The sequence below is a fragment of the Paenibacillus sp. FSL R10-2736 genome (genome assembly GCF_038000245.1).
Lineage (GTDB): Bacteria > Bacillota > Bacilli > Paenibacillales > Paenibacillaceae > Paenibacillus_AQ > Paenibacillus_AQ phytohabitans.
The window spans coordinates 980,414-1,441,786 of the sequence record NZ_JBBOBN010000001.1 but is presented as its reverse complement, the minus strand read 5'-3'; the positions used below and the strand labels follow the sequence as shown (position 1 = coordinate 1,441,786).

Annotated in this window: 351 protein-coding genes, 11 tRNA genes, 4 rRNA genes, 2 pseudogenes, 1 riboswitch and 3 other annotated features; of the genes and pseudogenes, 64 read left to right on the top strand and 304 right to left on the bottom strand. The window is 51.8% G+C overall.

Annotation, left to right across the window (positions count from 1 at the left end; all coding sequences use genetic code 11):
* Window positions 1-30 precede the first annotated feature (30 nt).
* The 11 genes from NSQ73_RS06165 to NSQ73_RS06115 all read right to left on the bottom strand — a co-directional run bounded on the left by NSQ73_RS06165 (window position 31) and on the right by NSQ73_RS06115 (window position 20,521).
* A complete protein-coding gene (locus tag NSQ73_RS06165; RefSeq protein ID WP_340985740.1) occupies window positions 31-645 on the bottom strand; it encodes a hypothetical protein in 615 nt (204 codons plus the stop codon).
* A gap of 15 nt (window positions 646-660) precedes the next feature.
* Window positions 661-1,662 carry a flotillin-like protein FloA gene (floA, locus tag NSQ73_RS06160; RefSeq protein ID WP_039310446.1) on the bottom strand — a complete coding sequence of 334 codons (1,002 nt, stop codon included), beginning with the start codon at window positions 1,660-1,662 and terminating at the stop codon, window positions 661-663.
* A gap of 86 nt (window positions 1,663-1,748) precedes the next feature.
* Window positions 1,749-3,089 carry an NfeD family protein gene (locus NSQ73_RS06155; RefSeq protein ID WP_340989204.1) on the bottom strand — a complete coding sequence of 447 codons (1,341 nt, stop codon included), beginning with the start codon at window positions 3,087-3,089 and terminating at the stop codon, window positions 1,749-1,751.
* A gap of 389 nt (window positions 3,090-3,478) precedes the next feature.
* Entirely contained in the window at window positions 3,479-3,922 is a 444-nt protein-coding gene (locus tag NSQ73_RS06150) for a GatB/YqeY domain-containing protein (protein WP_039310385.1), read from the bottom strand.
* A 15-nt stretch (window positions 3,923-3,937) separates the two neighbouring features.
* Entirely contained in the window at window positions 3,938-4,111 is a 174-nt protein-coding gene (gene rpsU, locus NSQ73_RS06145; RefSeq protein ID WP_005547957.1) for a 30S ribosomal protein S21, read from the bottom strand.
* A gap of 138 nt (window positions 4,112-4,249) precedes the next feature.
* The gene (locus tag NSQ73_RS06140) at window positions 4,250-4,609 is read right to left on the bottom strand and encodes a histidine triad nucleotide-binding protein (protein ID WP_042139435.1); all 360 of its coding nucleotides are present in this window, start codon (window positions 4,607-4,609) and stop codon (window positions 4,250-4,252) included.
* A gap of 606 nt (window positions 4,610-5,215) precedes the next feature.
* On the bottom strand, window positions 5,216-8,653 hold the full coding sequence (locus NSQ73_RS06135; RefSeq protein WP_340985739.1) for an SMC family ATPase: 3,438 nt from the start codon (window positions 8,651-8,653) through the stop codon (window positions 5,216-5,218).
* The gene (locus NSQ73_RS06130; RefSeq protein ID WP_340985738.1) at window positions 8,650-9,840 is read right to left on the bottom strand and encodes an exonuclease SbcCD subunit D; all 1,191 of its coding nucleotides are present in this window, start codon (window positions 9,838-9,840) and stop codon (window positions 8,650-8,652) included. The genes NSQ73_RS06135 and NSQ73_RS06130 overlap by 4 nt, the downstream gene beginning before the upstream one ends.
* A gap of 738 nt (window positions 9,841-10,578) precedes the next feature.
* Window positions 10,579-14,769 (bottom strand): UvrD-helicase domain-containing protein, encoded by a 4,191-nt coding sequence (locus NSQ73_RS06125; protein ID WP_340985737.1) that lies wholly within the window; start codon window positions 14,767-14,769, stop codon window positions 10,579-10,581.
* Window positions 14,766-18,350 (bottom strand): helicase-exonuclease AddAB subunit AddB, encoded by a 3,585-nt coding sequence (gene addB / locus NSQ73_RS06120; RefSeq protein WP_340985736.1) that lies wholly within the window; start codon window positions 18,348-18,350, stop codon window positions 14,766-14,768. Before addB ends, NSQ73_RS06125 begins: the two co-directional genes overlap by 4 nt.
* Before the next feature lie 770 nt (window positions 18,351-19,120).
* On the bottom strand, window positions 19,121-20,521 hold the full coding sequence (locus NSQ73_RS06115) for a class I SAM-dependent rRNA methyltransferase (protein ID WP_340985735.1): 1,401 nt from the start codon (window positions 20,519-20,521) through the stop codon (window positions 19,121-19,123).
* A gap of 102 nt (window positions 20,522-20,623) precedes the next feature.
* On the opposite strand from NSQ73_RS06115, the gene NSQ73_RS06110 reads away from it, so the two are divergent.
* Window positions 20,624-21,613, top strand: coding sequence for a Na/Pi cotransporter family protein (locus NSQ73_RS06110; RefSeq protein WP_340989203.1), 990 nt, complete (start codon window positions 20,624-20,626; stop codon window positions 21,611-21,613).
* Between the two features lie 88 nt (window positions 21,614-21,701).
* On the opposite strand, the gene NSQ73_RS06105 is transcribed toward NSQ73_RS06110, so the two are convergent.
* The 4 genes from NSQ73_RS06105 to NSQ73_RS06090 form a co-directional block, all read right to left on the bottom strand.
* The gene (locus tag NSQ73_RS06105) at window positions 21,702-22,529 is read right to left on the bottom strand and encodes an energy-coupling factor transporter transmembrane component T family protein (protein WP_039300828.1); all 828 of its coding nucleotides are present in this window, start codon (window positions 22,527-22,529) and stop codon (window positions 21,702-21,704) included.
* On the bottom strand, window positions 22,526-24,232 hold the full coding sequence (locus NSQ73_RS06100; protein WP_340985734.1) for an ABC transporter ATP-binding protein: 1,707 nt from the start codon (window positions 24,230-24,232) through the stop codon (window positions 22,526-22,528). The genes NSQ73_RS06105 and NSQ73_RS06100 overlap by 4 nt, the downstream gene beginning before the upstream one ends.
* Window positions 24,233-24,329: 97 nt before the next feature.
* Window positions 24,330-24,899: an ECF-type riboflavin transporter substrate-binding protein gene (locus tag NSQ73_RS06095; protein WP_340985733.1), complete on the bottom strand. Its 570-nt coding sequence runs from the start codon at window positions 24,897-24,899 to the stop codon at window positions 24,330-24,332.
* Window positions 24,900-25,075: 176 nt separating this feature from the next.
* Window positions 25,076-27,328 carry an Ig-like domain-containing protein gene (locus NSQ73_RS06090; RefSeq protein WP_340985732.1) on the bottom strand — a complete coding sequence of 751 codons (2,253 nt, stop codon included), beginning with the start codon at window positions 27,326-27,328 and terminating at the stop codon, window positions 25,076-25,078.
* 383 nt (window positions 27,329-27,711) lie between these two features.
* Here NSQ73_RS06090 and NSQ73_RS06085 point away from each other — a divergent pair, with 383 nt between their 5' ends.
* Complete coding sequence (locus NSQ73_RS06085) at window positions 27,712-28,878, top strand: acyltransferase family protein (protein WP_340985731.1); 1,167 nt, start codon at window positions 27,712-27,714, stop codon at window positions 28,876-28,878.
* 133 nt (window positions 28,879-29,011) lie between these two features.
* Here the strand turns inward: NSQ73_RS06085 and mtaB are convergent, their stop codons facing one another.
* The 12 genes from mtaB to NSQ73_RS06025 all read right to left on the bottom strand — a co-directional run bounded on the left by mtaB (window position 29,012) and on the right by NSQ73_RS06025 (window position 43,569).
* Window positions 29,012-30,355: a tRNA (N(6)-L-threonylcarbamoyladenosine(37)-C(2))-methylthiotransferase MtaB gene (gene mtaB / locus NSQ73_RS06080; RefSeq protein WP_340985730.1), complete on the bottom strand. Its 1,344-nt coding sequence runs from the start codon at window positions 30,353-30,355 to the stop codon at window positions 29,012-29,014.
* 3 nt (window positions 30,356-30,358) lie between these two features.
* A complete protein-coding gene (locus NSQ73_RS06075) occupies window positions 30,359-31,123 on the bottom strand; it encodes an RsmE family RNA methyltransferase (protein ID WP_171720976.1) in 765 nt (254 codons plus the stop codon).
* 157 nt (window positions 31,124-31,280) lie between these two features.
* On the bottom strand, window positions 31,281-31,964 hold the full coding sequence (locus NSQ73_RS06070) for a site-2 protease family protein (protein ID WP_340985729.1): 684 nt from the start codon (window positions 31,962-31,964) through the stop codon (window positions 31,281-31,283).
* 2 nt (window positions 31,965-31,966) lie between these two features.
* Window positions 31,967-33,037: a 50S ribosomal protein L11 methyltransferase gene (gene prmA / locus NSQ73_RS06065; protein ID WP_340985728.1), complete on the bottom strand. Its 1,071-nt coding sequence runs from the start codon at window positions 33,035-33,037 to the stop codon at window positions 31,967-31,969.
* A 215-nt stretch (window positions 33,038-33,252) separates the two neighbouring features.
* The gene (locus NSQ73_RS06060) at window positions 33,253-33,816 is read right to left on the bottom strand and encodes a DNA-3-methyladenine glycosylase I (protein WP_445669656.1); all 564 of its coding nucleotides are present in this window, start codon (window positions 33,814-33,816) and stop codon (window positions 33,253-33,255) included.
* A gap of 407 nt (window positions 33,817-34,223) precedes the next feature.
* Window positions 34,224-38,762 carry an S-layer homology domain-containing protein gene (locus NSQ73_RS06055; protein WP_340985726.1) on the bottom strand — a complete coding sequence of 1,513 codons (4,539 nt, stop codon included), beginning with the start codon at window positions 38,760-38,762 and terminating at the stop codon, window positions 34,224-34,226.
* A gap of 178 nt (window positions 38,763-38,940) precedes the next feature.
* On the bottom strand, window positions 38,941-40,599 hold the full coding sequence (locus tag NSQ73_RS06050; protein ID WP_340985725.1) for a DUF4179 domain-containing protein: 1,659 nt from the start codon (window positions 40,597-40,599) through the stop codon (window positions 38,941-38,943).
* A complete protein-coding gene (locus NSQ73_RS06045; protein WP_445669655.1) occupies window positions 40,559-41,056 on the bottom strand; it encodes an RNA polymerase sigma factor in 498 nt (165 codons plus the stop codon). The genes NSQ73_RS06050 and NSQ73_RS06045 overlap by 41 nt, the downstream gene beginning before the upstream one ends.
* Before the next feature lie 235 nt (window positions 41,057-41,291).
* Window positions 41,292-42,203 carry a methyl-accepting chemotaxis protein gene (locus NSQ73_RS06040; RefSeq protein WP_340985723.1) on the bottom strand — a complete coding sequence of 304 codons (912 nt, stop codon included), beginning with the start codon at window positions 42,201-42,203 and terminating at the stop codon, window positions 41,292-41,294.
* 299 nt (window positions 42,204-42,502) lie between these two features.
* The gene (locus NSQ73_RS06035; protein WP_052422052.1) at window positions 42,503-42,877 is read right to left on the bottom strand and encodes a hypothetical protein; all 375 of its coding nucleotides are present in this window, start codon (window positions 42,875-42,877) and stop codon (window positions 42,503-42,505) included.
* A gap of 120 nt (window positions 42,878-42,997) precedes the next feature.
* On the bottom strand, window positions 42,998-43,177 hold the full coding sequence (locus tag NSQ73_RS06030) for a YfhD family protein (RefSeq protein ID WP_039300782.1): 180 nt from the start codon (window positions 43,175-43,177) through the stop codon (window positions 42,998-43,000).
* A gap of 35 nt (window positions 43,178-43,212) precedes the next feature.
* On the bottom strand, window positions 43,213-43,569 hold the full coding sequence (locus tag NSQ73_RS06025; RefSeq protein WP_171720967.1) for a hypothetical protein: 357 nt from the start codon (window positions 43,567-43,569) through the stop codon (window positions 43,213-43,215).
* Between the two features lie 303 nt (window positions 43,570-43,872).
* Here NSQ73_RS06025 and NSQ73_RS06020 point away from each other — a divergent pair, with 303 nt between their 5' ends.
* Entirely contained in the window at window positions 43,873-48,411 is a 4,539-nt protein-coding gene (locus NSQ73_RS06020; protein WP_340985722.1) for a S8 family serine peptidase, read from the top strand.
* A 538-nt stretch (window positions 48,412-48,949) separates the two neighbouring features.
* Window positions 48,950-49,429, top strand: a complete 480-nt coding sequence (locus NSQ73_RS06015) for a GNAT family N-acetyltransferase (RefSeq protein ID WP_340989202.1) — start codon at window positions 48,950-48,952, stop codon at window positions 49,427-49,429.
* Between the two features lie 95 nt (window positions 49,430-49,524).
* On the opposite strand, the gene dnaJ is transcribed toward NSQ73_RS06015, so the two are convergent.
* The 4 genes from dnaJ to hrcA all read right to left on the bottom strand — a co-directional run bounded on the left by dnaJ (window position 49,525) and on the right by hrcA (window position 54,497).
* Window positions 49,525-50,649, bottom strand: coding sequence for a molecular chaperone DnaJ (dnaJ, locus tag NSQ73_RS06010; RefSeq protein ID WP_042139464.1), 1,125 nt, complete (start codon window positions 50,647-50,649; stop codon window positions 49,525-49,527).
* Window positions 50,650-50,867: 218 nt separating this feature from the next.
* Window positions 50,868-52,715 carry a molecular chaperone DnaK gene (dnaK, locus tag NSQ73_RS06005; protein ID WP_042139465.1) on the bottom strand — a complete coding sequence of 616 codons (1,848 nt, stop codon included), beginning with the start codon at window positions 52,713-52,715 and terminating at the stop codon, window positions 50,868-50,870.
* Window positions 52,716-52,825: 110 nt separating this feature from the next.
* Window positions 52,826-53,392 carry a nucleotide exchange factor GrpE gene (grpE, locus tag NSQ73_RS06000; protein WP_445669654.1) on the bottom strand — a complete coding sequence of 189 codons (567 nt, stop codon included), beginning with the start codon at window positions 53,390-53,392 and terminating at the stop codon, window positions 52,826-52,828.
* A gap of 73 nt (window positions 53,393-53,465) precedes the next feature.
* Complete coding sequence (hrcA, locus tag NSQ73_RS05995) at window positions 53,466-54,497, bottom strand: heat-inducible transcriptional repressor HrcA (protein ID WP_039309603.1); 1,032 nt, start codon at window positions 54,495-54,497, stop codon at window positions 53,466-53,468.
* A gap of 233 nt (window positions 54,498-54,730) precedes the next feature.
* Between hrcA and NSQ73_RS05990 the strand changes: the two genes are divergently transcribed.
* The gene (locus NSQ73_RS05990) at window positions 54,731-55,435 is read left to right on the top strand and encodes a hypothetical protein (RefSeq protein ID WP_340985719.1); all 705 of its coding nucleotides are present in this window, start codon (window positions 54,731-54,733) and stop codon (window positions 55,433-55,435) included.
* A gap of 218 nt (window positions 55,436-55,653) precedes the next feature.
* Here the strand turns inward: NSQ73_RS05990 and NSQ73_RS05985 are convergent, their stop codons facing one another.
* The 6 genes from NSQ73_RS05985 to gpr all read right to left on the bottom strand — a co-directional run bounded on the left by NSQ73_RS05985 (window position 55,654) and on the right by gpr (window position 62,819).
* Complete coding sequence (locus tag NSQ73_RS05985; protein ID WP_171721047.1) at window positions 55,654-56,145, bottom strand: N-acetyltransferase; 492 nt, start codon at window positions 56,143-56,145, stop codon at window positions 55,654-55,656.
* Between the two features lie 92 nt (window positions 56,146-56,237).
* The gene (gene hemW / locus NSQ73_RS05980) at window positions 56,238-57,410 is read right to left on the bottom strand and encodes a radical SAM family heme chaperone HemW (protein ID WP_171720963.1); all 1,173 of its coding nucleotides are present in this window, start codon (window positions 57,408-57,410) and stop codon (window positions 56,238-56,240) included.
* Between the two features lie 239 nt (window positions 57,411-57,649).
* On the bottom strand, window positions 57,650-59,461 hold the full coding sequence (gene lepA / locus NSQ73_RS05975; protein WP_340985717.1) for a translation elongation factor 4: 1,812 nt from the start codon (window positions 59,459-59,461) through the stop codon (window positions 57,650-57,652).
* A gap of 225 nt (window positions 59,462-59,686) precedes the next feature.
* Entirely contained in the window at window positions 59,687-60,205 is a 519-nt protein-coding gene (locus tag NSQ73_RS05970) for a hypothetical protein (protein WP_340985716.1), read from the bottom strand.
* A gap of 30 nt (window positions 60,206-60,235) precedes the next feature.
* The gene (locus NSQ73_RS05965) at window positions 60,236-61,648 is read right to left on the bottom strand and encodes a stage II sporulation protein P (RefSeq protein WP_340985715.1); all 1,413 of its coding nucleotides are present in this window, start codon (window positions 61,646-61,648) and stop codon (window positions 60,236-60,238) included.
* A 160-nt stretch (window positions 61,649-61,808) separates the two neighbouring features.
* The gene (gene gpr / locus NSQ73_RS05960; RefSeq protein WP_340985714.1) at window positions 61,809-62,819 is read right to left on the bottom strand and encodes a GPR endopeptidase; all 1,011 of its coding nucleotides are present in this window, start codon (window positions 62,817-62,819) and stop codon (window positions 61,809-61,811) included.
* Between the two features lie 180 nt (window positions 62,820-62,999).
* Between gpr and rpsT the strand changes: the two genes are divergently transcribed.
* Complete coding sequence (gene rpsT / locus NSQ73_RS05955) at window positions 63,000-63,272, top strand: 30S ribosomal protein S20 (RefSeq protein ID WP_039309591.1); 273 nt, start codon at window positions 63,000-63,002, stop codon at window positions 63,270-63,272.
* Between the two features lie 166 nt (window positions 63,273-63,438).
* Here rpsT and holA read toward each other — a convergent pair whose 3' ends face one another.
* The 6 genes from holA to NSQ73_RS05925 form a co-directional block, all read right to left on the bottom strand.
* Window positions 63,439-64,458, bottom strand: a complete 1,020-nt coding sequence (holA, locus tag NSQ73_RS05950; protein ID WP_042139472.1) for a DNA polymerase III subunit delta — start codon at window positions 64,456-64,458, stop codon at window positions 63,439-63,441.
* Window positions 64,459-64,745: 287 nt separating this feature from the next.
* Window positions 64,746-66,005, bottom strand: a complete 1,260-nt coding sequence (locus NSQ73_RS05945) for an anti-sigma factor family protein (RefSeq protein WP_340985713.1) — start codon at window positions 66,003-66,005, stop codon at window positions 64,746-64,748.
* Window positions 66,002-66,553, bottom strand: coding sequence for an RNA polymerase sigma factor (locus NSQ73_RS05940; RefSeq protein WP_039309588.1), 552 nt, complete (start codon window positions 66,551-66,553; stop codon window positions 66,002-66,004). The genes NSQ73_RS05945 and NSQ73_RS05940 overlap by 4 nt, the downstream gene beginning before the upstream one ends.
* Before the next feature lie 25 nt (window positions 66,554-66,578).
* A complete protein-coding gene (locus tag NSQ73_RS05935; protein WP_179093540.1) occupies window positions 66,579-66,743 on the bottom strand; it encodes a hypothetical protein in 165 nt (54 codons plus the stop codon).
* A gap of 88 nt (window positions 66,744-66,831) precedes the next feature.
* A complete protein-coding gene (locus NSQ73_RS05930; RefSeq protein ID WP_340985712.1) occupies window positions 66,832-67,074 on the bottom strand; it encodes a hypothetical protein in 243 nt (80 codons plus the stop codon).
* 199 nt (window positions 67,075-67,273) lie between these two features.
* Complete coding sequence (locus tag NSQ73_RS05925) at window positions 67,274-67,915, bottom strand: bifunctional 2-keto-4-hydroxyglutarate aldolase/2-keto-3-deoxy-6-phosphogluconate aldolase (protein WP_042238620.1); 642 nt, start codon at window positions 67,913-67,915, stop codon at window positions 67,274-67,276.
* Window positions 67,916-68,410: 495 nt separating this feature from the next.
* Here NSQ73_RS05925 and NSQ73_RS05920 point away from each other — a divergent pair, with 495 nt between their 5' ends.
* Window positions 68,411-69,364 carry a sugar kinase gene (locus NSQ73_RS05920; RefSeq protein WP_340985711.1) on the top strand — a complete coding sequence of 318 codons (954 nt, stop codon included), beginning with the start codon at window positions 68,411-68,413 and terminating at the stop codon, window positions 69,362-69,364.
* Window positions 69,365-69,518: 154 nt separating this feature from the next.
* On the opposite strand, the gene NSQ73_RS05915 is transcribed toward NSQ73_RS05920, so the two are convergent.
* The 3 genes from NSQ73_RS05915 to NSQ73_RS05905 form a co-directional block, all read right to left on the bottom strand.
* Window positions 69,519-70,544, bottom strand: coding sequence for a LacI family DNA-binding transcriptional regulator (locus tag NSQ73_RS05915; RefSeq protein ID WP_171720958.1), 1,026 nt, complete (start codon window positions 70,542-70,544; stop codon window positions 69,519-69,521).
* A gap of 1,083 nt (window positions 70,545-71,627) precedes the next feature.
* Window positions 71,628-72,758, bottom strand: coding sequence for a hypothetical protein (locus NSQ73_RS05910; protein ID WP_340985710.1), 1,131 nt, complete (start codon window positions 72,756-72,758; stop codon window positions 71,628-71,630).
* Window positions 72,755-73,294 (bottom strand): RNA polymerase sigma factor, encoded by a 540-nt coding sequence (locus NSQ73_RS05905; protein WP_042139479.1) that lies wholly within the window; start codon window positions 73,292-73,294, stop codon window positions 72,755-72,757. The genes NSQ73_RS05910 and NSQ73_RS05905 overlap by 4 nt, the downstream gene beginning before the upstream one ends.
* 247 nt (window positions 73,295-73,541) lie before the next feature.
* On the opposite strand from NSQ73_RS05905, the gene NSQ73_RS05900 reads away from it, so the two are divergent.
* From NSQ73_RS05900 to NSQ73_RS05890, 3 genes are all read left to right on the top strand, one after another.
* Window positions 73,542-74,531 carry a LacI family DNA-binding transcriptional regulator gene (locus tag NSQ73_RS05900; RefSeq protein ID WP_340985709.1) on the top strand — a complete coding sequence of 330 codons (990 nt, stop codon included), beginning with the start codon at window positions 73,542-73,544 and terminating at the stop codon, window positions 74,529-74,531.
* A 72-nt stretch (window positions 74,532-74,603) separates the two neighbouring features.
* Window positions 74,604-76,340, top strand: a complete 1,737-nt coding sequence (locus NSQ73_RS05895; protein ID WP_340985708.1) for an ABC transporter ATP-binding protein — start codon at window positions 74,604-74,606, stop codon at window positions 76,338-76,340.
* Window positions 76,297-78,099 (top strand): ABC transporter ATP-binding protein, encoded by a 1,803-nt coding sequence (locus NSQ73_RS05890; RefSeq protein WP_340985707.1) that lies wholly within the window; start codon window positions 76,297-76,299, stop codon window positions 78,097-78,099. The genes NSQ73_RS05895 and NSQ73_RS05890 overlap by 44 nt, the downstream gene beginning before the upstream one ends.
* Window positions 78,100-78,510: 411 nt before the next feature.
* Here NSQ73_RS05890 and NSQ73_RS05885 read toward each other — a convergent pair whose 3' ends face one another.
* The 6 genes from NSQ73_RS05885 to NSQ73_RS05860 all read right to left on the bottom strand — a co-directional run bounded on the left by NSQ73_RS05885 (window position 78,511) and on the right by NSQ73_RS05860 (window position 90,541).
* Window positions 78,511-83,610 carry an S-layer homology domain-containing protein gene (locus tag NSQ73_RS05885; RefSeq protein ID WP_340985706.1) on the bottom strand — a complete coding sequence of 1,700 codons (5,100 nt, stop codon included), beginning with the start codon at window positions 83,608-83,610 and terminating at the stop codon, window positions 78,511-78,513.
* 227 nt (window positions 83,611-83,837) lie between these two features.
* The gene (locus tag NSQ73_RS05880) at window positions 83,838-85,184 is read right to left on the bottom strand and encodes an ABC transporter substrate-binding protein (RefSeq protein ID WP_340985705.1); all 1,347 of its coding nucleotides are present in this window, start codon (window positions 85,182-85,184) and stop codon (window positions 83,838-83,840) included.
* A 113-nt stretch (window positions 85,185-85,297) separates the two neighbouring features.
* Window positions 85,298-86,890: a response regulator transcription factor gene (locus NSQ73_RS05875; protein ID WP_340985704.1), complete on the bottom strand. Its 1,593-nt coding sequence runs from the start codon at window positions 86,888-86,890 to the stop codon at window positions 85,298-85,300.
* Complete coding sequence (locus tag NSQ73_RS05870; RefSeq protein ID WP_340985702.1) at window positions 86,868-88,622, bottom strand: sensor histidine kinase; 1,755 nt, start codon at window positions 88,620-88,622, stop codon at window positions 86,868-86,870. Before NSQ73_RS05870 ends, NSQ73_RS05875 begins: the two co-directional genes overlap by 23 nt.
* A 111-nt stretch (window positions 88,623-88,733) precedes the next feature.
* Window positions 88,734-89,582: a carbohydrate ABC transporter permease gene (locus NSQ73_RS05865; protein ID WP_076245089.1), complete on the bottom strand. Its 849-nt coding sequence runs from the start codon at window positions 89,580-89,582 to the stop codon at window positions 88,734-88,736.
* Complete coding sequence (locus NSQ73_RS05860) at window positions 89,582-90,541, bottom strand: carbohydrate ABC transporter permease (RefSeq protein ID WP_076245091.1); 960 nt, start codon at window positions 90,539-90,541, stop codon at window positions 89,582-89,584. The genes NSQ73_RS05865 and NSQ73_RS05860 overlap by 1 nt, the downstream gene beginning before the upstream one ends.
* A gap of 385 nt (window positions 90,542-90,926) precedes the next feature.
* Here NSQ73_RS05860 and nrdI point away from each other — a divergent pair, with 385 nt between their 5' ends.
* From nrdI to nrdF, 3 genes are read left to right on the top strand one after another with little or no spacing between them, the layout of a single operon-like run.
* A complete protein-coding gene (gene nrdI, locus NSQ73_RS05855; protein ID WP_042139483.1) occupies window positions 90,927-91,286 on the top strand; it encodes a class Ib ribonucleoside-diphosphate reductase assembly flavoprotein NrdI in 360 nt (119 codons plus the stop codon).
* Window positions 91,273-93,357, top strand: coding sequence for a class 1b ribonucleoside-diphosphate reductase subunit alpha (gene nrdE, locus NSQ73_RS05850; RefSeq protein WP_340985701.1), 2,085 nt, complete (start codon window positions 91,273-91,275; stop codon window positions 93,355-93,357). Before nrdI ends, nrdE begins: the two co-directional genes overlap by 14 nt.
* 37 nt (window positions 93,358-93,394) lie before the next feature.
* A complete protein-coding gene (gene nrdF, locus NSQ73_RS05845) occupies window positions 93,395-94,354 on the top strand; it encodes a class 1b ribonucleoside-diphosphate reductase subunit beta (protein ID WP_042139485.1) in 960 nt (319 codons plus the stop codon).
* 328 nt (window positions 94,355-94,682) lie between these two features.
* Here nrdF and NSQ73_RS05840 read toward each other — a convergent pair whose 3' ends face one another.
* From NSQ73_RS05840 to NSQ73_RS05810, 7 genes are all read right to left on the bottom strand, one after another.
* Window positions 94,683-95,444 carry an ABC transporter permease gene (locus tag NSQ73_RS05840; RefSeq protein WP_340985700.1) on the bottom strand — a complete coding sequence of 254 codons (762 nt, stop codon included), beginning with the start codon at window positions 95,442-95,444 and terminating at the stop codon, window positions 94,683-94,685.
* The gene (locus NSQ73_RS05835; RefSeq protein WP_340985699.1) at window positions 95,437-96,363 is read right to left on the bottom strand and encodes an ABC transporter ATP-binding protein; all 927 of its coding nucleotides are present in this window, start codon (window positions 96,361-96,363) and stop codon (window positions 95,437-95,439) included. Before NSQ73_RS05835 ends, NSQ73_RS05840 begins: the two co-directional genes overlap by 8 nt.
* Window positions 96,364-96,444: 81 nt before the next feature.
* The gene (locus NSQ73_RS05830) at window positions 96,445-97,146 is read right to left on the bottom strand and encodes a response regulator transcription factor (RefSeq protein ID WP_340985698.1); all 702 of its coding nucleotides are present in this window, start codon (window positions 97,144-97,146) and stop codon (window positions 96,445-96,447) included.
* Window positions 97,136-98,002 carry a sensor histidine kinase gene (locus NSQ73_RS05825; protein ID WP_340985697.1) on the bottom strand — a complete coding sequence of 289 codons (867 nt, stop codon included), beginning with the start codon at window positions 98,000-98,002 and terminating at the stop codon, window positions 97,136-97,138. The genes NSQ73_RS05830 and NSQ73_RS05825 overlap by 11 nt, the downstream gene beginning before the upstream one ends.
* A gap of 101 nt (window positions 98,003-98,103) precedes the next feature.
* The gene (locus NSQ73_RS05820; protein ID WP_340985696.1) at window positions 98,104-100,977 is read right to left on the bottom strand and encodes a ComEC/Rec2 family competence protein; all 2,874 of its coding nucleotides are present in this window, start codon (window positions 100,975-100,977) and stop codon (window positions 98,104-98,106) included.
* Window positions 100,978-101,170: 193 nt separating this feature from the next.
* A complete protein-coding gene (locus NSQ73_RS05815; RefSeq protein ID WP_039300969.1) occupies window positions 101,171-101,689 on the bottom strand; it encodes a deoxycytidylate deaminase in 519 nt (172 codons plus the stop codon).
* Between the two features lie 573 nt (window positions 101,690-102,262).
* Window positions 102,263-103,258: a ComEA family DNA-binding protein gene (locus NSQ73_RS05810; protein WP_340985695.1), complete on the bottom strand. Its 996-nt coding sequence runs from the start codon at window positions 103,256-103,258 to the stop codon at window positions 102,263-102,265.
* A 147-nt stretch (window positions 103,259-103,405) separates the two neighbouring features.
* Between NSQ73_RS05810 and comER the strand changes: the two genes are divergently transcribed.
* Window positions 103,406-104,257, top strand: coding sequence for a late competence protein ComER (comER, locus tag NSQ73_RS05805; RefSeq protein WP_042139487.1), 852 nt, complete (start codon window positions 103,406-103,408; stop codon window positions 104,255-104,257).
* Window positions 104,258-104,464: 207 nt separating this feature from the next.
* Here comER and leuS read toward each other — a convergent pair whose 3' ends face one another.
* Together leuS and NSQ73_RS05795 are read right to left on the bottom strand one after the other, a co-directional pair.
* The gene (gene leuS / locus NSQ73_RS05800; RefSeq protein WP_076245101.1) at window positions 104,465-106,912 is read right to left on the bottom strand and encodes a leucine--tRNA ligase; all 2,448 of its coding nucleotides are present in this window, start codon (window positions 106,910-106,912) and stop codon (window positions 104,465-104,467) included.
* A gap of 866 nt (window positions 106,913-107,778) precedes the next feature.
* Window positions 107,779-108,846 (bottom strand): AI-2E family transporter, encoded by a 1,068-nt coding sequence (locus NSQ73_RS05795; protein WP_042139491.1) that lies wholly within the window; start codon window positions 108,844-108,846, stop codon window positions 107,779-107,781.
* A 195-nt stretch (window positions 108,847-109,041) separates the two neighbouring features.
* Here NSQ73_RS05795 and NSQ73_RS34920 point away from each other — a divergent pair, with 195 nt between their 5' ends.
* Window positions 109,042-109,560 carry a hypothetical protein gene (locus NSQ73_RS34920; protein ID WP_445669482.1) on the top strand — a complete coding sequence of 173 codons (519 nt, stop codon included), beginning with the start codon at window positions 109,042-109,044 and terminating at the stop codon, window positions 109,558-109,560.
* Between the two features lie 249 nt (window positions 109,561-109,809).
* Here NSQ73_RS34920 and NSQ73_RS05785 read toward each other — a convergent pair whose 3' ends face one another.
* The 4 genes from NSQ73_RS05785 to NSQ73_RS05770 form a co-directional block, all read right to left on the bottom strand.
* On the bottom strand, window positions 109,810-110,019 hold the full coding sequence (locus NSQ73_RS05785) for a hypothetical protein (protein WP_039300906.1): 210 nt from the start codon (window positions 110,017-110,019) through the stop codon (window positions 109,810-109,812).
* Between the two features lie 14 nt (window positions 110,020-110,033).
* Window positions 110,034-110,555, bottom strand: coding sequence for a PRC-barrel domain-containing protein (locus NSQ73_RS05780; RefSeq protein ID WP_039300903.1), 522 nt, complete (start codon window positions 110,553-110,555; stop codon window positions 110,034-110,036).
* A gap of 88 nt (window positions 110,556-110,643) precedes the next feature.
* Window positions 110,644-111,795 (bottom strand): cysteine desulfurase family protein, encoded by a 1,152-nt coding sequence (locus tag NSQ73_RS05775; protein WP_340985694.1) that lies wholly within the window; start codon window positions 111,793-111,795, stop codon window positions 110,644-110,646.
* A 272-nt stretch (window positions 111,796-112,067) separates the two neighbouring features.
* Window positions 112,068-112,562 carry a DUF523 domain-containing protein gene (locus NSQ73_RS05770; RefSeq protein ID WP_340985692.1) on the bottom strand — a complete coding sequence of 165 codons (495 nt, stop codon included), beginning with the start codon at window positions 112,560-112,562 and terminating at the stop codon, window positions 112,068-112,070.
* Between the two features lie 132 nt (window positions 112,563-112,694).
* Between NSQ73_RS05770 and NSQ73_RS05765 the strand changes: the two genes are divergently transcribed.
* The 3 genes from NSQ73_RS05765 (at window position 112,695) to NSQ73_RS05755 (ending at window position 116,423) form a co-directional block, all read left to right on the top strand.
* Complete coding sequence (locus NSQ73_RS05765) at window positions 112,695-113,378, top strand: SOS response-associated peptidase (RefSeq protein WP_340985691.1); 684 nt, start codon at window positions 112,695-112,697, stop codon at window positions 113,376-113,378.
* A 255-nt stretch (window positions 113,379-113,633) separates the two neighbouring features.
* Window positions 113,634-115,466, top strand: coding sequence for an alpha-glycosidase (locus NSQ73_RS05760; protein ID WP_340985690.1), 1,833 nt, complete (start codon window positions 113,634-113,636; stop codon window positions 115,464-115,466).
* A gap of 648 nt (window positions 115,467-116,114) precedes the next feature.
* The gene (locus NSQ73_RS05755) at window positions 116,115-116,423 is read left to right on the top strand and encodes a hypothetical protein (RefSeq protein WP_340985689.1); all 309 of its coding nucleotides are present in this window, start codon (window positions 116,115-116,117) and stop codon (window positions 116,421-116,423) included.
* Window positions 116,424-116,535: 112 nt separating this feature from the next.
* Here the strand turns inward: NSQ73_RS05755 and NSQ73_RS05750 are convergent, their stop codons facing one another.
* From NSQ73_RS05750 to cymR, 13 genes are all read right to left on the bottom strand, one after another.
* Window positions 116,536-116,715 (bottom strand): hypothetical protein, encoded by a 180-nt coding sequence (locus NSQ73_RS05750; RefSeq protein ID WP_039300892.1) that lies wholly within the window; start codon window positions 116,713-116,715, stop codon window positions 116,536-116,538.
* 387 nt (window positions 116,716-117,102) lie between these two features.
* Window positions 117,103-117,942, bottom strand: a complete 840-nt coding sequence (locus NSQ73_RS05745; RefSeq protein WP_042238663.1) for a carbohydrate ABC transporter permease — start codon at window positions 117,940-117,942, stop codon at window positions 117,103-117,105.
* 23 nt (window positions 117,943-117,965) lie between these two features.
* Window positions 117,966-118,901, bottom strand: a complete 936-nt coding sequence (locus NSQ73_RS05740) for a carbohydrate ABC transporter permease (RefSeq protein WP_081970191.1) — start codon at window positions 118,899-118,901, stop codon at window positions 117,966-117,968.
* Window positions 118,902-118,918: 17 nt separating this feature from the next.
* Window positions 118,919-120,832: a GH32 C-terminal domain-containing protein gene (locus tag NSQ73_RS05735; protein WP_340985688.1), complete on the bottom strand. Its 1,914-nt coding sequence runs from the start codon at window positions 120,830-120,832 to the stop codon at window positions 118,919-118,921.
* Between the two features lie 95 nt (window positions 120,833-120,927).
* Window positions 120,928-122,547, bottom strand: a complete 1,620-nt coding sequence (locus tag NSQ73_RS05730) for a response regulator transcription factor (protein WP_340985687.1) — start codon at window positions 122,545-122,547, stop codon at window positions 120,928-120,930.
* Between the two features lie 5 nt (window positions 122,548-122,552).
* Window positions 122,553-124,334, bottom strand: coding sequence for a sensor histidine kinase (locus NSQ73_RS05725; protein WP_340985686.1), 1,782 nt, complete (start codon window positions 124,332-124,334; stop codon window positions 122,553-122,555).
* Window positions 124,335-124,492: 158 nt separating this feature from the next.
* Window positions 124,493-125,821 (bottom strand): ABC transporter substrate-binding protein, encoded by a 1,329-nt coding sequence (locus NSQ73_RS05720; RefSeq protein WP_340985685.1) that lies wholly within the window; start codon window positions 125,819-125,821, stop codon window positions 124,493-124,495.
* Window positions 125,822-126,342: 521 nt separating this feature from the next.
* Window positions 126,343-126,819 (bottom strand): hypothetical protein, encoded by a 477-nt coding sequence (locus NSQ73_RS05715; RefSeq protein ID WP_042139525.1) that lies wholly within the window; start codon window positions 126,817-126,819, stop codon window positions 126,343-126,345.
* Complete coding sequence (locus tag NSQ73_RS05710) at window positions 126,816-128,075, bottom strand: DNA polymerase IV (RefSeq protein WP_340985684.1); 1,260 nt, start codon at window positions 128,073-128,075, stop codon at window positions 126,816-126,818. The genes NSQ73_RS05715 and NSQ73_RS05710 overlap by 4 nt, the downstream gene beginning before the upstream one ends.
* Window positions 128,068-128,265 (bottom strand): hypothetical protein, encoded by a 198-nt coding sequence (locus NSQ73_RS05705; RefSeq protein WP_081970197.1) that lies wholly within the window; start codon window positions 128,263-128,265, stop codon window positions 128,068-128,070. The genes NSQ73_RS05710 and NSQ73_RS05705 overlap by 8 nt, the downstream gene beginning before the upstream one ends.
* Window positions 128,266-128,708: 443 nt before the next feature.
* Window positions 128,709-129,647 (bottom strand): hypothetical protein, encoded by a 939-nt coding sequence (locus tag NSQ73_RS05700; RefSeq protein ID WP_340985683.1) that lies wholly within the window; start codon window positions 129,645-129,647, stop codon window positions 128,709-128,711.
* Between the two features lie 175 nt (window positions 129,648-129,822).
* Window positions 129,823-130,737: a hypothetical protein gene (locus tag NSQ73_RS05695; RefSeq protein WP_340985682.1), complete on the bottom strand. Its 915-nt coding sequence runs from the start codon at window positions 130,735-130,737 to the stop codon at window positions 129,823-129,825.
* A 458-nt stretch (window positions 130,738-131,195) separates the two neighbouring features.
* A complete protein-coding gene (gene cymR, locus NSQ73_RS05690) occupies window positions 131,196-131,615 on the bottom strand; it encodes a cysteine metabolism transcriptional regulator CymR (RefSeq protein ID WP_039294546.1) in 420 nt (139 codons plus the stop codon).
* 319 nt (window positions 131,616-131,934) lie between these two features.
* Between cymR and mnmA the strand changes: the two genes are divergently transcribed.
* Window positions 131,935-133,056 (top strand): tRNA 2-thiouridine(34) synthase MnmA, encoded by a 1,122-nt coding sequence (gene mnmA, locus NSQ73_RS05685; RefSeq protein WP_340985681.1) that lies wholly within the window; start codon window positions 131,935-131,937, stop codon window positions 133,054-133,056.
* A gap of 154 nt (window positions 133,057-133,210) precedes the next feature.
* Here mnmA and NSQ73_RS05680 read toward each other — a convergent pair whose 3' ends face one another.
* The 4 genes from NSQ73_RS05680 to NSQ73_RS05665 all read right to left on the bottom strand — a co-directional run bounded on the left by NSQ73_RS05680 (window position 133,211) and on the right by NSQ73_RS05665 (window position 141,082).
* Entirely contained in the window at window positions 133,211-136,129 is a 2,919-nt protein-coding gene (locus tag NSQ73_RS05680) for a glycoside hydrolase family 48 protein (RefSeq protein WP_340989199.1), read from the bottom strand.
* Between the two features lie 30 nt (window positions 136,130-136,159).
* Window positions 136,160-138,850, bottom strand: coding sequence for a glycoside hydrolase family 9 protein (locus NSQ73_RS05675; RefSeq protein WP_340989197.1), 2,691 nt, complete (start codon window positions 138,848-138,850; stop codon window positions 136,160-136,162).
* A 453-nt stretch (window positions 138,851-139,303) separates the two neighbouring features.
* On the bottom strand, window positions 139,304-140,614 hold the full coding sequence (locus NSQ73_RS05670; protein ID WP_171720885.1) for a replication-associated recombination protein A: 1,311 nt from the start codon (window positions 140,612-140,614) through the stop codon (window positions 139,304-139,306).
* A gap of 186 nt (window positions 140,615-140,800) precedes the next feature.
* Window positions 140,801-141,082 (bottom strand): CD3324 family protein, encoded by a 282-nt coding sequence (locus tag NSQ73_RS05665; protein WP_039294537.1) that lies wholly within the window; start codon window positions 141,080-141,082, stop codon window positions 140,801-140,803.
* A gap of 602 nt (window positions 141,083-141,684) precedes the next feature.
* Between NSQ73_RS05665 and NSQ73_RS05660 the strand changes: the two genes are divergently transcribed.
* On the top strand, window positions 141,685-143,700 hold the full coding sequence (locus NSQ73_RS05660; RefSeq protein WP_340985680.1) for a methyl-accepting chemotaxis protein: 2,016 nt from the start codon (window positions 141,685-141,687) through the stop codon (window positions 143,698-143,700).
* Window positions 143,701-144,099: 399 nt separating this feature from the next.
* Here NSQ73_RS05660 and NSQ73_RS05655 read toward each other — a convergent pair whose 3' ends face one another.
* The 10 genes from NSQ73_RS05655 to NSQ73_RS05610 all read right to left on the bottom strand — a co-directional run bounded on the left by NSQ73_RS05655 (window position 144,100) and on the right by NSQ73_RS05610 (window position 157,421).
* Complete coding sequence (locus NSQ73_RS05655) at window positions 144,100-146,301, bottom strand: HelD family protein (protein ID WP_340985679.1); 2,202 nt, start codon at window positions 146,299-146,301, stop codon at window positions 144,100-144,102.
* A 116-nt stretch (window positions 146,302-146,417) separates the two neighbouring features.
* Window positions 146,418-147,719, bottom strand: coding sequence for an NCS2 family permease (locus NSQ73_RS05650; protein WP_042139533.1), 1,302 nt, complete (start codon window positions 147,717-147,719; stop codon window positions 146,418-146,420).
* A gap of 234 nt (window positions 147,720-147,953) precedes the next feature.
* Entirely contained in the window at window positions 147,954-148,712 is a 759-nt protein-coding gene (locus NSQ73_RS05645; RefSeq protein WP_340985678.1) for a tRNA threonylcarbamoyladenosine dehydratase, read from the bottom strand.
* 76 nt (window positions 148,713-148,788) lie between these two features.
* Window positions 148,789-150,567, bottom strand: a complete 1,779-nt coding sequence (gene aspS, locus NSQ73_RS05640) for an aspartate--tRNA ligase (RefSeq protein WP_042139534.1) — start codon at window positions 150,565-150,567, stop codon at window positions 148,789-148,791.
* A 77-nt stretch (window positions 150,568-150,644) separates the two neighbouring features.
* The gene (gene hisS / locus NSQ73_RS05635) at window positions 150,645-151,898 is read right to left on the bottom strand and encodes a histidine--tRNA ligase (RefSeq protein ID WP_340985677.1); all 1,254 of its coding nucleotides are present in this window, start codon (window positions 151,896-151,898) and stop codon (window positions 150,645-150,647) included.
* A gap of 1,388 nt (window positions 151,899-153,286) precedes the next feature.
* Complete coding sequence (locus NSQ73_RS05630) at window positions 153,287-153,733, bottom strand: hypothetical protein (RefSeq protein WP_039294513.1); 447 nt, start codon at window positions 153,731-153,733, stop codon at window positions 153,287-153,289.
* 33 nt (window positions 153,734-153,766) lie between these two features.
* Entirely contained in the window at window positions 153,767-154,273 is a 507-nt protein-coding gene (locus NSQ73_RS05625) for a type 1 glutamine amidotransferase domain-containing protein (protein WP_340985676.1), read from the bottom strand.
* 162 nt (window positions 154,274-154,435) lie between these two features.
* Complete coding sequence (locus tag NSQ73_RS05620; RefSeq protein ID WP_156118723.1) at window positions 154,436-154,591, bottom strand: hypothetical protein; 156 nt, start codon at window positions 154,589-154,591, stop codon at window positions 154,436-154,438.
* Window positions 154,592-154,759: 168 nt separating this feature from the next.
* Window positions 154,760-155,203, bottom strand: coding sequence for a D-aminoacyl-tRNA deacylase (dtd, locus tag NSQ73_RS05615; RefSeq protein ID WP_340985675.1), 444 nt, complete (start codon window positions 155,201-155,203; stop codon window positions 154,760-154,762).
* A gap of 37 nt (window positions 155,204-155,240) precedes the next feature.
* Complete coding sequence (locus tag NSQ73_RS05610) at window positions 155,241-157,421, bottom strand: RelA/SpoT family protein (protein WP_171720877.1); 2,181 nt, start codon at window positions 157,419-157,421, stop codon at window positions 155,241-155,243.
* 308 nt (window positions 157,422-157,729) lie between these two features.
* Between NSQ73_RS05610 and uraA the strand changes: the two genes are divergently transcribed.
* Complete coding sequence (gene uraA / locus NSQ73_RS05605; RefSeq protein ID WP_171720876.1) at window positions 157,730-159,040, top strand: uracil permease; 1,311 nt, start codon at window positions 157,730-157,732, stop codon at window positions 159,038-159,040.
* Between the two features lie 106 nt (window positions 159,041-159,146).
* On the opposite strand, the gene NSQ73_RS05600 is transcribed toward uraA, so the two are convergent.
* The 6 genes from NSQ73_RS05600 to NSQ73_RS05575 all read right to left on the bottom strand — a co-directional run bounded on the left by NSQ73_RS05600 (window position 159,147) and on the right by NSQ73_RS05575 (window position 165,897).
* Window positions 159,147-159,665 (bottom strand): adenine phosphoribosyltransferase, encoded by a 519-nt coding sequence (locus NSQ73_RS05600; protein ID WP_039294499.1) that lies wholly within the window; start codon window positions 159,663-159,665, stop codon window positions 159,147-159,149.
* Window positions 159,666-159,753: 88 nt separating this feature from the next.
* Window positions 159,754-162,156 (bottom strand): single-stranded-DNA-specific exonuclease RecJ, encoded by a 2,403-nt coding sequence (gene recJ / locus NSQ73_RS05595; RefSeq protein ID WP_340985673.1) that lies wholly within the window; start codon window positions 162,154-162,156, stop codon window positions 159,754-159,756.
* A 29-nt stretch (window positions 162,157-162,185) separates the two neighbouring features.
* Window positions 162,186-163,148: a cation diffusion facilitator family transporter gene (locus tag NSQ73_RS05590; protein WP_340985672.1), complete on the bottom strand. Its 963-nt coding sequence runs from the start codon at window positions 163,146-163,148 to the stop codon at window positions 162,186-162,188.
* A 120-nt stretch (window positions 163,149-163,268) separates the two neighbouring features.
* Complete coding sequence (secF, locus tag NSQ73_RS05585) at window positions 163,269-164,171, bottom strand: protein translocase subunit SecF (RefSeq protein ID WP_340985671.1); 903 nt, start codon at window positions 164,169-164,171, stop codon at window positions 163,269-163,271.
* Window positions 164,161-165,414 carry a protein translocase subunit SecD gene (gene secD, locus NSQ73_RS05580; RefSeq protein ID WP_039294486.1) on the bottom strand — a complete coding sequence of 418 codons (1,254 nt, stop codon included), beginning with the start codon at window positions 165,412-165,414 and terminating at the stop codon, window positions 164,161-164,163. Before secD ends, secF begins: the two co-directional genes overlap by 11 nt.
* Window positions 165,415-165,645: 231 nt before the next feature.
* Window positions 165,646-165,897: a post-transcriptional regulator gene (locus tag NSQ73_RS05575; RefSeq protein WP_340985670.1), complete on the bottom strand. Its 252-nt coding sequence runs from the start codon at window positions 165,895-165,897 to the stop codon at window positions 165,646-165,648.
* Between the two features lie 211 nt (window positions 165,898-166,108).
* Here NSQ73_RS05575 and spoVB point away from each other — a divergent pair, with 211 nt between their 5' ends.
* Window positions 166,109-167,710, top strand: coding sequence for a stage V sporulation protein B (gene spoVB, locus NSQ73_RS05570; protein ID WP_340985669.1), 1,602 nt, complete (start codon window positions 166,109-166,111; stop codon window positions 167,708-167,710).
* A 10-nt stretch (window positions 167,711-167,720) separates the two neighbouring features.
* Here the strand turns inward: spoVB and NSQ73_RS05565 are convergent, their stop codons facing one another.
* On the bottom strand, window positions 167,721-168,521 hold the full coding sequence (locus NSQ73_RS05565) for a YetF domain-containing protein (RefSeq protein ID WP_445669653.1): 801 nt from the start codon (window positions 168,519-168,521) through the stop codon (window positions 167,721-167,723).
* Between the two features lie 322 nt (window positions 168,522-168,843).
* On the opposite strand from NSQ73_RS05565, the gene NSQ73_RS05560 reads away from it, so the two are divergent.
* Together NSQ73_RS05560 and NSQ73_RS05555 are read left to right on the top strand one after the other, a co-directional pair.
* Window positions 168,844-169,236 (top strand): TIGR04086 family membrane protein, encoded by a 393-nt coding sequence (locus tag NSQ73_RS05560; RefSeq protein WP_039294476.1) that lies wholly within the window; start codon window positions 168,844-168,846, stop codon window positions 169,234-169,236.
* Window positions 169,237-169,328: 92 nt separating this feature from the next.
* Window positions 169,329-170,177, top strand: coding sequence for a phosphatase PAP2 family protein (locus tag NSQ73_RS05555; RefSeq protein WP_340985667.1), 849 nt, complete (start codon window positions 169,329-169,331; stop codon window positions 170,175-170,177).
* Between the two features lie 86 nt (window positions 170,178-170,263).
* Here the strand turns inward: NSQ73_RS05555 and yajC are convergent, their stop codons facing one another.
* From yajC to NSQ73_RS05495, 12 genes are all read right to left on the bottom strand, one after another.
* Complete coding sequence (yajC, locus tag NSQ73_RS05550) at window positions 170,264-170,578, bottom strand: preprotein translocase subunit YajC (protein ID WP_340985666.1); 315 nt, start codon at window positions 170,576-170,578, stop codon at window positions 170,264-170,266.
* A 46-nt stretch (window positions 170,579-170,624) separates the two neighbouring features.
* A complete protein-coding gene (gene tgt, locus NSQ73_RS05545) occupies window positions 170,625-171,761 on the bottom strand; it encodes a tRNA guanosine(34) transglycosylase Tgt (protein WP_042139546.1) in 1,137 nt (378 codons plus the stop codon).
* 21 nt (window positions 171,762-171,782) lie between these two features.
* On the bottom strand, window positions 171,783-172,811 hold the full coding sequence (gene queA, locus NSQ73_RS05540) for a tRNA preQ1(34) S-adenosylmethionine ribosyltransferase-isomerase QueA (protein ID WP_340985665.1): 1,029 nt from the start codon (window positions 172,809-172,811) through the stop codon (window positions 171,783-171,785).
* 10 nt (window positions 172,812-172,821) lie between these two features.
* Window positions 172,822-174,924: a SpoIID/LytB domain-containing protein gene (locus tag NSQ73_RS05535; RefSeq protein WP_340985664.1), complete on the bottom strand. Its 2,103-nt coding sequence runs from the start codon at window positions 174,922-174,924 to the stop codon at window positions 172,822-172,824.
* Window positions 174,925-175,326: 402 nt separating this feature from the next.
* The gene (ruvB, locus tag NSQ73_RS05530) at window positions 175,327-176,334 is read right to left on the bottom strand and encodes a Holliday junction branch migration DNA helicase RuvB (protein WP_340985663.1); all 1,008 of its coding nucleotides are present in this window, start codon (window positions 176,332-176,334) and stop codon (window positions 175,327-175,329) included.
* A gap of 26 nt (window positions 176,335-176,360) precedes the next feature.
* Window positions 176,361-176,984: a Holliday junction branch migration protein RuvA gene (gene ruvA / locus NSQ73_RS05525; RefSeq protein ID WP_039294459.1), complete on the bottom strand. Its 624-nt coding sequence runs from the start codon at window positions 176,982-176,984 to the stop codon at window positions 176,361-176,363.
* Entirely contained in the window at window positions 176,981-177,484 is a 504-nt protein-coding gene (gene ruvC / locus NSQ73_RS05520) for a crossover junction endodeoxyribonuclease RuvC (protein ID WP_076245182.1), read from the bottom strand. The genes ruvA and ruvC overlap by 4 nt, the downstream gene beginning before the upstream one ends.
* 224 nt (window positions 177,485-177,708) lie before the next feature.
* The gene (locus NSQ73_RS05515; protein ID WP_340985662.1) at window positions 177,709-178,455 is read right to left on the bottom strand and encodes a BofC C-terminal domain-containing protein; all 747 of its coding nucleotides are present in this window, start codon (window positions 178,453-178,455) and stop codon (window positions 177,709-177,711) included.
* A 102-nt stretch (window positions 178,456-178,557) separates the two neighbouring features.
* On the bottom strand, window positions 178,558-179,727 hold the full coding sequence (locus tag NSQ73_RS05510) for a serpin family protein (RefSeq protein WP_340985661.1): 1,170 nt from the start codon (window positions 179,725-179,727) through the stop codon (window positions 178,558-178,560).
* 193 nt (window positions 179,728-179,920) lie between these two features.
* A complete protein-coding gene (locus NSQ73_RS05505; protein ID WP_340985660.1) occupies window positions 179,921-182,047 on the bottom strand; it encodes a CocE/NonD family hydrolase in 2,127 nt (708 codons plus the stop codon).
* Between the two features lie 13 nt (window positions 182,048-182,060).
* On the bottom strand, window positions 182,061-183,227 hold the full coding sequence (locus NSQ73_RS05500) for a dipeptidase (protein ID WP_340985659.1): 1,167 nt from the start codon (window positions 183,225-183,227) through the stop codon (window positions 182,061-182,063).
* A 453-nt stretch (window positions 183,228-183,680) separates the two neighbouring features.
* Window positions 183,681-184,649: an ornithine cyclodeaminase family protein gene (locus NSQ73_RS05495; protein ID WP_340989196.1), complete on the bottom strand. Its 969-nt coding sequence runs from the start codon at window positions 184,647-184,649 to the stop codon at window positions 183,681-183,683.
* Between the two features lie 149 nt (window positions 184,650-184,798).
* Between NSQ73_RS05495 and fabV the strand changes: the two genes are divergently transcribed.
* From fabV to NSQ73_RS05475, 4 genes are all read left to right on the top strand, one after another.
* Window positions 184,799-185,989, top strand: coding sequence for an enoyl-ACP reductase FabV (gene fabV, locus NSQ73_RS05490; RefSeq protein WP_340985658.1), 1,191 nt, complete (start codon window positions 184,799-184,801; stop codon window positions 185,987-185,989).
* Window positions 185,990-186,155: 166 nt separating this feature from the next.
* Window positions 186,156-186,746: a PadR family transcriptional regulator gene (locus tag NSQ73_RS05485; protein ID WP_340985657.1), complete on the top strand. Its 591-nt coding sequence runs from the start codon at window positions 186,156-186,158 to the stop codon at window positions 186,744-186,746.
* Window positions 186,739-187,515, top strand: coding sequence for an EFR1 family ferrodoxin (locus NSQ73_RS05480; RefSeq protein WP_340985656.1), 777 nt, complete (start codon window positions 186,739-186,741; stop codon window positions 187,513-187,515). The genes NSQ73_RS05485 and NSQ73_RS05480 overlap by 8 nt, the downstream gene beginning before the upstream one ends.
* Window positions 187,516-187,529: 14 nt before the next feature.
* Window positions 187,530-187,988: a hypothetical protein gene (locus NSQ73_RS05475; RefSeq protein WP_340985655.1), complete on the top strand. Its 459-nt coding sequence runs from the start codon at window positions 187,530-187,532 to the stop codon at window positions 187,986-187,988.
* Window positions 187,989-188,166: 178 nt separating this feature from the next.
* On the opposite strand, the gene tnpB is transcribed toward NSQ73_RS05475, so the two are convergent.
* Together tnpB and NSQ73_RS05465 are read right to left on the bottom strand one after the other, a co-directional pair.
* Complete coding sequence (gene tnpB / locus NSQ73_RS05470; RefSeq protein ID WP_340985654.1) at window positions 188,167-189,309, bottom strand: IS200/IS605 family element RNA-guided endonuclease TnpB; 1,143 nt, start codon at window positions 189,307-189,309, stop codon at window positions 188,167-188,169.
* Between the two features lie 193 nt (window positions 189,310-189,502).
* A complete protein-coding gene (locus NSQ73_RS05465; RefSeq protein WP_340985652.1) occupies window positions 189,503-190,261 on the bottom strand; it encodes an SDR family oxidoreductase in 759 nt (252 codons plus the stop codon).
* Between the two features lie 296 nt (window positions 190,262-190,557).
* Here NSQ73_RS05465 and NSQ73_RS05460 point away from each other — a divergent pair, with 296 nt between their 5' ends.
* The 3 genes from NSQ73_RS05460 (at window position 190,558) to yidC (ending at window position 194,400) form a co-directional block, all read left to right on the top strand.
* Window positions 190,558-191,691, top strand: coding sequence for a glycoside hydrolase family 88 protein (locus tag NSQ73_RS05460; protein ID WP_340985651.1), 1,134 nt, complete (start codon window positions 190,558-190,560; stop codon window positions 191,689-191,691).
* Between the two features lie 588 nt (window positions 191,692-192,279).
* Window positions 192,280-193,146, top strand: a complete 867-nt coding sequence (locus NSQ73_RS05455; protein WP_340985650.1) for a helix-turn-helix transcriptional regulator — start codon at window positions 192,280-192,282, stop codon at window positions 193,144-193,146.
* A 411-nt stretch (window positions 193,147-193,557) separates the two neighbouring features.
* Window positions 193,558-194,400: a membrane protein insertase YidC gene (gene yidC, locus NSQ73_RS05450; RefSeq protein WP_340985649.1), complete on the top strand. Its 843-nt coding sequence runs from the start codon at window positions 193,558-193,560 to the stop codon at window positions 194,398-194,400.
* A gap of 175 nt (window positions 194,401-194,575) precedes the next feature.
* Here the strand turns inward: yidC and NSQ73_RS05445 are convergent, their stop codons facing one another.
* The 7 genes from NSQ73_RS05445 to NSQ73_RS05415 form a co-directional block, all read right to left on the bottom strand.
* Window positions 194,576-198,352 carry an Ig-like domain-containing protein gene (locus NSQ73_RS05445; RefSeq protein ID WP_340985648.1) on the bottom strand — a complete coding sequence of 1,259 codons (3,777 nt, stop codon included), beginning with the start codon at window positions 198,350-198,352 and terminating at the stop codon, window positions 194,576-194,578.
* Between the two features lie 127 nt (window positions 198,353-198,479).
* Window positions 198,480-200,033: an ABC transporter substrate-binding protein gene (locus NSQ73_RS05440; protein WP_340985647.1), complete on the bottom strand. Its 1,554-nt coding sequence runs from the start codon at window positions 200,031-200,033 to the stop codon at window positions 198,480-198,482.
* 38 nt (window positions 200,034-200,071) lie between these two features.
* Window positions 200,072-200,956 carry a carbohydrate ABC transporter permease gene (locus NSQ73_RS05435; protein ID WP_340985646.1) on the bottom strand — a complete coding sequence of 295 codons (885 nt, stop codon included), beginning with the start codon at window positions 200,954-200,956 and terminating at the stop codon, window positions 200,072-200,074.
* A gap of 15 nt (window positions 200,957-200,971) precedes the next feature.
* Window positions 200,972-201,958 carry an ABC transporter permease gene (locus NSQ73_RS05430; protein WP_340985644.1) on the bottom strand — a complete coding sequence of 329 codons (987 nt, stop codon included), beginning with the start codon at window positions 201,956-201,958 and terminating at the stop codon, window positions 200,972-200,974.
* Window positions 201,959-202,205: 247 nt separating this feature from the next.
* Entirely contained in the window at window positions 202,206-204,515 is a 2,310-nt protein-coding gene (locus NSQ73_RS05425) for a helix-turn-helix domain-containing protein (RefSeq protein ID WP_340985643.1), read from the bottom strand.
* Window positions 204,516-204,573: 58 nt separating this feature from the next.
* On the bottom strand, window positions 204,574-205,347 hold the full coding sequence (locus tag NSQ73_RS05420) for a DUF459 domain-containing protein (protein ID WP_340985642.1): 774 nt from the start codon (window positions 205,345-205,347) through the stop codon (window positions 204,574-204,576).
* A gap of 165 nt (window positions 205,348-205,512) precedes the next feature.
* Window positions 205,513-206,421: an AraC family transcriptional regulator gene (locus NSQ73_RS05415; protein WP_340985641.1), complete on the bottom strand. Its 909-nt coding sequence runs from the start codon at window positions 206,419-206,421 to the stop codon at window positions 205,513-205,515.
* Window positions 206,422-206,555: 134 nt separating this feature from the next.
* Between NSQ73_RS05415 and NSQ73_RS05410 the strand changes: the two genes are divergently transcribed.
* A complete protein-coding gene (locus NSQ73_RS05410) occupies window positions 206,556-208,544 on the top strand; it encodes an alpha-amylase family protein (protein ID WP_340985640.1) in 1,989 nt (662 codons plus the stop codon).
* A gap of 542 nt (window positions 208,545-209,086) precedes the next feature.
* On the opposite strand, the gene NSQ73_RS05405 is transcribed toward NSQ73_RS05410, so the two are convergent.
* From NSQ73_RS05405 to NSQ73_RS05155, 51 genes are all read right to left on the bottom strand, one after another.
* Window positions 209,087-209,165, bottom strand: a tRNA-Leu gene (locus NSQ73_RS05405).
* A 55-nt stretch (window positions 209,166-209,220) separates the two neighbouring features.
* A tRNA-Arg gene (locus NSQ73_RS05400) sits at window positions 209,221-209,297 on the bottom strand.
* A gap of 6 nt (window positions 209,298-209,303) precedes the next feature.
* A tRNA-Gly gene (locus NSQ73_RS05395) sits at window positions 209,304-209,378 on the bottom strand.
* A gap of 36 nt (window positions 209,379-209,414) precedes the next feature.
* Window positions 209,415-209,492 (bottom strand) — tRNA-Asp (locus NSQ73_RS05390).
* Window positions 209,493-209,499: 7 nt separating this feature from the next.
* A tRNA-Met gene (locus tag NSQ73_RS05385) sits at window positions 209,500-209,573 on the bottom strand.
* 40 nt (window positions 209,574-209,613) lie between these two features.
* A tRNA-Val gene (locus tag NSQ73_RS05380) sits at window positions 209,614-209,689 on the bottom strand.
* A gap of 87 nt (window positions 209,690-209,776) precedes the next feature.
* Window positions 209,777-209,851, bottom strand: a tRNA-Glu gene (locus NSQ73_RS05375).
* A gap of 142 nt (window positions 209,852-209,993) precedes the next feature.
* Window positions 209,994-210,512 carry an AAA family ATPase gene (locus NSQ73_RS05370; RefSeq protein ID WP_340985639.1) on the bottom strand — a complete coding sequence of 173 codons (519 nt, stop codon included), beginning with the start codon at window positions 210,510-210,512 and terminating at the stop codon, window positions 209,994-209,996.
* Between the two features lie 433 nt (window positions 210,513-210,945).
* Window positions 210,946-211,062, bottom strand: a 5S ribosomal RNA gene (gene rrf / locus NSQ73_RS05365).
* A gap of 147 nt (window positions 211,063-211,209) precedes the next feature.
* Window positions 211,210-214,138: ribosomal RNA gene (locus NSQ73_RS05360) — 23S ribosomal RNA — on the bottom strand.
* A gap of 200 nt (window positions 214,139-214,338) precedes the next feature.
* Window positions 214,339-214,414, bottom strand: a tRNA-Ala gene (locus NSQ73_RS05355).
* A 29-nt stretch (window positions 214,415-214,443) separates the two neighbouring features.
* Window positions 214,444-214,520, bottom strand: a tRNA-Ile gene (locus tag NSQ73_RS05350).
* 44 nt (window positions 214,521-214,564) lie between these two features.
* A 5S ribosomal RNA gene (rrf, locus tag NSQ73_RS05345) occupies window positions 214,565-214,681 on the bottom strand.
* A gap of 125 nt (window positions 214,682-214,806) precedes the next feature.
* Window positions 214,807-216,362 (bottom strand): 16S ribosomal RNA (locus NSQ73_RS05340).
* The 16S, 23S and 5S rRNA genes sit together here with 2 tRNA genes alongside, the layout of an rRNA operon.
* Window positions 216,363-216,819: 457 nt before the next feature.
* A complete protein-coding gene (locus NSQ73_RS05335) occupies window positions 216,820-218,337 on the bottom strand; it encodes a LysM peptidoglycan-binding domain-containing protein (RefSeq protein WP_340985638.1) in 1,518 nt (505 codons plus the stop codon).
* Window positions 218,338-218,562: 225 nt separating this feature from the next.
* A complete protein-coding gene (gene ilvE, locus NSQ73_RS05330) occupies window positions 218,563-219,444 on the bottom strand; it encodes a branched-chain-amino-acid transaminase (RefSeq protein ID WP_039300474.1) in 882 nt (293 codons plus the stop codon).
* Window positions 219,445-219,448: 4 nt separating this feature from the next.
* Window positions 219,449-220,336, bottom strand: a complete 888-nt coding sequence (pheA, locus tag NSQ73_RS05325) for a prephenate dehydratase (RefSeq protein ID WP_042217035.1) — start codon at window positions 220,334-220,336, stop codon at window positions 219,449-219,451.
* A complete protein-coding gene (gene thrB, locus NSQ73_RS05320) occupies window positions 220,333-221,313 on the bottom strand; it encodes a homoserine kinase (RefSeq protein ID WP_076247793.1) in 981 nt (326 codons plus the stop codon). The genes pheA and thrB overlap by 4 nt, the downstream gene beginning before the upstream one ends.
* A 60-nt stretch (window positions 221,314-221,373) precedes the next feature.
* Window positions 221,374-222,660, bottom strand: coding sequence for a homoserine dehydrogenase (locus NSQ73_RS05315; RefSeq protein ID WP_171718256.1), 1,287 nt, complete (start codon window positions 222,658-222,660; stop codon window positions 221,374-221,376).
* A gap of 97 nt (window positions 222,661-222,757) precedes the next feature.
* Window positions 222,758-223,195 (bottom strand): ACT domain-containing protein, encoded by a 438-nt coding sequence (locus NSQ73_RS05310; protein ID WP_039300484.1) that lies wholly within the window; start codon window positions 223,193-223,195, stop codon window positions 222,758-222,760.
* A 153-nt stretch (window positions 223,196-223,348) separates the two neighbouring features.
* Entirely contained in the window at window positions 223,349-224,104 is a 756-nt protein-coding gene (locus tag NSQ73_RS05305) for a hypothetical protein (RefSeq protein ID WP_340985637.1), read from the bottom strand.
* Window positions 224,105-224,119: 15 nt separating this feature from the next.
* Window positions 224,120-224,866, bottom strand: a complete 747-nt coding sequence (locus NSQ73_RS05300) for a hypothetical protein (protein ID WP_340985636.1) — start codon at window positions 224,864-224,866, stop codon at window positions 224,120-224,122.
* A gap of 5 nt (window positions 224,867-224,871) precedes the next feature.
* On the bottom strand, window positions 224,872-226,044 hold the full coding sequence (locus tag NSQ73_RS05295) for an SPFH domain-containing protein (protein WP_340985635.1): 1,173 nt from the start codon (window positions 226,042-226,044) through the stop codon (window positions 224,872-224,874).
* A gap of 322 nt (window positions 226,045-226,366) precedes the next feature.
* Window positions 226,367-227,677, bottom strand: coding sequence for a GTPase ObgE (gene obgE / locus NSQ73_RS05290; RefSeq protein ID WP_042139579.1), 1,311 nt, complete (start codon window positions 227,675-227,677; stop codon window positions 226,367-226,369).
* A 15-nt stretch (window positions 227,678-227,692) separates the two neighbouring features.
* Window positions 227,693-228,433 (bottom strand): Spo0B domain-containing protein, encoded by a 741-nt coding sequence (locus tag NSQ73_RS05285; RefSeq protein WP_042139580.1) that lies wholly within the window; start codon window positions 228,431-228,433, stop codon window positions 227,693-227,695.
* A 216-nt stretch (window positions 228,434-228,649) separates the two neighbouring features.
* On the bottom strand, window positions 228,650-228,961 hold the full coding sequence (gene rpmA / locus NSQ73_RS05280) for a 50S ribosomal protein L27 (RefSeq protein ID WP_020429282.1): 312 nt from the start codon (window positions 228,959-228,961) through the stop codon (window positions 228,650-228,652).
* 17 nt (window positions 228,962-228,978) lie between these two features.
* Window positions 228,979-229,314 (bottom strand): ribosomal-processing cysteine protease Prp, encoded by a 336-nt coding sequence (locus NSQ73_RS05275; RefSeq protein WP_042139581.1) that lies wholly within the window; start codon window positions 229,312-229,314, stop codon window positions 228,979-228,981.
* A 12-nt stretch (window positions 229,315-229,326) separates the two neighbouring features.
* The gene (rplU, locus tag NSQ73_RS05270; protein WP_036698983.1) at window positions 229,327-229,638 is read right to left on the bottom strand and encodes a 50S ribosomal protein L21; all 312 of its coding nucleotides are present in this window, start codon (window positions 229,636-229,638) and stop codon (window positions 229,327-229,329) included.
* Between the two features lie 14 nt (window positions 229,639-229,652).
* Window positions 229,653-229,738: a sequence feature (ribosomal protein L21 leader region), on the bottom strand.
* Between the two features lie 122 nt (window positions 229,739-229,860).
* The gene (locus NSQ73_RS05265) at window positions 229,861-231,102 is read right to left on the bottom strand and encodes an Rne/Rng family ribonuclease (protein ID WP_340985634.1); all 1,242 of its coding nucleotides are present in this window, start codon (window positions 231,100-231,102) and stop codon (window positions 229,861-229,863) included.
* A 31-nt stretch (window positions 231,103-231,133) separates the two neighbouring features.
* Window positions 231,134-231,976, bottom strand: a complete 843-nt coding sequence (locus NSQ73_RS05260) for a M50 family metallopeptidase (RefSeq protein ID WP_340985633.1) — start codon at window positions 231,974-231,976, stop codon at window positions 231,134-231,136.
* Window positions 231,969-232,823 carry a M23 family metallopeptidase gene (locus NSQ73_RS05255; protein WP_340985632.1) on the bottom strand — a complete coding sequence of 285 codons (855 nt, stop codon included), beginning with the start codon at window positions 232,821-232,823 and terminating at the stop codon, window positions 231,969-231,971. Before NSQ73_RS05255 ends, NSQ73_RS05260 begins: the two co-directional genes overlap by 8 nt.
* 955 nt (window positions 232,824-233,778) lie before the next feature.
* Window positions 233,779-234,264 carry a hypothetical protein gene (locus NSQ73_RS05250; protein WP_340985630.1) on the bottom strand — a complete coding sequence of 162 codons (486 nt, stop codon included), beginning with the start codon at window positions 234,262-234,264 and terminating at the stop codon, window positions 233,779-233,781.
* 528 nt (window positions 234,265-234,792) lie between these two features.
* A complete protein-coding gene (gene minD, locus NSQ73_RS05245) occupies window positions 234,793-235,587 on the bottom strand; it encodes a septum site-determining protein MinD (protein ID WP_042139584.1) in 795 nt (264 codons plus the stop codon).
* A gap of 5 nt (window positions 235,588-235,592) precedes the next feature.
* A complete protein-coding gene (gene minC, locus NSQ73_RS05240) occupies window positions 235,593-236,252 on the bottom strand; it encodes a septum site-determining protein MinC (RefSeq protein WP_039300519.1) in 660 nt (219 codons plus the stop codon).
* Between the two features lie 81 nt (window positions 236,253-236,333).
* Complete coding sequence (gene mreD / locus NSQ73_RS05235) at window positions 236,334-236,864, bottom strand: rod shape-determining protein MreD (RefSeq protein ID WP_340985629.1); 531 nt, start codon at window positions 236,862-236,864, stop codon at window positions 236,334-236,336.
* Window positions 236,864-237,742 carry a rod shape-determining protein MreC gene (gene mreC, locus NSQ73_RS05230; RefSeq protein WP_340985628.1) on the bottom strand — a complete coding sequence of 293 codons (879 nt, stop codon included), beginning with the start codon at window positions 237,740-237,742 and terminating at the stop codon, window positions 236,864-236,866. The genes mreD and mreC overlap by 1 nt, the downstream gene beginning before the upstream one ends.
* 58 nt (window positions 237,743-237,800) lie before the next feature.
* Complete coding sequence (locus tag NSQ73_RS05225; RefSeq protein ID WP_039300524.1) at window positions 237,801-238,835, bottom strand: rod shape-determining protein; 1,035 nt, start codon at window positions 238,833-238,835, stop codon at window positions 237,801-237,803.
* A gap of 39 nt (window positions 238,836-238,874) precedes the next feature.
* Window positions 238,875-239,564: a RadC family protein gene (gene radC, locus NSQ73_RS05220; protein ID WP_042139588.1), complete on the bottom strand. Its 690-nt coding sequence runs from the start codon at window positions 239,562-239,564 to the stop codon at window positions 238,875-238,877.
* Window positions 239,565-239,585: 21 nt separating this feature from the next.
* Window positions 239,586-240,194 carry a Maf family protein gene (locus NSQ73_RS05215; RefSeq protein WP_171718268.1) on the bottom strand — a complete coding sequence of 203 codons (609 nt, stop codon included), beginning with the start codon at window positions 240,192-240,194 and terminating at the stop codon, window positions 239,586-239,588.
* Window positions 240,195-240,231: 37 nt separating this feature from the next.
* A complete protein-coding gene (locus NSQ73_RS05210; RefSeq protein WP_039300531.1) occupies window positions 240,232-240,477 on the bottom strand; it encodes a DUF4321 domain-containing protein in 246 nt (81 codons plus the stop codon).
* Window positions 240,478-240,762: 285 nt separating this feature from the next.
* Complete coding sequence (locus tag NSQ73_RS05205; protein ID WP_340985627.1) at window positions 240,763-242,085, bottom strand: hypothetical protein; 1,323 nt, start codon at window positions 242,083-242,085, stop codon at window positions 240,763-240,765.
* Between the two features lie 76 nt (window positions 242,086-242,161).
* Complete coding sequence (locus tag NSQ73_RS05200; RefSeq protein WP_340985626.1) at window positions 242,162-243,349, bottom strand: glycosyltransferase; 1,188 nt, start codon at window positions 243,347-243,349, stop codon at window positions 242,162-242,164.
* Between the two features lie 177 nt (window positions 243,350-243,526).
* Entirely contained in the window at window positions 243,527-244,699 is a 1,173-nt protein-coding gene (locus NSQ73_RS05195; RefSeq protein WP_340985625.1) for a glycosyltransferase family 4 protein, read from the bottom strand.
* 243 nt (window positions 244,700-244,942) lie between these two features.
* On the bottom strand, window positions 244,943-246,130 hold the full coding sequence (locus NSQ73_RS05190) for a GGDEF domain-containing protein (protein ID WP_340985624.1): 1,188 nt from the start codon (window positions 246,128-246,130) through the stop codon (window positions 244,943-244,945).
* A gap of 57 nt (window positions 246,131-246,187) precedes the next feature.
* Window positions 246,188-247,345, bottom strand: coding sequence for a GGDEF domain-containing protein (locus NSQ73_RS05185; RefSeq protein WP_340985623.1), 1,158 nt, complete (start codon window positions 247,343-247,345; stop codon window positions 246,188-246,190).
* Between the two features lie 246 nt (window positions 247,346-247,591).
* Window positions 247,592-248,971 carry a UDP-N-acetylmuramate--L-alanine ligase gene (murC, locus tag NSQ73_RS05180; protein WP_042139593.1) on the bottom strand — a complete coding sequence of 460 codons (1,380 nt, stop codon included), beginning with the start codon at window positions 248,969-248,971 and terminating at the stop codon, window positions 247,592-247,594.
* 7 nt (window positions 248,972-248,978) lie between these two features.
* Window positions 248,979-250,355, bottom strand: a complete 1,377-nt coding sequence (locus NSQ73_RS05175; protein WP_340985622.1) for a bifunctional folylpolyglutamate synthase/dihydrofolate synthase — start codon at window positions 250,353-250,355, stop codon at window positions 248,979-248,981.
* Window positions 250,356-250,360: 5 nt separating this feature from the next.
* Window positions 250,361-252,997: a valine--tRNA ligase gene (locus NSQ73_RS05170; RefSeq protein ID WP_340989195.1), complete on the bottom strand. Its 2,637-nt coding sequence runs from the start codon at window positions 252,995-252,997 to the stop codon at window positions 250,361-250,363.
* A 272-nt stretch (window positions 252,998-253,269) separates the two neighbouring features.
* Window positions 253,270-253,555 (bottom strand) — a binding site (T-box leader).
* Window positions 253,556-253,718: 163 nt separating this feature from the next.
* A complete protein-coding gene (locus NSQ73_RS05165; protein WP_340985621.1) occupies window positions 253,719-254,429 on the bottom strand; it encodes a stalk domain-containing protein in 711 nt (236 codons plus the stop codon).
* A gap of 164 nt (window positions 254,430-254,593) precedes the next feature.
* A complete protein-coding gene (locus tag NSQ73_RS05160; protein ID WP_340985620.1) occupies window positions 254,594-255,979 on the bottom strand; it encodes a LysM peptidoglycan-binding domain-containing protein in 1,386 nt (461 codons plus the stop codon).
* 137 nt (window positions 255,980-256,116) lie between these two features.
* Window positions 256,117-257,538, bottom strand: coding sequence for a glycosyltransferase family 4 protein (locus NSQ73_RS05155; protein WP_340985619.1), 1,422 nt, complete (start codon window positions 257,536-257,538; stop codon window positions 256,117-256,119).
* A 198-nt stretch (window positions 257,539-257,736) separates the two neighbouring features.
* Here NSQ73_RS05155 and NSQ73_RS05150 point away from each other — a divergent pair, with 198 nt between their 5' ends.
* Entirely contained in the window at window positions 257,737-258,978 is a 1,242-nt protein-coding gene (locus tag NSQ73_RS05150) for a GGDEF domain-containing protein (protein WP_340985618.1), read from the top strand.
* A 214-nt stretch (window positions 258,979-259,192) separates the two neighbouring features.
* On the opposite strand, the gene ypfJ is transcribed toward NSQ73_RS05150, so the two are convergent.
* The 12 genes and pseudogenes from ypfJ to hemA form a co-directional block, all read right to left on the bottom strand.
* On the bottom strand, window positions 259,193-260,050 hold the full coding sequence (gene ypfJ / locus NSQ73_RS05145) for a KPN_02809 family neutral zinc metallopeptidase (protein ID WP_340985616.1): 858 nt from the start codon (window positions 260,048-260,050) through the stop codon (window positions 259,193-259,195).
* A 171-nt stretch (window positions 260,051-260,221) separates the two neighbouring features.
* Complete coding sequence (locus NSQ73_RS05140) at window positions 260,222-260,776, bottom strand: hypothetical protein (protein ID WP_042139599.1); 555 nt, start codon at window positions 260,774-260,776, stop codon at window positions 260,222-260,224.
* A gap of 194 nt (window positions 260,777-260,970) precedes the next feature.
* Complete coding sequence (locus tag NSQ73_RS05135) at window positions 260,971-261,408, bottom strand: hypothetical protein (RefSeq protein ID WP_340985614.1); 438 nt, start codon at window positions 261,406-261,408, stop codon at window positions 260,971-260,973.
* A gap of 864 nt (window positions 261,409-262,272) precedes the next feature.
* Window positions 262,273-262,986: pseudogene (locus NSQ73_RS34915) on the bottom strand (RluA family pseudouridine synthase); the annotation flags it as partial.
* A gap of 134 nt (window positions 262,987-263,120) precedes the next feature.
* Entirely contained in the window at window positions 263,121-264,422 is a 1,302-nt protein-coding gene (hemL, locus tag NSQ73_RS05125) for a glutamate-1-semialdehyde 2,1-aminomutase (RefSeq protein WP_039300562.1), read from the bottom strand.
* Between the two features lie 44 nt (window positions 264,423-264,466).
* Window positions 264,467-265,465: a porphobilinogen synthase gene (hemB, locus tag NSQ73_RS05120; protein ID WP_340942935.1), complete on the bottom strand. Its 999-nt coding sequence runs from the start codon at window positions 265,463-265,465 to the stop codon at window positions 264,467-264,469.
* A gap of 153 nt (window positions 265,466-265,618) precedes the next feature.
* Complete coding sequence (gene cobA / locus NSQ73_RS05115; RefSeq protein ID WP_340985612.1) at window positions 265,619-267,166, bottom strand: uroporphyrinogen-III C-methyltransferase; 1,548 nt, start codon at window positions 267,164-267,166, stop codon at window positions 265,619-265,621.
* 21 nt (window positions 267,167-267,187) lie between these two features.
* A complete protein-coding gene (gene hemC / locus NSQ73_RS05110) occupies window positions 267,188-268,195 on the bottom strand; it encodes a hydroxymethylbilane synthase (RefSeq protein WP_340985611.1) in 1,008 nt (335 codons plus the stop codon).
* Between the two features lie 810 nt (window positions 268,196-269,005).
* Entirely contained in the window at window positions 269,006-269,653 is a 648-nt protein-coding gene (locus NSQ73_RS05105) for a precorrin-2 dehydrogenase/sirohydrochlorin ferrochelatase family protein (RefSeq protein WP_340985610.1), read from the bottom strand.
* 628 nt (window positions 269,654-270,281) lie between these two features.
* Window positions 270,282-270,461 (bottom strand): hypothetical protein, encoded by a 180-nt coding sequence (locus NSQ73_RS05100; RefSeq protein WP_340985609.1) that lies wholly within the window; start codon window positions 270,459-270,461, stop codon window positions 270,282-270,284.
* A gap of 42 nt (window positions 270,462-270,503) precedes the next feature.
* Entirely contained in the window at window positions 270,504-271,328 is an 825-nt protein-coding gene (ccsA, locus tag NSQ73_RS05095; RefSeq protein ID WP_340985608.1) for a cytochrome c biogenesis protein CcsA, read from the bottom strand.
* A gap of 5 nt (window positions 271,329-271,333) precedes the next feature.
* Complete coding sequence (gene hemA / locus NSQ73_RS05090; RefSeq protein WP_076247829.1) at window positions 271,334-272,725, bottom strand: glutamyl-tRNA reductase; 1,392 nt, start codon at window positions 272,723-272,725, stop codon at window positions 271,334-271,336.
* A 459-nt stretch (window positions 272,726-273,184) separates the two neighbouring features.
* A riboswitch (purine riboswitch) is annotated at window positions 273,185-273,287 on the top strand.
* Window positions 273,288-273,405: 118 nt separating this feature from the next.
* Here hemA and NSQ73_RS05085 point away from each other — a divergent pair.
* From NSQ73_RS05085 to hpt, 3 genes are read left to right on the top strand one after another with little or no spacing between them, the layout of a single operon-like run.
* A complete protein-coding gene (locus tag NSQ73_RS05085; protein WP_039308084.1) occupies window positions 273,406-273,966 on the top strand; it encodes a phosphoribosyltransferase in 561 nt (186 codons plus the stop codon).
* A gap of 57 nt (window positions 273,967-274,023) precedes the next feature.
* Entirely contained in the window at window positions 274,024-275,538 is a 1,515-nt protein-coding gene (locus tag NSQ73_RS05080; protein WP_039308082.1) for an IMP dehydrogenase, read from the top strand.
* A 30-nt stretch (window positions 275,539-275,568) separates the two neighbouring features.
* Window positions 275,569-276,096 (top strand): hypoxanthine phosphoribosyltransferase, encoded by a 528-nt coding sequence (gene hpt, locus NSQ73_RS05075; protein WP_340985607.1) that lies wholly within the window; start codon window positions 275,569-275,571, stop codon window positions 276,094-276,096.
* 57 nt (window positions 276,097-276,153) lie between these two features.
* On the opposite strand, the gene NSQ73_RS05070 is transcribed toward hpt, so the two are convergent.
* Window positions 276,154-277,188 carry a LacI family DNA-binding transcriptional regulator gene (locus tag NSQ73_RS05070; protein WP_340985606.1) on the bottom strand — a complete coding sequence of 345 codons (1,035 nt, stop codon included), beginning with the start codon at window positions 277,186-277,188 and terminating at the stop codon, window positions 276,154-276,156.
* 150 nt (window positions 277,189-277,338) lie between these two features.
* Between NSQ73_RS05070 and NSQ73_RS05065 the strand changes: the two genes are divergently transcribed.
* The gene (locus NSQ73_RS05065) at window positions 277,339-278,646 is read left to right on the top strand and encodes an FAD-dependent oxidoreductase (protein ID WP_340985604.1); all 1,308 of its coding nucleotides are present in this window, start codon (window positions 277,339-277,341) and stop codon (window positions 278,644-278,646) included.
* Window positions 278,647-278,688: 42 nt separating this feature from the next.
* Here NSQ73_RS05065 and NSQ73_RS05060 read toward each other — a convergent pair whose 3' ends face one another.
* Window positions 278,689-279,627: an AraC family transcriptional regulator gene (locus NSQ73_RS05060; protein ID WP_340985602.1), complete on the bottom strand. Its 939-nt coding sequence runs from the start codon at window positions 279,625-279,627 to the stop codon at window positions 278,689-278,691.
* Between the two features lie 139 nt (window positions 279,628-279,766).
* Here NSQ73_RS05060 and NSQ73_RS05055 point away from each other — a divergent pair, with 139 nt between their 5' ends.
* Entirely contained in the window at window positions 279,767-280,813 is a 1,047-nt protein-coding gene (locus tag NSQ73_RS05055) for a glycoside hydrolase family 88/105 protein (RefSeq protein ID WP_340985601.1), read from the top strand.
* Window positions 280,814-280,966: 153 nt separating this feature from the next.
* On the opposite strand, the gene NSQ73_RS05050 is transcribed toward NSQ73_RS05055, so the two are convergent.
* The 18 genes from NSQ73_RS05050 to NSQ73_RS04965 form a co-directional block, all read right to left on the bottom strand.
* A complete protein-coding gene (locus tag NSQ73_RS05050; RefSeq protein WP_340985600.1) occupies window positions 280,967-282,703 on the bottom strand; it encodes a hypothetical protein in 1,737 nt (578 codons plus the stop codon).
* Between the two features lie 63 nt (window positions 282,704-282,766).
* Window positions 282,767-285,073, bottom strand: a complete 2,307-nt coding sequence (locus NSQ73_RS05045) for a helix-turn-helix domain-containing protein (RefSeq protein ID WP_340985599.1) — start codon at window positions 285,071-285,073, stop codon at window positions 282,767-282,769.
* A gap of 37 nt (window positions 285,074-285,110) precedes the next feature.
* Complete coding sequence (locus tag NSQ73_RS05040; RefSeq protein ID WP_340985598.1) at window positions 285,111-286,712, bottom strand: extracellular solute-binding protein; 1,602 nt, start codon at window positions 286,710-286,712, stop codon at window positions 285,111-285,113.
* A gap of 60 nt (window positions 286,713-286,772) precedes the next feature.
* The gene (locus NSQ73_RS05035) at window positions 286,773-287,651 is read right to left on the bottom strand and encodes a carbohydrate ABC transporter permease (protein ID WP_340985597.1); all 879 of its coding nucleotides are present in this window, start codon (window positions 287,649-287,651) and stop codon (window positions 286,773-286,775) included.
* 37 nt (window positions 287,652-287,688) lie between these two features.
* A complete protein-coding gene (locus NSQ73_RS05030) occupies window positions 287,689-288,660 on the bottom strand; it encodes an ABC transporter permease (RefSeq protein WP_340985596.1) in 972 nt (323 codons plus the stop codon).
* Between the two features lie 287 nt (window positions 288,661-288,947).
* Window positions 288,948-289,451, bottom strand: a complete 504-nt coding sequence (locus NSQ73_RS05025) for an S-layer homology domain-containing protein (RefSeq protein ID WP_445669652.1) — start codon at window positions 289,449-289,451, stop codon at window positions 288,948-288,950.
* A complete protein-coding gene (locus NSQ73_RS05020; protein ID WP_340985595.1) occupies window positions 289,373-294,403 on the bottom strand; it encodes a beta-galactosidase in 5,031 nt (1,676 codons plus the stop codon). Before NSQ73_RS05020 ends, NSQ73_RS05025 begins: the two co-directional genes overlap by 79 nt.
* A 322-nt stretch (window positions 294,404-294,725) precedes the next feature.
* Window positions 294,726-294,992, bottom strand: coding sequence for a hypothetical protein (locus NSQ73_RS05015; protein WP_042139617.1), 267 nt, complete (start codon window positions 294,990-294,992; stop codon window positions 294,726-294,728).
* Window positions 294,993-295,131: 139 nt separating this feature from the next.
* Window positions 295,132-295,464, bottom strand: coding sequence for a DUF3139 domain-containing protein (locus tag NSQ73_RS05010; protein WP_340985594.1), 333 nt, complete (start codon window positions 295,462-295,464; stop codon window positions 295,132-295,134).
* A 129-nt stretch (window positions 295,465-295,593) separates the two neighbouring features.
* Window positions 295,594-296,373, bottom strand: coding sequence for an SDR family NAD(P)-dependent oxidoreductase (locus NSQ73_RS05005; protein WP_340985593.1), 780 nt, complete (start codon window positions 296,371-296,373; stop codon window positions 295,594-295,596).
* A gap of 187 nt (window positions 296,374-296,560) precedes the next feature.
* Entirely contained in the window at window positions 296,561-297,223 is a 663-nt protein-coding gene (locus NSQ73_RS05000; RefSeq protein ID WP_340985592.1) for a tetratricopeptide repeat protein, read from the bottom strand.
* Between the two features lie 29 nt (window positions 297,224-297,252).
* Entirely contained in the window at window positions 297,253-297,555 is a 303-nt protein-coding gene (locus tag NSQ73_RS04995; protein WP_042139621.1) for a hypothetical protein, read from the bottom strand.
* Between the two features lie 485 nt (window positions 297,556-298,040).
* Complete coding sequence (locus NSQ73_RS04990; protein WP_340985591.1) at window positions 298,041-299,228, bottom strand: hypothetical protein; 1,188 nt, start codon at window positions 299,226-299,228, stop codon at window positions 298,041-298,043.
* Between the two features lie 1,054 nt (window positions 299,229-300,282).
* On the bottom strand, window positions 300,283-301,161 hold the full coding sequence (locus NSQ73_RS04985; RefSeq protein ID WP_305954229.1) for a sugar phosphate isomerase/epimerase family protein: 879 nt from the start codon (window positions 301,159-301,161) through the stop codon (window positions 300,283-300,285).
* A gap of 55 nt (window positions 301,162-301,216) precedes the next feature.
* Window positions 301,217-302,239 (bottom strand): LacI family DNA-binding transcriptional regulator, encoded by a 1,023-nt coding sequence (locus NSQ73_RS04980; protein WP_042139624.1) that lies wholly within the window; start codon window positions 302,237-302,239, stop codon window positions 301,217-301,219.
* A 65-nt stretch (window positions 302,240-302,304) separates the two neighbouring features.
* Window positions 302,305-303,879 carry a DUF3502 domain-containing protein gene (locus tag NSQ73_RS04975; RefSeq protein WP_340985590.1) on the bottom strand — a complete coding sequence of 525 codons (1,575 nt, stop codon included), beginning with the start codon at window positions 303,877-303,879 and terminating at the stop codon, window positions 302,305-302,307.
* Between the two features lie 79 nt (window positions 303,880-303,958).
* Complete coding sequence (locus NSQ73_RS04970) at window positions 303,959-304,846, bottom strand: carbohydrate ABC transporter permease (RefSeq protein WP_042141583.1); 888 nt, start codon at window positions 304,844-304,846, stop codon at window positions 303,959-303,961.
* 43 nt (window positions 304,847-304,889) lie between these two features.
* Window positions 304,890-305,825: an ABC transporter permease gene (locus NSQ73_RS04965; protein WP_231637716.1), complete on the bottom strand. Its 936-nt coding sequence runs from the start codon at window positions 305,823-305,825 to the stop codon at window positions 304,890-304,892.
* A 442-nt stretch (window positions 305,826-306,267) separates the two neighbouring features.
* Here NSQ73_RS04965 and NSQ73_RS04960 point away from each other — a divergent pair, with 442 nt between their 5' ends.
* Together NSQ73_RS04960 and bglX are read left to right on the top strand one after the other, a co-directional pair.
* Window positions 306,268-309,618, top strand: a complete 3,351-nt coding sequence (locus NSQ73_RS04960) for a GH36-type glycosyl hydrolase domain-containing protein (RefSeq protein ID WP_340985589.1) — start codon at window positions 306,268-306,270, stop codon at window positions 309,616-309,618.
* Between the two features lie 46 nt (window positions 309,619-309,664).
* Complete coding sequence (gene bglX / locus NSQ73_RS04955; protein ID WP_340985587.1) at window positions 309,665-311,830, top strand: beta-glucosidase BglX; 2,166 nt, start codon at window positions 309,665-309,667, stop codon at window positions 311,828-311,830.
* A 257-nt stretch (window positions 311,831-312,087) separates the two neighbouring features.
* Here the strand turns inward: bglX and NSQ73_RS04950 are convergent, their stop codons facing one another.
* Window positions 312,088-312,858, bottom strand: a complete 771-nt coding sequence (locus tag NSQ73_RS04950; protein WP_340985586.1) for a DeoR/GlpR family DNA-binding transcription regulator — start codon at window positions 312,856-312,858, stop codon at window positions 312,088-312,090.
* A gap of 919 nt (window positions 312,859-313,777) precedes the next feature.
* Here NSQ73_RS04950 and NSQ73_RS04945 point away from each other — a divergent pair.
* Genes NSQ73_RS04945 through NSQ73_RS04935 form a run of 3 tightly spaced genes read left to right on the top strand, consistent with a single transcriptional unit; the run spans window position 313,778 to window position 318,921 of the window.
* A complete protein-coding gene (locus NSQ73_RS04945) occupies window positions 313,778-314,746 on the top strand; it encodes a metallophosphoesterase family protein (protein WP_340985585.1) in 969 nt (322 codons plus the stop codon).
* A 25-nt stretch (window positions 314,747-314,771) separates the two neighbouring features.
* Complete coding sequence (locus NSQ73_RS04940) at window positions 314,772-315,653, top strand: DMT family transporter (RefSeq protein WP_340985584.1); 882 nt, start codon at window positions 314,772-314,774, stop codon at window positions 315,651-315,653.
* Window positions 315,654-315,693: 40 nt separating this feature from the next.
* Window positions 315,694-318,921 (top strand): hybrid sensor histidine kinase/response regulator, encoded by a 3,228-nt coding sequence (locus NSQ73_RS04935; protein WP_340985583.1) that lies wholly within the window; start codon window positions 315,694-315,696, stop codon window positions 318,919-318,921.
* A 64-nt stretch (window positions 318,922-318,985) separates the two neighbouring features.
* Here NSQ73_RS04935 and NSQ73_RS04930 read toward each other — a convergent pair whose 3' ends face one another.
* Entirely contained in the window at window positions 318,986-320,266 is a 1,281-nt protein-coding gene (locus tag NSQ73_RS04930; protein WP_340985582.1) for a J domain-containing protein, read from the bottom strand.
* 301 nt (window positions 320,267-320,567) lie between these two features.
* Between NSQ73_RS04930 and NSQ73_RS04925 the strand changes: the two genes are divergently transcribed.
* The gene (locus NSQ73_RS04925) at window positions 320,568-321,686 is read left to right on the top strand and encodes an acyltransferase family protein (RefSeq protein ID WP_340985581.1); all 1,119 of its coding nucleotides are present in this window, start codon (window positions 320,568-320,570) and stop codon (window positions 321,684-321,686) included.
* Window positions 321,687-321,790: 104 nt separating this feature from the next.
* Here NSQ73_RS04925 and NSQ73_RS04920 read toward each other — a convergent pair whose 3' ends face one another.
* The 29 genes from NSQ73_RS04920 to lonB form a co-directional block, all read right to left on the bottom strand.
* Window positions 321,791-321,994, bottom strand: coding sequence for a hypothetical protein (locus tag NSQ73_RS04920; protein ID WP_340985580.1), 204 nt, complete (start codon window positions 321,992-321,994; stop codon window positions 321,791-321,793).
* Window positions 321,995-322,207: 213 nt separating this feature from the next.
* Window positions 322,208-323,308, bottom strand: a complete 1,101-nt coding sequence (locus tag NSQ73_RS04915) for a hypothetical protein (protein ID WP_340985579.1) — start codon at window positions 323,306-323,308, stop codon at window positions 322,208-322,210.
* A gap of 611 nt (window positions 323,309-323,919) precedes the next feature.
* The gene (locus NSQ73_RS04910) at window positions 323,920-325,317 is read right to left on the bottom strand and encodes a helix-turn-helix domain-containing protein (RefSeq protein ID WP_339302362.1); all 1,398 of its coding nucleotides are present in this window, start codon (window positions 325,315-325,317) and stop codon (window positions 323,920-323,922) included.
* A 487-nt stretch (window positions 325,318-325,804) separates the two neighbouring features.
* Window positions 325,805-326,452, bottom strand: a complete 648-nt coding sequence (locus NSQ73_RS04905; protein WP_340985578.1) for a YdcF family protein — start codon at window positions 326,450-326,452, stop codon at window positions 325,805-325,807.
* Window positions 326,453-326,465: 13 nt separating this feature from the next.
* Window positions 326,466-327,491: a GDP-mannose 4,6-dehydratase gene (locus NSQ73_RS04900; RefSeq protein WP_340985577.1), complete on the bottom strand. Its 1,026-nt coding sequence runs from the start codon at window positions 327,489-327,491 to the stop codon at window positions 326,466-326,468.
* Window positions 327,492-327,525: 34 nt separating this feature from the next.
* Complete coding sequence (locus tag NSQ73_RS04895) at window positions 327,526-328,881, bottom strand: UDP-glucose dehydrogenase family protein (protein WP_340989189.1); 1,356 nt, start codon at window positions 328,879-328,881, stop codon at window positions 327,526-327,528.
* Window positions 328,882-328,907: 26 nt separating this feature from the next.
* Window positions 328,908-329,516 (bottom strand): hypothetical protein, encoded by a 609-nt coding sequence (locus tag NSQ73_RS04890; RefSeq protein ID WP_340985576.1) that lies wholly within the window; start codon window positions 329,514-329,516, stop codon window positions 328,908-328,910.
* Between the two features lie 13 nt (window positions 329,517-329,529).
* The gene (locus NSQ73_RS04885) at window positions 329,530-330,990 is read right to left on the bottom strand and encodes a lipopolysaccharide biosynthesis protein (protein ID WP_340985574.1); all 1,461 of its coding nucleotides are present in this window, start codon (window positions 330,988-330,990) and stop codon (window positions 329,530-329,532) included.
* A gap of 19 nt (window positions 330,991-331,009) precedes the next feature.
* Window positions 331,010-331,960 (bottom strand): ATP-grasp fold amidoligase family protein, encoded by a 951-nt coding sequence (locus tag NSQ73_RS04880; RefSeq protein WP_340985573.1) that lies wholly within the window; start codon window positions 331,958-331,960, stop codon window positions 331,010-331,012.
* Window positions 331,961-331,994: 34 nt separating this feature from the next.
* Window positions 331,995-333,140 (bottom strand): EpsG family protein, encoded by a 1,146-nt coding sequence (locus NSQ73_RS04875; RefSeq protein ID WP_340985571.1) that lies wholly within the window; start codon window positions 333,138-333,140, stop codon window positions 331,995-331,997.
* A 44-nt stretch (window positions 333,141-333,184) separates the two neighbouring features.
* Entirely contained in the window at window positions 333,185-334,264 is a 1,080-nt protein-coding gene (locus NSQ73_RS04870) for a glycosyltransferase (RefSeq protein WP_340985570.1), read from the bottom strand.
* Window positions 334,265-334,294: 30 nt separating this feature from the next.
* Window positions 334,295-335,467 (bottom strand): glycosyltransferase, encoded by a 1,173-nt coding sequence (locus NSQ73_RS04865; protein ID WP_340985568.1) that lies wholly within the window; start codon window positions 335,465-335,467, stop codon window positions 334,295-334,297.
* Window positions 335,468-335,488: 21 nt separating this feature from the next.
* The gene (locus NSQ73_RS04860; RefSeq protein ID WP_340985566.1) at window positions 335,489-336,379 is read right to left on the bottom strand and encodes an ATP-grasp fold amidoligase family protein; all 891 of its coding nucleotides are present in this window, start codon (window positions 336,377-336,379) and stop codon (window positions 335,489-335,491) included.
* 7 nt (window positions 336,380-336,386) lie between these two features.
* Window positions 336,387-337,481, bottom strand: a complete 1,095-nt coding sequence (locus tag NSQ73_RS04855) for a glycosyltransferase family 4 protein (protein WP_340985565.1) — start codon at window positions 337,479-337,481, stop codon at window positions 336,387-336,389.
* The gene (locus NSQ73_RS04850) at window positions 337,456-338,100 is read right to left on the bottom strand and encodes an acetyltransferase (RefSeq protein ID WP_340985564.1); all 645 of its coding nucleotides are present in this window, start codon (window positions 338,098-338,100) and stop codon (window positions 337,456-337,458) included. The genes NSQ73_RS04855 and NSQ73_RS04850 overlap by 26 nt, the downstream gene beginning before the upstream one ends.
* On the bottom strand, window positions 338,097-338,741 hold the full coding sequence (locus NSQ73_RS04845; RefSeq protein ID WP_340985562.1) for a sugar transferase: 645 nt from the start codon (window positions 338,739-338,741) through the stop codon (window positions 338,097-338,099). The genes NSQ73_RS04850 and NSQ73_RS04845 overlap by 4 nt, the downstream gene beginning before the upstream one ends.
* Before the next feature lies 1 nt (window position 338,742).
* Window positions 338,743-339,855 (bottom strand): DegT/DnrJ/EryC1/StrS family aminotransferase, encoded by a 1,113-nt coding sequence (locus NSQ73_RS04840; protein WP_340985561.1) that lies wholly within the window; start codon window positions 339,853-339,855, stop codon window positions 338,743-338,745.
* Window positions 339,856-340,077: 222 nt separating this feature from the next.
* Window positions 340,078-341,109, bottom strand: coding sequence for a copper amine oxidase N-terminal domain-containing protein (locus NSQ73_RS04835; protein WP_340985560.1), 1,032 nt, complete (start codon window positions 341,107-341,109; stop codon window positions 340,078-340,080).
* The gene (locus tag NSQ73_RS04830; RefSeq protein ID WP_340985559.1) at window positions 341,106-341,771 is read right to left on the bottom strand and encodes a hypothetical protein; all 666 of its coding nucleotides are present in this window, start codon (window positions 341,769-341,771) and stop codon (window positions 341,106-341,108) included. The genes NSQ73_RS04835 and NSQ73_RS04830 overlap by 4 nt, the downstream gene beginning before the upstream one ends.
* Before the next feature lie 22 nt (window positions 341,772-341,793).
* Window positions 341,794-343,626, bottom strand: a complete 1,833-nt coding sequence (locus NSQ73_RS04825; RefSeq protein ID WP_340985558.1) for a polysaccharide biosynthesis protein — start codon at window positions 343,624-343,626, stop codon at window positions 341,794-341,796.
* Window positions 343,627-343,668: 42 nt separating this feature from the next.
* Window positions 343,669-344,355: a CpsD/CapB family tyrosine-protein kinase gene (locus NSQ73_RS04820; RefSeq protein ID WP_340942814.1), complete on the bottom strand. Its 687-nt coding sequence runs from the start codon at window positions 344,353-344,355 to the stop codon at window positions 343,669-343,671.
* On the bottom strand, window positions 344,336-345,112 hold the full coding sequence (locus NSQ73_RS04815; RefSeq protein WP_039296677.1) for a YveK family protein: 777 nt from the start codon (window positions 345,110-345,112) through the stop codon (window positions 344,336-344,338). The genes NSQ73_RS04820 and NSQ73_RS04815 overlap by 20 nt, the downstream gene beginning before the upstream one ends.
* Before the next feature lie 199 nt (window positions 345,113-345,311).
* Window positions 345,312-347,294, bottom strand: a complete 1,983-nt coding sequence (locus NSQ73_RS04810) for an S-layer homology domain-containing protein (RefSeq protein WP_340985556.1) — start codon at window positions 347,292-347,294, stop codon at window positions 345,312-345,314.
* An 86-nt stretch (window positions 347,295-347,380) separates the two neighbouring features.
* Window positions 347,381-348,163 carry a tyrosine-protein phosphatase gene (locus tag NSQ73_RS04805; RefSeq protein ID WP_340985554.1) on the bottom strand — a complete coding sequence of 261 codons (783 nt, stop codon included), beginning with the start codon at window positions 348,161-348,163 and terminating at the stop codon, window positions 347,381-347,383.
* Window positions 348,164-348,263: 100 nt separating this feature from the next.
* On the bottom strand, window positions 348,264-348,851 hold the full coding sequence (locus tag NSQ73_RS04800) for a non-ribosomal peptide synthetase module (protein WP_340985552.1): 588 nt from the start codon (window positions 348,849-348,851) through the stop codon (window positions 348,264-348,266).
* A gap of 28 nt (window positions 348,852-348,879) precedes the next feature.
* A complete protein-coding gene (gene yihA / locus NSQ73_RS04795) occupies window positions 348,880-349,545 on the bottom strand; it encodes a ribosome biogenesis GTP-binding protein YihA/YsxC (RefSeq protein ID WP_039296666.1) in 666 nt (221 codons plus the stop codon).
* A 12-nt stretch (window positions 349,546-349,557) separates the two neighbouring features.
* Window positions 349,558-351,951: an endopeptidase La gene (gene lon, locus NSQ73_RS04790; protein WP_076248593.1), complete on the bottom strand. Its 2,394-nt coding sequence runs from the start codon at window positions 351,949-351,951 to the stop codon at window positions 349,558-349,560.
* Between the two features lie 246 nt (window positions 351,952-352,197).
* Window positions 352,198-352,701, bottom strand: a complete 504-nt coding sequence (locus NSQ73_RS04785) for a hypothetical protein (protein ID WP_340985550.1) — start codon at window positions 352,699-352,701, stop codon at window positions 352,198-352,200.
* Window positions 352,702-353,396: 695 nt separating this feature from the next.
* Entirely contained in the window at window positions 353,397-355,106 is a 1,710-nt protein-coding gene (gene lonB, locus NSQ73_RS04780) for an ATP-dependent protease LonB (RefSeq protein WP_042139662.1), read from the bottom strand.
* 190 nt (window positions 355,107-355,296) lie between these two features.
* Between lonB and NSQ73_RS04775 the strand changes: the two genes are divergently transcribed.
* The 4 genes from NSQ73_RS04775 to NSQ73_RS04760 are packed head-to-tail and all read left to right on the top strand — an operon-like array spanning window position 355,297 to window position 359,344.
* Window positions 355,297-356,760: a spore germination protein gene (locus tag NSQ73_RS04775; RefSeq protein WP_340985549.1), complete on the top strand. Its 1,464-nt coding sequence runs from the start codon at window positions 355,297-355,299 to the stop codon at window positions 356,758-356,760.
* Between the two features lie 39 nt (window positions 356,761-356,799).
* The gene (locus tag NSQ73_RS04770) at window positions 356,800-358,008 is read left to right on the top strand and encodes a Ger(x)C family spore germination protein (protein ID WP_340985548.1); all 1,209 of its coding nucleotides are present in this window, start codon (window positions 356,800-356,802) and stop codon (window positions 358,006-358,008) included.
* Window positions 358,005-358,214, top strand: a complete 210-nt coding sequence (locus NSQ73_RS04765; protein WP_042139665.1) for a hypothetical protein — start codon at window positions 358,005-358,007, stop codon at window positions 358,212-358,214. The genes NSQ73_RS04770 and NSQ73_RS04765 overlap by 4 nt, the downstream gene beginning before the upstream one ends.
* Before the next feature lie 32 nt (window positions 358,215-358,246).
* Window positions 358,247-359,344, top strand: coding sequence for a GerAB/ArcD/ProY family transporter (locus tag NSQ73_RS04760; RefSeq protein WP_340985547.1), 1,098 nt, complete (start codon window positions 358,247-358,249; stop codon window positions 359,342-359,344).
* A 142-nt stretch (window positions 359,345-359,486) separates the two neighbouring features.
* Here NSQ73_RS04760 and ispG read toward each other — a convergent pair whose 3' ends face one another.
* From ispG to NSQ73_RS04735, 5 genes are all read right to left on the bottom strand, one after another.
* The gene (gene ispG / locus NSQ73_RS04755) at window positions 359,487-360,632 is read right to left on the bottom strand and encodes a flavodoxin-dependent (E)-4-hydroxy-3-methylbut-2-enyl-diphosphate synthase (protein ID WP_039296744.1); all 1,146 of its coding nucleotides are present in this window, start codon (window positions 360,630-360,632) and stop codon (window positions 359,487-359,489) included.
* 128 nt (window positions 360,633-360,760) lie between these two features.
* Window positions 360,761-362,017: an ATP-dependent protease ATP-binding subunit ClpX gene (gene clpX / locus NSQ73_RS04750; RefSeq protein ID WP_340985546.1), complete on the bottom strand. Its 1,257-nt coding sequence runs from the start codon at window positions 362,015-362,017 to the stop codon at window positions 360,761-360,763.
* A gap of 12 nt (window positions 362,018-362,029) precedes the next feature.
* A complete protein-coding gene (gene clpP, locus NSQ73_RS04745) occupies window positions 362,030-362,620 on the bottom strand; it encodes an ATP-dependent Clp endopeptidase proteolytic subunit ClpP (RefSeq protein ID WP_042139667.1) in 591 nt (196 codons plus the stop codon).
* A gap of 302 nt (window positions 362,621-362,922) precedes the next feature.
* On the bottom strand, window positions 362,923-364,278 hold the full coding sequence (tig, locus tag NSQ73_RS04740; protein ID WP_039296639.1) for a trigger factor: 1,356 nt from the start codon (window positions 364,276-364,278) through the stop codon (window positions 362,923-362,925).
* Between the two features lie 96 nt (window positions 364,279-364,374).
* A complete protein-coding gene (locus tag NSQ73_RS04735; RefSeq protein WP_042139669.1) occupies window positions 364,375-365,304 on the bottom strand; it encodes a hypothetical protein in 930 nt (309 codons plus the stop codon).
* Between the two features lie 150 nt (window positions 365,305-365,454).
* On the opposite strand from NSQ73_RS04735, the gene NSQ73_RS04730 reads away from it, so the two are divergent.
* Window positions 365,455-365,528: transfer RNA gene (locus NSQ73_RS04730), tRNA-Arg, on the top strand.
* Window positions 365,529-366,459: 931 nt separating this feature from the next.
* Here NSQ73_RS04730 and NSQ73_RS04725 read toward each other — a convergent pair.
* From NSQ73_RS04725 to NSQ73_RS04690, 8 genes are all read right to left on the bottom strand, one after another.
* Window positions 366,460-366,831 carry a hypothetical protein gene (locus NSQ73_RS04725; RefSeq protein ID WP_340985545.1) on the bottom strand — a complete coding sequence of 124 codons (372 nt, stop codon included), beginning with the start codon at window positions 366,829-366,831 and terminating at the stop codon, window positions 366,460-366,462.
* Entirely contained in the window at window positions 366,828-367,631 is an 804-nt protein-coding gene (locus tag NSQ73_RS04720; RefSeq protein ID WP_340985544.1) for an RQC-minor-1 family DNA-binding protein, read from the bottom strand. The genes NSQ73_RS04725 and NSQ73_RS04720 overlap by 4 nt, the downstream gene beginning before the upstream one ends.
* 370 nt (window positions 367,632-368,001) lie before the next feature.
* Window positions 368,002-369,879, bottom strand: coding sequence for a FapA family protein (locus tag NSQ73_RS04715; RefSeq protein ID WP_340985543.1), 1,878 nt, complete (start codon window positions 369,877-369,879; stop codon window positions 368,002-368,004).
* Between the two features lie 209 nt (window positions 369,880-370,088).
* Window positions 370,089-370,970 carry a phosphate ABC transporter permease PstA gene (gene pstA / locus NSQ73_RS04710; RefSeq protein WP_042139673.1) on the bottom strand — a complete coding sequence of 294 codons (882 nt, stop codon included), beginning with the start codon at window positions 370,968-370,970 and terminating at the stop codon, window positions 370,089-370,091.
* Window positions 370,970-371,914 (bottom strand): phosphate ABC transporter permease subunit PstC, encoded by a 945-nt coding sequence (gene pstC, locus NSQ73_RS04705; RefSeq protein WP_042139674.1) that lies wholly within the window; start codon window positions 371,912-371,914, stop codon window positions 370,970-370,972. The genes pstA and pstC overlap by 1 nt, the downstream gene beginning before the upstream one ends.
* A gap of 91 nt (window positions 371,915-372,005) precedes the next feature.
* A complete protein-coding gene (locus tag NSQ73_RS04700; RefSeq protein ID WP_340985542.1) occupies window positions 372,006-372,869 on the bottom strand; it encodes a phosphate ABC transporter substrate-binding protein in 864 nt (287 codons plus the stop codon).
* A 64-nt stretch (window positions 372,870-372,933) separates the two neighbouring features.
* Window positions 372,934-374,352, bottom strand: coding sequence for a TolB family protein (locus NSQ73_RS04695; protein WP_340985541.1), 1,419 nt, complete (start codon window positions 374,350-374,352; stop codon window positions 372,934-372,936).
* A 162-nt stretch (window positions 374,353-374,514) separates the two neighbouring features.
* Entirely contained in the window at window positions 374,515-374,961 is a 447-nt protein-coding gene (locus NSQ73_RS04690; RefSeq protein WP_042139677.1) for a hypothetical protein, read from the bottom strand.
* Between the two features lie 425 nt (window positions 374,962-375,386).
* Between NSQ73_RS04690 and NSQ73_RS04685 the strand changes: the two genes are divergently transcribed.
* The 5 genes from NSQ73_RS04685 to NSQ73_RS04665 all read left to right on the top strand — a co-directional run bounded on the left by NSQ73_RS04685 (window position 375,387) and on the right by NSQ73_RS04665 (window position 382,853).
* On the top strand, window positions 375,387-376,118 hold the full coding sequence (locus tag NSQ73_RS04685; RefSeq protein ID WP_340985540.1) for an ABC transporter ATP-binding protein: 732 nt from the start codon (window positions 375,387-375,389) through the stop codon (window positions 376,116-376,118).
* Window positions 376,115-377,152: an ABC transporter permease gene (locus NSQ73_RS04680; RefSeq protein WP_076248574.1), complete on the top strand. Its 1,038-nt coding sequence runs from the start codon at window positions 376,115-376,117 to the stop codon at window positions 377,150-377,152. The genes NSQ73_RS04685 and NSQ73_RS04680 overlap by 4 nt, the downstream gene beginning before the upstream one ends.
* A gap of 66 nt (window positions 377,153-377,218) precedes the next feature.
* A complete protein-coding gene (locus NSQ73_RS04675; protein WP_340985536.1) occupies window positions 377,219-377,905 on the top strand; it encodes a TetR/AcrR family transcriptional regulator in 687 nt (228 codons plus the stop codon).
* Between the two features lie 828 nt (window positions 377,906-378,733).
* Window positions 378,734-382,081 (top strand): DEAD/DEAH box helicase, encoded by a 3,348-nt coding sequence (locus NSQ73_RS04670; protein WP_340985535.1) that lies wholly within the window; start codon window positions 378,734-378,736, stop codon window positions 382,079-382,081.
* Window positions 382,082-382,271: 190 nt separating this feature from the next.
* Entirely contained in the window at window positions 382,272-382,853 is a 582-nt protein-coding gene (locus NSQ73_RS04665; RefSeq protein ID WP_042139683.1) for a thioredoxin family protein, read from the top strand.
* A 518-nt stretch (window positions 382,854-383,371) separates the two neighbouring features.
* Here the strand turns inward: NSQ73_RS04665 and NSQ73_RS04660 are convergent.
* Both NSQ73_RS04660 and NSQ73_RS04655 read right to left on the bottom strand, forming a co-directional pair.
* Complete coding sequence (locus tag NSQ73_RS04660) at window positions 383,372-384,802, bottom strand: exosporium glycoprotein BclB-related protein (protein ID WP_340985534.1); 1,431 nt, start codon at window positions 384,800-384,802, stop codon at window positions 383,372-383,374.
* Between the two features lie 40 nt (window positions 384,803-384,842).
* A complete protein-coding gene (locus tag NSQ73_RS04655) occupies window positions 384,843-385,202 on the bottom strand; it encodes a hypothetical protein (protein WP_042139685.1) in 360 nt (119 codons plus the stop codon).
* A 230-nt stretch (window positions 385,203-385,432) separates the two neighbouring features.
* Here NSQ73_RS04655 and NSQ73_RS04650 point away from each other — a divergent pair, with 230 nt between their 5' ends.
* Entirely contained in the window at window positions 385,433-385,738 is a 306-nt protein-coding gene (locus tag NSQ73_RS04650) for a hypothetical protein (RefSeq protein ID WP_039310734.1), read from the top strand.
* A gap of 408 nt (window positions 385,739-386,146) precedes the next feature.
* On the opposite strand, the gene NSQ73_RS04645 is transcribed toward NSQ73_RS04650, so the two are convergent.
* Window positions 386,147-388,882, bottom strand: a complete 2,736-nt coding sequence (locus tag NSQ73_RS04645; protein ID WP_340985532.1) for a beta strand repeat-containing protein — start codon at window positions 388,880-388,882, stop codon at window positions 386,147-386,149.
* A 194-nt stretch (window positions 388,883-389,076) separates the two neighbouring features.
* Window positions 389,077-389,299, top strand: a binding site (T-box leader).
* Between the two features lie 105 nt (window positions 389,300-389,404).
* Here NSQ73_RS04645 and NSQ73_RS04640 point away from each other — a divergent pair.
* On the top strand, window positions 389,405-391,393 hold the full coding sequence (locus tag NSQ73_RS04640) for an arginine--tRNA ligase (RefSeq protein WP_340985531.1): 1,989 nt from the start codon (window positions 389,405-389,407) through the stop codon (window positions 391,391-391,393).
* Window positions 391,394-392,331: 938 nt separating this feature from the next.
* On the opposite strand, the gene NSQ73_RS04635 is transcribed toward NSQ73_RS04640, so the two are convergent.
* Together NSQ73_RS04635 and NSQ73_RS04630 are read right to left on the bottom strand one after the other, a co-directional pair.
* Window positions 392,332-392,405, bottom strand: a tRNA-Arg gene (locus tag NSQ73_RS04635).
* A 302-nt stretch (window positions 392,406-392,707) separates the two neighbouring features.
* Window positions 392,708-393,064 (bottom strand): hypothetical protein, encoded by a 357-nt coding sequence (locus NSQ73_RS04630; protein ID WP_039297666.1) that lies wholly within the window; start codon window positions 393,062-393,064, stop codon window positions 392,708-392,710.
* A gap of 148 nt (window positions 393,065-393,212) precedes the next feature.
* Here NSQ73_RS04630 and asnB point away from each other — a divergent pair, with 148 nt between their 5' ends.
* Window positions 393,213-395,057 (top strand): asparagine synthase (glutamine-hydrolyzing), encoded by a 1,845-nt coding sequence (asnB, locus tag NSQ73_RS04625; protein WP_340985530.1) that lies wholly within the window; start codon window positions 393,213-393,215, stop codon window positions 395,055-395,057.
* Between the two features lie 78 nt (window positions 395,058-395,135).
* Here the strand turns inward: asnB and NSQ73_RS04620 are convergent, their stop codons facing one another.
* The 9 genes from NSQ73_RS04620 to NSQ73_RS04580 all read right to left on the bottom strand — a co-directional run bounded on the left by NSQ73_RS04620 (window position 395,136) and on the right by NSQ73_RS04580 (window position 405,600).
* Complete coding sequence (locus NSQ73_RS04620) at window positions 395,136-396,587, bottom strand: serine hydrolase domain-containing protein (protein WP_340985529.1); 1,452 nt, start codon at window positions 396,585-396,587, stop codon at window positions 395,136-395,138.
* A gap of 415 nt (window positions 396,588-397,002) precedes the next feature.
* Entirely contained in the window at window positions 397,003-397,839 is an 837-nt protein-coding gene (locus tag NSQ73_RS04615) for an aldo/keto reductase (RefSeq protein ID WP_340985528.1), read from the bottom strand.
* Between the two features lie 206 nt (window positions 397,840-398,045).
* Window positions 398,046-398,504, bottom strand: coding sequence for a cupin domain-containing protein (locus tag NSQ73_RS04610; RefSeq protein WP_039297676.1), 459 nt, complete (start codon window positions 398,502-398,504; stop codon window positions 398,046-398,048).
* Between the two features lie 143 nt (window positions 398,505-398,647).
* On the bottom strand, window positions 398,648-399,583 hold the full coding sequence (locus NSQ73_RS04605; protein ID WP_152679743.1) for an SPFH domain-containing protein: 936 nt from the start codon (window positions 399,581-399,583) through the stop codon (window positions 398,648-398,650).
* The gene (locus NSQ73_RS04600; RefSeq protein WP_039297677.1) at window positions 399,583-400,017 is read right to left on the bottom strand and encodes an NfeD family protein; all 435 of its coding nucleotides are present in this window, start codon (window positions 400,015-400,017) and stop codon (window positions 399,583-399,585) included. The genes NSQ73_RS04605 and NSQ73_RS04600 overlap by 1 nt, the downstream gene beginning before the upstream one ends.
* A gap of 330 nt (window positions 400,018-400,347) precedes the next feature.
* Window positions 400,348-402,285: a glycosyl hydrolase family 18 protein gene (locus tag NSQ73_RS04595; protein WP_340985527.1), complete on the bottom strand. Its 1,938-nt coding sequence runs from the start codon at window positions 402,283-402,285 to the stop codon at window positions 400,348-400,350.
* Between the two features lie 470 nt (window positions 402,286-402,755).
* Window positions 402,756-403,397, bottom strand: coding sequence for an XTP/dITP diphosphatase (locus NSQ73_RS04590; RefSeq protein WP_039297683.1), 642 nt, complete (start codon window positions 403,395-403,397; stop codon window positions 402,756-402,758).
* Window position 403,398: 1 nt separating this feature from the next.
* Window positions 403,399-404,157, bottom strand: a complete 759-nt coding sequence (gene rph / locus NSQ73_RS04585; RefSeq protein WP_340985526.1) for a ribonuclease PH — start codon at window positions 404,155-404,157, stop codon at window positions 403,399-403,401.
* A gap of 330 nt (window positions 404,158-404,487) precedes the next feature.
* Complete coding sequence (locus tag NSQ73_RS04580) at window positions 404,488-405,600, bottom strand: GerMN domain-containing protein (RefSeq protein ID WP_340989187.1); 1,113 nt, start codon at window positions 405,598-405,600, stop codon at window positions 404,488-404,490.
* A 271-nt stretch (window positions 405,601-405,871) separates the two neighbouring features.
* On the opposite strand from NSQ73_RS04580, the gene NSQ73_RS04575 reads away from it, so the two are divergent.
* Window positions 405,872-406,471 (top strand): phosphatidylglycerophosphatase A family protein, encoded by a 600-nt coding sequence (locus NSQ73_RS04575; protein WP_340985525.1) that lies wholly within the window; start codon window positions 405,872-405,874, stop codon window positions 406,469-406,471.
* 43 nt (window positions 406,472-406,514) lie between these two features.
* Window positions 406,515-407,354, top strand: coding sequence for a hypothetical protein (locus NSQ73_RS04570; protein ID WP_340985524.1), 840 nt, complete (start codon window positions 406,515-406,517; stop codon window positions 407,352-407,354).
* Window positions 407,355-407,649: 295 nt separating this feature from the next.
* Here the strand turns inward: NSQ73_RS04570 and NSQ73_RS04565 are convergent, their stop codons facing one another.
* From NSQ73_RS04565 to nifB, 17 genes are all read right to left on the bottom strand, one after another.
* Window positions 407,650-408,222 carry a TetR/AcrR family transcriptional regulator gene (locus NSQ73_RS04565; protein WP_042239072.1) on the bottom strand — a complete coding sequence of 191 codons (573 nt, stop codon included), beginning with the start codon at window positions 408,220-408,222 and terminating at the stop codon, window positions 407,650-407,652.
* 1,017 nt (window positions 408,223-409,239) lie between these two features.
* On the bottom strand, window positions 409,240-410,241 hold the full coding sequence (locus NSQ73_RS04560; RefSeq protein WP_039297806.1) for an MBL fold metallo-hydrolase: 1,002 nt from the start codon (window positions 410,239-410,241) through the stop codon (window positions 409,240-409,242).
* 39 nt (window positions 410,242-410,280) lie between these two features.
* Window positions 410,281-411,015 (bottom strand): class I SAM-dependent methyltransferase, encoded by a 735-nt coding sequence (locus NSQ73_RS04555; RefSeq protein WP_340985523.1) that lies wholly within the window; start codon window positions 411,013-411,015, stop codon window positions 410,281-410,283.
* 234 nt (window positions 411,016-411,249) lie between these two features.
* On the bottom strand, window positions 411,250-412,953 hold the full coding sequence (locus tag NSQ73_RS04550) for a glycoside hydrolase family 13 protein (RefSeq protein WP_340985522.1): 1,704 nt from the start codon (window positions 412,951-412,953) through the stop codon (window positions 411,250-411,252).
* Window positions 412,954-413,058: 105 nt separating this feature from the next.
* Entirely contained in the window at window positions 413,059-413,553 is a 495-nt protein-coding gene (locus tag NSQ73_RS04545; RefSeq protein WP_340985521.1) for a hypothetical protein, read from the bottom strand.
* Between the two features lie 180 nt (window positions 413,554-413,733).
* Window positions 413,734-414,987 (bottom strand): BclA C-terminal domain-containing protein, encoded by a 1,254-nt coding sequence (locus NSQ73_RS04540; protein ID WP_340985520.1) that lies wholly within the window; start codon window positions 414,985-414,987, stop codon window positions 413,734-413,736.
* A 334-nt stretch (window positions 414,988-415,321) separates the two neighbouring features.
* The gene (locus NSQ73_RS04535; RefSeq protein ID WP_340985519.1) at window positions 415,322-416,098 is read right to left on the bottom strand and encodes a Cof-type HAD-IIB family hydrolase; all 777 of its coding nucleotides are present in this window, start codon (window positions 416,096-416,098) and stop codon (window positions 415,322-415,324) included.
* A gap of 176 nt (window positions 416,099-416,274) precedes the next feature.
* Window positions 416,275-417,417, bottom strand: coding sequence for a homocitrate synthase/isopropylmalate synthase family protein (locus NSQ73_RS04530; RefSeq protein WP_340985518.1), 1,143 nt, complete (start codon window positions 417,415-417,417; stop codon window positions 416,275-416,277).
* Window positions 417,414-418,166: a HesA/MoeB/ThiF family protein gene (locus NSQ73_RS04525; RefSeq protein WP_340985517.1), complete on the bottom strand. Its 753-nt coding sequence runs from the start codon at window positions 418,164-418,166 to the stop codon at window positions 417,414-417,416. Before NSQ73_RS04525 ends, NSQ73_RS04530 begins: the two co-directional genes overlap by 4 nt.
* 37 nt (window positions 418,167-418,203) lie before the next feature.
* Window positions 418,204-418,770 (bottom strand): DUF269 domain-containing protein, encoded by a 567-nt coding sequence (locus NSQ73_RS04520; RefSeq protein ID WP_340985516.1) that lies wholly within the window; start codon window positions 418,768-418,770, stop codon window positions 418,204-418,206.
* Window positions 418,754-419,164: a nitrogen fixation protein NifX gene (gene nifX / locus NSQ73_RS04515; RefSeq protein ID WP_039297710.1), complete on the bottom strand. Its 411-nt coding sequence runs from the start codon at window positions 419,162-419,164 to the stop codon at window positions 418,754-418,756. The genes NSQ73_RS04520 and nifX overlap by 17 nt, the downstream gene beginning before the upstream one ends.
* Window positions 419,139-420,467: a nitrogenase iron-molybdenum cofactor biosynthesis protein NifN gene (gene nifN, locus NSQ73_RS04510; protein ID WP_171718716.1), complete on the bottom strand. Its 1,329-nt coding sequence runs from the start codon at window positions 420,465-420,467 to the stop codon at window positions 419,139-419,141. The genes nifX and nifN overlap by 26 nt, the downstream gene beginning before the upstream one ends.
* Window positions 420,457-421,821, bottom strand: a complete 1,365-nt coding sequence (gene nifE / locus NSQ73_RS04505; protein ID WP_340985515.1) for a nitrogenase iron-molybdenum cofactor biosynthesis protein NifE — start codon at window positions 421,819-421,821, stop codon at window positions 420,457-420,459. The genes nifN and nifE overlap by 11 nt, the downstream gene beginning before the upstream one ends.
* Window positions 421,822-422,109: 288 nt before the next feature.
* The gene (nifK, locus tag NSQ73_RS04500; protein WP_340985514.1) at window positions 422,110-423,669 is read right to left on the bottom strand and encodes a nitrogenase molybdenum-iron protein subunit beta; all 1,560 of its coding nucleotides are present in this window, start codon (window positions 423,667-423,669) and stop codon (window positions 422,110-422,112) included.
* The gene (gene nifD, locus NSQ73_RS04495) at window positions 423,666-425,123 is read right to left on the bottom strand and encodes a nitrogenase molybdenum-iron protein alpha chain (RefSeq protein WP_340985512.1); all 1,458 of its coding nucleotides are present in this window, start codon (window positions 425,121-425,123) and stop codon (window positions 423,666-423,668) included. The genes nifK and nifD overlap by 4 nt, the downstream gene beginning before the upstream one ends.
* Window positions 425,124-425,255: 132 nt before the next feature.
* The gene (gene nifH / locus NSQ73_RS04490; RefSeq protein ID WP_039297719.1) at window positions 425,256-426,122 is read right to left on the bottom strand and encodes a nitrogenase iron protein; all 867 of its coding nucleotides are present in this window, start codon (window positions 426,120-426,122) and stop codon (window positions 425,256-425,258) included.
* A 6-nt stretch (window positions 426,123-426,128) separates the two neighbouring features.
* Window positions 426,129-427,496 (bottom strand): nitrogenase cofactor biosynthesis protein NifB, encoded by a 1,368-nt coding sequence (nifB, locus tag NSQ73_RS04485; RefSeq protein ID WP_042139712.1) that lies wholly within the window; start codon window positions 427,494-427,496, stop codon window positions 426,129-426,131.
* 729 nt (window positions 427,497-428,225) lie between these two features.
* Here nifB and NSQ73_RS04480 point away from each other — a divergent pair.
* A complete protein-coding gene (locus NSQ73_RS04480; protein ID WP_042139713.1) occupies window positions 428,226-429,053 on the top strand; it encodes a TerC family protein in 828 nt (275 codons plus the stop codon).
* Window positions 429,054-429,133: 80 nt separating this feature from the next.
* Here NSQ73_RS04480 and NSQ73_RS04475 read toward each other — a convergent pair whose 3' ends face one another.
* The 8 genes from NSQ73_RS04475 to NSQ73_RS04440 all read right to left on the bottom strand — a co-directional run bounded on the left by NSQ73_RS04475 (window position 429,134) and on the right by NSQ73_RS04440 (window position 440,040).
* The gene (locus tag NSQ73_RS04475) at window positions 429,134-431,473 is read right to left on the bottom strand and encodes an S-layer homology domain-containing protein (RefSeq protein WP_340985511.1); all 2,340 of its coding nucleotides are present in this window, start codon (window positions 431,471-431,473) and stop codon (window positions 429,134-429,136) included.
* 252 nt (window positions 431,474-431,725) lie between these two features.
* Complete coding sequence (locus NSQ73_RS04470; protein ID WP_042139715.1) at window positions 431,726-432,478, bottom strand: ABC transporter permease; 753 nt, start codon at window positions 432,476-432,478, stop codon at window positions 431,726-431,728.
* Window positions 432,472-433,254, bottom strand: a complete 783-nt coding sequence (locus NSQ73_RS04465; protein ID WP_076248413.1) for an ABC transporter ATP-binding protein — start codon at window positions 433,252-433,254, stop codon at window positions 432,472-432,474. Before NSQ73_RS04465 ends, NSQ73_RS04470 begins: the two co-directional genes overlap by 7 nt.
* On the bottom strand, window positions 433,235-434,212 hold the full coding sequence (locus tag NSQ73_RS04460; protein WP_340985510.1) for an ABC transporter substrate-binding protein: 978 nt from the start codon (window positions 434,210-434,212) through the stop codon (window positions 433,235-433,237). Before NSQ73_RS04460 ends, NSQ73_RS04465 begins: the two co-directional genes overlap by 20 nt.
* A 325-nt stretch (window positions 434,213-434,537) precedes the next feature.
* Window positions 434,538-435,662 carry a Ger(x)C family spore germination protein gene (locus NSQ73_RS04455; RefSeq protein ID WP_340985509.1) on the bottom strand — a complete coding sequence of 375 codons (1,125 nt, stop codon included), beginning with the start codon at window positions 435,660-435,662 and terminating at the stop codon, window positions 434,538-434,540.
* Complete coding sequence (locus tag NSQ73_RS04450; RefSeq protein ID WP_340985508.1) at window positions 435,655-436,737, bottom strand: GerAB/ArcD/ProY family transporter; 1,083 nt, start codon at window positions 436,735-436,737, stop codon at window positions 435,655-435,657. The genes NSQ73_RS04455 and NSQ73_RS04450 overlap by 8 nt, the downstream gene beginning before the upstream one ends.
* 11 nt (window positions 436,738-436,748) lie before the next feature.
* Complete coding sequence (locus NSQ73_RS04445; protein WP_340985507.1) at window positions 436,749-438,170, bottom strand: spore germination protein; 1,422 nt, start codon at window positions 438,168-438,170, stop codon at window positions 436,749-436,751.
* A 139-nt stretch (window positions 438,171-438,309) separates the two neighbouring features.
* Window positions 438,310-440,040 carry a cellulase family glycosylhydrolase gene (locus NSQ73_RS04440; RefSeq protein ID WP_340985506.1) on the bottom strand — a complete coding sequence of 577 codons (1,731 nt, stop codon included), beginning with the start codon at window positions 440,038-440,040 and terminating at the stop codon, window positions 438,310-438,312.
* 295 nt (window positions 440,041-440,335) lie between these two features.
* Here NSQ73_RS04440 and NSQ73_RS04435 point away from each other — a divergent pair, with 295 nt between their 5' ends.
* The gene (locus NSQ73_RS04435) at window positions 440,336-440,671 is read left to right on the top strand and encodes a histidine kinase (RefSeq protein WP_340942659.1); all 336 of its coding nucleotides are present in this window, start codon (window positions 440,336-440,338) and stop codon (window positions 440,669-440,671) included.
* A gap of 274 nt (window positions 440,672-440,945) precedes the next feature.
* Entirely contained in the window at window positions 440,946-441,131 is a 186-nt protein-coding gene (locus NSQ73_RS04430; protein ID WP_039297739.1) for a hypothetical protein, read from the top strand.
* Window positions 441,132-441,428: 297 nt separating this feature from the next.
* Here NSQ73_RS04430 and NSQ73_RS04425 read toward each other — a convergent pair whose 3' ends face one another.
* Window positions 441,429-443,378, bottom strand: coding sequence for an NAD(P)/FAD-dependent oxidoreductase (locus NSQ73_RS04425; protein WP_340985505.1), 1,950 nt, complete (start codon window positions 443,376-443,378; stop codon window positions 441,429-441,431).
* Between the two features lie 39 nt (window positions 443,379-443,417).
* Window positions 443,418-444,686 carry an L-lactate MFS transporter gene (locus NSQ73_RS04420; RefSeq protein WP_039297745.1) on the bottom strand — a complete coding sequence of 423 codons (1,269 nt, stop codon included), beginning with the start codon at window positions 444,684-444,686 and terminating at the stop codon, window positions 443,418-443,420.
* A gap of 222 nt (window positions 444,687-444,908) precedes the next feature.
* Here NSQ73_RS04420 and NSQ73_RS04415 point away from each other — a divergent pair, with 222 nt between their 5' ends.
* Window positions 444,909-445,445, top strand: a complete 537-nt coding sequence (locus NSQ73_RS04415; RefSeq protein WP_340985504.1) for a PadR family transcriptional regulator — start codon at window positions 444,909-444,911, stop codon at window positions 445,443-445,445.
* A gap of 64 nt (window positions 445,446-445,509) precedes the next feature.
* Here NSQ73_RS04415 and NSQ73_RS04410 read toward each other — a convergent pair whose 3' ends face one another.
* The 3 genes from NSQ73_RS04410 to NSQ73_RS04400 all read right to left on the bottom strand — a co-directional run bounded on the left by NSQ73_RS04410 (window position 445,510) and on the right by NSQ73_RS04400 (window position 447,243).
* The gene (locus tag NSQ73_RS04410) at window positions 445,510-446,334 is read right to left on the bottom strand and encodes an alpha/beta fold hydrolase (RefSeq protein WP_340985503.1); all 825 of its coding nucleotides are present in this window, start codon (window positions 446,332-446,334) and stop codon (window positions 445,510-445,512) included.
* A gap of 54 nt (window positions 446,335-446,388) precedes the next feature.
* Window positions 446,389-446,796: a MarR family winged helix-turn-helix transcriptional regulator gene (locus tag NSQ73_RS04405; RefSeq protein ID WP_340985502.1), complete on the bottom strand. Its 408-nt coding sequence runs from the start codon at window positions 446,794-446,796 to the stop codon at window positions 446,389-446,391.
* Window positions 446,797-446,880: 84 nt separating this feature from the next.
* Window positions 446,881-447,243, bottom strand: coding sequence for a winged helix-turn-helix transcriptional regulator (locus NSQ73_RS04400; protein ID WP_042139724.1), 363 nt, complete (start codon window positions 447,241-447,243; stop codon window positions 446,881-446,883).
* Between the two features lie 198 nt (window positions 447,244-447,441).
* On the opposite strand from NSQ73_RS04400, the gene NSQ73_RS04395 reads away from it, so the two are divergent.
* Complete coding sequence (locus NSQ73_RS04395; RefSeq protein WP_340985501.1) at window positions 447,442-447,972, top strand: NAD(P)H-dependent oxidoreductase; 531 nt, start codon at window positions 447,442-447,444, stop codon at window positions 447,970-447,972.
* 271 nt (window positions 447,973-448,243) lie between these two features.
* Here NSQ73_RS04395 and NSQ73_RS04390 read toward each other — a convergent pair whose 3' ends face one another.
* The 13 genes and pseudogenes from NSQ73_RS04390 to NSQ73_RS04330 all read right to left on the bottom strand — a co-directional run.
* Complete coding sequence (locus tag NSQ73_RS04390) at window positions 448,244-448,651, bottom strand: hypothetical protein (RefSeq protein WP_340985500.1); 408 nt, start codon at window positions 448,649-448,651, stop codon at window positions 448,244-448,246.
* The gene (locus tag NSQ73_RS04385) at window positions 448,609-449,013 is read right to left on the bottom strand and encodes a hypothetical protein (RefSeq protein WP_340985499.1); all 405 of its coding nucleotides are present in this window, start codon (window positions 449,011-449,013) and stop codon (window positions 448,609-448,611) included. The genes NSQ73_RS04390 and NSQ73_RS04385 overlap by 43 nt, the downstream gene beginning before the upstream one ends.
* Window positions 449,014-449,107: 94 nt before the next feature.
* The gene (locus tag NSQ73_RS04380; protein ID WP_340985498.1) at window positions 449,108-449,869 is read right to left on the bottom strand and encodes a SagB/ThcOx family dehydrogenase; all 762 of its coding nucleotides are present in this window, start codon (window positions 449,867-449,869) and stop codon (window positions 449,108-449,110) included.
* A gap of 270 nt (window positions 449,870-450,139) precedes the next feature.
* Window positions 450,140-451,858, bottom strand: a complete 1,719-nt coding sequence (locus NSQ73_RS04375; RefSeq protein WP_340985496.1) for a beta-N-acetylhexosaminidase family protein — start codon at window positions 451,856-451,858, stop codon at window positions 450,140-450,142.
* 64 nt (window positions 451,859-451,922) lie between these two features.
* Window positions 451,923-453,662, bottom strand: coding sequence for a family 10 glycosylhydrolase (locus NSQ73_RS04370; RefSeq protein ID WP_340985495.1), 1,740 nt, complete (start codon window positions 453,660-453,662; stop codon window positions 451,923-451,925).
* Window positions 453,663-453,706: 44 nt separating this feature from the next.
* Window positions 453,707-455,341, bottom strand: coding sequence for an extracellular solute-binding protein (locus tag NSQ73_RS04365; RefSeq protein WP_340985494.1), 1,635 nt, complete (start codon window positions 455,339-455,341; stop codon window positions 453,707-453,709).
* Between the two features lie 34 nt (window positions 455,342-455,375).
* The gene (locus NSQ73_RS04360) at window positions 455,376-456,266 is read right to left on the bottom strand and encodes a carbohydrate ABC transporter permease (protein WP_340985493.1); all 891 of its coding nucleotides are present in this window, start codon (window positions 456,264-456,266) and stop codon (window positions 455,376-455,378) included.
* A gap of 91 nt (window positions 456,267-456,357) precedes the next feature.
* Window positions 456,358-457,284, bottom strand: coding sequence for an ABC transporter permease (locus NSQ73_RS04355; protein WP_042139731.1), 927 nt, complete (start codon window positions 457,282-457,284; stop codon window positions 456,358-456,360).
* Window positions 457,285-457,308: 24 nt separating this feature from the next.
* Entirely contained in the window at window positions 457,309-458,607 is a 1,299-nt protein-coding gene (locus NSQ73_RS04350) for a 6-phospho-beta-glucosidase (protein WP_340985492.1), read from the bottom strand.
* A complete protein-coding gene (locus tag NSQ73_RS04345) occupies window positions 458,592-459,581 on the bottom strand; it encodes an N-acetylglucosamine kinase (protein WP_340985491.1) in 990 nt (329 codons plus the stop codon). The genes NSQ73_RS04350 and NSQ73_RS04345 overlap by 16 nt, the downstream gene beginning before the upstream one ends.
* Window positions 459,582-459,601: 20 nt before the next feature.
* Window positions 459,602-460,591: a LacI family DNA-binding transcriptional regulator gene (locus NSQ73_RS04340; protein ID WP_340985490.1), complete on the bottom strand. Its 990-nt coding sequence runs from the start codon at window positions 460,589-460,591 to the stop codon at window positions 459,602-459,604.
* 230 nt (window positions 460,592-460,821) lie between these two features.
* Complete coding sequence (locus NSQ73_RS04335; protein WP_340985489.1) at window positions 460,822-461,085, bottom strand: hypothetical protein; 264 nt, start codon at window positions 461,083-461,085, stop codon at window positions 460,822-460,824.
* A gap of 165 nt (window positions 461,086-461,250) precedes the next feature.
* Window positions 461,251-461,350 (bottom strand): annotated as a pseudogene (locus NSQ73_RS04330) (LuxR C-terminal-related transcriptional regulator); the annotation flags it as partial.
* Window positions 461,351-461,373: the final 23 nt, after the last annotated feature.

Below are 461,373 nucleotides of genomic sequence, written 5' to 3'. Positions count from 1 at the left end.
GTGCAGAGTAGCCGCTCTTCTGCCGGGGGTTCAGCCTTCCTTGCGGACAGAGGCATGCGGCTGCCGGGAACGGGGCGGTCCCAGAATCTCCGCCCACATCAGGCCGCTGCGCAGCGCCTCACGGTCCTGCGCCAGCGGATGCTGTCCTATACCCGCCTGAGACGGACTGGCGCCCTCTCCGGCAGTCATTGCGCCTGTGGACGGCACTGCAGCCGCCACGCCGTCAAAAGCCGCCTGCAGCCGCTCCAGCTCCCGCTGCATGCGTTCTGTCCGCGCCTGCACACCGTCCATATCGCCGGTCTGCTCCATGGACATCCCTTCGCCTGTCTCATAGTCAGGCGAAGGCAGCTCTGGCCGCTCCGGCCACGCCGGCGAAGCATCGTACTCCCTCTCTTGCGGCGCAGGATCAGGCCGGCCCGAATCCCCCCGGCGCCCGCCGGGCTCCGGAAATCCGCTGCCCGGCCGTTCAGGGCGTCCGCTATCCGCTGTCCGGGCGGGAGCACGGGGGCGGCGCAGCGGATTGCCTTCGCCCCCGCCGCCAAAGGTAGGCATGCCGCCGCGCGGGGCGGACTTGCCTTTATTTTTGTTCCAGTTGCTGATGACCGCGATCACCGCAATGACCACAATGTAGATTATGCTGCTCATGGGAATCACATCCCTTTATTTGTGGGGCGGACGGCTGCTGTCGTCCCCGTCGTTTAATTTACCGAGGGAGCCGCGCATCTGCGTGTCGGCCTCAATATTTTTGAGGTTCATGTAGTCCATTACACCAAGCTTGCCGGAGCGCAGCGCTTCGGCCATCGCCAGCGGAACCTGGGATTCGGCTTCAACCACCAGCGCCTTCATCTCAACTACCCTGGCCTTCATTTCCTGCTCGTGGGCGACAGCCATGGCTCTGCGTTCCTCGGCTTTGGCCTGGGCGATGCGTTTATCCGCCTCTGCCTGCTCGGTCTGGAGGTACGCGCCAATATTCTTCCCAACATCAATATCCGCAATATCTATAGACAGGATCTCAAAAGCCGTACCAGAGTCCAGACCCTTGGACAATACCGTCCGCGAGATAGAGTCGGGATTCTCCAGCACATCCTTATGCGAATCACTCGAACCTACTGTAGTTACGATCCCCTCGCCGACACGGGCAATAATCGTTTCTTCACCGGCACCGCCGACGAGACGGTCGATATTGGCCCGGACGGTTACCCGCGCTTTGACCTTGACCTCAATCCCGTTCTTGGCCACAGCCGCAACAATCGGAGTTTCAATAACCCGCGGATTAACGCTCATCTGAACCGCCAGCAGCACATCGCGTCCGGCCAGATCGATGGCCGCAGCACGGGTGAATTCCAGCGGGATATCCGCTCTCTGTGCCGCAATCAGCGCATTAACTACCCGGTCTACATTCCCTCCGGCCAGGTAGTGGCTCTCCAGCTGGTTGATATTCAGACCCAGCCCGGCCTTGGTAGCCTTAATCAGCGGATTAACAATCCGGCTTGGCGTTACCCGGCGCAGCCGCATCGCTACCAGTGTAATAATGCTGATTCTAACGCCCGATGCCCAGGCCGACACCCACAGCATGACCGGGAAGAAGCTGAAGAAGACGCTTAGTACAATGATCACGACAACCGCGATCAGCAAAAAAGTAATCATAGATGCTTCCATCATACGCTTTATAACCTCCGTTATTTTTGGGATTAACCTTATTTCCATACAGTATTACATGTTGCTGCCAGCTCATAACAGAGGTACAGCTATTTCACGGCTTCCTTCACGACCACCCGGCCGCCTTCGACCTTTACCACCGAAATGGCGGTCTGTGCGTCGATGAATCCGCCCTCTGTCACCACATCAATCCGCTCGCCGTCAATGGCGGCAGTTCCTGCTGGTCGCAGCGGAGTTACGCTGATCCCGGAAGCTCCGATCAAACGCAGCTTCTCCGTCACAGGCACAAACCCCTGCTCTTTGGTGAGGCTATCCTGGAGAATGAACCGGTTCCAGATTCCCCGCTCCTTGAAGACCACAGCCACTATCACAATCACCACTGCCGCTGCCGAAAAAGCAATGCCCAGACTGAACATCGCATGCGTCAAGCTGTAAGCAGCTCTTACAACACCCGCCACAAGGCTGACGGAGCCCAGCAGTCCCAGAATACCAAAGCTAGGCACAAACAGCTCGAGCACCAGCATTACGAGTCCCAGAATGAACAGCAGCAAGGTCTCCGCCCCGGCGAAGCCAGCCACATAGTTGCCGAAGAAATAGAGAGCGAACGCCAGCGTCCCGATAATTCCGGGCACCCCAAAGCCGGGTACCAGCAGCTCAATGAATACCCCGGCGATGCCAACGAAGAGCAGAATCGTCATAATAACCGGATTCGTCAGAAAATGCGACATTTTCTCCGCACCGGTATGCTCTACGCGAAAAATGTCATCTGTGGAATAACCCAGCCAAGTAATGGCCTCATTGGCTGTACCCGCAATACGGTCGGCATAACCTGCCTGGAGCGCTTCCTCACTGCTCAGAGCGATGATCTCCCCCTGCCCCTTGGACACGCCAAGTCCGGGCTTGTTCACCACCAGGTTGATATCCATCATCCCTGCAGCCACTTCCGGATCACGCCCGTTCAGCGATGCGGCGCCTACCATCTTGGATTTCCAGTAGGATACCATTTTTGCGTCATCCACGCTATTGCCATTACTGTCTACCAATGAAGCGGCACCGATCATACTGCCCGGCTTCATGATAATGGCGCCAGCATTAAGCGCTATGTAACTGCCGGCGGAAGCGGCGTCGCCTTTGATGTAGGCTGCGGTAGGGATTTTGCTGTCCCTGACCATATTGCCGATTTGTTCAGCTGAATCCACCCGGCCGCCCGGTGTGTCAATCTCCAGCACAATCAGAACCGCGCCGTAATTGGCAGCCTCCTGAAATCCGCGTTCCAGAAAGCTCTGCAATCCGCGCTCAATCTCCTGATCCACCGGAATGATAAACACAGGACCACCTACAACTGTACCCGCAGCCGCAGCCGGTGCGCGAACCGCTTCATTATCTGCATGGACCCTGTCCGCTAACGGCAGAACCAGCAGAATCATCATCGCGGCAATGCAGGACAAGACCCCTATGCGTAACTTTTTCAAGCTTGCTGCCTCCCTTCTGCACGAATTAAAACCACTGCATCCTTATCATATAATAAAACGCAGCATATAATCCTTAGTACGGCTGTTTCTGCATAGGCGTTTCAACAGTGGATCAAGTGTATGTATTAAGATCATCTTCACTGATGGAATGCAAAACTGTTTTGAAGAGGGAATGCGGGAAACTAGAGGTTAATAGAAAGGTTTAGAGAGGTTTATGTTAATAGAGGTAATAAAGAAGCTGATATTTTTATTATGTAAGCTGCTGCATCCGAAGCTATTACTACTTGGAGTCCGCAACACTCCACATAACGAAAAACACCCCTAATTAAAGGGGTGCTAGCGTTATATTATTGCAGAAATTGCTGAACCGCCTGGTTCACGAGTTTACCATCGGCGCGACCTTTGACCTTAGGCATCAGTGCGCTCATCACCTTACCCATTTCACTTTTCGAAGAAGCACCGGTTTCCTGGATGGTCTGCTGTACAATTACTTTAATTTCTTCTTCGGAAAGCTGTTCAGGAAGATATTGAATGATAATCTCGATTTCTGCCTTAGTACTCGCGGCAAGCTCTTCGCGACCCGCTGCTTCAAATTCTTGGAGGGCATCTTTGCGCTGTTTGATTTCACGACTAAGGATATCAAGCACTTCGTTGTCGTCTAATGTTCTCTTCAAATCTATTTCAAGATACTTTATTGTAGAACGAACCATTCGAATGGTGGAGAGTCTGAACTTGTCCTTACTCTTCATCGCTTGCTTCATATCTTCGTTTAATCGTTCGCTAAGATTCATGCGTGGGTAATCCTCCTAAAACTTTCTCTTACGAGCAGCCTCAGACTTCTTCTTGCGCTTTACGCTTGGCTTCTCATAATGCTTGCGTTTCTTCACCTCAGCCAAGACACCATCTTTAGCAATGGAACGTTTAAAGCGACGAAGTGCAGCATCAATTGTCTCGTTTTTGCGAACTTTCGTTTCAGACACCAGTTTTCCCTCCCTCCGACCAGACCGTCCAAGAGCATAACAACACGGTTCATCAAATTTCATTATAGGTCAAACCTAAATAAGGTGTCAACCTTCGTGTTATTATTTTTTAGCCGGTCTGTTTTATTGAATTCATGATTATGCGTGGGAAGCAGAATTCCCGACGAGGGCACCGAGTTTGGCTCCGCCCAGCAGATGATAATGCAGATGTGGCACCGCTTGTCCGCTGTCCGGTCCGCAGTTGTTAATCAGCCGGTATCCGGAATCAGCGATTCCCAGTTCTACCGCAATTTGCTGCGCTACAGCATGGATCTCGCCGATCAGCGGCAGGTCTTCAGGCGTGACATCATTCATCGAAGCGATAAACTTCTTCGGGATGATCAGCACATGCACAGGGGCTGCAGGCTCAATATCGTAGAACGCCAGAATCCGCTCATTTTCGAATACTTTGCTCGCCGGGATCGAACCTTCGATAATTTTGCTGAACACAGTTTCCATACAACGCTTCCTCCCCAAAATTTGTGATGCAGAAGCTTGCATCCGGCACTTTCCGCGGTAAAATCTGTAGCACCGGCAATCCTTATATTGTAAAAACAGGCGTATTCACGGCCATTTCCACTTCATAAAAATCCACCGCTCACAGGGGCTTGCCCTGTAATCATTAGCTCAGCTTTTGGCCGGCGGGGCGCATTAGCCTGAATCTGTTGGTTATTCCGGCCTGATCCGCTTCGCGACAAATATAGTTTATGGCTCTAATCATACAGGAAATTGAACGATAACGAAAGGTGGAGTCCAAGCATAAAGGTGCCCCAGGGAGAAGAAAATGAAATAAGAAAAGGAGGACAAGGCTGTATTATAACAGGCAGCATAATTCTGGTGCGGTGGAGCGAGGGTGTAAAGCTTAGAAATTCTTATTCAAAAAAAGACAAAAAAAAAGAAACACCCTTCACAGCTCATAGGAGCTGCTTCGGCGGCGGACGTATGAGAAGGAACAAATTCCCTGTCATACGTCCGCCGAGGTGTTTCAAATGATGTCGGCTTAGCTGTATTATAACAGGGGGTTGAAGGTGTATCTGTGATCGTTGTCACATTCAACCCCGCCTTTCACATTTTTTCCAAAAGAATGGTTGAACCTCCGCCGCCCTGCTCTGCAGGAACTACAATCAGCTTGCGCGGCAGACGGGCACGAAGCTCGGGAACATGGCTGATGATGCCTACGGACAGCTGGTCATTGTGCAATCTTTCCAGTGAGGTTATCACGGTATCGAGCAGATCCGGGTCCAATGTACCGAAACCCTCATCCAGGAAAAAGAATTGCAGCGGGTATTGTCCGCGCAGCTGAATCTGGGCTGACAGGGCTAATGCCAGCGCAAGGGAGGTCAGGAAAGTCTCTCCGCCGGAAAGCGTGGAGACCGGCCGTTTCATACCGCCGTTCCCGTCATCACGGATGACAAAACCTCCGCCGGAGTCCACTTCCAGCGCATAACGCTGCTTGCTCAGGAAACGCAGGCGCTGTGAGGCAGCCTGACATACCTGCATCAGCTGTTCTTCTGCTATATATTCCACAAAGGCGTTGCCGCGCAGCACCGTCTGCAGCTTGGACAAGCGTTCCTGCATAGCAGCATGTCCTGCCCGCTGGCCTTCAAGCTCCATCCAGCGGATGTGCCGCTGCTGCAGATCCTCCAGATCACGCTCCGCACGTGCGCGGGCCTGAAGTGAACTCTCATCCTCTTCCCTGCACTTCTGCAGTGACTCCTGGCTCTCCTGCCACTCCTCACCGCTAAGCATAGCACCATCCAGCTTCTCCTCTATGCTCCGCAGCTGCAATGCACACTCCGCTTCCTCCTCGCGGTGAGCCCGCACCCGTTCTGCCGCCTGTGCCCGCTCAGAGGTCTCCAGCGACGCGGCTTCAACCTCAGCGGCTGAAGTAAACGCCGAAGTCTGCAGCGCCTCCTTCCACTGGGAGTCGGCTGCCGTATAATGCTCATGGGCAGACTCTGCCGCCTGACGGGCAACCGCTGCTTCCCGGGTCTGCTGCTGGGCGTTATCCGCCGCCTGGCGGTGCTCCTGCCGGCTGCGTTCAAGCGCAGTCTGAAGCTCCAGCAGCCTGCGCTCGCATTCCGCCAGCAGTGCCGCCGGCGGACGTCCGCCGGTCCATTCCCGGAGCAGCTGCTCTTTGTCACGCGCAAGCGCTTCTTTGCCTTCTAGCTGAGCGTCCCACTGTGCGAGTTCCTTGTCGAGCCCGGCCAGCTGCTCCTGCAGCGTCTGTACAGCTAGACTCTTCTCGTCCAGGAACTTGACGCTGATCTCCAGCCTGCTGCGGATTTCCTCGGCCCGCTCATCCTTGGCGAGCAGCTCCTGATAAGCTTTCTCCGCCTCCTCAGGCGCAAGCTCCGGAAAGAGCCCGTTCCATTCTTCCCTAAGCTTATTCGCCGAGGCAGCAAGTTCCTCCGCCTTGGCAGCCAGTCCCTGCACCCAGGCCTGCTCGGCTTCGGCACCGGCCGCTTCCTTGTGATACAGCTGCTCCAGCTCCTGCATGGAGCGCTGCCAGTCTGCAGCCGCACGCCGCAATTCTCCGGAGCGTGCCTTCAGCGAGGACAGCCGGGCATTCAGACCGGATAATGCTGCCTCATCCGGAATGTCTGCGGCTGCAAGTGAGTCGCGGGCGGTTGAGTTAACAGCAGTCTGCTGCTCCATACCGGCAGCAGTGGCAGCAGACTGCTCCATCGCCTCTTCGGACGCTGCTCCGCCCAGCTGGACAAGCCATGATCCGTCCTGCTCCAGCAGGCTGCGGAACAAATGGCGCGTCTCCAGCGCCTGCCGGGCCAGAACGCGGACATGGCGGAGCCGTTGGTCCAGCTCTTCATGTTCCCCCTGCTCCTGATTAAGCGCAGGGGAGGGATGGTGCTGGCTGCCGCACACCGGGCAGGGCACACCCTCCTGGAGTTCACGGGCGAGCGCCAGCGAGAGCCTGTGAACCTCCTGCTCCTTCAGCGCAGCTTCAAGCGCGCTGGTGTGCTGCTCCAGGCGGCCGGCAGCGGCTCCCGCTGCACCTTCGGCCGCAAGCAGCTCTTCCTGGTGCAGGGCAGCTGCGGCAAGCAGCTCCCCGCGCCCGGCACCAAGCGTCTGCCGCCGCGAAGAAGCAGCGGCCAGCCGCGCCTGCGCCGCAGCGAGCACCGCTGCGCGCTCGCGGTGCTCGCGGGCTGCCGACTCCCGCTGGAGCTCGGCAGCCCGCAGCCCTTGCAGTCTCTGCATGGCTTCCTGCAGAGACTGCCGCTCCTGGGAGCGGACCGCGAGCGGCTGCAGGCTCTGCTGCAGCTCGTGCTGTTTCTTTTGGCCACGGGCCAAAAGCTCACGCTCCCGGGCCAGGCTCTCCCGCCCGGCGGCAAGGCCCCGGGCGGCTTCGTCCTGGCGCGCCAGCAGCGCCGCGCGCTCCCGGCGCAGCCCGCCGAGCTCGGCTTCCAGCTCGAGCGCGCGGCGGAACAGGCCCTCCTCCTGCCGGAGGGCCGGCTCCCCGGCGGTAAGCGCGGCCTGTGCCGCTGCTTCCGCCTCCGCCTTTACCGCCGCCTCCTGACCGGCGGCGGAGGCCAGAGCCTCCAGGCCCTCCGCGCGGGCATGGCGGCTCTTCCAGGCCTCTTCCGCGCTGCGCCAGGCCTTCAGCGCGGGCAGTCTTTTCTCGGCATCGTCAGCCTTGCCGAGCTTCTGCTCCAGGAGGAGAATCTGCTCCTCCTGGGCTTGTAGAGCCTGCCGCTGCTGCCCCCGGCGGGCCTGCTCCTCCTGCAGCTCGCGGATGCGGGCGAAGCGCTCTGCGCGCGCCGCCGCTTCCGTGAGCCGCTTGCGGCATTCTTCCGCATGCCGGACTGCCTCCTGCACCCGGACAGCTGCCGCTTCCACGTCTGCCTTGCCCGCGCTGCCCAGTCCCTGCTGCTCGGCCTCCAGCGCGCGCAGTGCCGCCTCGTTCTCTTTGACGCGGCGGCTAAGCTTAAGGGCCAGCCCATCCCCGTATTGCTCCAGATGAAACAGCCGCTGAAGCATCTGCCTGCGGTCTACACCGCGCAGGGACAGGAACTCGGCGAATTTGCCCTGCGGCAGCACTACCGCCCGGGTGAAGTCATCCATCTTCAGCCCGATATGCTCTTCCACACAGCGGGTAACATCCGCGAGCTTATCGGCCATCACAACATCGCCGTCATCCTTGACCTCGATGAACCGGCTGATCGTATTGCTGACCGTTTGCTCTCCGGTCCGCTTAAATTTGCGTTCCACCCGGTAACGCCGCGCTCCGGAAGAAGAGGTCAGCTCGAAGGTGAAGGCTACACTGAGCTGGTCCTCAGAATGGTTCATAATCCCTTGAGTCCCGTTCACTGCGCGCTCCACTTTCCCGTACATTGCCAGCGTGATCGCATCCAGCAGACTGGATTTGCCGCTGCCGGTCGGACCAAAGATCCCGAACAGCCCGGTCTCGGTAAGACTGGTAAAATCTATTTCCTGCTGCTCTCTATAGCTTTGCAGTCCGGATAGTTTCAGTAGTATCGGCTTCATTTAAGCATCTCCTCCTCTTCCGCAGATTCCTGCCGTTCTTCTTCAGCCAGCTCCAGGAACAGCTCAATCAGGCTGTCATCCGGTTCCGCGCCGCCCGTCTGGCGCTGGTAGAACTTGCGGAACAATTCCTGCACAGGCATGCGTGAACGTGCCATCTCTTCCAGCTCCTGCTCCATCTGCGGATAAACCGGACGGATATGTACAATGCCTTCCCGAGACTTGCGCAGCCGCTGGATATCGTTCATCGACATCGCTTCCGTCAGACGTAGCTCCAGATCGATGAACGCCCCCGCATCCTTGCCTTCATCCAGCCAGCGGTAGACCTCCTCCAATCCGCCCGCAGACCTCCAGTTCACCAGCGGACGCCCGCAGCGCAGATAGATCTCCTCGAACACCGGCTCCCCGCCGGGAGCAACGTCAATCATCGCCAGCGACTTGGCCTGCCCTGCCTCAGAAAAGCTGTACGCCAGCGGCGAGCCGCTGTAGCGGATCATCCCCTCGCCCTTGACCCGCTGGGCGCGGTGAAGATGGCCAAGCGCCGTATATTGCGCCCCGCAACAAAGGTCCGAAGGATCAACCGTATAGGCGCCGCCGACCTGAATCGGCCGTTCAGAATCCCGACTCTCCACACCCCCCAGCACATAAATATGGCTCATCGCCAGATTGACGGTCTGCGGCGAGAACTCCCGGCCGAGCAGATTCATCAGCCTGCCGACACGTGCGCTATAAGCCAGCCGCAGCTCAGCCTCTCCGCCGTCACCGGCGAGCAGCTCGCCAAGCCGGGCTTCAGAGGGGTAAGGGAGCGCAGCGATTTTGGCAATCTCACCGGTTCTTGCAGCATGCACCGTCACCGGCTCTGAGGTCGGCATCCCTACCAGCGTAATCCCCTGTCTGCGGACAAGCGGAGACACGGAAGCTACGCGCTCCGGCTGATCATGATTGCCCGAAATGACAACCAGCGGCCTGCCGCCTGCTGTCAGTCTGGCCGCAGCCTCGTAGAACAGCTGCTCCGCCGCAGCCGGAGGATTGACCGAATCGTAGACATCTCCCGCCATCAGAATCAGATCCGCTCCGGAGGAATCTGCAATCCCCACCAGCTCATCCACGAACTGCTCCTGCTCCTTCTGCCGGCTTCTGCCCTCCAGCGTCCGCCCCAGATGCCAGTCTCCCGTGTGCAATATGCGCATTTCCGCCCTCTTTTCCCCGCCTGTCTGCGGCAATCATAGATTTATATATAGATGTTTGGATTTCTTGCTGCTGTAGCCAGAGCAAAAGTTAGTAATCTTCCATATGTGTTGACCATCCGCGTATTTTGTTGAAATCCTGCACGAAATACAACATTTTCCTCATAATATCGATCCTAAACCAGAATTGTTGTATAAAAGGCAGCATTTCTGCTTCTCCAAGCGGATTAGAAGGAGAATTATTGTATTTCGTACAACAATCTTTCGAATAGCTATGAATATAAGAATTCAAGTTGTATAACGTACAACATTTGCTCCTGTGCAGCGTAAACGTAAGGCTTTTATTTCTTTTCTGCCACTAACAAATCAGGTATAAAAATCAAAAGATTCCGAGTAGAGTGACAGAATAGCGGTGGCCGGTTACTTGTTTGTTTACAGTCTAAGCGCTGTCTATATAGCAACTCTTCGTCAGTCTATCCGCTCTAACTATATCGTGACTCCAGAGAACACTTCGCCCTCCGGCCGTTGCCCGTCTGCAGATTTCTTGAAATATTCCGCTGTTCACGGTGGAAATCCGCAGACAACGGCAGACGCTGGCGCTCCTATATTCCAAAATGGTTCCCCGCCACGTTCCCCTGTCTATATACTTTCATGTTCAACCTATATATGTTACATCTCTCATTCTCTTAATCTCTAAGTCTATGAGAATCCTTAGCCTCTTAGCCTCTTAATCCCCTATTCTCACAGCCTCACAGCATGTCCGCCATCGAAAAAGTACAACCAGACCTCGCTGACCGGCTCGCCCAGAATATCAAGCAGCGCCTTGCTGTACAGCTCCAGCTGGAAGCGGTATTTCTCAGTCAGCGATTCGAGCCCGCCCTCTTGCACCGGGACGAAATCTGTTTTGTAATCGAGCAGAATCAGGCGCCCATCCTCCCGGAACAGACAATCGATTACCCCTTGAATCAGAACGGTCTCATTAAAAGCTCCGCTGGCGCCGTCAGCCGGAAGTCCCGCTGCCGCTTCGTCCAGGTATGCCAGCCCCTGGTAAGCCTCGTTTGCAGGAACGCTATAGCTGAAAGGCTGCTCTCTGGTCTTCCAGGAAGACTTAAAGAGTCTGCGGCCCAGTTCACTAGTACAGAAATCCTCTACTTCGCCCAGTTCAACCGCGTCTGCCTGCTCCTTGCTGAGTATGGCTAGCCGTTCAAGTCGTGCAAGTGTAGCCTCGAGAACAGACCGGTCCACCGGCTCATCCAGCGGAATATGCTGCATAACTGTATGATACGCGGTTCCGCGCTCAGCAGGGGTAAGTCCCCGCTTTTCCATAAATTTCGGGCGCTGCAGATGCAGGCTGTCCCCATATCCGGTACCGCCGCTTCTTGTGTTCTGCTCCCCGGGAATATAGGTTTCCTCCAGCAAATCAAGGGAGGGCTGGTCCTGCATGGACAGCAGTGCCTTCAGCTCGGTCACCGATGTTTTGGCGGGAATGCCGGAAGCAGCCGCATACGGATAGGTCCACTGCAGCCTGTCAGCAATCTGCCCTGCTGAGGCAGTTCCCAGCGAAGGCACAGTCCTGCCCTGGCGGAGCGCCTCAAGCGCTATACGGCGTTCTTCATTCTTGTCACTGTCACCGTCTGCTGCCAGAAAAGATCCGGAGCCAAGCTCCGCAGCGCCGAGCACCGATATGCTCCAGTTGGACTCATCGCCGTGAAGCACTGTGGATACCGTGCCTTCACTACCCGCAAGCTTGCGGAGAATAGCGGCTGCGGGATGGCGGATCAGCGCCGGTCCCACCCAATCCAGATAGCTGCGGCCCCGGGCCAGCAGATGGTCTGCCAGGAGCAGCTCTTCCCGGCCCTGCATAGCAGTCCAGCCGGATACTGTGCGCGGCAAATCGCGGACCGTGCCTACCAGGATCATTTTGTCGCGCGGGCGGGTCAGTCCGACATAGAGCACGCGCATCTCCTCAGCCAGCAGCTCCAGCCGTGAACGGCGGTTGATGGCCAGGTAAGGCAGCGTCGGGTAACTGACCCGTGTCTCCCTCTCCACGAAGCGGGGGCCGAAGCCGAGTTCCTTATGCATCAGGAACGGGGAATGCAGATCCTGGCGGTTGAACATTTTGGCCATGCCGGCCAGGAATACAACCGGGAACTCCAGACCCTTGGACTTGTGGATCGTCATAATCCGGACGCCGCCAGCCTCCTCGCTGCTGCCTCCGGCCACCCCCAGATCCCCGCCGTTCTCTCTCAGCCGTGAGATAAACACGAGGAAGCGGAACAAGCCTCTGGCCGAGGTCTCATTCTCGAACTGAACAGCCCGGTCATACAATGCCTTCAAATTGTTCTGGCGCTGAAATCCGCCGGGAAGTCCGCCAACCCATTCCAGATATCCGCTTTCCCGGTAAATACGCCAGATTAGTTCGCTTAAGCTTCCCTGCCGGGCGGCGTTTCTCCAGTCCTCCAGCATATCCCGGAACGTCTTCAGCTTCATCCGCAGCTGCGGATAAATAGCCGTCAGCGCCGCAGAGGCTTCTGTCTCGGCAGCCCTGTCTTCAAGCAGAGTCTCTTGCTCTGATGTTGTAAAAAGATCATACGCGGCAGCAGTCTCTGCCGTTAAATCACCGCCTGCATCGCCGGCTTGCTCCACCCGCAGGGCAGCTCCCGCTGAATCCATCTCCGGAGGATTGTCCCCCGGTATATTCCCAGCTTCGGATGCCGCAACCAGCGCGTCATAGAACGTTCCGGTGCTGCATAGGCGCACCTTGGCCAGTTCCTCCTCGCGCAGATTCACCACCGGCGAGCGCAGTACACCGGCCAGCGGAATATCCTGGCGGGGATTATCGACAATCTGCAGCAGCGAGAGGGCGATCTCCACCTCGGTAGCCTGGAAGTACCCCTTGTTCTGGTCGCCGTATGCCGGAATGCCTTCATTCCGCAGCTCTTCAATCATCAGCGGCGTCCACACACGGGCGGAACGCAGCAGGATGACGATATCACCGTATACTACCGGACGCATGATCCGCAGTGCCTTATCATAGATCAGCAGCGGTTCCCCGCCGGTCATTCCTGTCATCTGCGAGATGCGCCGGGCAATGGCCCGTGCTTCCAGCTGTGCAGTCTCACTCTCTACTGCCTCATTCTCCTGCTGGGGCAGCTCATCGTCCTCCCCGGTTTCCTCCGGCTGACCGGATGCAGAGGTCCCCTTATCAATCAGCAGCAGCTCCGGCGCAAAATAAGTATCCGGCCCTTTCTCCGCCGCTCCCGGGAAGTTGGCTCCATAGACCAGCTCTGCGCGCTCGTCATAGCTTATCTCCGCGACATTGCTGTCCATGATCTGCCGGAAAACCATATTTACGGCATTCACAACCTCCAGCCGGCTGCGGAAATTGCGGGCCAGATCGATGACCGAACCGCCGCCATTATCGTTCTGCCCGGGACTGGCTTCAGTCCGGGGATCCGTTTCACCGGCAAGCAGGCCGCTGCCGTTACCGCCAGCAGACGGCCCAGCGCTGAACCTGCGGTATTTGTCCAGGAACAACCCCGGCTCAGCCAGGCGGAAGCGGTAGATACTCTGCTTCATATCCCCGACCATAAAGCGGTTGCCGGGGAACTCACGGGAGATCAGCCGGACGATCTCCTCCTGTACGCTGTTGGTATCCTGATATTCATCCAGCAGCACCTCATCGAACTGGCTGCGGTATTCCATCGCCGCATCCGAAGGCAGGGAATGCCCCGGAAGCGAGTCCGGATGCCTCAGGATCTGCAGGCAGTAATGCTCCAGATCACTGAAATCCACCAGCCCCCGGCCCGCCTTCTCCAGCCGGTAACGTTCACCGAATCCGATCACCGTCTCCGCCAGCTCGCGCATCAGCGGTGCCGCTTCATGAAGTTCACCCAGGAAAGACTCCGCCGGACGCCCGAACAAGGATTTCTGCAGCTCCAGCAAGCTCTTCTTCACTTGATCCCGGATTGCCTTAACACTCTCCTGCAGGCCGGGATCGGTTGCATCCTTCTTGCAGGGCTTCAGCTTGCCGAAAGAGATTTCCATGAAAATATCATAGAGTTCAGCCCATGGCTGCGATTCTACCGCATCCCGTAATCCCTGCGCCATATCCAGATCGGCCGTCAGGTTATCCGCATAGGGAGCCGGTCCGCCGGGTTGAAGCGCGATCTCGCGGGCCTGCAGCAGCTGGCTGATGGCACCATCCAGCGTCAGCCTGGCCTCGGCGAGAATGCTCTGTACCCAAGGGGTATGGCTCAAGGACTCCGTATCCGGCAGTGAGAAATCAGCAGCCGTATCCCGTAGCCACTGTGCCGGCCAGGGATGACTGCGCGCGAAATCATGCAGCCGCTGAATCAGCGAATGCACGGCGTCATCACTGCGCTCCCCACTGAACCAGTCCACAAGCCGGACAAATACGCTATCTTCCCCGTCTTCAGTGACCTCACCGTATTTCTCCTCCATCAGCTCTTCCAGCAGCTCCTGGCGCATCATTTCCGCTTCATGCTCATTGAGTATACGGAAGCCCGGATCAATCGGAATCAGCTGATAATACCGGCGGATCACTTCAAGACAGAAGGAATGCAGCGTAGTAATAGAGGCTCTGCCCAGCAGAGCAAGCTGGCGGCGCAGATATTCGTTCTCACCGCTTGTGTCCTCTTCCAGCTTGCGCTCCAGCGCCTCCCGGATCCGCTGCCGCATCTCGGAGGCTGCAGCCTTGGTGAATGTCGCTACCAGCAGCCGGTCCACGCTGAAGCCTGCTTCCTCATTGCTGATTTTGCGGATAATGCGCTCCACGAGTACAGCAGTTTTACCGGAACCCGCTGCTGCCGCGACGAGAATATCGCTGCCGCTCTCGGCAATGGCGCGCCACTGGTCGTCACTCCACAGACTCCCTTCCGGCTTCGCTTCCGTTACAGGATGTATGCTCACAATTTTTCTCCTCCTTTGCGGGACAGCAGATCCCAGATTACGTCTTTGCCAGGCTTACTCAGATTATTGTAGCCATTGCCCTCCACAGCCTCGTCGAACTGGCAGACCGGGCGGAAGGAGCAGAAGGTACAGGCAGTCTCCTGCTGGATGCGGTAAGGCTGAATAGCCACATCGCCTTCCGTAATACGCGTACCGATATCCGAAATCGTGCTCCGCACTGAAGACAGCAGCTGACCCCATTGCTCCGGGGTGGCTACAGACGCGCTGCTGTAGAAGCTGCCGTCGCTCTTCAGCGCTACCGGAACAATAGAGGAATAGCCTTTGTCGAGTGTGGTATCCATCAGTGAGACCACTTCACGGTCAGCCGTCAGCAGACCCTTCATTTTGAAGCGCTTCATCAGCTCCTGCTCCGCCTGCTCCCGGTTCATTCCGTTGGCTGAGGTCAGCAGCGGATCATGAACATGGAAATAGAGCGCGCCTGCCGGGAGTGCAGCCTGGCCAAGCCATTGCTCGGAATAGGTGAGCAGCACATCAAGATAGGTCAGCATTTGCAGCGACAATCCATAGTAGACCTCGTGCAGCTTGAGATCCTTCTGGCTTGATTTGTAGTCAATGACCCGCAGCAGAATACCCTGCTCGCCTTCAGCCATATCCACACGGTCAATCCGGCCGACCACCTCCATTACGCAGCCGTTCGGCAGTGTAATTCTCAGCGGAGGCAGATCCTTCCCGGGACCGAAATCCAGCTCCAGCCCGACCGGCTCGAAGCTCCCCCTGCGCGAATGCTCGCCGAGGATCACTGAAGCGCGGCCGACAATATTCTTCAGCTTGCGTGAGATATAGCTGTAACGTTTGCTGCTCATCAGAATTTCGCCCTGCAGCAGCGGGGACAGACGGTCTACCGTCTCACCCGCCTCACGGCGGCATTCCTCGGCCGTCATACTGCCCCAGCTGCGGCCCTCCTTCTGCAGCCGCTGCGCCATTTGGCTTAGAGCCGCATGGAACAGCTGCCCGATATCCGGGGCCTGGAGCTTATAGAGCTGGCGTTCCTTCAGCCTTAGCCCGTAAGAAGCGAAATGAGAGAAGGAGCAGGCGACAAATTTCTCCATGCGCGACACGCTGCCGCGCAGTGTGGAGCCGCCGTACAGCCGCAGGCTGGTCTCCCGCTTCAGCCTGATCCCTTCGTTGCGGTAGAACAGCGAGCCCAGCAGCCGTTCAAGCTGCAGCTTCATTGAGACTTCCGCCTGCCCATCTGCCGCTGCCTGTGTGTTCACCGGTTTGTCCGCATGTCCATCGGCCGCAAACCAGTTATAGACATCCCACCACAAGCGGGGAATCTCTACCCCCTGGCGCCACTGCCGGAGCTGAAGCATCAGCATGCGGAGGGTTTGCTCAGGATGGCCGATAAAATTCATGTGGACCGCTTCCGTTTGTGCAGACATGCTGTCTTCAGCTGCTTCCCCTCCCTGGGGGAATCCTGACAGATGCTTCTCATCCAGCCCTTCAGGGAACATGCCCTGCAGCTGGCGGATAATCTCCGAGGGCAGCAGCGCTTTGCCTTCATCATCAGCCGTTGCGTAACTAATCCACAGCTTCCTGCTGGCAGTTGTAAGCGCATTGTAGATCAGGAAGCGCTCATCCAGCAGCTTGCGGGATGAACCGGGGGCGAGCTCCATACCGGCATTCTCCAGCAGCAGACGCTCTCCCTCGGACAAGATCCCGTCTTCCTTGAACTGCGCCGGAACCACACCTTCATTGAAGCCCAGCAGGAAGGCATACTTCACGCCCGACACCCGCGTACGGTCCATCGTTCCGACCAGCACCTGATCAAGGGCAGGCGGGACAAGCCCCATCTTGAGCTCAGCCAGCCCTGTTTCCAGTACGCCGGCGAACAGCTCAAATTCCATTCTTTCCTTGCCCATCATCTCGGCAATCTGATCGAGCAGATCCAGCACAGCCCCCCACAGCTGGTTATGCTCACGGGCAGCTTCCGGGCGTCCCTGCTCCAGAGACTCCGCCCCCATCCGTTCCAGCTTGCGCGCCGCCTCTGTGTCCTCAAGCAGCAGATATACGGCTCTGCACAGCTCCAGGCCACTGCGGCTGGCTTTGACCCTCTGCTCAAAAGCCTGCAGCGGTCCTGTGATCGCGCTCCGGCAGGCTTCCATTCTGGCCAGCATGGCTTCATCTACGGCCTCACTCCCCTCCAGCGAGAGGCGGGGAATACCTTTCCAGGAACGGCCGTCAGTCCACCGGTACCCGTGAATACCGCAGGCCAGCACGTAATTCTCCAGTTCATCCATATTGGCGCGCGTAATGCTTCCGTCCAGCGGAAGCAGCAGCTCGGTCTTCACGCAGCGGAACACATCCTCATAGCGCCAGCGGCGGCGGACTACATCCAGAGCGGAACGGATGAATTCCACCAGCGGATGATGCAGCTCATTCAGCTTCTGGTCCAGGAAGAACGGAACGCCGAAGTCCTGGAACAGCGGAGCAATCAGCGGCTCATAATCACTCATATTCCGCATGAATACAGCCATCTCACCAAACTTGGCCCCTGAATCTCTGGCCAGGCTAAGCATCTCGCGCAGCACGCCTTCAACCTCGGTCCGGCGGGAGGCCGCAGCCCGGATACTGACTGCCTCCTCCACTTGCCCGGCCGCCCCGTTCCAGCGCAGCCGTCGCTGGAATCCGCGCTCCAGATGGGCTAGAGCCGGACTCTCCTTGAACCTTGGAAGTACAGGCGGGGCCAGAAGCTGGTCCCAGACTGTAAGGCCCATCTCCTCGGCCATACCCCGCAGCTTGATATATGTAACCGCAGCCGGGTGAAACAGCTCCAGCTCATGCGGCACCTGGCCTGCGGGATAGATCCGGTCCAGCGTCAGGGCAATGGTCACCCCCGAAGCATATTGCATAAGCTCACGCAGTACGATGAATTCCTGATTGGTAAACCCATGGAACCCGTCTACCCAAATCTCGGCTCCCCGGATATAGCCGGAATCCTGAATATGCTCAGCCAGCTCAGCCAGCCTGTCCTCCTGATCCATGTAGAGCTGTGACATTTCCTGCTCCAGCTCACTGAAGACCAGGTGCAGATCTTCCAGCTTGCCGGCCAGAATCGGTCTTCCTCCCAGGGCATCCCGCATTCTGCCGAGCTGTTCTTCGAGGTCACCTGCTCCAAGGCAGCAGCGCTTGAGCTCCGTGTGCAGGTCGCTGAGCCGTTCCACGAATCCTGGCCGGTCCGAGGAGGCGCCGAACAGCTTCAGTTCCTCCTTGCGCCGGTTGACGATCTTATAGATCAGCATCTTCTTGCCTTCCTCGCTGATTGGCAGACTCGCGCTGCCGCCGGTCTCCTGCTTCACCCGGTAGGCCAGCCGCGAGAAGCTGAGTGTCTGGGCGCGGATGCTGCCCTTCACGTTGCCCGCAGCCAACAGACCGCGCTCCGCACCGAATGATCCCTGTTCAGGGACAAGTATAATTATCGGCGCTCCAAGCGGCTCTGTCTTCAGCCGTGAGGATACCGTCTCCCATATTGTAGTTGTCTTGCCGCTGCCCGAGCGTCCGATCAAAAAGTTAACCGTCATATCAGCAGACTCCTTCCGTGGCGGAGAATTAGAATGCAGGCCGCCCTGCTGCTGCACACACAGAAGCGGATTGCCTGATGAATATCAGAATCTATGAATAATCTCGTCCCAATAGTATAGCATACCTCCACCGCGCGCTCCAGAACGTACGTTTGCCATTGTTTGCAAATACCTGCCGCTTTTTTAAAGGCCACAGCAACCAAGGTCAACAACAAAGAAGACTCTCCCGGAGCCATGGATCAGCTGGTCGGGAGAGCCTGAATGGAGTGTATTATTTAGCCGGATCGGATATATAACCGGGATAGCCGCAGAATTAAGTGTCATAAATCCATCTAGCATCAATCCGGAAGGATAAACCGGATTATTAAATGGAGAAAATCCAATTAAATCAGCAGAGTCACTCCTCTGCTAATTCCGGCTCAAGTGCAGGCAGCACCCAGCGCGATTCCTCTGCGTAGTTCATGATCCCCAGCCGGGAAGCGGACTGAAATTCCGTTATATGAGCAGATCAGGCGGATTCGCCGGGCAAACGGACTCAGATTCCGCTAAGGGACCAGTCAGAGCTCCTAATGGAATCCAGCCGGCAACATAACGGACTCAGTCCGCTTAAGCCCCATTCTGAGGTTTTTTGGAGAAATAGGAGCTTCTCAGTCCGCTTCGCTCTGCTGACGGTTCCCTGTTACAGTGCACAGCAACCTCCCAGTAAGAAAAAAGAGAGCCTCAGTAGCTGAGACTCTCCCGAACAAGCCTTCCGGCTTGAACTAACATCATTATTTGCTGCGCACTTCAAAGATGGCAAACTTCAGATAATGCCCTTCGTCCACGCCGAGGATCTGCGGGTGATCCTTGCCTGCGGCCCGCCACTCGATCAGCCGGAGCACTTTGCCGGCATCCTTGGCCGCTTCCTGAATGGTCTCCAGGAACAGCTGCGGCTGCATATGGTACGAGCAGCTGGCCGTAACCAGATATCCGCCTTCATTGACCAGCTTCATGCCATGCAGATTGATATCCTTGTAGCCGCGGACAGCGCCTGCTACAGCACTTTTGGTCTTGGCAAAAGCGGGGGGATCAAGAATAACGACATCCCAGGTACGTCCGCCGCCTGCCGTCATCGGCTTCGCGGTATCCGCCTTGGCAGCCGGCTTAGCGCCGGGTTTGCTCTCTGCCGCCGGACCTGTCGCCCGCTCAGAGCGTTCTTCCAGCCCCTTAACCTGATTGCGCAGGAAGGCAAACGCATCATCCACTACAAATTCCACCCGGTCGGTGAATCCGTTGATCTCCACATTGGCTTTTGCACTCTCAATTGCATGCGCGGACACATCAAGGCAGGTTACCTTCTTGGCGCCGTATTTGCAGGCATGCAGGGTGAAGCTGCCGGTGTGCGCGAAGCATTCCAGCACGGTTGCGCCGTCCCAGAACGGGAAGGTGACCGGCTTGCCGCTTTTGTTGACCGGCAGCATCTGGAGCGATCCGTCCTCTGCCGCTACCTCCTGCAGCGTAATTCCGCTGCGCCCGCCCCAGCCCTTCATGAGCGGAGCGATGGAGGCTCTGTTCTCGCGCTGATCGAAGAAGTAGCCTGTCTTTTGGCCTTCTTCAATATCGACAATGACCTTCAGTCCATTCTCGCTTACCGTGATGTGGCGCGGGCATTCCCCGTAGAGTACGCCTGTAGTCTGCTCAAGGCCTTCCAGCTCGCGGACGCTGACATCACTGCGCTCATAAATACCGCGCGGCGCCATGACCTGCACCAGCGCTTCTACAATCTCGGAGCGGTGCTGATCCATCGCCAGTGTCAGCAGCTGTACGACGAGAACCTCCCCGAAGCGGTCGATGATCAGCCCCGGCAGGAAATCCGCTTCCCCGTACACCAGGCGGTAAGCATCCGCACCCGGCAGGAAACGCTCCCTGTGCTGCAAAGCGTTTGCGAACCGGCCGGCAAAAAATGCCGTATCCATCGCCGCAAGCTTACTCTGCGACAGAATTCTTACCCGGATCTGCGAGGCCGGATTGTAATAACCCGTGGCCAGATAACGTCCCTGGTGATTCAGCACATCCACTAGTCCCCCTGCCTGCGGCTCTCCGTCTACCGAGGCCACTTCGCTGGCGTAGACCCACGGATGTCCCTGCTCCAGTCTTTTCTTACGGTTTCGTTCCAGAATTACCGATGCCAATGACTTCAACTCCCTGTTCTTGTTGTTCGATTTGTATACATGTCCCATGCAATGCCTTCATATATTGGTGTACAACCCCCGTCCAAAAAGGAGCCTGTCCTTATGATCCGTGACCTGCTGTTCCCTGTCATTTATGGCCTTGTCATATTTCTCGCCGGCATGAAGGTGATGGAAGCCTCATTGTCGAGGCTCGCCGGCCCGCTGCTAATCCGGAGTCTGCATAAGGCAACCTCTACACCGGCAAAAGGCCTGATTGCCAGCAGCCTGCTGTCCGCACTGCTGCAGAGCAGCACGGCCGTAACCGTGCTGACCATCGGCATGGTCAATGCCGGGCTGCTGACGTATGCCCGAACGCTGGGCATTATCCTCGGCAGCAACATCGGCACCTGCCTGACTACAGAGCTGATCAGCCTGCAGATCAGCACAATGGCGGCACCGCTGCTGGCTGCCGCGCTATGCCTCTGGGCGGCCGCAGTGATGGCCGGCGAGCTATCCCCGCAGGCATGGCGGCTGGTTGAAGCCTGCCGCCGGATCTCCGGGCCGCTGCAATTCATCTGCCTCGCGGTGGCCGGCTTCGCCCTGGTCCTGTGGGGCATCGCGGTCATGCAGTCGGTCGGCCCCGCCCTTGAAGGCAGCGAATTGTTCCGCTGGTTCCTCGGGCATGCCGCCACAAGCGCACTGTGGGGACTGGCAGCAGGTGCCGTGCTGACCGCGATGGTGCACAGCAGCGCCGCGGTGATCGGCATGGCGATGGGCCTCGCGACCAGCGGCGTCATGCCACCGGAGCTGGGAATCGCCATCGTGCTGGGCGCGAATATCGGCACCTGTGTCACGGCCGTAATCGCCGCCATCGGCAGCACGCCGTCCGGCGTATTCGTTGCCTGGTCGCATGTGGCGCTCAATGTCGGCGGCGCCCTGCTCTTCCTGCCCTTCATCGGACCGCTCCAGTCACTCTCTGCCTGGATCGGCGGCGGACCTGCCGCACAGCTCGCCCATGCCCAGACCATCTTCAATGTTGTGTGCTCGCTAGGGGTACTGCCGCTGTGCTACCTGCCCGTATGGACCAGGCTGGAGCAGCGGCTTCAGCTCTAATCCATACCGTCCGGCCAGGATTACAACTGTCTTATTATACTTCAATCCGCCCCGCAGTTCTACGGAAGCTCCACTTCCAGCATCCCCCTCAGAAAATACTATAAAACCGCGAGCCGTCATAAAAAGTAATAATCGTCGCGGCTGCGGCTATCCCCACCATCAGACACAGCGCAGCATAGTCGCTGCGGGTAAACGGCCGGGCCCGGTACCAGGTCCGGCTACGGCCTGTTCCGAAGCCGCGCAGCTCCATTGCGGTGCTGATCTTCTCGATCCGCTCGATACTGGTCAGAATCAGCGGCAGCAGAATGGATACAATGTTCTTCAGCCGCTTAGGCAGCTTCTCCTTGCGGGAAATATCAATGCCCCGCGCCTGTGCCGAGAATGAGATGTTCTCATAATCCTGCTGGATGTCGGGGATATAGCGCAAGGCCAGCGAAACAGAATAAGCGATCTTGTAATTGACCCCGACCCGGTTAAGCGAGGCGGCGAATTCACTCGGATCTGTCGTCAGCAGGAACAGCAGCGCCATCGGAATGACCACGGCATACTTCAGAGCGATATTGAATTGATAGAAAAGCTGCTCCGCCGTCAGCGTATAACGTCCGGCGAGATGCAGCAGATCATGCCGGGTGCCGTAGATGCGTGTACCTTCCAGCGGTGAGAAGGCAAAGATCGCGATGTGATTCAGCAGGAAGAAGAGCAGAATGAAGTAGAGCACAAAGGCATAGTCCTGAAACCGGACCCGTGAAATGCGGAAGACGGCCAGGCTGAAGAGCAGCATCAGCAGCAGGCAGCGGGTATCGTAGGTAATCATGGCAGAGACCGACCACACGGCAAAAATAATCAGCTTCGTTGCCCCCGTCAGCCGGTGCACCGGAGAATCCTGCCTGGTATAGGTTAGCATCTTAGCTTTCATCCGCGCCGGTTCCCCCTGTCATATTCGATAAACCGCCGGACAAATTCCACCGGCTGGTTAAGTCCCGCCTTCACTGCCAGAGCAAACAGTGATGTCTCCTTCAGGTTGGCGCTGCCCACAATATCCCGATCCGTCAGAATCACCTCCGGCCGGGCATCCGCCAGCTTCCTGCCCTCCGCCAGCACAATTGTCCGCTCTGCATACTCCAGCATCAGGTGCATGTCATGCGTAATCATGATCACCGTAATCCCGGTGCTGCCGAGTCCGCGCAGAAACTCCATAATCTCGTTATAGTGCCGGTAATCCTGTCCGGCGGTGGGTTCATCCAGAAGGAGCACCTCCGGCTCCAGCACCAGGATGGAGGCAATGGTCACCCGTTTCTTCTGCCCGTAGCTGAGCGCTGAAACCGGCCATTCGCGGAACTCATACAGTCCGCAAATCCGGAGCACCTTACGTACCCGGCCGCGTATCTCTTCTTCCGCGAAGCCCCGCAGCTTAAGTCCGAGGGCAACCTCGTCATAGATCAGCGTCATGGAGATCATATGATTCGGATTCTGCATCACGAAGCCGATATGCTCTGCCCGCTCCTTGATCGTATCCGCTGCCAGATCCCGCCCGTTCAGAAGAATACTTCCCGCTGACGGCTTGTAGAACCCGCAAATCAGCTTCGACACCGTTGATTTGCCCGCACCGTTCCTCCCGGCAATACAGAGCATCTCGCCGCGGCGGACGCTGAAAGACAGTCCCTGCAGCACCGGAGCCTGCTTGTCATACCCAAAAGAAAGATCCCTCAGCTCGAGCAGCACAGGTGCCGCTTCCTCCTTCTGCGGTACTTCGCTTGCCTCATACCAGGCGCGGAGCCTGGCAGCTCCGGTCTCCAGCCTGATTTCGTCCAGATGCTGCGGGTTCATCTCCGGCGTAATTTCACAGCCGGCATATTTGAGCGCGGTAAGATAGAGCGGCTCCCGGAGGCCTGACTCTGCAAGCAGCGGTGAACTCAGCAGCTGCGCAGCCGGCAGGTCCGCCGCAATCACTCCTTCATTCATGACAATGATCCGGTCCACCGGCCGGTGCAGCACTTCCTCCAGCCGGTGCTCGATAATAATGACCGTATTGCCGGTCTCACGCTGCACCCGGTCGATCAGCTCAATCGCCCCGGTTCCCGTATAGGGGTCCAGGCTGGCCAGCGGCTCATCGAACAGCAGGACATCCACATTGCTGACCAGCACGCCGGCCAGCATGGTCTTCTGCTTCTGTCCGCCGGACAGCTCCTGCGGAGAGGCTGACAGCAGCTCCTGAATATCGACCGCTCTTGCCGCAGCTTCTACCCGCTCATGCATCTCCTGCACCGGAACCGCTGCATTCTCCAGACTGAAGGCAATATCCTCGCCTACGGTCAGGCCGACAAACTGCCCGTCCGGGTCCTGCAGCACAGTCCCCACCACCTCCGACAGGCCGGCAATCCCCAGCTCCTTCGTGTCTGTTCCTTTAACGGTAAGAGTACCGCTTATTTCGCCCGGATACGCAAAAGGAATCAGGCCATTGATGCAATGGGCCAAGGTGCTTTTGCCTGACCCGGAGGGCCCGACAATCAGAATCTTCTCGCCTTCATGAATTTTCAGGTTAATCTTATGCAGTGTAGGTTCCTGCTGGGCCCGGTATTTAAAGGTGAAATCGGTGAATTCTATAACCGTTTTGCTCATGGGTACCCTTCCTCATATGCTGATTTACGTATCCTAACTGACCCGCTCAAACAGAAAGGCCGGTGACGGGCACCGGCCTTTCTGTTTGAATTATATATTATTGCAGTCTTTTCAGGCTACCCTGTTTCGTTCTCGTCTTGGAGTAGGCTATAGCGAGCAGTGTTCCGATGACCGCCACCGTTACGATGTTGGACGCCCCGGCGATCAGCCCCTGGGTGAAGACCTTGTTAGCCGGTTCCGCGTAGATGAGAATGTCCAGCACCGGCGCTACCAGGAACCAGGCAATGGCGTTGGCAATAATCTGCGCGAGATTGAAGGCAAGGATCTCCTTCCGGCCGAACTCCCCATCCCTGATCGCTATTCTGGCTGCCAGCAGCCCGATAATCAGTCCGACCAGTCCCGAGGAGATGACCCAGCTGAACCAAGGGGAGCCATAGAATATCGCATCCTTCAGTATGTGCCCGATCAGTCCGATGAAGAGCCCCGCAACCGGTCCGTATAGAAGCGCAAACAGTGCCAGAAGTGCATATGTAGTCTCAATGTTGGTATTCGGAATACCCGAAGGAATGGAGCCGAACCTCCCCAGTATTACGAACAACGGCGAACCGATGCCGATTGCCACAATCGTTTGAATGGATAATGCCTTGTGCTTAGCCACCTGCTTCATCTCCCTTAATGGACTTTATAGTACGCTTTTTCCGAATTATACATCGGTTTACTCGGGATTACTATAGGGGAGAGCAAATTTATATCCGTACCGTTTATACATAAAAAACCTGAACACCGCCGCAGAGGCAATGTCCAGGTCTAATGATCTTACTAATAGCAGCATCCAGTACAGTACTATTTCACTGAAACAGATACCGTCACTGTCTTGGTACCCAGCTTGCCTTTAACCGAAGTGGTTCCTTTGCTTACCGCTGTAATCTGCCCGGAGGAATTCACTTTAGCCACAGAAGGCTTGGAACTGGTCCAGACTACGCTTCCTGTGACAATAGCACTCTTCCCTGTATCATACAATGCGGTTACAACTACGCTTTTGCCTGCACCCGGTGCAAGGCTCAGCTTATTCTCACTGACCGTAATCTTCATTAGCTTCGGCACCACTGAGATTTTGACAGTAGCCGGAATTCCCTGGTAAGAGCCATTCAAGGTTGCTGTACCTTCAGCGATTGCTTTAACCGACGTTCCCTTCACAGAAGCCACATCCGGATTTGACGAAACCCAGTTCATTCCGCCCGAGAAGTTCGCAGTTTTGCCGTTTGAGAAGTATCCGGTGACCTTAATCGTCTTGGAGCCTTTGATATTCATCTCAAGCACAGCCGGTTCTACGACGAGCTTCACAACCTTCTGCTCAATCGTTACCGGAACACTGATCGTCTTATTGGAATACGTACCTTTGAGTGTTGCCGAGCCTTTGACCAGACCTTTAATGGTCTTGGCAGCTGCCGATTGCTTGAGAACCGCGTTGCTTCCGCCCAGTTCCCAGACAATAGTGTCTGTCACATCGAGCTCATCACCGTTCTCCAGTACGGCCTGAACCGCCGGGAGCGGCGTTTCTTCACCGATGACCAGACCCAGTGCATCTTCCGGTCCAATCAGGACAAGCACTTTATTCTTAACTGTAACTTTGAGCTCAACGGTCTTGGAGCGGATCGCAGTAGCAGAACCTGCAGTTACTGCACCTGCTTTGATCTTGCCCGTCAGGGTAGCCGTACCTGCCTTACCGCCGGTAAGCTTCCCGTCCTTAATCGAGACAATCTCTTCATTGGCGGAGGTCCACTCGATTTCATCGCTGATATCCAGCTTGGTTCCGTCATACTTCGTTCCGCTTACCTTCGGCAAGCCGGCGGAGTCTGCTGTGTATATTTCCTGTTCTGTCTTCTCGAGGGTCAGCTCCGTCAGGGTTGGATAGACCGTTACCTTGAAGGTTTTGCTGATTCCGAGGTGATCTGCTTTGATGACAGAAGTTCCTACCGCTTTGCCTGTCACTGTAGCAAAAGCATTGCTGGCATCGGTAACATTGGCAACTACCGTAGCTGCCATCAGGTTGTCCGAGGTCCAGGTAGCTGACGCCGTTTCGTTCGTGGTCGAATTGACCGCATTACGCATCTTTGCCGTTACATTTAGACTTTCTCCCAGGAAAATGGACTGGTCGCCGGATGGTGTCAGCAGGAGCGCTTCATAAGGCGCCCGCACATAGACGTCAACGGACTGTTCCACACCCAGGTAGCTTGCTGTAATGACAGCCTTACCCACGCCATGAATAGTAATCATGCCGTCTTTTACTGTAGCTACGCTCTCGCTTGAGCTGCTCCAATCTGCCTCTTTCTCGATAGGGAGCTCATCACTCACCGCTGTAGCTTTGGTTACTGCTTTCAGCTGCACCGGGTTGTCTCCAACCAGCATTTCAAGCTCTTTGACTTCCGCACCGCTCACTTTGTCTTTAAGCATGATTGCCGAATAAGGAAGCTCCACAACCGCCTTGAAAGTCTCGGTTAATCCCTTGTACTTGGCAGTAACTGTCGCCGTTCCTTCGCCAACCAGCGTAATCTTACCCTCTGTAATTGTCAGTACGCCTGAATTCGAGCTGCTCCAGTCGGCGTCCTTCGTCACATTTTTCTCTTCAGTGGCTGATTCGCCGCCCTTGGCCGTTGCGGTAACCAGGAGTGAGGCTTCTTTGTCTCCTAGTTTATAGCTGCCCTCCGTGCTGCGTTTCAGTGTCAGATCTTTATACGGATACGTAACAGATACCTCAACAGTATCTACCGCATTATTACTATAAGTAGCTGTAATCATTGCCGTCCCGTAAGTAAGCGGCTTGATCTGACCGTTAATTACGCTGACAACTTCATTCTTGGAGGAGGTCCATGTGGCGGATGCCGTCACATCCCTCTTGGAGGAAGAGCCTTCTACATTGGCGTATACCTTAAGCTGCTTCGGTGTCTGGCCAACGGTTAGCTCTATTTTGTCAGAGCTGTCGATTTCAATAGAGTTGATGTCTCCAGCAGCGGCAAAGACGTTTACCGGAAAAGCTGCAGCAACGAGCAATATCATAATGAGGAGCGTTTTTGTCATTTTCCTGTACACGGTCATCTGTTCTCTCCTTAGACGGTCTTATTATCGGTGGTCTTTTACCACACTCTTCCACTATATCGACAAATGGAGCCCAAGTCTTTACCCCATTTTCAGTTAATTTTCAGTTTCTGCTGAATTCAGGTCTTTATAACTATAAAAATTGTGCTCTATATCTATACATTTAGTCCGGCAGGCAACCGCCAAAGGTAGTAGATAAAATACCTAATTTGCACCATTGTCTGAAATTTACATTTTCGATATGGTATTTTATAACATCCTCACTCTATGTATCTCCCCATCCGCATTTACTTCAATGAGAGTCTCTGCCAACTTCCTATAACAGTGTATTGCGTATGATCATTCATTAGGGTTCGCGGATAAAAATGCAGAGGAGGATTATCATGAAGCGGCTTGCTCAACTGGATTCCATACGCGGACTGGCTTCACTGTCTGTTGTGCTTCATCATCTGTGGCAGTCTGCTCCGGTATTGCCGGCTGTATTCTATTATTCCCCGGCCCGGATCTTCATCGGCGGACATCAGGCCGTCATCCTCTTTTTCATCCTTAGCGGTTTCGTACTCGCCCTACCGTTCCTGAGTGGCAAAACTGCCCCATATTCCGCCTACATCATCAAACGGATCTGCCGGATCTATCTTCCCTATCTTGCGGCTCTGATTCTTGCTATCCTCGCCGCCAGCCTGCTGCATAACAAGTCAGAGAGTCAGGTAGGCTCATTCTTCTACTTTTTCTGGCAGAACGGGTTCAGCCTCCGGCTGATTGCCGAGCATCTGACGCTGCTCACTAACTTCAATACCAACGCCTACAATACCGTCATCTGGTCTCTGCTCCATGAGATGCGGATCTCCCTGATTTTCCCGCTGTTAATGCTCCTAGTGCTCAGGCGCGGCCTGGTGTTCAATCTGCTCATTTGCCTCCTGCTGAACATGGCCAGCGCAGCCAATGATATCTTCGGCCTGGAGTCCAGCAGAGGATTCCACACTTCATATCTGGACACCGTCTATTACACCTCGTTCTTCATCATCGGCGCCTTGCTGGCCAAGCACAGAACTGAACTGATGAGCCTCTGCCGGCGTGCCGGACAGCTGTACAAGGCGGCCGGCCTGGCCGCAGCCATCCTGCTCTATGCCTACTCCCGTCTCCTCTCCGACAAAATTCATCTGCCGTTCAACCGCGTTATCGACGACTATGGGATCACTCTGGCTGTGGCATTCTTCATCATCCTGGCACTTACTTCAGCGCAGCTGATCAAGCTGCTCTCGCTGAACTTCATCAGCTTCCTTGGTAAAATCTCATACAGTCTCTATCTCTACCATTTCATCGTATTCCTCACTCTGGCCTACACCATCCAGCCTTATATCCCCTACTGGCTGTTCGGCCTGCTTACACTGGCTCTTAGCATTCTGGCGGCTACAGCAAGCTATTATGGGGTGGAGAAGCCGGCTATGGCTCTCGGACGGCATCTCAGCAGCTATGTCACCAGACCCCGGGCGGGACGTTCCGCGCTGCACAAGGCACCTGAAGCTGAGGCTGTGACGCAGCAGATCTGATTTCTTGATACCGGCAGGCGGTTTGGGTCAGTAGACTAGTCAGCTATCGATCAGGAAGCAAAAAGGGGGAGCCCTTAGAGCCGTTACCGGCTCTTGGAGGCATCCCCTGAGTGTTGTTCATACTTGCGTACGCTTACGCGCGGCGCGGTTCTGCTGTGGCTCTGCTCACACTGACAAGCTCACCGCGGCATTCATTTACACCAGCTTCTGTCACCTTCACCTCGCAGAGCTCGCCCTGCAGCGAATCATCGCCGCTGAAGAGAATCTGCAGATAGTTGTCGCTGAAGCCGTGCTGAATGCTGCGTCCCGGTGATCCCTTGGCTGCACGCTCAGGAATGACGGACAGTGTTCTGCCGACGAATTTCCGGGCATAAGCCAGCTGCATCTCCTCAGAGAGGTCAATCAGCTGCTGGACACGCTCATTCTTGATCTCTTCATCCACTTGGTTCAGCATCCGTGCTGCAGGCGTACCGGTCCGCTTGGAATACGGGAACACATGCATCTCGGAATAGTTGACCGCCTTCATGAAGTCATAACCGGCGCGGAACATCTCCTCGGTCTCGCCCGGGAAGCCGACAATAACGTCGGTTGTAATGCCTACATCCGGCATCGCCTGGCGGATCAGCTGCATTTTGGCATAATACTCTTCGGTCGTATATTTACGGCGCATGGCCTTCAGCACGTCGTTATGTCCGGCCTGCAGCGGAATATGCAGATGGCGGCACATCTTGGAGCTGCGGTTCAGCACCTCAAGCAGCTTCTCATCAATCTGGCTGGCTTCAATCGAACTGATGCGGACCCGCTCCAGGCCATCCACCTGATCCAGCTCCCACAAGAGATCGGCCAGACGGTAATTCTCCAGATCATCGCCGTAGCCTCCGGTATGAATCCCGGTCAGGACAAACTCCTTATATCCCGCCTCCACAAGCTGATGTGCCTGGGCGACAATCGATTTCGGATCACGGCTGCGCGACAGCCCGCGCGACCAGGGAATGATGCAGAAGGTGCAGAAGTTATTGCAGCCGTCCTGAATCTTCATGAATGCACGCGTCCGGTCAGCGAATCCGGGAACATCCAGCTCCTCGAACTCCCGGGTCTTCATAATGTTGCGGACCGCATTCACGGGCTGGCGCGATTCCTGGATATTCTTCACATGGGTCATGATCTGCTCGCGGTCCTGGTTGCCGATGACCAGATCGACGCCGGGGATGTCGAGAATCTCTCCGGGCGAGGTCTGCGCATAGCAGCCGGTTACAGCGACGATCGCTTCAGGATTGCGGCGCACCGCGCGGCGGATCATCTGCCGGCTTTTTTTGTCGCCCGTATTGGTCACCGTACAGGTGTTGATGAGGTAGACATCGGCGGAGCCTTCGAAATCCACCTGTTCGTACCCTTCATTTTTGAACAGCTGCCAGATGGCTTCTGTGTCGTAGAAATTAACTTTACAGCCTAATGTATAAAATGCTACGGATGGCATTGTTTAAGCTCCTCCCATTTCTCCGGATTCATATAGAATGCAGGCGGCGGCGACCATACCTGCGGTTTCACAGCGCAAAATGCGCGCTCCCAGCCCTACGGAGACCGCACCGGCCTCTTCGGCCGCGCGGCATTCCTCCGGACTGAAGCCGCCTTCCGGTCCGACAACAATCATTACCTTCGCAGTAGAATCCTGCGGCAGTGAGGACAGCCAAGGCGCGGCTGCGCTGCGGAGCTGCAGCCCTTCTTCTTTTTCATAACAGAAATAGACCGCGTCATACTCACTGAAGCTCTTCAGCAGCAGCTTCCAGCTAAGCGGCGAATGCACTTCCGGAACGATATTCCGGTGAGCTTGTTCAGCGGCCTCCTTGCAGATTTTGCGCCAGCGCTCTACCCGCTTGCTCTCCTTGCGTTCATCATACTGCACAATCGTCCGCTCGGAGAGGAACGGGGTGAAGGCAACCGCACCGATCTCGGTACATTTCTGGATCACCGTCTCCAGCTTGTCCCCCTTCGGAAGGCTCTGGGCTACAGTAATCTTAATCCGCGGCTCGTGGGTCATGGCCAGGTTCTCCAGTATGCTCACGGTTACGAGGCCAATCTCTATTTCAGCGATCTCAGCCAATGCCTCGCGGGAAACGCCGTCGCTGACGATCAGCTTATCCCCTGCCTTGCCGCGCATCACCTTGGCAATATGCCGGGCATCTTCGCCGTCAATGCTTACCTTATCTTGGCCGAACTGCGCCGGTGTTACGAAATAACGCTGCATCTTTTATCATCATCCTGTCTCTTATTCAGCGTAAAAGCGGCGGCGTTCCCGTCAAATCAGGTCCCGGCCGCCGCTTCACTCACATGATTAAACCTCGAAAATACCACGTTATATTGTACAACGTTTAGAGCTGCATGAACATCCCTCAATCTGGATTCTAGCCGCCGAATAATCCGAAAAAGAATTGCACGGCTCCGGCGCTCATTTGATTGGCCCAGTTATCCAGCGGTGTAATCGTGTAGGCACGCAGACCCGGGATAAACAGAATCAGCAAAAAGATGAAGACCGCCCACTGCTCATACTGCTGCAGTCTCCCGCGGATCGGACGAGGAGCCAGATCCTCCACGATCCGGTAACCATCCAGCGGCGGCAGGGGAATCAGGTTGAACAGGAACAGGAAGAAGTTAAGTTGAATGAAAATGCCGAAGAACCAGTAAATAGCCTGAAGCACGCGGTCATTGCTGATAGACTCCAGCACTCCGGTCGCCGCCAGAGCCGAATAAATCATTGCTCCGAGGAACCCCAGCAGCAGATTGCTGATCGGACCGACCGCAGATACGATAACGCCCATCAGACGGGGGCGGCTGAAATTGTCACGGTTGACCGGAACCGGCCGCGCCCAGCCGAATCCGGCGACCACAAGCAGAATAATTCCGAAGAAATCGAAATGCACCGCCGGGTTCAGGGTCATACGGCCGAGCAGGCGTGCTGTCGGGTCCCCGAACTTATTCGCAAAGTAAGCATGGCTAAACTCATGTACTGTAAAGGCGATCAGCAGGGTAATGAGCAGGAACGGAAGCTGTTCCAGCGGCATTCGTATAAAGCTTTGCAGAAATTCCATCTCTACCTCTTTCCGGCTGTGAACGCCACCCAATCTTCTTCACGGGTTACTTCTATAATCTCGAAACCGGAAGACTTCAGCGCTTCCGCTACAAGTCCTTCCTTATCCTTGTAAATACCGGAGGTGATGTAGATTCCTTCCGGCTGGAGTGCACGGTACACATCATCTGTGAACAGCACAATAATCTCGGCGAGAATATTCGCTACAACAACCCGCACCGGCAGGGTAACTCCCAGTCCCTCAGCAGCCGGAGCAGCGGCAGGAATAGCTGCTTCCTGTCCAGCCTGTTCAGCAGTATAGCCCGGTCTGGCCGAAGGCCACATATCTCCGGCTGTAGTATCTGCCGCCCGTTCTCCGCCGAGCAGGGAGAGCAGATCGCTCTCCTTAACCGTGATGGCAGCCTCAAGCCGGTTCAGCGCCACATTCTCACGGGCACTCTCCACCGCCACCGGGTCGAGATCCAGGGCGAGAACGGATTTCGCGCCCAGCAGCACAGCGCCTACGGCAAGGATGCCGGAGCCTGTGCCGACATCAATTACTTCATCGCCGCTGGCGATATGCTTCTCAAGCGCGCGCAGGCACAGCGCCGTCGTCGGGTGCGTCCCCGTTCCGAAGGCCATGCCGGGGTCGAGCTCGATAATCTTTTCGTCCGGGGAGGCCGGGGTATATTCTTCCCATGTAGGCTTAATGGTCAGCCGTTCCGATACGCGCAGCGGCTTGAAGTACTGCTTCCAGGCATGGGCCCACTCATCCTCATCCACCGTCTTCCAGGAGATCAGTGCTTTGCCGGGATTGATTCCGAACCCTCGCAGCTCTTCCACCCTTGGCGTTACCTCCGCCACAATCTCGTCCATTGCCGCCGTTTCGGCATAATAGCCCTTAATTACCGCTTCCCCCTCGGGGATGTCATTCAGCGGCTCATCGTATAATTCACCATAACGGGTATCCCGTACTTTATTCAGCGTTCCGGATTCCTCAATGGAAACTCCGCCCGCACCGGCCTCATACAGCAGATTGGATATCATCTCCTGTGCTTCCTCCGTTGTATGTACCGTCAGTTCGTGCCATAGCATGTTAGTAAATCCTCCTGAAAGTTTGGTAGCATATGCTCCGTTGGTTCTGCTTCGCAAAACTTGCTTCGAAAGCATAAGCTTAGTTATGAGAGCCCAGTCTCCCTGAAATCACTCCGCGTAACTGGATTCGAAAGCGCGGGCTTAGTTGTGTGAAGCATATCTAGGATAGTATAGCATTTCTTACCCGTGCAGCGCCAAACTGCGGGTCAGATCCCTTAATCCGTCACACGGGTGCGGCAAAAGCAATCCAGTACATGATCGTCCACCATCCCCGAGGACTGCATGAATGCATAACAAATGGTTGAACCGACAAACTTCATTCCCTTGCGCTTCAACGCCTTGCTCATGCTGTCAGACTGCGGAGTGGTAGCGGGAACCTCCGCTCTGCTCTTCCATTGATTCACCACCGGCGTTCCGCCGATGAAGCTCCAGAGATATTCTCCGAAGCTGCCTTCCTCCCGGACAATCTGCAGATAGGCCTCCGCATTGCGGATGACCGCATTAATCTTCAGCCGGTTGCGGATAATCCCCTCATTCTGCATCAGCTCGGCTATCTTGTCCTCCCCGTACAGCACAATCTTCTGCGGATCGAAGCCATCGAAGGCTTCGCGGAAATTCTCCCGCTTCTTCAGTACCGTATACCAGCTCAGTCCGGCCTGCATGCCCTCCAGCATCAGCAGCTCGAACAGCTTCAGATCATCATATAGCGGCTTGCCCCATTCCTCATCATGATAAGCAATATAAACAGGGTCCTCATTCACCCAGGCGCAGCGTGTTATCGTCAAGTCTTGTTCTCTCCTTATTCACTGAAATGGAAATTCAGGATAGTTGTATTATGTACAATTAAAAACAGCGAAAAGGGATGCTTGGCACTTATAAGTGTAGTCTGTACAACTAAATCTGCCCAATGGGCGATAATCCGTCTACATAGAGCTGTTTAATTGTATGAAATACAACTAAACGGATAATCGGTGGAAAATCAGACGTTTTAGTTGTACAAAGTGCACTTAAGTATACCGCATATCCCGTAATGGGGTCACGGCTAACCCTTTATATTTATCTACTGCGAGATCCGTCCGCCAAATGACGCGCCCGCTAGCTTACGGCATAAAAAGAGCAGCCCCGGCCGGGCTGCTCTTCCTAATTGGACTCGTATATTCCTATACTCGCTACAAAATGCTGCCTATTATTCCATGAGCTTATCCATAAGGCGGAGGGTCATCACTACCGATTCGGCGCGGGAAGCCGGTTCCTCCGGCTTGAACTGTCCATTGCCTTTTCCCGTTACGATACCTGCTCCCGCAAAGGCATTGATAGGCCCTGCTGCCCAGCCCGCAGTGACGTCAGAGAATGGAACACTATCGCTGCTCACATAATTCGTCAGACGGGACAGCATCGTCACCATCTCCGCCCGGGTGATCTCCTTCTTGGGATGGAAGGAGCCATCGGCGTACCCGGTGATCACTCCGTTGTCTTGAAGTGCACTAATGGCTTCCGCGGCCCAATGCCCCCGCGTATCCGAGAAGCCGGTGCCGCCTGAAGGGCTCAGGCCAAAGGCCTTGAACAGCATCGCTGCAAACTCAGCGCGGCTTACTTTGGCGTCAGGGCGGAAGGAACCATCCGCGTAGCCGGTTATAATCCCCATCCGGGCCGCACGTTCAATGAATGCGGCACTCCACAGAGCTGCAGGAGTATCCGGGAATGTAACTGCAGGAGCGAATTGCCCTTTTGCCATGATCGCTTTTACCTTATCAAGATCTACTCTGTCGTTGAACACAGGCTTCGTCACGGTTGGCAGCGTCGGCTCCATAGTTACAGCCGGTGTCGGTGTTATAGCTGGAGTGGAGGTTGCCGTTGCTGCCGGAGTCGGAGTTGGCGTTGACGCTGGCTTTGGAGTTGCTGCAGGTACCGCGCCTCCGTCATTGTTGCCTGTAGCCGCCGTTACGGAGACCTGAATTTCCTTCTTCACTCCTCCGTATGAAACTGTGATCATCGCCGTTCCTGTACCCCCTGCTGTGACTACACCCGCTTCGCTCACAGCTGCAACCGAAGGATTGCCGGAGGCATATTTCGCTTCCAGGGTCTTAAGGGCTGTAGAAAGGTCGGAATATTTCGCCGTTACCGCTATGCTCTGCGTTTGACCTGCCGTCAGGAAGATGGATGCAGGAGTCACCTCCAAGTCTACCACTGCCGGTGCGGAAACCTCCGTAATCACAACCGGAACCGCAACGGACTTGCCTCCGAATGAAGCCGTTACCGTTGCTTCGCCTGCCGCAACGCCCGTGATAACCCCTTTGTCCGAGACGGAAGCAATAGCAGGGTCCGAAGATAGCCAAATGACTTGATCCGTGACCACCAGCTTCTCTGCATGATCATATACTGCCGTTATTACAGAAGCTGCGGTCTGGCCAACTTGGAGCCTATGAGTGCCTGGATCAGCTGTCAGTTTCAGCAGAACAGGAGCCGTGCTTTCCGCCTGAACCTTTACAGCAATGCTGACTGCCGGCAAGTTTCCGTATTGTGCTTCGATTGTAGCACCGCCTGCTGCTACCGCGTGAATCACGCCTGCGGCATCTACCGTAGCCACATTGTCATTGGAGGAAGTCCACATCGCTTCACTAGTGACATCTGCTGTGGACTTATCGCTATACGTAGCGGTGAGAACTGTCGCGCGTTCCTCCCCGGCCTGCAATGTCAGCTCCGTAGGCGATACCGCCACGGAAGTCACCGTAAGCTCATCCTTCTTTTCAATAATATAATTGTCTATTAATGCATCGCTTTCTGTAGTACGGGCCTGGATGGAGATTTTGTCATGGCTGACTTGAATGGCAGAATACACCGGAACGTCCTCGTCAAACATGAAGTTGAGATACTCATACTGCTTACCATCATAGAATTTCCAGCCGGAGGCGCCCCCGTCCAGATAGACCGTTCCGCGCTCGCCGTTTAGCAGCGGCTTTCCTCCATTCATCGGATAGGTGCGCGCATACACATGGTCATGGCCTTCCAGCACCAGATCTACTTTCAGTTCCTCCAGAACTGGTGCAAAATACGTTTGCGTGTATTCAATTACATTCCCGCGCCCATCTTCGGTATGATAAGCAGGCTTATGGAACATTACAATTTTCCATTTTTTATCACTGGCCTGAACATCCCCGCGCAGCCATTCGGCTTGCTTAGCCATGGTCACTTCGTCTGCCTCGGAGTTCAGCACAATGAAATGCACCTCGCCTGAATCGAAGGAATAAGCGTAATCCTTCTGAATGTCCGGGCCATTCTCCGGCAGATCCAGCCCCTTGGCAAAAATTTCCTTGCCTTCACCCTTCACATCATGATTCCCCATCGTGTAGCCTGAAGGAAGGGAGGCGGCATAGACCGAAGAAGCTTCCCAGAACTGGTTCCACTCATTCAGGATTCCTCCGTCGTCAACCATATCGCCGCCGTGCATCACAAATTGGGTATCCGGATAACGGGTTAGAGCATCACTAATCAGCTGCTGATAGATTTCAAGCCCATTATCTCCTTTGGTATGTGAATCAGTTACGAATACGAAAGAAACGGGAGTTTCCGGTGCTGCATCCAGCGTCTTGTATTCGTACCAGGCACTCCAATGGCCTTCATAGCCCACCCGGTAATGATAAGCCGTACCCGGCTCCAGGCCGGTAACCAATGATTTGTGGAACTTTATTTCGCCCAGCGGCCCGCCCTCCACTTCATGGATGACCTCCACTTCGGTAAGTGCAGTCTGCTCTACCGCCTTTGGCTGAGCACTGTCCGGCCCATTGTCCACCCAATCGCTGTTCTTCACATATTGAATCGAAGTTGCTTGAACTCTGGGGGCCGTCTGCCAGCCCACGCTCAGCATCGTACCCATATCTTCGGTAACAAAGGTCTGGACATATTTCGGATCGTCTCCGCCGAACTGGGTCACAACGTTCATGCTGAAGCTCTCACTGGTGCCGCCATCCTTGACCGCCTGCACTTTCCAGGTGCCGACTGCAAGATTGGCCAGCGAAGTATGAATTTCACCCTTGGCATCCGTCAGTCCCAATCCTTCGGTAAGGCTCTTCTGCTGTACATCGGCAGAGGCAATATAGCCTGTCCCTGTTCCATCCGGAAGATATACCTTGACGAATCCGGAGGTGCTTCCTGCTGTAGCGAAGAATTGCCCGTTGTTCTCTGCTGTAAGCAGCACGGCGGACGAATGATCAGCGCTTGTATATATACTCGAATTGGCGGCTGTTACCGTCACATAGGTCTGAGGGCCGCTTACATCGGTAAAATCAATCTCCGCCCCTTCAACCGGAGCTCCCGCATGGGTAGTAACGGTGATGATATTCTTCGTTTGCAGGCCCGATCCCTTGACGGTTAAGGCATACGGGAAACCAATCTTATAATTAACGGGAGAAGCAAACGAGCTTACAGCGGTCCCGCTGCCATAACCAAAACTGCCTTCCGCCATGGTGAACTGCTTGTAGGTCTCGCCACGTTCCATTTTTGCGGACCGGCTCACAGCGAAATCGATGCTGGCCAAGGCATCCGCAGAATCTCCCTGCAGTCCTTCTGCGCTAAATTCAACATAACCGCCTGTATTGTCGATGGTGCTCTGGATGTTGCTTAGTCCGTCACGAGCGTGCACAGCCTCCGCCTGCAGCGTCTGCGGGTCGAACTTAATCTTGGTCAACACGCTGGTTGCTCCGCCGGTATTCTTCGCCGCCAGCTTCAACCGGTAAGTCTCGTTGCTGACCGCTTCCTCCGGCGCTTCCAAGGTGAGCATCGCCCCATGCTCAATTGTAAAAGCATACTCTGCTGAAGCCGGATTACCCGCCAGATCCTTCACTTCAGCAACCACTTGATGATAACCGCCATCCAGCGGCACCTCCGGGTGATATGTGATTGCCTTAGTATCCAGATCGTAAGCGTAAGCGGCCGGTGCAACGGACTGGCCATCCACAGTTAATTGGATCGAGTCTGGGTCAATGCCCGACTCCGCATCATCCGCCGACAGGATGATGTCGGATACGGGAGCAGTCAAGATTTGATCCGGTGCAGGTGAAACCGGAGCCAGCACGGGAACATCCATATCCTCATCCGCCGGCTCATCATAAATAAGTCTGACGTCATCGATCCAAATGGAGCCTTTGTTCTTTTTGCTCATTTGCCGTTCTTTCATCTGGAAGTAGAACGCCACGGTACCGGGCAGCGTCAGATCACTCCCTATCTCGGCCTCGACATATTTCCAGCCGCTCCAGTCTATCCCTGTCTCTTCGCTCCTCATCTCATACGTTTTGGACTTTCCGGTGGCTGAAACATAGAACTTGGAGGTTAGGCCATGCCCTTCGTTATTGGCATAAATCCACATGCCGATTTTGTGGGGCGTTCTGCCTGTCAAGGCTAACTGGGTTGCAGGCCCGACTGCAACCTGGGAGGGATTATCGGTTATGCCGATAAAATCATAATCAATCCGCAAGGATTTTGCCCCGTCACGGACGTATTTCGGATCACTTTCAAGCGCCATATTGCCGCTGTAGATGCGCGCACTGTCAAACGTCAAGTCTGCCAGGCTCACCTGTTCAAAATCCTCCAGCATAACGACACCGTTAGGCTCAGCCGGATCCCCATACACGGTCGATGATGAGAAGGAGGGTGGAATGAACGGGATCAACACCGACATTGCCAATATCCCGGTTAATACTCTCTTTACAAGCGGATGCTGCTTACTCACTGCCTGCCACGCTCCTCGTTGTCTGTTCTTGTTCACCTGGGACAAGTTATTCCAGCATAACGCGGCAACGTATTCGTGAGATCATCGCAATGTAAGCACAATAAATACTTCAGCCCAATTTTCCCGGTGTCTCCTAAGAAAAAAAGGCGTCCGCCCCTTTTCAGGTTTGGACTGCCTTTTAAGGCTGCAATTGCACCCGCGTCTCTTTGTCCGGCTCGTTGGTGGAGTAGAAGAACATGTATATAGAAGCTTCTGTTCCTTTGAAGTCCTTATACACATCAATGCTGTGGTTTTTTCCTTCTCCCCGGAAGTTCACTGTCACTATTTTACCTAAGATCCGGTCTTTACCTATTCCGATATGTGTCTGATTCACGCCGCCAAAATGGGGATCATCGCTCTTCATCTCCACATAGAGATCTGCGCCCTGCATATAGTAGGTCCACTGTACCGGATAACCACCGGTTTCCCGGATCAGCGTCTGCTTCTCGCTGGAGATATTGGTCAATTGGAGTGGCACCTTATCGTCCCCATGCCGGGTAACTTTATATTTCCCTACAAGTGTCATTGGCGTCGTCTTTATAATCTCAAGATCTGCCGGCCGTTCGAAACGCAGGGTTGTCAGCTCCCTGTCCCCGGTTGTCGAATACCATGCTCCGCCCTCCAGCTTCCGGCCGTCCACCTCAAGTGCATATTTAACATACGGCAATTCAGCGAATTTAGCTTTGCTCCGGACGGACACACGAATTTGCGTAGGCGTTACTACCATTTGCTCAATCGTGTTATCTGTGTCTCCCGCTTCCAGCGGCAGATCCAGCGCTGTTTTGATTGTGGCGTCTGCCATCTTCTTCTTGCTCAGTTCCAGATCAAACGTCCAAGGACCGTCTATATTGCGTTCCAGCTTGGTATAGCTGAGCTTATACACTGTATCAGCCTTGGGGACGTCATCCGGCTTGTAATACTGAAGCGAGGTGTATTCCCCGTTGTCTCCCGGCTTGCCAAAAGCACCTGATTGAGAATTCCTGACAAGCTCTCCGTCTCTATAGGCTATGATTTGCGGGAAAGCTAAGTCCTTCGCTTCCGAATTATTAAAGACTGCAGCCGTGGACAGCATCAGACGTTCATTCCCCTCCTTAAAGGGTTGAACACTGAAGGATTCCAGTCCATCCCGGTTCACAGGGAAGCTCTGCTGCTGCGGTGAATCGGTATCCAGGTTCAGATCGACCTCCTGCTGTGAATACGACTCGATTCTCTCTGCCGTCAGGCTCACCTTGACCGTCTCCTGATCCGGCGTCCAATTCGACTCGAAATACCCGTTATACCGTTGATTCTTCTCGTCCCATTGCTGATAATTGTATTCCATTTCATCGCCGTTCCCCTTTGCATCCTTAAGGGACATGCCTTGGATATTCCATATTCCGCTTTCCCTGTCTGCACCGACATCCAGACTGTACAGAATCACCGTCCGGTTCTCATCGGTGAGCGCCGTATGCAGCGTCAGGGTTACTCCATCCTTAGTGATCGTCTGTCCAAGCGGCTGACCCAGATTCTGCGCCAGCGCGGCCTGTACACCGCCTCTATCTCTGAGCAGGATGCCCCAGTCATATTGCACAGCAGCATATACCGGTACAGCCACCAGCAGGGCGCTGAGCGAAGCAGCGATGGTGAACTTGCGCCAGCTGCGGTGGCGGTGCGGAGCTTGCGCCTCTGCATCGGTTCTGCTTACTGTACCAGCATGTCCGGCCTGCTCCATCCGTCCCCACATTTCCTCAAAATCAGGATACAGAATTTCGTTATCGTCATTTAAGCGACGCTTTAGCAGTGCTTCGGTTCTGTCCATACTGCTCTTCCTCCTTAGCTATAATCTGAACTCCCTTATCCTCCAGAATTTTCTTCATCAGGCGCAGCCCCTTGTGCTGCCTGGATTTGACCGTTCCCAGCGGAATAGCCAGCATACCGGAAATTTCATCCATACTGAAATCATGCATATACCGCAGTGTCAGTACAGCCCTGATCTTTACCGGAAGACGGGACATATATCCGGCCCATTCCAGCTTCGTTTCCTTTTGCTCCGCCAGCTTCTCTACCGGGGGCTCCGGACTCTCCTTGAACAAATGCAGATTAGCCATCAGCTTCTGCTGCAGGCTATTCCTGCGTTTCAAGTGATTCAGGCAGGTATTAACCGTGACCTTCATAATCCAGGCCTTCAAATGATCTATGTTCTGCCACTGGCTGCGGAAGAGGGTAATGAACACCTCCTGACACAGATCCTCAGCATCGGCAGCATCGTGCACCATGTAATAGCAGGTCCTGTATACTTCCTTGCTGTAGGTTTGGAACAATTCCCTGTTGCCCACCTGAGCATGCCTCCTTTCTTGTTTGGACTACCCTATATAACAACCGGGGGCTTCAAAAGGTTCATTTTCTACTCACAATAAGCAAAAAAAGCATGTCTCCACGTAAATGCCCGGGATACATGCTGTAAAAGCAAATTCTATGCGGAACTGGAACAGTATTCGGAGGAAGCAACCGTCAGACGATGTTCATTACTTCACGCGCCTGATTGTCCAGTTCCTGTGCGGAAGATGCAATCAAAGTGAATTCATTCAGGGCTACCTGAATCTGCTGCTGGCTCACACCCACATTCTCCTGAACCAGGTTAAGTCCGTTAGTTATTCTTCCCACTTCCTCTGTGATGGCCTGGACACTGTCTCGAACCTCCGTGATCTGGTCCTGAACCATTGCGGACAGCTTTCTTACTTCCTTGGCCACTACGTCGAATCCCCGGCCGAACTCACCGGCATGAGCAGCCTCAATAGCCGCATTAAGCGCAAGCAGGTGGGTCTGTGACGCAATATTACGGATTGTCTGCACAACGCCGTGAATGGCCGCTGCCTGCGTCTGCAAATTCAGCAGCGTATCGGTATTTTCGCTCGACACTTCGGCAATTTTATCAATACTCACCAACAGATCCTGACTGCGCTCAATTCCTTTTTCCGCACGCTGATTCAGGCTGTCAGCCATTTCCTGCATCTGTTCCACTACACGGTTCATATTATTCTGTCTGCCCGTGATATTGGTCGCCACCTTCGACACGCCAATGACATGCGTATCCGTCTCATCAAACACCGGCATATACGTGGCTTCAAGCCAGACTGATTCCCCGTCCGCGTCCATCCGTTCGATTTTATCCTGAAAGCTCCGGCCCGCAAACAGGTTCTCCCAGAATAGCTCATAGCCGGGACTGTTCACGAAAGATGGGAAACACAGCTCCTTGTGCTGCATTCCATACATGTCCTCAACCCTGTATTTCATCGAACCGGCAAACACCTCATTTACATACGCTACCCGGCGGTCCAGATCAAATCGGATCAATGCGAGATTTTTTTCCAAAGCTTTGACAACCAGTTCGTCTGTAACTACTTGGGCTGATAGATTCTCCATTATGACTACTCCCTATAAATCTCAATTTTTATCCGGCTTTTTTGTTTGTTTTGGTATTCATCACTTTACTCATATTAACGGATGTCCGGGCAGTTTGGATTATATTAATGAATTAAAAAAATCAGCGTAAATGAAGCATCTGCATAAGTAAGCCTGTCCGGATGCCAGTCACGGTCCAGCTATACAGACAGCCCCACCCCCGGCTGGCGGAGAATGGGACTATCTTTCTTGGAATGGGGTTATGCGTCTGGTGAGAAATCAACCGATGTGGCCTTCTTCATATATGTACAGATTCCGCACTATTTTCTGGGTCCGTAATCCCCGATCTTAATTCCCCATACACTATCCTTCTGGTACGCAGCCGCTTCCTGCAGATCCGGGAGCCTGGCATCCTGGGGATAATGGCGCTCCAGATACTGGACGAAAGCCCGGCGCAGACCAATCTCATTCTCCAGCTTATTGAACTCATTAGGGTGCTTCTCCATTTCGGCAAGTGAAGTCTCCCAGCCTTCCAGATCAGCAGCCTCCGATTGTCCGGTGCGGACCTTCGCGGTAAGCTCCCGAAGCTCCCGGTAAGCCTTTTTTACTTTGGAAGAATAGACTTGCTTCTGGTTCAGGAAGGTTAGCAGCGCAACCAGCAACGCCAGTCCAATCCATAAAATAACAGTATCCACTTCAGTACCCTCCCGGTTTGGCATGTCTCTTCATTATACACGGCTGCGCACAAAAACACCCCACTTCTGTGGGGCATCTTTGGCAACAGTATCAAGTTCACATTATAAGGAAGGTTTCCGCTATTCCTTCTTCAGAATCTCCTCCAGCTGTCTTTTATCAGCCTCCCGGGAGCGATCCATTGCCTCTATATCATCGTGATCCGCTTCAGCCGCTGAGAATTCAACATCCTCTGCCTTTGCCTCATAGAGCATCTTCAACTTTTCCGTCTTGGAGAAAATTTTCGAGTTTTCTCTGTCCACCTTTAATCAGCCTCCCAAGTAGTGTTATCTGACAATCAAATCATCCCGCCGGCTTCCTCAATGAGTGACAGCGCCTGATCGTAAATAGCCGAATCTACAATTACAGTCAGCAGAATATTTCTGCCTGTCGGTCCGCCATCCCCGCCGTGACTCATCCCGCTGCCGCTCGTATGCGATGCAGAGAGGATGCCCGTATGCTCGCTGACTGCGGTCATGGAATCCATACTTGCCAAATTGCCGGTGACCGGATTCACTCCGGACTGCAGCCCGCTTCCGCCAAATCTGCTGAATCTGTCAATGGAGACCTCTTCTACCCGCAGCGCCTGAAGCTTGCGTGAGACCCCTTCCGCTTCCTCCGGAGCCCTAAAGTACGCCAGTATATATCTTTCCAAGACCGTATCCCCGCTCTCTTGAAATTCAAGCTCTTAGTTGTACATGTATATGTTGTCTTGGCAACGCCATTTTTATGCTTTTTTTTCAATAGCCCAGTATATTAATCGGATTTCGACAATTTATTCAGTACTTTACCGTAATATGGTACTAAAGTAGTATATTCCAATCTGTAAATTGACTGTAAAATAAATGTAATTTTCACAATTTATTTTTCTTCGAAGCAGTTAAGCCACTCGGAAGGGAGAGAACCGGTTTATAAGGTTGCTGTAATGAAAATCAAATACTACTGGGGAGGATATTAAATGTTCAAACGCTCCATTCGCAAATTTGGCATAGCCACTGCAAGTTTTAGTCTAGCGGTTTCCATTCTGCTTCCTTCCGCATCTTTCGCAAGCAGCACTTCGTTTTTACCGGCAGCACCGGATCTCAAGAATCATGTCTCTCTGCTTAACTCCAGGTTAGGCAACACCCCGGACTCCTTAAAATCATCCATCCAGAACTACACTTCAGCATTAAACTCCAAACCGCAGAATTATGCGGGCAACATCACCACTTCAGCGCCTGTAACTTTCATTGTCCAATTGCAGAACGACCCGGTCAAAGTAGCTGAGAACCAGGGCGCCAAGAGTAAAGCACCTGCTTTACAGCGCAATATTCTCCGCACGGAGCATAACAGCTTCGCTGCCGCTGCCGCTGCGATCGGTGCCACCACCGGCCATGAATACACGGAAGTGTTTAACGGCTACTCCGTAACTCTGCCGGGTAATCAATTGGACAAGCTGCTCACCTTGCCGGGCGTGAAGGCGGTCTTCCCGAACCAGAAGGTTCATGCGCTGGAGACTGCAACAGATACCTCCACTCTTACCGAGACTCTCAAGGATACCGTGGATGCCACTAAGGTCGGAAACGGAAATATCTTCGGTTCTGATGAACTGAATGAGGATGGCATCACTGGTGTAGGAATTCAGGTTGCCGTAATCGATACCGGTATCGATCCTACTCATCCTTACCTTGAGGATTTTTATGAGGATGGTCACGGTTATGATGTCGTCGATGGTGATCCAAAGCCATACGAAACAGCGCCTGATCCAGATTTCGAGCCAATCAACGGCAATCCTTATGAGACGGCTCACGGCTCACACGTATCCGGTATTATCAAGAGCGTAGCTCCGGGTGTTGAGCTTTATGTGTACCGCGTGCTCGGCCCATATGGAAGCGGCACAACGGACGACGTTATTGACGGCATTGAAAGAGCCGTTGCTGACGGCGCTGACGTTATCAACCTCTCGCTCGGTTCAGATGTGAACCAGCAGTATTCGCCTGATGCCATCGCAGTAGATAACGCTGCTGATGCCGGTGTCACCGTTGTACTGGCCGCAGGCAACGCCGGTCCCGAGGCGGAAACCGTCGGAACACCGGGCGGTGCACACCGCACCATATCCGTCGCCGCTTCTACGACACCTGCTGATGTTACTTTTATTAAGGTGGGTGTTACCGACATTGTCTATGGTATCCAGGCGTCTGAAGCTGGATTTCCCGAAGAATTCAACGGCTTGGAAGTTGTCTATGCAGGACTTGGACTTACCGTTGATGATTATAAGAATGCAGATGTTGAAGGTAAGATTGCTATCGTTGACCGCGGAACCAACACCTTCGTGAACAAATCAGCAAATGCCCGCTCAGCAGGGGCTGTCGGCTTGCTGATCGCTAACAACAGAGCAGGTGAGCTCAATGCCGCTACTGATGCTACCGGAGTCCCTACTTACGGCATTACCCAGGACGAAGGCAAGGCGATCAAGGCTGAACTGGCTGAAGGCCGTAATACGCTGTCATTCGAAGTTGGTCCAGATAAGGACAACCTTATTGCCGGTTTCAGTTCGCGCGGACCTGCACTTCCGGACTTCACCATCAAGCCGGATGTATCGGCTCCGGGTGTAGCCGTGAATTCATCAGTACCGGTATGGGAAAGCGAAACCGGCTACGCCAAGTTCAACGGAACCAGTATGGCCAGCCCTCATGTGGCCGGGGCAGCTGCGCTGCTGCTGAGCTCAGGTAAAAAGGCTAATGGACAGGCGTTAACCCCGGATCAAGTTAAAATCCTGTTAGCCAATAATGCCACTTCGCTTACAGACCGTAATAATAAATATTACAGTGTATACGAGCAGGGTGCAGGGCTGATTAACCTGCCTAAGGTGCTGAAAGCTTCCGCCATCGCACGTGTCCCTGAGGTGCTTGACACTAAACGTCCGGAAACTGAGATACCTAAGGTTAAATACGACACAGGTTCCTTGTCCTTTGGACTGGTTACTGCGGCGTCCACTGTGACTAAGACCGTGTATGTGGATTCCCTGAATGGAGAACTCAACACTTTCAATATTGATGTGGAATGGCGTACTTCATCACATGAAGGTATTGAGTTCGCAAATCTTGAAACCTCTATCAAAGCAGGTAAATACTTCCAGGTACCTCTGACTGTAGCTACGAAAGCTGTAAGCGGAAAGTACGAAGGTGTACTGACGCTAACTTCAGGCACAGAGACTCTGACTCTGCCATTCAGCGTGGTAGTAGGGGAGCAGTACAAACCAGACACAATCACGAATTTCGAAGTCGGTGCAGAGAATTTCGAGTTCATTTCACCTAACGGTGACGGGCTTCTGGAGAGCACCTACCTGACCTTCTCTGTAAATGAAACGGTAGAAAACCTTGCGCTGGAAGTTGTCTCACTGGATGGTTCTACAACCGTTGTCGGAGATGTGTATGCCACAGGGCAGAAATTCTACCCGGGCCTCTATGAAGAACCGGAATGGACTGGCATCGTTGATGTTCAGGGTGAGTCTTATGTATTGCCTGACGGCATATATTCCATAACCCCTGTACTGGACGGCGGAACGACCCGGTTCGATGACCTGTCTGCTATTGTTATTATTGACCGGGAAGCACCGGAAGTCAGCGGTGCAACAATAACGGAGCACGCCCGGACGAACGAGCAGGGACCGCGAAGTGCAACCATTAGCGGTGTCATTGCTTACGATCTGATGTTCGAGCTTATCGATGAACAGACGGATCCGAATGAACTGCTTGCAGTATCTGCAGCCTATGAAGAACCCGATGGTACTGTAAAAGAAGCGGATGGCTATATTGATTCCAACGGTTACTTTGAAATTGAGGTTCCTTTGACCGAGGGCTTGAATCAGTTCTATCTGTACGCTTACGATTACGCATCAAACGGTTGGCTCGATTATGCTCAGCTTCTGCGCTACAACACAGATCAGACAGTTGCAACGGTCTCACCTACAACTTCCAGTGCGACTGTTGAACTGGGCACTTCAATCACCATTGATGCCGGCTTCTCCGTAACTGAGAATGTGTACGGTATCTACGGAGCCACTTTCAATTTGCTCTACAGCAATAGCCTGTCTCAGCCAAATATCAAGTCAAGCGTACAACTGGCAACCTATCAGGAAACTCATTTCCCTGGTGTACCGTTGCCTGAGTATACGAACCTGATTCATTTGGAGGACGGACGCGATGTCCAGCAGTATGGCGTGCATGTAACAGACGGAGCTTACGATGGAATTGGTACCGGATCCTTAGGACAGTTCACATTTACTCCGACTAAAGCCGGAACTTATACCTTTGAATTATCGGATATCAAGCTTTGGAGCGACAATTACTCGGCGACAATTCCGGCAGGTTCATCGACTGTGAGTGTTGTCGTGAAAGAACCATCATCAAGTTCAAGTAATCCATCACCATCTCCAACTACACCAACAGCAGCTTCAGGCACTACTGCGGCCTCCGGACAGCTTACTGTAACAGCTGATCCTGCAGGTGGTAAGCCTACAGCGAGCCTGGCTGTTTCCGACTCCATTCTGGATGCGGCATTGAAGAGTGCCGTGAATAACAATGTCGTACTGAGCATCACTGATGTAGACTTCTCCAAATACGGACAAGTAAGCATTGTGCTCACATCTGCCCAGGCGGACAAGCTGAAGAGTTCCGCAAGTGCACTCAGTCTGAACGGCAAGGGATTCTCCCTAACCATTCCGGCTGGCACACTTCCGGACTTCATTACCGCCAGCGGCCTAACCGTCACACTCGGTTTGCATGAGGAAGCGGATACCGCTCCGTTAAGCGGCAGTACCGGAAGTATTGATATCGGCTCCTCCTCACTGACCCTCAAGAACGGCTGGACCACAAGCAAGCCTGTATTTGTACAGCTTGCCCTGAACCCTGACGGCTTGAAGGATGTCCGCAAGACAGGGGCTTATAAAGAGTCTGCTGAAAACTCTTGGAGTTATCTGCAGTCCGGAACTATTCCGGCAGACGGCCTGCTGCAGTTCAGCATTACCGGTGACGGCACCTACACTGCTGCCGCCCGTAATACCAGCTTCTCCGATATCGGCACACACTGGGCCAAGGATGCCGTCGAAGTTCTTGCCGCTCACGGTATCGTAGCCGGTAAAGGAACTACCGCCAGCTTCAAGCCTGCTGACAGCCTAAATCAGGCTGAGCTGTTGACTCTGTTCGACCGTTTGCTCGGCAAAGGTGACACCTGGACAACACACATCAAGGAAAGCGGCTCCCGCGATGTCCTGACCCGCGAAGAAGCAGCGGTAATTCTGGCTGAGGCACTCGGTGCCGATGTCACTTCCTCTGCGCTGACCTTTAAGGATGCAGGTTCTATCTCGGCTAACGCTAAGAACGCAATCGCTTATGCAGTAAGCAAAGGTTACCTCCAAGGTGTAGGCAACAACACCTTTAACCCGAAGGGTACCCTGACCCGTGCCCAGGCTGCTGTCATCCTGGAGCGTGTGCTCGAGGATCTGCGTAAACAGTAAAGACAAGTAATCTGTGTAGTAACTAATATGCCCTACTAAAGCGGCGGCAGCATCCTGATTTGTGGATGCTGCCGCCGTCTTTGTGCTGATTTCAAATCGTTAAGGAAAACAAACCCGAGCTTGCCTGCCTCTTTGCCAGGTGACTTAGACAATAAATTCAGCCAACAGGCAGTAATTTTTAATTATAGACATATTATATCGACCCTATAGGATAGGATCCAATTAGAATAATATCAGATATGAATTGGCAAAAAGGGGAATCAAAAGGGCCTCATACAGCCCATCTGGACCCTCAGCTAATCAGACGGACTGAAAATCCGCTATTTTCCCTAATCTGGAAGATTATCTGGTTAAGCGGACTCAGATTCCGTTAATGGGCCTGTCGCAGCCCTTTTCATGCCCAAATGAACAAGATAGCTGATTTTCAGTCCGCTTTAGCCTCAGAAAAGGGGGGTTCCGGGAAATAAGGTCCTTTGATTCCGCTTGGCTCTGTTGAAACACTGCTTACCAGAAAGCTAAGCTAACGGAACAATAGTTAATTCATGAGGAGGAAATAACTCTGCAAATCATAACTGAACGGCTAATCATTACTGCATTTGACCAACAAAATTACAAGAAGGTATCTGAAACATACCCTATCGGGAAGCATACCGCCGGATATTTAGCTCATCTTGAGGAAGACTCTGAACTGCTGGGCTGGGGAGTGTGGTTTGTAACATTAGCTGATAACAACCAAATTATCGGAGACATTGGATATAAAGGGAGACCGGATATACAAGGAATTGTAGAAATCGGATATGGAATAATTCCGGACATGCATAATAAGGGGATAGCTACAGAGTCGGTGAAAGCAATTATGGAATGGGCATTCTCTTCAGGACAAGTGAAGAAAATTGTGGCAGAATGCCTTATAGATAACCTTCCTTCCATTAAAGTTCTGGAGAAATTGGAAATGACTAGAGTTAGAATAAAGGATGGAATGATTCATTGGGAAATAACAAATAACCGGCATCGTTGAATTAAAGGACAAAAAAATGCCCGCCTCCAATTTCCATGGAGGCGGGCGCTTCTATGCGGCTCCGTAGGGCCGCAGGAATAATACACTTATGAAGATCAGTCCCCGCGGAACGCACGCTTCACGCGGTCAAAGAAAGATTGCTCCTGCTCATGAGTGTTCTCTCCATTGTGGGAGGCGAACTGGCGGAGCAGGTCCTTCTGCTCATCACTAAGCTTGCTAGGCGTGACCACAATGACGCGGACATGCTGATCGCCGACTCCGCTGCCGCGCAGATGCGGAACACCTTTGCCTTTGAGGCGGAAGAAGGTTCCGGTCTGTGTGCCTGCAGGAATCTTGAGCTTCACTTTTTCGGTAAGGGTAGGGATTTCGATCTCGTCACCAAGCGCCGCCTGAGCGAACGTCAATGGAACCTCGCACATAATATCATCGTTCTCGCGCTCGAAGAAATCGTGATTCTTGACGCGGAACACAATGTACAGATCTCCGGCAGGGCCGCCGCGTGTGCCGCCTTCGCCTTCACCGGTCATGCGCAGCTGAGCGCCGTCATCGACACCGGCAGGAATGCGCACATGAATCTTGCGCTGTTTCTTAACCTTGCCCTGGCCTGCACATGTTGTACATTTTTCTTTGATGATCTTGCCGGTGCCGCTGCAATGGGAGCAGGGACGGCGGTTACGCATCTGTCCAAGCGGTGTATTCTGCACGAATTCCTGCTGGCCGCTGCCGTGACATACGGAACAGGTCTCCGGCTTCGTTCCAGGTTTGGCACCGGAGCCAAAGCAGGTATCACAGGTCTCCGTGCGCGGAATGGTAATATCGGTTTCTTTACCGAATACCGCTTCCTTGAATTCAATGGTCATCGTATACTGCAAATCGCCGCCGCGCTGCGGTGCATTCGGATCACGCCGTCCGCCGCCGCCGAAGAACATGTCGAAGATATCGCCAAGACCGCCGAAATCTCCGCCGCCGCCGCCAAAGCCGCCGCCCATGCCCTGGTTAGGATCAATATGTCCATATTGGTCATAACGAGCCCGCTGCTGCCCGTCACTGAGGACATCGTAAGCTTCCTTAACCTCTTTGAACTTGGCTTCTGCATCGCCCGCTTTATTCACATCCGGATGATACTGGCGCGCCAGCTTACGGTACGCTTTCTTCACATCTTCGTCTGAAGCATCTCTTCCGAGGCCCAGAACCTCATAATAATCGCGTTTATCTGCCACTGCTTTCACCTCCGTACATCGTTATTCTTCTGCCCTTAACATGGCAAGTAGAAACGGCTACGCCGTCCCGCGGGGACGGCACCGTTTCTTCGAGAAATGTAAGAAGAAATTTATGACGGGAAACCCATAAACCCTTACATTTTAAAGGGAAAGCCAAAACACGGGATGCCCCGGTTTTGACCTTCCCCTCTCACCAAATAGAAACTTATCGTTTAAGGTTACCCTTGATTCTTCTCATCGTCAACCACTTCGTAATCGGCATCTACCACGTTGTCTTTCTTGGCATTACCTTCAGAAGCTCCCTGGCCGCCTTCAGCGCCTTGCTCAGCTTGTGCAGCCTGTTCATACAGCTTCACGGACAACTGCTGTACGATCTCATTCAGCGCCTCTGTAGCGGCAGTGATTTCTTCCAGGTTGTCGGTTTCCAGTGCAGCCTTCACTTTGTCTTTGGCTTCATTGGCTTTCTCGATTTCGGAAGCGTCGACTTTGTCAGCAAGGTCCTTGATGACTTTGTCCGTGGAGTATACGAGCTGGTCAGCGTTGTTCTTCGCTTCTACCAGTTCTTTACGCTTACGGTCTTCCTCAGCATGCAGCTCGGCATCCTTCATCATCTGTTCTACTTCAGCATCGCTCAAGCCGCTGGAAGAAGTGATAGTGATCTTCTGGCTCTTGTTGGTGCCTTTATCCGTAGCAGATACGTTAACGATACCGTTGGCATCGATGTCGAAGGTTACTTCGATCTGCGGTACGCCGCGCGGTGCCGGTGGAATCTCGTTCAGCATGAAGCGTCCCAGTGTTTTGTTGCCGTTCGCCATCTGGCGCTCACCCTGCAGTACGTGGATTTCCACGCTCGGCTGGCTGTCAGCGAAGGTCGAGAACACCTGCGATTTGCTTGTAGGGATCGTAGTGTTGCGCTCGATCATCTTCGTGAATACGCCGCCTGCAGTTTCAATACCCAGGGACAGCGGAGTTACGTCAAGCAAGACCACGTCTTTAACATCACCAGTCAGCACGCCCGCTTGAACAGCAGCACCAAGGGCTACTACTTCATCCGGGTTAACGCCTTTGTGAGGCTCTTTGCCTGTAAGCTTCTTGATCGCATCCTGTACGGCAGGAATACGTGTGGAACCGCCGACCAGCACGATTCTGTTCAGATCTGCAGGCGTCATGCCGGCATCGCTCAGCGCCTGACGGGTTGGTCCAAGCGTACGCTCTACCAGGCTTGCAGTCAGTTCGTCGAACTTGGCACGGGTCAGGTTGACCTCCAAGTGCTGTGGCACTCCGTCAACAACCGTGATGAACGGCAGCGATACAGTAGTTGTCAGTACGCCGGACAGCTCTTTTTTCGCTTTTTCCGCAGCGTCTTTCAGACGTTGTACAGCCGCTTTGTCTTTGCTCAGGTCAATGCCTTGCTCTTTCTTGAATTCAGCCACGAGATAATCCATAACCAGCTGGTCAAAATCATCCCCGCCCAGACGGTTGTCACCGCTGGTAGCTTTTACTTCGAAGAAGCCGTCGCCCAGTTCAAGGATCGATACGTCGAATGTACCGCCGCCAAGGTCATAGACAAGGATCGTCTGGTCTTCGGATTTCTCCAGACCGTAAGCAAGTGCTGCTGCCGTTGGCTCGTTGACAATACGCAGAACTTCAAGACCGGCAATTTTGCCCGCATCCTTCGTAGCCTGACGCTGGCTGTCATTAAAATATGCAGGAACCGTAATAACGGCCTGGGTTACTGTCTGGCCCAGATAGGCTTCAGCATCGGATTTCAGCTTCTGGAGAATCATCGCCGAAATTTCCTGTGCGGAGTAGTCTTTGCCGTCAATGCTTTCTTTGTGGTTCGTACCCATGTGGCGCTTAATGGAAGCGATGGTACGGTCCGGGTTCGTAATTGCCTGGCGTTTAGCTGTCTCGCCGACGATACGCTCGCCGTCTTTCTTGAAGCCTACCACCGATGGGGTTGTACGCGCGCCTTCCGGATTCGGGATAACGACGGCTTCGCCGCCTTCCATAACGGCAACGCAAGAGTTGGTGGTTCCAAGGTCAATACCGATAACTTTACTCACTGTAATTTGCCTCCTCAGACATAAGGTGAAGCCCGGGGCTTCAACCATTCATATTGTTATTGTGGTGTAACATTGTCTTCATAGAATAATGCTCACTTATATAGACAGAACTACATGCTGACTTTGACCATGGCCGGACGAAGAACTTTATCTTTCAGGAGATAGCCCTTCTGGACTTCTTCTGTCACGATGCCTTCCTCGTGCTCCTCGCTCTCCACCTGCATGATCGCCTGATGATATTCAGGGTTAAAAGGCTGTCCTACCGTTTCCATAGCTGTAAGTCCTTCAGATCTCAGCACTCCATCCAGCTGCCGGAAAATCATATTGATGCCTTTGGTGAACGCTTCGGAATCCGCGCCTGCCGGAGATGTAGCCAATGCACGCTCGAAATTGTCGAGTACCGGAAGCAATTCAGTTACGAGCTTGGAAGTCGCATATTGCGCCAGCTCTTCCTTTTCCTTCTGTGTGCGGCGGCGGAAGTTATCGAAATCAGCCTGTACACGCAGTGCGCGCGCCTGATGTTCATTCGCAAGCTCCTTCAGCCGTCCGAAATCCTCTCCACTGCCTGAAGCCGCCTCGCCGGCCTCTTCAGCCGTAAATGTGCCAGTGCCTTCTGCAGCTTCCGCCTCATCAGCAGCCTGGTTTTCATTTATGGAGGGATCATTCTGTTCATTCATTTCCTGAACCTCTTCCTCTTTCAAGTTGTCTTCACCTCCTTATCATCATTCACCGTAATCAATTACGCTCTGTTCACTTATACCAGTGTGCCAGCATCGCTGTCAAATCCCGGGACAGAATCCCCAGAATGCCCATTACGCGCGCATACTCCATCCGGGTCGGACCCAGGATGCCGATGCTCCCCAGCGCCTTGCCATCCAGCGAATAGGTAGCGGTAATCAGACTGCAGTTCGCAAAAGCATCATGCTTATTCTCTGTACCAATGCGCACTTGCATCCCTGTTCCTCCGCTTGCCGGGGTCAGCATTTTGAGCAGGGTTGGCGTCTCTTCCAGCAGGTCCAGAATATTCTTCACCTTGTCGACGTCCTTGAACTCCGGCTGGGTCAGCATATTCGTTGCGCCGCTGAGATAGATGCGCTGTTCATGGTCGCTTTCGAGCGCCGTGTCCAGCACCTGCATTAATTCTTCATAGTGGGAGATGTGACGCTGCATTTCCTCACCCAGCTCGGAATAGAGCTGGCTCTTCAGCTTATAGAGCGGTACATTCACCAGCTTGCTGTTCAGCAGATTGACGACCTTCTCCATCTCGGATACAGAAATATCCGGAGGAAGGTTGACGATCTTGTTCTCCACCTGTCCCGTGCTGGTAACGATAATCGCCACCGCAGTGTTGTCATCGAGCGGAAGCAGCTGAAAGTGGCGCAATGAAGTATGAAAAACCTCCGGTCCCAGCAGGATGGAAGTATAATTCGTCATATTGGAAAGAATCATTGCCGCATGTTGGATAACCTGCTCTGTCGCATTCAGCTTCTCGGCGAAAAAAGCGCGGATCGTGCCCAGTTCGGCCGTTTCGGCGGAATTCCACGGTACCAGATGGTCCACATAATAGCGGTAGCCCTTATGAGAAGGGATTCTCCCTGCCGAAGTATGAGGTTGCTCCAGGTATCCCAGGTCCTCAAGATCAGCCATTTCGTTGCGGATCGTTGCAGGACTGTAGCCTACATCGCCGCGTTTCGAGATACTGCGCGAGCCTACCGGCTCAGCGGAAAGAATATAATCATCTACGATTGCATTCAGTATCATTCTCTGGCGTTCAGTTAACATGTTATTCCCTCCTATCGGCTGTGGCTCCGATTCGTTAGCACTCTAGTCAGATGAGTGCTAACCACTAATACAAAAATACCAAACTGACCTTGGCATTGTCAAGTCAGTTTCACAAATCACAAAGCACTGCCGGATGCATTTTTTTCAAGATAAAACCATTATTTCGGATATGACCCCGCAACCATTCATCCGCTTCATCGTCAGATAGAACAAGGGGTGATGAAGTGCGCTTGATGAAATCATGGTTATTTGCCATATCCGCAGTGATCCTATGTGTGCTGTTGCTTACGGCCTATACAGTGAAAACAACTCAGAACAAGTGTTACTTTGGTGAAGTGGATTATGCATCAGTCCTGCAATGGAATGGTGTCCTGTATGGCGGTGATACGGATAGTGATCTCAGCGGACTGAGCAAAGGGAAGGCTATCGGCAAGGTTACCTACAGCAAATCCGAGCATAGGTGTCCCCGTAAGAAGATGCAGGATGGAGATGCCACGAATCTGAAGACAGGTACACAGCTCTATGAAGTGAATGGATATGAACCTTCGGCGAGAATCTGGGCGGGTGACCAGCTCTATGAGGCGTACAGCAACCCTGCAGCCAGAACCCTTAACGATCTGCTGGATGCCGAGGGCAAAATACAAACCGTCCGTTTCATCAGCGGCAATGACGGTTCAGACCTGATGGACTTTACTCCGGAGGCCAACGCCATATTCATCCGTGAATTCCCCAAGCTGGAGTACATCCCGCAAGAGGAGCTGTCCAAACAGACCAAGAGCTGGGTGGGCAATCTGTACTGGATGGAAATCGAAATGAAAGACGGGTCCACCAGAAGGATTGCCTATAATACATTGTTCCCTTCATTTCACTCTGCATATGCCACTCCGGAGCTGGCCGAGCTGATAGAGCAGCAGCGCAAGCTTATTTATGCCAGGTAACCGGTCAACCGCATCTGTGTGCGAAGCGGAATTGTTGTACGTTATACAACTTGAATGCTTAGAAGCGACAACAGCAGCACAGATCCAAATATTCACTATATAGAGTGAAGTGTAACATTCTCTTATCCGCGCAAAAAAACCACTCCCCCGGAGCTTCCGATCCGTAGGGCAGTGGTTTCTTATTATATAGGTTGCCGCAGAACCTGTCGCCCCCCGGTTTAATCCAATCTCTTCAGCACAGCGATTTCATCGCAGGCATGCTGCTTCTTGCAGTGCACACAATCAGTCCAGACCTTCTCCGGGAAAATCTCCTTCTCCACCACATCGAATCCGTTTCTGAGGAAGAAATCCACAGCATAGGTCAAAGCCATAATCTTCGGGATTTTCTGGCGTCTGGCTTCTTCCGTCAGCTTCTCCAGAATCATCGAGCCTACGCCTTTGCCCTTGCCTTCATCGCGCAGACCGATCGAACGTACCTCTACGAGGTCGCTTCCGAGTCTGAACAAGGATCCGCAGCCGACAAATCTGCCGCCGATTTCGGCAATCACGAACTGATCGATCTGGCGGGTCAGTGCTTGCCTGGAACGGGGCAGCATAATTCCGCGCTGAGCGTATTCCTCTATCATCAGATACAGCGGCTCTACATCCTCCACTGTAGCATTTCTGCATATCACTTGTTGATCTCCCGCAGGAGAAGACTGGCGGAACATATCCGTTTTGACAAGCACTTTGACTCACCCCTCGTTGTTAATATGAATAAATATACAACAGAGTGAATTACAATTCAAGGGGTATTTTAAAATTAAACTTCTGTCAAAGCACCGACAAATTCTCCAAATACATCGTTGCCGAACAGGATTCCCTGCTTGCTCAGACGATAGGTGTCCCCCGTCTGCTCCAGCAGCCCTGCCTTAAGCATTTTATGCAGCGATCCAGCAAAAATATCCTCCAGCGACTTCCCGAATTGTGAACGGAATGCCGTATCCGACACCCCTTCGCGCATCCGCAGGCCGACCATCATGAAATCCTCCATCGCCTCCTGCTCGGAGATAGGGAAGCTGTCCAGACGGGGCAGCCCGCTGCGCGTAGCCTCATTATACGGATTGACGCCCTTGATATTCATATGCCGCTGGCGGCCCACATATCCGTGCGCCCCGGCACCGAGGCCATAATAATCCTCGTTGCGCCAGTAGGTAATATTGTGGCGGCTCTCCATCCCCGGCTTGGCAAAATTGCTGATCTCATATTGCGTATAACCCGCAGCTTCCATGGTGGACATAAGCAGCAGATACATCGCCAGCTCATCCTCTTCATTCGGCAGGGGAAGTTTGTTCTTATTAAATAGGGTGTGGAACAGCGTGTTCTCCTCAACCTTAAGACTATAGATAGAATAGTGGGGAAGATCCAGCGCCAGCGCCTTGTCGATGCTCTCTCTCAACATATCCACCGTCTGGTTTGGCAGGCCGAACATCAGATCCAGCGAAAGATTATCCAGCCCGGCCGCGCGGGCATTCTCCAGACTGCGGTAGACATCATCCACATCATGAATACGGCCGATTCCGCTCAGCAGCTCGTTCTGAAACGCCTGAACGCCGAAGCTGACACGGTTGACGCCGCCTTCCTTCATTACTCTGAGCTTATCTATATCGGTAGTGCCGGGATTAGCTTCCATAGAGAACTCGATATTCTCATCCCACTGCGGGAAGTGTCTGCGGACCGATTGCAGGAAATATGCCATCTCATCCGGTTTAAGCACTGTAGGCGTACCGCCGCCGACAAAAATGGTCTTGATTACACCGGGAGGCGTGTTCTTCACGGTCAACTCCATCTCACGGTCAAGGGCATACAGATACTCCATGACCGGCTGATCCTTCAGGACATAGGAATTGAAATCACAGTAGAAGCACTTATTGGTGCAAAACGGGATATGAATATATACGGCCTCAGGGGGACGGCCATTGCGTGCTGTGTTCATAGCTGTCTCCTTTGTTCTATTTAATGTAAAAACTGTTTGCAGCCTCTGCTGCTGAAAAGTAAGAAGAAACGGCTGCGCCGCCCTGCTTAGGACGGCACCCGTTTCTGCGAGAAATAAGCGATGATTATTATCTTAATCCTGTTTCTCCGGGAAAAATAATATTTCCAGAAAAGGGAAGCCCTACGGCTTCCCTTGCAGGTCTATAATCCAGCTGTCAGCTCCAGGGAGCCTGCACGCTGCTACTCAATCTGAAGCACAGCCATGAACGCTTCCTGCGGCACCTCTACGCTGCCGACTTGCTTCATGCGCTTCTTACCTTCCTTCTGCTTCTCCAGCAGCTTCCGCTTACGCGAAATATCACCGCCGTAGCATTTGGCCAGTACGTTCTTGCGCATCGCCTTAACGGTCTCGCGCGCAACCACCTTCGTGCCGACGGATGCCTGGATCGGCACCTCGAACATCTGCCGCGGGATAATGCCGCGCAGCTTCTCACAGATGACCCGGCCGCGGTTATACGCGCGGTCGCGGTGAACGATGAAGGACAACGCATCGACCTGCTCATTGTTGAGCAGGATATCCATCTTCACCAGATTCGACTGGCGGTATCCGGAGATCTCATAATCGTAGGAAGCATAACCCTTTGTTCCCGATTTCAGCTGATCGAAGAAGTCATAGACAATCTCGGACAGCGGAATCTCATACGTTATGGTTACACGGTTCGTATCCAGATACTCCATGTTAACGAATTCGCCGCGTTTGTTCTGGCAAAGCTCCATAACTGTACCTACGAAGTCATTCGGTACAATAATTCCTGCCTTCACATATGGCTCTTCAATGAAGTCAATCGTCCCGATCTCCGGATAATGCGACGGATTGTCGATCTGAATGGTCTCACCGTTAGTCAGCTTGATGCGGTAAATAACGCTTGGTGCTGTAGTAATCAGCGGCAGATTGAACTCGCGCTCAATCCGCTCCTGAATAATCTCCATGTGCAGCAGTCCAAGGAAGCCGCAACGGAAGCCGAAGCCCAGTGCACTTGAGCTTTCCGGCTCGAAGCTAAGTGAAGCATCGTTCAGCTGCAGCTTCTCCAGCGCTTCACGCAGATCATTATAATCAGAGGTCTCAATCGGATACAGACCACAGTAGACCATCGGATTAATCTTGCGGTAGCCCGGCAGCGGTTCAAGCGTCGGATTCTTGGCATCCGTCACCGTGTCACCGACACGCGTGTCGCCAACATGCTTAATTCCGGCCACAATGAACCCGACATCGCCGATGTTCAGCTCAGGCACAATGGTCATACGCGGCATGAATGCTCCGACTTCGATAACTTCAAAGGTTTTGTCGGTTGCCATCATCTTAATCTTGGAACCTGCACGGATACTTCCGTCCATAACACGGACATAGACAATAACGCCTTTGTACGGGTCATAGTGGGAATCGAAGATCAGGGCCTTGAGCGGTTCTTCGGAGTTGCCTGTCGGCGCCGGAACCTGCTTAACGACCTGCTCCAGAATCTCCTTAATACCGATGCCGGCTTTGGCGGAAGCCAGAACCGCTTCGCTCGTATCCAGCCCGATTACATCCTCAACCTCCTGCTTCACCCGGTCAGGATCTGCATTCGGAAGGTCAATCTTGTTGAGCACCGGAAGAATCTCCAGATTGTTATCGAGTGCCAGATACACGTTAGCCAGAGTCTGGGCTTCAATCCCCTGTGCTGCATCCACTACCAGCAGTGCGCCTTCGCAGGCGGCAAGACTTCGGGATACCTCATAGGTGAAATCGACATGCCCCGGTGTATCAATCAGATTCAGATAATAATCCTGTCCGTCGTCGGCACGATAGGTCAGGCGTACAGCCTGCAGCTTAATGGTGATACCGCGTTCGCGCTCCAGGTCCATTTGATCGAGTACCTGCTCCTGCATTTCACGCGAAGTGAGCGCACCTGTATACTCCAGAATACGGTCAGCCAGTGTCGATTTGCCATGGTCTATATGTGCAATAATCGAGAAATTGCGGATTTGTTGTTGTCGTTTCTGAACGTCAGTCATTCCTTACCCCCACAGACAGCCTAATGTTAATCCTCTTATTATAACAGTACGGGCTTCACCCATCAATCCCGCCAGCTGCGGGAAAATAAAGAAACACCCGGGGCAGCCAAAAAATCACAGGAGAATCCGTAAAAAAGAACGGCTGCGCGCTCCAATTTAAGCGGCAACCGTTGCATTATGGCATATTAACCTTCGAAGTCTGTCCGGCTGCACACGGACACTCCTTCACTCCTCCGATGAATCGAAGAGGGAGACTACCCAGCGGATGCTTTTCTGCGAAGCCTGCTGCAGCAGGCCGGCCGTCTTGTCCGCGAGCACATCTACGGTCGGCTTCTGTTCCCCGGGAATCAGAATCTGTTCAGGACTGAGGGTAGTGTAGTCCTTCACTTCCTGCTGCGGAAGATTGCCCGTCCCGGCTGCTGTATCCGTACCAGCTGCAGCCGGCTGCTGCACAGGCAGCACCTTATAGGCCCCGGTAGCCGGATCAATGACAACCGGCACATATACATAGGCTTGCCCGCCCTGAGCCCTACCCGCGGCCGGAAGAGACGCAGCTCCCGCTGTGCCGCTCTGCCCAGCCTGGAGCTGTCCACCGGCCGAAGAAGTATTCCCGGCCATAGTGTTCCAGCCCGGCAGCACGCCGGAGACTCCTGAACCGCTGCCGCCGCCGAATTGCAGACCCACCAGAAGCCCGACTCCCGCCCATATCCCGACCATGACCAGCTTTTTACCGAACCGCGTCATATTCCCCGCTCCTTTTTCAAGTGAATTAGCTTAGGAAGCACCGCCTGCGGATGTCTTCGCGCTCGTGCCCTCCAGTTTGACATCGCCCTCTTCAGGCGCCGCCGCTTTCTCTGCATCCCGGCTGGCCCAGTACACATCCGCGATGGCATCTGCCAGAATATCTGCTGTCCGCTTCAGCTCTTCGGCAGAATTATCGATTCCGCCTACCTCAATCAGCACGCTGTTCGGGGATAGTGTCTGGTTATACTCCCCATTATTCCCGTTTCCCGAGGATTTCCCCCATATACCGCGGGATACTCCCGGATAATTTTTCTCCAGCAGCTGGTGAATCTGATTGGCGAAGGCTTCATTTTGCTTCCAATTCTTATTCGCATGCCCGAGGATGAAGTACACCTGCGCATAATTTTTACCGTTGATTTCTGCTGTAGTTTTGCCATGCCGCTGCGAGTCGCGGTGGATATCGATCAGCTCACTCATTTCCTGATTGGCGGCCATCGCCGATTTCACAGTCATGCGTGAATATTTATAGGAGAAGTTCCAGTTATAATCCGGCACCTCCGTGGCGTAATCCTCCTGGGCATGGACAGTTCCTATCCCGCGGGCTTCCAGCCGCTTGGCAATATATGATCCTACCAGCATTACATTCTTGGAAGGAACCGCAGAGCTTGGATTATCGCTCGCTGCGCCAAGCAGAGGATTATAGGCCTCGCGGGGATGGGAATGATAGATTAGGATACGTTTGATCGAGGTATCCCCGGTACCGTTCTCCGCATCTCCGCTCCCGGAATAACCTTCGCTCTCACCAGGGTCTGTAGCCGTACCGCTTGAATCCGGTGCAGGCGTAGCCTCCGGCTGCACAACTTCTCCGCCCGGGTTGTCCGTTTCGCCGCCGGCAGGCGGATCATTGGTCCCCGCCTCTGTGCCCGTGCCCAGATCCGTTCCCGGATCAGCACCGGTTCCCGATTCTCCACCCGCCGCTAACTCATCGACACCGGGATGATAATCCGCAGGCGCCCCTGCCGTACCTGTCCCCCCGGAGCCTTCCCGCAGCAGGAAGGGATCATCTGCCGCAAGGCCGGGCATCTCACGCGATACCAGACTTTTGGGATCGCCCGGGTCGACGCTGGTGAGCAGCCGGAATACGAAGGAGGTAACCTTGTCGCCCGAGAATGCTGAAGGCTCCTCACCCTGCGGCAAATGCGGAACCTCCATGCCCAGCAGCTCCATGAAGAATCCGCTGGAGAGTGAAGCAGCCAAGCCCTTCATAGAGGGAATGGGTGAAGAGTTCAGCTTCTGTCCGGCCAATCCGCCGGCTCCAAGCAGCATGAAAAATACAAGTGAACCTCCGGCCAGCAGCAGCATCGTTCTCCCCAGCGACAGAACATCCAGCAGCCTTCCCCGCAGCCGGCCAATATTCCATAGCTGAAACCATTTTCTGTTCATGATTGTTATGTCCTCCTCTAAGCCCTCTGTAATCTCTCATACTCCAAATCTATGAGCGGAAGAGTAATGCTAGAACCTTAGAATGAGAGGACATAGAGAAGACCCGCAGGGCAGTGCTGCCTTACGGCAGACTGTGCGGGCCTGTGAAGAATGGTGCAGATTAGTGAGTATAGGCTCCAACATTGCCCGGATCTACCGCTTCATGCAGTGCAGCGTTGAGTCCGCTGGCGACAATATTGGCGATCTCTTCAATAAACTCGTCAATTTCCTTGGGGGTGACGATCAGGTCATGCCCAAGCGGTTCAAGCACTTCCTTAACCAGCGCCAGCCGCTCCTGCCCGGAGATATCATCCAGCAAGCCCATAATCTCTTTGGTATGGGCACCGCCGCCTTCCATCTTCCCGAAATGATTGCTCATCATCTCCAGCACGTTGTTGACGATCGTTGAAGCGTAGCAGACAGTAGGAACGCCGATGGCGATGCAGGGAACACCCAGCACCTCTTTGGTCAGACCCCGCCGTTTGTTGCCGATGCCTGAACCCGGATGGATGCCGATATCGGCAATCTGGATCGTTGTATTGATTCTTTCCAGCGAACGGGAGGCCAGGGCATCAATGGCTATTATCACATCCGGCTTCGTACGGTCTACAATCCCCTGCACAACCTCACTGGACTCAATGCCGGTCAGGCCGAGCACACCAGGGGCAATTGCACTCACATTCCGGTAGCCGGGCGAGACCTGATCAGGAACCAGCTCATAGAACTGCCGGGTAATCAGCGAATTCTCCACGACCAGCGGCCCAAGAGAGTCCGGAGTTACATTCCAGTTGCCGAGCCCTACAATAAGTACGGAGGAGTTACGGTTAATGCCGATCCTGTCCAGAAAATGCTCAAATTCACGGGCAAACACAGTGGAAACCTTCTGCTGCAGGCCGGTATCCCCTCCGCGCAGTGCCGGAACCTCCAGCGTCACGTAGTTGCCGATGGCCCGTCCGATCGCCTGGGAACCGGCATTGTCTGCTACAGCAAGCCGGGTAACCTTGATGCCATCTGCTTCCTGCACCTCTTCATTGACGCCGGGAATGGGCGCATTGGACCGCGCCTGAGCCATTTCCTTTGCTTCCACTGCCAAATCCGTACGTACCGAATACAGCTGAAGATCCAGTTCCATTATTAGTTCAGCCTCCTTAAGCATATTGCCGATAGTGTGCGAGAGAAAGCCGCTGTTTATACAATCCCCGGTGCTATAATTCAAAAGCTTTTAGTGTTGCTTTTTGCTACCCTTCATGCTAAACTATTTTAAGTTGTGAATCATATGATGATTTCGAATGTCTTCCAGGAGGTGAATGCAATGCCAAATATCAAATCCGCGGTTAAACGCGTCAAGACGATCGAGAAACGCCGTGCACTGAACGCTTCCCAGAAGTCCGCGCTTCGTACAGCTGTGAAAACTGCTGATGTAGCACTGACAGGTACGGAAGTGGAAACTGCTCACGCTGCTTTCCAAGCTGCTTCCAAAAAGCTGGACAAGGCTGTAACTAAAGGCCTGGTTCATAAAAATGCGGCTGCCCGCAAAAAATCCCGCTTGGCTAAGAAATTGAACGCTCTGAAGGCTCAAGCTTAAGCCACGGGCGACAATCATAACGAGCACTTGAAGAACCTGACCGCTATGCTGCATACGGTTAGGTTTTTTTGTGCTCTTTTTTCTTATACCGGAATAGTCCAAGAGCCTGCCCACCCGCATAGATGCGGAGCGGACAGGCTCTTAGGCTACCCTAACCTGTACCTGATTACACGCCAAGGCGAAGCATAAACATCTCCAGCCCCAGCACTTTATCAATTGCACCTGTCTTCATCTGATAGTCAAGATCGGCCAGTATGCTGAGAATCTGCCGCAGACGCTGGCTGCCGAACTTATGGGCCTGCTCTCCCGCAAGCTTGACCGCATACGGATGCAGCCCGAGCTGGGAGGCAATCTGCCCTTGCGAATAGCTCAGACCGGACAGATCCTTGACCTGCAGGATGATCCTGAACTGCCGCGCAATCAGTGCAGCGATCTTGATCGGCTCCTCCCGCTGCTTCAGCAGCTCATAGAGCGTATTCAGTGCCTTATCGAGGCGCAGATTCGCGATATCCTCCACCAGCGTAAATATGTTCTGCTCCGTGCCGCGGTGGACCAGACTCTCTACTGCCGCAGCATCCACCTTACCGCCAGTACCGGCGAACAGGCACAGCTTGTCCATCTCTGCCGACAGGCCCTGCAGCCCGGTTCCGGCACTTGCAATGAGCACCTCAGCTGTGCCCGGAGCAGCCGTACAGCCGCGGTCGCGGAAGCCCTTTTCCACCCAGCGCAGCAGCTCCTCCGCACCCAGCGGATTGAAGGCTAAGACGGTGCCGGAGGCCTTGGCTGTTTTGACGATTTTTTTGCGTTCATCCAGCTTATCGTTGTTCACCATAAATACAATCACGCTGAATTCAGCAGGATGCTGCATATAATCGCTTAGCAGCTCTACACGGTGTTCAATCTTGGCGTTCTCCTTGCCTGCCGTGAACAGGGCGGCATCCCGCACCAGCAGCAGCTTGCGCTCTACCATAAACGGAACCGTCTCTGCTTCTTCTATGACGGCCTGCACCGGCGTTTCGGAGAGATCGAAGGGAATCACCGCGAAGTCACGGTCCTCTTTGGCTATCAGGTGTTCCTCCAGCATGGCCGTGAATTCATTCATCCGGAATTTCTCGCTGCCATACAGCACATACAGCGGTGAAATTTTCCCCTGTTTGATGTCTTTGGCCGCCGTTTTGGCATCCATCCCGCCACTTCCTTTTCCATTTCATTGCCTGGTTGCGTACAACGTACAACACATACATTCATACATTTTAACAAAAAAACGCCTGCAAACATAGGCAAAAACGGAGCAACCTCGGCAGCCAGGGCCAAAGTTGCTCCGTTTCAGCGGCGCATCTATATAAACGACGGAGAGGGAAGCTCTAGAAACTTACCATCCGGCGGTCATACCGATGATACTCGCAAATCCTGTAATTCCTGTCCTCATACCCTAGCATATTCCGCAGGTGCTTAAAAAGTTCCAGTTCACGATTATTTATTGGACGTTGCCGCGTCCGGAGTAATCACCGGGCTGGACTGCGGGGAAGCGGAAGCTGATGGAGCAACGGAAGGAACCGGTGCTGATGTCTCTCCCGGAACCGTGTATGTCTTCGTTGCCTGCGTACCATCCTGCAGCTGTGTTACATAGGTGAACTGGCTGCTATCCTCCGACCACACGCCGGAGACCCAGGTCCCTTCCATGGGCAGAGAATTCAGTGCAACCCGTTCTCCCTCTGCACTGCCTGCAGGAGCGCTGTAGATTACAACCTGCTGTCCGGCCAGCTCAGCCGTATAACGGCCGTCCGGGGATGGCCATGAAGGCTGGGAAGCTACCAGAGCAGGCAACAGACCCATTGCTCCAGGCTCCGGTGCTGCGGAAGGCTGCAATGCACCCTCCTCGGGAGCTGCCATATCAGCCGTTGCATCCTCCTGGGCCGTGCCCATGAATATCTGGCTCTGGGCAGCCGGATCAGCGGCACGGTCATCATTCCCGCTGCTGCCCTTCCGGGAATTCTCTGCCGGCGGTGCTGTGGCATTGCGTTTGGCGGAAGGGGCTTGCGTTGCCGGAGGCTCCTTGGCCGGAGCCGGACCTGCGTCCGCTCCGTCAGCATTGTCTGCAACATCCGCACTATCCCCGGCAGCAGGCCCTGTACTGTTCAGAGGAGCACCTTCTTCAGCATTCGGCTCCGCCGTGGCTTGCTCTGAGAAGAAGATCTCAGCGCCGCCGTCAGTGCTGTTGTTCTGTCCTGCATCCGCCGTAGCTGCATTGTCTGCGGATTCTGTCATCATCTTAGAGGAAGCTTCACTTCCTGCTGCATTATACGCCTGATCCATATCCGCACCCGGCATACTCTCCGGCATGTTGAAGACGGCGAATAACAGAATTACCGCTGCCGCAGCAGCACCGATGCCTGTCCGTGTTGCTATTGAAGCGCCCTTGGGCTTCTTGCCGCGGGTGCTTTGGCGTGTAAAGGGAACAATCTTGGGATCTTCAGATCCCACCATAACAGGCTCCTCCCGGACACCGCGGTCCAGCTGTTCAAGCTGCGGCAGGATAGAGTCGACCAGACTGAAGGGCGGCTTCACATCCGGCAGCTCCTCCAGTTGCCGGGAGAGCATCGTCAGCCGGTCAAAGACTTCCGCGCAGGAAGGACAATCATCGATATGACGGAACATTTCAAGCATTTCTTCCTGACTGAGATCATGATCTAAATAGCGGTGCATCCATTCTATCACCTCCGCGCACTTCATCCTGACACACCACCTTTCTGATACTCCTGAAGTCTATTCTGCAGCTGTGCCCGGGCCCTGAACAGGTAGGATTTCACCGTGTTCAAAGGCAGATCCAGACAGTCTGCAATCTCGTTGTAAGAAAAATCCTGTAAATACCGGAGTACAATCACCGTCCGGTGATGCTCAGGAAGCTGATCGATCGCCTCGCGGATATCCTCCGCCAGGTAACCCGACATCACTTCGCGCTCTACGTTATGCTTATTATCCTGGAACACCATTTCGTGCTCATCGATAGAAACAGTAGGCTTCGTTCTCCGGAACTTGTCAATACAGATGTTCGTCACGATCCGCTGAACCCATGTTTTGAACTGGGCCTTCTCCTCATAGGAGCCGATCTTGGTATACACCCGGATTAATGCCTCCTGGGATGCATCCAGAGCATCCTGTTCATTATGCAGAATGTAGAAGGCCGTCTTATACACATGTCCTTCAATTTCTCGCAATAGGGTGATTAGAGCGTCGCGATCGCCCGCTTGAGCGGCTCTGATGAGTCCCTGCTCCACCACGAAGGTTCCCCCTCTCTATGCAATCTTACTGACGCGCAAGACTGCGAATTTGTTGCAAGCCTGTAATCAATATTTTTGGAATACCAAACTTGGATAATAACGCCATAAGGAAGACCAGGTTTCCGTTTTCTGCGGCTGCCGCAGACCGGTCCATAATCCTTACTAAGCATACAGGGGATGCTTCAATCATTCAAATACTCTTTTATAGAAGTTTGTTACAAAAATGACATGAAAAGCAGGCAGCCCCGCACGATAACCTCCTGCGAATGAAGACTGCCCTATAATTTATAAAGTGTAGTTGCGCACAGCAGGAGGACGGCATAATTCTCTCTGGAATCATCATCAAGCACATATACTTCCCCCTGCGTAAAAAGTTGCGGGTGATTATAGTTCCGGTGCAGCTTATAAAAAGCCCCTATAGTCACCCTGCAGCCGTGTACAGCGGAGCGGATTTCTATATACTCCGCCTCTTCCATATTCAAAGTGGGATACAGCTTGCTGCGAATCTCATCGTCCGGCATAGCATCACCTTTCAGGAAAGCTCATCAATTTCGGCAGGCGCTCCAGCACCCCAGTCCTAGTTGTAAGTATTGCCCTGATCGGCCCTTTTCCATCATTTACACATCCGGGAAATCAGGCAGACAAAAAAATGCCCTGCCCAATAGAGGCAAGACATTTCACATGGTATTAAGCTTCAGATCCGCGAACGGCTCTGCCAGCTTACAGACCTTGGATCTCTTTGAATTTCGCCACATACTGTGCAGCCAGTTCTGTGATCTGGTCATAACGGCCTTCTTTGGCCGGTGCAGTCAGGTTGCCCCCGATGCCGACAGCGATACAGCCGTTCTTGATCCACTTCTCCATATTGTTCAGATCCACGCCGCCGGTAGGCATAATGTTCACATGCGGCATCGGGCCCTTAACAGCCTTGACATAATCAGGTCCGAACGCACTGCCAGGGAACAGCTTCAGCACATCCACGCCCAGCTTCAGGGCTTCCTTCATTTCATTCAGCGTCATGCAGCCAGGCATATAAGGAATGCCGTAAAGATTACACATCTTGGCGGTATCTTCTTCAAAAGAAGGGCTGACCACAAATTCCGAACCGGCCAGAATAGCGATTCTTGCGGTAAGCGGGTCGAGCACTGTACCTGCACCGATCACAGCGCGGCTTCCATATTCGGCAACGAGGCGCTTGATCGCCACATCCGCATCCGGAGTCGTGAAGGTGACTTCAATGTTGTTCAGTCCGCCTTCAATACAGGCTGCCGACATTTTATAAGCATCATCGGCATTATCCGCGCGGATAACGGCTACAACGCCAACAGACGTGATGTTCTGCAATACTTTGATTTTCTTCATTTAGAAACTTCCTCTCTGGGTACATTCTGATAAGAATATTTATTTAGATAAACTAATTTATCTAATTTACTAACACCAGGCTTTATCCTTCTAAGAAAATAGTAATAATATTGTTGCCATCAGTCAATATATATTTATGTGAACAACGGAAATACACTTAAAGGAAACGTATAAAAAGCTTATATATCAAGGATTTATGGCTTGAGTTACGCAACTTCCTAATAAAATAAGACCGTTGAATGAGCAATGCCATATTGTACAAAACCGTTTTATGTGATAATTTCAATTTATATTCTATCCCACAGCTTTATACGGGGTTCATGCTGAACCTTAGCTTATGCTTACCAAACCTTTCGAGTACGCTTCCGTAGCGAGTTTTGCGAAGTGAATTCAGGAAGCCGATGCTATCAAAACTTAAGCGTATGCTTCCGTAGCGAGTTTTGCGAAGTAAATTCAGGAAGCCGATGCTATCAAAACTTTTAGGAGGAACTATTAATGAGTAAACAGCTGGATGCAGTCACATTCGGGGAGCCTATGGCCATGTTCTACGCCAATGAAGCCGGCCCCTTGCATGAGGTTACTTCTTTCTCGAAAGCGCTGGCAGGTGCGGAGAGCAATGTGGCCACCGGATTGTCACGCCTGGAGCACCTGACCGGTTATGTGACCAAGCTTGGAGAAGACAACTTCGGCCAATTCATCGTCGGTGCGCTGAATAAAGAGAAGATTGATACGGACAGCATTACAACAACCAAGGAGTTCTCCACCGGCATGCTGATCAAATCCAAAGTGCTGACCGGAGATCCTAAGGTTGAATATTTCCGCAAAAATTCCGCCGCCTCCAAGCTGAGCCTGGCTGACTTCAATGAGGATTATTTCGCTTCTGCAGGCCATCTGCATGTGACCAGTATCTCTTCCGCCCTCTCGGCTTCCTGCCATGAGTTCTCGCTGCATGCCATGGAATTCATGAAGCAGCGCGGCAAAACCATCTCGCTCGACCCGAATCTGCGCCCGACCCTCTGGCCGGACACAGAAACCATGGTCAATACAATCAATGACCTGGCGACCCGCTGCGACTGGTTCCTGCCGGGACACGGTGAAGGCAAAATCCTGACCGGCCTTGATACTCCGGAAGAGATTGCCGGTTTCTATCTGGAACGCGGCGTATCCCTTGTTGTCATCAAGCTCGGTCCTGAAGGTGCTTATTACAAAACGTCCGCCGGTGAAGAAGCTTATGTGGACGGCTTCAAGGTGGAGCAGGTTGTGGATACAGTCGGCGCCGGAGACGGCTTCGCCGTTGGCGTAATCAGCGCCATGCTGGAGAAGCTGAGCGTAGCCGAAGCTGTGAAGCGCGGCAATGCAATCGGCGCGCTCGCCGTGATGTCCCCTGGCGATATGGACGGACTTCCAACCCGTGACGGGCTGGAGAAATTCATGAACGCTAGCGTGTAAACAGCTTTCCGCAGCTGCCGGGAGCGTCTGAGCCAAAGAAGTGCGATTCAGCAAACAGCATATGAAATCTTATATTTTGAAATAAAGAGCGTCAAAATAAGCCACCCGGCTTAATATGACGCTCCTTTTCGTGCAGAATTTTATATAAACCGTTTTATTTCTTCAGCACCGGCGGCCGGACCGACTGTCCCTGCTGCAGCGAAGGCGGAAAACGGTAGGTAATCGGCACGGAGCCGTCCGCATCGTTGATCAGGGAGAGCATAATCTTCGCAGCCTGCATGCCCATCTCATAAGCCGGCTGGCGGATCGTAGTGATATCCGGATTATAGATCCGGGCGAATTCGGCATCGTCAATGCCGATGACGGACAGCTGGCCGGGAATGGCAATGGCATTACGGTTCGCGTACTTAAGGATCTCCCCTAGTACAAGATCATTGGCGGCAATCAGCGCCGTCGGCGGCTGGGGAAGCCGTAGCAGCTCATCCAGCGCAATGGCGATTTCTTCCCGCGGCACACTGCGCATATAGGCATCCTGCAGCGGCAGGCCAGCTTCCTCCATCGCTTTTTTGTAACCGCTCATCCGCTCTTTGCGCGGGGTAATAGCATTCAGGCCAAGCGGCAGTGACAATATGGCGATCGCCTCATGCCCGTGTTTGGTCAGTTCCTTGACCGCAGTCTTCACCGCCATCTCGTTATCGAGCAGCAGGCTCTGGGTCGAGATCCCGTCTACCAGCCGGTCCATGAAGACCAGCGGGTATTCCGCTTCAATCAGCCTGATGTATGGCGCGGCCTGATCGCCGGTCGGGAAAATAATCAGACCGTCCACCTGGCGGGCGACCAGAGTCTCCACATAAGTATTCTCCTTGTCCGCATTCTCGTCAGCGTTGCAGATAATGACCTGAATTCCGTGGCGCTGCAGCTCATTCTCAATCGCCCGGATACACTGGATGGACAACGAATAATCAATATTGGCCACAATAATACCCACCATATGCGTACGGTTCTGCTTCAGGCTGCGGGCCAGTCCATTCGGCTGGTAGTTCAGCTCATCGATAACCTCAGCGATACGCTGTCTGGTCGCCTCACTCATATATTTGAACCGTTTATTCAAAAATTGCGAAACTGTGCTTTTCGATACGCCCGCTTTCTGGGCCACATCTTCTATGGTCAGCTTTTTCATTTACCCCGCCCCACTCTTCTATATAGAACCAAACCCGGTTGTTACGTTACCGCTAAGATTACTAGTGATAAACGGAGAAAAACTTTACTTTCTGATATTACCAAAAAGTATAGCTTTTTTTTAGTAAATTATCTAGAGGGATGGAGCTAAGGGCGCGGAATTTGGAAATATGAGGTGTCGAAGGTTAGGGAAAGTGATTCCGAATTGGGCGGATAGTGCCGGGGCATTAGCGGTGGGCAGGCGATAGTAGAGGGTACGTGGCGGAGATAGTAGGGCTGGGATCGAGACTTTTGTGATTGGCGGTGGTGATGGACAAGCGATAGTAGAGCGTACGTGGCGGGGATAGTAGGGCTGGGGTCGAGACTTTTGTGATTGACGGGTGATAGTTGCTGATTGGTGATTGGCGGTGGTGGGTGGGATAGCGGGCGAGAGGTTGGTGATTGACGACTGTCGGTGGGCTGGCGGCGTGTTATCGGGGGATTGACGGGCTATAGCGGGCTGGCGGTGAAATATTGGTGATTGTGGTTGGCGGGTGGCATGATATTAGGGGTTGGCGGCCGGTGTGGGCCAGTGGCCCGATATCGATGATTGGCTGGGAAGTAGAAGACAATGAGCAAATATACTAAAAAGCGCAGCCAGCACGATAGTAACGGACTGAGATGCGCTTATTTTCACAAAAAGCATCATTTCGCCGGGCTTGCGGACTCCAGTGCTCTTATTCACTGTAACTCACCCGAAAACTGCGCGATTGGGAGACAATAAGCGCGCTCCAGTCCGCAAGAGTGTCCAGATGTGCCAAATAGAGAAAATAAGAGCTGTACAGTCCGTTAGGGTCAGGAGTTGGGGGCTTGGGGAGTTGGGAATTCGGGGAGTTGGGAGCAAAGCAAAGAGGAACCCCCTAATCTCACCGGGATTCCTCTTCCACCACCCCGCACACGTCAGCTCCGGCGCCAACGGCAGCACCAGCGCCCGCAGCTTGGTAGCACCTGCTACGGTATCGCAACAATGTAACGTGATTCTATTCATCATTGAGCATCATTGAGGCATCATTGAGCTTTATCAAACTTCATTAATCCCAGACGCTTATTTTCCTGTATCGACCGGCTCAATCCGCTCTCCGTGTTCCTCATACCACCAATCGTAATACCACTGCTGGCCGAGCAGCATGGAGATATCCGTAGCCCGCTTCTTGCCGTTCACTTCATACGTAGCTATCTGCCGCTGCCCTTGAACGTCAATACCGATCTTACTGTCTACATTCTGTACAGCTCCAGTCGCTAAATCATATAGGCTACTATGGACATTATAGCCTTTATTATCATTGTTACTATAATAGACAAGCAGCATATCTTCATTCACAGCATCGAATGCAATAAAGGATCTGTATAAACCATATTCATTGCTTAAGGTTAGCAGATCACGCGGAGTTACGGTAGCTCCGGCAGCCGCAGCCGTCACATCTATGACGGAAAACTTATCCGGAGTCCCGGTTCCATTTCTACCTAAGGTATAAGTGACACTACGCATAATCACATAATCGCCGCCGGCAAAGATTCCGGTTAGTCCATAATAAGACTGCGAGCCGCCCGCATACAGCGGAAAGCTATATATCCGCTTAGCTGAGGCTTCCGATAACTCAGGCTGGCCCTTTGGAGACAGGTACAGTGCATAAGGCTCTGTAGGGTGCGTATATCCTGGTTTACTGTAATTCACCATCGGAGGAGGCGGGGACCAGACAATACCAGCATTCGTTTCAACGGCGCGCGCAGCTTCTTTGTTCCTGTTTAACGGAAGCGGCATGTAGTACTTCATCCCGCCTATCTCAAATTCAGCAGAGCCAATCGGCGGATTGTAAGATTGCGGCGATGAGGAAGAAGTAGCTGCAGGTGATGCCGAAGGCTGAATTGCCGCTGCACCAGAACTTTGGTTGAAGATCGCCGCCAGCTGCCCCATCGGATTGCTGTTCCCCCATTGTCCGAACGGCCAGAGCAGCACTCCGAACAGCAAGACCGCTGCCAGTCCGCCAAGGCCTGCTATACGCCCGAACCGCAGACTGCGTTTTCCCGCAGAACGCTCCTCGGCAGCCTGTTCAATCTTGGCCATCAGCTGCGGTGTAAAGCCCGGCTCGGCCAGCGGGTTGCGTCCTGCTTTGTCATACCAATCCTGCGTTCCGCTCATTACTTGTACTTGTTCGTCCCCGTTCTCTCTCTTCACAGGTCTTCCTCCTTTATCGCCGTTCTCACTTTATTTCGGGCCCGGCCGAGCCGGGATTTGACGGTCCCCTGCGCGATGCCGAGCAGAGCGGACATCTCGGCCACCGATAAGTCCTGCTGAATATCCAGCACCAGCACCTCTCTGTACTTATCCGGCAGCTCCATAATGATCTCCCAGATGCGGTTCGCATATTGATTGCCGATGGCTTCCTTCTCTGCGGACAAGGCTGCTTCTCCGGTATCCTCCCGGTCGCCAAGCGGAGCGAATCTGCGCCAGAAGCTGTTCCGCCTCCAGCTGAACGCGGTGTTGCGCGTGATGGTCAGCAGCCAGGTTTTCAAGGTGGCCTGGCCCCGGTACTTGCCGACACTCTTATATGCCTTAAGGAATACCTCCTGGCTGATATCACTTGCCTGCTCCCGGCTGCGGGTTAAGAAAAAAGCATAGTTCCACACATCCGAACCGTAAGTCTCCATCATTTCCCGCAGGGTTATGGACGGAGCGATGGTCACGCTATAAGGCATCTCTCTACTTTGCATGCTTCACTCTCCCCTCTCGCCCAATAAGACTCCGCAGATCCGAAACGGTTCCCAGTAAACCCCATATTGATGTCAAAAATATTTACGAATAAGAGATGCACACGATTGTCCTTAAATTTACGTTAAAAAAATTTATTTTTTACGTTGTTTTTTACGTTTTTTATCGTAGATTCCTATGGAATGGATGATTATAATAACAGTGCCGGAAGCGATATACTGCGGCAGCACGATAAAGCGGGGGATTCTTTTGAAGACTAAAAAAGTAACGATCACACATATCGCCCAGGCCATGGGCCTCTCACCTGTATCAATCAGCCGGGCACTCAGCAATCAACCCGGAATCAGCGACGAGCTGAAGGCGGCCATTGTGCGGAAAGCAGCGGAAATGGGCTATATTAAGCCCAAAAAGCATACGCCTGCCCGAATTCTGGTGCTGCACCAGAAGCCCTATTCGCATGATAACAGCAATTTCAGCTACATGGTACAAGGGATTGAGCTCGCTTTGCAGAAGGCGGAGACCGATTACAGCATCGAGTTTCTGGATAAGGAGAATCAGAATAAGCTGATCCTGCCTTACCGCCTGAGCCGGGGGTTCAAGTTCGACGGGGTTATTCTGATCGGCCGGTTTAATCTGGAATACGCCTCGTTTATCCATGAGCAGATTCCGAATCTGATTTTCTATACCGGTTATTCACCGGCCTATGATTACGACAGTGTATGGTTCAGTTTCCTGGGCGCCGGCTATAAGCAGTGCAAATATCTGCTGGACCGGGGGCACCGCCGGATTGGTTTCATTGGAGATCCCAGTGCTTACCGCAACAAGGAAAAGAAAACCGGCATCACCTCTGCATTGGAAGAGCACGGGGTGCCTGTGGATGAGAAGCTTTTTCTGGGGCGGGATGAGACTCTTCATCAGAGACTGTCCGGCCTTATTGCGGACGGCCTGCTGCCCAGCGCATTCATCTGCGATCATGATTTCACCGCGGTTGAACTGCTTCGCGAGCTGCAGGAGCATGGCATCAAGGTGCCGGGAGAGGTGTCGGTGCTCAGCAGCGGCAATACCGAGGTCTCGGCCTTCTCGCTGCCCGCTTTGACCACGATGGATCTCAATATCGAATATTCATGCCGCACAGTTGTCAGCACGCTGCTCAAACGGATCGCTGAGCCCGGCAAGCCTGCCGAGAACATCGCCATTCTCAGCACACTGGTGGAACGGGACTCTGTGCGTGAGCTGTGATTTTGTAAACCCGGGCTCTTTATTTAACATGCGCACTATCTATAACAAGGGTATTGTAAAGGTGGGAAACCGATGAATTCATCTGTATTACTGCGGTTCTTCAAGTCACGCAAGCTAAGCTACATTATAGGCTTCGCCTTCATGTTCGCCGCCTCCTTCATTCAAACGCTGTTCCCCAAGGTGCTTGGCAGTGCGGTCGATCTGATGAAGAATAACGGCTTTGAGCCGGGGCAGGTGCTGACCCAGGTCTTCTGGATGGTGCTGATTGCCGCTATCGTCTTCCTCTGTACCTTCCTCTGGAGAAACATTATTATCGCGAACGGGAGGAACCTGGAATGCTACATCCGCGAGGAGCTGTACCGGCATTTCCTGAAGCTCTCTCCCGGATTCTTCAGCAGCCGCAAGACCGGCGACCTGATCGCCTATGCCATCAACGACATTTCAGCGGTGCGCATGACCTTCGGTCCGGCTACGGCGATGTCTTTTAACGGAATTGTTATCTGTATCTCCTCGGTCTATTTCATGTTCGCGTCAGTCAGCCCCAGCCTCACTCTACTCACATTGTCCCCGCTTCCCTTCATCATCCTCCTGATGCTCTTCAGCGGCCGCAAGGTTCAGACCCGGTTCAGAATCGTACAGAATCAGTTCGGCGCCGTCTCGGACAGGGTTCAGGAGAACATTTCGGGCATCCGCGTCATTAAGGCTTATGTGCAGGAACGCTCGGAAATGGAGAAATTCAGTGAGTTGAGCAGCCGTATGAAGCAAGCCAACCTCGATTTGATTAAAGTTTCCGCCGCCCTTCCTGCGATGATTGAATTCGGCTTCGCCGTCTGTTTCGTCATGAATCTGATGTTTGGCGGCCGGATGGTGCTGCGGGGGGAGATCAGTATTGGTGACTTTGTCGCTTTTAACGGCTACCTCAGTCTGATTGTAAGTCCCATTGTGTCGATCGGACGGATCGTGACGATATTCCAGCGCGGGTTGGCTTCACTCGGAAGATTAAATGATATTCTGCGGGTTCAGCCTGAAATCAAGGATCTCCCCAACGCTGTCCCTATTCAGCCGGAAGGAGCTATGGAGCTGCGCCAGCTGACTTTCTATTACGAAGGTTCCGATGTTCCGGCACTGCGTGAGATCTCGCTCGTTCTGCCAAAAGGACACACGCTGGGAATCATCGGCAGGACCGGCTCCGGCAAAAGCACCCTGGCCTCCCTCCTCTTCCGCTTCTTCAACGTGAAGCCTGGGCACATTCTGCTCGACGGGCGGGATATCAACGATTATGCCCTGGACCCGCTGCGGGAGGGGCTTGGGGTTGTGCCGCAGGATACCTTCGTATTCGCCGCCTCCGTGAAGGACAATATTGTCCTGTTCAAAGACGGCTATACGGACGAGGATGTGCAGCATGCCGCAGCGCTCAGCCAAATTGCCGGAAGTATCGAGGCGTTCCCGGACGGCTATGACACTCTGCTGGGTGAACGCGGTGTGAACCTGTCTGGCGGGCAGAAGCAGCGGCTCGCAATCGCGCGGGCACTGATCCGGAAACCGGCGATCCTGATTCTGGACGATGCGCTGTCAGCGGTTGATGCGGTAACGGAAGGGCAGATTCTGAACAGCCTGCGGCAGACCCGCAAGGGGAAGAGCAATATCCTGATCTCCCACCGGGTATCGGGCATTATGGAAGCCGACGAGATCATCGTGCTGGATAAAGGGCGCATTGCCGAACGGGGCACCCACGAGCAGCTGATGAAGAAAGGAGGCATGTATTATGACATCTATACCGAACAGCTTGAAGAAGGAGAGGTCTGCTAGACGGGACAAATCCGAAGCTGGTGCAGTAAGGCTGCTGCTGCGGTTATCTGCCCCTTACAAGTTCCAGCTTCTGCTTGCCTGTCTGTGCGTGGTGATTGTAAATGGCGCTTTTCTGATCCAGCCGCTGATTCTGCAGCGCGTGATCGACCACTTCCTGATCGGAGGCGCTGCTCAGAGCGGACTGAATTCGATTGGGGGCTTAGCCCTGCTGTATGTGACCGTAGCCGCGGCTGGCGGGATCTTCTCGTATCTTCAGGCGCTGATTGCCGGCAAAGCGGGACAGAGCCTGATCCATGAGCTGCGGGTCAGAGTGTTCTCCATCATTGAACGGCTCCCCCTGCCTTATCTGGACCGGACCTCCTCCGGGCGGCTGATTACCCGGGCCACCAACGATACAGCTGAGATCAGCGAGCTATACACCGATGTGGTCATCTCGCTGGTCAAGGATGTCCTGCTGCTGCTGGGGATCATCTACGCCATGCTGCTGCTCAGCCCGTCCTTAACACTGGTTTCTTTTACCGTGATTCCGGTGATGGCCTTCCTGGTTCTCTTCATTAAGAACCGGATCAAAAAGAACTTCTTCCATATGAAGCACTTTATTGGACAGATCAACGGGTTCATTGCTGAGAGTATCTCCGGGATGCGGGTTATCCAAAGCTTCCGCGCAGAAAAGGAAAAAAAGGCTCAATTCCTGAAGCTGAACGGGGAATATTTCAAAACCACCTTGATTCAGGTCCGGCTCAACAGTGTGCTGAAGCCCGCCTCGGATATGTTCCAGAGTCTGGCCGTAGCCATTCTGGTCTGGTACAGCATCAGCCGGATCTCCGGCGGCAACCTGCAGATTGGCGTGCTGTTTGCGTTCACAACGTACATCAAGCAGTTCTTTGGCCCCATCTCCGACCTGGCCGACAAGTACACCTCCATACAGTCTGCCCTCGTATCCACAGAGCGTATCTATGAGCTGATCCGTGAGGAGGACCGCCTGGAGCAACCGGATCGCGGCTTATCGATGGACCGCCTGCACGGAACCATTGAGTTCCGCCATGTCTGGTTCGCCTATAACGACGCCGACTGGGTGCTGAAGGATGTAAGCTTCGTGATTGCTAAAGGGCAGACCGCCGCCTTCATCGGTGAGACCGGTGCAGGCAAAACTACAATTATCAGTCTGATCAACGGCTTCTACCGCGTGCAGAAAGGCGAGATTCTGATTGACGGTGTCAATGTGAACGATATCCGGCTGGATGATCTGCGGCGGAATATTTCCGTCGTGCTTCAGGATGTCTTCCTGTTCTCCGGCACGATCCGCGACAACATCACCCTTGGCGATGATATTGCCGAGGAGAACGTGCTGGAAGCGCTGCAGGCTTCCTGCGCGGAAGAGTTCGTGCTGGGCTCTCCCGGCGGGATGGAGGGCCCGGTCACCGAGCGGGGCGGCACCCTGTCTGCCGGCCAGCGGCAGCTGATCTCCTTCGCCCGGGCCATCGCCCATGATCCGGCGATCTTCGTGCTCGATGAAGCCACCGCTAACATCGACACACATACAGAGAAGCTGATCCAGAAGGCGATCGACAACGTCGCCAGCGGCAGAACGACGCTGATCATCGCCCACCGGCTGTCTACGATTGCCGGTGCGGATCTTATCATTGCGATGAAGGAAGGCCGGATCGCCGAATCCGGACATCCCCGTGAGCTGCGGCAGCGGGGAGGATATTATGCCGAGCTGCTGGAGGAGAGCCGGAGTCATATTATGAGTTCGTGACGGCGCTGCTCACACGGGGAATAATATAGTGCTTGGCGGGGCTTATCTTAGCCCCATAGCCCATCGGGGAACCTCAGCCAGTCAGGCGGACTGAAAATCCGCTATTTGCCGAAATGGGGCAGATTTGCCGGCTAAGCGGACTCAGATTCCGTTAATTGGCCTGCGACAGCCTGTTTCAGGCTCAAATGAGCAAGATAGCTGATTCTCAGTCCGCTTAAGTCCCGGAAAAGGGTTTTTCAGGGAAATAAGGTCTTCTCAGTCCGTTTCATTCTGCTGACGGTGCGCTCACCTGCGTACGCTCACCTGCTCCAGCACCCAGTAAGCTGCAGCTTATCCTCGCCAGGCTCTGTCCTGCAAAAAAACAACAACCCCCAAGCGGCTTATCGCTTGGGGGTTGTAATGATGCGGCTGCTACATTTCTTTGTAAATATTATACAGAAGCATTGCCGCTTCCGCGCGGCTGGCTGTATTTACGGGTTGAATCATTCCGCCGTCCCCCTGAATCCATCCGGCTTCAAGCATGCGGTTTACGGCTTCTGCGGCATAACCGGCTACAGAATCCAGATCCCTGATGCCTGCCGCCGCGGTCCCGGCAGTACTGCTATCAGAGGACGGAGCATGGATTCCCGCAAGCTCCAGCGCTCTGTCGGTCATGACAATCATTTCTTGTCTCGTAATCGGTGCAGCCGGAGCAAAGCTTCCATCCGTGCTGCCGCTGACGATCCCCAGCCTATGGGCAGCATTCACCGCTTCATAGAAGTAGCTGCCCGGCAGCACATCTGTGAATCCGGATGCTGCGGCCCCGCTGCTCTCCAGGCCGAATGTACGCATCAGCATAAGAGTATAATCAGCTCTGGTGACGGCCGCGTCCGGGGCGAAGGAATGGGCGGAGACGCCATTCAGAATGCCTGTAGACGCCAGTACTGCAACCGGCCGGCTGGCCCAGTGTACAGTCCCAAGATCAGCAAAAGTTATGCGGTTTAATACCACAGCATAAGTGCTGAAGTGGCGGACCTTAAAGCTTATTGCTGCGGATTCCGGTTTATAGCGGCCTCCGGTAACCGGGTGGCTGAGGCCGTTCTCATCAATATGCCATATGGCCAGGAATTCAGCATTCAACAGTTCGGCGGTAGTCAGCTTGTAGGGAATGCTGACCTCTACCTGCGCTGAACTATTCTTCCAGCTCAACTCCTTGCCGCCGGAGCTGATAGAGAGTTCCACTGCGGGTCTTCCTCCGTTTGCAGTGGTAACCAGTGAATTCGCGGCGGTTATATCCGCTGCAGAAATCTTCAGCACCACCGTATCTCCCAGCACCGCCTGTTCACCCTCCAGCATCCCGGCGGGCAGAACTACTGTAGCCAACGCTGTCTGAATCTCCAGCGTCTGCCCCTGCGCTGCTGCGCTCAAAGCTGTGGCGGGCAGTGAGATTTCATAGGCGGCAGCGCCTGCGGACGGGTTAACGGTCACCGTTACCCGGTTCCCGCTGTTGCCCTCTGCCGCCGCAAGAGCAAGCGCCTGCTCCAGCGCTTCCCGGGTTAGGGCTACCTCCGCTGTTGCTGATCCGGCAGCCGCCTGCGGGTTCGCGGTAAGCTTGCCGCTGCTGACCGTAACAGCCGGCAGCACAGCAGTTAAACTGCCGGTGCCGCCGGAATTTACCGGAGCAGTCCCTGTCTCCGGACTGGTTCCCGGCTCTGTTGTTCCCGGATCTGTCCCTGGCTCCGATGTTCCCGGATCTGTTCCCTCAGTCGTATCCATAATCCGGATAGCCACAGTGGCATCCTTACCCTGGTCGAAATCGAAGACCAGCGTTATCGTACCGAGCGGCTGCTGAACGAGGTATGAAGTTGCGATGCCGTACACATTGCCGGTGACGCTGTAATCCGTTTCGCCCAGTTCCGTCCCGCCACTGCGGATCGCTGAGAGCGTATTGCCGTTCCACTCTACTTCAAGCATAACCGGCTGACGATTTGCCGGATTCTTATCAAAGACTGCGGATAACGGATTCACTGCGGAATCCCTAATCTCAGGCTCAGGTTCAGGTTCAGCGGGAATATAAGTTCCTTCCCAGTTGACAGTAATTAGATAGGTTCTATAATCCGTGCCATCTGCCGAGGCAGTCGTCACAGCAATTTCACTGACGCTCTCCCTAAGCGTAATCTCTTCAGAGGCTTCGCTGCTGCCGGTCACTGTTCCATTCACGCGGATCTCCGTGCCGGATGCTCCTGCCAGCGGCATTACCTTCAACCCGTATACGCTTGCCGGAACGCTCACCGTATAGCTGTCCTGATCATAAGCAAATGCGGGAGAGAACGATAATGCCTCACCTTTGCTGCCAGCAATCCGCAGGTTCCGCAGGGTAGAATCAAGTGCAGCAGGTGTACGGTTAATAATTACATTAACTGTGCGTGCTGTAACGCCGTCTTCGGCAGTAACAACTACCGGAATGGTATTAACGCCTTCTTCCAGCATAACCTCTTCTGAAGGCTGTCCGCTTATAGCTGCCAGACCATTGATAGTCAAAGAAGAAATGTTTGGGCTGTTTACCGTCGCTGTCAGCTGTACAGTCTCCATAAAGTACGGAACCTCCAGACTGTAATCCTCTCCTTGTTTGGTCAGAGGGCCCAGATCCGCCGTAACCTCTGTTATTCCGGCATCATTACGCTCATAGGGAATTCCTTGATAGAGCTGTACATTATCGATATAGGCCGTGCCATAATTAGAGCTGTTGGCGTAGTAGTCAATGCGGCCGATATCGGGAATTTTATTACGGAAGGCGGCCTGCTGGACGACTGGAATATCATTGACGTACAGATCGAATTTGCCGGATCCGGTGTTCATCACCAGCCGCAGGTTGTACCATGTACCCGGTTCATAAGGCATTAGATTAGTCGAAGTTCCGCCCTTGTAAGCGACAATCTGCCCTTTGGAAAAAGCCAGCGATACACCCACGTTCGTACTCGCTGTTCCGGCACTGCTATAAATATAAGGCAGGCTGATCCAGTTCGTACTGCCCGCATTGTCGAGCTTCATGACATCAGCCGTCAGCGTGACTATACCCTTCAGACTTCCGGCAGCAAAGGTCTGCGCCATGGAGGTATTGCCGCTATTGCTGCTGCGGGTAAGCTTGATGCTTTTGTCGGAGGCACTTGGCAGTTCAGCTGCCCCCACACTCCCGCCGTTAGCCGTCACCGTCCAAGGTTCGCCCGGCTTGGCATCTGTGTCCAGATCATTGTAACCGGAAGCACTCAGCAAGACCGCCTGCTTGCTTACCACATACAGCTCAGATACGGCCGTGTTGAGCGCTGGCTCCACATGAATGCCGGGCACCTCTGCCGTTCTGAAGCCCTCTTTAGCCGCGGAGACTGTATAATTCTCCCCTACCTCCACTGCCGGGAAGCTGTACAGACCGTTAAGATCACTCTCAGCGCTCAGTACAGGTAATCCATCCAGCATAAGGGTCACTGTCACTCCTGCCGCTGCAGCCAACCCGCCATCCAGCACCCTACCGGTGATGGAGCCTGTTGCCGCGTTAGAGGTCAGCCGCAGATCGCGGGTAATGACATTGCCTGCCTCAACGCTGAAGCTCCCGGTTTCGCCTGGAGTATAGCCGTTCTTAACGGCCTGCAGGTTGATGCTGCTGCCGACAACGGCACCTTTAATGACATAATAGCCGGAGTTGTCCGTAACGGCCTGCAGCCCGCTGCCGGACAAATCACTTACCGTGACGCCGCTCATGCCATTGCCTGCGCTGTTCGTCACCCTGCCAGCCACAGCTGCTGTGTTCAGCGAAGCATCATAATACTCGAATGCCCCGGGATCAGCGTTACCATTGTAGAGCGGTTGCCCTGCGAAATCTTGTACTCCGGAGCTTTCAGCCAGAATATTCACTCCCCGGTTAACCAGCATAGATTCCGGCTTCAGCTGATATATGCTGCCGAGGCTGCCTAAAGCAGGTCCGTCTGCTTCAGAACCGGATATACCCTTCCCCGGATCTGTCAGCTGCGGATTACCGGTCAAGGCATGAAGATCGCCTGCCGGGGGCGTAAGTGTGCCAACCGTAGAATAGTAGCTGTTATTGTCATAAGTAATCGTCGGGCTCACCGTCAGTTCCTGAACGGCGCGGGTTGTATACAGAATATTGTTGCGGATGTTGTAGGTGGCATTCAGCGAGGTACCGTAGCCGTAGATCATATACCCGCTGGCATCATTATAGATCGTATTGTTGTATACCTCAGCTACTGCTTTCTTGTCCGAATGCAGGTAGATCGGATAACGGGTATTGCTCTCCAGCACATTGTAGCGGATGATGGTATCCCCGAAGCTGAACTGGCAGATCAGGATACCGTCCCCGTTGTCATGCACATAATTGTACTGGATCAGCATTTTGGTCGTTCCCTTGTCAGGGTCAATGCCGTTGGAATCCGCTCCGCCTGCTTTTTGGGAGGTCTTGAACACCTCGTTATACTGGATGACTATATCATCAGCATAATAAGTCTCAATTCCGGAAGTGCCTGCACCTTCCACTACGTTATTCTCTACGACCGCACCTCTCACCCCGGTCAGATACATCGCATTGCAGCCGAAATCCGTGTCCTTCTGCGTAATATAGTTGCCCCGGATGATGATGTTCGTATGAGGGGTGAATTTCGGATCACTCTCACTGTCGCGTGCACCCCAGCCGGTGCTTACGACACCGCTGCTGCTGTCCCCGCCGCCATCACCGGCATACTGCTTGAATATGATCCCGCCGAATGACGTGTTCTTAACCGTTGAATTCTCAATAATCACATCGTTGAAAACAGTAGCCTGCTGCGGGTGCTTCGGGTCGGCAACCTTTGTGTCGAACACAATGCCGCCGGTTTTCTTCGATCCGTCCCAGCCGGTCTTGAAGCGGATTCCCGGGTCCGGTACCGGCGGCACAGTGCCGCTGATCCAGGCGATTTCTCCCGATACATCATGCACATCTACACCGCTGATACGGATATACTCAAGCTTGCCGGCATCCGCGCCCGTGACATGGATTCCGCGGAAATCGCCTAGCGACTGGGCGAAGCTGCCCGTTACCGGCGCGGTATTCGATACATCCAGATTACGGATCTCCCAGAATTGCTGATTACTCAAGGTAATCGCATCGGCATGTTGCCCGTTCGCCTTGATCTTAGGCTTATCCCCGCTGCCGTAGCGGTCAATGATAATCGGCTTGCCTGCGCTGCCCGAACCCTGGGGTGCCAGCGTCTGGTTATTCCATATACTGCCGGATTTCAGCAGAATCCGGTCCCCCGGCTGAAAGACCGTACCGTTCACTTTGCCCAGCGTCTGCCACGGGCTGCTGTCAGCCGTGCCCGGATTGCTGTCGCTGCCTGCAGTACTGTCAACATAATAAACGGTGCCCGAACCCTGAGTTGTCTTTGCCTCTGCCGGGCCTGCACCCGGAAACATTCCAAACAATATTACCGTAATGATCAGCACGGACAGCCATGATTTACTTTTGCTACACCTGATTGCCTTCATAATAATAACTAACCTCCCCGTAACCTATTTTCCGCCTCCCGTAAGAAAGCGTTATCATGAGTACGTGCCCATTATAAAGGATCATTCAGCTTCTCCATGAGAGAGAATAGAACCGGAATCTTTCACTTTAGAACACAAATGCATTCCATTCCGCGGTTGTTCTTTCAATTCTGGACTATCTTGTACAAAAAGAACCAGCCGCACCTGCGGCTGGTCCCGATAGCGGATTATTTGGTTTCCGCAGCGTATTGTTCTGCCAGCTTCAGCAGCTCTTCATAAGCTTTGTCCGGTGTGGATTGCTTGAACTGCAGTTTTTCTACAATCGTTTTGTAATCGTTCTTGAAATTCCCCCAGCCTTGAGGGTCATTGATGAACTGCTGCGCATCCGGCGTTACCTTGTTCAGGAAATCAAGCGAAGTTTTGTCCGCATCGCTGAAGGTAGGCGTGAGTGCTTCAATCACTTTGGAGTTGATTGGTGTACCGCGTGTCAGACCCAGCGTCTGGCCGGCTTCCTCATTGTTCACGAACCAGTCTACAAATTTGACGGCTTCCTCCTGGTTGGCGGACTGGGCATTAACGCTCCAGAACATTCCCGGCTTCAGCCAGCCGCCTGCTTCCGTACCGTACGGCATAGAGGCATAACCGAATGCACCCGGCTTCAGGGCTTCAATGGAGCCGACCTGGTTAGAGAACAGGTGACGCACTACGGCGTTGCCGTTGATGACACTGTCCAGCTGCGGGTCAAGCTCTTTATCGGTAGTGGTGATATCGGCCGGAGTCAGGATGCCTCTGTCACGCAGCTCATTCATTTTGGTCATGAAGCCGATCCATGTGTCCTTGTCGATGCTAAGATTACCTTCGGCGTCGAAGATATACCCTTTGCCCATGCTGTATTGATAGGCGGTGTAGTCTACCAGATCGGCGCTCTGATCAGCGAACACATATTTATCCTCGCCAAGCTTCGCTTTGGCCGCTTCACCGAAGGCATAATAATCATCCCAGGTCCAGCCGAAGTCCGGCGCTTCCAGGCCCAGCTTCTCAACAACCGTCTTGTCATATACCATACCAAGTGCAGCAACACCCAGCGGCATAGCGTATTGGGTACCGTTTACTTTACCGCCGTCTACAGTAGCAGCCTCAATATTATCCACATTGACGTCCTTCAGATCAGCCAGCAGCCCTCTGGCCGCATAATCATTCAGATAAGCCGCATCCATCTGGATGATATCCGGCGCGCTTTTGGCGGAGTATTGTACAGCCAGCTTGTCAAAATAGCCGTCCCAGCCGGAAAACTGCGTCTGAAACGTAACATTCGCATTCAGCGCCTTATATTGGTCGAGCGCCTTCAGTGTAGCGTCATGTCTTGCCTGGGACCCCCACCAGGTTAATGTGAGCGTCAACGGCGTGCCGGCGTCTCCGGTTGCTCCTGCCGGAGCTGTGGTAGCCGCAGCTGTAGTGCCCCCCGCGGTAGTGCTGTTCGCTGTGTTATTAGTGTTGTTTCCGCAAGCAGCAGTCGCTGCAACCATCGTCATTAAAGCGATTGCAAGAAAACTTTTTTTAACCTTCTTCTGCATTTCAATTTCCCCCTTCTGTCAGCTGAGCCAACATTTATAGGTCGATATTATCACCGGGGCTATTCACCGTATAGAAGAGTAATGAACACAAATCTTTCAATATCCACTTCAATCTAGCGTTTGATCAGCTCACTGGGACTGACACCGCAATACTTCTTGAACAGGGTGCTGAAATATGGAACATTCTGGTATCCAACCATCTCCGAGACCTCATAGATCAGATGGCTGCCTTCCAGCAGCAGCGCTTTGGCCTTCTCAATCCGCACACGGATAACGTAGTTGGTGAACGTTTCTCCGGTCACTTTCTTGAACAGCTGATTTAAATAATTCTTGGAGATATACAGCTGCGAGGCCAGAAGCTCCAGCGTAATATCCTCCGCATAATGCTTGTGGATGTATTCCGTCATGAATTGTACCGCTTTGCGGTGCTTCTCCTGAATAGCCGGAACCTGCGCCCGGCGGAGGCTGCGGAGCTGTGTCTCCAGCCATTCTTCAATCTTCGGAAGCTCCGTCATCTCACTCAGCTCGCGCAGCGCCAGCCCTTCATCATCGCTGCGGCCGGGAATTCCCGCCATCAGCATGGCGTTATGCAGCATGGTCCAGAGCTCAGCTGCCAGCATCCGGAAGGATACCGGATCCACCGGCAATTCCGGCTGTCTGCGGTGCAGGTACAGGCGGATCAGCCGCATGACTTCATCGTCACGCTCTTCCTGCAGCGCTTTGGTTATACTCTGGTAGTAATCGGTCAGCAGGGACACCTCAACTGCTGCAGCCGCTTTTCCATCATCCGGATTATTCCCGCTTTGCAGATTCAGCGGCTGCTTGGCGAACAGTCTCTGCAGCGCCTCGTCGCCGGACGGTTTGATTCCTCTCCAGCCGGATTTCGCAGTGCCGGTCCCGAAGCGGATCTCAAGTCCGAGATAGGTCTTCATGCTGCCCACCATCAGCTCTCCCAGCCGGTCTGCAGCCTGCCCTATTGCCTGCCCCCCCTCCCGCTCTGCCGATGGCAGCAGCAGTGCTGCATGGTTGCCGAACAGCCAGACGAAGCAGGTGTCCGGCCACTCCCGGCCGGACACCTCGGCAACAATGTTGGAGACAGCGAATTTGAACAGGCTCCAATCCGCCAGGGAAATACTGCGGATGCGTTCGGTCCACAGCACCTCGATGATCATCACCGTATATTTCCGTTCGTTAAGCAGCTCCGCCGGAACCGATGCTTCGGAGCTCTGGCCCCAGCCGTTCAGCTCGCCGGCCAGCCATTCCTCAAGGCATAGCTCTTCACGCCGCTCAGGTGACTGCACCTCTCCAAGATTCAGACGGTGCAGATAGGTCTCCTCCAGCTTCTCAATCGTTACCGACAATACGCTGCGGATCTGCTCCACCGTCACAGGCTTGGTCAAATAATCATCCACCCCGAGGCGGAGCGCAGTCCGGGCGTATTCGAAATCATTGTATCCGCTTAAGATCACGAACCGGCCGGCGAAATCCCCGGCTTTCAGCTGTTCGATCATCTGAATCCCGTTCATCACAGGCATATAAATATCGGTCAGGACTATATCCGGGTTCACCTCGGCAATCAGCTTGAGGCCTGCCTCGCCATCAATGGCTTCACCGGCAAATTCGGCGTCCAGCTCTTCCCAGGGAATGACTTTACGGAGTCCCCTCACGACCTGGAAATCATCGTCAATGATCACTACTTTCCACATGCTTCAATCCTCCTTTATGAGATGGTGTATGGACTATAGGCAGAAGGATGACCGCCTGTGTACCGCCATCCGGTGAGTTGCCCAGCGTGAAGCCGTAGGGTTCACCAAACAGCGCAACAATCCGTTCGCGGACATTCCGCAGCCCGTAACCGCCCTTGGCACTCCGCTTCTCCTGCCAGTTCTCCTGCAGCTGGCGGCCGTTATCTGTCACGGTAATCTGCAGCAGCCGGTTATTCTGGATACTGACCGCAATAGTTAACGATGCCTGCTGTTTACCGTGGAACCCGTGTATGAAGGCATTCTCGACAAACGGCTGCAGAATAATTTTGGGCACAAACAGGTTTCGGGCCTCATCTTCGAGCAGCACACGGTAATCCAGGCGGTCCTCCCAGCGGATCTTCTGGAACTGCAGATAGCTCTCAATATGGGCCAGCTCCTCCGACAGCGGTACAAGACTATCACTGTTTGATAGGGCGAGCCGGAAAAATTGTCCCAGATGCGCCAGCATATTGCTTATCTGCGGCTGCGAAGCCTCAATCGCCATCCAGTTGACCTGATCCAGCGAATTGTAGAGGAAATGAGGGTTGATCATCATCTGCAGCGCTTTAATCTCAGCAGCCCGCTGCCGCTCATGCTGCTCCTCCAGGCTCTCATAGAGCTCTTCAATCCGGTAGGTCAGCTTCTCATAGCCTTGGAACAGACGGCCGAATTCATTCCGGTAATCTTCAGGCAGCGAAGTCCGTTTACTTAGTGAAAAATTGCTCATTGCTTTCAGCAGCAGTCCAATCGGCTTGACGAACTGACGGGACAGGAATACAGCCAGCAGCAGAATCAGCACAATGGTGGCGATCCCGAATGCCAGAATAATTTGCGTCTGCTTCAGGCTTCCCGCCGTGATCTGACTCCAGGAGGTAATCTCTACCAGTGACCACTGGGAATCGAGCGATGAGGACCATACGAGAAATTCGTCACCGGTCCGCTTGGCGCCGTTCGTCTGAGAATCGAGATGGGTCTTGATCTGCGCCTCATTCTGCACGAAGAAGCCGGGGTCGCCTGTAGCTGTAATCAGCTTGCCCGTGGCATCAAGCAGTGCCAGGTTGGAGCGGTTGTCCTCCGTGGCAATCAGCGACTGAAAGGCCGGAACCCGGACATTGAAGATCATCACAGCAATCGACCGGTTAAAGCGGTTATGGACCTTGCGGGCAAAGCTAATCACCGAGGTATCCCCGCTGTTGGTCTTGATAATCCGCTCTCTCAGCCAGCTGTAATCGGAGTTGCGCAAATCCTCATACCAGACCTCCTGCTCCATCTGTGCAAGCGGCAGAAACTGTACAAACTCCTGCACATTATAAGTCGGCGTCATATCCGAATAGACATGGATTGACTGCAGGATCGGCATCCCGAATACATAGTTGTTCAATTGGGAGCGGATACTGGCTTGTCCCCGCACCCGGTCATACGGGGTGCCGTTCAGCATCGCTTCATACTGGTCGCTCAAATTCTGAGCAGCCGTATTGGAGCTTTGCTCAATATCCACGAGATTGGTGTTCAGCTTCTTATGCAGCTCAATGAGCAGCTTCTGCTGGTAATAGGATGTGTTGCCGGCAATTTCTCTGGACCCGCTTACATAACTGAAAAAGACAGTCACGCCGACCAGGGCTGCCACAATCAGCGCGAAGCCAAAGAAGAAAACAACATCGATGCGCAGCGTTTTAAAGGGGTTAACCCGCATGTGGAATCCTCCTGCTATATCTCATGAAACCTGTATGGTCCTAATCATAGAAAGAAAGCCGCGAACCATCGCAGCTTTAATTCCCTCTTATTAGATAATTTATAAGGCATCCTAGCCCTTCAACGCCCCCGCAGACATCCCTTCCACGAAATGCTTCTGGGCGAGGAAGAAGATCAGTACGGACGGAGTAATGGATAGAAGCGACATGGCTAGCATCTGGCCCCACGGCACTGATCCCTGTGAATCTATGAACAGCTTAAGTGCGAGATTGATCGTGTATTTTTCAACAGTATTAATATAAAGCATCTGCCCGAAGAAATCATCCCAGTTCCAGAGGAAGGCATAGATCGCCACCGTAACCAGCGCAGGCTTCACCAGCGGCAGCATAATTCTCCAGTAGATGCTGAACCAGGAGCAGCCGTCGATTTTGGCCGCCTCATCCAGCTCTTTGGGGACGGAGCGCATAAACTGGACTAACAGATAGATGAAGAACGGGCCGCCGATCCCGCCGGCGAACAGATGGGGAATGTAGAACGGCAGATAGGTGTTGATCCAGCCCCAGCCGCTGAACATGACATACTGGGGTACAATCGTAACCTGGGTTGGCAGCATCAGGGTAACCAGCATAATGGCGAACCAGAAATTGCGCAGCGGGAAATCAAGTCTGGAGAATGCAAAGGCAACCAGACTGCAGGAGATCACACTTGTGAACAGCACACCTAGTACAAGCTCAAAGGTATTGAGATAGAAGTGGGTAAAAGTAAAGTTCGGCACCGATACCCAGCCTTCGGAGAAGTTGGCCCAGTGCGGAATCTTCGGGAACAGACCCGCCGAACTCATCTCCTCATTCGTCTTCAGCGAGGCACCCAGCCACCAAAAAATCGGATACATCATAATCAGACTGACGACGAGGAGAGATACATGCGTTAATATTTTTTTGCTTGAGCGGGTAGCATCCATTATTTCTTGCCTCCTTGCGATTCATAGAACACCCAATATTTCGAAGTTCCGAACAGCACGGCCGTGAACAGTCCGATCAGCAGCAGCAGAACCCAGGCCAGCGCCGAGGCATACCCCATGTGGAACTTGGTAAAGGCTTCTTCATACAGATACATGACGTAGACAAACGTAGATTTCACCGGACCGCCGTTCGTGATGACAAATGCCTGGGTGAACATCTGGAACGTATTGATCATCGTCTGAATGGCATTGAACATAATGATCGGCGAGAGCATCGGCAGTGTGATCGAGATGAACTGGCGGAATTTGCTGGCTCCGTCCACAGACGACGCTTCGTACAGATCACCCGGGATCTGCTTCAGTCCGGCCAGGAAAATAATCATCGACGAGCCGAACTGCCAGACCATCAGCAGGATCAGCGTACCCAGTGCATACTTCGGATCCGCAATCCATGCCGGTCCCTTGATCCCGAAGATCCCCAGGAAGTCATTAATGAAGCCGTTGCGGCTGAAAATATTCTTCCAGAGAATCGATACAGCGATACTTGTCCCGATCAATGAGGGGAAATACACCATCGTCCGGTAAAAGCTGATCCCCCTGATCTTGCGGTTCAGCAGCATGGCAATCGCCAGGGCGAACATCAGCCGCAGCGGCACGGTCAGCAGCACGAAGGTAATCGTGATCCGCAGCGAAGACGGAAACACATCATCCTGGGTGAAGATTCTCGTGTAGTTGGCAAATCCGACCCACTCCGGTGCTTCCAGCAGCGAGTAATCGGTAAGCGAGTAATACAGGGACATAATCATCGGCCCCAGGGTCAGCAGGAAAAAACCTATTAACCACGGAGAGAGAAACAGATAGCCGGCGAGCGGAGATTCCCAGCGTTTGATCCGTGTTTTGCCAGGCGGAACCGTTTTCAAAGAACCCGCAGGGGCTTGCTTTGCAGCAGCATTATTCATGAATTTACTCCTATCTTCCTTCTGTATCGGAACTTTTCTTTTATTATAGATTGACAGGGGCCGGGCATGAAGGAGGGTAATGAATGCTTTTCTTTCACTATTGATCAATTCTCGCCGGACACCGGCCCACAAAAAAGCTTAAAAAAAATACTAATAAATTATAAGAGAATAGAATGCAGGCGGGGCGTGGTTTTCTCCCTTTTTCACGGGCAAATCAGGGGGTTAGAAGGACCAGTTGGTCTATTGACTTTTCAATATATGGTAGTAAAATGATTAAACGTTACTAAATATAGTGTATATAATAGAAAAGCCAATAAATCTAGTGAAATTGCCCGCCATCATTTGTCAAGTAGAAATAGCTACATGTTATAGGAGGTTAGGGACCATGTTGATTGCTTACGATTCCAAGACCGGCAACGTTAGAAGGTTCATCAATAAGCTGAAGCTTCCCGCTGTTCAAATCGAAGAGCATATGACGATCGACGAGCCTTACGTGCTTGTTACATACACCACCGGATTTGGACAGATTCCAGAGAAGGTAGCTTCTTTCTTAGAGAAGAACCATTCCAGGCTCAAAGGCATCGCCGCGAGCGGCAACAAAAACTGGGGTGAGCTATACGCGCACAGCGCAGATTTAATTGCACAGCGTTACAACGTACCGGTGGTCGGCAAGTTTGAGTTGTCGGGAACATTTGGTGATGTACAGCGCATAAAACAGGAGGTGGACCGGGTTGCGGCATATTGAACTGAACAACATGTTGATGAAGAGAGACGAAAGCGGCTTTTTCCAATTGGATAAGGACCAGGAGGCAGTAGCCGAGTTCATGCGGGATGTGGAGCGGCGCAGCCTGACCTTCACAACTACCAAAGCGAAGATCGATTATATGATTGCCAATGATTACTACGAGGACCTGTATGACCGTTATTCCGCAGCTGAGATGGAGGACGTCTACCGGATTGCCCACGAATATAACTTCCAGTTCCCTTCCTATATGGCGGCTTCCAAGTTCTACACAGACTATGCCGTCAAAAGCAATGACCGTAAGCAATACCTTGAGCATTACCCGGACCGCGTAGCTGTGGTGGCCCTGCATCTGGGACGCGGCAACGTGGAGACAGCCCGCACGCTGGCCCGCTCGATGATGGAGCAGCGCCTGCAGCCGGCTACCCCGACCTTCCTCAATGCCGGCAAGAGCCGCCGTGGTGAGATGGTCTCCTGCTTCCTGCTGGAAATGGACGACTCGCTCAATTCGATCAACTATGTACTGAACACCTGCATGCAGCTGTCCAAGATCGGCGGCGGTGTGGCGGTCAATCTGTCCAAGCTGCGCTCGCGCGGCGAGACGATTAAGGGCGTCGAGGATGCTGCCAAGGGCATCATGCCTGTCCTGAAGCTCATGGAAGACGGCTTCTCCTACGCGGACCAGATGGGTCAGCGCAAGGGTTCGGGCGCGGCTTATTATAATATTTTCGGCTGGGATGTTCTCGAATTCCTGGACAGCAAAAAAATCAACGCCGACGAACGGACACGCCTGAAGACGTTGTCTATCGGCCTGATCGTGCCTAACCGCTTCTACAAGCTGGCGCAGGATAATCAGCCGCTGCATGTATTCGCTCCTTATACTGTATTCCAGGCGTATGGAACGCATCTGGATGATATGGATCTGGACGTGATGTACGATACCCTGCTCGCCGATTCGCGCGTGAAGAAGAAGGTTGCCATGAGCGCACGCGACATGCTGACCAAAATCGCCATGATCCAGCTCGAATCGGGCTATCCGTATATTATGAACAAGAGCAATGCCAATAACGCCCACGCCTTGCGTAATGTGGGACAGATCAAGATGTCGAACCTGTGCACCGAGATTTTCCAATTGCAGGAGACTTCCGAGATTAACAACTATGGAGAGCAGGACGCGATCCGCCGTGATATCAGCTGCAACCTGGCTTCCCTCAACATTGTGAATGTGATGGAGCATGGCAAGATTCGTGAATCCGTTCATGAAGGCATGCTCGCACTGACTGCAGTCAGCGATATGACTACGGTCTCCAATGCTCCTGGCGTGGCCAAAGCGAATAAAGAGATGCACTCCGTCGGCCTGGGTGTGATGAATCTGCACGGTTACTTTGCCAAGAACAAGATTGCTTATGAGAGTGAGCAGGCCCGCGATTTCGCCCGGACCTTCTTCATGACGATGAACTTCCATTCGATTGAAAAGAGTATGCAGATCGCAGCGGAGACTGGCGAGACCTTCCATGGCTTCGCAGAATCCGATTATGCGTCCGGCGTGTATTTCGACCGTTACCTGACCACGGACTACCGTCCGGTTACTGCAAGAGCGCAGGAGCTGTTCGAGGGCATCTATATTCCTACAACCGAGGACTGGAAGCAGCTGCGTGATGATGTGATGAAGAACGGCTTGTACCATGCCTACCGTCTGGCGATTGCGCCGACTGCGAGCATCTCTTACATCCAGAATGCCACGTCCAGTGTAATGCCGATTGTAGAACAGATCGAGACACGCACGTATGCCAACTCGACCACCTACTATCCGATGCCTTACCTGCGTCCGGACAATGTATTCTTCTATAAATCAGCGTACCAGATGGACCAGTTCAAGGTGATTGACCTGATTGCGGAAATTCAGCCTCATATCGACCAGGGTATCTCAACGGTCCTGCATGTGAACAGTGATGTAACGACCCGTGAGCTGGCCCGTTCTTACCTGTATGCGGCACACAAAGGGCTGAAATCCCTGTACTACACCCGGACCAATAAACTGTCTGTCGAGGAATGCCTGTCCTGCTCCATCTAAGAGCGGGCACAGGTACAGAAAGGGAGAATAGATCATTATGAGTGCAATCAAAGCCGTGAACTGGAACCGTCCCGACGACGACTACTCGCTGATGTTCTGGAATCAGAATATTATGCAGTTCTGGACCGACGACGAAATTCCATTATCCGATGACAAAATGTCCTGGCTCACGCTGAGCGAGATCGAAAAGGACTCTTATATGAAGGTGCTGGGCGGACTGACCCTGCTCGATACCATCCAGGGCGGCGTAGGCATGCCGCAGATTATGGAGCATGTGGACGGCTTGCAGCGCAAGGCGGTCCTCGGCTTCATGGGGATGATGGAGCAGATCCATGCCAAGTCTTACAGCAGTATTTTTACAACACTGGCTTCGACCGAGGAGATCGACGGCATCTTCCGCTGGGTGGAGGACAATACGTTCCTGCAATTCAAGGCAGAGACCATCTCGGAATATTACAAGAAGATCGAGTCGCCCAAAGACCTCTATCTGGCAATGGCTGCCTCTGTTCTGCTGGAAAGCTACTTGTTCTACAGCGGCTTCTTCTACCCGCTCTATCTGGCCGGCCAGGGCAAAATGACCTGCAGCGGCGAGATCATCGACCTGATCCTGCGGGATGAGAGCATCCACGGCGTCTACGTCGGCGTGCTCGCCCAGGAGATCTTCGAGGAGCTGTCCGAAGACGATCAGCGCGATGTCTACCAGACGCTGGTCGGACTGCTGCGTCTGCTGCATGCCAACGAGGAGCAGTATACCGAGCAAATCTACGCCCAGATCGGGCTTGTAGATGAAGTGAAGGCCTTCCTGCGCTACAACGCCAACAAGGCGATGATGAACCTGGGGCTGGACCCGCTGTTCGCAGAGGAAGAGATCAACCCGATCGTCCAGAACGGAATCAGCACCCACACCAAGCAGCATGACTTTTTCTCCAAAAAAGGCAACGGCTACGTCCGCGCGATGAACGTGGAGCCTTTGCGGGATGAAGATTTCAGCTTCTGAAATAGAAGCTGAATCTAAGAACCTAACTTAAAGCTCAGCCGTCACTACAGAGAATATTTGGACTTCCGGCCGCTGTTAGGTTTGGATTTCCTGAATTTAACCGCTGTCCGTGGTAGAAATCCAAACCTAAAGGCGAACGCTAACGCTCCTACAGTTCCAAAATCCCCTTCCGTTCCTTCTCGCTTTTGGTTATATTCTTTTATTCAGCTTATATAGTTTTAATTAATAAGGCACCCGCCAGCTGAGAGACAAGCTGACGGGTGCTTTTTTTTGAAGCGTAGTGTTTGCCGGGGGCATACCAGAAAGAGTGATTTTATCGTAATATTCCCTAATTCAGATCCTCCCTGATCTTATACCGGACGGCAAGGATGCCGAATAATAGAATCACTGCCGCTGCAACGCCAAACGTATGCACCATGTCCGCTGGACTATTGAAATCCTTCACCCGGACTATCGTATTAATGAGCAGGTATTTCGTTAGACGAACACCATCCATTTGGGATTCCAGCGCACCCAGCACCATCCCTATAACATTCAGCGCCAGAATGAATCCCGCGCTTAAGCTGATGAGCAAGTTCTTTGCGATCATGGCAATACAGAGGATAAGCATCGCGAACGCCCAGTGCAGCAGGAATTGGCTGATCAGCAGCTTGATGATAGTGGCAAGGTCCCCCATGTCCGTATGCTCAAAAAACAGCTTTCTCCCGATCCAATCCGCAATCAGCATCGTCAGGAACAGCATCGCTACAAAAAGGGCGAGAATCACTATTTTCGAGAGTACCGAGTAGATTCTTGCTTTTCTCATTGAAATATAGTTTTTATGGAAGCCTGAGTTAAATTCGCTCATATAGAAATAGATCGTGAAGACTGCAATATAGATCAGCATCCATGAAGGCGGCTGTGAGATCGTATATTGGATGAATTCGCTCTCGGTTAAAGTGCTGACCGGAATACCGCCTTCCAGGGGCTGCTCGTATTGCTTCATCATATAAATACCGAAGATTTGAAATGCGCAGAACAACAGCAGCAGCAGATACATCATTCTATTTCTCCTGAAGCGGTACAGGTCCATTTTAAGCAGATTAATCATGGCGGTCACCTGCACTTTCCGTGAGCTCCAGGAAATATTGCTCCAGGCTCTGCTTATGCTTCGCTATGGAATCTACCATGACTCCATGTTCTGCCAGCACCTTGACGATCTGCCGGATATGAACATTCTCGTCGTATACATATATCGTCCGGCTGTCAACCACCTTATATTTCGTGATCTTCAGCTCACGCTCCAGCACTGGAAGGGCCATCCTGGCCTCCTCTACGCCAATTTCGATCCGTTCCTCGCAGCGCTGCTGCAACTCTTCCCTGGAGATCACCTGGACGAATTCTCCCTGATGGATAATGGCATACTTGGTTGCTATCTTGGATAATTCCTCAAGAATATGGCTGGAGATGAGGATCGTTAATCCAGTCTGGTTCAGCTCTACAATCAGTTGTCTGATCTCGGCAATGCCTTGGGGATCAAGTCCGTTAATCGGCTCATCCAGGATCAGCACATCGGGGCTGCCTAGCAAAGCAACCGCTATCCCCAGCCGCTGCTTCATGCCCATGGAGAAGCTTTTGACTTTGGAGGTATTCTTACTGTCCAGTCCCACCAGCTTCAGCAATCTCTCTATAGCCCCGTTCCTGTCCTTGAGGCCATAGGCAATGGCAAGCAGATTCAGATTCTCATAGGCCGAATAATTGGGGTAGAGTCCGGGATTCTCAATCAGCACACCCATCCGCTCGAAAAAAGACTGCTCCCCGGCTGCAGCGCGGTTGAAAAAATGCAGCTCTCCCGAGGTCGGATACACGAGTCCGCCGATCATTTTGAGCAGGGTTGATTTGCCCGCCCCGTTCCTTCCGATGATCCCGACAATTTCCCCCCGGTATATTTTGAGATTGGCATTCCGTACCGCCGCTTTCGATTTGTACCTCTTAGTAAGCCCGCATAGTTCAATAATGCAATCAGTCATGGCTGCCACCTCCTTACCCTTAAGTTAACAGGATCAAGACTAAGATATCGCCAATAAAAGGTTAAGAAAGTTCAAAGCTCATCATTTACTGAGCCTGAAGCCGATGCCCCAGATCGTATCGATATAGGCTTCATTGTCATGCGTTTTGATTTTATTGCGGATATTGCTGATATGTACCGTTATCGTTTTGTCCTCGCCAAGGTAAATTTCCTCCCAGGCCAGCTCATAGAGATCCTGCTTCGTGAACACCCGGGTAGGATTCCTGACCAGCAGTTCAACAATTCTGTACTCCTGCCGGGTCAGATTTAGCGCCGTTCCATGAATTTGAACACTGTAGGTAGTGGTGTCCAGCACCAGATTCTTGTGTCTGAATTCGTTCACCGGCTCGCCGGCAGCTGTCCGCTGAATATGGACATGGATGCGGGCGACCAGCTCCTCCAGTTCAAAGGGCTTGGTTACATAATCGTCAGCGCCCAGCGTGAACAGGTTCAGCTTATGATCCAGTTGGTCCTTGGCCGAGAGGATAATCACCGGAACTCCTGACTTCAGCTCCTTACGCAAGCTGTGCATAAACGCCTCCCCCGACAGCCCGGGCAGCATCAGATCGAGTACAACCAGGTGGTAATCACGCTCCGCCAGATTCAGCATCCCTTCACTGCCCGAATACGCCCGGGTGCACAGAAATCCTGCGGCGGTAAGTCCATCATGAATGATTCCGTTAATATGCTCATCGTCCTCGACGATTAGAATTCTCCTGCTGATCCCGTTAACGTTAGCGCTCATTTGCCTGCCCCTTCGCTGTTTTCTTGAATGCTGTGCTAATGCTGAAGGTGTCACTTATACACTCGGCCTCAGCGTGTCCGTTCATTTTCCCGGTCAGCGCGCTCACAATTGAAAGTCCAAGCCCGGAGGAATGAAGGGTACGCGAAGGATCTTCTTTATAAAAGCGGGTAAACACCTTCTCGGTATCCACTTTGCTGCCTGCCTTGAGCCGGTTAGTGAAGCGTATACATAGAGTATCCTGCCTATCTTCAACTCCCACTGACAGCGGGCCGTCTCCATGTATGAAATAGTTGCCGATAATATTGGCAAATACCCGCTCTACAGCATTCATATCCCCGCTCACCATAACAGGCCTCTCCGGCAGCTGAAGCTCAGGCTCATACCCGCACCGGGCGAAGTCCTCAATGAAGGTGAACAGGTTCCGCTTCAGCACCCCTATAACGTCAACAGGCCGCAGCTCAAAGATATATTCGGGATTCTGCAGCTTGGTATATAAGAACAGCTCGTCCACCAGCTTGATGATCTGCTGTATTCTAGACTGGGCAAGCCTTACATAATGGCTCTGGTCCTGCTCCGCCTCCGCCCGCAGCGCTAATTGGAGATAACCGTCCAGGGAAGTGAGAGGGGTCCGGATATCATGGGACAGACTGATAATCGTGGAGTTCATCTCCTGATTCTTCCGGCTGAACTGCTCGTCAAGCGCTCTCTGCCGGCTTAGCAGGAGGTTGCATTCACGAACGAGATGATTGATTTCCTTTGGCTTCAATTGCGTAGCTATAAACTTAAGAGACTGATGCTCCATAATAAAAGACAGCTGATTGCCAATCTGGCGAATCTGGCTTTTGTAGTTGAGCAAGTAGACAGTTTGCACTGTCAGCAGCAGTAGAAGTCCTGTCAGAATAAATATAATAAGATCACTCCCTCTCTTATGATCTTATTATATACGAATAAGGATTCTCAGTTTAGGCGATGGTTGAGTTTGTGACGTATTGTGATGGCTTCCTTATGCACTTTAAGCTGAATCTCGCCATGCTGGTCGGTCCGGTATACCTCTGTATTTTCGTCTTTTAGCCGGTCTAGTACATCGCCATTTGGATGCCCGTAGAGGTTGTTCACACCCGCAGAGATTACCGCCGCTGCCGGATGCCAGAAGGTCAGCCAGTCTGCGCTGGTGGCGGTTTTGCTGCCGTGGTGGGCGACTTTGAGGATGTCGATGGGCTTACCTGCCTGTATTCCGGCCTGCTGTGCGGATTGCAATATCGCTTCCTCCGCTGCCTGGTCCATATCGCCTGCGAAAAGAAAGCTGCGGCCGTTCATCTCCAGCCGAAACACGACCGATTCGTGGTTCTGATCCTCCACCTCGTTTAGCAGAGTCTGCCCGTCCGCAGGCGGCTCCGGCCAGAGAAAATGCAGCTGCGCCGCCTCATCCGGAGCCAGGACCATGCCCTTCTGTACCGGATACAGCCGGACTCCTGCGGCAAGCGCTGTAGTCATCAGCTCGGTGTACGGCTCCGTATCCGCCAGCGTGCCGTTGAACAGCAGAGCAGACACTGGCATACCCTCGAGCACCGCCTGCAGCCCTCCGGCATGGTCCTGATCGCCATGCGTCAGGATCACCGCATCCAGCCGGTGGATGCCCCGCTGCTTCAGCAGCGGCAGCAGCGTCTTGGCTCCGACCTCGAACGGGCTGCGGCGGATTCGCCATGCTTCCTTCTTCCCGAAACTCACCGTTCCGCCGCCGTCCACCAGAATATGGGCTCCGCCCGGCGTGGTAATCAGGATGCTGTCTCCCTGCCCCACATCCAGGTAGCTGATCGCTCCCGTCCCGTTCAGGTCTTCTGCGTAGTAGCCTTTGTAGAGCAGAAGAGCTAAACCTGCGGCGCACAACATAGCGGCGAGACTGCTCCAGCGCGTAGCGTCTGAATGCGGAAATGCCTGGAGGGCCAGCGCGGCTCTTCTGCTGCTCGCAGCTGCCGCTGGCTCCGCCTTGCTGCTGGTATTGCCGGCCTTACCACGGCTCTTTCCCGGCAGCTCCAGCTCGGTCAGCGGCCGGGTCTCATCCTCCATATACTGTGGAGCAAGCGTAATCTCCGTCCGTCTCTTCAACGCATACAACACACCGTAAAGTAGCCCGTAGTATAGGCAAATCCACAGTAATGAAGGTGAAGCCCAGATAAGCACACCTGCCGTAAACCCGTTTACCCACTCTACCGCCGCAAACGTAGCATTATTCAGCAGCTCTGCAAGCTGCACAGTTAAGAGGGCTGCAGTATTCCAGAACCGTCCAAGCAGCAGCGCCAGCGTACCAAGCGGCAGCACCAGGAACGTGATGAAAGGAACGAGCAGCAGATTGGCGGCAAAGGACAGCAGCGAAAATTGGTTAAAATAATATATCGTTAGCGGGAAAGAGACCAATTGCGCAATGAAGGTTACCGAGAGGGCGCTGCCCAGCCAGTTAGATAAACATCTGAACAATGGCGCGGCCAGCGGCGTATACACCATGAGACCTGCTGTCACCAGAAAGGACAGCTGAAAGCTGACGCTGAGCAGCAGATACGGGTTCCAGACCAGCATCATCAGCGCCGCAGCGGCCAGAATGTTCATTCCATCCTTAAGGATACTGAGCCTTGCGGCAAGCAGAGCAATCATGCTCATTATCCCGGCGCGAACCACTGACGGTCCGGCACCGGACAGCAATACGTAGGCTGGTACAAGCAGTAATGTTACCGTGAGTGCTGTTTCTCTCGTGAAGCGGCAGCGGCGCAGAAGAAATAAGATCACCCCGACATAAACCGCAACATGCATTCCCGAGATCGCCAGAATATGAGTCAGCCCCAGCTGTGAGAATTGCTTAAAGGTCTCCGGGTCCAGATCCTCCTGGATGCCGATGACAAGTCCCTTCATATAACCGGCATGCGGCTCCTCGAATAAGCGCTCCATCTCTGCGCCGAGGGTGGCGCGCATCCTATCATTCCAGCGCAGAATGCCGGATAGCTGCCACGATGCCGGAGGGGCAATCTTTACGCTGACTGTTCCGCTCCCTTTTAACAGCCAGTGGATTTTCTTCGTGAGCAGATAAGCCCGGTAATCGAATCCGCCGAAGTTACGCGCTATCTGCGGCTGCGCCAGCTCTCCTTCAATGACTACCCGGTCTCCCCGCTGCCATAGGGCAGCTACAGCGATTTCGCTTTCTTCCTGAAGCTTGATTTGAACGGCAACCAGTTCCCCTTTTGCTTCCTCTTCTGCTCCTGTTATTGCGTCTGCCCCTACTCCTGTTTCAGCTTCTGCTTCTGCTTCAGCACCTTCAGCTGCTGCGCTTCCTCCTTTTTCTGCATCTGCTGCTGCCCCTGCCGCTACCACGACAGCTACTTTTTCTTTTGTAGCTACTTTAGCTCCCGTTTCTACATTCGCCGATGTTTCGTCCACCTGACTTCCCTGCCGCTCGAGTCCGATCCGTGACAGCTTCACCGTAAAATCAACCCGGTCCCCGTCCCGCTCCACTGGAGACGCAATAACGCCAGCGGCTGTAACGTTAGCCTCATTCAGTTCGGTTGCCGATCGCCCCAATTGCTCCGGCAGCAGGCTCACGTTACGCGCCTCACTCCACTCCCAGTACATGGCTGCCGCAGCAATTGCCAGTCCGATCACAGCAGCCGTTCTCCAGCGTATACCGCCGCTGACCGCCCAGATTGCAGGCAATAGCAGCAAGCCTGCGAGGTAGATCAGCAGACTGCGTCCGGAGAACAGACAGCCTGCCGCACTTCCGGCAATCCAGCAGATCGTGAAGCTTAAGAGCGGCCTTCTGTTCATCAGCATCTCTCCTTTAATCATGGACCTATTCTCTTCTTCCCGTCAAAATGGAACTACTCTTTTCCTGTTTCGCTGCCGCAGCAACGACAAAGAACCCCTGCAAACGCAAACACATGCGTAAGCAGAGGTTCTTCTCCTGAAGATCTGAAGCTATCCATAACACTAACCTGTCCATATTCTGTGTGGTGACGCAAGTCCTCCGGTATGCTTCCGGTTATTCCGATACCGAGATCATCGTTTCCTTCGGCGGCTCATAGTTCTCCAATTGGCGGAACACAATTCCTTTGGAGGACAGCATGGCCTCAACCTTCTCCATATCCTTGCGGTACGGACGCAGATAGACAATCTCTACAATCCCGCTGTTGGCTAACATATTGGCACAGGTCCAGCAAGGTTCATCCGTGACGTAGACGGTACTGCCTTCCCGGTCACTCCGGTCTGTGAACAGCAGCAGATTCTGCTCAGCATGGATCGTACGGATACAGCGCTGCTTCTTCACCATGGTCTCTACGCCGTCAATGATCTCCCGCTCATATTGCTCGGAGACCATACAGCCTGCTTCCGAGCAGTCCGGAACACCCATCGGTGCGCCGTTATAGGCGGTGCCCAGCAGCTTCTTGCCCTGCACCAGCACAGCGCCGACATGGCGGCGGGGACAGCGCGAACGGGTGGAGACCATGCAGGCAATATCCATGAAGTATGTATCCCAGTTCTTGCGGTAAGCCACAGTCATCAGCAATCTCCACTTCCTCTTAGATAGTTGTTCATTATTGTAACATAATGCAGCATTCTTTCACTATACAGCTTGTCCTAACACTAGCCTGCCAACCGTTCTCATTACAGCATCATGCTGCGTAAACCGCAATTGCTGATAGAAACGTCGATTCTGGCGTTAAGCTCAGTTTCCGGCAGGCTCAAGCTTGACCTGTTACTGTTACTATTCCTTTTCAGTTTCTGGACTTAACTGTATTCTGTACAACTAAAAAGACTGAAATTCTGATAAAAAGCAGTTTAATTGCACTTCGTACACTTATATCACGATCTACTGAGCTAAAATCGCCACACAACGTATTTTAGTTGTACGAAGTGCAACTAACTTTAAGAAATTAGTAGTTTTACAGTTTTTAGTTGTACCAAATACACTTATCCTGACTGGCGGAGCATACGGTTGGGCATGGCAGGTAGACTCGGCTCCATCAGACAACTTTGTGTAACAACAACCCGGTAATTCCCTGTCAATTGTAGTGTATACACGCTTCAATATGAATGCTGTTGCCCGTTCGAATCATCCAGCGGGTCCCTGGACTCAAAATGCCACCAGCGGCTTCAACTGCTCCAGCAGCTTCGGCCCGATCCCCTTCACCTTGCCCAGATCGGCCAGGCTGCGGAACGCTCCCTTGCTGCTGCGGTACTCGATAATCGCCTGCGCCTTCTTCTCCCCGATGCCCGGCAGGTCCATCAGGGCTGCGGTATCGGCAATGTTCACGTTGACCCTGCCATCAGCAGCCACTGCTGGAGCTGCGGCACCTGCGGCACCTGCCGCTCCAGCGCTCCCAACTGCACCAACTGTCCCGCCACCTGCAGCGCCGCTGCCCGCCGATCCAATCACTGCACCTCCAGTTACTTCACCACCGCTAACGGCTCCACTTCCCGCTACCCCAGCCGTTCCACTTACGGCGCCATTTCCTGCTACTCCAGCCGTCCCTCCATTTACACCGCCCTCGTTTCCGGCTACTCCTGCCATCCCACCGCTTACGCCGCCACTTCCCACTGCTCCAGCAGTCCCGCCATTAGCGGTCCCACTCCCAGCTGCTCCTGCGTTCCCGCCACCAACCGCCGCTCCGGCTTTACCGTTCGCATTCCCGTCATCCCCACCTGCCACTGCCCCACCTGCCGCTGCCCCGGCTGTCCCCGCCGGAGCAGCAATCCCGGTGCCATTAACCACTCCGGCCTTATCGCTTACAGCACTGCCCTCACCTCCGGCCTTATCACTTACAGAGCCGCCCTTACCTCCGGCCTCACTTACAGCACCGCCCTCACCTCCGGGCGCTGCCAGCGCCTTACTACTCCCGGCACCGCTGCCACCAACAGCCGCTGCCCCTTCAGCACCGCCGCTATCCTCTTCACCACTCTCCCCTGCCGTTCCCGCGCCGCCATCCGCCACCCCCAGCGCCTGCGCCATCCCGGCGTTCAGGGTCTCCCACCCGGCGATGCCGTTCTCTGCCCTGTGGTCTGCAGCCCAGACTAGGCCGCCGCCCAACAGGGCAGCGGCGATGGCGCAGCCGATCATTCTTTTGCCCATGAAGCTGTCCTCCTTCAGTAAACTGGAATTTTATTCAAAAACAAGCTTAAAACCTGTCATTTGTCCAAGACTGCCGTGCATACATTGAACGAAGAGTATTCCTGTAAGCCCAGAACCCAGCAACATTAGAAAGGAGGTAACCACAGGATGAAAGTGGGATTTATCGGAACAGGCAGCATGGGCGGTCTGCTCATCGACACCTTTCTTCGTTCGGGAGCCCTTGATCCGTGTGATGTGCTGGCCAGCAACCGCAGCCCGGGCAAGCTGAGGGAGCTGAAGAAGCTTCATCCCGGAATCACTGTATGCTCGGGCAACATCGAAGCCGCGTCCGAGAGCGATATCGTGTTTCTGTGTGTCAAACCTTTGCAGTTCAAAATGTTAAGCGATGAGATTGCCCCTTACCTGCGCAGCGAGCAGATTGTCGTATCCATTACTAGTCCAGTTCAGCTGTACCATCTTGAATCCGTACTGCCCTCCAAAATTGCCAAGATTATTCCCAGCATCACCCATTCCGTCAAAAGCGGGACTTCTCTGTGCATCTTCGGAAGCAGATTAAATAAAAAAGACAGGCTGGTCCTGCTCCGGCTATTCTCATGTATTGGTGTTCCTGCGGAAATCCCGGAGAGTCATACGCGGATTGCCTCTGATTTCTCCAGCTGCGGCCCGGCGTTCATCAGCTATTTCCTGGAACGGTGGATCGAAGCGGCTGTAGAAGCAACCGGCATTGATGAGGCCTTGGTCAGCCGTCTGGCCGGTGAAATGCTGCTTGGTACAGGCAAGCTGCTGACAGAAGGCTCCTTCACCCCGCAGGGGCTGCAGGAACGGGTTGCCGTCCGCGGAGGCATTACAGCGGAAGCGCTGAACCACCTGCGCACGAGTCTGGAAGGGGTATTCGAACGCCTGATCACCACTACGCATGACAAATACGATGAAGATGTGGAAAAGCTCGACGAGCTGTTCGGGCGCAGCAGCATCGTCCAGAGCCCACTTGACCGCTAAGGCAGCTGCGGCGATAGCCTTCTGCCAACGTCCATTGCCATAGCTTATTGCAAGGGCTGTATGCCTTGCCATCGTCCTTCTCCTCTTGCCATGCCGCCTTAAGCTACGCTCTGCCGCTCCGTTCTCCGCTTCCGGTGCACTGCCGGAAACCAATAAAACCCGCAGCACGGAGTCATCCGTTGCTGCGGGCAATGTTGCGTTCTTCGCTTAACCCACTACTATATTTACCAGCTTGCCGGGAACGGCAATAATTTTACGTACGGTTTTGCCTTCGACGGCTGCCTTCACGTTCGGCAGGGCCAGTGCATGGTTCTGCATATCTTCCTGACCCATATCCATAGGGATCAGTGCGCGCTGAACGATTTTACCGTTAACCTGCACGACGATTTCCACTTCCGCATCTACGGTCCAGGCTTCATCATAAGCCGGCCATGCGACATAGCTGATGCTTCCTTCGTGACCCAGCAGCTGCCACAGCTCTTCGGCAATATGCGGTGCCAGCGGCGACAGCATCTGGACGAACTGTTCTGCCGCTTCTGTGGACAGGCTCTCCTGCTTGTAAGCGTCGTTGATGAAAATCATCAGTTGGCTGATTGCCGTATTGAACCGCAGATGTTCAAAGTCTTCGGTTACCTTCTTCAGCGTCTTATGCCAGGTCCGTTTGAATTCATCGGTACCGCCATCTGCCGAGATCTTAGCGCTGATGCTGCCGTCTTCGTTCACGAACAGGCGCCATACGCGGGAGAGGAAGCGGTGGATGCCTTCCACGCCTTTTTCGTTCCAAGGCTTGGTAGCTTCCAGCGGCCCCATGAACATTTCGTAGACGCGCAGTGTATCTGCGCCGTACGCTTCCACGATCTCATCCGGGTTGATGACGTTGCCGCGGGATTTACTCATCTTCTCATTGTTGTTCCCCAGGATCATCCCCTGGTTCACCAGCTTGTGGAACGGTTCCTTCGTATCGACTACGCCGATATCATAGAGAACCTTGTGCCAGAAGCGGGCATACAGCAGGTGGAGCACCGCATGCTCGGCTCCGCCGATGTACAGGTCAACCGGCAGCCATTCCTTCTGCTTCTCCGGTGAACACAGCTCCTGATCATTATGCGGATCGATATAACGCAGGTAGTACCAGCAGCTGCCGGCCCATTGCGGCATGGTGTTGGTCTCACGGCGGGCTTTCATGCCGGTCTCCGGATCGATCGTTTCAACCCACTCAGTTACATTCGCCAGCGGGGATTCTCCTGTGCCCGAAGGCTTAATGGCATCCACATCCGGCAGTACCAGCGGCAGCTGATCCACAGGAACGGTCTTCATTGTACCGTCTTCCAGATGCAGAATCGGAATCGGCTCCCCCCAGTAACGCTGGCGGCTGAACAGCCAGTCGCGCAGGCGGTAGGTTACTTTGCCCTTGCCGCTGCCCTTCTCTTCCAGCCAGGCAATCATTTTGGCGATAGCTTCAGTATTCGACAGGCCATCGAGGAATCCGGAATTTACGTGCGGGCCGTCGCCGGAATAAGCCTCTTCTTCGACGTTGCCGCCTTGCACTACTTCAATAATATTCAAGCCGAACTGCTTGGCGAACTCCCAGTCACGGGTATCATGGCCCGGAACAGCCATAATCGCTCCGGTTCCGTAGCCGGCCAGCACGTAGTCGGCAATCCAGATCGGCACCTGTGCGCCGTTCACCGGATTAATCGCATAAGCGCCGGTGAAGACACCGCTTTTCTCCTTGGCCAGATCGGTACGCTCCAGATCACTCTTGCGCGAAGCCTTGTCGCGGTAGTCTGCAACGGCAGCCTTCTGCTCTTCTGTTGTAATCACATCAACCAGCTTATGCTCCGGTGCCACAACGCAATAGCTTGCTCCGAACAGGGTATCCGGACGGGTGGTGAACACTTCAAGCGTAGCCTCATGCCCTTCAATGGCAAAAGTCACCTCAGCGCCGGTCGATTTGCCGATCCAGTTGCGCTGCATATCCTTAATGCTCTCTTCCCAGTCCAGCTCATCCAGATCCTCGAGCAGACGGTCTGCGTATTCGGTAATTCTCAGAATCCACTGGCGCATCGGTCTGCGGACCACGGGATGGCCTCCGCGCTCGCTTTTGCCGTCGATCACTTCTTCATTCGCCAGGACGGTACCCAGCGCTTCACACCAGTTCACGGAAACCTCAGCTACATAAGCCAGACCGCGGTTGTACAGCTGGATAAAAATCCACTGCGTCCATTTGTAGTAACCCGGATCAGTTGTGCTAATCTCGCGGTCCCAGTCGTAGGAGAAGCCCAGCGACTTGATCTGGCGGCGGAAATTATCAATGTTCTTGAAGGTAATGTCACGCGGATGCTGTCCGGTATCCATCGCATACTGCTCAGCCGGCAGTCCGAAAGCGTCCCAGCCCATCGGGTGCAGCACGTTGTAGCCGCGCATCCGTTTGAATCGGGAAACAATATCAGTAGCGGTGTAGCCTTCAGGATGGCCTACGTGCAGCCCTGCGCCGGAAGGATACGGGAACATATCCAGGGCGTAGAACTTCGGTTTGCCTGCTTCTTCACTTGTTTTGAATGTCTTGTTCTCGTCCCAGAATTTCTGCCATTTCGGCTCGATGGTCTGGGCACGGTAGCCGGTGTGGGCTTGGGTAAATGTGTTGTCGCTCATCTTATGCTCCTCCTTGGAGTGTTGCTGTCTTAGGTAAGGCTAATGTTATAAAAAGAAATACTGTAAATAAGGGTCACTGCAGAAAGTTTTGGGCTTCCGCCCGCTGTTATATTCGGATTTCCTGATTAGAACCGCTCATCGCGGTAGAAATCCGAATCTAAAGGCGGCCACTAACGTTGCTACAGCTCCAAAATTTCTATCCGTTCCTTTATCTTTACATAAGTTCTGTTAAACCAATCCGCTGGCCCTGGCGGAACAGCAAAGTCCAAGAACCCGCAATGATTCGCTGGGCCGGAAGGGCTGAAAAGCCAAACCCGCCGTTGATTCGCCGGGTTGGCAGGAACCCGCCCAAGCTTCGCCGGGCCGGCAGAATCCGCAAAGCCCAGGCCCCGCTTCGGATCGCGGAACTGCTGGAATATCCTTGACCGTGCGGCGCCGCTGGAACCATCCCAGGTTTCTCCCGCTCCGCCGGGCGAACCGCAAAAAAACCTCCCATCCCTAGCGTATTATCGCTAGGGACGAGAGGTTTGAATTCCCGTGGTACCACCCTAGTTAGCGGCGGACATTCTTTGTCCGGCACTCACTTTGACACCCTTTAGCGGGGGTGAGGCGACGACGGTTCACACGCCGGTCTCCTTATTAATGAAGCTTAAGGAACCTGCGGCTCGCGCCGTTACTCCGAGGTGAGTTCACTGCGGTCCGTTAACCGGCTCGCACCTGAGGTGCCGGCTCTCTGCAATAACGGTCTCACGAATTAATACTCCTCTTCATCGCACTGCTATGTGTACTGCTTCTTATTCGTAATATTCACCACATTATAACCAAAAGATACATGTACCGTCAATGATTTAGCAATATCCCTGCTTTTATGCCGGCTTTCTGCGGATATAATAGGCGATGATATGCTGAATGACCACTTTACCGGCTGCGAAGAACGGCACCGCCAGAATCAGTCCGATCATTCCGGCGATCTCCCCGCCGACCAGCAGCGCGAAGATAATCAGCAGCGGATGCAGATGAAGCTTCCGTCCGACCACCTGCGGCGAAATGACGTTGCTCTCCAGCATTTGGCATAGTGTATTCACCACAGCTACCATTAGTACCAGGCGCCACGAGAGGGTTGAAGCCATTACAATGGCCGGAGCCGCACCCAGAAACGGACCCATATAAGGCACAATGTTAAAGACCGCTACCACGCAGGCGAAGAGCAGCGCATAAGGCATACCGATAATCATATAGCCGATATAGGCCAGCACGCCGATGATGATGCAGACAAGAAACTGCCCGCGGATATAATTGCCGAGTGCCTCATCAATATCCTTCAGCAGGGTGACAATCGACTTGCGGCGGGAACGGGGCAGGCAGGATACAACGGTCCGTTCGAACACATCGAAGTCCTTGAGAATGTAGAACACCAGAAAAGGCACAATGAATGCATTGAACAGGATACCGATCGTCGACGCAATATTATTAAGGAAATGGGAGATACCTTCGGCCAGGCGGTTTTCCAGCTGATAGAACCAGTTATTCATCCCCGTCTCCACGCCGGGCGGAATCAGTCTGGAGTTCATGTTCCGCATCAGACCCTGCGCATGCAGTGTCATTTCGGGCAGATGCTCGTTAAGCTCCTCAAGCTGCTCGATGAACATGGGGATCAGGTTGATCAGAATTACCGCGAGTGAGGTGAGAAATACGGCATAGATCAGCAGGACGGCCACGCTGCGCGGCATTTTTCTCCTGGAGAGCATGGAAACCACGGGATTCAGCACATATGAGATGATCATTGCCGCCAGGAACGGGGCGAGGATCGCTTTTAGAAACAGGAATATTCCCTCCAGCATTGGGCGGAGCAGCCAGACGAAATAAAGAATGATCAGGGAGAGCAGCACGCCGATCATCAAGCGGAACCATTTACTTTGGGACCATTGCTCCATAATACCCCTCCTGAACATGTACAGCCTCTAACAGTCATGCAATATTAGTATGTGTGAGAGGGTAATGAAATACTCTTGCCTGCAAAAAATTGGTTTTTTGTTATTTGGGTTGGAAAGTTGGTATAGTGGCCGGCATCAAGGTCCGCTAAAATCATATTGTAAAACGCTTTCATTCCGAGGAGGGGTACTTTTATTATGAAAAGGTTAAAACGATTATGCGGTGCAGGCATGCTGTTGCTGCTTGCCGGATTACTCACTGGAGCTCCGTCTGTTTCGGCAGCCACCGTCTTTGATGAGCCTCTGACCTACTTCAATTCCGCAACCTGGCAAAAAGCCGACGGCTATTCCAATGGCGGGATGTTCAACTGCACCTGGCGCGCTAACAATATCTCATTTACAAGCGGCGGACAGCTTCGTCTGGCACTGACCAGTCCCAGCAATAATAAATTTGACGGTGCAGAAATGCGGTCTGTCTACAAGTACGGCTACGGTAAATATGAAGTCAGCATCCCGGAAGCTGAATCCCTGACAGCAGCATACCGGCAATCAGCAACTTGGATATTCCTCTACGGTACATTTCAATATTCCCCCTTATGCAGAACCTTGCAGAATCCGGCGTTGCCGCCAGTCGATTTCAGTATAGAGCCCGTATCCCGGAGGCGACATACCAATTCGTTAGCACATATAACAAAGATGCAACTTCCGCATTTATAGGAGAAGTTATCCTGTAAACAGACGCTGTCCAGGGTCCACACACAACAAAAACCAGCCGATCCTGATCCAGGATTGGCTGGTTTTTGTGTTGTAGAAGATTGAAGACCCGTTTCGTGGAACACCCACCGCAGGCTTGTGGATCTCCTGCTTAAGAGCAAACAAGGCTGACCCAGGCATCCATTCGATGCTTTGAGGTCAGCCCCACGGCGAATCTATGTAACTTTATCCGGGAATGAATCAGGCTAATGATCAGGAGGATGCATGGATCTGCGGGAAATCCTGTGCAACATCTTCACCCGAGAACAGATCGTCAAGCGAACTGAGCGTGCCATCTTCTTCAACCTGATAAACCGACATTTTCTCGCCGTTGACCGTTAGTTCGATGAAACAGCCCCAGCAATAGAACTGGTGGGAACCGATCTTGCCGATATCCTTGGAGTTGCAGTTTGGACACTTCATATAATACATTCCACCTATCCGTTAACAATATTAATGGCTTTTTGAAGCCGTTCTTCGCTCATCGCAGGAACCAGTACCGAATTCTCCCCGATAGACATTCCTTCAGAACAAGGCAGCCATTTGCGGCCTTCGATCAAATCAGTTACAAGCCCGTCACTGATTTCCAGCGCTACTATTGTGTTTCCCATCTTTTGGTCAAAATAAACATCCGATATTCGTCCAAGTATCGTTCCGGATGCTGTAAGCACCTGCAAATCCTTCAACTTGTTCTTTCCCAAGAGGAAAGTATAGGGTATATGGTCAGCGTCGGTCTTAATAATCGACTCTTTATTGCGGATCATGACAGCATCTTCGCCATAAGCGACAATATCATCCCATGCCACAACTTTCACATGACTGGAGAAAAAAGTTTTGCTTTCCAGTTCAATACCCGTAATGTTCCAGTTTGAATCCAGTCCAATATCGATTATTTCACCGACTTCAGTACCTTCTTCAACTTCATATACGGTGAGGCCAATCATATCTTGAAGTTTCATGGCGTCCAAAGTCCCCTCACCTTAAATAGTACTTACGAGTTCCCTGAGGCTAGAAACCTTCCAAACGGATGCCAGACCGCAAAAATGCCTAGTCTTTAGTACGCAGCCGGTTTAAGATGGTTCCAACTTTTTGGGCAACAAACTGCATTTCTTCATTAGTATTACCCAAACCTGTACTAAAGCGAATCGCCGAGTTCAAAAGTTCTTCCGGAAGCTTCATCGCCTGCAGGACATGCGAGATTTCCAGAGAGCCCGAGGTGCAGGCTGAACCGCTGGCGGCCGCAATCCGCTCCATATCGAGATTCATCAGCAGCACATCTGTCTTCGCACCCGGGAAGCTTACATTCAGAATTCCGGGCACCGTCTGCTGTTCATTTCCGTTAATTACATATCCGCCGGCTCCGGCATGCTTGTCCAGCTCCTGCAGCAGTGTGCTCCGCAGCCTGACCGCCTGCTCATGATGCTCCGCAAGCCCGCCTACAGCCAGCTCTACTGCTGTGGCGAAGCCGGCTGTACTGGCCAGGCTCTCCGTACCCGCGCGTCTGCCGCGCTCTTGAAGTCCGCCATGCTGCCTTGGCTGCAGAGGCGCGCCCCGCCGGACATACAATCCGCCAATTCCCTGCGGACCGCCAATCTTGTGGGCAGAGAAGCTCATATAGTCGACAGGCAGCTCGCGGAGCACCATAGGCAGCGTGCCCAGGGCTTGTACAGCATCCACATGAAAAAGAATGCCCCGCCCGGCCGCCAATCTGCCAATCTCTTCTATAGGCTGTACAGTTCCCACTTCATTATTCACAAACATTACGCTAATCAATACTGTATCCTCACGCAGGGCAGACTCCACATCCTGGAGAGAGACAAGTCCTGTGGAATCTACGGGAAGATAAGTAACCTCGAAGCCTTGTTGCTCCAGTTGTCCGCATGTATGCAATACCGCATGATGTTCTACTGCTGTGGTAATGATATGTTTACCCTTATGAATAGAAGCATAGGCTGCGCCGAACAGGGCGAGGTTATCGCTCTCTGTACCGCCGCTGGTGAACACCCACTCATCAGGGGAACAGCCCAAAAAGCCCGCGATCCTATCGCGCGCTCCATTTACGATTCTTTTGGCCGACCGTCCGAACTGGTGCACACTGGACGCATTGCCATACTGGTTCAATAACATATTGTACATAACCATAGCCACCTCCGGATGAACCGGTGTTGAGGCGGCGTGGTCCAAATAGATGGGTTTCATGACGAGATTCTCCGCTTCTAGAAATTCAGGATTTTCTTACAATATAAGAATTTATATGCTTCACACGATAATTTTTCCTTCTATTTCTCGCTGAAACGGTACCGTCCTTGAGAGAACGGCAAGGCCGTTTCCACTTGCAGGACTACTCAATTATACTGCTGAACAAGCCCTTTTACCACCTGTTAATAAACACAATATTGTAACATTTGTCCATGGAGTATTACTTGGGAAAAACTGATCTCCGGCACATGCTCTCCGCTGCCCCGGCAGCCTCATTCCGCTGGCTTGGCCGGTTCGTCAGCCCCGAGTTCTTGCAACCGCGCAGCCAGCTGCTCCTCGGAGATCACTTCAATGCCGTGCATTCGCAAGAGCGCTGAGGTTACACCTTCTCCCGGCACCTTCACACCGGCAAATTCTCCGTTATAGATCATGGAACTGCCGCAGGACGGGCTGTTCTCCTTGAGCACCACCAGAGTTGCAGATAAGCTCCTTACCTGCTCTAGTGCGGCATAGGCTCCCTTTATATACATTGCAGTTACATCATTGTCTGTTCTGTCGATCACCCGGGCCTGGCCTTCCAGTACATCCCTGCCATTGCCGCCTATGATCTCAGCCGGTTCCCGGGGAGTAGAGAAGCCGCCCATCAGTTCAGGGCATATGGCAACCGCCTGCTGATTGTCCAGCAGGTGCTGGATGCCCGGATTCAGACAATCCGTGCCGTTATATCTAACCTTCATTCCGGCCAGGCAGGAACTTACGATAATCATAGCCGCCGCCCCTCCTTCACAATCCTTAAGTTTCTTCCTCTATAATGTAATGCTATCATGAGAAATATAGGCAGCATAGCACGAAGCGGCTATGCTGTAAACTGGCAGCCACTAAAGGGAGGCACGGGCAAAATGTGCGGAAGATATACGATTACCGTAACACTGGAAGAGCTGATGACCAGGTATTTCACCGGCGATCCTTCCTTCGACCATTATGCACCGAAGTTCAACGCGGCTCCGATGCAGTATATTCCGGCTGTTATTCATGATGGCAAGCGCAATAAGCTTGGCCAGCTGCGCTGGGGGCTTCTGCCTTCCTGGTCCAAGGAGGATAAGAACGCTGCGAAGCTAATCAATGCCCGCAGTGAATCGCTGCTGGAGAAAGCTTCATTTAAAGGGCTTGTATCGTCCCGCCGCTGCATCATTCCGGCAGACGGCTTCTATGATTGGCAGGTCAAGGAGAGCGGCAAGCAGCCGCTGCGCATCACCTTGCGGGACGGACAGCTCTTCTCCATGGCCGGCCTGTATGATATCTGGACTGACCCAAGCGGCCACAAAATCGCCACCTGCACCATCATCACCACAGCTGCGAACAGCCTCATGGAGGAGATTCATGACCGGATGCCGGTCATTCTGGGCAAGGACGCGGAAGCACAGTGGCTGGACCGCAGCAATCAGGATATCCCCTCCCTGATGAAGCTGCTGCAGCCTTATGATGCAAGGCAGATGCTGGCTTATCCGGTCTCGTCCGCAGTGGGCAATGTGCGTAATGACTACCGGGAGCTGATTAACAGAACCGGGGCAGATGCCGTATAGGCTGCATCACTCTATCCCGGTATTATCTGCCGGTCATCCATCTGCTGACCGGCAGTTGTTTTGACCAGATGAGGCTGTATGATTCGGAAATCCCCACCTTTGTAAGCCCTCTATCTTCGCTCCCGATCACCCACTATTTTCCATCCAATGCCCCATCAATCTGGTGTTTAATTCCTATTTATCCCGGGTATTAACTAAAGCTCATAATTCATTCGTTATTATATCCATTCATTATTGATCCCAGGAGGAATAGACATGGCTATCAGCAGACATGCACTGACATCAACAACAGCACCAGGCACCTCCATTGAGCTTGAGTGCCTCTATCATTCTCCGCAGGGCAAATGGGCCTATGCTTATAACAGCACTACCTTTCACCTGCGTCTACGCAGCAAAAAGAACAATGTGAAACGGGTATTTGCGCTAACGGGCGATAAATACGATTGGGAGCATCATCATCAGGAGCTGGAAATGCTCAAGGTGGGTGCAGATGCCTATTTCGATTACTGGGAAGCCGAGGTAACGCCCGAACACAAACGTTTCTCCTACGGCTTCCGCCTGGAAACGGATGCGGAGACGGTATGGATGGTTGAATCCGGCTTCTATACGAAGGAGCAGCCCGTGCCTCCCGGAGGCTATTATGAAATGCCTTATATTCACGAGGTAGATCTGCTGCATGTTCCGGAATGGGCGAAGTCCGCGGTCTTCTATCAGATCATGCCGGACCGGTTCGCCAACGGCGATCCGGCGAATGATCCTGAAGGGACGCTCGAATGGGGTGCTACGCCTGCGAATGACAGCTTTTTTGGCGGAGACCTGCAGGGCATTATCGACCATCTGGATTATCTGCTGGAGCTTGGCGTAACGGCGCTGTATCTGACACCTATCTTCCAGGCTCCCAGCAACCATAAATACGATACGGTAGACTACGGAACGATCGATTCCAGCTTCGGGGATTTGGAGCTGCTGAAGCAGCTGGTCAGCCTGGCCCATTCCAAAGGGCTTAAGGTAGTGCTGGACGCCGTCTTCAACCATGCAAGCGCGGAGTTTCCGCCATTCAAGGATGTAATTGAACAGGGGGCAGCCTCCAAATACGCCAATTGGTTTCATATCTATGATTATCCGGTTAAAGCCGAAGGTGACAATCCCAATTACGATACGTTTGGCTTCTTCGCCGGGATGCCCAAGCTGAATACGGCCAACCCGGAAACCAAAGAATATCTGCTGGACATCACCCGCTTCTGGCTTAGCGAGGTCCAGATCGACGGCTGGCGGCTGGATGTGGCCAACGAAGTGGACCATGCCTTCTGGCGCGAATTCCGCCAGGCAGTCAAAGAGATTAACCCGGAGGCGTACATCATCGGTGAGGTATGGAGCGATTCCCTTAACTGGCTGCAGGGGGATCAGTTCGATTCCGTAATGAACTATCCTTTCTCTGACCGGCTGCTGGAGTTCTTCCAGGGAGAGGAGATGGATCCGGAGACCTTCGCCTCCCATATCTATGGGCTTCTAATGCGGTACCCGCGGCAGGCCAATGAAGTGCTGTTCAATCTTCTCGCCAGCCATGATACCCCCAGAGTTCTTACCCGGCTCGGCGGGGATACCCGGAGACTGAAACTGACAGTCACCTTTCTGCTTACTTTTACCGGAACGCCTTGTATCTTCTATGGTGATGAAATCGGACTTACGGGAGAAGATGACCCGGATTGCCGTAAATGTATGATCTGGGAGGAGGACCGTCAGGACCGAGAGCTATTCAGCTTCTATCAGCGAATGATTGCCCTGCGCAAGGAACATGAGGTACTGCGTACCGGTCACTTCCGTTTCCTGCAGAGTGATGCAGATAGCCGGGGCCTCGTGTACGAACGGTTTGATGATAACAGCCGCTTTACCGTCTGGATGAACAATTCCAGCGAACCGTTAACCCTTCAGCAATCATTCACCGGGGGCAGCTGGCAGGACGCCTTCAGCGGTGAGCCGGTGGAGATGGACGGCGATGGAATCAGCATTACGCTGGAGCCGCTGGGGTTCCGGATACTGCGGAGTGTGGCTGAGGCTGCGGATGATGGTGCGAAGCCTGAGAATTAATTGACCCGGCAGGCTGCCAAAAAAGGAGGTGTTCCCGGAGCCATTACTGGCTGCAGGGACACCTCCTTTGCATGCTGACAGCGACGTTTGCAGCTAAGAACGCCGCCGCACTGTAATCGCAGGGACCTTCCGGCCGCTCTCTCCATCGTTTCCGTACTCGCGCACACTATTCGGTTGCTCACTTTGCCGATTCTCCTCACTGCCTGGACAAACATATAGTCGCCTCGCACTTCGTATACCGTTTCGCGACTCAAGTTCGCCGTACGCACCTGTAGACACTTGTTGGTCGCCAGTTTTGCCACACCGCCCGAAATAAGTGGATTTTCAGCATCTATTCATCCCTTGGAATTCACTTTACGGGTAACAAGTGGATTAACGTCACTTATTTCCATCCCATTTCCCGTTATTAGGCAGTGTCAGTGAATATAAGTGTCGTTTATCCAACTAATCCTGCGCAAACAGCAAATCCCCCAACTTTAGATGTCGTTTATCCACTTATTTCCCCGGCGCAGATAGCGCTAATTATATAAATCCCATCCGCGCTATTGATCTCCAGTCTCGCGGTATATAACCCAGGCTCTCATAGAAGCCAACGACCTTCTTTGGGCTGGTAATTATGATCCGCTGAATGCCCAGCTTCCTGATCCATTGTCCGGCAGCCCCGATCAGCTTCCGGCCATAGCCTTGGTGCCGGAGGAGAATGAGCAGGCTGTCGCCACCGCCCGGATTAATCTGAACATGGGGAATACGCCAAGATCGTCCATGCTGTATAAGCCCTTCCAGCCAAACTTTGAAAAGATGCTGCGCTCCTATTCCGACTACAATGCTTCCTTGACCGCAACTTTCGGTGACGGCATTCAATTTTATGGTTTTTATATGGATGACACGAACGTCAATCAAATGTTTGTCATCCCGGAAGGCTGCATAGGTAACCATATTCTTGTCCTAAATTGTTAATTTTTGGCTCATGCCTAGTGAATTGTAAATGCAGATTGATCTTTACGATGAAATTGTCATAGCTTTATGCATGCTAAAGCTATGAGGTATGAGGAAGCTACCCGAAGAAAGGCTATGTGCTCTGAGTTGGCTTTTTGCGTATGCTTGTGAGTTCAAACGCCTCTTTAGGAATTCCCAATTCATGAGCCTTCTTCTTCTTAATCACCATGGCTTGTTGTAAGCTTGTAGCTTGAAATTCAATTGTAGTGCCAAGCGGATCCTCAAATGCATAGTAGCTTTTTTTATTGGACATTAACTTAGGGCCTCCTCATCTTATTCTCTAATGATTGTGCAATTCAAGGCCGCTCACCGAGTTTCCGGATCGCTGCAGCTGTATCTGCTTGCAATGAGACTGGATGGTAAATCGCCCTAATAGTGTGCGTCTCCTCTTAGAGATCTATTCCCGAAGACGGCCTTGAAACAAGCTGCCCTTTCGGTTTCTTGTTTCGCGCGGTTCAGGCACTCAACTGGCTAAAACCTAAATAAGATGACTCCTAATTCATTCAAAAGTCATCTTATTTACGCCTAGTGGCTGTCCCTTTTCTGTCATCCGGCCGTTGCCTGCCGAGCCGCGGCAATGCGGCCAGCACATTAACCGGGCGCCACTCTACCGTATTTCATCGTTTTCCCCGTTCCTTCATTACCCTTTCACACCGGACATCGTAATGCCCTGAATGTAATAGCGCTGCAGGAACAGAAACAGGATCAGGATCGGAACCGTGGAAATGGTGCTTGCGGCAAGAATCTTAGACCAATCTGTTCCTTCCACCGAGGAGAAAGTGGCAATGGCTACCTGGATCATCTGTTTCTTTTCGTCATTGATAACGATTAGAGGCCACAGATATGAATCCCAGTTGCCAAGAAAGGTCATCAGCGCAAGGGTGATCATCGGCGGGACAGCCGCAGGCAAGACAATACTGGAGAACGTCCGGGACATCGAGGCTCCGTCGATTTTGGCCGCCTCCAGAATCTCATCTGGAATTTCCGCGAAGAACTGCCGGAGCAGAAAGATTCCGAACACAGACAGCATCGAAGGAATCACCAGCGCCTTATAGGAGTTAAGCCAGCCGAAATAATTCATCAGCAGATAGTTTGGGACCAGCGTTACTTCACCGGGAATAATCATCGCCGACATGAATAGTGCGAAGACAACCGCTTTTCCACGGAAACGCAGCTTGGCAAAAGCAAACGCCGACATCGAATTCACCAGCAGCACCAGCAGGGTTACAATCCCTGCCACAAACAGTGTATTAGCGATATAGCGGAGAAAAGGGTTGCCCTCGCTGAAGATAACTTCTTTGAAGTTAGCCAGCGTTGGCTGGACAGGAACGAACAAATGAATATTCAGGCTGGAGGAGTACTTGAACAATTCCTCATAAGGGCGTAGTGAACCCGAGATCATCCAGAGGATCGGGATAATTGAAATGACAGCCAGGACGGTCATAACCGTATACTTGGCAATGCTTGCAAAGCGGTTCATGTGGATTCCTCCTAGTAGTCTCATTAATATTCCGCGTTCCGGAACAGTCTCATTTGCACGAGCGAGATGGCGAGAACAATCGCGAACAGAATAAAGGCGGCAGCGGTGCCGTAGCCCATCTGCATCTGCTGGAAGGCCATTTTATAAATATAATAGACTGCGGTTTCGGTAGCCCCGTTGGGTCCTCCACTGGTCAATACAAAAACAAGGCCGGACAGCTTAATGGCATCAATTGTCGTCATAATCACAACGAAGGCCGTGGTACGGTTCAGCAAAGGAAGCGTAATGCGGAAGAACTGCTGTATTTTTGTAGCACCGTCTACCCGGGCCGCCTCGTATAAATCTTGCGGAATGTTGTTCAGTCCGGCCAGGAAGATAATCATGAAAAAGCCTACGCCTTTCCATATTCCCAGCATGATCACGCCGTTCATCGCCGTATCCGGGTTGGACAGGAAATTGGTAGTGGGCAGATGAAATGTCTTCAGCACATTGTTCAGAATCCCGAATTCCTTGTTGTAGATCAGTTTGAACACCGTTGCGGCCACTGCCGTAGAAATGACAACCGGAATGAAATAGAGGGTGCGGAACAGGCCGGTAAGCTTGAACTTTTTCTGGATTAACAGTGCTAGGCCCAGTGAAATCGAGGTCTGAATCGGAATAACTACGATGGCAAAATGAAACGAATGCCTGAGACTGGCCAGGAAATCCCTGTCCGTCACCAGAGTCTTGTAATTGTCCAGCCCGATAAAGCTGCGGGTCGATCCCACCAGGTTATAATTCTGAAAGCTGATCACAAAGGCTTGCAGCATCGGATAGAACACAAAGATGAGCAGCAAAGCAAAAGAAGGCAGCACGAACCACCAGGCGGTCATTTCTTCTCCCCGCAGAAACCGGCGGGGCTTTTTGCTTGATGGGGCAGTTTTGGAGGCAGACTCCGCTGCCGCTGTAACGCTTGTCATGATCTTTTCACTCCATTTCAATCCGGTTTATAGACGTACACGTTCATTACGGCATACACTTGCCCACCCGGAGCAAGGGCTTTAATCTCCGTCTGGCCTTCCTTCAGCCCCTTTACGACAGCGGATGTTCCGGAACGGCTCTCCACCTGTGCAACTGCCTCATCACTTGATACCCAAGTAAGATCCTGGGGAGCTGTCAGCGGAACGACCGCCGCTGCCGCTTCCACAGTGCCGCCAAGCGGAACATCCACGCTGGATTGGCTAAGCAGGACGCGAAGCGGTTCCGAGCCGCCCGGATCCTCATTCCGCCATACACTGGCCATCGGATACATGACGGCCTGGTCCAGCATCACATCACCCTTTTTCACATACAGCTCCAACCCGTTGCTGGCAGCCCCCGCGAAAAGAATACTGGAAACCACAGTCTCACCGTCTGCGCCGAACACCTCCAGCGTCGATTCATCCACATAGATATGCAGCCTGATTTTACCGTTTACCGCTCTTAAGGGAGCCTGAACCGTTTCGGCAAACCCGGCTTCAAATGAACTGTCGCCTGATCGGGTTCGATCCACTGTTAGTGTTGAATTAACGTTGTTATAAGATATAATAGTTTCCTGATCTCCGCCTTTTCTCAGTTTGAATCCGAATTCCGCCTCTCCCTTCACGGTGAACTCGGTATCGAGTTCATAGGAAGTCCCGTGTAGACTGGCTAGTGGATTGTTGCCTGGCTTGAGCCGCTGGGTTCCCACCTTGACCGCTTGGCCACGCAAGGCTTCCAGCTCTTGTACCGGCTGCTGGACGAGGCGCAATCCCTCACCGGGAACGTCGCGCAGCTTCAGCTCCCGTGGCAGCGACATATTCCCTTTCCACGGAGCGCTTGGCATCGAGAACGGATAGCGCCAATTGGACATCCAGCCGGCATAGATCCGGCGGCCGTCACTCTGCGGAACATCAGAGTAGGACACTGCGGCGTAGAAGTCTTTTCCGTAATCGGTCCACAGCACTTTGGAGGGCTCATTCCCGTTCTTGAATGTCTGTCCGTCAAAGCTGCCGATGAAATATTGCGCCGCCGAGCCACGGGTTGAGCTGTTATTGCCGATGCTGAGCGCCAGCACCCACCGGGTCTCCTTGCTGCCTTCCACGGGAAGCTCAAACAGATCCGGACATTCCCAGACGGCGGCATGTGAGCCCTGATCGGCGCCGAATTCGCTGGTCATCTGCCAGGTCTTCAGGTCTGGAGAGGTATAGAATCTCACCCGGTTGTCCACCGAGACAACCATCACCCAAGCGTGCGAAGGCTCATGCCAGAACACCTTGGGATCTCTGAAATCCTTGAGTCCCGGATTCGGAATCACGGGATTGCCCTCATATTTGATCCAGGTGCGTCCTTTATCAGAACTGTACGCCAGGCTCTGCGACTGCATTCCACCTTTGAAATGGGTGAAGATCGCAACCAGTCCCGCTTTTCCGCCAAAAAAACCGCTCGTATCCTTCCAGTCCACCACGGCGCTGCCTGACCAAATCTCCCCGAGCGAATCGCGCAGGAGCGCTACCGGCAGATGCTGCCAATGGATCAGATCCGTGCTGACGGCGTGACCCCACTGGCCGCTGTTCTGGTAGAACTGGTGATATTCACCTTCGAAATATACCATTCCATTCGGATCGCTCATATTCCCGCTTTCCGGCGACAGATGATACTGCGGGCGGTATAGCTCCGTGTAGTAATTGGGAACCGCGGAAAACTGAAAGGCCGCAGGTGCAGTAGCAGAGATGGCATTGGACGGAGTTTTAGAATCAGAAATATTGCTGGTATGATTACCGTTGCCGCCAATAGTGCACCCTGCGATAACCAGCAGTACTACGGCCACACATGCCAGTTTGCTTGTAGCTTTGCTCTCTTTATGTGCTTGCTTCTCTCCAGAAACATTCATGCTGCATACTCCTATTCCTAGTTTGGTTGACACTATTGTAGCTGAACGGCTAGAGAAATCATTTCAATATGATCGGCTCAGAAGTTGTGATGTTTTCAGGGGTGATTCTTCAAATACCATTCACGGTATTCTTTGGGGCTTTTGCCGCTGTTTTTTTTGAAAGAGGTGCTGAAATAGCTGGAACTGGAATAGCCGACAAGCATGGCGATATCGGTCAGCTTCAGTTCGTTCTCTTGCAAAAGCTGCTCCGCCTTGGTCATTCTCAGCCTGGTGACATAGTCGCTGAACGTAATGCCCACATGCTGCTTGAACAGCCCGGATAAATAGGTCTCATTCAGATGAAACATTTCGGCGAGGGAAGAAAGCGTCAACTCGTAGGAGAAATTCTCCTCCACGTATTTTCTGACCGCTTCGACCATATGCTGTCCGCTGGAGAAGCGGAGCTTCCTCACTTCGTCCATAACCAGCTGCGCCAGCTCATCGATCTGCCCCCGCACGCCTTCACGCGACTGGTAATCGGCAATGGTCATCTGACAGTTCCACAAATACTTCTGCAGGGCGGAGCCGCCGAGCTCGAACTTCTTGGCGATGGAGCTGAACATCAGGAGCATCCGCAGGGCCAGAAAGGTAAAAGCAAACATCGGCGTATCTCTTTCGCTACTGAAAATGTTGTCAAGCTGCTGGCGGAAGGTGCTCATGTCCAAATTTTCAATCGCCTGCACCAGCTTCCGCTCCACCTCCGGGGTAAAAGCCTGCGTAAGCTCCATCACCCGGCTCCGTTCGCCCTTTCCATCTTTATACACGGTGCTTTGGCTCCAGGACAGCATGCACGAAGCATAACCGTTCTTCAGCCGCTTGAGTCCGTTCACTTCCTCGCCAATCCCCGTCACACATTCCAGCTTCAGGTAACTGGCGATGTTTCGTTTCAGTTCTTCTACGAACCTGTCCGTTCGATCGGCATGCTCCGGCCCCGGCTTCATAATAACCAGAAAATACATCATCGCTGAATTGGCGACATCGCTGAATGGATAGATTCCTTTCCGCTTAGCAGCCGTCTCCCGGCATAACATCTGAAAAGCCAAATTGAGCAGATCCCGGCGCTCCTGCCGGTCCGCCATCCGCCCCGCCGGCACTCTCATCTCCACAGCAACAAACTGCAGCTTCAGATCATCCGCCGTCAGCGGGGTCAGCTGGAGCTGCTGCAGCCGTTCCCTGATAGCCGCCAAGCTGTACCACTCGTCCTTGACCATTTGCAGCAAAAAATTCTCCTGCAGCAGCCGCAGCTGCTCATTTTTCTGCAGCAGAGCCTGCCGTGAGGCCTGCAGTTTTTGTTGCTCCTGTCTAATTTCTTCACCCAGCTTGCCAAGCAGCTCATTCAGTTCTGCGCGGGCTACCGGCTTCAGCAAATAATCCTTCACTCCAAGCTGTATGGCCGATTTCAGATAATCAAAGTCAGAGTATCCCGACAGCACAACCGTCCTCAGCAGCGGATACTTCGTTTTGCAGATGCGGATAAATTCAATGCCGTCCATCTGCGGCATACGGATATCGGAGATGACGAGCTGCGGCAGCGGTCCCTGCTCCAGCAGCTGCAGCGCTTCCTTGCCGCTTGAGGCCTCCGAGACCACCCGGAAGCCGGCGGCTTCCCAGTCGATTTTGGCTTTGATACTGTTGCGGACCCCCTTCTCATCATCCACCAGCATAATGTCATACATGATAATCACCTCTCTATCCGCGGCAGCTTCAGTGTAATGGTTGTTCCTGTATTTAGCTTCGAATCAAGCACGGCTTCAAACTGTTCGCCGTAATACAGGCGGCAGCGGGAGAGCACATTGCGTAGTCCGATGCTGTCCCCTTTATGATTTAAGATTCCCACACTGTCCCTGAGCTCCGTATCGGCAAGAATGCTGTCGATCAGTTCCGGTGTCATTCCTGAACCGTTATCCTGTATCTGCAGGTGCAGGCGCTCTTCACACACACTGGAGGTGATCGCCACCTCGGCGACCCCCCCCTTTTCCAGGCTGTACTTCACCGCATTCTCTACCAGCGGCTGCAGAATAAACTTGGCGATGAGCAGCTCATCCGCGGCGGAATCCTGCCAGACCGTCACCATCAGATGATCCTCATGCCGCAGCTTTAGGAGGAACAGGTAGTCACGGATATAGCCAAGTTCCTCGCTGACTTGTACCAGATCCGTATCGAGACTCAGCGAATAACGCATCATTTTACCCAGTGCTTCCGTGGCGTCCATGACCAGATCCTCCCGTTTCATCGCCGCCAGACCGCTGATGATCTCCAGTGTATTGTTGTAAAAATGTGGATTGATTTGCAGCAGGAGCGCTTTGTATTCGGCATTTTTCCGGCGCAGATTGGTCTCGAATTCCGTCTCAATCAGATACTTCAGCTGATGGGTCATCTGCTCAAATACACCGGCCACATAGTCCACTTCGCTCTGCCGTGATCTAACCTTTGGCATATCCTTCATCGCCAGCTCGAACTGTCCGTTTTTGACATGCCGCATGGCCCGGGCCATGGCACTTAATGGCTTCGTTATGCCGGTGGAGAGCCACAGCGCGACAATAATGACAAGGATCAGCAGAACAAAGCTGGCAACGAGCAGCGTTTCTTTGAGCATTGTGATGGTGGCATACAGCTCCGCCTCCGGCACCTCGCCGACGATCAGCCAGTTCTGCGCAGGCAGCCTGCGGTAAAAGAACAGATAGTCGGTCCCCCCTTGGCGAAGCGGAAACATACCGCTGGTCTGTCCTCCACTATGTTTCTGCAAAGTAGCAAGTCCGCCGCTAAGCAGCTGCTCAGCTCCAGTCAGATCCTGATTGAGTACACTGAGGCCTTCAGCCGTCAGTAAAAAGGCTTTGCCGCTTTTGCCGAAGCTGATTTTGTCCAAATCCTGGCGCAGCAGCACCGTAGGATAATTGATTTTGATCACTCCGACATCCTTAAGGGACTGGAGCTGCACCAAAGGGAGCACAAGGCTATTGACATCGCGCGAACGTATGCTGTCGTCGGCCTGATCCCTGTCCTTGTGAGCCTGCGTCCAGCGCACGTCCTGCTCCTTAAACTGACTGTACCAGCTGCTCTTCAGATAGCTCAGGTCCTGTGTCCATAACCCGCCCTTTCCCTTCGCAAAGGTGGAAATGGAAATCACATTCGAATTATTGATCGCATAGGAGGATAACAGCCCGCGCAGCTTTTGCTTGGCCAGATACTTTTCACCCTTCGTGCTCTCATCGTTCAGGTCGGTGGTTATCCATTCCTGTGTGATGTCGCTGCTCAGCACCTGGTTGCCCATATCCTCCATTTGCGTCAGCAGCGTGCTGACATGGGAGGCAAATTGGTCTATGGTTTGCAGAGTGGAATTCTGGGTAGATTTTCGGATCTGCTCCGCCGATTCCTTGCTGAGGATAAAGACAACCGCCGTAATCGGAAGGATCAGCAGAATCGAAAAAGCCAACATCAATCTGCTGCGTAACGAGTAGAACATGACAACCGCGCCCCTTGCTATCATTAAGGTTCAAAAATTTAAAATAACCCCACAACGCGGAGCTAAATCTTGAGGCTTCTTTAAGCTAAAAGAAGAAACAGCTTTACCGCCCTTTTGATAAAGGGCGGCTGCCGTTTCTGCAATGTTTGGAAATTTTATTATTTTTGCGGCAGATCTGCATATGCCTTGTCAATCTTTTTGATGGCTTCTGCAACGGCTGTATCCACGTTGCGTCCGGCGATGGTCACTTCCTCAATCATCTTGTTTACCGCTTCGGACATTTGCGGGAAGATCGGTGTAATCGGACGCGGTCTGCCGAATTTCTGATTCTGTACGACAAAGATATTCTTCGGATATTGACTTAGCTCAGGGAACTCGTTGGCTACTGAATAGCGGGCCGGAATATCTTTTGTGATGGAGCAATAGGTCTTAGCCCCTTCAGAACCAGTCACCCAGTTTACAAACTGCCAGGCAGCTTCGGCATTTTTACTCTTCGAGGAAATGGCCAGCGACCAGCTTCCGTTCGCGACAGCCTGCCCAGTTTCCTTCGGAAGTGGCGCGATATCATAATCTTCGCCTAATTTGAAATTAGGGAACTTGTCGGCATAATTGCCCAGTGACCAGGAGCCGTCAACCGTCATCGCCAGCTGGCTGTTCGGGAACGGATCTGGCGGGTACTCCAGGGAGGACACTTTATCTTTATTATACAGGTCGGAGAAGAATTGCAACGCCTTTTTGGTCTCTGGCTTATCCAGGTAGCCTTTGGAGGTTGTTCCATCCGGGCTCATGATCTCGCCGCCAAACTGCCAAATAATCGGATATTTAAAGTATGCTGTTGTTCCTGCATTACCGAAGCCTTGCGCCGGATCAATGCCGTACACACCTTTGGCCGGGTCGTTAAGCTTTTTAGCTGCATCCAGTACCTGATCCCAGGTCCAAGGCTCTTCCGGGTTCTTGGAGGGAAGAGGAATTCCCTTCGCTTCAAACATTTTTTTATTATAGAAAAGAGCAATGGAGGATTCCGTGAGCGGAGCCATGTAAATTTCATTATTATAGGTATACGTGGCAATGGTCGATTCCGGAATATCCTCCAGGTTACCGTCCTTCTTGAAGAAGGCGGTCAGCGGCTGTAAAGCACCCGCTTGGGCATAGGAAGCCATATTCGGGCCGTCGACGGCCATAATATCAGGCGGATTGCCCGAAGCAATGGATGTTCTCAGCTTGGTGTCGTAATCGGCATACGGAATCGGACTCATCTCAACCTTGATATTAGGATGCGCTTCATTAAACGAAGCCACCAGCTTGTCATAGGCTGAATTTTCAGCGTCATTGCCCGAGTTTCTCCAGAACGTGAGAGATACCTTCTCTTCTTTGGGTGCTGACGAAGTTCCTGCCTCCGGCTGCGCGTTATCCCCTTTGTTTCCACATCCGGCGAGCAGTCCGAATGCCAACATCGCGCTTAGTACCACTTTACTCTTACTGTTCAATAATGCCCTCCCCTTTCATCTACTGTCTGCGCTTACAACTGAATATTATCAAACATGCCCCATGATAAAATTCATTATCCTCTGCACTAAACTTTCAAAATGTTCGGTATTTCTATCAAAAGCAATTATACCGGATACGACCGGGTGACAAATGATTAGAGGCAAGGCAATATCTACGAACAGAGGCAGACCCTTATCTTTTTTCAAAACTGCGCGAACGGACCGTTGTTCCAATCGCTGTTTAAACGGGAAATGGACAATAGTTATAAAAACGCAAAGCAGCGATCCTCTAATACCAGGAGAATCGCTGCTTTGCTGAGTTTTACCGTTTAACAATTACTATACTCGAAAGGAGGCAGGGCTTCAGTATACAAGAGTTTCAACATGCAATGATTAATCAGAGATATGGTGTATAACCTAATAACGGATATCCTGGGTGAACAAGTTCATTTTTGCCACTCTTCAAACAATCATATCTACCGTTCATTTTATTTGAAATCACAGCACCGGCTAAGCTGGTGTTATAATTTCTGATGATCCTTCAGTGCTGCCCCGAGCTCCGCTGTATATTTGGTCAGCCTTAAGCTTATTTCCGTGCGCATCACATCACGCGTAAGTCCGAACCGTTCCTGATACCCCCGGCACAAGATTTTGTGATACACCAGGAACTCCTCCTGCTCATCGGGCAGCACTTTGATATTGCGCTGCTTCAGCTCTTTTTGCAGCTGGTAGGTATCCTGCATGATCCGGCGCTGTATCGCTTGACCGGCAATCACAAAGGCGCGCTTAAGAATACTGCTGGACAGCTCGATCTCCTTCAGGCTCCGGCTGACCATAGTATCTATGTAAGGGAGCAAAATGAGGTCACGCACCATCGTCCGCTCCTCGACAGTGATCATTTTTCTAACCGTATCCTCCTGCTTCTCCTCAAACTGATCCACATGCTCACTCATCAACATCTTAGTTTTCCACCGCTCATTTCCGTTTAATTTGCTCATTTATAATGACCCCCAATCTGCTGCGCCCGTTCCAGTGCAACCCCGGATTCCAGCAAAGAGGATGCGCGGATAAGCGCCCGGCTGCCGTATCTGGTTTTGATCTGATCCACTGCCCGTTCTCTGCTCAATGTGCGGATGCGGTCATCGAATAAGGTGAGTTGCATGACACTGTCATCGGTCAGCTGGGAGATAGAGATCGCCAGACGGCTTAGCGGCATCCCCGTCCAATGATCCACAAATAAGCGGTAGGCCGCCGCTGCCACCTCATGCGTTAAAGACGAGGGCTCCGGCAGTGTCACTTGTCTGCTGTAGGAGTTAGATTTGTTACCGTCCGTCTCTGCCACCACGATAGACACCACCGACCCCATATACCGGTATTTCCGCGCCCGCTGACACACCTCGATCACCAGCTCCAGCAACACAACTTCAATCTCCGGCAGCCGGGTATAGAGGTTCCAGCGCAGCGCCTTCCCGTGTCCAACCGACTTAATCTGGTGCCGAATCCCGGTAACGACCGGGCTGGGATCGATCCCGCGTGCCGTCTGCCAATAATATTCCGCCTGGATATCGCTCTGCTTGCCCATGGTTGTGCGCATTCTCCGCTTGAATTCCCCCAGCTCCATCCGGGCAATATCTCCAATCGTGGTAATCCCCATACGGTAAAAATTCTTGGTCATCCGTCCAGCCACCATGAACATTTCATGCACCGGCAGCGGCCAGAGCTCTGTGTCTATATTGTCGTAATCGAGCCTGAAGATCCCTCCTTCCTTCTTCTTGGCAAAGTTGTTGGCCATCTTGGCCAGAATTTTGGTCGGTCCGACCCCCACCCGGGTCCACACCCCCGTAGATAACAGGACATGATGCTGGATGGAACGAATCATATCCGGTAGATCTCCTCCAAAAACACTCAAAGAACCGGTCACATCCAAAAACTGTTCATCGATGCTGAAGGCCTCAACCTGGTCGGTATACCCCTTATAGATTTCTGAAATCATCAGCGAGACCTTGATATACGTACTCATCCGCGGGCGGATCACTACGAGATCCCGGCATTTGGTCATGGCTTCACCCACGCGTGATGCGGTGGTTACACCATGAGATTTGGCGATGGGGCAGGCAGCCAGGACAATACCGTTCATCCGCGTAGGATCGCCGACTGCGACAGGCTTATCTTTATACTCGGGATGCGCAGCCTTTTCGACACTTGCATAGAAGGATTGGCAATCCGAGAGCAGAATGATCCGGTCTTTAGGCATATTTCTGCCTCTGTACCGGGTGCCAGGACAAGATGCTGTCCGTCAGGAAAACACGGGGCAGGCCGGTGCTCAGACAGGTAGCCCGTATGCGGCCGTCACGAATTCCATGCACTTCAATTTTCCGCTGCGTAATCTTGCCCGCTTTGTCCAGGTATATCATTTCAATCGTTTGGCCGATACTCATTTTCATGACTGATCGCCTCCGGTATAATAAGAACATTTGTTTGTATTATAACCAGGATTAAGTTTTTTAAGCAATGGTAAAATAGAACAGGCGTTCTTGTTTGATAAGAGTAGCTTATGCGTTGCTGGTGAGTATTAGAACCGGATAGGAGCTAGAAATGGCTGAATGAATTGCAGATCCGTGAAAATGCCCTGCGGCTAACCGGAAAGGGCGCCAACGCTATGAGATGGGAAGAGTTCCGCCACAACTTATGTTTATCCCCGATATTATTACAAACCGCTGCGGTCCCATTTAGCCACAGTGATTATATATTTGGCCAAAGATAGACGGCCAATTTAACTGTTTTCTAACGTGTACGGTTTAATCTATGGCTTATAGGCTTTGGGTTGCAGAGGGATATAAAGAAAAGCCCGCCGACCAGTTAAGGTTGACGGGCGTTTTCTATAATGCTATTTTGCGGAATATTCGTCCACACTAAAGGTTAGGATTTTATCGAAGATCACATAATCCTTCCTGTTGGTGAATGGCCCCTTGTTATTGTCATGCTTATCAATGGCATAGGATGCTGTGCCGGTTCCAGACTGTTTATTCTCGTACCAAGCAATAAAAGCATTCACTTCAGCCATACTCAGGTCAAATTCTTTTTCAAGTCCGGTGTTCATCGTTACAACCATGATAGCCCTGTCGCCTGTTGGCTGCTCTGGAGTCGGTGATGGTGTAGGCGCAACCGTTGGTGTTGGCTCAATAGTTGGTTCTGGAGTTGCAGTAGGCTCTACAGTTGGCGTTGGCTCAATGGTTGGTTCTAGAGTCACTATTGGAGTTGTTTCAGGAATTATCCCGAGAGTAATATCGTTTATTGCAATCCATGTACTTGAAGAAGAAGCTACAATTCTTATACCAGTATAACTCCCTACATCTACGTTGATAGGTTCAAGTATTGTGTATTCTTTATCCAAATAATTCTTAACGCTATTAGTGATTTTGTTGCTGATTTTAATAGGAGTAGTCCAATTTCCAGATTTAACTCCATAAATTGTATAGTCTATACTCGTAGTAGTGGAAGCTTGCGCAGCCAATTGAACAAAATTAATACTGATAGCATCAGGGAAAGAAATATCAAGGGTGTCGTTTTTTGATGTACTGTTCCAAAAGCTATGCAAGTCTCCGTCAATAGCTAAACCACCAGTTCTGCCTAAGTTAACAGGTTGAAATGCTCCTGCAATACTGCCTGACGGAACTTTAGCACCCTGCATTCCTTCAATCGAATTTGAGCCCCCTGCTTCTGCAGACATTTTGTTACCTGAAATCGATATCAGAACTGAAATAACGACCAGTGAAAGCACTAAAAACATAGAAAACCTTTTAACTCTATTCTTACCAAATTTCAAAAAAATCATCTCCTTTAATATGTATGCATCAAGCCTACACTAAATAAAGGCGAACAAACAGTCTGTTTTTCGACAGAAATTTACAATACACTTAAGGGTACTAAGGAAATATATGGATTATATCTACTGTAAAAGCCCGCCGACCAGTTAAGGTTGACGGGCGTTTTCTATAACGCTATTTTGCGGAATATTCGTCCACACTGAAGGTTAGGATTTTATCAAATATCACGTAATCCTTCCGGTTGGTGAATGGTCCTTTGTTATTATCATGCTTATCAATGGCGTATGAGGCTGTGCCTGAACCGGACTGCTTATTTTCGTACCAAGCAATGAAAGCATTTACTTCCGTCATACTCAGGTCAAATTCTTTTTCAAGTCCGGTGTTCATCGTTACAACCATGATAGCCCTGTCGCCTGTTGGCTGCTCTGGAGTAGGTGTTGGTTCTAAAGAGGGCTCAGGCGTTTCCGTTGGTTCTACAGAGGGCTCTGGACTAGTTGAAGGCATTGCTGTTGGTTCTGGTGAAGGTATCGGTGTTTCCGTTGGCATAACAGGCGACTGTGTAGCATACATCTCCAACCGACGCACCTCGAAGTGATTACTATTGGATGCTGTCACATTAAGACGATAAAAAATATAAGCTGTATCATTGGTTACGGGACGCAACAAATCCACATCACCAGAATGATTAGTTACCGTATCTAGTGTTACCCAAGTTGTATCGTCATTTGATGCTTGGAATTGCCAACTTTTAATACGATAATCCCATGTAGATCGCAAATAATATGATTTAACGACAGTTTCTGATGGGAATTGATACTTTAGCCAACCGGTATTTTTATTAGTGTCACTCGAATATAAGATTTCAGTACCGTCGCTGCCGGCAAACGCTCGCCATGGTGAATAAGTAACCCCTTGCCAAGTTAACGTTGTACTAGCACTAGCCACCCCTGAAGGTGACGTATTTGATGTCATCTCAGGAATGAGATTACCTTCATAACCCGATGTCTTACCCGCATACACCTGTTGTACTCCAATCAACGATACTAAAATGGCAATCAGCATTATGTATTTTACTAATCGTTTATACATGAATCTCACCCTCCTTAATCACCTTAACGACTTTTATTACTGCCTCTTTCATTTCCTTTCTCCCCCTATAACAAAATAATATCTGCCTCAAGCCTACACTAAATAAAGGCGAACAAACAGTCTGTTTATCCACAAAAATTTACAATACACTTAAGGGTTATTGAGGAAATATGTGGATTTAAGTCACTGTACAGAAAAAGCCCACCGACCAAATAAAGTCGATGGGCTAGTGCATCATAAACTGGATTATTAAGATTATATATCCCGCCCAATATTCAGGAGGATAATGACCCACTCACATCGAAACCACATGTAGAATTGCCAGAGATTCAGGTCCGTATTGGCCATAAACGAGATGGCATACGACTTTGGAGGGGCAATAAATCAGTAATATGCGGGTAATTTGCGGGTAACACTTTTCAAAAATCCCTTTGAAATCAACAGGTTTCAAGCCCCTGTTAAATATAGAACATATAATTATCCGCGTGGCTCTCTTCCTTGAAGTTGATCAGATCGGATAATGTGGTGGAGTCCAGCACATCGGCGATGCTGTCGCGGATGCGCAGCCACAGGTCGCGCTTGGCCGGGTCATCTTCTTCTGTGAAGTCCACAGGAGAAATCGGGCCTTCCAGTACACGGATGATGTCTCCGGCAGTAATGGTGCTGGTCTCGCGGGACAGAATATACCCGCCGTATGCGCCGCGGATACTTTTTACAAGTCCGGCATTACGCAGCGGGGCGATCAGTTGCTCCAGATAATGCTCAGAAAGTCCGTTTTTCTCGGCAATGCTTTTAAGTGATGTTGGCCCTTCACCAAATCTCAGGGCAAGCTCCATCATAATGGTTAATCCGTAACGTCCTTTGGTTGATATTTTCAAAGGGGCACCTCTTTCGGTTTAGTTGCTGGTTCTATGGTTCCTGTTTCGCTGGTTAGACATGAGATATGTCATATCAACGTATTCCGATGTTTGCTCTCAGCTTATGTTATCATATCTTTGGACACATTTGGAACACCCAACGGGAATAATTCGCGATTTTGTTCACCAGTGGTGGACAAATTGTCAATTTTGAACCGTTTTCCGCTATATTTTATAACAGCCTTCTCCTGTTTGGGGTAGACAGGTATGTTATAATACACAATGAGCCGGGTGTTCAGTCAGAACGCCGGTATTTTGTGCATAGAAAATGGTGATCACGATGACAAAAGCTAATCAGGATATCCGTGTCGTCGTCGGTATGTCGGGTGGGGTCGATTCCTCTGTTACAGCGCTTCTGCTGAAGCAGCAGGGTTATGATGTCATCGGCATCTTCATGAAGAATTGGGATGATACCGACGAGTTCGGCGTATGTACGGCTGAGACCGATGCCGAGGATGTGCGCCGCGTGTGCGAGCAGATCGATATTCCTTACTATACCGTTAATTTCGAGAAGGAATACTTTGATAAAGTCTTTTCCTATTTCCTCGAAGAATATAAGGCCGGCCGGACACCGAATCCGGATGTGATGTGCAACCGCGAGATCAAGTTCGGAGAATTCCTGAACAAAGCGCTGCAGCTTGGCGCAGATTACGTGGCTACCGGACATTACGCCCGGGTAGTGGAAGAAGATGGCATATTCAAGCTGCTGCGCGGCGTGGATAACAACAAAGACCAGACTTATTTCCTCAATGCGCTGAACCAGTACCAGCTCTCCAAGGCCATGTTCCCGATCGGGCATCTGCCGAAGCCGGAGGTGCGGAGAATTGCCGAGGAAGCCGGACTCTACACCGCCAAGAAAAAAGACAGCACCGGCGTCTGCTTCATCGGAGAACGTAATTTCCGTGAATTCTTAAGCCAATACCTGCCGGCACAGTCGGGCAATATGGTCGATATCGCCACCGGGGAAGTCAAAGGCCGTCACGACGGCCTCATGTATTACACGCTGGGCCAGCGTCAGGGCCTTGGTATCGGCGGCTCCGGCACAGGCGAACCCTGGTTCGTGGCCGAGAAGGATCTTGCAAGCAATACCCTGTATGTTGTGCAGGGCGAGAAGCATGTCAGCCTGTACTCTACCAGCCTCACGGCTTCAGGCGTGAACTGGATCGATGCAGCTACACTTGGCGATACGCCGCTGAAGTGTACCGCCAAGTTCCGTTACCGCCAGCCGGATCAGGGTGTTACGCTGACGAAGCAGGCAGACGGAACCGTGCATGTTGCTTTTGATGTTCAGCAAAAGGCGATCACGCCGGGACAGGCTGTGGTGTTCTACCTTGGTGAAACATGTCTCGGCGGCGGAACCATTGAGGCTGCCGAGAAGGTTGTGCCGCTGCTGCCGGTGTAACTGCATCACCTGTCGGAGACGAGCCCCTAATGCATACAAAAGAACCTTCAACACCACCGGATCGTGGAGCTGAAGGTTCTTTTATTCGTTATTGTACGGGATAATGCTCAGACCAGCAGACTCCGGCCGGATTCCCGGCAACAGAATGTCCGCTTTATTGCGGCTGAACCCCCCATACCCGTACGCCATTCAAGTACAGCGGTACCCGGTTCCAGTCTGTATAAGCCGTTTTGGTGGAATCATAGGAATAATCATCGGCCTTATTGTAATTGCTCCAATCGGTTTTGTTGATGCGCAGCTGAATCTCACCGGTGTTCGCGCCGGGTGCCAGGCTGCCTGCGCCGGCACTGAAGGAAATCTCCACATAATAATCCGCTCCTGCAACCGCAGGATCAAGCTTCACGAAGCTGCCCAGCACATTACTGCCGCCGAGTGTTGCATAATCGACATTGAACTGCTGAGGTTTCTCTCCGTCAATCGTGTAATAGTAACGGAGCTTGACCTTACTGAGATCTACCGCTGTCGTCCCGTTGTTGACAATCCGCAGCTGCGGTCGGAACTGCGAATCTGTGGCGTTCGTATCCGTTGTACGGTATTGAACCACCAGGTTCGCCGCAGCAGGCGTAGCCGTTGGCGTGACCGTTGGTGTAGCCGTTGGCGTTGGCGTCGGCGTAGCTGTTGGTGTGGCCGTTGGCGCAACTGTCGGAGTGGCCGTTGGCGTTACTGCCGGTGTGGCCGTTGGCGTTGCTGCCGGTGTGGCCGTTGGCGTTGCTGCCGGTGTGGCCGTTGGCGTTGCTGTTGGCGTGGCCGTTGGCGTTGTCGTCGGTGTAGCTGTCGGTATTGGACCGCTGCCGTTATTGATTAACCGGTCGTATTCCGCATAGGCTGTAGCGATGTCCACCTGTGACCAGAAGCGGTGGTAGGTAAACTCAGGTGCGCCATTGTCCCATGTCTTGGTTGTTTTGTTGTACGAGCTATTGTACTTGCCTTCCAGGTAACTCCACTTGGGATCATTTTTAATATCGGGAAGCACATCGGTATAGCTCGCATAAACTCCGTTTCCGCCCTTGGCCGGATCGGAAGGTACTGTCGCGCTGCCCGGTATAGTGTTTCCTTGGCCGAAGGTACCCGTCCAGCCCGCAGGGAAATATACCTCTTTGGTGAAGAACCGGAAATAATCTGCACGCTTCTCAAGCGTCGTAATTCCCAGTCCATCATTGTAGCCCCAGGCTGTATCCAGCAAGGACTTGGCCAATTGTGAAGCGGTTCCGCCGAGTGCAGTATAACTGCCGTGTTCCGCTTTGCTTCCTGCGGCAAAGAACGTAAGCGCTTTAATATAGCTGCCCAGCACGCCGGTATCCTGTCCGGGATCTTTGGTCACTGCCTTGAGGCCGCTGTTGCCGCTAAAAGAGTTGAAGCCGCCCCATGTATCCGGCTGGCCCTGCCACTCCACATTGCCCGGAATCCAGAACTCGCCGGGTGCGGACACGGTGGCAATCTGCGGATCATCTCCGCCCAGAATCCGGTTTCCCTGCAGGTCCAGATAATAGCCGGCGGCATCCGTTACCGGACGGCTGCCCGCAAAGGCATAATCTGTAGACCAGTCAATCCAGTTCTCAATCACCCGTTTGGCCATTTTGAAATTGGCCGAGGTGGTATCCCCGCTGGAAGCCAGAATGTAATACAGCTCGGCTACCCGTTCAACACTCCAGGCCTGCATCCCGAACCAATTGTTGGATGGCGGGTCATGGTAGACTGGAGCCTCGTCGTAGGCCATGCCATAGAAGGTGCTTGTTCCGGCGGGATAAGCACTGTATGAACCGCCATAACTGTTAGTAGCTCCTCCCGCAATGGCTCCTTCAGAGGATTGCAGCCAGTTGTAGAATTCCAGCTGGCGGGTCAGCGATTTGCCCCAATCCTCTCCGGCTGTTGCCGAAGCCGGAATCAAGCCGCCGTCTGCAGTGGACAGTGCATAGGCTGCAACCACATTCTGATAACCCTGGTGCGCATGGCTCGCGCCGATTCTCCAGGCCCAGTTGCCGGTTGTTCCAAGGCCCCCGCCCCAGGCAGTATACCAGGCCAGCAGATACTGGCTGGAATCCTTGCCGGTTCCCGCTTCAGGTGTGCCGTCAGCAGCGCTGCCGACTTTCTGGAAGTACTTATCGTACATGCCGTAACGCAGGAAGTCGCCCATTTTCTTGGCTTTGTTCAGATAGACCGTATTGGTGTATCCAAGGTCCTTGGCCCAGTACATCGCTTGCACAGCGCGCGCATCCGCGTCTGTAGCATTCGTATAACGCCATTGTGCGGAAGGTACGCTATTTTCCTTGGTGAACAGGCTCATGAAGCCTTCATTCGTCTTGCCGAACGATTTGTCATCCTGTGAAGGATGCGCCACCGCTTCCCAGACGGATTCCTGCACTCCGCGCTGGAAGGTATTCACATAGGCAGCGGTATGCGCAGGATTCAGCAGATTGCCGAAGCCGTACCAGTTGTCCACATCCACCAGCCAGTGCATCAGATAGGTCTGGTTGTTGCCGTAGGTCGACTTCAGCTCTCCATCCAGCGGGTCCTTGCCCGGCGTATATTTGCCGTTCAGCGCACTTGGATACAGGTCCGGCTGGGCAAGCTCCGAGGCGTAGGTTGCCGGACTGTTCGGGTTGTAATTGCTCATCGTCGGCTGCTCCTGCACGCCGTCGCCTTCATTAACCGGGATGATGTATTTCTCCATGTTGTCCCAGGCGGCTTCGAGCTTGCTCCAGTCTCCGGTATTATAGCCATACAGCACTTCAAGCCACATCCAGTAGCTGTAGGCCTCGGAGGTGGTCATATGCCCGTAGTTGGGCGCCTCGCTAAGCAGGGTCTCCACCGCGTGATAAGGAATGCCTTCCGCCGAGAAATAGCCGCTCGCCGGGTCTTTCAGCTGGGCATATAATTGCAGAAATCTTGTCTTTTCTACCGATGCAGCCTTGGCTGTCCCGGGTCTGAAATTAAAGATACCGCTTGTAAGAGAAATGATCAGGATGGCAGCCATTATTATGGAGAATGGTTTCTTGATTGAACTCAGCTTCATCATTTCGGCATACTTCCTCTCTGGAATGATTTATGGTTCCAAGCCCCACACAAGCGTTCCTGCACGGTAAAGTGTAGCTTTCTCCCAATCCGCGAAGGTCTGCTGGGTTCCTCCATAGGAATAGTCATTGCTCTCATTGTAGGCCGTCCAGTCGGTCTTGTTGAACCGCACCTGAATCTCCCCGCTATCCGCTCCCGGAGCCAGGCTTCCTGCTCCTGCGGCAAAGGAAATCTCCACATAAGAATCGGCCAGGGATACCGGCGCGTCCAGCTTCACAAAGCTTCCGCTCAGGTTGCCGCTGCCGACAACAGCGTAGTCACAGTGAAATTCCTGCGGCTTGTCCCCGTCCACGGTGTAATAATAGCGCAGCTTCAGACCACTGAGTGCAATGGTCTCGGTCCCTGTGTTGACAATCCGGAACTGGCTGCGGATCTGCGAATCGCCGGGACTTGTGTCATTGGTGCGGTACTGTACACGCAAAGCTCCAGTAACCGGCGGGGTGGTCTCGCGCGGCCGGGCCGTAGACTGTGCAGACGCCGTACTCTCCCCCACACTGTTCGATGCGGTCACCACGTAATAGTAGTCCACTCCGTTCGTCAGCCCGCTGTCGCTGTAGACGGCTCCGTTTGCCGTGCCAATCACCGTGTACGGTCCGCCGCTCACCAGAGAGCGCTTGACCGTATACTGGGAAGCACCGCTGACCGCATTCCAGCTCAAGGCTACGCTGGCATTGCCGGGTACCGCCTGCAGGCCGGACGGACGGCCCGGAACCTGGGGTTCACCGGGGGTTCCGCCGCCGGGAGGCAGCTCCCCGTATACCTTGACACCCGCATCAAATACCGGAATATACGGATTCTTCGTCGCCGAGGAAGCACCTGAAGCCACTCCCTTGAACGAGAAGTCATTACTGTTGTCCCAGAAGGTGGTGTTCAGCGGCCCGGCAATCCGGAACTGGACCTCCTTGCGGTAAGCGGATTGTCCGCCCGGATAAATCGGTGTGCCGGAGAAATCTACTTTGGTGTAGTAGATATGATTCGCTTCATCATAAGGCAGCAGCTGCGAGACGGTTGCCCCCTGATTGTAGCCTCCCGCCTTGACGGTGATATCTGCTGGTCCATACCCTGCAGCCACAGCCTCACTTATGTCCATATAGTAGTTGAAGGACATTTGACTGCTGGAGCGGGCAGGCCACCCGGAGCGGTTATTGAGCAGTGCACGGATTTCCACAAAATTGCTGCCGCTGGCGTTCACAGAGGTCTCGGTGAACATTTCATCCTCACGCGTTTCGGCCGGCGGGAAATTCACAAGCGGCTGCTGGCCCTGCCCGTGGAGCAGCATCATTTTGGCCAAAGCGCCGGTAAAGGCTGAATTGTAATCGGTTGCAACCTCATTGGAGACATAATCGCTGATTGTATCGGTGTAGCTGTCTGTCTTGGAAGGTCCTCCGACCAGTGCGCCGTACAGCACATGCCGGTGGTTCGCAGGAGTCGTCTGGCTGTCGCTCCAAGAGCCGTGTGAGGTGCGGTGATGGGGATGCTGGGGCGAATTTGCGCCGAAGCCAATCACATAGCTGCTATTGCGCGGATTATCGCCCAGCATATAGGTAATCTGCCGCTCCGCAAAGGTCTGGGCGGTGTTCTTCTTCACCGGATCTGAAACCCAGTCCGCATAGACAAAGGCCATGAATGCCTGGTTGGCCGCATACCGCAGCGCCCCCCATTGGTCCAGATGGGCCAGCCCCCCGGGAGTATAAGCTACCCGGTCAGAGGTACCGTTCACTCCGGTGGTCCAAAACTGCATATTCCGTTCAGTGGATTGAATGAATTTGGGATCACCCGTAATGCGGGACAGCAGGAGTTGTGCACCGTAGTGCTTGTCATCCCAGGATTGGGTCCATTGATAACCCCAATCTCCGGCTTGGTTCGTGCCCCACAGATTGCTGGCGGCAGTAGCCTTATCCAGATAGGTCTGCTCGCCGGTCGCTAAGTACAGCCAGACACCACCCCAGCTTAATTCATCGGCATAGCTGCTCCACGAATTGTAATACTGCTTGGCATCAGTGATTGTATCGGAGTAAGCCCCGCGGTACGTATCGGCAAAATTGTATAATTGCTTGGCATGCAGCAGCAGCTTGTCCGCATAAGCGGCATCCGAATCCCTGAAAATAATGGAAGCTGAGGCAAGCGCAGCAGCGGTCTCCGCTGCCAGATCAGAGCCGGGATGCGCAGCATCAATCTTGTAGGATGGACGTGCCATTTGCATGACCTCCGCCGGTCCCCACCAGTTATGATCCGCCGTGCCGTTGCCGACCTGTCCCCACAGCTCATTAGGAGCCGTATGCGCTTTCACAAAATAGTCTGTTGCCCAGCGGATATTGTCCAGAATCTCATCCAGCTGCCCCGATTGCACGTATCCATCCTTGTATTCATAGACCGACCATGCCAGCATGGTGGAGGTGTACGCCATAGGAAATCCGAATTTAACATGATCCCCTGCGTCATACCAGCCTCCCGTCAGATCGTGGCCGACATCCGCACCGTCCTGCAGCCCCGAATCGCCCCGCCATTCCACACGATTGTTCGCCGGCAGATCACCCGACCGCTGTGTCTCATAGAAATAGATAGATTTCTGCAGTGCCTCTGCATAATTAATCCCTGCGGTTGCAGCTTTGCTGACTTGCGGATGAATAACAGTCCCTGAAGCAATAGTGCAGGTTAGCATTAAGCTCAGTGCTGCGATACAGCCTGTCTTCCGTCTCGTTTGCTTCACCTTAACTCATCTCCCTTCGATTCTTACGTTTCAGCCCGATCGGGTGACTCACGCGCAGATACCTCCCCAGCGTCCATTGAAGACATTTCATAAGACATTCTATTCAGTACACTCCATCCTCCACCCCCACTTACAAATTAAGGAAATAATCTCCCTATCTACACATATACCACATAAAGTAATTTAATTCTATATATTTACAATTATATCCACCGAAAACAGACTCGTTTTGTCAAAAAATTTCCATTTTTATCATATTTGCCGTTTCATCAACCGAAAAAAACGCCTAACGTGCTTCAGGTGCACGCGGATACGCAAGCAAAAGACCACCGCAGTTGAGTGCATGCGGTGGTCTCGCTTTACTTCTCTTCCTTAATTGGTCTTCCCATGCATCTGAGTGGAGCGCTATTGCCCGCGACGCAGCTGCTGGTTATGGCGGATCTTCGCCTCGTTGCCCTGCTCGGTCGCCTGATAGAACACCCTCCGGGAGATCGCCTTCGGAAGATAGTCCTGCTTCACATAATGGCCGGGGAAATTATGGGGATACTGGTATCCCTCATGTCCCAGCTGGGCTGCGCCTTTATAATGCGTATCCCGCAAATGCAGCGGCACCTCAGCCGACTTCAGATCCTCCAGGCTATCCATGACGTTCGCGATTGCCATCACCACGCCGTTTGATTTCGGGCTCTCCACCGCAAACAGGATTGCCTGCGCGATATTCAGCTTCGCCTCCGGCCAGCCGTTGTTGCGGTAGGCATCCAGCGCACTGACAGCCTGAACCATCGCCTGCGGGTTAGCCAGGCCGATATCCTCGCTGCTCGCGGCGATCAGACGGCGGATGAAGGTCATCGGGTCCATGCCGAGCTTCTCCACGGCGTAGAGGAACCAGAACAGGGCGGCGTCGCTGGAGCCGCGGATGCTTTTGTGAAAAGCGGACAGCACATCATACTGCGTAGACTCGTCCGCTTTGACAATCGGCCGGCGGATCGACTCCTCCGCCACCTCCAGCGTGATATGCACGCTGCCGTCACTCTCCGGGGCAGTGGTCATCGCCGCCAGCTCCAGCGCGTTCAAGGCGCGGCGGATATCGCCGTTAGCCATCGTGGCGATATGCTGCAGCGCGTCCTCATCCGCCTTCAGATCCATGAACCCCAGGCCCCGCTGCTCATCGGCGAGCGCCCGCTTCATGGCAATCAGGCTATGCTCACTGGTCAGGGACTCCAGCTGGAACAGCGTGGAGCGGCTCATAAGCGCCCCGTTCACATAATGGAACGGATTCTCCGTCGTGGCGCCGATGAAGGTAATCGTCCCCTTCTCCACTGCCGGCAGCAGCGCATCCTGGCGGGAGCTGTTGAAGCGGTGAACCTCGTCCAGAAACAGAATGGTCTTCGAGCCGTACAGCGCCTTGTTGCTCTGGGCGCGTTCAATAACCTCGCGGACATCCTTGACCGAGGCTTCCACCGCGTTCAGCCGGACAAATTCACCTTGGGTATGATGCGATATGATATGAGCCAAGGTTGTTTTGCCGCAGCCCGGAGGCCCGTACAGCAAGATGGAAGACACCTGATCGGCCTCAATGGCCCTGCGCAGCAGCTTGCCGCGGCCTACAATATGCTCCTGTCCAATATATTCATCGAGATTCACGGGCCGCATCCGGTCTGCAAGCAGCCGTCCGCTCCCGTTCCCGTTATCCTCACCCAGCGAGAATAGATCCATAACTCCACTTCCTTGCTAGTAATCTGGTATTTCGCTATTTCTTCGATAGAAAGAACTGGCTGCCTTCTATCATACCATACCCGCAGCTTTCATTAAAAAGAGCATGACCTCGCCATCACCGGCGGGAGCATGCTCTTTGTTCTATTCTTAGAACTTATATGTTTGGGGTTGTTTCAAATATTCAGGCTAGCTGTTCAGCGCCAGCCTCATTTTTGAAATGATTTTGCGGATACTTTCTTCGGATAAATGATATCTCTTCTGCAGCTCGTTCACCGAGCAGCCGCTGCTGTGACTACAGAAGATCTCTTCATTGCGGTTCGCAATTTCTTGCCGGGAGCCGCTGTTCTCGCCCCATCGTACCCGCTCTTCCGTCTTCTTCGGGATGTATAGCAATTCACCCTGGATGTAGCCCTGTAGCTCTTCGAGCAATCCCGGGGGGAGCACATCCTTTCCATTTACGTAACTCACGTTCTGGTTCCTCCTTCAACAGGTGTGTTCCGTTAAGTCCGATCACTGCGCTGTTCTTGATAATCATGCCACCTGCCTCCTTTCTTCTCCTCAAATTTGGTAAATAACCTAAATTCATTATATTAAACCCTGCGGTCAGCGTCTACATTCATTGTTTATCAGTAATCTATCAGTAGTTTGTCAGTGTACTTCTATATATTTTAGCTAAGCCTGAAATATATAGACGCTATCTATACATAAGGAGGCCTCGCGGCCTCCCCTTAAACAGGCTTCCGTCTTAGACGGAAACCACCTCGTATTCTGAAAACATTGCCATCAGCCTCCTTCCAGAAGTAATCTTGCCCGGCCGGACACTTATTATTAAGCCACAGGTATCCGCGGGTTACAAGTTCAAGAATAGTTATAATCGTTCTCCACCTTGAGCTCACGTTAATCATAACTTTCAGGAGGAATGCATAGCGGTAATTTTAGCCAAAAAAATTTTGACGAAAAACTAATTTTTTAGTCGATTAGTGTCGAAATATATATTAAATTATCTATTTACTTCGAGATATGGAAATTAATTTAACCCCATCCATTCAGAAATTCAGGAGGAACCTTCTATGACAACCCCACGGAATCCTTTAAAGCGTGTATTTCACATCACCAAGCTCAGAACGGAACTCATGCTGCTAATCATCATAGCCATTGTGCTCCCCTCCCTTGCCCTGGTTGTCATATCCACGGAAACCTCAGAGTCGGCCCTGCGCTCCAAGATGGAAGAGACCACAAACTCAAGCATTCATATTCTCGATAAAACCCTTTCGCAATTAATCCAGCTGGAGAGCGCAGGTGTGAATGAGCTTGCTTACCAGATTAGTGCCGCCGATCTCACCAGCGATACTGCAAAAGTACGCAGCCTGATCGACAAATTCAAGCTGGAGCATCCTGAAGTGGATATCGTAGCCCTGGGCAACGATGAAGGTAAATACATGTTCGCTCCGGATTCAGAGCAGCAGAATTATGATCCCCGCATCCGGGACTGGTACATAGACGCTCTAAAGTCACCGGAGACCACATCGGTTATTGATCCGATTTTCTCCAAAGTGACGAACAGCTACATTCTGCCGGTTTCCAGGGCTTTTCCGGACGGTAAGGGTGCCGTTACCATCAGCATCAGCATGAACGAGCTTATGGAGCTGACCAAAAATGTCAGTCTGGGCGACAGTGGTTATGTATATATTCTAGACGGCAATAACAAGGTGATCTATCACCCCACCATGGAGGTGGCTTCTGAAGCAACAAGCCAGATGCTGGCTGAAATGGGCAAAGGCCCGGCAGGCAAAATCTCCTACAAGGACGATACAGCCAATACACAAATGGACGGCTTCTACATTACGAACGAGCTGACCGGATTCAAAATGGCCGGTGTGCTGCCGGAGAATGAATACACCAAGGCTGTATACCCGATTCTGTACAAGTCAGGTATCGTGCTTGTCGTCTCTCTGCTGCTTGCTTCGATCGTAACCTTCCTTATCATCCGCCGCATTACCGGCGCTGTGGAACGCTTGAACCGTTCGGCCAAACGGGTAAGCGAGGGTTATCTGGATGAGTCTGTGGAAACGAACCGCAAGGATGAGATCGGTCAGCTTGCCGGCAATTATAATGCGATGGTGTCTTCCCTGCGCAAAATGGTTCAGGAGGTCGCTGAAACGTCAGGCCACCTGGCGGCAGCCAGTGAACAGCTGACAGCCAGCACCGGCGAGAACAGCAAAGCGGTCGAATATGTGACTGAGCTGGTAGAGGAATCCACCCGTGGTGTGGAAACCCAGGCTTATGCTTCCGCCGAAGTGGCTATAACGATGGATGAAATGTCAACCGGCATTCAAAAAATCGCCTCCGCCTCAGAGATGATAGTAGGCGCCGCAGTACAGACGGAACAGGATGTCTCCACCGGCAGCGCCAAGATGCAGCATGTCGGAGAACAGATGAAGACGATCCGCGAATCCGTACATCAGTCCGGCAGTCTGATCGCCGAGCTCAACGGCTTAAGCGCCAAGGTGGCGGAGACCAGCACGGCCATCTCTGCTATTGCCAAGCAGACCAATCTCCTGTCGCTGAATGCCGGCATTGAAGCTGCACGGGCCGGAGAACATGGCAGAGGCTTCGCTGTAGTCGCCGGTGAAGTGCGCAAGCTGTCCGAAGCTTCCAATGTCAGTGCAGGACAAATCCAGGAGACCATCTCTGAGATGGTGGACCTGATTGCCAGCGCCTATGATGTGATGCGGCATAAAGTGGTTGGAGATGTGGAGCAAGGAATGGCGCTTACACAGGAAGCCAGCGAGGCCTTCCACCAGATCGAGCAGTCCACCCGGCATGTAGGCGAGCAAATCCATGAAGTATCCGCGATTACCGAGCAAATGTCGGCCAGCAGCGCAGAAGTAGCAGCGTCTGTTCAGGAGATGGCCAAGATCGCCCAGGCCGCGCTGGAATCCTTCCAGAGTGTAACAGCGGCGACAGAAGAGCAGCTTGCTTCCATGGAGGAGATCACTTCATCCTCCGCTGCGCTCTCCGCCATGGCATCGGACATGCAGGGACAGGTGGAACGGTTTCACTTCGAGCCGAAGGGCAAGGCTTAAGAACTTCCGGCGTAATGAGGGGCACTAATGCTCCTCATTTGCTCATTTGGCCCGCTTCCAGTGAATTCAGGGGCACTAATGCCCCTCATTTGCTCATTTGGCCCGCAAAAAGAAACCTCTCCTTTGAAATGGTTGATACATTTCACCAAAGAGAGGTTTCTTTTTTGCATTTTTTAAGAATGCATATACGTTTCTAATTAAATAGCGGATCGGACGGGACGACCCGCGGAAAAGCGTTAGCGGTCGCCTTATGTCCGGATTTTCACCGCTAAGGGAAAACAAAAAAATCTGGACCGGGGAGCGATTGGAACAACGTTCCGTTTGCGGATTGTTCTCACCAAGCGCAACCCTTTATCCCATTCCAAAACAGGGCTGCCCTTACCCAAGATAATGTAAACCTTAATTCCCTTCGGGTACCGGCCAGCCGGAGACCGTTTCGTCTCCAAGCAGCTGTACGTAATGCGGAAGACCGCCGTCATGCAATAGCCATAGCTCATGCAGGGCACGTGTACAGCCTACATACATCAGCTTGGCATCCCAGGCTGCTCCTCCGTAGTGCGCACTGTCCGCATCCGCCAGGATGACAGCATCGAACTCCAGTCCCTTGGACAAATATACGGGCAGTACGGACAAGCCGCCGCGGTATTCGGTGATGCTGCCGTCAATGAGATGAATATCCTCGAACTGTCCGGCAAGCTCAGCGTACAGCTCAGCGGCTTCCCGCAGGCTGCGGGTCAATACAGCCACTGTGCGGTATTCGCGCCCGGAGAGCGACGACAGGGCGCTCCTGACAGCGCTGAGCCGCTGGTTGCCGCCTGTAGCCGGTTCCGGCTGCGCATCCTCATAGGAAATCAGCCGCACGGGATTACCGCTGCGGAAGACCGGCACGGCCAGCAGCGCGCTGCCGACGCCGGCGGACAGAATCCCGTTGGCGAATTCAATAATCTCCATCGTTGAACGGTAGCTGCGGGTAAGCGCATGATACGCTGTATACTCCCCGGCAAACAGCGACTGCATCTCATTCCACTCATGTACCCCTTTGTAGGCATGAATCCCCTGGGATAAGTCACCCAGAATGGTGAAGGAATGGCCCTTCACATACAGATCCAGCACGGCAATCTGGAACGGGGAGAAATCCTGCGCTTCGTCAATAACAATATGATCGAAGCGTTCGGTCCCCTCATTGCCGTTCAAAAGATAATGAATATAGAGCAGCGGCGGAAGATCCTCTTCCCGCAAAATGCCTTTCTTCAGCTCTTTCACCGTTTCCTTCAGTACTGCCTGCGGAATTTCTTCCGGCGCCTCAGCCGGCCAGTCCTCCGGAGTCTTCGCCGCACGGAATATCTGCTTGTAGATGGCCAGCGGCTCATATTTCGGCCACTTGGCGCTATACGCCTTCTCGCGCGCCGCACCTTTTTTCTTGCGGTCCTTCAGCGCAGCGGCCGACGGGCTCTTCTTCAGCTCCATCTCGATCCAGCGGTGAATCCGCGCCATCACGCGTTCCTTGCGTTTGGCCGGCGGATACGGAGCGTATTCTTCATTATGCCAGCGCAGAATCATCGAGCGGCGCAGCACAGCCCCGTCCCACGGGCTGAAATCTCCTTCAGGCACGGCGCTGGTCTCCAGCAGCTTAATGCTGGATTCAATGACACTCATCAGCACCGTGGAGCCTTTGAAGCGTCCCGGGGTCTCTTCTGTAATGACAGGCATCGCTCCTGCTGTTTCGAACCAGCGGTTCATCGTTTCCGAAGCGTCCTGCTCCGGCAAAGTCACACCCAGCACACCCGCCGCCCAGTCCGGGAAGGTGCTCTGGGCAATATTGCCGACACCGAGCTCCGGCAGCACATCTGAAATATAATCCAGGAACATCCGGTTCGGAGCGAAAATAATCATTTTCTCCGCCGAGACCTGATCCTTGTATTGATACAATAAAAAAGCCAGCCGGTGCAGCGCGACGGTGGTTTTACCGCTTCCCGCCACCCCTTGAATAATCAGCGCCGTGTTCTTCGCTGCCCGGATAATCTTGTCCTGCTCCTCCTGGATCGTCGAGACGATATCACGCAGCCGGTTGTCCTTGTTCTCACCCAGCCGGTACACCAGGAATTCATCCGACACCGCCGGCGCATCACTGTCGCGGTTATACGTATCCGCAACCCGCTCCAGAATCTGCTTGCGGATGACCACGTTGCGTTTGAGGTAGACGAGCCCTTCAATCAGCCCTTCCGGTGCTTCATAGGAGGCCGCTTCTGTCCCTCCTGTAAACGAATAGAACAGGCTTGCCACCGGTGCCCGCCAGTCAATGACCAGCGGACGGTCGCTTACCTGCTCACGGTCTACGCCGATTTTACCAATATAAAGTGCCTTGCGTTCTTCCTCGTCATTGCCCTGAAAATCAAGCCGTCCGAAATAAGGCTCCTGCCTAAGCTTGGCAAGATCTTTGCGCCTCTGTTCCCTGGAGTCCTCCAGCACTTGTTCCGTATACTCGTGTCCCGTGTACACCGGAGTGCTGCGCAACCGCTCAAGGGTAGAGTCAATCTCTATAAGCGCATGGTTCAGCCTGTCTTCTTCCTCTTGATAGGCACTTTGAAAGTTGTCTTCCAATTTCAGTTACCTCCTAAAAGTGATGTGAGCAGTACATCATATCACAAGAGGACAGGGAAAGCCATATATTTCAAACTGCCGTATAGAACGGCTCACCTGCCCTATATAAGGCGCATTTAGCCCATCAGCGCATGGAGCACAAAGTTCGCTACGAACAGCCCGGCAATGCCGTACAGCGCCGGCGGGACATCCTTGCCTTTGCCTGTAGCCAGCTTCACAACCGGGTAAGTGATGAAACCAAACGCCATCCCGTCCACGATGCTGTAGGTGAATGGAATCATCACCATAATCAGAAACGCGGGGAAGAGCTCCGTCATGTCGCTGAGATCCATCTCGCGCACACTCTGGACCATCAGTCCGCCGATCACGATCAGAATCGGCGCAATTGCGCTGTCCGGAACATAAGCCAGCAGCGGAATGAACAGGAACGTTGCCCCGAACAAGAGACCGGTGACGAGTGAGGTTAAGCCGGAGCGTCCGCCGGCAGCGATCCCGGCTGTAGATTCGGCAGCGGCTACTACGGGACTGCTGCCGAACAGACCTGCTGCGATGTTGGCGATGGACAGCGCCCGCAGACTGCTTTTGAAGCGTTCCGGACGGCCTATCATCAGTGTCTGGGAGGAGATCAGGCCGATGTTCTCGAAGACAACGATCAGCAGCAGCAGGAATACGGCAATCCAGAAGACGAGGCTGATGAAGCCGCTCCATTGCATACTGGCGAACACATCGCCATATCCGCTGAATACATGTCCGGATTCGGTATTCTCAGGCGCATGAGCCGCTCCCAGCAGGTAGGCCAGGCCTGTCCCCGCCAGCATGCTGATCAGCAGGCCGCCGCGCGTGCCGCGGATGAACAGGACCAGGGCGAGCAGCAGCGTCACCACCGAGGTAATGACCGCAGGATCGCTGAAATGCCCGATGGCGACAAATGTCGTGGCATGGGCAATGACAATCCCGCTTTTTTGCAGGCCGATAAACGTCAGAAACAGACCGATTCCGACAGTTATCGCATGCTGCAGATTATGGGGTATGGCATCACTCAGTATGCGGTAGAGCGAAGTGAACGCTACAATGGCAAACAGCACACCCGTCACCACAACAACGGCCAGCGCCTCACGCCAATCCAGCTTCATAGAATGTACCAATGTATAGGTGAAAAAGGCATTGATGCCCATGCCCGGGACGACGATAATCGGCGTTTTGCCGCCAAAAGCCATTAGCAGACAGCCTGTAATTGCTGTCAGCAGGGTGGCCACCATTCCCGCCCGCAGCGGCATGCCTGCATCATGCAGAATCGCTGCATTGACCATAACAATATATACCGAAGCGAAATACGATAGGATGCCTGCCGCCCACTCCCGTTTCCAGTTGTCGCCCGGCGCAAGTCCCACGCTATCCCGCCAAAAATTCGATTTCATCCAAAAACCTCCACTAGAGAACGTGAACTTAAGAATGTTATCCAAGAAGCTGCAATAATGCCGCAGCCCACTGCTCCATCTTAAGTTTTCTTATATTATGATGTTAAGTTCCGCTGGCTATTACCCGGCTTGTCTGGTCTGTAATCAGCCATCTCCCCCGTTATGCTGCTCCAGGCAGCAATAAAAGGGCATGCAGCGGGAATCAGCTGCACGCCCTTGAATCCTGTCAAACCCTCATTCAAACGTGATGCCGCCGGTTTCCAGCAAATCACGTACCGTAACACTGACCATAATCAGACCGACTACAGGAGGCACGAAGGACGTACTGGCCGGAGGCTGCTTCGCCTTACGCCGGTCCGGCGCATTGGCGGGAACAATCTGCTCGGTGACATCCTCACGCGGCTTCACAGGCTTTTCGGTTGAAAATACTACCTTAACGCCTTTCTTGATCCCTTCCTTGCGCAGCTTTGTGCGGATCACCCGCGCAATCGGGTCCATACTCGTCTTGGAAATATCGGCCACCTGGAAACGGGTCGGGTCCATCTTATTCGCCGCTCCCATGCTGGAGATCATCGGGATCTTCCGGGTCAGACATTCCTTGATCAGATGAATTTTGTAGATAATTGTATCCGAAGCATCAATGACATAATCCGGCTTGTATTTGAACAGCTCCTCATAAGTCTCTTCGGTGTAGAACATGTTTAATGCAATCGCTTCGCAATCCGGGTTGATCAGCTTGACGCGGTCCACCATCAGATCGGTTTTGTTCTGGCCGATGGTCGTCGTCAGCGCGTGGATCTGGCGGTTGATATTGGTAATATCGACCGAATCCTTATCAATCAGGATAATGCGTCCGATACCGGTACGGGCGAGGGCCTCTACAGCCATCGCGCCCACTCCGCCAATCCCCAGCACAGCCACTGTGCTGTTCTTCATGATCTCGAGACCTTCCGGTCCGATCGCCAGTTCCGTACGCGAGAACTGATTCAGCATGATGTCAGCCTCCTTATGCAGGCCTGCGGGGTATAGCCGCTTAAGTCTGCGCTATGCCCCGTCAGCCATTTATGTTTTATTTCTTTTCTTTTTCCGGTTTTGGCGCCAGTTTGATATGCAGCTGCTCAAGCTGTATAGCATCTACCGGGGACGGAGCGTCCATCAGCAGGTCGGTTGCACTTGCGGTCTTAGGGAAGGCAATGGTTTCACGCAGGTTCGTGCGTCCGGCCAGCAGCATGATCAGACGGTCGAAGCCGAAGGCAATCCCGCCGTGCGGAGGTGTGCCGTATTCGAAGGCATCCATCAGGTAGCCGAATTTCTCATACGCGAGTTCCTGTGTGAAGCCGAGAGCTTCGAACATTTTCTCCTGAACCTCACGTTTGTAGATACGCTGGGAGCCGCCGCCCACCTCGTAGCCGTTAAGCACGATGTCATAAGCCTGCGCGCGGATCGCACCCGGATCTGTATCGAAGAGATGCAGGTCTTCATCCATCGGGCGTGTGAACGGATGATGCTCTGCCATGTAGCGCTTCTGGTCTTCGTCATAGCTGAGCAGCGGGAATTCTGTAACCCAGGCGAATTTGAACACACTGTCATCGATCAGGCCAAGCTGGCGGCCGATCTTCAGGCGGAGTGCGCCGAGTACATCCGCAACGACCTTCTTAGTGTCAGCGGAGAAGAGCAGAAGGTCGCCTTCTTCAGCACCCGTGCGTTCCTTCACGGCGGCAATTTCCTCTTCGGAGAAGAACTTCACAATCGGGCCTTTGAACTCGCCGTCTTTCACTTGAATCCAGGCCAGGCCCTTGGCGCCGTAACGTGCAGCATAAGGTCCGAGATCATCAATTTCCTTACGGGTCCAGGTGCCGCAGCCCTTGGCGTTAAGGCATTTCACTTCTCCGCCCTTCTCGATCACGGAGGCGAACACCTTCACACCGCTGGAAGCAACGATATCATTCATCTCTACCAGCTCCAGGCCAAACCGCAGGTCAGGCTTGTCCGAGCCGTATTTGCCGATAGCTTCAGCATAGGTCAGCCGCTGGAACGGAGTGGCAACCTCGACACCAATCGTTTCCTTCAGCAGGCGCTGCATCAGGGTCTCCATCATGGACAGCAATTCATCCTGCGGCATGAAGGACGTCTCGATGTCGAACTGGGTGAATTCCGGCTGGCGGTCTGCACGCAGATCCTCATCGCGGAAACAGCGTGCCATCTGGTAATAACGCTCGATACCGCCGACCATCAGCAGCTGCTTGTAGATCTGCGGAGACTGCGGAAGCGCGAAGAATTCCCCTTCATGCACACGGCTTGGCACGAGATAATCACGTGCGCCTTCCGGTGAGCTTTTGGTCAGAATCGGAGTTTCCACATCGATGAAGCCTTCGCTGTCCAGGAAGTCACGGAAGATCTTGGCCGCTTTCGAACGGAGCAGCAGCGTCTTGTGCATTTCCGGACGGCGCAGATCCAGGTAACGGTATTTCATCCGCAGCGATTCATCCACTTCCACACCGTCTTCGATGAAGAACGGAGGCGTCTTGGCAGCATTCAGTACTTCAATATCTGTAATCTGCACTTCAATCTCGCCGGTCGGCAGGTTGCGGTTGATGGTTTCATCGTCCCGTTTAACCACTTTACCCGTTACGGCAAGCACGTATTCACTGCGCACCTTATCGGCAATCTGCAGCGCTTCTCCGGAATAGTCGGGGTTGAATACGATCTGTACAATTCCTGTGCGGTCGCGCAGGTCAATAAACAGTACGCCCCCAAGGTCACGGCGGGTCTGTACCCAACCGTTCAGTGTTACTGTCTCGCCGATGCTCGCCGTTGTTAATTGTCCACAGTTATGGCTTCTGGTCATCTTTTATCCTACCCCTTCATTGTTAAAATCACATATACTGACTGCAGCTTACTTGCGGATACATCCATACTTAAATCCTAATTCAGCGCCTGCGCCAGCTCTTCCAGCTTAACGGTCCGCTGCTCGCCGGTTTCCATCGACTTCAGGGCGATAACGCCGCTGCTGAGCTCATCTTCGCCAAGAATCGCCGTATACCGGGCCGACATGCGGTCCGCCGACTTCATCTGTGCCTTCATCTTCCGCCCCAGGTAATCGCGTTCTGCGGAGAAGCCCAGGCTGCGCAGATGGAACAGCTGCTTCGTGATCTCCAGATCTGCGGCTTCACCGAGTGCGACAAAGTACACATCCAGCGGCTTCACTGCTTCCAGCTCTACCCCCTGATTCTCCAGAATCAGCAGAATACGCTCAAGGCCGATCCCGAAACCGATACCCGGCTGATCCGGTCCGCCGATCTCTTCCACCAGGCCGTTATACCGGCCGCCGCCGCCCACCGTGTCGATGGAGCCGATGCCTGCCGCTTTATACTCAAACGCTGTATGCGTGTAATAATCCAGACCGCGTACCAGGCGGGGGTTAATGCTGTACTCCACGCCCATCACGTCCAAATGGCCTTTTACCTTGGCAAAATGCTCTGTGCACTCCTCATCCAGACTGTCCAGAATAGACGGGGCCCCGCCGAATTTATCCTGATCGACCTTGCAGTCCAGCACGCGCAGCGGGTTGCGTTCCATCCGGCGCTGGCAGTCGCTGCACAGGCTCTCTCTCATCGGTCTCAGGAAATCCAGCAGCTTCTCCCGGTACGCCGCGCGGCTAGGCGCGTTACCCACGGAATTCAGCTCCACTCTGACATCCTTCAGCCCCAGATCAAGATAGAACTGGTACCCGAGCGAAATCACTTCCGCATCGATTGCCGGGTCCACTGCACCGAAGGCTTCAATACCGAATTGGTGGAACTGGCGGTATCTGCCTGCCTGCGGACGTTCGTAGCGGAACATCGGGCCGATATAATACAGCTTGCTGACATCCGGCTCACCATAGAGCTTGTTCTGCACGTACGCCCGTACGACGCCTGCAGTCCCTTCGGGACGCAGTGCCAGATCGCGGTCGCCTTTGTCCTTGAAGGTATACATTTCCCCTTCTACAATATCCGTTGTCTCGCCTACACCACGCTCAAACAGCCCGGTGTGCTCGAACAGCGGTGTGCGGATCTCCCGGTAGTTGAAGCGGCGGCAGAGATCTCTTGCTTTGCCCTCAACGTACTGCCATTTCTCCACTGCACCCGGAAGCACATCCTGCGTACCGGTTGGTTTCTCGAATCTTTCTTTAGCCACAGCCTATCCCTCCTGAAAATAACCCCTCTTACTCCTCATGGAACCCATTGTCTCTGCTTCTAAAAACAACAAAAAATCCCCCGCCCTGTTTAATTACAAACAGGGACGAGGGATTATCATAACCAATAATTCACCCGTGGTACCACCCACATTCCGGACTTAAGCAGCTGCGCTGCTCCAAATCCGCTCTAAGCGGTTAACGCCCGCCTACGCGCAATCGGCTACTGACTCTAAGGCAACCTGCTGCTGCCTGCTTTCGCCGTGCGTTCTCGGGGAGGTCATTCATCCGTTCATCAACAGAATCCTTACAGCCGTGCGGATCAGGTGTTGCCGTCCTTATCTTGGACAGCCGCCGGATCAGCGGGATTCCTCTCTGGGGTTGTGGGTTACGGATTACTTGGTCCCGTCATCAAAACAATATAACATACCGTATATTGTTAGATTCTACTGAACCACTGCGCTAAAGTCAAGGAATGAATTGAATTGAGTATCCCGGCCCGCAGCCAGGGTGAATCAGCCGGAGCTGTGCAAGCGCACATGGCCTGCGCAAGAACTGGGCGCGGCTCCTCAGGATTACCTGCCAGCCAGGAGGACAGAGATTCCGCTATTTGAACAAATCCAGCAAAATCGCGGGGCAAGCGGACTGAGATTCCGTTATGTGTCCAGAGATGCCTCATTTCGAGCTGGAATGAACAAGATAACGGAATCTCAGTCCGTTTCATCCTCTAGCGTAAGCTTTTATGGAAAATAAGGGCTTCTCAGTCCGCTTCACGGTCCGCTAGACGATCCGCTTCACGGTCTGCTTCACGCTACCGATTACTGACGCCCTTCGGCTCCAAGCATACCCGCTACAGCCGCAATAAGTCACAAATCCCCTCTAAAATCCCCACACAAAACGGGGCTTTGGCGTAGATAGATGACTCAGGTACTTTGCGGGGACCCGAAACATGTAGATTCTGATATTGTAAACAAGTGGAAACAGTTTTGCTGTCCTTGTATAAGGACGGAACCGTTTCAGCGAGAAATAGAAGGATAATTTATAGCGCGAAGCATGTAAATTCTTAGATTTCAAAAAAATGACCTGCAGCCGATTGCTGCAGGTCCATCATCATATATTATAAAAAAGGGGGTCATGCTTCTATTATAAACACGCTATATTAAGGAATCATGAATGTAATATTACAGTTGCATTACAGAAAAGAAAGCGTTTTATTGAGTGGTCCATGCCTGTGTCTAAACCCTACACAACAGGTTACACTACAACCCTATTCCCTGTCTAGAGAATTCATGCAGTTTCCGCTGCCCTGCGGGTAAATAAACAGCTCCAGCCTCTCCCTGAGGGAGGACTGGAGCTGAATTGGTTATCCGGACTAAGCAGGGCCTCCTGCTTAATCAAAAATCTCCACATAAGCCTGTTTGCCGCGCAGAACCTCCACAACCTCATTGTAGTGATTCTCGGCCACTTTGAGATCCATGACGTAATGCAGGTTCTCCAGATCGCTGTTTTTCAAATCAGAGCCGCTGTGAACCTCTCCCGCCGTACGTTCATCATCTGTCCGGCCCAGATCATCATCAACAGTAACTCCAGGCACAATAGCTGCTCCGGTAAGCGGCCCTGTCGCGCCCCCTGCTGCGTAGACCCCTCCGGCAGCTGTAGCCGAAGTATTGTAGGGAGCCAGCGGAATCAGAATATTGCGGCGGTTGTTTCCGCCCGTATCCAGAGGATCTGTCAGCGCCGACACTTCAATTCCTTCCACACCGTATGGAATCAGTGCAGTCTTGGCACCTTCCGCTGCATCTTCCGTGCTGAAATAGGCTTGGATTCTTTTAGTCATTGTCAATCCCTCCCAGTGGTTTGTTTAAATGTATTACAACACCTTAAGCAGCTCACGCACAAATGCGGGCTCATCCTTGGGTGTGCGTGAAGTAATATAATTGCCGTCCACGACGACCTCTTCATCCTTGAATTCCGCACCGGCATTGATGAGATCATCCTTCAGCGGCGGATAGGAGGTAAGCGTGCGGCCTTGTACCAGATTGGCACTGATCAGAATCTGCGGCCCGTGACAGATGGCTGCTATAGGCTTGCCGGCACTGTCCGCATCTTTTACAAATTGCAGGATATCCTGGTCAAGACGAAGGTTCTCCGGCGAAGATCCGCCCGGGATGACTACAGCATCATAATCTCCGGCTTTTACCTCGCTGACCGCTTTGTCGGCGGCATAAGACACGCTGCCTTTTTTACCGAGCAGGGTCTCATTTTTCTTCAGACCAATAATCTCTGCCTGATGTCCTGCCTGCAGTACTTCTTCATAAGGCACCTTCATTTCGGAATCTTCAAAACCATTAGCGAGCAGAAATGCTACTTTACTCATTGAGATTAATTTCTCCTCTCTACGCTATTCTGTTCTCGTCATTCTATTACCCGCATTCCCCGGCTTTCTAACGAGCCCTCACAGGTTTCGCGAATTCCCGCCGGCTAAACACCATTTGTACGCTCCAAAAAACACAGAAATAAGCCGCCTTCCCCGCACTCATTACGTTCGCGGCAGAAGATTTCGGCTTGTTCCCTTCAGCACCTGCAGATCCCTCTGCTCCCCGGCCCCCCTTGCCGTTGCGGAAGCTTCTGTCATCGACCCCGCCGTATGGCCCTGTATACTGTTCCATATCCATGCTTTCTGTGATTGTCTCATGCTACTGACTCCCCGCAACTTGTGAATATAATTCGTTCATCACTAGTTTATCCAGCAGGGCAGTCCGCTATCCTATATCAAAAAAGACCCCACAACGTGGAGTCCTCACATCAAGCTGTAAAATTAGACCGGCATATTAAGCCCGCTCTGCTGCGCCTCATTCAAGGCCTATCCCCGGCTGTCCAGCAGCAGGGTAACCGGTCCCCAGTTCGTCAGGGAGACGTCCATCATCGCTCCAAAAATACCGGTCTCCACCTGAAGCCCGCCTCTGCGCAGCTCCTGGTTGAAGTAGTCGTAGAGCCGCTCGGCCTCTGCCGGAGCCGCGGCAGCCATGAAATTGGGCCGCCGGCCTTTGCGGCAGTCCCCGTACAGGGTGAACTGGGACACGGACAGGACGCTGCCTCCGGCATCCGTTACGCTGAAGTTCATTTTACCGGCGTCATCCTCAAAAATCCGCAGTCCGGCTACCTTGTCAGCCAAATACTTGGCATCCTTCTCCGTATCCTCATGGGTTACGCCGACCAGCAGCATCAGGCCCTCCCCAATTGCTCCGGTCACTGTTCCGTCCACCGTAACACTCGCATCCCTGCAGCGTTGTACAACCACTCTCATACCATCCTTCAGCTCCTTGCCTTGTTGCCTTCAAGCCTTATTGCATAATGCGGTTAACTGTATATACATCCTTCACACGCTTGACCTTATCCACTACTGACTGCAGATGATCGGTGTTGCGGATCAGAATCGTCATATGAATCATCGCCATCTTGTTCTTGTCAGAGCGTCCCGTAACCGCCGAGATATTGGTCTTGCTCTCCGACACCGCCTGCAGCACTTCATTCAGCAGTCCGTTGCGGTCATGGCCCGTAATCTCAATATCGACGCTATAGTTGGCCTCCATGCTGCCTTCCCATTCCACTTCGATGACACGGGCTGATTCCTCCCCGTCCCCTTCACCCGGAATGTTCGGACAATCCTCACGGTGCACGGATACGCCGCGTCCGCGGGTTACATAACCGATAATATCGTCGCCCGGCACGGGATTACAACATCGTGCGAAGCGTACAAGCAGATTATCAATCCCTTTGACACGCACACCGTTGGTCGGCTGATTGCGCTTCTCCCCGCTGGATTTGATCTCCTTCATCTCAGAAGTCAGCTCCAGATGACCGGCAGCATCTTCCTGGTCCTTACGCAGCTTCTCGGTCAGCTTGGAGGCAATCTGCGCGGCTGTAATCCCGCCAAAGCCTACTGCGGAGAGCATATCCTCTACATCATTAAAGGCGAATTTCTTCGCCGCTTCTGACAATTTATCTTCCGTCAGCCAGTCAGAGATCTCCACGTTCAGGCGCTTCAGCTCGCGTTCGATCGCTTCACGGCCCTTTTCAACGTTCTCTTCCCGCTTCTCCTTCTTGAACCATTGCTTAATCTTGCTGCGTGCATGTGAAGACTGGGCAATCTTCAGCCAGTCACGGCTCGGCCCGTACGAGTTCTTCGAGGTCAGGATCTCCACGATATCCCCGGTCTTCAGCTTATGGTCGAGCGGTACGATGCGCCCGTTGACCTTGGAGCCGATCGTCCGGTTGCCGACCTCTGTATGGATGCGGAACGCGAAGTCAAGCGGCACAGAGCCTGCAGGCAGCTCTACAACCTCACCCTTAGGCGTGAACACGAAGACGAGGTCGGAGAAAAAGTCCATTTTGAGCGACTCCACGAATTCCTCCGCATCCTTGGCTTCATGCTGCAGCTCCAGAATCTCGCGGAAGAATGGCATCCGGTTCTCCGGATTCACATTGTTGCTGCTGCCTTCCTTATACGCCCAATGCGCGGCTATCCCGAATTCGGCAGTGCGGTGCATCTCCCAGGTACGGATCTGCACTTCAGTAGGCTCCCCGCCGGGACCCACTACCGTTGTATGCAAAGACTGATACATATTCGCTTTGGGCATGGCGATATAATCCTTGAACCGGCCAGGCATCGGCTTCCAAAGAGTATGGATAATTCCTAAGGTAGCATAACAATCCTTAATATTGTCGACGATAATGCGGATGGCCAGCAGGTCATAAATTTCGTTGAACTGCTTGTTCTTGGTGCTCATCTTGTTATAGACACTGTAAATATGCTTCGGGCGTCCCGAAAGATCGCCTTCGATGCCCATTTCATCCAGCTTGGCGCGGATCCGCCCGATAACGCTGTCGATAAACTGCTCACGTTCTGCCCGTTTCTTGTGTACAAGATTGGCAATCCGGTAGTACTGCTGCGGATTCAGATAACGGAGGGCAATATCCTCCATCTCCCATTTAATCGCAGAGATCCCCAAACGGTCTGCAATGGGACAAAAAATCTCCAGAGTCTCATAGGAAATACGGCGCTGGCTCTCTTCCGACTGGTACTTGAGCGTGCGCATATTATGCAGACGGTCCGCCAGCTTGATCACAATGACCCGGATATCCTGAGCCATAGCGATGAACATTTTGCGGTAATTCTCGTTCTGCTGCTCTTCCTTGGAGCGGAACCGGATGCGTTCCAGCTTGGTCAGACCATCCACCAGCATTGCGCAGGTATCGCCAAATTTCGCGCGGATCTGGTCCAGTGACACCGTCGTATCTTCTACAACATCATGTAACAGCGCTGCAATAATAGATATAACATCCATTTGCATATTGACGACAATATCTGCGACCGCCAGCGGATGCAGAATGTATGGCTCCCCCGATTTCCGAACCTGCCCGTGATGAGCCTGATCGGCAAACTCATAAGCTTCCCGGATGCGGAGAAGATCTTTTTCTTTTATATAGGCGCCGGCCTTTTCGGTTAATTGCTCTATGCCCATTCTCGTCGTATCCGTTTCCCTTCTATAATAAAATGAACCCGCAAGCCGTGCAGAATTTGCAGGTTCCATATGTTCCAAACTGCACTACGCACAGATTAAAGTTGTCTATAATTATGACGCTTACGGAGGATTACGTCAACACTTGCCATAGCGTGGTATTCCTGTAAGGGAAAGGGACAAGAAAAGACAATTTTGTGGCGCGCGCAAAAATGTTGTTGTAAAAAGGCGCCGATCTATTTAATCTAGTAAAGGCGGTTTTTTAGCGCCAGGCTTACATCAAATTAGATCAGAAAGAGAAGTGAACTCCATTGCAACGCGAAATTCAAGTTAACGAAAGACTCCCTTGGGGCCCGGGTTTCCTCCTGAGTCTTCAGCATTTGTTCGCCATGTTCGGCAGCACAGTGCTTGTTCCCAACCTGTTCGGGGTAGATCCCGGCATGATCCTGCTGATGAATGGTATCGGCACATTGCTTTACATTTGGATCTGCCGCGGCAAAATCCCCGCATATCTTGGCTCAAGCTTTGCTTTTATTTCGCCGGTACTTATGGTCCTGGCTAAACACACAGACGATCATGAGCATGGATATTCGCTTGCACTTGGCGCATTTATTGTTACCGGTGTTATTTTTATTCTAGTCGCTTTGATCGTTCGTTATGCGGGCACCGGCTGGATTAATGTCGTATTCCCTCCGGCGGTTATGGGCGCTATCGTAGCCACCATCGGACTGGAGCTCGTTCCTGTTGCAGCACGTATGGCCGGACTGATCGCTCCTGAAGGTGTGGCCGTCACAGACTGGATTCCGGATGGCAAAGCTATTACCTTGTCCATGGTCACGCTTGGCGTTACCGTACTCGGCTCCGTGTTATTCCGCGGCTTCCCCAAAATCATTCATATCCTCATCGGTATCGTTACCGGTTATGTACTCGCTTATATCCTGGGCCAGGTAAATACTGGTGCTATCTCTGAAGCCCATTTCCTGTCCCATCCAACGATTATCACCCCATCTTTCGAATGGTCGGTAATTTTCACAATCATCCCTGTATCGCTTGTTGTTATCGTTGAGCATATCGGCCACCTGCTGGTTACCAGCAACATTGTCGGCAAAGACCTGACCAAGGATCCCGGACTGGACCGCTCACTGATGGGTAACGGGATTTCCACGGTACTCTCAGGATTCCTGGGCTCCACCCCGAATACCACTTATGGTGAAAATATCGGCGTTATGGCGCTTACCAAAGTCTACTCGGTATACGTAATCGGCGGCGCTGCAGTGATCGCTATCCTGCTCTCGTTCTCCGGAACGTTCTCGTCGGTCATTGCCAATATCCCGCAGCCGGTCATGGGCGGTGTCTCACTACTGCTGTTCGGTGTAATTGCCGCATCGGGCCTGCGTATTTTCGTAGAGCAGAAGGTCGATTTCTCCAAAGCCACCAACATGATTCTGGCTACTCTGGTACTGGTGGTAGGTATTAGCGGCATCACATTAACGGTTGGCGGTGTACAGCTGAAAGGGATGGCATTGGCGACTATCGTCGGTATGCTTCTCTCCTTGCTCTTCAAGCTGTTTGAAGTTCTTGGCTTGTCCAATGAACAGGAAACAGAGAAATCCGCTCATTAAGCCTCTTACCATTTACCACGTTCAACCTATAATACAAAAAGCGGACTGCTGTCTTAAATCGACAGCAGTCCGCTTTATATTTCCCGGGAAAAGTTGTCCGGGCGAATTAATCCTCGTAAGTCAACAGGGTAACCACTTCAATATCCGACAGCTTATTGCGTCCGGCCAGAGCCGTTAGCTCAATCAGGAAGGCAGCGCCGACAACCTGTCCGCCAAGCTGTTCCACCAGGCTTACCGAAGTAGCGATCGTGCCGCCGGTAGCGAGCAGATCATCGGCAATCAGAACCTTCTGTCCCGGCTGGATAGCATCCGTGTGTACAGCAAGGGTATCTTTGCCGTATTCCAGATCGTATCCCACTTCAATCGTCTCGTAAGGAAGCTTGCCGCTTTTGCGGATGGGCACGAAGCCAACGCCCAGTGCGTACGCCAGCGGTGCGCCTACTACAAAACCGCGCGCTTCCGGTCCGGCAATGACATCAATCTCCAGATGGGCAACGAGAGCCTTAAGCTCATCAATAGCCGCACGGTACTTGGCCCCGTCTTTAAGCAGGGTAGTAATATCCTTAAAGCTGATTCCCGGCTGCGGGAAATCCGGAATCACACGAATACTGTCTTTGAAATCCAAAAGTATCATCTCCTAAAAGTTATGAGGATAGGTTATCCTCACCTGAATTCTCTGTAAAAGCTCTTACTCCGAAAACACACTACACCCGTTACGAGGCGCCTAACCGGCGTGACAGCATGAATTCCTGCAGTTCGCCGCGGCTGCCCTCCATGAAATACTGCTCCATTTCAGCAGTCTTGCCCAGCCTGATGAAGTGCTCTGACGCCGTCAGGCTCTTGGCGGCAGGCTGCGTGACAAAGGTAATGCTGCCGCCGCTGCGTTCAATGAAATCAAGCTCAGCGAACACATCAAGCATCCTGCCCAGCATGCGCACACCCAGTGCAGACTGGCGGCTGAGCCGCAGCAGTACTTCATGCTCGGGGGTTGCGGTTGCTGCGATCGAGGCGATCAATTTATATAATGACTTGAAATGATCCCGCGTAGGAACCTGCAACCGGTCACGGCCGTCGCGGATCGAATGCAGCAGGGCAATATTCTCTGCGCGGGGAAACGCAGTGAACAGTGCTTCCAGCTGCTCCGGCGTTTCCGGCATATCCAGCAGACAGAGCAGTGTGATCTCTGCTTCGTCATTCCCCGGCTCACCCTGGTGCAGCGGTGAAATTCCGGCATCCTCATCGTAGACCCACAGCGACATGCCCTTCAGCTCGCGCAGTGGAGATCTGCGGCTGTTCTGAAATACCGCCGCTGTCTTAACCGGACTGCTGCCGTTGTACGAACGGAGCAGCTCCTGAATATGCGCTGCCTGCTTAACCGCATCGGCAGCACCGCGCAGGTCGAACAGCTGCGCGGCAGGCACTGCAAGATCCTGCAGCATCAGCTGAGGCTTGCGTGAGCCGTTCCATTCATTCACCGACAGCTCCGCCAGTACATCAATGATTGTACCATCAGGCAGCAGATCAGCCAGCGATCCCTTGCCGAAGGCCACCGCTTCGATCGTCACCTTATCCTGCTGCAGGACAAGCCTCAGATGTTTGCCTTCCTGACCCATCTTGCGGGTCTCCTTCACAGCAGCTCCGCGCAGAATGAATCTCGGCAGCGGGTTAGCCATCCCGAAAGGGGCAAGCCGCTCCAGTTCAAGCGCAGCCTGGAGTGACAAATCAGCAATAGAGACCTCACCGTCTGCAGCCGTCACGGCTACAAAGTCCTCTGGTGTCAGGATAGATGCAGCATATGCATTAAGCGCTGCATCAAAGTCTTCAAGCTTGTCCTGCGGCAGGCTCATTCCGGCCGCAGCCGGATGCCCGCCGAAATGGTCCATCAATCCGGCACATGAAGACAAGGCCGCATAGATATCCAGCCCGGGGATCGAGCGGGCAGAGCCTTTGCACATCCCTGTATCCGGGTAAATATCCAGAATAATAACCGGACGATAATATTTTTCCAGCAGCTTAGAGGCCACAATCCCGACAACACCGACATTCCAGCCCTGCTCAGCCAGCACAATAATATCCGGAAGCCCGGTTTGACTGATTCTCTGCTCCAGCTTGGCCGTAGCTTCCCCTACAATTCTCTCCACGACCAGTTGACGTTCTTTATTCAGGAGGTCAAGCTCACCGGCAAATTGTTCTGCCTCTTCAGCATCTGCGGTAGTGAGCAGTGTGACCGCCCGGCCTGCATGATCCAGCCTTCCGCTGGCATTAATCCGCGGCGCCATGCCGAAGGCAATATTAACAGCGCTTACGGTGCTCATCGTAATTCCGCTGACTGAGAGCAGCGCCCGGATTCCCGGAAACGGCGAATTCCGCATGCTGGTTAGCCCCCGGCGCACTAGACTCCGGTTCTCCCCAAGCAGCGGCATCAGATCCGCAACCGTACCGATCGCGGCTATCTCACACCATTCTTCAGGAACTCCGCTGCCAAGAAGAGCCTCGGCCAGCTTGTAGGCTACACCCACTCCGGCCAGCCCCTTGAAAGGATACGGGCAGTCCGGCAGTTTCGGATTAATGAGTGCATAAGCCTCAGGCAGCAGCTCCGGCGGCTCATGATGATCTGTGACTATGACATCAATGCCCAGCTCTGAAGCGTAGGCAATCTGATCGTAGGCACTGATACCAGTATCCACAGTAATAACGAGAGATACTCCCTGCTGCAGCGCCCAGTCGAGCGCATGATTATGCAGACCGTAGCCTTCATTGGAACGATGGGGGATATAAATGTCAAAAGAAGCGCCCAGATGACGCAGAAGAAAGATCATCAGCGCAGTACTGGATACCCCGTCTGCATCATAATCGCCATACACCAGAATATGTTCTTCATCTTGCAATGCCTTTCGAATCCGTGGCACAGCCTCGGCCATTCCTTTGAGCAGGAATGGATCATGACTATCCTCCGCTCCGCCATCCATGAATACCAGCGCCTTATCGGCAGTATCCATGCCTCTTTGCACGAGCAGTGAGGACAGAAGCGGAGAAATAGAAAGGCTCCGGGCCAGTTCCCGGTTTTTCTCGGGATCGGCTGCCGGAGATTGCCATCTTGTTTTTGAATGAAGCAATACAGCTCACCTTTCTCTCACCTTGCAGACTACTGAAGCAGCGTGGGAATATCATTATCCACGAGCTCATGGTTGCTTTTATAGGGATAACCCGGGTCATACGGCACCACATCCATTTGAACCTCGCCTACATGAACGAACCGGTGCTGCAGCAGCTTCCGGGCGCATTCCGAGATATCCTGGGCTTCCATCACGCTAATCCGCGGATTTACGCTGATCTTGACATGAAGATTCACATAACTGCCTTCCTCCATTGCCTTGAGCTGCTCCACCCGGATGACTCCATGCACACGCTGGACGGTCTCAATGAAGCTGGCGGCCTCTTCGGAAGGAAGCTCCTGTATCTTTTTGCTGTAGACAGAGGAAATAATCAGAGAATAGCCTTTGCGGATAACCAGACATCCGGTCAGCAGTGCGGCAATCGGGTCCATATAGAGCATAGGATGCCAATTGAAATACCCGCCAGTCATGGCCAGAGCAATACCTATAAATACGGTTATGGAAGTATATAGACTGAAACGGTGGGTATCCGCATACGCGGCATGACTGCCATCGTTCTTTTTTTTATAATAACGGTATTGATATTGAAAGATAGCCTCTTTGAACACAATGCAAATCAAGACGGTTACAAGTGCCGACTGCCCAGGTGCCGATAAATGTCCCCGGGTTAAATCACGAATGGCCGAGAAAGCAATCTGCAGCCCGCCCATAAGAATAAGCACAGAAAAAAGAATGGCCGCCATCGGCTCTTTATTTCGTTGACCGGCCCGGCTGCCCGATGATGCTGCATACTTGTGACTCTGCTTCGAGTTCCACGGAATAACCCCTGCCAGCTTGGCGGCGGCATCTGCTCCGGAATAGATGGCATCCCCCATCAATGCTTTGCTGCCTGAAAGATAACCGAAGGCGCCTTTGGCCAGAGCCAGCCCAACATCACTGAGGATTCCGGTCCAGGCAACGGTGTCTCTTGCAGCTAATTGTTTGTCATTCATAACGAGGCCCTCCTTACCACTAGCAAGTAATCTCATGATGATGAAACCAGCTAAGATGCTGATCCAAAGATTCCGAAAAGCCGCGTCGCTTGTGACACGGCTTTCCGGGAAACTTAAGTTTTAGGCTTTGGCCGGGTTGCTCTTTACCGGTGTCTTCTGGCGTTTCTTGAGCAGCAGCCAGAGCGGGCTTGCAATAAAGATCGAAGAATAGGCTCCGAAGAGCAAACCGATTACCATGGCAAGCGAGAACATTTTGATCGACTCTCCGCCCATAATCAGCAGGAAGAATGCGGCAATAAATACCGTAAAGGCTGTATACAGGGAGCGCATAAGGGTCTGGGACACACTCTTATTGACCAGGGACTTAAGATCCTCATACGACTTCTGTTTACCGAACCGCAGGTTCTCGCGGATCCGGTCGAAGATAACGATTGTATCATTGATGGAATAACCGATTATGGTCAGCACCGCGACAATGAAGGTTATGTCTACCTCCAGACGGAAGATGGAGAAGACCGCTACAACCATAAATGCATCATGGAGCAGCGCCACGATGGATGCCAGTGCGAACCGCCATTCAAAACGGATACTCACATAAATAATAATCCCGATACTGGACAGAAGCACCGAATAGATCGCATTGCGGGCCAATTCCTTAGCCATCTCTGTATCTACTGTGTTGACTTCGAAAGATGCCTGATCGTCAATCTTGGTAATTGCCGTTTTCAGGGTTTCACTCTGAGTATCATCCAGCTCTTCATCGTAGCGGATGTTAACCCGCTGATCCCCGATGGTAATGGTAGGATCATGACCAATCCCGGCTTCATCTAACGCCGGCTGCAGCTGAGCCAGCGTGATGCTCTTGGAGAGGGCGACGTCCACGTTGGACCCGGCCTTGAAATCAACGCTGTAATTCAGGCCGAAGGTCGCCAGAAAGACCAGACCAGCCACCGTAATGGCGATGGAGAAGATATAGAAAAACTTGCTTAAATGTACGAAATCAAGCTCTTTCTTAAAGCGCACTGATGTCACTCTCCTTTACCCCAAATTGCTTCGGCTTTTTGAGTGCGCCGGCTTTAACCAGCACTGTCAGCAGCCAGTGGGCAAAATAAAGGTTTGTTACAATACTAAGTACAATTTCCACGATCAGAATCAGCGCGAAGCCTTTAACCGCACCTGTACCGAAGGCGAACATGACAGCCGCTACAATGATCGTAGTGACATTCGCGTCCATAACGGTACGGAATGAAGTTTTGTTACCTGCTTTGACGGAAGACAAAATACTCTTACCGCTGCGCATTTCTTCCCTAATCCGTTCATTGGTAATGATATTGGCATCGACCGCCATCCCTATACCGAGAATGAACGCGGCAATACCGGGAAGGGTCAAGGTAAAATCGGCTATAACGAACACCAGAATCAGCAGCCAGGTATGAAGAATCAGCGCAAAGCTGGCCAGTACACCCGGAAGACGATACATAAACATCATGAAGACCAGAATGATCAGGGAACCTACAATACCTGCTTTAACCGTTTGATCAAGAGACTGTTTACCAAGTGTTGCCCCTACGCTCTGGGAATACTTCTCCGTAAGCTTCAGCGGCAATGCACCGAGATTGATCGTATCTGCAATCTCACGGGCCTCATCCAGTGTATATCCCCCGGATATGGAAGCTTTACCATCGGTCAGGACTGCCCTAACATACGGAGGCTCGGACAACAATGTCTCATCCAGATAAATGGCGAGCTGCTTACCCAGCAGACGCTCGGTAATTTCCGCAAATTTATCTTTGTCCTTAATAGAGATGCTGATCTCCGGACGGTTGAGGTTATCGCGTTGCACGTCTGCCGCGCCTTCAACAAAATCACTGCCTACCAGTTCAATCTTGCTGAAGACTCCGGGTGCATCACCATCAGCGGCACTGCGGAAGGTCAGAACTGCCGGTTCTTTCATTTTCTTGCGGACCTCGGCTTCGTCAGTAACGCCCGCAATCTTCAGACGGATGCGGTCCGTACCTTCGGTTGTAACCTCAGGCTCGCTTGTTCCGAGTGCATTCGCCCGTTTCTCCAGGCTCTCCGCTGTTTTTTGCAGCGAAGCACGGGTCAGGGTTCCTCCCGTATCCATAGGCTCGGCGTGGTACAGAATCTCAAATCCGCCCTTCAGGTCAAGACCTAGACGGACCTTGTCCAGCAGCCCGGGAGTTGTAAATCCCATGACGCCGGTTAGAACGACCACGGTGATGATAAAGCTCAACATTCTCTTCATGCTCTAGCTAGTTCCCCTTTCATTACTCAATATTCCTATTATAGCTACGTGCGAAATCACCGTCAATTCAAGAGGAATGACGGTGCCGGATTCACACAAAGAAACGGCCGGTTCTGCTTCTGGGCGCAAACCATCCGTTTGGATAGGAACTGTTGAATTACTCTTCTCTTACTTTACTGCTTCCTGTAGCCGTTTGCAAAAGAAAATCGTTCCTTTTGGCAAATTAGGCCGTCAGTTCAACCCCCGGTAGGCCGCAATGGTCAGGTAATTCATGTAACTGCCCGATTTCAGCGAATAAATATCATTGACCAGTTTATGTAGAGGAGGTCTTCCTTCCTTAACATAATTACGGCTGACACAATCCCAAATATCCTTACCGGTCACATATTCATAGCCGAGGAGGCGGAATTCCTCCGCTTTGCTGATGCACATGGCTTCGATTTCTTCACTAAGCTCGTCATATTTCCATTGTTCCGATTCCACGTGTTGACACCTCCAAAGATTCCCCGTTACGTATGCTCAGAGATAAATATTCGACCCCTCTGCCGCTCTTTCCTTCTTTCGGCCAAAAACTTGTCATATGGAAAGCTTGTCATGGAGTTGACCTGTAGCAGCATATCCTTATACAAGCCTGCTTGGGAGAGGAACAAATTAACCGGAAGTTTTCATCTAATTTGGGAAGAAGGAGTGCCCTTTGAGGAAACAGACCTTTATACAAGGAACATTAATCCTGTTATTTGCAGGCATCATTAACCGGATGCTTGGTTTTATTCCCCGGATTGCTTTGCCGCGGATCATCGGCGCCGAAGGAGTAGGACTATATCAGCTTGGATATCCGTTCTTTATCGTACTGGTAACTGTCATTACCGGCGGGCTCCCGCTGGCAATTGCCAAAATGGTTGCTGAAGCAGAAGGAGAGAACCGGCCGGAGCAGTCCCGCAAAATCCTGCATACGGGCCTGGCAATCAGCCTGACGCTGGGTATTTTTTTCACCATTGTAGCTCTGCTCAGCTCCTCTTGGGTATCAAGCGTTCTTCTGACAGACCAGCGGGTATATTACACCTTCGTCAGCATGACTCCAATGATTGCAATCGTGGCCGTTTCGTCCATCTACCGCGGATATTTCCAGGGCAGGCAGAATATGCTTCCCTCGGCGTTTTCCTCTGTGCTGGAATCAGTCATCCGGATCTTCTTTATGCTTTGGTTTTCCTGGCTGCTGCTCCCCAAAGGAATTGCTTTTGCGGCGGCAGGTGCGATGCTGGGCGTTACTGTGGGTGAGATTGGCGGAATGCTGGCCCTGCTGCTGCAATATTATTATATCGTCAAAAAGGACAAGAATGAGGCTCCGCCTCCTGCCGGAACGGTTGTTTCCGGTAGTTCTGCTGAGTCCGGAGATGAACCGCAGAGACAACCAGGGAGTGTACTTAACCGGCTGATCGGCATCTCTGTACCTGTAACCGCCGGACGCCTGATCGGTTCCTTTTCGTATCTGCTCGAATCAATTATTACTGTGCGCAGCCTTGCACTTGCCGGAATAGCTGCTGCAGCTGCAACTGCACAATATGGTTCCCTGCAGGGAATGGTTATCCCGCTGCTGCTGCTGCCGGGTGTGCTCAGCTCCTCGCTGGCCGTGTCCCTCGTCCCTTCCTTATCCGAGGCAGCTGCCCGGAATGACCTGCCCACGATTCATAAAAGAATGCATCAGGCCCTGCGGCTGGCTATGGTAACGGGCGCTCCGTTTGCTGCTGTTATGTACGTTCTTGCCGTACCGTTATGTACACTGATGTACGGCAATGCAGCGGATACGGCACCTATGCTTCGGATGATGGCACCGTTCGCTTTATTCCTCTATGTCCAGGCCCCGCTGCAGGCTGCACTTCAGGCAATGGACCGCCCGGGCAAGGCACTGATTAATACACTGATTGGTGCGGTCGTCAAAATCCTGCTAATTCTGCTGCTCGCCTCCAGGCCGGAATACGGGATTCAAGGAGCCATCATCGCCATTATTGTCAATAGCCTCCTTGTGACTATACTTCATGGATACAGTGTTATCCGGCTGACAGCCATGTCCTTAAGATGGTCGGATCCGGTCAAAATTATAGCGGCTACGATCATCATGGCTGCCGGAATGTCTTACGTCTATACCTCAGTTCACGTCTCCTCCTCACAGTGGATACAGTTTCTGGCTGCAGCTGGCTGCGGGATGGGCGTATACTTTAGCATTTGCCTGTTATCGGGCCTGATTTCCAGGCGTGATCTGGAGCGTGTGCCCTTCTTCAAACGCTGGCGCAGCTAACATCTTCTCCTTATCTGGAGCCGATCGGGTCAATATATATCTGTCCCTTATGATCAATTGAGCATAGGAAAACATCACGGAAATCGGAGACACCCTTCTGGCGGATCTGGGTTCTAAGCCAAAATCTGTTCTTGCCGATCATCTCCAGGTTGTCGTCCTGCACCTTTCCGTCCATTATCAGCGGAATCGGGAGGCCTTCGTAGCGGATCTTGTGCTTCGGAAGCTTAACTTTACCGGAACTGTCTGATTTGTCTGATTTGTCTGAACCTCCGGAGCTCTCCTGGCCTCCGCTGTTCTGCTCCTTCTGCTCAGCGCTTGAACTGCTGTTTCCGGTCTGATTGGACGACGATACACCTTTATTCTTCTCAATCACGGTAAGCTGCCCGCTTGTTTCAAGAATGGCAAACTCTACATCGGCCGGACTGTCTATGTTCTGCCCGCGTAACTGCAGCAGCAGATCATCAATGTTATATCTCTGTTTACGCATCTCGCCCCGGTGGAGCTTACCGTCCGAGATGAGGATACTCGGCTTGCCATCCACCAGCAGGCGAAGCTTCCGGCTCTTCAGACTGATCTGTGCAACCAACACCTGAATCAGAACCAGCGTTGCCATGGGCACGAACCCGTCATAGATGGGCCGCTCGATATCTTCAATTACAAACACAGCGATCTCAGCAATCATAATGGAAATCGTGAGGTCAAATACCGACAATTTGCCGATCTCCCGTTTGCCCATGATCCGCATACTCAGGAAAATGAAGATATACATCAGCACGGTCAGAAAGATGTGGGCAGTAATATGCTGGAACAACATATTCTCTTCGCTCCCCTTCCGCTTCTCACCCGGCGGCTGAGAGCCGTAACGGGCGGATTAATGTACCCCTATTCTGACCTGCCTGCCAAGGGAACATTCGGAAGCCTGCTGATTAATTACTGGTAAAAGTCCAGTCTGCCATTCTTGTACTATTGGGGCAAGCCTTCCCATACAATGATTAGTACCAGCTCAGGCAGGACACTTTTTTTCAAAGCCCAACCAGAAAGTAACGCAAACAAACTTAGCCTATGCTTTCCAAGCCAGTTTGTAAGGAGCCCGTCCAGGAAGTAATGCAAACAAACTTTTAGGAGGTTTTACCATGTCGTTAATTAGGCGTCTATTCTCATGGAAAATATCTAGTCCTGTATTATCGGGTTTATGCCGGTCGTTCCTGTGGATGCTGCTGGGCGCATTCGTTCTCTCCCTGCTGCTCTGGGGCAGCGGACTGCAGGAACAGGATCTTACCATGTACACCTATATTGTTCACGGCATAGCTGCCGCTTTCGGAGGCTTGACCGCAGGCGGCAGAGCTTCAAGCAAAGGGTGGTATCAGGGAGCACTCACTGGCGCATTCTATGGATTGATTGTTCTGCTGATCGGATTCCTGGCGCTGGACAGCGCACCGGCAGGGATTGATTTCCTTTGGGTATTGGCTGCAGCAGGGATTGGCGCACTCGGGGGAATATTTGGGGTTAATTTGCAGAAATCCTAATTAATATAATTTTTCGAAATTTGAAACCTATCCTTGAAAATATGTTACACTGAGTGCATCTGACTTCATATGAGGGATTTATCAAGGAGGCTTTGAATGCTTTGCTTTACCAGTCCATGAATCTTGTAGTTGTATACACCGTTGCCATTGTAGTGGTATTGATTTGGATCGGCGCCCGGCGCAATCCGCTAATGGCCCTAGTTGAAATCGGGAGAGAGCTGCTGCGGTCCTATAAATTCACTCTGATTATTATAGGAATGTTCAGCGTGCTTGCTCTGAATAAATATGAGCTGCAGATCGAGCGGAAGATGCACCTGACTTCGGATTACACAGCCTTTGTCTTTGGTCTCGAGGGCCACTTTGTCAGACATGTGCAAGAGCTGTTCTATACGCCTTGGCTGACCCCAATCATCGTCTTCTTTTATATCTTCATGCTGCAATCGGTCCTCGCCGCCTCGCTCGGTATCTATCTGCTGGATAAGAACCGCGTGATGCTCTATGCGACCTGCTACACGATCATGATAACCTATGCCGTTGCTATTCCCTTCTATCTGTATTTTCCGGTAAATGAGGTGTGGTTCTATCTTCCCGCAGGGGTGCGATTTACCATGCTGGATGTTTTTCCGAAGTTTGAACAGGAGTACCGGCCGCTGTCGGGTCTTAACAACTGCTTCCCCAGCCTGCATACTGCCATTTCCGTATCCATGGCGCTGCTGGCCTACCGTTCCGGCAACCGCCGCTGGATGGTGATCAGTACAATTTCGGCCGTTGCTATCGTCTTCGGAATATTCTATCTTGGTATCCACTGGCTGACCGATATGCTCGGCGGCACTTTGCTGGCTGTACTGTCCACAACTGTCGCAGTGCAGCTTGCCAAACTCACCCTCCGCAGCGGGGAAGAGAGACTGCGGGTACGCAGCCGGGCAACGGATGTGCGTTAACATTAGACTTTGAACTGTATAATGCAAAAAAAACCGGCGTTCTCTTACGAGAGACGCCGGTTTTTATGTAATTTGGTGCAGACAAATCAATCTTTGTCTTCTACTTCCACAACAGAGTGACTGATCGAACCCCGGTCAAAGGTCAATCGGGTCACGTCATTAACCCGCAATACAACGATGTCATCAGAAATCTCCATAATTGTTCCGTGAAGACCGCCGATAGTAACTACCTTATCGCCTTTTTTCAAAGACTTAAGCATTCCGTTGCGTGCTTTGGTTTTCTTCTGCTGCGGACGAATCAGCAGGAAGTAGAAAACAACAAACATAAGTACAAATGGACCTACCAGGCCAAGGATGCTGCCTCCTCCGCCTGAAGCTGCTGCCAGTTGAAAATGTGACATATCATTTCCCCCCTTTCCAAAAACTTTAATACATCACTCAGTACTTTTAGAAGCCTTTTAGATTATCATATAATCCGTATTGTGCAAAAAACTCATCGCGAAAATCAAGCAGCCGATCTTCCATGATGGCTTCACGCACTTTACGCATCAATTCCAGCAGGAAGTGTAAATTATGGTATGTCGTTAACCGCAAGCCGAAGGTTTCGTCGGCTTTGATCAGATGGCGCAAATAAGCGCGGGAATAATTCCGGCAGGTATAGCAATCACACTCCGGATCAAGCGGCCCGAAATCACGGGCATACTGCGCGTTGCGTACAACGAGTCTTCCCTGACTGGTCATCGTCGTTCCATTGCGGGCAATACGGGTAGGCAGAACACAGTCGAACATGTCTATTCCGCGGATTGACCCTTCCAGCAGCGCATCCGGTGAACCTACGCCCATTAAATAGCGTGGTTTACCTTGCGGCAGCAGTGGAACTGTATAATCCAGCACTTCATACATTAGCTGCTTGGACTCTCCGACGCTGAGCCCCCCAATAGCATACCCCGGGAAATCCATGGAAGTCAAATCTGCCGCGCTCTGACGGCGCAGATCCTCGTGCATGCCCCCCTGTACGATTGCGAACAGCCCCTGATCATTAGGACGTGCATGGCTCTTGAGGCATCTTTCTGCCCAGCGGGTGGTGCGTTCAAGTGACTTTTTGACGTATTCATATTCTGCCGGATAAGGCGGGCATTCATCGAAGGCCATCATAATATCGGAACCGAGTGCATTCTGGACTTCCATCGCTACTTCCGGCGAGAGAAACTTCTTGTCCCCATTTAAATGAGAGCGGAAATGAACGCCTTCTTCGGTAATCTTACGCATGTCGCTCAGCGAGAATACCTGGAAGCCGCCGCTGTCAGTCAGGATGGGCCGGTCCCAGTTCATGAATTTGTGCAGACCGCCGGCTTCGCCGATGATCTCATGGCCCGGACGAAGGAACAAATGGTAGGTATTACTCAGAATAATCTGCGCATTCATTTGCTTAAGCTCTTCAGGGCTCATTGTTTTGACGGTGGCTTGTGTGCCTACCGGCATGAAGGTTGGTGTTTCAATGATTCCGTGTGGAGTATGGACTCTTCCGAGCCGTGCTCCGGACTGCTTACAGGTCTTAATGTGTTCATAAGTGATTGCTGCCATAGGTTTAACCCTTCCTCTTGCTTAATAAATGAACATTGCATCGCCAAAGCTGAAGAACCGGTACTGCTGCTTAATCGCTTCTTCATAGGCGGCGAGAATATGCTCCCGGCCGGCCAAAGCGCTCACCAGCATGACCAAAGTAGACTTCGGCAGATGGAAATTGGTAATCAGTGCATTGACGACAGTAAATTCGTAGCCGGGATAGATGAAAATATCCGTCCAGCCGCTTGATGCCTTGAGCGGTCCACCCGCCGCTTGTCTCCCGGCCGTCTCAAGGGTCCGGCAGGAGGTGGTGCCGACAGCGATAATTCTTCCGCCTCTGGCTCTCGCGGAGTTCAGCATCTCTGCTGTCTCTTGGGATAATTCGTAATATTCGGCATGCATCACATGCTCTTCCACGGTTTCTACCGACATCGGACGGAAGGTGCCGAGACCTACATGCAGGGTAATATAAGCGATATTCACACCGGCCGCTGCAATCTGCTCCAGCAGCTCTTGAGTGAAATGCAGTCCCGCCGTAGGGGCGGCCGCCGATCCTTCATGCCGCGCGTAGACTGTCTGATAACGTTCGCGGTCATCCAGAGTTTCCTTAATGTACGGAGGAAGCGGCATCGATCCGAGCCTGTCCAGTATCTCCTGGAAGATTCCCTGATAGATAAAGCGCAGCGTCCGGCCGCCCATATCCGCTTCGTCCTCTACTACGGCGCGAAGCTCTTCGCTGAAGATAATCACCGCTCCGGTCTTCAGCTTCTTGCCGGGCTTAACCAGCGCTTCCCAGCGGTCTTCACCGAGATTCTTCAGCAGCAGAACCTCTGCCTTCGCCCCGGTATCCTCCTTGACACCGAACAGTCTGGCCGGAATAACTCTCGTATCATTCAACACCAGTGTATCTCCGGGACGGAATTGCTGCAGTATATCTGTGAAATGCCCGTGTTCCAGTTGACCGTTCTCCTTTTTTACGAGCAGCAGTCTGGATGAGCTGCGGTCGGCAAGCGGAGTCTGGGCAATCAGTTCCTCCGGCAAATTAAAATCATAATTATCTACATTCATGATGGGATCTTCATTCCTTAACTATAGTAACGTTATTAAAATAGTGTTGCAATATTTGACGATAATCATACCCGCTATCTGCCATGCCCTTTACGCCCCATTGGGACATGCCCAGGCCGTGCCCGTTGCCCCAGCCGATGAAATAGAATCCGGGACTGCTGGTGACCACTCTGGAAGATTGATCAGCACCCATGACTACGGTTCCGCTGCCATTTGCAGTAACTTTGCCGGTTGCAGAGAGCACTCCAGCGCTTGTCGAACTGCCAATTGTGGCTGTAGTGCCGTCAGCGCCTAGTACAGTATAACTGCCTGCCGGGACAATATCAAACAAAGTACTGGGCAATCCGCCAAAGGATGAACGGAACAGATCCGGGTATTTCACCTGCAGAATCTGGCCGTTAGCCTTGACTTCCACCGCTCTCCCCGAAGGGCCGCGCTTAGTCACCTGGAGACTGGTTATGGAAGACGGAAGAGCGTTGCTTGTTTTGCCGGACAGGCTTTTGAGCAGCTCTGCCGAGGTATACGGCCCTTTGATCCAGCTGTAGCTGCCGGATTCATAGACCTGGCCCAGCACTACGGCGTTATCGCCGGGGTTCAGCTTGCCTGCGGGAGTAACACTGCTCTCAATAATAGGCAAAGGCCGGATATTCACATCCTTGGTGGTTGCCGTAGCCAGCGGAAGTCCGGCTGCCGTTGTGTTCCCGGTCAATTTGATATTGTCTTCACGGGCATAACCGGAAATGCCGCTGTTCAGCAGCACATAATACCACTTTTTAGATGAAGCAACTGCCGCAACATCCTCGGCACTGGCTACACTGACGAAGGTATCGCCGCCGTTGTTCCATACTTCAGACGGATCTGCAGTAACGCCGCCGCCGTTGGAAGAGAACACGGCCTCTACTATTTTGCCGCCGCTCATCAGCACTTCACCTGCAGTAGCATCCACTGCTTTGGTAATGACTGGAGCTTCAGCGCCTATGCCGTTATACACCTGGCTCAGCGTGGTATCGACAACATTGGCTACATCGAAGCGGTTGCCCTGGGCCAGCGCATAGCTGCGCGCCGCAACGGCCTGGGCTTTGAGCGCCTCTTCCGGCCAGCCGGATGAAACCTCTCCGCCGACAACCGCATACAGATATTGCTCCAGCGGCACTACGTTGATTACAGACAATGAACCGTTCAGATTGCCCAGCTCCAGATTGCCTCGGTAAGTACGCTTGGATCTCTCCGTAAGCAGAATCCCCTTCTCATTGCCGGCGGCTGTGAACTTCGCGTCGCTTCCGGATAACAGATAATGAAAGGCCTGGACTTCACTGCTGAAATCAAGTCCTGCGTCCATCCGGATAATTAGTCCCGCTGTACCTGCCGCCACCGGCGACAGAACAAGCTGCGGGAGCAGTGCAGCTGCCGAGGCAGAGACCGCTGCAAGATCGCTGTCACTCGCCGCTTCGCCTACCCAGACTTCAGTCCGTGCACTGCCGCCTTCTCCGGACACGAATACCGGCCAGGCATCGAACCCGGCAGCGGTAAGGCTGCCGACAACCGCCTGCGCTTCCTCAAGAGTCGCGTAGGAACCTGCGGACAGATGTTTGGTCCCGGCAACAGCCGGGGTCTGTCCTTCCGGAAGGCTTACTCCGGCTTTCATCACGGAGGTCAGCCCCGTTTTGGCGGCAGCTTCACTGGCATAGCTTCCAGTATATAGCTGATACACCTTGGCTCCGCCCCGTGATGCCATAAACAGCTGGGGTTTATCGGAGGTAGCCTGGAGCTTCTTGGCTGCATCCGCCGCCACCTGCCAGGTTGGCGTTTCCAGCACCTTCACCCGGTAGCCGTCCAGACTGACACGGACTTTATTCTGGGCAGGAACCGACAATAGAGGTGTTCCGGCCTGCGAGAGCAGGCTGAAGCCCAAATCGGACTGCAGCGTGACCAGCGGTACGGTAGATTTATATTTGCTGCCAATATCGGCATACAGCGCAACCCGGATCGCCCCGCCGGTATCGGCGTGAGTGGTACCCGCAAAGGTCAGAAGGCTGCCTGCTACCATTGAGGCGGCCAATACTCCGCGGCCCAGCAGCCCTAACCCTGTTTCTTTCCACCTGGCAAGATTCATTGTAGGCCTCCTAAAAATTTTGAGAGTAGCTGCTGCCTGACTAGGCTTCGTTCCAAACCAGCTTCGGAAGCATACTCTTAATTGTGTTATACAAAAGGCATTCTAGACTGCAACCAATTAAGCACCCGGTCGGGCACTTATGTGACGAGCGGTTTATTCAACTTCTCGCACCTAATCGATTGCAAAGAGCATTCAAATTCTTAAGCTTCTCACTTGTATAGGCTTAATTGTTGTACGGATTGCAACTTGATCCCCTAGATATCTGGCGGTTGGGACAGATTGTTGTATGAAATACAAGATTTGTCCCGCCAAACCGCTTGGAGGAGAAGAAATGTTGCCTTTGATACAACAATTCGGGATTATAGCCGGGATCATACGAAAAATGTTGTATTATGGGCAGCCTCAGTTCTGCTGCGGAGGGAGCGGAAGTCCCAGATGATGATAGGCCGCCGGGGTCACTATGCGCCCGCGCGGCGTGCGCTGCAGGAAACCGATCTGCAGCAGATAGGGTTCGTATACATCCTCAATAGTCTGGCTCTCTTCGCCTATCGTAGCGGCGATGGTATCGAGCCCCACCGGTCCGCCGCGGAAGGAGCTGATCATCGATTGCAGCATCTTGTGGTCGATGTTGTCCAGTCCGCGCAGATCTACCTGAAGCATCTTCAGCGATTCAGCGGCAATCTCCGGCGTAATAATACCGTCGCCGCGGACCTGCGCATAATCGCGCACCCGCTTCAGGAGACGGTTGGCAATCCGCGGAGTCCCACGGGCCCGCAGGGCAATCTCTTCCGCAGCATCGCCCAGAATCTCGATGCTGAGCAGCTCGGCGTTGCGGGCTACGATGAAGCTCAGCTCATCGATTGTGTAGTACTCCAGCCGGCTGACTACGCCAAAGCGGTCGCGCAGCGGAGCGGACAGCAGCCCTGCGCGTGTCGTTGCTCCAATGAGCGTGAAGGGGGGCAGGTCCAGCCGCACTGAACGGGCACTAGGGCCTTTGCCGATCATGATATCCAGCGCGAAATCCTCCATCGCCGGATACATGACCTCTTCCACCGTGCGGTGCAGGCGGTGGATCTCATCAATGAACAGCACATCGCCTTCCTGGAGGTTGGTCAGCAGCGCGGCCAGATCGCCCGGCCGCTCAATTGCCGGACCGGAGGTGGTCCGCAGATTCACACCCAGCTCATTGGCGATAATATTCGCCAGCGTTGTTTTGCCGAGACCCGGAGGCCCGTACAGCAAGACATGATCCAGCGCTTCGCTGCGCATCTTGGCGGCTTCAATATATATTTTCAGGTTTTCTTTCACCTGGTTCTGGCCGATATATTCACCCAGATAACGGGGCCGCAGACTTAATTCAACCGCCTGCTCGTCCATCATCAGATTTGCTGATATAATCCGGTCATCCATTATTCCTCACTCCGTTCTTCAGGGACCTATTTGGCTATAAAAAGCAGCCCCAGCGCCTTCTTCATCAGCACGTCAACCGGTCCGGTATCCGTTCCCTCTTGCTTCATCTTCAGCCATACGCGGTCCAGCTCGGTATCGGTATAGCCCAGCGCCTTCAGGGCATCCCTGGCCTCTTCCCACGGGAGTGCCTCGGCCTTAGCCTGGGCTTCAGCCGCTACAGCGAACAGGCCTGTCTGCAGGGCAGCGCCGCCGAAGCCGTCCAGCTTGTCCTTCAGATCCAGAATCATCCGCTGCGCCGTCTTCTTACCGATGCCCGGCAGCTTCGTCAGGAAGGTGATGTTCTCCTGATAGATCGCCGAGATCAGCTGATCCGGCGTTCCGCCGGTCAGAATGCCCAGCGCCACACGCGGGCCGATCCCCGACACCTCGATCAGCTTGCGGAACAGCTTCTGCTCCTCACGGGTCGGGAATCCGAACAGGAGCGTCGCATCCTCACGGGTCTGATAATGAATGAAGATGGTCACCGGACCCTCCACCTTGGCAAAAGCATACGGATTCGGGCAGAAGACCCGGTAACCTACGCCTTGAACATCCAGTACTACATATTCTGACTCCAAATGTACAACCGGTCCTCTTAGGAAATCTATCATTTTCGCAATACCTCATTTAATTTGGAATTAAGACTCACGGAATGGGCGTGGCATACCGCCACCGCCAGTGCATCCGCCACATCATCGGGCTTCGGTACAGCCGACAGCTTAAGGAGCAGCTTGATCATCTCCTGAACCTGTTTCTTCTCTGCCTTGCCGTACCCTACTACTGCCTGCTTCACCATCATAGGAGTGTATTCCGCCACCGGCAGCCCGCGCTGCACGGCCGCCAGAATCAGCACTCCGCGCGCCTGCGCCACCGGCAGGGCCGTTGTCACATTGCGGCTGAAGAACAGCTTCTCTACCGCAACCGCATCCGGCTTATATTTATCAATCAGCTGTACCATGCCTTCATAGACATGCAGCAGACGTTCTTCTTCCGGAGTATGCGCCTCAGTCTGGATGCAGCCGTACTGGACCGGAGTCAATTTGTTACCAACCTTATCTACAAAACCAAAGCCGACAATCGCCAGCCCCGGATCAATCCCCAAGATGCGCAAGATCCTTCTCTCTCCTCTGTGCCAGGGCAGAATAGCCCCTGCGGGTTCATCCATGAATCCGCCCTAAAGCGAACATATGTATTCCTTCTACCCATTATAGCAAAAAAATTTCCCCGGGGAGACAAAAACTTTGTCCCGGGGAAATTAAAATCAGGCTGCTATTTCAAACAAAAAAACCCGTGAGCCTCCTGCCCACGAGTCTTCAAACAGTTATGTCCTTCACTTCATTCCGCATGCATCACCTGTTCCGCCGAGTCCCGCGCATAGTCGCTGAAGGTAGACAGTACACTGTCGTACTCCTCCATGTCCTGCACCCGGATGCCCTGATGAAGCTGCTCCCAGATCCCCTCCGGCAAAGAGGATTTCATCGAGCCCATATCCAGCTGAAAGAAGGTCTTCATCACCTTTTCTGATGTCGGCGGTCCTTTGAACAGCGTCAGATTCCCCTGTTCATCCACTCCGAAGTAGGCCTCTTTTTTGGTGAGCGGCGACAGATCATTAACTCTCTGCTCCAGCCACAAATCGCCTTCCTCGCTGAGCCAGCCGCTCCAATCGGAATGCTGTCCGATCATCATCTTCAGCTGGGCCGGTGTCTGCTTACCGGGCAGTGTCTGCACCTCTTCGCCGGATACATAAATTGTCTTCAGGTGCACCGTTCTGCTGACCGCTTCCCGGCTGACCGCTTCAAGCAGCTCTTTGCTGTCCATCACAGCAGCTTCATCTTCTGCTTCATTCCCTGTATGGTTATAAACGGCTGCCACAGCCGGAATACTGCTGCCGGGTTCCCGGTTCTGCTCCTCTATTCCGCTTAGTGTTCCAGGCAACGTCCAGGCCGTATGCTCCAACAGCAGGCTGATCTCTTCCGGAACCTGCATGCCACGCCACGCCAGCACCGTAAGCGCAATGCATGCCGCCCCCACCCAGGGAGCCTTTTTCCAACGTCTCCACCGCCGCCACAGTTGTTTTTTCAAGCGAAAAGCATTCACGTTAATCCCTTCATTCTGGTTTTTCCCTATTGTGACCTGTGAAGGGAGCATTTATGCGTAATTGCTTGAAATTCATTCCAAGCGGAATTAATCTGTGTCCAGCGGATTCTCAATGGCTCCGAGGAACAGGACCACCTGAGTCTGCACATCCTTGATCATGAACAGAAACGGCCGGTTGACCGTCATTTCAAAAGGCGTATCTGCAGGAGCAGCTGATCCTGCCCGCATCTGGATCACTGTGGACGCCGCCGCCTCTGTTCCCCGTTCATTCACATCGATGTAGGTTTTGTGGATGACCTTGTCAAAGTAAACCGGGCGATCCAGGTCCGCCAGCAGCGAGAAATCACCCTGAACCGGATCGAAAGCCAGCTTCACACCCAGCGCCTGCAGAACCTTTGTAAGCTCTGCCCCGTAGCCCGCTGTAAAACGCGGCAGCCGCAGCGTCCCCCGGGCACTGGCGAAGCCCTCATCAAGCGGGAGGCTGCCCGCCGCAAGCTGATCCGCAAGCTCCTGCAAGGAAGATTTCCCGCCCGGCAGGATTACGGTCATCTCCATCTGGCCCTCTCCATAAGGAAGCTTTACAGCCTGCCAGTCCTCATTCCCGGCATACTGGAAATATCCGCTCCGCTTCATCATCATTACCTGCACTGCTGCCCCGTCCGGGGGATAGAAGTCTGCTGACGCAGTAGCCTCCTCTGGAAACACATCACTCCAGCCGGCTTTGAAATACAGTGCGTTGACAAGTACCGCAACTGCCTGGTCACCCGGCGGCTCCGTAAGCATCTGCCTGATCTTATGCCCGGTATGCTTCGAGACCCAATCATTAATCTGCGTCACAGATTTCTCTGCAGCTAAGTCTGTCGCCCTGATCTCTGCGTTATAGAAATCCTTACCTGTCTTGAGATAGTCCTTGCGCAGCGGCAGCCCCTTCATGCCCCAGACCGAATTCGCTATCTTCAGCTCAATTCCCGGTCCGGCGTCATTCAGCAGCTGCAGCAAAGCCTGATGCCTGGTATTCAGCTTCTGCCGTTCTTCGGGCACATAACCGAGCAGCGTTCCCAGCTCCTCTGCTGTCTCTCCGGCGCTGCCGTTATAGGCTAAGGCCAGGGCTGCGGCGACACTATAAGGAGATATGGTCACGTTGCCGCCGCCCTGCTTCCACAATTGGTCCAGCAGCTTCACTCCCAGCCGGTTGCTTCTCTCGGCCAGTCCGAAATCAAGCCCGGCTGCTGCTGCCTGTCTCTCTGAATAGCTCAATTTTGAACCTCCTTCACTGCAGCCGGCCAAGAGCAGCGCGGCTAACAAGAGTACGGATATTCTTTTGATCATCATAACTGTCCCCCTTGAGTTCATCCAAAGCGGCAAGGACATGCCCGAGAGTCCCATTCCTATTCATTGACGGCCCCAATTGGGAAAAGTTGCAAATTATCAGCCGGCTAAGTCACCTCTATTAGAAATTCGGCACCACCGGCAGCTTAATGTGGCTCGGATACTCCTGGTTATGGCAGATCGTCTGCTGCACAATGACCGCTTCCGTATCTTCATACGGATTGTTTCCGGTGTTTGTGTTAGGAAAGGCCACGAATTTGCTGGAAGAAGTGACTGTGAAGCGGACCCGGTGTCCTGCGGCAAACGTGTGGGCAATGTTCTGCAGGAAAATATCATACCGCTCCACCTGGCCCGGCACCAGCAGCTGCGGCTGCTCCAGCCCATGCCGGTATTTCGCCCGCACGATGTAATTGGACAAGCGGATGGAATCGCCTTGTTCATTCACATCACTCAGCGTCACGACCCAGTCCGTATCCAGACCCGAGCTCGCAGCATAGATGACCGCAGACAGCTCACCGGCAATGGTCAGCTTCTCCGCCAGCGGCTCACTGGTATAGACAACGATATCGCTGCGCAGCTCATGCTTCCGCATGTTCTCCGGTTCCCGCTCTCCGCTGTCAGCAACCGGGTCAGCCGGATTATAGATGTAAGTGTCTGCTGCTGAATGTTCCTCCGGCTCCATAACCAGCCGTCCATCGCCCAGTGATGAATTCGCCCGGCCGTCTCCGCCCAGATAGAACGGAGTTACCTTTGCTTCTGCCGGTGTCCAGTCCTCCGAGGTTCTCCAGCGGTTCTCGCCCACCACATAATAGGAAGCCCGCGGCTCCTGGTCGATGCCGTTCGGAATCCCCTTCAGGAACCGGTCGAACCAGCGCAGCACAGATATATCATAATCGTACACCACTGCATCATTGCCGAAGGATACGTCCAGCAGATCCCGCGCCCGGTTCGGTCCGTGCTCCCAGGCGCCGAGACGGATTTTGCGGCTCTTCACATCATGCTCCGTCAGCATCCGCCAGGTCTCCGATACCCCCGGGCTGTCACCGTCATACCAGCCGGAAATTACATACATTGGAACCTTAACCTGATCTCCGCGTTCGGTGAACGTACAGTTTCTCCAGAAATCATCATACTCGGGATGCTGGCTCCACAGCTCCCACGGACCGGATGTGCGGCCGATCATCTGCTGCGGAATATCCCTGATGGGTCTGGCATCGACCGCCGCTTCCGGGTCCACTGTAATGCCGCCAAAAATATCAAAGTCCGTCCGCGTCCCCACCGACTGCGCAAGCGTCCAGGACAGCAACGGCCAGGAGCAGAGCGTTCCTCCTTTGCGCGCGGTGTCCACGAACGGCGAACCTACATTAACCTCATCCACCACCGCCAGCAGGTTCGGGTGACCGCTGGTAGCGGCTGCTACAACAACATAGCCGAGGTAGGAGGCGCCCCACATTCCAACTTTGCCGTCAGACCATTCCTGGGCAATAATCCAGTCAATGGTATCGTAGCCGTCATCGCGTTCATTGTAGAATGGGATCAGCTCACCTTCCGAATCCGCGCGGCCGCGTACATCCTGGGAGATCACGGCGTAGCCTTTATTCGCCCAGCGCATGAAGATTTCTTTTTTACCATTCCGGTCGTAACAGGTTCTCACCAAGATAGTTGGCACCTTCGTTCCCGGCTCAAGACCTTCAGGAAGAAATACATCGGTAGCCAGCTTCACGCCATCCCGCATCGGCACAAGATACGTTCCCAGATCGTCCACACCATATTCCGGCTGCGACAGCAGCGGTTCAGCATAGAGGGCGAGCGGGGTCAGCTGCTCATATCCTGCCTTAACGATCAGCTCAATGCCATAGCGGTTAGGGGTCAGAAAGGCGATCACCTCCCCGTCCAGCGTTACAATATCCAGCGCCGTGCCCCCGCGGTAAGCCCATACCTGCGAAGTCCGCTCTACACCGGAGATCTCCGCCTGATAGGTAATATGCTTCTGATATTTGTCCCCGTTCTTGAGGATAACCTCGTCCCCGGCCCATTCCGCATCGGTGTACACATGAAGCTGCCCCGCGATCCGCGTCAGCGGAAGAACATATTTCGCGCCAGCATCCAGCACATTCTCCTGCATCTGTGTGCGTCTGCGAGTGTCAACCTTGGCGTGCATGACCTCCTTGTCCGTGAAACGGATAGTGCCGCTATATATCCCCGAGCAATAGAAGTTGAAGCTTGTCTGCTGTAAGTATGAATTCATCAGTAAAAGTCCCCTATCCGCAAATTTGTTCGAACACACGCAGCCAGTTGCCGCCCATAATCTTAGCGATCTCTTCATCACTGTACCCGCGCGCCACCAGTCCCCGCGTGAAATTGCTGAAATAACTGTATTTCTCAAGCCCTGCTACGGTTTCCGTGGAGGGACCATCCCCTTTGGCGAACCCCAGCTTAGGTGCAATCTGCTCCTTGAAAAAGACCAGTGACCACTCCAGGTCACTCATAGGCCAGTCCGTTCCGATACCCACATGCTCTACGCCTACCAGCCTGATCACATATTCAATATGGTCCAGTACATGCTCAATGGTGGTATGGTCCGGATCTTCATGCACAAACCACGGCATCGCAAAAATACCAATCACACCGCCGGTCGCAGCAATCGCGCGGATCTCCTCGTCACTTTTGCAGCGCATATGCGGGTAGATAGCTTCCACGCCGGTATGCGAGGCGATAACCGGCGCCTTTGAGGCCGCACAGGCATCCAGGGTGGTCTGTCTGCCGCAATGTCCGGTATCGGTGATGATTCCCAGCGCATTCAGCCGCTCCACAAACCGCAGGCCGTATTTGGACAGCCCGCCATTGCCCGGCTCCGCACAGCCGGAACCTATCAGATTCTGGTTGTTGTACGTTAGCTGCAGAATCCTTAGACCAAAGCCATGCAGCGCATCGAGCAGCTCCAGATTTGTCCCCAGCGCATCCGTTTCCTGTGCCGTTACAATCCCTGCCTTCTTGCCCTCCCGTTTAGCCCTGCGGATATCCTCTGCCGTCAGTGCCTTCACCAGCCAGTCTGCGGAATCGAACTGCAGCTGAACCTCGCCCATACTGGTAATCATGCTCTCTATATCATTCAGGTGCAGTTCGCGGTTGCCCGCCGTAATTCCGGACTTGTACCATTCCTCTTTGTACTCCGCAATCTCACCGCCGGCCGACAGCCGGGTAATGATCTGCGCCGGCATGGCGCTGTAGACCATCGGTTCATCCTTGTACGGCTCGCACAGCTCCTTCACCTTAAGCGAGACGCTCTCCGGGATAGCGCTTGGGGACAAGGGCCCCTGGAACAGCAGATCAACATTGATATTCTCCTCATGCAGGCGTTTCGCCCGCTCCTCCTGTGCAGCACTCAGTCCGAAGTCATACCAGCCTTCCCGTTCCTGTAAACTCAATTGATCCAGCCCCTCCTCTATGAAACTACCTATTTACTTGATGCTCGCTCGTCCCCGCGGTGAATATTTGGGCTTCCGGCTGCCGCCGCTCCTGCCATTCCAGAAATCGCTTGCTGAGGCTTTGCAGTAACCAATTACGCTAAGCTTAACTGCACTTTGTACAACTAAACCGTCTGATTTTCAACCGATTATCCGTTTAGTTGTATTTCGTGCAATTAAACTGACCAATGTAGTTGGTTATCACCCATTCGGGCAGATTTAGTTGTACAGACTACAGTTATAAGAGGCAAGCAGCTCTTTTTGCTGTTTTTAATTGTACATTATACAACTATCACTGAAGTTTCACTTGGAGCTGAATACATCCATTTGCCGCTTGCTGCATTGTTGAATCGACACACTTCATTAGATCTGATGCTGGACTAGTTACTCTTAATAAGAAGTGCCGAGACCTATTTAAAATGAAATCTCCACGCCTTTATGCAGAGCAACCGCCTGTTTATAAATATAGAAGGCTGCGGCAAGATCCTGAACGGCAAGCCCCAGTCCCTTAAAAAGCGTAATCTCATTGCCGCTTCCCCTGCCGGGGATACGCCCCTTAAGCAGCCCGCCAATTTCACCAATAATATGGTCCGCCGTAATCGCCCCTTCGCTGAGCGGGATCAGATAATCTCCCGCTTCGTGGACCGCTGACTCCAGCCGGTCCACATAGAGCCTTGCCCCGGCTACCAACGCCGTGTCCAGCTCCCGTTCATGCGCCCTGCATGCACCGATCGCATTGATATGCGCGCCTGGCTTCACCCAGGCGCCGTGCAGCACCGGCTCCCCCGCCGCCGTTGCCGTACAGATAATGTCCGCGTCCATCACCGCGTCCTGCACAGACAGCGCTGCCGTGATCTCTGCGTTCCACCGGCTGCTCATGGCATCGGCGAACGCCCGGGCCTTGCCCGGCGTTCTGCTCCAGACCTTGGCGCGCTTAATGCCGCGCACCTGCAGCATCGCCTCCAGATGGCTCCGGGCCTGCTCCCCGGTGCCGAGAACCGCCAGGGACTCCGCCTCTTCCCTGGCGAGCAGCTTCGTCGCCGCCGCACTGACCGCCGCCGTGCGGATGGCTGTAATCGACTGGCCGTCCACTATGGCCAGCGGCACGCCGGTGGCGGCGTCGAACAAAGACACCATCCCCTGATGCGACGGCAGACCGCTCCCGTGGTTGCCAGGGAATACGCTGATGATCTTAGCACCAGTGATCCCTTCACGCCGCAGATACCCGGGCATCATTCCCAGCACATTCCGCTCCTCCAGCGGCAGGACCTGGCGGAGGCTCTGCACGGCCTCCCCCTCCGACAGGTCAGCGAGGACGGTTTCCATCACAGCGATGCAGGACCCCATCGTTAGAATCTCCGCAACTTCCTTCCCGTTTACCATCAGCACATTTAGACCCTCCCGGATTCTTGATAACGAATATCCATTCTTATCTTTTCAAAAAAGATTCAAGCTTATCTTTCTATGCCATCATTTGCTATACTCTATATTAGCGAAAAAAGTTAAAAACTAAAACAAAGGGGATATCCTTGATGATTATTCAGCCAAAAACACGCGGCTTTATCTGCACGACTGCTCACCCGGAGGGATGTGCCGGACAAATACAGGAACAGATTGACTATGTACGGGCACAAAAGAAACTTACCGGTCCGGCCAACGTACTGGTCATCGGCGCTTCTACCGGCTACGGGCTGGCTTCACGGATTGCTGCCGCATTTGGTGCAGGTGCCAACACCATCGGCGTCTTCTTCGACAAAGCCGCTGAAGGTGCCCGCACAGCATCCGCAGGCTGGTACAATTCCGCTGCTTTTGAGCAGGAAGCGGCCAAGCTCGGCCTGAAATCATTCAGCATCGTCGGCGATGCCTTCTCGGATGCCATTAAGACCAAGACCATCGACCTCATCAAAGCTGAATTCGGAACCGTTGATCTCGTTATCTACAGCGTAGCTTCCCCGCGCCGTACCCATCCCGTTACAGGAGAAGTCTTCTCCTCGGTTATTAAGCCGGTTGGGGATGCTTACACGAACAAGACGATGAACTTCCACACCGGGGAAGTATCTAATGTTACTATAGAGCCGGCAACGGATGACGAAGTCCGCCAGACGATCGCAGTTATGGGCGGAGAAGACTGGGGCATGTGGATCAATCAGCTGCAGGAAGCAGGCGTGCTTGCAGACGGCGCAACAACCGTGGCCTATTCCTATATCGGACCTAAGATCACCCATCCCATCTACCGGGACGGAACCATCGGCCAGGCGAAGAACCATCTGGAACAGACGGCGATCTCGTTGAACGAGCAGCTCTCTGCTACAGGCGGACGGGCCTTCGTCTCCGTGAACAAGGCTCTGGTTACCCAGTCCAGCTCCGCCATCCCTGTGGTGCCGCTGTATATTTCCGCACTCTATAGAGTCATGAAGGAAAAAGAACTGCACGAGAACTGCATTCAGCAGATGTACCGCCTGTTCGCAGACCACCTGTATAATGGCGGTGAAGCGGCAGCAGACGGCAGCCACCTGATCCGGATTGATGACTGGGAGATGCGCGAGGATGTGCAGATCGAGGTCATGAGACGCTGGAACGAGCTTGAAACGGATAATGTTCCTGAACTTGCAGACCTTAAGGGCTACCAGGATGACTTCTTCCATCTGTTCGGCTTCCGCACCGAAGGCGTGGATTACGAAGCCGAGACCGACCCTGCTGTTGCTATTCCCAATATGGTATAAGCGTTCCGCCTAATACATGAAGCCGTTCCCTTCACCGGGAGCGGCTTTTTGGCGTGCAGATTCCAGGTTATCGCTCCAATTCGGGCATAAAATAACGTTTGACTTTAGATAATCCTTGCAGTATTTTATATCTAAAAGATATATCTTACAGATTGGATGCGTGCATATGGCTGCTAACAGAAGCAAGACAGGTTACGTGTTACTGGGACTATTAAACGAAGAGAACTTGACTGGGTATGAGATCAAAAAAATTGTAGATACCCGGCTTTCCTTTTTTTGGAGCGAGAGCTTTGGCCAGATCTATCCGGAACTGAAGCGGCTGGCTGCGGGGGGCCTGATCGCAGTGTGTGAAGAACCTGTTTCTGCAGAAGGCAAGAACAGCAAACAAAGCATCAAGTATCAGATAACCGCATCCGGAAGGTATGAATTACAGGAATGGCTCAAGACACCGGTGGAAAAAGAAACCGTACGCTACGAGCTGCTGCTTAAGCTATATTTTTCCAATTCTTCCTCTTCCGCCACCATGCTGGAGCATGTGCGGGAGTTTGAAATCAACCACCGGCGGCAGCAGCAGCTGTTCGGCAAATTCGAGGAACAGCTGAAGCAGAATCTGGATGTCCACAGTAATCACAGCCGCATCCTGATGGTCCTGTCCTTTGGCCAGAAGCTGTGGGAGTCTTACGCCGACTGGTGCGGGCAGACCATAGCTTTGCTGGAGCAGGAAATCGCAGAACATGAGAACCCGCCAAATGAATAAAACCGTGGATTTGTATTACTTTTCAGGCACGGGCAATACGAAAGCGATTGTAGACTTTGTGGGCAGAACCCTTAAGACCTATAACATCCGCATCTCCCTGAACCTGATCGGCAGCGGATATATGCCAAGCAGTCCGGTTAATGACCTGTGGCTGGCTTTCCCGGTCAATTCGCAGTCCGTATCCCCGTTCATCTGGAGATTCCTCCGGCGGCTCCCGAAGAGCCAGGGCACCAAAGTATATGTGATCGCTACGCTCAATAACTCAGCCCATATTCTGGAGCCGCTCTATACCCTGCTGAAGAATAAGAGCTACATCCCTGTCTCCGCCTGCGAGATCAGTATGCCTAATAATATGCTGGATGCTGAAGCAAGACCGGAGGAGGATCAGGCCCGGCTGAGCGCAGCCTATCAGAAAGCTGAGACTTTTGTCCATCAGGCACTTGCCGGTGAATCCGCCTGGAAGTCAGAGTATCCCTGGTCGAAGGCCGTCTCCGTTCTCTCCAGAAGAACCGTGCTGCCCTGGATGTCGATGCGGCTGATGCTCAGATTGCGGACAGTCCCCTCCAAGTGCATCAGTTGTGAATTATGCGTTCTGCAATGTCCCACCGGTAATATAGTAGTCGTCGATGATCTGCCATACCATGGGTACAAATGTGATTTCTGTATGAAGTGTGCGGCAAACTGTCCGCGGAACGCAATCGTAGTATCAGGCAAAGACAAACTTCATTTCCGCAATGCCAGAATGCATAAATCTACTTTGGAACTATAGGATGGAGAGTTCACATGGGTCTGCACATTAAAGGATTCATCATACCCTTATTAGTATTGCTGCCGAATCTGCTCTTCATTTTCTTCCCGCCCCGGAATGCTCCTGATTCTTTGGCCTCTACACCCCTGATCTTCACGATCTTGGAGCGGGCAGGCCAGATCACTTGCTTCATGATGCCTATTGTCCTGGGCCGCAAGCTTGCAGAACAGCCCCTTGGCCTGTCTGCCGGACTGATGGCTGTCTGCCTGCTGATTTATTATATATGCTGGGCCCGCTTTTACTGGAATGCGAGAGAATTTGCCGTGTTGTTCACGCCTTGGCTTGGAATTCCTATTCCTATGGCCGTCTTTCCGGCAATCTACTTCATGCTGCTTGGATTCTGGCTTGAGTCCTGGCTGCTCCTGATCCCCGCTTTTCTGTTTGCCGTGGGTCATTTGGTGAACAGCTGGAATGTTTATGCTCAGGTCCGCTAGAAGCCCGCTGGTATCCGCTTCACAACATATCGATCCTGTCTTTCTTGAATTCTCCCCCACTTAGCTAACGCTTGAAGTGGCGGATTCTTGCGAACAGAAGAGTACCCTCTTCTTATGGAGCAAGCGATCCCTGCGTTCCCGCAGTTTTACATTTTTGACGCAAGTGAAATGTTGAATTCTATCGTTTGGTTAGGTGGTGGTTAACCGCTACTTTTTCAATATTGTGAGCGGCGTTTTCGTCACGGTCATGGATCGTCCCGCAGGCCGTACATGTCCATTCCCGAACGGACAGGTTCTTCACCTCGGGGTGGATCGTGCCACACACATGGCAACGCTGACTGGTCGGCTCAAACGTGTCGGCGATCCGAAGATTTCGTCCATACCATTTCGCTTTATACGTCAGCTGTCGCACCCACTCGCCCCAAGACGCATCAGCAATGGATTTTGAAAGCTTGGGGTTCTGAATCATATTCGCCACACGCAGATGTTCGATACTGATCGTTTGGTTTTCACGAATCAGTCTCGTGGTCAGCTTGTGGAGGAAGTCATTTCGTTTATTGGCAATGCGTTCGTGAATACGAGCGATATGCTGCTTTGCTTTCTTCCAGTTGGAGCCGCCCGGAGTACGCCGAGCCATCCGCCGCTGCCAAAGCGCCAGCTTTTTCTCGTATTGACGGTAAAAGCGAGGATTGGCGATATGTTCCCCGTTTGAGCATACTGCATATTCTTTCAAACCTAAGTCGATGCCAATAGGTGTATCCACTTGGGGCAGAGGGTTCTTTTGAACTTCGCAAACGAGCGAAACGAAAAATTTCCCGCTGGCGTTTTTACGAACGGTAGCGGACAATATCCGGCCTTCCAGCTTCCGGGAGTTTGCAAAACGTATCCAGCCGAGTTTTGGGAGCTTTAAGCGACTGCCCTCCATGGCGATATTCCCGTTGGTGAATTTGGTCGTGTAACTTTGAATTGGATGCTTTCGGCTCTTGAAGCGTGGCGCTTGATTTTGCTTTTTGAAAAAACGATCAAAGCTATCCGCCACATGACGAGCAGCCGACTGCAAAGCGATGCTATCGACTTCTTTCAGCCAGTCGTATTGTGCTTTTAAACCGGGGAGTTGTGTTGCACAAGCGTGATAAGACAAGCCTTTTCCCGTTTCCGCATACCTTTGATTCCAAGCTCCCAAGAAGTAATTGAACACAAAACGGCAGCAGCCAAACATTTGACGAATGAGTTGCTGTTGCTCTGTATTGGGGTAGATCCGATATTTATAGGCTTGATGAACCAGGGGTTTCGAAGAAACATCCTGCGCAGACACGAGCATGTGCAACACCTCCTTTTAGTGAACTTATCCATATTATAGCACATATGTTCGTTTCGAAATCGAAAACTGCTGATTCATCCCCACCCTATCGAGGGTGGAGTATTCTCAGCTTTTTTAGATAAAAAACCGCCATTCCCATCAGGCTGAAGTTTTTGCAAACTTGCCCGGAGGATGGCGGTTTCTTGCAGATCTATTATGCTTCTGATACGGAAGCCGCAAGCCAGTCCGTTAACCGTGTAGGGGCAATTCGCGGATGGTCTCCGGCCGGAACAAGCGAGTGATCCTGCAATGCTGTTCCGAAATAATGTGCCTCCGTATCGCCGACCACCTGGCGCGCATCCCCCTTAGCCTTCAGCGCTTGCCGGACGAATTCATCCAGAGACAGCTTATCCGGTCCGGCCAGCTCGGCTATCCCGTTCACTGGGGCTTCAAGGGTATAATCAACCAGCGCAGCTGCTACATCCTCAGAGGCTATGGGCTGTACCCAGGCTGAAGGCAGGCGGACGACATCCCCTTCTGTAGCGGTATAGGCAATGCCCTCGGCGAAGTCGAAGAACTGGGTCGCACGCACGATGGTGTAAGGAATGGGGGAAGCCTGGATCAGCTCCTCCTGAGCCATTTTTCCGCGGAAATAACCGCTCTGCAGCAAGCCGTCAGTCCCCACTACAGATAGCGCCACATGATGCTTCACTCCTGCTTCAGCTTCAGCAGCCAGCAGATTGCGGGTCGTTGTCGCGAAGAATTCCTGCACAGCATCGTCTGCGAACGAAGGTGAATTTGCTACATCAACAACGGCATCAGCCCCTTTAAGCGCTTCTGCCAGCCCCTCACCAGTCATAGCATTGATGCCCAGAGAAGGTGATGCGGCCACAGTTTCATGACCCAGCCCCTGAAGCCGGCTCACCAATTGCTTTCCAATAAGTCCGCTCCCGCCAACCACTACAATTTTCATGTCTATTTCCTCCTGGTTTATAGCCTATATCCATAGGCCGAATATGAGTAAACGCTTTTGCAACAGACACAAACCGCCCTGCCACGGGCGCTCTGCCTCCATCCTATTTTCTTTGCTGTACATCCTGTAGACAAACTAGACCGGAGTTCTGTGACAAACAGCTTTCTCCCCGCGTAACAGGTTCCCGCCCCGTTCCTCCTAAACCGCAATTCACCTAAGAATTCGCGCAACAAACCAACATAGCAGCAGGCTTATAATAATCATAAGAACAATATAGCGATATTATGGAGGTTATTATGAACTGGAAAAATGCGATTGAGCACACACTCTCTACCACCCGCCTTAACATCAAGCGCTTTGGTGACAAATCTCCAATTGTAAGCCTGGGCGACGGCAAATATCATCTGACAGACCATACCAGCTGGACGGAAGGCTTCTGGTCCGGTATCCTGTGGCTGAGCTATGAATACAGCCAAGATCCGGAGATTCACGCCGCCGCCATCCGGACGGTTGAGTCCTTTAACAATCGCATGATTGCCGGAAAGGAGCTCGATCATCATGATATCGGCTTCCTATATTCACTGTCCGCCAAGGCACGCTGGATCACCGAGAAGGATGAGGCTTCGCGTCTGCTGGCCTTGCAGGCAGCTGATGTACTGATGAAGCGCTGGCGCTCTGCCCCGCAGCTCTTTCAGGCCTGGGGACCGGAGGGTGATGCAGACAACGGGGGCCGGATTATTATCGACTGCCTGATGAATCTTCCGCTGCTCTGCTGGGCCACTGAACAGACCGGAGATCCCAGCTATGCCGAGTATGCCCGCATTCACGCCGAGAAAAGCCGGCGCTTCCTGGTGAGGGGAGATGACTCCTCCTACCATACTTTTTATTTTGACCAGCAGACGGGGAATGCCCTGCGCGGAGGAACCGCACAAGGTTATCAGGACGGCTCCACCTGGACGCGGGGACAGGCCTGGGGGGTCTACGGCTTTGCCTTGGCATACCGCTATTTTAAAGAACCTCATTATCTGGAAACCTCCAGAAGAATGGCCCGCTATTTCCTGGAGCATCTTCCCGCCGACCATGTCGCGTATTGGGATTTCGATGCCCCGCAGGAGGAGTCCACTCCACGTGACAGTTCAGCTTCCGCCATCGTTGTATGCGGTCTCCTTGAGCTGCTGGAGCACCTGCCGGAGGAGGACCCGGAACGGGCATGGTATGAGGAAGCCGTCAACAAATCGATGGATTCCCTGCTGAACCGCTACTTTACCGCCGGCAGCCCGTCGGAAGAAGGCTTTCTGCGTCATGGCTCCTATTCAGTCAGAGGGAACTCATCTCCGGATGATTTCATGATCTGGGGGGATTACTTCTTCCTGGAGGCGCTGCTGCGTCTGCAGCAGGGTGTTCCGGGGTATTGGTACGAACGGGGATAGCATATTACTGCATCTTCATTGACTAGAATCTGATCTGCTGGTGCGCAACATCAACTGCGGCACCCGGTTGATACCCTTTATACCGGCAGGCTCTTTTACAGAGTCCTGCCGGTTTGTGCTGCTCTGGAATGAGTGCTGCCAACCATTCCCTGACGCCACAGCTCCTGCACAAAATACAACATTCTCCTCATCAAATCAGCCCAAATCCGGAATTGTTGCAGAAAATGCAGCAATTCTCCTCCTCCAAGCGGCTTAAAGGGACAATTCCTGTATTTCATACAACAATTCTCCCGAACGCCCAGGTATCTGGGAACCAAAGCTGTATTACTTACAACATTTTAGGAATGGAGTATTGGATTTTCCCGCCTGCACTGCCTCAGAGCGATTGATTCACTGTTCGTCTGATTGGTTAGTTGTTCGTCTGATTAGCTAGTTATTTTTCTGAGAGGTTAGTTGGCCGGTTGGTTGCAGCCTTAAGGGTGATTGATATAACTGTTTTATTTTTGCCAGCCGCCTATTTATACTGAAGTTAGCAGTAATGGAATTAATAGCAGTAAACTATGGTTGATAAGGGAGCGTCGCATAAGCATGGACAGGAATAGTAACAATCATCCGCCCGAGGGAATGGACCCCGGTTTGTTTATGTACAAATATAAATATATTGACGGGGAATCCCTCTATTTTCATGCACATAGGGGAATTGAAATCCTGTACATTTATAGCGGCTGCGGTGAGATCATGGTGGAGAATCAGACCTACCCTATTGAGGATCATACACTGGTCTTGTTTCAGCCCTATCAGCTGCACCGTGTAATGGTTCCTCCGGCAGAAGGCCGTTCCTATATCCGGACCAATCTGACCTTTGATCCTGGTTTCATGGACCATTATCTTTCCGCGTTTCCTATCCTGGGGCAATTCTTCCGGAACCTGTGGAGGGGCAGCCTGCGGCAGCCGGTATTCTACGGCATGAATGACACCCGGATTCCCGAGGTGCTGGAAGAGCTGCATCAGTGTACCGAGCACGCTGCTGCCGGACAGGAAGAGAACACAGGACTGCTCATCCTCCAGCTTATCCGGCAGTTTCAGACCCGGCTGCCTGGTGTCCTGTCCGAAGACAATCTCCTTCGTTCACGCGGCAGCTCACATGTCCAGCGGATTACCGAATGGCTGGATGAACATTACAAGGAGCCTTTCAGCCTTGAGGCGCTGGCTGCCAGCCTGCATCTGTCTCCCTACCATATTTCGCATGTATTCAAACAATATGCCGGCATCACACTGTCCGAATATCTGATGCAGCGGCGTGTCAGAGAAGCCTGTATCCTGCTCGCCAACACCAGCCAATCCATCGGGGAAATTGCGGTAGAAGTAGGCAATCTGTCCCCGTCTTATTTCAGCCAGATGTTCAAGAAGAGTAAAGGAATCTCCCCCGAGAAATACAGGAACAGCATCCATTGAATCTATAACGCGGTGAACCGCTTTTAAGGTTTTAAGTTAACAGGCAGGTTAATGAAACCACACAGTTCTTCGAATCGTATAACCATTATTCAAATTTTCCCAATACGGCTCATTCGGAGGTGAACTTGACTGGAGCATTTTTATGACTTGGTTCAATTGGCATTCTCAATTGCGCTCATCTCTTCCTTAGTGTTAATTCCATTCACCCATTTTTCTTTACAAGAGATACACTGGGGTCATGAAACAATTGCTGCAGCCGGTTCGACCTGGTATGTGGCTGTCAGACTGTCTCAACCGGGCGGCATTCAGAAGTGGATAGTACGTACCGTCAGACGAAGAGAAGCACCTGATGATGAAGACCATAGTCCTTCCCCACATTGAATTCCATACTTTCATTTAGGGAGGACAACGATGAAAAAGATTATGTTGCTACAAAAATGGGCCAAGCCCATTCTGGTCATCTTGATTGGAGTTATTCCGGTCATTATGCTCAGCGGGTGTTCGGCAGCATCCCAATCCAACCCGATTAATGCCGGTTCACCAGGGATATTTAACCATTTTTTTATTTATCCATTTTCGCTCTTAATCAAATTCTTTGCGGATACCTTTCACGGAGACTACGGATTAGCGATCGTGGTGATGACATTCATCATCAGACTTGCGATCCTGCCGCTCATGATGAATCAAACCAAGAAACAAATGGTTATGAAAGAAAAGATGGCCGTCCTCCAGCCGGAATTAACTGCACTTAAGGAGAAGTACAAGAACGACGTCAGTGCGGATGCCAAAAAACAAGAGCAAACCGAGATGATGCAGCTCTACCAGAAGCATCAATTCAATCCCTTAAACATGGGTTGTTTACCGATGCTTCTCCAATGGCCGATCACTCTCGCATTTTATTACGCCATTCGCCGTACCCCGGAGATTGCCGCTCACGATTTTCTGTGGTTTAACTTGGGGACAACAGATATGATTTTGCCGCTGATTGCCGCTGCGGTGTATTACGTTCAGTTCCGTGTGTCTCAATCTGTTTCAGCACAGCCTCAGCAGAATCAGAATAGCCAAATGGCTTTTATCGGATTGTTATCACCGGTCATGATGGGTTTATCTTCTTTTGCTATGCCCGCCGCGTTGCCGTTATATTGGGCAGTAGGCGGTATATTTATTATCGTGCAAACAGTGATACTCAATAAAATGTACACGAAGCCAAATGCAGCGGGTAAAAATCTGCCTGCCAGTGTAGAAGATTTATAAGATTTCAACCAGTCATAGAACAATACTAAATACAAGGCATCTGAGGCGCAGCCTCGGATGCTCTTTTTTTACCTTGGTGGCTCGTTAACATAAACGCTCCTCTTAGATTCCCAGCCTGCTCAACTGTAAAAGCGCCCTTCCCGCAGGAAGAGCGCCCTCGAAGCTTAGATTAGATTTATGGCAGTACCGAGAAAGTAATATCGTCGAACAGCATATAAGCGAAGCCGCTGGTATAGAAGCCGACCTTGCCTGAAGGGCGGTGACCCGGATCGCTGCCGGAGAGCCTTGGCGAGCCGTCCACAGATACGGCAATATCTCCGTCCCGGGCCGTCACCTTCACATCATACTCCGTATCCGGCAGCAGGTCATGTCCAGGCAGGACCGTCTCGGTCAGCTTCTGCCAGGCTGTGTTATACAGGATCCAGGCGGAGGTTCCGTCTGCCCGGGTACGGTAGCCGATCCGGGTGGAGCCGGAGCTGTCCTGGCGGTCGAAGATGTACAGGATGCCGTTATCCGGCATCACAAGCGGCGTCTTCAGCTTGAACTCCAGCTGATAAGAAGTGAAGCTGCGGTCGAGCAGGCCGGTAGCACCGTTCAGCAGTTTATAGCGGCGGTTCCCGTCCGGATCAGCAGCGATGCTGCGGTTGGGATCTACCGGCCAGCCGTTGCCCCCGTTCTCGAAATCCGTCTCATGCATGATGCTCGAGACGGTTACTGTAATGTCCGTCTTAATGAGCGGATTTACCGTTGACACAGCCGAGATAAGGGTTTCCCCTTCGTATACGGCGTGGACCACGCCCGTGCTATCCACCGTGGCAACCGCCGGATTGGCCGACTGCCAGGTTACGCCTGTATCCGGCGTATCAGCAGGATCAAAGGATAGCTGCAACTGCCGCTGTTCCCCTGCGGCAATACGCACCTTGCTCTCCGCCGGAATGATTCCGGCCAGCGTAGTCGTAAGTGCCTTGAACTGAATGTCATCGAAATGCATCTGGCTGACATTGCTGACATAGAAGCCGACTTTTCCTGCCGCGTTATGCCCCGGATCATTGCCCTTCAGGCGGAAGGCTCCATCCAGGTACACGCTGATGTCACCGCCTTTAACGAGCATTTTGACCGCATACTCTGTATTCGGCTGCAGGTCATGCCCAGGCAGCTTCACTTCCTTCAGCACCGTCCAGGCTGAATTGTACAGCAGCCAGGCGGAGGTGCCGTCCGCCCGCGTCTTGTACCCGATCCGGCTGGAGCCGCTGCCGGCCTGGCGGTCGAAAATATACAGGGTTACATTATCCCCCATAATCTCCGGCGTCTTCAGCTTGAAGCTCAGCTCGTAATCGGAGAAGGACTTGGGACTGAGCGCTGAGGCTCCGTTCAGAATCTTGTACCAGCGGTTTGGCCCAATCTTCTCAATACTGCGGTTCGCATCCTGCAGCCAGCCGTTCGCGCCGGATTCGAAATCCGTGAAATCCATTACGCCGTCGCCAGCCTCCACGTTGACCGTAACCGTAGCCGTCAGCAGCGGATTCTCCGCCGAGGCTACCGTAATGACCGTGCTGCCGACCGCCTGGCCGGTTACAATACCTGCCGTATCCACAGCTGCGATACCGGGATCGGCCGAAGTGAAGGTCAGGACGGGATGATCCGCGTTCCAAGGAAGCACCGCCGTGCGCAGCTTCAGCGTTTTCCAGCGGTCCACGGTAACTTCGCTGTCATAGACGGCTACTCCCTGAACAGGATAGCTGTCCGTGCCTGCTGTCGTGCCAGCTTTGCCAGTAACGCCGATGTCGTTAAACGGAATGTCTGGAAACCCGGGAATGACATCGAAGACATCCGCATCCGGCCGCAGCGACAGATCGCCTCCCGCCAGGTCGGTGAAGCCGGGATCTGCGGCAGTCACCCAGTTATTGGCATACTGGACCAGCCCAAACTTGTCGTATGCCCCGTACACATTGGTCGTTACACTGCGCGGAACCGACGGGTTGTAGACAACATTCCCCTGGAACGTATTGGTGTCGGGATAATACCGGTTCTCCGTGAAGAAATCCGCCAGCTCGGGATACTTCGTCAGATACGGGGTTCCGGTGAAATTATTGTTCGCCGCGAACAGCGCCTGCCACTTCGGCATGTAGTTCAGCGGTACCTGATCATCCGGCTCATCGCCCAGGAACATATCCGCATAATCATAAGGAATTTTGCTGTCGATAAAAATATTGTTGCGGGTCAGGATATGCGCGCCGCCGTTGTTTTTAATAGCCGAATTGCCCATCTTGTAAAAAATATTCTCGTCGATAGTCAATCCCATCGTGAAATTGTCGGGATATACGCCCTCCACTCCGGCTTTACTCTCGCCGATGTTATGAAAGTAATTACGCCTGATGACCGTGCCGCGCTCATGGGGCTGCTCGCCGGCATTCATGTAGATCGCACCGAGATCCGAGAAGGTGGTGCATACATCATAGATCTCGTTATACTCCACGGTATGATCATTGCCGAAGATCAGCACGCCCGGATGGGGCGCATCATGCAGCTCATTGTGCGACATGCGGTTGCCGACGCCGGACAGCAGCACCCCGGGATTGTAGGCTTTGTGATAGTAGGCAAAATCGTGAATATGCGAATTCTCCACCACATTGTTCCCTGGCGCAAGCGTCGTTTTGTTGCCGCCTGTCAGCGTGACGGCGGTGCCGCCGATATGATGAATATGGGTGCTGAGGATGGCGTGGTCCGTTCCCGGTGCTCCTTCAAAGTTGTTGTAATAGAACCGGCTCTGTGTGTTAACAAGTACCCCGCTGTTGGTAAAATTGCGGATCTCGCTGTTCAGAATACGCATATGGCTGCCGCCCATGAACACTGCAGCAGAATCGCGGCCATTCTCAAGCACAAGCTCGGAGAAGTCAATGTACGAAGCATTCAGCGCGTTGATCATCGGACTCTTCAGCATCGTGACTTCAATATCCGGATTCTCGGCGGCTGCAAACTCGGCGTTCGGCAGGAAATACAGCTTGCCCGCCTGGCGGTCGATGTAATATTCGCCCGGCATATCGATTTCCTCCAGAAGATTTTGCGCAAAATGGAAATCAGGGTACCAGTTTTTGAAGATGCCGCTCATTTCCCCGTAACGGAGGGTGATGCTTCGGGCAGCCGTGTCAATGGAAGCAATCTTGTTATACGACCACTCCCAGCTGTAGCCGAAGATCCCGTCCAGCCAGATATCGTCTGCCTGCGTCCAGTACTGGGGCCGGTCATACGTATAAGTGAAGGTGCCGCCGCGCGTATGCACCTCCCCGTCCGGGTCCTTCCTTGTCGGACCGGGATCAAGGATTTCATCCATCTGGACGGTGCTCTCATTGGGCCAGCGGGCCAGCGTCATGCCCTGTCCGGCCACATACAGCTCCATTGGCGGCACCTCGCTCAGATCATTGGCCAGATAATAGCCATGACGGCTGAGCTGGCCGTAATCGGTGATCCCGAGCGCTGCCAGATCAGCTACCAGTACCTCACTTCTAGCCTCTGTACTTATAATACGGCTGAGCACCGACGTGTCCGTGACCGGAACGAACGCTGACTTGGCCAGCTGCTCCGAACCTGACAAAGTCACGGACTCACCCGGATAAGCCGTGTAAGTGACCGGCTTGCCGGCTTCGCCTGAATCCTGCTGCCGCAGCTCGAAGCTGGACGTCCGTTCATACCTTCCTTCGCGCAAATACACAGTGACGCCGCCCTCCGGCAAGCCATCCTCCGCTTTCAGCGTCCGGATGGTATCCCGGGCTTTTTCCAAAGTCAGAAACGGGGCATTCTGCGTCCCATTATTGGAATCGCTTCCATTAGTGGCGACATAAATAACCGCCCCCGGAGACCCTCCCTCCGCCGATACAGTACCCGCAATCGGCGGGGCAGGATTGATCGTGAACAACATACTGGCGGCAAGGGCGGCAAGCAAACGTTTTTTCACCAAGGCTCCTCTTCCTTTCCGGTTAGAATGATAACGGCTCCGCCGGTATTATATCTTGGCGAAGCCGTCCATGAGCAGCAGGTTCCTGTGATCTCCTCCAAAGGTGCAGGTATATTCTCTATGAGGCTTATTTCTTCAGGCCTTTATCCTTAAGGAATTGCTCGAATTGTTTGGTTACCTCTGTTACATATTTCTCTTCGCCCGCTTCCTTCAGCTTGCCGTATAATGCAGGCCAGGTCTCTTCGAAGTCGAGTGTTCCGGTAACCAGTCCCCGTTTATATTCACCCCAGACCGCATTCAGGTTGGCGATCTCCGTATTCACCGGTTCGGAATTGAACTTGAAGGCACCTACAGGATTGACCTCTGAAGTGGAATTGATCTTTTTGGTCTCTTCCCAGACATTCTCCGGTTGCCCTTCTTTCAGATAGGAGTTGAATACGCTGCCAAAAACCCAGTCCATATTCGGCAGATAACGGGAATCCGCCTTTGCCTTGATGTACTCCCCATCGGCCTTATCATAATGTTCACCGGCAATGCCGTTACAGAGCAGATTGTACAGCTCCTTGTCAGTATTCACCAGATTCAGGAACATCATCGCGCGTTCCGGATTAGGAGCCGTACGGCTGATAGACTGGTTGGTCGTAGCCGAATAGCCGTTGGAGAACCAGTCGCTAAGCGGTACAGTAATAACTTCGTTGCCGCCGTTTTTGGCCTTCACCTCAGCCTCCACACCCGGCTTGAGAGTAACGTTGAAATCGACGGCAATTTGGCCTTTGGCCAGATAATCATTCGCTTTTTCAGTAGCGGCATCCTTGTAAATATAGCCTTCCTTATACCATTTGCTGGCCAGACGGAAATTGTCCAGTTCTTCTTCCGGATAACGCTGCAGCGTATACGTAGGATCATCCGTTTTGATATAGAAATGGTCATCCAGCCCCGGAACTACCCAATATTTGTCGTCATGGGACTGCGGATTGATGAAGGAAGTTCCGAATACGCCAAACGGAATGATATCCGGTTCATTTTGCTTGATTTGGGCCAGGAACGGTTCGATATCAGCAATTTTCTTGATGGAAGCGGTATCAAGATTGTACTTGTCAGCGAAACGTTTCTGGATAATAAATCCGTAACGGGAGCCGTTGATCTGCTGGTTCGGAATACCGTAAATTTCCCCGTCGACCGACAGACCGTCCCACATCACCTGCGGCACATCCGCCTTCAGCTCCGGCGCATATTCATCCAGCAGGGCATCCATCGGCTGGATGGCTCCTTTGCGCACCAGCTCTTCGGGCTTCAGCATGTAGCCGGTCCAGAGAATGTCGAACTTCTCGCCCGCTGCAAGCACCGTGTTCATCTTCTGCACATAGTCCCCGATCGCAACAGGCATCAGCTTCACTGTGGCATTAATCTTCGCCTTCACAAGCTTGTTGACTTCCTCCTGCACCTTCTCCTGATCGGCCTGCAGCTGCGACAGCGGATAATACCAGGTCAGTTCGACCGGCTTCAGCTCGCCTGCGTTTCCTGATTCCGGAGCCGCGCTTTGCGTGCTTTCCGCTCCGCTGCTTCCTTCGGTACCTTTCCCGGCATTACTGTTGCCGCCGTTATTGTTGCCTCCGCAGCCGGATAGCACCGATGCAACAAGCAATGCAGATGCCAGAACTCCAAACAGCTTCTTTTTCATGTAAGTGACCTCCTGTACTTTGTACATGTAATTGTATGTTAACCCTTTAGGGAGCCAACCGTAAGCCCTTTGACGAAAAACCGCTGAAAAAACGGGAAGATCACCAGCATCGGTCCGCCGGCCAGTACGGCAATCGCCATCCGCGCCGAGCTGTTGGGGAAACTCGATAGATCGATGCCCAGCTGTCCGGTAAATTCAGAGTTCGTCGTGAGAAATTCAATGCTGTTGAGCGTCCGCACCAGCAGCAGCTGCAGCGGCACTTTGTTCGGATCGTCGATGTAGAGCATCGCGTTGAACCATTCATTCCAATACGTGAAGGATATCAGAAGACCCAGAGTAGCCAGCGCAGGCATCGACAGCGGCAGGATAATCTTGAAGAAAATACGGAATTCACGCGCCCCGTCGATTTTGGCCGATTCAATGATCTCCAGCGGAATTTTGGACATGAAGCCTTTCATGACCATGATGTTGAACGGCGACAGCAGAATGGGCAGAATCAGCGCCAGCAGGCTGTCTTTCAGATGCAGATATTGCGTAATGAGAATGTAGGAAGGAACGAGCCCCCCGCTGAACAGCATGGTGAAAAATACATAGAAGGTCGTCGCCCGGTTATACCGGTAATCCTGCCGTGAGATCACGTATGCAGTCATCGCGGTCAGGAGCAGGCCGGCCAGCGCGCCAATAATGGTCACCGTGAAGGTCACTCCATAGGCGCGGAGCAGAATGTCAGGAGCGTCCAGCAGATAGCGGTAGGCATCCAGACTGAAGGTTTTCGGGATAAACTGATACCCGTTTTCGGTCAACGACTTCTCATCCGTCAGCGATACGGCGATGACCAGCAGAAACGGCAGGACGACCACAATCGACAGCACCGTAAACAGCAGATTAATGAACAGCTTGGAAAATTCGAATTTCTTGCCCACTGTCAGGGCACCTCCTTACCACAGGGAATTATCAGAATCAATTTTGCGCACGATTCCGTTTGCCGTCAGCACCAGCACCAGACCCACAACCGACTGGTAAAAGCCTGTAGCCGCAGACATGCTTACATTGCCGACTTCACGCAGCGCACGGTACACATAGGTATCGATGATATCCGTAGAGCCGTAGAGAAAACCTGAGTTGTTCGGAATAAAATAATGCAGGCCGAAGTCGCCGCGGAACATGTTGCCGATAGACAGGATCAGCATAATGATGATGATCGGGGCCATCAGGGGGATTGTGATTTTGAACGCCATCTGCCGTTTAGTCGCCCCGTCGATCCGCGCTGCCTCGTAATATTCGCTGTTAATGCCAATAATGCCGGCAAAATAAATCAGCGTGTTGAACCCCACCACTTTCCATAATTGAACCAGAATGAGAATCACCGGCCATGGCCCCGCATTCTGGTACCAGCTCACCGGATTCAGCCCGAAGGATTCCAGGGTGCGGTTGATAAAACCATCCGAATGGTTCAAGAAGGCATAGGCCACATAACCCACAAGTACCCAGGAAAGGAAGTGTGGCAGAAACAAGGCTGTCTGGTAGAACTTGCTCCACTTGGCCTTGATTTCGTTCATTAGAATCGCCAGCAGCAGTGCTGCCGAGGTACCTACCACAATGTAGGCGGTATTATATAGAACCGTATTACGGGTTATCCGCCACGCCGTATCCGTAGTGAATAAATAACGGAAATTATCCAGTCCCACCCACTTGCTGCCGAAGATGCCGAGATCATACCGGTAATTTTTGAAGGCGATAATCAGGCCGATCATTGGAATATACGCAAAAATCAATTTGTACAGGAGTCCCGGCAGTGAGAGCAGAAACAGCTCCCGGTTGTTCCGGAAATGGTGAAGCTCTCTTCTAATCCACGTTCTTCTGCGCGTTCCCGGCGGCGCACCTGAACTTGCTCTTTGTTCCGCTAGTGGAACCTTATTCAACATAACCAAAGCCCCTTCCTTTCCTTCCTTAGCTGCAGCTGTTTGCCTGTGTACCAGGCTTTGCATGACTAACAATAGCGTGAATCAGGCTTCGGTGTTACTGTACAATTGCAAGATTGCTGTAAAGAGGGGCTGTATTGTTGCCAGTTTCCTGTACCGGCCGGGCGAAGCCATACGTGGCGCAGCAAAAAGCCCGCTAAATGAACATCGCTCATTTAGCGGGCCTGGGCTTAAGGTTGCAGAGGCTTGTTTACTTGCTGCGGTCAATGGCAGACTTCAGGCGGTATTCCTTCGGCGTCGTTCCGTAGCGGCGTTTGAACAGACGGTAGAAATAGCTTTCGTTGCCGAACCCGACCTTTTCCATAATCTCTGTAACGGTCAGGTCCTTCTGCTCCAGGTACTCTTTGGCATAGGCCAGGCGGGCTGCATTGATCTGATCCACGACTGTCGTGCCTTCCTGCGCTTTGAATACCTGTCCCAGATAGACCGAATTCATCTTGAGCATATCGGCAATCCGCTGTACATTCAGATCCGGATCCGCGTAATGCTTATCAATAATTTCCTTCACCGTTTCGGCCAGCAGCCGGTTCTTATCCTCCCGCCCGCTGCGCCGCTGCTCGGCCACCTCGCGCACAACCTCCAGAAGTACGGCCTCAATCTCATCCAGCGTCTCTTTTTCCAGAATACGCCGGTTAACGGCCTGCAGGTTGACCGATACCGGGTTGACGTTGCGGTTATTCATCTCGCCAAGCGTATTGCTTAAGGTAACCGCAAGATGAAGAACCGCCGAGAACATATTCTCGTAGCTGAAGCTGCCGAGCAATTCTCTCCATTTGCGGATCGTCTGCTCTGTCTCTGCCAGATCCCCGCCCTTCAGTCCTTCTGTCAGCTGCCGTTCCAGCTCCTGCGGGATACGCAGCGATTCATTCCGCTCATTCTCCTGCAGCATTTCAGGCTCAATCACTGCTCCCTTGCCGAAGACCATCCGGTAGTTCGAGTGACGCATGGCCAAATTGTAATGCCGGGTGATGCAGCGGTAATCCGTAAACACTTCGCTCAGCGTAACCGTAAAGGTAATATGGTAATAGTCAAAAATCGTCTGCTGAAGCTCCCGGAAGCGCTCTTCCAGCTTCGCAAGTGTCCCGGCTCCGCTGCCGGTGATGAAGACCAGATGGCCGCTTTTCATATCGGCCGCTTCACAAGTGCCTTCCAGCCGCAGCTGCTCCTGGCCGATATTGGCAATGGCAAAGTACAGCAGGGATTCCATCGGCAGCCCCGGTTCTGCCGCAAGCCCCTGCAGATTGTCGATCTGTACCAGCGCCAGCCGCAGCGGCGACGGATAGGCGATGTCTATTCCGTGCTGCTCCCTGATCTGCAGGAATGCCTGTTCATCGAGGCTCTGGCTTGACCCGATCAGGCTGCGCAGCTGGTAGAGCTTCGCAATATTGGACTGCGAGGCCCGTTCCAGCTCCAGACCCTTCAGCTTGCTGATCATCTCGGTTACATTCGCCGCAATCAGCGACAGCTCATCCTTCGCCTGCGGAGCACCGCGTACATCCTGCGGCACCAGCGTCAGCAGCTGGCCCACCGGCTTATACAGCCTTAAGGCAAAGAACACGGACAGCAGGATAGCGAGCAAAGCAACAGACAGCGTGACCGCGATCTCCGTCCATTTCATTTGCCGGACGCTGCCCAGCACAACATCGTAATCCTGCATGCTGACGATCTGCCAGTTATTCAGCGCTTTGCTCAGATAAGTGACCTTGTATTTCCTGTCTCCAAACGTTTCGTTAAAAGAATTAAGCGGCGCAGCCGAAGAAGCAATCCGCGGCAGCAGGTCTGCCTTGATGTCAAGACCGGCCGGAAGCAGCCCGTCGGTTGAAATAAGCACCTCGCCGTCACTGTCCGTAATGAAGAGGACATCATCTTCCCGCTCCGCCACATGATTAAGCGCTTTCATGTTATCCAGCATCCAGCCCGGCTTCACCGTCAGAATCAGCACATTGTCATTAATGGAACCAAGAGTGTCCCCGTCATATATAAAGATCGCAAATACGTCTATCCCCTCATCCTTTCCGTCAAGGTCCAGCGGAATCAGCTGCAGCTTCGGCAGATCCGCCCGCGAGGCCATATAGTTCTTAAGGGAATCGTACAGGAGACTATTGTTAATTTCATGGTTAAGCGACGAGAAGAACCGGTGCTGGGCCCCATTGTAAAAGACGGCAGCATGCAAATACGGGGAAGCTGCCACAGTATGGTTGAGGCGCTCAATCTTGAGAATGCTCTGCCTGTAATCCGCGCCGGACTTCAGGGCGAGCAGTTCTTCGTCATTGTACAGCGAAACCGCCAAATCCTTCACGATACCATTCATATTCTCAATATTGTAATTGATTTGGGTCAGCAGCTTCCGGTCGGCTTCGTTCTGCAGGCTGAGCACCTTGCCGCGGGCATTCGAGTTCACAAATAGCGAAGCCACAGCCAGTGTGGCAACAACAAGCATAAAGCTGAGTATAATCCGCTGTAAATATTTCCGCGAGCGGATCGTCTGCAGTACATTCATAGGTGATCTCTCCCGGCTCATAGGGTGACCTTAATATAATCCCGCGCCATTTTGCTTGTCAATCCGCTTTTCCGCGGGCCGCCTCCCCCGATTCCGCACCCGGCAGCGTATCCGGCTCTGCATCGAACAAATTCCGCAGAATTGTCCGTGCGATTACCCCGTGTCCCGCTGCGTCCGGATGGATTCCGTCGCCATATCTATACGAGGCATTCAATGACCGCTCCTGCCGGATATGCTCCAGCAGCGGTGTGCGCAAATCGATGATGCCATCCGCAGGACATTCACCGGACAGAAGCCAGCCCGCATAACGCTCCAGCACCTCATCGTAATTCTGGTAAGGAGCCAGATAGCTGAAATCAGCCGCATCCGCCGGCTGCAGCCGGCCGTTCATTGACGGGGCATCGAATGGCGGCGGTGTCATCAGCACGACAGCGGCCCCGGCTTCACGGATTTGTGTGCTCAGCTGCTGCATTCCCGCCTGATAGGCTGCGAAACGCTCTTCCGACAAGGGATGATAAATCCCGTCGTTCATTCCATAGCAAGCTACGGCCACACCCGGAGACGCTGCCGCAAGCTCTCTTGCCAGCCGTTCATGGATGCAGGGACGCGGAAACGGATGCGCCGCTTCGCTCAGTCCCGAGGCCGTCTCGCTGGGGACACCGCACGGGATGAGCTCCACCGCCAGATCCGGGCGGTGCTGCTTCAGCCATTCCCGGATTAAGCGGATATACAGGCCATCCGCCGTAATGCTGTCCCCGAGGAACATAATCTTGAGATTCGCGGTTTTTTTTGTCACGCTATCAATAATCGTATTAATATTTAAAGGCAGCATATCTTCCCTCCTGATCATTGCGCCATTTCCCCGGCTTGGCCTATGCCAAGCGTTTCTCCTGCAATCTAATGGTAGCGCCACCTGCCCTTTTCCGCCTTAACGATCCCGACTTTCTTTAGCATGATATCGACATGACTGAGCTCTTGGCAGCACCCGCAGCGGCTCTTAGATTTCCTCCGTGCCGGTAGAGGCAGCTGTATCTTCCCTCTGACGCAGCCGCCGGCGGTACGCTCCGGGAGTCAGTCCAAATCTCGAACTGAACAGGCGCGTCATATAGTTGGGATCTTGAATGCCTACCCGTTCGGCAATTTCCGAAATACCCAGCACCGTACCGCCCAGCAGCTTTTTGGCTTCTTCCAGACGCAGATGGAGTACATATTGCAGTGGCGTAGTGCCGATATGCTGTTTCATGCACCTCGTAATATAATCCGCCTGGAAATGCAGCTCCTCTTCAAGTCCGGCAAGATTAAACGGCTGTCTCCAGTGGACATCCAGGTAGCCTGCCGCTGCCCGGGCCAGCCGGACCGCCGGCTCCGGCTGTGCAGTCCGTGTGCATTCCGCCTGAAGTGCCTCCAGCAGCCCGGCCAGCAGCAGGTGGAGATGCAGCGCATTACCTGCACTCAGCCTGCTGTGGATCTCGTTCATCTCATGCAGAATCGGCTCCAGCGTCTCTACGTCGACTGTGGCGTATTTTGGCATATACAGACGCTGCTGTGCAGAGGGCTCCTCATCCTCCACCGTTCCCTTGGCCAGCAGGGATGACCAGGGAATATCCTCCCGCCGGATATACGCCGGCTTAGATTCATGGATGAAGTGCACCCAATAAATTTCTGTATCCTCCTCACATGCCCGGTAACCTTCATGCGGCAGTCCCGCCTCAAGCACCAGCAGCTTTCCCGGACCCACCGCATACTCCTTGTCCTCTTCTCTCATATAGAGCGTTCCGCGCTTCACCAGCAGCAGATCATACACACCGAAGGTGCGGGCGAAATGCCGGTCCCCCGGCGGCCAGACGGCATGTCCCACCGTGACGAATTGCGGCAGCGGCGGAATTGCTAATTCCAGACACAGCACTGGCTATCTCTCCTGTCCAAGTCGATTTTGTGCTATTCAAAGTCTATAATATCACTGGCTGCCCCGGCATAAAAGAGGTACATTGACTGGGAATCCGCTTTTCATCCAAATCGTATAAGGGGCTGTGTGTATCCATGCGTTTTCGTCAGGTTCACCTGGACTTCCATACTTCTGAATTCATTCCCGGCATCGGCAAAGATTTCTCCAAATCCCAATTTCAATCCATGCTGCGTGCCGGCCATATTGACTCTGTTACGGTATTCTCCAAATGTCATCACGGCTGGGCCTATCATCCCAGTGAAGCCAATGAAATTCATCCGCATCTCTCCTTCGACCTTCTGGGGGAGATGATCGGTGCAGCTCACGAAATCGGAGTCAAGACACCGGTATATCTGTCCGCTGGCCTTGATGAGAAGCTGGCCCGCCGCCATCCCGAGTGGCTGATCCGTGATGCAGAGGACCGCACACGCTGGGTGAAGGACTTCATGACGCCGGGTTATCATGAGTTTTGCATGAATACACCTTATCTGGACGTTTTGCTGGCGCAAATCCATGAAGTAGTTTCCCGTTATGATGCTGACGGTATCTTCCTCGATATCGTCGGCGGCCGTAAATGCCGCTGCCAGTACTGCGTCTCGGCACTGCAGGCAGCCGGCCAGGATCCCCGCGATGAAGCCGCCGTCACTGCCCTCGGTGAACAGACTTATCTGAATTATGCACGCCGTGTCCGGGAGACGATTGACGCGGTAAAGCCAGGCCTTCCGGTCTATCATAACAACGGTCATCAGCAGCGGGGCCGCCGTGATCTTGTCCAGGTTAACAGCCACCTCGAGCTGGAGTCACTTCCGACCGGAGGCTGGGGCTATGATCACTTCCCGCTGTCAGCACGGTACGCCCAGACCCTGGGCATGGAATTTCTCGGCATGACCGGCAAATTCCATACCTCCTGGGGCGAATTCGGCGGCTACAAGCATCCGAACGCGCTGCGGTATGAGGCCGCGCTCAGCCTTGCCCACGGTGCAAAATGCTCCATCGGTGATCAGCTTCACCCTTCGGGCTTCATGGATGAAGCGACCTATGCCCTAATCGGCGCTGCCTATGCCGAGGTAGAGGCGAAGGAGCAATGGTGCAACGGAGTGGAGTCCGTTGCGGACATCGCTGTCCTGTCCCTGGAGGCGGCCCGTGAAGCCTGCCCTGACGGACAGGCGCTGAAGGGACAGCGTAATCTGGCTGATGCAGGAGCAGTGCGTATACTGAGTGAAGGACACTACTTGTATGATATCGTGGATACATTCAGTGATTTCGCCGCTTACAAAGTGCTGATCCTGCCGGATGAAGTACCGGTATGGCCGGAATTGGCTTCTGCTATTGAAGCCTTTATCGCAGAAGGCGGCAAAGTGTTGGCCACCGGCCGTTCAGGACTCAATACGGCAGGTGATACCTTTGCGCTGAATCTGGGTATCCGCTGGCTGGGAACAAACCCGTACCGTCCGGCGTATTTCCATCCGTATTTCACGCCCGGCGCCCTCCTGCCCGCTTCCTATGTAATGTATGGTGAAGGTCAGCTGGTAGAATTGCGGGAAGGACAATCGCTGGGTCACCTGGAGAATCCGTATTTCAACCGCGATGTCTTTACTTTCTGTTCGCATCAGCATACACCTGGTACCAGAGAAGATAATGGACCGGCCATGGTTGAGAGCAGCAGCGGTATCTACATCGCCTGGGATGTGTTCAGCGACTATGCGGAAGGTGGCCACCTTATCCTCAAAGAAATGGTGCTGCATGCGCTGTCCCGGCTGCTGCCGCGTCCCACCCTGCGCACTTGTCTGCCGGCCCGGGGAATAACGACCCTGCAGTACCAGCCTGCGGAGAAGCGCTATGTGCACCATCTGCTCTATGCCGCCCCTGCACTGAAGGGCCGTATCGAAGTCATCGAGGACATCGTGCCGCTGCGGGACATTTCTGTCAGCCTGAACCTTCCGTCTCCTGCCCAAGTCCAGCGGGTCTATCTGGCTCCTTCGATGACTGAACTGCCTTTCACAGCAGGCCGAAACGGTGAACTCACATATACGGTTCCTTATCTCGAGAATCACCAGATGGCAGTGATAGAGCTTGCCCCTTAAAAACAAAATTCACCCTACAGGTGAATCCAGATCATACTTATTGATTGCGTTTCCCCTCAGTTGAAGTTTACCGGGCGGGCTCTATATGAACTATCCGCTCAGCAGGCGGACTGAGATTCCGTTATTTGAGCAGATCTGGCGAAATCGCGGAGTATCCGGACTGAGATTCCGCTAATTGGCCTGAACTTCCACATTTTAAGTCCAAATGAACAACATAGCGGATTCTCAGTCCTCTTTCACCTTAGGAGGCATGTTTTCGGCAAAATAACGACTTCTCAGTCCGCTTCAGCAAGGAATTCCTGTTTGTTGCATAGTAGTCACAGTCACCGGGCTCTTATTAATTACTGCGGGTAGTCATAACAATGAAGAAAACCGGCGGCGGATGCCGGAAGAGTCAGAGGAATTATACCGCTTGGAATGACTGGCTTATTGGGAGCTAAGTTAAAGGTAATCGACAATAGCTCAACCTGTATAATTACCTTAAAGAAAAAACAGGCTTACAAATTTGCCCGAAAGCAAATCTGTAAGCCTGTTTATGATGATACCGGCGAGAGGACTCGAACCTCCACGGTTTCCCTCTCGATTTTGAGTCGAGCGCGTCTGCCATTCCGCCACGCCGGCAAATTATAGGTACATATCCCTTAAGGACACTTTGAGTATTCAACAAAGTTATAAATGGCGCGCCCTGAGAGATTCGAACTCCCGACCTTTTGATTCGTAGTCAAACGCTCTATCCAGCTGAGCTAAGGGCGCAAAATATGGAGCGGACGACGGGAATCGAACCCGCGACCCTCGCCTTGGCAAGGCGATGCTCTACCGCTGAGCCACGTCCGCACACGGTATGTATTCAATATGTTACTTAAGTAAAAATGGCGGAACCGACGGGATTCGAACCCGCGATCTCCTGCGTGACAGGCAGGCATGTTAGGCCAACTACACCACGGTTCCAAAACAATTGCGGGGGCAGGATTTGAACCTGCGGCCTTCGGGTTATGAGCCCGACGAGCTACCGGGCTGCTCCACCCCGCGTCAGTAATAAATGTATTCACTTCTATCTTGCAAGTCTCCATGGTGGAGGCTGAGGGGTTCGAACCCCCGACCCTCTGCTTGTAAGGCAGATGCTCTCCCAGCTGAGCTAAGCCTCCATCGAAGAAGCAACTTAATGATCATAACACATTCTCATGAGATATACAATCATTATTTATTTCAACCTTAGAGATTGAAGAAGATTATGGTGACTCGTATGGGATTCGAACCCATGTTACCTCCGTGAAAGGGAGGTGTCTTAACCCCTTGACCAACGAGCCATATCAACAAACAATCTTTCGACAACAAAAAGTATTATATCAAATATATGATTATAGTGCAATAGAAAACACAATAATTATTAAAATCTATTATCCTTCCACTTCAACACTAATCTGAACCGCCATTGCAGATCTCCCTTTTCTATTCCCAGGTCTCCAACAGAGACATAATAATTCCAGCTACCTCTGGAATGGATATCTGCTCAGTGTCCACATAACACTCAAAGAGCTTGTTCTCCAGCCCTGTAAGACATCTCTCCATCTGTACAGCAGCCCAGGAGCCCCTGCCTTCACCACGGCCCTTCAATCTGCTATACAGGGTCTCAGTGGAAGCAGTCAACGTGAAATGACGAACTACTATCCCTTCGCTTCTTAGTCTGCCCACAATCTGCATAAAGTAGTCTGTATCTACTAGGGTCATAGGTACAATAATCGTTCCATTATACTCTGAATCTATGTATCTAAGCATTGAATACGTAAGCTCACGCCAGAGCGGATGGCTCTGAAAATCGTTTTTTGACATGCCTCCTGGAAGGTTATCACGGATATAAAAGCCGGCATTCTCCGGATCGAATACATAAGAATGTGGAATACTCCGGTGGAGCTCAATCGCTGTTTGCGTTTTTCCTGAACCAAAGGTTCCATTCAGCCAAATAATCACATACGCACCTCCCCGATACATACACCAATTATAATTCATATACAAATAGACTATATAAACCATACTTTAGATTACAACTAAATTAGTAACCGATTACTGCTTATGTGATACGTAATTTATTAAATTACCCACACCTGATTCGTCGCTTTCAGATTTGATATTCTTAAGTTACCACTGTACAGGCTTAAATGTTGTACGTATTTTGCAGGAAATACAAGAATTGCCCGGCTATGTCGCCTGTAGGAAGAGAAATGCTGCTTTTCATACAATATTTTTGGATTATAGCCGAGATTATGAGGAGAATGTTGTATTATGAGCAGGAATTTTAAATTCATTCCGTTTCTTCCCCTCAGGCAGCGGGCTAAAATCGTGAAATTCATGTGTTAACTGTACAACAAAAAACCACCGTTGAATATCAACAGTGGTCTTAAGTGCTTGGCGGCGTCCTACTCTCCCAGGACCCTTCGGTCCAAGTACCATCGGCGCTGGAGGGCTTAACGGTCGTGTTCGGGATGGGTACGTGTGGAACCCCTCCGCTATCGCCACCAAACGGCATTTGATATACAAATGCTATAATTCAGGTCTCAGCATCGCCAAATGCTGAAAACAAATTTTCTCTATAGAACTGCTTGAGCTCTATAAATTACAATTTGATTCCTGAAAACTGAATCCGAAACGAATCTGCGTTGTTCGAAATTTGGATAAGCCCTCGACCGATTAGTATTGGTCAGCTCCATGCATTGCTGCACTTCCACCTCCAACCTATCTACCTCGTCGTCTTCAAGGGGTCTTACTAATTGGGAAATCTCATCTTGAGGGGGGCTTCACGCTTAGATGCTTTCAGCGCTTATCCCGTCCGTACGTAGCTACTCAGCCATGCTCCTGGCGGAACAACTGATGCACCAGCGGTACGTCCATCCCGGTCCTCTCGTACTAAGGACAGCTCCTCTCAAATTTCCTGCGCCCACGACAGATAGGGACCGAACTGTCTCACGACGTTCTGAACCCAGCTCGCGTACCGCTTTAATGGGCGAACAGCCCAACCCTTGGGACCTACTTCAGCCCCAGGATGCGATGAGCCGACATCGAGGTGCCAAACCTCCCCGTCGATGTGGACTCTTGGGGGAGATAAGCCTGTTATCCCCAGGGTAGCTTTTATCCGTTGAGCGATGGCCCTTCCATGCGGTACCACCGGATCACTAAGTCCGACTTTCGTCCCTGCTCGACTTGTAGGTCTCGCAGTCAAGCTCCCTTATGCCTTTGCACTCTGCGAATGATTTCCAACCATTCTGAGGGAACCTTTGAACGCCTCCGTTACTCTTTAGGAGGCGACCGCCCCAGTCAAACTGCCCGCCTGACACGGTCCCCGTACCCGGTAAGGGTACTAGGTTAGAACCTAGATACGATCAGGGTGGTATCCCAACGGCGCCTCCGCAGAAGCTTGCGCTCCTGCCTCAACGGCTCCCACCTATCCTGTACAGATCGTACCCAAATTCAATATCAAGCTGCAGTAAAGCTCCATGGGGTCTTTCCGTCTTGTCGCGGGTAACCTGCATCTTCACAGGTATTAAAATTTCACCGGATCTCTCGTTGAGACAGCGCCCAAGTCGTTACGCCATTCGTGCGGGTCAGAATTTACCTGACAAGGAATTTCGCTACCTTAGGACCGTTATAGTTACGGCCGCCGTTTACTGGGGCTTCGGTTCACAGCTTCGGATTGCTCCTAACCACTCCCCTTAACCTTCCAGCACCGGGCAGGCGTCAGCCCGTATACTTCGCCTTGCGGCTTCGCACAGACCTGTGTTTTTGCTAAACAGTCGCTTGGGCCTTTTCACTGCGGCCCCCTCGGGCTATTCACCCTACCGAGGCACCTCTTCTCCCGAAGTTACGAGGTCATTTTGCCGAGTTCCTTAACGAGAGTTCTTCCGCGCGCCTTAGAATTCTCTTCTCGCCTACCTGTGTCGGTTTGCGGTACGGGCACCTTCTCCTGGCTAGAGGCTTTTCTTGGCAGTGTGAGATCATGACCTTCGCTACTACAATTTTCGCTCCCCATCACAGCCCAGCCTTAATGATGTGCGGATTTGCCTACACATCAGCCTCACTGCTTAGACGGACACATCCATCAGTCCGCGTCACTACCCTCCTGCGTCACCCCATCGCTCATAGCGGATTACGGTGGTACAGTAATTTCAAACTGTTGTCCTTCGACTACGCCTTTCGGCCTCGCCTTAGGTCCCGACTTACCCTGAGCGGACGAGCCTTCCTCAGGAAACCTTGGGCTTTCGGCGGATCAGATTCTCACTGATCTTTTCGTTACTCATACCGGCATTCTCACTTGTATGCTGTCCAGCGCTCCTTACGGTACACCTTCAACCTACATACAACGCTCCCCTACCCCAGATACAAAGTATCTAGCCATAGCTTCGGTGGTGTGTTTAGCCCCGTTACATTTTCGGCGCAGAGTCACTCGACCAGTGAGCTATTACGCACTCTTTCAATGGTGGCTGCTTCTAAGCCAACATCCTGGTTGTCTGTGCAACTCCACATCCTTTCCCACTTAACACACACTTGGGGACCTTAGCTGATGGTCTGGGCTGTTTCCCTTTTGACAATGGATCTTAGCACTCACTGTCTGACTCCCGGCAAGAAGTTAATGGCATTCGGAGTTTGACTGAGCTTGGTAACCCTTGCGGGCCCCGCACCCAATCAGTGCTCTACCTCCACCACTCCATTCACCGAGGCTAGCCCTAAAGCTATTTCGGGGAGAACCAGCTATCTCCGAGTTCGATTGGAATTTCTCCGCTACCCCCACCTCATCCCCGCATTTTTCAACATGCGTGGGTTCGGGCCTCCAGTGCGTGTTACCGCACCTTCACCCTGGACAGGGGTAGATCACACGGTTTCGGGTCTACGTCCACATACTCAATCGCCCTATTCAGACTCGCTTTCGCTGCGGCTCCGGCTTCTCACCTTAACCTTGCATGTTAAACGTAACTCGCCGGTTCATTCTACAAAAGGCACGCCATCACCCAGTAATAGGGCTCTGACTTTTTGTAAGCACACGGTTTCAGGTTCTATTTCACTCCCCTTCCGGGGTGCTTTTCACCTTTCCCTCACGGTACTGTTTCACTATCGGTCGCCAGGTAGTATTTAGCCTTAGCAGATGGTCCTGCTGGATTCATACGGGGTTTCACGTGCCCCGCACTACTCGGGATCCGTCTCGGAGAGAACACAGTTTAGGCTACAGGGCTTTTACCTCTATCGCGGGCCTTTCCAGACCTCTTCGCCTACCATATTCCTTTGTAACTCCATGTGAGACGTCCCACAACCCCAAGAGGCAAGCCCCTTGGTTTAGGCTGTTCCGCGTTCGCTCGCCGCTACTGACGGAATCACTATTGTTTTCTCTTCCTCAGGGTACTTAGATGTTTCAGTTCCCCTGGTCTGCCTCTGCGTATCCTATGTATTCAGATACGAGTAACTGCGAATTACCACAGCTGGGTTTCCCCATTCGGACACCCCCGGATCAAAGCTTGCTTACAGCTCCCCGAGGCAGTTTCGTTGTTCGCCACGTCCTTCGTCGGCTCCTGGCGCCTAGGCATCCTCCGTGTGCTCTTATTAGCTTAACCACAATTTTCTCCGCAGGAGAAATATTGAACATTGAATTGCTTCAAAGCCCGTTATTTCCTGACGAATGAATTGTATCAACTAATAACTATTTCAACTTGCTTACACAAGTTTCAGCTAAAAGATGTTCTAAAACGCAAATTCGTTTCGGTATCCAGTTTTCAAGGATCAAGTTCTTGCATATAATCTTGTAAAGAAGTATTGGTGGAGCCAAGCGGGATCGAACCGCTGACCTCCTGCTTGCAAGGCAGGCGCTCTCCCAGCTGAGCTATGGCCCCATATAGGTATTCAATTCTAAAATGTTATATGGTGGGCCTTGGTGGACTCGAACCACCGACCTCACCCTTATCAGAGGTGCGCTCTAACCAACTGAGCTAAAAGCCCATATAACAGATAACATTGTGAATCAACCAATAAATTGATTGTTCGCTTGGCGGCGTCCTACTCTCCCAGGACCCTTCGGTCCAAGTACCATCGGCGCTGGAGGGCTTAACGGTCGTGTTCGGGATGGGTACGTGTGGAACCCCTCCGCTATCGCCACCAAACGCATACGAAAGAGACTTGCTCTTTCAAAACTGAACACGAGTGAGTGTCCGAACCCGAAGGTTCTATTGTGGAAGCTTTAGCTTCCGATTTGAATGTCACCGTTGCAGGTGACGATTCTCCATAGAAAGGAGGTGATCCAGCCGCACCTTCCGATACGGCTACCTTGTTACGACTTCACCCCAATCATCTACCCCACCTTCGGCGGCTGGCTCCCTTGCGGGTTACCCCACCGACTTCGGGTGTTGTAAACTCTCGTGGTGTGACGGGCGGTGTGTACAAGACCCGGGAACGTATTCACCGCGGCATGCTGATCCGCGATTACTAGCAATTCCGACTTCATGCAGGCGAGTTGCAGCCTGCAATCCGAACTGAGACCGGCTTTGCTGGGATTGGCTCCACCTCGCGGTTTCGCTTCCCGTTGTACCGGCCATTGTAGTACGTGTGTAGCCCAGGTCATAAGGGGCATGATGATTTGACGTCATCCCCACCTTCCTCCGGTTTGTCACCGGCAGTCACTCTAGAGTGCCCAGCACTACCTGCTGGCAACTAAAGTCAAGGGTTGCGCTCGTTGCGGGACTTAACCCAACATCTCACGACACGAGCTGACGACAACCATGCACCACCTGTCTCCGATGCTCCGAAGAGGGGCACTATCTCTAATGCTTTCATCGGGATGTCAAGACCTGGTAAGGTTCTTCGCGTTGCTTCGAATTAAACCACATACTCCACTGCTTGTGCGGGTCCCCGTCAATTCCTTTGAGTTTCAGTCTTGCGACCGTACTCCCCAGGCGGAGTGCTTACTGTGTTAACTTCGGCACCAAGGGTATCGAAACCCCTAACACCTAGCACTCATCGTTTACGGCGTGGACTACCAGGGTATCTAATCCTGTTTGCTCCCCACGCTTTCGCGCCTCAGCGTCAGTTACAGCCCAGAAAGTCGCCTTCGCCACTGGTGTTCCTCCACATATCTACGCATTTCACCGCTACACGTGGAATTCCACTTTCCTCTTCTGTACTCAAGTCACCCAGTTTCCAGTGCGACCCCAGGTTGAGCCCAAGGTTTAAACACCAGACTTAAATGACCGCCTGCGCGCGCTTTACGCCCAATAATTCCGGACAACGCTTGCCCCCTACGTATTACCGCGGCTGCTGGCACGTAGTTAGCCGGGGCTTTCTTCTCAGGTACCGTCACTCCGGTAGCAGTTACTCTACCGGACGTTCTTCCCTGGCAACAGAGCTTTACGATCCGAAAACCTTCATCACTCACGCGGCATTGCTCCGTCAGGCTTTCGCCCATTGCGGAAGATTCCCTACTGCTGCCTCCCGTAGGAGTCTGGGCCGTGTCTCAGTCCCAGTGTGGCCGTTCACCCTCTCAGGTCGGCTACGCATCGTCGCCTTGGTGAGCCGTTACCCCACCAACTAGCTAATGCGCCGCAGGCCCATCCCCAAGTGGCAGATTGCTCCGCCTTTCATTCTCTCTTCAGGAGAGGAAAGAAATTATCCGGTATTAGCTACCGTTTCCGGTAGTTATCCCAGTCTTGAGGGCAGGTTGCCTACGTGTTACTCACCCGTCCGCCGCTAAGTTAATCCAGAGCAAGCTCCTTCATAACTCCGCTCGACTTGCATGTATTAGGCATGCCGCCAGCGTTCGTCCTGAGCCAGGATCAAACTCTCCAAATTGTATTTAGAAAGAGCGATTGCTCATTTTGAAACATCTGACGAGAATTGTTACATTCTCTAATTTGGATCTCACCGAAGTGATTTCCGATACTCACTCGTTGTTCAGTTTTCAAAGATCAAGCTCGTTGTCAGCGTCGCTCACCGCGTCACCAGCAACTTTTATAATATACCATGTTTCTCAACTGAATGCAACACTTATTTTTTCAGAAGCTGTTTGCATACCCGTCAGAATAACATGTCCAATCTTGTGAAAAGGCTTCCGCCTCGCGACTGGATTTATAATATACCATGCATGTATTACTAAAAACAACCCTCAATATTTACCATTTTTGAAATGGTTCTATAGAACTCCATAGTTATACTATACAAGTCTCTGTACCTGCAAAACTCCAAAAAGTGCAGCAAGCCCGCATCCTATGCGTGACCTGCATGCACTCCATAAACTATCGTTTCAGACTTAATTAGAAATCCATGGATTCTTATTCTTTTTGGCTGTACTTGAACGTCCGTTTGAGCTTGAACCTGTTTTGGAAGAAGTCTTAGCTTTGGCTGTGGTTGTCTGGCTGGAAGTTTTCACTTTTCCCGCTGCCGGTTTGGAAGCTCCACCTTTGGAGTTCTTAACAGTCTGTGCTTCGGTGCGTCCTGCTTCAGGAGTCTCTGCTGCTTCCTGCACTGCAGGCTCTGGAACCTGGATTTCAGGTACACGGTTATGGGCAAAGTTCTCCATACCAGGGTAGGATGGATAAGGCGGGATATTCGATACCATTGGCTGATCGTACACCGGTGACAGCGCACTAGGCATTGAATTCATTTCTGCTGAATAAGGGGATACCATTCCCTGCTGCGGCATACCATACACCGGATACGTATTGTACATAGGCTGCATTGCTTGCTCATACGGATAAGGCTGAATAGACATTCCGCCGCATCCGCAGGAAGGCCAAGGGAGATTGACCGGCTGGCCGCTATACTGCGGAGATACAAAAGATGCGTTATCGTTCACCGGGCTCACTGCGGACATTGCCGCATTGTTATAGTCTGGCGCAGCGTTCGGGTACCAGGCTCCGGGATAATCTCCTGCAGGATAAGCATAGTACGGCGGGCAATCCGGCATGAAAGCTGCAGGCTGAATGTAGTTAGGTGCAGCGTTTATATCCATCATCCCCATTGGCTCATACACAGGATACACCGGCGGATAATTCATGAAATACGGGTTTTCATTCAGACCTGGATAACCTTCGGTCTTGTCGCATGGAGAGACTTTACCATCGTTCCATGCCGCTGGCTGAACCTCAGTTTTATGTGCTTCTTTGGGCATCTCATATGTGATGGCTTCTTGTGCCGGAACTGAGATTTGTACATATAAGCTTTGTTTCTCATGGACGATTTCCTGGATCGGCATCACTTCGGGTGCCTTATTAGGCGCAGGGTTAGGCGCTGGCACAGGAGCAGCAATGGGAACCGGGACAGCTTCTGCGGCAGGGGACACGACAGGAGCAGGCTTTTCTATGGGCCCGGTATAGGTTTTTCCGCCAATAGCTGTTTTGTCTACGACTGCAGGTGCTGCGGATTGTGCCTGAATGGGAGTAGTATTAGCTTTTGCCGGAGAGACAGACTGAGCCTGAATAGGAGAAGCAGTATTAGCTTTCTTAGGGATATTCACTACTTCCCCTGTCATCAGAACATTGGGATTCTTAAGCTGCGGATTGGCATCAATCATGTCCTTCAGCGTAATGCCCCATGCTTTGGAGAGCTTCCACAAGGTATCGCCTTGCTTGACGGTATGCTTGTAATAGACCTCACTGTTATCTGGTACAGGTATCGGGGCTGCCGGTATTTTGACCTTATCTCCGACAGCGAGTACATCTGGATTCGTGATTTGCGGATTGGCCTCAATTATTTTTTGCAGCGGCACTCCATACTTCTGCGATAACGCAAACAGCGAATCGCCTTGCTTAACAATGTGTATTTTCACGCAGCATTTACCTCCTAATAAGTATCTGTTGATCGACGTTGCCCCCCGGTTCAGGGATTACTGCACTTCAGCATGGTATATGCGGTACAGCCGCCTCCTTCGTTACTACATCTTATGCAGCCCATGGGCGAATGACATCCCTAATACAAAAAAAATCCTCCCACGGCTCCATGGGAGGATTGCTGCTATATTCATTCATTGGTTTGCGGAATAACTATTAAGGAACTATTCCCACACCTTATAACCGTCTTTATCCACAACATTGCGGAATTCTTCAAGCAGCTGCAGGGTAATCGGACCGGCGTGACCGGAACCGATAATCCGGCCATCGATTTCACGGGCCGCAATAACTTCGGCTGCGGTACCGGTGAAGAAAACTTCATCAGCAATATATACATCATGCATGGTGAACGGTTCTTCCTTCAGCGGCAAGCCCAGTTTCTCACATAGCTCGATAATCGCCAGACGGGTAATTCCTTCAAGCGCGCCCAAATAGCAGGGAGGCGTGTAGACTACTCCTCTTTTGATAATGAAGATGTTGTCGCCCGATCCCTCGGTTACATATCCTTGCGCATTCATCATGATCGCTTCATCGGCTTCCGCCAGATTAGACTGGATCTTCACCAGAATGTTGTTGAGATAGTTCAGCGACTTGATCTTCGGATTCAGCGCATCCGGGATATTACGGCGCTGGGATACCGACACGGCACGGAGTCCGTTCAGATAAGCCTGTTCCGGGTAGATTGCCAGCTGCTCTACAATAATAATGACACTCGCTTTGGGACAGCGGCGCGGATCAAGCCCCAGGTTACCGGGACCGCGCGAAACAATCAGACGGATATACCCGTTGCGCATTTCATTAAGGCGGATAGTCTCAGCCATAGCCTCCAGCATCTCATCATACGTCAGCGGAATCTCCAGCATAATCGATTTGGCCGAATCATACAGCCTGTCCAGATGCTCTTTGCATTTGAAAATGTTGCCGTTATAAATACGGATTCCTTCGAAAATACCGTCTCCATATAAAAAGCCGTGATCAAATACCGATACCTTAGCATTGTCCTTCGTTACATGTTGTCCATCCAGATAGATCCATTGTTCAGCCATGAACTTACTGCACCTCCGCTTTCTCTTCCTCATAGGTGTATGTGGGATAGGACCCCAGAATCCGTACCTGGCAGCCCAAGGCCTTGATCTCTTCGATCGCCCCCGGGAGCAGCACCGACTCTATCGGTTCCAGCACATCAATATAGAAATAATAAGTACCCAGTTTCTTCTTGGTCGGCCGTGATTCAATCCGCGACAGATTCAGCTTCCGCCAGGAAAATGCAGCCAGCACCTGATGCAGCGCACCCGGAAAATCCTCAGGCAGCGTCACAAGAATACTCGTCTTGTCCCCGCTGCTCTCTAGCGGGAGTTCCAGCTTCTCCTGGCCAACAAGTACAAAACGCGTGTAATTGTTGTTATGGTCTGTAACCTGCCGCTCCACGATCTCCAGCCCGTGCGTAGCTGCACCCAGTGACGTACCGATGGCGGCCCAGCCCTTGCCGGGATTATCCTTTACAATCTCAACGGCTTCGGAAGTGCTGCCCACCGATTCCAGCTCCGCCCACGGTGCGGCTTTGCGGATGAACTGCAGACATTGTGCCATAGCAACCGGATGGGACAGGATTTTGACAATCTTCGTATAATCCTTATGCCCGCTCCCATCCGTGAATTCCTGCGGATTACCGATTAGATTCTGCACCGACGGAAAAATCCACTCCGCCTGCATCGGCAGATTCACCTCGTTAATGAGCCAGTCAATATGCAGGCTGACCGAGCCTTCAATCGTATTCTCAATCGGAATCACACTGTAATCCGTAACTCCGTTCGCCGTAGACAGAAAGACATCGGATATCAGCTTATGATGCTCAATATTTACCGGGTTACCCCCAAATAAATGCAGCAGCGCTTCATGCGACACCGAGCCCTGAGGCAATACCGCTATTGATTTCATGACTGTAATTCTCCTTTTATCATATCCAAAAATGATCCGTTTTGCATCCCGTTTCTTTCAAGCACCTCCGTAGTAACACCTGAAGTACATGGCGACAGCCATACAGTCCGGGAAGGAATTCCGTTCTCCTGCATCGTTTCTGTCAGGAAATGCTCCAGTTCCTGCTTCTTATCGCTGCTACGGTCCACCATACATAACAATGTAGGGCCTGCGCCGCTTAGCGCAATCCCCAGAGCACCACGCCCGGGCGCCTCGGCAAGCAGCTTCTCCATACCAGGCACCATGGGTGCACGGTACGGCTGATGCAAGCGGTCCTGCATCGCTCTGCCAATCATATCGAGCCGGCCGGCGGATAGTGCTGCAGTTAGCAGTGAGGTACGGCTGATATTATGGACAGCATCGCCCATTGTAACTTCGGCAGGCAGCAGCCCTCTTGCTTTGACTGTCTCCAGCTCAAATTCAGGAATAACTACAAGCACTTCCAGCGCCTGTGGAGGCTCTATCCGTATATAATCGGCATGCTGCCCATCCCATGCTGCTGTGATAATCCCCCCGAAGATGGAGGCTCCAACATTATCAGGATGCTTCTCAAGCGCTGTGGCCATATCAAACAGCTTCGCAGACCCAAGCGGTGAACCAATCATAGCATTAGCTGCGGCCAATGCGCCAACAATCGCGGAAGCACTGCTGCCGAGACCCCGGGTAAGCGGAATTTCTGAATACATCGAGATGGATAGTTCGGGGACCGAAACCCCGGCTTCTGCAAACACCATCTGGGCTACCTTGTACAGCAGATTGCTTTTGTCACGGGCGATACCCTTCATCTCATCACCATACAGGTGAAATACCGTTTCTGCCGCCTCTTCCATCTCAATCCAGGCATACAGTGACAGTGCCATGCCCAGTGTATCGAATCCCGGACCGAGATTGGCGGTGCTGGCAGGGACTTTTACTCTAGACCTTCCGTAAATACTCATGGCGTGGGAAATCTCCTTCGTTATATTTGCACGCAGCCGATGAATCTCGGAATGCGGTACTCAGCCTTCTACACGATAATGGCTTTTGATGCGGTGAATGACGTTCAATTGCTCTAAATGCCGCATTACTTTATTCATACTCGCCTTGCTGGCATTGTGCGTTACAATAATGATTTCTGCATCCGGATTATTAGTATTGGCCTGCTGCACTACGGAATCCAGACTGACATCATATTCGGCAAACACTTGAGTAATCTTCGCCAGCACACCCGCTTTGTCATCTACGTGCAGGAGGAGGAAGTTCTTGTAGAAGATATCTTCATCGCTCTTCAGCTTCTTCTGCTTATAGGGGACAATCTGCTTGAGCCCATTCACACCCAGCTTCAGATTCTTAATTACGGCCACTAGATCTGCCACAATTGAGGTTGCGGTAGGCATTGCGCCTGCTCCGGCACCATAAAACATTGTTTCCCCTACAGCTTGCCCATACACATATACGGCATTATATACTCCGTTCACGGATGCAATCGGGTGGCTGGCACGGATCATCGTAGGCTGCACACTGATGCTGAATTCTTCATCCTGGCGTTCGGCAATGCCGAGCAGCTTCATCTCATAGCCCAGCCGTTTGGCAAAAGCAATATCCTCTTTGCTCACGCCGGAAATCCCGCTCACACTGACATCGCTGAGTTCAACGTTGGTCCGGAAGCCAAGGGTGCCCAAGATCGCCATCTTGCGGGCAGCATCCAGACCCTCCACATCGGAGGTTGGATCAGATTCAGCATACCCGAGTTCCTGCGCTTCCTTCAGCACATCCAGATAAGACGCGCCTTCCTGGCTCATTTTGCTAAGTATGTAGTTGGTTGTCCCGTTAACGATACCCATGATCTTCATAATCTTGTCAGAGGAGAATCCTTCAATCAGTGTACGGATAATCGGAATGCCTCCAGCCACGCTGGCCTCGTAGAACACATCACACTGCTTCTCCTGAGCTTTGGCCAGAATCTCCGAGCCATGCAGGGCCATCAGGTCCTTGTTGGCTGTAACGATATGTTTGCCGCGCTCCAGCGCCTCTAGAATGTACTCTTTCGTTCCCGCAATACCGCCCATGACCTCGACAATGACATCAATTTCCGGGTCCCGGATAACCTCCCACGGGTCATCGGTGATCTTGGATGGATCGACTTCAATTTCCCGCGGCTTCTCCGTATTCTTCACGGCAATACGTTCAATCAGGATCGGCGAGCCTACCTGGCTGCTCAAATCCTCCTGATTCCCTTCAACGATACGGACTACACCCGTACCTACTGTACCCAAACCCAGCAATCCCACTTTAACCGGCTTCATTTGTCTCCTCCTAAAAGTTTTGCGAGCGTCTGCTCCTTGTATTCACTTCAAGCAAAACTCACTTCGTAAGCATAGGCTTAAGTTTTATGAAGCAATATTAACCCTGGCCGATAATTAACGCCCGCTTCACACCCGAGATTGCCTTTAGACTATCCAGTAAATCGCCTAATTCTTCATTTAAATGAGAAATTTCAACAGAGATCACCACGTTGGCCCGCCCCTGCAGCGGGATACTCTGGTGAATCGTCAGCACGTTGGCCCCGTGGACAGCTACAGAACCCAGCACTTTAGAGAGCATACCTGATTCGTGCTCCAGATCTATCGAGATGGTTACTATACGCTCACGTTCCAGCTGATGAATCAAATGAATTCCGTCTTTGTATTTATAAAAAGCGCTGCGGCTAAGCCCAACCTGCTCCACGCCCTCGTGTACCGTTTTGGCATCTCCTGCTTCCAGCAGCTGCTTGACCTGCATGGTCTTCAGTACAGCATCGGGCAATATGTCCTCCCGGACCAAATAATAGCGTTCTTTCACGAACGTCCTCACCCCAAAGACTTTTGTATGTACATAGTGGACATTATACGGGATTGAAGACTTAAATTGCAACACTTTTTCCTCTGTCAGCATGTGACCTTGAATTTTCAAAAAAGGCTATTCCGCCCGTTAATCAGGAGGAACAGCCTTCACTTAACTGTAAGAGACGGTCGTACCGCAGTAGTCACAGCTCTTGGACTGCAGAGGGGAGACGGTATTCTGCGCACCACAGCCAGGGCAGCGTATGGACTTCGGCTGCTGCTGCGGTCTTGGCGGCTGATATACCGTTTGTCCGCCCGGGGAAGAAAATGGCGATGAATCCGCCTGATTAACCGGAGCATCAGGCTCAGTATCCGCTCCCTCACTGAAGAGCAGCCCGGAGTCCAGCACCCCATACTTCTTGAGGTAGATCAGATCCCGATTCACATCCGCCTCACTTTGCCCGGTACGGTCAGCCAGATTTCCAATATAACGTACTCTGCCGGCAGTGATTAGCTGCACATATTGATTGGCGAGCTGGGAGAAACGGAATCTGGCTTTGGCTGCCCTTTTGGCAAAAGCTGACGCGGGCAGGAGCAGAACAAGGGCAAAGAGGATTAACATTATAATTAGCGTCATGACATCGATCCCGTCGTCACTATATATCGAATAAAGGATAAAGCCCATCATCTGCACAAATCCCCCTACAAAAACATGGTACAGCAGGCTGTAGTTGACGGGTTTGCGGTAATTTTTGTAATGTGTTCCAAAGAAGCGGATCAAAGCAAGCACAAGCCCGAGCGGCATCACAAGGTAGCCCACTCCAATAGTTACATAGTCAAATGTTGTCCGCTCATATTTGGGCAGACCGTCAGACGGCTGGCCTTCCCGGCCCGGCAGCAGTCCCTCTAGCTCATTCACGATACCCATTCCGTAATCTTCCTCCTATTTAACTGCCGCCAGCTCCCGGTTGCGCCGCTGGAGCGTGCCGGCAATACTATCCGTCAATTCCTGTGTTTCCGCTTCCCAGCCGCCTGGCGGCTCCTTCAGTACAAGCAATAAGGCAACATGATCATGAAGCAGAGAAATCTGCTGGCTTATCATATCCTCGGTTGCAGCCAATTCCGGATTCGAAACCGGATCACTGTACTGGAACCTTTCCTCTAAGGAACCCACCAGCTCAGTCAAACGAATGGATTCCGGATGCTTCCAGCTCCCCGCAAGCTCTCTAATCTCTCGCAGCTCCTGCCGGTAACGCCGCAGATTCCTTGAGGCATTGGCATCCCTCTGTTCCTGAGACGCTGCATTCCGGCCATATAACCCTATCGCTTCCAGAACAACCACAGCAGTAACCAACACAACTAGCTGCACTCCCGCATACCAGAGCGGGCTCAGTTCCAGAATCCAGTCAAGCAGCACAGCTAACGCAATTACCACGAATACATATAGGGCAATAATCCAAGCCCCGCTCAGGAGTAGCGGTGAAGTCCTGCTGACATCAGGAGCGGAACGCAGCCAAAATACGCAATAACCATATACGGCAGTCTCAGCAATGCATACGGCAAGCAGGGTCACTATGAAACGCACCAGCGACTCAGAAAATCCAAGCATGAAGAAGGAGAAAACAGTGACCGCCAGAACAGCAACATAAATGACAGTGATAAGCCCCGTGTAAGACCTCTGTTTATTCATCCGGCTCACCCATTAGCCGCCCTTGTTCCGCATTCCGCACAGAATTTCTGGCCGGGCTGCAGTTCATGCCCGCAACCCGTGCATTTAATGATCAGGCTCTCCCCGCAGTGCGGGCAGAATTTGGCGCCGGGAATTACCGGCTTGCCGCAGCTGCGGCAAGTACTGCTAGCTGCTGCCGGCACCGGCTGCAGGCTCTGACCGCAGCCGGTACAGAACCGCGCATCTGCCGGGTTAAGCGTTCCACAGCCTGCACAGGATTTGGAATTTGTTCCCGGTGCTGCCGCCGTACCGCCATCCAGTGACATGCCGCGTGTCATCCTGTTCATCATATCAGTCGCAGGTCCGGCAAGGCCAAAGCCCATACCGAGCCCCAGGCCGGTATTCATCATCCCGGCGCCTAAATTACCCGGATTCCCTGCGGCTTCCTCCATGGTATCGAAGCTGCGTTCCTGCTGATAGGTGAAGCCGATGATGTCCATCTCTGCTTTTTTGGCTAAGGCCTCTTTCAAGCGGAGTATGGCCGGATCATTATCAGGAATGTTAATGGAATCAATAAAGAAATTATTCAGCTCGATCCCGCTATCCAGGAAGGACGACGCCAGACGGCCTTGTATATGCTTCGAAATTTCTACGACATAGGCATTGATCTCCAGAATGCTGATTTTTTTGTGCACCAGATAAGAAGAGATCAGTTCATTAATATTGGACATCAGCAGCCCGCGGAAATAACTCACCATAGTGTCCTGATCAAATAAAGGCAGCGTCCCCACCAGCTTCAGCAGGAATTTGCGGGGATCCTCAATCTTGACTCCGAATTGGCCGAAGGCGCGGACAGAGATCATGATTTGGTATTTGGGATCCTGCAGCTGCAGCGGCGAACTTGTCCCCCACTTGACGTTCATAGAGTTCATCTTGTTCACGAACCATACTTCCGCTGTAAACGGTGATTTGCCTCCGAACGGCAGATTCACTACATTCGACAGAATCGGGATGTTCGCTGTGCTGAGCGTGTGACGTCCCGCTGTGAAGGAATCGAGTGCCTCACCGCCTTTGAACAGAATCGCCTCCTGGGATTCATTCACAATCAGCTGTGTCCATGTGCCCAGCTCCTGATTAGGATATTTCCAGGCGAAGACGCCTGCAGGCCCGTCATATTTGACTACTTCAATAATTGCCATCTGCCTATTCCCTCTTTCATGACAGGTTTGTATTTATATTATCGGTTGGTTCAGCTGGAAATTAGTGCGTATTACCCTTAATTATATACGGGGATTTCCTTATTTGGATTCGGTTGCTGATAAATCGGTCCGCCCATAACCTATCCCTATTCTTCGGCCCACATATGATTGTAGTAAATTTAGCCAAATATTTAAAGCAGACTTTATACAAAGCCGTTCTTTAATTCCCCTGTCTATTAAAAAAGCCGGCTGTGTCCCCTCACGGGAAACACAGCCGGCATATTCAAAGCTGCATGACAACATTCAGCAGCAAGTGCAGATATTAATAGTAGCTGCTGTTCTCAACAAACTCGAATTCGAAATCAGCAATGCGCACAATGGTGCCTTCAACAGCACCGCGCTTGCGCAGTTCGGCATCCACACCCATGTGACGCAAGGTACGGGCCAGCTTGAGGATAGCATCATGTGTACTCAGCTGCATCCGCTTCAGCATCCGCTCAATACGCGGACTGGTGACTACAAATGCTTCATTGTCGCGGGTAATGGTGAAGGAATTATCTTCTTCCGCTTCCAGCTTGTACACCTTGCGCTCAGTAGTTTCAGCCACTTCTTCAACAACCGGTGCGACAGGAATACTATCCAGCACGTCCGTTGCCCGGTAGAGCAGTTCCTGCACTCCCTGACGGGTAAGCGAGGAGATCGGCATGATTTCAAGATCCGGACGAAGCTCCGCCACACGCTCGCGGAAGGCGGCAAGATTCTCTTCGGAATCAGGCATATCCATCTTGTTCGCCGCAACAATCTGCGGACGGTCAATCAGGGCAGCGTTGTATTGCCTCAGCTCGTCATTAATCATCACCCAATCCTCGAAGGGATCACGGCCTTCAGAGCCGGACATATCCACGACATGAATGATGATACGTGTACGTTCAACGTGGCGCAGGAACTCATGTCCAAGCCCCACACCTTCACTCGCACCTTCAATCAGGCCCGGCAGATCCGCCATAACAAAGCTGCGGCCATCCCCAACGTCAACTACACCAAGGTTTGGTGTAATTGTTGTGAAGTGATAGGCACCAATCTTCGGCTGGGCAGCAGATACTACCGACAGCAATGTAGATTTACCCACACTCGGGAATCCTACCAGACCTACGTCTGCCATTACCTTCAGTTCCATTACGATATAACGCTCCTGGCCTTCTTCGCCGTTCTCGGCAAGCTCCGGCGCAGTGTTGTTTGCAGTCGCAAACCGCGTATTCCCCCGGCCGCCACGGCCGCCGCGGGCCACAACGACCTGTTGTCCATGACGGGTCATATCGGCAATGATCTCCTGGGTATCATCATCGATCAGCACAGTTCCCGGAGGAATGCGCACGATCATGTGATCAGCGTTCGCCCCGTGCTGGCTCTTATTACGTCCCTTAATTCCCTTATCGGCCTTGAAATGGCGCTGATAACGGAAATCCATCAGTGTACGCAAGCCTTCATCTACCCGGAAAATCACATCTCCGCCGCGGCCGCCATCTCCGCCGGCAGGACCGCCCTCCGGTACATACTTCTCACGGCGAAACGCCACGAGACCATCTCCGCCGTCGCCGCCCTTAACATAAATCTTAGCTTTATCTACGAACATTAATGTTCACCTTCCTTACATCTCCAGCGGTAAACGCAGTTCTACATAGCTTGTGCTCGGCTGAAACTGCTCCGCCTTCATGATTTTTCCTTGTACTATATTATAAATTTGCCCCTGCAGCAGTTCGGGATTGCCATGATCTCCCTCACCTTCGAAAGAGATAAGAATGTCTCTTCCCTCCTGTGAAAATCCGAGCCGAAGCTTCCGCGCTTCTCCTTGCGGTGCAAGTCCGCTGTACTGATACGCCCTAACGGTCTGCATAATCACAGACGTCAGCTCATCGCCTGTTTCGGGACTGAGCTTGTCCTCCAGCTGTAGCCCTTCTTCCACCTCTATTTCCAGCTCCAGGCTGCTTCTGTAGGTACGGAAGGATTGCAGGTAGAATACCAGTGAAGGAACCCCCAGTTTGGCGATACGGCTGTCCAGCGCGATACGCTCCTTTATTCTTTCCACACATAACACGGATTTATCAGGCTTGCCCAGCTGGATATATCCGTAAAGCACCTGCAGATCGTTCATCCAATCATGACGATGGTGATTCAGTGTCCGGTTTGCCGCCTGCTGCAGAGTCTTCTCCTGTATACGCAGTTCCTCTTCATAATGACGCCGGTTGTAAAGAAAGCTGAATGCAAGCACTGCCGCTACCCATACACCGAGCAGCAGGCATGTGAAAAGGGAGGGTTGCCAATACACGAGACCTAAAGGAAGCACTGCGGATAACATGACTGCCCAGACAATAATTTTCCAGGATTTCATTCTTTCTCCCCGTCCCTCGGTTCGCAAAATTCATTCCAATGTAGCGGTTGCTTATCTTGCTTGATATTTTCCATTTCCCAGTATAACACAGGCTTTCCCTGCAATCACCAGCATTCCTGCCGGGTGTTTGACTTGAATTCTATAGGTGCGAATATTTTCAAAAAAAGCCCCCGGCACTCATGCCGGAGGCTTCTCATCTAAATAGGTTCCGAAAGCTTACGCTTCCAGTGCCGCTGCTACCGGAGCGACATCAACCGGATACACGCTCACTTTTTTGCGATCGCGACCCCAACGTTCGAACTTCACTACGCCGTCCACAAGTGCGAACAGTGTATCATCCTTACCGATGCCCACGTTAGTGCCCGGGTGGATTTTTGTTCCGCGTTGACGAACCAAGATGTTGCCGCCGGTTACTGCTTGACCGTCAGCACGTTTCACGCCAAGACGTTTAGAGTGGGAATCACGTCCGTTCTTTGTGGAACCTACACCTTTTTTCGATGCGAATAATTGAAGATCCAATTTCAACATGTTGTCAACCTCCTTCTTCAAATAATGACTTCCTGTATCTGAACAAATTTTCTGTAAGATTTAGCGATATCTTTGAGCATCAGCACCATGGATTCCAGCAAAAGCTGCACCTTGGCGGAGACTTCAGGATCATTCACGGGAACCAGGGTTCCACTCAGAAATCCATCCTTCATCGAAGTATCCAGTACTACACCGGTCAGGCTTTCAATCGCATTCACAGTTCCAACCGTAACGGTCGAAACGCCCGCGCAGACGATATCTTTACCATTCCTTGCGTATTCCGCATGCCCTTTGACGGCAAAACCGACAATGACACCTTGAGCAGAAGCCCGTGTAATCCGCACGTTAATCATTAACGCACCTTCTTACGCCTGAATCTTCTCGATAGTTACTTTGGTGTACGGTTGACGATGGCCTTGTTTCTTGTGGTAGTTCTTCTTAGGTTTGTATTTGTAAACTACAACCTTATGACCTTTACCATGTTTCTCGACTTTGGCTGTTACAGACGCGCCGCTTACCAGCGGAGTTCCTGCAGTCAAACCACCTTCGTTAGAAACAGCCAAGACACGGTCAAACGTTACGCTTGCGCCGTCTTCAGCTTCCAGCTTCTCAATGAACAACACGTCGCCCTCTTGGACTTTGTATTGTTTACCGCCAGTTTCGATAATTGCATACATTGTACTTGCACCTCCTCATGTCTCAGACTCGCCTAGTCTAGGTGGCAACCCCCGGAGGAATTGCACTTGATATACCCGATCGGAGCGGTTACAGCATGTGCAGGAATTTAACAACCAAACACATACTTGAAGATATTATCATACTAATTAGCCCAAGTCAAGTAGAAAGCGGCTTTATCATCCTTTTAACAGACGGTACCCTCTTAGCGTGAAAAAACCGGCCTACTCCAGCCATGTCCCTGCTTTGCCGGTCCCGCCGCAGCATTGACAGATCACCGGAGCAAATCCGGCCGAATCATGCCTTGCCTTCTTGCGGGTCATTTCCAGCAGGCCCAGATGGGTCCAGCCGAGAATATTCGTCTTGGTGCGGTCACGGCTGATGATGCTCTCCAGCTTCGCGATGACCTGCTTCCGGTGCTCCTCCCGCTCCATGTCAATGAAATCAACAATAATAATGCCGCCCGTATCCCGCAGACGGACAAGCCGCCCGATCTCTTCCGCCGCCAGCAGATTGGTCCGTGTTACAGTATCCTCGAGGTTCGTCCCGCCGGTGTACTGAGCCGTATTCACATCAATAACGGTGAGCGCCTCTGTCTCATCCCAAATGAGCGTAGCCCCGCCTTCAAGGATGATTTTGCGGCTGAAGCTCTTATGGAGCTGATCCCCCACACCATATGCCGAGAAGATGGACTCTTGTCCACGGTAGAATCCTACAGGCTTGTACCCTTCGGGAGCCATATCTGTAAGGAATGCTTCCGCCTCTTTAACCGCCTTGGCCGAATCAATCATCAGCTCATCACGCTGCGGGTTGAAGGCATCCCGGATAAACCGCTGAACGATGCTCAGATCACAGTGCAGCAAAGCCGGCGCGTCCGCTTCCTTAGCCCGCCGGGTAATTACTTCCCACTGGGCCCGCAAAAAGGCCAGATCCCCTTCAACAGCCTCCACAGGCTCGTCCTCGGAGACTGTACGCATAATGATTCCTTCTTCACCCTGACGCAACCGTTCGCCGATTCCTTTAAGCCGGCTGCGCTCGGATTCGCGGCTGATTTTTTTGGAAACCCCGACATACTCGGCAAAAGGCATATACACCATCCAGCGTCCGGGCAAGGTATAATGGGTAGTCACCCGCGCCCCCTTGCCGCCACGCGGCTCTTTTCTCACCTGGACGACGATCTCCTGACCGGGCTGCAGCAGCGTCTCAATAGAGGGCTTCACCTCCGGCTGCTTCTCCAGATGGGGATGCAGCACATCGTCTACATACAGAAAGGCATTCTTTTTCTGTCCGATATCTACAAAAGCCGCCTGCATACCCGGCAGCACATTCATAACCCGACCTTTATAATAACTCCCGACCAGACCTTGCTGCTGATCGCGTTCAGCCGCATATTCCACCAGCCTCCCGTTCTCCAGAAGTGCCATACGAGTAATATGCTGTGTGCAGTGAACGATCATTTGTTTCATGGCTTCACCTCTGGTTTGAATCATTCTAGCTTTATATTCCGAAATAAGAAGAAATCAGACGCTGCTCAGGGAGAACAGCCACTATATCCCTGTCATCGTTCATTACATAGATAAAATGATAATGGTTACGTTTAAATAGACGCAATATATCATCCAAAGGTTTCGCAGAGAACGCAACTATTGGCCGGGCAAAGCTCTCCGACTGCAGGTACCGCTCATAGATCTGTTCCCTGTTCATCAAAAAGGCAACAAACCGGTAAGGCAGGTTGCGCTGGTCCGTTACATTGGAATAGAGCAGAAAGGCACCAATCATCAGCAGGTTAAGACGGAGTCCGCCGCCGGTTCCCAGCGGAAGCAGGGCGAACACCACAACAAGCAGACTGGCCGCAATACTGACTCTGCCGATCCACAGCAGGGTGTAATAATACGGAAGCAGCAGGCTTAGAGCTGCCTGCAGGATTTTGCCTCCGTCGAGCGGAAGCACCGGCAGCAGATTGAACAGCGCGATCATGGCATTGGCCCCGATGAAATAATCCAGATAAGCGCTGCTGCCATACTCCGCTTGCTTGAGGGCCAGCGCCATCAGGATCATAATCCCGTTCTGAAGCGGTCCGGCAAGGGCAATCCCCATTTCACGTCCGGCTGTCAGCCGTCCATGATCCTCAATGACCGCAACTCCCCCGAACGGCAGCAGTTGCACGGACTTGACGGTAACCCCGGTCAATAGTGCCGCACATACATGTCCGAGTTCATGGATAAATACAATCGAAAACAGAGTAATAATTTCAAGGAACTGTCCGGTGAGCACGGAGAAAAACAGAATCAGCACGAAGAGCGGATGCAGTGACAGCTCAATACCGAAGATCCTAATCAAACGATACCACTTCAGCAGGATCAATATAAGACTTGTCTTTCATAATCGCAAAAAAAAGCATCGGAATCTGTGCATCCTCTGTCCCCTGAATCCAGCCCACCGCATCTCCACTCTGTACCCAGTCATCCACCGCGAGCCGTGTCCCGCTCAAATGGCCGTATTCCGCCGTTATATTTCCGGTATGGCGGACGGTGATCCGGATGCCTCCCTGTGCTTCTTTGGATACGGACAATACGCGGCCCGTATCTACACTTTCCACCGTGACACTCGAGCCTGAATCATCTGCCGGTATCACTTCGACCCCCTTAAGGGACGCGGCAAAGGGACGCGCAATGCTTCCCTCCAAGGGGGCGCTCAGTTCATGAACGGCTGTCACTTTCTCTGCCGGCACCTCTTTATCTCCGAAGATCGGAATGAACGAAGGGGCTCCATTGAAATGCTCCTCATACCATACCTGCACTGCGGCGAAATCCATATCATTACTGAGTGCGCCAGTAATGAAATACTGCGACTTCACGGCCCACGGCTCACTCACTGCGAAGATTCCCCACACCGCTCCGAAGACCAGCAGGCTGGCTATCGTCCTCCGCATGAAACCTGCGCCAAAGCGCGGCCCATCCCCGCCTTCGTCCTCCCAGCTGCTGCGCTGCTTCTTCCACATTACCTCAGGATCAGGTTCCGTTGAAGCAGTGAATTCACTTCGGGGAGCCGCCCCCCATTCCCTGAATGGGATAGTGTTGTCAGGCAGCGTGAAAAGTACTGGCGCTGATCCGGCTTCGGTCTGATCCTCTAATAAGCTCTGTATACGTTTCTTACGGCGATTTTTGATATCTCTCTCGTATTCCATATTGATCCCTCCGGACGGGCTTGTTTTACTTCCATTTTATGAGTAGCGGAAGCTGCTTTAGAACAAGCCCTGCCCTGTCCGGTTCATCGCCAGTTGAGTTAGCACCGATGAAATGGCTGTCAGCAGAAAATAAAGTATTATAATCAAAGCTAGGTTCAACGCGATTTTCGCAATTGCCATACCTTAAGCTTCCATATAAATAAGTTTTGGACTCCCCAAAAACTAAAGTAGGGTGTCCTAAAAGCCATGAAAATGGCTGTTTGGGACGCCCCTTTGTTTTACGAGCACTATAACATAGACGGTGTAAATCCGGAGACAAAGTCGACCGCCTCCGTTTTTCCACAATCCGTCCTCACCGCTCTCTAAGAGAAAAAAATTTGTATTCCTTCTAAAATTCTATAAAGTAGAAACCTTTGTTTGGCAAACTGGAAGTTCGACCAAACAATTCAAAGGAGATATAATCTTTTGGCATTCAATTCAATATACCATAGACCAATTTAGTCTGCCAATGGATTTAGAAGAGGCTGGCCCCCTGAGCACCTCGATCTTGTCGTTAACTCAGTCGTCAATCGACTGGACGGGGATCAACGCTTCATTTTCTTGAGAGTAAAAAACATAAATTAGTCGATTTGAATAAAACTTAACACAATCTGTCAGGTTGTCCCCTGAAAGCCGAATGTGCAAGGCTACTGGAGATCAGGAAGTCACGGTTAGCCTCAAAGTGTGATTTAACAACTGAAAAACAAGCGGAGATTCCGGGATTTCGCTTGCTAATTATCCGCTGAACTAAGCCGCTAATGACCAAAAGCGTAGAGCAGCGATCCTCCAGTAGCGGTAGAATTAGTGCTCTACTGTCTTTCTACGTTTTTTCCCAAAAAAAGAGCTGCCCCTTTGTAGAATATTCTACTTATTGGACAGCTCCTTTATTTGATTTCAGAATTATTACATATAGTCACTATTGGTAGTTTCTAATATATCCTTTTGCTGTGTAAGTGTGTGCAAATACTTCCACTTTATACTGCCAACCTAAATTCATATAGAAGTCAAGTGATTTTGAGCCCCCGCTTGCATCTAAAAAAATAGCTGCGCTTCCTGGATCATTTGTAGACATCTGCGTCCATACTCCATTACCTGTATTGTAGTAAATATATAATGAAGCCTGTCCAGCTGATTCAAGTGTAATTTTTCCATACTTGCCAGCTCCATTAATGGGACTTGTTGAATTATAGGTAACAGGAGCTACAACAACGCTCGTAGATTCCCCCGCTACAAAAGGTACAATAGAGTCAATCGAAGAAGGGCTTGCGTTAGCACTAGATTCATTCGCAGCAAACGTAGGTGTTGTATCAGCGCTAGATTCACTCGCAGCAAACGATGGAACTGCAATTACTAAAGAAAGAGCAGCCGTTAAAAGAAATAAACTAGAGATCCTTTTTTTCATGATGTCCCTCCATTATTTTAATTTTGTTCCTGGAGTTACCATATCAAAGAAATATATTAATGTAAATGAATAATAAGTAAAATGATTCCATTTTACTACATAATGTAATTTTAACAAGAATCCTGTCGTTTTTCATTTTGTTTTTTAAAGTTTTCTTATTATCTCTTTCTAACTTTACTATCCTCCTTATAGAAAACATTTTAATGTTCGATTAAACATTATTTAACATATCAGATCCTATGCCAGTTATAGGTTAAAGTGAATGTAAAGATGCAAGAAAAAAAAGCGAAAGCTAGATAAAAGCGATGAATGTGTTGATCTTTGGAGATCTCCTTGCTATAGAATAAGAAGAACAGTGGAAGTTTAATAAAGTGACGGAAGTCTAATACTTTATTTTCTATAAACAAAAGTAAGGCCATTCTTACAAGCCTCATATAGAGACATAACTGCGCACAAAAAAAACCCGCCGCAGATTTCTCAGCAGACGGGCTCTTGGCAGGAAGAATATAACAAGTGCCTGGCCAGGGTTCAGCCCATTCCAAAAAATTTCTTAAACTTCTTAAAAGCACCCGGTTTCTGGTCCAGCTGCATCAACGGTACCGCATCGCCAAGAATACGCCGGGCAATATTGCGGTAAGCAATTGCTGCTGAAGAATTCGGATTCATCACGGTAGGTTCACCGCTGTTCGCTGCCTTGATGACCAGCTCATCATCAGGCACAATCCCGATCAGATCAATATTAAGCACCTGAAGAATATCCTCGATATCCAGCATATCGCCGGATCTCACCATTCCCGGACGGATACGGTTGACCACCAGCTTCGGCGATTCCACATGTGACTGCTCCAGCAGACCGATGATCCGGTCCGCATCCCGCACCGCAGCATGCTCCGGAGTAGTGACCACAATAGCTTTGTCGGCCCCTGCAATGGCATTGCGGAAGCCGTGTTCAATTCCGGCCGGACAATCGATCAGAATATATTCGTATTCCTTCTTGAGTTCAAGAATAATATCCTTGACCTGCTCCGGTGTGACTGAGGTTTTGTCTTTGGTCTGGGCTGCAGGCAGCATATACAGCTCTTCAAAACGCTTGTCTTTGACCAGCGCCTGATTCAGACGGCAGCGGCCTTCCGCCACATCCACAAGATCGTAAATGATCCGGTTCTCCAGCCCCATGACTACATCCAGATTCCGCAGTCCAATGTCAGTATCGACCAGACATACTTTTTTGCCCTGCAATGCAAGCGCGGTCCCAATGTTGGCTGTTGTGGTTGTTTTGCCAACTCCGCCTTTGCCCGAGGTTACGACAATCGCTTCTCCCATGGAGGCTACACCCCTTTAAACACATTTAAATCCTGACGTAATTTGACTATATTATGAATTTTGTCGATTTGCATAGCACCGCCTGATAAATAGGCAAATTCCATGCTGCTCTCCCGGGTTCCCCATTCATCCGGCGGCCTGCTGATAATATCAGCAATCCGGAGCTGGGTAGGAGCCAGCAGCGAAGCCGCAATAATCGCTTCCTGATTGCCGTTGATTCCGGCGTGTGCCATCCCTTTAAGCGCTCCAAGAATATAGATATCCCCCGAGCAGGTAATGGTTCCTCCCGGATTCACATCGCCGAGAAACAGCAGATTCCCCTCATGATGCAGCACCTGGCCGGAACGTAGCATTCCGCTCATCATAAATAATGCTTCCGTATCCTTCTCTTCAGGGTCCTCCAAGGCTTCAACGGAACGGATTAATAAGTTCCCCTGGCTTTTGAGGATCTCCAGAACTGCCTCTTTATCTTCTTCGGTAACAGGACGGTTGCCCAGCTTGATGTCCACATGCACAATCGGTCCGGTCAGAATATTTTGATGGCTGTGCTCCAGCTTATAGCGAAGCTCGCTTAAGAGATCTTCAAAGGGACACTTGTCGTCTAGCAGGAATACCAGGCCATCCTTGATGCCCTTAATCCTTACATGCTTGGATTTAACTGTCATATGCCTGTCCCCCCATCCTCATTCATTCGTGCCGGGCCGGGCAAATTCCTTCTTTATAGGATAAGAAAATGCAGCAGCGGCTTAAGCAGCTTCTTCTTTGCGGGTCTCTTTCTTCAGCAGCTCCAGCTGGCGCCGGAGCGGAATGTAGAGAAGCAAGCCGATAGCAAAATGAAACAGCATAGTAGGCAGCATATGGTGCAGGAGCGCCCAGTTATAGGGTTCTTTACTCAGGTTAAAGACACTGTAAATGGCAAAAAGCATGCTGTCCTCCAGCAGGCTGCCCAGCAGCACCACCGTCATCATCAGCGGCAGCGGTGCACGCGGAATCTGGAATATCAGACCAATCAGATATGCGGATAAGCCCATTGCAAAAGAATGTGCCCCAAGAATGCGGCCATAGAACACCACATCATGCAGCATTCCGAAGGATAAGCCAAGAATAAGTGCCGTATGCCGGTGATGGTATACCGTCACAAACAGGATTACGATGAACACGAGATCAGGGATAATCCGCATCTCCCAGGCATCCGGGATCAGCCATGGAAGAATTGTGCCTTCCAGGATAAATAAGAGGAACAACAATAGAATTAGAACGGATCTGCGCATCCTCACTATTCTGCACGCTCCTCCGTAAAGACAACGAAGAGTTCCTTCCAGTCCTGGAATCCTGCCGACGGCTTGATGATCGCAGTAGAAGTCAACCCGAACTCCCCTGTCTTCACTTCTTCAACTGTACCGATGGTCATCCCGCGCGGATACACACCGCCGCTCCCCTTAGAGATAATTATATCTCCCTTGGTAATTGGATCTCCTACGGGGATTTTGTTCATCTTCAGCTTGCCTGTCTGCTGGTCGTAGCTCTCAATCATCCCAAAGGTCTCGCCTTCCTTGCCCAAGACAGTAGCAGAAATCGGCGGCTGGGAGTTGGGATCATTGATATCCATCATCGTCATCAGCTTGACGGTGGAGGTGAAATTGCTCACGTTACTAATCACCCCAACGAGCCCTTCGACAGAAGTTACGGACATATTCAATTTGATGCCATCCTTCGCTCCGAGATCAATGACAAGTGTATTGTTGCCCGGCTCTGTCGTCAGGCTGACCACATTAGTGATGTGGTATTCATAATTATAGAGATTACTTTGTGCTTCAGTGAAATGAAGTTTTATTTTATAACTTTCATTCTCGTTCTTGATGAAATTATACTGCGCCTTATCCCGGGCGTATTGCGCTGCCAGGATTTTGAGCCGCTTATTCTCTTCAGCCAGATCATGCAGGTTCCCGATATCTTGGAACAAGCCCGCTACGTATCCAGCGGGCTTGTAGAACAAATTCTGCACGAAACCGGTCGTATCTCTGAGGAAGTTCTCCGGCCAGGACAAGTTTTTCCTTTGACCCAGGCTGAAGCCCATCACCACGATAAACATGACCAGTGTAATCAGCAATATAAATAAACGTTTATTATTAAACAGCTTAAACAGTTTCAACACCCTCTAACAACCGAATTTCTCCCACATCAGGGGTTGACGTTCACAGGTCAGAATTGTCCTAGCGTTTGGAACGGAGACTCGAACTGCTGCGGCTCTTGAACAAATGAATATTCTCGAGTGCCTTGCCTGTACCAATAGCTACACAGTCCAGCGGATTCTCGGCAACGATAACCGGCATTCCGGTCTCACGCGCCAGCAGCTTGTCCAGGTTACGCAAAAGCGCACCGCCGCCTGTAAGCACAATACCGCGGTCCATAATGTCGGCAGCAAGCTCAGGCGGACATTTCTCCAGCGTTACTTTTACAGCTTCAACAATAGCATTCACTGTATCCGACAAAGCTTCACAGATCTCATCAGAGGTAATAGTCAGCGTCTTAGGAAGTCCCGTTACCAGATCGCGGCCGCGGATTTCCATAGTTTCGGCTTTCTCGAGCGGCAGAGCAGAACCCACATCCATCTTCAGCTGCTCCGAAGTGCGTTCCCCGATCATGAGATTATACTGGCGTTTGATATATTGGATGATGGATTCATCCGCTTCATCGCCGGCTACGCGGACAGAACGGCTTGTTACGATACCGCCGAGTGAGATGACCGCCACTTCGGTAGTTCCGCCGCCGATATCCACAACCATGCTTCCTGTAGGTTCCCATACCGGGAGATCTGCTCCGATGGCGGCGGCAAAAGGCTCTTCAATGATATAGGCCTCACGCGCTCCCGCCTGCTTCGTTGCATCTTCAACGGCGCGTTGTTCAACAGCCGTAATTCCGGATGGAACACAGACCATGACATTCGGGTGGCGCTGGAACATCGAGCGCTGCTTCTGTGCCTGGCGGATAAAATATTTGATCATTGTTGCCGTAGTATCAAAATCGGCAATGACCCCGTCCTTCATCGGACGAATGGCACGAATGTTGCCCGGTGTGCGTCCGATCATTTTTTTGGCGGACTCCCCTACAGCTTCAATCGTCTTAGTATCAGTATTAATGGCTACCACGGAAGGCTCTCTTACAACAATCCCTTTACCGCGCACGTAGACAAGCGTATTCGCTGTCCCCAAGTCAATTCCTAAATCTTTCGTAAAACCACCTAACATCTTGTATGCTCCTTTTCCTTGTGGATCTAGACAATTGTATTACATATAACCTTTTTCTTTCAAACTTACAAAGCTGCTGTCACCAATGACCAGGTGATCCAGCACGTCGATGCCGACAATTTCACCTGCCTGTATCAGCCTTGAGGTCAAGGAGATGTCTTCAGGACTTGGCGTCGGATCACCGCTCGGATGATTATGTGCGCATATAATAGCTGCGCTGCTGCATTTCATGGCTGCCCGGAACACCTCGCGGGGATGCACAATGGAGGCGTTAAGGCTGCCCATGGACAATGTTTCCTGCGCAATAACATGATTCTTCGTATTCAGAAACAAGCAGATAAAATGCTCCTTCTGCAAATAACGCAGCTGCTCGGTCAGAATCTCCGCCGCGTCCTGGGGACTGCGGATGATAACCGGTTCTGTAAGCCGGGAGTTCGCCATGCGTCTTCCCAGCTCTATGCCTGCTTTCAGTTGCACGGCCTTGGCAGGGCCAATGCCTTTGATTGTTGTCAGTTCTTCAATGCTCAGGTCCGCCAGCCCGCGGAGGCCGCCTGTAATCCCCAGCAACCGCTGGGCGATATGAATAGCCGATTCACTCTGCGCACCTGTGCGCAGCAGAATTGCCAGCAGCTCCGCCTGACTTAATGATTCCGCCCCATAATGCATCATGCGCTCTCGTGGTCGTTCTTCATGGGGGAGGTCACGCAGCATAAATGTTTGCGACTCCATCCCTAACCCTCTTTCTTCCTGCTATCCTTGCCGGTTCAGTACAGAAATGCCGAACCCGGACAACATGCCGCTTAGCAGCGACAACGGCAGACCGACCACGTTAAAATAACAGCCTTCAATTTCGTCCACCAGGGTGGCACCAAGCCCTTGTATTGCATAAGAGCCGGCTTTGTCGGCAGGCTCCCCGGTCGCTATGTAGGCGCAGATTTCATCTTCGCTCATTGCTCTCATAGTTACAGAGGTTACCCTGTGATCTACCAGGGTCCGACCCTCTGCGAGACCGATACAGGCCACCCCGGTATATACCTGATGTGTCCTTCCCTGCAGCATGGCCAGCATCTTAGCGCTGTCCTGCTCGTCCACCGGCTTGCCGAGCACCTTGTCGTCAAGCACGACAATCGTGTCGCTGCCGACAATAACAGCATCCCGGTCTCCGGCTGCAGGGAGTACTGCCTCCGCTTTGCGCACCGCCAGATTACGCACGATGGTCTCAGGCGTCCATTCCGGCGGCGTACTCTCATCAGCATCACTGACCAGAACCTCGAAAGGCAGGCCAAGCGAGGCTAACAGTTCACGCCGCCGCGGCGAACCCGAAGCAAGAATAATGTGTCGCGTGTTGTCATGCTCCACTGTAATAAACGTCCCTTCTAGATGCCGGCAGCGAACGCTACAGTCTGCGGTACAGCCATACAGCTGTTATCATTCCGGCAAGACTGAGCAGGCACAATTTCAAATGGATAGTGATGTCATAGGTTATGATGTCCAAATCAGCTTGCGGTGACCACTTGAGTACAGTCGAGGTTGTAAGAAAAGACAGAGCTTTTACAGGTTCCAGCAGCTTGGCAATCCATGCTCCGGCCAGCCAGCCCAGAATTAGAAATAACAGCAGTGTTCCTACATTTTTCTTCTTCATTTTGGTCTTCCCTCGCCATTTTTTGACACCCTAATTATTATACGGTGAAACGGAGTTCAATACAAACGCAAAATCCGTTCAGGGAATGTTTACCACATCCGTACCGCATAAAGCCTGATTTCACCAGTCTCCGCCGGGTGTGGTCCACTAACATTATCCGACTCCGGCACAATAGGCAACTGATTTATCATGCAGCAGCTATACTGGCGAGCCACACAGCAATCCCCCGTCCGGCAAACAGCCGGTACGGGGGATGGGCAACACCTTATACAATGGGGTGAACGTTCAGCTTATCGCAGACAGCAGACTTTTCTGGCCGGTCAAAAAGCTCATCATAGCCTCCTGTACTTCCCAGAGCAGTCCCTCTGCCTTATTCTTGCCGTACTCGTTCAGTGCGGATATTCCCCGGCTCATGGATTTCTCCAGCCCGGTGGCAATACTCTTCCCTTCCGGAGACAGCCCGGACTCGAGCTGCTTGACGGTTTCGGTCCACTGCATATGAAGATCACTTACCGCTGAGCTGTCTGTACCGCTGGCCGTACCGCTCAGCAGCGAAGCGGACAGGCCGCTCAGCTCACTCAACAACTGACTGCTGACTGCAAAATAGCTGTCCACCGCTTCCGCTGTCCCGTTGTAGCTGACCTGATCCACAGCGGGCAAGGCCACTTCCCTTACATACAGCTCGATACCCTGATTCTTCAGGCCGCTGCTGAGCAGCTTGGCCTGCTCCCGCTCAGGCGACATCCCGGCATACACCCGGTTGCCGTCCGCTGGGTCCAGACCTGCAGCAAGCCCTGCGGCAAGCAGCTCCTGCTGAGCCTGCGCAGCACCAGCCGGTGTGCTGAATACGCCGTATTGCAGCAGATAATAGCTCTGCGCCGCAATCTGTACCGGAACATGCGCTGCTACCGCTTCACCGGTTCCTTCAACCGGCACGCCTGTGATATCTGCTTCCGCTCCCCCGCCAGTGTCATTCTGGCTCTGAACGATACCCGTCTGAACAGCGGAACTGCCGCTTCCATTCCCGGTGCCCGTCCCTCCGCCGCTGATGAAGGACAGCGCTGCATAGCCGAGCAGGATTCCTGTGCCTAATGCTCCTGCTACTGACAAAGCGAATTTCCACCAATAAGAAGGGCGGCGGGTATGGTAGGAGCCTCCATACAGATTCCCGTGCGTGCTGAACTGCCCGAACGGTTCCCGCTCAGCGACCTGCTCATCCTCAAACAGCGGGTAGTGCTCACCTGGTGGTGCATTATCATCGTCCCTGTAAACCTGCGCATAAACTGGAATTGTGCGTATTCTTGAGTCTGGGAGATATGAATACTGTCCAGTATCATACTCTCCATCTGAATCATCCCAGTTGCGGCGGCGCGGACCAGAGGATTTCATATAAGATACTTCAGCTGCACGGGGGATTTCCACCCGCTCCTGATCAACTATATATTCATCTGCACGGAGATTCGGGGCCGTTCTGATCTCCTCACGCTGTTCCCTGTCCTCAACCTCCAAGGTTCTAACAGGTTCTCTTCCTATACGGCGGTCTGCCATTTCCGCCTTACGTTCTGCCGTCTCCCCATCAAACCGGAATGTCATTCTTCCGCTATTCAATGCTCCCACCTCGCCATCTTCAGTTCTATACTGAAATATATGATAGATGTGAGATGGATATGCTATTTTAATATATTTACACCAAACTAAGTACTTTCTCCCTGACCCCTTCCGCCGCGTAATGCTTGAGCAGTGTCCGGTAAGCCTGATCCGCAATAATGGAGCCCAGCTCAGGCATTGTCAGCAGCTTCACCAGCTGGCCGGCAAAGACTGCGCTCGTGTCTGCGAGCAGAATATCCCGTCCCGTCTCACAGATTAATTCCTCCGAACCGCTCAAGCTGCAGACGACCGGCGTCCGCAGCGCCCAGGCTTCCAGGATCTTAATCTGCCCCCCGCAGCCTTCGCGCAAAGAAGCTACCACGGCGCTGGCCCGCCGGATGTAATCGGCTGTATGTTCAAATTCCCTGACAATTTCAATAGAAGCATCATTGCGGGCCAAGGCGGCAACCTCCGGATGTACTTTATCGCTGATCATATAGCAACGGAAATCCGGCACCTCCGCTTTGACCAGCGGGTATATCTTCTTTAAGAACAATAAGGCCACATTCTTGCCCTGGCCGGTATTCATATTCCAATGAAGGACTATGGATTTCTCCTTAATTACGGTCTCAACGGAGGCATAAGCAGGCTCCTTCAGGTCAATGTAAGGCGGAATTACATGCACCTTGCCTGCATCCGCAAAGGATAATGCCTTAAAAGAAAGGGCATCCCATTCTGTAGCGGTCAGCAGCAGACTGGTCTTGTTCATTAATCGGCGCTCATCCCGGCGGATCAGTGCGGCATTCAGCTTATGATAGCTTTTGCTAATTCCCCGTTTGCCGGCCGCCCTATTCTCCAGCATTCGGCTCCCGAAACGGTGGGCATCTGTAATGATGACGGCCTCCGGAAGCATAGAGGCTACAATATCCAGGCAATTACTCAGCATATAATACGAAATAAACACATGACTGTATGTATTCAAGCGGCACATCTCTGTGATTTCCGCCCGCAAAGACTTGTCAGTACCGATCAGCGGAGAATGTGAGCGCAGCTTGTTCAGCGGGTGCAGCAGTGACCTCTGTGAAGCAGAAGACCTCTTCACCTGGTGCACCGTAAGCGCAGGTCCAGACTCTACCGCCGGCTCCCGGCGGCAATGACAATACTCGAGCAGATCAATATCAAACCGCTCCAGCAGAATATCAAGAAAATTCTCTGTTCTTATTTCTCCTTCTAAATCTTCGGGATAACGACTCTGGGCTGATAGGAACAGCATTTTCTCTCTCATGGCTATAGCTCCTTGGTTCTATGTAAATGGTTATTATTGTATACAAAGAAAAATAGGCCGGATTACATCCAGCCTTCATTTATGAATCTTTAGATGTAGATCAATAGTAACGCAGTTCCCGGAAAAAGATTGTCGATTTATGGGATGAAATAATATTTTTTTGTATTCCCCTTACAATTAGACAAGACTTAGCAGCTTTTCCCGGACACTTTCCGCCTCATAGTTAGCCAGCAGGGTCTGGTAGGCACGGTCCGCAAGCACTACTCCCTTTTCGTGATCCTGAAGTAATTGAGTCACGCTTTCGGCAAACGTAACCGGATCATCGGCAATCATAATATTCGCGGAATGCTCATACAGCAGCCCTTCTGCTCCTTTGGTGCTTGAAACGACAGGAGTCTTGAGCGCCCAGGCCTCCAGTATCTTCAGGCGTGTTCCGCTGCCTTCCTGCAGAGGGGCGATCACAACCTGCGCCTTCCGTATATAGTCCGCCACACTGTCCACATATCCGGTGATGATGATGGAAGGGTCCTGGTCCGCCAGAGCGGCAACTTCCGGATGCACATCCCGGCCGACGATATACCATTTGATGCCCGGAACCTTGGCTTTGATAAGCGGATAGATCTGACGGTAGAAATAGGTAGCTGCATTAATGTTCGGGAAGTAGTTCATATTGCCCGGAAGAATAATCCACGGCTCTTTCGGAAAAAGCGTATTTGTCCGATAATCGCCCATACGGATGAAGTTAGGGATTACGTGGACCTTGAAAGAATTTTTAAAAGAAAGTGCCTTAAAGCTCAGCCCGTCCTGTTCGGATGTTGTAAGCAGCAGATTGGTCTTGTCCATCAGCTTAAGCTCATCTCTGCGCGTCCATACCGCATTAAGGGAATAAAAGAGTCTGGCGATCCCCCTCTTCCTGCGGGCAAGCTGTGCAGACAATCCGCTCTCGAAGTTATGCGCGTCCGTGATTATAACAGTGCCAGGCAGGGAACGGCGCACAATGTCAATGCAGCAGCCGAGCAGACTGTGCGAAATAAAGACATGGCTGTATGCATGCTGTCCGCAGAGCTCTGTAATCTTCTCCTTCATATCCACATCTACATGGCTCATATAAGAGCAATTGCGCCATTTGTACAAGGAGCGAAGCATCGCCCTGCGGTAATTCATTGTGCGCTTCACCTCATGCACGGTAAGCGACGGTATGGCCTCCTTATCTTTGGAACCTGAATACGTTAAGAGATCCACATCGTATTTGGCGAGTAAAATATTCAGAATATTGCCCGTTCTCAGCTTGCCACCGCTATCCTGCGGAAATGGATTCTCTGCAGATATGAACAGCAATTTTTCCCTCATGGCTTCTTCTCCTACTCTCCATTTATCTGTCTGTGTCTGGCAGTGCCAGGTATCTAGCATATATTACCCCAAAGTTCTGCGGAGTTTTGTCGTTTCTTGGCTAATGCAAAAATAATTTCAAAAAACTGTCATTTTACGAAGCCCGGATACAAAAACAGCGCTGCTCCAGTAAAAGGAGAAGCGCTGTTGTTCCTAATTTTGTGATTTTATTTAAATTGCAGTTTAGACTTATGGTCAGTACACTCAGGAATGTACTTCAAGCTCCCTCGCTGCATAGCCGTGGCTTCGGACCACACAATTGCGTCCGCGCTGCTTCGCCTGGTACAGGGCGGTATCGCTCAGCTTGTACAAAGTATTGAGCGGGACGCGCTCGCCCGAGACGATCGTAATCAGACCGATGCTCACTGTATAAGAGAGCGTTATCCCATCAATGGTGGCGTCCAGCACGGACCGGCGCAGCCGCTCAGCCACTTCCTCACTCGCTTCCTCATCCGCCCTGTGCAGCAGCACAGCGAATTCTTCCCCGCCGAACCGTCCGAACAGGTCCCCGTTGCCAAGCTGGCGCTCAATTCTGCGGGCAAAGTCGCGCAGCACCTTGTCACCCGTGTCATGGCCATAGGTATCATTCACCTGTTTGAAATGGTCCACATCCAGCAGCAGGAAAGAGAAGGGCGCCATCTCCTTGGCAGCCGCAGCAATCAGGGGCCGGGCACGCAGCACGAAGGCTCTGCGGTTAAGAATGCCGGTGAGCTCATCGTATGTGGCTGCACGCTCCAGTTCAGCATAGGACTGCTCCCTGGAGAGCAGCATGAAGCCGGCGGTTCCGAGAAACATCAGCAGGTATATTCCAATATAGAAAAAGACTTGCATCCACTCACCAATGGGTGAGCCCTCAGGCGGAGGATATACCAGTCTGCTTGCATTGCAGAGCATCGAGAGGATAACAATTCCGTAGAGCAAGCCCATAATTTCCTGAAGCGGTGTTTTTTTCACTTTCCAGCATAGCATATACGCAGGATAGATCAGCAGCAGTGCCCCGGCAAGCGAGGCAGCTGCAATTAGCCGCGGTACGTCCGGAGACAGCAGATACAGGAGGAGCAGAGCAAGTGCGGCACATCCGGTTAGTGTATAATAAATCCGCTTTATCCGTTCGGAATGGACCTCCAGCATCTTGAGCAGCGCGAAGATTTCTGCGGTTCCACCGGCCAGATTCAAGAGAATAATGCAGGGAAGCACAACCTTAAATTCACGATATTCCCTTAACAGCAGAAGGATCATAATCACCAGCTGCAGAATTTTGGCGGTCAGGAACAGCAGGGATGTACCATCTTTCGGATAACGCGACCGGTAAGCCAGAGTGAGCATAACCGTAAAGAAATTACCAAAAAAGAGACACGCCAGCAGTGTCTTGAAATCCAAACTGGCAGCCATAGCGTCCACCCCCTTGCTCATCGATGTCATATGTATGATGTGTATAATCCCATTCTTTTACCCGGCTCTGACCACACGGTCCCGTCCGTCCTGCTTCGCCTGATACAGGGCTCTGTCACTAAGCTTGTACAGGTTATTCAAGGCGGTCTGCTGATCCGGAAGCACTGTAATCATTCCGATGCTTACGGTGTACCCGCCGGCAAGACTGTCTCCCGAAGCCTCCTTGACGGCTTGGCGCAGTTCTTCCGCCTTGCGGCTGCTGTTCTCCACATCCTGCCCATAGAGCATAATGGCGAATTCTTCGCCGCCAACCCGGCCGAACAAGTCACCGATTCCCAGCCGGCTCTCAATGGTAAGCGCGAAATCCTGAAGTACTACATCGCCTTTGTCATGTCCATATGTATCATTCACTATTTTGAAATGGTCCAGATCCAACAGCAGCATTGAGCAGTATTCCCGCTTTCTTGCCGCCATCGCCAGCTTCAGCTCAGCCTCTATCAGAAAAGCCCTGCGGCCAAGGATTCCGGTAAGGCTGTCATAAGCGGCTATGCGCTTCAGCTTCTCATATGAATGCTCATTGGAGAGCAGGATGAACGCCGCAATTCCCCCGACCAGCATCAAAAACATCCCCAGATAATATAAGTACTGTGCCGGATTAGCAGTCAGCGGTCCCATCTCCGGTTCCAGAATCAGCGCGACAAAGGACCGCAACAGCATCACGGCAGCAATGGTATAAAATACGCCACCCATTATTTTCTGGAGCGGAGAACGTTCTTTCCCCGCCGTCAAACGGTACCCGGGGTAGATCACAAACAGCATTACCCATAGCGAGGTCGTGGCCACCCGCAGGTTCGCATGGTTAAAGAACAGGGCGACGATACAAAAGCTCAGAACACTGCCCGCAACCAGCCCCGAATAATAGAGCTTCGCCTTACGGTCCATCATCCCCATCATCATCAGCAGGGCCGAAATTTCCAGACCTCCTCCAGCCAGAATGAGCGCATTGCTTAGAGGTACGGCGATCCAATGGGGGATATAATCCCATAGGAGAATAGAGCTCCAGAAGACGACCTGAAGCCACTTTGCAGCTATAAAAAGGACCGAGGCGGTATCCTTGGCGAAATGGTAGCGGTAAAAGGTAATCAGCAGTCCGGAAAACAAGTTTCCCAAGATGAACAAGTACAACAGTGTATTAATATCAAGCTGAAAGCTCATGAGTACACCACCAAATATGCGGGAATACCTTCTTTTAATTGAGGACAATATCATTCACAAGCTATATCGGCAAAATGGCGGTGTAATTTCACTTCTAATTTCTTAGACTCCAGATACCTCCAGACATAAAAAGAAGAAACGGCTTCGCTGTCCTTATTCAAGGAACGGAAACCGTTTCTGTTAAAATGCCTAGCTATCCTATTACTGTAAAGAGATATGTGTAATCTGCATAGAACGGCCTAAGCCTTATTCACGATTCTTCAGATTATCAGCCAGAGCATACCCGACCTTCCAGATATCACCCGCACCCATTGTAATCACCAGATCACCGGGAGCAATGCGGTCCTGCAGGTCAGCCAGCACAGCTTCCTTCGTCGGCAGATGCCGTGCACCGGCGTTGCTGTTCTGCACAATCAGCTCCACCAGCTTCGCGGAGGTGACTCCCTCGATCTGCTTCTCTCCGGCAGGCGAGTAGATATCGGTAATAATCACTTCGTCCGCTTCGCTGAACGCACGGCTGAACGCATCCAGCAGGAAGAAGGTACGCGTGTAGCGCTGCGGCTGGAACACGGCGATAATCCGTTTGCCTGTAGCCTTGGCAGCACTAATGGTAGCCTGAATCTCCGTTGGATGATGCGCATAATCATCAATGACGAGAATCTCGTTGATCTCTCCCAGCACCTGGAAGCGCCGCTTGGCACCGTGGAATTTCACAATTGCTGCAGCGATCGCTTCAAAGGCAATGCCGGATTTCAGACAGGAAATTACCGCCGCCATTGAATTATACAGATTGTATTGCCCCGGAATGGAAAGCTCAATACGGCCCAGAACCTCCGTACCGCGATTCATCGTGTACGACACCTGGCGGTCGCCCAGAACGATGTCGGTCGCCGTGTAATCTGCAGTCTCCGAATGAATTCCGTAGGTGATAACCGTACCTTTTACTTGAGGCAGCAGAGATTTCACATTCTCATCATCCGCGCACACAATAGCCGTTCCGTCCTCACGCAGCTGGTTCATAAACTGCACATAAGCTTCCTTCAGCTGGCCGAAATCACCGCCGTAGTTCTCCAGATGGTCGGCTTCAATATTCGTTACAATGCCCAGCCAAGGATGGTACTGCAGGAATGAGCCATCACTCTCATCCGCTTCGGCTACGACGAATTCCCCTTGTCCGGCCTTGGCATTCGTACCGACGTTCATGATCTCCCCGCCAATAATATACGTAGGGTCCACTCCGCAGTCTTCCATAACCAGAGCAATCATCGACGAGGTGGTAGTCTTGCCGTGCGCACCCGCAACAGCCACACCCTTGCGCTCATTCAGCAGACGGGCAAGCATCTGCGAACGGTGAAGAATCGGTATTTTGAGACGCTCCGCTTCTACCCATTCTACGTTATCCGACGCAAGCGCCGTAGAATATACGACCAGATCCGCACCTTTGACCTGTTCGGCCGTATGTCCGATGTATACCTTGGCACCTTTGGCAATCAATTTCTCCGTTAACTCTTGGGCAGCTACATCAGAACCCGTAACTGTATATCCCATCTCCAGCATCACCCGGGCAATCGCGCTCATACCGTAGCCGCCGATCCCTATAAAATGCACACGTTCAGTAGTATCCAACAGTTCGTCACCAGCCTTTTTCAGAATCGGGTTGCCGTAAAAGCGTACTGCGTACATCAGAAATCAAATACAGCGTTCCGGACACGACCGCAAGGTCATCGTCCGCTGTGATCGTCTGCAGCAGATGCAGCGCTTGGCCCCAATTACGTTCTACTATGATTTCCAAGTTTTCCTTGGCATATTTATTCCGCAGACTTTCTGCGATGGCCTGCAGATCTTCCGCGTCCATTTTCTTCCGGAAATCCGGTTCGGTCAGGATGAGCGTATCCACTATAGGCAGTATATGCTTGAGATACGACTCGTGATGCTTATTTGCCAGCATCCCCATGAGCAAATTTAATTTACCGTATGGCCCAAACTGCGGAAGACTCTTGGCCAGGCTCTCTGCACCTTCCGGATTATGCGCCCCGTCGAGAATAATTCTGGGCGAAGTGCCTACTTCCTCCAGCCTTCCGGCCCAGAATGTACCGCGGAATCCCTCCAGCACATCCTCGTCCTCCAGCATGAAGGCCATATACTGCCGCAGCACCTCAAGGACCATCATAGCTCCCGCAGCATTCTCCAGCTGATGTTCGCCTTTCATAGCGATATCCAGCTCAAGCGAGCGGAATGGACCCTGGAAGGTGAAATGCTGGTGGCCGTCCCTGAGCTCTACGCCACTATAGCTGAAATCTTCTCCAGCCAAATATAGAGTAGAACGGGTAGACGCCGCTTTAGCCTTCAGTACTGCGATGGCCTCCGGCTGGCTCACGCAGCTGACTGCAGGAACGCCCGGCTTAATAATTCCGGCCTTCTCACCGGCGATCAGCTCCAGTGTATCTCCGAGTACATCGGTATGATCATGTCCGACATTCGTGATTACAGACACTACCGGAGTAACAATATTCGTTACATCCAGCCTTCCCCCAAGACCTGTCTCCCATACGACTACATCCGGATAACAGACTTCGCCATAATAGAGAATGGCCAGTGCCGTCGACACCTCGAACATTGTCGGCGAACCCAGCTCACCGCCCGCGATCTCTTGAACCAGCGGTCGCAGTTTATTTACGAGTTCCAGCAAAGTCTCTTCGGAAATATCTGCTCCATTGTACTGGAAACGGTTCGTGAATTTCGTGATATAAGGAGAAGTAAAGGTCCCCACCGTGTACCCGCTCTGAATAAGTACACGGGTCAAAAAAGCACAGGTAGAGCCTTTGCCATTCGTCCCTGCCACGTGAATGAACTTGAGCTTGCGGTGCGGATGACCCAGCTTCTCCATCAGAAGCTCTATCCGTTCAAGACCCGGCCGGATACCGAAAGGAATCAGGCTGTTAATCCAGTCTACTGCTTCTGTATAAGAACTTAAGGGAGCGGCACTGCCGCTCCGTGTGATCTCTTCCATGTCCCTTATCCTCTCAGCTCTGCGATACGGGCCAGCACTTTCTCGCGTCTATCAGAATAGTCCGCCTGCTTCGCCCGCTCCTCTTCGATGACTTTTGCTGGCGCCTTGGCGACAAAGCCCTGATTGCCGAGCTTTTTCTCCACGCGCTCAACCTCGCTGTTCAGTGTCTGGACTTCTTTTTCCAGACGGGCAATTTCCTGTTCAATGTCGATCAGTCCTGATAACGGCAGAAGCAGCTCGGCGCCTGTAACCACAGCAGACATCACTTTATCCGGTGTCTGCGGCGCAAGCCCTGCTTCGAAGGAAGAGGTGTTGCAGAAGCGCCCGATGTAATTGTCGTTGCGGGAAATAATGTCCAGGGTTTCCTGACCCCCGGCTTTGATAATCAGTTCTACCTTCTTGCTCATCGGCACGTTCACTTCCGCACGGATATTACGAACGGCACGGATAACATCCATCAGGAGGTTCATCTCTGCCACTGCCTGCGGATTCTCAAGCGCAGAATCATACTTCGGCCATTCGGCCAGCGTGATGGTGTCGCCCTGATGCGGCAGATGCTGCCAGATCTCTTCCGTAATGAACGGCATGAACGGATGAATCAGGCGCAGCGTGCGGTCCAGTACATAGGCCAGAACCGATTGTGTCTTGGCCTTCGCAGCCGCGTCCGCTCCGTACAGCGAGAGCTTGGCGAATTCGATATACCAGTCGCACAGATCATCCCAGATGAAGTTGTACAGCAGCCGGCCAGTCTCGCCGAACTCGTACGAGTCAATTAGACGCGTAATATCGCGGGAAGTTTCGTTCAGGCGGTGCAGAATCCAGTGGTCCGCCGTGCTGAGCTCACCTGTGATGTCAATATCTTCAAAAGAAACACCTTCGAGATTCATCAGTGCAAAGCGTGAGGCATTCCAGATCTTGTTGGCAAAATTCCGCGCCTGCTCTACCTTTTCCATCCGGAACCGCAGATCCTGACCGGCTGTGCTGCCTGTAGTAATCATATAGCGCATAGCGTCTGCGCCATACTGCTCGATTACATCCAGCGGATCGATACCGTTGCCGAGTGATTTGGACATTTTGCGTCCTTCAGCATCGCGTACGAGACCATGCATCAGCACGTCGGAGAATGGCTTCTGTCCGGTGAATTCCAGAGCCGAGAAGATCATGCGGGCTACCCAGAAGTAGATGATATCGTAGCCGGTAACCAGCACATTGTTCGGATAGTAACGCTGATAGTCGCTGCTGTTCTCATCTGGCCAGCCCAGTGTAGCGAACGGCCAGAGGTTCGAGCTGAACCACGTATCCAGAACATCCTCATCCTGCTTCAGGTCTGTCAGGCCGCTGATCCGGCGTGCTTCTTCTTCATCATTCGCAACAACGATCTCTCCCGTAGATTCGGAGTACCAGGCCGGAATACGGTGGCCCCACCACAATTGGCGGGAAATACACCAGTCGCGTACATTCTCGATCCAGTTCAGGTAAGTCTTCTCGAAGCGGTCCGGTACGAAATTAACACCGCTACCATCCTTCTGCGCTGCGATGGCCGCTTCTGCCAGCGGCTGCATCTTCACGAACCACTGGGTGGACAGGTAAGGCTCAACTACGGCTCCCGAACGCTCGCTGTGTCCAACCTGATGTACGTGGTCCTCAATGGATACAAGCACACCCTGCTCCTTCAGGTCGGCAATGATCGCCTTGCGGCAGTCGCTGCGGTCCAGTCCCTGGTATTTGCCTGCTTCCGCATTCATAATTCCGCCTTCATCCATCACATTAATCTGCGGAAGATTATGGCGCACGCCCATCTCAAAGTCGTTCGGATCATGTGCCGGGGTAATCTTCACCGCGCCGCTGCCGAATTCCTTATCTACATAATCATCAGCGATAACCGGAATTTCCCGGCCGATAATCGGCAGGATCAGGGTTTTACCGATAAGATCCTTGTAACGGTCATCTTCCGGATGCACGGCAACCGCAGTATCGCCCAGCATCGTTTCCGGCCGGGTTGTAGCTACAGTAATATAGCCGCTGCCGTCCTTAAGCGGGTAGCGAAGATGGTACAGATGGCCATTTACCTCTTTATATTCAACTTCTATGTCCGACAGAGCCGTGCGTGCAGCCGGATCCCAGTTGATAATGCGTTTGCCGCGGTAGATCAGGCCTTTCCGGTACAGCTGAATGAATACCTGGCGGACACCGGCGGACATTCCTTCATCCAGGGTGAACCGTTCGCGCGAGTAGTCCAGCGACAAGCCCATCTTGGCCCACTGCCCGTGAATCGTCTCCGCATATTGTTCCTTCCAGGCCCATACCTGCTCCAGGAACTTCTCGCGTCCCAGATCATGGCGGGAGATGCCCTGCTCGCGCAGCTTCTGCTCTACCTTGGTCTGCGTGGCGATACCTGCATGGTCCGTTCCCGGCAGCCACAGCGTATCATAGCCCTGCATCCGTTTGGTACGGATTAGAACATCCTGCAGTGTGAAATCAAGCGCGTGACCGATATGCAGCATTCCTGTTACATTCGGCGGGGGAATAACAATGCTGTAAGGCTGCGCATCCGGACGTTTGCCTGCTTCGAAGAAGCCGTTCTCCATCCAGTAAGTATACCATTTCTTCTCCGCCGACCCCGGATCATAGGTAGTCGGCATATCGCTTTGCTTGTGATTCGCAGTAGCGGTGTCTTCTGCCGCTTCCAGCTGGTTCGTCAGCTCTGCTGCTGTATTGTTGTTATCAGCCATTGTGAACCCTCCATTAGAGAAAATGATGAGAAGCTTTTTGTATTCTGTAACGATCTGACAAGTGGAAACGGCTTTGCCGTCCAATTCTAAGGACGGTACCGTTTCAGCGAGAAATATAAGGATGATTAATAGAGTGAAACATATATATATCCTTATATTTAAATACAAAAAGACCCTTCGTCTCAAAGGACGAAAGGCCATTCTTTCGCGGTACCACCTTTGTTTCGCGCTAACAAAAAATAAACCCCTGCCTCGGACCCCTTACAGGTCCGGAAGCTTAGCGCGACACTCATGCAGATAACGGCTGCGTCCGGCCACATCCTAACCTGGTCTCCATAAACATGGAGGCAAGCTCAGAAGGGCGACTCCGGGGCGACTTCGGGGGCTGCATCCTGCGGAAATTCACAGCAACTACAATTCCGCTCTCTGAAGGGCTGACCGCCTACTCTTCCCGTTCCCAGTCTTTATGCTAGTTATTACTTATGTCAATAATACATTCAGTCCTATTCCTAGTCAACCAGCATACACACAAAGGTCAGAGTTTATACCGCCCGGTTCAAAAAACTGTCTAACGGAGTTGTATACACAGGGCTAACAGAGATAAATACACAGAGAGCTGCCCATCTACCGCTTACTTCCCGCTCCAGATCACGTTGACGATATTGTAGCCTCCATAGCTGCCAGTTCCCAGGTAGGCGTCCAGCGTAACAGAAAACGTGCTTCCGGCATCGATAATCGAGAAGGCTTCCGCGGAGATCTCCTCGGATTTGGCGGTGGCGCCTTTGCGCACAAAATACTCTTTGTACGTATTGCCAAGCGTCTCCAGGTCCTGCTTCGTCAGATAGCTGAACGTCGCAGACGGCGTGCCGGTCGCCGAGCCTTCAATCAGATTGAATACTTTGGCATCGGACGGCAGCGGGAAGTCGGACGGCAGGCTCTTCGGACGCTGTACCGGTTCCGCGGCCGGTTCCTGAGAGGATGTGCCAGGAGAAGCGGAGCCGCCGATGACGACCCGGCTGTTTGCGGCGTCATAAGTGACAGAGGTGTTCAGCGCTTCACTGATTGAGCGTACAGGCAGGTACGTTGTGCCATTGTACGTGATCGGGGCGAGCGTTTTACCGTTGCCGTCTTTCATCGTATAGACCTGCCCGTTCACGAGGATCCCGAGCTTGTAATTCAGTGATGCCCGGATCTCCTGCAGGTTGCCCGCGCCATAGACGCCGGCCGAAGCAGTCAGCGCCACGCCCAATGCGATCGCGGCTGCCGTCACTTTTTTCTTCATAAATATCTCATCCTCCCAAGAAGTGGTGTATACCGGCGCACAGCTGGTTGAATCTGCCAAGACATAAGCCGGTAGTGACCATTAACCCTGCCTAAGCGAATATGAACCCGCAACAGGCCGGGCCAAGACATACCCTATGTAAAAAAATAAGGCTGCCCCAAGCAGCCATGTCATGGCTTGTGGGACAGCCCCCGCAACTTCCTGCTCGCATTCCCCGGTCCATCCTAGGGAATATACAAAACCTGGCCTTCTTCTACATTCTGTCCGGAGAGCCGGTTGTACATGGACAGCTCTCTGGTACTGAGCTGATATTTCTCGGCAATCGTATCCAGCGTTTCTTCCCGCTGGACGATGCAGAGCCGCACTTTGCGGAACAGCTCTGTACCGCCAAGGCCGCCGATGAACCGGCTTTTCCATTCGGTATCATTCCCTGCCTCAGGAATAACCGCCGCTTTGGAGGCCACCTCCTCGGAATGGAGAATCTCCTGCTCCTTGCGCGCACGGCTGGAGCTGAGCAGCGAAGAGAAGGTCAATGGCTCCTGCTCGGCAATTGCCGGATCTTTTTTGCTGCCCAGCGCAATCTTGAGATCCTGCTTCTCCTCCTGTGGAGGTAAGAATTCCTCGGACACGAAACTCTCATTGTCTATAGCCTGAACCTCTTCTGGCACTTCTTCATTCTCGGCCAGCACCGCTGCATCATCACTGGCTGCGGAAGTGAATACCGGCTCTGCCTGATTGGTTGCATGAAGACTGGCAGTACCCCAATGATCCACAGTATTCAAGGCGGCTGTCCCCGCCTGTAGCCCAGCCTCCTCCGTACCTGCCTTGAACGAATCATTTACCGCAGCAGGCTCTTCTGTCTTCTCCCGGGAAGGAAGAAAATGACTGGAGACCGGCTCAGCCGCAGATTTGCTGTAGTTCTGCCCGGAATCCGCTGTTCCGGATGGAGAGGTTGCGGGTGAGGAATCCAGGCTATGCGTTCTTACCTTGGGTTCCTTGTCCTTCAACTGAGCGGATACTAAGGCCGAAGGCTGAGTGTATAAAGAGCCTTCCAGGAATAGCGGATTACCCGCGGCTTCCACGGAATCCGCATATTCCTGATCCTCCACCGAAACCTCCGCGACACCTTCCCCGTAGGTCCAGAGCGAATTTTCATATAGCGCATCATTCTCCGGCCCGCGGTTATCCGCTTCAGCCTCAGGGGAGTAGGCTACTGTATATTCCTCCTGCTGCCAGGCCGGCTGGGCATCCGCGTTTCCGATTCCGCGCAGCGAGAGCACCCCTGTTATGTTGACGGTTCGCATCGTAAGCAGGTCAATATCGAAATTCTCGATCTCAACCCCTATGTCTTCAAGTGAACTGACCCGGGTCAGCGGGACTGTGATTTCAACAGGAATCGCATGCTCCAGACGCTGTGTGCGATCATCTTCCCCCCGGTAGAGTCCGGTGAGCAGCAGTTGCCCGTGCAATTCCGCCCGGTCCTCCCGCTGGATTACCTGGATGTCGGGAATCAGCTCGACTTCCTCCAGCTCAGCTATTCCCGGAAGCTCTTCCGAAAGGTGAATGCGTTCATAAATATCAAACCGCAAGCCGTGTGACTGGTCAAACACGGGAAATGTCCTCCTTCTTGGCATAATCTATCCCTGAGACAAGCCCAGAGCATAAGCCCAAAATGTTACTCCACTCATGTATATGCTTCAATCAGGAAGGCATGACAACTTTGCCGCCTACTTCGGCGGACAGGAATTTATTTCGGATCGGTGAGTACCGTAAGAGGGTCAGGAATGGAATAATCCTGCGGGAGCCTTGCCCGCATGCTCGCCGCAAGCGGAATGCCGGGATACATCGCATTCAGCACATCGGCTGGATGGAAGGCTCCGGGAACGGGTCCTGCCGCCGGCTCTGCTCCCAAGGGCGAACGGACTGCCGGGCTTTGTACGCTCTCCAGCATACTTATGGCTTTACGGTATACATTCAGCGTTCCGGCCGCCATGACATCCAGTGAACGGCTGCGCTGTGCCCATTCCCTTGCCTGGAAGCCGGTACGTACTCTCAGCTCCTCATTATCCAGCAGCTGTTCCAGCAGCCGGGCAAGCCGGGCGGCATCACCGGGCGGAACGATCCAGCCGGTCTCCCCGTGGCGGACCATTTCCGGCATACCTGAAGTGCCGGCAACAATCGGGGCAATGCCGGCAAGCTGAGCCTCGGTGACCGAGAACGGCTGAGTATCCTGCAGGGAAGGCTGTACATAAATATCAGCCTCACTTAGTGCTGCCGGAATATTATCCAGCTTCCCGGCAAAGCGGATATGCTCCAGAATCCCAAGCTGGCGCGCCTGTTCCCTGAGCTCTTCCAGTAGGCTGCCTATGCCGGCCACTACACAGGTCCAGTCTGTACGGTGCTTCTGCAGCATTCCCAGAGCCTCGATCAGCACATGCACACCTTTGATATATTCGAGGCGTCCGGCATACATGATTACTTTGGTTCCGCCTCCGATCTTAAGCGGCGAAGGCTTCGCTGCCCTGGCCGCATACTGCTCCAGATTCACTCCATACGGCAAAGTATGAATCCGTTCTCTGCTTACACCGAGCTCCTGGGTCAGCTGACCAATCCAGTTCGAAGAGACCATAATCAAGTCAGCCGACCGGGCCGCGAGCACCTCCATCCGCCGGAAATACCGCCAGATCGGCCGGCGCTCATATTCCTCGCGGGTAAGTCCAGGCTCAAGCCCTTTGTATTCATAATACGCTTCCCGGGACAATGCCCCGTGCACACTGGAGACGAGAGGAACCGGACGGCGCATAATCCGCCGCAGCGCGTAGGAGGCAATGGGGTCCTGGGCATGAATGACATCGTAATTCTCCAGCCCCAGAACCGCCGCCCCACCCTCAAATACATAACGCCCCAGCTCAAAGCTGAATATGCCATGCTCCAGATGCAGATGCGGGAATAAGGTAATATCGAGGTGCGGGAGCAGCAGGGTATAGAAAGCCTTTTTATCAAAAGAAGCATTCTGCCCCAGCAAATACAAGGTGTTGTTCTCCACATGGCTTCCCATGAGTGTAACGGAGTGTCCCTGTTCGCTCAGCTTATCGGCAAGCTGTCTCATATACGTCCAGATCCCGCCCATATTGGTAAGGCCCCAGTAGGTAACCAGCAATATTTTCATAACTTCCTCTCCCCGGCTTAATAGATTCACTTGTGCACGAGAGCAGACGGCTCCACATTAACAAAGTATTATATGACCGCTGCCGGATATAGGACATGGGTGTATGGTTCAATCTATAAAAATCCCAAAATAACTTTATAATCAAAAAACGTCTTTTCGGTTATAATCGGTATAAATCCTGAAAGGAAAACTTCTGTCATGTCTAAAGCACGGGTATTTGACCTTTCCCTGTTTGCCGCTTCCGTTGCTATAGCTTTCATTCCCAAACATGCTATAGTCCTGGACGATACATATATCAAGGCGCTGGTGCTCTATACGCTCTTCTCCAGCTTCTACTTTCAACTGCGCATCGTGACCCGGAGCGGGAATTCTACGATCGATTATGCTATCAGCTATACCTCTTCGTTCGGAATTTTCGCCGGACCGCTGGGCACCTTTCTGTTCGAAACCATATACCGCTTCGTTGTATTTTTCTATAAAAAGAAGACAAAAACTGCCGATCCCGGCGAATTTCTCGATACCTTCTACAACATCGGGTCCTTCACACTCGGCGGATCGGCCGCGTATTATCTGTACACTGTGCTTCACCCTTTTGCGGAGAGATTTCCGCTCGGATACTGGCTCCTGTTTCTCCTGGTCGTCTGTGTCACCACATTGCTGTCCTCCACTTTCCTGATCATAACCTTCGCGCTCTCTGGAGACATCAAGACACGCAAGGAAGCCCGTCACCTGCTGTTCCGGAGCCGTAACCTGCTTGATTTCAGCAAGGTAGCCCTGACCAATGCGCTGCTCCTGCGCCTGCTGCAAATGGAGAAATGGGAAATGCTGATTGCCCTCTTCCTGCTCAATTACATCGTCAGCCTCTCCTTCTATTCCAAATCGCAAAGCGCCCAGCACAAATATGAACGCGACAAGTTCGAGCAGATGGCTTACCGCGACTTCCTGACAGGAACCTATAACCGGGCCCACATGGACAAGATGATGAAGGAGCTGAACCAGAGCGGGGAATATATCGGAATTGTAGTGGCGGATATCGACCGTTTCAAAAAAATCAACGATTCCTTCAACCACGCCGTCGGTGACCGTGTCATTATTGATTTTGCCGATACACTGAAGCAATTCCTGCAGGAGGAAGACATCCTGTTCCGCAGCGGCGGGGAAGAGTTCACCGTGTTTCTCAGGAACAGAACCTTTGAGGAGTGCCAGTCACAGATTCAGGCAATCCTGGACAGCCTTAACGGACACAGCGTAACCGCAGAATTCGAGGACCAGATGATCCGCGTGCCGTATTCCGCCTCTTTCGGACTGTACTATTACAAGGCAGACCCCGGCCAGAAGACTTCTATGGAAAAAGGGTATGTCTACGCCGACCAGCTTCTGCTTGAATCCAAAAAACTCGGCCGCAACCGGCTCTCATACCGCAATGACCTTCGTCCGTAGCCGGACTTTAGAACGGTGAAGAGCAGGTACGGGAGCGCTGTGCATTGCAACAAATGAACAAAAACGCAAAGCAGCGATCCTCCAATGACAAGAGAATCGCTGCTTTATTGACATTTAAAGCTTTGGAGAAGACAGAGGGCCTGTCTTCTCCAGTATAAACCAGCATTGGGACGGATACGCTTGCCTCTACCGTTCAGTATCTACAGCTTAGCCTCTACAGCTCAGTGGCATTAAAGGTATCTCCGCCTTCAATGGTGCCGGAGTTGAACCCTTTGTAGAACCAGCGTTTGCGCTGCTCGGAGGTGCCGTGAGTGAAGCTGTCGGGCACCACATAGCCTTGTGCCCGCTTCTGGATCGTGTCGTCCCCCACTGCACTCGCCGCGGTTAAGGCTTCCTCCAGATCCCCTTCCTCCAGCAGGTTCATTCCTTGGGCATGCTTCGCCCATACCCCGGCATAATAATCGGCCTGCAGCTCAAAGCGGACCTGATATTTGTTGAATTCGGTCTCGCTCAGGCTCTGGCGCAGCGAATTCAGCTGCTCGGAAGCACCCAGTAGTGTCTGCACATGGTGACCCACCTCATGGGCAATTACATAAGCCATGGCGAAATCGCCCGGCGCATTGAATTGCTCCTGCAGCTCGTCGTAGAAGCTGAGATCGATATACAGCTTGGCGTCCCCGGGGCAATAGAACGGCCCGACTGCCGAACTGGCGGTTCCGCAGGCAGAGTCCACGCTGCCGCTATAGAGCACAAGCGTAGGGTCCTGGTACGTCTTCCCCTGCTCCTGGAAGACTTCGGACCAGACATCTTCGGTATCTGCCAGTACTACGGAGACAAATTCCGACAACTCCTTCTCCTGTGCGGTCTGCTCGTAAGGAACATTAGAGCTGGTACTGGAGCCTGTGGAAGTCAGATTGCCCATAATATCACCGATATTCCCGCCGCTCAGCAGCGTAACAATCACCACAATAATGATCCCGCTAATTCCGCCGCCAATCAGCTTGCCGCCTCCGCCTCTGCTTCCTCTGCGGTCTTCTACATTCGAACTGCCTCTTCTGCCCTGCCATTTCATGGCCCAACCCCCAGTTATGAATTCCGGTTTACAGGATGTATTTCATCTTAATACTGTTATACCCATAAACACAGGGGTCCCACTCGCCTCTCCCTGTAAAGCGGACATAAAAAAGACTCCCGCACAGCCGCAGCCGTGAAGGAGTCCCGTTAGTAAATATTAAAAGAGCAATTATTTGGCAGCTTTAGCAGCGTCCAAAATTGCTTTCAGATAGTTAGAGGTATCCACCAGAGTAGCACCGCTTACAGCATCAACTACTTGCTCTGCGGACTTCTTGCTAAGCGTCATTTCAAGGGATTTGATTGTTTTGCCTGTAGCGAATTTCTCAACAGCAGCAATGTTCTTGTCATAAGAAACTGTGGAGCCTGCTGCTTCAGCCATATGCTCGCTGTAGTATTTAGCGTTAGCTTTCTTGGAAGCCAGAACTACGTTAGGGTCTTTGTAGCCGTTCAGGCCAAATTCTTTGTCGGAGTTAGGAACGCCAGTTGCTACATCTGTACCCAGGAATTGATAATCATCCAGCGAAGCTGCAACGATTACACCGTTCTGTACTACAGCAACAGCTACTGTGAAGCATTTGGTACCATGGGCAGCCGCTTCCACCCGGCCTACCTTAAGTGGTGCGCTCGCTGCAGATGTTACACTGTTCAGGGCGCCGCTGTTGCCTACCCCTACAAGTGCCAACGAGATACCAGCTACGAGCATTAGTTTTGTTACTTTTTTCACAAAGATTCCCCCAGTTAATGTTATGAGATACGCTTACATACTATATTTATCAATATATTGGATATCCGTCTGTTACAAATGTTACTAGTAAACTGCAAATAATTGGGATATGTATTTTTAACAGGGAAATGAAGGGATAACTGGAGGTGAAACGCGCTAAAAAGCAGATCGCCCCCATAAAACCAGCAACAATATCAGCTGCAATTCTCTTTCACAGTCACTTTATTATTCGTTATCGTGACCTTGGAATATCCGGATAAAGATTCGGTGTAGGAGCATATTCCAACCGTTTGAGCTACCTCCGGCGCCCTTGGATCTGTATATTTCAGATAAATGCCCCCCTCGCCGCTTAAGCTAAGCCGGGGTCTGATTTTGATTGTTTTTCCGCTGCTGAGCGTTTTCCCGAGTTCATCTGTGGAGGCACCGGCAGCTGCGTTCGTAACCACACCAGTCTCAAGGATGCTCAGATCAAAGTCGGACTCATTGTATACTGTCACCTTGAAGCTCTGGAACTGGGCAGCCATACTCAAAATGCCGTATTTGCTGTTCAACTGTGCGGCCAGTATCAGTCCGGTGGCAATAACCGCTGCACCCAGTGCTGTTGCCAGGATTACTCTGCGATTGCGTCTCATAGACTCATCTCCTTTACAGTAAGACGAACAGCAACGCGGAAATGTATCAGCGGGACCCTGCGCTCGCCGGAATATTTACTGCCGGATAGGCTTGGGTAACAGAACAGCAAGGGCCGGAAAAGAAATAGCGGCATTGGCCTTGTTCAGCCAATCTCTGTCACTTCCTATTAAATTGTTCTGCAGATAGCAAAAAAGCAGCGCCCCTCCTATGGGAGAATCGCTGCTTTGCTTAATTTACTTAGCTTCGCGGATGACGATCAGCTGCTATATGAAATTCCATTTCAAATGGAAACTTGGTGATAGTTGTATTCTGTACAATTAAAAATAGCGAAAAGATGTGCTTGCATCGTATAACTGTATTCTGTACAACTAAATCCGCCCGAATCGGTGAAAACCTTCTATAACCGGCAGTTTAATTGCACGAAATACAACTAAACGGATAACCGGTTGTAAAACTGACGATTTAGTTGTACAAAGTGCAATTAAGCATGCCGCATACTCCTAAGCGCTATACTAGTTCAGCGGCTCCCCGCCTAATTGCACGCGAAGCTTCCGCATATCCTCCGGCCATGGATCGGATACTTCAACCCTGCTTCGGGTCCAGGGGTGGGCAAAAATAAGCTTCTCGCCATGCAGCGCCTGCCGGTCTGCACCTGCCGGCTTCGCCTTGGCCTTAAGCTTAACCTCCGGCCGGCCCGGACCAGCCAGCTTGCCCGGCTCCTGAAGTCCCGGTGTAATGCCCGCCTTCTCCTGCTCTTCGAACCAGGCTGTAATCGCCGACTTCACCTTACCCGGCTCCGTACGCAGCGGCAGCTTGTCGTTCTTGCTGCCGCCCGCACGGACACTGGCTGTATGCCAGCCGGGTCCGCCGTAGAGGTCATCCCCGTACAGCGGATGACCCGCATGACTGAGGTGGACACGGATCTGGTGCGTGCGCCCCGTCTCCAGCTGCACCTTCAGCACAGTTCCGCCAGGCAGCGCTTCCCGCCCTATGATTCGCGTGACCGCCGCCTGTCCTCCCGGCGAGACCCGCCGGCGCGCCGCATGATGGCGGTCACGGCCGATCGGGGCATCAATCACGGTAAGCTCAGGCGGCACATTGCCTTCCACAACCGCCGCGTAGAGGCGGGATACGGTTTTGTCGCGCATATCCTCGTCCAGCACAAGCTGGGCGTATTCGTTCTTCGCATAGAGCACAGGTCCTGTTGTATCCTTATCCAGCCGGTGAATATGGCGGACGGCTACTCCTCCGCCGGAAGCGGCATAATGCGCTGCGACGATATGATCCAGCGTTACGCCTGCTCCGCTGCCATCCGGATGAACCGCCATGCCGGCCGGTTTATGGACCACGAGGCAGAAGTCATCCTCGTACAGTACTTCAAGCTCCTGCCATACCGGCTCAATACCTGCTTCCCGGTAAGGGAACAGGGATAGCATCAGCCGGTCGCCCTTCCACTGGATGCCGCCTTCGCGGCGCAGCCGCGCGTGCAGCTTCTCCGGCATCCCGGCCGCGCCGAGCAGCCAGACCTCAATGGCTGCCTGCCTGTCGGCCGCAGCCGTAATCACCCGGCCCGGCATGACTTGAAGCCACTCTCCGCGCCGGGTCCATTTGCCGCCGCCGGTGATGTTCCTGATGGCCGCGCCAGTATTCCCTGCTTCTGCATCCGCTCCACTAGGGATACTTGTGCCGGACAACTCCTCCGGCCCGCCTGTCATAGCGACTTCAGGGCATTATAATGGCCCTCAATCGTATCATCAATATCCTGCTCGCTGTGCACAGCGGATACGAACATGCCTTCAAACTGGGACGGGGGAACGCTGATGCCCTGATCAAGCATTTTGCCGAAATAACGCTTAAACAGATCCAGGTTGCTGGTCTTGGCCGTCTCGAAGTTGACAACCGGTCCTTCAGTGAAGAACGGGCAGACCATAGAGCCCACACGGTTAATCGTGAGAGGGATGCCAGTTTCCTGCGCGTTACGCTTAAGGCCCGCTTCCAGACGTGCACCCAGCACCTCCAGACGGGTATACACTTCAGGTGTCAGCAGCTTCAGCGTGCTGTAGCCCGCCGCCATGGCCAGCGGATTCCCGCTGAGCGTGCCTGCCTGATAGATCGGGCCAGAGGGAGCGATCTGCTCCATAATCTCTCTTTTGCCGCCATAAGCACCTACCGGGAGACCCCCGCCGATAACCTTGCCGAAGCAGGTCAGATCAGGGTCCAAACCGTACAGCCCTTGCGCACAGCCGCGGTCCACCCGGAAGCCGGTCATAACTTCATCAAAAATCAATAGCGCGCCATACCCCGTCGTCACCTTGCGCAGACCCTCCAGGAAGCCCGGAAGCGGAGGCACTACGCCCATATTCCCGGCAATCGGCTCAACAATCACAGCGGCAATCTCATTGCCGTAACGTTCGAACGCGATTTTGACCCCTTCCAGGTCATTGTAAGGTACTGTTATGGTGTTGATGGCTACACCTTCCGGCACACCGGGGCTATCCGGCAATCCCAATGTGGCAACCCCGGAACCGGCTTTGATCAGCAGGCTGTCGGCGTGGCCGTGGTAGGAGCCTTCGAACTTGAGGATTTTGCTGCGTCCGGTATAGCCGCGGGCCAGCCGAATGGCGCTCATCGTAGCTTCCGTTCCCGAGTTCACCATGCGCACAATGTCCACCGATGCTACACGTTCCACCACGGTCTTGGCCATTTCGGTCTCCAGCAGTGTCGGTGCGCCGAAGCTTGTCCCTTTAACCGCAGTCTCCTGCAGCGCCTTCACCACTTCCGGATGGGCATGGCCCATAATCAGCGGTCCCCACGAGCAGACGTAGTCGATGAAGCTGTTGCCGTCGATATCGTAGATACGTGAGCCTTCGCCTCTGTCTACATAAACCGGGGTCAATCCTACGGATTTGAACGCCCGGACCGGGCTGTTGACCCCTCCCGGAATATACTGTTTCGCTTCTTCAAAAGCTGTGCGGGAAGCCTCTTCCCTGCGTGTAAGCGGCACATTGCCCATGCTTCTTCACTCCTGCTCTGCTGAATTATTCAGCTGAATATAGTCTAGCCGCGCAGCCAGCGGGCTGCATCCTTGGCGAAATACGTAATAATGATATCTGCTCCGGCGCGCTTCATGCCGGTCAGCATTTCCAGGACCACCGCCTGCTCGTCAATCCAGCCTTGCTGTGCAGCCGCTTTTACCATTGAATATTCACCGCTCACGTTGTAAGCCACCAGCGGCAGATCGAACTGGTCGCGGATCGTCCGGATGACATCCAGATAAGCCAGCGCGGGCTTAACCATCAGCATGTCAGCGCCTTCCAGCACGTCTGAATCAGCTTCACGGATCGCTTCCCGCAGATTGGCCGGGTCCATCTGGTACGTCTTGCGGTTACCGAATTGCGGTGCAGAATCTGCTGCTTCACGGAAGGGGCCGTAGAAGGCGGATGCGTATTTTACCGAATAGGACATAATCGGCACATGCTCAAAACCATTCTCGTCAAGGCCGCTGCGGATCGCCTGCACGAACCCGTCCATCATATTGGAAGGCGCGATAATATCCGCACCGGCCCGGGCCTGGGATACCGCCGTGCGGGTCAGCAGCTCCAGCGAAGCATCGTTAAGCACATCGCCATGTACTACGCCGTCAACTGTATGGGTATGTACCATACCGCAGTGGCCGTGGTCGGTGAATTCACACAGACAGGTGTCGGCGACAACCAGCAGCTCGGGATACCACTGCTTAATCAGCCGGGTAGCCTCCTGCACAATGCCGTCCTCAGCGAAACCGGAGGAGCCGATGGCGTCCTTCGTTTCGGGAATGCCGAACAGTAATACGGCCGGAATTCCCAGGGAGGCAATCTCATCCACTTCCGCCTTCAGGGTATCCAGCGAGAAGTGATACACGCCGGGCATGGAGCCAATCTCATTCTTCACACCGGTACCGTAGGTTACAAATATCGGCTGGATAAAGTCCAGCACGTTCAGGACAGTCTCCCGCACCATTCCGCGGATTCCGGCTGTACCGCGCAAGCGGCGGTGTCTAGTTATTGGAAAGCTCATTGCTGTTTCCTCCTGTACAGTAAGTATTTAAACACATCTATCTGTCTCAAGCCTTATTCGAATATGAAATCACAAAATGTAAAGTTGAAATGCATTGTTCAAAATTGCAGGGCCCAGATTGCATTAGAGGAATAGCGGAAACCAAGCCGCAGGTTATCTGAGCCTCGTTGTTTCATTCCAGCGGCAGAGCTCCTGCACCAGCCCTTCGATCGTCGCTTCGTCCGGGAGCAAGCCCGGAGTCAACCCGGCCTCCACAGCAGTCTGTTCGGTTACCGGACCTATGCAGGCGATTTTGACCCCCGCCAGCAGCGTCAGCGGATCTTCCAGGCCCATCCGTTTCAGGATAGAGATGAAGTTGCGCACCGTGGAAGAGCTGGTGAAGGTGACCGCATGAATCCGTTTCTCTTCGAGCAGCTTCACCAGTTCAATATCATCTTCACCAGTAACCACAGTCTCATACGTATCCACTTCAGTCACTTCCAGCTCCAGCTCCTTCAGCTTGCCGGGCAGCCACTCGCGCGCCAGATCGCCGCGCGGCAGCAGCACCTTCTGCCCCGGCTGCAGCTGATCGCCGAAGGCTTCAATCAGCCCTTCTGCCTGGAACCGTCCAGGCAGCTCTTCGGCAATCAGCCCGCGCCCGGCAAGCGCCGCAGCCGTGCCGGGTCCCACCGCGCATATCCGCGCGCGGTGCAGACCGCGCAGATCCGTCTTCAACTGCGCCAGATGGCGCATGAAGAAGTCCACGCCGTTCGGACTGGTGAAGAACACCCAGTCGTACTCTGGAAGCCGGCCAAGCGCTGAAGCAATCTCTGCCTGCTTGTCCGCATCACGCTGCATAACCGTCTCAATGACAGGGAACTCATACGGCTCCCCGCCAAGCTCCTCGATCCGGTCTACCAGCTCGCTGGCCTGGCTGCGGGCCCGCGTCACCACAATCCGCTTGCCGAACAGCGGCATCGCCTCAACCCACATGAGGTGCTCCCGCTGGAGCACTACATCGCCGACAACGATAACGGCCGGCGGCTGGAAATCCGCCGCCTTGACCTTCGCTTCAATGTCGGCAAGCGTGCCGGTTAGTGTCTCCTGATCGGCACGTGTCCCCCAGCGCACCAGCGCCACCGGCGTTTCCGGCGGACGCCCGTGCTTCATCAGCTGGGCGCTGATATATCCGATTTTGGCGACGCCCATCAGGAACACCAGGGTTCCCGTGGCATTCGTCACCTTATCCCAATGAATGGAATGATCCAGCTTATCCGGACTCTCATGTCCGGTAATGATCGACAGGGAAGACGCAGCCTCCCGGTGGGTTACCGGAATACCGGCGTACGCCGGGACGCTGATAGCCGAGGTAATACCCGGCACAATCTCGTAGTAGATGCCATGCCGCCGCAGCAGCTCCGCTTCTTCACCCACCCGGCCAAAAATCACCGGGTCTCCGCCCTTCAGACGCACTACCGTTTTGCCCTCCAGAGCGAGATCGACAAGCAGCTGATTAATGTCCTCCTGCTTCATCGTATGGCGGTCCGGCAGCTTGCCTACGTATATTTTCTCCCCGCCCGGCTTCATCCACTTCAACAGCCTTGGACTCGCCAGCCGGTCGTAGACCAGCACATCTGCCTTCTGGATACACTCCAGACCTTTAACCGTAATCAGCTTGGCATCCCCCGGACCTGCACCTACAAGATAAACCTTCCCCGCCATCTCCGTCATCCCCTTATCACCTTATCCCTGAGTATCCTGTCCCTTTACATCCGCCAAAATCTTCTCTGCGCCCCTGGCAATCAGCTTGCGGGCAACCTCCGCACCGAGCTGCACCGGATCTTCTCCCGTGCAGGTTTCTTTAAGGATTACCGATCCGTCCGGTGTTCCCACCATTCCGGTTAAAGTGATTAACAGGCCGCCTTCTCCAGAAGTCCCGCCGGAATGAATAGTCCCGGTTGTTCCCGTTGTCCCGGCCTCCTCCGTGTCCAGCACAGCGTAGGCGCCGATCGGCACCTGACAGCCGCCATTCAGGGCGCCGAGGAATGTGCGCTCCGCCGTCACCGTAAGAGCGGTGCGCTCATCATTGTAAAGCGCGAGCAGCTTGCGCAGCTCATCATCGTCTTCACGGCATTCGATGCCGAGAGCTCCCTGGCCCACAGCGGGCAGGCAGATTTCCGGCGGCAGATAAGCCGTTACCCGGTCCTGCCAGCCCATCCGCGACAAGCCTGCCGCTGCCAGCAGAATCGCGTCGTATTCGCCGCTCTCCAGCTTCTTCAGCCGCGAGTCAATATTGCCGCGTACCGGCTCAATTACCAGATCCGGCCGGAGCGCGGCCAGCTGGCTGGAGCGCCGCAGGCTGCTTGTGCCTACGCGCGAGCCCTGCGGCAGATCCTCAAGGCCTGCTCCGCTGCTTGAGATCAGGCAGTCCCGCGGATCTACCCGCTCCGGCACTGCACCATTAATCAAGCCTTCCGGTAATTCGGAAGGCATATCCTTCATACTATGTACTGCCATATCGATTTCTTTGGCCAGCATGGCCTGCTCAATTTCCTTCACAAAAAGACCCTTACCGCCCACCTTGGACAGTGTGACATCAAGAATCCGGTCGCCTTTGGTAACAATCTTATGCACCTCAAAGGTAAAATCAAAGCCATGCTCCCCGCTAAGCCGCTCCAGATCGGCAATCACATGCCCTGTCTGTGTCAGCGCCAGCGCACTCTGTCTGCTGCCCACAATAATCTTCCGCATGAACCATTCCCCCTGTTCAAGTTACCTGCACCCGCCCTGTTTCCTGCTCAATACCCTCATTTGCTCATCCACACTGCTATTGCTGGAATTAAGGGCCTTTTGCCCTTCATTTGCTCATTCGCGCCAATTTTACTGGATTCAAGGGCACTTTTACCCTTCATTTGCTCATTCTGGGCCACTATTGCTGGAATTAAGGGGATTTATACCACTAATTTGTTCATTTCGGGCGATTTCGCCCGAATTAGAGGGATTTTTCCCTCTAATTTGCTCATTTCGGCGGATTTAGCCCAAATCAAAGGGATTTATCCCTCTAATTTACCGCACAACAGTCAGCTTTGGTCATTCCAGCCACATACCCGCGAATCCGCCCACTTCAACGTCATAAACACATCCACTTATTCTACTTATTCGTCTATTTCTCTGATCATTCGGCCGTTCAGCCGTTGGTCCATTCAATCGTCTATTCAAATATGCAGGCCGTCAAGCATTAACCCGCCAATTCGTTTGGAACAGATTCATCTGCACGATTCAATCGGCAACTTGAGTCAACTTCTGCCGCAGCTTATGTCTTTGCAGACTCAGTTTCGAAGCAGTCTCAATGATTGATGAATTAGTTTTGAAGCAGCCAGAGCAGATGCAAACTTACTCCGCAATCGCAGCAGTTGTACTTGATGCTTGCTCCATCCGCTTGTTCGATCTACGTGATGACCTGCTGCACCCGATCAATCGATCTACGCCTCCCGATGACCTGCTCCACCCACTCATTCGATCTAAGCCTCCCGATGGGCCGACTCCACCCGATCATTCCGCCTACTCCTCACGGTTACACGCAATCCAGGATTCGATAACCTCTGATGTCCATGGTATAAAGGTGCCCTGTCTCATCTCATTCAACACATCCAGCTTCCCCAGCTTCCGCAGCAGCCGTGCGCGAACCTCAGGTGATGGCTCCAGCCGCTTGATTTCGGTGCGCAGCTCATACAGGAAATCCAGATAAGGCTCGTATTCCTCGCCTAGCAGCCCGGCGATCTGCGCCGTGATCTGCGCAGCAGCGGACGGTCCCGCCCCGGAGGTCGAGACCGCAACCGTCAACCGCCCCCGCCGGAGGATACCGGGCGTGATGAAGCTGCCCGCCTCGGCGTGGCTGGCCACATTGACCGGCAGGCCCAGCATCCGGGCCTCCCCGGCCACCGCTTCATTCACCGCCCTGTCGCTGCTGGCGGCATAGACCAAGACAGCTCCCTGGAGATCTCCGGGAGCATAGGGGCGGCTGACCCATTTCAGCCGCCCCTCCGCAGCCGCTGCGGACAACGTCCCGCTAAGCGCAGGACTGACAATCACCAGTTCCGCTCCTGCCTCCAGCAGCGGAGCCGCTTTACGTTCAGCCACAGCTCCGCCGCCGATCATTACCACCAGTCTGCCCTGAACATCCAGCATAATGGGCAAATATTTGCTCATCCCACCTCACTCCAGCATCCAAAGATCAACTATACTCCACACCACCAAAATTCAACTTACTCAACTAAGAAATCCGTCCCCGGTTGCCACTACCGCAAGACAGCAGTCCTTCGCACTAAAATAGCCTTCTCATTAGCCGCCCATGAACTTCAGTTTAATCACTCGCTCCATAAGTCACCATAATACTTCAGTTCAATCACTTGCCCTATAAGTCACCATAACACTTCAGTTCAATCACTCGCCCCATAAGCTGTCGCTCCATCGCCGCCGCAACATGCCCGTATAACTTCCCGTTTCTTGCCTGTACATTCCAGCATACCCCCTTGCTTCTCATCCACCTGTGCTCTCGAGCACAATTCAGGCCGCCTCCGCACTTCAGCACACTAGCTGCCACCGCACTTCATCGCACTAGCCGCCTCCGCACTTCATCACACTAGCTGCCTCCGCACTTCATCACACTAGCCGCCTCCGCACTTCAGCACGCCTGCTGCCTCCGCACTTCATCGCACTAGCCGCCTCCGCACTTCATCACACTAGCCGCCTCCGCACTTCATCGCACTAGCCGCCTCCGCACTTCATCACACTAGCTGCCTCCGCACTTCATCACACTAGCCGCCTCCGCACTTCATCACGCCTGCTGCCTCTGCACTTCAGCACACCAGCCGCGCCTCTGCATTTCAGCACACCAGCCGCCTCCGCACTTCAGCACCAGCCGCCTCCGCACTTCAACACACCAGCCGCGCCTCTGCACTTCAGCACACCAGCCGTCTCCGCACTTCAGCACCCAGCCGCCTCTGCATTTCAGCACACTAGCCGCCTCCGCACTTCAGCACCCGGCTCACCAGCTTCACTACCCGCCCCAGCCATGGAACTCAGACCATGAATTCAGCAGGAAATTAAGGATGATAAAGCCATAGCCAGTAATGGCCCAGCGTGCCATCGCCGTACCGCTTCTGCGGCCGGAAACCTTCAATACTATATAGAGTATGTAGACTCCGAGGCCGATAAGCGTAGTTAGCACCTTCAGATCCTGGAACAGCGGCGTCCGCCCTTCCGCAATAATCGATAAGCCTGCCAGAATCAGCGAGGCCAGCAGCAGCGGCACACCGGCAAGGATAGCAGTATACGAATATTTGTCCATTGTCTCCAGGCTTGGGAGCCTGCGGACACGGTCATCCCACTTCTTATTCTTAAGCTTGGTATGCAAAAACAAATACATTATCGCAAATACGGTCCCCAGTGTCAGTGCGGCAAAGCTCAAATTGGCCAAAATCACATGCATCGCCAGCCAGCCGTGCACCGCACTCCAGCTTTGCAAGGTATGATCCTCTGCGGTCAGCCATACCCGGTTCAGCAGAAACACGCTGAACCCTGCCATGCTGAGCAGCAGAATCGTAAACTCGCCGCCCCGCGTGTACGCAATGGCAAGTGAGATCACCACCATACTGAAGGAGAACCAGAACAGGAAGTCATACGGTGTGAAGATCGGCAGACCGCCCTCCTGGGAGAAGCGGATCGCCAGCCCCGCGAGCTGCAGCAGGCCCACAACAGCAAGAAGCCCTGTGCCCAGCCGCTTTCCGCCCGGATTGCGCCGAAGGCAATCCGAGAAAACAAACAGCAGGCTCAGGGCATATAGCAGCAGAGCGGCATCATATATTCCGTTCAGCAGTTGCATGTCGCTCACCCGCCCAGCAGGCCGGCCGGAGCAAACACCGTCCCCGGCACCGCGAACTTTCCGCCGGAGGATACTTCAGCAGGCGCCTCCTCAACCGGTATAGCACTACGGTCATCCGGACCCGGGTCCAGCTGCTCCTGCAGTGCAAAAATCTGGGTGAAGTACTCCAGAGCTTCATTCCCCTGCTTCCCGCCAGACAACTCCTTGATGACATTGATCGGATCATGCATCATCTGGTTCACAATACTTTTGGTCAGGCGGCGGATAACCTTACGCTGATGCTCATCCAGTTCAGGCAGCTTGTTGAACAGACTGTCCATCGTTTCTTCATAAATCCCGTTGGACTTGTCCTGCAGCGCACGGATCACCGGTCTGACACCTAGCGTCTTCAGCCACAGCTGGAATTCATCCATTGCCTCACTGATCATCACTTCAATCTTGGCAGCTTCACTGCGGCGCATTTCCAGATTGCTCTCCACAATGCCTTCCAGATCATCGATATCATAGAGGAAGACATCCGGCACACTTGCCGCAGCCGGATCAATATCGCGGGGCACGGCAATGTCGATCATGAACAGCGGCCGTGACGGCCGGCGCTTCATCCCTTCAGCCACTTGGGCAGCCGTCAGCACATAACCGTCGGCTCCCGTGGAGCTGATGACTATATCCACTTCATCCAGACGCTTCAGTGCTTCCTCAATCGTGCTCGGCTTGCCCGAGAACTTCTCGGCCAGCTCCACCGCCCGGGACAACGTCCGGTTGGCGACGATAACCTCAGCCGCGCCGCTGCTGTATAGATGCTTCACTGTCAGCTCACTCATTTTACCGGCGCCGAGAATGAGCACTCTTTTGCCGGTAAACATCCCGAAGATCCGCTTGCCCAGCTCCACCGCTGCATAACTGACCGAAACCGCGCTTTCGCCGATGGAAGTCTCGCTATGTGCCCGTTTGCCGAGCGTCACCGCCTGCTTGAACAGCCGGTTGAACCACGTTCCGGTTACGCCCTCCGCCTGGGCAGTCAAAAAAGCACTGCGTACCTGTCCCAGGATCTGCGTCTCGCCGATCACCATGGAATCCAGGCCGCAGGTTACACGCAGCAGGTGGGCAATCGCCTGCTCGTCTTCATATATATACATATGCTGCGCAAATACATCACTTTTTACACCGAACCACTGCTCCATGTAGCTGCGGATGAAATATCCGCACATATGAAGGCGGTCCACGACCACATAAATTTCCGTCCGGTTACAGGTGGCGACTACGACCCCTTCCAGAACGCTCTTCGTCTGCATCAGCTGATGAAGCGCAGCAGGCAGATCCTTCTCGGCAAAAGCGAACTGTTCTCTCACCTCTACGGGAGCCGTACGGTAATTCAGGCCAACGACGACAATATGCATCGCTTGTTCACCATCCTAATCTCTATTCATTGGTGTAGGCACTGTTACTGCTTGTTAGCATGTATTAGTATCAATTTCACAAGATCTCAAATCGCTGTGTTAAGTATATCACATCAAAATACGGCTTTTTACAAAACCTTTGAACTATTTATGAATTGCAGATAATAATTATTTTAAATAAAAATCCGCCAAAGCACCATGCTTTAGAATGGGTTATTTAGAGTTTTTTTATGAATCCGCAGGTTATCTGTATTAAATATAATCCGGTGAGGGTCCGGCACAAATAAACCGGCCTAAAAATCAATTCAAACACGTTAATGTTATCTTATATAACATTAAACAAAATATTGACACACATTATTGCGGATGATAGCATATAACAAATGATCTGCGTAATATTATATAACACCAAAATCGTAAACAATCATTTATAAACCATCCGATTCATTAATATGTCAGATTCTCTAATCAAACATCTCTTGTATAAGCTCGTTAATTTGGAATGAGCGTATCTACAGGCAACCGTAAATTGCCCCAGGCTACAAGAGGCCAGACAAGATACTGGAGCAACCAGTGAAGGGAACACGGCTATGCCCGGCTTCTCCTCCTGAAGTACCAGTCTTGTCCTGCGCCTCTTGGTCCTGGGGTTTTTGGCATCTATAATAGAAGGAGTGAGGGCAATGAGTGCATCCTACGCACGGTTAAGTGAATCGATCAGCCAAGCCAAGAATGTGAGGATCTACAAGAATAAAGATACAGCCTATGACTTTAAGCTATACCCTTTTGGAGAACGCGGAACCTACATCACCCCTGAGCTGATCAGCGAGATTACCGATAGTCTGGCAGAGGCCGTTACGGAACAATTCCCGGATTTCGATTACATCGTATCGCCTGAACCGGGCGGGCATACCTGGGGCATGCTTGCGGCCTACAAGCTGATGAAGCCGATGAATATCCTGCGGCTCAGCACGGAGCTGTATGAGAATTACGAGGTCAGCATCAAACGCGAGACGGCGTATAACGAGAATTATATTTATTTTGACGGATTCTCCGCCGGTGACCGGGTGCTGCTGCTGGATGATGTGATCAGTTCAGGCGCTACCATCCGCTGTATCGCTGAGCAAATGTCCGTTATGGGCATTGAGCTTGTCGGTGTGCAGGCAATTCTGGCCAAAGGGGAACACTACAAGCAGTTGGAAACGGACATTGGAGTGCCGGTACGGTTTCTATCCAAGGTATGAAGTGTATAGAACTACAATTGCAGAATTGATGAAACTTTAGCAGAGGAGTGACAAGCCATGGCTTATTATTATGAGCAGCCTTCAAGAACCTTCAGTGAGTTCCTGCTGGTGCCCAGTCTGACCACCAAAGAGTGCATCCCGGGGAATGTCGATCTCCGGACGCCAGTAACCAAATTCCGCAAGGGCGAGACTCCGGCACTGACCATGAATCTGCCTGTTACCTCAGCAGTCATGCAGGCCGTATCCGACCATAACATGGCGATTGCCCTGGCCAAAAGCGGCGGCATCTCCTTCATCTATGGCTCACAGTCGATCGAGCAGCAGGTCGAGATGGTCCGCCGGGTCAAAAAGTTCAAAGCCGGCTTCGTCCTCAGCGACTCCAATCTGAAGCCGGAGGATACACTGCAGGATGTACTGGCGCTGAAAGCGCGCAGCGGCCACTCCACCATTGCCATTACGGACAACGGGGAACCGACAGGCAAGCTGATGGGCATTGTCACAAGCCGCGATTACCGCGAGAACCGTCTGCCGCCGGAGTGCCCGATTACTGAATTTATGACGCCGTTATCTTCACTAATCTATGCCGAAGAAGGCATCACCTTAACCGAAGCCAATGATATGATCTGGGATCATAAGCTGAACTGCCTGCCGATTGTTAATGCCAGCGGCCATCTCGTCCACCTTGTGTTCCGCAAGGATTATGACAGCCATCAGGAGTATCCGCTGGAGCTGCATGATGATAACAAACAGCTCATTGTCGGCGCGGGTATCAACTCCCGGGATTACAAGGAGCGCGTACCGGCGCTGGTGGAAGCCGGAGCAGATGTCCTGTGCATTGATTCCTCTGACGGTTATTCCGAATGGCAGGCCGAAACCATCCATTATATTAAGGATACTTTCGGAGAGAAAGTGAAGGTCGGGGCAGGCAATGTCGTCGACAAGGAAGGTTTCCTGTACCTCGTGGAAGCCGGGGCGGATTTCATCAAAGTCGGCATCGGCGGCGGTTCCATCTGTATTACCCGGGAGCAAAAAGGGATCGGACGCGGCCAGGCCTCCTCCGTCATTGAAGTCGCAGCCGCCCGCCAGGAATATTACGAGCAGACCGGCATCTATGTCCCGATCTGTTCCGATGGCGGGATTGTCCATGATTACCATATTGTGCTGGCGCTGGCGATGGGAGCTGACTTCGTGATGCTGGGCCGCTATTTTGCCAGATTCGATGAAAGCCCCGGACGCAAGCTGCTGGTCGGCGGGAACTTCGTTAAGGAATATTGGGGTGAGGGGTCGAGCCGCGCCCGCAACTGGCAGCGTTATGACTTCGGCAATGCCGACAAAGAGAGCAAACTGGAGTTCGAGGAAGGCGTGGATTCCTTCATTCCTTACGCCGGACGGCTCAAGGATAATCTGGATCTCAGCATCAGCAAAATCAAATCAACCATGTGCAACTGCGGCTCACTGACCATCCCGGCACTGCAGAAACAGGCGAAGATTACACTGGTTTCCTCCACAACCATCTTTGAAGGAGGCGCACATGATGTTATGCTGAAGGAAAAGGACAGATCATCCTCCTGATCACATCCTAATCCATAAGGAGCGTCAACCATGACACAAATTACCAAAGTTCTGGTCAGCAAGGACCAGCTGCAGCAAAGAGTCAGAGAACTGGGCACTGAAATATCGCGTGACTATGAAGGCAAAGAGCTTGTACTTATCGGCATTCTCAAAGGCGGCGCTGTATTCATGTCCGACCTGATGCGCGAAATCACTTTCCCGGTCGGCATCGACTATATGTCAGTGTCCAGCTACGGTGCAAGCTCCACCTCCTCCGGTGTCATCACGATCAAGAAGGATATCGACATGGATATCCGCGGCAAGCATGTGCTGCTCGTCGAAGATCTGATCGACACCGGCCTGACTCTGCAGCATCTGAGGCAGCTGTTCGCCCTGCGCGAAGCTGCAAGCGTCCGTATCTGTACCATTCTAAGCAAACCTTCCCGCCGCCTGGTCGAAGTTCCAGTCGAATACTGCGGCATTGACATTCCCGATGAATTCGTTGTCGGCTATGGTCTGGATTACGCCGAGCAGTTCCGCAATCTGCCTGAGGTCTGGATTGTGGAGACGGGCGATTAAACTAGGATTAAGAAACCGTCAATTCTCCTATAGCTGGAGAATTGACGGTTTCTTTGTTCAGCAGAGAGATGGTTCCGCAACCGTCTCCCCTGTCAGAAACGGTCCCAGCAGCCGGATTTGCTCATAAGGTGCCAGCGGATTGGCAATCCGCCGCAGCATCAGCTCAGCCGCCCGCTCCCCTGCCTCCTGGACCAGCAGCGCCGGGCGCGACAAGCCGGGACAAGCCTCCAGTTCCCCATGCTCCATCGCAACAATTGATAACTGCTCCGGAATATTAAGTCCCAATTCATGCACCTTCCGCAGAATGGGCCAGGCTTGTCCATGATTCGCCGAGAGAATAGCCGTAGGGCTTCCTGTCTGAAGAATGGCCGATAAGTCAGCAAGCCATTGAGGATCAGCGGGGTTCACATGATACATCTGTTCAGCAGCGGAAATTCCCCGGCTTGCACAGGCGGCCCTGAAGCTCTGATAGCGCAAGCGGAATCCCCGCTGTCCGTCCGGCTCACCCACGTACAGAATTCGGCGATGACCGCTGCGGCAGAGCGCATTTACCGCAAGAATGATCGCATGCTGGACATCCCAGATTACACTGTCCACCTCGGCACCTTCGGGCGGGAAATTGATCATTACCTTCGGAAGACCAAGCTGCAGCAGAATGGTCTCTGCCCAGACGGGCAGCAGCGGCGACAGAAACAATCCGTCGCAGTATAGAATGCCGCTCTCCTCCAGCCAGTCCGCCAGCTTGTCCGGCTGGGGTCCCTCAAACGGCAGCAATACGGATTGTACCTGATGGCCCAGTTCATCCATGCGCTGATGCAGACCATGGAACTGCAGATTTAGAAATGAGTGGTCTGCAGGCATCAGCATGACGAACCGGCGGGGCTTGCCCGCCGCATAGGCAATGGATTCAGCGGCAAGCCCCGCTTCCTGCGCTTTGGTCGCATAATTCATTGCCCGGGCAGTAGCGAATACCAGCCTGCGGGTCGGTTCGGACATGCCCGGCAGCCCGCGCAGCGCTTTGGATACTGTGTACACGCTCAGCCCCAGGCGGTCCGCCAGATCGCGCAGCGTGACCGTTTTTCTCTTTGACACACGGCTTCCCCCTTTTACTTGGCCATTCCATTCTTCCATAGCTCTCCTGCAATGCAAGCCCACAATCCCCTAAGTACAACTAAAATCAAGCTATAATCCCTTGTTCCTTATATCTATTATAAAGCTAAGCCCTATATAGAAAGGATGAATATGGTGAAAAAAGAACAGATAAATCTGCAGGTGGCTGCAGAGATATATGAGGAGGCCGATGTCGTTGTTATCGGGGGCGGTCCGGCCGGGACAGCGGCGGCGATCTCCGCCGCCCGCTGCGGACAGAAGGTAATACTGCTGGAGCAATCAGGGCAGCTTGGAGGGATGGGAACACTGGCTAATGTCAGCATCTATATGAGTGTCGGCAACGTGACCGGCATCTACCGTGAAATGCTTGAAGAGACAACTCCCGAAGCCGTTCCCGGCTCCCACCTGATGTCGCTGCACTCCCGGAAGGACCAGTATTCCCCCTTTGCAGTGCGCCATTATCTGAACGGCAAACTGCACCGGGAGAAGGTTAAGGTCTTCTACCACACCGTCTATGTCCAGCCCGTCATGGAGAGGCAGCGGGTACGCGGAGTACTGGCCCGGACCCGCGAAGGGCTGAAGGCCTTCATGGGCGGGATTGTGCTGGACTGCTCAGGGGACGCCGCTGTGGCCAGGGATGCCGGAGTGCCTATGCGCTACGGCCGGGAACAGGACGGATTAACACAGCCTATGACCCTTATGTTCACCATGCAGAATACCGGCAAGCCGGTTGTCCCTTATCTTCCTGAGGACTGTGAGATATATGAGTCCGTAGACGATCTGCCGCAGGGACGCCACCTGTACTGGGAAAAGAATGATGACGGCACGCTTTTGGTCAATATGACCCGCGTTAAGGGCAACGGTGCCCGTATTGAAGACACCAACTTCGCGGAGCGCGAGGCTCTACGCCAGGTTTTCTCAACGGCCCATTATTTGCAGCGCAACGGCTTTGAGAATTACATTATTGCCCATATTCCCGGCCAGACCGGTGTGAGGGAAACCGGGCAAATCGTTGGCCTGTATACATTGACCGAACAGGATTTGCTTGAAGCCCGCAGGTTCGGGGATGTCGTGGCGCAGACCAATTATGAAATCGATATTCACAGCCCTGACGGGCAAAAAACGACGGAGGAGCGCCAGCTGGGAAGCTACGATATTCCGTACCGCTGTATGGTACCTGCCGGTGTGCAGGGGCTATTGGTAGCGGGACGAAGCATTTCGGCGACTCATGTAGCCATGTCCTCCATGCGCGTGCAGGCCACCTGCTATGCGCTGGGTCAGGCGGCTGGAGTCGCAGCAGCTGTCGCCAAGGAAGAGGGCACCGTCTATATGGCGGATATTTCAATACCGCGGCTGCATCAGCTGCTGGCTGAGCAGGGCGTACAGTTTCATGGAACTGCGCTGTCTGCCGGGAACAACGGCCAGCAGGTAGCCCCCTGAATGTTCCGGAAAATTATAAGCCTTTACAGCAACCGGCCCGGGCTATCTACCGCCCTGCCGGAGCAGCATACGGTAACGGCCCGGCGGTACACCTGTCAGGCGTTTGAAGCTGCGGCAAAAATAAGACAGATCTTGAAATCCGGCTGTCACCGCAACCTCGATCAGCGGCATACTCTCAGCTTCCAGCAGCTCCTTGGCACGGTTGATCCGGTAATGTGTTAAATATTCCAGGATCGCAATGCCGGTCTCCTGCTTAAAGATCCGGTGCAAATAGGAGCGGGAGAAATGAAAATAACGGACCATCTCTTCCATCCGGAAGGGGAGCTTGTAGTGGTCGGCAATGTAGCCGGTCATCTGCTCCGCGAGCAGCTTCCTGCGCTCCTCCGCTTGCCGGGGCGGCGGGCCCGCCTTCTGCCGTGTCAACACAGCGAACAGTCGGAGCAGAAGGCTTTGCACTTCCAGGGTGTACGCTTCCCTCTTGCCTGCAAGCTCGCTCTCCAGCTCGAGCAAAATAGCCCGGACGCTCTCCAGCTGTCCGGTGTTCAGCTGCCAGAGCACAGAAGCAGACGCTCCATCGGGCAGCCATTCGTAGACCTGCTCCGCTGTGGAGCGGTCTACGCTGCAAAGCCTGTCCAGATACCTCTCGTCTACCGAAAGAATCAGCCGGTGCAGCGGCTGGCCATTGGCCGGTCTGGGCATATGCAGCACGGACGGCCTCACAATAATCAGGCTGCCCGCGAAGATCCCGTAGGCTTGATCTCCCGCAATGAATCCCCCGCTTCCTGCCAGGCAGAAGTACCATTCATAACCGTGATGCGAGTGCAGTTCCGCCTGCTTGATGCCATTAATGCGCTGTACACATTGAACCGGGTAATCTGCAAGCGCCCTGTTCGTCATATCATCGACCATATAGAAATTCTGCTTCTTCAATCCCGCTGAAGAAGCAGAATTCAACTCATTTACAGATCTCATTCCAGACATGCCAAGCTTCCTTTCCTCATCAGTATAAGTGTACAATTCTACAATACATCGGGCAGGATCGCCCAAGAATTCATACAGGCAAGCCACTTATACTGCTTAATATAAGCTCAACTCTAGATCACAGGAGGACTAGTAGATTATGACAACATTGACTTCATCCCGAGCGCTTCAGCATGCAGCAAGCAAGGTATATTCATATATGCTCCTGGATCATTCCGGCAATTGGGGAATGGACATGGCGCATTGGGATTGGGTTCCCGGCGTAGGTGCCGCCTCTATCCTGGAATATTATCAGCAGGACGGCGGCGATGAGATTATAAACCGGCTGTCAGAATGGGCCCTTGCGCATTTGCACCAATCCGGGCATGCAAAGGTTATTAACTCCATGGCTCCGTTTGCCATCTTTCCCGCACTGTACAGCGTCACAGGGAATCCTGTCTTTAAGGAGAGCGCAATCCGTACCGGTCAATGGATGCTGCATGAAGCGCCAAGAACCCGGGAAGGCGCTTTCGAGCATACGGTGACCGAACAGGCAAGCTTTCCGGAGCAGGTCTGGGCGGATACCGTGTTTATGGCTGTGCTGTTTCTGGCCCGTCTGGCCCGGCTGACCGGAGAAACCGGGTATGCCCGGGAAGCCCTCAGCCAGCTGGAGCTTCACCTGAGACTGCTTGAGGATAAACAGAGCGGCGTGCTGTTTCACGGCTGGAACTGTATCACCGGTGACCATATGTCTGCAGCCAGATGGACAAGAGCCAACGCCTGGATTGCCCTTGCAGCGCCCATGATTCTGCAGGAGGTGGAGGGCCTGCTGCCTGTGCCTGCCTCCATTACGGAGAGATACCGCCGCTTGATGGCGGCGTTAATCGGTTATCAGAGTCCGTCCGGACTCTGGCATACAGTCATGGACCGGACAGACTTCTATCTTGAAACCTCCGGGAGCGCCGGCATCGCAGCCGGGATATTCAAGGCTGTACGGATGGGCCTGCTCGGCGAAGCAGCTCTGGGACTTGCCAGAGCTGCACTTGAAGCGGTGCTGGGCACGATCAAGGCCGATGGGGAGGTCGGCGGCGTGTCCGGCGGCACTCCGGTGATGCCCACTGTGGAGGACTATAATGAAATCTCCTGTATACCCACTCTCTACGGTCAAGGCCTGGTGCTCATTCTTCTGGCCGAAGCCATGAAGTGAAGGCTGACTCCGTTCACAAGACCCTGCCTATGCGGGGGGAAGCCAGACCAAAGGCACCGCAATCCTTGCGGTGCCTTTGGTCTGTGCCGGGCTTGTATACCGCAGCACTTAATGTTCAGATACCGAAGATCAGTCTCCGGGCCTCCTTACCCCTTAGTCCTGTCCTCTGAGCGCTTCCACCATGTCCGGCTTCAGCCGCAGATTAAGCGCCAGTTCCCCATCCTCCGTACTCCAGCTTGCAGTAACTTCTTCCCCGTTGCCTGCGGCCGACATGGTTACGAAGAAGGAGTCCGGGCTGCTGTCCCGTCCCTCATCCTCGCGTACCGACAAGGTAAAGACGACCGTTGCCTCGTCCAGAGACGTAAAATCAATTCTCCGGCGTTCACCGCTGTACAGCACCAGATCAAGGCAGAGGGTGTCGCCGCTGTGGACAATTTCCCATTCCGGATTCTGGACCAGCGAAGTTGCCCCTCCGGCAAACCGGGTATACAAACCGCGAAGGGAAAGCTTCACCCCGCCTATGGATACCACCGCCCCGCCGTCCACGGCATTGGCGGTTACACCGTCAAGACTGCCGACGATTTCCAGCCGCAGGCGCAGATCCTCTGCCTGGATGCCGCCGTCGATCCGGTCCAGACCGATATGCGTATCCCCGCCGTTCAGCGAGAGCTGAAGACCGCACAGCACGTTCCCCTTGCGCTGCTCGGCGGAAAAGACGGGTGCGGAAAAATCATAGCCGTCATGCAGCATCCGCAGCGCCGCATAGACCGTTCCGCCGGGACCGTCCACATAGGCCAGCAGATTGCGCCGCTGATTCCACATGACCTCCTTGCTGGCCGAACCAAGCGCATAGCGCGTAGTCATGTAAGTAACAGCGGTTTTTTCATAGCCGTCTTCACTGCGGTAATACACCTCGCGTACTTCCCTTTCAGCGGCTTCCCTGAACAAGGCGCGGTAGGATTCGGGACAGGAAATACCAAGGTTGTACCATTCCAGATCGTAGAACATATCCGCTGGAGCACAAAAATCCAGTTCTCCCTCCAGCGCCAGCTGCAGGAACGCCCTGGCTGCATCCGGCAGCAAGGTGGAATAACAGCGGCTATGTGGCCCCGCCCATTGCCCTGTGGACGCGTGAAAATGCCGTGCCACCCCCTCCCAGGCCAAATTTAGCATATCCTCGCATATTTCCAGCGCCCGGCCGATCCTGGTCGCGGAGCGGATGCGCGATAATTCAATAATCGCCACCTTAGTGTACGTCGGACTGTTGTATTCCTGAAACGTCCGGGTTCGGCTGGCATATTGATGGAAGGCCTCGAATTTCTGCAAGCCATAATCCAGATAGCGCGGATTCTGAAACACTTCTCCCGCGAGCAGCGTCACAAACGATCCCATAATGGCAATATTCGTATAATGCGGACCCATGTTGCGCCGGATGATGGACTCGCAGGCGTGAAATACCGATTCCCGCACCCTATCCAGCAGCTCCGCAGGCATCCGGTGCTTATGCCGGATTACTGTTGTTAGAAGTACTTTCCCGATAAAATCCGCCCAGTTCCAATCCGGGGGCCTCATGCTGGACAAGGGCTCTTCCAGATAATACGACCAGATACCATAAGTCACGCTGGCCGGATCATGGTCCTGAAGTGAAACGATTTGCCGGATCACGGCAAAAGCCCTATCCTCAGCATCCGTAAGCCCGGTATCCAAAAGCCCTTGGGCATATTCAATGGAAGAACGTATGGAATGCACCTGTTCCACATTCTGAAGTGCGGTGTGGTAGCCGTTGGTTGTATATTTCTCTCTGATCATCGAATGCACCGGGCTGAATTGGTTCTCCAATTGTTCAAGCCTCCACCGCAGGAGAGCCTGTTCATCGAGCATATTATTCATTGTGATCCTACCCTTCATATAGGAAGGAGAAGCCGCCAATGCCCCGGCTTCTCCCGCTCCCTGTTACTTGCGCCGCTGCTCCCGGTATTCGGAAGGCGTCAGCGCAGTGAACTTTTTAAAAATGCGGACAAAGCTGTTGACGTTGCCGTAGCCGACCGCTTCGGCAATATCCATAATTTTGCCGTCCGTCTCCTCCAGCAGCCGTTTGGCCTCAGCCATGCGCAGCGCCATCAGATAGTCGATGAAGTTGCCCTCGGTCTGCTCCTTGAACAGCTTGCTCAGATGGGACACGCTGACCCGGTATTCCTCAGCCAGCAAATTCAGCGAAAGATCGGTTCGGCTGTAATTGTCATGAATATATTCCAGTACCTTCAGAATCAGGCCGTTTTTCTCCCTGCTGCTCCGTTTCTCTTTGATGGCTTCCATATGCCCCTGCAGGGTCTTCATTAGAAATTCCTTGATCTCTTCCAGGCTTTTGTGCAGATTCAGCGCCTCCTGCAGCTCCTGGGGCATTTGGATATTATTGTGGCCGATGCCAACATCCTCGGCGATTTCCGCCGCCTTCATCAGGCATTGAAGGCTGAGCTGCCGGATGATCTGGGGCGGCACGCCATATTCGGCGAAGGCTTCGAACCATCGTTCCACCTGCTCGCGCAGCTTCGTGCCGTCCAGCAGCTTCAGCGAATCCATCATATCCTCCGTCATCGCCACCAAACGGTAGAAGCGGGGAGAAAGATCGCCGTGAATATCCTCACGGGTAATGATCGAGTTCGCGCCGAAGACAAGGCGGTAGGACAAGGCTTCTTTGGATTGCTTAAAGGACTTGTGAAGCTCTGTCATAGACTCCACCAGCCCTCCCACCCCAATGGAGATGGTGCGCCGGAAGTGCTCTTCCACATACGATTTGATCAGTTCCGCTACAGCCACCGCCCGCAGCTCGGCATCGGCATCATCGTCGGCAAAGCTGATGATGATCGCACAGGTGCCATTCTCCAGCTCGATGGCAGCGCCCTTTCCCTCGGCCAGAATCAACTCTTCGGCCAAATTACAGAGCGCATAATTGTACAGGTGCACATCCCGGATCGCGGCAATCTCCTCCCGCCGGTCCAGCTCCGCATTCAGCACGACAAAGCGGTTCGGATGAAACTGGATTCCGAGCATTTCCATATACTGCACAACATTAGAGATATTGATCTTATAGTTGGAGAGCAGCTCCATCAGCAGCTGCCACTTCAGCATGGGGCGGGTCTCCTGCATCTGCTTGTGCAGTTGGTCGCTCTGGACCAGAATCCCTTCAAAAGCGGACTCCAGAAATTGCAGATCATCTGCCCGGTCTGTCTCCTTCGCCTGCGGAGAATATTCATTCAATTTGACGGAGAGTGTGTGCAAAAACCGGTTCAGCGGTCTGAAGGTCCACTTGCCGAGCGCCAGGCCCATGGCGGCAGCGGCAATGAGGATCATCGCCGAAATCACGGCCAACGTATTGCGGAGTGCAATAAGCGGCTGGTTGAGCTTAAGATCGGAAACGGTGCGGACTAGCGTCCATCCGGTATAGGGAGAGTCCATATAGAAGACCATCGACGGCTTCTGATCCACCTGTGAGTGAAAATTCCCCGTTCTGCTCTTGCGGCTCAGCGCCTCATGAATGTATGAAGACTGGCCGATGTTCTGCCCCAGCTTATTCTCGTCAGGATGAAGCACGATCTGCCCCGTCTCATCCACAATATAGGTCTCCCCAAGATCCTCATCCTCATTGTGAATCAGCGAGAGCAGCATTTCTGTCTTCAGATTCAGTGCCATCGCCCCTTTGCGGGCACCCACGGAATGAAGCAGCGGATAGGTGCGGACCAGCGTGATCACATTTCTGTAGATCGGCGAGGTGGACCGGTTAATGACCAGCTGCCGGCTCGGCAGCCACTCAAAATATCCGTCGAACGTCTCGAACGCGGTAATCCAGCCGTAATCCTCCAGCTTGCGCTCTTCGGTCAGCATATCCCCGGAAACCAGCCTGTTCTGGCTGTAAGAATACATATCGATGGAGAAGATGTAATCGTCGCTGCGGATGAGCCGGTCGATCTGTCCGCCTAGCCGGAAATCATTGCCCGCCGCTTCCTCGCTGGGAAGCTTCTCATCAAAAAACTTCTGGACCTCATCATTCTGAACGAGCTGCACGGACTCATTGTCCACACTCTTCAGCACCAGCTCCAGCTTCTGGTTCATATGCTCCAGCAGCTCCATATTCGTCCGCGTCAGGCGGTCCTTAAGATCGCCGGTGAAGATGAAATAAAACAACAGCCCCGATATGCACACAATCAGGAACAAAAGAATCAGCAAGCCCGCCATCAATTTTTTTGCCCATTTATTCTGCAAAGCTCCCCATCCTTTAGTTCCCGACTGATCTCAGCCGTTACTCAAAACTTGCCTTGTTCTGCTCGTACCATTCCTGCGCCTGGACCTCTACCTGCTCTCCGCCCAGCCGTTTCCATTCCTTACGGATTTCCTCAAGCGCCCAGGCACCGGTATACTTGCTTCCCTGTGTGGTAACCTTGGCGCGGATCTCATTGATAAAGGGCGTCATGGATGTCTGGATTTCATTGAATTCCACAAAGCTTGGCTGATATGGAATATCCCGTCTGAATTCATTCTTCATCGCCAGCTCAAGCCCCTGTTGGCTGAGCGCGGCGAGGCGCTGGGAAACTTCGTCCGCAGCGGCCTTCACCAGCAAGTCTTCCGGTTTGAACGTATTGTTGCGCAGGACGGCGTATTCTCCGGCGTATCCTACTTCTTTCTTGAATTTGTCAGGGTCGATCACCTTGGCGACTCCGTTCACGTCGGTGTAGTGCTCGCCCTCAAAGCCGTTGTTAAGTGCCTTCCAGCCTTCATCCACCATCCAGTCCAGATAATTCACAGCCGCTTCGGGATCGGCCATATCCTTGTTGAAGGCAACATAAATGAATGGGGAAGTCTCTTGATACAGGCCGAATTTGCCGTATTTCGTGGATACCGGCTCCAGCGGCACAGGCTGCGCATCCGGCACATTGGCCAGCATATCCTTCAGTTGAGATTCCATCGTTCCGCCGCCCCAGTTGGCGATATAGATGCCTGCTTTGCCGGTGGTCCAGAGCTGGATGGCCCGCTGATTGTTCTTGTCGGTCAAATATTCCTTATCGACCAGCCCCTGCTCGTATACCTGCTTCTCCAGGGACATGACATCGCCGAACCGGTCAAGCAGGGCACCGTACGCCATCTTGCCGTCTTCCAGATACCACTGGTTGTTCATATCCGCATAAATGGCCGAATAGAAGTCAAAGGTGGTTGAGCCTACGATCGGCGTGGTATCTGCGGTGCCGTTGCCGTCCGGGTCTCCATCCTTGAAGGCCTGGGCGACCTGAAGCAATTCGTCAATGGTGGTCGGCATGGCCAGTCCAAGCTTATCCAGCCAGTCCTGGCGAATCCAGGCACCGTGATTGGCAACGGAATTCATGGTCCGCTCCGTGGCGACTGCATACATTTTTCCGTCGAACGTCAGGTACGGCTTAAGTTCTGGATGCGCTTCCAGATAGGCTTTGTAAGAGGTGCTGTACTTCTCGATATATTCATCAATCGGCTGGATCGCCCCTTGAGTAACCAGCTTTCCGATATAACTGCGGTCATATTCCCAAATCAGGTCCGGCGCCTGGTTGGAAGCGATCAGCACATTTAATTTATCCTGGGCCTGTGCCCGGGGAACCGGAATAATCTTCACGTCTATCCCGCTCTGCTCCTTGATCCATTTGACCCAGCGGTTGTCCTCATAGGTGCCCTCATCGCTGGAAACGCCGCCGCGGTCGAACATTGAAACGCTTACAGCCTTGGGCTTGCTGTTTGTCGCCTCGGGGCTGGAGCTAGCAAGCGAATCTGTCTTGTTATTCGCCGTGTCCGTGTTGTTCGCGCACCCGCTCAGCAGCGTGGCCGCCGCTATCCCCAGCGTCAACGCTGAGGACAGCCATTTGGTTTTGTGGATTTTCATTTTTAAATAACCTCCCTTATTAATCTAGCATATCTTCAAGCTTGTGGTAAGCTCGTGATATCAGCCTTTGACCGAACCCAGCATAACGCCTTTGACAAAATGCTTTTGCAGGAACGGGTAAACACAGAGAATCGGCGTGATCGAGAAAACAATGGATGCCGCGCGTATTCCCTCCGGTGTAATGGAAATCTGCCCTACGCCTTCCCCGCTCTTCAGCAGTTCGGGACTGACCATTTCGATCATCTGATACAATCTGACCATCAGGGACATTTTGTCGGTGCTGTGGATATAAATCAGCACATTCATATAAGAGTTCCACCAGCCCACTGCATAGAACAGGGTCAGAGCCGCAATGACCGGCATGGACAAGGGAAGGATAATTCTCCAGAGTATGGTCAATTCATTGGCTCCATCTATCGCGGCGGATTCCTCCACCTCTTCCGGGAGTCCCTCGAAAAAGGACTTCATGACAAACATGTTATAGACGCTGATTAATGCCGGCAGCCAGAGCGCCCAATACGTGTTGATCAACCCCAGAGCGTTGATCATCAGAAAATGTGGAATCATCCCGCCGCTAAACAGCATGGTGAACAATACGGCCATCAGAATAGCGTTTCTTCCCCGCAGCCTGCTTTTGGACAAAGGATAGGCGCACAGCACGGTGAACAGCATGTTAAAAGCAGTCCCCGCAACGGTGATGAAAACCGTATTTTTCATGGCTACTACCAGTTGCCCGTCGTCAAACAGATTGCGGTAGGCGTCCAGATTAAAATCGACCGGCCAGAGGAAAACCTCCCCGCTGCTGATCGCCCGGCTGCCGCTGAAGGACGTGGCGATAATATTGATAAAGGGAAATACCGTTGCCGCGGCAAATAAAGCAAGCGCGATATAATTCAGCCACCGGAAAAATACAGATGAGAACTCGGCTTTGGCTTTCATAAATGTAATCGACCTCTTTCTGTAAGCATGATTCCTTCTACCACAGGCCCCGCTCTCCCATAGTCTTGATCAGCCGGTTGACCGAAATGACCAAGATAAAGGCGATAAGTGACTGGAACAGCCCCAGAGCCGTTGTGTAGCTGTATTGAAGATTTTCGATACCGCGGGTATAAACATAAGTGCTGATAACCTCGGCAACCTGGCTGACGGCGCTGTTCTTCATGGCGTAGACCTGCTCAAAGCCGACATCCATCATTTGGCCTACCCGGAGAATCAGCAGAATTGCGGCGGTGCTGCGGATCCCCGGCAAGGTGACATGCCAGATTTGTCTGAATTTACTGGCTCCGTCGATTTTGGCCGCCTCGTACAGGGTAGGGTCAATGCCGCTTATAGCCGCCAGATACAGAATCGTTCCAAATCCCGCCTCTTTCCATATGCTTGAAGCAATGAAGGATACCGGCCACCAGAAGGTGTCCGCCATGAAATAAATCGGCTCCAGACCAACCATTTGCATCAGCTGATTCACGATCCCGGTGGATGGGGACAGGATGGCGATGACGATGCTCCCCAGAACCACCCAGGAGATGAAATGCGGGATGTACAGCAGATTTTGCAAAACACGCTTGTAGCTGCTCCGGGTCACCTCATTGAGCAGTATAGCCAGAATAATCGGCACCGGGAAAGCAAATACGAGACTGTACAAATTAAGCAGCAGCGTATTGCACAGTACTGTATAAAATTCCGGGCTGGCAAACAGCTTCCTGAACTGCCCCAGACCTACCCATTCGCTCCCCCATATTCCATCCGCCAGCCTGTAATTTTTAAATGCAATAATTTCTCCGAATAATGGGGCGTATTTGAACAGCACAAAGAATACAGCAACCGGAATAAGCATGAAATACAAATATTTATCCCGCTTCAGCTGTTTCCGGAATCGGCCTTTGGATACTGCGGCTCCGGAGCCTTTCTGCATCGCCGGTGGAATATAGGGCTCTGCGGATTGTGACAAGTTAATCTCTCCTTTCTTGCTAAAGGCTCGTTCAGTAAGCGCATCCCCTATCTGAACGGCTGCCCTCAAATTAGCATGAAAGGAGGAGCTTCCGAAACCTTCACTTTCCCGTTTTCTACACCATTTCCCGATCCGGCACCCTTCATCATTTGTTCCAACCTTCATTTTTTAAGCCGGGCAGTACATTCGGTCCCTTTTTTGGAAGTTTATATAGCACAAATAGCGGCATTCCCGAAGGAATGCCGCCCATGCAATCATTGTAAAGATTCGCCGTCCTCTATCTTAACTTAAAATGCAGACGCAGCCGTTTTCTTCTCCATTATTCTCAGCAGGACCACTACCGCTTCGGCGCGGGTCGCGGTCTTCAGTGGAAGGAATTTCCCCAGAGCGTCTCCTTGGAGGAGGCCTGCTTCGGCTGCGCCGGATACCGCTGCTTTGGCCCAGGCCGGAATGGATGCTTCATCCTTGAAGGATATCCTCTCCGCAGCCGGCTTCACTTCCGTACCGTAATGCGCCCGCATGAGCAGAACCGCCAGCTCCGCCCGGGAGAGCGGCGCTCCGGGACGGAGGGTGCCATCCTCGTAGCCTTCTATCCATCCGGCCTGCACAGCCGCGGCCGAAGAGCTTCGCGCCCAGCTGCTTACCGACTGCGCATCCGTAAAGGACAGGCCGCTCAGACTCTCTGCCGGCTGCAGCGCCCGGGCCAGCAGCGTCAGGAACTCCTCGCGGACAACCTGCTGATCCGGACGAAAGGTTCCGTCCGCGTAGCCATTCGAGAGCCCTGCGGATATTGCCTGCAGGATGCTGTCCTGAGCCCAGTGTCCGCTAATATCTCTCGGTGCGGCTTCGGCGCTTGATCCATCCTTCTCCGGCTCAGCCGGAGAAGGGCTGGCGCGAATACGGCAAACTTCGTGAACCTATCCACCCCGGCAGTAAGCCAGTCTCCGTCCACCGTTCCTGCAAGCTCCACCCAAGTACGTTCCTGCTTGTTCCAGGCAAACATTGCGGGCTGCTGCTGCGCCTTCAACTGCGGCTTATTAAAGCGGATGCTCAGTGTTGCAGATTTGGCGGGCGTCAGGGAGGGCACCATAGTGATCTCATAGACCGGACTAATCATTCCTCCCGGCAGAGTTCCGCCGGAATCCTGCCCCGTCTGCAGCTTGTTGATGGAGAAGCTCACTGCAGTGTCCATAAATCCGCTGGGGAGAATGAGTCTGACCTCATCTCCGAGCCGCACCTCCCCGTCCTGCCCTGCCGCCAGACTCAGCTTGCCCGGCAATGTGACGCTGTCCGTGGTGCCGGGATTGCTGCCCGGATCGGGATGGCCGCCCTCCACGGTTCCCAAGTCAAGCAGCAGCGGCGTGAACGGGGCAAGCGTTACGGCCGATGCTCCAAGATTCTTGCCCTGGATCAATTCCTGTATGCTTTCCGGCGCCTGTCCATTGAGAAGTATATTTACCTGTTTGGCCTGCCAGCTGTAATTGGCGATATTCAGCAGCAGTCTGCCTTCGTATACACTGGTTCTCCACTCCACATTGGAGACTGTTTCTCCGGTTTGAGCATCCGTCAATTCCACCTGAAGCAAATTCTGCTGTCTGAGTATCGGAATAAGCTGCGCTTGCAATGCCGGGAGAGTCGGCGAAGTTAACGCGGTTGCAGTTCCTGTTACAGGAATAACTGCAGCATGCGCCATAATATAGCTTCTGGCCGCTTCCGGATGCGTCTGGTTATGAACATCCCGGATAAAGGAATCCTGGCCCAGCACAACCGCCTGCCCCCCTTGTTCAATATAGGCTTTGACGGCTTCTATAGTCTCTGCATCCACATTCCGGGCATCCGGAATAATCAGCAGCTTGACGGAAGACAGCTTGCCTTCCCCGATCTGTTTCTCACTTACAAAGCCGACCTTCTGTCCTGAGAGGGACAGAGCGGAATAGGCCCGGTCCACCGCCTCCAGATAAGCCGGACGGTACAGGTTGGACGCCTTAGAATACAGAACGGCCGTTTCTGCGGGAGCGTTCTGGAAGGAGGTCACCTCACGTGCCAGACGGTTCAGATCCATGCCTGTTGTGCCGATAGCCGAAACGACATCCGGACGGTACAATACACTGCCCTCGAAATCGCTGGCGGGATCATTGGTTCTTTCCCATACCCAAATGGTGGAAGCGCTTCGTCCATGGATAGCTCCCTGCCATATATCGTTGCGAACATGGGGCGCCTGTTCAGGCACATAGCGGCTGTCGCGGTCGGGAATGATGTGGTCTTCCGAATTGAACACAGGAGCCGTTTTAAAGGAGGACAGCAGATCATAATATTTTAGCTTCTCTATAATCGTTGCTCCCTCGTCATGCAGATAATTCCAGGCATCCAGACCATTCAGATCACTGAGGCCGGATATCTGCTCCGGATCTATCCCCCAAGATAACGGGGACTTGGCCAACTGGGACTTGGCCAGGACTCCACCCATGATTTTGACACTTACCGGGATATCCGGCGCCATTTCATGGATAATATCTGCCATCCATTCATGCCACTCAGCAAACAGCTGATCATTAAAGCTGATCCAGTCATAATAAAGTGCTGTCCGTTCCTCCGCCTGCGGCATCGCAACCTGCTCAAAGGATTCATAGGCGGTATTGTACACGGCATTCAGCTGTCCAATATCCGAATACATCTGCTTCAGATAAGACTGCCATGCAGGCTTTTGCGCAGGATCTTTATACGAGATGAACACCGGCTCATTGGACAATACGATATTCTGGAGAGCAGGATAATCCTTGACCATTGGAATCAGGGTGTGCAGATAATCCTCAATCGCCTCCCTTGCCTTCGGATGATTAAAGTTGAATTTGATGAAGCCGCTGTTAGTAGAACGGATTTCAGGGTACTTTTGCAGCAGGAATTCCGGGAAGTAGTGCGGTGACAGCAGCAGGCTCACCGCCTGATTATGTTCACCGGCACTTTGCAGCGCCTGCTGGATATCATTGCGGATGTTGGCCGTAGAAATGAGATAATCCTCTTTCACCACCGTACCGTCATCTTCAAATCCGGGATACGCCGCCAGATTGGCGGTGGTCCCGCTTTCCACAATGCCAATACTGTCGATCAGCAGAGAATCGGTTATATTCTCGGACACGATGCGGAAATCGAGTGAGGTCTCGGCACTGCCCGTGCGATAGGTTTTGGTAATTTTCTGCCAATCATAGGTTCCCGCCGGGATCCCCAGCCGGGTTGCGAAGGTCCCGAACCAGACGTTGTTTACATTGGCGCCTTTGACCCACATGCTGAATTCATAATTGGTGTTTGGCTTGACGGCTATTTTCTGCCATACCGTTCCGTACACATTTGCAGCCTTGGGCGTAAGGTTGACTATCTTCAAGGCCCGGCTTCCTTCGTGAACCACTTCTGTCCCGTAAGAAAAGCTCGCCTTGGCTTCCCCCCTGAGCTCCGTGCTCCACCCAAGTATCGTATTGGGCGATTGGAGGATACGGTTAGGCCCGGTTTCCATCTGGATCATGTTCGACCCAAGCTGGGACAGAACAGGAATATCCTTTTTCACCTGGGCAAAATGCCCGTAACCGGTAAAGAAGACCGGTCTTGACTCCTCTGCCCCTGTCTGCGAATTGATCGTGTTGCCAATGAAAGATTGCCGGTCGATAGTCACATCGCCGGTAACATAATGCGGAACCGGGAAACTGGTCTGTGTCCCAGCCAAATAAGCCTCAAGGCGGTCCTCGGTCTGCAGGTACAACAGCAACAGCTGGTCCCTGACATATTGCGCCCGTTCCAGTTTATTTTGGGCAATATCTTCCTTGCCGTAAGGAATAAATTTATCTATGACCGCAATATCCAGCTTTGCATAATCCACTGCGATCCCCTGCGCCTCCACCTGCTCCAGCAGCGCTTTCAATTCACCCATATCTTCTTCAAGCTGCTCTAAATCCTGTTCAATCTGAGTGCCGGAAGGAAGAATGTCGAGCTCCCACTCCAGTGTCCTCTCCTCGCCCGTTCCCGTTTCCCTGACCTCTGCCGTGAGCGATTGCTGTCCGGTCCCGGCAAAGGAGGCCGTAACCGGATACTGCAATACGGAATGCGCAGGTACTGTAATATTCCTCCATGCCGGATCCACTTGAGCTATCTTTGTCTGGAATTGCTTCGCCTGATCTGTGGAATTCACCAGATTCAGCTGAAAGTCCAGCGGCTCATTCTGCTCCGCTGTGTAGCGGTTCTCTTCCGGCTGCATATAATCACGGTCCAGCCATGCCGCCCACGTACTGTTTTGCGGGATGAAGAACAGATTCCCGAAGCTGTACTGGTCCTTCAGTTGCGCTATGCCCGGCGTCCATTCTACCCAATTCTTCCGTCCGGCTCCGTCATTGTCATTCAGCACAAAATTGAAAGGCATGGATGCCCCCGGTTCATCCGCATGGAGAGCGCTCCAGGGAATTTCAGCCTCATAGATGGTTTCGGAGCCAACCCGTTTGGTCTGCAACTGGATAGGCTGCTTATCGGCGGGCGTATCTCCCTGATTCCATGTCCATACCTCAGGCGCTCCATTCACATGGGCGAATCCATATTCCGGACCATACAACACACTTGTTCCCGAAGCGAACTGGATACTGTCCCCTGACCACATCGCTGCTCCGGCCACACCGGATTGCACATCATCGCGCACCTTCGCGGCAAGATAGAGGGAATCGGCGTCATATGCAAAATAGACCCTTCCCAGCAGATCATCGGCTCCCTGCCAGTTGGCCAAATTGGCCTGGCCGCTTCCGGGCAGTGGCAATTCAATGAAGGAGGCTCCGCTCCATTCACTTAAATCACCATCCAGGACGATTCCGTCCGCATAATAGACAGGAGCCGCTTTGCCTGCCGCCAGACTTCCAAGGAAAGTCTGCTCATCCGTCACCGTGCCTGCCCCGGCTCCGTTTACGCTATAACTGAAGGTAGAGACAGGACTGTCTGCATATCCCAAGCTTTTTGCATACGCTTTCAAAACTAAGGAATGATCAATGACGACCGGCCCGGTATACCATTCTTTTGTCGGAGACAAAACAGGGTCCGTGTTATCTGTTGTGTAGTAAACGGCAGCCGAGACGGTTGCTGTAGCCAAGCTGACAGCTGTGCCTGATTCCACTATTCCCGGCGGGGGATCGGCGCTGACGGCCGCAGCTTGTGGCACAGTCTCAAAGTCCCCGTTCTGCAGCAGATTGGTATCCGTTCCTGCCTCCACCATCGTCAAATCATCAAGCCAAAGCGCCGCTGTTACGCCCTCGGAGAGAACGGTGAACGGGTAAGAGGTGGCAGATGCATCTGTTGTAATAGTAAACATCATGGACTGCCAATCGAAGGTTCCCGTCGGCAGAGCCTTTTTTAGCGACCAGCCGGCATTCAGTGCGATACTTGAGTACGAGGCTTGAGTCCCCTTGACCTTCAGGCTCACCTGATAGGTGGTGTTGGGCTTCACTGGAACATTCTGCCGGATCGCCAGAAACACATTGCTGGCCTTGGGCGTCCGGTTCACTATTTTTAACGCGGCCTGACCTGCGCTGAATACGGTTTGGTCGATGTAGACTTCCCCGTCCACCCCATTGTTATTGTAGCTTGTTGGCCAGCCTGGAATATTGGCGATCGGCGCAGATGCGGCATATGCAGGGGGGATGTTAATCCCGCTGCACAGGATCAGCAGCACACTGAGCAGTACGGCAGCAACTCTTGCGGAATACCTTTGGGTTCTCAAAATCGAATGCCTCCTTTGCGGCTATAATTGGCTTCGCTTATTCTCGCTCTCCGGCCGGAGCTCCGGACGTTCCTCCTTTCTTTCAGAGTCTAAAGCACCTATAACCTACCATCTGGCATCGTTTTGTGTTATCTGCACCTTTTGTGACGGTCTGCTTTATTTGTGATTTTGAGGTTTCTATTTTTGTGCTTCTCTCTATCTAATGCTTAAGATGCGGGATGGCTATTCAACTGAGCCCCATTAATCCATAGAAAATAACACCCGCAGCAGGAGATATATCGCATCTCCATTCTGCGGGTGTTATCGTATATCTTGCTTATAGCTAGTAGCTGCGGCTGTCCTGTACATGAATATAGTTAACGCCTTGTGCGGTCAGTTTAGAGCCGCTCGTATTCGCAACGCGGACTGCTTTTTTCCCTTTGCCGCTGAGGGAGAAACTGATATTATTGGCCAGCTTATTCTCCACAATCTGTTCCAGTGCACTATGATATCCCCCGATTGTTATACCCTCCAGGTTCTCCAGCACCGGTTCTTTGCCCTCTTCAATCGTCTTGAGAATTTGATAGATCAACGACTTGCTTCCGTCCATCTTCCATTCGCCTCCCGGGTCTATTGTTAGCGTTTACATTCCTTTCAGCTGCGTACACAAAGTGAATACTTTTGTATATGTATGTCTTATTCGACAATGTATACCCATTACCTCTTATTGGAAAAGTGTAAAAGGTTGTTCAATAGTATGTTTCGTCCATATGTTTCCCGTACAGGCTTGACGTTCCGACAAGTCTGAATTCCCCATTTACTTTGGCATACGTATAGTTCACATCAGGCTCATCTTTGAACAGTACATCTGCATCATAGTCGCCCGATTTGAAGCTGTAGCCTCCCCGGATTTCCTGAATATTTGCAACCGGGTACGATCTTGTATTAACCAGATATTCTTTCACTTCACTAGCGATCTGACTTTTCTTATGAGGTAATCCGGTAAGCGAGAAATATATCCCCCCGGCCAATATAGTCATTACCACTAACACAATAATTGAAATCCGGTTTTTAAACCTCAAAGGATAGCCTCCGTTACAAATTAGATTTTTAAAATGGAATAGAATAACATATTTTTACATCCGACTCTATTTTAGCATAATAACATCAAAAAAAGCACCGGTTAAGGTGCTTCTCTCATTACAACATGCTTAAGCGTTCTGCCGGTAAACCGGTGCACCCAGGGGAGAACTGCCCGCTCCGCCGTCTACAGCGATATCGGCACCTTGGATATAAGAGGAATCATCCGAGGCAAGGAACAGCGCCACCTTGGCAATCTCTTCCGGGTCACCCGCACGGCCCAGCGGAATGGAAAGCGACATGCCTGCTTCCACCTGGCTCCAGTTATCCATCGCGGATTGTCCCCAGATGGGTGTGCGCGTCACGCCAGGGGCAATGTTGTTAACCCGGATGCCCAGCGGGGAGAGCTCCGAAGCCAGCACTTTGGTCATGCTGCTGACCGCCCCTTTGCTGGCGGCGTATGCGGAGTTGCCGGGTCTGCCAGCCTTTGCCAGCACGGAGCCGGTCAGAATAACTGATGCCCCGGCCTTCAGATGAGGCAATGCGGCCTGAACGGTGAAGAATACACCGGTCACATTAATCTTGAGCACTTCCTCAAAAGTCGCCAAGTCTGTGCTGCCGAGTGGTGTTGAAGCCGCTATGCCTGCATTGGCATAGACAACATCCAGTCTGCCGAAAGCCTCCATGGCTGCATTCACAGCCGTCACAGCGCTCTGCGGATCTGTCGCATCGGCTTGAACCGCAATGGCATGCTCCGCGCCCAGTTCTTCTACCGCCGCCTGCAAAGATACCGGATTGCGGCCGGTAATAACGACTCTGGCACCTTCAGCAACAAACAATTTGGCGGCAGACAACCCGATTCCGCTATTCCCTCCTGTAATCAAGGCAACCTTACCCTCAAGCTTTCCCATCGTGAACACTCCTTAAGTTATAAGTTTATTTGTTGTTACTGTGTAATCAAGCTTCTGACTGTTATTGAGACCGAACGTTCTACTATTATCAAAAAAAATTTATCCGCCTCACATTTGCAATCTTAGCATATTGAGAACGAACGGTAAAGTATTATTTTAAACAGTCGTTCTCAATAATGCCCCTCAGTTAACTCTCTCCATGAATTTGCTTGGTCACCGAGACCTCCAGCTTCTCAATAAAGCGCAAAGCCTGATTGCTGCCGGGCTCAAGCTCCAGCAGTTTACGGGCTATTCTTAGTGCCGTCTCGTAGTCTTTCAGTTTTGCATGGCAATAGATGATGCAGTTCATGCACTCCGTTTCATCCGGCTGGATTTTGGCCGCCAGCCCGAATGCATCCAGCGCCGCCTTAAATTCACGCATTTCCAGAAGAACAAGACCTTTATTACGCACAGCATCATAACAGGACAGATCCAGTTCAAAGGCTCTCTCAAATTCCTTGAGGGCTGACTTGGAATCAGACATCCTAACGTAACACATTCCCAGGTTCAGATGCGTTTCAGACTGCGCTTCATTGAGCTTCAAGGATTGCTCATAACATTGCTGCGCCTGTACATAGTCCTCAACCTCATAATAATAGGTTCCCATATAATATAGAGCATCTTCACTGGCCGGATTCATTCTCAGAGCTGTCTCATAATAACGGAACGCTTTGTCCAGCTCCCCCAGTCTGAAATACACCCGGCCGAGATTAAACACTGGTCTTTCCCACTCCTCCGTGAACAGTGCAAGCGCGCGAACGAAATCCCCGCTGATATACGCTTCTTCACCCTGATCGTAAAAACTATCCACTTCCATCCCCTCCCTTTTATCCAGCTCCTCTATATAGACAGCCATGCAAAAAGGAACAGATATCCCGCGATCCACAGCAGCGCAGCAATAATAATTAAAGCCCCTAAGTACCCCACCCAGCTGGCCGGTTTCCAGTTAAATTTAAAAATACAAAGCGAGACAACAATCAGAGCCGCCGATGGAACTCCAACAATTTGCAGCACTACCGTACTGATGATATCCATGATCCACCCCTGGGTAAGCCAATGATTCGTCAGCATGAAAAAGAACACGATTGATGCGATATTCAGCACAACCGCGCCGATCCACAGTATTTTAACGGCTTTAACCATGCTCCACCTCCCACCTCTATCTCATTACCCGGCATACTGGTAAATTTTTCACAGCACCAGATATTCTGCAAATTGGATTGAAACAGGGTATCTGCTATTCACCACCGTAACTACACTTGCCCACACTTTAACTGTACTTTCTACAACTAAAAGTGATTTTTAATCACCCTTGAGAACTTTAATTGCAGTTCGTACACTTAAAAAATCCACTTTTGCCATAAAGGTACACTTTCCTTAATTTTAGTTGTACAGAATACACTTCGCCCGGTAAATCGGGTTTTTCTTCGTCTTTTAATTGCAGGAAATACAGTTATCCATTGACGCTGAACGGATGCCGAACGAAACGCTTTACAAACTCCGTACGCAGGCTTCCGCGTTATATGTCATGTACCTTTTTCAGTTCAATCAATATATATCTATGGTGTACAAAAAAAACGGGCCGCCCCTCGCCAGGACGGCACCCGTTTCTTCATTCATTAAAAACCTTACCGCCCCGTAGTCTCAAAAGAAAACTTGGACGTCCAGGTGGCACCTGCATCCTTCGTCACATAAAGTGTCGAGCTGTTCAGGTCTCTCACCGCAAGCCAACCTTGATTATGGTCGGTGAAGGAGATCGTCCCTTCGTAGCCGGGAACCGTCATCTGATTACTCCAGGCCTGCCCGTTATTCTTGGTGAGCCCGATCCCCACTTGTTCCGCTGCGGGCTGGAATCCCACCAGGAAGGCGGTTGTTTTGCCGATCACCACCAGATTGCCGGGGCTGCCTGAAGCCGGCCCCTTCTTCACCTTGGCTGCACCGCTTCCCGGAGCCGGACCGCCTCCAGCCGTCTCTTGGGCAATCACCCGCGTCCAGCTGCCGCCGGAGTTAGCGCTGCCGTAGAGCGAATACGAAGTCTGCGACATTCCATAACCGCCGTACAGTACGGCATACACCTGACTGCCGTTCGCATAGATTTGTCCGTATGAGGGTTCAGCGTAAGAAGATTTCAGCATCAGCTTCCAGTTCGTTCCGCCGTCTGCCGTCCGCATCACCTGGTACCCGCTGCCCGGTACAACGACCACGGCCCATCCGCTGCTCAGGCTGGTGAAATAAGCTCCGCGTGTATTCGCTGGTGTCTTAATCAGGCTCCAGCTCTCTCCGCCGTCATTCGTATAATAGGTGGACGCACGGTTGTAGCCGAATCCCTTGCTGCTGTCGAGGAACTCTACCCTTTCAAAGGTCACGGCCTTATTCGACAGCCTTTTCCAGGTAGAGCCTCCATCCGTGGTCCGGATCAGATATTTAGCCTGACCGTCATTGACCGCGGCAAGTGCCCAGCCATGGATATTATCAGGGAAGTCGATCTGCTGAAAGCTCCACTGCCCTTCATAAATCTTCTGGAAATGGCAGCCTCCGTCCGAGGTTCCAATCAGGAATCCGTTCCCGGCTGCCCGCCCCGTATCTGCACTCAGAAACTCTACATCAGAGAAGCTAAGCGGGATCGCATCTGCTCCGCTATGTGCTGCCTGCAACTCCTGAAGCAGCCCATGATCTCCCGTGCTGCAGGACGGAGCCGGGGTTGGTGCCGGCGCCGCCGCCTGCACCGGAGAAGCCGAGGTCCCCCAGCCTAGAGTAAGGAGACTAGCGGTAAGGAGAGTTAATGTGATCTGCTGCAATCTGGTTGTCCAATTCATTGGTGACACCTCCTAGAATATATATACCCTGTATGCGGACTGCTACTCTGCGCTGTGTAATTGCTTTTCCGGCACAATCCACAAGAGCATTCAAGATGAGATTATCGCTTGTTCGAGAAATCAACCTGTCAGCCTAACCTCGGAGGGTTGCGGGTCTATATTCACTTATGAGTATATTAAGAGTAAAACTCCTGCAATTCAATGTATATTATAAATGGTACAAAACTGTAACCAATTGAACTGTTACATTATTGCTCTGTGGTTTAAATAATAAGTACAGAAGCTTACTAACATACAGTTACTAAGAGCAACTAAGGGAAGTGAACGAGTATGATAAAAAAGGACATTCAACATGCGCTCCTCTCCAATCTGTGGCAACGCGTTCACTTGATCAGCGGAGAAACTTACACCGGAGTATGTAAAATAGATCACTCAACAGATGCACTACACATTGCAACGAACAAAGGCAGCTTCACTGTCCCTTACTGGACAATCAAGCGTTTCGTTTAAGGCCTAGTTTCCGCGAACTGTCACCAAAATAAAGTATCTACCTCTGTTTCCTTCGCCGGACTCACTTTTGGCGGAATGAAGCAGGGGTATTTCTGCTTCTTATTCCTGCGCCGGACCCACTTTGGAGCCGAATTAGATGCCCACGTTCCCTCTGTACGCGGAATTCTGACGGTTGGGCGGCTTCAGATCCGGTATTGTTGTACTTTTTGCAGGATTTCTGGCGGTCGAGCGCTTCAAATCCGGTATTGTTGCACTTTTTGCAGGATTTCTGGCGGTTGGGCAGCTTGAAGCCCTGTATTGTTGTATTTTCTGCAAGATTACTGCGTACCGGCAGTTTTGAGTCCGGTATTGTTGTATTTTCTGCAAGATTCCTGGCGGTGACCTATACTCCCCTCCTTCCCGCGTCATTCCCGCCTAACTCCCGCGCCGGCGTGTCCTGCTCCCGGCCAGCCCGCTGTCACTCCCCTACAGGGGGAGTAGTTCCAAATACAACAAGACCCCATCCTCCACATGCGTGGATAACGAGGTCTTGTTGTCGTCAAAGTCAAATCACCGGATTCGGCACAAAGCTGCCTCCGCGGCAATGCTTTAAATAATTCAGGGCATGTACCTGGCCGGTCATCTCCAGCTCATCGCGGTAAACCGGATCATGCCAGCCTTCGATGTCGATTGTGCCCTTATAGCCGCCCTGGCGGAGAATGGTGATAATATCCGTCCAGTTGGTATCGCCGAAGCCGGGCGTGCGGTCCCATACATAAGGCTTGGGACCATGAATCCCGTATTCCTTGATAATGTCCCAGGCGATAGTGACATCCTTACCGTGCACATGGAAAATCTTATCCACCCATTTGCGCAGCTGCGGGACCGGGTCAATCAGCGCAGTCAACTGGTGGGCAGGCTCCCACTCCAGCCCGAGATTATCTGCCGGAACGCTATTGAACATCTTCTCCCAAGCTGTAGGGTTATGCGCGATATTCCAGTCGCCCTTCTGCCAGTCCCCGCCCATCGCACAGTTCTCAAAAGCAATCCGCAGACCCTTGTCCGCGGCCCGCTTCGACAATCCTCCGAATACTTCGGCGAATCTCGGCAGGGACTCGTCAATTGAAGAGCCGGGCAGCCGCCCGGTGAAGCCGCCGACAATGTCCGTGCCGAACAAGTGGGCATGTTCAATCAACTGCTCCCAGCCGGCAAGGGTATCTCCACTCTCGGGGTTGCCGCCAAGCGGATTACCATAGATCCCGACAGCAGAGATCACGAAGTGATGCTCAGCCGCCAGCTCCCGAATCCGGGCGGCTGTCTCCACCAGATCGGTATCGCCAATCGTCTGCCAGAAATTCAATTGGAAGGATTCGAAGCCATGCTTCACAATCTGCGGAATGACCTGGACGGCTTCACCGCCCCGGACCAAAGTGCCTATTCTCAAAGATTCTTGCATCCTGGATATCAACTCCAATACGTTTATAGTCAGCGCCCTGCTGTTATCGGCTCTTGATCATTTTGCAGGAGCCCCGTTTGAGCAAGACCGCATCATAGACAATATGCTGATGGTTTGTGCGATTCGAAATAAGATCAAACAATACCCCTACACTGGATAGAGCCATTTCCGTACCCGGCTGGCTGATCGTATCCAGCGCAGGATGATAATATTCTGCCATCTCAATGCCGTCAAAGCCGATAATCGAAATATCATCAGGGATGGACAAGCCGGCGGTAAGCACAGCCTTGGCCGCACCGATGGCAATGGTATCGGAAGCAGCAAATATTGCGGTCACCGCTCTGTCCCGGTTAAGCAGTCTGCGTGCAGCGTTGAAGCCCGAGCTCGGACTGTATTCACAATCCTCTACAAGCCCGGCATTGTAAGGCAGATTATTTTCTTCTAATGCAAGCTTATATCCCATAAGCCGCCGGCTGCCCGTAGTTTCATCCAATAAAGGTGATTTGGCCAGGAAGCCAATGTTCTTGTGTCCAAGTGAGATTAAATAACTGGTCGCCTTGTAGGCCTCTTTCGATTCATTGATGGTTACGCTGGAGAATATGGCCGGGTCCACTTCCTGGGATGTAGTGATCGTCGTCAGTACAAACGGAACCGTCAGCTGCTTGAACTTCTCTTCGGAATGATTATACGTACCGCCCATGAAAATAATCCCGCTTAAGTTCTTCTCCTTCACCAATTGAATCGCCGCATTGATCTCATCAGTCCCATCCTCTACCTGATGGATGAGAAACGGATAGCCGCGCAGATTGACCTGCCGTTCAATTTCCTTGATCATGATGGCGAAGAACGGATTGGTAATCCCCTTGACCATGAGTGCAATGTTCTTGGATTGCGTGGTTTTTAAATTCCGTGCGTTGGAATTCGGAATATAATTGTATTCCTTCACGACACTCAGAACCTTCTCGCGGGTCGCATCACTCACCAGTCCCTTATTGTTGATAACCCTGGATACAGTCGAGATGCCGACTCCGGATATCCGCGCGATATCCTTAATATTAACGTCCACACTACTCCCCCATTTATAGGTAAGGGAGCTATAGACTATAGCTCCCCTCTAACCTATTTCATTCTTTAGTTAACAGGTGTAAATTCTGCCAATTGTTTCTCTACTTCGGCAATGACCTTGTCAACTCCTGCTTTTGTCAGCTGATCGCGGTATTCTGCTACAGCTGCCTTTGGATCTTTGCTTGTTTTACCCAGCATGAGCTGAATACCGAGCTGTGCATTGACGTTCGAGATCGAAGCAATTTCAGTTGTTACATTCGAAGGATCGAAGCTGAAGCCGTTGTACGGATCATCGATTGCTTCTTTATCCCATGCAGCAAACAGGTCTTTACGGATCGGGTTCTCAGTATCACTCGGAATCACGAATTTGTCGTTTCTGAGGGACCAGGCTGAGAAGCCTCCACCATCTGTTTTTTCATTGAAGCCTTCCGGCTGCTTCTTCACGCCATTTTCAATGACGTAGTGCTTGCCTTCGATACCGTATTGCATCAGGTTGTAGTAGCTTTCATCGGTCATGAATTTCTCAATTACCATCAGAGAGCGCTCCGGATTGGAGGAATTCGCGCTGATTACTGTCGAGTTGTCTACACCCATTTTACGCTTGATTTTCTTATTCGCTTCAGCAAAAGTATAGAAGCTTGTAGGAGAGTCAGGCAGTGCCTTGATATCTCCGCCGTACTGCCCGATCCAGTCCTGGGCATGAGTCAGATAACCCGCAGAGTTCGCTGCTCTGAAGTTGTCCTTGCTGCCGAGGGAAGCGGACAGAACGTCTTTGCCCCAATAGCCCTTGTCGCCCCACTCACGCATTTTCACAGCCCAATCCTCGAATTCCTGGGTGAAGGCTGGATGGAATACGGTCTTGTAATCCTCCGGGCTCTTGGTGACCAGATTCAATTCATTCAGCGAGATACCAGGTGCGTTCAGCCACATGTCTGTAGTATCTACTAGCATTCTGTACATGTTCTGTGCATCCTCAGCCTTACCGTTAATTGGCGGGAAGGATTCGTTGGCAACCACATTATCCATGTATTTAACCATATCATCGATTGTCTTAATTTCGGTCATGCCGTATTTCTTCAGCAGATCCGTACGGTATGCATAACCGGCAGGCGTGTATTCACTGAACAGACTCGGTACGCCGTAGATTTTGCCATTGACCTTGGTGTTCTGCCATGACGCTTCAGGAATCTCCGCCTTCAGCTTAGGCGCCACCTTGTCCAGCATGTCGGTAATGTCAGTCAGCGCCCCTTCAGTAGCCAGGGTGTAGTAAGACACAGCGGCACCCGGAGAAGCATGCGACAGATCGAACGATTCGCCGGAAGCGAACAACAGCGGATACTTGGTAGCTACGTCCGGCCAGTCAATATACTTGATTTCAAGTGTAGTATTCAGATCAGCCTTAAGCTTCTTATTGATCTCAGCCAGAATTTCTTTATTGGTAACTCCTTCACTGCCCCACAGGTAGTACACCAGCTTTGCTTCCTTAGAGGTGTCTACTCCTCCAGCATTGGTGGAAGTGGATGGAGTGTTCGACGAACCTGAATTATTTCCATTTGCATTATTGCTTGACGAACAAGCGGATAGCACTCCAGTAAGCATGAGGACAGCAGCTAGAGAAGAAGCAATCTTTTTACCTTTCATTCGGTAAGCCTCCCTTTTCTTTTCTATATTATGGATTTTGCATCTATAACAAACACCCTTCGATTGAAGAAGGCGTCCATTAACCTTTAACAGCACCGACGGTAAGACCGGTTACGAAGTAACGCTGAATGAATGGATACAGGAGAATGATCGGGCCTGTGGCCAGTACGGCTGTAGCCATTTTAATTGATTGGGTAGGCAGATCGGCTGTATTAATGACCGCTCCCGAGTTGATGAGACTGCCCATATTCGCCTGGTTGATCATGCGCTGCAGGAAGTACTGGAGCGGGAACTTGGTCGGAGAGTCCATGTACAGCATCCCGTTGTACCACTCATTCCAGAAGCCCAGCGCCGAGAACAGCCCGATAGTCGCCAGTGAAGGAACCGCCAGCGGCATGAAGATCCGCCAGTAGATGCGGAAATCGCCAGCGCCGTCAATCGTGGCTGATTCATACAGGGAATCCGGGATCGCCTTCATGAAGTTACGCATCAGGAAGATCGACCACGCCCCTACCACAGCCGGCAGAATCATGGCGAACAGGTTGTCTTTCATATGCAGATGCTTGACCATCAGAATATAAGTCGGAATCAATCCTCCGCTGAACAAGGTTGTGAAATAGATCAGGAAGGAGAAGAAGTTACGGTATTTGAAATCCTTGCGGTTCAGGACAAATCCGGCCATGGACATCATGAACAGCCCGAGCACCGTACCTACGACTGTGATAAAAATCGTAACCTGATAAGCATCCACCAGCTTGGAGGAGTTACTGAGCAACAATTCGTAGGCCTTGAAGGAAACTTCATTCGGAATCAGCTTATATCCCTCGCGGACAATCTCCTGCTCATTCATGAAGGAGGAAGAGATCATCAGCGCAAAAGGAAACACACAGAACAGTGCAAAGATCGTGATGCAGATGTAACTGATCACTTTTATGAAAACACTGCCGGAATCCTGTTTGATTTTAATAGATGTACTTGCCATTTTCATCACCCCTGTTTCGTGTCTTGTCTTAGAACAACGCGCTGTCCGGTTCAACCTTGCGTACAATAAAGTTAACCACAAGCACCAGGACCAGGCCGAATAAGGATTGGTAGAATCCTACTGCAGCACCCATCGAGAAGTTAAATTGTCCCACCAGGGAGCGGAAGACATACGTATCTATGATATCCGTCTGCGGATACAGCACGGAGTTTGTGCCAATGAGATTGTAGAACAGGTCGAAGGAGCCTTTGAGAATCCCGCCCATACCGAACAGCAGGAGCAGTATAAAGGTCGGCTTCAGAATAGGCAGGGTCATGTAGCGGATCCGCTGCCAGGTAGTAGCACCATCCATGTAGGCAGCCTCGTACAGATCATGGTTAATCCCTGTGATCGCAGCCAGATAGACAATCATACCGTAGCCGGTACCCGCCCAGATCTTGAAGGCCACAATAATGTATTTCCAGATGCCCGGATCGTTATAGAACTCATAACGGTCCAGCCCTGCCCCCGAGATCATCGTATTGATGAATCCGGAGTTGAAGTTGAATAGATTGTAAGCAAACACACCAACGATAACCATTGAAATGAAGTTTGGCAGGAGAATAACGGACTGGGAGATCTTCTTGAACCATTTCCCGGTTATCTCCGACAACATGATGGCAAACACAATCTGAATAATATTACCTAAAGCAAGGAATACCAGATTGTAGAGCAGCGTATTCTTGGTGATATTCCAGAGCTCTCCGGTCTGCACCAGGAATTCAAAGTTCTTCAGACCGATGAAATCACTGCCAAAGATACCTTTGTTGAGCTTGTAATCCACGAATGCAACATAAGCGCCGGGCATTACCGCATAATGAAAGACCGCGAAATACACAATGACAGGCAGCAGCATGAGATACAGCACTTTGTTCTTAAACAGTTCCCGGACGATATTTCCGCCCGCATGTACAAATCTTGCCAATGAGCCCACCTCCAAATTGAACGATGCATTCTTACAACATGCATATCTTTGTTTCACTTCTTGTCCTGCAGCCGGAATAACAACTGCGTGCATACCTTTAATATTTAACCGTATTGGACAGTATAGAAACGTTTCCATTATTTCTTTGTGTTTCCCCTTGCTCAGAGCATACTCCCAAGTTGTATACGCTGTCAAACATTTTTTATTTTCGAATTACAAGTAAAAAAATTACATTCCGCGTTACAAAAACGATAATCTGGTCGTTTTTTCGCAGATAATTGACTTTTTTTCGTCTTCAGACTAATATCGAGATGTATCACTTATGGAAACGTTTCTATTTATTCTTTACACGGACATGTCACCTTGTTCTTGTGACATCTGATGATGAATTCCCCCTAACCTAATTCATGTCCCAATCACGTACTGGAAAGAGAGGGTTATTATGATTTTCAAACAACAATCAAACATGATTACCTTAACCCGGGATGACCTTAGTTATACGTTCCTGCCAACAGGAGACATCTTCGAGTTCACCCATGAGTCTACTCTCATTAATCAGTTCCAAGGCAATCCTGTAGATGGTTCAGCTAATAATATCTATCTGCGCGTGCATACGGAGCAAGGAATCAGCAGCTATCCTTTACTCGGAATCCGCTCGGGCTCCAAGCTGTCCCATAGTCAAGACCAACTGATTTTTGAAGGTTCTATAGAAGCAATCAGCTACCGTGTGACCTTCGCGCCTGCCCGGGACGGAATCTGGTTCTGGCATATTCAGCTCTCCGGCAGCGGTGAGACCGTGGATGTGGTTTATGGACAGGATATCGGTGTCGCAGGCAAAGGCGGCGTTCTGGCCAATGAGCTGTACATGAGCCAATACCTGGATCACAGCATCTGGGAAGGCAAGAACGGCTATGCCGTATGCTCGCGCCAGAACCAGCCGCAGGGCATTGCTTTCCCTTATCTCCAGCAGGGTGCAGTGGGTACGCGCGCAGTAGGCTATTCTACTGACGGTATGCAGTTCTTCGGCGTGTCTTACAAAGGCAGTTATGTACCTGAGGTGCTTAGCGGCAATCTGCAGAACAGCAACTATCAATACGAGCTGGCCTATACCGCGCTGCAGACAGAGCTTATGACGCTGTCCGCTGCCGCCGAATTCGCCTTCTACGGACTCTTCCGCCCTACTCATCCGGCTGCTGTTACAGAGCTTGAGTTCCAGGCCGAGCTGCAGGCAGCTTACGATGAAATCGACTGGAGCGCGGGTGAGGCTGTGCCGAGCAGAGATGTGCCTGTGCTAAGTACTGATATTGGCACACCTTATGTCTCTGCACAGTGGACCCAGGCTGAGATTGATGCGGCTTACCCTAACCGGAAGCTTGAAGAAATAGAGAACGGGGAACTGCTCTCCTTCTTCACTGAGGAGCATGTCCACGTAGTCCTGCAGCCCAAGGAACTGCTGGTTGAACGTCCGCACGGCCATATCATCACTACGCTGCTCGATAAAAGCCAAGTCGATAACAACCTAATTTCTTCCACTAACTATATGTACGGGATCTTCAACGGCCAGACGGTTGTCGGCAATACCTCTTTCCATAAACTGCTCTCCACACCACGCGGCCTGCTGAATATTCAGAGGAACAGCGGACAGCGGATCTATGTCCGCCTGGATGGGGTCTACCGGATTCTTACGCTCCCGGCAGCTTACGAAATGGGCGTTAACTTTGCCAGATGGCATTACCAGATTGAGGATGATCTGCTCACGGTTACCGTCTTTGCCGCAGCAGGCCAGCCGGATGTTGCCCTGCAGGTTCAGTCGAAGCTCGGCAAATCCTATGATTATCTGATCACGAACCAGCTTGTTATGGGTGAGCATGAATTCCAGCATCCGGTAAGAGTTGAAGCCAAGGACGGAATTCTGCAGGTTCTTCCTGACGAAGCGTCCGTGCAGCAGCTTCCTTATCCCGGTCTGCATTTCGATATCCAGCTTCCGGGAACCGCCTATACGTACAGCGATGACCGGATGTTCTATACGGACAGACAGCCGCGCAACGGAACGCTGCTGACGATTTCCGTCACGCAGTCGGCAAGCTTCCAGCTTGTAATCCAAGGCCGGCTCACACAGGCCGACAGTCTTCCCCTGGTCTCTCCTTACACTCCGGAAACCGAGGAAGCGCTGTTTAAAGGCTTCTATGAGACATTTACTTCGGGCTTCCACCTCCAGCTTGAAGGAGAAGAGCAGTCACGGATTGATATTCTGAACGAAACTGTATGGTGGTACACCCATAATGCGATGACCCATTTCATTATGCCGCATGGCCTTGAACAGCCGGGCGGAGCCGCATGGGGTACACGCGATGTATGCCAGGGACCGATGGAGTATTTCCTGATGACCCAGCATTATGAGCTGGCCAGAAATGTACTGCTGAAGATCTACTCCCACCAGCTGTGGGAGAGCAAGGAATGGCCGCAATGGTTCATGTTCGACCAGCATCCGGTACAAGCCCATGAATGGCATGGCGATGTCGTACTCTGGCCGCTGAAATGCATCAGCGATTATATTATGGCTACAGGGGACTACACGATCCTTCAGGAACAGGTAGCTTACCACCATCTGGCAGATGCCCTGCCAAGCCAGCAGACCGAAACTGTACTTGAGCATGTCAAAGCTGCTGTAAAGACGATCCGCGAACGCTTCGTACCGGGCACTTCCCTGATCAATTATGCCGGCGGCGACTGGGATGATACGCTGCAGCCTGCTGATGAAGCCTTGAAGACCAAGCTCGTGAGTGCCTGGACTGTCGCTTTGGCCTTCCAGGTCATCCGCAACCTGTCGCAGGTCACTACAGCCGATGCCGAATTCTCCGCCAGCCTTGCTGTAATGGCCGAAGAGATGAAGGAATCCTTCCGGACGCTGCTGATCAAGGATGGCGTAATCGCCGGCTTCGCCTACTTCCAGGAAGACGGAAGCATTGATTATATGCTTCATCCGCTGGATCAGCAGACGGGTATTAAGTACCGGTTACTGCCGATGACACGCAGTATCATCGCTGAACTGGTCACCCCTGAACAAGCGGTCGCCAATTTCCGCCTGATTGACGAGTATCTGAATCACCCGGATGGCGTACGTCTGATGGATCGTCCCGCCCGCTATGAAGGCGGCGTAAGTACGATCTTCCGCCGTGCCGAGCAAGCCGCCAGTGTCGGCCGCGAGATCAGCCTGCAGTATGTGCATGCCCATATCCGCTATCTCGAAGCCTCCGCCAAGCTTGGCGAAGCTGACCGCGCCTGGGAAGGCCTGTTCCAGATCAACCCGATCAACATCCGGCAGAGCGTCCCTAATGCCCAGCTGCGCCAGAGCAATATGTACTTCAGCAGCTCGGACGGGAATTTCCCTGACCGTTACAGCTATCAGCAGAACTTCGATCAGCTGCGCGACGGCAGTGTAGAAGTCAAAGGCGGCTGGCGCCTGTATTCCAGCGGTCCCGGAATCTATCTCAACCAGCTCATCTCAGCAATCCTGGGTATCCGCTTCAGCGAAGAAGAGCTGATCATTGATCCGGTACTGCCGGCCATTCTTGACGGACTGCGCTTCACTTATGAGTGCTTCGGCCGTCCGTTAACCTTTGTTTATCACATCGGCTCAGGCCCGGCTCGTACTCCGGAGCTGCATGCAGCGGGAGTTGCGGTTACCGGCCAGGTCCTGTCCAATCCGTACCGCCCGGGTGCCGTAAGCATTGCCAAGAACAACCTGCTTACACTGCCCGGTGATGAACTGCATATCTATTTGGCACAATAATATATACAGACGATAACATTCAGTACGCTTAACGAAGGAGTTCGCCATGACTAAACCGTTTATCCAAGATCTCGTGAACGATATGACACTAGACGAAAAGCTGGCCCAGCTAACCCAGCTCGGTCCTTACTATTGGGGTCTGGATGATACCGTGGATTTAACGGGTCCATTCAAAGAATTGAACATCAAGCCGCAGGTGATGGAGAACATCGGAAGCGTTCTGAACGGCATTGGCGCACGGAATGTCATTGAGCTGCAGACCCGGCATCTGGAATCCAGCCGCCAGAAGATTCCCCTGCTCTTCATGGCGGATGTCATTCACGGCTACCGGACCATCCTGCCGATACCGCTGGCGATGGGCAGCAGCTTCGACCTTGAAGCCATCGAACGCTTCGCTGAAATCGCAGCCAGAGAGAGCGCCGCTGCCGGTATTCATGTCACCTTCTCCCCCATGACTGACCTCGTGCGCGATCCGCGCTGGGGCCGGGTGATGGAGACCTCCGGTGAGGACCCTTACCTGAACGCCCGCGTGACCGAGAGCATGGTCCGGGGCTATCAGGGGACAGACCTGAAGGAGCCGGGGCGGATCGCAGCCTGCGTGAAGCATTTCGCCGGCTACGGCGCACCTGAAGGCGGCCGTGAATACAACACGGTGGATATGTCCACCGGTGTACTCCGCGAATTCTATCTGCCGGCTTATAAAGCTGCAGTAGATGCCGGTGTCGCCATGGTCATGGCCGCGTTCAATACCATTGACCGTATTCCGGCCAGCGGCAACAGCAAGCTGCTCCGCGGAATTCTGCGGGAGGAATGGGGTTTTGACGGCGTCACTATCGCCGACTTCAACTCTGTCAATGAGCTAGTGCCCCATGGCGCTGCGCAGGATGGCCGCGAAGCTGCCCACAAAAGCCTTGCCGCAGGCCTGGATATCGAGATGATGTCCACCCACTATCTGAACCACGGGGCCGCGCTGGTCGAAGAAGGGCTGCTCGATATCAGCCTGATCGACGAAGCGGTCACCCGGGTACTGGAGCTGAAGGATGCCCTCGGGTTGTTCGACAACCCGTTCAAGGATGCCGATCCGGTGGCAGACGAAGCGGATAAGCCCAGCGCTGAGCACCTGCAAGCTGCACGGGAACTCGGTGCAAGCTCGGTGGTACTGCTGAAGAACGACAATGAAGTGCTGCCGCTGAAGCGGGGAATGAAGATCGGTCTGGCCGGTCCATTCGCCACCTCTATTCATGTACTGGGCGGCTGGGCAGGTGCTGAGAAAGATCCGGCCGTATCGCTCTACACCGGCATCACCGGCAAAATTCCGGCAGCAGATATTGTTACCGCAATGACCGGCGAGCTGGGAAGCATGCTGGAGGGTGTCTTCGATGTGGAGGACCACGCTGAGGAAGCCTTCGAACAGCTGAAGGATTGCGATGTGATTCTAGCAGCTGTCGGCGAGAACCAGCATGACACCGGGGAAGGCGGCAGCAAAGCCAGCCTGCGGCTGTCCGCGAATCAGGAGAAGCTGATCCGGCGTCTGAAGGATACCGGCAAGCCTGTCGTCACCATCGTATTCAGCGGCCGTCCGCTGGAGCTTGCGCCAGTGCTTGATGCAAGCGACGCGCTGGTACAGGCCTGGTTCCTGGGCAGTGAGTCGGGGAATTCCATTGCGGATGTGCTGTTCGGCGATTATAATCCGTCCGGACGCCTGTCCATGAGCTTCCCTTACTCTGTGGGACAGATTCCTGTGTATTATAATGCTTATCAGACGGGACGCCCGTATGATCCCCAGTATCCGAATGTGCGTTATGTAACCCGGTATCTGGATATCCCGAATGATCCGCTGTTCTGCTTCGGCTATGGTCTGAGCTACTCCAGCTTTGTTTACAGCAGCTTCAACGTTGAAGCTGCGGCTGATGGCCGGGTGCTCGCCTCCATTGAGGTAGAGAACACTTCGGAGGTTACCGGCAAGGAGACCGTCCAGCTCTATATCCGCGATGTTACGGCAAGTGTGGTCCGTCCGGTGAAGGAACTGAAGGGCTTCAAGCAGGTTACCCTCGCCGCGCATGAGAAGCAGGTTGTAACCTTCGAGATCACCCGCGAGATGCTGATGTTCTACGGCCAGGACGATGAGCTTGTGTTCGAGCCCGGAGACTTCGATATAATGATCGGCCGGAACTCCGGAGATCACGCTATGCAGCGGATCTGGATCGGCTGAGATGCTGATTTGGGCTGCATTTAGTTAGCTGCACCTGGCTTCAGGCGGGTGCAGCACTGCGTCAGACAGGTGAGCACTGCGTCAGACAGCTGAGCACTGCGTCAGACAGGTGTCTATAACCAGCTAGCTGTACACCAGAAAGCCGCCTATAGCTGGCGGCACACCAGAAAGCGCCAATCTTCCTCACCTTAGGGTGTAAGAGGATTGGCGCTTTTTTGAATTTTCTATGCAGCTTCTGTAAGTTATGCTCCTGTATGTTATGACCCTGTCAGCAGTTCTATATCCAGCCGGGCAAAGGTATCCTTCCATTCTCTTGAGCAGCCGCTGTCGGTCAGAACCATGGAGATATGCTCCATCGGGGCAATCTGCGCAAAGGTAGTGACTCCGAATTTCGAATGGTCGGCGACCAGAATCGATTCTTCGGCCCGTTCCATCATTTTGCGGGAGATGAGTGCTTCTTCAAGATGATAATCGGTAATTCCTTCTGAGAGCGACAGACCTCCGGCAGAGATAAAAGCCTTGTTCACCTTGAACTGGCCCAGCAGCTCATGAGCGGTGATGCCTACAGCCGCCTGATAAGCGGCATTCACCTCACCCCCGGCAAAAATAATCTTCCCCTGAAACTGTTCCAGCGCACAGTTCAGGACCGGAACCGAGTTGGTAATGACCGTCACGTGGGCGCGGTCTGTAAGCTGCCGCATAATCTCAAGTGTGGTCGTCCCGTTATCGAGGATTACTGTCTCGCCATCCTGAATAAGCGAAGCCGCGAGCCTGCCAATAGCCTGCTTGTCCGTCAGATTCATCTGGGAACGCTTCATGAAGGTGGGTTCATTATTCCCGGAACGAATCCGTACGGCTCCCCCATATACCTTGCGCAGACGCCCTTCCTTTTCCAGACGGTCGAGATCACGCCGGATCGTCTCTGTGGTTACAGCGAACCGCTCAGCCAAAAAATGCACCTGCACTTTCCCATCCAGATCCAGCTGGGAGAGGATGGTCTGCCTGCGTTCTTCATAGGTCAGGGACATGTATGATTCCTCCAGTTATAGTGAATTCGCGTTCGCGAATGCTAATTACCTTATCCGATTTAGGTTATCCATATGTATATGTAATGTTGTTTTGAGTGTATTGTTGTTGATTTCCTCAGTATATGGAGCCGAATCCCACTTGTCAATGCAGCTGCTTTTATCAAAAGATTTCTCTGGTGGACGAGTGTATCTGCTTACGCTTTCGCATAAGAAACTTTAATTCCTTAAGTTTCTTACCCCACCATGTTCCCTTGCACTTAGCGTCATTATCTTCTGTTCACACATATGCCTGCTGTTTGCGTACGTATCGAAGGTGGCGATTCATTGAATAGTTGTATTTCGTACAATTAAAAGTTAGCTAAAGCGTGAATTTATTGCGATAAATGTATTCTGTACAACTAAACATAGCGTGTGGCGATCATTCAGGGAATGGCAGGCTATTTAATTGTATAGAGTGCAGTTAAAATGCTCTGGCGCACCGTATCCGGCAACTTTAGTTGTACAAAATACAGTTAAAGCCTGCGAAGCGAGAAAACGCTCTGCTTCAAGCAGGAGTAAGGTTCCGCACCGGTCGTACTTCCAATTATAGTTCTATTGCATTTTCTGCAGCAGATACCCCCTAATTCCACCAAATAATAGAATCTGTTGCACTCTGTACATTAGAATTTTGTAAAAGAGGTCTTTTGGATTGAAATTAGAGGAATCAGTTGTATGAAATACAGCAGAGTGAGATTTCACGCCGGTTGGAACGAATTCTATTGCAGAAAGTGCAATCTATCCAATTATAGATTGACAGAAACGGATTATCATCCTAAAATCAACATGAAACAACATAATAAAATACAAAACAACACAAAAGCACTTGAACACCTAACGAACTAAATTCATAACTTTATTCAGGCAGAGAGGGGATTTTCACATGAAGCATAAATTATCATTCCGCCAGGATGGAACCTTTACCATCGTACAATTCACCGATCTTCACTGGATGGATGGAAGAGCGGAGGATCAGCGGACGCGGGAGCTTATGGAACGCGTGATGGAAGCGGAGCAGCCGGATCTCGTTATTTTCACAGGTGATCTGATCTATACCGGACCTGTCCCGGAAGGAGAGAAGGCATGCGAGCAGCCCAAGCAGGCGTTCCGGGAGGCTGTGGCCGCTGTAGAGAAGAGCGGTACTCCCTGGGCCTTCGTCTTCGGCAATCATGATACCGAGCAAGGTGTCTCCTATAGTGAGCTGATGGACATTGCACTGGAGCATCCCCACTGCCTGGCTGAAGCAGGTCCGGCAGAGCTGGCCGGTTCTGGTAATTATACGCTTGAGATTGCGGGCACCGGCACCAGGGCGGGCGCCATTCTCTATATGCTGGACACCGGCGCCTACTCCGGGCTTGCGCAGATTCCCGGCTATAACTGGGTCCGGCAGAGCCAGATCCGCTGGCTGACAGAGCAATCAGCCCGGCTGAATCCCCAGGCAGGTGAGGACAAGCTGCCTGCACTGGCATTCTTCCATATCCCGCTCCCGGAATATGCCGAGATGTGGTCCACACAGACCTGCTACGGCCATAAATTCGAGCAGGTCTGTGCTCCGGTGCTTAATTCGGGACTCTTCACAGCTATGGTGGAAATGGGCGATGTGGCAGGTACTTTTTGCGGACATGATCATGTTAACGACTTCACCGGCAGCCTGCATGGCATCCGGCTCAGCTATGGCCGGGCCACCGGCTACAATACATACGGGCGGGAAGGCTTCATGCGGGGAGCGCGTGTCATCCGGCTGACTGAGGGCGATAAGCAGTTCGAGACTTGGCTCCGGCTTGAGGATGGCTCGGCTCTGCTGGAACAACCCTCCCATCCCCCTGTACCTGCCGCTGATTCAGAACACTAATCATGTCTTAAGGGGTTGAAATTTAATGCTGCTGCCAATTCTTTTGGTTCTGGCTTCCGGGATGTGTCACGCGGTGTGGAGCATGTTCACCAAAAGAAGCCGGGACAAAAGCATCTTCCTGTGGTCGATCATGATGATCTCTACTATTCTGCTGTTCCCTATCCTAATATCCGAGCTGTGGACTCACCCGCTTACAGCCGGAGCTTATGCCCTGCTGCTGCTGTCTGTAGCGCTGCAGGCCTTATATTCCTGGCTTTTATCCAGAACCTATGAGATGGGTGACTTATCACAGATATATCCGGTGATGCGGGGGACGAGCACGCTGCTCATCCCGCTGATCGGTGTTCTTTTTCTGGGCGAATCGCTGTCTGTCTATGGATGGGCCGGTATTGCCTTCATGCTCGGCGGATTCGCAGTGCTCAGCGGACTGGGCTCCAGAAGCTCATCCGCATCCCTATCTGCATCCACATCCGCCGCCTCCCGGAAATCCGGATATACGCCGATTCTTATGGCGCTCTGCGTGGGACTCTGCACAACCTGCTATGTATTCGTCGATAAGCTGAACCTCCAGCATATGTCTCCGCTCGCGTTGCTTGAGGTCACCAATATTGGTTTTGTCGCCGGTCTGACTCCGGCAGTCCTGAAATCGCACAAGCTGCTGGAGGAGTGGAAGAGCAACAAGTTCACCATCCTGCTGGGAAGCGTGCTGAATCCGGGCTCGTATCTGCTGTTCCTCTTCGCGCTGCAGCAGGCGCCGCTCGCCCATATCAGCCCGTTGCGGGAGATCGGGACCATATTCGCTACATTCCTGGGCATCCTCCTGCTGAAAGAGCAGCAGGGCCTACGGCGGATTCTGTGCTCAGTAGTCATCTTCGGCGGCATTCTGCTTGTCGGGGTATGGGGGTAAAGCAGGCACCCGCCATTTCCCGGCAGGATAACCCCGAAACATGTCGAATAGAGAACGTATGATGAAGACTAACTTACCGAAGCAAACCATGATCAATACTAAAAGCATATTGAATCTTAAGCACGCTCTGTTGCTGCTGTTATATCTGACCCTCCTGATCAGCATACGTTATCTGTGGTTCAACGCGTATGAGGCGCCTGAGCATCCGGAAGCGAAGCAGGGTGTCCTGGATATGCGGGGCTGGGACTTCGAGAACTCCCGGTCTGTACGGCTGGATGGTGAATGGGAATTCTATCCCGGCCAATTCCTCACCTATGAGAATTTCGCCGGACACCCCCCGGCTGCGCAGCAGGTTGTGCAGGTTCCCGGCGACTGGAGCAGCGGCTTCCCAGAAGAAGGACATTCTTCCTTCGGCTACGGCACTTACAGGCTGCGCATTCTGGTTGACCAGCTGCAGCAGCAGCCGTATGGCTTCTGGATTCAGCGTGTTCAAGCTTCCTCCGGCATTGAGATTAACGGACAGACCGAAGGCAGCTTCGGTCAACCGGCCGTGAGCCGCCAGGACTACAAGCCTAAGGCTGTTTCCTATACAGCGGCCTATAATGCGGCAGGACAGCAGGAGATCACGCTGCTGGTCCGTGCAGCCAATTACGATCACCCGCTCGAAGGAGGGATTGTCCGCTCCATCCGTTTCGGCTCCCAGGCAGCGGTGGATACGGAACGGATGTATTCTATCGGCTTCCAGATGGTCACTTTTGTGATCATGCTGCTGCATGCGATGTATGCAGGCATCCTGTTCTTTTTCAACCGCCGGCAAAAAGCGTTCCTGGTGTTCTGCCTGCTGCTCCTGGCGGTAGGTGCTTCAATAGTGACCGATAATGATACCTTGCTGCTGCTCTGGCTGCCGATCAACTATACCTGGGCGCTGAAGCTCAAAATGCTGGCTTATCCTGCGATCTCCCTGTTCATGCTGCTGCTGACCCGCAGCTTCTCCGCACAGGAGCGCCCGGGCCGCTTGTTCAAAGGTTACCTCCTTGCCCTGTGCCTCTACACCGTCTATGTACTGGTACTGCCTGCGCAGTATGTTGTATATGCAAGGCCTCTCTTCTCAGTGCTCTACCTTCTTCCGATCGCAGGAGTCGTGTACTCCATTGGCCGAATGGTCGCCCGGCAGGAGCAGGACTCCGTATTTCTGCTGTTTGCCGCCGCGGCTATCGGCTCCAGTGTCCTTGGCGGTTCCTTGGAATCGAACAGCAAGGCAAGTATTCTGTATTATCCGGTAGATGTCATCGTGGCCATCATCGGTTTCTCCGCTTACTGGTTCAAGCGGTATTTCCGCAATGCAGAGGAGAACCGGCTGCTTAACCAGCAACTGAAGGAAAGCGATCATCTGAAGGACCAGTTCCTGGCCAATACCGCACATGAACTCAGAACACCGCTGCACGGCATCATCAGCATCGCCCAAACCGTAACAGCGAAGGAGAAATCCCTCCTGGATCATCAAAGCTACCAGGATCTGGAGCTGCTCATTACCATCAGCCGCCGGATGTCCCATATGCTGAATGATCTGCTCGATGTGACCCGTCTGCAGGAGAAGCGGATTGTATTACAGCGTGAACCGCTGGCCATCGGGCCGCTCGTAACCGGAATACTGAATATGTTTGAATTCATGACGGACAGCAAACAGCTGCAGCTGCGTAACGAATTACCCGCTTCCCTGCCGCCCGTCTGGGGTGATGAGAAGCGGATTGTGCAGATTCTCTATAACCTGCTGCGCAATGCCATCAAATACACGCAGGCCGGAACAGTCACGATATCTGCCGAGGTTACAGGCAAAACCGCAAGGATTAGCGTGTCCGATACCGGTATAGGCATCGACAAGGAGACACAAGCGAGGATCTTCTCGCCTTATGAGCAAGGCAGTAAGGGCATCAATGACGGAGGCGGAATCGGGCTCGGCTTAAGCATCAGCAAGCAGCTGGCAGAGCTTCACGGCGGAGACCTTACCGTGGATTCCGAACCCGGGAAGGGGTCCGTGTTCACCTTCACCCTTCCCCTGGCATCTGCTTCTGAGGTCCGGCATGTGCCGGAAGAGGCCGCGGCTGCAAGGATGAATGACAGCCCGGACATGGAAGACCTGCTGCTTGAACAGGGAGGACTGTTATTCCGGCAGTCTGATACCAGCAGTATCACTGCAGTTGCATCACAAGAGATCCCTTCTCTCCCTCAGCTGCAGCTGCAGGACACCTCCATGACGGCCAAGACTCTAATTCTCGCCGTAGATGATGATCCGGTCAATCTCAAGGTGCTCGCCAGCATACTCTCGGATGAACAGCATCAGCTGGTCACCGTCACCAGCGCCCAGGAAGCCCTGGAGCTGCTCGGCACCGAACCCTGGGACCTGCTGATCGCCGATGTCATGATGCCGTACATGTCCGGCTACGAGCTAACGCGGATCGCCCGGCAGCGCTTCTCTGTCTCGGAGCTGCCGATCCTGCTGCTCACTGCCCGCAATCAGCCGGTGGATATCTATACGGGATTCTTATCCGGAGCCAATGATTATGTCGCGAAGCCTGTGGATGCTCTGGAGCTGAAATACCGGGTCCGCTCCCTGACCGGACTGAAGCAGTCTATTAATCAGAGCCTGCGGCTGGAGGCTGCATACCTGCAGGCGCAAATTCAGCCGCACTTCCTGTTCAATACGCTGAACGCACTGCTGGCCTTAAGTGAATTCGATCTCCCGAAGATGCGTGATCTCGGAGAGGCGTTCTCCTCCTATCTGCGAATCAGCTTCGACTACATGAACTCGCAGCAGCGGGTCGGACTGTCCCATGAGCTGGAGCTGGTCGAGTCCTATCTGTTTATTGAGAAGGCCAGGTTTGACGAACGCCTGCAGATCGAATGGGATGTGGAACCGGGGATCGAGCTGCTCCTCCCGCCGCTCACCCTCCAGCCGCTGGTCGAGAATGCGGTCAGACACGGCCTGCTGAGCCGGAAGGCCGGCGGCCTGCTGCATATCCGCATTCACCGCCGGCAGGGGTACACATCGTTTGAAGTAGAGGATAACGGCAAAGGGATGCCTGACGAGCAGGTTCTTCATCTGCTGGACGACAGCGGACTCGGCTTGCCTTCCCGCGGCATCGGACTGCTGAATACCAACCGGCGGCTGACACAGCTGTATGGCCAGGGACTGGTCATTCACAGCCAGCTTGGAGCCGGCACAACCGTTTCTTTTGTAATTCCGGAGCGGGTGAATCTGAACTCTTAACACTCAATTCACCAGAATGTATAAGGGCCGTGGATCAGCATTGATCCACGGCCCTTATACGCTTTTAGGACATCAGCTTGTCCCATAGCTGCTGATAAGACTTATACACTTGCGGGTACTTACGCTTCATTTGCCGGATGCCTTCAGTCATGAAATAGTCACCGTATTCTGCCGCGCCGGATGGCCACATACCATCCGGAGGAGCCTGAACCAGCCTCTCTGCCGGATGCCTATACCCTTCCGCGGTGAAGAAATCATAGGCTTTGGCCTGTACGCCCGGGTACATGCCTTTGTCTTTGATCAGCCGGTCGGTTTCCAGGAGCAGCTTACTTCCCCCTTGAGCCAGGCTGCGCTGCTGCTGCACAGCCGGATTGCCCGGATCCATATAGTGGGCAAGCTCGGCGAAGAGCAGCGCTTCTTTGTAGGCTCTGTTCTCTGCCAGCTCACGGCTCTCTTCCAGCAGACGGTCCACCGCTGATTCTCTCTCTGCCCCCTCAGGCAAGGAGCGCAGATAAGCCCTTATTTCCTGCTTAACCTTGTGCCAGAACTGCATTTTATTCGTGTAGATCATGATTTTGATCCAATAAAGATAGAACTGTAATGTATCTCCCTTCAGTTCAACATCATTATCCTCATTCAGGCTCTCATTCAGGCCCTCCTTCAGTTCTCCAGCCATCTCTTCATATATTCCCCAGGCTTCATCCCCCAGCTGATTCATCATCAGCACATCGGTATAGTCCGTCAGATAGACTCTCCGCCAGGCACGGTGCTTCTTATCAAGCGCACGCGCAACACTTAGAGCCTTCTTATATTGCTCATACTGCAGCAGAATACGGATTTGCAGCGTCGTACCAATGACACTTGACCGCGGGCTGGGACTGAGCGCCTCTACCTTCTGCCATACTTCATCGAACATGCTCAGCTTATCCTCGGCAAGATACACTCCGGATAATGCAATGCTTGCCCCGGAGTGGTCCGGCTTGAGTTCCAGTACCTTGCGGTACAGCTCCTCCGCCAGCCGGAAGTCCCCTGCAGCGAAGGCATCCGTGCCTTTATTAATGAGGACATCCAGTTTCTGTGTGCTGCCATTCTTGCGGGTGAAATCATATTCGTCACGCCGGATCGGATCACTCAAATTCTCATAAGCCTCGCGGATCTTCCGGAACTCCTCCGGATACTGCTCTTGAGGAAATTCCTTAATCTTGGCCTCATAACCCGCTTCAATCGATTTCGGCGTAGCATTCACCCGTACACCCAGCTGCTTATAGTAATTCACTAGCTCAACCACAACCGGCTTGCTGCTCCCCCGGGTACCGGATGGTTGCTGATTTGCTGTTGTTTTCATCTCCCAGCCTCCCTATAGTTCACCATTAATCCATGAAGGAATTCTAATAACCAGACCTCACCAACACTATGTAAACTTAATTATATACAAGATTGGCTGGGGGGCTCAAACTATTTAAGGGGAACACGGCTGCTAATCCTGTTCCTTACTGCCCGGAGCAGGACGGATATCCATATCAATGAAGAATATACAACCAGCTGAGGTAGTATATAGAAATAACTATTTTGTACCATTGTCCCTGCCACTTATATCCGATATCGTAGGCTATAACACACCTATGGAAGGGGGCAGATGTCACCCCATGCAAGCATCACAGCCTTCATTATCTGCAGGAAATGGCAGTACGCCGAAGACCACACGGTTGAAAGTTATCGATATGGTCCGCGGCATCACCATCCTGCTGGTCGTCGTTGGACATGCCGGCCTGACTCCAGCTGTACTGAACGATATGTTCAGAGATTTCCGCCTTCCGCTGTTCTTCATCGTCTCCGGTTACTTATTCAGCGCCTCCAGGTATTTTGACAACCTTAAGCTATTACTGCGGACCAAGCTACTGACTCTAGTCCTCCCCTACTTCACAGCCGGGTTGCTGACTTACTGCCTCTGGGCACTCCTGCGGATGCTCGCCAGCGACCATAGTCCGGGTGTTGGCTGGGTCCAGCCTCTGGCCGCGCTCCTCTACGGCAACTATTCCGATGGACTGCTGCTGAACATCCCCATCTGGTTCCTGACCTGCCTGTTCGTCACACAGATCGTCTTCTGCATCACCATGCGCTACATACACACACGCTCCTGGCAGCTCCAGCTCGGAATCATGCTTGCCTTAAGCCTGACCGGCTACGGCCTGGGACGGGTCATCTTCCTGCCCTGGAACATCGATGTGGCCCTCGTGGCCCAGCTCTATGTGTTCATCGGCTATAAGCTGAAGCAGCATCAGGCACTGAGCAATATCCGAATTTTCAATCTGAATACGCTAATCCTGCTATTCATCTTCCTGGCTGCCGCCTACTTCAACTCCTATGTCGATATGAACAACCGGGTGTACGGCAACCTGCTCCTCTTCTACCTCGCCGGTATCGCCGGAAGCCTGCTCGCCATCAAAGGCACCCAATTACTGTCCAAATCCAAATTATTCGCGGCCCTCCTGACCTACATCGGCCAAGAATCCCTGGTCATCCTGATCTTCCATTACGGCGTCTTCATCCTGCTGCTGAACTTCCTCGAACGTTATGTGCTACACACCTATCTGGGCTGGTTCCCGACCACTATAATTGCAGTAGCCGGATCGCTCGCCTTGAACCTGTTGATTCAGAAGGTACCGGTGCTTAGCTTGCTGATTAGCGGGAGGAGTGGGAAGGGTAGTAGACAATCGACCTCTGAGCCCGATGGCAGAAATGCTATTACACTAACGGGTGGATAAACGTACTGATTTTCCTATACAACGAAAAGAAGACCTTGGGTACTCTCACTCACCAAGGTCTTCTATAGATTATTATAGATATATATCTAATCAGAAAAGCTCCCTTACATCAGCTTCTTAATCTCATCCAGTGGTAACTCAACGGCTTTGGATACAGCTTCCGGAGTAAATCCATGAAGCAGCAATTTACGGATAATCTCCGCTTGGGCTTCTTCTTTTCCTTCAGCTTTTCCTTCTTCGTATCCCCAACGTTTCCAGGCTGGCATCAACTCCATTATTGCTTCACCTTCCTCCGGGTATTGTTTCATTAATTCTCTTAGAATCTCTTCATCAGAAACCGGCTTTCACTGTAATCTAGTATAGAATCCAGCCCAAGAAAAAACAAATCAATAAATTCCTAGAAGAACATCTCCAGCAGCTTCTTAAAAGCTTAATACTTAACGTCAATGAGCAGCGCAAAACGACGGAAACCATTCAGGTTCCCATCGCCATATGTGTAAGATTTCATTAGCAAAAAGCAATCAAGCCCGCTCACGCACAACCTCTGGAAGAGCTGGCTCCCGCCGCGCCGACGCACTTGCCGACATCAGGCTGGAGAGCTGCTTATAATTCATGGCGAACAGCATACCCAGCGCCGCCTCCATCAGGATGATGAGATCCCTGTTCGGGATCACGAGCGGAATGGCAATTACACCAATGAAGATGATCCCCCAAGGCAGGAGGTGTTCCAAATACTGCGTTATGAAGCGGTTAAGCCACAGCAGAATATGCATGCCAACATAGGTGCAGATCAGCACCAGCCCCCATATCAGCACAATGTGTAGACGGCCCAGACCCAGCCGGTCAAACGCGAGTATCAGGAACAGATGGGTAAACAGAAACAGCAAAGAATGCCTGCCGACATACAGCAGCGGACTTGCGGGAGCATAGCTTTTGATGCTTCGGAAGAGAGAGAACACCCCGAACAGCACAGTCATAGACAACAGCAGATAGGGCATGGACATATTATATTTCACATAATCCGCCTCACTCACGCCACCGTAACTTACAATCCCCAGCAGTGCGGCGGCAACCAAAGTCATGATGAGGTTCACCCGGTTACTGGCCCGGTACGCAAAGACTCCCGCCAAGAAAGCAAACAGCCAAGGAAAATACGTAAACCCGACCGTCTCTGTGAACACAACAGATTTAAGAGGAAAGTCCGGCAGCCGGTGCCCGATGAACGAATGTACCGCAAACACGGCCAGTGACAGCAGCAGATACAGATAGAGCGGGGGCTTAAGATATTTTTCCAGCAAATAGACAGTGAGGACGCCAAGCGCGATGATCTGGGGAACATCCATGATGCGAAATGCCTGTACATCCGGTCTCCACATCAGATTGTAGGCGAACCCGATGACTGCGAACAGCACATAGAAGCCGAGCAGGGAACTGAAGCTGCGCCGCTTCACCTGCAACGTAGTAGTCACACCTGAGACCGCGAAGAACAGGACAGGGGCCACACCCGCAACAATCTGGAACACCCGTTCATTGCCGTGGAAGTACAGCGGAATATGCGCAATAATCATCAAAATACAGCTAATCCCCTTAATCGCATCCAAGGAATAGTCATATGGCTTCATCCCCTCACCTGCCTCTCCGTTCATATGTATATCAACTAGAGTATAGAGTGAAACTCAAGATCCGCCATCCCTCCAAAGTGTAGCCTTCCATAACATTTTTGCGTATATGTGTAAAGTACAGGGAATGAAAGTGCACTTGAAGAAAAAAAAATAGAGACCCCTCAGGTCTCGTTAGGTCTCCGTCGTTTCTATATCCCGTTTGCGAAGCAGCTGCCTCCGCTGTTTACCCCGTTTAATCCACAGCCGATTCGCATCATCGCGGTAGAACCGGATCTGTATCCATCGCAAAGGTGTCCATATTTCCCTAAAATGATAATTAGGCATGGTCCATCTCTCCCAGACTATAAATAGATTTGCTTCTAATTATAGACCGGGATACCTAGTTTGTTTGTCGGTTTGTGGATGGAAGGGCTAGAATATTATGTACTGTATAAAAGAACAACGTTCCCGGTATTCCGGGAACGTTGCTGAGTACGCCGATTAGATTATTGCTGCCTGGTAAGCATCAACCACCACCTAAACCGTGTCCCATAGTTTGAACTAGAATCTGAGTGCTGATGTTTTCTCCGGGCTCAACAGTAACAACAGGTATAATAATTACAATAGCCAGACTACAGGAAGCTAGAAGCTTGAACAATTTTCTTTTCATGTGAGTCCTGCACCTCTCTAATTAGAAGTTTGTATTGCCCTTTCTCTTCTTCATCTGCCAGATGCCGATGCTGCTCGAATAGATCGACACATTTGAGGATATTGCTCTCATCATTGATTCTAGCAGATGATTCCAAACTCTGCAGGATGAATCTTATTCCTTCTTCACGCTTATTATGTAAATAATAGGCTGCCATTTCAGCGAGGAATTGGGTGTGTTGGTCCAACATAACCTGCCGATTGTAATCGCCAAATTCTGTAGAATACGTCCGGTAAGGGATATAGGAAGCAAACCGCTCCAGAATATAATCAACATTCCAATCATAGCGATTAGCCGATGAGATAATATTGTGTAAAGCTATGAATATCTCATCTGGTCGCTCGGAGATATATTCGACATATTCAGAGAGAGCCCCATATTGTCCTGCCATCACCCGATAGAGCAGTCTGTTCGCGGTCCCCCATTCCTGGAACTGAGCTACAGTCCGCTTCGCTTCTTCATTGTCTTCCTGTATCCAGCTTCCATCCATATAGAGGGACACCCAATCTAATGCCGATGGGTAGTCTCCTATTTTCTCAAACACATTTGAGCGGATAAGCTGTGCGTATAGGATGTAGAAGTACAGGGGTTTCTCAGTTTTTCTCTCGTTGTCCTCTCTGCGGTCCGACTGACGCTGGAGATTATAACGAAGAGTCGCTAATTGCAGCATCTCCTTCGCCAGCTCATCCACCTTATGCCACTTATGCATCGAAACATATACATGAGCGAGATGCTTCAACCCGTCCAATTGATCCGCTTCATCCAGCCGGTCCAGGTAACATTCGAATAGATGCGCCGCCTGCAGATTCCGCGTCTGGTCGTCACCAATGGCAATCCGGAACAGACGGTATTGGCATACCGCGAGTCTCTCAGAATTCTGGTACTTCTCACTGGCACTCACATTCTTATACAACAATTCGGCAGCTTGCCAAAGCCCCTCTTGAAACAGTCCTTCAGCCACTTCGAACAGCATGGGGGCATAGGTCAGATTCTCTAGCAGATTCTGAACAACCTGTTCAACGCAATCCAGACGGCCTAGCGCAGCTGACCGCACAAGAAAAGGCCGCAGACGCCGCCAGGTTGGTGACGAGTAATAGAAACATTCATCCACGTATAAGCTGTAGAAATAGTCCTCCGGCAGATCCATCGCCTTGGTGATTCGCTCCAGATGATCCATAGCAATCGGCTGCTGACCACTAAGTATCCGGCTGAGCGTTCCTGAATTAATTCCGGATTGTCCGGAGAATTGATTAATGGACATTCCCTTCTGCGACAGATATGTCGCCAGTGCATCGCGAATCATAGTTGTAGTAGGGACCACGCAGACACCACCTAACTGGAATCCAAATATTATATATTTGTTTTATAGATGTAATAATATGTCACATTATCCCAATGTTCAATAGTGTAGGATGTTGCAGATTAGTATAATCCGTGAACTGCGGGCAACCCATTTGCCATTCTCACTGGATTTTACTGAAAATAGATTACGATTCCCGGTTATGGCAAAAAAATAGAGACCCTAGTGGTCTCGTAAGGTTTCCGTCGTTTCTATTCCCCGTTTACTTAAAAGCCGCCGCCGCTGCGATCCCCGCTTCACCCACAGCCGATCCGCATCATCCCGGTAGAACCTGATCTGTATCCATCGCAAAGGTGTCCATATTTCCCTAAAATGATAATTAGGCATGGTCCATCTCTCCCAGACTATAAATAGATTTGCCTCTAAGTATAGACCGGTATGCACTATTTGTTTGTCATTTTGTGGATGCAGAGGCTAGAATATTATGACTGGTTTTGTCGGAATTCTCTTACCGGCGGAACCAGCGTTTAATCTGTTCAAGCGAACTCTTCGCTTCCGGGCCATTATAGCCGAAGGCATTGCCAATCATCTTGATATACTCGTTAAAAGTAGTCTCCCGGCTATACCTGTCACTCCACCATGTCTTCGCATTATAGCCTGAATCAGCACCAATATAGGTCAGTTCAATCCCTGACTTCTTATAGACTTGATCGAAAATGAATTTCACCCGCCGCATATGGAAGTCAGAGGACACAACAATGGCAGACTTGAAGCCGTGCTGCTTCATGATTGGGAGCGTGAACTGGGCATTCTGGTAGGTGCTCTGGGCGGCGTCTTCGGTAAGGATGGCCTCTTCTGGGATGCCCAGGGCGAGAGCGGTTTGGTGCATGTCGCCAGAGGGGCCACCACTCTCGCTCACGTTAGACAATATTAGATGTAGAGCATGATGTAGATCATACAATTCTGCCCCCTGTTCAACCCGTCCCCGGCCTCCACTCAGAACTATAATGACATCAGCATTCTGCGGTGTCTGCGAGAGAACCAGGAAACGGCCAACGGAGAAGAGCGGTAAGAGGATTAAAAGAAGAGGAAAATATAGAAAGAGGAGTCTCTTCTTTTGTTTGCCTGATTTGGTGTTAGGAGGTTTGTCAGTCATGGCACCTCTGTTTTTATTTTGCATTATAATACTGAACGTACCAGTCTGTAAATTTTTGCAAGCCTTCTTCTATTGAAGTTTGAGGTTTGAAACCCACAGCTTGCTGTAACAAATCAGTAGAAGCATAAGTTGCAGGCACATCACCTGGCTTAATCGGTTCGAAGACCTTTTTGAAAACGACTTCTCTGCCAAGACTCTTACTCAAGCATTTCTCTAGTGTTTCAATGAACACCATTAATTTCTCAGGCTTGTTATTGCCGATATTATAGACCTTATGCGGGACAGCACTTGTTGGCGCATTGCTGAGGATTCTCTTAATCCCCTCTATAATATCATCAATGTATGTGAAGTCCCTGTATAGATCATTGTTGAAATCTCCATTATTAAAAATCTTGATAGACTCTCCAGCAAAATATTTCTGCGTAAATCCGTAGTAAGCCATATCTGGCCGTCCCATTGGGCCGTATACGGTAAAGAATCTCAAGCCTGTAGTTGGAATTTTATAAAGATGACTATATGTCTGAGCCATTAGCTCATTAGATTTTTTAGTAGCAGCATATAATGATTCCGGATGGTCCACAGTGTCGGATTCTTCGAAAGGAACTTTCTTATTGGAACCATAAACTGAGCTGGATGATGCATATACAAGATGATCTACAGAACAATATCTGCATGCTTCAAGTATATTAAAGAATCCGATAATATTGCTCTGGATGTATACATCCGGATTTTCTATGGAGTAACGAACACCAGCTTGAGCCGCTAAATTCACTACAATATTTGGGCTATGTATTTTAAATATGTCCATAATTAAGGATTTGTCAGAAATATCTGCTTCGATAAAGGTAAACCCCTTATATGATGTAAGCAACTCAAGACGATCATTTTTGAGGTTGGGATCATAATAGTCATTAACATTATCAACACCTATAACCTGGCAGTCTTCTTCCAGAAGTTTTTTTGCTACATTAGAACCAATGAACCCGGCCACACCTGTTATAAGATACTTCTTAGTTATATCCAAAGCTGCATAGCTCAAAATCTCGTCCCCTTTTTATTGGTATACAGAATCATCATCTTCCTATGGAATAATATTCAATTCCCGTTGTTCTCATCTCTTCAACACCAAAGATATTTCTACCATCATAGACCAAAGGAGTTCTCATCAATTTCTTGAACATACTCGGTGTTATAGCTTTGATTTCTCCCCATTCCGTGAACACAAAACAAACATTCGCCCCATCCAATGAAGCCTCAATGCTATCTACATAATAAATATTGCCTTTTCCATTGCTTCCTTCAGGAAATCTTCGTGAAAAATTATTTTTACCAACCGGATCATAAGCATAAATGTCAGCTCCCTGATCCAGCAGCAATGGGATATTCTCCAAAGATGCAGCTTCCCTTAAATCGTCTGTACCAGGTTTAAAGGTTAGTCCCAGCACAGCCACTTTCAGACCATTAAATGTGATTAATCGTTTAGACGCTTTTTTGTAGAGAACCGTCTTTTGATTAGTATTTACATCAATAGCAGCCTTGACTGTCTTGAGTTCATATCCATGCTGGCGCGCTAAATATTCCAGCGCCTTCGTGTCCTTAGGGAAACAACTGCCGCCATACCCGATTCCTGCATTCAAAAACTTACTGCCGATCCGCTCATCGAAGGACATTCCTCTGGCAACATCTTGAATATCCGCACCGACAAGTTCACAGAGATTAGCAATATCATTCATGTAAGATATCTTCATCGCTAGGAAGTCATTTGACGCATACTTGATCATCTCCGCCGATCTTCTTCTCACGGATACGATAGGGATATTAAAAGGTTCATAAATCTGCTTCAGTAGACCCTCAGCCCATTCACTCTCTGTTCCAATAATTATTCTTGCCGCCTGTAACGTATCTTTAACTGCCGTCCCTTGTGCAAGAAATTCCGGGTTAGATGCAACTTCAACTCTGATCTTGCGGCCAGTTCCGTTACCATTTCCTGTGATTCCTTGAGCATCATGCGGCAAAAAATCATGTATAAACTGCTCTACCTTATCGTTAGTTCCTACAGGAACAGTCGATTTAACAACAACTAAGCAATCTTTTTCAATAGTCTCAGCTATTTGTCTAGCCACAGTAGCGATGTAAGCCAGATTAGCTGAACCGTCTGGTTGCTCAGGAGTCCCTACTCCTATAAAAATAGCATCGGCATTTCTATAAGCATCAGCATAATCTGTTGTATAATCAATTCTACTGGCAGCATAATTTTTCTGCATAAGTGCTTCTAAGTCAGCTTCATAAATAGGAGAAACACCGGATTTCATTAGCTGAACTTTATCTTCATCAATGTCTACGCAAGCTACTTGATGTCCCATTTCGGCAAAGCATACACCCGCTACAAGGCCGACATAACCTGTACCGGCTACAGCAATTTTCATAATTATCCTCCCAAAATAATTTAATTATATTAAATATCGAGTGTATCTCTTTTTCGATTCTTATTCCATTCTAAACGGCCACTAGCACTAACTTTTTTTGCTGGAACGCCAGCAACAGCTATATTTTCTTCATCAAAAGATTTGTTTACAACTGCATTAGCTCCAACTGCTATGTTACACGCTAATCTAACTGAACCTAGCACTACTGCACCTACGCCAATAACAATTCCATCTTCCAGAATTGGTGCTTCGTCATCAGTGCCCCCTGCTACTAAACTTGTATTAATATGAAGAGCTATATTTTTGCCTCCTACAACCTTTCTATTTACTAAAATTGGGCCTAAATGCATTATTCTAAGACCACGATCAAATACATTTATTGGAATATGAATATGGTGCTTATTTTGGTACCTATAAAGTAAGACTTTATAGACTAGACCTCTAATTTTTTTTTGACTGTTGATGTAATACTCAGTCTTTCTTAGAAGAACATTGTATTTCCAAAGATAAGATTTTTCACTAATACATATTAAATGCGACCAATTGCATTTAATCCCATAGTTTTGTTTTTCAATACATAAGAATTCTTTTAAATCACTCTTGGAATGAACAAATCCTTTTCTCTCTTTGGAATTCATTACGACTCTCCGTTCAATGTGGTAAACTAACTTTTAATAATTTGGAATATCTCCTAAAATCAGATCTTACTGAAGGGAAAAGACTTAGGCTCACGAAGTATATTAAAAAACAAATTAAAATACTTATAGTCTTTCCTGCAAATCCTACAAACAATCCCTCCAAGAAAAAATTAAAAGCAAACATAATTATAGCTGCAACTATAGGGGGGATTATATTTTTGAAAATTTTCAACACTGGGAACCCGATCACGAATCTCATCAAGAACATATTTACGACAACTAACTCTAGCCTTATCCACGATCGCGCATACACCAATGTCCAAAAACCATAGTGGGAACTAATTAAACATACAGGGATTAATACGATCAAATGAGAAAGTTGTGCAAATAGAGATAATTTAGGCTTCCCTTTAGCACGATAAACTTCGCTACAAAGATTACTCAACACAACCATAATAGCACTAGTTAAAGCCCAATTTCCTATTATGTCTTCCGCTTCAATCCACTTATCTCCTAACAGAACCAAAGTAATGTAATCACTATAAAGATAAACAACCGTACCTATTGGTAATATTAAAATCGCCACTATTTTTTGCACCTTAAGAAAAACCTCAAAAAATTGCTTATCATCATTTTGTAGTCTCGATAAAACAGAAAACAAAACTGGTACAACCGAAGATGTAATTAAGGCCATCAATGCATTTACAATAGAGAGAGAATTCTTATATATACCCAAATAGTATTGACTTACTAAGCTTCCGATAATAAAAACGTCTATCCACGTCGTTAACCAAATAGATATAGATTCCATTAAAGACCAAACACTAAACGATAACATTTCTTTCAGAACAGTCAGTTCAAAATATAACTTAGGTTTCCAATTCGAACGTATTGTTAATATTATAGAATTAAGTATTTGCATTGTAATTGTTCCAATTATTAATGACCAGAAACTAAAACCTAAAAGTGCTAATGGAATACTAACCAACAAGGGTATTAGGATAGCAACCATTCGAACTTTAAATAATATGCGAAAATTAAAGTCACGTTTATATAAAGCCATTTGAATGCTTGAGAAAGCTGTAATCGGAAGTTGAATACAAGCAATTGCAATCACGTTTCCCAAACCGGGATTTCCGACAAGGTTTGCAACTTCATTACTAAAGACAATTAATAAAATCCATAACATAAGAGAAATAGCTAGATTTGTTAAAAAGGCTACATTAGCAAATCTCTGTTTTTCTTCCTCATCTTTAAACTGATGTTGGATTAAATACTTTTGAAATCCTGCATCAGTGAACATGTCGACAAAACTTACAACCATGGTAACAGTTGCTATTATCCCAAATTCCTCAGGTGCTATTAATCTTGCAAGAATCATTTGAGTAATAGGTGTAACCAGTTTTGAAATAATCTCTGTTATTGAAGACCATTTAGTCGCAGATACTATTTTACTATTCAAATTTCCATTCAATCTTTTTACTCCTCAAACTTTAGTTATTTAAATCTTCTCTAATATTACCTTGAGGCAAATCTAACCATTCCCCCATTTTCATTTCAAATTGTTCCGGTTTAATAATACCCATGCCACTTTGATGAAAAAAGGTTATTTCACCAAAAAGAATTCTTTCTTTAATGTAATAGAAATCAACTCTCGCATGTGGAAAATCACGGGATAAAATTTTACTCAAAGCAATCATCTCAGCCAATTTTCTTGGTTTTTCAACCTTTATATTTAATTCTTTTGGATACGATATTTCTTGGCTCATTAACTCCCAATTTAAATCATATAAGTTTCTTCTTGTTTTCTTCTTATCTGTAATATTGAAGTCTACACTTATGAATTTAGGCTCACCTGCAAAACAAAAAAAACGATAATCTTGAAGTTCAGCTCCTTCGCCCTGTTCTAGTAATTTTTCACAAACAATTCTAGGCATTAAATCTCTATAGACCCATTCTCTATTGTATAAATAATAATTTTCTTTTAACCATAAGCGCATCTTTTTGAACTCTTTATCCCAATCCATTTTCTTTTTATCTTTACAAATTATATTAAAACCAGATCCGTGAGTGGCTTTTAATACAAAAGAATCAGGCAGCTCATTTATATTTATATCTTCAACAGCATCATACACTCCATAGAGTTCATTTAAATAAGTTTCCCCAATTGTATCCTTTACATATCCTCTCACTTCAAATTTATCAGCACAAACTTTTGCTAAAGGATTGTCCCAATATAATTTAAGCCATTGAAGTTTATCATTATAAAATAAAGGTTCTGTTATATTTAAACTTCTGCCAAGCTTACGTTCATATTTTTTTTGAATTAATTTGATATCGCTCAAATAATGTTTCAAATACATTCCTCTAATTTTTCTATAAGTAGTAGCAGTCACTTCTGTTTTCATTATTATCGTTTTAAAGATTTTTCTCACATTATTCATTTCAATCTCCTTATTGAAAATTCTCTTTATAATCTTAATTAAACGCACTATGATATGGGAACAAGTATGCCGAATTCACGTACATATAATTTACTATATAATAAACGAAGCATAAAATAACAAAAAAAACAAAAATTAAAAACTTACTTTTTTTTGTTTGAGTATTTCTAATTATCATAGGAAAGAGTATTACAATTGGAATAGCTCCATAATAGTACATCCTCATAATAAAGTACGATATATACCCTGCCAATCTAAAGGGAAGAGTTAAAAATGTGATTCGTTTTAGATACTGATGGTTAGAAGCATCAATATAGCTTTTAAAGAATAGTATTGGAACAAGTATAGGTAAAACATTTAAAGCCAGACCAAGACCAATGTCACTACTAGAATATAAGTTAATGTAAGCACTATATTTATTAGGTATAATATTAGAAGCAATTTTTAAAATAGATTCAAGAAAAAAAGTTGATCCAAATAAAATAAAATAAAATAAATATGTTTTACCTAAGTAATGCTTCGTTCTTTTAAAATCAAAAACCATAAATAAAATCCCAACAAAGGCAGTGAAATGAATCATACCGGCAATGCAAACAATTAAAATATATTTCAGTACTTTTTTTTCCGACAAAAAAAACAATGCATAAAATAATATAGATAAAGCGAGCATTTGTCTCGATTGATTCAATAATTGCATTCCAAAAAAACTATAGTAAACAAACAAAGCAAAGGATATCGATAATTTATCCTTCCATTTATCTAGGGCCAAAGCTAATATAAATAACGTTAAGAATGAAATAATAGTAAAGAACACAGTTGGTGTCCCTTTAAAGACAAGATATATAACATAATGAATTAAGAAAAACAATGGTTTATCTATACCAGTATTTAGAAAACTTATTTTTATAGAGTTTACAACACCCAAATTTATATATGCTGTCCAATTATTTAATGTATCTGCTCCTACATCGTACCTTCTAACTCCTATAATTATTGCAGGCCCCAAAATAACAATCGATAAAAAGAACCATTTAATGATTAATGATTGTTTTCCATGAATTGTATCAAAATTATTAAATATGTACTGATAAAAATGAGCTAGGATTATAGAGATGGCAAAGAAGGTCCAGAATAATAAAGCAGTCCCCCAATTTTGATTTAAAGTTTCAATAAAATTCATATGTTCTGAAGACCACCTTACATAACTTAATCAAAATATTTATCTTATTTAAATTTCCTAATAAAATCAAACCAATGATATCCAATTACGTCAATATCTAAAGTAGCACGTATATTATAAGCATTTCTTCCCAATTCTGCAGCGTAATTTTTGTCACTCAATAATAGGCGAACAGCCTTCTCCAATTCATTTTTGTCTCCCACAGGAACTAATAGACCGTTAAATTCATGTCTAATTAATGAAGCGGGCCCTCCTGAAGGGCAATTAGTTGAGATTACTGGAATGCCAAGAGCCATCGCCTCAATTAAGGCGTTTGGTAAGCCTTCAAAGTTAGATGACATGACAAATAGTTCTGCATCATTTATTTGATTGAGAACATCTTCCTTAACCCCTGCAAGTATTATTTTTTCAGATAAGTTATGGCTGTCAATTATCTTTTGCAGCGAGTTCCGTTCTCTTCCTTCACCGTATATTATCAAAGAATACTCTGGATAATCTTTTGAAATTTTCGCGAATACATTAATTAAAAGTTCATGATTCTTTTGAGGAACCAATCTACCTACTGAAACAATTTTCTTATTTTTATATTCTAAAGATTCTTCAGGAAAAATATTGATATCAATAGGGTTAGAAATCACTACTGACCTTTGTTGAATTTTCTTCGAATATTGGTTTTGAGCTCCCTCAGTCTGGAATATAAAACCTGAAGCGAGTCTCATTAAACTTTTTGATAACAAACCAATGATTTTTCTACCTTTAAAATTTGACGGATCATTTCTTTCAGAAACCAGCAAAGGTATCTTTGTTCCTATTAAAGCTGGTACAACGTACATACATAGTGGCACACCCATTACAAGAACAGCAGTAGGCTTCAACTCAGAAAGAATAACTTTGAGTTTTTTTACCATATGAATCCATTGCCACTTTCCTTTTTCCTCTTCATTTAAAATAATTCGCCGTATTCTAGAATTGATCTGATACTCATTAAAATTAGTGTTGAGTGTTATTATATAAACTTCAACTCCCTTTTTATTAAAATATTCTCCTAATAGAACAGAGACTCTCTCAGCACCACCACGTGCCAATGACCCAATAAATATTGCTATTTTTTCAGCTTCTTCCATTGTGATCCCCTCAAAAAAGGCTATTAGATTTTATTTTGAATCATTTAAAAAATCGTTAAAAAATTTTTTTCTTTTCTCATCAATAGTTGATTTATCATATTTCTTTGCTTTACCATAATTAACTTCTGCTTGATTTTTCATAGCATTCCCATCAAAAGAATTAAGAATGATACATATTTCATCAATATTGCTTGAAGAATTGCTAAAAATAAATTTATCATCTAGCAACTCTGGAATTCCTCCTGTCCTGGCTCCAAAACTAGGCAACCCTCTACTCATCGCTTCAATTAAAGCTCTTGGTAGCCCTTCTTGCCTACTCGGTTGAGCATAAATATCTATTTTATCAAGCCAGTCATTTATCTTTAAATGAGGAATTGCTCCTAGAAACGAGATATTTTCCGTAACATTATTTATCTGGGCTAAATTTTTCAAATACTGTTGATTCCCGTCTCCAACAATTTCATAATAAAAGTTATTTATGCCCTGTTTTTTCAGCTTACCCAGGGCTTCAATTATATATCGTTGTCCCTTATACTTTACATCTACTGCCGCAGCTGTTCCTATCACTATTTTTCCGTGGTTGTTAATTCCTTCAATTTTATCAAGTCTATTTTTAAGGGTACCATCTTCAAACTCAGTCAAAGTAACATTCGAACAATTAATTGATTTCCCCAAAGTAGGATAACGATTTTGCAAAAAAGACTCAGTTACGTACACAACATGGAGTGCTTTTTTAACTTTTGATTTAGTTTGGTATGACATAAGAGGGGCAACCAACTTACCTTTCAAACTGTGATTCCATAAAGAGTCCCATGGACAAGCAACTAATTCGATTAAATATGGTTTGTTCAATTTGATTGCACTGTCCACTGCAAAGTTCCCGTTATGGCTAGGCAAACGAGCTATGACAATACTCGCATCCTTAACTTGGTTATAGATAATATCCTTTAACGCTTTTCTATTGGACATAATTCCTTTTATAGAGGCTATACTGGGAGTCTCGACAACTGTTAAATTATCTAATGTAATTTTTGATAATTTTTTTTCTTCACTAGTAGTTATCTTTTTCGTTCTAATTAGTATCTTAATGTGATTGCTAAGAATTTTATAACGGGAAAACATTTCATCTGTATGAGCTATACCATAATAATTATTATTAATATCTTTTCTTAATGGTCCATCATGACAAAATAGTACACTCATGATATTACTCCTTTATAACATTTAATATCGAATCAGTGGAAAGTTAGCTCCTAATGTAAAATCAAATTCATCAGGAGAGAAATTCACATATCCTGTCCAAGGATAAAAGGTCATCTCTCCAAAATAGACTTTCCCATTAACCCAATATAAGTCAACGCGCACACTAGGAAAATCCTTTGATAATGCACTGGCTATATCGATCATTTCTTGCAATCCCGTGGGTTTATCAATTCCCCCCTCGATATTTCCGCAATCAGTTTTCACATCAATTAAGTTCCAATTAACATCATAAATATTTCTTTTATGCTCAACAAATCTATCGACATCAAAAACTATATAATGAACCTTACCCTTAAAACAAATGAATTTATAGTCATTAATTCCAGAGTATTTATTCTCTAAATCCTCCAAGTATTCTTCAAAAATGACTTTTGGAGTTATATATTTATATGACCATTCACGACCAACAGCAAAATTATCTCTTTTCATCCACTTCTTCAAATCTTTTTTCACATTATCTATATCTATTTCATTTTTGTTTTTGCATATTATATTTGTTCCACTACCATTCGTTGTTTTAATAACAAATTTTTCTGGAAGTTGGTTAATATCAAAATCCGCGTTTATTTCATATACTGCATAGAGTTTTGTTAAAATATCTCCTAATCCTTTAGAATTAATGAAATCCCTAACCTTTAACTTATCGGCACAGGTTGTTAATAATGGATTACGATAATTAATCTTATACCACTGTAATTTTTCAGAGTATCTCATTGGGTTATCAAGATTAAGTTTTCTTCCCAGTTTAATTTTATATTGAAACTTCAACATCCACTTATCCGGTATAACTCTCAAATAATGTAGAATTAAAAACCTAACTTCTTTATTTTTTATTAACCGTTTATAATTCAAGCATCAGTCACCCCAAAATTGATTTAATGTCTTCAAGATACGAATCAACGACCCTCTTTCTGTCAAATTCCAACTCCACCTTTTTTCTTCCTAAAATACCCATTTTTTTCTTGGTACTATGTTCCAAATGATAAAATTTTTCTACTTTTTCAATTAAATCATCACTATTTTTTTGGGCGCAGATATATCCATTTATTCCGTCATCAACTATCTCTTTACACCCCGTTTTATTAGTTGTAATTATTGGCCTGCCACACGCAGCACTTTCTAACAAAACATTTGACATGCCTTCAGGATAATATGAAGGGTGAATTGTACAATGTGAAATCAAATGAAATGGCGTAACATCATTTTGCATGCCATGATAATGAATTATCCCTTCAGATTCCATTTGTCTAAGGTTTTCTTCATAATCTTCTTCACAAAAACCTAAAACATGAAATTCTGTATTCACGTACTTTCTTTTCATATACCTGGAAACATCTAAGAATTGCTCAATCCCTTTTTGCTGCATAACTCTAGATATAAAGAAAAAACGTATAATTCCATCATCAGGATAGTCCAGTAGTCGATAATAATTCAAATTCACACCAGACCCTGGAAGAGATCTATATCTTTGCTTCTCCGATATTCCTGATTCGAGAAAATAATTCATGTCATCCTTATTTTGAAAATAAACTTTATTCACCCTTTTCAATGCACTTTTATATAATGAAGTTGATAGTTTTTTCAGTAAACCTTTATTATCAAACGCAGTCCCTAATCCGGTAATGTTCGAGAGATATGGTATCCGTAGGGTTCTACAAGCTAATCCTCCGTATACATTAGGCTTTATTGTATATGTGAGTACAATATCAGGCTTTACAGATTTCAACATTCTTATATATGTAAGGAACAGTTTAAAGTCGTTAAGTGGGTTTTTCCCTCTTCTAGCCATGGTAGTTTCAATATAAAAACATCCTAATTCTCTCAGCTGATTAATAAAAGTCCCATTAGGTAAGGAAACATATACCACATATTCATTCAAAAGCTCTTCAAGCAATTCCTTCCTAAACTTGTACAAACCTATATCACTGTTACATAGTATTAATATTTTCTTCATTGTTTCGTCTCCTTGCCGGAATGCCCACATATGTACCAGGATGAACGATGTTTTTAACTACTACTGCACCGGCCCCTAACTTACATTGTTTACAAATAAAAATATTATTTATAACTATGCTTCCCACACCCAACCAACTCTGTCTTCCGATTTTTACATTTCCCGCCAAATGAACTCCAGGAGAAATGTGGACATAGTCTTCAATATTATTATCATGATCAATACTACTAGATGTATTAATAATGCAGCCTTTTCCTATTTTTGTAGAACTATTTATAACAACTCCAGCCATAATAACCGATCCATATCCGATTTTGACTTCTGAACCTAAAACAGCATGAGGGTGAATGATTAACGGAATTGAGGCATTTCGACTCTCTAATCTTTTTTGAATTTTTTCTCTAGCATCATTATCTCCAATGGCAATAAAAATATCAAAATCTTTAATATATTCATTTACTCTACTCGTCTTTCCGATTATTTCAAATCCCAAACACTCTTTAAGTAATTCGTTATCATCTAAAAAACAAATAATCTTCCACTTGTTCATTTGCTTTGCGATATCAGCAACCACTTTACCGTGACCGCCTGCACCAATGATAATTAATTTCTCTTTCATAACCTCACGCTCTCTTTGTTAGAACCACCACGATATGGCTCAACAGTTACTGAATCATCAGAATGAATCCCTTCTCTTATAAAAACCTTCTTAATCGTCAAGAAGAAGATTTCCCAATCGCCGACGAAGCTAATTCGATCAACGTAGTCTACATCCAGTTTGAACTTGTCTTCCCAGCTGATTGCGTTACGACCATTTATTTGAGCGTAGCCAGTTAAGCCTGGTCTAACTTCATGTCTACGTTTTTGAAGTTCATCATACAAAGACAAGTATTGAACCAACAAAGGTCTTGGTCCAATTAATGCCATATCTCCACGTACAATGTTCCAAAGCTCTGGAAGTTCATCCAAACTAGTAGACCGAAGGAACTTACCAAATGATGTTAGCCGAATCCTATCAGGAAGTAATTCTCCATTGGAATCACGTTCTTCCGTCATTGTTCTAAACTTATACATTTTAAAAATCTTATCATTAAGACCCGGTCGTTCTTGTTCAAATAATACAGGTCCGCCTAATTTTATTCTCACAAAAAAAGCTATAATTAGCAGTATAGGAATTAGTAAAATAAGAGCAATTGAAGAAAGCAAAAAGTCCTGTGGTCTTTTGATGTATCTTTCGTATACCCCTTTTTTACGAACCATTTTACTTCCACAACCCCTTAATCAAGGTGCAAATTCGCTCCAAATCTTTATCCGTCATTTTAGTGTCAGATGGTAAACAAACACCATTTTCATACAATTGTTCTGAGACAGTTCCTCCAATATAATCATACTCAGCAAAAAAAGGCTGCATATGCATTGGCTTCCATACCGGTCTTGATTCAACATTCACTTGTTCTAGTGCTATCATGACATCTAGTGGTCTTATAGCACCACTTAGTGTAATGCAACTTAGCCAGCAATTAGGTACATTCCAATCATTAATTGGCATAAATGAGAGGCCTTCCAAACAGGAAAGTTCTTTTTTATAGTAACTAAATATGTATCTCTTTTTAGCAACGCGCTGATCCAACACTTTAAGCTGGCCTCTTCCAATACCTGCAGAAATATTACTCATCCGGTAATTGAATCCCAACTCACTGTGCTGATAATGTCTTGCCTTATCTCTCGCCTGAGTCGCCCAAAATCTTGCTTTTGCAATTTGGTCCTCATTCTTAGAAATTAACATACCACCACCAGAAGTAGTGATAATCTTATTACCATTAAATGAAAAAACACCATACTCCCCCAAGGTGCCGGTGTGCGTCCCTTTATAATAAGTTCCTAATGATTCTGCAGCATCCTCTATTATGGGAACGTTAAATCTATAGCATATTTCAATAATTCTATCGATATCAGCTGAGAGGCCATATAAATGTACAACTATAACAGCTTTAACATTTGGATACTTAACAAAGGCCTCTTCCAATGCAACTGGGTCCATATTCCAAGTTTCAATATTACTATCTATAAATACAGGTATAGCATTCTGATAAATGATAGGATTAGCTGTTGCAGAGAAAGTTAGGGACTGACAAAACACAATGTCCCCTGAGTCAACGCCAACTGCTTTAAGCGCTAAATGTATAGCAGCAGTACCAGTTGTAAGTGCAGCTGCTGACTTCGTACCAACTTTAACTGCAAATTCGTTTTCAAACCCAGTAACGTTAGCCCCAAGAGGAGCTACCCAATTGGAGTCAAATGCTTCTTTGATAAATTCCATTTCATAGCCTTCATCACTCATATGCGGTGAAGCTAACCAAATCTTGTCAGCCATTTCTTTGCACTCCCATACTCTATTTTACCTGTTTGTAAATATATGCAAGAGTTGTGATAAACATAAACCCTATTCTATTCAGATTAGTAAAAACACACTCGTTGTCGGGTTAAAACATTGGTATAGTTATAATAGTTTCATCTGATCCTTTAAGGACTAAATTTCATTTGGGTGCACAACCCCAAATGTTATGCACCTTGACAAACAATATTCTATAATCAATTAATTCCCCATAGCTTCTGCAATGCTTTTCCCATCTTCCAAATCTGCTTCAAAGGTCGCTCTATACTCACTAATAATATCCGTTGGATAACCATTCGTAGTCAATTGCTTCTCGACATCAGCAATTATGCTATTAAAGCTAGCGGTGAATGATGCGAGTTGCTGTTTACCTTTTGCTAAGATGCTGGCTTTGGTTTTGTTATCTGTTTCACTTAAATATTGAACCGCAAGACTTGTCAAAGTTGAACGACTTTGCGATTGTAATGCTGTAAGCTTGGCCTGTGCTCTACTAGTAATCTGCTCATACGTAATTGCACCTGCTCCCGCACTCCCACCCCCACTTGTTGCTCCGCCTGTAGGTGCTGGATTAGCTGTTGGAGAAGCAGATGTAACATCTTTAGTATTACCAGCATTACCCCCAACAATATTGCCGGCCTGTTCTTGATAACTTGCTGAAGCAGCTGTAATCGTCTTTGTCTTCTGATCCCAAATAATTTTATTCCCTACGGACTCCGAAAGAAAACGAAGCGGTACATACATTGAACCATTCAGCATATAACTCGCTTGCCCTGTAGGAACAGCCTTAGCTGAACCATTAAAGACATAACTTGCTAATACTTTGTTAAGAGCGATATTTGTGACTGCCGTTGTTTCGCTATTTGCATTTCCAGCATTCATAAGATATTCCTTGATAATCACCAGTTCAGAGCTGGTCGGTTCGGCAACAGTAACTTTTAGATTCTTGGCATCCCATGATACACTCTTCTGCAATGCATATGAAACAAATCGAATTGGTACATAAGTTGTGTTGTTATAAATAAATACATGTTGACCAATTGGAGGCTGAATGCTTACTCCGTCAAATAGCATCTTCACATTCATACTTTGAACTTTGATTGAATCTGAAGCCTTTGCACTTACTGTAGCAGCAGCTGAAGCCGATATAGGAGCGGATGCTGTTAATGGTGCTGTGCCAATTAACGCCGTAGCCAGAAGTGCTACTGCCGGAATCTTTATCTTAAACAAAATCATTCACTTCCTTCTTCTTGTGCATTGATTTGTTCTTCTTCTACAATTACTTGATCACGGGATTTCCCTTGGCTCACACCGTATTTCTTAGCAATCTGTGAAAGTTCGTTATACTGCTCTTCAGATACTTTTCCGAGAATAATACTGCGTGCTTCTCTTTTTTCTTCCTTTGTCAACCCACCCTTGGCTAACTCTTGTAATCTCTTAATATCAGATACACTCAACTGTTGTGCTACTATTGACGCTACATTAGCTTTATCTGTAATCGAAACGTTGTCTTGAACTTCTTTAGTCTTATCCGTTGAGATATGAGCAATCCCATCCACACCCTCTGGTGTTGGAGCAGGAGTAGTTGCTGGCTTTGTGGTACTGACGACAGCCGTTTGTTCTCCGGCATCAGTAGAAGCTGGAGTGCTGTCTGGTGAACTTGTTGATGTTGGATCAATTGAAGCTGCTGGTTCTGCAGACGGATCACTCTCCGCTACTGCTGGCTCAACAACTTGCCCCTGAGGCACATTACCAGTATCATTCGCCTCTACATCAAATCCATCAGCCATAGAATTCATCAGCTTGTCGACAGCATAATTGGCAGCGAATAATCCGCCAACGCCCAACACCACGATTACCGACAGCGTCCAGATCAATACTTTCTTCCATCTTTTCACTTCAGGTACCTCCAAGTTCTAATTAGCTAATCGCCGCCTGAATCACTGGCTGCATCGGCACGATCTGATTAATGACTTCACGAATGGCTTCTCCGTCTTCAGCTATAACACGTTCCAGTCGTTTGAATTCCAGCTCCATTTGACTCTGACTAATGACATTCGGTCTGCCTATGAAAATCCGGTCATGTTGTGTAGAACCCAGATTCTCTTCATCTGTCAACAGTTCTTCATATAACTTCTCGCCTTCACGAATACCTGAGAAGGTGATCTCGATATCCTTATAAGGCTCATAACCAGACAATGTAATTAAGTCCTCAGCTAAGGTTAGAATTTTTACTGGTTCACCCATGTCGAGTACAAACACTTCGCCGCCATTAGCGAAGGAACCCGATTGAATCACCAGTTGCACGGCTTCAGGAATTGTCATGAAGTAGCGGACCATCTCAGGGTGCGTGACGGTAACCGGTCCCCCAGCTGCAATCTGCTGCTTGAATGCAGGTATTACACTGCCTCGACTACCAAGTACGTTGCCGAAACGTACTGCCGAGAATTTGGTTGGACTATTTACGTTAAGACTCTGAACATACATTTCAGCGATCCGCTTCGTTGCACCCATGACACTGGTAGGATTAACCGCCTTGTCCGATGAGATCAGCACAAAACGTTCTGCCCCGTATTTGTCAGCACAGTCTGCCACGTTGCGTGTACCGAAGACATTATTCTTGATCGCCTCAGAAGGGTTGCGCTCCATCAGAGGAACGTGCTTATGTGCTGCCGCATGAAAGACAACCTGCGGCTTGTAGCTCTGGAATATATCCATCAACCTTGCACGGTCTTGAACGTCGGCAATAATTGTAACAATATTCAGATAAGGGAAGCTCTTGCGCAGCTCCATCTCTATGGTATAGATACTGTTCTCCCCATGACCCAGGATCATCAGCTTGTCCGGTGCAAACGGAGAGATCTGGCGGCATAGCTCTGATCCGATTGAACCGCCTGCTCCAGTAACGAGTACTGTCTTGTTATGAACATAACCCAGGATACTGTTCATGTCGGCAACAATAGGCTCACGGCCCAACAGATCTTCAACACTGACATCCCGCAGCTTCTTGACAGAGATTTTGCCTGCAATCAGGTCATTGAGTGCAGGTATAATCTTCAGCTTCGCGCCTGTAGCCTTAGCCAGATTAATGATCTCGGATATTTCTGTTCTGGAGACGGAAGGCATCGCAATAATAATCTCATGAATCTCCCGTTCCTTCACGATCCGTGGAATATCATAGCGGTTACCGAGTACAGGAACACCCAATATGGACATGTGATATTTATCCGAGCTGTCATCAATGAACCCGACCAGCCGTGTATCCGCGAATGAAGGACCCATCAACTCTCTGGCAATTAATATTCCGCAATCTCCGGCTCCAACAATTAGGGTATGAACCTCCGTATCCTTATTGTTAAACCGGTCATTGCGGAACACTCTCCAGAAGAATCGGGCACCCCCTACCAGCAGCAGAATCGTCTCCATCGACCGAACTTCTATACTGAGCGGCACACGCTGCGGCAGGATAACAAAAGCTACTGCGTATGAGAGTATGGCTCCTACTACAATAGCCTTGAGAACGGATATAATCTCGCCTATGCTGGCATACTGCCACATTCTACGGTACAGCCCGAAATAGACCAGGCTTCCTCCGATAGCGACCGTTGAGATCAGCCCGTACACCACCATCTGCACAACATATTCCTGAGGGATATGGTTATAGAAACGGAACAGGTAGGAAGTCACGATACTGAACCAAATAATCGCAATATCGATCAAAAACAGTACCAATACTCTGGTTTTCGCTGTCATTTTTAGTGCCTCCAAAAATAACAATTTTCTTCAATAGGAAACTTAATTGCCATAATAGTAATAATAATAGCCTTCACTGGCTTTACGCTTAACATTGTTCAGTACTACGCCCAGCATTCTTGCTCCTACCCGGTCCAGACCTGCCTTAGCCTTAGCGGCAATATCACGCTTCACCTTACCGTAACTCACGACCATAATGACACCATCGCTCTTGGAGGCCACAATCTGCGCATCTGTAACTGCCAGTAATGGCGGTGTATCGATTAAAACAACATCGTATAACTGGCGCAGCTCTTGCAGGACAGCACTCATTCGGTTGGAAGCCATCATCTCTGCCGGATTTGGAGGGATAGGACCAGAAGTCATTAAAGAAAGGTTGTTCACTCCTGATTCTTGAATCACCTCAGACAAATCTGCCTGCTGAGATAATAATGAAGACAGGCCATAACGATTACTAAGAGAAAAGGTTTTGTGTGCAGTAGGTTTGCGCAAGTCACCATCGATGAGAAGCACCTTCTTATCCGCTTGAGCATAAGCAGCGGCAAGGTTAGCTGTCACTGTAGACTTTCCTTCCTCCGGCCCGGAAGAAGTGACCATAATAATCTGAATCCGTTCATCTACCGAAGAGAAATCAATGTTCGTGCGCAGTGCCCGAAAGGCTTCAGATACAGGTGAGCGCGGGTTCGTCACGGTAATCAGATGGCGTTGTTTATTTGGCTGCTGTGACATGTTCAAGTTCCCCCGCCTTTCTGGTCTGCGTCTGTACTTGCTGTTCTGTAGTCTTTGTTTCTTCTTGTCCAAGCCGTGTAATCATGGCGATCGTTGGCAGTCCAAGGTATTTCTTAATATCATCTTCTGTCTTGAGCGTATCATCCAGGTATTCCAGCAAGAAGGCAATTCCCAGACCAATCATCAAGGATACAATGAAGGCAATCGCGAGGTTCATCACCACATTCGGCTCTACCGGTCCTGGTGCTACAGGTGGATTAAGCTTGGCTTCATTGAGGATAGATACATTCTGCACGTTGAATAGGCTCGGAATCTCCTGCTTGAACACAAGTGATATGGCATTCACGATTTCTGCGGCTCTCTGATATGAATTATCTCGAACGACAAGTGTCATCACCTGCGTATTGTTTACGGAACTAACATTAACCTTCTTCAGCATCTCCTCCGCAGTAATAGCGAATTGCGGATAGTTCTTAGCCACAACATCGAGGATTGCCGGTGTCTTAATAATTTCCTTGTACGTATTAATAAGCTGAATATTCGTATTAATCTGGTTAAGATCCAGCTGTCCTACTGTAGATTGAGTAGGTGTCTGATTAACAATAATCTTCGTTGAAGCCTCATACACCGGATTCTTGATGTATAAGCTATAGACCCCGGCAAGAACACATGCCACGATAACAATGCTGACAATCATCCACAGTCTCTTCCTGACAATCTGGAAATAATCGCGCAGATCCAATTCTTGTGCTGACAAGTGAATTTCCCTCCAAGCTGTTTCTGTAATATTTCATCTAAGCAAGCAGAAACGCCTGTGACGTCCATTTATAGGACGGCACCGTTTCAGCGAGAAATAGAAGGATAATTTATAGCGTAGAGCATATAAATTCTTATATTTCTAAAAAAGTGCCTCCTCTCTAACAGACGAGAGGAGGCTCTCCATACTTACTATTTACTTACTTGAAGTTAATTGTACGGTAGATAATAACTGCAGCTTCTGCACGGGTAGCAGTGTTGTTAGGATTGAACTTGCCGGCGTTGCCGATAACCAGGTTATTGCTGGCAGCGAAGGCAACTCCGTCTCTCAGTGATGCACTAATCTTAGCAGCATCGGAGAATTGGCCCAATGCAGTTGTACTAGTAGTGGCAGCAGGGTTAACCGACTTAACCGCACGGGAGATCATAGTCGCCATTTCTGCACGGGTAATGGTTGCATTAGGATCGAACTCAGCAGCGCTGCGTCCGGTAATGATACCCTTCTCAGCAGCTACAGCTACATATGGAGCATACCAGGAAGTAGAGCTTACATCATTGAAGTTCTGCTTAGCGGAGTTGTTCTCCAGGTTCAATGCACGAATCAGCATCTTGGCGAATTCAGCACGGGTCACATTGCTCTTCGGAGCAAAGTTGCCGTTACCCACGCCTTCAATTGCGCCCTTGGCAGCTACAACGGCGATTTGTCTTCCCGCCCAAGCCTGTACACTTGCAATGTCTTTGAAGCTTACTTTGTTCTCCACTACAGCGTAGGAAGAGAACGTGTCACGTGGTTCAGTGATATATTCACCGTCTACAACACCACCCTGGAATTGAAGAGCACTGTATACAATCTTCGTAACGGAGAGTAACTCTTTATCCAATCCTTCTGTATTCTTAAGCGGCAGTTTAATAATGATTGGCTGTTGGAAGGTTGTCGTTGCAACGCCGCCTACAGTCAGATCAAATTCATACACGCTGGATGCCAGTTTCAGGCTGGAAATCGAAGTCACTGTAGAATCAGCAATTGTCGATGCTGTAAGTGTAACAGCTTCACTGAATTGGCCTACCGGAATCGTTACGGTCAAGCCGTTGAAGGTAATCGCAATGTTGGCAATACCTTTAGCCTTAGCAGCTTCGATGATTGCTTTGGACAATGGAACTTCCACTGTTGCAGCATTCACTGTACCCAGGTTCAGGGTAAGGGTAAGACCAGTCTTAACTGTGCTTGAAGCAACGAGTGCATCAAATGCCTTCAATACATCTGCATCCACCAGTTTCAAGGTAGCTTTATCTCCAACAATTGTTACCAGCTTGGATACATCATAGATTCCATCTGCCGTAACTACTGGTGTTGTTGTTGTTGTCGTTGTACTACCCGGGTTAGTACCAGGACCAGGATTTGGAGTTGGAACATAACCCAATCCGAAAGCCTTGATATAAGCAAGAGCCAGAGCAGTTGCCGAGGCCTTATCCGTAGTCAATTCAGCACGTAGTGAATTCAGCGCTTGCTTAACAGAAGCAGTATCAATGTGCAGGTTATTCAATACAGTGCTTACGGTATAAGCATTCGTTCCTGCAGTCTTACCAAGAACAATCTCAATGGCATCGTCAATTAGATCTTGCTGTGCAGTTGCACTAGTGGCAATCGTCACCAGTTCAGTTGTTGTCTTGGTACTAACAAGGGCACGCAGTGAATCTTCCACACCAAACACGAAAGTAATCACATCGTCCACTGTAAGGTCAGCAACTCCAGCATCTGCGGCAATGCCCTTCAACAGATCGATATAGGTCTGGTTGTTAGCAATCTCTGCAACTGCAGAATAATCAACAGTATAGTAGACATTCGCTACTGCATGGAACAAATTATACAATTCTGTCCGGTCTACATCGGTAGCAAGCTTACTCAATACAGGTGCAAAAATCTCCTCAAACTTAGCCTGGTCAATCTTGCTGTTCACTTCATCACGTGTTGCACGCAGTGCCGCTCTGCCGTCTGTACCAAGTGCTGTATACAAATCATTAATCTTCTGTTTCACAGTCGCACGATCTGCCGCACTATCTGCGGAAGCCGTACCCACGAAATGCCCAGCAAGCCCCTTGCTGCTGAACGGGAATCCGGCAACGGATGCCGCCGCCATACTTACTGCTAGTGTAGATACTGCCAATTTTTTCTTTAAAGTCACTTGTCATCCACCTCATTGTATGTATTTTTATAAATAATATAGCAATAACCCAGTAATACCCATTCTACCATTAAACAATTGGAAGGTCACCCTTTACGAGAAAAAAATCCGAACAATCTATGAAGTTTGCTGTTGGATTGAACAGGATTAACTCGAATAATCTCCTCATTAGCAGCAATTCTACGCGCATTGTGTAGAAAAAAGTCGAATGTCTCATTTCCCAAATGTTTCTTCACGACTTCGTAAGCCTCGCTTAAACCAAACGGACGATTACTAGAATCATGTGCATCTGATGCAATCACATGTATAGTCCCCCGCCGGCACAAGTCGATCGACAGCTTCTGCAGCTTACTCCCGAAGGTCCCGGCAAGACTCTGTGCCGTCAGCTGTCCAAGCGCTCCCAGTTCGGTTAGCCGCTCCAGCTTGGACGGATTCTCGGCGACTTCGGCATTACGCTCCGGATGGGCAATTACCGGAACATAGCCCTGAATGATCAGCTCATGGCAGGTCTCCTCCATGTTGCGGGGCACACGCGAGGAGGGCATCTCCAGCAGGATGTACCTGGAGCCGGCAAGCGTCAGCAGTTGTCCCTTCTCCAGATCATCCAGCAGATCGCCGTAGATACGAATCTCCTGGCCCGGCAGCACCTGAAGGGGATTGCCCGCTTCTTGGAGCTTCTCATTCAGCAGCCGCACAGCTGCTTCTATATCTGGAGCCGGATTCATATAAACTCCGTTAGCATGGTGCGGGGTGGCAATTACAGTTGTAATACCATCGTTATTGGCGTCTTGCGCCATGGCGAGAGCGGCGTCAACATCAGCGGCTCCGTCATCCATGAAGGGTAGAATGTGGCTATGGATATCTATCATATGTCTTTTATCGGTCCTTTTCGAGAGGATATGTATAGATTTCGCAAAAAAATACAACCATTTCACTAGGAAATGATTGCTAAATTTTAAATTAATCTTCTTAAGCTTCTAACTGAAACAGCCTGTAAGCTGCCAGCGCAAGCTGTTCGTCTACTTCACGGATGTCCGCTTCATGCTGACAAGTATTGCGGAGATCCAGCAGGCTGTTAATCTTCCGGCGCTCCTGCTCTATCTCCTGCTCTACCGTCTGCAGCTTGTAAATAGACATCATCTCTACTAATGAATATTTATGCTGATAGATCAGCTTGGTGCCGCCGGGTCTCACTTCCGAGATCCGGCGCACCGAGCCACCCTCATAGTAATACATCATGGTTAATTCCTTATAAATCCGGTTCACGGTTCCCGTGCCCTTATACATGAAGAAGAGCTTACGGACCGCATTGATCAGATGAGGATTCACTACCCTGCAGGACAAGGAACCAATATAGATGCCGCCTTTGCGTTCAAAAGACAGATGTACCTCCTCGCCCCCGGCCTCTTCCAGCACAATCTCCTGTTCACCTGCGCCAAGAATCTTCACGCGGTGGCTGATATAGCTGGTATCGGCGGTAAGCAGAAACTGGTTCAGCTGAAATTCGGTCATTTGCATTGTTGCATTCACATATTCCATAGCCAGACGCTGAGCCATAACCATCCCTCAATTCTATGACAAACCCTTAAGTCTCAGAAGAGTCTTCGTGCTGTGGTTCATCCCCGGAATCCTGATCGTCCGGTTCTGCCGGAGGTTCTTCTTCGGTAGGAAGAGTATGTCTATCGATAAGTTCCCATAGTTCGTCTTTGCCAAGTCCAATCTCTGAAGAATAGGCAATGAAGTTATCACCCGGCAGCACACCGAGCTCCTGCTTCATCACTTTGATATGCTTCGGCCAGCGGGTCTTCGGAATCTTATCCGCCTTGGTTGCCACTACACAGAGCGGCAGATCATAGTGCTTCAGCCAGTCGAACATCATCTTGTCATTGCCGGTTGGCGGATGACGAAGGTCTACAACGAGCAGGACCATCTTCAGCGTTTCGCGCTCGGACATGTATTTCTCAACCATTTTGCCCCAGGAGGCGCGCTGTGTCTTGGAGACCTTGGCGTAGCCGTAACCCGGAAAGTCGACGAAATACATGCTTTCATTAATACGATAATAGTTCATATGCTGTGTCTTACCCGGTGTAGAACTGGTGCGGGCGAGATTCTTGCGGTTAATCATGCGGTTAATCAGAGAGGACTTCCCTACATTGGAGCGCCCTGCCAGAGCAATCTCCGGCAAGGCATCCTCAGGGTACTGATCAGGGCCCACGGCACTGATCACAAATTCGGCATTGTTAACTTTCATAGGACTTCCTTTCTAATGCACACTACTTGGCGCTTCAATACTTATTTCTGTATCCGTATCTGTGTCTCTGCCGCTGACGGCCTCATGATCCACAAGTGCATGCTTCAGCACCTGATCCATATGGGCTACCGGCACAAACTCCACATCGTTCAGGACACTCTCGGGAATATCCTTAAGGTCACGCTCGTTGTCCTTAGGGATGAGGATCTTCTTGTATCCTGCACGGTGGGCAGCCAGCGATTTCTCCTTGAGGCCCCCGATCGGCAGCACACGCCCGCGCAGCGTAATCTCGCCGGTCATCGCCACAGTCTTCGAGACATAACGTTTCGTCAGGGCGGAGATCAGGGCTGTTGCAATCGTAATCCCTGCAGACGGACCGTCTTTCGGGATCGCACCTTCGGGAATGTGGATATGAATATCGTTCTTCTCATGGAAATCCGGCGCCAGTCCCAGCTCCTCCGCCTTAGAGCGGGTATAGCTGAAGGCGGCCTGCGCCGACTCCTTCATCACATCACCCAGCTGTCCGGTCAGCGTCAGCTTGCCCGTACCCTGTACAACCGTTACTTCGATCAGCAGCGTATCGCCGCCAACCTCGGTCCAGGCCAGCCCGGTTACGGTGCCAATCTGATCCTCCAGCTCCGCCATTCCATAGCGGTACTTCGAGGCGCCCAGATAATCCTTGATCTCTTCCGGAAGAATGCTTACGCGTTCCTTCTCTTCTGAGACAATCTGCTTGGCGGCTTTGCGGCATAGAGCAGCAATCTGCTGCTCCAGGTTCCGCACCCCGGATTCCCGGGTGTACTCGCGCACAATCTTCAGCAGCGTATCGTCCTCAATGGACAGCTGTTCCTCTTCCAGCCCATGATTCTTGCGCTGCTTCGGCAGCAGATAACGGCTGGCAATCTGCAGCTTCTCAAGCTCCGTATATCCCGGAATGAACAGCATCTCCATCCGGTCCAGTAACGGACGCGGAATATTATGCACGGCATTCGCTGTCGTTACGAACATGACGTTCGAGAGATCGAACGGCAGCTCTACGAAGTGATCGCTGAACGTATTGTTCTGTTCAGGGTCAAGCACCTCCAGCAGAGCCGCCGACGGATCGCCGCGGAAATCCGCTGCCATCTTGTCGATCTCATCCAGCAGGAAGACCGGGTTGATACTGCCCGCAGTCTTCATTCCCTGGATAATACGCCCCGGCATAGCACCGACATAGGTACGGCGGTGACCACGAATCTCCGCTTCATCCCGCACGCCGCCCAGCGAGATGCGGACGAACTTACGGTTCAGCGAGCGGGCGATGGAGCGGGCGAGCGAGGTTTTACCAACACCCGGAGGACCTACCAGACACAGAATCGGCCCCTTTAGACTCTTGACCAGCTTCTGTACCGCCAGATATTCCAGTACGCGTTCCTTCGGCTTCTCCAGACCATAGTGGTCTGCATCCAGCACCTGCTCCGCCTTCTTGATATCCAGATCATCTTCAGTTGCTTCGCTCCACGGCAGACCCAGCAGCCAATCCACATAGTTGCGGATGACGCTGCCTTCGGCCGAGCTTGCCGGCATTTTCTCCAGACGGTCGATTTCCTTCTCGATCTTCTCCTGCACACGCTCCGGCAGATTCTTCTCTTCCATCTGGGCGCGCAGCTCATCCGCTTCGCCTGCCCGGCCTTCCTTCTCGCCAAGCTCCTTCTGGATCGCTTTCATCTGTTCGCGCAGGTAATACTCCTTCTGTGTCTTCTCCATCTGCTTCTTCACGCGCTGGCTGATCTTGCGTTCCAGCTCCAGCACTTCACGCTCATTATTGAGGATATCGAGCAGCTTCTCCAGACGTTTGCTGACGTCAATGGTCTCCAGAATCTCCTGCTTCTCCTTAATCTTCAGCGCCAAATGACTGGTGATCACGTCGGCCAGCCGGCCCGGCTCTTCAATATCGGAGACAGCGGCCAGCGTCTCGGGAGTAACCTTCTTGGACAAGGTGATGTAGTGTTCGAACTGGCTCAGTACGGTACGCATCAGGGCATCGCTCTCCTGATCGACATCCTCCTGCTCCGGCAGCTCACGCGCCATTACCTCATAATACTCCTCGTTATCCGTATAATGAATAATCTCGGCACGCTCTACGCCCTCCACCAGCACTCGGATCGTGCCGTTGGGAAGCTTCAGCATCTGCCGCACATTCGCAACTGTACCCACCCGGAAAATATCTTCTTGTCCCGGTTCCTCTATATTCACTTCCGACTGGGAGCAGAGGAGAATCAGGTTATCTTCAACCATAGCTTTTTCCAGTGCCCGGACTGACTTCTCGCGGCCTACATCTAAATGCAGAACCATGCTGGGATATACAAGAAGACCTCTAAGCGGTAATAAAGGAAAACGACGACCTTTCGATTTGCTTTGTATCATCGCTTTCGCACCTCCCATGGTTCATAAGTAGTGTCATATGCATTCATTCTAACAAAAGCGGCATGAAAACACCAACAAGCCTTGTGCCGCGGCAAATGCTGTGGCGCAGCCGTCTTTTAGTATTCGCTGAACTTAAGTGTACTATGCCGTTACCTTTACTTAAAGGGTGCCTGATCCATTAAAAGAAAAGAACGCCCGTCACGGACGTTCCCCGAATGTATTGTTATTTTGGACGATTAGCCCTGATTACGCATTTACACTTTGTGCCTTACGGTCCTGCCTTGCATGCAACGTCTTCATTGCCAATCTTGCGATCGGCTGCGCAACCAGCAGTTCAATCCAGAAGGCTATTCCAAAGTTCCTTGGCCAGATATGAAGGAAGTTTCTGACGGGCTCCAGACTTACATGTCCCGTTCCAACCCATGTACCGATAATCGACAGTGAAACCGATAATACTGTAACATTCAATAAAATATTCAATAGAACCCTGGCATTAAATCCGTCGGTTTGGCCTGTGAATTTCGGCAGCACTTTGCGGACAATAGGTCCGGCCACCAGCCGTACCAGCAGAACTACGATTACCCACATGAATGGAAGTATCTTCAGTGTATCCAGATATACTTCCTTGCTGAATCCGAGTTCCAACCCTACGATAAGAGGAGCAATGGTATTGACTGAAATGATTGAAACAATCAACAAAAATAATAAACCTTCTTTGGCGTTTCTGGGCAGTCTTGTTTCTCCGTGCATGTACGTCATCTCCATAAAAAATAGTATTTCAGATGGCAGACGTATCCTGAGACATATATTTTTAGTCTATCAAAGACTAATATCTCCACACACTGATCTATTCATTATACCATTTCGGGAGGAGGAATGTCAGCACTTCTTCTCAAGAACTTGATCTCTTTACCAAGTGGAGACGGCCCGCAAAGTCGTGTTTTAGCTTGGACGGTGAATCAAGTACTTTACGGGGGGGACCCCCGAGAGCTACATTCCGCGGACAAAAGGGGAGGATGCCGCGGGGATACGGACTGATGCCAAAACAAGTGGATAAAGGTATCTTAATTTGTTGATTTCGGCGGATCGGGAGCAAGCAAGTGGAAAAACTACATTTAATTCGGGTGATTTAGCTAGTTTGAGTGAAAGGCGATAATTTAAGTGCTGTTTATCCAACTGCTGTTCTCGCCGGGTTCATTCGTTCCTCAGCAAGTGTAGAAAATCCATCTATTTCCGGTCTAGCTGCATCCGATCTGTTAGCCCCGTGCCAAGTCCCTCTTTCGCTAAAAAAGCGGCCTTACGGTCCGTAAGGCTCAGGAATCATTACATAACGAACAAGCTGAAACAGCTCCTCCATTCTCCAAAGGACGGTACCGTTCCGGCAAATTTCGCAAAAAAAGGTCCCCCAGTATATGATCTGAGGGACCTCTTCATATAGACTGCTGCTATCCCGGCAAGCTCTCCCCCGAAGCATCCGCCTTCAGCAGGGAAGGCGCCGAAGAGAAGGTCTCGCCCGACACGGCCGGCATTCTCACGTCTGCCGTATCCGCGCCGAACAGATGGCGGAAGACTTCTTCGACGGTGTCCATCGGGATGACCCGCAGGGGACCGAGGTCGGCGAACAGCGACTGCCAGTTCTCCTTAGGGATCAGCACGGTGGTTGCACCTGCCTGGAATGCGGCCTCGACCTTGGCGACCACGCCGCCGACCGGCTTCACACGGCCGTGGATGCCGATCTCCCCGGTAATCGCTACCGTGTTATCCACCGGCAGCTGCCGGATGGCGGAGACGATAGCGACCGCCATGGCTACTCCGGCGGACGGGCCGTCAATCGGCGTGCCGCCTGGGAAGTTAATGTGCAGGTCGTAGTGGTCCGGGTCCAGCTTCATCGTACGCAGTACGGTCAGCACGTTCTCGATGGAGCCTCTGGCCATACTCTTGCGCCGGGTCGTCCGTGAGCCGCCGCGCAGCTCTTCTTCATCGACTACACCTGTTATATTCAGTCTGCCTTGTCCATTAGCGGCAGGTGCGGCGGAGACTTCAATCTCCAGCAGCGTACCCATGCCCGGCCCGTAGACGGCAAGGCCGTTAACCAGCCCGATCTGCGGAGACGTCGGAATCTTGCGCTCCGTCCGCAGCGGCAGCTGGCTGCTGCCCGCGACCCATTCCACTTCGGCAGCACTCAGGGTATCCCGGCCTTCGGTCAGGGCCAATCCGGCGGCCAGCTGGATCATATTCACGGCCTCGCGGCCGTTCGTGGCATATTGCTGCACCACTTCCACCGCTTCGGGACTTGGCTTCAGTCCGACCTTCTGGACGGCATCCCGTCCGATCACCGCAATCTCCTCCGGCAGCAGCGGCCGGAAATAGATCTCCATGCAGCGCGAACGGAGCGCAGGCGAGATTTCATCCGGCGAACGTGTCGTTGCACCAACCAGCCGGAAATCGGCGGGCAGGCCGTTCTGAAAGATATCATGGATATACGCCGGCGTGTTGCTGTCTTCTGAATTATAGTACGCACTCTCCAGCAGCACCTTGCGGTCCTCCAGCACCTTCAGCAGCTTGTTCATCTGAATCGGATGCAGCTCCCCGATCTCATCCAGGAACAGAATCCCGCCATGCGCCTTGGTAACCGCTCCCGGCTTCGGCTGCGGAACTCCGGCCACCCCCATGGCCCCCGCACCCTGATAGATTGGATCATGCACCGAGCCGATGAGCGGATCGGCAATCCCGCGCTCATCGAAGCGCGCGGTAGTGGCATCGATCTCTGTGAATTTGGCATCGCGCTTGAACGGGGACAGCGCATTCTTCTTCGCTTCCTCCATGACCACACGCGCAGCGGCTGTCTTGCCTACACCAGGCGGCCCGTAGATAATAACATGCTGCGGATTGGCACTGCAGAGCGCGGCCTTAAGTGCGCGTAGCCCGTCCTTCTGTCCGACGATATCATCGATGGAGGCCGGACGTGTTTTTTCTGAGAGCGGCTTGGTCAGAGAGATCATCCGCATCTTGCGCAGCTTATCCAGCTCCTTGCGTGATTCCCGGTCTACCGCCGTCTTGTTGGTCTTCTGTCCACGCAGCAGATTCCAAAAATAAACGCCGATGACCAGCGCGAAAAAGAGCTGCACGATCATCAGCAATATACTTAGTTGCATAGCACACCCTCCTGTTTCCTTCCGTCTGCCTGTCCAGTATTTAACTACTACTAGGTAGTATAGCCGTTTCAATCATTCGTAAACGCCTGTGCCAAAAAAACAGAAGACTCCTGCACCCTTCCCGGCCCGCAGATTGCATACGATTCCCATAAACGGAAAGACTATACCGGATAACAGGAGGCGAATGCACATGACGCAGCTGGAAAATGCAGGATCGCCGCAGGAGAAGCTGCCGGAATCTCTGTCCGTTTTTATAGAGGGAATGCAAGTCCGCCTGGGCAAAAGTACAGATATCATCTACCGGTTCATCACACTTGGCCCTTTGTCCGCTGTGCTTGTATTTATTGAAGGCCTGTCTGATCCGCAGTCTCTCATTCAAGCGGTTCATGAGGATGCCGGCCTGTTCCATGAGCTGGACGATTTCACACCGGTAACCTGCCTGAAGCTGCTGCAGGAACGGACGCTTACCCTGGGCAAGGTTGGAGAGATCAGCAACTATACAGAGGCTGAAACGGAAATTCTGGCGGGCAACACGATTCTCTTCATTGAAGGCAGCGTTACGGCGCTGTCTGCCGGTACAGAGGCTCTCAAGCAGCGTGCGGTGGAGGATGCGGTCTCCCAGTCGGTAGTCCGCGGGCCCCGAGAAGGCTTCACCGAATCCCTGCGGGAGAATACCGCTCTGGTCCGCAGGCGCATCCAGAACCCGAAGCTGCGGATCGAGTCACGCAAGCTGGGGGAGCAGACCCAGACGGATGTCGCGGTGATGTACATTGAAGGTAATGCCGATCCCGTCGTACTGGAGGAGCTGCGCAGACGGCTGGATGATGCCAGGCTGGATAGCGTACTGGAGAGCAATTATATCGAGGAGATGATTCAGGACAAGCGCTACAGCCCTTTCCCGACCGTCTATAATACCGAGCGTCCGGATGTCACGGCATCGGCACTGCTGGAAGGGCGGATCGCCATTCTGGTGGAAGGGACTCCATTTGTGCTTGTGGTTCCCGCACTACTGGTGCAATTCTTTCAATCCAGTGAGGACTATTACCAGCGGAGCGATTTCGCCAGTCTGGTGCGGCTGCTGCGATTTTTTTGTTTCGCCATTGCTCTGCTGACCCCTTCCTTCTATATCGCCATCACTACTTTTCATCAGGAGATGATTCCGACCACACTGCTGATCAGCCTGATCGGCCAGCGTGAGGGGATTCCTTTTCCGGCCTTCCTTGAAGCGTTCATTATGGAGATTACCTTCGAGATACTCCGCGAGGCCGGTATCCGGCTGCCCAAATCCATCGGCCAGTCGGTGTCCATCGTCGGAACTCTGGTTATCGGTCAGGCCGCGGTCGATGCGGGGCTGGTCTCAGCAGCCATGGTCATTGTGGTGTCGATCACAGCGATCGCTAATTTCGCATTACCGGCCTTCAATGTCGGCATTTCTGTGCGGATGCTGCGTTTCGTGCTAATGGCGATTGCCGCCTCCTTCGGCCTGTACGGGATGATTATCGCGATGATTATTCTGGGCCTGCATCTGTGCAGCCTGGAATCGGTAGGCGTCCCTTACATGACCTCCTTCGCGCCTATGCGCTGGCAGAGCCAGCGGGACACCTTCATCCGCGTCTCGCGGCGCAGCATGAAGAAGTTTTTTGGACGAAACTAGAGGTTGCCTGTGAATCTATAACGAAAGGAACGCTGCCTGATGCGGGGAAGACGCGCCCTTACGATCCTCCTGATTCTAAGTCTCATGTCACTTACCGGATGCTGGAGCCGCAAAGAACTGAATGATCTCGCTCTGGTCATGGCGCTCGGCATTGATCTGGTTCCGGAGGGGTATGCGGTCACCGTCCAGGTTATGAACCCCAGCGAGGCCGGTAACCAGAAGGGCGCCTCCTCCGGAAGCCTGCCTGTCGTAACCTACAAATCCGTAGGCCGTACCGTTCCCGATGCGCTGCAGCGGATGCTGGGCATGACTCCCCGTATGCTGTATCTGGCCCATATCCGTGTGCTTGTCTTTGGGGAAGAACTGGCCCGCAGCGGGGTCAGCGATGCGCTGGACTTCATCTCACGCGACCATGATCTTCGTACCGATTTCTACCTGCTGGTAGCCAAGAACTCGAAAGCTTCGAAGATCCTGGAGATTATCACACCCTTCGAGCATATTCCGGCGAACTCCCTGTATTCTTCCATTCTCGTCTCCCATAAGAAATGGGCAGCGACCGGGAAGGTAACCCTGCAGCAGTTCATTACCGAGCTGGAGCGCGGCGGCTCAAACCCGATCATGTCGGGAGTACAGTTAAAAGGAGATCTGGAGGACGGGGAGTCCGCCAAAAATGTGCAGAGCATCAGCCCCAAAGCCCTGATCCAGCATGCCGGCATCGCCGTGTTCAAAAAAGACAAGCTGGTCGGCTGGCTGGGCGAACCGCTCAGCAAGAGTGTTAATTATACGCTGAACGATGTAGACTCAACGGTTGGAAATGTCCCCGGCCCGGATGGCGGAACCGTAGGCTTCATTGTTTACCGGGCAGACACTTCGATGGATATCAAGCTGAATGACCAGGCCAAACCCGAATTCACGGTGCAGCTGAATATAGAAGCGAATCTGACGACAGTGGAAGGAACCCTAGATCTGAACAAGCCGTCCAGCATTGAGGGCATTGAGAAGAATCTGGAGAAACGCTTCGACGACAGAATGGCCAGTGATATCCGGGAGATCCAGCAGAAATATAACTCGGATATCTTCGGCTTCGGAGAAGCGCTGCACCGCAAATATCCGAAGCTGTGGAAGGATTACCGCGACCATTGGGCGGACACCTTCAAGACCGTTAAGATTGATGTTCATTCCAAGGTGGCGGTCCGGCGCATCGGCTCGGTCATACAGCCACTTCAAAGGGAGCTTGAGGAGAAATGAACTGGAGTCTGCTGCTACTGTTCTTCCTGCTGTTTGTACTCTTCCTGAAGACACCCGGCGTTCTTAGGCTCCGTTCCGCCCGGGATACCGCTGCTTTCTATGGCATCTGGGCTCTGACTGTCATAGTTACTCTCGCAGATAAGGCGGATCTGCCCCAGCTTAGGCCGCTTGACTGGGTTCGCAGCATAATGGAGCTGCTATCCTGAATATTTTTTTGCGGAAAGGATGTGAGATAGAGGTGAAAAGCCGTACCGGTATTGCCGCGAGGCAGTTCTACATTATGACATTCGGTTTAACCATCGGCACCTCTATTCTGGTCATCCCGAGCGGACTTGCGCATACCGCCAGAGAAGATGCCTGGATCGCCTCGCTCTGCAGCCTTATGATCAACCTGGTCATGGTGGTGCTGTATCTATTCATCGCACGGCTTCACCCCGGCAAACATCTCTTTGAAATTCACGAAGCTGCCTTCGGTAAATGGCCCGGTAAAATAATCTCACTGCTGTATCTGTTCTATTTCCTCATTCTCACCGGCACTCTGCTGGGTGACCTTGGATTCTTCATGTCGAGTGAGATTATGCCGGAAACGCCGATTGAGGCCGTCCAGATTGTGTTCCTGATTGCTGCGGTTATGAGTGCCGGCATGGGGGTTGTCATACTCGCCAGATTGGGGGAGCTGCTGTTTCCCTGGGTATTATTTCTGTTCCTGATCCTAGTCCTCACGCTGATCCCCCAGATTGAATGGAATCATATCAAGCCTGTGTTGGAGGGAGGCACAGGTCCCGTTTTCCAGGCCGGTTTTCAGGCCGCCATGTTTCAGGAGCTCATTGTGATGATGACGTTCCTGCCTCTGGTCCATAAGCGAAAAAGCGGGGAGAAGGCCTTCTTGTGGGGCACTCTGACCGGCGGTATCGTGCTGCTCCTTATTGTACTGCTCAGCATTCTGGTGCTTGGCATTGAGCAGACCGAGAATAGCACCTTCCCTGCTTACGCCTTGGCCAAAACGATCAATATCGGGAACATTCTGCAGCGCGTCGAAGGATTACTGATCACCATCTGGATATTAACCTTTTTCATCAAAATTTCGCTGCTCTACCTCTCCATCCTAAAAGGTATCCAAACGGTCTTCGGGCTCAAAGCTCCACAGCATCTGATCTACCCGCTGGCCGTATTGTTCCTCATCATCGCCTGGAATACATATATCAACACCGTCTACGTCAATGACATTATCGGAACGGTATGGGGGAAATTCTCGTTCATTTTTCTCCTGCTGATCCCTATTATGATCTATGTAATCGCACTGCTGAAGAAGGCTGTTTTCCGGAAAAGAACATAAAATAACCCTAAAACATATAAATTCTTAGCTATTAAAAAGCGCCCCGCCGCAGACGTCTTATCGAACCAGACATCTGCAGCGGGGCGCTTCATGTATATAAACATAGTTGCTATTAGGATAGGATGCGATAGAATCAGTTCAGTTAATTGCTGCCCTCAGGGTTGCCAACAACTACCGCCGGAGCCAGTCCTGCATGCTTGCGGCCGGGAATCTCACCCGTTTCTTCAAAATGGGCCACAATAATGTCAATTTCCTTCTTCAGCTCGGAGACCAGCTCCGCTTCAGGAACCTTACGGATCATTTTGCCGTAGCGGAACAGCAGACCTTCCCCGCGTGCGCCGGCGATGCCGATATCGGCTTCCCTGGCTTCACCCGGTCCGTTCACTGCGCAGCCCAGTACAGATACCTTAATCGGCACCTTCAGCTTGGAGATGTACTCTTCTACTTCATTAGCGATAGAGAAGAGATCAATGTCCAGGCGTCCGCAGGTCGGGCAGGAGATCAGTGTAGCCGCGTTCGAGATCAGACCAAAGGTCTTGAGCAGCTCACGTGCCACCTTCACCTCTTCTACCGGATCAGCACTCAGCGAGATACGTACCGTGCTTCCGATCCCCATGGAGAGCAGCGCACCAATCCCGGCGGAACTCTTCACGGTTCCTGCGAACAGTGTACCGGACTCGGTAATCCCCAGATGCAGCGGGTACGGAATAACCTCCGCCGCCTTGCGGTAGGCTTCAATAGCCATCGGCACATCGGATGCCTTCAGCGACACGATAATATCATGGAAATCCAGCTCTTCAAGAATTCCGATATGGTACAGGGCACTCTCGACCATAGCTTCCGGCGTAGGATAGCCGTATTTCTCCAGCAAATGCGTCTCCAGGGAACCGGCGTTGACCCCGATACGGATAGGAATCCCTTTGTCCTTGCAGGCTTTAACTACAGCTTCTACCTTATCGCGGCGTCCAATATTGCCGGGATTGATCCGCACCTTGTCGATGCCGTTCTCAATCGCCAGCAGGGCCAGCTTATAGTTGAAATGAATATCCGCTACCAGCGGGATATGAATCTGTTTCTTGATTTCCTTAATTGCCGCCGCTGCCTCTTCATTATTGACCGTTACACGTACAAGCTGGCATCCGGCTTCCTCCAGCCGCAGAATCTCGGCTACCGTCGCTTCCACATCGGCGGTTTTGGTCGTACACATGCTTTGGATAGCAACCTCGTTGTTTCCCCCAATAATAACCCCGCCGACATTGACGGGACGGGTCTGGTGTCTCAGGAACATGGTTTTCTCCCCCATAACGATCAAAGCTCCACCCTCTCCGCTCCCGCAGGTACTGCGGGGTGTGCGGGAGAAAGTGGAGACCCTGAATTGTATTGTTAAGCTGCATTAAGCAGATGATTACTCATTGCTTACGCACTTTCTTCTTTTTTCTTGTCTTTCTTGAGACTAAGCTCCGGCAGGGACTTCTCCTGGACAACCTTCTCGGTAATGACACAATCCTTGATGTCATCACGCGAAGGAACCTCATACATCACGTCGAGCATAATGCTCTCGATGATTGCACGCAGTCCGCGGGCACCGGTGTTGCGTTTGATCGCTTCCTTGGCAATAGCTTCCAGGGCAAGCGGTTCAAACTTCAGCGCTACATTATCCATCTCAAGCAGCTTAATGTACTGCTTCACGAGCGCGTTCTTCGGCTCGGAGAGGATACGTACCAGTGTGTTCTCATCAAGCGGCTCCAAGGTCGAGATGACCGGCAGACGGCCGACAAACTCAGGAATGAGGCCGAACTTGAGCAGATCCTCAGGCAATACCATGGAGAGGTATTCGCCAGCTTTGAGATCCTTCTGGCCTTCAACCGCTGCGTTGAAGCCGATGACTTTTTTGCCGATACGGCGTTTGATCATTTGCTCCAGGCCGTCGAAAGCACCGCCTACGATAAACAGAATGTTCGTGGTATCAATCTGGATGAATTCCTGATGAGGATGCTTACGTCCGCCTTGCGGTGGAACAGAAGCCACTGTACCTTCCAGGATCTTCAGCAGAGCCTGCTGTACGCCTTCACCGGAAACGTCACGGGTAATGGACGGGTTCTCCGATTTACGTGCTACCTTGTCAATTTCGTCTATATAGATAATGCCGCGTTCGGCCTTCTCCACATCATAATCAGCCGCTTGAATCAGCTTCAGGAGGATGTTCTCAACGTCTTCACCGACATAACCCGCTTCCGTAAGGGAAGTGGCATCTGCAATGGCAAAAGGAACGTTGATGATCTTCGCCATCGTCTGCGCCAAGAGGGTCTTACCCGAGCCTGTAGGTCCGAGCAGCAGGATGTTGCTCTTCGTCAGCTCCACATCTTCAATCTTGCTCTGGCTGTTCACACGCTTGTAGTGATTGTATACGGCAACGGAGAGCGATTTCTTCGCCTGCTCCTGGCCGATTACATATTGATCCAGAATATCGCGGATTTCCTTCGGTTTCGGAATATCCTTCATATCCAGTTCTTCTTCGTGACCGAGCTCCTCTTCCACGATTTCCGTGCACAGCTCGATGCATTCGTCACATATATAAACGCCAGGTCCTGCTACCAGCTTACGAACCTGCTCTTGCGATTTGCCGCAAAAAGAACATTTCAGTTGCCCTTTTTCATCATTAAATTTAAACATCTTACCACCCCTTTAAGATATGATCGGTGAAGAGAGTACCTGGTCAATGAGCCCGTATTCCTTCGCTTCTTCCGCGCTCATGAAGTTATCGCGGTCCGTATCCCGTTCGATTTTGTCAAGGGGCTGACCTGTGCGCTCTACATAAATCTGATTCAGCTTCGCCTTCGTCTTCAGAATCCAGTCGGTATGGATCCAGATATCGGATGCCTGCCCCTGAACGCCGCCAAGCGGTTGATGAATCATAACTTCGCTGTTGGTCAGCGCAAATCTCTTGCCAGGCGCTCCAGCTGTAAGGAGCAATGATCCCATACTGGCAGCCATCCCTACACAAATCGTTGAAACATCCGGTTTGATATATTGCATCGTATCATATATACCCATGCCGGCTGTGACAGAACCACCGGGCGAGTTGAGGTACAAGTGAATGTCTTTTTCGGGGTCATCTGCTGCCAGGAACAATAACTGGGCAATAACCAGATTGGCGACATCATCGTCAATCGCACTGCTTAGGAAGATGATGCGATCCTTGAGCAATCTGGAATAGATATCGTATGAGCGTTCTCCCCGACTTGTCGTTTCCACAACCATTGGTACCAGACTCATGCCACCAACCTCTTTTCTCTATACAGATTAGTCTTTCCGTTTCAGAAATATTTTAACACGTTCAAAGCGGGATGTCATTTATTCACTGCTGCTCTTAACCGCACTGCTCATGTGCATGCCATTATATCGCAATTCCGCGGGCAATGCCAATTCTTGATTCGTGGTATGTACTCACATAACGTCCGCCCCGATAAAAATAAGGCACGTAACAAAAACTTACGTGCCTTATCTGCTCTTTATGGAGGCCTAATGGAAATGGCCGTGCTAGGTAAAATTTCTAAAGAAGACTACTCAGCAGATGACTACTCAGCGCTTGCTTCTTCTGCAGCCGCTTCTTCAACGGGCGCTTCTACAGCAGGAGCCGGAGCATCAACTTCTACGCTATTGCTAACGAGGAACTCAATAGTCTTGCGCAGCGAAATTTCGTCACTCAGGCTGCTCAGGGAACCATTGGCCGCCAGAATGCTGCGGATTTCTTCAGGAGTACGTTTGTAAGCTTCTGCCATAGTAGCAAGCTCTTGCGTAACTTCCTCTTCGGAAACTTCGATCTTCTCTTCCTTAGCGATGACTTCCAGAACAAGGTTGTTGCGAACGCGCTTCTCGGCATCGCCCTTCATCTGTTCCTGCAGGTCTTCACGTGTCTGGCCGGAGAAGCTGAGGAACATATCCATGTTCATGCCCTGCTGGCGAAGACGGGTGTCGAAATCACGAACCATGTTCTCTACTTCACTGGCGATCATAGCTTCAGGAATTTCAACTTCAGCATTAGCAGCAGCTGCATCAACTACTGCAGTTTCGCGAACGCCTTTGAGTTCTTCCTGTTTGCGGGACTCCAGCTGTGCCTTCAGATCTGCCTTGTATTCTTCCAGAGTGTCGAATTCACTTACATCCTTAGCGAATTCATCATCCAGTGCAGGAAGCTGTTTGCGTTTGATTTCGTGCAGCTTCACTTTGAATACAGCTACTTTGCCGGCAAGCTCAGCAGCATGGTAAGCCTCAGGGAAAGTAACTTCAACATCTTTGAAGTCTCCGGTGGACATGCCAACTACTTGCTCTTCGAAGCCCGGAATGAAGGAGTTGCTTCCCAGTTCGAGGGAATGACGCTCAGCCTGTCCGCCTTCGAAAGGAACGCCGTCAACGGAACCGTCGAAGTCGATCACAGTGATGTCGCCGTTAACAGCTGCTTCATCTTCAACTACAACAAGCTCAGCATGACGCTCTTGCAGACGTGTCAGTTCAGCGTCCAGCTCTTCATCAGTTACTTCAGCCTTCTGTACAGGAACTTCCAGACCTTTGTACTCGCCCAGCTTCACTTCTGGCTTAACAGTGATCTTCGCTTTGAAGATGAACGGCTGGCCTTTGGCGAATTGCTCGATGTCTACTTCAGGACGGTCTACAGGGAAGATGTCGGTTTGTTCAACTGCTTCGCCATAAGCTTCAGGAAGAAGAATGTCGATGGCATCCTGGTACAGGCTTTCCACACCAAAACGGGATTCGAAAATCGGCCGCGGCACTTTACCTTTACGGAATCCAGGTACGTTTGCTTTCTTAACCACTTTATTAAAAGCTTTGTCGAGTGCTGCAGCTACACGGTCTGCTTCTACTTCGACTTCAAGAACTCCAAGGTTCTTCTCTATTTTTTCCCAGGTTGCTTTCATAATATACTTTTCCCTCCAAAATTGGTTACATGTTTACTTAAAAAAAGTCATACAATTCACGCACAGAATAACCATTATATTATATACAACATTACTTTATTTATCAAGTAGAGAACTCTTTACAAATCCTTTGAGCGAACGGTAGGCCGCTTCGAATTGAAAGCGCATGCTGTCCGTGATCCCGTACATACTCCGTGTTTCCTCTTCATTGCGGTTTCCGTTCAGGCTCTCCGACACCATCTGGTGCAAGGCTCCGGCCCAAATATCCAGCAGTGAATACTCTCCGTCCAGCAGCTCGCGGTATTCCTTCGTTCCATAAATCGACATGATGAACTGCCCCCAGAGCTCCTGGGCAAAATAGTACAGCGTCGGCTCATGCACCTCGGCCTGCTCCGCCACCCGCTCCAGCACCTGGCTTACCTGCGGCGGGAACTCGTCATTCTGCAGCGGCACAGCCTCGATCTCCACCTCAGCGGCTTCGTGGCCGCGGCTCAGCCTGACCGCCCCCTGGGCCCCGCGGCGGCGGAGCGTCTGCAGCGTGCGGAACTGCAGCAGCGGATGCACCTCAGCCTGCTGCAGCCAGCCGGTCAGCGCTTCATCTACATGGCTTCCCTCCAGGTAGGAGAGCTGCTCCAGCGCCAGCACGGTCGCTTCGGACAGCGGCTCATTCATGACCCGCTTCAGCAGCTTATCGGGATAATCCGCATCCTCCTCCAGCTTGGATTTGGCCAGAATCCGGGCCATATCCTCTTCCTTCAGATCCTGCTCTTCTGCAGAGGGGGCATCATCTGCATCCCCGCCCTGTGCGGCGTAGGGAAACGCCGCCTCCAGCCAATCCAGCAGCGACTGCCACTCCTCGTAGTGCCGCTCTTCCTGTCCTTGGCACTGCAGCAGAAAACGCAGCAGTTCCATCGCTTCCCCGTAACGTTCACTTTCCAGCATTACCGTAAGCTGGATCTGATAATAATCCAGCGTCTTCGGGAACAGCACGATATTCTCTTTGGCAGGGGAATTGAATTGATTCATGAGGGCACCTCCTTTTCTCCGTTCCTCTTCATCCGAACCCTAATCAATTGTAGATTATAGCATATCCCCGTACGGTTTCAAAAAAACAAGTTGAAAAAATAATCTATGTATGATAACATAATTTTTGCTTGCTTTTCAGTCAGGCACCATGTCCCGGTAGCTCAGTTGGATAGAGCATGCGCCTTCTAAGCGCACGGTCGGGGGTTCGAATCCCTTCCGGGACGTCATAGAACAGCCTCCCTTCGGGGAGGCTGTTTGTGCGTCCGGAGGATGAGAACCCTTGGCGTCAGCCGGGGACGTTGGAGCATACGCTTCGTTAGCACTTGCTTCGCAATCAGCCGAATTGTGGCTGTATCCCTTCCGGGACGTCATAGAACAGCCTCCCTTCGGGGAGGCTGTTTGTGCGTCCGGAGGATGAGAACCCTTGGCGTCAGCCGGGGACGTTGGAGCATACGCTTCGTTAGCACTTGCTTCGCAATCAGCCGAATTGTGGCTGTATCCCTTCCGGGACGTCATAGAACAGCCTCCCTTCGGGGAGGCTGTTTGTGCGTCCGGAGGATGAGAACCCTCGCGCCAGCGGGGACGTTGGAGCATACGCTTCGTTAGGATCTGCTTCGCAATCAGCCGTACTTTGGCTGTATCCCTTCCGGGACGTCCGTGCCAGCACATAGCTGCATCCTTGCGGACTGGAGGGCCCTTATTTAGGCGGATCGCGCCATTCCGCAGGCCATGCGGACACAGATGCCCTTAAGTAACCCGTTTCACCTCATTTTGAGCTCCAAATTACAATATAAGCGCTTCTGAGTCCGCAACGTGCAGAAAAGCAGGTTTTTTCGCCAAATAAGGTCATCTGAGTCCGCATAATTCGGCAAGCGGCTCCACCAGCTCACGCACCTCCGCCCCCTCTACGCCATCAGTACTTTCATGCCGCTCATCCTGTCTCGCTCTCTTCTTCTAACCGCAATGTTACTCAAATCACCGCACACCCACCTCTCTCAACTTAGTTCCCATATCACTTACACCAATATTCTGCGTCTCCGGGATGATGACTACGTTCTACCAACGCGCAGCAGCATTTCTTATGCTTCTTCCCGCCGTAAGGACCAGGGTCGTTGTGGATCACTCTTCTGATCAGCAGATTTTGCCAGCTCCTCATTAGGATTCTTTCGGCTTCTTCAGCACATAGTGGGTAGCGTAGCTTGTTTCAATATTGTGATCCCCGGACTTAGAAAAGCGAAGCGGCCGCTTGTGGCCTTGGCCCCATCTCATATAAGCAGTGTAGGATGGATTCAGATCAAGCTCCCGCGCTTTCCCGCGAAGTAATGACATGATATAGCTGAATTGAGCCAGGTTACCGTGAAGCGCCCGTTCCAAATAAGGAACTCTACCGAAGCGCCATTCTTCTACCAGCTTAGGGGTAATGGTCCCGAGCCTTAAGAATACATCCAGCGGACTGACAACGCCCTTCTCCGAAATGAGATCATCGACTATTCCGTGTACTTTCTTGCGCAGCTCCAGCCTATTCATACCGATTGTTCCTCCTGCTGCCTGCAATAAGAACATTTCTCAGGAAAATGAAGCCCATCCGCCTTGTAACAGCCCAACAAGAGCTCATCAAAAGCAAACGGGTCCCCGCATTCCTTACATACCAGTATGACCGGCTTGCGCGAACGTACGAGCAGTGTTTGTGCACGTTCCCGCAGCAGCGAATGCCACTGCATCTCCTCCAGCTGGTCACGCCCATTCAGGGCTTCGATCACCTGCCGGATTTCGGCTTGCACCTTGCTGAAGTCAATGGGTTCCCACTGCTGCAAATACGGTATGTATTTCCTATCACCTGAACATAGGATTTTAAACAAGAACATAAAGATCATGCCGCGGTTTCGTTCCTTCAAATACTCCATGCTGACCGGCGTAACCCCGTTAGCCAGCCACTGATCCCATTCCCGCAAAAATTCTTCCGCCCGACGTTCCCGTTCAACCGCCCAGCCGCGCGGAGTGAACAAGATCATCGGGAGCTTGCCGGAGTACTCGGTTCGCAGATAATCGGCATCAATTAATTCATCCACTTTCTCCACAATCTGCTCAAGCGTGATGTCACGGTAAAATCCATAGGAGGGATTGCGGTCCAGACCGAGCTCAAGCAGCTTTTTCTCCTTCGAGCCCTTCAGGATCTTGGACAGCAGTGTGCGTCCACCTTCGGCAATAATATCATCGGCTGCCCGCAGAATCGCATGCATCTCCGGAAGCGGCAGCGTTACATTCATATGACTTTTGGGCGAATCCTTCCGTTTCGGCTCTTTACGGCTTGTCTTCCGATTACCCAAATGGTCCTGCCTCCTTATCAATTTACTCATGCCTTATCATCAAGTTGCAGCAATTTTCCACATAAGATTATAGCATATCTAGACAAGTGAATCGTTACGATCCGGCAGCCTCCATGCGGACTGGAAAGCCCTTATTTAGGCGGATCACGCCATTCCGCATATATCCTGGAATGCTCTATTTCCTCGCGTACAGTCTACAGCGCCCCTCTTCGTCTTCACCTTATTCCTCACCGCTTCTCCTATCTTGCCTGTTTCTCCCTGCGCCTGCATCATCCTGCCGCTCACCTTCACTTCGCCCCTATTTCTCACTGCAACATAAACAAAGAGCGCCCACGCAGCCACAAGGCATACAGGACGCTCTTATATTACACTACCCTCTCCCGGACTCTGCAGCCAGCTTCATGCTCCGCAGACTCTCGGCGTTGAAGACCAGGTTCTCCACCGGCTCGGTGATGTCTGCGGTATAGCGGTCAATGGTGACTTTGCCCAGGTACATTTTGCGGACGGAGATGCTTTGTTTGGCCTTGAGGTAGGATTGTGCGCCGCTCTCCCCGCCGACATAAAAGGCAGAAATGCTGCCCCCGGCCTCCAGCTTGGAGCCGCGGCAGACGGAGAATGTTTTGAGAAACGTAATATTGCCCGAAGAGAACAGCTCACTCTGCACGATCCCGTCCCGGTGGATGATGATGTCGCCGTTGGATTTCAGCGTGCTGTTCTGGCATTTGCCGATGTTAACCTCGACCTTAGTCTCCTGCATCCGGGCCACACCCATATGCAGCTCCTCCAGCATGCCGATCACTCCGCTGAGCGAAGCTTCACTCATATAATCCACCAGTTGGGCCGGCTTCAGGAACAGATTCAGGAAATGCAGTGTCTGCTCCAGATCCTGATGGTAAGAGGCCTGAACCGTTGCCAGCACCGAGAGCAGCTCCTTGATCAGCTGCGGGATCTTCTGGAACTTGCTCTCCAGCAGCAGCAGCACAGCCTGTCCGTACTTCACGCTCTGCTTCCGCCCCTGGACGGCCTGGACCAGCATCCGGACCGCGGTCTGGAGGATCTTGGTCTCTTCAATCAGCAGCTTGGAGCAGTTGTAGATCCGGTTGTACATCACGCCGAAATACCCGGAGTACAGATTGCTGTTCACTACATTGCCTTTGACGAGAATACTGCCGGTGGCTGTGATGGTGGAGTTATAGATGCTGCCGGCAACATAGACGTTACCCAGCGACTCAATGATCATATTGTCCTCGACATCGCCCCGTATAATGACATCGCCGGAGAATACTATATTGCCGGATTTAATGTTCACATTGCCGGGTACGATGTAGGACGTGCAGATGTCGAAATATTTGATCCGGTCACCGGTTACCCGGGGCCGGCCTTCACGCAAAGCGCGGATTTCATTGCCGATCAGCAGGACTGTATTATTTTTGGCGAGAATCGTAAGGTCTGCAGGCGGCGGGGGATATAGAATCTCTCCATATACGTCATAGCCGGGAATCCCCTCGATAACCGGAATTTTGCGCGCCAGCACTTCACCGCGGATCGCGGAAGGAATACGCAGATGGCTGCGGTAATCCACCTGGCCTTCAATCTCGTTGAATTCATTCTCAATCGTCTCGGAGAAAAACAGTTCAAGATACGCATTCTCCCCCGGTACAGCCGCCCTGCCCTGGGCAGCGGTAATTGGCTGATAAGTGGGATTCTGGAGTTCAGCATGAATTCCGGAGATATTCAGGTTCTGAATGATTCCCCGGCGCTCAAAGTCGGCAATAATCTGGTTCAGGCCCAGAATTCCGACAACATTCTCCGTATTCATCACGGCATCTACTTCCACCATACCGGCGGATAAATGATCATTCAGCTTCCAGGAGAATTTCTTCGTGGAATGGAGGGTGAAAAAAGCCAGCAGACGATCCTCCGACACGGTAATCGAATACAGCGGCGGCTCCGAGATTTCCCACTCTATAGTATCCTCCGTAGTCACCTCGGCCGGGCCGGAAACCGGCTCGCCGTTGACATATAGATTAACCGGAAGAACTCCCATAATCACTGCGGGCGAACCGCCGGGCAGCGGGTCCTGTACGAAGATTTTGTCAGCCCGGACCAGCACCCGCCCCCCGTGGTCATGATCCGGGTCATCAGATACCATAAATGAAATATCAAACTCGATATCACCGTCAGCTTGCGACAGCTCCAGCATATTAATCAGCTTATTCAGTTCCTGCTCGGACATACGGTCAGGCATTCGGTATACCCCCTGTTCCTTATAACCGCTTTCATTCTAGTATTATTATAATTTTAAGCAATGGAAATAGATAGGCTCCCCTGTGAAAAAAGCCCTCCGGCGCTTGCGATCCTCTCCGCGTCTCCTGTCACGTCAAACAGGCTGCCTGCCGTGGATTATCCACAGCAAAGGCAGCCTGTTATTCACATATACCGCTCCAAGCCTAAGTCTCAGCGCCCCCGGCGGCGGTTCCCCAGCCACAGCGGAAAGCGGAAAATAAAGTTAATCAGCAGGACTACGAACACCAGCACCGCAGCGGACTTGTCCGCGATCTGCCGCGCATCCTCGACAATCGCCTCGGACTGCACGTACCACAGATGTACCGCCAGGGTCTCACCCGGCGAGAACAGATTGAAATCCCACATCTCGCCGGAGGTGCTGAGTCCGGCGGTCAGGATAATGACCGCCGATTCCCCGAAGGCGCGTCCGGCCACGAGGCAGACGCCGGTGATGATAGCCGGAAGGGCTACCGGCAGCACGACCTTGCGGATGACATGGAACTTCGTCATGCCGAGTGCATAGCCGGCTTCACGGATCTCGCCGGGCACCGCACGCACGGCTTCTTCCGTGACGCGGGCCAGCATCGGCAGATTCAGCAGTGCCAGGCTGACGCCTCCGCCGAGGATCGTCAGGCCGACACCGAAGTACTCGGCGAAGATCGCCAGACCCAGGAGGCCGAACACGATCGACGGAACAGAGGCCAGGGATTCCACACAGATGCGCAATGCGCCTGTGAAGGCATTATCCGGCGCATACTCCGCCATATAGATACCTGCCCCGATCCCGATCGGAACCGAGATCAGCAGCGAGATGAACAGAATATAGAAGGAGTTGAAAAGCACCGGGCCGATCCCCCCGCCGGCATCCATCTCTTCCGGCTGCTTGATCAGGAAGTCGGGCCGGAGCGCCGGCAGGCCTTTGCTTAAGATGGTGAACAGCAGCCAGAAAATCAGCAGCATCACCAGAGCGCCCAGTGTGTAGAAACCGATGGTTGCTATTTTGTTGCGCCGCTGCGCCCTTGCCGTATATCGTGTACGAGTAAATCCGTTCATCAGGCATCCCTCCGTTTACGGCCCAGCACGCGGATAATTAGAATCAGCACAAAGGAAATGAGCAGCAGCAGGAAGGCCATCATATGCAGGGAGTAGTTCCAGGTGGACTCAAACTCAACATTAGAGATCTGCATTACAATGTTGCTGGTCAGCACGGAGGTTGGCGTGAACAGGGTCTTCGCCAGCTGCGGCGTATTGCCGATCACCATAACCACCGCCATGGTCTCGCCGATCGCACGGGTCATGCCGAGAATAACGGCCGAGACAATCCCCCGGCTTGCTGCCGGCAGTACAACGCGCATAATGACCTGAAGACGGGTCGAGCCCAGCGCATACGCGGCGTCACGGTATTTGCGCGGAACGGACACAATGGCATCATCGCTGATCCGGCAAATGGTCGGCAGCACCATCAGCGCCAGCACGAGGGCTGCGGCGAGCAGTCCGTCTCCCAGGCCTTCTCCGCTCACTCTCCTCAGGAAGGGAAGCAGTACGGTCAAGCCCAGATAACCATATACAATAGAAGGAATACCGACCAGCAGATCCAGCACCGGACGGATGAAGCTTGTCAGCCATTTAGGCGCGATCTCCGCACAGAGCACGGCCATAGCAACTGAGATTGGTACGGCGATGACCAGGGTCAATGCGGTAAGCGATAATGTATTTACAATAAAGGCAGCGGCGCCGAAGGCATCCTCTTCCGGTGTCCAGTTGAACGAGAAGAAGAAATCGAGCGGCGAGACGCTCCCGAACAGCAGCAGCGCCGTTTTGCCGATGAATACAATAACTAGTCCAAGCACCACACAAAGCGCAAGGATACTGAACAGGAAATAATAACGGGATATCGTGTTGCCAAGCAGATGTCTCTTATGTCTTCTGGTATTTACTTTAACTTCCTCAAGGCTCTTCTGTGTCTGTGCTGTCAGGCTATGAACCGGTGCCCCCATACTTTCCCTCCTGTAAGAGGCCAACCCCGCATGAAGCTCCGGAGCTGGCCGCTGTTACCTATCAGTCTGTTACCTTGTACTATGGTTAATCCTAGGATTGCATTGCCGCAATCGGAATGAATTTAAGCTTTTTGAGCGAACCCTGCTGGAACTTCTTGCTCTGCACGTATTCGATGAATTCTTTGGTAGCGCCGGTAGGCTGGCCTTTGGTCATGTAGTAGCCGTAAGCCCAAATCTTGTAAGAACCGTTGATAACATTGTTCGTAGTCGCTTCCACACCGTTGAACTTCACGGCTTTGATGTCACTGCCGGTCACGTAGACAAGGTCGATGTATCCGATAGCGTTAGGAGTAGTGCCCACAGCTGTTTTCATGTCGCCGCTGGAGCCGGTTTCCTTGTAGTTCTTCTCTTTCTTCACAATATCTCCGCCGGCAAGTGCCTTCGCCTGATAGTTGACACGGGTACCGGAACCGAAGGCACGGGTGATAACCACGATGTTGGCATCTGCTCCGCCGACTTCCTTCCAGTTCGTGATTTTGCCGGAGTAGATTCCTTTAAGCTGTTCTGTAGTCAAGTTATCTACACCGACGTTTTTGTTCACGATGGTTGCAAAAGGAATGACCGCTACCTTGTTCGCTACCTGTCCTTCAAAAGCTTTGAAGCCCGGAACATCAATGCTGGCATCCCAGTCGCAGGCGCCGATATCCGCAATGCCCTTCTTCACGGCTTGAGGTCCGGTAACGGAGCCTTTGCCTGAAGCGGCGATTTTCACTTTAGGGTGAAGCTTCTGGAATTCTTTGGCGGCCTGCAGCGTCAATGGAAGCAGTGCGGTCGAACCGTTAACGGTGATTTTACCCTTGAGACTGTCCGCAGCAGCGGCAACCCCTGCAAAAGCTGCGGTAACCGCGATAACCGCGGTGAGCGCTGTAACTGTTAATTTCCGGAAAACCTTCATGTATAATTTCTCCTCCCGGCGGCCAGCGCCGATATATGTTGTTGTGAATCAGTGAGACTCAGTATTAGTTGGACAGCTGCACTGCTTTGCCGTTCTGAATTACAAGGATTTTGCCGTCGCTGACAATTGCCACCTTGCTGCCGTCATTCGAGACAGACACCTCGGACACATCTTCTGCCGTGCGGAATAATTCAACCGGAGCCGCGCCGCCTGCAATAGAGTAGATTACAGTGCTGCCATCTGCGCTCAAGCCTGCAACCACCAGACCTGCACTTGTTCCGGCAGACCAGTTGGCTTCAGCACTCAAGGTGATATCTGTGCTGGTGCCGTCAGCTGTAATCGACTTCAGGGTGTTGGCGGCAGTGCCCTCCGGATCTGCACTCAGGTACACTACGCTGCCGTTAGCAAGGATCTCAGGGTACAGCTTGTTGTCGAGCGCAGTAGTCAGGGCTGCCGGCTTCGCGCCTTTGGTGGCCAGATCCAGCTTGTACAGCTGTTCTCCGGCTTTGCTGAAGTCTACAGTCAGTGAATCTTCTGTACTGTCGGCATCATTCTTGGCTGTGCCTGTTACATTGACAATGTACACGGCAGTTTTGCCGTCCGCCGATACGCGAAGCTCCGATTTATTCTCCACTTTATCCTCAAGCAGCGCTTTGACCTCTCCGGTCTCTACAGAAATCTGCGCCAGCTTCTCCTGCTTGTCGCCTTGAATGAAATAGATTGTCTTGCCGTCGCTGGACCATACGAGGTCCGTCTTCACGCTGGTGTCTTTGCCAAGGGTAGTGATCACTCCGCTGGACAGGTTGATCAGCTGCAGAAGGCCTGTCTCATTGCTGAACACACCCCACTGCTGGTCCGCAGAAACTGCATAATCCACAGCACTGCTGTTGGAAGAGAACCATTCATAATTGCCGGGCACCTGGCTGAATTTATAGAGCAGTGTGGATTCAGCGTCGCTTTGGCTGGCGATCAGGCCGCCGTCCGCACTCCAGTGAAGGGTATCGAATTGGCCGGTCGGCCGGGCGAAGCTCAGGATACTGCTGGTTTCAGCCTGCAGTTCACCGCCAAGTGCGGTAACCAGCTTCGTGAGTTCAACATAGGTTTTGCTGTTATGAACGACAGGTGCTACTGTAAATTCCTGTGCTTCACCATCAACCTGATAGCTTTTTACACCCGCCTGAATCTGTACATTATGTAGGCCCTTGCTGTCATTTAATAGAAATCCGCTGTTGCCGAGCACAAGTCCTGCTCCAAGCTCCCCTGCCACCTGGCTTAACGAATAGAGTTTATATCCACCGCTGTTGATTGTGCTGAGTGCAACCGGCGTACCATTGATACTCCATGTAGTACTTCCCTCTTGAACTGCGGCTGTCTTGACGGCGGCGGCGCTCACACTGCTGCTTGTAGCCAAAACACTTACTGATCCCCCTGTTACGAGAAGTGCTGAAGCCAAAGCTGCGCCGATCCATTTACTGTTTGTCAATTAGATTCACCCTTTTCCTATAGGTAACTGCTAATGTTATTTTCATCTACGAATGTCAATTCTGTTGCAGAGGAATGTTATGGAAATATTAATTGTAAAAAGTAAATACAAAGAGGCCAGCCCAGGAATGAATCCCGGGCCGGCCTTACCGTAAAAGTTATGTTAATTCAGTATCCACGTCACAATAATCTCATTACCGCCGGGCTTCGAGTCTGAGCTGCTGCCGATAATAGAATACGAATAGGAACCGCTCACCTTGCCATTAATTAGAATGTTGTTGCTGTCGACAATCTCTGTTCCGCGTTCCAGGTCCTTGTCTCTTACATATTTCTGATATGTACTTCCAAGAGCGGCCATACTTTCCTCTGTCTCATAGATCAGCATAGAGGATTTCTTCCCCTCTGCCACTTCACCTTGGGTAAAAGTGATGCCCGCGCCTTCCGGTATCGGCAGATCGTCAGGCAAATACTGCTGCGCGTCCGCATTCTCTTCCGCCAGGGTATGAAAAGCTCCGCTGTCCGCTTCTGCTCCGTCTGTACTGCTGCAGCCGCTAAGTCCGGCCGCTGCCAGAAGCACTCCCAGAGTAAGGAGCAGCTTATGTCCTGCCATGATTCGCACCACCTTCTAATGTAATGGGTTCCGGTTGCCGGAAATCTCCAGTATTCTCCTTATTACCCTGATAACCGGTATAAGGAAACGGGTAATCCATAAAATTTAATATGATTTATGCGGAGGCAAGCGGAAACGGCTCCTCGTCCTTAAGACAACGTGCATGTGCTCTGCGGGAGCCTGATGAAGCTTCTCATAATCTGTCCGCCAGTCTGGCGGACTGACAATCAGCTATTTCGGGTAAAACATGCAGATTCCCAGGTTAATCGGACTCAGATTCCTTTATTTGTCCGCAATAGCGGAGATCAATAGAGCGTCAGATATATATTTTTGTGTACTTGGAAAAGAGATTTACTTTTACCAAGAGAATCATTATTATAATGAGTGAGTACTCACTCATTATGCTGAGGATTGAGGAGATCACAATGAAACAAGCCAACCCAGTGATTACAGTAACTCATGTTGACCGTGCTTTCGGCAGCAAGAAGGTATTGAAGGATATTACGCTACAGGTGGAGCATGCGGAAACCTTCGGGATTCTGGGCCCGTCCGGCTCCGGCAAAACCACGCTGGTCAAGCTGCTCACGGGCATAGACGAAGTTACCTCCGGCGAGATTAATGTGCTCGGGGTACGGATGCCGAAGCTTGCCATGCTGCAGCAGATCGGCTATATGGCCCAGTCCGATGCGCTATACACGGAACTGAGCGCCAAGGAGAATCTGGAGTTCTTCGCGTCCCTCTACGGTCTGAAGGGCGGCAACCGCACACGGCGGATCAGAGATGTAATGGAGCTGGTGAACCTGCAGGAGCATTTGCGCAAAAGAGTAGACCAATACTCCGGTGGCATGAAACGCCGCCTGTCACTGGCCATCGCGCTGCTGCATGAGCCGCCGCTGCTGCTGCTGGATGAACCTACGGTCGGGATTGATCCGGTGCTGCGCCAGTCGATCTGGAAGGAACTTAAGGCGTTGAACCGTAAAGGCACCACGATTGTACTCACCACACATGTTATGGATGAAGCGGAGAAATGCGGCCGGCTGGCTATGATCCGGGATGGCGTTCTGCTCGCAGTAGACACTCCCGCCGGACTGCTGCAGGCAACCGGCTCCGCTACCATTGAAGAAGCCTTCCTGTACTATGGAGGTGTACGTCCATGAGAATCCGTGCGATTACCCTGAGAATTCTGCAGCAATTCATCCATGATAAAAGAACCATGGCGCTGATGTTCATCGCGCCCCTGCTGGTGCTCAGCCTGATGAGCCTGGTCTTTAACGGAGATGCTTATGAGCCGAAGATCGGCGTAGCCCCCGGTGCTGCAGTGTTCAGCACCGCGCTGGAAGCCCAGAAGGCTGAAATTACCGGCTATGATAATGATGAATCCGGCAACGCCGCCCTTCAGGCCGGGGACATTGATGCTTATATTACAATGAAAGGAACCACTCCTGAGATCATGCTGGAAGGCAGCAACCCGGCCGCTAACCGTGCCGTAATGATGGCCCTGCAGGAAGCTATGCAGAGCCTGCAGCCGTCAGCGGCAGGCAGCGTACAGAATCAGCCGCAGATCAGCTATCTCTACGGCGCCGAGGATATGAAGACGATCGACCGTTTCGGCCCGATTATGATCGGGGTATTTGTATTCTTTTTCGTCTTCCTGATCGCGGGTGTCTCCTTCCTGCGCGAGCGGACCACGGGAACACTGGAACGCCTGCTCTCCACTCCGCTGAAGCGCTGGGAGATCGTGCTTGGATATGTCTGCGGTTTCGGTATCTTCACCGTCTTTCAGGCGCTGCTGATCTCCTGGTTCTCAATCCAGGTGCTTGGCATTATGATGGCGGGCAGCTTCGGCTACGTTCTGCTGATGACCTTGCTGCTCTCGATGTCAGCGCTGACGCTGGGCACTCTGCTCTCGGCATTTGCCGCCAATGAGCTCCAGATGATCCAGTTCATTCCCCTGGTCATTGTGCCGCAGATTTTCCTGAGCGGATTATTTCCGCTCGATACCCTTCCGCTCTGGCTGCAGCGCGTAGGACTGGCAACCCCCATCTACTACGGCGCCCAGGCGCTGATGGATATCATGATCCGCGGCAAAGGCTGGAATGATATCGCCCTTGATGTATTCATGCTGATCGGCTTCTCCCTGCTGTTCATGCTGCTGAATGTGCTGGCCTTGCGCAAGCACCGCAAAATGTAACTTCGAATTAGCGGTATAGGCTGTGGTACACTTGGAGGTAAGAGCAAGAGAGTTGGAGGGTCCATCATGGAGAAAGACAATGCTGCTGAGCAGCAGGGGCAGGAGCAGTGGATTCAAGAGCTGCTGGCCCTCAGTGAAAAGGAACAAATGACCCCCAAGCAGATATCCATTCTGCAGGCGGCCATTGATACATTCTCGGAGAAGGGGTTCTCGGCAGCCGCCACCAGTGAGATCGCCCAGAAGGCAGGCGTGGCTGAAGGAACGATTTTCCGCTACTACAAAACCAAAAAAGATCTGCTGCTGGCCATCGTAGTCCCCACCATGAGCCGGATGATCGCTCCGTTTGTGATGCGTAATTTCAGCGGTGTGCTGGATGTACCCTTTGAGAGCTATGATGCCTTCCTTAAGGCATTCATGGTGAACCGGCTCGATTTCGCCCGTAAGAATCTCAAAATTATCAGAATCCTTATCCAGGAGATCCCCTTCCAGCCCGCGCTCAGAGAACAGCTGGTCGAGAATATTCTCAGCCAGGTGCTGGAGCGTGTCACTGTAATTACGGAGCATTTCAAGGAGCAGGGCCAGATTATGGATGCTCCTACTCCTGCGATCATCCGCTTCACCATTTCCTCGGTCATCGGCTATCTGCTGGCCCGCCTGCTGCTGATGCCGGACCATGACTGGAATGACGAGGAAGAGATTGAGCAGACCGTCAGCTTCATCATGCACGGAATTGGCGGGGCAAGGACACTGTAGGCGGCTGGAGGGGACATTGCTGGAGCAGCTACGCCATTTCGGGACAGTCTGAGCCAGTCTGGGAGCACATCGTGCTGGCCAGGCTGGCTTTTACTTGGTTGGCTGCTGCTAGTTCTACTGGTTCAACAATGCAACAATTGATGTAATCAGTTCCTCCAAGTGGAAATTCAGTGATAGTTGTATACTATGCAATTAAAAACAGCGAAAAACGTTGCTTGTCTCTTATAACTGTAGTCTGTACAACTAAATCTGCCGAATTGGTGATAACCAGTCTACATAAGGCAGTTTAAGTGTACGAAATACAACTAAACGGAGAATCGCCTGTAAATCAGATGATTTAGTTGTACAATGTACAATTAAGCATACGCATAAGCCATAATCAGGTCACTTCAAACCCTCAGCAAGCGATTTACCCATGTGATTTTCACTACTTTAAATCTGACGCTATACTAGTTCTGCTGCTTCTACTCCCTCACTTATACCTTGCGAACTTCTGCTTCTCTGCTATTCTTGCTCATGCACCTGCCCGGTTCTATTTGCCACCTTACTACTCCTTGTACACAATTTACACATAAATAACTGCAATGGGGTCCGCAGGCGCGGTGAATGATGTTGTCCGGGCAAATAGAGCACCCCAGTCCGCTGCTATCCATCAAGATAACTCCCGCATTGCTTAATTCTTCAGGACAGAGCAGACAGAACTGCTCTCAGCATAAACCCTTTTGAAGGCGTACGCCTGTTCTGTTATTATGGGTACTATAACGATTGTCGAACGGGACAAAACAGGCCTTGGCTTGAGAGCAAGTTAGCCATCAGGAATAGAAGGAAGTGAGGATTACATTGGGTTTCCAGGTACCGGAACGGGTAATCAAGCTGCTGTGCGGCAGGGCCGCTTTTGATCAGGGGGTAGCTTATTATCACGCTCATAAGGTTGATCTTATCTATACAGAGCACAACGTTGAAGGGGAATATTCGAAATACCGCGCTGCGGTTCATGGTCTGGAAAGCCATGAAGTAGTGCTAACCATAGATAGTGACGGTGATGTTAACGGGGAGTGCACCTGCCCTGCCTACTACCGCGGCGGACCTTTCTGCAAACATATTGCAGCTGCACTGGTTAGTGTCCTTTATCTCGGCAAAGATATGGACATGGGCCAGACTTCCGATCCGGATGGGCAAGAGCCGGAGGCGTTCACGGGAGAGACCGGTATACTTACGCCCCGCCATTCCGGCTCTGGAGGAGACGGACACATCGGGCACAGTGGGGACCGGCAGCTGGTAAGCAGCATGCTCGGGATGTTCACCGGAGTGCGGCAGCGGCCGAGCGGAGCCGGAGCTTATATGGATCTGCGGACACCGCTTCAGGTAGAGTTCATCTGCAAGCCTTTCTCTTACAGCTTCGGCAGCACAATGCTGGGCATAGAGCTGAAAGTAGGCCCTAAGCGCCTCTATATCGTGCCCAAAATCCGGGGGTTTCTGGAACGTGTTCACCGGGGTGAGCCTTTTGAATTCTCCAGACATTTCAGTTATGATCCCGCCCTGCACAGCTTCTCGAAGGAAGATAATGAGGTGCTCGTGAAGCTGATTGAAATCATGCTGAATGAAAAAATATACCGCAGCAGCAGCCCTTACGCGCCGCATACCGGCACTTCGGGAAATGAGCGGCTGCTGGCTGTTCCTCCCTTCTTCTGGGAGAGCCTGCTGCCGGCACTCTTGGCTGTACCTGCAGCCCGTCTGCAGCACGGCCAGGTCCTGCACGAACGTCTATCTCTCTCCGCTGAGGCTCTCCCGCTGAGCTTCCAGTTCGATCAGGCGCAAGGAGAGGGGTACCGGCTGGATGTCCAGGGGCTTCAGCAGCTTACGATTCTGGAAGATTACGGGCTTGTCTTGTCTGAGGGCAAGCTGCTGAAGCTGCCGGTGCAGGAATGCGGGCGTCTCGCTGAGCTGAAAAAGCTGCTGAACCCCTCGCGGCAGGACGGAATTGCCATTGCCCCGGAGCAGATGGAGCCATTCATGGAGGGCGTCATTCCCGGACTCAAAAAATTGGGCCAGGTATTCATTGCCGATGCCATCGCGGACAGAATCGTTCAGGCGCAGCTTCACGCCAGACTCTATCTCGACCGGGTCAGAGACCGGCTGCTCGCCGGGCTTGAATTCCAATATGGCGGGATTGTCATTAACCCGCTGGATGAGAAGGCGCATGAGCGGAGCAATGAAGTGATTCTGATGCGGGACGGGGAGGCCGAACGGCGGATTCTCGACCTGATGGCCCATGAGTCCTTCGCACGGACAGAGAGCGGATATATCATGCGGGATGAGGACGGGGAATTCGATTTTCTCCACCATACCATTCCGCTGCTGGAGCCGCTGCTTCAGGTCTATGCCACTACTGCGGTCAAGGAAAGAGTACTTACGGAGCATGCCATGCCCAAGGTCAGCCTGAGCTGGAATGAGAAGACCGACTGGCTGGACTTCAAGTTCAGCATGGATGGTATTCCGGAGAAGGATATTGTGCTGGTGCTGAAATCCCTGCAGGAGAAGCGTAAGTATTACAGGCTGCCGGATGGTGCACTGCTGCCGCTGGAAACTGCAGAATTCCTGGAAATTATCGCCCTGATGAATGAGCTTGGCGTTCAGAACGGGGATTTCAATCATGCAGAGTTCTCCCTGCCGCTGGTGCGGGGCCTTCGCCTGCATGCGGATACCGGCAAAGGCGATTCCGTCCAGATCGGCCGGTCGTTCCGGCGGCTGCTGGCCAATATGGCGAGTCCCGAGAATCTGGACTTCCCTGTGCCGGAGAGTCTGGCCCCTGTACTCCGCGACTATCAGCAGTACGGCTTCCAGTGGATGAAGACGCTGGCCCACTACCGCTTCGGCGGCATTCTGGCGGATGATATGGGTCTCGGCAAAACGCTGCAGAGTATCGCCTTCCTGCTCTCCGAGCTTGATGATATCCGTCAGGGCGGAGTCCCTGCGCTCATTGTCACCCCGGCCTCGCTGCTCTACAACTGGCATAATGAGCTGAAGCGTTTCGCCCCGGACATCAAGGCAGCCATTGCCGACGGCAGTGCAGACGAACGCAACCGGACGCTGCGGAATTCAGCCGGCCATGATGTCATCATTACCTCTTATCCGCTGCTGCGCAGAGATGCCGTGGAATACGCCAAGCGGTCTTTCCATACCCTCATCCTGGATGAAGCGCAGATGATTAAGAACCATGAGACGCAGACTGCCCAGGCAGTTAAGCTTCTTCAAGCGCGGTACCGTTTCGCGCTTACGGGAACTCCGGTGGAGAATGCGCTCGAGGATCTGTGGTCAATCTTCGGCGTGGTATTTCCCGGGCTGTTCCCCGGCAAGAAGGCCTTCCATGACCTTCCCCGGGAGACTGTGGCAAAGCGTATCCGCCCCTTCCTGCTGCGCCGCCTCAAAAGCGATGTCCTGAAGGAGCTGCCGGACAAAATCGAATCACTGCAGGCCTCTGAGCTGCTGCCGGAGCAGAAAAGGCTCTACGTCGCTTATTTGGCCAGACTGCGCAAGGAAGCGCTCAAGCATCTGGACAGCGACAGCTTCGGCAACGGCCGGATCAAGGTCCTCGCCGGTCTCACCCGGCTGCGCCAGCTGTGCTGCCACCCCTCCCTGTTCGTGGACGGGTACACTGGAGGATCGGGCAAATTCGAACAGCTGCTGGAGATTATCGATGAATGCCGCAGCTCCGGCAAACGGATGCTGATCTTCTCACAGTTCACGCAAATGCTGGGGATGATCGGGCGCGAACTGGCCCTGCTGGGTGTGCCGCATTTCTATCTGGACGGACAAACACCGGCTTCCCAGCGTACCCAGCTGTGCACCCGCTTCAATGAAGGGGAACGTGATCTCTTCCTGATCTCGCTGAAGGCGGGCGGCACCGGCCTTAATCTGACCGGAGCGGACACGGTCATTCTCTACGATCTGTGGTGGAATCCGGCTGTCGAGCAGCAGGCTGCTGACCGCGCCCACCGGATCGGACAGAAGAAGGTCGTGCAGGTCATCCGCCTGGTTGCGCAGGGAACCGTAGAAGACAAGATGTACGAGCTGCAGCAGAAGAAGAAGAATCTGATTGATGAAGTAATTCAGCCGGGACAGGAAGCCCTGTCCAGCCTGAGCGAGCAGGATATCCGGGAGATACTCGCGATATGACAACGGCAGGCTTGCAATAGAATACCTTTCTGCGCCAAATCATACGGCTTCTGTTGCACAAAGTACAATCATGCTGAAGATCTCCTGTGATGCTTGGGGAATGAAGGTAATCTTGCTCAGTTTGGAAGTGTTTGGCAAGTCCGGTATAATACAAGGGAAGGCTTGTATCTTATTCAGGAGGTGCTTGTAAATGAGCTTTACGTTGGCGCTTGGAGACTCAGCCCCTGACTTCGCCCTGAAGGCGACGGACGGACAGACTTATTCCCTGGAGCAATTCGCGTCCGCCAGGTTCCTGGTTGTTTTTTTCACCTGCAATCATTGCCCGTTTGTAGTCGGTTCCGATGAGCTTACCCGTGAGGCAGCGGAGAAATTCCGCGATCAGGGTGTCCAATTCGTTGGCATCAATGCCAACAGTGAAACCACGCATCCCGATGATTCGTTCGAGCATATGGTTGCCCGGATGGAGGAGCATAAGTTCCCTTGGACTTATCTGCGTGACGATACGCAAGAGACCGCCCGGGCCTATGGCGCACTGCGCACGCCCCACTTCTATATCTTCGATGAAGCCCGCAAGCTGGTCTACACCGGACGCGGCGTTGATAATCCGCGCGAGACCGGCAAGCTGACCGTCAACAATCTGGATAACGCCCTGACAGAGCTGGTATCCGGGCAACCGGTCAGTGAACCCCTGACCAACCCGATCGGCTGCAATGTGAAATGGGACGGCCAGGATGCCCACTGGATGCCGGCTGAGGCTTGCGATCTGGTGTAACACGGCCGGCTATATAAACCACACTTATGACAACAACCTAACCAGCTTACTGGTTAATCGCGGCGGGACGAGAGGAATATGTTAATTCCTTACACACAATTCGTTGCCGGCAGAATGTAGGCTTCTTAGTACGCACGAAGGCATAAATGTTGTACGTTTTGCAACTCTGATCCCTAGATACCTGGGTGTACGGGAGGATTGTTGTATGAAATACAACAATAGCTTCGTTGATGGGCCTGAAACGAGGGAATTGCTGCCTTTTGTACAACAATTATAGATTTAGGGCGTGTTAATGGGGGGGAATGTTGTATTCTGTGCAGGATTTTAATAAAGTTACCTGATCTGTGCCACCAACAGCGGATGAAATCAGCCCCCCTACTTCAACATTAGCTATACAGAAGTACAAATATACAACTACAATTCAGTTCTCTATGTCATAAATAAAACAGGGACGCTCCTTAGCCTATAGGCTTGGGAGGTCCCTGTTTATTTATTTCTTTTGGCTTGCAGTGCCGGGTTTAGACAATTGTAACTCCGCCACTGGCATAACCGGCAACCGTTGTCGCTACATCAATCCCGGCCGTTACCGTTGCCGAGAAGACCATCAGCAAACGGGTGCCGGCAGTTACCGGTATGGCGAGTCCTGTAGTTAATCCACTGCTGATTGTGCCAAGAGCAAGGATACCTGTCAACGGAGGTGCTAGTGTTACCAGCGCTCCGGGTACAGCGGTGAAGGTATTATTCGGTGTAGTGGACTGGAACAGCTGTGCAGTTATGGTTACCGTCGAACCTACTAAGCTAAGTCCTGCAGTTGTACTGAAATAGCCTGCCAGTGAAGTGATTGTTCCGGCACGCGGTGCGGAGAAGGCAAAGTTGAGCAATGTGCCAGCCGCACCTGTCAGGTCAATAGTTCCGCCCGCAATGCTGACACCGGTAGAGCTGTTGCCGAAACCTACTAAACTGGAGGTATTCAAAAGTCCGCCGAGTACCGTTGTCAAAGATACTGGAAGGCCGGAAGCATACGGAATGATTGCCCCTGAACCCGTTGCCCCAGTAGCGCCAGTAACACCGGTAATCCCAGTTCCGCCTGTTGCTCCAGTAACCCCAGTCGCTCCAGCTGTGCCTGTTGCTCCAGTAACCCCAGTCGCTCCAGCTGTGCCTGTTGCTCCAGTAACCCCAGTCGCTCCAGCTGTGCCTGTTGCTCCAGTAACCCCAGTCGCTCCCGCTGTGCCTGTCGCGCCGGTAACCCCAGTCGCTCCAGCTGTGCCTGTCGCACCGGTAACCCCAGTCGCTCCCGCTGTGCCTGTCGCGCCGGTAACCCCAGTCGCTCCGGCTGTGCCTGTTGCGCCGGTAACCCCAGTCGCTCCAGCTGTGCCTGTTGCGCCGGTAACCCCAGTCGCTCCAGCTGTGCCTGTCGCGCCGGTAACCCCAGTCGCTCCGCCGCCAGAACCCGTCGCTCCTGTAGCGCCTTGAGCCCCGGTGGCACCCGTTGCTCCTGCTGCACCTGTGGCACCGGTAGCTCCGCCACCTGAACCTGTCGCTCCTGTAGCACCTTGAGCCCCGGTGGCACCCGTTGCTCCGGTAATACCGAAGATTTCGCCCAGCAGTTCTGCAGAAACCAGGCGGTGGGCGGTTACCAGTGCCCCGGTGCTGCTCTTACCCCAGAGCGAAACCTGGACCGGATCATTCACAGTGGCAGGTGTTAAGAAAGTAAACTCTAAACCATCCAGATCAGCAAAGTAGGTAGTGGTTATCGATTGATTCGGAGCAACATCGATCGCCTCGCTGACATACAGGTTTCTGACGCCGCCACTCAAATAGTATCCCTGAACCGATACTGTGGAGGCAGTGATATCACTGCGGTTATCAATTCTGACTGTAACCTGGGTAGTTGGTCTCACACCGCCAACCATATTATTTTCTATCGGTCCCGTGGATAAAAAACTCATCGTTTCAGCACTCCTTTTCCTAGTAGAATAGGATGAATCTCTATACTTCGGAGCTTAATTTCTCATGTGTAACAATGCGATGGGCATTCACCAGCTGGCCGGTAGAAGACTTGCCCCATACTGAAATCCCGATCTCCTCCCCGGTTGCTTCTCCGATCGTAAAAATAAATTCGAACGCATCCAAATCGGCAAAGTAATCCCTGGTTACCACTTCATTCGGAGCAATATTAATAACCTCACTTACATACAATATTCTTGTCGCTCCCAGCAAGTAGCCCTGAATACTGACTGAAGAGCCTACCATGCCATCACGCTTCACCAGCTTTACCGTAACTGTCTGCGTAGGTCTTATTCCCGAAACGGCATTGTTCTCGATAGGTCCTGTTGATAAAATCGGCATCCCGTCTCATCCCTCCTTCCATATCTAGCATTTACGGCGTGAAACTCAGTTACTAGCGACGGTTGATCTTTAATCGCACAATATAATAATATTCTGGCGTCCTCCGGTCGGTGTGGACATAAGACAGGTTCCATTCACCAATATCTGCGGGGGCGCATATCTTTTAATTAAGGAGAGACCGCCCTTGCTGCCGCTTTCCTGCAGAATGACCAACGGAAGAAGGGAGTCCCATGCCCCCTCCTGGAAAAGGAAAGAGACCTGCCGCCAAAAAACCACCAGCCAGCTCCAAAACACAAACTCCAAAAGGGCTTGAGTTCGCCGTGGCTGCCCTTCTTTTGACCGGCAAGCTGAAAGTAGACTCCATCCAGATGTACACGGACGCATCCATGTTCGTCAGTCTGGTAGGCAAATATAAAACCTTAAGTGATCTGAGCAACGACAACGTCGATAAGCTGGTCAGCTTCCTTGATGACAACAGCAGTCTCACCCTGAACGAGATTATGACCGCTTTGAAAAAGAAAGCCGAAAACTCCTGACCACCTAATTAGAAAGTGAAAGTGAGGCGCGGGGATATGGACAGTTTTGACGGGGAGGGTTTCGCCGGTGGTCTGCTGCTGGTGATTGTAATTGCCCTGCTGATTTATGGTTCTACGGACATCAAGAATCTGACCGGTGCGCCTACTGCGGACTAGGCATTTCCTCTGTCAGAGATTCTGAAGAGGTCTGCTTGCCGAGCTGGCTTTGTAGTCCATTGCCAAGCGGCATCCATGTGATTACTTATGATACAAAAAGCTGCCCTAACTATACTGGGAACAGCATCCTGTTTGTGAGGCAGGGATCAAAACGCCTGGTAAGTTTAAGCAGCCCGTCACCGAAAATCCATCGGTGACGGGCTATTTAGCTTTACTGGAATCCGAATATTTCTGAATTCTACTCTGCCAAGCTTAGTTTATTTTTTGAATCAGGATAGAGGCGTTGGCATTGGCTTGTGTTCCGCCTGACAGCGTCTGCAGCATAATTGCCGCTGAACTGGAATGATTGCGCAGAGTCAGGGAATCTCCCGCTGCCGCTACAACAATCACCATTCCGGGATTGGCCTGAGTTCCGGCGCCGGAACCATATGTGGCGCCCGCAACAGAAGTACCATTTTGAAAAAGTGAGAATTGATTGGGCTCAACTCCCGTTGCGTTGAACCAAACTGCATAATCTCCAGCAGTACCTATAGTAATCACAGAGCTTCCTGGCGTGTGTGTAATCGCCCCAATTATAGGACCATTATTACTAAAAGTAACATCGGCCTCCAAAGGAACCGTTTGGGCAGCCAAATTATAAATATACGCATACTCGGAAAGACCAGCCGGACTGGTTCCTGTCGCACCTGTGATGCCCGTCGCACCTGTAACCCCGGTCGCGCCTGCTGTGCCTGTCGCACCTGTAGCCCCAGTCGCTCCTATTTCGCCTGTCGCACCTGTAAACCCAGTCGCTCCTGCTATACCCGTCGCACCTGTAACCCCGGTCGCACCAGCTGCGCCTGTCGCACCTGTAGCCCCAGTCGCTCCTATTTCGCCTGTCGCACCTGTAAACCCAGTCGCTCCTGCTATACCCGTCGCACCTGTAACCCCGGTCGCACCAGCTACGCCTGTTGCGCCTGTAACCCCGGTCGCACCAGCTACGCCTGTCGCACCTGTAACCCCAGTCGCACCAGCTATGCCTGTTGCGCCTGTAACCCCAGTCGCGCCTACTTCTCCTGTCGCACCGGTAACCCCAGTTGCTCCCGCTACGCCCGTCGCACCTGTAACCCCAGTCGCTCCAGCTACGCCCGTCGCTCCCGTAACCCCAGTCGCGCCTGCTACGCCCGTCGCACCTGTAACCCCGGTCGCGCCAGCTATGCCTGTCGCTCCCGTAACCCCAGTCGCTCCGGCTATACCCGTCGCACCTGTACTCCCAGTCGCTCCAGCAATACCTGTCGCACCCGTAACCCCGGTCGCTCCGGCTGCGCCTGTCGCACCCGTAACCCCAGTCGCTCCTGCTATACCCGTCGCACCTGTACTCCCAGTCGCTCCAGCAATACCTGTCGCACCTGTACTCCCGGTCGCTCCGGCTGCGCCTGTCGCACCCGTAACCCCAGTCGCGCCTGCTACGCCCGTCGCTCCCGTAACCCCAGTCGCTCCTGCTTCGCCTGTCGCACCTGTAACCCCTGTCGCACCTGTAACCCCTGTCGCACCAGCTACGCCCGTCGCACCTGTAACCCCAGTCGCTCCCGCTATGCCTGTCGCACCTGTAACCCCGGTCGCACCAGCTACGCCTGTTGCACCTGTAACCCCGGTCGCACCAGCTACGCCTGTTGCGCCTGTAACCCCAGTCGCTCCTGCTGTGCCTGTCGCACCTGTAACCCCAGTTGCACCTGTAACCCCGGTCGCTCCGGCTGTGCCTGTTGCACCCGTAACCCCGGTCGCTCCTGCCACGCCCGTCGCTCCTGTAACCCCGATCGCTCCCGCTATGCCTGTTGCGCCTGTAACCCCAGTCGCTCCTGCTGTGCCTGTCGCACCTGTAACCCCGGTCGCTCCAGCAATACCTGTCGCACCTGTACTCCCAGTCGCTCCTGCTGTGCCTGTCGCTCCCGTAACCCCAGTCGCTCCTGCTATACCCGTCGCACCTGTAACCCCAGTTGCGCCTGTGTTACCCGTCGCACCTGTAACCCCAGTCGCTCCCGCTATGCCTGTCGCACCCGTAACCCCGGTCGCTCCTGCTGTGCCTGTCGCTCCTGTAACCCCAGTTGCTCCCGCTACGCCCGTCGCACCTGTAACCCCTGTCGCACCAGCTACGCCTGTCGCACCTGTAACCCCGGTCGCACCAGCTACGCCTGTTGCGCCTGTAACCCCAGTCGCTCCTGCTGTGCCTGTCGCACCTGTAACCCCGGTCGCACCAGCTACGCCTGTTGCGCCTGTAACCCCAGTCGCTCCTGCTATACCCGTCGCACCTGTACTCCCAGTCGCTCCAGCAATACCTGTCGCACCTGTACTCCCAGTCGCTCCTGCTGTGCCTGTCGCTCCCGTAACCCCAGTCGCTCCTACTATACCCGTCGCACCTGTAACCCCAGTCGCTCCTGCTGTGCCTGTCGCACCGGTAACCCCAGTCGCTCCTGCTGTGCCTGTCGCACCTGTAACCCCAGTTGCTCCTGCTGTGCCTGTCGCACCTGTAACCCCGGTCGCTCCAGCTGTGCCTGTCGCACCCGTAACCCCAGTCGCTCCTGTAACCCCGGTTGCTCCGGCTGTGCCGGTTACGCCTGTAACCCCGGTCGTGCCTGTGATGCCCGTCACTCCTGTGATAGCTCCCAGAAGTTCAGCAGAAACCAGGCGGTGTGGCGTTACTAAGCCGCCTGAGCTATTTTTCCCCCAGACTGAGACTTGCACTTGTTCATCAATGGTTCCCGAAGTGACAAAAATAAACTCAAATGCATCCAGATCCGCATAATACGTGGTTGTCACTACCTGATTAGGCAGTACATTCAACGTTTCACTGACATATAGCGTGCGGGTTCCATCCAGATAGTAACCCTCTACCGTCACCAAGGAAGACATGGTATCACTTCGGTTATCGATTTTGACCGTGACCTGCTGGGTAGGTCTTAGCCCGCCTACCGCATTATTTTCAATCGGTCCTGTAGATAAAAAGCTCATCTTGAGTTCTCCTCTCCGAATATTTTAATAGTGATAACAACTTACTATATTCGAGCCATCACTGGAGGTGTGGACAAAGCCGGATATCTATTGCAAATACCGGATGTTATGGGTTGCATTTTCCGGAAACAAGGTTCCGCTTGACATTCCGCTATTGCTTTCTTCCAGAAATTCGCTATACTGATAAAAATCATATTGAATCAATGACCGGGAGAGTAATGGCCCTGAACCCTAGTCCCCAGCGAGCCGGGAGAGTGTAAGCCGGTACAGATCAGGATTATGAAGCGCACCCGTGAGATGGACTTCTGAACCTTAAGAGTAGGAAGCCCCGGCTAAAGACCGTTAACCTGTAAGGTGGTTGAACTGTAGGTTCAGCAACGAGAGTGGTACCGCGAGCGCATAAGCCTCGTCTCTTTTGAGACGAAGGCTTTTTTGTTGTTTTTTCACCTTATGGACCCTTGAAGTCTTCCGCCCTCAGCCACTGCTTACACCATTCACAACTATTTCGGGAGGTACTTATTCATGTTAAGCGAGCTAATTAAAGACAGTCTGGAACAATGTATTCTCAAAGTATCTGAAGACCTGGGGATTCCCGGCAGCTCTGCGGTAAAAGTGGCTCTTGAGCAGCCTGCGAATGCGGAGCATGGGGACTATTCCAGCAATATTGCCATGCAGTTGGCCCGCACCCTGCGCAAAGCCCCGGCCGTCATCGCAGAACTGATCATCGCCGAGCTGAAGTCATCGGGCTCCGTAAACGGACTGCTGCAGAGAATCGAGGTTGCGCCGCCGGGTTTCATTAATATGTACATCGATTGGCAGGTGTGGGCCCAGACTGATTTTGCAATTCCGCAGGCTGGCGGTGAGAAGGTTATTGTAGAGCATACTAGCGTTAATCCGAATAAAAGCATGCACATTGGACATCTGAGAAACTCCTGTATCGGAGATGCGCTGGTTAGAATTTTGAGAAAAACCGGTCATACCGTTGAGGTGCACAACTACGTGGATGATCTCGGCAACCAGCTTGCAGATACTGTAGTCGGCCTTTTGAATGTCCCGCTTGCCGGGGAGCATGTCCGTTTCGGAGATTACTGCTGGGATATTTACGCTGAGATCAACAAGGAGTACGCGGAGCATCCTGAAAGTGTAAATAAACGGACCGAAATTCTTCACGCGCTGGAAGAGGGGCATGGCAATACCGCCTGGATTGGCAACCTTGTCGCCGGACAGATTGTAAAAGAGCATGTGGAGGAGATGCGCAGCTTCGGCATTCACTACGACCTGCTTGTTTGGGAGAGCAGTATTCTGAAGGAAGGCTTCTGGTCTTCTGCCTTTGACCTTCTGTCGCAGACAGAAGTGTTCGTTCAGGAGAAGGAAGGCAAGCTGGCCGGCTGCTGGGTGCTGAAGCAATCCGCTGGCACTGGCGGACAGGAGACAGAGGAGGAGCATCAGAAGGATAAGGTGCTGGTGCGCTCGAACGGGATTTTGACCTATACGGCCAAGGATATCGCTTATCATCTATGGAAATTCGGCCTCTTGGACAAGGACTTCGCCTACAGCGAATTTGGCAGCGGGCTGTGGACGACCGGCTTGAGGGGTGAGACGCTGCCTTTTGGACGCGCAGTCAAGGTCGTGAACGTGATCGACTACAGACAGGAGTATCCGCAGGCGATGGTAAAGCAGGCCTTCCAGGCACTGGGCTACAGTGAGCAGGCGGATCGGCTGCATCATGTAAGTTATGGTGTGGTTTCGCTAAGTCCGGCTTCCGCCGCTGAACTTGGTATTGATACCTCCGCCGGCAAAAGCTCCTACGCCATGTCCGGACGCCAGGGCATCGGCATCAAGGTTACCGAGCTGGTCCGGCTTATGGAGCATTCCATCGAGGCTACCCGTTCCGACAAAAACGGCCTGTCCAGCCGGCTCATCGCCACCGCTGCCATCCGCTACTATCTGCTGCGCTTCAATCTGGGTACAGAGATTGTGTTTGACTTCAAACAGGCCATGGAGATTTCCGGCAACACTGGCGTTTATCTGATGTATGCCTATGCCCGGGCAAGCCGTGTGCTCAGTAAAGGCAGCGCCCTGGCGGACAGCGGTACCGGGAATAACGGTGGTAACGAGCATGGCGGGAGCCGCGAGTATGGTGGGCACGGGAATAGCGGGGATAACGGGAGCAGCAAACATAGCGCGAGCAGCGGGCTTGACGGGAGCAACGCGCATGGCGGGCTTTCGCTCTTTCCGCCGCAGCTTGAGGCAGCCGAGCTCGCCCTGCTGAGACAGCTCAGCCTGTGGCAGGACACCCTATATACGGCAAGCCGGGAGCTTACACCGAATTCGATTTGTAACTATGCGCACAGTCTCGCGGCGCTGTTCAGCAACTTCTACTCCGCCTGCCCGATCCTCAAAGGCGAGGCCTCCAGCATTGCTTTCCGTCTCTGGCTGACCCGGAGCTTCACCGATACTTTAGGCGAGGCGCTGGATGTACTCGGTCTGCCTAAGCCGGAGCGGATGTAAGCTGGGACGAAGAAGCGGTAGAGAGTCCCGCATAGTTCAAGTAGGGCTTATAATAGATAACTGTACTCATCGGGTGAAAATGATGTTGGTTACTTGGGGGATCGCTGTAGGCGAGCGGGGGGGTGGGGTTGGGTTTGAGTAACAATAGTCTAGCGAATGGCTGTACAAAGAGTGACTTGAATGCTCAGACACCAGGGATTTCCAGGAAAATTGTCTGCACTGTGCAGATGAAGCCTTCTGCTAAGCTATGCGGACTCAGATGACGCTATTTGGCGAAAAAACCTGTTTTTCTGACCGATGCGGACTCAGGGGCCCTTATATTGTAGTTTGGAGCTCAAAATGAGGGGAAACGGGTTAGTTAACGGCATCTGAGTCCGCATGGACTGCGAAATGATGTGATCCGCCGAAATAAGATCACCTCAGTCCGCAACGCTGCTTCTAAACGTGAGGGTCCGCTTCAATGTAATCCTCCGGACGTCAAGTAAGAGCCTTCCCGAAGGAAGGCTCTTACTTGACGTCCCGGAAGGGATACAGCCAAACTTCGGCTGATTGCGATGTATTCCTATCGAAGCTTAACCTCCAACGTCCCCGCTGGCGCTCGGCTTCTCATCCTCCGGACGACAAAAGAGCCTTCCCGAAGGAAGGCTCTTACTTGACGTCCCGGAAGGGATACAGCCGAACTTCGGCTGATTGCGATGTGTTCCTATCGAAGCTGATGCTCCAACGTCCCCGCTGGCGCCCGGCTTCTCATCCTCCAGACGACAAAAGAGCCTTCCCGAAGGAAGGCTCTTACTTGACGTCCCGGAAGGGATACAGCCAAACTTCGGCTGATTGCGATGTGTTCCTATCGAAGCTGATGCTCCAACGTCCCCGCTGGCGCCCGGCTTCTCATCCTCCAGACGACAAAAGAGCCTTCCCGAAGGAAGGCTCTTACTTGACGTCCCGGAAGGGATTCGAACCCCCGACCGTGCGCTTAGAAGGCGCATGCTCTATCCAACTGAGCTACCGGGACAAATGAAGAATCATGAAACCTAAAGCTGTAAAGATCATATGTATTAATGCAACGTTATTTATTATACCTGATTCACAGAATTTATCAAGACTAAACTCTCCCAGCCGGCAAATGAGGTCCCCTACACCCCACTGTGCAGGCGACTTCTGAACGATCCAGCAGATGTCCTGATACACGAACCCTAACAAAAAAGAAGCCTCCCGCATCCTGAATGCGGCAAGCTTCCTGCTCTATGGTCCATCCTATAGGTTATTGGTTAGTGATTGTGCAGCGAATCTTCGTTGCAAGAGGTCCCGCCGGAATCAAGAGTACTGCCTGAAATGCTCACCCAGCTGCTTCTTCAGCTCTCCGAAGATCAGCAGCTCGCGCTGGAATTTGGACCGTTCATCCTCCGGACTCATTACGGTGCTGCCGGTGAAGCCGCTGACCGTCACGTCCTTGAAAGCATCATGCAGATTGTTATCGAACCAATCGGTGGCGGTGTCCGCATCATTCGTCAAAATACGGACAATTTCGTAACCCTCCTCACGCCGATCCTCAACAATATACACCAAAAGTGCGGAATCGCCCACAGCTCCAGGCAATACGCCAACCTCTGCGCAAGGTGCTCCGTCATACTCGGTCATTCTGCGGATTTTGGCGTCTTTAATGTAATACACTTGTCATCCATCCCTCCTGGCAAATTTCCCTCTCCCCTAGTGTTCGGATAAGGACATACATTTTATCCCTTCCTTCGGCATATATCTGTATTACTTGGCAAAAAAGAAAGGACAGACAACAATCGCACAAAAGAGAGGATGAACCAACATGTGCGGAATAACCGGATTTGTCCAGTGGCGCGGTGATCTTACAGGGCACTCGCAACTGCTTGTCAGAATGACTGAAACTTTAGCGAACCGCGGACCGGATGCAGCCGGAACCTGGATTTCAGGACCCATTGCCTTCGGACACCGCAGACTCAGCGTCATTGATCCCGAGAACGGCGCACAGCCGATGATTGCCCGCCATGACGATAAGGTGTATGCAATTGTGTATAACGGCGAGCTATATAATGCCCCTGAGCTCAAAAAAGAGCTGAAGCAGCGCGGCCATCATTTCCTCACAGAATGCGATACCGAGGTACTCCTGCATGCCTATATCGAATGGGGACCGGACTGCACGGAGAAGCTGAATGGCATCTTCGCTTTTGCCGTCTGGGACAGCTTGCGCGATCAGGTCTTCCTGGCCCGCGACCGCCTGGGCGTGAAGCCTTTGTTCTACAGCCAAGTGGACGATGTCTTCGTATTCGGGTCCGAGCCGAAGGCGCTGCTGCAGCATCCCAAAGTCCAGCCGAAGGTTGGACCGGAAGGCCTTGCCGAAATCTTCATTATCGGTCCGGCCCGGACACCGGGACATGGTGTATACAAAGATATATTCGAGCTTCGTCCAGGTCATGCCATGATTTATAGCCGCAGCGGTATCCGCACCTACGCGTATTGGAAGCTGGAGAGCGACCAGCACACGGATAACGTGGATGAAACGGCAGCCCGGGTGCGGGAATTACTCCAGGATACGCTGGAGCGCCAGCTTGTTTCCGATGTTCCGGTCTGCTCTCTGCTCTCCGGCGGACTCGACTCCAGCGCCTTAACTGCACTTGCCGTAGATTATTACAACCGGACCGGCCAAGGCCGGGTAGATACCTTCTCGGTGGATTATGTAGACAACGACAAGCATTTCAAAAGCCATTCCTTCCAGCCCGGAGCCGACGGCCCCTGGATTCAGCGGATGATCGATGAACTGAATACGAACCATCACTTTATTGCTTTTGATACACCTGAACTGGTAACAGCGCTCGACAACGCCCTCTACTCCCGCGATTTGCCGGGGATGACCGATGTGGATTCATCACTTTATTTATTCTGCCAGGAGATTAAAAAGAAGGCGACTGTCGCTATCTCCGGCGAAGCTGCGGATGAAATTTTCGGCGGCTACCCCTGGTTCCACCGTGAGGAGATGCTGTCTTCCGGCACCTTTCCCTGGTCGGTAGCACCCAAAATGCGTGCGGGTCTATTGTCACCGGAAATGAATGAGTGGATACGTCCGCTGGAATATTTAGGTGACCGGTACAGCGACGCCGTGGCCGAGGTGCCGAAGCTTGACGGTGAGACCGGCAAACAGGCGCAGATGCGCGTCATGTCCTACCTCAACATTACCCGCTTCATGCCTACGCTGCTGGACCGCAAGGACCGGATGAGCATGGGCGTGGGCCTGGAGGTACGCGTTCCTTATTGTGACCACCGCCTGGTGCAGTATGTATTCAACATTCCCTGGGAGATCAAGACCGTAGGCAACCGTGAAAAAGGCATTCTGCGCAAAGCACTCGAAGGTGTACTGCCGGACGATGTGCTCTACCGCAAAAAAAGCCCGTACCCTAAAACGCATAACCCTGCCTATCTCAACAAGGTGCGCTCTCAGGTACTCGGCATCCTGGATGATCCTTCTTCGCCTATCCTCCCGCTGATTGATCCGGCCAAAATCCGGGAAATCGCCGCATCACCGGAATCCTCCAGCAATCTGCCGTGGTTCGGCCAGCTGATGTCCGGCCCGCAATTATTCGCTTATCTGGCCCAGGTAGATCTGTGGCTGCGGAAATACAATGTCTCCATCGGCTAATGCCAATTAGATGTGAACATGCCCGCCAAGACCGTATAGCATACGTTCAGGCGGGCATGTTTTTTACATTAATATGAACTAAGCCAGTTCAAGCTCGCCTATAGCCGCATACTCCGGAATATTAAGCGAAACGTTAATGTTGAAACGGAATTTCAGCTTGTTTTCCCCAAAAATAATCGTGTACGTGACCACATAAGGAGTCTCAATGTAGTACAGCGTAAGCTTCAGCGTGTCCTCAGCCAACCAGTTAGCGTAAGTGATTACCTGTTGCCGGTGTAACGAGAGGTCTTTGCTGAACACATCCTCCGTCCATACCGGTTTGCTGAAATCGAATGGCAGCACATTATCCCGCTGATCGCCATACACCATTTGCAGCTTAAGCAGCGTGTTAATCCTGGTAAAAGAAATCTCGCGCAGCCCATGGGGATTACCGCCAATCTGGTATGGGCCGCTCAAACCATCCGCCAGCCGTCTCCCCGGACAAAGCTGCTGCACCACAGGTAAGGCTGAAGTACTCCAATCGGACAATAGCTCCTGCAGACCGGCGTTATCCCCGGAATCCGGCAGCGGACTGCCTCCAAGCGTATCAAAAATATGCTCAAAAATCAGATCCAGCAATACCTGCAGCCGGTTCATACTCCCGAAGCTTGCCGCCACAGCAATGACTATATTCAGCTCCGGAGCCACCAGACACAGCTGTCCAAAAGATCCGTCTCCCCGGTAGCAGCCCCTCCGGCACAGATGAAATTGGTAACCATAGCCCTGCGCCGAGTCAATCCGCTGCGCTCCGGCCCGGTTGTCGCTCTGCTCACTTGCAGCCCGCTGTATGTACTGCTCCGATACAATTCTCCGCCCGTTATATACGCCTTTATTCAGCAGCATCTGGCCAAACCTGGCTACACTTTCTGTAGACAGGCTGAGTCCCATCCCGCCAGCCGTGATTCCCCGCGGACAAGTCTCCCAGGATGGCCGAGGAATGCCCAGTGGCCCGAACAAACGCGGCATCAGGTAATCGACCATACTTTGCCCGCTCACCCGTTCGAGGATGGCCGCCAGCATATAGCTGGAGGGGGTGCTGTAGCGGTAATAACTTCCCGGCTCATGCTCAACCTGCTGGGCGAGGAAGGCGGTGATCCAGTCCTGTTCCTTGACCACAGCAGGATAAATATCTTCATGATGGCCCGCATTCATGGAGAGCAGGTGATGCACTGTCATTTGCACCAGATTAGAAGACACAGCCTCAGGCAGCTTGTCCGGGAAAAAGGAGATCACCGCATCCTCCAACTGCAGCAATCCCTCGTCCCAGGCAATACCTATGGCTATAGAGGTGAAGCTCTTGCTAAGAGAGTAGAGCAGCTGCGGGGTATCCGGAAGGTAAGGCATCCGGGTGAACTCGGCCGTAACTTGGCCGTCCTGCAGCAGCATGAAGCTGTTAACCTCAAGCCCCCGTTCCCTGACCTCCATGACAAAACGGCTTAAATCCTGCGAAGATAATCCATGCTTCTCCGGAAGATCTCTGATTAATTCCAACAGTTGTGCCCTCCCATTGATTCCTTCTTTTCTCATCATAAAAGCCGGGGCAGCGGATGTCGATGAGCTTTGATGTCTTGCCATTGGATTGTTCTGCTTTTAAAAGCAAAGAGCAGGCCCCATTAGAGCCTGCTCCTTTCTTTATACGCCTCCACCCATAGATTGAACTAAGAGAAAACCAATAAAAGATGATCGTACGGAGGGGAATTTTGGAACTGTAGGAGCGTCAGCGACCGCCTGAAAGCTTTCCGAAGGAAAGCTCGCAACGGAAGCATAAGCAGTCACCGGATTTCTACCGCTTATAACGGTAACAATCAAGAAATCTGGGGACAACAGCGGCCGGAAGTCCAAATATTCACCGCAGTTACGACCAACATCTAAATTGGAAGCTGCTCTTGTTCAATCTATCTCAACCCTAGAAATTGAAATTATCCGGGTCCGGGCCGAAGCGGTGATTCTGATTCAGGTCCTCAATGGCCTTGACATCGTCATCGCTGAGGGTGAAGTCGAAGAAGCCGGCATTCTCGATGATCCGCTCCGCATGCACGGATTTCGGAATCGTGATCACACCCTGCTGCAGATCCCAGCGCAGGACAATCTGGGCTACAGTCTTGCCGTACCGCTCCGCCAGCTCCTTCAGCAGCGGCACATCCAGGTTCCCCTGCATCAGCGGGCTCCACGCTTCCAGCTGAATGTCATGCTCCCGTGTATACTTAAGCAGTTCGCGCTGGGTCAGCAGCGGATGGAACTCGACCTGGTCAACCACAGGCACCACACCGCTATCATCGATGATATCCTGCAGGTGATGGGTCTGGAAGTTGCTGACGCCGACCGATTTGACCAGGCCTTCCTTTTGCAGATGAATCAGTGCTTTCCAGGTCTCTTTATATTTGCCGGCAACCGGCCAGTGAATTAGGTACAGATCAATCTGCTCCAGACCCAGCTTCTTCCGGCTGACTTCAAAAGCCTTCAGCGTAGATTCATAGCCCTGATCAGGATTGCGCACTTTAGTGGTGATAAACAGCTCTTCACGGGGTACCCCGCATTCACGGATAGCTTGTCCAACGCCTTCTTCATTGTTGTACCCGGCTGCCGTATCAATGCTGCGGTACCCGGTCTCCACGGCAGCTTTCACTGCCTGGATAACTTCATCGCCATCCTTGGTCTGCCATACGCCAAGACCCAGCCAGGGCATGGTCACTCCGTCGTTCAAGGTAGGCCCGCCTGTAAATGGTGCGTTTAATTGACTCATATGTTTACCCTCCAAGCCTAATTTGAGTTCATCAAGCATCCTTAACCTTAAAAGCGCCTTCATAATCATCCAAAATCAGAATCAGTATAACAGATAGGAGCAAAGCCGCCAAAAGTGGCAAAAACATGTCCGGTCATCGTTGGCTGCTTCGGATAAAAAATGGAGTACAGCCTATTCTCCGGCTGTACTCCATTTCATTCCTGGCCTTATTTCTTGTCAATCAGCTTGAAATCATCAAAGTGGAACTCCGGTGACACGATGCAGGAGACCAGCACCGGCTCTTCACCCAGCGGACGGGCTGCCTGCCATACTCCGGCAGGAATAACTACCTGCGGCTGCTGGCCTGCGGCGATATCCAGCCCCAGAATCACTTCCGTCACGTTCTCCGGCTGTTCACCGCTGCCGCCCAGGCTTAGCACAATCGGACTGCCGGAATGATACAGCCAGATTTCGGAGGACAGCACAGTGTGCCAATCCGAAGTCTCGTCAGCATGAAGCAGGAAATAGATCGAGGAAGCTGAAGCACGCGGCCCCGAATAGCTTCCGCCCAGAGTCTCCTGGGGAATCTCGAAGGATGAATTCCAAAGTCTCTTGTACCATCCGCCTTCAACGTGAGGCTGCAGCCCCAGCGTTTCTACGAGCGGTGAAATCTCTTTTTGCGTCACAGTATCTTCTCCTTAAAGTTTTGCGTAGCAAAACTGTCTTCGTAAGCATAGGCTTAGTTTTGCGTTGCATGCTTCGTAAGCATAGGCTTAGTTTTGCTTTTAACTTTAACGGAATGTGCCGCAATTGTAAAATAGTTCTGAGCTTATTTGCCGTCCTTACTCGCTTTGAATACTTCTGCAATAGCTCCGAGACTGCCAAGCGTTTCAACAGCACTGGTCGGCAGGAACACTTTGTTCGCCGGTCCCTTGGAGATTTCAGTCAATGCTTCGAAGGACTGATAAGCCAGTACTCTTTCATCCAGTCCTGCACTGGCGATCAGGGCAATCCGCATCTTCTCGGCTTGCGCGACCGCTTCGATCGCCTTGGCCTGGCCGAGGGCTTCCAGCTCCTGCGCCTGGCCGAGACCTTCCGCCTGACGGATACGCGCTTCCTTATCCCCCTCAGCCTTCAGGATCTTACTCTGCTTATCCCCTTCAGCGCGAAGGATCATATCCTGCTTGGCGGCTTCCGCCTCCAGTACAATCGCACGCTTGCTGCGCTCAGCCTTCATTTGTTTGTCCATTGCTTCCTGGATATCCAGCGGCGGCTTGATGTCGATAACTTCTACACGCTCAATCCGCACGCCCCATTTCTCAGTGGCTTCATCCAGCGCGAGACGGATATCCGAGGAGATTTTTTCACGGCCGGACAAGGTTTCATCCAGCTCCAGCTTACCAATAATCTGGCGCATGGTGGCAGTAGAGATATTACGTACACCATAGACATAATCGGAAATTCCGTAAGTTGCTTCTTCCGGTCCTACCACTTGATAGAAAATAATCGTGTCGATCTGTACCTGTACGTTATCCTTCGTGATTACCGTCTGCGGCGGTACATTCGCCTGTTGAATCCGCAGGTCATGATAGACCCGCACCTGATCAATTACCGGAATCAGAATATTCAGACCCGGTGTAAGCAGGCGGTTGAATTTACCGAGACGCTCCACGACCCCCACTCGTTGCTGCGGGACAATCTTGATAGTCAGTGCGATAAATACTACGACAACAACAACAATAATTCCGATAATAGCTAACTCCATCAGTACATATCCCCCCATCGTTCTACTTCGATAATTGTGGTGCCTCTTCTTACAACAATAACCTCTTGATCCTTGCCCAGCGCCACTGTGGATGTTGCACTCCATGTATCGCCGCCTACCTTGACCTGTCCGTAACGGCCAGGCTCAATCGCTTCGACGACCAGACCCTTTCGGCCGACAATATCGGTACCGGTATCCTTGAAGCCCCTGGAATTGCGTAATCTCGCTGCCAAGGGTTTGGTGAAAACCGTCAATATCAAGGCCACCAGTGAACCGGCCACCACTTGCAGCAATAATGCATCCGGGAGCAGAAGCGCGACCAAGCCGGCAACCAATGCTCCGAGACTAAGCCATAATAGGTAGAATGTAAACGTAAACATTTCTACAACAAACAAGACGCCAGCGGCAATCAACCATAATACCCAAACAACCATCGGTGAATCCACCACCTTCCGCTATATACTACTATAACGAAATAAACGGCGTCACGTTCCATAAATATATTGAGACCGGGACAGCCGCCTGCCTCTTCATTATATTTCAGCCTGTGGAAGCTTATGAACACCGGTTAAATATAACTAAGTATATGTAAACATGAAATTATTCAAACGAAGCAGTAAAAGGCGGGAATGGCAAAATGAGACTCTGATTAGAGCGCATAAAAAAACGGTGCCCGGCATTAAGCCGGCACCGTTTCTTCGTGGGGGATTGCTATGCTGCACAGCCTGGCGAATTCAGTGGATTAACCCGGATTCCAATTAAAATCAGTTCAGCTTCCAGAGAGCCGGTGTTGTAGACGGCTCCCAGCTTACCAGCGAGGTGTGTGCCTGCAGACAGGTATATGATTTCCCGCTGTAGGTTACAACATCGCCCGCTTTATAGGCAATTCCGGCAGCCCAGGCTGAGGCACCCGTTGTTGCCGTCGGGGTTGCCGTCACCACAGGCGTCGCGGTTGGTGCTGCTGTCGGCGTAGCCGAAGGACTTACAGTGGGAGTGGCTGTAGCGGAAGGCTGCGGTGTAGTGTTGCCGCAAGTGCCGACAACCCTCCAGACTCCGAAGGCACCGCTGAGATCCGGCCGTTCGCCCTGCGTCCACCACTGGGCTTGATAGAGCAGTCCGCCGTAGGAGGCCTGCTGTCCTTGAGTGTAGACGGCGGTTGAACTCCAAGCCGCTGCCGTACATTGGCCTGGTGTTGCAGTAGGTGTAACTGTTGCAGTCGGTGTGGCACTCGGCTTGACCGTTGCCGTAGGTGTCGGCGATGGGGTTGCACTAGGTGTTGCCGATGGTTTCACTGTAGCTGTTGGCGTAGGGCTTGGAGTTGCCGAAGGCGTTGGTGAAGGAGTTACCACTCCGCCGCCAAGATCAGCGCTCAGCTTAGTCTGCAGTGTCCGGTTACGGTCGCCGCTGGTCTCCCAGAACATGGCTCCGGCCAGGCCTTTGGATTTCAGATAACTTGTTTTGTAGCCGATGGATTCTACATCATCGTAGCTGATAAAGGTCTGATTTGAAGGATTATAAAGATAAGGAACCTTTGAAGTATTGTTCCAGTAGCGGGTGTAGCCGTTCTTATTGATGTAGTTGGCTTCCAGATCACTGAAGTCATAGTTGCCCTTCTCCCAGGTACCTGTGGAGGAGATTCCTGCCGAGACCTGGTACTGGCCGTTCCCCGCAGCTGGAGCACCGCCCCAGCCTCTGCCATAGAACGGCATGCCGAGCACCAGTTTACCCGCCGGCACGCCGGCACTCAGATAGCTGGTAACCGCTTTGTCGATATTGTAATTCGCCGGCTCCGTCAGCCCCGATGAAGCTGCGGCCGGATCATAGTAGAGCGGCGCGTTGTGGCCGGTAGTCGTGTTCCAGCTTCCGTTGAAGTCATAGGTCATGATATTAATCCAGTCCACCACTGCAGCGATCCCGCTGAGATTATTGTTCTGGATATAAGCAGGTCCTGCGCCGGAAGCAATGGTCAGCAGATACGTTTTGCCGTCGGCAGTTCCTGCCGCATTCAGCTTCTCGCGGATCTTCTGCAGCAGCAGAACATAGTTCTGTTTATCCTCCGGACGGTAGCTGTTGCCCGCCAGTCCTCCGCTGACCGGGTATTCCCAGTCCAGATCAACGCCGTCCATCTGGTATTTGCGGATGAAATCAACGGCGGAATTGGCGAATACCTCACGGGTTGCCGCAGTCGCAGCCACATCTGAGAAGCGGTTCGACCACGTCCAGCCGCCGACGGAGATGACCGTCTTCAGATTCGGATTCTTCTCCTTCAGCTTCCAGAGCTGCTTCAGGTTACCCTTGATCGGGTCATCCCATTTATCGTCGCCGAAGCTTTTCTGGGCATCGATCCAGGGATCGCCCAGCACAATGGTTCCGTTCGGAACGCTGATCGTCTGGCCTTGCTCGTTCTGACAGGACCAGGTTACCGGATTCGGACCGGTAGGGTCTGGATTACCGTGTATCCCGTTCCAGCAAATATCCGCAAATGCATAGTTGATTACATTCATTTTATTAGGATCAATATCCGTTACATTATAGGCCCGCCCGTAAGCAGCCCAGGAAGCATAATACCCGACAAGCTTGTAATCCGAAGCTGCATTAGCCGTTCTGGTATTTGTACCGAAAGCCGAAAAAAGGGTAAGGATAAGAACTGCCGCCAAGCCAAGCACAAAGGGTTTACGAGATTTACTTTTGATAAAGACCATTTCGTTATTACCTCCCCGGTTCAATGCGTTACCCAAACAGAAAGCTTCAGCACTCACCTCCAGGACCCTATTGACCCCCACCCTGTAAATCTATTAAATTCACTACTAGCAGGCTGAATACTATAGTCCAGCCCAAAAAAGCGCAGCTAAGCTGCATACCTGCGGATCTCGTGCTCTCTTGCCGGGTGTCTACTCGTAACTATGGCTTATGCTTGTGTAGTAAGTTTTGCGTCATTCAGCTAGGCTGCCTCTGTTTGCAAAACTTGTGAAGGGAATGGGGTAGCGGAAGAATGCAGAATGTTCGAAAGGGGTGAAGTCAACTCTTATTCTCATACAAAGCACGCTGCTGCGCTAGGGGTAAATTTCCATACTGAGGGGGGATTATCATCTAATTTCCATATCACAATAAAAAATCCGGAAGCCCCGTGCATGTTACACATGCATGGAGGCTTCCGGATAAGCTTCAGCTTCTATTTCACGTCCCGCTGCGCGGCAGCAAGCTTCTCCGTCAGCAGGCGCAGTGCTGCGCCCCGGTGGCTGACCGCCTGCTTCTCTTCCAGCGTCAGCTCCGCCATCGTCTTCTCAAACTGCGGAAGATAGAAGAGCGGGTCATAGCCGAAGCCTCCGCCGCCCGCAGGCTCCGAGGTAATCCAGCCTTCCACCGTTCCTTCCGCCGTCAGCTCACGCCCGTCTGCCGGATCATACAACGACAGAGCACAGACGAACCGGGCCGGACTGAGCAGCGGCTGGCCGGTATCCTCACCCTGCTTCAGCCGCTCCAGCTCACTCAGCAGCTTCAGGTTGTTCGCTTCATCATCTGCAGGCTCCCCGGCGTAGCGGGCCGAGTATACTCCCGGACTGCCGTCCAGCGCTTCCACGCATAGACCGGAATCATCCGCAAGCACCGGAAATCCGAGTGCATCCCCTACCGCCCGGGATTTTTTGAAGGCATTCTCGGCAAAAGTCACCCCGTCCTCCACCACATCCGGCAGATCGGGGTAATCGAACATGCTTTTGACGGTGAGTCCAAGGGGAGCAAAGGCATGCTGGAACTCCCGCACCTTGCCTTTATTCTTCGTCGCGACAATCAGAATCCCGCTGCCGGACTTCATATTACACCTCTTGGCCAGGCTGGCCGGAAGGGATTTTGAGCGCAATGGGGCCCAGTACTTCTTTTTGAACGGCGATCAGCTCGTAGATCCCCTTCTCGCCCAGACCCAGCAGCTGGTCAAGCTCCTGGCGGGTAAACGGCCGTTCTTCGCCGGTACCCTGCACTTCAACAAACGCGCCGTTGCCTGTCATAACCACATTCATATCAACCTTCGCTTTGGAATCCTCTTCATAGTTCAGATCGAGCAGCGTTTTGTCACCGACGACACCGACGCTGATCGCCGCCAGGTAATCCGTAATCGGAAATACCGCCAGCTTGTGCTGCAGCGCAAGCTTATTCATGGCAAAGGCCATCGCTACAAAAGCGCCCGTAATCGAAGCTGTCCGTGTCCCCCCGTCCGCCTGAATCACATCGCAATCCAGCGTAATACTGCGTTCGCCCAGTGCCTGCAGATTCACTACGGAACGGAGTGCCCGTCCGATCAGACGCTGAATTTCCATCGTCCGTCCGGTAAGCTTGCCGCGTGCTGCTTCGCGCTGGTTACGGGTCTGGGTGGCCCGGGGAAGCATGGAATATTCGGCAGTGACCCAGCCTTTGCCTTGTCCTTTCAGAAACGGCGGAACTTTCTCATCCACGGTTGCCGTGCAGATGACTTTGGTATCTCCCATCTCAATAATTACAGAGCCCTCTGCATATTTGTTGGTTTGGGTGGTTATCGTCAGCGGCCGGAGCTGGTCTTCTTGGCGCCCGTTTGATCTCATCTTTTCTGCCTCCTACATCGTATAGCCCTAAGTTTGTGTGTACACGAATCCATCCCTTATCTTATACGCAGAAACGGGTGCCGTCCTCTGCTTCAGAGAACGGCACCGCTATTCCTGTCAAGATATCCGGATCAATGAACCTTTATTCTATCAAAGAGCAGGCACAAAAGCATCTTTTTAAAAAGATAAGAATTTATACGCTACACGCCATAAATATTCCTTATCTTTCTCGCTGAAACGGGTACCTGAAAGCGGTACGTAGTAGCGCTGCTTCGAAAGCATATGCTTTAAAAGGACGCCCAGCCCTTTCCACTTGCCATGCATATCCTTCTACAGCGGCAGCTCGTTCACATATTCCGGTGCCGAGACCGGCTGGCCGTAATCGATATTATTGGTTCCCGTAACTGTTTCTTTACCGTTCAGGCGGATCTGCACCAGGGCATCGTCCGTATTCTGGGCAACCGTCAGCACAACTGATTCGAGCATTTCTTCAGGAACGCTTGTGCTGCCTTCGAACATCTCATCCTTCAGGGAAACGGTAACTACCCCATTCTGGCCTGCTTCCACGGAATCCACCACCGTGCCCTGAGTCATGACCATCTCCAGGCCATTCTCGGACTGTGGACCGGCAATCAGCTCGTTCAGAGCTGCCTTCACCGAATCTCCCCCTGCGGGTACAAACCGCGTAACCGGAACATAATACTGGTGAATGCCATCCGGAGAAGCAGCAGAGAAGTAGACGGTCACTGCGCTGGAGTTCATCATGAGCGCACTCTGCTTCGGCAGGTTAATGCCCATGGCGCGGGACAGCGGCCGATCCAGCGGAGTACCCTGCAGCGGCATTTCGGTTAGCTTTTTGCCATCGACCCAGAGCTGTACGCCCTGGATGTCTTCCTGACCCGTCAGGGTCCAAGTGACTGCCTCCAGAATTTTGCGTTCATCCGCCGGAGCATAGTCATTGAATGCCGAATTGAATTCAACGATGGCCACTTTATCCTGGCCGATAGATACATTGTTCACTTCCGTCCCTGCCGGCAGTACACCCTGGAAGCCCTCAGGCAGTACAGATTTGTATGCCCCCTTGCTGACTAGCGCAGTAAGAGAGTCCTCCAGCATTGCTGTGCCCTCCCCTTGCGGAAGAGCCAGAGACACCGGTGCCAACAGGCCGTGCTGATCCTCCAGGTACACGGTTGTCCGTTCTCCAGCCGCAGCGGAGACTGCCGCATCTTTAACCCCCGCTGCGAGATCACTCTCATCCAGCGAGACCGGTCCCAGAACCCCGGTGTCGAGTGTGCCTTCTCCGCTGACCTGCAGCATTTGTGCTTCGACTTCACCCGGAGGCGGGTCTACGGCTGCCGATTCCGAACCGAACAGACTGCAGCCGGAGAGCATAATCGGAACGGCCAGCAGGCAAGCCGCGGAAACCCCGCGGATGTGTTTCATAGGCTTATTCAATCTTCATTACCCCTTTCAACGCTAAGATCAGTTTGTACTGCTATGTATACGAGCCCTTAGTCCAAAAAATAACAACAGCTTATCCAAAATTGCAGAAGTTCTGTCCGGGCGGGCAGACAGAGCTGGATACGGCCAGCACACTGCCAGATGCAGCCAGATACAGCCCGCGAATCCGCACGGTTCTGGACATCAGTCTGCCGCTTGCGTACAATTTAGTACAAACAGCTATCCTAACTTACTTACGAATGGAGGACTTCTCATGACTGATGCCAAAATCCCTTACAGCCTCAACAGCAAAGCCGTCGCCGAAGCCACCCGGTTCTGGCTGCAGAAACGCGGGGTAACCATACTTGAGATTGCCGAGCTTGTCATGCTGCTGCAGAAGAAGTATTATCCGAACCTGACAATGGAAGAATGCGTTCATAATGTAGAGATGGTACTGAGCAAAAGAGAGGTGCAGAATGCGGTGCTGACCGGTATCCAGCTTGATGTACTGGCCGAGGAAGGCAAGCTGTTCGCTCCCCTGCAGGATATGATTGAGAATGATGAAGGGCTGTACGGGGTGGATGAGATTCTGGCGTTCTCCATCGTGAATGTATATGGCAGCATCGGCTTCACTAACTATGGCTATGTGGACAAGCTGAAGCCTGGAGTACTGGAGAGGCTGAATGACAAGACAATCGGCCAGATCCATACGTATCTGGATGACATCGTAGGTGCTGTAGCCGCAGCTGCCAGCAGCCGTATTGCCCACCGGAAGCAGGCAGAACGCGAACAGGAGCTTGGGCTGCCCCATGCGCCGGAGGATGTTGAAGAAGCCGCGCGGAGGAGTGTCCCGGAGAATGAGGAGCCGGAGTAAAACGATATTACATTGATTTTATTTTGAAAGGTGCGAAGTATGAATGACCTATTCGTTTGTAGTTGAGCCTGTGTCCGTTCTTGATTTTGACAGTGAAGATGAGCTGATTGACCGTTGTAAGGAATGGAATCTCCTGCCCGCTACAGCCACCCGGGTCAAAACTTATCAGTACAAAAGAAACGGCCTCACACTGCCGGTAGAAATTGTAGGCTACGTGGACAGTCAGACCGTGGTGATACAGTTTGAGAATAAACAGCAGCACTGCATTCATCCAGCCTATCTGAAAGAAATGCAGACCGCTGCCTTCGGACAACGCGCGGCGGCGGCTGAAGCAGCCAAGGCGGATGATTCCACAGAGGTAACGGAAGCGACTCTGCCAGCCGTGAACGTTCTGGAGGAGCAGGAAAGTCAGGAAGTACCGGAGGCAGAAACAGCAAGCAAGGAGATTCTGTCTGCGCCGGAAAGCGCAGATTCAGATTCAGCAAAGCAAGCGATACCGGAAATTCCGCAGAAAAAAGCAGCCGCCTCCAAAAAGAAAGCCGCTGTCCAGCTGCCTGAAGACAAGCTCGCGATTACCGCTAGGGTCAAAGAGTTCACAACCGTCCCCAATCATTTCTCGGATAACGATGATGAAGTTATTATATATGAAGCCGTTTCGGTAGAAGGCCATGATCTGGCGATTGAGGAAGTCTGGTCCAGCCACAGCGCCACGCTGAAGAAGCTGGAGCTTAATCCCGGTGATAAAGTATCCTTCGAAGCCAAAATCGTCGCCAAGAAGCTCACGCAGCATCCGGTTAAATACAAGGTCAACAACCCGTCCAAAATGAAAAAATCGATCCGGCTTCGCTTACTGAGGATTTGCAGTGACCCGATTACGTATTAGGCGGTATGCTTAATTGCACTTTGTACAACTAAATCGTCTGATTTACAACCGATTATCCGTTTAGTTGTATTTCGTACAATTAAACTGCGATTTATAGATTGGTTCTCACCATTCAGGCAGATTTAGTTGTACAGAATACAGTTATATGATACTAGCCTACCGTTTAGCTGTTTTTAAGTGTACGTTCTACAACTATCACTGAATTCCGCTCGGAGCTACTACATCAATTGCTGCATATAAACAGCGGGATGTCTTTTTTTCGGAATAATGTTGCAACCTGCCAGCTTCTACAGATCTATTGCACAGTATCCAGCGGCCGTGGTGCCATTTGATTGCGCTCCATCAGAGCCAGAATGTCTTCGATCATTTCTTTGGCCGGGTATGGCATCGAATGGGTGATCCACCACTCCATTACACCTACTACAGCCGATGCCAGGAATTGGATCAGCATCTCTTTGTTCATCCCGCGGTTCAGGCCGCTCATGTCGATCTGCTCACTTAGACCCTGCAGCAGAATCGCATGCAGACGGGTCCGGAAGGCGGGAACGCCTTTATTGTTAAGCAGTGTAGTGAAGACCCGTGCGTGCCGCTCCAGATATTCGGCTGTGCGCAGCAGCGCGCCCCCGGAGGCGATATGGGCGTTCTCCCCGCCGGCCAGGCAGCTCTCGCACAGCTGTTCCATTTGCGTCTCTATACACTGATCCAGCAGATCGTACTTGTCTACGTAATGGAGATAGATTGTACCTCTGCTTACATTGGCACGCGCTGCGATCTCATTTACCGTAATCTGCTCAAAGTTCTTCTCGGCCATCAGGCTGATAAAAGCCTCGAAAATAGCTTCCCGCGTTTTGCCGATACGTCTGTCCATAAGCTTCTCCTTTTCATCTGTCGTCCAGTTGCTTAGTTGCACTTATTATATTTAACAAATGTTAATAAATCAACAAGTGTGCACATCGTCACCGTGCTCTGCTCTGCCCTACCCACCATACTCGCTATATGGCACAACGTTTCAGCACAACGGGACACATTGGGCCCGGTTACCTTCGTGGTAGCCTAATGTATTCGATTTTTCGCATACATTCGGCCCCATTACCTTCGCGCTGGCACATTGTATTCGATTTTTCGCATACATCGGGCCTGGTTACCTTCGCGGTAGCACATTGTATTCGATTTTTCGCATACATCGGGCCTGATTACCTTCGCGCTGGGCACAATGTATTCGATTTTTCGCATACATTGGACCCGATTGCCTTCGGGGTAGCTCATTGTATTCGATTTTTCACATACATTAGGCCCCATTACCTTCATGCTAGCCCAATGTATTCGATTTTTCGCATACATTCGGCCTGATTACCTTCGCGCTGGCACATTGTATTCGATTTTTCGCATACATTAGGCCCCATTACCTTCACGCTGGCACATTGTATTCGATTTTTCGCATACCTTTGGTCCGATTACCTTCATGCTAGCTCATTGTATTCGATTTTTCGCATACAATGGGCCGGGTTACCCTCGCGCCAGCTCATTGTATTCGATTTTTCGCATACATTGGGTCCAGATGCCCACTTCTGGCGGATTTAGAGGGATTTATACCTTTCACTTTCTCGTATCGCCCACTTCCGGCGGATTCAGAAGCTTCTTATTCTCACACTCGGAGTAACTTGGTACTTTTCTAACTAACACAAAAAACGGGTACCCTCCTTGGCGGATAGTGCCCGTTTCTCTTAAGTATGCTGTATTCTGGTAGTTGTTTGGTATTGGAAGTAGTCGTAGTAGTAGTAACAGTAAAGGGTAAGGTTCACGCGACTGTTGTAAGAACAGCCTCATGGAGAGACGGCAACGGGCACAGATGGACTTATGTCTGCAACAAGCATCCTATTGCAGCTTATCCGGACACCGCCGCCGTGAACAATATGCTCCCGCCGGGGCCGTCCTCTGTCTCGGCCGCCCGCTCCCGGCGCACCAGCTCGGCCAGATGGGCCAGCGCCTCGCTCATCGCGAACCGCATCTGATGCGCAGTCGCGATCCGGCTGCGGAACAGCCCCTCACAGACGGCGAACCCGCTCAGCGGTCCGCCGGCAAGCAATGCGGCTGTAGTATCCAGCCGCTCCTCATGATGCCGGAGCAGGCTGTCCGCCCGCGCCGTGAACCCGCTGAACGGTTCCCGGTGGCCCGGGAACGCCAGCTGCACCTCAAGGCTGCGCAGCTCCCGCAGCCCCTGCAGATACGTCCGCAGCGGCTGCGGATCGCTGCCCGGCTGCAGGCCGACATTGGGCGAAATCTGCGGCAGCACAGCATCGCCGCAGAAGATTTGCCCGCTGCCGCCGTGGTAGAGCGACACATGACCCGGCGCATGCCCGCCGGTCATCAGAACCTGCCATTTGCGGCTGCCCATCACAAACGGCTCCGCCTCATTGATATAGGTGACCTCCGGCTGCGGGGTCACCTCCGGCCGGAAGCTCTCCAGATGCTCCCGGATGCCCTGAATCCAGACCTCCGGCATGCCGTGCCGCAGGAAGAACAGCGGCAAAGCCTCATCCAGAATCGCCCCGCTGCCCCAGGCCAGGCCGGCTTCGGCATGAGCCCGCTCCGACATCCAGACCCGAGCACCGCTGCGCGACTGCATCCAGCCGGCAAGACCATAATGGTCGGGATGATGATGGGTAACGACGATGTCCCGCACCTTGGACCAGGACAGATCCAATTCCTCCAGCACGCCCTGCCAGGCAAGCTCTGCATCCGGGGTGTGAGGGCCCGGGTCAATCACCGTAATCCTGCCGTCCCGGTCAGGCAGAATATAACTGTTCACCTGACGGAGCGGCAGCCCCATCGGCACAGATACCTGCAGAACTCCGCCATCCCAAGATTGAATATCCGCCTTGTGCAAAATCCTCTCTCCTCCTCCGGCTCTTCTTCCCGCCGCCATCTATGGTCTAGCTCCTGTGAAGATCATCCGGGTTGAGGACTCAGCATCATATTCCTCTTCATCGTAGCTGCCATGCACAGCTTCAAGCCGCAGCCCGGCAGCAGCGATCATCTCGCGGAAATTGTCCACGGAATAGAGCTTCACCCGTTCATGATATTTCCGGGGCGCCCCCCCGGCCTTCGAGATCAGAAGGATATCCTTCTTCACGTAACCCTCCTCAATCCGGCGTGATTCATCGATCAGAGTATCCCCGTCCTCACGGACAGAGTGGGGCACCAGATGGTGGATGACATAGGCCGGATTCAGAAAATCAATAATAAATTTGCCCTCCGGCTTCAGCATCCGGCAGATTTCCTTCAGCACCTTGATCTGCTCCTCGTCTTCTTCGAAATATCCGAACGAAGTAAACAAATTGACCACTGCGTCGAATCCGCCCTCCAAGGGAAGCTCACGCATATCAGACCGCAGCCAGGTTACGGCTTCCGCACCCGCCTGCGAACGCGCTTCACGCAGCAGCGGCTCGGATAGATCAACCCCGGTCACCTCATAACCAGCGTCCGACAAAGCCAGCGAATGGCGGCCCATACCGCAGCAGAGATCAAGCACCCTGGCACCCTTGTGCAAGTCCAGCCAGCCGATCATCGTCTCCACCTCATGGCGTGCACCGCCGAAGTCCCTGTGTCTATATACGATTAAATAGTCCTCGCCAAAGCTTGTTTCGTACCACTCACTCATCTCTCTATTACTCCCTCCACAGCCTTTTTCCCAGTACGGTCTTATGCCTCTCTTTAATAACGCTTATTGTACCGTCTTTTACTGTGGAAACAAAGCATCAGGATCACAATTCAGCCGGAACATAGATTGAATAATTATTTATTTTCGTGAAAAAAAACAGCAATCCCCGGAGACCACTCCCGGACTGCTGTTCTGGGTTCTTCAGTCGGCTGTCCGGGGAACCCGGGTCCGGCCTTACGTTTTGCTGCTTAAGCGCTGCAGATATACGCGCGCCTCATACGGACGCAGCTTCAGACTGCGCAGATCATCCTCTTTGGCTGCAGGATAATTAGAGATCAGCAGCTCCTGCTTCTCCGCCGCCTGATATTCCTCCGGAAGCTCAAATACCGGCTCATGTTCATAGAAATTCAGAATAACCAGCAGCCGCTGGTCCTCCAGCGTCCGGGTGTAGGCATAGATCTCGGGATGCTCTTCCAGCAGCAGCCCATATTCGCCGTATACGATCACCTGATGTTGTTTTCTAAGCTGAATCAGCTTTTTATAGTAATTGTAGATGGAGTCCGGGTCCTTGACTGCATTAGCCACATTAATCTCCCGGGAGTTCGAGTTCACCCTGATCCAGGGAACCCCTGTCGTAAATCCGCCATCCTCACCATCGTCCCACTGCATCGGCGTGCGGGCATTATCGCGGCTTTTGGTATGAATAGCGGCCATAATGTCGGCTTCGGGAACGCCGGCGGTCCGCTTTTCCTCGTAGAAGTTCAGCGTCTCTACATCCCGGTAATCATCAATCGACTCGAAGGCGACATTGGTCATCCCAATTTCTTCACCCTGATAAATGTATGGGGTGCCTTCCAGCATGTGGATGAAGGTGGCCAGCATTTTGGCTGACGGGATACGGTAGAACAGATCATTGCCGAACCGCGACACCGAGCGCGGCTGATCATGGTTGCACAGATAGTTGGCGTTCCAGCCCCGGTTATGCAGAACGGTCTGCCAGTTGCTGATGATCTTCTTCAGGTCACCCAGCTTCCAGGGCACGACATCCCATTTCCCGCTGCCCGGTGAAGCGGCATCCAGATTCATATGCTCGAACTGGAAGGTCATGTTCAGCTCGCGCCGTCCGTCACCGACATAATCCAGCGCCTGCTCCGGCCCTAGACCCGAGGTTTCCCCCACCGTCATAATATCGTAGTAATAGAGCACCTGATCATGCAGATTCTGCAGCAGCGTATGCACATGCTCCAGGTTCGAGAACATATCATACGCGCGCACGGTCGGCGTGCCGCCGGGATTCAGGGCATCCGGATAACCCTCGGCCTTCACAATATGGGCAATCGCATCAAACCTGAAGCCGTCAACCCCCTTCTTCAGCCACCACTCCACCATCTCATGCAGCTTGTCGATCACCGCGGGATTCTCCCAGTTGAGATCGGGCTGAAAACGGGAATACAAATGCAGATAATATTCATCCGTACGGGGATCGAGCTCCCAGACCGAACCGCTGAAATAGGATTCCCAGTTGTTCGGCGGACCGCCGTTTTTCCCTTTTCTCCATATATAATAGTCCCGTTTGGGATTATCCTTCGAGCTTCTGGATTCAACGAACCACGGATGCTCATGCGAGGTATGATTCAGCACCAGGTCCATCATCAGCTTCATCCCGCGGGTATGCATCTCGCGCAGCAGCATGTCAAAATCATCCATCGTGCCGAATTCCTTCATAATGCCGCAATAGTCGCTGATATCATAGCCGTTGTCATGGTTCGGTGATTTATAAATCGGGCAGATCCAGATCACATCTACGCCGAGGTCCTGCAAATAATCAAGCTTCGATAACACTCCGCGCAGATCGCCCTTCCCGTCACCATTGCTGTCCATGAAGCTGATCGGATAAATCTGGTAGGCAACACTTTCTTTCCACCATTTGGGGTTCAATTTAGATTCCCTCCGCTTCTATTGGTTCCTGCCTCTGTAAGACATATTAATATATCTTAACCAGACCGAAGGAAGAGGATAACAATTTATTCGAAAAGCATGCGCCTATTCCGCCGCAATCAATCCCCGTATGGCTGCCTTCAGCCGCTTATCGAGCTGCTCATTCCACTTCTGTCCCTCTGCTGCAGATTGCCCGTGGATGTAGAACATAAGTATGGCCCCTTCCTGATAGGCTTTAAAAGGAATCAAATCCGCAGCAGCCGTCTGTTCCCCGAATTCTTCCCAGCCTGCAGCCCGCTCCTCTGCTGAAGCGAAGAGATATAGCGACAGCTCCACTCCGTCCATGGAATAGACCTGCGGCTTAAGCCCGTTCAATTCCAGCTGAAAAATAGCGCCAGGTACCTCTTCACCCGCCTGCAGCGCCAGTCCCTGACCGGCAAAAACAGCAATGACATCCTCCCGGGACAGCACACGGACCTGTTCCGGTGCAGAATTCTCTTCCTGCCCGCAGCCTGCTAACAGCAGGGTGAGTCCGGCCGTCAAGACCAGCACAATGATCATCATCAGATACCTGTAGTTAAACTTTGCGGCTACACTCATGATCTCCCCCTCTTCCTCTCTAGCTCTTAATCTGACGGAGGCTAATGGTTCTAGGTTGCGGCAATACCCTATATTTTGTAATTTCCTGCACAACAAAAAGACAGGATACCCTCGATCCGGTACCCTGCCTCCCTCCAAGCCCGTTCTGTAACCTTTAATTTACTCTGGTTTCTGCTACTGCTAGGCCAGCTGCTTAATGACAATCGACGCATTGACATTCGCCTGTGTTCCGCCAGCCAGTGTCTGCAGTGTGACTGCTGCCGACGAGCTGTGATTTCTCAGCGTCAGCACATCTCCTGAAGACAGGGAGAAAATGGCCTGCCCGGTATTCTGCTGTGTTCCTGCACCCGAACCATATACCGTCCCCGGAACCTGAGCGCCATTCACGAATAAGGCAAACTGGCTCGGCTCCACACCGGATACCGAGAAATTAACCTCGTAGACACCCGCATTGGTGACCGAAATAGTGGTCGTACCCGGAGCATGCGTAATCCCGGGCGTAAGAAACCCATTCGTATCAAAAGAAACATCCGCCTCAATTGGCACCACCTGTGCGCCTAGGTTATATACATAACCGAACTGGGCAATCCCGCCAGCGGCTCCGGTTGCTCCAGTAGCCCCCGCCGGACCTGCGGCTCCCGTAGCTCCAGCCGGGCCGGCCGCACCTGTGGCACCAGTGGCCCCGGCTGCCCCGGCTGCTCCGGCCGGTCCTACAGGCCCCACTGCCCCGGCTGCTCCGGCCGGTCCTGCAGGCCCCACTGCTCCTGCTGCTCCGGCTGGCCCTACAGGCCCCGCCGCTCCTGCCGGTCCTACAGGTCCTGCAGGTCCTGCTGCGCCCGCCGGCCCTGCGGGACCGACCAGTCCGGCAATTCCCGCCGGACCGATCCCGCCCAGCGCTCCCGCTGCACCGGCAGCTCCGGCAGCACCCAAGGCGCCGGCGACTCCCGCAGCGCCGAGTGCGCCTGTGGCTCCAACTGCGCCTAGCGCTCCAGCGGCTCCAGCCGCTCCCAGCAGCCCGGCGGCACCTACGGCGCCCAATGTGCCGGTTGCTCCACGGGCACCCAAAGCACCCGCTGCGCCTACAGCGCCCAGCGCTCCGGCCGCGCCGACTGCGCCGAGTGTTCCGGCGGCGCCCGGTGCACCGAGCGCTCCGCCTGCACCTGCTGCGCCAAGCGCACCTGCCGCACCTGCAGCGCCAGCTGCTCCCAGCGCCTCTACAGCTCCGGCAGCACCCAGGGCACCTGCTGCCCCGGCTGCTCCCAATGCCCCTAATGGAATATTAACGCGGACGATCTGCTTTTTGACGATAATCTTCTTGCAGTTGCATTTGTTATCATGCATTTTTCTTTTCGGACGTTTAATTTTTGGCAGCGGACAATCCAATACATCATCTTTGCAAATACGTTTTTTTCTCTTAAGTTCCGGACGACCCATAATCAGCACCTCCAATAGACTTTATGTATCCTACTCCGTTTACCCAGATGGGGCATGGACATTCATCCCGTAGGCAAATATTTATTTTAGCGAAAACTGGTCATTTATACCGGTTGGACAAGCTGAATACATCCGGGCAAGCCAATAATTGTTCACCCGCCTTATCACACCCCGTCCAGCTAAAACATATACTATTGCCGGACAACCCGCCCTTTGGAAGCCGGGCACACACAAAAAAGAGCATCCTACTGCACAATCTGCAATAGAATACTCCTTCGGCATCGCTCTCTCGCCATGTAATGCCCGGCTTCCGCTTACACCATCCACCCCTGCCTTACAGCAGTCCGACCATCTTCAAGCCTTCGTAAATCCCGTCCTCGCTGACATGTTTCGTTACGTAAGCGGCGGCAGCCTTCGCTTCAGCTTCCCCGTTGCCCATAGCAATACCGTAGCCGACGAACCCCAGCATCTCTACATCATTCAGACCATCGCCAAAAGCATATACATCTTCCTTCCGGACGCCGATAACCTTCAGCATTTCCGCAATTCCGTTAGCCTTGGAGCCATTGCCCGGCAGGACATCCATACACAGCGGGTGCCAGCGGATGAAGTTCAGCTGCGGATACCGCTCAGTGTATATAGCCTGACTCTCCTGCGGGCAGAAAATCATCGCCTGATGCGTGTCATTCTTCAGAAAATATTCTGCATCATGCGTCGGAAACACCAGCTTCAGCGAACCGATGCTCGTCTTGATATACTCATGATCGGCCACGTTTACTTTCATGCCACCCGTATCTGTGTATGCCACCGGATGATCCAGCTTCTCAGCGAACAAGGTAAGCTCCTCCAGTGTAGGCTTCTCAATCGGGTTGCTGTACACCGGCTTTCCTTCATATACTACATATTGCCCGTTAAGCGAAACATAGGAATCGATCCCCAGCTCCGCGCGCAGCTCCTCGAACATATAGTCCGCTCTTCCGGTAGCAATCGCCACATGGTGGCCGCGTCTTTTCAGTTCGGCTATTGCTTCTTTGGCGGACGGGGGAATCTGCTTTTCTTCATCATAAATTGTGCCGTCAATATCAAAAAAGATCGTTTTCCTCAATGTCATAGCTGCCCATTCTCCTTGCTTTCTTCCGAAGTAACATCCTGCTCAAAGTGTAGTTGCTTCCTGCAAACGATGCAAGTTATCTTTTCTGAAAATGGCGGTTTCACAGCAAAAAAGCAGCACTGTTCTCCCTAAGGAAAATCAGCACTGCTTAAAATAATCAACATTCCAAAGCTGTCCTATACCGCATTCTGGGCCCGCTGCTGCTCTTCCATCAGCCACTGCACCAGCATATACTCCGGTACGGTGCCTTTGCGGGCTTCCGCATATTCACGCACCTTCTCCAGCAGACGGCCGGCCGTATCGGCACTGACTTCAAGCCCCCGCTGCTCCAGCACATGGGTCACACCGCCGCTGCCGGAATGCTTGCCGAGCACGAAGCGGTGAGCCCGGCCTACCTCCGCAGGATCGAAGGACTGATACGTGGACTTCTCCTTCATTAGCCCGTCCACATGAATCCCCGATTCATGGGTGAAGGCAAGCTGCCCCACAATCGGCTTCGCGTCGCCGACACTGCGGCCGGAGGCGGCAATCACCTTGTCAGCCAAGCCCTTGAGCAGCTCCAGCCGGACCGCACATTCTCCGCCGTACAAATAGCGCCAGGCCATGGCTACTTCCTCCATGGCCGCATTGCCGGTCCGTTCACCGATTCCGGCTACCGTCGTGCTGGCCCATAGCGCCCCTGCCGCGATGCCGCTAAGCGTATTCGCGCAGGCCAGACCGAAATCATTGTGGCAGTGCACCTCCAGCTCCACATCCCCGGGCACTGCACCCAGCAGCCGGCTCACCCGTTCTGCCATCTGCCCCGGATGATGCGCCGAGACGGTATCCGCATAACGGAACCTGCGGATGCCTTCCTTATATAATGTATTCACCACTTCAATGAGAAAATTCAGATCTGCCCTGGAGGAATCCTCCATGCCTACCGACACCGTCATGTCCTGCCGCAGCCCGTATTCCACTGCACGAAGCAGCTTGTTAAGACCTTCATGCTGCGACAATCCCAGCTTGCCCTGCAGCTGAATCTCCGACACCGGAATGGAGACATGACTCCAGTTCACTCCGGTAGCCTTTGCCTTGTCAATATCTCCGGGAACCGAACGGTTCCACGTCATCAGCTTCATGGGCAGTCCCAATTCAGCGATGGCCGCGATATCCTCCTGCTCCCGTTTGCCCATGGCAGGAATCCCTACCTCTGCTTGCTCTACTCCGCACTCCGACAGCAACTTTGCGATTTCCAGCTTTTCCGCCCTCGTGAATGAAACTCCAGCCGCCTGTTCACCATCCCTCAGTGTCGTGTCACATAGCTTGAGACTTTTCACGGTTTACCTCCTTCTCCGCAGCAAGCGCAATTCGGATTACGGGTAATATGGACGCTATAACAGGCGAAGTCGAGTGAGCTGAAGCGATGCATTACGCCCGCATAAGTTGTCCCTACCCCTGTAATCCATTTTACGGCTTCCAGCGCTGCCAGACAACCTGCAATCCCGGAGGTTGCACCCAGAACAGGGAACCCAAACGGCTCCCACTGCGGCTGCACATCCGGATACAGGCATTCGAGGCAAGGCGTAAGTCCTGGAATCACAGTTGTCAGTGATATTTCAAAGCCATACATTGCCGCTTCCACCATCGGCGTGTTCGTATCGACACACAGACGGTTCAGCGCATACCGCTCAGGGAAATCGTACCGGGCGTCAATCACAATATCGGCAGCCTCTACCCAGGGTCTGGCCGCGTTATATTCAATCTTAGAATTATAGCCTTCAATTTCCACATACGGATTCAGCCGCTGCAGACGGGCAATAGCCGTACTCATCCGCTCCTGCCCCAAATGATCACTATCCATCAGAATCTGCCGGTTAAGATCCGGCGCGAGAATGTTTCCCTCATGGGCCAAAATAAGCCTGCCGACACCCGCCGCCGCCAAATAGAGTGCCGCTGTTCCGCCAAGTCCGCCGATGCCGGCCACCATGACCGTCGCTTCCTTCAGTGCCTTCTGCCCGTCTTCCCCGAGCAGCTTCAGCTGCCGGGCATACCGTTCCAGCTCCAAACCTCCGGCAAGCTGCTCCATCCCTGAATCCCCCTGTAACTGCGAATTGAGATCTGCCCTAGCCCTCCAGGCTAAGCAGCCCGTGCTCTGAAGTCATCACCTTGTATTTCTCCAGAAAAGCCTGCCCTTCTTCTATACACTCCACCCCGTACCGGATCGTCTTCTCTGCAGAAGTGAACGGGAAGGGGGCGCCGGCGCGTAAGCTTTTAAGCACCAGGATAACTCTGCCGCTATACAGCAGCCCCCGTCCAAAACCCTCGCCGTTAATCTCAGCGGTACTCTGGATCATAAGGCCCGTTCTTTCTTCCATCACTCCGGCCATCGCCTGGAACAGCAGTGGTACCTGCTGGCGCACCTTCGGTGACACGGCACAATTGAATTCGGATTTATTCTGATCCTCGGCAGTAGCCAGGAACAGCTTCCCGATCTTCTCCAGCGGCGGAAGCATGGCATTACGCCCGAAGAAATCTCCGGCATCCAGCAGATGGCACAGCCGCCGGACCAGAGCATCCACTGTCTCCTGATTCAGTTCCTTGCGCACCTTCCGGCTGCGCAGCCTCATTGCCGGGGCTTCCGTGTTCCCCGTATCCTGCTGCACCGCATGCTCATTAGCCATGGGTTCCATTCGCTTCTCCCCCTTCGCTCCCGCTATTCTCCTCCGCCCGCAGAACCTTGGCCAGCCACATGGGCGGCTTACCCTGAAGCATCTCCACCAGCCGTTTCAGCTGTTCCTCTATGGGACTGCCGAAAGGCACCTTCACCGGCATGATCTTGCGGCGCGTCACCCGTGCGGCCGCTGACGCACCGATCTGCATGATGAAGATCAGGGTACAGTCGCTTACCGCATCCAGCCGGCTGTCGATTTTGCCTGCTTCATCCTGGTTCAGCACCGCTGGCAGCTTGCGCAGCTCAACCAGTGAGGCGCCTGATTTCGTTACATTATATACAGCAAACATCGGACTTTGTCCGAAATGGGCATTCACACGGTTTCCATCATCTGTGGCGAACGCTACTTTCACGGTGTCCTGCCTCCCTTTGCATTAACAAATTCCCTGCTTTATTACTCCATTCCATAGCGCCTCGGTACCCGACCGAGACAGACATATAAGCACCCAGCTCATTCCAGACCGGGAATCCGGCCGGCATAAACGCTGCTTCGATCCGCTGCGCACCTGCGAGCCCGTGGGAATTGCTGATCCACAAATCCGCTCCCTTGCCGAGTACCTCGGCATCATCCAGATCCCCCACCCATACCTCGCGTTCCATTCCGGCAACGAGCGGAGTTTCGTATGAGGTAATCAGCGCCTTCTGCTCTACCCCCAGCTCCTCCAGCCATCCCGAGACCGAATACAAATGATCCGGTTCCAGTGCAGTCAGAGCCGACATGCCGGCGAACTGAAAATGGGCATCCAGCATACTGTCGAGCAGATTCTCCCTCTGCCAGCAATAACGCAGCGGCACCGGCTCCCCGCTGATCTGATGCAGGAAATGCAGCAGTTCATCGGTGGCTTTGAGCCCCATAGCGCCTTCGAATACCTTATACGGCGTGCCCAGCGCATTGTGCAGCCGCCGGGCCGGACGCTCCATGCTGCCGCCGATGGCAATCGTCAGCCCGGACTGCAGGCTCTGCAGCATGGAATCCAGCGGAACTCCGCCCCGGGTCAGCGGCGAGAAGCCTGTCAGCAGATGGCCCGACAGGGACGTTGAGATATCCGGCAGCGCAATCACCTCGAATCCGAAGGAGGAGATGATCTCCTTCAGCTCCATTACATCGGCCGGGGTTAAGAATGATCCCGGCAGCAAGGTGATCTGCCGGGTGTTTACACTCCTGGACCCCCGGTGTCCGACCTGCTGGATCATCTCGTCAATCATGGCTTCTACCGTAGAGCTGAAGCCCGATTCCAGTGATCCGCGAAAATCCGGGAGCACGACGGAGAAGGCGAGACCGCCGCGCATATTCCGCTCTCTTTTATACGTCTTAAGCATGTTCTGATAATCTACACCCGCCACATCGGTCAGCTCTGTTCCAATAATGCCGATGATATCGGGACGGTGCTTGCTCAGCACCAGATTCAGCGCCTCTTCCAGATTGCGGTTGGCGTCGAAGATGACATCCATCTCCTGCAGCGCCGAGGTCTGCACGGCAATTGGTTCCCGGAAATGCCGGGTCAGCAGCGCCTTCGGAAAAGCGGAGCAGCCCTGGGAGCCGTGAATCAGCGGCATGGCCCGGTAACAGCCCTGCAGTGCCAGCACGGCACCCAGCGACTGCCCGATCTTCAGCGGGTTGACCGATGCCGGCTTCTTTCTCCGGTTAACGGTCATAAGGAGGAGCCTCCTTATCCCATGGGGCCGGGCTCGCCGCCAGCTTCCAGATTGGATTCGCCAGCGAATAGGTCAGTTCCTTGGCCAGCCTCAGCAGTCCCTCATATCCGGCATACGCCTTGTGCCGCTCCTGATTAATATCGATGAACGGGATCTGCTCTTTCATTGCCACGTACATATTGCGTCCGCCGGCAATCATAATGTCAGCCTTGCGTTCCCTGACCGTCTTAATAATCCGGCTTGCTCCGCCTTCGGGAATGTATTCCGTATCGTCGCCCACCCGGTCGGCAATCCGCCGCACATCATCCTCAGTACTTTTGTTCGTGCCTACCCCGACTACCTGGACACCCAGCTCCTTCAGCGCCGAGATCACCGACCAGCTTTTGACACCGCCGGTATAGAGCACCGCCCGTTTCCCTTTCAGCAGCTTGCGGTATGGGCGCAGATCCTGGCTTAACCGGGCCTCTTCCCGTTCGGTGAGCCGGTCCACCCGCCGCTCCATCTCACGGTCATTCATTAGAAACGCCATCTGCCGCAGCGAATAGGTCGTTTCCTTGGCACCATAGAATGAACCTTCGAAATATGGAATGCCGTATCTGGATTCCATCTCCTTGGCAAGGCCCAGCAGCGCCCGGCTGCAGACCACCATATTCACCTTCGCCCGGTGCGCCCAGGTAATCTCCTTGTAACGGGCATCTCCCGTTATCCGTGAGGTTACCGCTATCCCTGCGCTGTTCATCAGCTTCTCGATATCCCACATCTCACCGGCGATATTATACTCTCCGATCAGATTCACGCCCAGCGGCGTCAGCGGCTCCGGCTCTCCCGTACCAATGACGTACTGCAGCAGGGCATCCCCGGCCAGGCGGTTGCCGAGATTCTTGCTGCCGACGAAGCCGGGACTGTTCACGGGGATCACAGGAATCCCGATCCGCTCAGCCGCAGTCTTGCAGACCGCATCCATATCTTCGCCAATCAGCGCTGTCACACAGGTTGAATATACAAATATTGCCGGAGGCGCAAAGCGCTCGGCAATATAGTCGATACTTTCCTTCAGTTTCTTCTCGCCGCCAAAAATAATATCGGAATCCGTAAGATCCGTAGCGAAGCCATATTGGGACAGGGAGGGGCCGCTTGATAACGTTCCTCTACTCTCCCAGCTATTACCGGCACAGGCAATCGGTCCATGGACAAGATGTGCAGCGTCCATAATCGGCAGCAGCGTAATTTGGGCTCCGTCGAAGGAGCAGCCTCCAGCTGCTTCACCCGGTTTGGGCCGCGGACAGGGCTTTGCTTTTGGGGCTATGCTCCCGCAAGCCTCGGATTCAAATTCGTCTTTTCGAACAGGGTCCATCGGCTCTTCATCTCCTTCGCTTAAGATGCTGTGTTTCACGCAAATCTTGCGCTGTTCCTGAGGCGGCATTTGCACATGATGGCAAGAATCCCGGCCCTCCGCTGCCCCCGCGGATTCCGGTCATATTAACCGCTGCCGAATGTACCGGGGGACGAAGGATGCCAGGTTGAGTATTTTTACATTTATTCAAATAATTACATCAATAATATACATTTCATTTCAGAAAGTTTCAGTAATCCCTCTCACTCTTAGTGATCACTTTAACTTAGATAGCTGATAAAACTATGTTTAGCGCACCAGCTCAAAGTTAAATCCGGAATTATTATCATCGAGCTGCTGGAGGATCGTGTTCACAATTAAGCTGAGCAGATTCAACGTCCCCTGATACCCGATAATCGGATAACGGTGCATATGATGACGGTCAAAGATCGGGAATCCGACCCGGATCAGCGGAACATCGGCATCCTTGGCGGCGAATTTCAGATGGGAGCTGCCGATTGCCAGATCAACCGTATCATTCAGTAGCAGCGAGCGCATATGCCACAGGTCTTTACCCACATGCACAGTTGCTTCTGAACCGTAAGGACTTGCCGCCAGCAGCGCCTCTGCTTCATCCTTGAACTTCACTTCATTGTAATCAACATCACCGTTCGAGCAGACGATATGCACCGGCTCCATCCCGGTTTCCAGACAGAATCCGATCAGACCGATCAGCAGATCCGGATCACCTACAAGCGCAACCCGCTTGCCGTGCAGGTAAGGATGACTGTCCATGAGCGCATCTACTACGCGGCCGCGTTCTTCGGTAAGTGAAGCAGGAACCGGCAAGCCGGTCAGTTCGCTGATCGTTTCCAGCAATTTATCAGTACCTTTAATCCCAAGCGGTGTCGATAATGCGGAGATTTGCTGCTTCCAGGTTCCGCTGATATATTCCTGCGTCTTTTTCAGCGTATATTTTTGCAGAGACAAGGTTCCCAGTGCATTCGCTGCCTGCGGAACATCCTCAAGCTTCGTGCCGCCATAATAGTATTCGTATTCTCCTGTGGCCGGGGAGTCATAGTTTCCGCTATGATCTCCCAGGATGGTGTACTTCGTATCAAAAGCTGCCAGAATCTTGCGAAGCTCAGCAAAGTTACCGGTGTAGGGCTCAAAGCCAAGCAGAACATTCAGCTTCTCTCCGCTTTCCGCACCGCTTCCAGGCTTGCTCTCGATTCCCGAACGGGTATAGAGGTAGCTCAGAATGCCTTTGATCATGGCGTCATAGCCTGTGATATGCGAACCTACGAAGCTTGGTGTGTTGCAGAAAGCTACCGGGTATTCTTCACTGATCACCCCTTTGATCCGGGCATTGCCGATAAAGGAGTTGAGGTCATCCCCGATAACCTCAGCCATACAGGTGGTACAGATGGCAACCATCTCCGGTTTGTACAGCGCGACACTGTTCTCCAGACCGTCGATCAGGTTATTCATTCCGCCGAATACGGCCGCATCCTCGGTCATTGAAGTGGAAACGGATGGCGTGGGTTCTTTAAAGTGACGGCTGAGATGGCTGCGGAAGTAGGCGTTGCAGCCCTGCGAGCCGTGTACAAACGGCAGTGTTTTCTCAAATCCGAGCGCGGCCATTACAGAACCCAGCGGCTGGCAGGCTTTATGCGGATTGATGACCACATTCTGGCGGCTGAAGTTCTTTTCCATATATTCAGCGGATTTGGAGTAAGCGAGTGCTTCAGCAGTCTCCTGCTCGCTGCAAGGCGCTTCGAACTGTTTCTTGTTCTCCCGCTGCTGAACATAACGTTCTTCCTTAAACAAGCTGGTATTATCTTTAATGTTCAGATCGTCCTTGCTCATATGCTCGCCTCCTCTGGCTGGATTTTGGATTTCCGGGTGACCAGATCCCATACCGGGCTGTTCACCGTCATATCCATGTCCTTGGCAAAAACCTTAAAGCCGTCGAAGCCATGATACGGGCCGCTGTAATCCCAGGAGTGCATCTGGCGGAATGGAACACCCATTTTGTGATAGACATACTTCTCTTTCACACCCGAACCTACCAGATCAATGTTCATTCTCTGGGTGAGCTCCTCCAGCTCATAGGCCGTAGGGTCATCCATAATGATGGTTCCTTCCTGCAGCATCGGAAGCATCTTCTCATAGTCATCCTTATGGGCGAATTCGTAACCGGAAGCTACGATATCCATCCCCAGATCCTCATACGCTCCGATGGTATGACGGGAACGTAACCCGCCGATCATCAGCATGACGGTTTTATTCTCCAGACGGGGTCTGAATTTATGGATAATGGCATCCATCACCGGCTTATATTTGGCGATCATCTTCTCACAGTTCTCCTGAATGGTTGCATCGAACAGGGCGGCGATCGCCCGCAGACTCTCATAGGTCTTGGTCGGTCCGAAGAAGTTGTATTCCAGCCAAGGAATACCGTAGGCCTTCTCCATATGATCCACCATGTAGTTCATCGAACGGTGGCAGTGAATCAGGTTCAGCTTTGCTTTGTGAGCTACTTCCAGTTCATTGAGGGAGCCGTCACCGGACCACTGGGCAATCACGCGCAGGCCCATCTCCTCCAGCAGGATACGGGATGCCCAGGCATCACCGCCGATATTATAGTCGCCGATAATGTTGACATCATACGGGCCGGTCTCCGCCAGGTCCGCACGGCCCATGACGAAATCGCGGATAGCATCGTTCGCAATATGGTGGCCCAGCGATTGGCTAACCCCCCGGAACCCTTCACAGCGCACGGGAACAATCGGCATATCCAGCTCTTTGGACATCTTTTTGGATACCGCTTCAATATCATCACCGATCAGACCGACCGGGCATTCGGATTGCACTGAGATCCCCTTGGCCAGCGGGAACATTTCGGTGATTTCACGCATAATTACGGCCAGCTTCTTATCTCCGCCGAAGACAATATCCGTTTCCTGAAAATCACTGGTGATTTGCATAGCCGTAAAGTTGTCAATACCCAGCGTCCCGTTCGCAAAATTACGGCGCGAGCCCCAGCTGTATTGGCCGCAGCCGACCGGCCCGTGACTAATGTGAACCATATCCTTGATCGGGCCCCATACTACACCTTTGGAGCCTGCATAAGCACAACCGCGCGGGGTCATCACACCCGGACGGGATTTAATGTTGGACTTGACTGCACAAGTACCGCAATCTATTGCGTTATCTGTAGCAACCTGGAAATGCTTCTCGCGGTCTTTCTTTGCTTTTTTGGGGTAAGCTTCCAGAACTTCTTCTACCAGTTTTTTATTATCTTCGATATTCAGTCCCATGTATTGACCCTCCTTTTCTTGATGCAGGACGTCTAAGCCGCCTGCGTGGCTAATACCACCTGAGATGATCCGGCGAAGGCCGTCTCTCCACTCCCGTTCACCGGATCACTCTGTAAATTACGGCTTAGAGTCTTATTGACCGGAAGCCTGCAGCTTCTTGATTGCAGCTTCTTCATCTTCGATGATGCCGAATTCCATCAGCAGCTCTTCCAGCTCTTCCATGGAAATCGGAGTAGGGATGGTCAGCATTTTGTTATTGAGGATTTTCTCAGCCAGAGTTTCATATTCCTTCGCCTGCTGATGGGTAGGATTATATTGGGCAACAGTCATTCTGCGCAGCTCGGCATGCTGAACGATGTTATCGCGCGGCACAAAGTGAATCATCTGTGTGTTCAGGCGGCGGGCCAATTCCATAATCAGCTCATCTTCACGGTCCGTGTTACGGCTGTTGCAGATCAGGCCGCCCAGTCTCACACCGCCGCTGGTAGCATATTTCAGGATACCGCGGGCGATATTGTTCGCTGCGTACATCGCCATCATCTCACCGGAACAGACAATGTAGATCTCTTGCGCCTTGCCTTCGCGGATTGGCATGGCGAAACCGCCGCATACAACGTCACCAAGTACGTCATAGGATACGAAGTCCAGATCCTGATAGGCACCTTCCTGTTCCAGGAAGTTAATGGCGGTGATGATCCCGCGTCCTGCGCAGCCTACTCCAGGTTCAGGCCCGCCGCATTCTACGTTGATAATGTCGCCGAAACCTGTCTGCAATACATCTTCAAGCTCAAGATCCTCTACCGAGCCAAGTTCAGCCGCCAGTTCAAGCACCGAGTTCTGGGCTTTCGTGTTCAGGATCAGACGGGTAGAGTCTGCCTTAGGGTCACAGCCTACGATCATGATTCTTTGTCCGAATTTTGTAGCCAGCTGAGCCAGGGTGTTTTGTGAAGTTGTCGATTTACCGATACCGCCTTTACCGTAGAAAGCTATTTGTCTCATTGTTCATCATCCCTTCGAAATGTTTATATTTTCAAAATAAGAGCTGTACTTGACGCTTTCGAGAATGGCTTCCTGAATTCCGCCTTTGCGGACGAGGGGCAGGACTCCGATTTTGTTCAGGCTGGCTCTTGGAGCATCGCCGATACCGGAGCAGAGAAGAATGCGGCAATCACTTAGAATGGATATGATTTCTTGCAGCGTGGCGGCTTTGTCGCCGTTACAGTCTGCTTTGCCATGACAGTATGCTTGTATTTTGCGGACACCCAGGAGCTGTACATCTGCGCCGTCAGTGTCGTAAATCAGAAACTCAGTGGCATGACCGAAATGCTGATTCACCTTATCGCCGCCTCTAGTGGCAACTGCGACTCTGGTCTTCGGCCCGCCTGCCTGAATGCGTCTGGCCTGTTTGGCTTTGACGCGCTCGCGGATTTTGGTATCCAGCTCACTCTGGAACATTGCCCGGGCTTCTTCATTAATGACCGGTTCAGCTTCCATCGCTTCAAGCGGGAAATCCTGATTGCGGTCCTGGCCCAGCAGCCCGATCGCATCCGCCCGGCATTGGCGGCAATGGCGCATGACCTTCATGCCGTCACGGCCTAGCAGCTCCTGCAGGTTAAGCAATTCCTTCGGACGGGGCGCTTTGCGTCCATCCGCTTCGTATTGGCTGCCCGGCGCGATAATCAGCGGTGTTACATTATGCAGCGTGGCCCCGAGTTCTTTTACTCTTTGGGACACGGCGGGCAGATGATGATCGTTGACCCCCGGAATCATAATCGAATTCACTTTGACCAGAATCCCCAGCTTCGCCAGCATCTCAAGCCCCAGCAATTGACGGCTGATCAGCAGCTCAGCTGCTTCCCTTCCTTCGTACCGGACCCCTTCATCGAACACCCAGGGATAAATCGCCTGGCCGACATCAGGATCAATGGCATTGATGGTGATGGTGACATGCCGGATGCCAAGCTCGATAATCTCATCCACATGCCGGTACAGTGTAAGTCCGTTGGTACTGAGGCAAAGGGACACGTCTGGCACATACTTCTTGACCCGGGCAAAGGTATCAAATGTCTGCTCCGGATTCGCCAGCGGATCTCCGGGTCCGGCTACACCCACAACCGAGAGCTGCATCAGCTGAGCGGCAACGCCCCTCACCTTACGTTCTGCCTGCTCCGGAGTAAGCACTTCACTGACCACGCCCGGCCTGCTTTCATTTACACAGTCGAACTTGCGGTTGCAGTAATTGCACTGGATGTTACAGGCGGGAGCAACCGGGATGTGCATCCGGGCATAAAACCGGTGGGCCTCCTCGCTGTAGCAAGGGTGACGGCTAATCTCCTCCTCCGCTTCACTTGATATACATGACGGCTGCATCATTTCCCACCTCCTAAAAGTTTTGTAAGCTAAGCTTCCCTGTACAATCTTCGTACAAAACTCGCTTCGGAAGCATTCGCTTAGTTTTACGGAGTATTACTCCATTGAAACCACTTCGCAGTAAAACTCGCTTCGGAAGCATCACTCAAGTTTTGTAAGCTAAGCTTCCCTGACATTCCCATATGCGACAGTCAACTGGCTACCAGCTCGGTTTGATGTTATGTTAATTAACACGAACCTTGCTTGCTGCTTTAATTAGTCTCATCATATTTTCATAACAGGGCATCGTCAATTAGCTTAAAGCTTGATTTGCCCTTAATTTCCTTATGTTTGCAGTTTCGACATATGGTATGTCAAGTTATATGACTCGTATATGCCATGTTTCCGTTTTCAAAACAATCATTTCCTGATGATATTTATTCTCATAAACATTGACAACGCCTCTCAACTCATATATGATACTTTTAGTCAGATACGTAAATCCTAAAATTTCATATATCCCGTAAAGGGGAGTAGCTGTTAGATAAAATCGTCAATACGAGAATATGAGGATATTCTCCGGTTTTATCGGCAATTTATCATTGTTAGCGAGACCTTTACCAATCAGGTTACCTTTATTCCAAAGGCTAATCTGTTTGGTAAAGGTCTTTTTTATATAGTTTTGGTTACAATAATGGTAATAAGGGTATTTTTTATGAAAAGTATCCAGAGCCACATGAGGAGGAAACAGCAATGGATTGGGGATTATTATTAGAATACGGATGGGTATTGCTCGTTCTGGTCGCACTGGAAGGGCTGCTTGCCGCAGACAACGCACTTGTATTGGCAATCATGGTTAAACATCTTCCTGATGAGGAACGTAAGAAGGCGCTCTTTTACGGATTGGCAGGAGCGTTTGTGTTCCGGTTTGGATCACTTTTCGTCATCTCTTATCTGGTCGACATCTGGCAGGTACAAGCTATCGGCGCAATTTATCTGTTATTTATCGCGGGGAATCATATCTTCCGGAAATTGCTGTTCAAGAAACCGGTCACGGATGAAGCAGCTGAAAGCGGTACTTCCGGGGCCGTCAACAAGAAGAAATCCAGCTTCTGGTTCACCGTACTTAAAGTTGAGATTGCAGATATTGCCTTTGCAGTAGACTCCATCCTCGCAGCTGTTGCCCTCGCCGTTGCTCTTCCGCCAAGCGGAATCGGCCACATTGGCGGACTTGACGGCGGACAGTTCCTGGTAATCTTTGCGGGCGGATTCATCGGCCTGGTTATTATGCGGTTTGCCGCTTCTTTCTTCGTCAAATTGCTCCACACACGTCCAGGTCTCGAAATTGCCGCCTTCTTCATTGTCGGCTGGGTAGGGATTAAGCTTGCCGTCATCACTCTTGCACATCCTTCGCTGGGTGTATTGTCTGAAGACTTCGCGCATAGCACCTGGTGGAAACTGACCTTCTACGTGGTTCTGATTATTATTGCGGCTACAGGCTGGTTCATGAGCAGCATCAAGACCGAAGACAATGTCGGCGAGAATCCCGTCAAGGAAGTCGACAAACAGCTCGGCAAATAAGCCTCTCCACTTCATAATGCGACGTCAAAAAGCCCGTTCCCGCCATAGTGGCGGAAACGGGCTTTGCTGTGCTCCATTCTCTATTGGCCGATCACCTGATCGGTTCTGCCCTGCAGCTCTACGAGCTTCATGATCACATTAGCTGCCTGCGCTTTGGTTACAATCTGCTGTGGATTGAACTTCCCGTTCTCTCCCTGCAGCAATCCCAGCTTAACAGCCAGTGCTACTGCCCCTTTATCCTGAATTGCCGCATTGTCACTGAAGCCGGTTATGACAGAATCATTACCCAGAAAAGCTGAAAGCTTATCGTACTTCAGGAAGGAGGCCAGCAGAACAGCAAGCTGTTCGCGGCTTAACTTACTCTCAGGCTGCAGCGCAGCCTCTCTGCTGATCCATTCACGCTCTGCCGCATAGCTGACGGCTTCATAATAAGGGCTGTCCGGACTCACTCCAGCCACGGCTTTAGGTTCAGAACCATTCGAATATCCTGCATAATACGGTGTTGAGGATCTGGCAATCAGGGTGAACCAGTCTCCGGCCGTTATCTCCTGGTCCGGATTCACCTTCTTATCCGCATCTACGCTCAGCACGCCGTAGTTCAGCAGCTCGGTCAGTGCCTGCTCTGCTGCATGCCCCTTAAGATCAACTGCCTCCGCACCACTCCGTGACTGCAACGGGCTCTCGTAGGTTGTGACCCATTCCTTAGTTTGCGCATCCAGTACCTTATAGGTATCCTGAGAATCTGCCGGAGTCGGAGCATATACCAGCTTAACTACCGGTTCAACATACTTATTGTCTATATTATATCCGCCTATACTGCTGTACTGCAGCTTAAGATCATATCGGGCGAGATGGCTCTGAAGTGCTTCTGCCCCGGAAACTGCCGGAACAGGCTTGTCTTTGAGCGCTTCATAACCGGTGCTGCCTGTATTCATGTAGCTTAGCAGTCTGCCGTAAACATCCATAGTCATGACTATATTACTGTCACTAACCGGAATACCCTGATAATAGCGCACGAACTGGTAACGGTACCCCTTCCCGTCCTCAAGGATACTCCACTTCCCTCCATGCTCAGCCAGCTTAAGACTTCCGCTGGCCTTAGGATACAGACGGTTGATAAGCTCTATCGCTCTCTCCTTGGCTTGTGCCTGCGTCAGTTTGGTTCCGCCTGCAGGTGCAGGCTGTTCCTTCAATTCCTGGCCGCCATACTGATCCAGCTGGAATTGAATGATTTCTCCGGTGCTGGAGTCTACTTCAGCGTAAGTACGCTCCGGCATTGCCATATTCGCAGCCGTGCGGCTTGCTTCCCAGGATAATCTCCAGAGCTTTTGCTTATCATTCTGAGAATTCACGCCAGAGTTCTGGCCTGAAAGCTTGCGTTCTGCAGGAATCGCAGCGACCTGCTGTACCAGCTTCGCCGCTGCAGCTGCGGTCAGCCCGGCGGCGCTTCCCGGCTGGAAAGTATTCTTCCGCTCTGGAACCGCCTCATAAGTGACAGCTGCCGTAATTGCTTCGCCTTCATTATCTATGCTTTTGCCAGTCTGGGCATCTACAAGGGACAGGGATTCACTCTCAGGGCGCCAGCCCAGAATCCAGCGCACTGCCGCGCCATCTTTATATATAGGGATATAATAGAGGCCAACCTTAAAGTTCCCGGCAAATTGCTTGCTAGCTGATTCCGGGGAGACCGCCGGCTTCGCTGACGGATACACTCCTTCTGTAGCCGGTTTGCTGAATTGAACGATATTCCCGTTTCCATCGACGGCGATGTTCAGCATATCCGCTGCTGAGGGAAGCCCGTTTCTCATGATTCTGAACGGAAACCTATATTCAAATATACCAAAGAGCGCGTCCCTGCCCATATAAGTCGGGTCGTTATCATCCAGTACAAGGTCCGTGGCTGCCAGGGATGGTGCGGCTATGGCAATAAAGCTGCGGGCTTTCGCCAGCGCCTCCTCCCGGGAGAATTCCGGAGGGTAAAAGGCATTCTCCCTCAACATAGGATAAGAAATATACGTATTCACCAGATCACCTGTCATCGCATCGACCAAACTGGAGAACCCGTAACCTGAGCTGCCCAGCTGGTACTGCCACTGGACATTCCACACCATCTGGTTCCCGGAAGGAGGGTAAGAATCCGTGCCAAGCCGTACATTGGATACCGTCGCTTCCTTCAGAACGGGAAACAGCTCTCTTAGCTTGGCAATGGCCTGCTCCTGTGTGATTTTGGCCTTGGCCGGGTCCGGGGCTGCGGAATTGGCGGCCTGTCCGGCAGCTGCTGTGGAGAGAGGCACCCTTACCGAAGTGTAGCTGGACTCCGCAGCAGCCAGCCCGCCAGGCAGCAGTAATGCAAGCGCTACCGAAGTAATCAGGGCTGTCCGGGCGGTTTGCTGAATAAATTGATTGCGTTTACTGTTCAAAACATTTCATCCTCCTCAAATAAGTAACTTGGATATTCTAATTATAATTATATTTAGATATATTTACCATGTTATATTTGCGACAGGAAATTACAGCATTCTCAAACAAGTAGAAACGGCTTTGCCGTCCTTTTAAGGGACGGTGTTGTTTCAGCGAGAAATAGAAGGATAAGTTATCGTGTGAAACATTTAAATTCTTATATTTCAAAAGAAACGGGCACCGTCCTTATGCGGACAATACCCGTTTACAGACTACCGCCGCCACTTCATAAACCGGTAATCCAGCAGATCCACCAGCAGGAAAAGGACAAAGCCTACCAGACTGAACAGCATAATTCCCGCATACATCTCCGGATAATCCAGCCGCAGCCAGGCATCCATAATGAAGAAGCCCATGCCATGCTCCGTACCGTAAATTTCGGTGAAGAACAGCACCGATATTGCCGTTCCAAGGGAGATACGAATGGTGCTGAGAATGACCGACAATGCGCCGGGGAGCGTCACATTCCAGAACTTCTGCATGGAGCTGGCGCCGATGCTCGTCAGAACATCATATGTACTCTCAGGGATCGCCTTCACACCATCACGTACGGATATGATTACCTGGAACAGCAGGATCAGCATGATCATCAGCACTTTGGAGGTCTCTCCGAGGCCGAAGAACAGCATCACTACAGGCAATAGCGCAATCTTGGGAATCGGATAGGTCAGATACACTACCGGATCCAGCAGCCTGTTCCAGAGTGGAGAGCGGCCCATCAGCAGCCCTACCATCAGTCCGAGCAGCAGCGCCAGCAGCACACCCTCGAAGATCCGGAGCAGGCTGTAGCCGACGTTCAGCGCCACATCACGCGCACCCAGATGAAACATAGCTTCATAGACTGCACCCGGACTTGGCAGAATGGAATGATTCATCAGCAGATAGGCTATATACCAGATTACATTCATGCCCGCAAAAACGAACAGCAGCCGCAGCAGGTGAGGGAGATGCCGTTTTTTCACCATTTCTCCATCATTACCTTTCTGATTCTCTTACTTTGCTCGAAATACTCATCGCTCTCCCGCTTGTCCACATGCTTCATGGCAAACACAGCGGAGTTATCGAGAATCTCCGGCGGCTCCTGTTGCCCGGGCAGCATCACGATAATCTTCTGTCCCAGGAGAATCGCTTCTTCTATATCATGGGTGACGAACAGCGTGGTTGCCGGATGAGCCTGCCAGTTGTCGATAAAAATCTGCTGCAGCCCTTCCCGCGTAATGGCATCCAGCGCCGAGAACGGCTCGTCCAGCAGCAGAATAGTCGGCAGAATGGCGAATGCACGGGCAATAGCCACCCGCTGCTGCTGTCCTCCGCTGAGCGAGAGCGGAAACCGGCCGGCCAGCCCGGCTATGCCCATGGACTCCAGCCAATGCAGGATTTGCCCGTCCTGCTCTTGCCTGTTTGTGCTCCCGCTGCCGGGGCGGGCAATCTTCATGGCAATCCTGATATTGTCACGGACTGTCTTCCAGGGCAGCAGGCCATAATTCTGCGGCACCAGGCCAATCAGCGTCTCCTTCTCATGGACGGATCTGCCGTTGAAGAGCAGTTCCCCCTCATACCCCGGCAGCAGGCCGGCAATCGCCCGCAGCAGCGTGGATTTGCCGCTGCCGGAAGGACCGATTACTGTGTATATCCCATGCTCCGGCAGGGTCAGATTCATCTCTCCGAGTGCCAGCTGTCCCTTTTCGTAGGCTACATGAAGGTTGTTAATGCGGAGTCCGCTATTCTTTAAACTGGACATCGGAGATCACTTCTTCAGCCGATATATTTTTGGTGAGCAGTCCTTTTTCACGCGCCCAGGCGAAGGCCGCTTCTACTTCCTTCACATCCACCTGGTAAGCAGGGAGATATTCCGGCACCTTAATCTCATTCTTCAGCGTGTCCGGATAACCCACTTCCTTGATAATCAGATCGATATATTCCGACTGGTCATGCGTTTTCATATAATCTACAGCTTCATCATAAGCGGCGTACATATCACGGATACCTTGTCCCTTGGCATCAATCGCACTCTGCGGGAAAGCCAGCACGAACGGATTGATTCCCGCACTATGGGTCGAGCTGAGGACACGCAGGCCAGCAGTTTTGCCCATGGTCACGAACGGCTCCGGAAGGACGGCTGCATCGGCTTTATTATTCTTGAGCAGCTCCAGACGGGTTGGAATCTGCGGCACTTCGGTCACTGTAATATCGTCTTCGGTCAGACCGGCCTGCTTCAGCATCATCGCCACGGTATATTGGGTCGAGGTATTCTTGGACAGAATGACAGTTTTGCCCTTCAGATCCTTCACCTCTTTGACTTCATCATTTCCGGTCAGCAGATCAAATTCACCCGTGGTAGTACTGGTAATTTTGACATCCAATCCCGCTTCATTATAGATGGAAATCGCTACAAGATCTGCGCTGAGACCATCTACTTTGCCGGCTTGAAAAGCAACATCACGGTCCTTGGCGCTCTTGAAGGTCTGGATATCGAGGTTTACATTATGCTGTTTATCAAAGCCTTGCTCATGCGCAATAATAAACGGAATCGCATCAATAGAAGGCAGCAGACCCAGCGATATTGTAACCGCCTCGGCGGGAGCTTCCGCAGCATTTCCGGTACTTGCAGTATTGGCATTGCCTGCATTGGCATTATTCGAATTTCCGCAGCCAGCCGCTACCAGACCAACCGCAGCAGTCAACATTGCTATTTTCATAAGGTGCTTCCAGTTTTTTCTCTCCATGAATCTTAATTCCTCCGTCTCTTTTCTCTTCATCTTCTTGCTGTTGCTTCGCTTCTGCTTCCGGGAACAGGATCATCCTGTGGTGTAGTGCGGCATAGCCCCCTCAGGCCAGAGGTCCATGCGCATTTATTCACATATGGGCATAGAAGTAGAAACGTTCATGCCGCCCTTCAAAGCACGGCACTCGTTTCTATGGATACCGATTCCTATTCTGCTCGCCGGGAAGACCTAAGTAATGCAATTTTACACCCATTGCCCTATTTTGTATATTTATAAATTGAAATAATCAGGGGAGTGCCTACATGTATTTCCCGTAATCCTTGATTGTCACCTTGGCCTTGCACTCTATCTCCACCTGCGGATAAACCTCCCGCCAATTCATTTGATTCCACTCTTTATAGCTCAAAGTATTCCTTATCTGTATCCCGATTCCGAGACTATCTACGTTATGCTGCTGCATTTGCGACACCATTTCTTTGGCTTTGGCCATAATCACATCTGCGATATCCCGCTCCAGCTGTTGTCTTACCCCGGCCTTATTCAGATAATGGTGTCCGGTATATTCAAGCACGGAGCCCTGGATATTCGCCAGAAGCTCAACTTTGAACCGGCCGGGCCCCAGACGATGAACCTTCACCTTGCGTGAATTCAATAATGAACTGAACATCACTACCACCTGCCGGCCATCCTCTTCCCCCAAATGGAGAGCGGCCTCCCCTTGCCTCAGGTCATCACGGAACAGTCCGAAGAATATCCCGTCTTGAGCCGGAATTTTCATTCTGTAACGGTCCTCCTGAAATAAGGCAATGCCGTCAATAATGGCTTTGTCCCCGCTATCCTTGACTATCGGTGCCACCGGATCTATGCCATCGTCATTATAGTCGCGGGAGAATTCATACAGTGTGGTATTGGGAATGCTGTTGCCGGCCGCCTCTTTCTCCAGCAGATGATTGATATATCTTCCGGTATCCGTATGCGGCTTGTAATCCTTGGCCAGAATTTCACCGGCATCCCCGTTAATAATTGTAACCTTGACGCCAAGGGCTATAGAGGGGTCCCGCAGCAGGGTATCAATGTAATCCCCGAGTCCGGCTTTGGCCAGCTTCAGACCAAACAATGCATCTCTGAGCTGCCCGCTGACAACCGTCAAATCTGTCTGTCTGGAGAACATGATTCTCGCTTCCTTAATGCTATCTGAGACAGTAGACAGCAGCTCGCGGCGTACGGAGGAATCCGGGTCAATGACCGGGACGCAGGAGGTAACTTTGATCCTGTTATTCTCTGCAAGATCGTAGCTCGCCGTCTGTACCAGGCCCAGCTTCTCAAGGATTCTCTCGTCGCTTTTGCATCCGGCCAGCAGCAGAGGAAGCATAAGCAATAGAATCAGGGACAACCTTACCATGCAAAAATTATGTCTATGCACGGACCTCTCCCCCTTTCCGCTGAATCAGCAGCAATAGAAGCAATAGTACAGGAAACCCGAAAGCAATCCCGGTCACCGCATACCCCAGGTTAGTGATCCAGACCCCCACTTCATCCAGTGTCTTCGGAATAAAAGAGATGCTGTAGGAAATCGCAATCAGCAGGAAAGAGAGCACGGATAGTTTTATCCTGGGAAGCATTCTTCGCACCGACTCTTGTGCCGCCCACCAGTACATTACAACAGTGACCAGAACCGGGAACAGAAACAGGCCGTAGAGCAGATTCTCCAGCCTCTCTATAAACGGGAATTGGATATACGCCAGCAAATCAAGCAAAGGATAGAGCAGTTTTTTCAATTGCCCCAGACTGAAGAACCCGAAGCAGATGATCGCCAGCGAGATATACAGCACAGCTAAATAGAGATTTCCCGCATGGACGCCCGCCATAGCCTTTTTGTTCTTGTTCACGTAAGGGAACAGCAGTATCGATAATTCGTAACCGAGAAAAGCGGAATAGATCTCCATCGCTCCTTTGAACTGATCATGCCCGCCTTTAAGAATAAACGGAGTCAGGCGTTCCCAGCGGAACGACGGAAAAAACCATAGCATGAACAAATACATCCAGGCGGACAGCCAGAAGAACAGCGTTGCCGCTTTGGAGATGGAATAGATTCCTTTGGTAATCATCAGAAAGGCCAGAATGTCCACAGCGAGCTTGAACACCATGGGGTTCGTTGTCGGGAAGGACAGCATTTGGAAGATTAACACGTATTTCTTGCCGATCATGCAGCCAAAAACAAGCCAGACCGCAGCCAGGCCGCCATAAAAGGGATACAGCACCGGCCTTGGAATCGACTGCTCCATAATTTCAAATACAGACCTCCCTTGACCAAGCCGGAAGACCAGTGTAATTAAATAGATATTGAAGGTAGAGACTACGATACACGGCACCAGAAAAAGCCATCCGTTGGTACCGAAATAGTCGGCCAGATTGCGGGGCAATGTGAAGATCACAATTCCGGATTGGGTCATATGCATTAGAATGGCAATATGAAAGGGGCGCAGCTTTTCGGGCATAACGTCCACTCCTACTTTTTGTTTTTTTGCCTGATGGAATTCATGGTCTTACTCTGGGAAGGACGGCTGTTCAGCTTCGAGAAAGGAGCACGGATAAAGACATCCTTCCAGTCCCCCGTCTTCATTGGAGCAATAGGGGTCAGATAGGACGAGCCCAGACTCGTCAGGTTGGATAAATGAATTACGATCAGGGCTATACCCATTACAAGTCCAATATTGCCCCATATTCCGGTGAGTATTATGATTCCGAAGCGGATCAGGCGGATAGAGGCGCTCATCATATAGCTGGGAATCACAAAAGAGGCAATGGCAGATGAGGCTACTGCGATAATAAGCACATTGCTTGTCAGGCCAGCCTGTACAGCCGCTTGACCAATCACAATCCCGCCTACGATCCCGATCGTCTGCCCAATCTTGGTTGGCAGGCGCGCTCCGGCTTCCCGCAGCAGCTCGATCATGATTTCCATCAGCAGCGCTTCATAAACAGGAGGAAACGGCACCCTGTTCCGTGATTCGGCCAACGTTCGGAGCAGCGCTTCGGGAATCATCTCATAATGAAAGGTAGTTACCGATACATACATCGCCGTGAATGAAATCGTTATTACAAGAGCCAGAAACCGGAGCAGCCGCAGTGCCGTTCCCAGTGCCCAGCGCTGGTAATAATCATCCGGTGATGAGAAGAATTCAAAAAAGGAGGATGGCGCACTGATCGCTGTCGGACTATTGTCAATGATGGTGATGATCCGTCCGGCGGCCAGCTTCGACACAGCTACATCAGGTCTTTCCGTAGTCAGAAACTGCGGGAAGACCGAATTCGGCATATCCTCAATGAACTGGGTCAGCGTCCCGCCGTCATTAATCGCATCTGTCTCAATCCGGTTGATCCGGTTCTGCAGATCCTGGACATATTTAAGATTGGCAATATCCTTGATATAAAGGATGTACACAGTTGTTTTGGAAATTTCTCCGATCTCACACCGGATAATTTTCAGATGCGAGCTTTTGATCCGGCGGCGGATTAAGCTCAGGTTCGTAGGAGCGGATTCCACAAAAGCATCATGAGGGCCGGCAATTACCGTCTCCGTTTCCGACTGCTGTACACTGCGGCCTTCCGGGCCGTAGGCGTCCAGTAAGTAGACAGCTTCCCTGTGGAAGACAGCTACACAGCCCTCCAGTATGCCGACCACCACGGCTTTGGACTCTCTTGTCTCAACAAATTGGGACTGGAGGAACAACTTATCCAGCCCATCCGCCTGAAGCCGGTCAAAGGGCAGCAATATTTCCTGGATTAGCAGGTTGTTATCCACCGTATGCGGGAAATACACAATATCGGCGGAGAGTTCAGGAAAGCGCCGGTGGCTGAGATCCGCACACTGATCGAATTCATCAAGAATATGCCGCAGCGTAGGAATATTCTGTGTGTCCGGTTCCATAGATGCCCTCCTTTCCCGTTCGTTTGGTATAGTATCCCCAAGATTTTCTTGGATATTTAAGGCTGCCGCAACAAAAAGCCTTCTTCCATCCCGCAGGATAAAAGAAGGCTATCATGTACATCTTCTGCTTGTGCTACATCTACATTGCCGTACCGGTAACGCTCGTTCCGTTCTTGGTGATTTTGTAATTCACGACTTCGCCGCTCCAGAAATGGAACTTCAGGATCACGTCACCATTGTTCACTTCATTGAAGAACGCCGGCAGCAGACTGATTTCACCCGTTGTATAGGAAGGCGTAAACGTATAAGCAAATTCTTTATAAGACGTCCAGTTTTGCGGGCCCGCATTCCCTCCTGAAGCATAAACGGCTTCCATGGTAGCCAGAGTATCGCCATTAAACACAGCGGGTATTTTAAAAGCACTGACCGTTCCCTGAACATTGCTCAACTTAGGCGTATTATAGAGAATTACATTAAAGTTCCAATCCGCGCCTTTATTGAAGCGGGCCGTCAATACCGCATTGACACCAAGCTTACCGGAAGATGTCAGGCTGGTGAGCTTCGCTGCTTTGAACGTCAGCTGGTCACCGCTTAGGGTATAATCCGTTCCCTGCACCAGCTGCTGGCTGCCGTATAGAATTGAAGAGAGCGTATTGCCGTTCAGATTCAGCTTAACCGTCACATCCTTGGCTGCAGCACCCTTTTTCAAATGAATGAGATCGCTTTCAGCAGTGGACGAGCGGCCGGTCCAGCTGGCCTTCATCATATTGTAAAGCTGCGGATCGGACCACTGGAAGGATGTGCGGCCGAAATGCTGGCCATTGTCCCACAGCATCGGTGTAATTTGCTTGGACTTCAGATAATAAGCCAGGTATTCGAAAAACTTCAGCTTCTCGCCCTGCTCGATTACACCAGTATTCTTGTCAAAACCAAGCAGCCCATACTCGCCCACAATAACGGGAATGCCTCTGGCGGTAAAGGTGTTATAGACATTATTAAAGGTAGTCACGATATCATTCTGGGTATCGGTCTCGAACCTGGTATAACCGGCAATATTGACACTGAACGGCCAGAACCCGTAATAGTGTACGGTCGCGATCAGATTGGAGTCGTTCAGTCTGGTGATGGTCTGGTACAGGGCGTCCATCCGGGTCTGCGTCGGTGAAGCTTCCAGCGTGGACAGCACCAGCGGACGGGTGGCATTATTCCCGCCGGAGGCTCTGACGATGCCATGGAAAGCCACATTCAGCTCATCCAGCATCTGAATCGACTTGGCCTCATCCGTCGTTCCGCCATCGGTGAAACGCGGCTCATTCACGCTCTCGAACATCAGCTTGGCGGAATATCCCTTGAAGCGGTTCGCAATCTGAGTCCAGACTGCCTTATAGCGGGCCAGCACCAGATCATGCTGCTGCTCCATTTTGCTGATCCACAGCCAGGAATCATGGTGAACGTTGATCATGACATACAAATTCTCTGCTACTGCCCAATCAACAACCTGCTGGACACGTGACAAATAGGCCGCATCCACTGTATACGGGGCAGCCGCTCCCGTATGTACATCCCAGGTCACGGGAATCCGGATGCTCTTATAGCCTTGGGCAGCAATTTTCTTGATTAGAGCCTGTGTGACGGCCGGGTTGCCCCAGGAAGTCTCATCGGCTCCGGTCGCATCCAGTGAATTGCCCAGATTCCATCCCGGCTGCATGGCATCTACGTAGGATTGAAGACCTGTGGATGCAGCGGCAGCTACGGCTGCCTGCTCCTGCGGCGCCTGTTCTTCCGTTGCAGCAGAGACCATCGGTGTGACCATAGCGAGCAGCAAGACCGTGGTGAAGATGAATGACAGAAACGATTTCTTTTTTGGCATGGATCGTTTATTCCTCCCGGTTTGTTGTGATCGGCTGATGCATAAAATCAGCTTCATATTTTTTATGCAACCGCTTACCAAAACCAATATAGCATCTTTTCCAATTGGTAAATATCCCAATTATTAGTGTGATTATCACTCATAATTAGAGATTTTCTTTGTTCCAGGCAGGAATGCCGTGCTTCAGCCAGTTTGCTCTTTTTACTCGGCCTGTCCCCCCGTCTTATGCTATAATAATTAAACATAATCCAAAGAGCCCGCTTCTGATGTAATCCATATTTGAGGAGCTGTGACGATGAGCGATCCGATTTTGCAACAGATTCTTACGGAATTACAGGGAATGAAATCTGAAGTGACAGAGATGAAGGCTGAATTTACAGATATGAAATCCGATATCAAAGAGATACGGTCCGAGCTTGGCACAATGAAGGCTGATATTGACAGCATCAAAGAAGATACGAAGCTGATCCCGCTGATCCAGCAGGCTGTATCCGAAGTCAATGCTGAAGTCATTGCAACCCGGGACACTCTTGAGCGGATAGACAAAACATTAACCGTACATGATGCTACACTGGACATGCTGGCCAGACGTTCTATTGATCAGGAAGCCGCATTGAAACGTATCAAATAAGCTTTCCCTACAGGAGTTTGCTGCAAGCGACCGCCATATCCGGCAGTCGCTTTTTCTTTTACCATTCCTCATCCCCTATTGTCTCTCCCACAAGGACATAACTCCTTTCACAAAGCACAAATCCTCTCCAATTCACACTTTGTACTCTTTTATTGTCTATTTCACACGGACACACCTTTGATTTTCGTCTGATCCGTGTTATAATGAAAGCGTAAACAAAAGTGATCGAAACCCTATTTTCCATCGGATTTCATCGCCAAGGAGGATGAATGCAATGCTGGCAGGAATTAAGGAACTGAAGAATTGGGTAACCGGAATGTGGCAGCCTGGAATGGCTTCGGGAGAAGAAGACTACCGGAAAATGGAATACAGCGTAGAGCGCCATTTGCACACACCGCAAACGCCAAGCCCGCTTACTTACGAACAGGAATCACGGATCAAGACTGTCAAATTCCATTAATCTAACCGGATGTATATAGATTGAACAATATTTGATACTTAAAAATCCACACTCAAACAAGGCCGCAAGGAACCGGATCATCCGGTTCATGCGGCCTTTTATTTATTTCGTGCGCCTAACCCTGAACCGAACCCTTTGATATAGCTCTTTGGATACCGGCGTGCGGATGGCATATAGTGCAGCCGCGAGGATCGCCCAAATGACCGCAGTTCTTTGCTTTGTTGCCTATGGAATTCCCCATATCCTATATAAACATCTATACCCAGTATCCCCCCTGGGGGGGGGATATGTGTCAAACTAAATATCAAGCGCTGCATGATATCCCTGATAAATTGCAGTAGTGATCGTTGACGCTTTTACACAGTCCCCGATCTGAGCCACATAAGGAGCACAATCAATTAACTCCTCTACGATATCTCTTCTTGCCCGTTGTCCAAGTGCACATATTACGGAGGTTCCCGGAATCAGCTGCTCTTCCCCGCTTGGATTCAGGCAAACTACGCCCTCCGGCGTAACACATAACCCTTTATATCCCAGATGAACCTTAATATTCAGCTTGTCGATCTCCTTCAGCATAATCGGGCGATGTCTGATATTGGCATCCGGTGCCAGCTCAGTTCTCATCTCGACCAAATGTACTGTTTTGCCTTCCTGGGCAAGGTGAATCGCTGCTTCACTGCCCGCAAGGCCCCCTCCCAGTACAACCACACTATCGGTAACCTTATCTTTCTCCAGATAGTAGTCATTAACTACAACTACATTATCACCATCAAGTCCCGGGATTGGCGGAACAATGGCTGCGGAACCGACGGCTATAATTAACGCATCCACATTTTCATTATCAACATACGCTTGGGTCACAGGTGTATTTAGACGAATCTCGACGCCTGCGTCTTTGGCTAATTTCCCGAGAGTAACTCCCAGCTCATACATCTCATATTTGAAGGGCAGCGCCTGCTCTCCCCGCAGAATACCGCCCACATCATCCGACTTCTCACATAAAATGACCTGATGTCCGCGTTTGGCAGCAGTCATCGCCGCATACAGCCCGCCCGGGCCAGCACCCGCTACCAGAACCTTACGCGGATTAGCCGAAGGATAAATTTCTGTCCCGTCCATTTCACGGCCGATTAACGGGTTCACCGTACAGCGTCTTGTAGAGGTCTCCGCACGCTCCGCCATACAGGTGAAGCATCTCAGACATTTAATAATGTCCTCGTCACGGTTGCTCATGACCTTCCGGGGCAGCTCTGGATCAGCCAGCAGTGCGCGGGCCATCTCAACCACATCCGCCTGACCGCTGGCAATGATCTCTTCCATCTGAGCCGGGTCATTTAAACCGCCGACCGTAGCAACGGGGACACTTACATGCTTCTTGATCTCTGCTGCCAGATACACATTACTGCCATGCGGCAAGAACATCGACGGATGGGTGATTCCGAAGCCGGTCTGATACGTGCCCGCAGATACATGCAGCAGGTCGACTCTAGATTCGACAAGCTTGGCAATTTCAATACCTTCAGTAAGGTCATATCCGCCTTCAAACAACTCCGAACCGCTTATTCTGAACTCGATAGGGAAGCCAGGGCCTACAGCGTTGCGGACACTGTCAAGAACCTCCTGGGCAAACCGTACCCGGTTCTCCAAAGTTCCGCCATACTTGTCGGTTCTACGGTTGAAGTAGGGAGAAAAGAACTGATTGATCAGCCAGCCATGTCCGCCATGGACCATAATCATCTCATAACCGGCTCTCTTAGCCAGTCCGGCACATCTGCCATAGGCTGCTACGATGTCATCAATTAGTGCTTGTGTAAGCTCCTTCACTTCCCTGCCGTCTGGGCGTACTCCGGGGCTGGGCCCCCACTGGGCCAATTCCTGCTTCTTATTCTTGTCCGTCAGATATGTACCGGCGTACTGTCCGGAATGGGATAGCTCCACACTCGCAATAGCTCCGTGACGGCGGATGGCATCTGCAGTATAAGTAAAGCTGGCAAGAGAATCTACAGTTCCCAGGTCCAGATGGTACATATGGGAGGCTTCGGTTTCGGGATGTACAACAACTTCACTGACTGTAACTGAGGCAGCGCCGCCTTTAGCTCTTAATTCATAGAACGCTGTGGATTTGGGTCCAATCGTACAGTCTGCTGTAATATCGGTTCCGCCCATAGGAGAGCCAAACATTCTATTTCTGAAGGTTACATTACCAATTGTGATGGGTTTAGACAGGTTCGGATATTTTCTAATCATGATTTCATTCTCCTTCTCTCTATACATTGCTTCTGTTCTTTATATACTAGCTTCCTGAGGCTTAGCAGCAGTTCTCGCCTGATATTTGACAGCCCACTTATAGACAAAGGTCAGGATAATTCCGGTGATGCCAAAGATGGCCGCAATCACAAAGGCTCTTTGATAGCTGCCGTCTGCACTGTACACATTCTTCATAATGGACGGGCCAAAATAGCCCGCTAATGCAAAGCCGATAAACATAATTCCATAATTCACACTATTATTCTTGGCACCGAACTGATCTGCAGTAAATCCGGGGAATACGCCCATCAGGGAGCCAAAGCTTAAGCCGATCACAGAAATACCGATATAGAAGGTCGCCACACTGTTAGCTCCTGAAATATACAGCAGGGTGAGCCCCACTACAGATAAGAGTGAAGCAAAGGTAAGCGTGTTGATCCGGCCGATTTTGTCAGAAATATAGCCCGCTAGGATGCGTCCGCCCGTGTTGAACAGAGCCAGTACAGAAACCACAGTCGTTGCCGCCGCCGCAGACAGGCCAACCATTTTTTGAGCGATAGGTGAAGCTTGTGAGGTACACATTAGTCCGGCAAAAGCACCGCTGATTAATAACAGGATCATTACGTAGAATAGCGGACTTGCCAGCATGCCTTTCCAGTCTTTGTCGCTTTTTAGAGAACGGCCAGTACCCGGCAACTTGGGTGTCCAGCCTGCCGGAACGAAATCAGACGGACATTTCTCAATGAAGAAAGAAGCGGAGCAGATGATAAGAAGAAATGCGCTGCCGATGATTAAGAATGCTGATTTCACTCCAGACGAGCTAATCAAGCCATTGGCAATTGGAGGGATGATGACCGAGCTTAATCCATAGGCAGCAGTGGTTACTCCGCCAACCAATCCCCGTTTGTCAGGGAAGAACTTGATGGAGTTACTGATAGTGCAGCCGTAGACCATGCCAGTTCCAAGGCCAAGTACGATGCCGTACGTAAGAACCAGGAAGCTAACCGAGGTTGCAAACCCGGACAATATCATCCCGCCCCCGAATAACAGGCCACCTACCAGAATTACCCGCTTAGGCCCGAATCTGTCATTAATCCATCCGCCTGAAATCATCGTAATTGGACCGACTGAATTGGTAATCGTAAAAGCGATAGCCAAATCCCCCGGCGTTAAGCTGAGTCCTGTCAGCCCGCTCAAATACGCTGCCATCGGGGCAGCAAACACACTCCAGGCGTAGATTGAGCCAATACACAGGTTAATAAAGCAGCTCGCAATCAGAATAATCCATCTCTTCTTTGTAAGTTCCACTGCAATCTTCTTCTCCTTCATCAATCGTATTGTGAATTTATTCACATCTAATCCGATTTCATATTAGCACAGGCTCTTATTTATATCAATACAAACATGTATATATTTATATGTTTAATGAAACACGTTTCTTTACATATGTAACAAATGTTATTGTCGACTGGCTAAATATGCTATACTAGCGAAGTAGAAAACGACGAATATGTATAGGAAGCGAAGCTTATGAGAACTTTGAAATACGCTATTTTGGGGTTATTAAACAAAGAGCCAATGACTGGCTATGATATAGGTAAGGAATTCGGCAAGGATTTAGGTGAGTTCTGGAATGCCAAGCACAGTCAGATCTATCCGGAATTAAAAAAGCTGCTGGATGAGGGACTTATTGTATTCGAGATCCAAATTAGCGGAGAAATACTGGAGAAAAAACTGTATTCGATTACGGAGCAGGGCAAGAAGGCTTTCTTGCAATGGCTGAAAAAAGAAGAGCCGCTTGAGCCTACGCCTAAAGATGTGTTCCGGCTGAGAATGTACTTCTCCAATAATCTGGATATAGCCACCCGGATTCATCTATTGGAGCATCAGCTGCATCAGCATCAGGAGAGACTGAAGCATTTAAGCAGAAATAAAGAGCGGTATGACAGCATCCCCCCGCTCGACAGCGATAATTTCGGTGATTATCTTGTGCTGGATGGCGCAATTCTGCGTGAGACGGTAACGATAGAGTGGCTGGAGAACTTCATAGCCCACTGCAGGCAATAAACAAACAAATAGAAAGCATAAAGATTCGAGATTTTGTCACCTCGGATCTTTATGCTTATTTTGGTTAAAATACTCTTTTCAACCACTCCAGAACAGTCTCCGCTGCTTCCACATACCGCTGCCCTACGAGTAACCCCGTATGCGTGGTGTTCCACAGGCCTGTGTATTCTGCATGGAAATGCTCTGCGTTCACTTTGCCCCGGCGGTCGTCCTCCGCACTGTTAACAGCATGGATAACCAGACAGGGGCAAGTAATGGACCGGCTGTCCACCGGGATTCCGTCCGCACCGTAATGATAAGAAAAAGCGCTAAACGCCTTGGCAGACTCCATCGTCAGGTACTTTCTTTGAAAAGCTATATCCTCTGCCGATTCATCTATGCCCGTCAGCTCCTCACGAACCGGGGCAGGCACTACGAGGCCTGGTTGTGTCCGGATGATGTCCCGGTAAGGCACCCTATCATGAACCTCCTTACAAATACTTGAATCGATCAGCACGAGCCCGGCCGGATCTGCCGTTTCCGCCAGCTTCTGGCTCAGAATCCCGCCCATGCTGAACCCGATCACAATAGGCGGAGCCCCGCACTCAGCGATAACCTCGCTTATATCCTCCAGATAGTCCCCGAAGGTTATCTCCGTCATATCCAGCACCCGGCTTCTGTAATGGCTTCTCAGATTCATGACATAACAGGTCCAGCCTTCACAGATAAAATGGGGAATGTATTTGCTCCACATCCAGCTTCCGGTAAAGGCACCATGCACGAACAGTAAAGGAGGCCTGCGGTCAGCATCCTCCGGGAGGTTCCTTCCTGCAAATATCTGCAGATACAGATCGTTCTCTCCGATGTATTTCTCTGTGTGCGGCGGCAATTCTGTCGTGTAATCTCTCACAAGTATTTCCTCCTTTGGACTTTAGTTTGATATCAAACTATATAATATATTTTTTTAGAAGTTGTTATTGATTTTAATTAGAATGCCCAGCAGCGCTTCCTTCTCCTGTTCGGTGACATTGAGGTAAAACTGCTCCAGCATGTCTGCGGATATCGCCTCAAAAACCATTTCCAGCTCCCTCCCCTTCCCCGTCAGAGCAACGTACACAAACCTGGTGTCCTCCTTCTCCCTTTCCTTCGTCACCATGCCAAGCCGGACCAGCTTATCAACCAGTGCCGTGACGGTCGATTTGTCTTTATTAATTTTGGCGGAGATCTCTGCCATAGTAAGCCTCGGCTTCTGCAGCAGCGCATAAATAATGTCCCCGTGCGAAGTGCCGACACCTTCCAGCCCCTGCTTCACCATCTCTGCAACAATGAACCGGTTAACCTTCTCTCTGATCTTGGAGATCAGCGAAATCACATCTCTAGTTTCCATACACGGATTATAGTTTGATATCAAACTATTGTCAATGGCGGGCATTTTATATAGTGAGGCAACGCAGGTTTACTCATCGTCCGGAATATTTTCCAGCAACACCACATCTTCACCCTGCTGCTGTCTGATTGCAATGTTGGCTCTGCCCCATGAACACATTACGTCAATAATTCCATTGGCTGTAGTTCCATATTCCGTTATATAATATTCAACTTTGGGCGGCATTTGATTATAGACCTGTCTGCCGATCATTCCGTCCCTTTCAAGTTCGCGGAGCTGCTGGATCAGAACCTTTTGCGAGATGCCCGGGATACTGCGCTGTAATTCACTTGTCCGTTTCTTACCCGACATTAGATTACATATGATTAACGCTTTCCACTTTCCTCCGAGAATTTCAAGCGTTGCTTCTATGCCTAAATGATATTCTTTCATACCTGCCACCTCATCACACCCTAATTAATTTAGCCTATCTTATCTTATGATTTCTATCATGCCATATAACGATCCGGAGTCCAATGCACACTTTGAGGTAACCATGTTACTTTATTGTGTGTATTTACATTTTTACAGGCATCCAAAATAATATAAACAGCTGCACAAAACCAATATCCGCCGGAAAGGTGATTAAATATGAAAACCCTTGTGATCCTAGCACACCCTCATATTGAGAATTCAAGAGTAAATAAAAGATGGAAACAGGAGCTGCTGCAGCATCCAGAGGAAGTTACGATCCATGAGCTTTACAAGGAATATCCGGACTGGAGCATTGATGTTCCGAAAGAGCAAAGTTTACTCGGAGCACACAGCCATATTATTTTTCAATTTCCTTTATATTGGTATAGTTACCCGCCTTTACTGAAAAAGTGGCTGGATGACGTCTTCACCCACGGCTGGGCGTATGGTTCAAACGGGAATAAGCTGAGAGGAAAGAAGCTGGGGATAGCTATGTCAATCGGTGATAAGCAGGAAAATTACCTGCCTGCCGGTTCCGTTTCTTTTACTGTAGATGAGGTTATAGCCCCGTTTAAAGCCAGTGCCGTGCATGTGGGTGCGATCGCATTACCCTATTTCGCCGTCTTCGGAGCCTCCTTTCAGGCGGGTGATGAAGAAATCAATCAGAGCGCAGCAGACTATCTTCAATATATTATTGAGAATCGATAGGGGCCCACAAACCTCCCTCTCGATTACTTTTAAGAATCCTGCACAAAATACAACATTTCCCCACTCATCTCGGCCATAATCCAGGATTGTTGTACAAAAGGCAGGATTTCTCTTCCTCCAAGCGGCTTAACGGGATAATTCTTGCATTATATACAACAATCCTAGCGAATACACGGATATCTAGGCCTCAGAGTTGCAATATGTACAACATTACTGCCGGTAGGATGTGATTAACATATCTGCATTACCCAGATTGCCTTTATGATAACATCTAGCCGATAATCCAATCGATTTCCTCAATAGCAATGACTTCAATGTCATCACAATAGAAGTTAAACCGGTCCTCATTCTCAAAATCCCTGACAAGATATTTAACCGATTCCCAGCCCCTATCCGAAATATTCACAATCTCAAACCAGCTTAATTGGATTACTGCTCCTCCAGCAGCTAGTTGAAGGCTCCCTACTTTTTTGAAATGAATAGTGACCTTATATGTTCCTTTATCCCCTTTAGACATTAAAATAAAGTTGATCAGCAGCATGGGAGTATTGTATTCATCAAACAGCTGCACCGTATCCACTTCAACCCAATATCTGAAATCCGTAATGAACTTGAGATCATTAACTGTAAAATCATTCACTTTGGCGGTGATCCAATCCAGTTTTTTAATATCAGGCATAGTTTATCAGCTCCAATATCACTTAATAAACGGCTTATATTCATTTTGAAATGAATAACCTTTGGACTATTTAAAAAGTCTTCAATTTCCTCACAGTAATTTTTACCTTCTGTTTTATCAAGTTCATGATCCAGTAGATATTTCAGGGATGTTTCCGTTGTAAGCTCAAAATAGCCCAGGAAATTTCTAAAATCTTTATCAGAATAGAGAGTGATTTCATCGTTACAGCTTGTAGGACAGAATCCATAAACTCCATACCAAAAGTGCCAATGCCGAACTTTAACGTATACAATCGATATAATAGTACCTCCCTTTTGTTTTTCCAATTCTTGTTTTAGTATATAAAAACACAACCAACTCAAACAACAAAAACCTTCCCTCACCCCAAAGGGTTAAGGAAGGTTTAAACGCATCGCCCCAGAAGACGGCAGCTATACTTTCAAATCGCCAAAGCAGCTATTCCCGTTTCTTCCCCACTGCGCCAAGATAGATAACAAACTCCTCATCGCCGTCTAACTCCAATACCTCATCAATCAGCTTCTGATCATAGATGCCAATGGCGCAGGCACCTGCACCAATGGATTCGCTGGCTAAATACAGGTTCTGGCAGATATGTCCTACATCGATGAGGATTTTTTTGTGGGCGGAAATATCATATTTCCATTCGGAGCGGTAGGGTGTGGTACTCCAGGCAAACAGCACGGAAGCTTTGCGGGCAAAGTTAGGGACAAAGGGCTGATCCAAAGTGATCGCATCTATCTTCTGTTCCAGCTGATCTAATTCAAACATAAATAGGAGCTTATGCTCCACCGGGAGGTATCTGTAGATCCCTTGCGGAATGCCCTCTACCCGCATAATCATTAAATAGGTTTCAAAGGTGTGTGTCGCCCCACTGCAGGGCACGGTCCGCAGCGTAAGCCCGTTCTTGCTCATGCCGGTAATCCCTTGGGTCGCCCATAATAAATAGGACAACTCCTCCAGACTCAAAGTGTCCGCAGAATAGAAGGGTGTACTTCTTCTTTGCCCGATACAATCAAAAATATCCTCTTTACTCACTACGTCTCTGCTAACCTTCGGCAGCTCAATAAATAGTGATTCCGGATCAAACGGCTTAACAATTGGCGGCTGGGCAATTCCTTTGATCTTGTCTGTTTTAATATGTTTGAATTCATGAAAATTGGATTTCAGAAAATTTCTTTGTTGTTCATATCTGGTCATAACAGATCCTCCTCGATTACCTTAATAGCTTCAATTTACCACTCCTTCAAAAATAGATTGTGATTTCATTCACTTTTTCATATTACAAAAATACAAATACCAAAAAACCTCCCCCACCCCGAAAGGGTAAGGGAAGGCTTAAACGTGTCGTCTGAAGCACGGCCACTATATTTCCAGCTCCGCAAGCTTGATCAGACAGGGGAGCCGTTTACGCACGGCTTATTACGTTTCTGCTTGGCACTGTGCTCTGGGGATATTGTGCTCTGCCGATTATATTCCAGCCTCCGCATCCAACGTCAGCCGGTATCCGTTCTTTCCTTCCCTGGCAGCAAATCCCCAGGCCTCGGCGGCTCTCCAGGCCGGATCACTCCCCAGCCGGACCTCAAAGGCCTGACATGCTTCGGCCCGCTTGCGCAATTCTTCATCGGCTCCGGGCAGAGGCGTCCCGGTAACCTTCTGCCGCAAGGCTCTCCACAGCTCTACATCCGCCAGGGCTCTTTGCAGCCAGGGCCCTGCCTCTTCCTTAAACTTGGAATTCTCCATTTCAAGTAACCGGTAGGAGACGCTCTCCAGGCGGTCGAAATACGCGTCAAGCCAGTGGATATCTTTTCTCTGCAAGGCCACTTTAAGTTCCTCATACCCGCCGCTATAGAGCTGGCTATTTAGATTCTGGCTGCAGAAGAACATCATATCCTCTGCCAGCTCTCCGGCGAATTCCCGGACCGACAGCTCCCAGGAAAGCTCCGGCATATAACGCTCACTGTTCCACATGTAGTGGGCCATTGTATTCAGCGTAATCTTGGAGCATTCCCATTGAATCATCGGATTCGCTACCACTGCCTGATGTCCGGTCTGACCAAGCTGCGAATAACGTCCGCGAACCGGGTCCAGAAACAGCCGGTCGTAGTCGGCATCATTGACGGGAATGTTATCCCACAGCCACAGCTCATGTCCGTAATAGCAGTAATTATTCCGTGCATCCCTGCTTCCGACTTGCCGGGCGAAGACCGAAGAGCCGGTCCAGAATATCTTGATGTCCGTATGCAGCTTCTCGCGGATATCCCGCTTATATTCGGTATCCCAGTTGGACCAGTACTCTGAGGGGCACATCACCAGAGTAATCTTCTGCAATTGACGGCTTAAATACTCATAGACACGGTTTGCCACATAGGCATGCGCCAGTCCGGAGCGCTCCAGGTAATGCAGGTTCTCCCCTGACAATGCGTAGTCGATGTCGTCCATCAGCAGGGCGAAATGCCGGACACCGATGGCGATCATCGCTCTCAGCTTCGCTTCCAGACTGGCAAAATCGTCTTCACTGCGAAACTGCAGATCGTTCCCCGGACTAATGCAATAATAGAAGTCCACCAGCTGGGCATCGCATTCCTGCTTCAGCTCACGAATCTGGTCAAACATAGCCTCAGGATAAGGCTCACGCCACAGCTCACGGTGATAGGGATCATCCTTGGGAGCATGCATGAAGGCATTCATGCGGTGAGCCGCCAGATAACGCACAGCATCTATCCGGTCGTCAAAGCTCCACGGCGTGCCATAGAAGCCCTCAATAATGCCGCGGACCGGAAAAGAAGGCTCATCGTGAATTGTAGCCACGGGCAACCGGCACTTACCTTCATCTATACTCAGCAGCCGGTGCAGAGCATCCATCCCATACCTTAGTCCTCTCTTATTGGAGGCAGCTATTGTAATTTTGCCGTCCATACGGATGTCCATCCGGTAGCCATCCGCCTTAAGCGACCCCTCATATTCAAGCTCCAGCGTGGCATTGCCCGGTGCGGGTGCCTCTCCTTCTTGCGGCGGTTCAATAATTACAATCGGGCCATCCGCAGCAAGCGGCCACTCCCACTTCTGGATCATGGAGAACTTTGAAGTCAGCCCGATTCTCAGCTGCTGCCCTTCCAGCACCAGCTCCTCACCCTGATCGTAGTAGTCCCGGAAGTAATACTGCCGTTCCCGTAGCGGCATAGTCATATTCACGCCTCCTTCAGCCTCACTATATAGCTCATATTGGTTCTCCCGGCTCTCAGGCTTAGGCTTAATCCGTAACCTTCACATTTCCAAACACGGCCTTGCCCCGCGAATCATTCCCCGGATTGCTGAGGGCTATGCCGATATACACCTTGCGTTTCATGGGGATCTGAACCGTTCCGACTGTCTGCCAGCTGCTCCCGTTTGCCGAAATCGACCCTTTGAACGTATTTCCGGTTCTGGTCAGCTTCAGCCATTTCGGAGCCGAGGCGGCCGCAGTATGGTCGGTCATATCGCCTGCGGTTTCAGCACGATACTGGAAGGTCGCCCCATTCCCGGGGGTAAGCATCATATCCGCGTGCTTCGAATTATGGACCAGGGACTCCCGGACCATAATGCCGGCCTTGGCCCAGCCGTCCAGCCAGCTGGTGGACTGCACCTTAACAACAATCTCCGCATTGCCGCTCACGGGCTGGTATATATAATTCAGCTGATCCGCATTCCCCCAAATATCCGTCGAGCTGCTGCTGAGTGTAAATTGCTTATTGGAAGCATTGTAGGTGGCATTCCCCGGCATGGAACCGATATTCCGCGCCTTCCACACGGCGGGCAGCTGGGCCGGATAATCTTGCTCTACCGGAGCTGTCCAGCCTGGAGTCGGCCAGGTCTCACGTTCATGGATGTTCGCTAGCTCATCTTCCGGCCAGGCCCCGTAGGCAAAGAACGACAGGCGCTTCACGTCCGGATAATTCTCGCGGATGCCTTTGTAGACCTCCTGATATTGATCATCGGTCCAGTCATTATCCAAGGTGGCTACGATGTCCGCAGCACTGCCGCTGATCCGGTCGCTCGTATCCTTCAGGATGCCGTAGGAAGTGCTGTATACCCAATCACTGTTGAACTCCCAGTCATCGAAGTACGCCATCGGCGCGACAAAGTCGATCTCGTCCTTGAACTTGGCTACATTCTGTCCAACCTCTGTAAATTCCGGCGGCAAAATATACACACCAAGCTGCACATCCGGATTCGAGGATGCGGAAATATCCTCACGGATATCGCCTACATACTGTCCAATTTGTTCGGTTCTCCATTCGTTCCACTGCTGACGCTGCGGCGAATCCGTATCAAAGTCAATGCTGAGCGGCGAATACCCGAACTCCGCCTGATACTTTGCAACCGTATAATCACTGACGTCCATGTTGTAATTGTCGAAGCGGATCCAGTCCAGCACAACACCGTCCACATCATAATTCTCAATCACTTCCTGAATGATGGAACGCTCATACTGCTGCACTTCATGATGAATTGGATTGACGAAATATTCGTTGCCGTTTGAGCCTGTAAACGGAGTCTGAACCCCGTCCACCAGCGCCTGCATCTGCCATTCATCGTGAGCCAGGAAGGCCTGCTGGTCATGGAACTGGGGAATCCAGGCATGAACCTTGATTCCTGCGGCATGAGCTGCCGTAATGACAGCCTGCAGGGCATCGAAATTCTGGTAGCCCTGAGCAATGGGCGCGATATCACTCTGATAAAATACACTGCCGGACGGAACCTCATCATCTTCATCCTGCTTCACGTTCATGCTGATGACATCGACCCCGTAGCTGGTGGACAGACTGATGAAATTCTGGACATCCGCCATGTTCTTGAACTGGTTCACGGTCCGTACAATCACTTCCGTCTCAAAAGGGGGATTGCTCCCCTCCTCGGCCTGGGCCGGCAAGGGAAGGGAACCACCCGCTACCGAAGAAACCAACACGATACCCAACACTGCCATGAACCCCGATCTCAGTGCAAATGTCATAATCTCGCCTCCACATCATAGTCTTATTGAACTTCTAACAAGAGTTATTTCGTAGCGTTGATTTTCTTAACATTCTCCTGCCACTTTTCAGTTCTGAACTCTAGCAGCTTATCTAGCCCTGCTTTTGCGGTGTTCTTTCTTGCGGTATCCAGTGCCGCCAGCACCTCTTCATCCGACTTGGCCTGAACCATCTGGGCGTAAGCAAGGGTATAGATATCCGCGACATTCTGTGCGATGATGCCGGTCTCCGTATCGGGAAGCGGGTCGGTATTTACGAATTCTGTAATGTCCAGCGCGGTTTGCCAGGTCACTGTGGACTGCGCCACGGTCTCCCATGATTTCTGGTTCGCCGAGAGCAGCGCCTCGAGGCTCATTTTCGCCGTATCAATGAAGGTCGTATTCCCGGCCCAGTTAAAGTCCTCGAATTTTCTCATCGTATCCGTACGCTCATTAGCCGGGGTAGTTTTGTATTTCTCGTTCGGAATGGGCGCTCCATCCGCGTCCTCTTCATCCCAGTATAAGCCCTTAGGGCCGAAGAACAGCACCTTCTGTCCCTCCGGACCCGTAATCCAGTCAAAGTAAGCGAAGATAGCCTCCGGGTCCTTGGCCTTTTTCGTAATAACACTGACGTTCCAGCCCAGCGTCTCAAAGCCGCTTACAAATACTTTTGTCCTGTCTACTCCGACTTTATGGATCGGCCAAATAATCTCATAACCGCTGTCCGGATGGCTTGCTGTCAATGCCCGGTGTCCTTCAGCTCCATACGTAGTGATATTGGATTCGACCATGACCGCTACCCGGCCGGTATTGACCTTTTCCTTGACTGCATCCTGGGTTTGCTGCAGCGCATCCTGCGTAATCAGCCGTTCACGGTACAGCTTATTGATATACAGCACCATCTCCTCGTAAGCGGGATCGTCCAGGATAGATGTCAGCTTGTCGCCTTCCGGATGCCCCATGAGTGTAACGAACTTGCTGGTGGAGTTCTCCCTGAAGCCGCCATACATAATTTCCAGACCTGCCCCCTTCTCCCCAACCTCCAGAGGAACTACATCCGGGTACTTATCTTGCACCATGAGCAAATACTGATATAAGTCATCAAAAGTCTCCAGCGCCGGTCTGCCGAGTGCGTTATAAATATCCTTATTCACCATCCACCCGCCGTTGCCGAATTGCCCGGAGGTATACCAGTTCGGGATCTGATAGATTTGCCCGTCATCTGAACGGAGCAGATTCAGGGTCGATTCCTTCACATATTTCTTGAAGTTCGGATATTTCTCATAATATTCATCCAGTGCAACGAGCTGCCCTGCCTGCACCAGCCGTTCTACTGAGGACCCCCGGTCCGTAAAAATAACATCCGGCAAATCACCGCCGACGATCATCGTGTTGAGCTTTTCTCCGGCTGCTCCTCCGGATTGTATCGGTTCAACCGTAACCTTGCGGTTCTCCTGAATCCACCTCGTCGCCTCGTTCTCCCCCCAGGGTGAGGTCGTAAGCCAGTCGTAGTTTCCATAGAAGCTGAAGGTAACAGGCTTGATCCCGCTGCCGTCATCCGGGGCTGCCCCGGTATTCAGATTGTTCTGCGAAGCGTCAGAATTCCCACCTCCGCTGCAGGCAGCGAGCAGAAGCACCAGCGAAGTCAGCAACAGAGCTACCCATTTCAGGCGTTTGCGCATTCTTTTCCCTTCTTTCTACGTAATATGGACACTGCTATTCTTTCAATGAACCGATCATTACGCCCTTCACAAAGTACTTTTGGAGAAAAGGGTACGTCAGGATAATCGGAATGGTAGCGACCATCATCGTAGCCATAGTCAGTGACTTCGTGGTAATCGTCCGGTTCCGGTTCATATGATCCAGCGCGATCGCATTCGAGGAGCCAATCTGGGTCATAATGTTCGAGTTCATCACCTGCCGCAGCAGCGTCTGTATAGGAAGCAAGTGATCCTTGGTAATATAGATCGCTCCCGTAAACCAGTCGTTCCAGTAACTTACTGCGGTGAATAAAGATATCGTGGCCAGAACCGGGCCGGAGACGGGAATCACGATCCGGAAGAAAATGCCGTAGTTGCTGCTGCCGTCGATTTTGGCTGATTCCTCCAGTCCCTCAGGTAAAGCGCTGAAGAAGGTGCGGATGACAATCATGTTCCAGACGCTGATGATGCCGGGGATAATCAGAACCCAAAAGGTGTCCAGCATGCCCAAAGAGCGAATTAGTAAGTAACTGGGGATAAGCCCTCCGCTGAAGAACATCGTAATCATGAAGAACACCATATATTGTTTGCGGAAAAGCAAAGACTTCTTGGACATGCCGTAGGCTAACAGGGCGGTGAAGAAAACGGATAATGCTGTGCCGGCGAGCGTTCTAAGAATGGTGATCAGAAAAGAATTCAGCAGGCGGTCATCCTGAAACACAATATAATAATTCTCCAGGGTAAATGCTCTTGGCAACAGGGTTACACCGCCGAGCGCCGTATCACTGCCCAGATTAAAAGAAATGACTAACGCGTTCCAAAACGGGTACAGCATGAGTAGCGCCAGCAGTGTCAAAAGGATATAAATAGTCCGCTGCATCACTTTGTCGCCCAGGCTTAGTCTCATTGTTCACCCCTCCTAAAAGGTTTATGGAGCATTACTTACAGTCGAACATCGCAATTTAAACTTGACTGGAAGCATTCGCTATGAGTAGTACCTACCAGAGACTAACATTTGCCCGGCGGGCGATTGTGTTGGCCGTCACCAGCAGAATGATACTGATTACCGCTTTGAACAGCCCTACAGCTGTCGCATAAGAGAATCTGGCATTTAATATCCCAACACGGTATACATAGGTGTCGATAACATCGGAGTAGGGGCGCAGGATCGGATTGGTTGCCAGCAGCAGAATGTCCTCGAAGCCCGCACTGAGCAGACTGCCGATGGCAAGAATCATAAAGATGACAATAATAGGGGTAATGCTGGGGAGTGTAATCAGGTGAATTTGCTTAAACCGGCTTGCTCCGTCTATAGAAGCGGCCTCATATAGGGTCGGATCAATACCTGCTATCGCAGCCAGATAGACAATGCTCCCAAACCCGACTTCCTTCCACACATTTACACTTACCAGAATGGACCAGAAGTACTTGGGTACCGCCAGGAAGTTAATGGGCTCCCCGGCCAGATTGAACCGCTCCAGCACATAGTTCACCGTTCCGTTATCTACGGATAGCAGCGAAAATACGAAACCGGATACAATAACCCAGGACAGGAAATAAGGCAGATAGCTGACGGTCTGGATCACACGTTTAAAGCCCATATGACCGACTTCATTCAGCATCAGCGCAAGCAGAATCGGGGCAGGAAAAGAGATAATCAATTTGAGCAGGCTAATCACAATCGTATTTCGCATCACATTCCAGAACTCCGGGGCCTCGAAGAACATTCTGAATTGCATAAGTCCAACCCAGGGGCTCTTCATCATGCCGCTAAAAATATCGTATTGCTGGAACGCCATCACTACGCCATACATAGGAATATAGCTAAAAATGAATACAAAGATAATGCCCGGCCAAACCATGGACTGCAAATCCAACTGACTGGTAAATCTCTTCCACCTGCTCGCTTTTCCGGCCGTGTTCATCCGCTTTACCTCCTCTGGACGATTCTAGTGAAATAACGGTAAATACGGTTTGTTCTTCTCCAGCATTTCATCCAGCAGCTGTTCAGCTACGGTGACTGAAGGCATGAGCGGATGATGGACCATAGCCTGCAGAGCCACATCCCGGTCTCCGTGCACAGCCGCCTCGATGGTGAGGCTCTCATATTGCTTGACCGCAGCCAGCAGGCCTCTGACGGACTGAGGAACTCTGCGCAGCGGAATCGGCAGCGGCCCCTGCTTGGTGACCACACAATTCACCTCAATGGAGGCATCGTCCGGCAGGAAGTCAATAATTCCGTTATTCCTTACATTCAGCGTCTGGATATCGCGGGAATCATTATGAATGGAGCGCATCAGCAGCACTGCCGCCTCCGAGTAATAGGCTCCGCCGCGCTGTTCCAGCTGCTTCGGCTTCTCCTTCAGCTCTAGGTTCCGGTACAGCCCAAACAACTCTTCCTCCACCTTCTTCACAACCTCAGCGCGTGATCCGGTCGTTGCCGCTGCTTCCTTCTGTTCCGCCAGCATCTCGTCTGTCATATAGTAATAGCTCAAGTAATACGAGGGAATGGCCTGCAAACTGTTCAGAAACCGGTGGTCCCAGGCATCAAACGGCACATTGCCTGCCTTGTAGCTCCCGGGGTAATCAATAAGCTCCTGCAGCTTGCTCTTCCCGTCAATCACGACATCGGATACCCAGTGCAGGTGGTTGATGCCGACAAACTCCGCATAGATCTTCTCCATGGGAAGTCCGAAGAACCCCGAGAGCCACTTTTGGAAACCGATCGGCGAGTTGCACAGGCCTACGCTTTTGACCGATGAATATTTGTGGACAGCTTCAGTCACCATTCCGGCCGGATTCGTGAAATTCAGCAGCCAGGCATCCGGGGCCAGCTCCTCGATATCCCTGCAAATATCCAGAATAACCGGGATGGTCCGCAGGCCTTTCATCATTCCTCCGGGACCGGTCGTCTCCTGACCGATGACACCGTATTGAAGCGGGATCAATTCGTCCCATTTGCGCGCCTCCAGCATGCCTACCCGGATCTGCGTGCAGACGAAATCCGCTCCGGCAATGGCTTCCCTGCGCTCAAGCGTCTCTACTACAGTAATCGGCAGTCCGGACTGTGCAATCATGCGCTTGCTCAGCTCCGCAATCGTATGTAGCTTCTCCCTGCCCTCCTCAATATCCACCAGCCATATTTCGCGGATGGGAAGCTCCTGGTGATGCAGGATGATCCCTTCAATTAATTCAGGTGTATACGATGACCCCGCTCCGATGACAACCAGCTTCAATGTTTCTTCCATGACAATTGCCCCTCCTTACCCTCTGATAGATGATTAAGAACCTCCTGATTCACATGCATACCGCTGTTTTCCATCGCCAGAATGACCGACCCTACAACCGGCTCACGTGTTAGAATCCTTAAAGTGCCGTTCGGAGCCGCCAGCTTCAATCTTCGCTCAATGGCCCGCCGGATGATGCCTGAGCGGTCTCCCTTGGTCAGCAGGCTGCCTGCAAGCACGATATCGAAGACGTCTTCCTCCATGGCCAACCGGCGGATGGCCGATGCCGCTGCCAAACCCAGCTCATCCCCTTGCTTGACCAGCAGCCCGGTGGCAACAGGGTCCCCCTCCTCTGCCGCTTGAAACAACAGCTCCGCAATTTGGGGAGGCAGGTCTCTGAAATGGTCGAGGTAATCCTCTCTTAACTCTGAAACGGTGGTATAGCCCAGCAATTGAGTTAAGCGTTTGCTTAGCACTGTCTCCATTTCTCTTCCGTCATCCGCCCTGAGGACGCTGCGGAATACCTCCATACTCAGATCATAGCCGCCGCCAAAATCCCCGAACCGGTAACCGAAGCCGCCGCATTGATATGCAGCACCCGCCGGATTTTTCCCACTGCAGTTCACGCCCGATCCGCAAATCAGCACGATCCCATAGTTCTTCTCTGTACCTGACCGCAGCGCATTCCAGGTATCGCAGGAAATCTCCGTCCGGGGAAGGCCAAGGCTGCCGATGATCGGCCGCAAAATTCTAAAATCAGCCTCTCTGTCCGCTCCCGCCAGTCCGAACCAGGAGTAATCCAGCTGATCACGGGTCAGCCCTGAAGCCGTAATGGCTTCCGATACGGCCTGGTGCAAGCTGTCCGCCGCCTGCTCACGGTTTAGCTGATGATTCCCGTTCCCGCTTTTGCCTGCACCCATGACCTTCCCCTGTTCGTCTGCAATCATTGCGCAGGTCTTACTTCCACCTGCATCCACTCCCAAGAAATACTTCACAGATGATTCACTCCTATAATTCAAGTTAATCTGACAGATGCGGTGGATTCACGAATGAGCAGCTGAGGAGCGAGCTTCGTTACAGCGGGCTGCGTCACCTCCCCGTTGATCAGTTTCAGCAGTAATTCAACGCCTATATTGCCCATTTGCGCCTCGGGCTGCCTGACTGTCGTGAGCCGCGGGTAGAATTCACCTACGAACTGCTGATCATCAAAGCCGACCACGGAGATATCCTGCGGTACCAGAATTCCTTCCTCACGCAGGGCTTGAACAACCCCGAGCGCAATAAAGTCGTCTCCCGAAAAAATGGCTGTCGGCAGCTTATCCTCGCGAATCCATCTCTTCGCTACCTCATAACCGCTGCTTACCGTAAATCCGCAATATTCCGTGCCGAAGGGCGTTAGCCCCGCTTCATCCAGCGCCTGGACATACCCCCGTTTGCGCTCCGTTACACTCAGAAACACCGAAGGGCCGCCGATATAGGCGATCCGGGTATGCCCAAGACCAATCAAATGCTTAGTAGCCTCATACCCTCCCTGATAGTTATCAACGAGTACACTCGGAACATCCTCATGCTGAAACTGGTTATCCAGCAGGACAACCGGAATGTTTTTTCTTTTCAGCTCCTCCACGTATTCCTTCTCCTCAAGCGGAGACAACAGGAGAATCCCGTCCACACGGTCCTTCTGGAACAGGAAGTTCACACCGTCATCCTCATTCTCGGCTATGGACAGGGCCAGGAAGTACCCTTGCTCAGCCAGCTTCCGGTTCACCACGCGAATCACGCGGTCATAGAAAGAATCGTTAAAGTTGGTAATCGACATCCCAATGACTCCAGTCTTGCCGCGAACCAGACTACGCGCTGCTGAATTGGGCTGATAATTCAACTCCTCAATCGCATTCAGCACTTTCTGGCGGTTGCCCGCACGTACAGAGGGTGAATTGTTTAGAACTCTGGATACGGTCACTACAGAGAGCCCCGACTTCTTGGCTACATCATGAATATTCATTTAAGCATCTATGCCTCCAAGCTCAAAAGTTTAATCGATTTAACTTTCAGGGTAATAAAAAAGAGTAACTCCTCTCGCAAAAACTGCGTCCTAACTGAAAATCGAACATTAGATGTGAGTTTTCTCTTTATCCAAAACTTCAAAACCGTTCTTAAAGTTTAAAGGTTTATACTTTAATACGAATATACAACCATTCCCAATATCCGTCAATCTATAAAATGCAGCCAATCTTAATTCTTCTGGAATTCTGATCGCCGTCTCACTCTCATCAGAGGGTCTTTACGCAGACAAATAATGCACTCCTTGTTAGAGGTGTGATAAACAATGCTGCCAGGCTCAGTGCTGAAAAATTCTTTGTTGGCATCCTCCTCAGGAACTGCACGAACAGGTGCTACTTGCGTTATAATTTTCTTATCATCTTCTTCATGGTAATCAAGAATGGATAGCAAGACAAATTGGTCAGGAAACAACTCTCTTACTTGTTGCCATTTCATTCCTTTAACCTCCCGACTTATTTAGAATATAAATGACTTTGATGATTTTATTTTATCATATACTGAGATTTAATCCGTATTCCTGCTCCCACTTACAACAAAAAACCTCCCCTCACCCCGAAGGCTAAAGGAAGGCTTAAACGCGTCACCCCTGAAGCACGGCAGCTATATTTTCAGCTCCCCAAGCTTGATCAGCCAGGGCAACCGCTTGCGAACGGCCTTTTACGTTTAATTTTTGCATGACGTTCGTGGTGTGGTTTGAAATACACTGATAATCTAGGCACTGGT

Excerpts from the sequence above, each read along its gene's own strand:
- NSQ73_RS04655 (WP_042139685.1), bottom strand. The coding sequence starts at position 385,202 with ATGCCGATTTTATCAACAGGACCTATCGAGAACAATGCCGTTTCGGGA.
- NSQ73_RS05860 (WP_076245091.1), bottom strand. The coding sequence starts at position 90,541 with ATGAATAATGCTGCTGCAAAGCAAGCCCCTGCGGGTTCTTTGAAAACG.
- nrdI (WP_042139483.1), top strand. The coding sequence starts at position 90,927 with ATGTTGATTGCTTACGATTCCAAGACCGGCAACGTTAGAAGGTTCATC.
- NSQ73_RS05590 (WP_340985672.1), bottom strand. The coding sequence starts at position 163,148 with ATGAATGACAAACAATTAGCTGCAAGAGACACCGTTGCCTGGACCGGA.
- pstA (WP_042139673.1), bottom strand. The coding sequence starts at position 370,970 with ATGAACGGATTTACTCGTACACGATATACGGCAAGGGCGCAGCGGCGC.
- NSQ73_RS04650 (WP_039310734.1), top strand. The coding sequence starts at position 385,433 with ATGCCCCCTCCTGGAAAAGGAAAGAGACCTGCCGCCAAAAAACCACCA.
- NSQ73_RS05745 (WP_042238663.1), bottom strand. The coding sequence starts at position 117,942 with ATGAACCGCTTTGCAAGCATTGCCAAGTATACGGTTATGACCGTCCTG.
- NSQ73_RS05990 (WP_340985719.1), top strand. The coding sequence starts at position 54,731 with ATGAAATCATGGTTATTTGCCATATCCGCAGTGATCCTATGTGTGCTG.
- NSQ73_RS05315 (WP_171718256.1), bottom strand. The coding sequence starts at position 222,660 with ATGAAGCCGGTTAAAGTGGGATTGCTGGGTTTGGGTACAGTAGGTACG.
- NSQ73_RS06100 (WP_340985734.1), bottom strand. The coding sequence starts at position 24,232 with ATGAGCAAAACGGTTATAGAATTCACCGATTTCACCTTTAAATACCGG.
- hemW (WP_171720963.1), bottom strand. The coding sequence starts at position 57,410 with ATGAACACAGCACGCAATGGCCGTCCCCCTGAGGCCGTATATATTCAT.
- NSQ73_RS05485 (WP_340985657.1), top strand. The coding sequence starts at position 186,156 with ATGGCTGCTAACAGAAGCAAGACAGGTTACGTGTTACTGGGACTATTA.
- NSQ73_RS05625 (WP_340985676.1), bottom strand. The coding sequence starts at position 154,273 with ATGAGTAAAGTAGCATTTCTGCTCGCTAATGGTTTTGAAGATTCCGAA.
- NSQ73_RS05255 (WP_340985632.1), bottom strand. The coding sequence starts at position 232,823 with ATGGAATACGAGAGAGATATCAAAAATCGCCGTAAGAAACGTATACAG.
- NSQ73_RS04425 (WP_340985505.1), bottom strand. The coding sequence starts at position 443,378 with ATGATTAGAAAATATCCGAACCTGTCTAAACCCATCACAATTGGTAAT.
- leuS (WP_076245101.1), bottom strand. The coding sequence starts at position 106,912 with ATGAGCGACAACACATTTACCCAAGCCCACACCGGCTACCGTGCCCAG.
- dtd (WP_340985675.1), bottom strand. The coding sequence starts at position 155,203 with ATGAGAGTGGTTGTACAACGCTGCAGGGATGCGAGTGTTACGGTGGAC.
- NSQ73_RS05455 (WP_340985650.1), top strand. The coding sequence starts at position 192,280 with ATGGACAGGAATAGTAACAATCATCCGCCCGAGGGAATGGACCCCGGT.
- NSQ73_RS04395 (WP_340985501.1), top strand. The coding sequence starts at position 447,442 with ATGAAAACCCTTGTGATCCTAGCACACCCTCATATTGAGAATTCAAGA.
- NSQ73_RS04700 (WP_340985542.1), bottom strand. The coding sequence starts at position 372,869 with ATGAAGGTTTTCCGGAAATTAACAGTTACAGCGCTCACCGCGGTTATC.
- NSQ73_RS05945 (WP_340985713.1), bottom strand. The coding sequence starts at position 66,005 with ATGAAGTGCGCGGAGGTGATAGAATGGATGCACCGCTATTTAGATCAT.
- NSQ73_RS04850 (WP_340985564.1), bottom strand. The coding sequence starts at position 338,100 with ATGAAAGAGAAATTAATTATCATTGGTGCAGGCGGTCACGGTAAAGTG.
- NSQ73_RS05710 (WP_340985684.1), bottom strand. The coding sequence starts at position 128,075 with ATGCCTAAAGACCGGATCATTCTGCTCTCGGATTGCCAATCCTTCTAT.
- NSQ73_RS05155 (WP_340985619.1), bottom strand. The coding sequence starts at position 257,538 with ATGAAAATATTGCTGGTTACCTACTGGGGCCTTACCAATATGGGCGGG.
- ypfJ (WP_340985616.1), bottom strand. The coding sequence starts at position 260,050 with ATGAAATGGCAGGGCAGAAGAGGCAGTTCGAATGTAGAAGACCGCAGA.
- nifE (WP_340985515.1), bottom strand. The coding sequence starts at position 421,821 with ATGGACCCTGTTCGAAAAGACGAATTTGAATCCGAGGCTTGCGGGAGC.
- mnmA (WP_340985681.1), top strand. The coding sequence starts at position 131,935 with ATGACAAAAGCTAATCAGGATATCCGTGTCGTCGTCGGTATGTCGGGT.
- NSQ73_RS05190 (WP_340985624.1), bottom strand. The coding sequence starts at position 246,130 with ATGGCTGCCAGTTTGGATTTCAAGACACTGCTGGCGTGTCTCTTTTTT.
- NSQ73_RS05040 (WP_340985598.1), bottom strand. The coding sequence starts at position 286,712 with ATGAAAATCCACAAAACCAAATGGCTGTCCTCAGCGTTGACGCTGGGG.
- NSQ73_RS05425 (WP_340985643.1), bottom strand. The coding sequence starts at position 204,515 with ATGAATGTACTGCAGACGATCCGCTCGCGGAAATATTTACAGCGGATT.
- nifN (WP_171718716.1), bottom strand. The coding sequence starts at position 420,467 with ATGACCGTTAACCGGAGAAAGAAGCCGGCATCGGTCAACCCGCTGAAG.
- lonB (WP_042139662.1), bottom strand. The coding sequence starts at position 355,106 with ATGCAACTAAGTATATTGCTGATGATCGTGCAGCTCTTTTTCGCGCTG.
- ispG (WP_039296744.1), bottom strand. The coding sequence starts at position 360,632 with ATGTTCCTGAGACACCAGACCCGTCCCGTCAATGTCGGCGGGGTTATT.
- NSQ73_RS05925 (WP_042238620.1), bottom strand. The coding sequence starts at position 67,915 with ATGAAGAAAATCAAAGTATTGCAGAACATCACGTCTGTTGGCGTTGTA.
- NSQ73_RS05135 (WP_340985614.1), bottom strand. The coding sequence starts at position 261,408 with ATGAGACGCAATCGCAGAGTAATCCTGGCAACAGCACTGGGTGCAGCG.
- gpr (WP_340985714.1), bottom strand. The coding sequence starts at position 62,819 with ATGGAACTGGATCTTCAGCTGTATTCGGTACGTACGGATTTGGCAGTG.
- NSQ73_RS04960 (WP_340985589.1), top strand. The coding sequence starts at position 306,268 with ATGATTTTCAAACAACAATCAAACATGATTACCTTAACCCGGGATGAC.
- NSQ73_RS04690 (WP_042139677.1), bottom strand. The coding sequence starts at position 374,961 with ATGGCAGGACATAAGCTGCTCCTTACTCTGGGAGTGCTTCTGGCAGCG.
- NSQ73_RS04460 (WP_340985510.1), bottom strand. The coding sequence starts at position 434,212 with ATGAAAATAGCAATGTTGACTGCTGCGGTTGGTCTGGTAGCGGCTGGC.
- NSQ73_RS05770 (WP_340985692.1), bottom strand. The coding sequence starts at position 112,562 with ATGATTATCGTAAGTTCCTGCCTGGCCGGAATGAAGGTTAGATATAAC.
- NSQ73_RS04580 (WP_340989187.1), bottom strand. The coding sequence starts at position 405,600 with ATGAAACACATCCGCGGGGTTTCCGCGGCTTGCCTGCTGGCCGTTCCG.
- NSQ73_RS05420 (WP_340985642.1), bottom strand. The coding sequence starts at position 205,347 with ATGCTGCCTTTAAATATTAATACGATTATTGATAGCGTGACAAAAAAA.
- NSQ73_RS05810 (WP_340985695.1), bottom strand. The coding sequence starts at position 103,258 with ATGGGCAAAAGAATGATCGGCTGCGCCATCGCCGCTGCCCTGTTGGGC.
- NSQ73_RS04660 (WP_340985534.1), bottom strand. The coding sequence starts at position 384,802 with ATGAGTTTTTTATCCACGGGACCGATAGAAAATAATATGGTTGGCGGT.
- NSQ73_RS05730 (WP_340985687.1), bottom strand. The coding sequence starts at position 122,547 with ATGTATGACATTATGCTGGTGGATGATGAGAAGGGGGTCCGCAACAGT.
- NSQ73_RS05735 (WP_340985688.1), bottom strand. The coding sequence starts at position 120,832 with ATGAATGTTTCTGGAGAGAAGCAAGCACATAAAGAGAGCAAAGCTACA.
- NSQ73_RS06155 (WP_340989204.1), bottom strand. The coding sequence starts at position 3,089 with ATGATGATTCTGCTGGTTCTGCCGTTAGCGGACAGGGTCCATGCAGAT.
- NSQ73_RS04935 (WP_340985583.1), top strand. The coding sequence starts at position 315,694 with ATGTCGAATAGAGAACGTATGATGAAGACTAACTTACCGAAGCAAACC.
- NSQ73_RS04915 (WP_340985579.1), bottom strand. The coding sequence starts at position 323,308 with ATGAAGCCATATGACTATTCCTTGGATGCGATTAAGGGGATTAGCTGT.
- obgE (WP_042139579.1), bottom strand. The coding sequence starts at position 227,677 with ATGTTCGTAGATAAAGCTAAGATTTATGTTAAGGGCGGCGACGGCGGA.
- NSQ73_RS06105 (WP_039300828.1), bottom strand. The coding sequence starts at position 22,529 with ATGAAAGCTAAGATGCTAACCTATACCAGGCAGGATTCTCCGGTGCAC.
- NSQ73_RS04820 (WP_340942814.1), bottom strand. The coding sequence starts at position 344,355 with ATGTCACAGCAGCCAAATAAACAACGCCATCTGATTACCGTGACGAAC.
- NSQ73_RS06150 (WP_039310385.1), bottom strand. The coding sequence starts at position 3,922 with ATGAATCTTAGCGAACGATTAAACGAAGATATGAAGCAAGCGATGAAG.
- NSQ73_RS05065 (WP_340985604.1), top strand. The coding sequence starts at position 277,339 with ATGGTGAAAAAAGAACAGATAAATCTGCAGGTGGCTGCAGAGATATAT.
- NSQ73_RS04905 (WP_340985578.1), bottom strand. The coding sequence starts at position 326,452 with ATGACTGACAAACCTCCTAACACCAAATCAGGCAAACAAAAGAAGAGA.
- NSQ73_RS06075 (WP_171720976.1), bottom strand. The coding sequence starts at position 31,123 with ATGCAGCGTTATTTCGTAACACCGGCGCAGTTCGGCCAAGATAAGGTA.
- NSQ73_RS04595 (WP_340985527.1), bottom strand. The coding sequence starts at position 402,285 with ATGGTCTTTATCAAAAGTAAATCTCGTAAACCCTTTGTGCTTGGCTTG.
- NSQ73_RS04440 (WP_340985506.1), bottom strand. The coding sequence starts at position 440,040 with ATGCCAAAAAAGAAATCGTTTCTGTCATTCATCTTCACCACGGTCTTG.
- NSQ73_RS05195 (WP_340985625.1), bottom strand. The coding sequence starts at position 244,699 with ATGAGGGAAAAATTGCTGTTCATATCTGCAGAGAATCCATTTCCGCAG.
- NSQ73_RS05875 (WP_340985704.1), bottom strand. The coding sequence starts at position 86,890 with ATGTGGAAAGTAGTGATCATTGACGATGATTTCCAGGTCGTGAGGGGA.
- NSQ73_RS05680 (WP_340989199.1), bottom strand. The coding sequence starts at position 136,129 with ATGAAGCTGAGTTCAATCAAGAAACCATTCTCCATAATAATGGCTGCC.
- NSQ73_RS04600 (WP_039297677.1), bottom strand. The coding sequence starts at position 400,017 with ATGGTTGTTTGGGTATTATGGTTGATTGCCGCTGGCGTCTTGTTTGTT.
- NSQ73_RS05780 (WP_039300903.1), bottom strand. The coding sequence starts at position 110,555 with ATGAAACTTCAAGATATGATTGGCCTCACCGTATATGAAGTTGAAGAA.
- NSQ73_RS04675 (WP_340985536.1), top strand. The coding sequence starts at position 377,219 with ATGGAGAAAGACAATGCTGCTGAGCAGCAGGGGCAGGAGCAGTGGATT.
- aspS (WP_042139534.1), bottom strand. The coding sequence starts at position 150,567 with ATGACCAGAAGCCATAACTGTGGACAATTAACAACGGCGAGCATCGGC.
- tnpB (WP_340985654.1), bottom strand. The coding sequence starts at position 189,309 with ATGCTCGTGTCTGCGCAGGATGTTTCTTCGAAACCCCTGGTTCATCAA.
- NSQ73_RS04765 (WP_042139665.1), top strand. The coding sequence starts at position 358,005 with ATGAACTGGAGTCTGCTGCTACTGTTCTTCCTGCTGTTTGTACTCTTC.
- NSQ73_RS05035 (WP_340985597.1), bottom strand. The coding sequence starts at position 287,651 with ATGAAAGCCAAAGCCGAGTTCTCATCTGTATTTTTCCGGTGGCTGAAT.
- NSQ73_RS05820 (WP_340985696.1), bottom strand. The coding sequence starts at position 100,977 with ATGATTAAAGGAGAGATGCTGATGAACAGAAGGCCGCTCTTAAGCTTC.
- NSQ73_RS04535 (WP_340985519.1), bottom strand. The coding sequence starts at position 416,098 with ATGACATTGAGGAAAACGATCTTTTTTGATATTGACGGCACAATTTAT.
- NSQ73_RS05865 (WP_076245089.1), bottom strand. The coding sequence starts at position 89,582 with ATGGATGCTACCCGCTCAAGCAAAAAAATATTAACGCATGTATCTCTC.
- NSQ73_RS05645 (WP_340985678.1), bottom strand. The coding sequence starts at position 148,712 with ATGCTGAATCAGTTCTCGCGTACGGAACTGGCGATCGGACCGGAAGGT.
- NSQ73_RS34920 (WP_445669482.1), top strand. The coding sequence starts at position 109,042 with ATGAAAAGGTTAAAACGATTATGCGGTGCAGGCATGCTGTTGCTGCTT.
- NSQ73_RS05920 (WP_340985711.1), top strand. The coding sequence starts at position 68,411 with ATGAGTAAACAGCTGGATGCAGTCACATTCGGGGAGCCTATGGCCATG.
- NSQ73_RS04995 (WP_042139621.1), bottom strand. The coding sequence starts at position 297,555 with ATGGTTAAAGCCGTTAAAATACTGTGGATCGGCGCGGTTGTGCTGAAT.
- NSQ73_RS04725 (WP_340985545.1), bottom strand. The coding sequence starts at position 366,831 with ATGAATAGGCTGGAGCTGCGCAAGAAAGTACACGGAATAGTCGATGAT.
- NSQ73_RS05835 (WP_340985699.1), bottom strand. The coding sequence starts at position 96,363 with ATGACTGATTGCATTATTGAACTATGCGGGCTTACTAAGAGGTACAAA.
- NSQ73_RS04615 (WP_340985528.1), bottom strand. The coding sequence starts at position 397,839 with ATGAGTCAATTAAACGCACCATTTACAGGCGGGCCTACCTTGAACGAC.
- NSQ73_RS04360 (WP_340985493.1), bottom strand. The coding sequence starts at position 456,266 with ATGAGACTAAGCCTGGGCGACAAAGTGATGCAGCGGACTATTTATATC.
- grpE (WP_445669654.1), bottom strand. The coding sequence starts at position 53,392 with ATGAATGAACAGAATGATCCCTCCATAAATGAAAACCAGGCTGCTGAT.
- NSQ73_RS04925 (WP_340985581.1), top strand. The coding sequence starts at position 320,568 with ATGCAAGCATCACAGCCTTCATTATCTGCAGGAAATGGCAGTACGCCG.
- NSQ73_RS05105 (WP_340985610.1), bottom strand. The coding sequence starts at position 269,653 with ATGAGCAAATATTTGCCCATTATGCTGGATGTTCAGGGCAGACTGGTG.
- NSQ73_RS05085 (WP_039308084.1), top strand. The coding sequence starts at position 273,406 with ATGAGTGCATCCTACGCACGGTTAAGTGAATCGATCAGCCAAGCCAAG.
- NSQ73_RS05265 (WP_340985634.1), bottom strand. The coding sequence starts at position 231,102 with ATGAAACAAATGATCGTTCACTGCACACAGCATATTACTCGTATGGCA.
- minC (WP_039300519.1), bottom strand. The coding sequence starts at position 236,252 with ATGACAGTTAAATCCAAGCATGTAAGGATTAAGGGCATCAAGGATGGC.
- NSQ73_RS04450 (WP_340985508.1), bottom strand. The coding sequence starts at position 436,737 with ATGCCCGAAAAGCTGCGCCCCTTTCATATTGCCATTCTAATGCATATG.
- NSQ73_RS04470 (WP_042139715.1), bottom strand. The coding sequence starts at position 432,478 with ATGGTGAAAAAACGGCATCTCCCTCACCTGCTGCGGCTGCTGTTCGTT.
- NSQ73_RS05695 (WP_340985682.1), bottom strand. The coding sequence starts at position 130,737 with ATGTATAAACGATTAGTAAAATACATAATGCTGATTGCCATTTTAGTA.
- NSQ73_RS05885 (WP_340985706.1), bottom strand. The coding sequence starts at position 83,610 with ATGAAGGCAATCAGGTGTAGCAAAAGTAAATCATGGCTGTCCGTGCTG.
- NSQ73_RS05715 (WP_042139525.1), bottom strand. The coding sequence starts at position 126,819 with ATGAGCAAATTAAACGGAAATGAGCGGTGGAAAACTAAGATGTTGATG.
- NSQ73_RS04520 (WP_340985516.1), bottom strand. The coding sequence starts at position 418,770 with ATGGAACCCATGGCTAATGAGCATGCGGTGCAGCAGGATACGGGGAAC.
- NSQ73_RS04390 (WP_340985500.1), bottom strand. The coding sequence starts at position 448,651 with ATGCCTGATATTAAAAAACTGGATTGGATCACCGCCAAAGTGAATGAT.
- NSQ73_RS05275 (WP_042139581.1), bottom strand. The coding sequence starts at position 229,314 with ATGATTAACGTGCGGATTACACGGGCTTCTGCTCAAGGTGTCATTGTC.
- NSQ73_RS05170 (WP_340989195.1), bottom strand. The coding sequence starts at position 252,997 with ATGCCGACTACCTATGATCCGGGGTCGGCGGAGAAGAAATGGTATACT.
- NSQ73_RS04545 (WP_340985521.1), bottom strand. The coding sequence starts at position 413,553 with ATGAGTGTAGCCGCAAAGTTTAACTACAGGTATCTGATGATGATCATT.
- NSQ73_RS04355 (WP_042139731.1), bottom strand. The coding sequence starts at position 457,284 with ATGAACACGGCCGGAAAAGCGAGCAGGTGGAAGAGATTTACCAGTCAG.
- rph (WP_340985526.1), bottom strand. The coding sequence starts at position 404,157 with ATGAGATCAAACGGGCGCCAAGAAGACCAGCTCCGGCCGCTGACGATA.
- NSQ73_RS05815 (WP_039300969.1), bottom strand. The coding sequence starts at position 101,689 with ATGACTGTGGCTTACCGCAAGAACTGGGATACATACTTCATGGATATT.
- NSQ73_RS05930 (WP_340985712.1), bottom strand. The coding sequence starts at position 67,074 with ATGCCGGACGATGAGATTCGCAGCAAGCTGTATCCCACTTTGAATATG.
- NSQ73_RS04370 (WP_340985495.1), bottom strand. The coding sequence starts at position 453,662 with ATGACATTTGCACTGAGATCGGGGTTCATGGCAGTGTTGGGTATCGTG.
- NSQ73_RS04415 (WP_340985504.1), top strand. The coding sequence starts at position 444,909 with ATGAGAACTTTGAAATACGCTATTTTGGGGTTATTAAACAAAGAGCCA.
- mtaB (WP_340985730.1), bottom strand. The coding sequence starts at position 30,355 with ATGCCATCCGTAGCATTTTATACATTAGGCTGTAAAGTTAATTTCTAC.
- NSQ73_RS04375 (WP_340985496.1), bottom strand. The coding sequence starts at position 451,858 with ATGACTATGCCGCTACGGGAACGGCAGTATTACTTCCGGGACTACTAC.
- NSQ73_RS04685 (WP_340985540.1), top strand. The coding sequence starts at position 375,387 with ATGAAACAAGCCAACCCAGTGATTACAGTAACTCATGTTGACCGTGCT.
- minD (WP_042139584.1), bottom strand. The coding sequence starts at position 235,587 with ATGGGAGAAGCGATTGTCGTAACCTCGGGCAAAGGCGGAGTTGGCAAA.
- yihA (WP_039296666.1), bottom strand. The coding sequence starts at position 349,545 with ATGAAAGTTAACAATGCCGAATTTGTGATCAGTGCCGTGGGCCCTGAT.
- NSQ73_RS05630 (WP_039294513.1), bottom strand. The coding sequence starts at position 153,733 with ATGACTAAAAGAATCCAAGCCTATTTCAGCACGGAAGATGCAGCGGAA.
- NSQ73_RS04575 (WP_340985525.1), top strand. The coding sequence starts at position 405,872 with ATGACTGATGCCAAAATCCCTTACAGCCTCAACAGCAAAGCCGTCGCC.
- nifH (WP_039297719.1), bottom strand. The coding sequence starts at position 426,122 with ATGAGACAAATAGCTTTCTACGGTAAAGGCGGTATCGGTAAATCGACA.
- NSQ73_RS05675 (WP_340989197.1), bottom strand. The coding sequence starts at position 138,850 with ATGCTAACCTGCACTATTGCTTCAGGGACTGTTATTCATCCGCAAGTC.
- NSQ73_RS04825 (WP_340985558.1), bottom strand. The coding sequence starts at position 343,626 with ATGACAGCGAAAACCAGAGTATTGGTACTGTTTTTGATCGATATTGCG.
- NSQ73_RS05055 (WP_340985601.1), top strand. The coding sequence starts at position 279,767 with ATGACAACATTGACTTCATCCCGAGCGCTTCAGCATGCAGCAAGCAAG.
- NSQ73_RS05970 (WP_340985716.1), bottom strand. The coding sequence starts at position 60,205 with ATGACGCGGTTCGGTAAAAAGCTGGTCATGGTCGGGATATGGGCGGGA.
- NSQ73_RS05005 (WP_340985593.1), bottom strand. The coding sequence starts at position 296,373 with ATGGGAAAGCTTGAGGGTAAGGTTGCCTTGATTACAGGAGGGAATAGC.
- NSQ73_RS06135 (WP_340985739.1), bottom strand. The coding sequence starts at position 8,653 with ATGAAGCCGATACTACTGAAACTATCCGGACTGCAAAGCTATAGAGAG.
- NSQ73_RS05705 (WP_081970197.1), bottom strand. The coding sequence starts at position 128,265 with ATGAAAATGAGTATCGGCCAAACGATTGAAATGATATACCTGGACAAA.
- NSQ73_RS05870 (WP_340985702.1), bottom strand. The coding sequence starts at position 88,622 with ATGCGGGTTAACCCCTTTAAAACGCTGCGCATCGATGTTGTTTTCTTC.
- NSQ73_RS05650 (WP_042139533.1), bottom strand. The coding sequence starts at position 147,719 with ATGAAATCGAATTTTTGGCGGGATAGCGTGGGACTTGCGCCGGGCGAC.
- thrB (WP_076247793.1), bottom strand. The coding sequence starts at position 221,313 with ATGAGTATTTACGGAAGGTCTAGAGTAAAAGTCCCTGCCAGCACCGCC.
- NSQ73_RS04430 (WP_039297739.1), top strand. The coding sequence starts at position 440,946 with ATGCTGGCAGGAATTAAGGAACTGAAGAATTGGGTAACCGGAATGTGG.
- NSQ73_RS05670 (WP_171720885.1), bottom strand. The coding sequence starts at position 140,614 with ATGGATCTATTCTCGCTGGGTGAGGATAACGGGAACGGGAGCGGACGG.
- NSQ73_RS04870 (WP_340985570.1), bottom strand. The coding sequence starts at position 334,264 with ATGGAAGAAGCTGAAAAAATAGCAATATTTATTGGGTCATTGGCACGT.
- NSQ73_RS05200 (WP_340985626.1), bottom strand. The coding sequence starts at position 243,349 with ATGAGAGAGAAAATGCTGTTCCTATCAGCCCAGAGTCGTTATCCCGAA.
- NSQ73_RS04735 (WP_042139669.1), bottom strand. The coding sequence starts at position 365,304 with ATGAATCAATTCAATTCCCCTGCCAAAGAGAATATCGTGCTGTTCCCG.
- nrdF (WP_042139485.1), top strand. The coding sequence starts at position 93,395 with ATGAGTGCAATCAAAGCCGTGAACTGGAACCGTCCCGACGACGACTAC.
- hemL (WP_039300562.1), bottom strand. The coding sequence starts at position 264,422 with ATGGGCAATGTGCCGCTTACACGCAGGGAAGAGGCTTCCCGCACAGCT.
- NSQ73_RS05285 (WP_042139580.1), bottom strand. The coding sequence starts at position 228,433 with ATGAAATCCTGGAAAATTATTGTCTGGGCAGTCATGTTATCCGCAGTG.
- NSQ73_RS05015 (WP_042139617.1), bottom strand. The coding sequence starts at position 294,992 with ATGGACGGAAGCAAGTCGTTGATCTATCAAATTCTCAAGACGATTGAA.
- tgt (WP_042139546.1), bottom strand. The coding sequence starts at position 171,761 with ATGGCAGCAATCACTTATGAACACATTAAGACCTGTAAGCAGTCCGGA.
- NSQ73_RS05935 (WP_179093540.1), bottom strand. The coding sequence starts at position 66,743 with ATGATTGAAGCATCCCCTGTATGCTTAGTAAGGATTATGGACCGGTCT.
- cobA (WP_340985612.1), bottom strand. The coding sequence starts at position 267,166 with ATGGCGGGGAAGGTTTATCTTGTAGGTGCAGGTCCGGGGGATGCCAAG.
- NSQ73_RS04365 (WP_340985494.1), bottom strand. The coding sequence starts at position 455,341 with ATGCGCAAACGCCTGAAATGGGTAGCTCTGTTGCTGACTTCGCTGGTG.
- NSQ73_RS04945 (WP_340985585.1), top strand. The coding sequence starts at position 313,778 with ATGAAGCATAAATTATCATTCCGCCAGGATGGAACCTTTACCATCGTA.
- rpsT (WP_039309591.1), top strand. The coding sequence starts at position 63,000 with ATGCCAAATATCAAATCCGCGGTTAAACGCGTCAAGACGATCGAGAAA.
- NSQ73_RS06110 (WP_340989203.1), top strand. The coding sequence starts at position 20,624 with ATGATCCGTGACCTGCTGTTCCCTGTCATTTATGGCCTTGTCATATTT.
- NSQ73_RS04565 (WP_042239072.1), bottom strand. The coding sequence starts at position 408,222 with ATGGACAGACGTATCGGCAAAACGCGGGAAGCTATTTTCGAGGCTTTT.
- NSQ73_RS06090 (WP_340985732.1), bottom strand. The coding sequence starts at position 27,328 with ATGACCGTGTACAGGAAAATGACAAAAACGCTCCTCATTATGATATTG.
- NSQ73_RS05295 (WP_340985635.1), bottom strand. The coding sequence starts at position 226,044 with ATGGCAATTATTGAAGTAGTCAAATATGACGGGCCTGCAGGCGTCTTC.
- NSQ73_RS05430 (WP_340985644.1), bottom strand. The coding sequence starts at position 201,958 with ATGTTGAATAAGGTTCCACTAGCGGAACAAAGAGCAAGTTCAGGTGCG.
- comER (WP_042139487.1), top strand. The coding sequence starts at position 103,406 with ATGAAAGTGGGATTTATCGGAACAGGCAGCATGGGCGGTCTGCTCATC.
- NSQ73_RS04555 (WP_340985523.1), bottom strand. The coding sequence starts at position 411,015 with ATGAGTGAGTGGTACGAAACAAGCTTTGGCGAGGACTATTTAATCGTA.
- hemC (WP_340985611.1), bottom strand. The coding sequence starts at position 268,195 with ATGCGGAAGATTATTGTGGGCAGCAGACAGAGTGCGCTGGCGCTGACA.
- NSQ73_RS05785 (WP_039300906.1), bottom strand. The coding sequence starts at position 110,019 with ATGAAGTGTCCAAACTGCAACTCCAAGGATATCGGCAAGATCGGTTCC.
- NSQ73_RS04715 (WP_340985543.1), bottom strand. The coding sequence starts at position 369,879 with ATGCCTGACCGTATGTCCGAGCAGGAACTGAATAAGCTGATTAATATG.
- NSQ73_RS06050 (WP_340985725.1), bottom strand. The coding sequence starts at position 40,599 with ATGGACAGAACCGAAGCACTGCTAAAGCGTCGCTTAAATGACGATAAC.
- NSQ73_RS05560 (WP_039294476.1), top strand. The coding sequence starts at position 168,844 with ATGTCGTTAATTAGGCGTCTATTCTCATGGAAAATATCTAGTCCTGTA.
- NSQ73_RS05895 (WP_340985708.1), top strand. The coding sequence starts at position 74,604 with ATGAATTCATCTGTATTACTGCGGTTCTTCAAGTCACGCAAGCTAAGC.
- NSQ73_RS05765 (WP_340985691.1), top strand. The coding sequence starts at position 112,695 with ATGTGCGGAAGATATACGATTACCGTAACACTGGAAGAGCTGATGACC.
- NSQ73_RS05725 (WP_340985686.1), bottom strand. The coding sequence starts at position 124,334 with ATGTTCTACTCGTTACGCAGCAGATTGATGTTGGCTTTTTCGATTCTG.
- NSQ73_RS05890 (WP_340985707.1), top strand. The coding sequence starts at position 76,297 with ATGACATCTATACCGAACAGCTTGAAGAAGGAGAGGTCTGCTAGACGG.
- hrcA (WP_039309603.1), bottom strand. The coding sequence starts at position 54,497 with ATGTTAACTGAACGCCAGAGAATGATACTGAATGCAATCGTAGATGAT.
- nifK (WP_340985514.1), bottom strand. The coding sequence starts at position 423,669 with ATGAGCAAGGACGATCTGAACATTAAAGATAATACCAGCTTGTTTAAG.
- NSQ73_RS04590 (WP_039297683.1), bottom strand. The coding sequence starts at position 403,397 with ATGAAGTCCGGCAGCGGGATTCTGATTGTCGCGACGAAGAATAAAGGC.
- floA (WP_039310446.1), bottom strand. The coding sequence starts at position 1,662 with ATGATGGAAGCATCTATGATTACTTTTTTGCTGATCGCGGTTGTCGTG.
- hemB (WP_340942935.1), bottom strand. The coding sequence starts at position 265,465 with ATGAGCTTTCCAATAACTAGACACCGCCGCTTGCGCGGTACAGCCGGA.
- NSQ73_RS04465 (WP_076248413.1), bottom strand. The coding sequence starts at position 433,254 with ATGTCCAGTTTAAAGAATAGCGGACTCCGCATTAACAACCTTCATGTA.
- NSQ73_RS04800 (WP_340985552.1), bottom strand. The coding sequence starts at position 348,851 with ATGGCTCAGCGTCTGGCTATGGAATATGTGAATGCAACAATGCAAATG.
- nifD (WP_340985512.1), bottom strand. The coding sequence starts at position 425,123 with ATGGGACTGAATATCGAAGATAATAAAAAACTGGTAGAAGAAGTTCTG.
- NSQ73_RS05250 (WP_340985630.1), bottom strand. The coding sequence starts at position 234,264 with ATGAAAAAAAGGATCTCTAGTTTATTTCTTTTAACGGCTGCTCTTTCT.
- NSQ73_RS06020 (WP_340985722.1), top strand. The coding sequence starts at position 43,873 with ATGTTCAAACGCTCCATTCGCAAATTTGGCATAGCCACTGCAAGTTTT.
- NSQ73_RS05760 (WP_340985690.1), top strand. The coding sequence starts at position 113,634 with ATGGCTATCAGCAGACATGCACTGACATCAACAACAGCACCAGGCACC.
- NSQ73_RS04540 (WP_340985520.1), bottom strand. The coding sequence starts at position 414,987 with ATGGGTCGTCCGGAACTTAAGAGAAAAAAACGTATTTGCAAAGATGAT.
- NSQ73_RS04890 (WP_340985576.1), bottom strand. The coding sequence starts at position 329,516 with ATGAATTCCAAAGAGAGAAAAGGATTTGTTCATTCCAAGAGTGATTTA.
- NSQ73_RS04840 (WP_340985561.1), bottom strand. The coding sequence starts at position 339,855 with ATGGCTGACAAGATTTGGTTAGCTTCACCGCATATGAGTGATGAAGGC.
- NSQ73_RS04605 (WP_152679743.1), bottom strand. The coding sequence starts at position 399,583 with ATGGAGTTAGCTATTATCGGAATTATTGTTGTTGTTGTCGTAGTATTT.
- NSQ73_RS04770 (WP_340985548.1), top strand. The coding sequence starts at position 356,800 with ATGCGGGGAAGACGCGCCCTTACGATCCTCCTGATTCTAAGTCTCATG.
- nifB (WP_042139712.1), bottom strand. The coding sequence starts at position 427,496 with ATGATGCAGCCGTCATGTATATCAAGTGAAGCGGAGGAGGAGATTAGC.
- NSQ73_RS06070 (WP_340985729.1), bottom strand. The coding sequence starts at position 31,964 with ATGGAATTTCTGCAAAGCTTTATACGAATGCCGCTGGAACAGCTTCCG.
- radC (WP_042139588.1), bottom strand. The coding sequence starts at position 239,564 with ATGGAGTCGCAAACATTTATGCTGCGTGACCTCCCCCATGAAGAACGA.
- NSQ73_RS06140 (WP_042139435.1), bottom strand. The coding sequence starts at position 4,609 with ATGGAAACTGTGTTCAGCAAAATTATCGAAGGTTCGATCCCGGCGAGC.
- NSQ73_RS04990 (WP_340985591.1), bottom strand. The coding sequence starts at position 299,228 with ATGAATTGGACAACCAGATTGCAGCAGATCACATTAACTCTCCTTACC.
- ruvB (WP_340985663.1), bottom strand. The coding sequence starts at position 176,334 with ATGGATGACCGGATTATATCAGCAAATCTGATGATGGACGAGCAGGCG.
- NSQ73_RS04445 (WP_340985507.1), bottom strand. The coding sequence starts at position 438,170 with ATGGAACCGGACACACAGAATATTCCTACGCTGCGGCATATTCTTGAT.
- NSQ73_RS05300 (WP_340985636.1), bottom strand. The coding sequence starts at position 224,866 with ATGAATAAACAGAGGTCTTACACGGGGCTTATCACTGTCATTTATGTT.
- NSQ73_RS05305 (WP_340985637.1), bottom strand. The coding sequence starts at position 224,104 with ATGGGTATCGTGAATGAGCTAGAGGGACTGCTGCCGGGCCGGGAAGGC.
- bglX (WP_340985587.1), top strand. The coding sequence starts at position 309,665 with ATGACTAAACCGTTTATCCAAGATCTCGTGAACGATATGACACTAGAC.
- hemA (WP_076247829.1), bottom strand. The coding sequence starts at position 272,725 with ATGCATATTGTCGTCGTTGGCCTGAATTACCGTACGGCTCCCGTAGAG.
- lepA (WP_340985717.1), bottom strand. The coding sequence starts at position 59,461 with ATGACTGACGTTCAGAAACGACAACAACAAATCCGCAATTTCTCGATT.
- NSQ73_RS04855 (WP_340985565.1), bottom strand. The coding sequence starts at position 337,481 with ATGAAGAAAATATTAATACTATGTAACAGTGATATAGGTTTGTACAAG.
- rpmA (WP_020429282.1), bottom strand. The coding sequence starts at position 228,961 with ATGTTGAAATTGGATCTTCAATTATTCGCATCGAAAAAAGGTGTAGGT.
- NSQ73_RS05475 (WP_340985655.1), top strand. The coding sequence starts at position 187,530 with ATGGGTCTGCACATTAAAGGATTCATCATACCCTTATTAGTATTGCTG.
- NSQ73_RS05185 (WP_340985623.1), bottom strand. The coding sequence starts at position 247,345 with ATGAGCTTTCAGCTTGATATTAATACACTGTTGTACTTGTTCATCTTG.
- clpX (WP_340985546.1), bottom strand. The coding sequence starts at position 362,017 with ATGTTTAAATTTAATGATGAAAAAGGGCAACTGAAATGTTCTTTTTGC.
- lon (WP_076248593.1), bottom strand. The coding sequence starts at position 351,951 with ATGATACAAAGCAAATCGAAAGGTCGTCGTTTTCCTTTATTACCGCTT.
- NSQ73_RS04975 (WP_340985590.1), bottom strand. The coding sequence starts at position 303,879 with ATGAAAGGTAAAAAGATTGCTTCTTCTCTAGCTGCTGTCCTCATGCTT.
- NSQ73_RS04835 (WP_340985560.1), bottom strand. The coding sequence starts at position 341,109 with ATGATTTTGTTTAAGATAAAGATTCCGGCAGTAGCACTTCTGGCTACG.
- ruvA (WP_039294459.1), bottom strand. The coding sequence starts at position 176,984 with ATGATAGATTTCCTAAGAGGACCGGTTGTACATTTGGAGTCAGAATAT.
- NSQ73_RS05460 (WP_340985651.1), top strand. The coding sequence starts at position 190,558 with ATGAACTGGAAAAATGCGATTGAGCACACACTCTCTACCACCCGCCTT.
- NSQ73_RS05660 (WP_340985680.1), top strand. The coding sequence starts at position 141,685 with ATGACAACCCCACGGAATCCTTTAAAGCGTGTATTTCACATCACCAAG.
- fabV (WP_340985658.1), top strand. The coding sequence starts at position 184,799 with ATGATTATTCAGCCAAAAACACGCGGCTTTATCTGCACGACTGCTCAC.
- addB (WP_340985736.1), bottom strand. The coding sequence starts at position 18,350 with ATGACGGTTAACTTTTTGATCGGACGCTCGGGCAGCGGCAAGACAACT.
- pstC (WP_042139674.1), bottom strand. The coding sequence starts at position 371,914 with ATGGGGGCACCGGTTCATAGCCTGACAGCACAGACACAGAAGAGCCTT.
- ilvE (WP_039300474.1), bottom strand. The coding sequence starts at position 219,444 with ATGGCTGAACAATGGATCTATCTGGATGGACAACATGTAACGAAGGAC.
- NSQ73_RS05840 (WP_340985700.1), bottom strand. The coding sequence starts at position 95,444 with ATGATTAATCTGCTTAAAATGGACCTGTACCGCTTCAGGAGAAATAGA.
- NSQ73_RS05225 (WP_039300524.1), bottom strand. The coding sequence starts at position 238,835 with ATGTTAGGTGGTTTTACGAAAGATTTAGGAATTGACTTGGGGACAGCG.
- queA (WP_340985665.1), bottom strand. The coding sequence starts at position 172,811 with ATGAATGTAGATAATTATGATTTTAATTTGCCGGAGGAACTGATTGCC.
- pheA (WP_042217035.1), bottom strand. The coding sequence starts at position 220,336 with ATGAAATCAATAGCGGTATTGCCTCAGGGCTCGGTGTCGCATGAAGCG.
- NSQ73_RS05905 (WP_042139479.1), bottom strand. The coding sequence starts at position 73,294 with ATGCAAAGTAGAGAGATGCCTTATAGCGTGACCATCGCTCCGTCCATA.
- NSQ73_RS05775 (WP_340985694.1), bottom strand. The coding sequence starts at position 111,795 with ATGAAACCCATCTATTTGGACCACGCCGCCTCAACACCGGTTCATCCG.
- NSQ73_RS04665 (WP_042139683.1), top strand. The coding sequence starts at position 382,272 with ATGAGCTTTACGTTGGCGCTTGGAGACTCAGCCCCTGACTTCGCCCTG.
- NSQ73_RS04380 (WP_340985498.1), bottom strand. The coding sequence starts at position 449,869 with ATGACCAGATATGAACAACAAAGAAATTTTCTGAAATCCAATTTTCAT.
- NSQ73_RS05210 (WP_039300531.1), bottom strand. The coding sequence starts at position 240,477 with ATGAAGAAGAAAAATGTAGGAACACTGCTGTTATTTCTAATTCTGGGC.
- NSQ73_RS05620 (WP_156118723.1), bottom strand. The coding sequence starts at position 154,591 with ATGAGACAATCACAGAAAGCATGGATATGGAACAGTATACAGGGCCAT.
- NSQ73_RS06045 (WP_445669655.1), bottom strand. The coding sequence starts at position 41,056 with ATGGTGCACGATGCTGCCGATGCTGAGGATCTGTGTCAGGAGGTGTTC.
- NSQ73_RS05965 (WP_340985715.1), bottom strand. The coding sequence starts at position 61,648 with ATGAACAGAAAATGGTTTCAGCTATGGAATATTGGCCGGCTGCGGGGA.
- holA (WP_042139472.1), bottom strand. The coding sequence starts at position 64,458 with ATGGATGCCAAAACGGCGGCCAAAGACATCAAACAGGGGAAAATTTCA.
- NSQ73_RS05750 (WP_039300892.1), bottom strand. The coding sequence starts at position 116,715 with ATGTCCAATAAAAAAAGCTACTATGCATTTGAGGATCCGCTTGGCACT.
- NSQ73_RS05150 (WP_340985618.1), top strand. The coding sequence starts at position 257,737 with ATGTCTAAAGCACGGGTATTTGACCTTTCCCTGTTTGCCGCTTCCGTT.
- NSQ73_RS04865 (WP_340985568.1), bottom strand. The coding sequence starts at position 335,467 with ATGAGTGTACTATTTTGTCATGATGGACCATTAAGAAAAGATATTAAT.
- NSQ73_RS04480 (WP_042139713.1), top strand. The coding sequence starts at position 428,226 with ATGGATTGGGGATTATTATTAGAATACGGATGGGTATTGCTCGTTCTG.
- NSQ73_RS05175 (WP_340985622.1), bottom strand. The coding sequence starts at position 250,355 with ATGGAAGAGATCACACGGAGCGGCAGTGCCGCTCCCTTAAGTTCTTAT.
- secD (WP_039294486.1), bottom strand. The coding sequence starts at position 165,414 with ATGAAGAGAATGTTGAGCTTTATCATCACCGTGGTCGTTCTAACCGGC.
- NSQ73_RS05465 (WP_340985652.1), bottom strand. The coding sequence starts at position 190,261 with ATGAAAATTGTAGTGGTTGGCGGGAGCGGACTTATTGGAAAGCAATTG.
- asnB (WP_340985530.1), top strand. The coding sequence starts at position 393,213 with ATGTGCGGAATAACCGGATTTGTCCAGTGGCGCGGTGATCTTACAGGG.
- NSQ73_RS06165 (WP_340985740.1), bottom strand. The coding sequence starts at position 645 with ATGAGCAGCATAATCTACATTGTGGTCATTGCGGTGATCGCGGTCATC.
- NSQ73_RS06095 (WP_340985733.1), bottom strand. The coding sequence starts at position 24,899 with ATGAAGCAGGTGGCTAAGCACAAGGCATTATCCATTCAAACGATTGTG.
- NSQ73_RS04645 (WP_340985532.1), bottom strand. The coding sequence starts at position 388,882 with ATGAGCTTTTTATCTACAGGACCGATTGAAAATAATGCGGTAGGCGGG.
- NSQ73_RS05985 (WP_171721047.1), bottom strand. The coding sequence starts at position 56,145 with ATGTTCCGCCAGTCTTCTCCTGCGGGAGATCAACAAGTGATATGCAGA.
- NSQ73_RS04930 (WP_340985582.1), bottom strand. The coding sequence starts at position 320,266 with ATGAAAACAACAGCAAATCAGCAACCATCCGGTACCCGGGGGAGCAGC.
- NSQ73_RS05060 (WP_340985602.1), bottom strand. The coding sequence starts at position 279,627 with ATGTCTGGAATGAGATCTGTAAATGAGTTGAATTCTGCTTCTTCAGCG.
- NSQ73_RS05080 (WP_039308082.1), top strand. The coding sequence starts at position 274,024 with ATGGCTTATTATTATGAGCAGCCTTCAAGAACCTTCAGTGAGTTCCTG.
- NSQ73_RS04340 (WP_340985490.1), bottom strand. The coding sequence starts at position 460,591 with ATGAATATTCATGATGTAGCCAAGAAGTCGGGGCTCTCTGTAGTGACC.
- NSQ73_RS05505 (WP_340985660.1), bottom strand. The coding sequence starts at position 182,047 with ATGAATTCATACTTACAGCAGACAAGCTTCAACTTCTATTGCTCGGGG.
- NSQ73_RS04940 (WP_340985584.1), top strand. The coding sequence starts at position 314,772 with ATGCTGCTGCCAATTCTTTTGGTTCTGGCTTCCGGGATGTGTCACGCG.
- prmA (WP_340985728.1), bottom strand. The coding sequence starts at position 33,037 with ATGCTATGGCACGAACTGACGGTACATACAACGGAGGAAGCACAGGAG.
- NSQ73_RS05740 (WP_081970191.1), bottom strand. The coding sequence starts at position 118,901 with ATGACAAGCGTTACAGCGGCAGCGGAGTCTGCCTCCAAAACTGCCCCA.
- clpP (WP_042139667.1), bottom strand. The coding sequence starts at position 362,620 with ATGAGTCTGGTACCAATGGTTGTGGAAACGACAAGTCGGGGAGAACGC.
- NSQ73_RS05050 (WP_340985600.1), bottom strand. The coding sequence starts at position 282,703 with ATGAATAATATGCTCGATGAACAGGCTCTCCTGCGGTGGAGGCTTGAA.
- NSQ73_RS05440 (WP_340985647.1), bottom strand. The coding sequence starts at position 200,033 with ATGAAAAAGAAGCTGTTTGGAGTTCTGGCATCTGCATTGCTTGTTGCA.
- NSQ73_RS04570 (WP_340985524.1), top strand. The coding sequence starts at position 406,515 with ATGACCTATTCGTTTGTAGTTGAGCCTGTGTCCGTTCTTGATTTTGAC.
- yidC (WP_340985649.1), top strand. The coding sequence starts at position 193,558 with ATGAAAAAGATTATGTTGCTACAAAAATGGGCCAAGCCCATTCTGGTC.
- NSQ73_RS04640 (WP_340985531.1), top strand. The coding sequence starts at position 389,405 with ATGTTAAGCGAGCTAATTAAAGACAGTCTGGAACAATGTATTCTCAAA.
- NSQ73_RS06130 (WP_340985738.1), bottom strand. The coding sequence starts at position 9,840 with ATGCGCATATTGCACACGGGAGACTGGCATCTGGGGCGGACGCTGGAG.
- NSQ73_RS06085 (WP_340985731.1), top strand. The coding sequence starts at position 27,712 with ATGAAGCGGCTTGCTCAACTGGATTCCATACGCGGACTGGCTTCACTG.
- NSQ73_RS04400 (WP_042139724.1), bottom strand. The coding sequence starts at position 447,243 with ATGAAAGAATATCATTTAGGCATAGAAGCAACGCTTGAAATTCTCGGA.
- NSQ73_RS06040 (WP_340985723.1), bottom strand. The coding sequence starts at position 42,203 with ATGGAGAATCTATCAGCCCAAGTAGTTACAGACGAACTGGTTGTCAAA.
- hpt (WP_340985607.1), top strand. The coding sequence starts at position 275,569 with ATGACACAAATTACCAAAGTTCTGGTCAGCAAGGACCAGCTGCAGCAA.
- NSQ73_RS04920 (WP_340985580.1), bottom strand. The coding sequence starts at position 321,994 with ATGAAACAATACCCGGAGGAAGGTGAAGCAATAATGGAGTTGATGCCA.
- NSQ73_RS05410 (WP_340985640.1), top strand. The coding sequence starts at position 206,556 with ATGCGTTTTCGTCAGGTTCACCTGGACTTCCATACTTCTGAATTCATT.
- NSQ73_RS04775 (WP_340985549.1), top strand. The coding sequence starts at position 355,297 with ATGACGCAGCTGGAAAATGCAGGATCGCCGCAGGAGAAGCTGCCGGAA.
- NSQ73_RS04525 (WP_340985517.1), bottom strand. The coding sequence starts at position 418,166 with ATGGAGCAGCTTGCCGGAGGTTTGGAGCTGGAACGGTATGCCCGGCAG.
- NSQ73_RS05610 (WP_171720877.1), bottom strand. The coding sequence starts at position 157,421 with ATGGGCATAGAGCAATTAACCGAAAAGGCCGGCGCCTATATAAAAGAA.
- NSQ73_RS04875 (WP_340985571.1), bottom strand. The coding sequence starts at position 333,140 with ATGAATTTTATTGAAACTTTAAATCAAAATTGGGGGACTGCTTTATTA.
- NSQ73_RS04880 (WP_340985573.1), bottom strand. The coding sequence starts at position 331,960 with ATGAATAATGTGAGAAAAATCTTTAAAACGATAATAATGAAAACAGAA.
- yajC (WP_340985666.1), bottom strand. The coding sequence starts at position 170,578 with ATGTCACATTTTCAACTGGCAGCAGCTTCAGGCGGAGGAGGCAGCATC.
- rplU (WP_036698983.1), bottom strand. The coding sequence starts at position 229,638 with ATGTATGCAATTATCGAAACTGGCGGTAAACAATACAAAGTCCAAGAG.
- tig (WP_039296639.1), bottom strand. The coding sequence starts at position 364,278 with ATGAAAGCAACCTGGGAAAAAATAGAGAAGAACCTTGGAGTTCTTGAA.
- NSQ73_RS04785 (WP_340985550.1), bottom strand. The coding sequence starts at position 352,701 with ATGCACGGAGAAACAAGACTGCCCAGAAACGCCAAAGAAGGTTTATTA.
- NSQ73_RS05480 (WP_340985656.1), top strand. The coding sequence starts at position 186,739 with ATGAATAAAACCGTGGATTTGTATTACTTTTCAGGCACGGGCAATACG.
- NSQ73_RS05915 (WP_171720958.1), bottom strand. The coding sequence starts at position 70,544 with ATGAAAAAGCTGACCATAGAAGATGTGGCCCAGAAAGCGGGCGTATCG.
- NSQ73_RS04805 (WP_340985554.1), bottom strand. The coding sequence starts at position 348,163 with ATGATAGATATCCATAGCCACATTCTACCCTTCATGGATGACGGAGCC.
- ccsA (WP_340985608.1), bottom strand. The coding sequence starts at position 271,328 with ATGCAACTGCTGAACGGAATATATGATGCCGCTCTGCTGCTATATGCC.
- NSQ73_RS05830 (WP_340985698.1), bottom strand. The coding sequence starts at position 97,146 with ATGAGCGCTAACGTTAACGGGATCAGCAGGAGAATTCTAATCGTCGAG.
- NSQ73_RS05535 (WP_340985664.1), bottom strand. The coding sequence starts at position 174,924 with ATGAATCTTGCCAGGTGGAAAGAAACAGGGTTAGGGCTGCTGGGCCGC.
- NSQ73_RS05795 (WP_042139491.1), bottom strand. The coding sequence starts at position 108,846 with ATGGAGCAATGGTCCCAAAGTAAATGGTTCCGCTTGATGATCGGCGTG.
- NSQ73_RS04335 (WP_340985489.1), bottom strand. The coding sequence starts at position 461,085 with ATGAAATGGCAACAAGTAAGAGAGTTGTTTCCTGACCAATTTGTCTTG.
- NSQ73_RS04435 (WP_340942659.1), top strand. The coding sequence starts at position 440,336 with ATGAGCGATCCGATTTTGCAACAGATTCTTACGGAATTACAGGGAATG.
- NSQ73_RS04680 (WP_076248574.1), top strand. The coding sequence starts at position 376,115 with ATGAGAATCCGTGCGATTACCCTGAGAATTCTGCAGCAATTCATCCAT.
- NSQ73_RS04350 (WP_340985492.1), bottom strand. The coding sequence starts at position 458,607 with ATGGAAGAAACATTGAAGCTGGTTGTCATCGGAGCGGGGTCATCGTAT.
- NSQ73_RS04950 (WP_340985586.1), bottom strand. The coding sequence starts at position 312,858 with ATGTCCCTGACCTATGAAGAACGCAGGCAGACCATCCTCTCCCAGCTG.
- NSQ73_RS05495 (WP_340989196.1), bottom strand. The coding sequence starts at position 184,649 with ATGGTAAACGGGAAGGAAGTTGCGGAGATTCTAACGATGGGGTCCTGC.
- NSQ73_RS05880 (WP_340985705.1), bottom strand. The coding sequence starts at position 85,184 with ATGCAGAAGAAGGTTAAAAAAAGTTTTCTTGCAATCGCTTTAATGACG.
- NSQ73_RS04845 (WP_340985562.1), bottom strand. The coding sequence starts at position 338,741 with ATGGTTCGTAAAAAAGGGGTATACGAAAGATACATCAAAAGACCACAG.